The following is a 455,879-nucleotide window of genomic DNA, read 5'->3' as shown; positions in this document are numbered from 1 at the left end:
GCGCCATGCCGGCGCCCTGGGCGATGCCCCCTTCCACCTGGCCTTCGACGAGGAGCGGGTTGATCGCCTTGCCGACGTCGTGGGCGGCGGTGAATTTTTCGAGCCGCACGGTGCCGAGGGCGGTGTCGACGGTGAGCTCGCAGAGGTGGGCGGCGTAGCCGAACACGGCGTAGGGGACCCCCTGGCCGTTCTCGTCCATCGGCGCGGTGGGCGGGTCCCAGCTCTCCTCGGCGGAAAGGGTGTAGCCGAGGCGGTCGACGGGAAGCGCGGCGAGGTCGAGCGGGCGCGAGGCGGCGCCGTCGTGGATCACGAGGCCGGCGGCGGTGGGCTCGATGCGGGCGTCGTCGCCGGCGTTCGCCTGGCGCAGGATCATGGCGCGCAGGGCGGCGCCCGACAGGCGGGCGGCGTTGCCCGAGATCAGCGTCTGGCGCGAGGCGGAGGTCTTGCCGGCGTCGGGGGTGACGTCGGTGTCGGGGCCGACGAGGGCGACCGCCGCGACGGGTACGCCGAGGGCGGCGGCGAAGATCTGGGTGATGACGGTGTTGGCGCCCTGGCCGATGTCCATCGCCCCCTGGTGGAGGACGATGCGGCCCTCCGGCGTCACGCCGGAGCGGATGGTGGAGGGGTTCGCCATCGAGGTGTTGCCGCAGCCATACCAGCCGGCGGCGAGGCCCGCCCCGCGGCGCAGCGGCGAGCCGGCGGCCCGGGCCGCGGCGTTGAACGCCTCGGCCTCGGCGCGGGCGCGGGCGAAGTGCGGGGCGAGGGCGTCGAAGCAGGCGCCGATGCCGACACCCTGCTCGAAGATCTGGCCGCAGACGGTGGGGACGCCGTTCTCGAGCGCGTTGCGGCGGCGGAACTCCAGCGGGTCGATGCCGAGGGCTTCGGCGAGATCCTCGAACAGCACCTCCTGGGCGATCGCCGACTGGGGCACGCCGAAGCCGCGGAAGGCGCCCGAGGGCGGGTTGTGGGTGTGGATCCCGGCGCTCTTTGCGAGATAGTCGTCGACGCGGTAGGGGCCCGAGGCGTGGACGGGGACGCGGTTCGCCACCGTCGGCCCCCACGAGGCGTAGGCGCCGGTGTCGAAGTCGCCCTCGAAGTGGAAGCCGCAGATGCGGCCGTCGCGGGTCGCGCCGATGCGGGCGACGATGTCCGACGGGTGGCGCTTGGTCGAGGACTGCATGGATTCGGTGCGCGAGTAGGCGAGGCGCACCGGGCGGCCGGTCTTCATGGCGCCGAGGGCGATGTAGGGCTGCACCGAGAGGTCGAGCTTGGAGCCGAAGCCGCCGCCCACCGCGGTCGGGACGATGCGCACCTTCTCGACCGGCAGGCCGAGGATGGGGGCGAGGCCTTCGAGGTCCATCACCGGGGCCTGCGTCGAGGCGTAGACCTCGACGCGGTCGCCGACGCAGACGGCGTAGCCCGCCTCGGGCTCGATATAGGCATGCTCGACGAAGGGGGAGCGGAAGCGGCCCTCGGCGACGACGTCGGCGCGGGCGAGGGCGGCATCGGCGTCGCCGCGGCGCACCAGGCCGCGGCACATGACGTTGCCGGGGCGGCTCTCGTGGAGGCGCGGCGCGTCCTCCGCCTGCGCAGCGGCGGGGTCGGTGACGGCGGGGAGCGGCGTGAAGCTCACCGGGAAGGCGTCGAGTGCGGCGATGGTGTCGGCCTCGCCGACGACGGCAGCGACGGCTTCGCCGCGGAAGCGGGCCTCGCGCTCGGCGAACACCGGCTGGTCGGCGAAGGGCGGGATGACGCCGAAGCGGTTGACGCCGGGAATGTCGGCCGCCGTCAGCACAGTGACGCCGTGGCGGGCGGCGTAGTCGTCGAGGTCGCCGAAGGTGAAGGCGGCGCGGGGGTGAGGCGAGCGGACGACGCGCACCACGAGAGCGTCCGCCGGGGCGACATCGTCGCCGAAGCGCTCGGTGCCGTGGATCTTGGCGTGACCGTCGATGCGGGGGATGCGGGCGCCGACGCCGTCGGCCTCGGCGGGGGCGTCGGCGGCGGGGCCCGCGGCGTCCATCACGGCGGCGATGATCTTGCGATAGCCGGTGCAGCGGCACAGGACGCCGCCGAGGGCGTCCTTCACGGCGGCCTCGGAGGGGGCGGGGTCCGCGGCGAGGAGCGGCACGGCGGCGACCATCATGCCCGGCGTGCAGATGCCGCATTGGGCGGCGCCGTGGCGGGCGAAGGCGTCGGCGAGGCGGTGGCCTTCGGGGGTGTCGAGGAGGCCGGCGAGGGTGTCGACGCGCTTGCCCTCGACCTGGCGCGTGGCGACGAGGCAGGCGCACACCGCCGCCCCGTCGAGAAGCACGGTGCAGGCGCCGCAGTCACCGGCGTTGCAGCCCACCTTGACGTCGCGCGTCGCCAGATGCTGGCGCAGCGCCTCCGACAGACGCATGCCGGGCGAGACGGCGGCCGACACGGGGCGGCCGTTGAGGACGAAGCCGATGGCGGCGGTGGCGTCGGCCGCGGCTTCGGCTGCGTCCGGGGCGAGGGCGGCGTCGCTCATGGGCGGTCTCCCGAAAGGGCGGCGCGGCCGACCTCGCCCAGAAGACGGGCGAGCAAGGTGGCGGCGGCGTCGAGGCGGTAGAGGGCGGTGCCGCGCACGTCGTCGATCGCCGAGAGCGGGGCGAGGTGCTCCGGGGCGACGCGCTCGGCGAGGCGTTCGAGGGGAGCGCCGGCGAGCGCGTCCTCGAGGGCGGGAAGGCGGCTCGCGACGGGCCCGCAGGAGCCGACGGCGACGCGGGCGCTCGCGGCGCGCCCCGCCTCCGGCACCACCACCGCCGAGGCCATGGCGATGGAGATGACGAGGTAGCGCCGGGCGCCGAGCTTGGCGAAGCCGCCAACCGCGTGCTGCGGGTGCGGCGGGACGAGGATCGCGCTCACCATCTCGCCCGGCGACAGGGCGGTGCGGCGCGGGCCGGTGACGAACTCGGCGAGCGGCACGGTGCGGCGGGCGCCGCTGCGGGCGATCTCGACGTCGGCGCCGAGGGCGAGGAGGGCCGGCACGCCGTCGGCGGCCGGGGAGGCGTTGCACAGATTGCCGGCAACGGTGCCGGCGTTCTGGATCTGCACCGAGCCGACCTCGCGGGCGGCGGCCTTCAACCCGTCGAACGCGGCGGGCAGGGGGGCGTTGACGATGTCGGTCCAGGTGGCGGTGGCGCCGATCCGCCAGCCGGCGGCGTTCTCCTCGATGCGCCGCAGCTCGGCGACGCGCGAGATGTCGAGATAGGGACGCGGGGCGGGACGCTCGCCGAGGGCGGGAAAGACGTCGGTCCCGCCGGCGAGGATCGTGACCGGCGGACCAGCGAGCGCCGCCAGGGCATCGTCGAGCGTCGTCGGTCGCAGATACGTCACGAGCAGGCTCCGCAAGATCGTTTGTATGCAAACGATATGCCCGATTTGTGCGGTGTGTCAATTGGTCTTTGGAGCTGCTCTCGTTCGAATTTGTCGATCCGAGCAAGATGGATGGCTGGGCGGCGTTCGCGGACGTTCGACAGGACGGTTCGGTATGATAGGCGAGAAGGGCGACCAACCCGGACGCGGGCCCGGCCGTGACGGGAGCGGCCGATCCTCGGTGCTCCGAGCATGAGGGGGGAGCCGATGAACGGCGCCGAAAGTTTGGTTCGCACGCTTCACGGGGCGGGCGTCAGGGTCTGTTTCGCCAATCCCGGGACATCGGAGATGCAGTTCGTCGACGCGCTCGACCGAACCGGGCTGATGCGCTGCGTGCTCGGCCTTTTCGAGGGCGTGGTGACGGGGGCGGCCGACGGCTATGCCCGCATGACCGGGGTGCCGGCGGTGACGCTGCTCCATCTCGCCCCCGGCCTCGCCAACGCCAGCGCCAACATCCACAACGCGCGCAAGGCGCACACCCCGATGCTGAACCTCGTGGGCGACCACGCGACGCGGCATCTGAGCTTCGACGCGCCGCTGACGGCGGACGTCGCCGGGGCTGCGGCGCCGTTCAGCGACTTCGTCCGCGTGGCCCGCTCGGCGGCGAAGTTGGGCCTCGACGGAGCCGAAGCGCTCGCCTGCGCCATGGGAGCGCCGGGGCGCGTGGCGACGCTGATCGCCCCCTCCGACACCGGCTGGGACGAGGGCGGCGAGGTCGCCGCACCTATCCCGCCGCAGGGGCCGGCGCCGATCGAGCCGCGCGCCGTGGAGCAGGCCGCCAAGGCGCTGCTATCCGGCGAGCCGACGCTGATCTACGTGGGCGGCAAGGTGCTCGAGGACACCGCGCTGACGGGCCTCCTCTCGGGGATCGCCGCGGCGACGGGGGCGAAGCTGATGGCGCCGACCTCCAACCGGCGGGTGGAGCGCGGGCGCGGTCGGGCGAATGTGCCGCGGTTGCCCTACCCGGTGGACCTCGCGGTGGACGCGCTGAAGGAGTTCCGCCACACGATCTTCATCGAGGCGCATCAGCCGGTGGCCTTCTTCGCCTATCCGGGCAAGCCGAGCCTGCTTCTGCCGGACAGCTGCCAGAGGATCAATCTGTGCGACCTCCACGAGGATGGAGCGGCGGCGGTGCATGCGCTTGCCGACCGGCTGGGGGTGAGAGCGCCCCGGGTCGTCGATGTGCCGGCGCCCGTCGCACCGCAGGCCGGGCCGATCACGGTGCCCGCACTCGGGGCCGCCTTCGCGGCGGCGCTGCCCGAAGGCGCCATCGTGACCGACGAGGGGGTGACCGTGGGCCGCGACGTGTTCGGCGCCACCGCGGGCTCGCCGCCGATGTCGTGGATCGCGATCACCGGCGGATCGATCGGCATCGGCCTGCCGCTCGGCCTCGGGGCGGCGATCGCCTGTCCCGGCCGCCCGGTGGTGGCGCTGCAGGCGGACGGGTCGGCGATGTACACCATTCAGGCGCTGTGGTCGCAGGCGCGCGAGGGCGCCAACGTGACGACGGTGATCCTCGCCAACCGCGGCTACGAGATCCTGAAGCAGGAACTCTACCGCGTGGGCGCCAATCCGGGACGCGGCGCGCTCGACATGCTGGAGATCGACCGGCCGACGCTCGACTTCGTGTCGCTGGCGCGCGGCATGGGGGTGCCCGGCAAGCGCGTGGAGGACGCCGCCGAGCTGACGCGGACGATCGCCGCGGCGACGCAGGAGCCCGGACCCTTCCTCATCGAGGCGGTGATCGACTGACGCGACCGCCGGCCCCCGCCCCTTCGTGGGGCGGTCAGTCCTTGTCGGCGAGGGGGCGGGCGGCGAAGCGCGGCTCGACCCGCGGGTCGGGCTCGATGTGGGCGTCGAAGCTCGGCACCAGCGCGTCGATGAGCGCCCCGGGGGCGAGCGGGGCGAGGTAGGCCATCGCCGCGAAGGGGAAGGGGAAGATGGTGGTGCGCCGCCCCGCCTCCACCGCGCCGATGATGCGGCGGGCGGCGGCGTCGGCGCTCACCTCGAACGGCTTGGCGCCCTTGTGGCGGGCCGACATCGGGCTCGTGATGAAGCCCGGGCAGATCACCGACACCGTGATGGCGTCGCGCTTGAGGCGCGGGCGCAGAGCGTGGGCGTAGGCGACGAGGCCGGCCTTGGTGGCGCTGTAGACGGCGAGATCGGGCGTCGGCAGCAGGCCGGAAACGGACGAGACGATGCCGATCCGCCGCGCCGTGTCAGGCCGCTTCTCCGCCGCCCGCATCGCGCCGACCACGGCGCGCACGCAGGCGATGGTGCCGACGAGGTTGGTGGCGACGAGGCGCTCGGTGTCGGCGGCCGATTCCAGCTCGCGCGGGGTGGCGGGGCCCGCCGAGAGGCCGGCGTTGGCGTAGAGGCCGACGACGGTGAAGCGCTCGGCGACGTGCTCCACCCAGTGCTCGAAGGCGTGGGTGGCGAGGTCGATCCGGCTCGAGATGGCTCGTCCGCCACGCGCCTCGACGGCGGCGGCGGCCCGATCGAGGCCTTCCGCGTTGCGGCCGACGAGGCCGAGGTGGAGGCCCGGCCGGGCGAGGCGCACCGCGATCGCCTGACCGATGCCGCTCGACGCGCCGGTGACGATGACGAGCGGCGGCCGCTCCTTCGGCGGCGCCGCGTCGTCGGCCGGGGGCTCGGCGGCGACCGCCATCTCAGCCCCGCTCGCGCAGGAGGCGAGCCTTGTCGCGCTGCCAGTCGCGCTGCTTCTGGCTCTCGCGCTTGTCGTGGGTCTTCTTGCCGCGAGCGAGGCCGAGCAGCACCTTCGCCATGCCGCGGGCGTTGAAGTACATGCGCAGCGGCACGATGGTGAGCCCCTCCTGGGCCACCGCGCCGATCAGCTTGTTCATCTCGCGCCGGTGGAGCAGCAGCTTCCGCGGCCGCTTGGTCTCGTGGTTGAAGCGGCCGGCCTGCTGATATTCGGGAACGTAGGCGTTGTAGAGCCACAATTCGCCGCCCGACTCGCCGGCGTAGGATTCGGCGATGTTGCTGCGGCCCTCGCGCAGCGACTTCACCTCGGTGCCGGCAAGCTGGATGCCGGCCTCGATGGTGTCGAGGATCTCGTAGTTGAAGCGCGCCTTGCGGTTCTCCGCGACCGTGCGCGCGTTGGGATCTGGGTTCTTGGGTTTGGCCATGGGCTCACTCGCGCGCCAGGCGCCTCTAGTAGGCGCAGATGGCGAACTGCGTTGCGTCGGAGATCCAGCACGCCCGGTCCGAGCCGGAGCGATAGAAGGTCCCGGGAAGTGGAACGTTGCGGTCGCCGTAGTTGACGAAACCGTCGGCCGCGTCCCGGGCGAACAGCGACACCGTGTAGGTCGGGCGCGCCGGGGCGGTGATGGTGAACGAGCCGTCGCCGCCGAACTGGCGGAAGTCGCAGCTATAGTGGCCGTCGTCGCTGTTGAAGCAGCGGGCGGACTTGGCCTCGGCCGTGGCGGAGACCAGGAGGCCGCTCCCGAGGACGGCGGCTGCAGTGAAGAGACGGACCATTCCGAACGCTCCTTGGAAATGCCGCCATTCTAGGCGTCGTGCGGGTGTCGCGCCAGCGCCGGCGCGATACCCGCACGGGCCGGTCAGTTGACGAGGCCGGCGTGGACCATCGCCTTGTCGATCAGCGCCGCGGTATGGGCGCTGACGGGCAGGATCGGCTCGCGCAGCTCGTTGGCGATGCGCCCGAGGCGAGAGAGGGCGTATTTAGCGCCGCCCGGGCTCGGCTCGATGAACATCGCGTCGTGCAGCGGCATCAGCCGGTCCTGCAGGGCGAGGGCGGCGGCGAAGTCGCCGGCGGCGCAGGCGTCCTGGAAGGCGGAGCATTCCTTGGGCGCCACGTTGGCGGTGACGGAGATGCAGCCGACGCCGCCGTGGGCGTTGAAGGCGAGGGCGGTCGCATCTTCGCCCGAGAGCTGGGTGAAGGTGGGGCCGCAGGCGGCGCGCTGGCGGCTGACGCGGGCAAGGTTCGCCGTCGCATCCTTCACCCCGACGATGTTGACGTGCTCGGCGGCGAGCTCGGCCATCGTCTCCACCGTCATGTCGATCACCGAGCGGGGCGGGATGTTGTAGATGATGATCGGCAGCGACGTCGCCTTGGCGATGGCGGAGAAGTGGGCCTTGAGGCCGGCCTGGTTGGGCTTGTTGTAGTAGGGCGTCACGACGAGCACGCCGGTGGCGCCGGCGGCCTCGGCGTGCTCGGCGAGGGCGATCGCCTCGCGCGTGGAGTTGGAGCCGGCGCCGGCGATCACCGGAACGCGGCCCGCCGTCGCCTCGACGCACAGCTCCACCACGCGGCGGTGCTCGGCGTGGGTGAGGGTGGGGGACTCGCCCGTGGTGCCCACCGGAACGAGGCCGTGGGTGCCGGAGGCGATTTGCCACTCGACCAGCTGCGTGAAGGCGCGCTCATCCACGGCCCCGTCACGAAACGGTGTCACGAGTGCCGTCAGGGATCCTTTGAACACGGCTTTGCCTCCGCTTATGGTTCGTTATGGCCGCCCCCTTGGTAGGCGCGGACCATGATCGCTTCAAGGCCACGGATCCGGTTACTAAATTGGCAAGGCCGTTTTGGTAAAGCGATCTCGATGTATCGAGTAGAGTCGGGGGTTGGCATGCGGATGTCGGGTTGGAGCGCGCTCATTGCAACCGGAGGATCGGTTTTGGTGAGCGGCGCGGTGTTCGCCGGCCCGTTGCCCCACCCCTATCCGGAGCGCGACGGCGCGGTCGCCGGCGCGCTCGTGCGCCGCGTCGCCGACGTCCCGGTGCCGCCGCGCCGGCCCTACCAGGCGAAGATCGTGGGGCGCGTGGAGGACGGGCGGATCGTGCCGATCACGCCGAGCGCCTTCGCCGCCCGCTCCGAGGGGCCGATCGACAACCTCTTCGCCGCCGCCGAGGAGGCCGCCGCCGCGGAGGCCCCGGCGGGGTCCGCCGCCGTTCCGGTGAAGACCGTCGCCCCCGTCGCCTTCGCCCCCGTCTCCGCCCCGGCCCCCGTTTCCGTGGCGCCGGAGCCGCAGACGGTCAGCCTCTTCGCCGGCCACGGCGGGGCGTCCGACGCCGCCGCCGACTTCTCGCGCTACGGCAATCGCTCCGGCTCGCTCAAGCAGGCGCTCGATGCTCTGCGCGCCGACGACTACAAGGAGACCATCGCCCGCCGCAACGGCCTCTCCGACCCGCTCGATCAGAAGATCGTCGACTATTTCCTGGTGCGCGCCGGCGACAACAGCGTCACCTCGGCGATGGTGATCGACTTCGCCCGCCGCGCCCCGGGCTGGCCCTCGCCGGAGCTCGTGCGGATCCGCGCCGAGGAGGCGCTGTCGCGCGAGAACCCCTCGCCCGACACGGTGATCCGCGCGATGGGCGGCAAGGCCGAATCGGCGGTGGGGGCGCGCCTTCTCGCCAAGGCCTACCTCGCCAAGGGCGACCGGGGGCGGGCGAAGGCGGTCGTCGACGGCGTGTGGCACACGACGGCGATGGGCACCTCGCTGGAGCTCGCCTTCGCCTCCGACTTCAGCTCGATCCTGACGATCGACGACCATCTCACCCGCATCGACAAGCTGGTCGCGCTGCATCGCTTCGACGAGGCGTCGGCGCTGAAGGTGCGGCTCGGCAGCGGGCCGCGCGCCTATCTCGCGGCACGGATCGCGGTGGCGACCGGCGCGAGCAATGCGCCGACGCTCCTGCGTCAGGTACCCTCGGACTATCGCCGACGGCCGGGCTATCGGCTGGCCGAGGTGGAGTGGAAGCGGCGCCAGGAGGACTACGAGGGCGCGGCCCGGCTCATCGAGGGCGTCAACCGCCGCGGCATCGTGGACAGCGACGCCTGGTGGGTGGAGACGCGCATCGTCGCCCGCTCGCTGGTGGAAAAGGGCGACGCCCGCGCCGCCTACAAGCTGGTGAGCAAGGGCTTCGCCGACGGCACCACCGAGAGCGCCGACGAGGCCTTTCACGCCGGCTGGATCGCGCTGCGGCTGAAGGACGGGCGCGCCGCCGACCGCCACTTCGCCGACCTTCAGAAGATGGCGACGACGCCGATCTCGCTGGCGCGGGCCGGCTACTGGCGCGGCCGCGCCGCCGAGCTCCGCGGTGACAAGGGGGGCGCGCGCACCCAGTATCGGGCGGCCGCGGCGTACGGCTTCACCTACTACGGCCAGCTCTCTCGCGCCGCGCTCGGCGAGACGAGCACCGGCGTCGGCCGTCCGCCGATGCCGACGGCCTCCGACCGCGCCGCCATCGCCAAGAGCGAGGTGGCCGAGGCGGTGCGCCGGCTGATCGCGGCGGGGCACGGCTATCGCATCTATCCGCTCCTCGACCACCTCGCCGAGACGGCGCCCACGGCGGGCCAGATCGTGCTCGTCGACGAGCTCGCCGCCAAGGCCGATCAGCCGCATCTGGGGCTGATGGTGGCGAAGGAGGGGCAGCGCCGCGGTCTGCCGGTGGGGCGCCTCGCCTATCCGACGAGCGCCATCCCGCGGACCGCCAAGATGCCCCAGGGGCTCGACCGGGCGCTCGTCTACGCGATCGCGCGGCAGGAGTCGCTGTTCAACTCCGGCGCGGTGAGCCCGGCGGGGGCACTCGGGCTGATGCAGGTGATGCCGCAGACCGCGGCGGCGATGGCGCGCGAACTCGGCATCTCCCATTCCACCGGCCGGCTCACCTCCGACCCGGCGCACAACGCCACCATCGGCGCGGCCTATCTCGCCAAGCGCCTCGGCCAGTTCGACGGGTCCTACATCCTCACCTTCGCCGCCTACAACGCGGGGGCGGGGCGGGTGAGCGAGTGGATCGACCGCTTCGGCGATCCGCGCGACCCCCGCGTCGATCCGGTCACCTGGGTGGAGGAGATCCCCTATCCGGAGACGCGCAACTACGTGCAGCGCGTGATGGAGAATGTTCAGGTCTATCGCGAGGGGCTCGGCACGGGTCATCTCGCCATCGGGTCCGATCTTCAGCGGGGGAGGGCGAGCTGAGCCGCACCATGACATTCGAGACGGCCGACGGGGTGCGTCTCGTCGCCGACGCCTATGGGCCGGAGGGCGCGATGCCGCCGGTCGTCTGCCTGCCGGGGCTGACGCGCAATGCGCGCGACTTCGCCCACCTCGCGGCCACCCTCGCCAAGGCCGATCCGAACGGGGCGCGGCGCGTCATCGTGCTGGAGTCGCGCGGCCGGGGGCGCTCGGCGTATGCCGATCCCGAGACCTACACGCTGCCGCAGGAGCTCGCCGACCTCGTCGCCGCGATGGACCATTGGGGCATCGAGCGCGCCGACGTCGTGGGCACCTCGCGCGGCGGGCTGATGGCGATGCTCCTCGCCATGACCGAGCCGCGCCGGCTCAACCGCGTGGTGCTCAACGACATCGGCCCGACGATCGAGCCGGCGGGTCTCGCGCGGATCGCCAAGGGCGTCGGCACCACGATGCATTTCGCCTCCTTCGAGGTGTTGGCGGAGGGGCTGAAGCGGGTCAACGCCTGCCAGTTCCCGCGGCTGACCGATGCGCAGTGGCGCCGCTTCGCCGGCCAGCTCGCGAGCCCGGACGGCGACGGCGTGTCGTTCGACTACGATCCGGCGCTGGCGGAGGGGTTCGCGAGCTTTTCCGCCGACCAGGCGGCGCCGGACTTCTGGCCCGCCTTCAACGCGCTGGTGGACCACAAGGTGATGGTGGTGCGGGGCGCGAACTCCGACATCCTGTCGGCGGCGACGGTGGAGGCGATGCGGCGCCGCCATCGCGGCCTCCACGCGCTGGTGGTGGCCGACGAGGGCCACGCCCCGCTGCTGTGGGACAAGATCAGCGTCGACACCATCAAAGAGTTCCTCCGCTCCTGACGCGCGCGGCGGGGGCGGCGCCCGCTCGCCCGCGTGCGACGCCGGGACGCTTCCACCCTCGGGCACCCGGCCCTATGTCCTGCCGATGACATCCGATCCCGCAGTTGCGTCCTCACCCCTCCGTTCCCCGCCGGCCGGAGAGGAGCAGCGGCGATGAGCCACGCGGAGGCGCATCACGAGCGGATCGCCTGGTCGGCGTCCGTCCTCGCGACGGTGCGGCAGGCGCCGGTGCCGACGCTCTTCGCGGCGGCGCTGACGCTGGTCCTCTACCATCTCGCCTTCGCCGAGCCGCGCACCGCGTTCGATACGGTGCTCGCCTATATGGCGGCCGGCGGCTTTCTGGCGGCGGCGACGGGGCAGGTCGTCGCCGGGTCGGTGGGCGCGCTCGTGGGCGGGGCCGGCGCGGTGGCGCTGATGGCGGGCGCCGACGTGCTCTTCGTGTCGCGTGCGCTCCTCGCCTTCTCCCTCGCCATCGCCGCGATCGGGGTGCCGCTGATCGGCCCGCCGATGGACCGGCAGGCGGCGTGGCGCTCGCTGGTGCGCTCGGCGACGGCGGCGCTCCTCGCGCTCGGCGGGGCGGGTGTGGTGATCCTCGGCGTGTGGTGGGTCGCGGCGGGGGTCGCCGCGCTTCTGGGGCTCGGCGTGGGGGTTGCGGCGTGGCGCATCGCCGGGCCGGTGGCGCTCGGCCTCCTCGCCCCGCTGATCTTCCTGACCTTGTCGGAGCGGGGCGCCGAGTCCGATCGCGTCGCCGACGCGCTCGGGAGCGTCGCTCAGATCCTCACCCGCCTGGTGGTGCTGCCGCTCCTCGCCTTCTACACCGCGGTGCTCGCCATCTATATCGGCCGCATCGTGGTGACGGGGACGATGCCGTCCAACGAGGTGGGTTGGATCGTGCCGCTCTTCGGCGTCGCCGGGGCGGCGTCCTACCTGGCGGTCGCGGGCAGCGCGGCGCCGGGGAGGATGGGGCGGCTGTTCCTCGTGAGCTGGTTTCCCGTGACCATCGCGCCGCTGGTGCTCTACGGCATCGCGCTGTGGATGCGGGTCGCGAGCGCCGGGGTCACGCCGGCGCGCTATCTCGGGGTCCTGTGCGGGGTCTGGCTCGCGGCGCTCGCGCTCGGAGCGTTGCCGGCGGGCCGGCGGTTCGACCCGCGCCTCATCGTGGTGACGCTCGCCCTGGTGCTGGCGCTCGGCGCCGTGGGGCCCTGGAGCCTGCGGCCGGTGGTGGCGAAGAGCCAGGCCGATCGGTTCGTCGAGCGGCTCGACGTGGCGGGCGTCGCGGGGCTCGCCGCGCTCGAGCCCAACGAGCGCTGGCGCGTCTGCTCGTCGATGCAGGCGGTGGAGGAGGTCGGCGGCCTGGACCGCCTCGCCCGCCGTCTCGGGGTGAGCGCCGACGCGCTCGCCGAGGCCTGCGGGCGGCGCATCCCGGGTCGCACGATGATCCGCTTCGCCGCCAAAGAGGCGGCGATCCGCACGTCGGGCCCCGCCTGGGTGTGGGGGCCGGTGGAGATCGGCGAGGGCCGCCGGATGGCGCGCGACCCGTCGGGCATCACGATCGACGTCGCCGCGGGGGTGGCGACGGTGACGGCGGGCAAGGCGAGGCACCGCTTCGACCTCGTCGCGGCCGCCCGGGAGCTCAAGGCGAGCCGGGCCGCCGAGACCGAGGCCGAGCCGGAGGTCGCGGCGGACGCTTCGACGCGGGAGTCCCGCGCGCAGGACGCTTCGGCGGAGGACGACGCGCCGGCCGGCAGCGATCCGCTCGTCTTGAGCGACGGGCCCGTGAGCCTCTGGGTGTGGTCGCTCGTCGCCTTGGAGGATCCCCGCCAGGCGGTGCTGCGGTCGGCGCGCGTCTCGGTGGTGGTCAGCGAGAGGGATGAGCCGCCACGCTGAAGGGCGCGGCGATCGCGTCCCCGGCGACGGCGGTGGTCGTCCGCTTCTTGGCGTTCGAGCGGTCCGCGTCGCGCTCCTGCGCGGCGATGGTCTGCAGCGCGCTTTCCGCCTGGGCGGCGACCTCGTCCTGATAGTTGACGAAGGGAATGGTGAGCCGGCAGCGGGTGCCTTCGGCCCCCGACGTGCGGTCCATCTTGCCGTCGAGGGCGCGCAGATACATGTCGACGAGGCGCATGCCGAGCCCGGTGGACTGGGCTTCGGCGTCGCCTTCGAGGCCGATACCGTCGTCGCTCACGTCGATCACGAGCTCGTCGTGGCGGACCGCCGTGGTGACGCTGATCGTACCGGGGGTGGTGCGGTTCTGGAAGGCGTACTTGGTGGAGTTGGCGATCAGCTCGTTGACGATGGCGCCGACGGAGATCGCCTTGTCGATGCTGATGGTGGCGGTGTCGCCGCTCACCGTGATGCGCCAGCCGTCGACGACGGGGCCGGCCATCCGCTCGATCGAGGTGCAGATGCTGCCGATATAGGGCTTGAGGTCGACCTCGCCGGTGTTCTCGTTGACGGCGAGGAGATCGTAGAGGGCGCCCATCGATTCCACGCGCGTGGCGATACGCTCCACCACGTCGCGGGCGGTGCCCTGGGGAATGCTGCGGCTCTCGATGCGCAGCATCGAGGTGATCGAGGCGATGTTGTTCTTCACGCGGTGGTGCACCTCGGTCATCATCGCGTCAATCTTGCGGATGTAGAGGGCGGCGGCGCGGTGGGCCATTTCGGCCTTCGTCACGTCCTGCACGGTGATGAGGATGTGATCCGTACCCGCCCCGTCGCGCACCACGCGGCGGGCGGTGAGGGCGAGGATGCGACGGCCGATGACGGGGAAGTGCTGCTCCATCAGGAAGCCGTTGATGGAGACGTCGTGCGGCAGCACGGCCTCGAGCAGGGTGCGCAGGGCGCCGGTGTCCCAGACCCCGCGGCAGAGGCGGAAGAAGCCCTCGCCGAGCGTCTCGTCCTCCGTGCCGTCGAACATCTGATAGTAGGCGAGATTGGCGTAGTGGACGACGAAGGCCTCGTCGATGACGAGCTGCGCCTTCGGCGAGGAGTTCACGATGTCGCGATAGCGCACCGTGCGGTCGTCTGCTCCGCTGTGGCCCATCCTGCTCCTTTCAGGCCGTGACGGAGGGTCCTCGCCGCGGCCTATACTCAATCGCGGCGGCCGGCCGAACCGGCGGCGCCACGTCACACGGTCCGTTCACGACTGCATCGAAGCGTTCCTCGTCGACCCGGTGCGACGGGCATAGCAGGTCGACCCGTCGCGGGGCTGGCATCGCGCGGGCGGAGCGGCGCCGGTGCGGCTCAGGCGCCGACGCGGCCTTCGGCTTGCCAGGCGGCGAAGTCGGCGCGGGCGCGCGTCGTCCACATCGCCTTGCGCTGGGCCTTCTTCTCGGCGCGGCGGCCGCGCAGGCGCACCGGCTCCTCGAACGGCGGGAACAGGCCGAAATTGATGTTCATCGGCTGGTAGGAGCGCGGCCGGCCCTCGGCCGCGTCGGCGGAGAGGTGGCCCCCGGTGATGTGGCCGAGGAGGGCGCCCATCGCCGTGGTCGGCGGCGGCGGGGCGAACGGCCGGCCGCTCAACTCGCCGCCATAGAAGCGGCCGGCGAGGAGGCCGGTGGCGGTCGCTTCGACGTAGCCTTCGCAGCCGGTGATCTGGCCGGCGAAGCGCAGGTTCGGCGCCACCGTGAGCCGCAGGGTCGGGTCGAGGAGGCGCGGCCCGTCGATATAGGTGTTGCGGTGGAGGCCGCCGAGGCGGGCGAACTCGGCGCCTTGGAGGCCCGGGATCATCCGGAACACGTCGGCCTGGGCGCCGTAGCGCAGCTTGGTCTGGAAGCCGACCATGTTGAAGAGGGTGCCGAGGGCGTTGTCCTGCCTCAGCTGCACGACGGCGTAGGGCTTGACCGTGGGCGCGTGCGCGTTGGTGAGGCCGAGCGGCTTCATCGGGCCGTGGCGCAGTGTCTCGCGACCGCGCTCGGCCATCACCTCGATGGGCAGGCAGCCGTCGAAATAGGGGGTGTCCTCGAAGTCCTTGAACGACACGCGGTCGGCCGACAGGAGGGCGTCGATGAAGGCCTCGTAGGTGTCGCGGTCCATCGGGCAGTTGAGGTAGTCGGCACCGGTGCCGCCGGGCCCGGGCTTGTCGTAGCGCGACTGGAACCAGGCGACGTCCATGTCGACGGTGTCGCGATAGACGATGGGGGCGATGGCGTCGAAGAAGGCGAGGGAATGGGCGCCGGTGCGCACGGTGATCGCGGCGGCGAGGGCGTCGCTCGTCAACGGGCCGGTGGCGACGATCGCGGCCCCGTCCGGCAGCGCGGCGATCTCCTCGCGCACGACGGTGATGTTGGGATGACCGGCGATCGCGGCGCCGACGGCGGCGGAGAAGGCTTCGCGGTCGACCGCCAGCGCGCCGCCGGCGGGCACCTGATGGGCGTCGGCGGCACGCATGATCAGCGAGCCGAGGTCGCGCAGCTCGGCGTGGAGGAGGCCGACGGCGTTGGTCTCGGCGTCGTCGGAGCGGAAGGAGTTGGAGCAGACGAGCTCGGCGAGGCCGTCGGTCCGGTGCGCCGCCGTGGTGCGGGTGGGGCGCATCTCGTGGAGGCGCACGCGGTGGCCGGCCTCGGCGAGCTGCCAAGCCGCCTCCGACCCCGAGAGCCCTCCGCCGATCACGTCGATGTCTGCCATGGGCGCCTACATGGCCGAGAGGGGCGCCGGGTTCAACCGGTGAAGTTGGGGAAAAGCGCGGCGACGGAGCGACCTCGCCAAATCGTTAACCAACATGATGCCGCGTCACGGCCAAGATCGGGGCAACATGGGGGCAATACGGGCCGGATCGTCGCGGTCCGGTGCCGGCAGGGAGAGTATTGTTGCTTCGTTTCGCCGTCCTTGCCGTCGTCCTCCTCGTCGGCGGCTGCATCAACCAGTATCGCGGCGAGCCGCGCATGTGGTTCGCCTCGCACGACGGCGTCGCGCCGCGCGAGGCGGGGCGCGTCAGCGTGTGCCACGGCTTCGGATGTCAGCTGAAGACGGGGATCGTGTTCAATGCCGAGGATCTCGCCGAGATGGGCAAGGTCATGGGCACGCCGGAGACGGCCGACGAGGAGCGCGCCTCGATCGCCAAGCTGATCGCCTGGATGGAGACGCGGGTCGCCGAGCCGGTCGGCTCCGCCGACGACATCGGCGGGCTCGACCTCTACAACGCCGGCAAGGCGGGGCAGATGGACTGCCTCGACGAGGCGAGCAACACCACGAGCTATCTGATGGTGGCCAACGAGGCCGGGCTGTTGCGCTTCCACAAGGTGGGCGGGCCGGTGGCGCGGGGCTTCTTCCTCGACGGGCGCTACCCGCATGCGACCGCGGTGGTGGTGTCGGAACGGGGGACGCCATGGGCGGTCGATTCGTGGCCGAATGCCAACGGCGTGGAGCCGGACGTGATGCCGCTCGCCATCTGGTTCAAGCGATCGAGCGCCCGCTGAGGGGACGTTTGGTCCGTCCTCGCGGGCGCCTGTCGCGCACGGCCGCGGGGGCCGTGAGGGGTCTCGGAGCCCGCCGCTGCCGACGGGCGTCGATCCGAACGGCGGCCTTCGTGATGGTCACGCCGTTCGAGCCGCTTGCCGGTTCCGGCAAGCGCGGGAGGTCGTCAGTGGGCCTCGTTCATCTGACGCAGCACGGCGGGGATGTCGCCGCGGCTGAGGCCGATGTCGCGCAGCTGGTCGTCGCTGAGGCGGGAGAGCTGGTCGGCGGTGTCGGCCATCTCGCGCCAGTGGTAGAGGCTGCGAAGGATGCGGTTGATCATGGGTCGCTCCGATTGATCGAGAATGTCTGTCTGGTGCGGACATAGTCGGGGCCGGAGGTGGGTTGATCCGCCACGTCGGCATGGCTGGATTGTGCATTGCGGTATGCTGGCGACGCGGCTCCGCGGAGCGCGCGAAGAACGCGACTGACCTCCCGGATTCCCTGGAAAAATCGATGGATGCTGCGACGCAGCGAGGGAGGCGTCGCAGGGTCTCTGCGCTGTGGGTTAGGCAGGCTTGCGCATGGCGCGGGGCTCGGCCGGGTCCGTCAGGGCTGAGCGGGCGCCTCGGCGGCGCGATCGCCCTCGCGCATGCGGAAGGGGGCAGGCGCTTCGGTGCGGCGCACGCGGAACGGGGCGGGCGCCGGCGAGGTGCGCCGCAGCAGGTCGCCGATGGCGTCGTGCTCGGGGGCCGCGGCGGCGGTCTGCCCGGCGTCCGCCGGCGGGGCGAGCTCGCTGCGCTCGTCCGGCGCGTGCGGTGGGACGGGAACGGCGGACGGCGTCGCTCCAGGCGCCGCCACCTCGGGCTCTCCCACCTCGGGCTCTCCCACCTCGGGCTCCTGCGGCGTCGGTGTGGTCGCCTCTGGCGTGGCCGCCCCGGGCTCGCGTGCGGGCTCATCGCCGGGGAGCGGCGGGTTGAGGGCGTCGGCTTCCGCGGCGAGCTCCTCGTTCTGCGCCTCGACCTCGTCGACCTGCCGTTCCAGTCGGGCAAGGCTCAGCCATGCGGCGAGGGCGGCGGCGTCGATGTGCCGCTGGGGCGCGTCGAGCGGGCCGGCGAAGGTGACCGTCACCGCCGGGGGCGAGCGGCCTTCGGGGGCGGCGACCGGCACGGTGAGGCTGCCGGTGAGGCGCCATGCCGCGAGGTCGGCCGTGGCGGAGAGGGTCGGCGGGCCGACCGGGGCCGACGGCAGCGCCGTGCCGAGCGCGATCTCGCGCACCGATGCGGCGCCGGCGGAGATCTCGATCGGCGTCGCGAGGGGCGTCGCGGTGGTGCCGTCGGCGAGGTGGCTCGCGACGGCCGCGGCGAGGGCGTCGGCGTCCATCGCGTCGGCGGCGGTGAGGGCGTCGCCGATGTCGAAGGGCGTCGGGCTCAGGCGCATCGTCGCGTCGGTCTCGATCTCGCCGGTGCCGGAGAGGCCGGCGATCAGGCCGGCGAGGGTGTAGCCCTCCGCCTCGGCCCGGGCTTCGAGGTCGAGCCGGCCGGTGGCGATCGGGCGGCTGTCGGTGCGCCACGCGAAGTCGCCGAGGGAGACGCCGTCGAGCGCGAGGGAGGCGGACACGCGCGCCCGTCCCTCCTCCCGGCGGATCGCGAGGTCGCCGGCGGCGAGGCCGTCGCCGAGACGGCCGCCGACCTCGCCGAGGGTCAGCCGATCGGGGCCGAGGGCGAGGGTGAAGCTCGCGTCGCGCACCAGCGTGGCGCCGAGGCGCAGCGTGGGCGTCGTGACGTCGAGGCTCGCCGGCAGGGGTGGCAGGAGGGGGGCGCCGAAGGCCGATGTCGACCACGGCGCGTCGGCCCCGGCGGCAAGGTCGGTGCCGAGGGCGAGGCGGGCGAGGGCGGCGACGTCCACCTCGCCGATCGCGAGCGAGCCGTGCACCTGCCCCGCCCCCGCGACGAGCTCACCGGAGACGCTGACGCCGTCCACCGAGCCGCGCAGATCGGTGAGGGCGAGGCCGTCGTCGCGGCTCTCCGCGTGGGCCTTGAGGCGGATGGCGGAGGCGGAGGGGAGCGGCTGCCCGAGCAGCGCGGCGAGGCGGTCGAGGCTTTCGGCGTTCGCCTCCAGATCGCCCGTCGCGAAGGGGCGGTCGTCGTAGCCGATGGTGCCGGAATAGCGCAGCGCCGCGCCGGCCGCCTCGGCGCTCGCGGTGGTGTCGAGGCCGTCGCGCGGAATGCCGGAGGCGCGCAGATGGAGGGTCGCCGGCCCCTCGGTCGCGCTGGTGTCGGTCGTGGTGTCTGTCGCGGCGTCGGGCCCGGCGTCGTGGCCGGCGTCGGGGGTGGAGAGGCCGACCTGCCGGGCGAGGACGGTGCCCTCGCGATTGGCCGCTTCCAGCGAGAGGGAGAGCGGCTGCGACAGGAGATCGGCCTGGAGGGCGCCCGTCAGCGAAAGCGCCACGTCGCTGCCGCCGAGGGTGCCGGAGAGGCGCACCGAAAGGTCCGCCGAGGCTCCGGTGGGCCGGCCGGAGAGGGAGAGGCGCACGTCGCCCGGCGCGAGCGCCGGCATCCTCGCCGCCAGCGCCTCGGCGAGGGCGCTGTCGGGAAACACCTCGCGAAGCCCCGCGGCGAGCGAGGCGCCGTCGTTGAGGAGCAGGGTGCCGTCGATCACCCCGACGGGCTCGTTGTAGAGGTCGCCGATCGAGCCGGAGGCGAACACCTGCGCGCCGGCGATGTCCTCGGCGGCGAAGGCGTCGATGGTGAGGGTGTCGCCCTTGAAGTCGGCGTCGACGGTGAGGGAGGAGCCCTCCACGCGCCCGGCGCGCAGCCGGTCGACGGCGAGGTCGACGGTGACGTTGGCGCCGCCGAGATCGGGCAGTCCCCCCGCCTCGGCGACGAGGCCGGCGCCGGAGCGGACGTCGGCCATGTCGAGGAGCGGGGCGCTGAGGCCGATCTCGAGGGCGGGGGCGCCGTCCCCCCCGTCGGCGGCGAGGCGGGCGCGGCCGGAGATCGCGGTGTCGCCGATCCTGAGGGCGAGGCGGGGCGCGTCGAGGCCGGCCGCGCTCGTCTCGACGTCGGCTTCGAGGATGATCGGGGCGACGGTGCGGCCGGTGGAGGGGGCGCCGGTCCACCAGCGGGCGAGGGCGGCGGGCTGGGCCGCGCTCGCCTTGACGTGGCCGGAGAAGCCCGCGGCGGAGATGCGCCCGTCGGCGTCGAGGGTGGTGTCGCCGGGGAGCAGCGCTTCGGCCCGCTCCAGCGCGACGCCGGAGATCGAGGTGCGCAAGGCGGCCGTCACGTCGCGGATCAGCGCGCCACCGGCGACGACGGTGCCGATGTCGAGCGTCACGCGCGCGTCCACCCCGTGCCCGCCGGCGCCCCAGAGGCTATGGGCGACGGGCGCGAGATGCGTCGCGAGGCGGCCGATCGCCTCTGCCGGCGGGGCGAGGGGGGCGGCGGCCGCCGCCTCGGCGGCGGGCACGGGGATTGCCGGGAGCGGTGCGCCGGTAATGGCGCGATCGATCCGGTCGAGGTCCACCTGGCGGGCCTCCAACGCCACCTCCAGCGGATCGGCGCCGGTGAGAGCGTAGCGGGCGCTCGCGGCGAGCTCCAGCGGGGCTGGCGCATCGCCCCACGACACCACGCCGCGCTCGACGCGAAGGGCGGTCGGATCGAGCGTCATTTCGCCGCGCGCCGACCAGCGCGGCCCGGCGGTGCTCTCCGCCGTCAGCCGGCCGGTGAGGGAGGGGGCGTCCGGGGCGGGCACCAGCGTGCCGTCGAAGCCGAGGCTCATGTCCTCGTCCTCCGGCGTGGCACGGATCGAGAGCGCCATCGAACCGTCGGCCTCGGGGGCGCCGCCGGCGATGCGCAGTGCGACGGGCGTGCCCCTCACCACGGCGGCGCCGCTGGCGTTGAAGGGACCACGCAGCGAGCGGGCGCTGCCGGTGAGGGAGACGTGCTCCAGCGTGCGGGTATGGCCGCTGCGCGCGTCGCTGAGGACGGCGCGCATGTCCTCCACCGCGATGTCCTCCACCATCACGCGGTCGACGTCGAAATAGCTGCCGAGGCGTCGCGGGCGGGTGATGTCGGGCACGGCGAGGCGCCCTGCGTCGCTCACCCGCAGGTAGACGGTGGGGCGGATGAGACGCATGTCGAGGATGTGCACCTCGCGCTTCAGGAGCGGCGTGAGGTCGACGTCGAGCTCGACGCTCTCCGCCTCGATCAGCGGGGCGTCCGCCGCGCCGATGCGCACGTTGGTGAACTTCACCCGCGGACGGGGCAGCAGCCGCACCTCCGCGTCGCCGTCGATCGCGACGTCGGTGCCGAGGATGCGGGAGGCGTTCTCCTCGATCGTCGCCCGATAGGCGGTCCAGTCGATGAAATAGGGGCCGACGACCGCCGCCGTCAGCGCCATGACCAGCGCCACCCCGATCGCAATGATCGTCCAGTTCACGCCCACTCCTCAACCATGCGCCCTCGCGGCAGGGGCTCGTCGTCTCTCAGGTGGCCACGAATGCGTGTCGGGCGATCAAAATGACGGCGAATTAATAAAAGATCTTTCCCGGGTTCATGATGCCGTCGGGGTCGAGGGCCGTCTTGATGGCCTTCATCACGTCGACCGTGCCGCCGAGCTCGGCGCGAAGATATTTCATCTTGCCTTGCCCGATGCCGTGCTCGCCGGTGCAGGTGCCCTCCATCCGCACCGCCCGCTCCGACAGGCGGGCGATGAAGGTGGCGGCCTTCTCCCGCTCGCCGGCGTCGTCGTTGTCGAGGAGGACGAGGGTGTGGAAGTTGCCGTCGCCGACGTGGCCGACGATGGGGGCGAGGATGCCGAGCTCGGCGAGATCGGCCCGCGTCTCCTCGACGCACTCGGCGAGGCGGGAGATCGGCACGCACACGTCGGTGGAGATGCCGGCGCAGCCGGGGCGCAGGGCGAGGGCGGCCCAGTAGGCGTCGTGCCGGGCCTGCCACAGCCGCGAGCGGTCCTCCGGCCGGGTGGAGAAGGCGAAGGGGCCGCCGCCGAGCTCCTCGGCGATGGCGGCGACCGCCTCCGACTGCTCGTGCACGCCGGCCTCCGAGCCGTGGAACTCCAGGAACAGCGTGGGCCGCTCCGGCAGTTCCAGCTTGGAGTAGGCGTTGACGGCGCGGATCTGCATCTCGTCGAGCAGCTCGATGCGGGCGACGGGAATGCCGGACTGGATGGTGAGGATGGTGGCGTTGCAGGCCGCCTCGACCGTCGGGAACGGGCACACCGCCGCCGAGATCGCCTCGGGGATGCCGGAGAGCTTCAGCGTGACCGAGGTGATGAGGCCGAGCGTGCCTTCCGAGCCGACGAGGAGGCGGGTGATGTCGTAGCCGGCGGAGGATTTGCGCGCCCGGCTCGCGGTGCGGATGATCTCGCCGTTGGCGAGCACCGCCTCCAGCGAGATCACGTTGTCGCGCATCGTGCCGTAGCGCACCGCGTTGGTGCCGGAGGCGCGGGTGGCGGCCATGCCGCCGAGCGTCGCGTCCGCGCCGGGGTCGATGGGGAAGAAGAGCCCCCGGTCGCGCAGATATTCGTTGAGCATCTTGCGCGTCACGCCGGGCTCGACCTTGCAGGCGAGGTCCTCCTCGTAGACCTCGAGCACGCGGTTCATGCGCGAGAAATCCACCGAGATGCCGCCGGCGGGGGCGTTGACGTGGCCCTCCAGCGAGGTGCCGACGCCGAAGCCGACGATCGGCACGAGGTGCTCGCGGCAGATGTCGACGATCGCCTTCACCTCGTCCGCGCTTTCCACGAACACGACGGCGTCGGGTGCTTCGGTGGTGAGCCAGGTGGTGGTGTGGCCGTGCTGCTCGCGCATCGCCTGGCCAGTGTCGCACCGCTCGCCGAAGCGCTGTTTGAGGAGCGGCACCGCGAGGGCGATGCCGGCATCGTTGCGCGACACGCGCGCATGGGCGACGGCCATGATCCAAATCCTGATCCGATGTACGCCCTCACCCTATCAAAACCCGCCCGCGTCACAACATGAACACGTCATCCTCCCGACGCATCATGGCGCGGACACCCTTCTCGGCGGGGATCGGGCACGCTAAGTGCCCTCCTTCGACGAGTGCGACGGGCCGCCCGCCCGTCCGTCGGAGGCTGCGCTTGAACCGGTCCATTCGATCCAAACGACCGAGCCTGATGCGTCGCGTGCTGCAGCGGCGGCCCGGCGAGCCGCGCATGCGGCTGGTCAGCGGGCTGATCCTGTTCGCCTACGCGACGTGTCACCTCGTCAACCACGCGTTCGGCCTCGGCACCCTCGCGGCGCTGCAGAAGGCGACGGCGGTGCTCCTCGGGCCGTGGCAGACGTCGATCGGGACGGCGGCGCTCTACGGCGCCTTCGTGGTGCACATCGGGCTCGGGCTGCGCTCGATCTGGCGGCGCCGCCACCTGCGCATCCCGCCCGGCGAGGTGTGGCAGATGGCGCTCGGCCTCAGCATCCCGCTGTTTCTCATCAAGCACGTCACCGGGACCTTCCTCGCCAACGTCGCGGGGCTCGAGGTGGGCTACCCGAAAGTGCTCTACGCGATGTTCGTGTCCTCGCCGGACCAGCTTCTGCCGCAGCAGATGACGTTGCTCGTCATCGTCTGGGTGCACGGCATCATCGGGCTGCACATGTGGCTGCGCGGGCGGAACGGGTACCGCCGGTGGCTGCCGCTGTTCTCGGTCTTCGCCGTGCTGGTGCCGGTGCTCGCCCTCGTCGGCGTGTCCAACGCGGGATGGACGGTCGAGCTGATGACGGCGACCGATCCGGCGCTGCGGGCCGATCTCGGCCCGGCCGAGCCCGGCACCGCGCGCGCCGCCGCGGAGGCGTGGGTGGGGTCGGTCGATTTCTGGGCGACGACGGGCTATGCCGGCCTCGTCGTCCTGCTGCTCGGGCTGCGCTTCGGACGCGAGTGGTACGCGCGGCGCTTCCATGGCGTCGCCATCACCTATCCCGGCCAGCGCCGGGTGGTGATCCCCGCAGGCTTCACCGTGCTCGAGGCGAGCCGATGGGGCGGCGTCGCCCATGCCGCGGTCTGCGGCGGGCGGGGGCGCTGCTCCACCTGCCGGGTGCGCATCCTCTCCGGGCTCAGGAACGCGCCGCCGCCGGGGCCGACGGAGGCGGCGACGCTGCGCCGCATCGCGGCCGCGCCCGAGGTGCGGCTCGCCTGCCAGCTGCGCCCCACCGGCGCGATGCGGGTGGTGCCCTTGGCGCCCGCGGGGGAGAGCCTGCCGCGCGGCACGCTCGGCGGCGGGCCGGTCGACGACGGCGGCCGGGAGATGCTGGTGACGGCGGTGGCCGTCGACATGCGCGATTCCACCGGCCTCACCGCGGCGCGCCTGCCCTACGACGCCTTCTATATCGTCGACCGCTTCATCGCCGCCGTCGCCGACGCGATCCAGCGCGACGGAGGCGAGATCACCGGCATCGCCGGCGACGGGGTGATGAGCCTCTTCGGGATCGGCGGCGACGCGGAGGCCGGCGCGCGCGACGCGATCGCGGCGGCCCGGCACATCATCGCCAACGTGGAGCGGCTGAACCGGGAGCTCGCGGGCGAGCTCTCCGCGCCGCTGCGCTTCGGCATCGGCGTCCACTCCGGCCACTCGATCGTCGGCATGCTGGGGCCGCTGGGGCAGCGCACCTTCCAGTTCCTGGGCGACACCGGCAACATCGCCTCCCGCCTCGAGGGGCTGACCAAGGTCGACGGCACGGTGGTCGCCCTCTCGGAGGCGACGCTGGACCTCCTCGACGCGCCGGAGCCGCCGGTCGCCGCCGTCGAGACGCAGCCTCGCGGCCTGCCGAGCCGGCTCACGGCGCGCTTCTTCGACGCCGACAGCTACACCGACTGGTCCTCGCGGCTCGATCGCCGCGGCTAGAGCCGGTTCAATGAACTCGCGTTCACCGAACCGTCTCCAGCTTCCTTGTCTGCGCGTGTTCCGAGCGGAAAACCGGCTCCACTTTTCCTGAACGCGCTCTGGAGCGCGTGCCGGGGTTAGTGGGCGACGCCGAGATAGGCGTCGATCACGCCGGGGTCGGCGCGCACCTCGTCGGGGCTGCCGTCGGCGATCTTCTCGCCATAGTCGAGCACCACGACGCGGTCGGAGATGTCCATCACCACGCCCATGTCGTGCTCGATGAGGGCGATGGTGGTGCCGAACTCCTCGCGCACGTCGAGGATGAAGCGGCACATGTCCTCCTTCTCCTCCAAATTCATGCCGGCCATCGGCTCGTCGAGGAGCAGGAGCTCGGGCTCCATGGCGAGGGCGCGGCCGAGCTCCACCCGCTTCTGCAGGCCGTAGGGGAGGCGGCCGACGGGCGTCTTGCGGATCGCCTCGATCTCCAGGAAGTCGATGATGTCCTCCACCCGGCGGCGATGCTCCACCTCCTCGGCGAGGGCGGGGCCGAAGCGCACGAGCTGGAAGAGGAAATTCGCGTGCATCTTCAGCGTGCGGCCGGAAATGATGTTGTCGAGCGTCGTCATACCCTTGAAGAGGGCGACATTCTGGAAGGTGCGGGCGATGCCGGAGGCGGCGGCGACGTGCGGGCGCATGCGCCGCCGCACCGCGCCCTTATAAGTGATGGTGCCTTCCTGCGGGTGGTAGAAGCCGTTGATGACGTTGAGCATCGACGTCTTGCCGGCGCCGTTGGGGCCGATGATGGCGCGGATCTCGCCCGGCCGGATGTCGAAGGAGACGCCGCGGATCGCCTTCACCCCGCCGAAGGAGAGCGACACGTCGGCGACGGACAGGAGCGGGACGGGAGGCGCCGCCGTGACGGGGGCCGCGTCGATCGCTGGGGCAAGGCTCATGGCGGGCTTCCTCTGTCGGGCAATCAGCCTACACGGACCGTGCCGCCGCTCAAGCCTCCCGCTCAGGTCTCCGTTTCGTCGACGACGGGGGCCGTCGCCACCTCGATGGCGGCGAGCTCCGCGGCGAGCCTGCGGACCGCGTTCCGCGCGGCCGCCCCGGCGTCCGCGAGGGCGCTGGCGTCGGCGACCTCGCGGCTCAGGACCTTGCCCGGGTCGTCGTCCCAGCGCAGCGTGACGCGGGAGGTCTTCGCCGCGAGATCGTGGGTGAGGGCGGTGACGAGGAGGCGCGCCATCGCTCAGGCCTCGGCGACGGCGCGGCGGGCGGCGTCGAGCCGTCGCTTGCGGCGCGCGAGCATGTTGAGGCCCTCGACGAGGCCGGAGAAGGCCATCGCCGCGTAGATGTAGCCCTTCGGCACGTGGAAGCCCATGCCGTCGGCGATCAGCGTCATGCCGATCATCAGGAGGAAGCCGAGGGCGAGCATCACCACGGTGGGGTTCGCCTCGATGAACTTCGACAACGGGTCGGCCGCCACGAGCATCAGCGCCACGGCGACGATCACGGCGATCACCATGATGCCGATCTCGGTCGTCATGCCTACGGCGGTGATGATGGAATCGATGGAGAAGACGAGATCGAGGACCAGGATCTGCACGATCGCCGCTCCGATCGTGGTGGTCGCGCCGCCACCCACCATCATCTCCTTGGGGTCGGTCGGGTCGACGGAGTGGTGGATCTCGCGCGTCGCTTTCCAGACGAGGAACAGGCCGCCGGCGATCAGGATGAGGTCGCGCCAGGAGAAGCCGTGGCCGAACAGCTCGAACAGCGGCGTGGTGAGGCGCACGATGATCGCCACGGTGGACAGCAGTGCGAGGCGTAGGACGAGGGCGAGACCGATGCCGATGCGCCGCGCCCTCTGGCGCTGCTCCGGCGGCAGCTTGTTCGACAGGATCGAGATGAACACGAGGTTGTCGATCCCCAGCACGACCTCCATGGCGATGAGGGTGACGAGGGCGGCATACGTCGTGGGGTCGAGGAGGAAGGCGAAGAGATCCATTCCGGCTGATCCTGTTGGCGTCGGCGGGAAGCTAGAGCAGGACGGCGGAAGTGCAAACTCGTTGCGTCGGGGTGCGACGGGATCGCGTCGCGTCGCGGCGGTCGGGACGCTCCCGGCCGCCGCCGCGGGTCATTTGAAGTCGGCGTTCTGGAAGTGCAGGCCGCATTCGGTCTTGCCGGTGCCGCGCCAGCGGCCGGAGCGGGGATCCTCGCCGGGCCCGACGGGGCTCGTGCAGGGGGCGCAGCCGATCGAGGGGTAGCTCTGGGCGACGAGGGGATGGCGCACCAGCGCGTGCCGCTCGATGTAGTCGTCGACGTCGGCCTGGGTCCAGCCGGCGAGCGGGTTGATCTTCACCCGCGACCCGTCCGCCTCCACGTGGGGGATCGCCTCGCGCGTGAAGGACTGGTCGCGCCGCCGCCCGGTGATCCAGGCGTCGTACTCCTTGAGCGCCCGGTTGAGCGGCTCGACCTTGCGCACCGCGCAGCAGGCGTCGGGGTCGAACATGTGGAGGTTGTCGTCGGGATCCTCCTCCAAGAGCACCTTCTTGCCGGCCCGCACGTCGATCACGTTGGTGAGGCCGAGGGCGCGGGCGGTCGCGTTGCGGTAGGCGATCGTCTCGGCGAAGTGCATGCCGGTCTCGATGAAGAGGACCGGGATGTCGGGGGCGACGCGCGATACGAGATGGAGGAGCGCCACCGAATCCGCGCCGAAGGAGGACACCATCGCGATGCGGCCCGGGAACACGTCGCGGGTCATCACGGCGAGCAGGTCGTCGGCCGCCATGGTGCCGAAGCGCGCGTCGAGAGCGGCGGCCGCGTTGCGTACCGAGCGGCCCGGAACATCAAGCATGGCGATTTCCTTGCGATCGGGGGGTGACGGGACGGTGACGCCGGCTCAACCCACGAAGGCCTTTTCGACGACGTAGCCGCCGGGCGACGCGTTCGAGCCTTCCTCCAGGCCGGCCCGTTCGCACAGGGCCTTGGTGTCGTTGATCATGGCGGAGGAGCCGCAGATCATCACCCGGTCCGCCTCGGGCGACCACGCCGGCACCCCGGCCACCTGGAACAGCTCGCCGGTCTCGATCAGCTCGGTGACGCGGCCGGTGAGCTGGCCCGGGCCGGCGTCCTCGCGCGTCACCGAGGCGATGTGGGTGAGGCGGTCGCCGACCACCTCCGAGAGCACCTCGTCCTTGCGGATGCCGTCGACGACGTCGATGCCGTATTGCAGCTCGGCGGTGGTGCGGCAGGTCTGGGTCAGCACCACCCGGTCGAAGCGCTCGTAGGTCTCCGGATCGCGCGCCACCGAGGTGAAGGGGGCGATGCCGGTGCCGGTCGAGACGAGCCAGAGGACGCGGCCGGGCAGCAGCGCGTCGAGCACCAAGGTGCCGGTGGGGCGCGGCTTCAACAGGATCTCGTCGCCCGGCGCGATGTGCTGCAGGCGCGAGGTGAGCGGGCCGTCGGGCACCTTGATGGAGAAGAACTCCAATTCGTGCGCCCAGTTGGGGCTCGCGATGGAGTAGGCGCGCAGCAGCGGCTTGCCGTTGTCGCCCATCAACCCGAGCATCGCGAACTCGCCGGAGCGGAAGCGGAAGGACTGCGGCCGCGTGGTGCGGAAGGAGAAGAGGTCGTCCGTGTAGTGCCGGGTCTCCAGCACGGTCTCGGTCGGAATGCTCGTCATCACACTTGCGGGGGGCTGCCCCGCCTCCGTGTTCGAGAAAGGTTCAGTCCGCGTGGCGGGCGGCCCAGATGCCGCGCTCGGGGCCGCGCGAGCCGGGCTCGGGCATGTAGAGCTCCTGCACCGAGCGGTGGATCGCGTTGCGCCAGGCGTCCTCGCCCTGGCGCTGCACCTGGGCGTCGGACACGAGCACGGCGTCGAAGCCGGACTGGAAGGCGTGGCGAGCCTGGTCGGGCATCAGCGGGCCGGCGGCGATCAGGCGGCCGTCATAGCCTTCCGCGCGCAGCCGGTTGGCGGTGGAGAAGCCGCGCCCGTCCATCGCCCCGCCGAAGCGGATGGTGACGACGGGATCGGCCGGGCGCTCCGCGGGCGGCGCCTCGCCAGGGATTTCGAGGCCCGTCGCGATGTCGTCGTCGCGGGTGAAGGACCCGTCGGTCTCAAGCAGCCACACGGGGCGCCTCCTCGTAGACGGCGGCCTTGAACACGGCCTTGCCGAGCCGCTGATAGGCGTCGGTGAAGCTCTCGCCCTCGAGGCGGTTCGCCTCCCAGGCCTCGATGATCTTCTCCACCGCGTCCGGCACCTCCTCGGCGGTGAAGCCGGGACCGAGGATCTCGCCCACGGCCGCCCCGCCGTCGGCGCGCCCGCCCAGCGTGATCTGGTAGCTCTCCTCCTCCGCCTTGGTGAGGCCGAGGATGCCGATGTTGGCGGCGTGGTGGTGGCCGCAGGCGTTGATGCAGCCCGAGATGTTGAGCGTCGGCCCCTTCACGGTCACGCCGGCGGCGCGCGCCTTGGCCTCCCGCTCGCGCAGCCGATCCGACAGCGCCTGGGCGATGGGGATGGAGCGGGCCGTCGCGAGGGCGCAATAGTCGAGCCCGGGGCAGGAGATGATGTCGCTCGTGAGGCCGACATTGCCGGTCGCGAGCCCGGCCTCCACGAGGCGACCATAGAGCGTCGCGAGCGCGCTCTGGGGTACGAAGGGGAGCACCAGATTCTGGCGGTGGGTCACGCGGATCTCGCCGGCCGAATAGTCGTCCGCGAGGTCGGCGACGAGGCGCATCTCCTCGCCCGTCGCGTCGCCCGGAATAGCGCCCTTCGCCTTCAGCGAGATGGTGACGACGGCGTGGCCCGGCACCTTGTGGGCGCTCACATTCTGGTCGAGCCACTCGGCGAAGGCGCCCTCGCCCGCGACGGGCACGTCGTCGATCGGGGCGACGGGGCCGCGGTCGAAGAAGGCGGCGATGCGGTCATATTCCTTGCCGGCGACGGCGAAGGCGGCGGGGTCGCGCTCGGCCATGTCGGCGTAGACCTCGTCGCGGTAGGCGTCGAGGCCCATCTCGGCGACGAGGATCTTGATCCGCGCCTTGTACTTGTTGTCGCGCCGGCCGTGGAGATTGTAGACGCGCATCATCGCGTCGAGCGTCGGCAACAGCCGCTCGAACGGCACGTCCGCCTCGAAGAGCTGGGCGACGCGCGGGGTGCGGCCCTGGCCGCCGCCGACCCAGATGTCGTAGCGCGGGCGCTGGACGTCGGGCTTGGCGCGCAGGCCGATGTCGTGGAACTTCATCGCCGCGCGGTCCTCGGCGGCGCCGATCACGGCGATCTTGAACTTGCGCGGCAGGAAGGCGAACTCGGGGTGCAGCGAGGACCATTGGCGCAGGAGCTCGCAGGTCGCCCGCGGGTCGACCTCCTCGTCGCCCGCCGCACCGGCGAAGGCGTCGGTGGTGACGTTGCGGATGCAGTTGCCCGACGTCTGGATCGCGTGCATCCCCGCCTCGGCGAGGATGTCGAGCATGTCCGGCACGTCCTTCAACTCGGTCCAGTTGTACTGGATGTTCTGGCGCGTGGTGAAATGGCCGTAGCCGCGATCATAGTTGTCGGCGAGGTGCGCGAGGGTGCGCATCTGGCCCGACGACAGCACGCCGTAGGGGATCGCCACGCGCAGCATGTAGGCGTGGAGCTGCAGGTAGAGGCCGTTCTTCAAGCGCAGCGGCTTGAACTCGTCCTCGGAGAGCTGGCCGGCGAGGCGGCGCGCCACCTGGTCGCGGAACTCCGCGGCGCGGGCGGCGACGAACGCCTGGTCGTGACCGTCATATTGATACATTCGTAGCCTCGTCGATCGATCAGGCCGCTCGGGGCGTCGAGATGGGGAGGATGATGGAGGGGCCGCCGAGGCGCTGACGCTCGCGCAGCGCCACCGGCGCGCCCGTCTCCGGGTCGAGGGCGAAGAGGTAGGCGCCGACCACGCGGTTGGCGTCCTCTTCGGTGCGGGCGGCGGCCTCGAGAGCCGCGCGGGACGCCTCGTCGTCGGCGCGCAGGGCGTCGTGCATCGAGGCCGACCAGTCGTCCCCCGTCCAGTAGACGATGGTGCCCGTCAAAAGGTCGTTCGCGGTGAGGACCGAGGGGCCCTTGGGTACGCGTTGCTTGGCCATTCCTATGCCGCCTCCGAGTGGTGCTTGGGCGTGCGGCCCTTCTCGCTGAGGAAGAGGGTGAGGGGGTTCTTCGCCTCGGCGCGGGAGTGGACGCCGACGAGGATCATCAGCGGCCCAGTGCCGCCGAAGTTCTCGACGCGTTGGCCGAGCTCGGCGAGCGTGGCGTGGCCGATGCGCTCGTCCTCGCGGCCGGCATTCTCCACGAGCACCACCGGCGTCATCGCCGAGCGGCCCATCAGGATCAGCCGGCGCTGCACGCCGCGGGCGCTGCGGCGGCCCATGTAGATGGCGAGCGGGGCGGTGCCGCGGCCGGCGGCGGCCCAGTCGACGCTTTCGATGTCGTCCTCGCCGCGGACGCCGTGGGCGGTGATCATGCGAAGCTCCTGGGTGCGGCCGCGCTCGGTGAGGGGGGCGAGGGCGCTCGCCGCGGCGACGCTCGCGGCGGTGACGCCCGGCACCACCTCGAGGCGCAGGCCGGCGGACTGAACGGCGTCGATCTCCTCGGCGAGCCGGCCGAAGATCGACGGGTCGCCGCCCTTGAGGCGGACGACGCGGGCCCCGCCCTCGGCGTAGCGCACGATGAGGGCGTTGATCTCGTCCTGCTTCAGCGCGTGGCGGCCGGCGCGCTTGCCGACGTTCACCATGGTCGCCTCGCGGCGGGCGAGCTCCAGGATCTCGGGGGCGACGAGGGCGTCGTGGAGCACCACGTCGGCCCGGTCGATGCGCTGGCGGGCGCGCTCGGTGAGGAGGTCCGCCCCGCCGGCGCCCGCCCCCACGAAGGAGACGAGGCCTTCGGGCCGCGTGTCGCGGGCAAGCAGCGTCTCGGCCGCATCGGCGAAGCCGCCGCGCTCGAAGGCACCGTCGAGCGCGGGGCCGAAGAGGGCGTGCCAGAAGCGGCGGCGCGGCTCGCCGGGGGTGATGGCGGCGGCGACCCGCTCGCGCAGGGCGGCGGCCTTCGTCGCCACCTCGCCGAGGCCGGCGGGGAGCATGCGCTCCACGCGCGCCTTGATCTCGCGGGCGAGGACGGGGGCGGTGCCTTCGGTGCCGATCGCCACCACGACGGGGTCGCGGTCGACGAAGGCGGGGGTGATGAAGTCGGACACCGCCGGCTGGTCGGCCGCGCACACCGGCACGCCGAGGCGGCGCATGTGGCGCGCGATGGCGGCATCCTTCGCCGGCTCGCCCGTCGCTGCATATGCGAAGGCGGTGTCGGCGGGAAGCGTGTAGGCGAGCGCGTCGCCCGTCACCGCCTCGACGCCTTCGAGGTCGATAATCTCGGAGAATTCGTCAGCAATGACAACGACTTGGGCGCTGGTCTTCTTCAGGAGGCGCAGCTTGGCTGCGGCCTCGTCGCCGCCCCCGAACAGCACCACGGTGCGGTTCCTGACGGACCAGAAGATCGGAAAGGTGTCCACGGCAAACTCCCGGCTCAGCGGTCTACAAAGGATGGCGCTGTCCCGCGGAAGCCGCAATGGACGGGACAAAATAAGCCAGAGAGTGACGCGAGATACGAAAATGCGTAATAATTTCCTTTGACCGACCTCGCCACCCGGAAGATTGACCATGGATGACCTCGACCGCAGGATCCTCGCCATATTGCAGCGCGATGCGACGCTCCCCGTGGAGCGCATCGCGCAGATGGTCAACTCGTCGAAGTCGCCGGTGTGGAGCCGCATCCGCAAGCTGCGCGAGGCGGGCATCATCGACCGTCAGGTGGCGATCCTGAACCCGGCGAAGGTCGATCAGGACGAGGTGTTCTTCGTCACCATCAAGACCTCGAGCCACTCCAAGAACTGGCTGGAGCGCTTCGCCGCCGCCATCGCCACCATGGACGAGGTGCAGGAGGCGCACCGGCTGGCGGGCGAGATCGATTATGTGCTCAAAGTACGGGTGCGCGACACACGCGCCTTCGATGCGTTCTATAAGCGGTTGGTGGCGGAGGTGGATCTCTTCAGCGTGACCTCCAGCCTGTCGATGGAAACGCTGAAAGAGACCACGGTGATCCCCCTCGATGACGACCATGCCGATGACTGACGCCCAGCGATCCTCGAGCCCTGCGCGGGGCGTTTCGTGAGCGCCAGGGTCGGCGTCGACATCGGCGGTACCTTCACCGACGTGGCGCTCGAGGCGAACGGCGCGCTGTTCGTCGCCAAGGTGCTGACCACCCACGACGCGCCGGAGCGGGCGATCCTCGACGGGCTCGACAAGGTGCTCGCGACGGCGGGCGTCGGCTTCGGCGATCTCGGCCTCGTGATCCACGGCACGACGCTCGCGACCAACGCCCTCATCGAGCGGCGCGGGGCGAAGACCGCACTCCTCACCACCGAGGGCTTCCGCGACGTCATCGAGATGCGCACCGAGAGCCGCTTCGAGCAGTACGACATCAACATCGAGCTGCCGCCGCCGCTCGTCAGCCGCGAGCATCGCCACGTCGCGGGTGGCCGCATCTCCGCCTCCGGTCGCGAGCTCCTGCCGCTCGACGAGGACGCCGTCGCCCGCTTCGCCGAGCTCGCGGCGACGGCCTACGAAAGCGTCGCCGTCGGCTTCATCCACGCTTACGCCAACCCGGCGCACGAGCGGCGGGCGCGCGACATCATCACGGAGCGCGCACCGCACCTTGCCGTGTCGCTGTCGTGCGAGGTGTCGCCGCAGATGCGCGAGTTCGAGCGCTTCAACACGGTGTGCGCCAACGCCTTCGTGAAGCCGCTGATGGCCTCCTACCTCGCCCGGCTCGACGAGCAGCTGAAGGCCGCCGGCACCACCTGCCCGCTGGTCCTGATGCACTCCGGCGGCGGGCTGATCGGCGTCGAGCAGGCGATCGAGTTTCCGGTGCGGCTCCTGGAATCGGGGCCGGCGGGCGGGGCGATCTTCGCCGCGGATCTCGCGATGCGGCACGGCCTCGACCGCGTCCTCTCCTTCGACATGGGCGGCACCACGGCGAAGATCTGCCTCATCGAGGACGGGACGCCGAAGACGGCGCGCACCTTCGAGGTCGCCCGCACCACGCGCTTCAAGAAGGGCTCGGGCATGCCGATCTCGATCCCCGTCATCGAGATGGTGGAGATCGGTGCGGGGGGCGGGTCCATCGCCCGGGTCGACACCATGCGGCAGATCCGTGTCGGGCCGCAGAGCGCGGGCTCTGAGCCCGGCCCCGCCGCCTACGGGCGCGGCGGCGAGAGCCCCACCGTGACCGACGCCGACCTGCTCCTCGGCCTGCTCGACCCGGAGGGCTTTGCCGGCGGCACCATGACGCTCGACACCGCCGCCGCCGCGGCCGCGATGGTGCGCGACGTCGGCGAGCCCCTCGGCATGGACGCCCACACCGGCGCCATCGGCGTGAAGGAGGTGGTGGACGAGACGATGGCGAACGCCGCCCGGGTCCACGCGGTGGAGAACGGCAAGGACCTCGCCGCCTTCACCATGATCGCCTTCGGCGGCGCCGCGCCCCTCCACGCCGTGCGTCTCGCCCAGAAGCTCGGCATCGGGCGGCTGCTCGTGCCGGTCGGGGCGGGGGTGGGCTCGGCGATCGGCTTCCTGCGCGCCCCCTTCGCCTACGAGGCGGTGCAGGGGGTGCATGTTCGCCTCTCCGCGTACGACCAGCGGGCGCTCGCCGCCGCCTTCGCCGACCTCGCGGTGGAGGCGGAGAAGGTGGTGAAGGCGGGGGCGCCCGGCGCCACCCTGTCGCGCACGCACAAGGCCTACATGCGCTATCGCGGGCAGGGCTGGGAGATCCCGGTGGACCTTCCGGATCCCGACCTCTCCCACGAGGCGCTGATGGAGCTTTTCGAGGCGGCCTACGTGACCCTCTTCGGCCGCGCGCTCGAGGGGATCGACGTGGAGATCATGACGCTCGCCGTGCGCGTCGCCTCCCCGGTGCCGGCGGTGGAGGCGGTCGCCCCGCGCCGGCTCGAGCGGGCGGTGACGGGCGAGACCCGCCGCGAGATCTACGACGCCGGCGCGGGGAGGACGCTCGCCGCCGCCGTGGTGGCGCGCGACGTGCTGGGCCCCGGCGAGGGCGTCACCGGTCCCGCCATCGTGACCGAGCGCGAGACCACCACCATCGTGCCCGAAGGGGCCGAGGCCGTCGCCGAGGACGACGGCTCGCTCACCATCACCCTCGGAGACGCCGCATGACCGCTCTCGCCGATGTCCACAATCAGGTGATGTGGAACCGCCTCATCTCGGTGGTGGAGGAGCAGGCGCTCACCCTGGTGCGCACCGCCTTCTCCGCCTCGGTGCGCGAGGCGGGCGACCTCTCCGCCGGCGTGTTCGACCGCGAGGGGCGGATGATGGCGCAGGCCGTCACCGGCACCCCCGGCCACGTCAACTCGATGGCAGCCGCCGTCGGCCACTTCATCCGCGAGATCGGCGAGGCGAACATCGAGGAGGGGGACGTCTACATCACCAACGACCCCTGGCTCGGCACCGGCCATCTGCACGACATCACCTTCGTGACGCCCTCCTTCCGCAACGCCACCCTGGTGGGCTTCTTCGCCTCCACGGCCCACGTGGTCGACGTCGGCGGCCGCGGCTATGGGCCCGACGCGCACGAAGTCTACGAGGAGGGGATCTGCATCCCCATCATGCCGTTCGCCAAGCGCGGCGAGGTGGATCGCGGCCTCATCAAGATCGTGCGCGCCAACGTGCGCGAGCCGGACCAGCTCATCGGCGACTTCTATTCGCTCGCCGCCTGCAACGAGACCGGCCATCGCCGCCTGATGGACATGATGGACGAGTACGGCCTCGACGGTCTGGAGGCGCTGCGCGACTTCATCTTCGAGAACAGCCGCGCCGCGACGCTCGATGCGCTGAAGGCGATCCCCCACGGTACCGCCGCCAACACCATGACGGTGGACGGTTTCGGCGCTCCGGTGACGCTCGCCGTGACACTGAGCGTCGGCCCGGACGGCGTGCATGCGGACTACGAGGGCACCTCGCCCGTCGCCGATCGCGGCATCAACGTGCCGATGATCTACACCACCGCCTACACCGCCTACGGGCTCAAGTGCGTGCTGGCGCCGGAAATCCCGAACAACTTCGCCTCGCTGGAGCCGTTCACCGTGTCGGCGCCGGAGGGCTCCATCCTCAACGCGGTGCACCCGGCGCCGGTGGCGGTGCGCCACATCCTCGGCCACTTCATTCCGGACACGGTGTTCGGTGCGCTCGCCCGGCTGATGCCTGACGTGATCCCGGCGGAAGGGGCGGGGTCGCTGTGGAACATCATCGTTTCCATGCGGCCGATCCCGGGTGCCCAGGCCGCGCCCGGCGAGACGCGCCAGAGTACGGAGGTGATGATGTTCAACTCCGGCGGCTCCGGCGCGAGACCCACCAAGGACGGCCTCTCCGCCACGGCCTTCCCGTCCGGCGTGATGGCGATGCCGGTCGAGGCGATCGAGCATACCGGCCCGCTGATCTTCTGGCGCAAGGAGTTTCGCGAGGGCTCGGGCGGCCGCGGTCGCCAGCGCGGCGGGCTCGGGCAGGTGGTGGAGATCGGCGCCGACGTCGGCCACCACTTCCACTTCAACGCGATGTTCGACCGCGTCGATCACCCCGCGCGCGGCCGCGAGGGGGGTGAGGCGGGGGCGCCCGGACGCGTGATGCTCGACGACGGCACGCCGATGGCCGCCAAGGGCCGCCAGTACGTGCCGCCGGAGCGCCGTCTGGTGCTGGAATTGCCCGGCGGCGGAGGCTTCGGCCCGCCCGAGGAGCGCGACGCGGAGCTCGCCGAGCGCGACCGGGTGCGCGGCATGACGGACGAGGGTTGAGGCTCTCCGGCCGGCAAGGGCCGGCCCGGTTGGAAACCGGCCCGGCTCGGGGTCGGCCGGGGAGCGACGCGCGTGCGGCTACTTGAGGGGCGCGTTGTCAGACGGTGGGGCGGCGACGCTGCGTCTCCGGCTGCGCAGCGCCACGACCGCCGACGCGCCCACCACGATGACCGCCCCGGACACGGCGAGCGGCGTCGGCACGGCGGCGAAGATCACGATGTCGGCAGCGAAGGCGAACACCATCCCGGCATATTCGAACGGGGCGAGCAGCGAGATCGGCGCCCGCGCGATCGCCTCGGCGAGGGCGATGTGGGCGAGCGCTCCACAAATGCCGGCGCACAGGAGATAGGTGAACGAGGTTCCATCGAGCGGCGCCCAGCCGAACGGCAGCGTGACGAGGCCACCGGCCGAGCACACCACGGTGAAGTAGAAGGCGATGGTGCCCGGGTGCTCGGTCGCCGTCAGCTCCTTGATCTGGATGCGCACCGACACGTTGGTGAGCGCCGAGACGAGGCCCGCGATGACGCCGGCGAGCATCGCGAGATCGAGCACCGGCCCTTCGAAGGCGGGCCACAGCATGAGCCCCACGCCCACGAACCCGGCGACGGCGGCGCCGACGACCACCGGCCCGGGCCGCTCGTCGAGGAAGATCGCCCCGGCCGGCACCGCGATGAGCGGCGCGAGGTAGACCAGCGCCGTCGCGAGGCTCAGCTCGAGATGGGCGACGGAGAGGAAGAAGGTGTACATCGACACGCAGCCGACGACGCCGCGCATCAGATGGCCGATGGGGCGGCGGGTGACGAGGGCGCCGGGCATCTGCCCGAGGATGGCGAGGTAGATGACGATGGGGATCGCCGCGGTCACCGAGCGCCAGAAGACGATCTGACCCACCGGCATCTCGAACGAGGCGAGGCGCACGAAGAGCGACATCGTGGTGAAGAGGAGCGCGGAGGCGACGCGCAGCCCGATGGCGGTCGCGTAGGAGGGGGCGGCGCTGGTGGCGGGAATGGTCAAGTGAGTGAGAGCTCCGCGTCGGTGGTGGCGATGGCGCCGACGAAGGCGGTGAGGAGATCCTCGGCGAGCCGGTTCTGGCGGCGGATGCCGGAGCAGAGGTCGAGGCCGAAGGGGCGGACGGTGCGGATCGCCTCGGCGACGTTGCCCGGATTGAGGCCGCCGGCGAGGAAGACGGGCCGCGGCGCCGCCGCCACGATGCGGGCGCTGACGTCCCAGTCGTGCACCCGGCCGGTGCCGCCGAGCTCGGCGACGGAGGGGCGGCCGGAATCGAGCAGGAAGGTGTGCGGGCGCTCGCCGTAGGCGGCGACCACGTCGAGCGCGTCGTCGCCTTCGACGTGGATCACCTGCACGCGGCGCAGCCAGGGCGCGCGCTCGGCGAGGTGGTCGTGCACCTCCGGCGCGATGTGGCGCACGAGCTGCACCGTGGTCACGGCGCAGCGCTCGGCGTGGTCGAGGATGGTATCCGCCTCGTCCTCGGCGGTGAGGAGCCAGGGCGAGATCGGCGCGGGCACGGTCGCGGCGATCTCGCGGACGTCGGTATCGGGAATGACGCCGGGCCCCGTCGGCATCTCACCGACGAGGCCGACGGCATCGGCACCCGCCGCGACCGCCATCGCGGCCTCGGCCTCGCTCCGAATGCAGCAGACCTTGAGGCGGGTGCGGCGCATCGGGGCGGTCAGCCCTCGCGCCGCGCCCCGATGAAGCGCCAGGCGAGCGGCAGCAGGGCCGTCGCGAGCAGGATCTTGAATACCGCGCCCGGCAGGAAGGGCGTGAGGCCGAGCTCCAGCACCGGCTTGTCCCAGCCGATCAGCGCACCGAGGTAGAGGACGCCGAAGACCAAGATGATGGCGGTGCCGAGCGCCATCGCGGCGAGGGTGGAGAGGATCCCGCGATCCCAGCGCCGCTCGGCGAGGAAGCCGACGACGACGGCCGATACCAGGAAGCCGAACAGGAAGCCGCCCGTCGGGCCCATCATGTAGGCGAGGCCGATACCGCGCTCGGGCGTGCCGGAGAACACCGGCAGGCCGGCGAGCCCTTCGGCGAGATAGAGGGCGACGGTGGCGCCGCCGAGACGCCAGCCGAAGGTCATGCCGATCATCAGCACCGCGAAGGTCTGCATGGTCATCGGCACGGGATAGAAGGGGACGTGCAGCTTGGCCGAGATCGTCAGCGCCAGCGAGCCCGCGATGGCGAGGACAATGTTGCGCGTCAGGCTCGGAGAGACCAACTCGTCGGCGAGAAAGGTTTCGGTTCTCGTCATGAGACTTCCTTCGGGATGGGGTCGCGGCGTGACCGGGCCGACCGCCGGTCCGGCGGCGCCGGGCTCGGTCAGGATCGCAGCGACGAACCTTTCCGTCATCCTCCCAAGCGGCTGTCCGATCAAGCCCTCTCGACGAAAAGAGCTGGGGGTGCCCGCTCAGGCGGCGTCGAGCCAGGGCGTCACCGCGTCGTTCACCGCGGCGGCGATGGCGGCGGCGTTGGGCGTGTCGGAATGGACGCAGATGGCGTCCGCACGCACCGGGATGTCGCGGCCGGAAATGGTGGTGGTGAGCCCCTCCGTCACCGCGCGCACGCAGACGGCGGCCGCGGCGGCGGGATCGAGCTCGGGGTGCTCGCGGGTGATGATGACGAGGCCGTCGTCGCCATAGTCGAGGTCGGCGTAGAACTCGGCGATGAAGGGGATGCCGCGGGCGGTGTAGATGCGCTCGTGGCAGGAGTTGATCATGCCCATGAGGGGCAGGCCGAAGATCTCGGCGGCGTCGCAGACGGCGTGGGCCACCGCCTCGTCGCGCGCGGCCATGCCGTAGAGGGCGCCGTGCGGCTTGATGTGGCTCATCTCCATGCCCTCGGCCTTGAGGAAGCCTTGCAGCGCGCCGACCTGGTAGATGATGCAGTTGGTGAGCTCGTCGCGGCCGATCTTCATCTCGCGGCGGCCGAAGCCCTGGAGGTCGGGCAGCGAGGGGTGGGCGCCGACCTTGACGCCGTGCGTCTTGGCGAGCTGGCAGGTGGCGCGCATGTGGTTGAAGTCGGAGGCATGGAAGCCGCAGGCGACGTTGGCCACCGAGATGTGCGGCATCAGCGCCGCATCGTCGCCCATGCGATAGAGCCCGAAGCTCTCCCCCATGTCGCAATTGATAATCGTCATTCGATCCCTCCGTGCCGGCGCCCGCATTATGCAGGATTGATACCGCGATGGGGGAGGGAGCCGCGGCACGGTGCGGCGAGACATCCGCGCCGCGGGTCTCGCCAGCGCCGGGTCAGCGGGCGCCGGGTCAGCGGGCGCCGGGTCAGCGGGCGCCGGGTCAGCGGGCGCCGGGTCAGCGGGCGCCGGGTCAGCGGGCGCCGGGTCAGCGGGCGCCGGGTCAGCGGGCGCCGGGTCAGCGGGCGCCGGGTCAGCGGGCGCCGGGTCAGCGGGCGCCGGGTCAGCGGGCGCCGGGTCAGCGGGCGCCGGGTCAGCGGGCGCCGGGTCAGCGGGCGCCGGGTCAGCGGGCGCCGGGTCAGCGGGCGCCGGGTCAGCGGGCGCCGGGTCAGCGGGCGCCGGGTCAGCGGGCGCCGGGTCAGCGGGCGCCGGGTCAGCGGGCGCCGGGTCAGCGGGCGCCGGGTCAGCGGGCGCCGGGTCAGCGGGCGCCGGGTCAGCGGGCGCCGGGTCAGCGGGCGCCGGGTCAGCGGGCGCCGGGTCAGCGGGCGCCGGGTCAGCGGGCGCCGGGTCAGCGGGCGCCGGGTCAGCGGGCGCCGGGTCAGCGGGCGCCGGGTCAGCGGGCGCCGGGTCAGCGGGCGCCGGGTCAGCGGGCGCCGGGTCAGCGGGCGCCGGGTCAGCGGGCGCCGGGTCAGCGGGCGCCGGGTCAGCGGGCGCCGGGTCAGCGGGCGCCGGGTCAGCGGGCGCCGGGTCAGCGGGCGCCGGGTCAGCGGGCGCCGGGTCAGCGGGCGCCGGGTCAGCGGGCGCCGGGTCAGCGGGCGCCGGGTCAGCGGGCGCCGGGTCAGCGGGCGCCGGGTCAGCGGGCGCCGGGTCAGCGGGCGCCGGGTCAGCGGGCGCCGGGTCAGCGGGCGCCGGGTCAGCGGGCGCCGGGTCAGCGGGCGCCAGGTCAGTGGGCGGCGGGTCAGCGGGCGTTGGCGCGGGAGCCGCCGGCGATGACGATGACGGTGATGATGATGAGGCCGGTGAGGACGAGGCGGACGCCGGCGCCGAGGCCGAAGGTGTTGAGCATCGTCACGAGCAGGAACAGGAAGAGGGCGGCGCCCCAAAGGCCCGGCACGTTGGCGAAGCCGCCCGCCACGGACGTGCCGCCGATCACCACCACGGCAATGGAGCTGAGGAGATATTCCTGGCCCATGTTGAGCGCCGCGCCGCCCGAGAAGCCGGCGAGCACGTAGCCGCAGGAGGCGGCGAACACGGCGCACATCACGTAGGTGGCGAGGCGCACGCGGCCGACGTCGAGCCCGGCGAGGCGGGCGGCGCGGGCGTTCTGGCCGATGGCGATGACGGTGCGCCCGTAGACGGTGCGCGTCAGCACCACGTGCATCACGGCGGCGATCAGGATGACGATGATCGCGAGCACCGGCAGGCCGAAGATCTTGGCGGTGGTGAAGTCGGCGAGCAGCGTGGGCGGCTTCACCCGCAGGCCGCGATTGTACCAGATGGCGGCCGACTGGATCACGAAGCTCGACGACAGTGTGGCGATGATCGGCGGGATCCGCAGGAGGCGGATCAGCGCCACGTTGAAGAGGCCGACGACGAGGCCCACCGCGACGGCGATCAGGTAGCCCGGCAGGATCATCCAGTTGGCCCCGTCCATGATCTTCATGGAGACGGTGCCGGCGAGCGTCATGGTGGCCGGGATCGAGAGGTCGACGTTGCCGGGGCCGAGGGTGACGACGAACATCTGGCCGATGGCGACGATGACGAAGAAGGTCGCGAAGGTGAAGGCGACCGAGAGCACCCCGCCGGCGCCCTGGCCATGGGTGAAGGCGGCGGTGGCGAGCCACACCGCGACCGCCGCCACGAAGGCGAAGATCCACGGCTGGCGGGCGAGTTTGGCGATCGCGCTCATCGGTCTTTCTCCGCGCGTCCGATCAGCGCCCTGAGCGCCAGCACCAGGATGAGGATCGCCCCCTGCGCGCCGATCTGGAAGTCGGGATTGAGGCGCAGGAAGGAGAGGAAGGAGGCCGCGAGGGTCAGCGTGATGGCGCCGATGACGGCGCCGATGGGTGACACGCGCCCGCCCACGAACTCCGACCCGCCGAGGATCGCGCCGGCGATCGACAGCAGCGTGTAGCGCAGCGCGATGTTGGCGTCGGCCGAGGTGGTGAGGCCGACGAGGGCGATGCCGGCGAGGGCGCCGACGAAGCCCGCCGCCATGTACATCGTCACCTTGACCCGCAGGAGCGACCAGCCGGCCCGCGCCACCGCCCGCGGGTTGCCGCCCGCCCCGCGCAGCACGGCGCCGTAGGGCGAGCGCATCAGCGCCACGTGGGCGAGCGCGGCGATGACGACGCAGGCGATGATCGGAAACGGCACGTAGGGCGGCTTCCACGTCATCAGCGCGCGCACGATGTCGGGCGCCTTGCCGCCGGGGGTGGGCAGCACGAGGATCGCGAGACCGAGCCACACGAAGCTCATGCCGAGGGTGACGACGATGGAGGGCAGGTTGCGCAGATGGATGAGGGCGCCGAGCGCGCCGTAGGCGAGGACGCCGCCGCCGAGCGCCAGGAGGCCGAGGAGCGGCGTGTCGCGCAGCCAGGTGGCGGCGATGCAGGCGGTCAGCGAGACGTAGCTGCCGATCGACAGATCGAGGTCGTTGACGGTGAGAATCAGCATCTGCGCCACGGTGGCGAGCGCGATCGGCACGGCGAGATTGAGCAGCAGATTGAGCCCGAAATAGCTCATCGTGCGGGGCTGCAGATAGAAGATCGCGCCGAGGAGGAGGGCGAGCGACAGCGCGGGCAGCGCGCCGCGCAGGAGGCGGGCGAAGGCGGGTCCCGTCATGGGGGCGACAGCTCGTTGGGGGGCGACAGCTCGTTGAGGTGAGAAAGCGCGTGGGGCATCAGGCGTCGTGACGGAAGGAGGCTTGGATCACCGCTTCCTCGGTGAGGTCGGCGCGGGCGAGGTCGGCGACGATCATGCGGTCGCGGAAGACGTAGACGTGATCGCAGATCAGGAGCTCGTCCATCTCGGTGGTGTACCAGAGGAAGGTGCGCCCCTTGTCCGCCTCCTCGCGCAGGATCTTGTAGACCTCCTGCTTGGTGCCGACGTCGACGCCGCGCATCGGGTCGTCCATCAGGATGATGTCGGCGTCGGAGGCGAGGGCGCGGGCGAACAGCACCTTCTGCTGGTTGCCGCCGGAGAGCGACAGGAGGGGGTTCCACACGTCGGGGGTGCGGATGCCGATGCGCTCGCGCCAGCGCGCGGCGAGGGCGTCCTCGGCGGCGGTGGAGATGAGGCGGCCTCGGCGCAGCGCACCGAGCGAGCTGATGCCGAGATTCTCGGCGATCGACCAGAGCGGAAAGGCGCCGTCGGTCTGCCGGTCGCCGGCGATGAAGGCGACCGCGCCCTCGACGCGGTCGCCCGCGCCACCGCCGTCGAAGACGGTGAGGAGGGCATCGGTCTGGCCGTGGCCGGCGAGGCCGGCGAGGCCGACGATCTCTCCGGTGTGGGCGGTGAGGCGCACGGTGGAGCCGCGGCCGGCGTCGATGTCGACCCGCGGGGCGGCGGTGCGGCGCGAGGCGGCGGGCGCCGCGCTCGCGGCGGCGGCGACGCTGCCCATCGCGGCGACGAGGCCGTCGCGGTCGAAGTCGCGCGCGGGCCGCTCGGCGACGACCTTGCCGTCGCGCATCACCACGACGCGGTCGGAGATCTCCAGCACCTCGCCGAGGAGGTGGGAGATGAAGATGGCGCTGCCGCCGGCCTCCACGAAGCGGCGGATGTGGGCGAGGAGCTGCTCGGCGATGGTCTGATCGAGCGAGGAGGTTGGCTCGTCGAGGATCACCACGTCGACCGGCGAGGCGGTCACGGTGAAGGCTCGGGCGATCTCCACCATCTGCCGGCGGGCGATCGACAGGTCGGCCACCATTGCGCCCGGCCGGATGCCGTGGCCGGGGAAGATCTCGTCGAGCTTCTGGCGGATCAGCCGGCCGGCGTCGGTGCGCCAGGAGAAGCCCGTCAGCGAGGGGTGCTCGATGCGGGCGTTCTCGGCCACCGTGAGGTTGGGGCAGAGCGAGCCTTCCTGGAAGATGCAGCGCACGCCGTTCTCGCGGGCGGTGGCGATGGCGTAGCCGGCCGTCACGTCGCGGCCGGTGATCGCCACGCTGCCGGTGTCGGGGGCAAGGGTGCCGGCGAGCACGTTCATCAGGGTGGACTTGCCCGCCCCGTTGTGGCCGACGAGGCCGACGCACGCCCCCTTCGGCACGGCGAGCGAGACGCCGGCGAGCGCCGTCACCGCACCAAAGCGCTTCTCCACGCCGGCGAGCGAAACCGCCGCCGGCGCGAGGGCGGGCGCGGGCCCGCTGTCGACCTCCTGCAGGCTCACGGGCGGCCTTAGTCGCCCTTCGCCTCGGCGATCACCTTCTTGGCGTCGTCCAGCGCATATTCCACGTTGGCGACGCCGCCCTTCTGGGTGGTCTCGAGGTTTTCTTCCAGATTGTCCTGGTCGATGCGCAGGAAGGGCACGGTGAGGTCCTTCGGCACGTCGGCGCCGTCGAGGATCTGCTGGGCGACCCAGAAGGCGAGGGTGGAGACGCCCGGGGCGATCGAGACCGACATCGTCTCGTAGCCGTTGGCGTCCTTCTGCTCCTTCCACCAGGCGAGCTCGTCCTGGCGGTTGCCCATGACGATGATCGGCATGTCGCGGCCGGCGGCCTTGAAGGCCTGGGCGGCGCCGTAGCCGTCGCCCCCTTGGGTGACGACGCCGACCACTTCGGGAAGGCTCGGCAGGATGCCGGCGACGGCCTTCTGGGCGACGTCCTGCGCCCAGTCGCCATGCACCGAGCCGACGATCTTGAACTGCGGGTTCTCCGAGACGCCCTCGTGGATGCCGGCGGAGATCTCGTCGTCGACGAACACGCCGGCGAGGCCGCGGATCTCGAGGAGGTTGCCGCCGTCGGGCAGCTTCTCGGCGAGGTAGGTGACCTCGTCCTTGCCCATCTTCTTGAAGTCGACGGCGATGCGCCAGGCGCAGTCGGCCGTCACGATGCCGTCGAAGGACACCACGGTGAGACCGGCGTCGCAGGCCTCCTGCACCGCGCCGTTGAGGCCTTCGGGCGAGGCGGCGTTGATGACGATGGCGTCGTAGCCCTGCAGGATGAGGTTCTGGATCTGGGCGGCCTGCTCCGTCACCTGGTTCTCGGCGGTGGTGAAGGCATCGGCGGCGGCGACGGCACCGTCTTGCACGGCCGCGCTCGTGACCTTGTCCCACGACTGCAGCATCGCCTGACGCCAGGAGTTGCCGGCGTAGTTGTTGGAGAGGGCGATGCGCTTGTCGGCCGTGTCGGCCAGAGCGGCGAGGGGGGTGAGCGCGGTGGCCGTGATGAGGGCGAGCGCAAGCGACGAGACGCGAACGGTCATCGATTTCCTCCAGCTATGTTCTTCTTGTCCGGCAGGCTAACGCTGCCTTGATGCGGCGATGAGTAGCACACCGCCCCGCGTGATCAAACCGCTTTCACGTTGAATACGGCCCGCTTTCTCAAGAGCGAGCGGCGGTTACTTGTCCTTGCGGCGGCAGTAGAGCTCGAGACGGTGGCGCACGACGTCGTAGCCGAGCTCTTCGGCGATGGCGGCCTGCAGGCGCTCGATCTTGTCGGAGCGGAACTCCACCACCTCGCCGGTGTCGAGGTCGATGATGTGGTCGTGGTGGGGAAGGTCCGCGGTCTCGAAGCGGGCGGGCGTTCCCTCGAAGGAGTGGCGGTGGACGATGCCTTGCTCCTCGAGCGCCGTCAGCGTGCGGTAGACGGTGGCGAGCGACACCGATTCGTCGATGTCGCGGGCGCGACGATGCAGCTCGGTCGCGTCGGGATGGTCCTCGGCTTCCGACAGCACCTTGAGGATGGCCGCCCGCTGGCGGGTGATGCGCACGCCATCGGCGCGCAGCGCCTCTTCCAGTTTCTTGGCCGTTGCGACGGTGTGCGTCATGGCGATGGAAAATACCGGGTTCGCGGGGACTCGACAAATCGCCCGAACGCGGTCGTTAGCAACTCGCCGACCGCGATGGCAATCCGCGACGGCGGCGGGGACGGGCGGCGCCATCCGCGGGCCCGCTCCACGATGCGTCGACGGCGCGCGAGCGGTGTCGGTCGCCGGCCGACAAATTCGGTTCAGCCATTTTCGTTTTGTGGTTATTATCTTTCGAAACGAAGGGGATGCGCGTGGCGATGAACGATACGGCGGGGCGCCCCGTCGACGTGGCGGCTCGGCAGGAGGCGATCGTCGGGCTCGCCAGAGTGAACGGGCGGGTGACGGTGGACGATCTCGCCGCCTACTTCGGGGTGACGCCGCAGACGATCCGCAAGGACCTCAACGACCTTGCCGGCCGCCGCCTGCTGACCCGGGTCCACGGCGGGGCGGTCAGCCCGTCGGGCACCGCCAACGTGGAATATGAGAAGCGGCGCCTCATCGCCTCGGGGGAAAAGGCCGCCATCGGCCGGGCCGCGGCGGCGATGATCCCGGACGACGCGTCCCTCTTCATCAACATCGGCACCACCACCGAGGCGGTCAGCGAGGCGCTGGTGCATCATGGCGCGCTGATGATCATCACCAACAACATCAACGTCGCGAACCGCATGCGGCTCTATCCGCAGTTCGAGGTGGTGATCGCCGGTGGGGTGGTGCGCGGCTCCGACGGGGGCATCGTCGGTGAGGCGGCGGGCGATTTCATCCGTCAGTTCAAGGTCGACTACGCGGTGATCGGCGTATCCGCCATCGACCGGGACGGCTCGCTTCTCGATTTCGATTTTCGGGAAGTGAAAGTTGCTCAGGCGATCATCGAGAACGCGCGGCACGTGATCCTCGTGTCCGACTGCTCGAAATTTGATCGTGGCGCGCCGGTGCGCATCGCGCATCTCAGCCAGATGGACACGTTCGTCACCGATCGTTGCCCCGAGCCGCTGCGGCGGGTCTGCCGCGACCACGAGGTGCGCCTGCACGAAGTCTGTCCCGACTGAGCGCGCGATTTTTCCCATATGTCTTTCGTTTGACATTCGGTTCTTTTCGAGCGAGCCTCACCGAAAAGAACGGGGAGGGGTTGCGGTCGTGGATCGCGACGTGGACGTCTTCATCATCGGCGGCGGCATCAACGGGTGCGGCATCGCGCGTGATCTCGTCGGCCGGGGTTACAGCGTCGCCCTCGCGGAGATGAACGACTTCGCCTCCGGCACGTCCTCCTGGTCCACCAAGCTCATCCACGGCGGCCTGCGCTATCTGGAGCACTACGAGTTTCGCCTGGTGCGCGAGGCGCTGCTCGAGCGCGAGGTGCTGTGGCGCATGGCGCCTCACATCATCCGCCCGCTGCGCTTCGTGCTGCCGCATCACGGCGGCCTGCGCCCGAGCTGGCTCCTGCGCCTCGGCCTTTTCCTCTACGACAATATCGGCGGGCGGGACCGGCTGCCGCCGACGCGCACGCTGGACCTCACGCGGGACGAGGCGGGCGCGCCGCTGAAGCCCTCCTTCACCAAGGGTTTCGAATATTCCGACTGCCGCGTCGACGACGCGCGCCTCGTGGTGCTCAACGCGCGCGATGCCGCCGACCGCGGCGCGACGCTGCTGCCGCGCACCGAGGTGACGGCGATGCGGCGCGAGGGGGCGGGGTGGGGCCTCACCCTCACCGACGGGGCGGGTGCCCGCTCGGAGTGGACGGCGCGGCTCGTGGTGAACGCCGCCGGGCCGTGGGTCGACCGGGTGCTGAAGAGCTCGTTCGGCCGCGCCGACGCGCACAATGTGCGGCTCGTTCAGGGCAGCCACATCGTCGTCAAGCGGCCCTTCGACCACGACCGGGCCTATATTTTCCAGAACGCCGACGCGCGGATCATCTTCGCGATCCCCTACGAGGACGATTTCGTTCTCATCGGCACCACCGACCGCGACTTCGAGGGCGATCCGGCCGACGCCACCATCACGGCCGAGGAGCGGGACTATCTCCTGCAGAACGCCAGCGCCTATTTCCGCCATCCGATCCGCGTGGAGGACGTGGTGTGGACCTTCTCCGGCGTGCGCCCGCTCTACGACGACGGTGCCTCCAAGGCGCAAGAGGCGACGCGCGACTACGTGCTGCGCACCGACGGGACGGCGGGCGAGGCGCCGCTTCTCAACGTGTTCGGCGGCAAGCTCACGACCTATCGCAAGCTCGCCGAGGCGGCGGTGGAGAAGGTGGGCGAGCTGATCGGCGTGAAGGGCGAGGCGTGGACCGAGGGGGCGTCGCTGCCCGGCGGCCACATGCCGGTGTCGGCGGCGGAGACGCTGCACCAGCACCTTTGCGAGACCCATCCCTTCCTCGATCCCGCTCTCGCGAAGCGCCTCGCGCGGCTCTACGGCCTGCGGGCGCAGGAGATCCTGCGCGACGCGAAGGGGCTCGGCGATCTCGGCCGCCACTTCGGCGCCGATCTCTACGAGAGCGAGGTCGCCTACCTGATGGATCAGGAGTGGGCGATGCGGGCCGAGGACGTCGTCTGGCGCCGCACCAAGCTGGGCTTGCGGATGAGCGAGGCGGAGGTGGCGGCGCTCGACGCCTTCATGACCGAAGCCGCGGCGGCAGCCCCCGACGGGCAGACACAGGGCGAGACCTCCGGCGCACGCTAGCGCCGGCGACCCCGCGGGGCAGCCAGCCCGGCGGCGGTGAGACGGGAAGCGACCTCGGTCGCTTCAGATCAGGAAGAAGCGACCTCGGTCGCTGCGCACGACGAAGAAGCGACCGGGATCGCTTCGGGCAACGAAGAAGCGACGTCGGTCGCTTCGGGCAATGAAGAGGCGGCCGAAGTGTCGCCGTGGGATGGGCGGCCGCGGCTGCCGGGAAACGATTGGCGGCGTACGCGTCGCACCAAGGGGAGAGCGAATGCTCGAGCTGCGCGAGGTCTCGAAGCGGGTCGGCGATGCCGTGCACATCCGTGATGTGTCGATACGGCTCGAGCCGGGGACGCTCAACGTGCTCCTGGGGCCGACGCTCGCGGGCAAGACCACGCTCATGCGCCTCATGGCCGGGCTCGACCGGCCGACCTCGGGCACCGTGTGGGCCGACGGCGTCGACGTCACCGGCCTCGCCGTCCAGAAGCGTGACGTGGCGATGGTCTACCAGCAGTTCATCAACTACCCGGCGCTGACGGTCTACGAGAACATCGCCTCGCCGATGCGCATCGCCCGCCGTCCCAAGGCGGAGATCGACGAGACCGTCGCCCGCGTCGCCGCTCTTTTGAAGCTCGAGCCCTTCCTCGACCGGCTGCCGCTGCAACTCTCCGGCGGGCAGCAGCAACGCACCGCGCTCGCCCGCGCGCTCGCCAAGAATGCGCGCCTGGTGCTCCTCGACGAGCCGCTCGCCAACCTCGACTACAAGCTGCGCGAGGAGCTGCGGGCGGAGCTGCCGAAGATCTTCTCCCAGTCCGGCGCAATCTTCGTCTACGCCACCGCCGAGCCGGAAGAGGCGCTGCTTCTCGGCGGCCACACGGCGACACTGCACGAAGGCAGCCTCACCCAGTTCGGCCCCACCGTGGACGTCTACCGCCGGCCGAACACGCTGCTGACGGCGCGCACCTTCTCCGATCCGCCGCTCAACTGGGCGCGGGTGCGCAAGGTCGGCGGCGTGTTCCACACCCACCTTCCCGACGAGCCGCCGGAGGGCGAGGCCGACGTGCCCGTGCCGCCGGCCTATGCGGGTCTCGCCGACGGGGCCTACGTCATCGGCCTGCGCCCGCATCATCTGGCGCTGTCGCCGACGGGGGCCGACGACGTCGCCGTCGACGGCTACGTGCAGGCGATCGAGATCACCGGCTCGGAGACCTACGTGCACCTCGATTGCCTCAACACCGACTGCATCATGCTGACCCACGGCGTGCACGAGCTGCCGCTCGGCAGCACGGTGACGGTGCATTTCAGCCTATCGCGCCTGATGGTGTTCGATGCCGAAGACGTCGCGGTCGCGCCCCAGGCCGAGGATGTCGCGGTCGCGCCCGACGCCGGGAAGGGGGCGGACTGAGATGGCCGAAATCACCCTCGATCACATCCGCCACGCCTACGGCCCGGCGAAGAGCCGCGACGACTACGCGCTGAAGGAGCTCAACCACGTGTGGTCCGACGGCGGCGCCTATGCGCTGCTCGGCCCCTCCGGCTGCGGCAAGACCACGCTCCTCAACATCATCTCCGGGCTGCTGACCCCCTCGGAAGGCCGCATCCTCTTCGGCGGCAAGGACGTGACGGGGCTGCCGCCGGAGGCGCGAAACATCGCCCAGGTGTTCCAGTTCCCGGTGGTCTACGACACCATGAGCGTCGCCGAGAATCTCGCCTTCCCGCTCAAGAACCGGGGCGTGCCGGCGGCGGAGATCAAGGCCCGTGTCGCCCGCGTCCTCGACATGCTGCGCCTCACCGCCATCGCCGACAAGAAGGCGGCGGGGCTGACGGCCGACAACAAGCAGAAGATCTCGCTGGGCCGCGGCATGGTGCGCGACGACGTGGCGGCGATCCTGTTCGACGAACCGCTCACCGTCATCGACCCGCATCTGAAGTGGGAGCTGCGCGCCGGGCTGAAGCGGCTCCACCGCGAGTTCGGCCACACCATGGTCTACGTGACCCACGACCAGACGGAGGCGCTGACCTTCGCCGACAAGGTGGTGGTGATGTACGCCGGGGAGGTGGTGCAGGTGGGCACGCCCGAGGAGCTCTTCCTCACCCCGACCCACACCTTCGTCGGCTACTTCATCGGCTCGCCGGGCATGAACGTGCTGCCGGTGACGCTGGAGGGGACGACGGCCCGCGTCGGCGGCGAGGAGGTGGCGCTGCCGGCGGCCTTCGCCGCGCCCGCCGGCGCCCGCGTCGAGCTCGGCGTGCGGCCGGAGTTCGTGACGCTCGGCGCCGAGGGGCTCGCCTTCACCACGACCCGGGTCGACGATGTCGGGCGCGAGAAGATCGTGCACGGCACCATCGCCGGGCGCGACGTGGCGGCGATCCTGCCGGAGGGGGCGGAGGTGCCGGCCGAGCCGCGTGCCCGCTTCCGCCTCGACCGCATCAACCTTTATGCCGACGACTGGCGGCTCGCCCCGGCGACGAAGGAGCCCGCCGCATGACCAAGACGCAGAACAACCGCGCCTGGTTCCTGGTGCTGCCGGTCCTCGTGCTGGTGGCGATGAACGCCATCATCCCGCTGATGACGGTGGTGAACTACTCGCTGCAGGAGACCTTCGGCGACAATCTCTTCTTCTGGTCGGGCACCGACAACTACGTGGCGGTGCTGCACTCCCCGCGCTTCCACGCCGCGCTGCTGCGCCAGTTCGCCTTCACCTTCATCATCCTGCTGATCGAGGTGCCGCTCGGGGTGGCGATCGCGCTCGCCATGCCGCGGGCGGGCGTGTGGTCGTCGGTGTGTCTCGTCCTGATGGCGCTGCCGCTGCTCATCCCGTGGAACGTGGTGGGGGCGATGTGGAACATCTTCGCGCTGCCCGACATCGGCCTCCTCGGCTGGGGCCTCAACGCGCTCGGCATCAACTTCAACTACACCAACCAGCCGGTGTCGGCCTGGTTCACCATCGTGCTGATGGACGTCTGGCACTGGACCTCGCTCGTGGTGCTCCTCGCCTTCGCCGGCCTGCGCTCCATCGACGAGGCCTACTATCGGGCGGCGAAGATCGACGGTGCCTCGCGCTGGGCGGTGTTCCGCTACATCCAGCTGCCGAAGATGCGGCAGGTGCTGATCATCGCCATCCTGCTGCGCTTCATCGACAGCTTCATGATCTACACCGAGCCGTTCGTCTTGACCGGCGGCGGGCCGGGCAACGCGACGACGCTCCTCTCCATCGACCTCGTGAAGGCCGCGCTCGGCGAGTTCAACCTCGGCATCGCCGCCGCCATGTCGATCATCTACTTCCTGATGACGCTGTTCGTCTGCTGGCTCTTCTACACGCTGATGACCCAGGGCAAGGAGGATGCCGCATGAGATGGAAATGGCTCGTGCCGACGCTCTACATCGTCTTCCTCATGTTGCCGATCTATTGGCTCATCAACATGAGCTTCAAGACGACCAATGAGATTCTGGCCGGATTCAGCCCCTTTCCGCAGAAGTTCACCATCGAGTCCTACGTCGAGATCCTGACGAACCCGGTCTGGTACTGGGGCTACATCAACTCGATGATCTACGTGGTGCTCAACACGGTGATCTCGGTGGCGGTGGCGCTGCCGGCGGCCTACGCCTTCTCGCGCTACCGCTTCCTCGGCGACAAGCACCTCTTCTTCTGGCTCCTGACCAACCGCATGGCGCCGCCGGCGGTGTTCGCGCTGCCCTTCCTGCAGCTCTACTCCTCGGTGGGGCTGTTCGACACGCACATCGCCGTCGCGCTCGCCCACTGCCTCTTCAATATCCCGCTGGCGGTGTGGATCCTGGAAGGCTTCATGTCCGGCGTGCCGAAGGAGATCGACGAGACCGCCTATATCGACGGCTACTCGTTCCCGCGCTTCTTCGTGAAGATCTTCATGCCGCTGATCGCGTCCGGCATCGGCGTCACCGCCTTCTTCTGCTTCATGTTCTCCTGGGTGGAGATGCTGCTCGCCAAGACGCTGACGTCGGTGGCGGCGAAGCCCATCGCGGCGGTGATGACGCGGACCGCCTCCACCTCCGGCTACGAGCTGGGACTGCTCGCGGCGGCCGGCGTCCTCACCATCATTCCGGGCGCGATCGTCATCTATTTCGTGCGCAACTACATCGCCAAGGGCTTTGCCCTTGGGCGCGTCTGAGGGAGGGCACCATGGGTCTCGCATGGATGGCGTGGACATGGCAGACGGCGGTGTTCTTCGCCGCGATCGCCGCCGCCCTCGCGCTGATGACGGTGTGGGAGATCGCCCGCCCCGGCGGCCACCCGCGTCACGGCGTGCTCGGCCTCCACACGACGCGCGGCGATCGGCTCTTCATCTCGCTGCTCGCCGCCGCCTACATCCATCTCGGCTGGCTCGCCTTCGCCACCGGCCCGCTGTGGATCGCCTCGATCGTCGCGATCGTCGTCGCGATCCTCGTGTTCTCGTTCGTATGAGCGCGCCGGCGGCGGCGGAACGGGCGCTACTTCACGCGCGTGCAGGCGAGCGTCTCGCCGCTGCCGTGGGCGTGCCAGGTGATCGAGTTGCGCTGGGTGTCGAACACCGAATAGTGCGCCCCCTTGGTGGTGAAGAGGCCGTAGTCGGCGTTCTTCGCCATCTCGATCCAGGCGATGTTCTCGGTGATGCCGTCGGCGGTGATCGTGCGCGTGGTGAGCTTCAGGTCTTTGCCCGCGCAGTTCCAGTCGCCCACGAAGACGTCGTCGCGCAGATCGATCTTGTCGGCACACCCGGCGAGCGCGGCAACGGCGCACCCCAGAAGGGCGCCGCCGGCGAGCCGGCGTGCAGTGGCGCTCTGTTTCATACCCATCCTGTCTCTGCATGGCAGCGTGCGGGGACTGGCCCCTGGCCGCGCGATCCTAGCGCGGCCACCACGGCGACACACGCCCAACCATAACGAAGGGAGACGTTACGCTCATGAAACGCCTATTGCTGGCATCCACGTGCCTCGCGGCCCTCGTCGGCACGAGCCCTGCCTTCGCCGACATGGCCGCCGCCGAGCGCTGGGTCGACGAGACGTTCAAGCGCTCCACCCTGACCCGCGACGAGCAGATGGCGGAGATGCAGTGGTTCATCGACGCCGCCAAGCCCTATGCGGGCATGGAGATCAACGTCCTGTCGGAGGCGATCCCGACCCATGCCTATGAAGCGGAGACCCTCGCCAAGGCCTTCGAAGAGATCACCGGCATCAAGGTGAACCACCAGCTCCTCGGCGAAGGCGAGGTGGTGCAGGCGGTTCAGACCCAGATGCAGACGAACCGCAATCTCTACGACGCCTACGTCAACGATTCCGACCTCATCGGCACCCACTCGCGCCTGCAGAGCGCGGTGAACCTCACCGACTTCATGGCCGGGGAGGGGGCGGACGTCACGAGCCCCACCCTCGACCTCGAGGACTTCATGGGGATCTCCTTCACCACCGGTCCCGACGGCGACCTGTGGCAGCTTCCCGACCAGCAGTTCGCCAACCTCTACTGGTTCCGCAAGGACTGGTTCGACGACCCGGACATCCAGGCGAAGTTCAAGGAGAAGTACGGCTACGACCTCGGCGTGCCGGTGAACTGGTCGGCCTATGAGGATATCGCCGAGTTCTTCACCAACGACATCAAGGAGATCGACGGCGTCCGCATCTACGGTCACATGGACTACGGCAAGCGCGCGCCCGACCTCGGCTGGCGCATGACCGACGCGTGGCTGTCGATGGCGGGTGCCGGCTCGAAGGGCCTGCCCAACGGGCGCCCTGTGGACGAGTGGGGCATCCGCATGGAGGAGGGCTCGTGCAACCCCGTCGGCGCCAGCGTGACGCGCGGCGGGGCGACCAACGCGCCCGCCTCGGTCTACGCCATCCGCAAGTGGGACGAGTGGCTGCGCGAGTACGCCCCGCCGGCGGCCGCCTCCTACGACTTCTACCAGTCGCTGCCGGCGCTCTCCCAGGGCAACGCCGCCCAGCAGATCTTCTGGTACACCGCCTTCACCGCCGACATGGTGAAGCCGAAGTCGGAGGGCAACAACACCGTCGACGACGAGGGCATGCCGCTGTGGCGCATGGCTCCCTCGCCGCACGGGCCCTATTGGGAAGAGGGCATGAAGATCGGCTATCAGGACGTCGGCTCGTGGACGTTCATGAAGTCCACCCCGGTCGATCGTCGTAAGGCCGCCTGGCTCTACGCCCAGTTCGTCACGTCGAAGACGGTGGACGTGGAGAAGAGCCACGTGGGGCTCACCTTCGTGCGCGACTCCACGGTGCGCGACGAGAGCTTCACCAAGCGGGCGCCCAAGCTCGGCGGCCTCGTCGAGTTCTACCGCTCGCCCGACCGGGTGATGTGGACCCCGACCGGCGTCAACGTGCCCGACTATCCGAAGCTCGCGCAGCTCTGGTGGCAGTATATCGGTGACGTGAACTCCGGGAACCTGTCGCCGCAGGAGGCGATGGACCGGCTCGCGGGCGAGATGGACCAGATCATGGGCCGCATGCAGGTGGCCGACGAGCGGGCCAACGTCTACGGCGGCTGCGGCCCGCGCCTCAACGAGGAGCGCGACGCGTCCTACTGGCTGAACGAGGTGGAGGGCTCGCCCAAGCCCAAGCTCGACAGCGAGAAGCCGCAGGGCCAGACGATCGCCTACGAGGAGCTGATCAAACGCTGGCAGTAGGCTTTCGCCGCGGGCGCCATCGCTCGCGCGAGCGCTGTCAGGACCCCCCGCGCGAGTGCTGTCGTGCCCGCGCGGGCGCTGTCGGTGCCGCCGCGGTGGCCCGGAGGGCGCGCCCCAAGAGAGAGGCCGGCCTCGTGCCGGCTTCTTGATATCGAGGCAAGTTGTCCGCATGCTTGGCCCATCGCTCGCCGGCTTCGGCGGCGGGCGGGCCGGCTTCGTTCGCGTGCCTTGTGGGAGAGAAGCGATCGCTATCGGGCTGATCCAGCCGTTTTCGGATCGGGAGTGGGGCGGATGAGCCGCGACGTGCTCAAGGTCACGCTCCTCGGCGACAGCCATTCGCGCAGCTTCGAGGATCGCAAGACCCGCTCGCCGGTGACCCTCGCCGACGGGCGCGTGCTCGACCTCAACGTGGTGAAGCTGCGCGGTGCGACTGTGCGCGGCTTCGGTCGGCGCACCTCGGTCCTGCAGGTTCGCCGCCGGGCGCTGGGCGCGATCCGGGACGACGACGCCGCCGTCGTCCTCGCCTTTGGCCAGGTGGACGTGGAGGTCGGCTACTACTACCGCCGGCTCGTCAAGGGCGACGACATGCCCTTCGACGCGTTCGCCGAGGCCCTCGCCGAGGACTATGTCGCCGACATCGGCGCTCTCGACATTCTCCAGACGAAGCTCGCGAAGGGCATCTTCCCCTCGACCCTCACCCACTGGCCGCGGCAGCGCTTCGCCTATCTCGCCATGCTGATCGCGCGCAGCGAGGGGACGGCGGAGCCGACCGACCTCGACGAGGCCGAGGTCACCGCGGGGCTGCGCGACATCTACCCGGAGCCTGCCGAGATGGACCGTCGCCACCGCTTCTTCAACGCCGCGCTGCGGCGCCGCTGCGAGGCGGAGGGCATCGGCTATTTCGACATCGACCGGGCGCTGGTGGGGCGTCGCGGGCGGCTGAAGTCGCGCTTCGTGCGCTGGCGGATCAACCATCACATGTACCGCTCGCGCCGACTGCAGGAGGCGTCGTGGTGGGGTCTCGCGGCCGCGCTCGACGGGCTCGCCCTGCCGGCCGGGGAGGCGGCGCCCGCGACCGTCATCTGACCATCATCAACGGCTGCTACGTCCTCGACGCTTCTGCGAGGACACCATGACCATCAAGCACCTGGCCGTCACGACCATGATCGTCGCCGGCGCCGCGATCCCGGCGCACGCCGACACCTTCAACCGCATCGCCAGCTTCTCCGTGGCCGACAACCTGCCCAAGGGCATGGATCCGGCCACCGAGAGCTCGTCGGAGATCATCGATGCCACCGACGACGGGATGACCCTCGTCTATTCCGACAGCCCGCTCGGCGCCGTCGGCATCGTCGACATCTCCGACCCCGCCGCACCCAAGGCCGGCGGCGCGATCATGATGGACGGCGAGCCCACCTCGCTCGTCATCTCCGGCGGCACGGCCTACGTCGCCGTCAACACCTCGGCGAGCTACACCGAGCCGTCGGGCGTCCTGAAGCTCGTCGACATCGCCGCGAAGACGGTGACGGAGAGCTGCGACCTCGGCGGTCAGCCGGACTCCGCCGCCATCGCCGCCGACGGCTCCTTCCTCGCGATCGCCATCGAGAACGAGCGCGACGAGGACCTCAACGACGGCGCCCTGCCGCAGCTTCCGGCCGGCACCGTGGCGATCATCCCGCTCACCGACGGCGCGCCCGACTGCGACGCGGCGATCTTCCCCGACCTCACCGGCCTCGCCGAAGAAGGCGCGGACGATCCGGAGCCGGAATTCGTCGACATCAACGCCGACGGCGCCATCGCGGTGACGCTGCAAGAGAACAACCACATCGTGATCCTGTCGCCCGCGGGCGAGGTGCTGTCGCACTTCTCGGCGGGCAGCGTGCGCCTCACCGGCGCCGACACCGAGGAGGAGGGCGCGCTCACCTTCGCCGGCACCGTCGAGGCGCCGCGCGAGCCCGACGCGGTGAAGTGGCTCGACACCGAGCACCTGATCGTCGCCAACGAGGGCGACTACAAGGGCGGCACGCGCGGCTTCACCGTGTTCGACCGCGACGGCGGCGTCGTCTACGAGGCGGGCCTCGCGTTCGAATATGCGGTGGCGGCGGCCGGCCACTACCCGGAGAAGCGCTCCGGCAACAAGGGCGTGGAGCCCGAGGGCCTCGCCTTCGGCACCTTCGCCGGGACGCCCTACGCCTTCGTCCTCGCCGAGCGCGCCTCGGTGGTGGGCGTCTACGACATGACCGACCCGTCGGCGCCGGTGCTCAAGGGGCTGCTTCCCTCCGGCATCGCGCCGGAAGGGGCGGTGGCGATCCCCTCGCGCAACCTGCTCGTGACCGCCAACGAGGCCGACCTCGGGCCGGACGGCGGCGCCCGCTCCCACGTGATGATCTATCGCCTGGAGGACGCGGCGCCGACCTATCCGACCATCGTCTCCGTCAGCGAGGGCGAGACGCCGCTCGGCTGGGGGGCGCTGTCGGGCCTTTCCGCCGACCCCGCCGACCCGACCAAGCTCTACGCCATCAACGACAGCTTCTTTAAGAGCCAGCCGACGATCTTCGTCGTCGACGTCTCCTCGACCCCGGCGACCATCGTCGACGCGATCCCGGTGACGCGGGACGGAATGCCGGCCCAGAAGCTCGATCTCGAAGGCATCGTCGCCGTCGACGGCGGCTTCTGGCTCGCCTCCGAGGGGCGGTCGGATCGCCTCGTGCCGCACGCCCTCTACCGCACCAACATGAAGGGCGAGATCAAGGAGGAGGTGCCGTTCCCGGCCGAGCTCCTCGCCGGCGAGCGTCGCTTCGGCGCCGAGGGCGTCACCAAGATCGGCGACACGCTGTGGGTGGCGATCCAGCGCGAATGGGGCGACGATCCGAAGGGTTCGGTGAAGCTCCTCGCCTACGACACCAAGGCGAAGACCTGGGGCGCGGTGCGCTACCCGCTCGAGACGCCCGAGAAGGGGTGGATGGGCCTGTCGGAGATCACCGCGGTGGGCGACTCCGTCTACATCGTGGAGCGCGACAACCAGATCGGTGCCGCGGCCAAGGTGAAGCGGCTCTATAGCGTGCCCGCCGCGGAGCTGAAGCCGGCCGCCCTCGGTGGCGATCTGCCGACCGTCAGCAAGACGCTGGTGCACGACTTCATCCCCGACCTTGCCGCCTACAACGGCTACGTGGTCGACAAGGTGGAAGGCTTCGCGGTGGCCGGCGACGGCACCGCGTACGTGGTGACCGACAACGACGGCGTGGACGACTCCTCGGGCGAGACCTTCTTCTTCCCGATCGGCAAGCTCGGCAAATAGTCAGAAGCGCTTCTGCATCAGCACGAGGTCGAGGTAGCGGCCATATTTCCATCCCGCGTCCGGGATGCGGCCCACCTCGACGAAGCCCGCCGCCGCGTGGAAGGCGATGGCGGCGGGATTGGCGCCGCTGATCCCTCCGATCAGCGAATGGATGCCGGCGGCGCGGGCGTGCTCCTCGAGCGCCGCCATCAGGCGCCGGCCGACGCCGCGGCCGCGTCCCTCCGGAGCGATCAGGATCGTGTGCTCCATGGTGCGCAGATAGCCCGGGCCGGCGCGGAACGGGCCGTAGGTCGCGAACCCTTCGACGCCGTCGGCCTCGGCGACGATCACCGTCTGGCCGGCCGCCTGACGCTCGGCGATGAGGGCGGCGATGCCCGCCTCGGTCTTCTCGATGGTGGTGAAGGTGATGAACGGGTCGCGGATCACCGGATTCCAGATCGCGACGATGGCCGCGGCGTCGGTCGCCGCGGCGGCTCGGATGCGCAAGGCTCGCTCCTCCTGAAGGCTCGCACACGGCGAGCCTAGAGGCCGGCGGGCGAGCCGTCGAGCGGCCTCAGCCGAGGTGCTCCTTGAAGAAGGCGATGGTGCGCTCCTCGGCGAGCTCGGCCGCCTCCGTGTCGTAGCGGGGCGTGGTGTCGTTGTGGAAGCCGTGGTTGACGCCCTCGTACATCTCCATCGTGTAGTCCACCCCGGCGGCGTCGAGCGCCTCCTTATAGGCCGGCCAGCCGGCGTTGATGCGCTCGTCGAGCGCGGCGTACTGGATGAGGAGGGGAGCCTTGATCGCCGCGACGTCGGCCGGATCGGGCTGGCGGCCGTAGAATGGCACGCCGGCGCCGAGCTCGGGGTAGGCGACGGCGATGGCGTTCACCACCCCGCCGCCGTAACAGAAGCCGACGGCGCCGACCTTGGTGGTCTCGTCGAGGCCCAGGAGATATTCGAAGCCGGCGAAGAAGTCGTTCATCAGCTTTTCCGGATCGACGGTGCGCTGCAGCTCGCGCCCCTCGTCGTCGTTGCCGGGATAGCCGCCGACGGGGGTGAGGCCGTCCGGCGCCATCGCCAGGAAGCCGGCCTTGCCGAGGCGGCGGGCGACGTCCTCGATGTAGGGATTGAGACCGCGATTTTCGTGCACCACGAGCACCGCCGGCATCGGCGCCTCCGCCCCGACGGGGCGCACCAGATAGGCGTTGATCTCGCCGTTGCCGTTGGGGGAGGGGTAGGTGATGCGGCTCGTCTCGATGGCCGGGTCGTCCTCCGCCACCTGGGCGGCGAGGGCGTAGTTCGGCGAGAGCTGCCGCAACAGCATCGCCGCCGTGATCCCGCCGACGGCGAATTTTGCCGCCTTGTCAAGGAATTCGCGCTTGGTGAGGCGCCCGTGGGCGTAGTAGTCGTAAAGGTCGAGAAGCTCCTGGGGGAAGTCTTTCGCGGTCTTGCGGGGCTGTGGGTTGATCGCCTGCATCGCTGTCCTCCATCGCGGGCGCCCTTGTTGGGCCGGGCGCGGCGCGATGGTCTTTGATCGGCGGCCGCGATACCAGCCCGCCTCCCGCAGTGATGACGCGTTTGTGAGCCGTTCCGGCCGATCCGGACGTTCGGTCGCAACCCGCTCGCGGCACAACCTCTCGCCGCACAGCCTTCTTCCGCACGCTCCCTCCCGGTGCGGGCGGCTCAATAGGCGACGCCCGTCGCGGCGAGGTCGGCGCGCATGCGGGCGGCGTCGGTGAAGAGGCGGCCCGTCCAGCCCGCGGCCTCGGCCGCCGCCACGTTGGCGGCGCTGTCGTCGAAGAACAGCGTCGCTGCCGGCTCGAGGCCGAAGCGGCGCGCGTGGAGGGCGTAGATCGCCGGGTCGGGCTTGGTGATGCCGACCTCGCCCGACACGGTGCGCCCCCGCGCCGCCTGAAGGAACGGAAAGCGCTGCAGCGCGATGGCGAAGGTCTCGGGGTGGAAGTTGGTGAGGAGGGTCACGTCGTGGCCGGCGGCGACGAGGTCGGCCATGATCTGCGGCGTCTCGGCGAGCGGCTCCGGCACCATCTCGCACCACGTGGCGCGATAGGCGCGGATGAGGTCGGCCTCGGCGGGAAAGCGCGCGATCAGCTCCGCCTCGCCCTCGGCCCAGCTGCGGCCGCCGTCCTGGGCATGGTTCCAGGCCGGTGTGCAGACCTCGGACAGGAACCAGCGGCGCCGCTCCGGGTCGGGGATCAGCCGCCGGTAGGGCAGCTCCGGGTCCCATTTCAACAGCACGCGGCCGATATCGAGCACGATGTGGCGGACGGTCATCGAAAGCCTCCGAAAGATCGGCATCGTGTTTGACAGAAACTGGCGAATTGCACAGCCTCGCGTCTCCAAGGGCCAACAACGACAAGAGCATGACCGCCCCCATCCTCGCCATCGATCAAGGCACGACCTCCACCCGCGCGATCGTCTTCAGCGGCGAGCGCGCCGTCCTCGGCGCCAGCCAGCGCGAGTTCCGTCAGTATTTTCCGCGGTCCGGCTGGGTCGAGCATGATCTCGACGAGATCTGGGAGAGCACCGTCCTCACCGTTCGCGAGGCGCTCGCGGCGGCGCGGCTGGAGGCGCGGGAGATCGCCGCCGTCGGCATCACCAACCAGCGCGAGACGGTGGCGGTGTGGGAGAAGGCGACGCTGAAGCCCGTCCACAACGCCATCGTGTGGCAGGACCGGCGCACCGCCGAGCGCTGCGCCGAGCTGAAGGCGGACGGGCTGGAGCCGATGGTGGCGGAGAAGACCGGCCTCCTCCTCGACCCCTATTTCTCCGGCACCAAGCTCGCCTGGCTCCTCGACAACGTGGAGGGGCTGCGGGCGCGGGCCGAGGCCGGCGAGATCGCCTTCGGCACCATCGACAGCTTCCTCATCGCCCGCCTCACCGGCGCCTTCGCCACCGACGTGACCAACGCCTCGCGCACCCTCCTCTACGACATCGGCAAGGAGCGGTGGGACGAGGAGCTGATGGGCATCCTCGGCGTGCCGGCGTCGATGCTCGCGGAGGTGAAGGACAATGCCGCCGATTTCGGCGTGACGCGGCCAGAGCTCTTCGGCGCGTCGATCCCGGTTCTCGGCGTGGCGGGCGACCAGCAGGCGGCCGTCATCGGCAACGCCTGCTTCGAGCCGGGGATGGTGAAGTCGACCTACGGCACCGGCTGCTTCGCCCTCCTCAACACCGGCACCCGCCGCGTCGCCTCGCAGAACCGCCTTCTCACCACCATCGCCTACCGCCTCGACGGGACCACCCACTATGCGCTCGAGGGGGCGATCTTCGTCGCCGGGGCGGCGGTGCAGTGGCTGCGCGACGGGCTCGGCATCATCAAGGAGGCGGCCGAGACGGGGCCGCTCGCCGAGCAGGCCGACCCGGGGCAGGAGGTGTTTTTGGTGCCCGCCTTCGTCGGCCTCGGGGCGCCCCACTGGGACGCGGAGGCGCGGGGGGCGATCTTCGGCATCACGCGGGCGACGGGACCGGCGGAGCTCGCCCGGGCGGCGCTCGAGAGCGTGGCGCTGCAGACCTACGATCTCCTTGAGGCGATGCACGGCGACTGGCGGGGCGACGCCGACACCGTGCTGCGGGTCGATGGCGGCATGGTCGCCTCCGACTTTGCGATGCAGCGTCTGTCGGACATTCTCGCCGCACCGGTCGACCGGCCGGTGATTGGCGAGACCACCGCCTTCGGCGTCGCCTGGCTCGCCGGGTCGAAGGCCGGGGTGTGGCCCGACCAGGCGGGGTTCGCCGCGGCCTGGGAGCGCGACCGCCGGTTCGAGCCGGGGATGGACGAAGCGGCCCGGATGCGGCTTATCAGCAAGTGGAAGGATGCCGTGTCGCGCACGCTGACCCGCCGCTGAGGACTTCGCGGCGGACGGTCGGCGCAGGGGAGGGCTTGTGTGCGGGATGATGTGAGGCGTCTGGTCTATGATGCGGAACGGCGCGCCGAGCGCGTCATCGGCATCATCCGCATCCTGATGGCGTGCGGCCTCGGCGTGATTCTCTACCTCACGATGGCGGGCGTCGCGCCGCCCGCCCATCTGCCGGTCTCGAAACAGGTGTCGCTCGCCTGGGTGACGCTTGCCGGCTACGCCGCGCTCGGCGTGCTCGCCATCGTGCTCTCCTTCCGCCCGCTGTTTCGGCACGCCTTCATATTCCTGTTCGTCACGGCTGACGCGGTGTTCCTGGCGATGTCGCTCGACGCGTCGCTGTCGAACTCCGGCCTCACCCGCAACTATCTGACGGCGTTGCCGGGCGTATGGCTGCTGCCCATCATCCTCGCCTTCGGGGCGATGCGCTATTCGCCCTGGCTGCAGATCTGGGGACTGGTGGCGCTGATCGGCGGCCTCGTCATCGTCGGCGTGCCGACGACGAGCGAGTGGACGCTTCCCCCCTCGACGACCATCCTCACCTCGCTGTTCGCCCATCCCCCCAACATCATGCGCTCTGCGATGATCCTGATGGCGTGCATCGTCATCGCGCTCGCGGCGGGGCGCATCCGCGGCCATCTGCGCGAGGCACTCGAAGAGGGGCTGCGGCGCCGCTCCCTCACCAAATATCTGCCGCCCAAGGTGGCCGCGCTGATCGAAGAGCGAAATAGCCATGAGCTGCGGACCGGCCGACGCCAGCCCGTGGTGGTGATGTTCGTCGATATTCGCGGCTTCACGCGGCGCAGCGAGGCGATGGCGCCGGAGGCGGTGGGGCGCTTCCTGTCGCGCTACCGCGCCGCGCTCGACGCCGCCGCGACGCAGTGCGGCGGGATCATCGACAAGTTCATCGGCGACGGGGCGATGATCGTGTTCGGCGTGCCCGATCCCCAGCCCGACGACGCCGTGCGCGCGCTCGACTGCGCCCGCATCATCAGCGCCGCCGTCGCCGAGTGGTCGGCAGCGTGCGTGGCCGCCGGCGATCCGCCCGTCGCGATCGGTATCGGGATCAACGCGGGGGAGGCCTTCGTGGGCGCCGTCGGCGACGACGCGCGGCTGGAGTTCACCGTCGTCGGGGACACGGTGAACGTCGCCGCCCGCGCCGAGGAAGAGACGCGGGCGCAGCATGCGGAGATCATCGCCACCGACGCCGTGCTCGTCGCCGCCGGCGAGCGCGACGGGGCGACCGCGGCGGGATGGCGCGCGCTGCCGCCCACGCCGATCCGCGGCCGCAGCGCGCCCGTCGCCCTCTGGATGCTCGACAGCGGCTGCGAGCGCGCCGCCTGAGCGGGCGGCCCTCGCTTTGACAGGTCGGGCCGCCCATGCCCTAATTCCTCCCACTACCAAGAGGGCCTGAAGGCCCCGGGTCCGGGGAGGACATGATGGGCACGGCACTTGCCGTCTGCCACGGCCGTTTCGGCCGGGCGTCGCTCTACCGTCTCAACAAGCCGCTCGCACCGCACGCCCATCGGGAGGGACACATCGTTCTGCTCGTCGACGGCATGCCCGCGACGGTGGCCGTCGACGGGGCCGTCCATGCGGTCGACCGCGGCCACGCCGTGGCGGTGAGCCCGTGGCAGCCGCACGAGTTCCGGCCGCGAGACCTCGGCGCGGGGGCGATCTTCCTCACCCTCTACATCTCGCCCAACTGGTTTTTGGAGATGTCGCGCCACATCGGTCAGGTGATGCGCTTCGGCGCGCCGCTGGTGGTCGTCGACGCGCGCATGCGCCGCCTCGCCGAGCAGATCGCCGAGCACCTCGCCTCCGGCCATGCCGGCGAGCATCTGCCGGGGCTGATGCACGAACTGACCGCGGCCGCCTTCGAGGCGTCGTGGTCGCTGACGTCGGACATGCCGCCGGCGAGCGGCTGGCCGCGCATCGCCGACTTCCGCATCCGCAACGCCGTGCGGCTGATGAACGAGCGGGTGACGGATGCCTGCGTGCTCGACCGCATCGCCCGCGACGCCGGCCTCTCGCGGCCGCACTTCTACAAGCTCTTCCGCCAGAATATCGGCCTCACGCCGAACCTCTATCTCAACACGCTGCGGCTGGAGCGCTCCATCCACCGGCTGACCGAGACGGACGACCCGGTGACCTCGATCGGCCTCGACCTCGGCTTTGCGAGCCAGGCGAGCTTCACCCGCTTCTTCTGCAACAACATCGGCATCGCGCCCACCGACTATCGTCGCGTGTCGCTGCACGCGGCGTGAGGCACCGGAAAAGACGAGACTTTCGGGTATGCCCCCGGCGCGGGCCGTCGATATCCTTCCGGGCAAGCCGGTGAAATCCGGCGCGACAACAACAACCGGGGGGAGGGGATCCAGGGGATGGTCCGCTTCGTCGAGCGTCACCCGATCGGTTCGGCGATCGTCGCCTTTCTCGTGGCGCTCCTCGTCTGGGCGATCTTCGCGCCGTGGCCGGACTCGCTGGAGGATCTCGTCGGCCGCAAGAAGATCTTCCTCAACGCCCTCTTCAACGGCATCACCCTCGGGGCGCTCTATTTCCTCGTCGCGTCGGGCTTCACGCTGATCTTCGGGTTGATGAAGAACGTGAACCTCGCGCACGGCTCGCTCTACATGCTCGGCGGCTATATCGGTTACGAGGTCGCCGACGCCACGGGCTGGTGGCTCCTCTCCTTCGTCGTCGCGTTCGTGGTCGTCGGGGCGCTCGGCGTCCTGCTGCAATATTTCGTGTTCCGCCGCATGGAGGGGCAGGACCTCAAGCAGACCCTCGTGACGATCGGCATCTCCATCGTCATCGCCGACGTCATGCTGTGGATCTGGGGTGGCGACTTCTATCAGATTCTGACGCCGTCGTGGCTGACGGGGCCGGTGGAGCTGCCGCTCATCACCGGCATCTCGCGGCGGTCGGGGGACTATATCTACCTCACCTATCCGGTGGTGCGCCTCGTCATCCTGCTCGCGGCCATCGCCATCGGCGTCGGCATGTGGCTGGTGCTCAACCGCACGCGGATCGGCATGCTGGTGCGCGCGGGGGTGGACGATCGCGACATGCTCTCGGCGACGGGGGTGCGCATCCAGCGCGTCTTCATCCTGGTGTTTGCCTTTGGGGCGGGACTCGCGGGGGTCGCCGGGGTGATCGGCGGAACCTTCCAGTCGATGGCGCCGGGGGAGGACATCCGCTTCCTCCTCGCCTCGCTGGTGGTGGTGATCGTCGGCGGCATGGGGTCGATCCCGGGGGCGGCGCTCGGGGCGCTGCTGATCGGCCTCGCCGAGCAATTCGGCTCGGTCTACGCCCCCACCTACGCGGTCGTGCTGACCTTCCTCATCATGGTGGTGGTGCTCGCCTTCCGGCCGCAGGGCCTCGTGGCGGTGAGGCGCTGAGATGGCGGTGATCGAGGTTCCCGCCGCCCGGCCGCTGCGCTGGTACTCGCCGCAGCGCATCGCGACGGCCTACTGGATCGTCGGCGCTGCGCTCGTGCTCCTGCCGGTGGTGGCGAGCTCCTTCGTGCTCACCCAGATCTTCGCCTGGGCGATGATCCTCGGCACCATCGCGCTGTCGCTGATGTTCCTCGCCGGCTACGGCAACATGGTGAGCCTCGTGCAGATGACCGTCGCCGGGGTCGCGGCCTACATGGTGGCGATCTTCGGCTCCTCGGCGGTCGACACCATCAGCCTCGGCTGGCCGTGGTGGGTGGCGGTGCCGCTCGCGATCCTGGTGGCGGTGGCGTTCGGCACCCTCTCCGGCGCCCTCGCGGTGCGCACCGAGGGCATCTACACCATCATGATCACCCTCGCGATCGCCGCGGCGATGTTCTACCTCGTGCGGCAGAACTACACGCTGTTCAACGGCTTCTCCGGCCTCAACCAGGTGCGCGCGCCGCGCTTCTGGGGCATCGACTGGCGCAGCCCCGTGCCGTTCTACTATCTCAGCCTCGCCGTGGCGGCGGTGAGCTATTTCGCCGTCGTCTACGTGTCGCGCTCGCCGTTCGGCCTCGCCCTCCAGGGTGTGCGGGACAATCCCCGCCGCATGGCGGCTCTCGGCTTCAACGTCACTTGGCATCGCATCGCCGCCTACGCCTTCGCGAGCCTGGTCGCGGCCGTGGCCGGGGTGCTCCTCGTCTGGCTCAACGGGCAGGTCTCGCCCGGCACCATCGCGGTGGGGCCGGCGATCGACATCCTGATCATCGCCGTCGTGGGCGGCATCTCCCACCCCATCGGCCCCTTCCTCGGCGCGCTGCTCTACGTGCTCCTGCGGACCTTCGCGCTCGACATCCTGGTGTCGCTGGGGCTCGCGGGGGAGCGCTTCCAGCTCCTCATCGGTCTCGGCTTCCTCGTGGTGGTGTTCTTCTCCTCCGACGGGCTGCTCGGGCTGTGGCGGCGCTACCGGGAGCGGGCGCGGCGCGATCCGCTGACGGGGGAGGTCGCCGATGGCTGAGACCGTCGCCGCGCGCCTGTCGGCCGCCGGCACCGCCGCGGCGCTCGAGCTGCGCGGCGTCTCGCGCTATTTCGGCGCGCTCGCCGCCCTCGTCGACATCTCGATGACGGTGCGCCCCGGCGAGCGGCGCGCCGTGCTCGGCTCCAACGGCGCCGGCAAGACGACCCTCTTCAACTGCATCACCGGCGACTTCGCGCCGACCTCCGGCGCGATCCGCCTCTTCGGCGAGGACGTGACGGCCTTTCCCCCCTACGAGCGCATCCGGCGCGGGCTGCGGCGGACCTATCAGATCTCGCTGCTCTTCAACGGCCTGTCGGTGATCGACAACGTCTACCTCGCCTGCCGCGGGGTGAGCCGGGGGCGCTTCTCGCTGATCCGGCCCCGGCGTGGCGACGCGCTCGCACAGTCGGCCGAGGACCTCGTCGCCGCCGTCCACCTCCACGAGGTGCGCGACCAGCTCGTCGCCAACCTCGCCTACGGCCAGCAACGCCAGCTCGAGATCGCTCTGGCGCTCGCCGGCGCGCCCCGCTTCATCCTGTTCGACGAGCCGGCGGCGGGCCTCTCGCCCACCGAGCGGGCCGAGCTCATCGAGATCCTCACCGGGCTGCCCGAGCACATCGGCTACATGATCATCGAGCACGACATGGACGTGGCGCTGCGCGTCGCGACACGGGTCACGATGATGCACAACGGGCGCATCTTCAAGGAAGGCGCTCCGCACGAGATCGAGGAGGACCCGGAGGTTCAGGCGCTCTACCTCGGAGGCGGTGGCGATGGCGGCCGCTAGGGGAAAGAGCGCGGCGGCCGCCCCGCCGATCCTCGAGGTACGCGGCCTCAACGTCTACTACGGCGCGTCCCATGCGCTGCAGGGCGTGGACCTCACGCTGACCGCCGGCGTGCTCTCGGTGGTGGGCCGCAACGGCATGGGCAAGACCACCCTTTGCAAGGCCATCATGGGGATGGTGCCGGCGACCGGCTCGATCCGCTTCGACGGGCACGAGATCCGCGGCCGCGGCCCCGCCGACATCGCTCGCCTCGGCATCGGCTACGTGCCGCAGGGCCGCCGCCTGTGGCGCTCGCTGACGGTCGACGAGCACCTGCGCATGGTGGCGGCAGGGCAGAGCGGCCCATGGTCGGTGGAACGCATCTACGCGACCTTCCCCCGCCTCGCCGAGCGCAAGGGCAACGGCGGCGGCCAGCTCTCGGGCGGCGAGCAGCAGATGCTGGCGATCTCCCGCGCCCTGCTCCTCAACCCCAAGCTCCTCGTGATGGACGAGCCGACGGAGGGGCTCGCCCCCGTCATCGTCGCGCAGGTCGAGGAGATGCTGGTGCGCCTCGGCGAGGAGGGGGCGCACGTGCTCGTCATCGAGCAGAATATCGGCGTCGCGACGGCGGTGGCGCCGCGGGTCGCGATCATGGTGAACGGGCGCGTCGACCGCCTGCTCGACGCCGGCGCCCTCGCCGCCGACCGCGACATGCAGCAGCGCCTTCTGGGCGTCGGCCGCCACGCCCACGACGAGACGCCGGCAGCCGAGAGGCCGGCCGAAGCGGCGGCGGCCGCGCCGGTGCCGGCCGGGCCACGCAAGGTCTATCTCTCCAACCCGAGCCTGCCGACGCGCTGGTCGCAGCCCACGCCCGTGCGTCTCATCGAGCAGGGCGCGCGCACCGAGACGGGGATCGCCGCGGCGATGGTGGAGACCGAGCTACGGCCGCTCGCGGCGCCGGGCGAGAGCGTCGTGATCGTCGCCGGCACGCTCGACACCAAGGGCGAGGAGCTGCGCTTCATGCGCGACATCCTGCGCGCCGAGGGGATCGCGGTGCGGATGGCCGACCTCTCCACCTCCGGTCGTCATTCGGGCGCCGAGATCCCGGCCCACCAGATCGCCGCCTTCCACCCGCGCGGGGCGGCGGCCGTCTTCACCGCCGACCGGGGCGAGAGCGTCGCCGGGATGACGCTCGCCTTCGAGCGCTTCATGGCGCGGCAAGGGGGGGTGTCGGGCATCCTCGCCGCCGGCGGGTCGGGCGGCACGGCGATGGTCGCCCCGGCGATGCGGCGCCTTCCGGTCGGCGTGCCCAAGCTCATCGTGTCGACGGTCGCCTCGGGGAGCGTGCGCCAATATGTCGGCGCCTCCGACATCATGATGATGCACGCCGTCGCCGACGTCGCGGGGCTCAACTCGATCACCCGGCGGGTGCTCTCCAACGCCGCCCACGCGATGGCGGGCATGGTGACGGCGGCGGCCCCGTCGCCGGCCGCCCTGCCGGCGATGGCGATCACGATGTTCGGCGTCACCACGGCGTGCGTGAACCAGATCGCGGCCGCGCTCAAGGGCGACTTCGATCCGCTCGTGTTCCACGCCACCGGCATCGGTGGCGAGGCGATGGAGGCGCTCGTCGACGCCGGCATGGTGCGCGGCGTCATCGACGTCACCACCACCGAGATCTGCGACATGATGATGGGCGGCGTGTTCCCGGCGACAGCGGACCGCTTCGGCGCCTTCATCCGCACCAAGGCGGCCTATGTCGGCTCGGTCGGCGCCCTCGACATGGTGAACTTCGCCGCCCCCGACACGGTGCCGGAGCGCTATCGCGGCCGCACCTTCTACCACCACAATCCGCACATCACGCTGATGCGCACCACCGCCGAGGAGAACGCCCGCATGGGTGCCCACATCGGCGCCCGGCTCAACGAGATGGACGGGCCGGTGCGCTTCTTCCTGCCGGAAGGGGGCGTGTCGGCGCTCGACGTGCCGGGCGGCCCGTTCCACGATCCCGTCGCCGACGCCGCGCTCTTCGACGCGCTGACGGCGACGGTGCGCGAGAGCGCCAACCGCCGGCTCGTGCGCCTGCCCTACCACATCAACGACCCGCGCTTCTCGGCGGCGCTCGTCGACGCCTTCCGCGCCCTCCACGGCGCCTCCCAGCGGAGGAAGGCCGGATGACGACGCTCGAGGAGGTGCGCGAGGTGTTCGACGAGATGCGCCGCAACGGCCTCTCCCACGTCGGCTACTTCCGCCTCATCCAGTCGGCCGAGGAGATGGCGAACGCCCAGGCCTGGCTCGCCGAGGGGAACGGGACGGCGCGCTTCGAGCCCTTCGCCCACCTGCCCGCCGCCGACTGGATCTTCGCCTATTCGCCCGCCCACGCCGGCACCGTCCTCGTCGACTATGCGCGCGCCGGCCTCGCGGTCGAGCCCCTGCCGCTCCACCGCTGGCTCGACCTCGCGCACCGCGACATGCGCGACGTCCTCGCCAACCGTTTCGACGCCATGACGGAGAGCCATTCGATGGGCCGCATCCCGATCCTGACGCGCCTGAGGGCCGAGCTCGCGGCCGGCCGCCCCATCATCGGCGGCGGCGCGGGCACCGGCCTCTCGGCCAAGTGCGAGGAGGCCGGCGGGATCGACCTCATCGTGATCTACAATTCCGGCCGCTTCCGCATGGCCGGTCGCGGCTCCCTCGCCGGGCTGATGCCCTATGGCGACGCCAACGCCATCGTGATGGAGATGGCCGCCGAGGTGCTGCCGGTGGTGCAGCGCACCCCCGTGCTCGCCGGGGTCTGCGGCACCGACCCCTTCCGCTCGATGGACGCGTTCCTCGACGAGGTGAAACGGGTGGGGTTCGCCGGGGTGCAGAACTTCCCCACCGTCGGTCTGATCGACGGCACCTTTCGCGCCAACCTCGAGGAAACGGGCATGAGCTACGCCCTCGAGGTGGAGATGATCCGCAAGGCCCGCGCTCGCGACCTCCTGACGACGCCCTACGTCTTCGGCGAGGCCGACGCGGTGGCGATGGCCAAGGCGGGGGCCGACATCATCGTCACCCATCTGGGGCTCACCACCGGCGGCTCGATCGGCGCGGAGACGGCGTTGACGCTGAAGGACTGCCCCGCCCTCGTCGACGCCTGGGCGGCGGCGGCGCTCGCGGTGAAGCCCGACGTCCTCGTCCTCGTCCATGGCGGCCCGGTGGCGACGCCCGACGACGCCGCCTTCGTCCTCGCCAACACCGAGCACTGCCACGGCTTTTATGGCGCGTCCTCCATGGAGCGCCTGCCGACGGAAATCGCACTCACCGAGAATACGAGAAAATTCAAAGAGATCGGCCAAAGCGCCGGCAACTTCGGGAGGTCATCATGACGGGGGAATTCATCGGCCAGCTCATCTTGTGGCTGATCCTCGCGGTCATCGTCGTCTTCGTCGTCTACTGGGTGATGCACTGGCTCTATCGCCGCTCCACCAAGGAGACGGCGTTCGTGCGCACCGGCTTTCTCGGCGAGAAGGTGGTGATCGACGGCGGCGCCTTCGTCTGGCCGATCATCCACGACATCACCCCGGTGGCGATGCACACGCTGCCTCTGGAGGTGATCCGCAACCGCGAGAACGCGATCATCACCAAGGACCGAATGCGGGTCGACGTCGAGGCGGAGTTCTACGTGCGGGTGCGGCCGGAGCGGGCGGCCGTGTCGCGGGCCGCCTCCACGCTCGGCCGGCGCACGGTGGACCCCGACCGGCTGCAGCCGCTCCTTGCGGGCAAGTTCGAATCGGCCCTGCGCACGGCGGCCGCCGAGATGGCGATGGCCGCCATTCACGAGCAGCGCGGCCACTATGTCCGCCGCGTCAAGGAGCTCGCCCAGGAGGCGTTGGAGCAGAACGGCCTCGAGCTCGAGAGCGTCGCGATCAAGGACATCGACCAGACGGCGCTCGAATTCTTCAACCCCTCCAACCGGTTCGACGCGGAGGGCCTGACCGAGCTGATCCGCGAGATCGAGGCGCGTCGCACAGCGCGTAACGAGATCGAGCAGGATTCGATGATCCGCATCCGCGCCCGCAATCTCGAGGCGGAGAAGGAAGCGCTCACCATCGAGCGGCAGTCGGAGGAGGCGCGGCTCGAGCAGGAGCGGGACGTGGAGTTCCGCCGCGCGCAGCAGCGCGCCGAGATCGCCCGCGAGCGCGCCGAGCGGGAGACCGAGGCCGAGCGCGCCCAGATCACCGCGCGTGAGACCATCGAGCTCGCCCGCATCGCCAACGAGCAGTCGATCGCCGAGGTGCGCATCACCTCCGAGCGCGAGATCCGCGAGCGCGAGATCCACCGCCAGCGCGCGATCGATGCCGCCGAGATCTCCTCGCGCCAGGAGACCGACACCGCCCGTATCGCCCAGGAGCGCGCCGTCGCCGAGGCCCGCATCCATTCCGAGCAGGACGTCGAGGCGCGCCAGATCGCCCGCCGCCGGCTGATCGAGGAGACCGAGATCGCCGCCCGCGAGGCGACCGAGAGCGCCCGCATCGACCAGGAGCGGGCAGTCGAGGAGGGCCGGATCGCCGCCGAGGAGACGACGCGGGCCCGCGCCATCGCCCGCCAGCGCGCCCTCGATGCGGCCGAGATCGCCGCGCGCGAGGAGACCGAGAAGGCCCGCATCGCGCAGGACCGCGCGATCCTCGAGGCGCGCCTTGCGAGCGAGGAGGAGACGCGCCGCCGCGAGATCGCCCGCAACCGCGCCGTGGAGGAGGCCGAGATCCTCGCCCGCGAGACGGTGGAGAAGATGCGCATCGCCGAGGCCGCGGTGACGTCGGAGGAGCGGATCGCCACCGACCGCCGCGTGCGCGAGCTCGAGATCGCCCGCCAGGAGGCCGTCGAGGCGGCCGCGATCGCCGCCGAGCAGGCGATCGAGGCGGCGCGCATCGCCCGCGAGAAGGTGGTGGCGGCCGAGCGCATCGCCGCCGAGCAGGATACTCGCGAGCGCGAGATCGCCCGAACCCGCGCCGTCGACGAGGCCGACATCGCCGCCCGCCGCACGGTGGAGGGCGCCCGCATCGCAAACGAAAAGGTCATCGAGGAGGAGCGCATCGCGGCGCGCGCGGTGACGGATATCTCGGCGACCGCCGCCTCGGAGCGCACCGAGGCCGCCCGCATCGGCCGCGACGAGGCGGTGCGCGCGCTGGAGATCCGCCGCAACCAGGCGCTCGACGAGGCCGAGGTGAAGGCGGCGGAGGCCGTCGAAGCCGCCCGCATCGCCCGCGACAAGATGCTGTCGGCGGAGCGCATCGCGGCCCAGCAGGACACCCGCGAGCGCGAGATCAGCCGCGAGGGCGCGGTGGAGGCGGCCGACATCCGCCGCCGCGACGCCACCGAGCGCCAGCGCATCGAGATGGAGCTGGGGCTCGAGATCGAGCGCATCGCCTCCCAGCAGGAGCGCGAGGTGTCCGACATCGACCGCCGCCGCGCGGTGGAGGAGGCCGACGAGGGCCGCGTCATCCAGCTCTCCGCCAAGAAGGCCGAGCGCGCCGTCGCCGACGCCAAGGTGCGCCGCGCCGAGATCGAGGCGGGACGCGACGTGGCGCGCTCCGACATCGAGCGCGAGCGCGCCCTCGATGCGGCGAAGCTCGAGCGCCGCCGCTCCACCGAGCAGCTCGAGATCGCCCGCGTGCAGGCTCTGCGCGAAGCGGAGATCGCCTCCACCGAGGAGATCGAGCGCGCCCGCATCGCCTCCGAGCGCGGCCTCGACGAGGCGCGCATCGGCCACGAGACCGAGCGGCGCCGCCGCGAGATCGTGCGCGAGCGCGAGGTGGAGCTCGCCAACATGGAGCGCGCCATCGCGCTCTACGCGAAGAGCCTCGAGGAGACCGCCGCCCGCATCGAGGCCGACACCGCGAAGGCCCGCGCCGCCGAGGCCGAGGAGCGCGTCAAGACGGTGCGCGAGACCGAGGAGGCGAACCGCCGGAAGTCGATCGACGTCCTGATGGCCGAGAAGGCCGCCGAGGAGGCCCGCTACGCCGCCGACGCCGAGAAGGTGCGCCGCGCGGTGGAGGCGGAGGCGCAGAAGCTCATCAACGAGGCCGAGAACGTCCTCACCGACGGCTCGCGCGCCTCGCTGTTCCGCCGGCGCCTGCTGGAGCGGATCGAGGGCATCGTGGCGGCCTCGGTCAAGCCGATGGAGCGCATCTCCGACATCCGCATCGTGCAGATGGACGGCGCGAACGGCGGCGGGGGCTACTCGAACGGCGACGGCACCTACCGCACGGCGACGGACGAGGTGATCAACTCGGCGCTGCGCTACCGCGTGCAGGCGCCGCTCGTCGACAGTCTCCTCGCCGACATCGGCATCGAGGGCGGCAACCTCTCCAAGATGGGCGGCCTGATCCGCGAGGCGAGCGACATGCAGCGCATCGCCAAGGAGGCGGGGCGTGGCGGCGCGGGGGGCGGCTCCGGCGCCGGTCCGGGTGGCGGCGGCGCCTCGGGCGGCCGCTCCGAGGGTGGCGACACCGCGACGGCGGAGCGCTCCCCGGGCAGCGCCGGCAGCTCCGGCCCCGGCAGCGGCTCGGACGGCGGGTCGCGCTGATGCCCCGCATCTACATCTCCAGCGTCGTCGACGCGCCGTCGGGGCGCGTCTGGGAGCGGGTGCGCGACTTCAACGGCCTGCCGCGCTGGCACCCGCGCATCCGCGAGAGCCGCATCGAGAACGGCGAGCCGTCCGACAAGATCGGCTGCGTGCGCGACTTCCGCCTGCAGAACGGCGACCGCATCCGCGAGAAGCTGCTCGGCCTCTCCGACTACGACCTCTTCTGCACCTACGCGATCCTCGAGAGCCCGATGCCGCTCACCGACTACGTGGCGACGCTCAGGATCACCCCGATCACCGACGGCGACCGCGCCTTCTGCGAGTGGTCGGCCGAGTTCGAGTGCGCCCCCGAGGCGGCCGACGATCTCGTCGCGGGCGTCGGCACCAACGTCTTCCAGGCGGGCTTCGACGCCTTGAAGCGCCACTTCACGCGCTGACCATGGTGAAGATCTCCATGAGCACCATCATCGAGGCGCCGGTGGAGCCGGTGTGGGCGGTGCTGCGCGACTTCAACGGCCACGACCGCTGGCACCCGGCGGTAGCCGACAGCGCCATGGAGCGGGGCGCCCCGACCGACAAGGTGGGCGGCGTGCGGCGCTTCCATCTCGCCGACGGCTCTGAGCTGCGCGAGCAGCTCCTGACGCTCTCCGACATAGACATGGCCTTCACCTACTGCCTGCTCGACACGCCGGTGCCGCTCTTCAACTACGTCGCCCACGTGCGCCTCTTCCCGGTGACCGACGGCGACCTGACCTTCTGGCAGTGGGAATCGCGCTTCGACACCCCCGCGGGCCGCGAGGCGGAGCTGAAGCGGATGGTGTCGGAAGAGATCTACGGCGCCGGCATGACGGCGATCCGCGCCCACATCGCGAGCGGAGGGAGCGAGCATTGATGGACCTTCTCCCCATCCGGGCGGCGCTGCCGCCGGCACTCCCTCCCGTTCCTCTGGAGAGTCGAGCCCCCGTCGTTCCTCCGGAGCCGTCATGCGACCGCCATCGCCCGGCGGTCCGGACGGGTCACCCGGAGGGCCGGAACGAAGTGGAGGACGGCGGAGCCGTTGACGCGTCCGGGCCGCCGGGCGATCCTTCGGGCATGAGGGCGGTGGGCGTCTGCCGCGCGCTCCCCTTCGTCGGCGCCCCCGCGCACGGAGCCGGGGAGGCCCGCCCATGGCTGTGACGGTCGAGACCTATGCGACGCTCGCCGAGGCGCAGCGCGCGATGGCCGGCGGCCGCGCCCGCTTCCTCGGCGGCGGCACCATCCTGATGCGCGCCCTCAACGAGGCCGACCCGTCGATTAGCACCATCGTGCGCGCCACCGATCCGGCGCTGCGTCAGATCCGCCCCGAGGGCGGCGAGATCATGATCGGCGCCGGCGTCACGATGGCCGAGCTCGCGCGCCACCGCGACACCGCCTTCCTCGCCCCCGTCGCGCGGGTGATCGGCGGGCCGCAGGTGCGCGCGGCCGCGACCGTCGCCGGCAACCTCTTCGCTGCCGCGCCCTACGGCGACATGGCGGCGGCGCTCCTCGCCCTCGGCGCGACGATCGAGACCGCCGACGGCCGCCGCCAGCCGATCGAGGAGCTGATGCGCCCCTCCGGCAGTGGCGCCGGCGGCCTCGTCGCCGCGGTGCGCGTCGCCGACCCGCGCGGCGCCTTCCACTTCTGCAAGGTGTCGCGGGTGAAGCCGAAGGGCGTCTCGCTGATCTCGATCGCGGCGCTCCTGCCGCGCCCCGGCGGCCGCATCGAGCGCCCGCGCATCGTCTTCAACGGCATGGGGCCGCGCCCGGTGCGGGCGGCGGAGGCCGAGCGCGCGCTCGAGGGGCGCAGCCTCGACGCTGCCGCCATCGCCGCTGCCGCGCGCGCGGCGGCAGAGGGGTTCGACCCGCCCGACGACGCCCTCGCCAGCGCCTGGTACCGGCGCGAGGTCGCCGGCGTCCACCTCGCCCGCCTCCTCACGGGGATCCGCTGATGGCCCAGAAGCCGATCCGTTTCACCCACAATGGCGCCGAGCGCGCCGTGTTCGTGGAGGAGGGCGCCAACCTCCTCGACGTGCTGCGTCGCGGCGTCGGCGACCTGACGCCGAAATATGGCTGCGGCCAGGGCACCTGCGGCGCCTGCACCGTGATCGTCGACGGCGCGCCGCGCCTTTCGTGCCTCACCCTCGCCGAGACGGTGGACGGCGGCCGCGTCGACACCGTGGCGGGGCTCGCCGAGGGGAACCGCCTGTCGGCGCTGCAGGAGGCGTTCATGAGCCACTTCGCCGCCCAGTGCGGCTACTGCACCGACGGCATGCTGATGTCGGCGACGGCGCTCCTGAAAGACAACCCGCGGCCGACGCGGGAGGAGGTGGTGGAGGCGATCTCCGGCAACCTCTGCCGCTGCACCGGCTACGAGGCGATCATCGAGGCGATCCTCACGGCCGCCGGCAGCGGCGGCGCGCGACGGGCGGGGTAGGGACATGGCCATCGAATTCCGCAAGGACCTCTTCGCCGACGAGCGCGACGACGATCTCAACGAGATCGGCAAGCCGACGCAGCGCCAGGACATGCTCGGCCACGTCACCGGCCGCTCGCCGTTCTACGACGACCACCTCTTCGACGGCCTCTGCCACATCCGCTGCGCGCGCTCGCCGCACCACCACGCCCGCATCCGCCGCGTCGACACGAGCGCGGCGGAGCGGATGCCGGGGGTGCGCCGCGTGATCACCGCGCGCGACGTGCCGCACAACCTCAACACGCTGCTGTCGCTCCTCGATTTCGGTCTCGACGACGAGGAGCTGATCGCCTCCGAGCGCGTCGCCTATAAGGGCGAGCCGGTCGCGGCGGTGATCGCCGACACCGAGCGCCAGGCGCGCGAGGCATGCCGCGCGGTGCGGGTCGACTGGGAGGCGCTGCCGCACGTCCTCGACGTCGAGGAGGCGATCAAGCCGGGGGCGCCGGCGGTGAACCCCGCCTATCCCGGCAACCTCTTCGTCTATCACGGCAAGTACGACCACCAGAAGCTGCGCTATGGCGACGTCGAGGCGGCCCTGCGCACGGCCGACCACGTCGTCACCGGGCGCTATCAGATGTCGCCCATCGAGCAGGCACCGATCGAGACGTGCGGCGCCATCGCCGCGCCCGAGACCAACGACCGCTTCGTCTGCTACACCTCCACCCAGGCGCTGTTCTTCTCGCTCGGCACCGCGGTGAAGCTCCTCGACGTGTCGTCGGCGCGGCTCCACTTCATCGGCGGCACGGTGGGCGGCGGCTTCGGCGGCAAGGTCGACAGCCTGCACGAGCCGATGGCGATCCTCGGCACCATGCTGACGGGCCGGCCCTGCAAGTACATGTTCGATCGCGAGGAGGAGATGCAGGTGGGCGCCCCGCGCGGCGCCGAGCGCTGGTATCTCACCGACGGGGTGATGAACGACGGGCGCATCGTGGCGCGCAAGTTCGTCGGCTATTTCGACGCCGGCGCCACCACGCGGCTCTCCTCCTACGCGATCATCAAGGGTGTCGGGCACCTGCCGGGGCCCTATACGATCCCCAACGTCTATGCCGACGTCTACTGCGTCTTCACCAACCGTACCCCGGCGACGGCGATGCGCGGCTTCGGCGTGACCGGCGTCGACTTCGCCATCGAGAGCCACATGGACGAGGTGGCCGACACGATCGGCATGGATCCGATCGAGCTGCGCATCCTCAACGCCTACCGCGACGGCGACATGAAGGCCCACCGCCGGCTCGCGAAGAACACGGCGCTCGTCGAGTGCTGCCAGGTGGCGGCCGGGAAGGCGGGGTGGGGACTGTCTCAGGCGGCGAGGGCGGCCTCCTCGCTGACGGGGGGCGGCGGCGCGCGCGCCGAGCTCCCCGCCTTCACCGCGACCGACGAGCACGGCCGCGTCGCCGGCTTCTCCTCCGGCAGCTACGCGCAGGGCGGGCGGCCCGCCGAGCCGACGGGCCGCGGCGACCCGCGCCCCGCACCAGGCTCCGCGCCCCGGCCCGAGCCACGCCACGAGCCGCCACGCCACGAGCCACCGCGTCATGAACCGTCGAGGACGCCCGAGCCGCGGCGCGAGCCCGCCTATGCCGGGGCGCCGCCGCGGCCGGAGCCGCCGTCGCCCGCGCCGCCGGCCCCCGGCGAGCCGCCGCGCCGCGCGCCGACGCGCTTCTCCTCGATCTCCGGGCTGAGGCGGCGGTGATGGGGACAACCCGCCATCGCACGCTCACCGCGGCGCGCGCGGGCTGCCCCGCCGGCCGGGGCGGGGCTAGAGTGGCCGCCTCCCGAGCCGCGAGGTCCGCCGATGCCCATCGCCACCTGCCACTGCGGCGCCGTGCGCCTCTCCTTCCCGCATCTCGACCTCTCGAGCGCGATCCGCTGCGACTGCTCGCTCTGCCGCCGGCGCGGCGCGATCATGGTGACGGTGCCGGTCGCCGAGCTGACCGTGGAAAAGGGCGACACGCTGCGCCTCTATCAATTCCACACCATGACGGCGAAGCACTATTTCTGCGGCGTCTGCGGGATCTACACCCACCATCAGCGCCGCTCCGATCCGCGCGAGTGCGGGGTGAACGTCGCCTGCGTCGACGGGATCGACATCCGCGCCGTGGACTGGGAGTGGGTCGACGGGGTGAACCACGACAGCGACCGCTAGCGGGCGCAGGCGCTGGACGCCTCGCCGCCCTTACGGGCGGCATCGCGGGCGCGGGGTACCGTGAGGCGACCACACCCCATAAGTCTCGCGCCGAAGGGCTCGCGCCTCAAGGCACGCTGCGCTCTTCGGCCTTGACCCGCGAGCCCTTCGGCGCGGTTCTGAGGGTGTCGGCTCCGCCGGAACGTCGCTCTCGTCTCACCACCGGAACGGGGAGGGGCACCGCCGCGGCGGCGGCACGGCAGGGGGCGGCCGGATGCGTCCTCGGGGGCTCGGGCCGACGCGGGGCGGATGGGGCGCGCGCAGGAAGCGGGAGGGCGGCATGACGGTGCACAAAGGGCGGGGCTTCGCCGCCATCAACTACCCGATCGGCATGAACCTCGGGGGCGATCCCAGCCAGGCGCTGGTGCATTCGAACCCCGACGGCAAGTTCATGGTCTCGCTCTCCTCGATCGACCTCGGCCAGGGGATGAAGTCGGTCACCCGCCAGATCGCCGCCGAGACGCTGGGGGTGCCGGTGGAGGACGTCTATGTCGACACCGCCGACAGCGACACCGGTCCGCACTGCATGGGCTCGTTCGCCTCGCGCGGCACCCACCGCGTCGGCAACGCCGTGATCGAGGCGGCCAAGGAGGCGCGCGCCGTCATGCTGGAGGCGGCCGCCGAGGAGCTCGAGGTGAACGCCGCCGACCTCGTCACCGACGGGCGCGGCAACATCCACGTGCGCGGCGCCCCCTCGCGCTCGATCACCACCGGCGAGGCGGCGATGGCGGCGCAGTTCAAGCAGGGCCGCACCGTGTCGGGGCGCGGCATCTTCCTCATCCCGCTCTCGGAGGTGAGCCCGGAGACCGGCGAGATGACGCCCGTCTCCTGCTTCGCCCACGCTGCGATGATCGTCGACGTGGAGGTGGACGACGAGACCGGCGAGGTGACCGTCGCCAAGATCAACTCCGCCTACGAGGTGGGGCGGGCGCTCAATCCGCGCCTCGTCGAGCAGCAGCTCGTCGGCGGCGCCTGGATGGGGCTGTCGCACGCCCTCTACGAGACCACCGAGCCCTATTATCCCGACCGCGCCCACGGGCCGACCGACTTCAACACCTACCTGATGCCGGGGCCGGGTGACATCGCCCCGCACGACATCGCGATTTTGGAGCGCCCGGCGCCCGACGGGCCTTATGGCGGCAAGGGGCCCGGCGAGATGTGCGCCAATCCGGTGCTGCCCGCCGTCGCCAACGCCGTGTTCGACGCCGTGGGGGTGCGGGTGCGCGAGCTGCCGATCACGCCGGAGAAGGTGCTTCGGGGCATCCGCGAGAACGGCGGGGTGCGGCCCTCGCGACGCGCCGCGTCGGGGGGATGGTGATGCGGGTCGCCCTGCCCGGCTATCTCGACGCCCTGATCGAGGGGGCGGGCGCCGTTCTCGGCATGGTCGGGGAGGGGATCCTCGGCCTCAGCGAGAGCGTCTTCGGCGCGGGGCTGCTCGCGGTGGCGGTGCCGGCCGGCACCGCGCTGATGGTGGCGCTCGCCGCGCTCTACGGGTTGATGCGCGGCGGCGGCGGGCTCTTCGCGACGGCCGTCATCTTCCTCGTCGCGGCGGGGCTCGCGCTCGCGGTGCTCCTCGTCGCCAAGCGCAGGGGATCGGGCTGATGCCGGTGACCCCGTCCATCGTCGGCATCGACGGGCCGGGTCCGCTGGCGCGCGCCCTCGCCGACGCCCAATATCTCGCCGGTGAGGAGCTCGCGACCGCGGCCTATCTGGCGCTCGCCCTCGGCAAGCCGCTGCTCCTCGAAGGCGCGCCCGGCGTGGGCAAGACCGAGGCGGCGAAGGCGATCGCGTCGGTCCTCGGCCGCCGCCTCGTGCGCCTCCAGTGCTTCGAGGGGATCGACGCCGCCGCCGCCCTCTATGAGTGGAACTATCCGCGCCAGATGCTGGCGATCCGCCAGGCGGGCGAGGCGTGGGTCAACATCTACGCCGACGACTTCCTGATAGGCCGGCCGATGCTGGAGGCGCTGCGCCATCCGCGCGACACGGTGCTCCTGATCGACGAGATCGACCGGGCCGATCACGAGTTCGAGGCGTTCCTCCTGGAGTTCCTCTCCGACTTCTCGATCTCGATCCCCGAGCGGGGGACGGTGCGGGCGGACGAGGCGCCGGTGGTGATCCTCACCTCCAACCGTACGCGCGAGCTGCACGAGGCGCTGCGGCGGCGCTGCGTCTACCACTGGATCGACTATCCCGACGCCCGCCGCGAGGCCGACATCGTGATGATGCGCGCCTCCACCGTCGCCCGCGACACCGCCGACAAGGTGGTGCGGGCCGTGACGGCGCTGCGGGCGGAGCCGCTCGCCAAGGCCCCCGGCGTCGCCGAGACGGTGGAGTGGGCCGAGGCGGCGACCCTCCTCCATGCTCAGGGGAGCCCCTGGCCCGCCGCCTTCCGCCGCGCCATCGGGGTGGCGCTCAAGGACCAGGACGACCTCGCCTTTCTCGACGGGCGGCTCGACGGGATCCTTGAGGAGGCCGCCGCGTGAGGGGCGGGCGGGGCGTCGTGCCCGGTGAGGCGCGTGATGGCTGAGCTGCCGCGCGCCGTCGCCCCCTTGGTGAGCTTCGCGCCGCGCCTGCGGGCGGCGGGGATCGCCGTGGCGCCGGAGCAGACGGCGAGCTTCGTCGCCGCCGTCGGCCTGCTGGGGCCGCGGCAGATGGGCGACATCCATCGCGCGGCGCTCGCGACCTTCGCGGTCCGGCCGGAAGACCGCGCCCGCTTCGATGCGCTCTTCCGCGCCCACTTCCTCGGCCAGACGGTCGCCGCTCCCGCCAGCGCCGAGGACGACGAGGAGACCGTCGTCAGCGAGCCGGAGGGGGAGGACGCTCCGATCGAGCCGGAGGAGGAGACGCTTTCGGGCGGAGAGGCGAGCGTGCTCGAGGCGCTCGGCGTGCGCGGCTTCGCGGCGATGGATGAGGGGGAGGCGCTGCGGCGGTTTCGCCGCGCCGCGCCCGCCGCGCTGCCCCGGCGGCGCTCGCGCCGGCTCGTGGCGCGGCGCCGGGGGGCGCGGCCCGACATGCGCCGCGCGCTGCGCGAGGCGGTCGCCCGCGACGGCGAGGTGGTGCGCCTGCCGCGCCTCGCCCGCCGCACCCGCCAGCGGCGCATCCTTCTCCTCGTCGACATCTCGGGCTCGATGAAGGGCGAGACCGACCGGGCGCTGCGCTTCGCCCACACCCTCGTCCATGCGGCCGAGCGGGTGGAGGTGTTCACCGTCGGCACGCGCCTCACTCGCGTGACCCGTGCCCTCGGCCGCCGCCACCCGCAGGCGGCGCTCGCGGCCGCGGCCGCCGCCGTGTCGGATTGGGACGGCGGCACCCGGCTCGGCGATGCGCTCGCCGCCTTCCTCGTCATCCCGCGCTACGCGGGGTTCGCGCGCTCCGCCTACGTGGTGATCCTGTCCGACGGGCTGGAGCGCGGCGACCCGGCCGCCCTCGTCGGCGCCATGGAGCGCCTGTCGCGGCTCGCCTGGTCCGTCCTGTGGCTGTCGCCGCTCGCGACCGGCGCGCGCTTCGAGCCGCAGACGGAGGCGCTGCGCGCCGTCGCCCCCTTCCTCGACCGCATCGGCGATGCCTCCTCGCCGGCGGCCGTCACCCATGAGATCCTGACCTTCGCGAGAGCTTCATGAGGATTGTCGACGCACACCACCATATCTGGCGCCGCACCGACCTGCCGTGGCTTCTGGGTCCGACCCAGCCACGCATCTTCGGCGCCTACGACGCCATCAAGCGGGACTATCTGATCGAGGAGTATCTCGCCGACATCGCCGGCTCGGGCGTCGAGAAGTCGGTCTACGTGCAGGCGAACTGGGCGCCCAACTGGTTCGTCGACGAGGTGGCCTGGGTGTCGGGCGTCGCCGGGCGGACGGGCTGGCCGCACGCGATCACCGCCTACGCCAACATGATGCAGGAGGACGCGCGCCGCGATCTCGACAAGCTCGCCGCCTTCCCGCTGATGCGCGGCATCCGCCATCAGATGCACTGGCATCACAATCCGCTCTACCGCTTCGCGCCCGATGCCGAGGCCGTCGGCAGCGACGCCGTGATCCGAAATGTGGGCCACCTCGCCGACTACGGCTTCGTGTTCGAGCTGCAGGTGTTCGCCGGCCAGGCGGAGGCGGCGGCGCGGCTCGTCGAGGCCTGCCCCGAGGTCACCTTCGTGCTGCAGCATGCGGGGATGCCGGAGAACCTGTCGGCCGAGGGCAAGGCGCAGTGGCGCGAGCGGATCGGAACCCTCGCCCGTCTTCCGAACGTTGTGTGCAAGGTCTCCGGCTTCGGCACCTTCCTGCGGCGCAACGATCCGGACCACGTCGCCTGGGCCTTCGGCGAGGCGATCGATCTCTTCGGCGCCGAGCGCTGCCTTTTCGGCTCGAACTTTCCGATAGAGAAGTTGTGGACCGACTATGCATCGCTGATTGGGGCGTTTACGACGGCCGCCAGTCCCCTATCGAAGGAAGACAGGCAGTCCGTGTTCAGAACTTGCGCGGAGAAGGTGTATCGTCTCACCGCGACATAGAGACATAGATGCGATTGATGTCTTCATTCGACGTTCAGGTTGACGCCATAGTTGAGCCATATTGGGATCGAATTGTTGGGAATTCATCCTGAGTGGGAACGATGGAGGCAAGGCGACGTTCTCTCCACCACACGCCTCGCGGCTTCGGTCGCGACGCCGGCCGCACCCGCTGCGGCCGCACAGTGAATGGAGTTGAACGATGATGACTTCCGCCAAGACCCTGATCGTTGCCGGTGCTCTCGCCCTCGGTGCGGCGGCGCCGATGATGACCGCCGCGACGCCGGCCGAGGCCCAGGTGATCCGCCTCACCACCGATTCGCCGGCAGAGAACCGCGTCGAGCGTCAGGGCGAGAAGCGGGCCGACCGCGCCGCCGATCGCGGCGAGCAGCGCGCCCGCATCGCCGAGAGCCGCGGCAACTACGCCAAGGCCAACGACATGCGCCGCAAGGGCTACAACAAGGCCGAGAAGATCGAGCGCCAGACCGAGCGTCGCGAGGACCAGGTCGAGTGGCGCGAGAGCCGCAACCGCTGGCAGGACCAGCGCGATCATCCGGACTATCACCATGATCGCGATCGCAACGACGGCGGTCTGACGATCCGCCTCGACGCCGACTGAGCGTCTCCCCCCTCGACCGACGCGAAGGCCGCCCATTCGGGCGGCCTTTTTCGTGCGCCGGGCGACTTACCCCCGCGTCTCATTTTTCGCTGCGACCGCCTGCACCCGGTCGCCGGCGCTGATAGCCTTTGTGGCCAAGGCCGCCGTCACGAGGGGCCACACGACAACAATCGACGGGACGGAAACATGGCGCTTGAGATCAAGTTGCTCGACTATGGCGACATCGAACTGGAATCGAGCTTCCTCGTTCTGGGGCGCGAGTGCGGCCGGACCCGCCGCGTCCCGGTCTACGGCTTCCTGATCCTCGGCGGGCGCTACCCGATCGTGGTCGACACCGGCTATCGCGACAACGCGATCATGGAGACGCTCGGCATGCGCGGCCTCCAGTTCCACGAGAACATGATCGAGAACCAGCTCGCCCGCCACGGCGTGAAGGTGGGCGACGTCCGCTATGTCTGCCACACCCACCTCCATATCGATCACGCCGGCAAGGACGACCATTTTCCGATGAACACCACGGTGGTGCTGAACCGCCGCGAGCTGGAGCACTCGGTGTCGGGGCTGATGTTCCCGCAATATCCGAAGCCCGACATCCAGCACCTCATCGAGCGGCTGCACACGCCGGGCGCCCTGCGGCTGGAGGACACCGAGATCACCGGCGAGATCGAGCTCATCCCGGGGGTGACGCTCGACTGGGCGGGCGCCCATACCGAGGGCTCGATGAACGTCCACGTGGAGACCGCCGAGGGGCGCGCCACCATCTGCGGCGACGTGATCTACGACTTCAACGACCAGGTGGTGAAGCCGCTCAACGAGGTGAACGACCACGAGCCGCGGGTGACCGGCAACCACTCGGTGTCGAAGCGGCAGGAGAAGGCGGCGATCAAGAAGCTCCTGAACTCCTCCCGCTTCCTGCTGCCGATCCACGACAAGCCGGCCAAGATCGAGGCCGACAAGGTGATCGGGCGGCTCGACATGGCGGTGCCGGGGCCGATCACCCAGTCGGTCCCGAACCGCGACTGGTTCCCGGCCTGAGCCATGGCCCACGACGCGCTCCGTCCCGCGTTCGCGGGTCTCCTCGACGCACACGCGCCGGTCCGTCAGCTCGGCTCGGGCTTCGAGTTCACCGAGGGTCCCGTCTGGCATCCCGACGGCTATCTCCTCTTCTCCGACATGCCCGCCGATGTGCGCCGCCGCTGGGACAAGGCCGGCGTGCGCGAGGTGCTGCGCCCGACGAACAAGGGCAACGGCATGACCTACGACGGCGCGCTCAACCTCATCGTGTGCGAGCACGCGACGTCGAGCCTCGTCCGCATCGCGCCGGACGGAAGCCGCACCGTTCTCGCCTCCCACTTCGAGGGACGCGAGCTCAACAGCCCCAACGATGTCTGCGTCTCCTGCGACGGTGCGATCTGGTTCACCGACCCCTGGTACGGGCGCATGCCCGGGTTCGGCGTGGAGCGGCCGCGCGAGCTCGGCTTTCAGGGCGTCTACCGCGTTCCTCCCGGCGCCGCGCCGGGGAGGGAGCCGGAGCTCGTGGTGGACCGCTACCAGTTCACCATGCCGAACGGCCTCTGCTTCTCGCCCGACGAGCGCCTCCTCTACGTCAACGACACCGAGCAGGCGAACATCCGCGTGTTCGACGTGCGGGACGGGCGGCTCCACAACGGCCGCGTCTTCGCCTCCGGCATCAAGGACACGCTGAAGCCCGGCGTGCCCGACGGCATGAAGTGCGATCATCAGGGCAATCTGTGGGTGACGGCGCCGGGCGGCCTCTGGGTCTACGCGCCGGACGGCACCCACATCGGCAACGTCGCGATCCCCGAGCTCGCCGCCAACTTCCACTGGGGCGGGGCGGACTGGCGCACCCTCTTCGTATGCGCCTCCACCTCGCTCTATGCGGTGGACGTGAAGGTGGGGCCGCGCAACGAGCCGTTCATGCGCGCCCGCTCGTCCCCTCCGAGCCCGGCGCGCCCCGCCCCGTCCGCAGCGGCGCCGGCGGCGAAGGGGGACGGCCTCGCCCTCGATCCGGGTCGCTGCGCGCTGGTGATCCAGGACATGCAGAACGACGTCGTGTCCGACGGTGGCGCCTTCGCCGCCTCCGGTGCTCCCGCCCACTGCCGCGCGCAGAATGCCGTCGACAACGCCCGCCGCCTCGCCGAGCGCTGCCGCGCGCTCGCCATTCCGGTGATCCACATCCACTTCGTGGTGCCGGAGGGGGCGCACGGCCTCACCCTCAACGCGCCGCTCTTCGAGGGCGTCCTCGACGAGCGGGCGATGGTGCGCGGGACCTGGGGCGCCGCGCCCGTCGCCGGCCTCGAGCCGCGTCCCGGCGACCACGTGGTGGAGAAGATGCGCATGTCGGGCTTCGAGGGGACGAGTCTCGAGACGGTGCTGAAGGCGGAGGGGCGCGACACGATCATCGAGTGCGGCGCCTGGACCAACATGAGCATCGAGCACACCGCCCGCACCGGGGCGGACAAGGGCTATCTCATGATCATCCCGGAGGACGCGTGCTCGACGATGAACGCCGACTGGCATCGCGCCGCCATCGACTACGCGCTGCAGAACGTCGCCGCGGTGACGACCACCGATCAGGTGCTCGCCGCCCTCGGCTGAGGCGGCAAAAAATCAGACGACGGGTGACGGGGGCGCCGGCCCCCCTCCGCTATCCTCACGAGACGGGCGCGCAACAACAACAAGCCCAATAAGGGAGGACATATGCGATATCTCATGACGTCCGTCGCGATGGCGGCGGCGCTGGCCGCGGGCAGCGCCGCGGCGCAGGATCCCATCAAGATCGGCTTCATGGCGACGCTGGAGGGGACCTACACCGTGCTCGGCGAGGACGGCCTTCGCGGCTTCAAGCTCGCCCTCCTGCAGCACGAGGACGAGGCGGGCGGGCGGCCCATCGAGTACGTGATCGGCGCGACGGACGCGAGCCCCGACAGCGCCGTGCGCGCCGCCCGCAAGCTGATCGAGCAGGACCAGGTCGACTTCGTCATCGGCCCGCTGTCGGGCTCGGAGGGCATCGCCATCCGCGATCTCGCCAAGGAATATCCCGACGTCACCTTCATCAACGGCGCCTCCGGGGCCCAGGAGACCACCTACGTCGACCCGTCCGAGAACTTCTTCCGCTTCAACATGGACGGCGCCCAGTGGGGCGTGGGCCTCGGCGACTACGTGGCCAAGGAGAAGGACTGGAAGTACGTTGCCTCCGTGGCGGAGGACTACTCGTTCGCCTACACCAACTTCCTCGGCTTCGCGCTCGAATACTGCAACGCCGGCGGCGAGATCGTGGAGCGTTTCTGGGTTCCGCTCGGCACCAAGGACTTCGCCAGCGTGATCGCGGCGTTGCCCGACGACGTCGACGCCATCTATCTCGGCCTCGGCGGCGGCGACGCGGTGAACTTCCTCAACCAGTACCAGCAGGCCGGCGGGTCGGCGAACCTCATCGGCGGCACCATCATGGTCGACGGCACGGTGCTGAACTCCAAGGGCTCGGCCAAGCAGGCCCTCGTCGGCACCCCCGCCTCCGGCCCCCAGGCCGACACCTGGGACGACCCCGAATGGCAGGCGTACGTGAAGGCCTACCAGGACGCCTTCCCGCCCGACCAGCGCTTCGCGAGCCCGTCGCTCCTCGGCACCGCCTACTACAACGCCACCAACGCGGCGTTGCAGTGCCTCGACGAGCTGGGTGGCGAATTGGGCGAGGGTCAGGGTGCCTTCCGCGCGTGCCTGTCCTCAATCGAGCTCGATGCGCCGAACGGCACCATCACGCTCGACGACAACCGCCAGGCGATCGGCTCCAACTTCGTGATCGAGGTGGTGGAGACCGACGACGGCAACCTCGCCACCAAGCTGGTGAAGAAGGTGGACGGCATCAACCAGACGCTGGGGATGTCGAAGGAGGAGTTCGACGCCATCGGCCGCCCGGGCCGGGACGTGCCGAAGTGTGAGGCGAGCTGAGAAAGCGCCCGCGGGCCGCGCGGACCCACCGCGCGGCCGACCGCTACAGTACGTCCCGCTCAAGCTGAGTCAGGTTGAGCGGGACGGGCTCGCTCTCCAGATCTGGCGCGATTGCTCTGCGCTCAGGTTGATCCAACCTGAGCGGCAAGCGCGCTAGAACAGCGAGCCCTGCCGGTCGTCGACCTTGCGGGAGCGGCTGACGCGCTTGACGCGCGACTGGGCCGGGCGCGGCGAGGTGGACGCCTCCACCACGGACACGCGGCCGTCGGCGAACTGCACCTCCAGCGCCTCGCCCTTGGCGACGGCGGCGGCGGAGCGGACGGGCTCGTCGTTCGCCCGCCATACCAGCGCGAAGCCGCGCGAGAGCACCGAGCGATAGGACACGGCGTCGAGGAGCTTCGCCGCCGCCGCGAGCCGGGTCGAGGCGTCGCCTAACAGGGCATCGGCGGCGCGGTCGCGGCGGGTGGTGAGGCGCTTCAGCTCCAGCCGTGCCTCGTCGAGGCGGCGGGTGAGGAGGTGAGGGGCGAGACGCCCGCCGGTGCGCGCCGCCGCGAGGCGGCGGTCGGCGACGATGTGGTCGACCGCGCGATGGAGCCGCCGCAGCGTGTGGGAGAGGCGCTCGCGCGCGGCCTCGACCGGACGGGCGGCAAGGTGCGGCGAAAGCCGCGTCGCGGTGGCGAGATAGCGCCGCCGGGCCTCCGCCGTCGCCCGGAAGAGGGCGGCCGACAGCCGGTCGCCGGCGAGGTCGAGCCGCTGGCGCGGGCCCTGCAGCAGCGCCGAGGCGGCGGGCAGCCCGCGCGACAGGAGCCGCAGGTCGGCGGTGCGGCGGTGGACGTAGGTCGCCATCGCGACGTCGAGGCGGCGGCTGCGGTCGGCGACGGCGGAGAGGCAGTCGGCCCGCACCGGCACCACGCGCTCGGCCGCCCCCGTGGGGGTGGGAGCGCGATGGTCGGCGGCGTAGTCGATGAGCGTCCAGTCGGTCTCGTGGCCCACGGCCGAGACCACGGGGATGGGCGAGGCGACGACGGCCCGCACCACCTCTTCGTCGTTGTAGCCCCAGAGGTCCTCCACGCTGCCGCCGCCGCGGGCGACGATGATCACGTCGGGCAGCGGTCCGCCATAGTCGCCAGCGAAGCCGCGCACCGCCGCGGCCACCTCCGCCCCCGACGTCTCGCCCTGCACCCGCACCGGCCAGACGATCACGCGGGAGGGGAAGCGGTCGGACACGCGGTGGAGGATGTCGCGGATGACGGCGCCCGTCGGCGAGGTGACGACGCCGATGACCCCCGGCAGCGACGGCAGCGGCCGTTTGCGCGCCTCGTCGAAGAGGCCTTCGGCGGCGAGCTTCCGGCGCCGCTCCTCGAGAAGCTTCATCAGCGCGCCGAGGCCGGCGTGCTCGAGCTGCTCGACGACGATCTGATAGCTCGACTTGCGCGGGAAGGTGGTGAGGCGGCCGGTGGCGATGACCTCCAGACCCTCCTCCGGCTTCACCCCGAGCCGGGCGAAGGCGCCGCGCCACACCACCGCGTCGATGGAGGCGTCGACGTCCTTCAGCGAGAAATAGCAGTGCCCGGAGGAGTGGCGGCCGCGGAAGCCGGAGATCTCGCCGCGCACCCGCACCTGGCCGAACCCGTCCTCCACCGTGCGCTTGACCGCGCGCGACAACTCCGAGACGGTGAATTCCGCCGCGTTGGAGCGCGGCCGGCCCGCCTCCTCGAACAGGGGGAAAGGGTCACTCATGGCCCCACCATAGGCGCTTCACCGATCCTCTGGAACACCGCAACCGTGCGCGACTTCAACGCTCCACGCCTCTTCGTGACCGCCGACCTGCCGGGTCCCGTCGCCTTCGATCAACGCCAGGTGAACTACCTGCGCAACGTCCTGCGTCTCAAGCCGGGCGACGCGATCCGCGTGTTCAACGGCCGCGACGGGGAGTGGCGGGCCGACATCGACGTGCTCGGCAAGAAGGACGGCTCGGCGCGCGCCGAGGTGCAGCTCGGCAGCCAGACCCCGCTGCCCGACCTCTGGTACGCCTTCGCCCCGCTGAAGCAGGCCCGGCTCGATTACATGGTGGAGAAGGCCACCGAGATGGGCGCCGGCCGTCTCGTTCCCGTCCTCACCCAGCACACCCAGGTGCGCCGCATCAACACCGAGCGGCTGCGCGCCAACATCATCGAGGCGTGCGAGCAGTGCGGCATCGTCGCCGTGCCCGAGATCGTGGAGCCCGTCGCCTTGCGCGACTTCCTCGGCGGGCTCGATCGGACCCTGGTGGTGGCCGACGAGGCGCTCGCCGGCGAGGCGGGCGATCCCGTCGCCACGATCCGCGACGCCACGATCCGCGACGCCACGCTCCGCGACGCCACGATCCGCGACGCCACGCTCCGCGACGCCACGATCCGCGACGCCACGATCCGCGACGCCACGGTCCACGACGCAGCGGTCCACGACGTTATGGGGCCGCTCGCGGTGCTCGTCGGACCGGAGGGCGGCTTTTCGCAGGAGGAGAGGGCGCTTTTCACCCCTCGCGCCGTGCGTGTGTCGCTCGGGCCACGGGTGCTGCGTGCCGACACCGCGGCCGTCGCGCTGCTTGCGCTCGTGGAGGCGGCACGGCATTAGGCGAACGGTGGTTGTGCGGCAATCCGTGTCATGGCACGTGATTGCCTCGCATCGGGTGCGTCCCTATGGTCGCGCTCCCCGCGGAACGAGGAGCCTATGGCGCGCGATACTTTGGACGAGACGCCGATCACCGGTCGGGCGGAGCTCGTGGACCACATCCGCAAGGGCGAGAAGCCGGCGGCCGACTTCCGCATCGGAACGGAGCACGAGAAGTTCGCCTTCAACCTCGCCGATCACGCGCCGGTCCCCTACGAGGGGCCGAGCGGCATCGGCCGCGTCTTGTCGGAGATGAAGACGCTGACCGGCTGGGAGGCCATCGAGGAGCGGGGCAACATCATCGGCCTCGCCGACCCCGCGGGGGGTGGGGCGATCAGCGTCGAGCCCGGCGGCCAGTTCGAGCTCTCCGGCGCGCCGCTTCAGAGCCTGCACCAGACCTGCGTGGAGGCGAACGGCCACCTCGCCCAGGTTCGCCAAATCGCCGAGCGGCTCGGCATCGGCTTTCTGGGCCTCGGCCTGGCGCCCACCTGGGCGCGGGCCGACATGCCCAAGATGCCCAAGCAGCGCTACGACATCATGACCGCCTACATGCCGAAGGTCGGCACCCGCGGGCTCGACATGATGTACCGCACCACCACCATCCAGGTTAACCTCGACTTCTCGAGCGAAGCCGACATGGTGAAGAAGATGCGCGTCGGCCTCGCTTTGCAGCCGATCGCGACGGCCCTCTTCGCCAACTCCCCCTTCATCGAGGGGAAGGCCAACGGCTACCGCTCCAACCGCGCCGCCGTGTGGCACGACGTGGACCTCGCCCGGTCCGGCCCCATCCCCTTCGCCTTCGAGGAGGGCTTCGGCTACGAGCGCTACGTCGCGTGGGCGCTCGACGTGCCGATGTATTTCGTCAAGCGCGGGGACTGCTACATCGAGGCGACGAGCGCCACATTCGCCGACTTCATGGACGGCCGGTTCGACAAGCTTCCCGGCGAGCGGCCCACGATGGGCGACTGGGTGAACCACCTCTCCACCCTCTTTCCCGAGGTGCGGCTGAAGCGCTTCCTGGAGATGCGCGGCGCCGACGGCGGCCCCTGGCGGCGCATCTGTGCGTTGCCCGCCTTCTGGGTGGGCCTGCTCTACGATCCCGGCGTGCTCGACCAGGCGATGGCGCTCGCCGCGGAGTTCACCGCCGAGGACCGCCACCACATGTGGCTGACCGTGCCCAAGGACGGGCTCGGCACCATGGTGAAGGGGCGCAGCGTCGCCGAGATCGCCCGCGACGTCGTGAACCTCTCCGCCGAAGGGCTGAAGCGGCGCGGCTACAAGAACAGCGACGGGCTCGACGAGCGGGTCTTCCTCGCGCCGTTGGAAGATGCCGCCCATTCCGGCCGCTCCCCGGCCGACGAGCTGATCACCGCCTACGAAGGGCCCTGGAAGGGCGACGTCACGCACGTGTTCACCACCAACGCCTTCTGACGAGGGCGCGGCCGGTGACGGGCGGGGCCCTCAGGCGCCCTGCTGGGTGGCGCGGGCGGCCTTGAAGGCGCGGATGCGGTCGGCAAGGGACGGCTCCGCGGGCTCCTCCGCCTCGCCGGCCATGAAGCGATCGGCGAGCTTGCGCAGCTCCTCCTTGAGCGAGGCGATCTCCGCCGCGCTCGCCGATCCGGCCTCGCTCGCCGCGGCGGAGAGGCTGGCGTTCTCGCTGGTGAGGGCGTCGATCCGCGTGCGCGCGGCGTCGAGCTGCTCGGTGAGGGCGGTGATGGCCGCCTCCGCTCCGCCCTCCTCGCCTTCGCCCTGCGTGGCGGCGAGGCGCAGCGCCTCGAGCTCGCCCATCAGTGCGCCATTCTCCTCGCGCACCTGGTCGAGCTTCCTCTGGAGCCGCTCCACCCGCTCGTTCGCCTCCGCCGCGGTGACGTTGACGGCGTTGGGGTCGATCTCGCCCGTCTCCGCCTGCGAGGCGAGGCGCGACTCGGCGAGCGTGGCGCGGCGCTGCGTCTCCACTAGCTGGCCGTGCTGCTCGCGCAGCTTGGCTTCGAGGTCGTGGATCTTCTGCAGGCGAAGCTCCAGCACGGCTTCGCGCTTTTCGACGTCGGCCTTCGATTCCCGCTCCACCCGCTCCGCGGCGATCAGGCGGTTCTTGAGCCCGTCACATTCGTAGGCGAGGCGGGAGAGGCTCTCGTGCGCGCTCTTCTCACGCGCCTCTGCCACCTCGAGCGCCTGGGACAGGCGCCCCACCTCGGACACGTCGGCGATCGGCTCGGACGTCTTCATCGACTGGCGGAGCTCGGCGATGGTGTCCTCGCGCTCCTTGAGGGTGCGGCGCAGCTTCTCCTCGCGGTCCCTCAGGCTGCCGACGTCGCCGGAGGCGGCCTTGATCTCCTCCAACTCGCGGCGCGCATCGCCGAGACGGTCGCGCAGCTGCTGCATGTCGCGGTGCAGCCCGTCGGCGAGGCCCTCGGCGTGGTTGGCCCGGGCGAGCGCGTCGTCCCGCTCGGTGGTGAGGGTGACGATGGAGGCGCCCTGGTCGGCCCGTGCCGAGGCGGCGCGCGAGAGGCTGGCGTTCGCCTCGTGCAGCTCGCGGCGCAGCCCGTCGATCGTCTCGTCCCGCTCGGCGATCTGCGAGCGTGCCCTGTCGCGCTCCGAGACGAGCTGCGGCACGTTTCGCAGCCGCTCCGCCACGCTCTCCTGCTCGGCCGAGAGGGCGGCGACGCGCTCCTCGGCCGTCGTGCGCGCCGCCTCGCTCGCCTCGAGTTCCTTGCGCAGGGTGGCGAGGGTCTGCTCCATCGTCTTGAGGCGCATGGTGGCTTCGGCCTGGCTCTGGGCGCGGGCCTGCGCGTCGGCGAGGCGGCCTTCGAGGGTCGCGATCTCCACCGCGTGGTTGGCGCGCAGCACGTCGCGCTCCGCCTGCACGGCGGCGATCACCTGCGCCTTGTCGCGCTTGCGGCCGGAGCCGCCGAGCCCTCGGAACACCCAGACCAGCAAGACGAGCACCACGAGGCTGAGGAGGACGACGGCGGGGGTGCTCATCGTGTCGGTCATGGGCATGGTGGGGCCATTCTGTGTGGACGGTTGCGCAAGGGGAGGCGAGCAACATTTAGCGCCCGCGAAATGGCACTGTCACCTCGGCGGTGCGCCCCTCTCACCAGGAAATGCATGCTTTTGGCGCGGGCTCTGGCACCCGCGCCACGCCCGCCGCCGGTACGGTGGCGTCAGAACGGGTTCCAGGTGGGCTCGGCGGTGAACTTCAGATAGCCGATGCTGACGCCGAGCCGGGCGCCGACGCCGGTGCGCACCGGCACCAGGATCATGTCGTCCGCCGCCATCACCGTCATCGACAGGCCGCCCACCACGTAGGCCGAACCGTCGACGCCGGTGAAGCGCTGATAGAGCGCGCTCGCCGACGGCAGGTGGTAGACGAGCATCATCACCCGGCTGCCCGAGCCGCCGAAGTCCCAGCCGACCGAGGGACCCTGCCAGAACACGGGATGGCGGCCCATGTCGCGCGTGTTGAGCACGCCTTCGCCGTAGCGCAGGCCGCCGATCACGGCGCCCGACCCCTCCTGGCCGAGCACGTAGCCGTTGGGCTGGCCGAACTCGGCGAAGACGTTCTGGATCATCGTGGCGAGCTCGGCGGAAGTCTCACCGAAGAAGGTGTGGCCGGCCTCGACCAGCTCGTTCTGGGTGTAGACGCTCCGCTCGGCAGGCTGCACCGGCGTCGCCTGCCCGTCGAAGGCGAGGGCGGGCGGGGGCGCCGCGAGGGCGAGGAGTAGAGCACCGGCGACGGCGGTGCGGGTCAACGAACGCAACATGGGACACCTCGGGAAAGCGGCTTTACCATTCGCTACGACGCGTGCGACGGTCACGCGCCCGCCACACGATGGATCGACGATGCCGACCGAACTCGACCTTGCGAGCCTGCTTGCCTCGCGCCTTTGCCATGATGTCGTAGGCCCCGTGGGCGCCATCCAGAACGGACTCGAGCTGATGGCCGAGGACGACGCGATGACGGACATGGCGCTCGATCTCATCAAGAAGAGTGCCGCCCAGGCGACGGCGAAGCTCCAATATGCCCGCATCGCCTACGGTGCGGCCGGTGGGGCCGACGTGATCGACCCGGGCGAGGCCGGCCGGCTGACCGCTCTCGTCTTCGCCGGCGAGCGGGCGAGCCTCGATTGGCAGTGGCAGGGCGCGGCCGAGCCGCGGACGACGGTGAAGCTCGGCATGCTCCTCGCAACCTATGCGCTGGGCGCCGTTCCACGCGGCGGCACCATCACCGTGCGCTACGAAGATGGCGTCATCGAGGTGGCGGCCGAAGGCCCGCAGCTGCGCACGCCGCAGTTTCTCGACGTGGTGACGGAGGGCGGCGAGATCGCCGACGCGCGCGGCGTGCAGGCGCTGATCATCGACCGTCTCGCCGCGAGCATTGGGACGCGCGTGGAGGCCTCCGCCGACGAAGGTCGGCTGACGCTGCGCACCACCGCGCGCTGAGGATCTCATAGAGAAAGGCGCGCACCCGGCCGATGCGCGCCATCTGCGAAGGGGAGGGGCCGCGACGCGGCCCCCGTCATGCCATCTCGCGGCGCGGCTCGGGATCGGGTTCGCGCAGCACATAGCCTCGGCCCCACACCGTCTCGATGTAGTTCCGTCCACCGGTCGCCGCCGACAGCTTCTTGCGCAACTTGCAGATGAAGACGTCGATGATCTTCAGCTCCGGCTCGTCCATGCCGCCGTAGAGATGGTTGAGGAACATCTCCTTGGTGAGGGTGGTGCCCTTGCGCAGCGAGAGGAGCTCCAGCATCTGGTACTCCTTGCCGGTGAGGTGCACGCGCTGCCCGTCGACGTCCACGGTCTTGGTGTCGAGGTTCACGGCGAGCTCGCCGGTGCGGATGATCGACTCCGCGTGCCCCTTGGAGCGACGCACGATAGCGTTGATGCGGGCGACCAGCTCGTCCTTGTGGAACGGCTTGGTGAGGTAGTCGTCGGCGCCGAAGCCGAGGCCCCGCACCTTGTCCTCGATGTTGCCGAGACCCGACAGGATCAGGATGGGCGTGTCGATCTTTGACACACGCAGCGTCCGCAACACCTCGTAGCCGGACATGTCCGGCAAGTTGATGTCCAGAAGAATGATGTCGTAGTCGTACAGCTTCCCGAGATCGATGCCCTCTTCGCCCAAATTGGTCGTATACACGTTGAAGCGCTCGGAGTTCAGCATGAGCTCGATGCTTTGGGCGGTGGCGCTGTCGTCCTCGATCAATAGAACGCGCATGCGGTTCCTCTCAAGCGGTCCGCCCGAAAGCGGCAAGGTCCTTGTCTGACGGGTACATGACCCGGCACGTTGCCGAATCGGAACTGGTTTATTGTTACCAAATCGACACGTCGCCTGACGCGCACCGGTGCGGTTGTCCTCACGTTTCGGACGGCCCCGGCGAGGCGCGTAAAGAACCATGACCGGAGGCGGTAAACGATGTCTTAAGGCGGAGGGCGGGCTCGCAGCGGCCAGGAAAACACCCCCGCAATATCTCGATCGTATCGGTTAACGCGGCCTTCGGGTTTGCCGAGACCAGGCGAACCAATTCGCAACGCCTCCCCGCTAGAGTGCTCTCGTTAGCGATTGAGGGCACGAGTATGAAGCCGCGAGAGAGCACCATTCAGGCCAAGGAATTTCAGGCGGCGGCGCTGCGTCGCCAGCTGGCACAGTTTGAGCGGATGATGGCCGATCTTGAGGTTATCCGGGCCGAATTGGGCAAGCAGATCGAAGGCGAGGAGCGCCGCAACGGCGTGACCGACCCATCCAATTTCGCCTATTCCACCGTGGCGCGGGCGGCCCGCGAGCGGCGCCGCAACCTGAGCGCCACGATCGCCGATCTCACCGAGCGACGCGATCGGGTGCTGGAAGAGCTCGGCGAGATCGACGGCTTCTTCAACGCGCTGACCAATGCCGGCGAGCTGATGGCCGACGCCCTGGGGCTGCCGAAAGCCCGCCACGCCGCCGCCTGAGCCGATCACGCAAATCGCGGAGTGTGGCACCTCTGCCACACCCCGCGTGCCGCAACGTTGGGACGTTCCGGCGATGGTTCGGCCCGCCTCAGTCGAAGAGGCTCGACACCGACTTCTCGAGCGCCGTGCGGGCGATCGCCTCACCGATCAGCGGCGCGATCGACACCACCCGCACCTTCTCCGACGCCCTGACCGCCTCCGTCGCCTCGATGGAGTCCGAGATCACCAGCTCCTGCAGCTGGGAGCCGTCGATGCGGGCGACCGCCCCGCCCGACAGAACGCCGTGGGTGATGTAGGCCGACACGTGGTGGGCGCCGCGCTTCAGCAGCGCATCGGCCGCGTTGCACAAGGTGCCGCCCGAATCTACGATGTCGTCGAACAGCATGCAGTCGCGGCCCTCGACGTCGCCGATGATGTTCATCACCTCCGATTCGCCCGGCCGCTCGCGCCGCTTGTCGACGATGGCGAGCGGGGCGTCGATCCGCTTGGCGAGATCGCGTGCGCGCACCACGCCGCCGACGTCGGGCGAGACCACGGTGAGGTTCTGCATCGAGTAGCGCTCTTTGACGTCCCGCGTCATCACCGGCGCCACGTAGAGGTTATCGGTGGGGATGTCGAAGAAGCCCTGGATCTGGCCGGCGTGGAGATCGAGCGTCAGGACGCGGTCGGTGCCGGCGCGGGTGATCATGTTGGCGACGAGCTTCGCCGAGATCGGGGTGCGTCCGCCGGTCTTGCGGTCCTGCCGGGCGTAGCCGAAGTACGGCATCACCGCCGTGATGCGCCGCGCCGAGGCGCGCACCAGCGCGTCGATGATGATCAACAGCTCCATCAGGTTGTCGTTCGCGGGATAGCTCGTCGACTGGATGACGAACACGTCCTCGCCGCGCACGTTCTCGCGGATCTCGACGAACACCTCCTGGTCGGCGAAGCGCCGCACGGTGCATTGCGTCAGCGGCAAGTCGAGGTAGGCGGAGATTGCCTCGGCGAGCGCGTGGTTGGAGTTTCCGGCAACAAGCTTCATGCTCGCCTTCCTGGCCTTCTTCGAAGGTGACCCTTCCGATCGACATCGCCACGCCGGGAGCGTGGCCGTGGAGCGTCATCGCCCCGCCATGTCCGCTTGCACAAAATGAAACTAACTTGCAATGGAGACGGGCATTCTCTCGATCACGCCGCGTGGAGCCATGCGTCGAGGAGGAGGGCGAGGCGCCGGGCGATGACGTCGAGGTCCTGCGAGGTGACGCCGGCCCAGGGGTCGCCGTCGGAATCCTCGGACCGCTTGCGCCCGGTGATGCGATGGAGGCGGCGGCCGGTGATGTCGGTCACGTCGAAGGAATAAAAGACCAGCGAGTTGGTGTCGTCGCTCACCGCGCTGAGCGAGCCCTCGACCACGAACACCGCCGGCCCGTCGGGCCGCTTCACGACGTTGAGGCCTTCCCGCTCGGCGCGCACCCAGATGCGCTGGAGGAGTTCGTCCGACACGTTGCCCGGGATCCCCTCGAACGGCTCGAAGCGAAACGTCGCCGTGGCTGGATCGGCCAGCGGTCGCCGCGGTGCCTGCGAGCGCTCCTTGAAGCCAGCGGCGATCCCCGTGAGGTTCGACCCGCTGCAGGCGGCGAGGACGAGGCCGACGGCGAGGAGGGCGAGAAGGCGCTTCATCGCGTTAGGAAGGCGGGCGGGATGGCGGAAAGCGGCTCCGGCTCAGCCTCGGTCGTGAGGTAGGTGCGGCCGAGCGCCATCGCGGTGTGGCTCTCCGGATCGACGAGCACCATGTGGGCGAAGAGCACCATGTCCGGCTCGATGATCGCTGAATTGGCGTGGTAGAACATGGGCCACTGCATCCAGGACGGCGCGAACGAGGCGCCCAGCGAGTAGCCGCACGCGTTCAGTCGGAGCCCGTTCATACCATGCTCCTGGCACACGCGGGCGTGGGCATCGAACACGGCGCCGAAGGTGTTGCCCGGACGCATCGCTTCCGTCACCGCCGCGAGCGCCTCCGCGGCGGTCTCGTAGAGCTCGCCGTGGCGCGGGCGGGGCGTGCCGAGTACCACCGTCTCCATCATGGCGACGTGGTAGCGGCGCCAGACGCCGGCGAACTCCAGCGTGATCTGGTCGTCGGCCTCGAGCCGCCGGCGGCCGGAATGGGAGCGCACCAGCATCGCGTCGTCGCCCGAGCCGACGACGAACTCGTTGGCCGGATAGTCGCCGCCCGCCGCGAACACCGCCCCCTGCATGGCGGCGAGGATCTCGCCCTCGTCGGCACCCGTCTCGATACGCGCCATGGCCGCCTCCCAGGCCGCGTCGGTGAGCTTGGCGGCCTGGCGCACGTGGGCGATCTCGGCGGGGCTCTTCACCGCCTTGAGCCGCGGCACCATCAGCGAGGCGTCCTCGATGGTGGCGAAGGAGCGCAGCTGATCGTCGAGCAGGCGGCCGTTCTGGGCGGTGAGGCCGTGGGTGTCGTACTCGACCCCGATGCGGCCGCCGAGAAGATCCATCTCGAAGAGGTGGTCCTTCAGCGCCTTGGTGGGGTCGACGTTGGCCCGGTCCGTCCACACGATGATCTCGTCGATCGTGGAGGTGTGGCGCGCCTGGCGCAGGTCGGCCGAGCGCGTCAGCAGCGCCATCCGCCGCTCCTTGGACACGACGAGGCACTGGAAGAACACGAAGCCGAAGGTGTCGTAGCCGGTGAGCCAGTACATCGACTCCTGCGAGAACAGCAGGACGGCGTCGAGCTTGTCCGCCGCCATGGCCGCCTGAAGGCGGTCCATCCGCGCGTCGAACTCGCTGCGCTCGAAGTGAAGGGCCATCGTCAGGGCTCCAGCAGGATGACGGAGATGAGCCGGCCATAGTCCGGCTCGCCGCGATGGGTGGTGCGGCGGAAGGAGAAGAAGCGCGCCTCGTCCGCGTAGGTGTCGAGCGCGAGATCGGCGACGGTGCCCACCCCGGCCGCGGCGAGGCGGCGGACCACGTAGGCGGGCAGGTCGAAGAGGCTGTGGCCGTCGCACGGGGAGGGGTGGAAGAGGTCGTCCGCGCCGGGCGAGATCGCCGTCAGCCGCTCCACGAATTCCGGCCCCACCTCGTAGGACGGCTGGGCGATGGTCGGTCCGACCACCGCCACCATCCGCTCCGTCGCGGCGCCGGCGGCGACCATCGCGTCGACGGTCGCCTCGAGCACTCCGCCCGAGGCGCCGCGCCAGCCGGCGTGAGCGGCGCCGACGACCCCGGCAACCGGGTCGGCGAAGAGGACCGGCGCGCAGTCGGCCGTCAGCACCCCGAGGGCGACGCCGGGGCGCGCCGTCACCACGCCGTCGACGCGGGGGCGCCCGTCCGGCGGCTCGGCGAGGGTGAGGACGTCGGCGGAATGGGTCTGGTGCATCGTCACGAGCCGCTCCGCCGGCAGCCCGAAATGGTTCGCCACCCGGCGGCGGTTCTCGGCGATGTTCGCCGCGTCGTCGTCGGACCCGGCGCCGACGTTGAGCGAGCCATAGATGCCGTCCGACACGCCGCCTCGGCGGGTGAAGAAGGCGTGACGGATGGGCCCGCCCGCGAGCGCGTCCGCCTCGATCGTGTCGGAGTGCGTGAGCAGTGTCTGTCGTCCAAGTTGCCGGCGGCCGAGTGGTATCAGCCGTTCGGCTGGCGAACAACTCCGAATCCCGGGAGGGGATCTGGCTGCGACGTCACGGCGAGCGCCTTGAAGAGGGTGCCCATCTCGCCCTCGCCGTCGCCCGCGAGGCGCTGGACGGCGGCCCGGATCGCCTCCTGTGTGGCCTCGGATTGCCCGGCGCCGAGGGTGCCGGCGCGCGCCAGGAGCCCGAGGTCGAGGAGGAAGCGGCCTTGGCCCACCGGCCCGTGCACGACGGCGCCCGCCGCGCGCGCCGCCGCGGCCAGCGCGGCGAAGTCGACGTGGGCGGACAGGTCGGCCTCGCCCGGCCGGTCGAGCACGTCGACATGGCTGTGGCGGCGCACCGCCTGCAGCGTCTCGCCGTGGTCGGCGTTGCCGGCGTAGCCGTAGTCGACGACGAGGGCGACGCCCGCGCCGTGGCGGGCGATGGCGGCGGCGATGTCGCCGAGGACGACGCCGGCGGCGGGACGGACCTCGCGCACCCCGCCTTCGGCGGCGCTTCCCGTGAGCGGCGCCGGATAGGGGCTGAGGCCGAAGGCGAGGCGGTCGTCGACCACCCCCACCGTGCGCTCGAACCAGCGTCCGCCCCGGAACACGAACTGGCGGATCGGCAGCGCGTCGAAGAACTCGTTGGCGGCGAGATAGATCGGCCGGTCGGTGGGCACCCGCTCGGCGAAGACGAGGCGCGGATGCAGCGGGGAGAGGCGCGCCCGCTGCACCGCCCGCAGTCGGTCCGAAGCTTCGACGAGCACGAGGCGGCTCGCCGCGATCGCCGCGGGGTCACGCTTCAGGACGCGCAGGATGTCGGCCATCAGCGTGCCGCGGCCGGGACCGAGCTCGGCGAGGGTGAAGGGGGTGGGGCGGCCGTCGGCGTGCCAGCGCTCCAACAGGAAGGCGCCCACGAGCTCGCCGAACATCTGCGAGATCTCCGGCGCGGTGATGAAGTCGCCGGCGTCGCCGAACGGCTCCTTGCGGGAATAGTAGCCGTCCGGGTCGGTGAGGCAGGCGGCCATGAACTCGGCCACCGAGATGGGGCCGGTGAGCGCGATGCGCCGCCGGATGCGCTCCTCGACCGGCGTCAATGCGGCGCCTCCGGGGCGGCGGGCGCGGGAGCCTCGGCGCCGTAGGCCGGCCGGCGCAGCGCGATCACGATGACGAGACCGCCGACGATCACCATCGGCAGCGACAACAGCATGCCCATGGTGACGGGGCCGAAGAGAAAGCCGAGCTGCGCGTCAGGCATGCGGAACTGCTCGCCGATGATGCGGGCGAGGCCGTAGCCGGCGCCGAAGAGGCCGAGGGCGAGCCCCGGCCGGCGCAGCGCGCCGAGGCGGACCGCCACGCCGACGAGGACGAGGAGGCCGATCCCCTCGAGCCCGGCCTGGTAGAGCTGACTCGGGTGCCGCGGCTCCGGCCCGGCGCCGGGGAACACCATCGCCCACGGCACGTCGGCGGGCCGGCCCCACAACTCACCATTGATGAAGTTGGCGATGCGGCCGAACAGCAGACCGAACGGCACCACCGCCGCCAGGATGTCGAACACCGCCACCGCCGACACGCCGCGCGCCCGGCTGAATAGGATGACTGCGACGATCACCCCGAGGAGGCCGCCGTGGAAGGCCATGCCGCCTTGCCACAACATCAGGGCTTCCATGGGATGCGAAGAGTAGTACATAGGGTTGTAGACGAGCACGAAGCCTAACCGACCTCCGACCACGATGCCGATGGTGACCCAGGTCACCAGATCGTCGAGATCGCGCAGCGAAGGGCGCGGCCGGGCGCCCCAGAGGCTGACTTGCCGAGCGATCCAGCGGGCATAGATCCAGCCCAGCAAGATGCCGGCAATATAGGCGAGGGCGTACCACCGGATGGCCAGCGGTCCGACACTGATCGCGACCGGGTCGAAGGTGGGGAAGGGAATGACGAGGGACATCGGGCTGCTCGCTCGGGACGATCAAGAGTGAACCTCTCCTCGCAGCCGGCTGCAACGAGAGGGTGACCGGAAGGCCGCCTTGTGCGGCCAGCCTGGTCGAACCATAGTGCTTCCCATGCGCAGCGTGTCATGCTGCTGCGCGCGACGGAGAGGGTTATGACCCAGACAAACAATCGCCTCATCGACGAGATTGCCCGCCTCGCCACCGACGCGGCTGCGGTCGCCCAAGGAGCCCGCCGCGAGGTGGAGACGGCGGTCCGCGCCCAGATCGAGAAATTGCTGTCCGAGGCGAATGTTGTCCAGCGCGACGAGTTCGAAGCGGTCAAGCAGATGGCCGCCAACGCCGCCGACGAGGTGGACGAGCTCAAGGCTCGTCTCGCCGCCATCGAGGCTCAGCTCCAGAAGGAGAGTGCCTGAGCCTGTCGTGGATGGTGGGACGCCCACCTTTCCTCGCCGCACCTAATCTGATCTCCTGTAGACGACGCTTTAGGGATTCGCACGTATCCCAACCTGGCGCTCACGCGTCGTCCCAGGCGCGGCTCGCCCCGATCTTCGGGGATGGCCGTGCGGGCCCGAAAGGATCAGCCATGAGCTTGATCGACTACGACGAATTTACACTGTCCGCCAATCCTATCGATCGTATCGAAGAGGTCGCCAACGGAAACGACTGGACCTACGAGCGCGCCGGTGACGACGAGATCACCATTTCCATCGCCGGCCGCTGGAGCGCCTACCACGTCGCCTTCACCCACATGGACGAATTCGACTCGCTCCACATCGCCGTCGCCTTCGATCTGAAGGTGACCGAGCCGCGCTACACGGAGGTCGTGCGCCTCCTCGCCCTCGTGAACGAGCGAATGTGGATGGGCCATTTCGACCTGTGGAGCAAGGAGGGGGTGGTGATCTTCCGCCACACCCAGCTCCTCGCGGGCGACGAGATGCCGGCATCGGGCCACGTCCAGGCCCTTCTCACCCACGCGGTGGAAACCTGCGACAGCCACTATCAGGCCTTTCAGTTCGTGGTATGGGCGGGCAAGAATGCGCAGGAGGCGCTCGACGGCGCCCTGTTCGAAACCGCTGGAGAAGCCTGACACGATGCTATCACCGGAGCGTCCGCTCGTTCTCGTGGGAGCGGGCAACATGGGTGGCGCGATGCTGGAGGGCTGGCTCGCCGCCGGCACCAGCCCGCGATCGATCGTCGTCATCGAGCCGAGCCCGCCCGATACGCAGGCGCTCGCGACCCCCGGCCTCACCGTGACCGCGACCGCGCCCGACGGCATCACGGCGAGCACTCTGGTGCTGGCGGTCAAGCCGCAGGTGATGGGCGAGGTGCTGCCCAAGCTCACCGGCCTGCGGGACGAGGCGACGCTGGTCGTCTCCATCGCGGCGGGCATCACCATCGAAACGCTGAAGACGCTGGGGCGCGGGCCGGTGGTGCGCGCGATCCCCAACACGCCGTCCTCGGTGGGCAAGGGCATGACCGCCGCCGTCGCCGACGGGGCGGGCGAGAAGGACGTCGCGCTCGCCGACAAGCTGCTGTCGAGCATCGGCACGGTGGAGTGGGTCGACGACGAGGCGCTGATCGACGTCGCCACCGCCGTCTCCGGCTCCGGACCCGCCTACGTGTTCTACCTGGTCGAGGCGCTCGCCGCGGCCGGCGAGAAGGCGGGCCTGCCGGCCGACGTCGCCGCCGTGCTCGCCCGCCGCACCATCATCGGCGCGGGTGCGCTGCTTGATCGCAGCCCGCTTGATCCGGCGACCTTGCGACGCAATGTCACTTCTCCGGGCGGCACCACGGCCGCCGCGCTCGAGGTGCTGATGGCCGGTGACGGCCTCGGCCCTCTGATGGAGCGCGCCGTGGCCGCCGCAACAGCGCGCTCGCGCGAACTCGGGAGCTGACGCCCGACGCGCCGGCGCCCGCTCCAGGAGGATGGCGTGTCGGATAGTGCCGATCGGATCATCGAGGCCACCATGGACCTCCTCGCCGACCGCCCGTTCGAGGAGGTCGGCCTTCGATCGATCGCCGACCACGCCGGCGTCGGTCTCGCCGAGCTTGCCGCAGCCTTTCCCTCCCGCACCGACATCCTCGGCGCCTTCGCCGCCAAGATCGATCGCGCCGTGCTCGCCGGCGACTTCTCCGACATGGCGGACCAGCCGCCGCGGGAGCGCCTGTTCGACGTTCTGATGAGCCGGCTCGACGCGCTCCGCCCCTATCGCGCGGCGCTGAAGAGCCTGATGCACTCGGTGCGCCGCGATCCGGCGCTGGCGGTCGCTCTCAACGCCGTCGCGCTGCGCTCGCAGGGCTGGATGCTCGCCGCCGCCGGCATCGACGCGCCGGGCTGGCGGGGGCGGATCATCACCCAGGGTCTCGCGCTGTCCTTCGCGCAGGTGCTGCGCACCTTCCTCGACGAGGATGATCCCGGAATGCCGCGCACGATGGCACGCCTCGACAAGGCGCTGCGCGACGCGCAGAAGCGCTACGAGCGCTTCGCCCGCGTGTTTGGCCCGGCGATGAGCAACGTCACCGAGCCGCCGGCGGCCACCGCCTCCACGACGGAAGAGGAGCCCGCGACGCCGCCCGAGCCGGCCCCCGAGCCCATCCCAGCGGCGGAGCCGGTCGCGCAGGAGCCTGCGCCGACGAAGCCTGCGGCGCGCAAGCGGGCGCGCACCCCGCGCGCGAGGAGCGCCGCCACGCCGTCGCGCCGCACCCGGTCGAAGCGCGCCGCAGCCGACGAGGCGGAGTAAGGCGCGCCGCCCCACCGCGGGCGCTCCGCGCCGCTTGCGCCTCGTCGCCAAGCCGCTTACGCCGGGCCGCGACGACACTCAGCAGCGAGCCCAGCGTGACCGACACCATCAGCTTCGACGACTTCCTCAAAGTGGACATTCGCATCGGCACGGTGGTGGCGGCCGAGCCCTATCCCGAGGCGCGCAAGCCGGCCATCAAGCTGCGGATCGACTTCGGGCCGGAGGTGGGCGAGAAGCGCTCCTCCGCCCAGATCACCCACCACTACACCCCCGAGAGCCTCGTCGGCCGCAAGGTGATGGCGGTGGTGAACTTCCCGCCGCGCCAGATCGGCAAGTTCATGTCCGAGGTGCTGACGCTCGGCTTTGCCGACGAGAGCGGCGCCATCGTGCTCGCCGTACCCGACAAGACCGCGCCCGACGGCGCGCGGCTGATGTAGCCGTCGGCCGCGACGGAGGTCGTCAGAGCGGCAGGCGGACGGTGGCGCGCAGGCCGCCGAGCGGGCTCTCGCCGAGCACCACGTCGCCGCCCTGTCGGCGGGCGATGTCGCGGGCGATGGTGAGGCCGAGGCCGGTCCCGCCGCGGTTGCGGTTGCGTGCGCTGTCGAGGCGGTAGAAGGGCTGGAACACCGCCCGCCGCTCGCTCTCCGGAATGCCGGGCCCGTCGTCGTCGACGGTGACGATGAGCGACTTACCGGTGCTCGCGCGCACCTCCACGCGGTGGGCATAGGCGACCGCGTTGCCCACCAGATTGGCGATCAGACGCCGCGTCGCCGTGGGCCGCACCGGCGCCGTCAGCTCCTCCGGCACGAAGGTCTTCACCTTGGGATAGCCGCGCACCGCCTCGGCGATGAGGCTCGCGACGACGACGTCGTCCGCATGCTCGTCGATATCGGTACGGGCGAAGGCGAGATAGTCCTCGAGCATCGCCTGCATCTCGTCGACGTCGGCGGAGAGGGCGCGCGTCTCCTCCTCGTTGCCGAGAAGGGCGAGCTCCAGGCGGAAGCGCGTCAGGATCGTCCTGAGATCGTGGCTCACGCCCGCCAGCATTGCGGTGCGCTGCTCGATGTGGCGCTCGATGCGCTGCCTCATTTCCAGGAATGCCCAGGCTGCCTGGCGCACCTCGATCGCCCCGTGCGGGCGGTAGGTGTCGACGGGCTTGCCGCGGCCGAAACTCTCCGCGGCGGCGGCGAGCTCCTGGATCGGCCGCACCTGGCCTTTGAGGAAGAGCAGGGCGACGGCGATCAGCACCAGCGACGTGCCGACCATCCAGACGAGGGTGATGTGCGAGTCCGAGGCGTAGGTGTGGCTGCGCCGGGTGATGATCTGCAGGATGCCGGCGCTCGTCTTCACGCGGATCTCCACCCAGCGCGTGCTTTCCACCGTGTCGATCCAGAAGGGGCGGGCGACCTGGCGCGAGATCTCGCGGCTCAGCGTGCGGTCGAGCAGCGAGAAGAAGCGCTTCGGATGCGGCGCCGGCAGATGCTGGCCGGGCAGCAGGTTGACGGCGCTGAAGAGATTGTCGGTCGCCGACTGCAGGATCACCGGCCGGAGCTCGGGCGGGGAGAGCTCCAGAAGCTCCACCACCGCGGCGATCTCCGAGGCGGTGGCCACCGAGAGGCGCTGCGTCATGTTCTCCCAATGGCGGTCGAGGAACACGAAGGTGACCACCGACTGGAGCACGATCATCGGCACCACGATGATGAGGATCGAGCGGGCGAAGAGCCGTCGCGGCAGCCGGCGCCGCAACCAGCGCTCCACCGGCGGCGGCAGCCCGAGCCAGCGCACGATGCGACGCCAGCGGGGGCGGTGCGGTCGGCTGCCGGCGGCGACGGTCATTGGGATCAGCTCTCCCCGGGGTCGGCGAGCAGGCGGTAGCCCTGGCCGCGCATCGTCTGAAGATATTTGGGCTCGCCCGGGTCGTCCTCCAGCTTGCGGCGCAGACGATTGATCTGCACGTCGATGGTGCGGTCGCCGAGGTCCTCGTCGGCGACGAGCTCGTGACGGGCGATGGTGGCGCCGGGTCGGCTCGCGAAGAGCTTCAGGAGATGGCGCTCGCGGTCTGTGAGGCGGACCGGGTCGCCGTCGGCGGTCAGCTCCTCGCGCCGCACGTCGAAGCGGAAGCGGCCGAAGCGGACGACGCGCGCCGGCTCGGGCCGGCGCCGCATCATGTTGGTGAGGCGCAGCGACAATTCGCGCGGCTCGAAGGGCTTGGCGAGGTAGTCGTCGGCGCCGAGCTCCAGGCCGCGGATGCGCTCGCCGGGCTCGGCCATCGCCGTCAGCATCAGGACGGGCATGTCGGGCGTGTCGGCCTTGAGCGTCGTGAGCAGGGAGAAGCCGTCCTCGCCCGGCATCATGACGTCGAGCACCAGAGCGTCGAACATGAGGCCTTCGAGCTTGCGGCGGGCATGGCCCGCGCTCTCGGCCACCGTCACGCGATAGCCTTCCTTGCGCAGAAAGCGCTCGATCAGCGAGCGGATGCGCTGATCGTCGTCAACGAGGAGGATGTGCGGCGCCTCGTCGAGGCTCTGCGGCTCGGAGGCGTCCGCCATCAGCACCCTCCCGCGATCCGTTTCAGCACGGCCGGGCGCTCTTCGTCGTCGACGAGGCCGGCGAGGAAGTCGGCCACCACCTGACGGCTTCCGGGCGGCAGCGACTCGAGCGCGCTCTCGATCCGCGCCGTCTGGAGCCGCGCGACGAAGCGCGCGAGGTCGTGCCCCATCGGCGTGGTGGACAGGCGCTTCTCGCGCCGATCGTAGGGGCCCGGCTGGATCTCGATCATTCCGTCGTCCACCAGCGTTCGCAAGACGCGCGACACGCCCTGCTTGGTCACCTTCAGGATCGTCAGCAGCTCGCCGACCGTCAGACCCGGATGACGGTCGACGAAATGCAATACACGATGATGGGCCCGGCCGTATCCGGTCTGCGACAACGCATCGTCGGCGACCCCGACAAAGTCCCGATAGCCGAAGAAGATCCGCTCGATGAGATCGAACGCAATCTGAGCATCGCTGCCTTGCAAATCGGCAGTGCGCTTTTTTACGTCAACCATATTGACGTATCACGCAAGAAGGCATACGTCTGCGGACCCCGGATCGAGAATAAATGTCCCGAACGGGAGCTTGTTTGAAATATTGTTGCGCATAGCTGATCTTTCCTTCGGCTGCCCTGCAATCGAAGCATAGAGAATGCGCAACGGGAGGGGATTCGAAATGGCTCTGTCCTTCGATCAACACGATGGTGACATCTGGATGGACGGCACATTCGTGCCGTGGCGTGAATCCAAGGTGCACGTTCTCACCCACGGCCTCCACTATGCGAGCGCCGTATTCGAAGGCGAGCGCGCCTACGGTGGCGAGATTTTCAAGTGCGAGGCTCATACCGACCGTCTGTTCGCGTCCGCCGACACCCTTGGCATGGTGATCCCGTTTAGCAAGGACGCGATCAATGCCGCCAAGCGCGAAACGCTCGTGCGCATGGGGCTCACCGATGCCTATCTGCGCCCGATCGCCTGGCGCGGCAGCGAGATGATGGGCGTCTCGGCGCAGATGAACACCATTCACGTCGCGATCGCCGCCTGGGCCTGGCCGAGCTATTTCGACCCGGCGCAGCGTGAGAAGGGCATCCGCCTCACCATCGGTGATTGGCGCCGTCCGGACCCCGCCACCGCGCCCTGCCACGCCAAGGCGGCCGGCCTCTACATGATCTGCACCATGTCGAAGCATGCCGCCGAGGCCAAGGGCTACGCCGACGCGCTGATGCTCGACTATCGGGGGCACGTGGCCGAATCGACCGGCGCCAACGTGTTCTTCGTGAAGGACGGTGCGCTGCACACGCCGACGCCGGACTGCTTCCTCAGCGGCATCACCCGCGGCACGGTGATCGACCTCGCGAAGGCCCGCGGCGTCGAGGTGATCGAGCGGACCATCATGCCCGACGAGCTCGCCTCGTTCGAGCAGTGCTTCCTGACCGGCACCGCCGCCGAGGTGACGCCGGTGGGCGAGATCGGCCCCTACAGCTTCACGGTGGGCGCCCTCACCAAGCAGCTGATGGCCGACTACACCGCCGCGGTTCAGCCGGCGGGCGCCGGCCTGCGCGAAGTCGCCTGACGCGACAGCGGTCGGACGAACAACGGCGCTGCGCTCCCTCGGGGGCGCAGCGCTTTCGTTTTCGGGCGGCGGGGCCATCGCGAGGATGCGCAGTGCCGGGCCTCAGGGGGCGCGGGTGATGCAGCGCTCGTGCGCGTCGAAGAGGTGGATGTTGTCGCGGCGGACGGTGAGGTGCAGCGTCTCGCCGGTCTTCGCCACGTGATCGCCCGGCGCGCGCACGGTGATCTCGCCGACCCCCGGCACTTCCACATAGTAGAAGCTGTCGCCGCCGAGATGCTCGGCGACGGCGACGGTACCGGTGAAGTCGGCGCCGCCGTCCTCGACGAGCGCGATGTCCTCCGGGCGGATGCCGAGCTTGCTCGGCACCGCGCCGTCCGCCACGCTGCGCTCGGTGCTGAGCGTGGTCGCCCCGACCATGACGGCGCCGTCGGCTGCGGGATCGCAATCGAGGATGTTCATCGTGGGCGAGCCGATGAAGGTCGCCACGAAGATGTTCGCCGGGTTGCGGTAGAGCTCCAGCGGCGCGCCCATCTGCTCGATCTTGCCGGCCGAGAACACCACGATGCGGTCGGCGAGGGTCATCGCCTCCACCTGGTCGTGGGTCACGTAGATCATGGTGGCGTCGAGCTTGGCGCGCAGCCGGGCGATCTCGATGCGCATCTGCACCCGCAGCGCCGCGTCGAGGTTGGAGAGGGGCTCGTCGAACAGGAAGGCCGACGGGGCGCGCACGATGGCGCGGCCGATGGCGACGCGCTGGCGCTGGCCGCCGGAGAGATCCTTGGGTTTGCGCTCGAGCAGCGGCTCGAGCCGCAGCACGGCCGCCGCGTCGTCCACCGCCGCTTTGATCTCCTTCTTGGAGGCGCCGGCGACGGAGAGCGGAAAGCCCATGTTCTCGCGCACCGTAAGGTGAGGGTAGAGGGCGTAGGACTGGAACACCATCGACAGGCCCCGCTCGGGGGCGGAGAGGGCGGTGACGTCCTCCCCGTCGATCATCACCTTGCCGGTGGTGACCTCCTCGAGGCCCGCGATGAGGCGCAGCATGGTGGACTTGCCGCAGCCCGACGGGCCGACGAACACCACGAACTCCTTGTCGGCGATGCGAAGATCGACGCCCTTGATGACCTCGACGAGGCCGAACGACTTGGTGATGGCCTCGAGGGTGATCTCAGCCATCGGTGCCTCGCGCGAAGTCGAGCCAGGCGGCGGCCGTCCAGGTGAAGTCCGCCCCGCCGAGCGGCGCGCCGGTGAGCGGGCTGAAATATTCGTAGAAGCCGCCGGCCTCCACGAGGGCGCGGGAATCGCCGCGCACCCGCTCCGCCCGCGCCGCGTCGCCGGTCTCGGCGAGGCCCAGCGCGATCAGCCAGTTGACGACGAGCCACACCGGCCCGCGCCAGTAGCGCTTCTCGTCGAAGGTGGGGGCGTCGGGATCGTAGCTCGGCACCATGTAGCGGCAGCGGGCGGCGAGACGATCGAAGTGGGCGTTGAGGCGCTCGGTCTGCGCCGCGTCGACGACGCCTGCCGCGAACGGCAGGAAGCTCGCCGAGGAGACGGCCTCGCCGCGCTTGCCGGTGCGAAGATCGAGTGTGGTGTAGGCGCCGAGGGCGTCGCTCCACAGCGCCTCCAGACCATCGCACAGGGCAGGCAGGCGCACGTCGACGTTGCCGCCGAGATCGTCGCGGCCGATCGTGCGGGCGAGGCGCTGCAGCTCGCGCTCGGCCCGCACCAGCACCGCGGCGATGCCGGGATCGCCGACGAAGAAGGGTCCCTCGACCATGATGCGCCGCTGGTCCCACCCCACCGCGATGCCGAACTCGACGAGGGCGATATAGCGTTCGTACTGCTCCTTGGTGGGGCGCATGGCGGCGTCGATGTGGCTGGTGTCGCGCCGCACGAAGGGCTTGACCTTGGAGGCGTCGACGGCGGCGAGCGCGTCGTCCCAGTCCGGCATGTTGTCGCGGCCGGACTCCCAGGGGTGCACCACGCCGACGACGTTGGTCGCCGGGTCGCGCCGCGCCTCGAAGAAGAAGGCGTGGGAGCGGTCGGCCGCCTCGAGGAGATCGGCGAGGCGCTCGCCGGCGAGGACGCCGCGATCGGCGAGGGCGGCGATCGCGATCGCGAGCACCGGCGGTTGGGTGATGCCGGAGGTGGGCGGCGTCATCGCCGTCTCCCACACCTCAGGCCCCGGGAAGTAGCCCGGATCGGGCCGGTGGAAGATGATGTGGGGGATCATGCCGTTCGGCCACTGGCCGGCGACGAGCGACTGGAGCTCCTGCACCGCCCGCTCGCCGCTCGCGTGGGCGTAGCCCATGGCGGCGAAGGCGGAGTCCCAGTTCCACTGGAACGGATAGAGGCCCTTGGTGGGGACCGAGAAGCCGCCGCGGTCGTTGGCGGCGAGGATCGCGGCGGCCTCGGTGTCGCGCTCGGCGGGACTTGCCATCATCCCTTCACCCCTCCGGCCGTCAGACCCTTCACCATGAAACGCTCCGCTAGAAGAAACAGAAAGAGGATCGGTATCGTTGTCACCACGGCCCCCGCCATCAGATATTGCCGCGGCACCTCCGAGGAGTTGAGCGACACCACCGCACGGGAGAGGGTGAAGATCTTGGGATCGTCGAGGAACATGAAGGCGAACAGGAACTCGTTCCACGCGATCATGAAGACGTAGAGGCCCACCGAGGTCAGCGCCGGCAGCGAGAGCGGCAGCGTGATGCGGCGGATGACGCCGAGCCGCGTCAGCCCGTCCATTAGCCCGGCTTCCTCGAGTTCGCGCGGCACGCCGCGGAAGTAGCCGGCGAGCATGTAGATCGCCACCGGCAGCGTGGTCGCCGGGTAGACGATGAGGAGGCCGACGAGCGAGTTGCGCAGCCCGAGCTGGGAGAACACGGCGTAGAGCGGGATCACCAGCACGATCGCCGGCACCAGATAGATGAGCAGGATCGAGCGCGACAGCGGCTGGCGGCCGGGAAAGTCGAGCCGCGCCACGGCGTAGGCGCCGGGCACCGCGAAGGCGAGGCAGATGAGCACCGTCGCCGAGGAGACCACGAACGAGATCAGCATGTAGCGGCCGAAGTCGTAGGTGGTGAAGAGCTCCAGGTAGGAGGTGAAGAGGCCGAGCCCCTTGGAAAGGTCGATCGACAGGTCGAGCGGGTTCGCGATCAGCGCCTGCTGGGTTTTGAAGCTCGTCATCAGCAGCACGTAGAAGGGCAGGACGACGATGGCGGCGAAGAAGAGATGGCCGAAGATGCCGAGGGAGGCGGCGAGCGCCGTCTCGGTGGTGCGGCGGCTCTGCCGGCCGAGGGTCAAGGGTTTCAGCGACACCGCGAGCGTCGCGACGAGCCCCGCCGCGGTGAGGGCGAGCACGACCGCCTCGCCGACGGGGGCGGTGCCGAGCCCCACCGTGTAGGGGGCGGCGAAGGCGGCGGCGAAGAGCACCACCAGGAACACCGCGCCGGCGACCACGAGGAAGGGGAGAGTGCGCTCGGCGACCGGGCGCCAGGCGATGAGGAGGGCCGTCACGAGGCCGGCGAGCCCCGCGGCTCCGGCCGCCGGCGTCATCGCCACGCCGGTGACGAGGGTGAGCGCCACGCCGCCCACGATGTGCAGGACGAAGCCCCAGAAGAGGCCCATCGGCGCGGCGACGAGCCAGCCCGGGACCGGGGTGCGGATCGCCTCGCGGCGTGTCGCCGGAGCCGGCCCGGCGTGATCCGTCGCGACGCTCACAACCCCTCCTCCTTCGGCAGGGCGCGGAAGTAGAGGAGGGCGAAGATGAGGAGCATCACGAAGATGACCACCGCCACCGCCGCGCCCGCGCCGAGATTACCGATGGCGAAACCCTGATAATAGACGTCGACGGTGAGGGTGCGGGTGCCGGCGGCGCCGCCCGTCAGCAGGAAGATGTCGTCGAACTTGTTGAACGTCCAAATGAAGCGCAGCAGGAAGAGGACGGCGATGATGCCGACGATCTGCGGCAGCGACAGGCGGAAGAACTTCTGGAACGGGGTGGCGCCGTCCATGTCCGCCGCCTCGTACATGTCGGTGGGGATCGACTGCATGCGGGCGAGGATGAACAGGAAGGACAGCGGGAAGTAGCGCCACGCCTCGAAGGCGATCACCATCGCGAGGGCGAGGGGAAAGCCGAACTCGAGCCCGAAGATCGAGACCGGCACGGCCCGCGTGCCGAAGAAGTTGATCGGCTCGCCCACCACCTCCATGCGCGACAGCATGGCGTTGATGGAGCCGGAGAAGGGGTCGAAGAGGACGAGCCAGGTGAAGGCCATCGCGATCACCGGCGCCACGTAGGGAAAGAGGTAGAGGCCGCGCAGGATCGGGCGGCCGAGGAAATCGCGGTTGAGGAGCTGGGCGGCCGCGACGCCGAGCACGATGGCCCCGGCGGTGCCGAAAAAGGTGTAGACGATCGTCACCACGAGCACGTTGACGAACTCGTCGGACGAGAACACGGCGCGGATGTTGTCGAAGGTGAAGTGGAGGTTCGTCAGGACGTTGGGCGCGTCGGCGGTGGTGAGCGCCTCGCTGTCGCGGGGGTTCGCGGGATCGGCGACATAGGCGGCGCCGGCCCGCACGGGAATCTCGACCTCGCCGCGCTCGCCGGGCCCGAAGGCGCCGAGATCGCAGGAGAGGGTGCGCCCGTCGACGGTGCAGCGCGGGTCGACGTTGAACGGCGTCAGCCCGTCGGGCAGCGTGTCGGTGAGGGTCGTCGCGGCAAGGGCGATGTCGCGCGAGGAGTTGCGCAGGCGGTATTGGATGCGCCCCTCGTCGCCCTCCGCCTCGAGATCGCCGCGCAGCCGCTCGTTGGCGAGGAGGGCGGGGGGCCGAAGGTCGGCGATCTCCACCGGCTTCAGGCTGATCCAGATGTTGGCGGCGAGCGGCAGCAGCACGATCGCCATCACGATGGCGATCGTCGGCAGCAGCATCGCATAGGCGAGACGCGCCTCGCGCCGCGCGATCGGCCCGACGCGGGAGGTGCGGGCGGAGGTCTCGGCGGTGGCGGTCATCGGCGGCATTCCTCGGTAAGGGGTCCGCGCGACGCGAGGCCGCGCGGACGGGTGGCGGATCAGATCTTGGACAGGGCGTCGTTCATCTCGGCGACGGTGGCGGCCGCGTCCTGCTCGCCGTCGAGATAGCGGCGGACGGCGCGGTTGATCTCCTGGCTGTTGATCATCTTGGAGGCGAGGGCGAGCTGGCCTTCCTTGACGCCCCAGCGGGCGGCGCTGTCGAGGCCGCCGACGATCTCGTCGATGGTCTCCGGCGCGTAGAGATCGGTGAGCGGGGCCTTGCGGTCGACGCCCACGGGGAGCGCGCGCCAGGCTTCCACATACTTCGTCGGGTTCTCCGCGTCGCCACGGCGGACGGGGAACTTGCCCTCCGGCGCCATCGACAGCGTGGCCTCGTAGCCTTCGCTCATGGCGTACTTGACGAACTCCATGGCGACGTCGGTGTTGGCGTCGGCGGTCACGCCGAGATAGCGCACGTCGCCCCAGGCGGCGCCGTCGGGGTTGGAGGGGCCGGCGAAGCGGGTGACGATGCCGGTCTTCTCGGCGAGTTCACCGGTGGTCGGATCGTCGGTGATCGTGACCGGGGCGGCGTCGCGCAGCCCGGCGAGCTCGTCGAGGATGAACGGCGACCAGATGATCATCGCGGCCTTGCCGGCGAAGTAGAGCTCGCGCGACTGCGCCCAATAGAGGTCGCCCGGAGGGGAGGCGTCGGCGAGGGCCTTGTAGAATTCGAGCACCTCGGTGGTCTTCTTCTCGTCGAGCGGCTTGAAGCCGTCGCTGTCGACCGGCGTCACCCCGTTGGCGAGGAAGACGTGCTCCAGCACCTGACTCATGAAGTTCTCGTCGACCTTGGTGGCGGCGACGAAGCCGTACATGTCCGGCGGGTTGTGCAGCTTGCCGATGGCGGCGAGCACGGCGTCGTAGGTGGTCGGCGCGGCGAGGCCGGCCTCGTCGAAGAGGTCCTTGCGGTAGACGATCATCTGCGTCCAGCCGTCGGAGGGGACGGCGGCGGTGAGACCGTCGAAGTCGGCCATACCGAGGGCGGCGGGGGCGAAGGTGTCGCGCCCGAGCTCGTCGACGAGCTCGTCGTTGGTCTCGACGTCGAGGATGCCGTCCTCGGCCCAGGGGAGCACATACTGGAGCGTCAGATAGATCACGTCGGGCAAGTCGCCGGCGGCGTAGGCGGCGGCGGCGCGGGTGCCGAGCTCGGTCTCCGTCACCGGGATCACCTCCACGGTGTGGCCGGTCGCCTCCTTGAAGGCGTCGGCCACCTCCTGGGTCTTGGCGAGGCGCTCGGGCTGCTCCTCCGGAGTCCAGAAGCGGATCGTGTCGGCGTGAGCCGCACCGAGGCCGGCCGCGAAGAGGAGGGCGGCGAGGGTACAGCGCGAGGTCGTGCCTCTGAGGGCGTGCCGGTCGGCGCGTTGGGTCATTCTGGTCTCCCGGTTTGTCGTTGGCGTGTTTGGGCGCGCGGCGGCGCGTCGGAGGCGCGGCGCAGGAGGTGAGCGCGCCAGATCTCGTGCAGGCTGTCGGGGTCGGCGCCGCCGATGAGGGCGAGCAGCATCTCGGCGAGACGCGCGCCGGCGTGACGGCTCTCGGTGGCCATGGTGGTGAGGGGGCGCGCCGCCCAGGCGGCCGACTCCACGCCGTCGCAGCCGACGATGGAGATGTCGCCCGGGATGTCGAGGCCGGCCTCGATGGCGGCGTGCATCACGCCGAGAGCCACCGCATCGGTGATCGCCACGATGGCGGTGGGCGGCGTCGGCCCGGCGAGGATCGCCCGCGTCGCGAGATAGCCGGAGCGCGGCGAGAGGTCGCTCGCGATGAGGTGGGGCGGCACCCCCATCTCGGCCATCGCGCGAACGTAGCCCACCGTGCGCAGGCGCACGAAGTTGAAGCGCTCGGGGCCGGTGACCATGGCGATGCGGCGATGGCCGAGCCCGGCGAGATGGGTCGTCGCGTCGTAGAAGGAGGCGATGTTGTCGGTGTCGAGCCAGGCGTAGCCGGACTCGTCGCGGGTGCGGCCGTGCACCACGAACGGGGCGCCCCACTCGCGCAGCCAGCGCACGCGCGCATCGTCGGTCTCGCTGCGGTAGAGGATGAAGCCGTCGACCCGCCCCTCGTCGAGCAGGCGGCGGTAGGAGGCGATGGGGGCCTCGTCCTTGGTGGGGGTGGCGAAGAGGAGGTCGTAGCCGCGCTCGGCGAGGGCCGCGCTGGCGCCGCCGATGAACTCGCCCAGAAAGGCCTCGCTCATCGGGGCGGGCTGCGCCTCGCGCACGATGCCGATGATGCGGGTGGTGCCAGTCGCGAGCCGGCGGGCGGTGGACAGCGGCGCATAGCCGTGCATCGCCGCCGCTTCGTGGACGCGGCGGCGCGTCTCCTCCGACACGTCGGGGTAGCCGTTGAGGGCGCGCGACACGGTGCCCTTCGACACGCCGATGCGGGCGGCGAGCTCGCTGATCGTCAGCCGTGCCGGGCCCTTGCGGCCCCGTTCCCGTCCGGGCTTGGCCCGGAGCGTTCCTCCGTCGTCCATCCTGTCGTTTCGCTCCTCGAGGGGCGTCTCTCGCGCCCTTGCTCGCTCAATCGTCAACGCCGCCTAGACATGCAGCAATTTCAGTGAAGACAAAACCGGTTTTGGTGTCAAGTCTGCGCGATTCGAGGGCGCCGACCGTGGCGATTATGCGTTGATGTCGAAGCGGGGCAGGTGGGCGACGAAGCGGGCGCCGCCGCCGGGCGCGGTCTCGATGGCGAGATTTCCGCCGTGCGCGGTGAGGAGGCCGTGGACGATCGCAAGGCCGAGCCCGGCCCCGCCCGTCGACCGGCTGCGCGAGGTCTCGAGCCGCACGAAGGGCTCGGTGAGGAGGCTCGCCATCTCGGCGGGAATGCCCGGCCCCTCGTCGTCGACGATCAGCGCCACGTCGCCCCCCGAGAGGCCCACCGCGACATGGGCGGTGCCGCCATATTTCAGCGCGTTGTCGACGAGGTTGGCGACGATGCGCCGCAGCGCGAGGCGATCGCCGAGCACCATCGCCCCTTTCGCCTCCGGGGCGACGGTGAGGTCGGCCCTGCCGCCCGTCGCCCGGCGGTCCTCGACCTCGGCGGCGACGATCTCGTCGAATTCCAAGAGCTCCTCGGAGAGCTCGCCGGCGCCGGCGCGGCTTGCCATCAGCGCATCGTCGAGGAGGTGCACCATGTCGACGATGTCGGCGATGGCCCGGTCGCGCGTCTCTCCCTCGGGCAGCGTCTCGAGACGCAGCCGCAGCCGCGTCGCGAAGGTGCGCACGTCGTGGGAGATGCCGCCGATCATCGCCATGCGCGCCCGCATCAGCTCCGACAGGCGCACCTGGAGGCGATTGAAGGCGGAGATGAGCGAGGTGATCTCCGGCGCGGAGGATCGGGAGGGGGAGAGCAGCGCCGGCGGACCGGAGAGGTCGAGCGCGTCGGCGGCGGCGGCGAGGCGGCGCAGTGGCCCCATCTCGCGCTGCATGACGAGGAGGGCGATGAGGGCGATGAAGGTGCCGAGCAGTCCCGCCCCGACGCCCACCGGCAGACCGATGCCGTTCACCACCTCGCCGCTGACGGTGCGGATCATCAGCGTTTCGCCCGTTCTCAGCGCGATGCGGAATTCGAGCCCGTTGGGCGTCGCGACGATACGCGGTGTCGGAAAGGGCCGCCGCGGAAGCGGGACCGCCCGCTCCTCCACCGTCGCGACACGGTCGCCGAGGGCGGGGGCGTAGCGGGCGAGGATGTCGGCCTCGCCGCCGGGCGGCGGCGGCGCGCTTTCGAAGGCGAGCGAGAGGGTGGAGGAGGAGAGGGCGTCGACCACGCGCTGCCGCTCCTCCGGCGGCGTCGCCTCGATGAGCTCCACGATGGCGGCGAGGCGAGCCGGCGTCGGGATCGCCGGATCGTCCGCCGTGTCGCGCAGCTGATAGTAGATCGAGATCGTCGCGAGCCAGCCCACCATCACCGTGGAGAAGACGATGAGGGTGAGGCGCGCCGCGAGGCTGAGGCGCAGCATCATAGGGCGGGCTTCACGGCGGCGGTGAAGAGGTAGCCGTTGTTGCGCACCGTCGTCACGAGATTGCAGCCGGGGCTCGCCGCATCGAGCTTCTTGCGCAGGCGCGACACCAGCATGTCGACGGTGCGGTCGTAGGGATCGGCGCCGCGGCCGCGGATGCGGTCGAGGATCTGGTCGCGCGTCAGGACCCGCCGCGGCGCCTGCACCAGGCACGACAACAGGTCGAACTCGCCGGTGGTGAGGGTCACCGCCTCGCCGTCGTCGCGGGTGAGCTGGCGGGCGTCGAGGTCCACCACGAAGCGGTCGAAGGCGAGGCGGCGGGTCGCCGGCGCGGCGGAGGGGGCGGCGCTCGCGCGGCGCAGCAGCGCGCGCACGCGGGCGAGCAGCTCGCGCGGGCCGAACGGCTTCACCACGTAGTCGTCGGCGCCCATTTCGAGGCCGAGCACGCGGTCGATCTCGTCGCTCTTCGCCGTCAGCATCAGGATCGGCAGCGTGTCGTGACTGCGCAGGCGGCGGCAGATGGCGAGCCCGTCCTCGCCCGGTAGCATCAGGTCGAGGATCACGAGATCGGGGTGGACCCGCATCAGGACGGCGTCCATCGCCACGGCGTCCTCGGCAAGCTCCACCCGATAGGCTTCGCCGCGCAGAAGGTCGGCGACGAGGCCGCGAATGTCGGCATCGTCCTCGACGACGAGGATTGTGGCTGGCGTGCTCATGCGTCCATCTCCGGCGATCGGGCGCGCGAAGGGAAGCGCCATCGGGCGACTTTTACATACTGTTACGCGGCGTCGACAAACCGCGACCAACCGATGCGCCGCGATCATAGGGGCTGAACATTCCACCCCCATTCTCTCCCCTGTCGCCGGGACGATGAGCCCGGACAAGACGAAAGGGCGACCCCCCGCCCGCTAACGACAGATCCGGAGACACGACATGATGAAGCTCTTCACCGCCGCCGCGCTCGCCACCGTCGTCAGCCTCGGCGCCGTCGCCGACGCCAGCGCCTTCCAGCGTACCCGCACCACCACCGGACCGGCCGGCAACAGCGCCACCTACAATTCGAGCGCCCAGTGCGCCGGCGGCGTGTGCTCGCGCTCGGCCACCCGCTCCGGCGCCTATGGCCGCTCCGCCACCACCTCGGGCTCGGCGAGCTGCGCCGGCGGCACGTGCACCCACTCGAGCACGACGAGCGGCACCTACGGCAACACCGTCACCCGCAGCGGCAGCGTGAGCCGCTACTGACGCCGCCCCAAGGGGCCAGGATCCGCCGCACCGCCGCCCGCGCCACGTACCGGCCCGGACGGTGGTGAGGCGGGCGGGTGGACGGTCGCGACAAGGCATCCCCAGCGACCGTCCCCCGCATCGGCCCCACCATCGAAACCCATCGGAGAGCGTCGATGACCCAGCCCGTCCGAGTGCCCCATCCGCAGAGCGTCGCCCGTCGGCACGGTGTCTGGCGTCGCCTGCGCCGTTCTGCGGCGATCGCCCTTCTGGCCGCATCCCCCCTCGCAGCGGCGAGCGCGCCGGCGATGGCCGCGACGCCGGCCGTCACCACCGCCACGCTCAACGTGCGGGCCGGCCCCGACACCGCCTACCCGGTGGTGACGGTGCTGCCGGTGGGCGCCGCCGTGACGATCCACGCCTGTCTCGCCGACCGCTCCTGGTGCGACATCGCCGAGCCGTCCGGCCGGGGCTGGGTGGCGGCGCGCTACCTCACCACGCTGGTCGGTAGCACTCGCGTGGTGGTGACCCCGCAAGTGGTGCTGCCGGTGCCGGCGGTCACCTACACGTCGGCCTACTGGAACACCCACTACGCGGCCTATCCCTGGTATCGGCGCGGCCCCGCCTACTACGTGCCGCATCCGGTCTACCGCCGCCCGCCGCCGCCCCCGCGCGGGGCCTGCGTCAACGGGTGCAGCGCGACGCGCTCCGTCACCGGTCCGCGTGGCAACACCGTCGTTCGCTCCGGCACGGTCTCGCGCTGAGCAACGAGACGCGGCGACCTTCCGCCGCTCGACGTGGGCCGATCGCATCCGGCCTGCGGGGGACCTCCGGGGCGCATCTGCGGTCCCCACCCCGGAGGTCCCGTCCACCCTTAGGAAACGGAAGAAAACCATGACATATCAGAAGTTTGCCGGGCGTGCCTTCGGCGCCCTGACGCTCGGCGCCGTGCTGTTGCCCGCCGGCCTCGCGATGGCCCAGACCGCTCAGCCCCGGATCACCCAGGCCGAGGCGATGCAGATCGCGAGCGCCTGCAAGGCCGACATCCAGCGCATCTGTCCGGGCGTGCAGCCGGGCGGCGGGCGCGTGATGGCCTGCATGCGCGCCAAGGCGAGCGAAGTGTCGCCGGGCTGCCAGGCCGTGATCGGAGAGATTTTGCTGAAGTGATGCGACTGCCCCGCCGCCGTCGCCGGTGAGCCGAGAGGAGGTGCCGATGAGCCGCTCCGACCCCATCCCATCCACCGAGGCGGTGACGCCGGTCGCCGCCGGAGCGGCGGTCCGCGCTTCGGCGGGCGTCACCGCGGTGCCGGGCCGGCCCGTCGCCGTGGGCCTGCCGAAGCGGCCGGCTGCGCGGCCGCGCCGCCTCTCGCGCGGCTTCCTCGTCCTCGTGGCGGTGGTGGTCGTCATGGCGGGGGCGGGGCTCGGCATGCGCTATGGCGTGGCGCGCACGGCCGAGCACTTCGCCGTCCTCCCCCAGTCGCTCGTCGTCGACATCGTCGGACCGGCGACGCTCGAGGCGCTCGTCGAGGCGGACGTCGCGACGACCATCGGCGGCCGCATCGACCGCCTCGAGGTGGAGCGGAACGACGTCGTGGCGAAGGGCGATCTCATCGCGGCCATCGATGCGGAGGAGATGCAGAACCAGCTCGCCGCCGCCAAAGCCTCGGAGGAGGCCTCGGACCTCGCCGTGCGCCAAGCGAAGGCGGAGCGCGCCCGCGCCGAGGCCGCCCGCGCCCACGCCGCCGAGGAGCACCGCCGCGCCGACGCGCTGCACGCCCGCGGCACCGCCGCGCCGGCGACGCTGGAGGCGGCGGCCGCCGCCCTTCTCGAAGCCGAGGCCGAGGTCGCGAGCGCCGACGCCGCCATCGCCCGCGCCGAGGCGGAAAAGCGGGCCGCCACCGCCACCGCCGCGATGCACCGCGCCCGCCTCGACGAGAGCGTCGTGCGCGCCCCCTTCGCCGGCGTGGTGGTGGACCGCGAGGAGAGCGTCGGCGACACGGTGAGCGCGGGAGCCCCCATCGTGACGCTGGTCGATCCCGCGACCCTCGTCTTCCGCGTCCGCCTCGACGAGAGCGCCATCGCCGACATCGCGCCCGGCCAGGCGGCGTCCATCGCCCTCGCCGGCGGCGGCCGCCGCGCCATCGCCGGCACGGTGGAGCGGCTCGGTCGGGCGGTGGACGAGGAGACGCGCGAGTTCACCGTCGACATCCGGCCCGACAGGCTGCCGGCGGAATGGGCGCTCGGCCAGCGGGCCGAGGTGCGCATCGCGCTCGCCGAGAAGCCGGCGGTGCTCGCGGTCCCGACCGCCGCGCTCACCTATCACGACGGTGCGCCGGGCCTCTTCGTCCAGCGCCGGGGACGGGCGCATTGGCGCGGTGTTGGCCTCGGCGCGCTCGGCGGGGCGCAAGTGGAGATCACCGACGGCCTCGCCGCCGGCGAGATCGTTCTCGCCGCTCCCGACCTCTACGAGGGCATGCGAGTGCGCCCGCCGCGGGCGGGATCATGAACCTCGCCCTCAAGGACATCGCGTTCAGCCCGGCCCGTTTCGCGTTGACCGTCGCCGGCGTCGCCTTCCTGATCACCGCGGCGGTGGGGATGATCGGCCTCTATCGCGGCATCGTCGCCGACGCCCTCATGATCGTCGACAGCGTCGGCGCCGACCTCTGGGTGGTGCAGGGCGAGCGCAACGGGCCGTTTTCCGAGGCGTCGTCGATCCCGGCGAACCTCGACCGGCGTGTGGAGGGGGTGCCCGGCGTCGCCTCGGTGCGCCGCTTCATCCAGATCAGCCAGCAATTCGACCATCGCGGCCGGTCGATGCGGGCTTCCATCGTCGGCATCGACCGTCCGGGCGACGACGGTGCCTGGATCTCCCTTCTCGCCGGCCGCCGCCTCGCCGCGGGTCACTACGAGGCGATCGTCGACGAGAGCGTCGGCCTCTCCGTCGGCGACACGGTGCGCCTCGCGCGCGACGACTACACCATCGTCGGGGTGAGCCGCGGCATGGTCGACATGTCGGGCGACGGCATGATGTTCGTGACGATCAACGACGCGATGACCATCGCGGCCCGCCGCACCGGCGAGGAGGCCCGCCTCGCCCGTGCCCGGGCCGTCGCGCAGGGGCTGCCGGCGCTTGCCGGCGAGAGCCCGCAGGCGGGCAAGGTGTCGGCGGTGCTGGTGCGGCTGCGCGCCGGCGCCGACCCGGCCGCGGTCGCCGCCCGCATCGCGGCCTGGGGCGACGTCTCCGTTCTCAGCCGGCAGGACCAGCGCGACCTTCTCCTCAACGAGCGGCTGTGGCGGCTCCGGGTGCAGATCCTCGCCTTCACGGTGGTGCTTCTGGTGGTGATGACCATCGTGATCTCGCTGATCATCTACACGATGACCATCGAGAAGCTGCACCAGATCGCCATGCTGAAGCTGATGGGCGCCCGCAGCCGCATGATCGTGATGATGATCGCGCAGCAGGCCGCCCTCATCGGGCTGACCGGCTACGCCGCGGGGCTGGCGGTCGCCGCGCTCGTCTTCCCCTACTTCCCGCGCCGGGTGGCGATGGAGGCGAACGATCTCGGCGCCCTTCTCCTCGCCGTCGCGGTGATCGTGTCGGCGGCGAGCCTCGTCGGCATCCACCGGGCGCTGCAGGTGAGGGCGCAGGAGGTGCTGGCATGACCGCCGATCCGATCCTGCGCATCACCAACGCCAGCAAGCACTTCGTGAGCGGCGACACGGTGGTGCGTGCGCTCGACGGGGTGTCCATCGAGGTGAGGCCGGGTGAGCTCGTCGGCATCCTCGGCGCGTCGGGCTCGGGCAAGAGCACGATGCTGCTTCTCGCCGGCCTCCTGGAGGTGCCGACGGCGGGAACGGTCGACCTCCTCGGCACCACCGTCTCCTACCCCGACGCCCGGCTCGACCGGCTGCGCGATCTCCGCCGGCGCCATATCGGCTTCGTGTTCCAGAAGGCGAACCTCATTCCCTTTCTCACCGCGGCGGAGAACGTGGCGCTCGCCCTCGAGATCGACGACGTGCCCGCCCGCGCCGCGTTGAACCACGCCGTCGCTCTCCTCGAGGAGCTGGGGCTCGGCCATCGCGTCGACAACCGCCCGGCGCGGCTGTCGGGCGGCGAGCAGCAGCGCGTCGCGATCGCCCGCGCCCTCGCCAACGCGCCGCCGCTTCTCCTCGCCGACGAGCCGACGGCGGCGCTCGACAGCGTGCGCGGCCGGCACGTGATGGAGCTCTTCCACCACATCAGCCGCTCCGCCGGAACCGCCGTCGTGGTGGTGACGCACGACCCCCGCTCGCTCGATCTCTTCGACCGCACCTACGAATTCTCCGACGGCAAGGTGATCGCCGAGCATCGTGGCAACCATACCGCCCCGGCGATGCCACTGTGGGAACCTCGCCCACATCTCACGGATTGACGCTGAAACGGGTGGTATTGTGCACGTCAGTCGGGTGTATGATCGCCGAGTGAATTGATCTGACCGAGGTGACGGCTTTGGGGACGCAACCTGACGTCGGCCCGTGCGGCCGTTCACCGATTTGTCGTCGGCGCAGGCTTCCGACCCTGCTGGTCGCGCTGCTCGTCTGTGCGGCGGCACTTTTTGCGGCCGCCGACGCGGAGGCGATCGACGCGCCCTTTTCCGACGAGGAGCTGATCACCGGGTTCGTTCTCACCGTGTTCGGCGCGGAGGCCGACGACGGCAGCGGGACGGCGACGCGGCGGGTGAAGAAGTTCACGGGGCCGGTGCATTTTCACATCGTCTCCACCTCGGCGATCGACCGCCGGCGCACCGTGCGCACCTTCGTCCGCTCGCTCTCGGAGAGCGTCGACAATCTCGAACTCGTCGAGACCGGGCGGTTCGAGGACGCCGACATGGTGATCTTCCTCGTCAACCGCGTGGACTACGTGCCGACGATCCGGCGGACCGTGTGGGAGGGGGCCGACACCGCCTTTCTGGAGAAGAATGCCTGCTCGGCGGTGCTCGCGGCGCGGCGCAGCGGCATCGAGCGGGCCTACATCTACCTCGTCGCCGACGAGGGATTTGCCGGCCTCTCCCACTGCATGGTGGAGGAGATCGCCCAGAGCCTCGGCCCGGCGAACGATTCCTCGCTGCTCGACGACAGCATCTTCAACGACATGTCCGAGCTCAACGCGTTCGGCCTGTTCGACTGGTTCATCCTGAACATGCTCTACGACGATCACATCGAGCCCGGGATGAGCGAGGCCGAGGTGCTGCCGCTGCTTCCCGGCGCGATCGCGGCGGCGCGCGACCGCCTCACGGCGGTGGTCAAGATGGGTCTTGCCGGCCACGACGCCGCCCCGACGGGCCGGACGTTGGTGCGCCATTAACCATTCACCTTGACAGGCTCGTAACCTTAATGGCGCCATTTTCGCCGGGATCGAGTCGTAATTCCTGACAGAATGCTTCGGGAAAGCGTAAAATTGTCCCATCTGTCCATAGGGCAGCTTGCGGGCGGACGCAGGCCCCGTGGCAAGGGATCGTTGCGAGGATGAAGGGCGGGATGTCCATAAGCATGAGACTGACAGTGTGTGCCACACTGGGCGTGGCGATGGTGGTCGCATCGGTGAGCGGTGCGTCGGCGTTCAGCACCGACCGCGCGGCGTGGCTCAACTATCTGCAAGAGCAGCGGCGGGCGCAGCGGCAGCAGACGCCGACGACCGCCTCGCTGCACGGCGGCATGGAGGCGGAGACCGGGCGGGTGATGCCCCGCGGCGTGCTTCCGGCCAAGCCCGTGCCGCATCTGACGAGCCCGGCGCCGTCGGGCGCGGCGGCGGCGCCCCGCACGGCAACGCGGGCGAGCCTCCAGATCGATCCGAAGTTCCTGCCCGCCGACGTGAGCTACAGCGGCGGCTACGCGCCGGGCACCATCGTCATCGATACCGAGGAAAAATATCTCTACCACGTCGGCCCCGGCGGGACCGCGCGGCGCTACGGCGTCGGCGTCGGTCGTCCGGGCTTCCAGTGGTCGGGCACCCACCGCGTCAGCATGAAGCGGGAGTGGCCGGGCTGGACCCCGCCGGAGCAGATGCGCAAGCGTCAGCCGGATCTACCGGCCTACATGGAAGGGGGCCCCAACAATCCGCTCGGCGCCCGGGCGATGTATCTCGGCTCCACCCTCTACCGCATCCACGGCTCCAACGCGCCGTGGACGATCGGCCACGAAGTGTCCTCCGGCTGCATCCGGATGCGCAACGAGGACGTCATCGAACTCTACCAGAATGTCGACGTGGGCACCAAGGTGGTGGTGCTGCGCTAGAGGACACGTCCCGCTCAACTGAGCGGGAACGGCGTGCTCCGGTTCGACGAGATGGAGCATTGCGCGCTCGGCGGGGCGCGGGATGCTCCAGGCCCCGAGGGACGAGGCGCGTCGAGCGCCCGTTCCGCCGAGAAGACGACGCTCGCGCGGCCCGCCCTCCGGGGTTTGGGCCGCGTCTCGTTTTAGTTGAACTGGTTGGCGCACTCGTGTTCACTGGCGCCCAGCCGGTTCAAAAATAATATGCATCCCGTTTCAAGGCGATGCCAACATATCCGGAAGAGATGTCATGCGCGTCAATCCGCAAGTCCTTTCCCAGAGCGTCACGCTTGACGGGTTGCCCGAGGATCTGGCCGAAGAACTCATCAAGGTCGCCCGAACCCGGCCGGTGAAGTCGGGGGCGACGCTGTTCGAGGCGGGCGACCCCGGTGACGGCTTCTATGCGCTGCTCGAAGGCTCGCTGCATGTGGTCCTGCGGGGCGAGGAGGGCGAGCAGGTGCTGGCGATCCTCTCGCCCGGCGCGATCTTCGGCGAGCTCTCGCTGTTCGACGGGGAGCCCCGCTCGGCGACCGTCGTCGCCGTGAAGGCGTCCCGCGTCGCCTTCTTCGACAAGGGGGCCGTGTTCCGCTTCGCCGACGAGAATCCGGCCGTCTACCGCCACATGCTGTGCATCGTCGGGCGCCGCCTCAGGGTCTCCAACGCGACGCTCGCGGCGCGCTCGCTGCTGCCCCTCACTGGCCGCGTGGCGCAGACCCTCCTTCACCTCTCCGACCTCTTCGGCAAGAATGTGGGGGCGGGCCGGGTGCTGGTGCACCACAAGATCAGCCAGGCGGACCTCGCCGCCATGGTGGGGGCGGCGCGCGAGAATGTCAGCCGCGTCCTCAACGACTGGAAGCGCGAAGGCCACATCAGCCGCATCTCCGGCTACTACTGCATCGAGGATCACGCCGCCCTCACGGCGCTCGCGACGCTCTGAGCGTCAGCGCTTGCGGCGACCCCGGCGGGCGGCGGCGCTCTCGGCGGCATCGCTCGGGATGAGGCGCTCGAGCGTCGCGAGCCGGTCCGCCTCGCCCGGAGGCTTGTCCCATCTGAGGCGCGAGATGCGGGGAAAGCGCATGGCGACGCCCGACTTGTGGCGCGTGGAGCGGTTCACCCCCTCGAAGGCCACCTCCAGCACGAGCCCTTCGCCGGCCTCGTGGACCACCTCCCGCACCGGGCCGAAGCGGTTGATGGTGTTGTTGCGCACGAACTTGTCGATCTCCTTCAGCTCCTCGTCGGTGAAGCCGAAATAGGCTTTGCCCACCGGCACCAGGCCGGGCGCTCCGTCGACCTCCGTCCACAGGCCGAAGGTGTAGTCGGAATAAAAGGAGGAGCGCTTGCCGGACCCCCGTTGGGCGTACATCAGCACCGCATCGACGACGTGGGGATCCTGCTTCCACTTGTACCAGAGGCCTTTCGGGCGGCCCGGCACGTAGGCCGAATCGAGCCGCTTGAGCATCACCCCCTCGACCGCGGCCGCATCGCTGCCGGCGCCGGCGCTCTGGGGATCGGCGCGGGCGGCAGCGACCTCCTCCCACGTGCCGAAGCGGACCGGCTCGGACACGCTGAACATCGGTCCGAGGCCGGCGACGAAAGCCTCGAGCCGGGCGCGCCGCTCGGCGAAGGGGAGGGGGCGGAGATCCTCGCCGCCGAGGGCGAGAAGGTCGTAGGCGCGCACGTGGGCGGGGAAGTCCCGCGTCAGCTTCTCCGTCACGCTCTTGCGGTTGAGCCGCTGCTGCAGGACGTTGAACGACTGCACCATCCCCTCGCGCACGATCAGGAGCTCCCCGTCGATGGCGCCGTCGAAGTCCACGGCGTCGACGACGTCGGGGAAGGTCGCGGAGATGTCGTCGCCGGAGCGCGAGTAGAGACGGGCGATATGGCGCCCGCCCGCGTCGCGCCCGGCGGCGACCTCCACGCGGATGCCGTCCCATTTCCATTCGGCGGCGAAGGCCTCGGGGGCCTCGGTGCGCGTCAACTCTTCGAGATCGGTGGGGTTGGCGAGCATCGGCGGGCGGAAGGGTGCCGGGTCGCGGCTTTCGGGGGGCGGGCTCCGACCCTCCAGCCAGTCGAACAGCGTGAGGTAGGGTGGGGCGAGGCCGTGCCACACCTCCTCCACCTCGTTGACCTCAACCGGGCCGAGGCGGGCGACGGCGGTCTTCGCGAGCCGAGCCGAGACGCCCACCCGCAGCGCACCGGTGATGAGCTTCAGGAGGGCCCAGCGGCCGATCTCGTCGAGGCCGTCGAGCCAGGCGGCGAGCTGGCCGGGCAGGGCCGCCTTGCCGGTCGTCTGCAGCCCCAAGATCACCTCCGACAGGAGCGGGCCGGGCGGGGCGTTGTGGCCGATGAGGTCGCCCTGACGCGGGCGGCGCGGCCACATTAGGGCGACGGTCTCGGAAAGGTCGCCCACATAGTCGCGCGAGAGGGCGAAGAGCACGGGGTCGGTGCGTTCGGCGACAAGCGCGCGGATGAGGCCCGGCTTGGCGTTCTGGAAGGTCAACTCGTCGGTGAGGGCGGCGAGACCGTAGCCGCGCTCCGGGTCGGGGGTGTGTCGGAAATAGTCCTCCATCAGAGCGAGCTTGCCGTTGCGGCGAGGCTCGTAGCTGAGGCGGTCGAGGAGGTTCGCGAAGGCGTGCATCACGCCGCAAGATAGCGGCTTCGGGCGGCGAAAGAAGGCACGTGCGAAAACGCCACCCCGTGGGGTGGCGCTTCGGCTTGGAAATCGGGCGGCGGGGTCAGTTGCAGACGCGGACCCGCTTGACGACGTAGGCGCCGATGCGCGGGCTCCACACCCGGGCGCGCTCGTAGTAGCAGTCGCGGGCGTAGGCGCCGGAGGCACCCGCGGCGACGGCGGCGCCGAGAGCGAAGGCGCCGAGGCCGATGAGGGCGCCGTTGCGATAGTGGCGGCCGTGGTGGTGGTGGCGGCGCCAGCGGCGCACCTTCTCGACGCCGGCCGCTCCGGTGCCGATCTCGACCTTGCTGAACGAGGCGAGGGGGGCGGCCTGAGCCGACGTGATGGGGGCGAGGGCACCGATGCCGATCACGAGCGCGGTGCCGAGGGCGATGACGTTGGTCTTGATGGTCATGGGTCGTCTCCAGTGTCTGTGATTGTGTCGGCATCCCTCCGACGACACTGGGAGAACGGAGCGGCCCGGACGACTATTCCGGGCCGCTCGTATTTTTTTCCGCCATCGCGCCGTGGCGGTGGGACGGCTACTCGGCGGCCGGGGTCTCGGTGGCTGTCGGAGCAGCGGTTTCGGGGGCGGCGGTCTCGGGGGCTGCCGGCGCGGCGGGGGCCGCCTCGGCCGGGGCGGGAGCCGGCGACTTCGCCGCCTCGCGCAGGCGGTCGATGTCGGCGATCAGCTCGTCGCGCTGGCTGCGCCACAGGTCGGCGTCGCGGCGGAGCTGCTCGATCTCCTGCTCCAGCGTCGCCTTGCGGCCGCCGAACTCGGTCTCGAGATTGGTGAGCTGGCGCTGCAGGTTGGAGAGGTCCGCGTTGGCGCGGGCGATCTGCTCCTCAAGCGTGTCGCGCTCCGACTTCATCGAGTCGACGCTGGCGGCGAGGTCGTCCCGCTGCTTGGTCAGCTCGGCGATGGTCCCCTTCACCGCATCCTGCTGCTCGGTCAGGCTCGCGGTCACCTCCTCGAGGCTGCCGCGGGCGGCGGTGAGGTCCTTCAGCGCGGCGGCGATGGTCTCCTGCTCGCTGGTGAGGGCGGCGACCTCGGAGGCGAGCGCGTCGCGGCTGTCCTTGGTCTCGGAGAGGTCGGCCTCGGCGGCCTGCTGGTCGCTGCGGGCGGCTTCGAGCGCGCTCGCGACCTCCGCCTGCTCGTCCTTGAGGCCGGCGATCGCCTCGGTGAGGCCGGCTTCCTCGTCCTTCAGCGTCGCGACGGCGCTCGCGGCGTCGTCGCGGTCGGCGGTGAGGCCGGCGAGCGCCTCGCGTGCCTCGCTGGTGGACTGCTTCACGTCCTCCGCCTCCGCCTGGGCGGCGGCGAGGTCGTCCTGGGTGTCGGCGAGGGAGGTTTCGAGGGTGGCCACCTCGTCGGTCAGCGAGGCCTTCTTCTCCTCGAGGGCGGCAATGTCGGCGGCAAGGCTCGTCTGCTGGTCCTCGAGCGCGGCGACCTCGTCGGCGAGGCCGGTGCGCTTGTTGCCGAGGGCGGCGACCTCGTCGGCCATCTCGTCCCGTTCGCCGGTGAGGCTCTCCACCTCGCTGCGGGTCGCTTCCACCGAGGCGCTGAGCTCGTCGAGCTCGGAACGCGTCTCGGTGACGGCGGCCTCGGCGCTCGCGTGATCGGCTTCGAGGCCGGCGATGTTCTCTGACAGCACCTCCTTGCGGGCGGTCGCCTCGGAGATGGCGGTGCGGGTGCTCTCCAGAGTGGCTGTGAGGGTCGTCAGCTCGCCGCGCGCGGCCTCGATCTCCCCTTCGGTCGTCTCGAGCGTGGTGCTCACGTCCTCGGCCGCGGCCTGGAGCTTGGCGAGCTCCTCGCGGGCGGCGGTCTCGTCGGCGGTGGCCTCGTCGGCGGCGCTGCGCGAGGCGTTGGCGGTCTCCTCCGCCTCGGTAACCGCCTGACGCGCGGCCTCGAGGCTGCTCTGCACCTCCGCGAGGTCGCTGGTCGCCGTGTCGGACGCGGTGCGGGCCGCGTCGAGGTCGTCGTTCAGGCCGGCGATGGTGGACTCGAGCTCCTGCTGGGTCGCCTGTCGCTCGCCGATAGCGGTCTCGGCGGTGCTGATCGCGTCGTTGAGCTCGGCCTCGCGCGCCGACAGCGACTCGATGGTCTCGTTGAGCTCGTCGCGATTGGCGGTCGCCTCGGCGACGGCGGTTTGGATCTCCTCGAGGGTGCCGGCGGCTTCGGTCTGCTCTTCGAGGGCGGTCGTCAGCCGGTCTTCCTCCGCCTCGGCGGCGGCGGTCACATCGGCGAGCTGTCGTGTCAGCGTCTGATTCTCAGTGTAGAAATAAACGCCGGCCACAAGCGCCGCGACCGTGATCACAGCGAGGACGACGACGAATGGGCTTCGAGCATACATATCGGCTTAGGCTTCCTCTTGCGCGGCGGGTCACGCCTCTATGGCGCCGGCGCAGTTCTTTGTCGACCACCACACGGGAGGCGCGACGAATTTCATCGACATGTAACATTGAAGCCCCAGCGAAACTCGCCGGTTCGATCTTTTCAAGTTTCATTTTGTTGTCGCAGATCTGTGGCGCTACTGCTTTCGCGGCGCCCTACACAGCCGCTTCACCGTGCTGCGTGGTCACAACCGGCCGGGTCGACACCGAGTCTGCCCGCCGCCATCTGCAACACATCGCAAACGTGACGACCGGCGAGGGTCTCGCCGCGGGCGAAGATGGCCGCATCGTGGTCGCCCAAAACACGGCCGCGAGCGATGCGGCGGCGGCTCCCGGAGCGGTGACGCTGCAGCTCCTCCACGCATCCGATCTCGAAGGCAATGCCGACGCCGTCGAGAGCGCGCCCAACTTCGCCGCCGTCGTCGATGCGCTCGAGGACGACTACGACACCACCCTCGTGATCTCCTCCGGCGACAATCTCATCCCGAGCCCCTTCTCCAACGCCGCGGGCACGGCCGACCCGGCGGTGCAGCAAACTCTCGCCGCGGTGCTCAACGACGTGATGAGCCGCGCGACGGGCGACACCTACGCGAGCCTTCAGAGCGGATCGGGTCGGTTCGACATCGCGATCATGAACGTGATCGGCTTCGACGCGTCGGCGGTCGGCAACCACGAGTTCGACTTCGGTCAGGACACGCTGGCGGGGATCATCGGGGCGGCGGACGCCGGCACCCCGGCGACCGAGGACGACACCTGGATCGGCACCAAGTTTCCCTATCTGTCGAGCAATCTCGCCTTCGGTGAGGAGAGCCCGCTCAACGCCATCCGCCAGAGCGACGGCGTCGCCGCCGGCGACAGCGGCGCGGGGGTCGTCGCCCCGTTCGCGATCATCGAGAAGAACGGCGAGACGTTCGGCATCGTCGGCGCCACGACGCCGCTGCTGGCGACGATCTCCTCCACCAAGGGCGATCCCGACAACGCCAACGACGACGTCACCGCCGAGCCGGGCGAGAACGACATGGCCGCGCTCGCCGCGATCATCCAGCCGGTGATCGACGCGATGACGGCCGACGGGATCGACAAGATCATCCTGACCTCGCACCTCCAGCAGATTGCGCTGGAGGAAGAGCTCGCGACGCTGCTCGACGGCGTCGACATCATCATCGCCGGCGGTTCCGACACGCGCCTCGCCGACGCGACCGACCATCTGCGCGAGAAGGACGAGGCGCAGGGGCCGTACCCGGTCCTCACCAAGGACGCCGGCGGCAACGACGTCGCGATCGTCTCCACCGACGGCCAATATACCTATGTCGGCCGCCTGGTGGTCGCGTTCGACGCCGACGGCAACCTCGTTCCGAGCTCGATCGATCCGGAGGTCTCGGGTGCCTATGCGACCGACGAGGCGGGCGTCCTCGCCGTGACCGGCGCGGCCGATCTCGAAACCGCGCTCGCCTCCTCGGACAAGGCGAGCGCGGTGCGCGACCTCGCCAAGGCCCTCGCCGACACCGTGCTGGAGGTGTCCGGCAAGAACTACTTCGCCAATCAGGCGGTGGACCTCAACGGGGCTCGCGAGCCGGGCGTGCGGACCGAGGAGACCAACCTCGGCAACCTCACCGCCGACGCCAACCTTGCCGCGGCCAACGCGCTGTCGGACGAGCCGGTGCTCGTCTCGCTGAAGAATGGCGGCGGCATCCGTGCCGCGATTGCGCTGGGCGACGGGCTGATCTCCGAGCTCGAGATCGAGCAGGCGCTCGCCTTCAACAACTCCCTGTCGCTGGTGTCGCTCACGCCGGACCAGCTGCTTGCGATCCTGAACCACGGCGTCGCCGCGAGCAGCTACGATGCCGACGGCAACCCGACGAACGCCGAGGGCCGCTTTCCGCAGGTGGCGGGCATCAGCTTCTCGTTCGATCCCTCGCTGCCCGAGGGGAGCCGGGTGCAGGACGTGACGCTGCTGGGCGCCGGCACCGCGGGCGAGAACGTGAAGATCTTCGACGACGGTGTCGCAACCGACGCGGCCGCCGACTTCGCCGACGGCATCCGCGTGGTGACGCTGAGCTTCCTCCTCGCCGGCGGCGACGGCTATCCTTATGCCGAGTTCGTGGCCGCCGACCCGGGGTTCGCCGGCGTGGAGGACCTGTTGCTGCCGGACGTGATCGCCGACGGCGCCGCCCGCTTCACCAACGTCGGCACCGAGCAGGATGCGCTCGCCGAGTATCTGGCGGCGAACTTCGGCGTCGACGACGACGCGTCCAACGACGTCGCGATGGCCGATGTTCCGGCCGCCGACGACAAGCGGATTATCAACCTCGGGGTTCCGGGCGCGAGCGACTCCGACCTCTGATCGGAGAGCCGCCGCTCGGAGAGCGGCTCATCAGAGAGCGGCCTGGCGCTCGGCGCCAGAGGGTCGCTCGTCTCACCGCGGCGGACCTTTTGCCATCGAGCGGCGAGCCGGCCTTCGGGCCGGCTCGTTGCGTTGGGGCGGGCGGCGGGCACCGAGCGTTCGCACCTGTTCTCATCGGGGGTGCCGCGCTAAGATAGAGGTTGTGCAGTCCGTTCTTGATCCACCCCGGCTCGCTGCCTTGCCCGAGCCCTTCGCCGGTTGGTTCGCCAGCCGCGGATGGGCGCCGCGTCGGCACCAGCTCGACCTCGTGGAAAAGGCGGAGGCGGGACGCTCCACCCTACTGATCGCTCCCACCGGGGCGGGCAAGACGCTCGCCGGCTTTCTGCCCTCGCTGATCGAGATCGCGCGCGACAATCGCGGCCGCAACGCGCCGCTGCGCGAGGGCCCGCACACGCTCTACATATCCCCCCTCAAGGCCCTCGCCGTCGACATCGCCCGCAATCTCGAGGCACCTATCGCGGAGATGGACCTCCCGGTGACGGTGGAGACGCGCACCGGAGACACGCCGCAGAACCGCCGGCGGCGGCAGAAGGAGAGGCCGCCCGACATCCTGCTGACGACGGCGGAGCAGGTGGCGCTGCTCGTCAGCCAGGCCGACGCCGAGCGCTATTTCTCCGAGCTCAAGGTGGTGATCGTCGACGAGCTCCACTCCATCGTCACCTCCAAGCGGGGGGACCTCCTCGCCCTCGGGCTGGCGCGGCTGCGCCGGCACGCGCCGGGGCTGCGCACGGTGGGCCTGTCGGCGACGGTCGCCGACCCGCAGGAGCTCTGCGGCTGGCTCGTCGCCCAGGCGGAGGGGCACGCGAGCACGCGGGCCGACCTTCTGGTGGTGGAGGGCGGCGCGAAACCCGACATCACCATCTTGAAGTCGCAGGCTCGGGTGCCCTGGTCGGGGCACATGACGCGCTGGGCGCTGCCGGACATCTACGCGCTGATTAAGGCGCACGGCACGACGCTGGTGTTCGTCAACACCCGCAGCCAGGCCGAGATGCTGTTCCACGAGCTGTGGCGCATCAACGAAGACACGCTGGCGATCGCCCTCCATCACGGCTCGCTCGACCGCGCCCAGCGCCGCAAGGTGGAGGCGGCGATGGCGGCCAACCGCCTGCGCGCGGTGGTGTGCACCTCCACCCTCGACCTCGGCATCGATTGGGGCGACGTCGACCTCGTGATCCACGTCGGCGCGCCGAAGGGCGCCTCGCGCCTCGCCCAGCGCATCGGCCGCGCCAACCACCGCATGGACGAGCCCTCGAAGGCGGTGCTGGTGCCCTCGAACCGCTTCGAGGTGATGGAGTGCCAGGCCGCGCTCGACGCCTCCTATCTCGGCCATCAGGACACCCCGCCGGTCGGCGACGGGGCGCTCGACGTCCTCGCCCAGCACGTCCTCGGCATGGCCGTCGCCGCGCCGTTCGACCCGCTGCTCCTCTACGAGGAGATCGTCTCGGCCTACCCCTACCGGCGGCTCGACTGGGAGACGTTCGAGCGCGTGGTCGACTTCGCGGCCACGGGCGGCTACGCGCTGCGCGCCTACGAGCGCTACGCCAAGATCCGGCGCCGCAAGGACGGGCTGTGGCGCATCTCCCACCCGAAGATCGCCCAGCAATATCGCCTCAATGTCGGCACCATCGTGGAGATCCCGAACCTCACGGTGCGCCTCGTCGCCCGGCGCGGCAGGACGCTGACGCGTGGCGGCAGGGTGCTCGGCACCATCGAGGAATATTTCCTCAACACGCTGGCGCCCGGCGACACCTTTCTGTTCGCCGGCGACGTCCTGCGCCTCGAAGGGGTGCGCGACAACGAGGCGCTGGTCACCCGCTCCAAGCAGAAGGAGCCGAAGATTCCCTACTATGGCGGCTCGAAGTTTCCGCTCACCACCTATCTCGCCACGGTGGTGCGGGGCATGCTCGCCGATCCCGACCGCCGCCGCGCGCTGCCCGAGCAGGTGCGCGACTGGCTCGACATCCAGGCCGAACGCTCGCTGCTGCCCAAGGCGGACGAACTCCTGGTGGAGACCTTCCCCCGCGGCAACCGGCACTATCTCGTCGCCTATCCCTTCGAGGGACGGTTGGCGCACCAGACGCTCGGCATGCTCCTGACGCGGCGGCTGGAGCGGATGGGGCTCCATCCGATGGGCTTCGTCGCGTCCGACTATGCGCTGGCGGTCTGGGGCCTCGCCGACCTTTCGACGGCCTTCGACGGCGCCGAGCGGGCGATGGGGGACCTCTTCAACGAGGACCTTCTCGGCGACGATCTCGACGAGTGGCTCGCCGACTCGGTGCTTCTGAAGCGCACCTTCCGCGCTTGCGCCGAGATCGCCCAGCTCATCGAGCGGCGCCATCCGGGCACGGAGAAGACCGGGCGGCAGGTCACCGTGTCCACCGACCTCATCTACGACGTGCTGCGCACCCACGAGCCGGACCACATCCTGTTGCGCGCCACCTGGGCGGACGCGGCGACGGGCCTTCTCGACATCCGCCGTCTCGGCGAGATGCTGGCGCGGGTGAAGGGCGACATCGTGCACCAGCGCCTTGAGAAGATATCCCCGCTCGCGGTGCCGGTGATGCTCGAAATCGGCCGGGAGATCGTTCATGGTGAGGCGTCCGAGCTCCTCATGTCGGAGGCGGCGGACGCGTTGGTGAGGGAGGCGTTGGAGTGAGTGCGGGCGCGTTCGGACTATCGGCGATGCATGCCTTTTCCTTGCCCGGTCCCCGTCCCGAGACCCCAGCCGCCGAGGGTGGCGTCGCGGTCACGGCGCGGGCACAGGTCGTCGGCATCGAGGCGGTGCTCGATCCTTCGGGCGCCCTCTATTGGCCGGCGGAAGAGACGCTGGTGGTGTCCGATCTCCACCTCGAGACCGGCTCGTCCTACGCCCGCTCCGGCCAGATGCTGCCGCCCTACGACACGTGCCTGACGCTCGGCCGCCTCGCCGATGCGGTGGCGCGCCACGCGCCACGCCGGCTGATCGCGCTCGGCGACTCTTTTCACGACCCGTTCGGCCCGGAGAGGCTGGCGGACGATCATCGGGCCCTTCTCGCCGCCTTCTGCCGGCGCATGGAGGTGGTGTGGATCACCGGCAACCACGACCACGCGGCGGCCGAGACGCTGGGCGGCGCGGCGGTGGAGACGCTGCGGCTCGGCGGGGTGACGTTCCGCCATGTGCCGGGCGGGGAGGGGGTGGAGGTCGCCGGCCATCTCCATCCCGCGGCGCACGTGGTGGTGCGCGGCCAGTCGCTCAAGCGGCGCTGCTTCGTGGGCGATGCGCGGCGGCTGGTGATGCCGGCGTTCGGCGTTCTGACAGGCGGCCTGCCGGTGACGGACGCCGCCTTTGCCGGTCTCTGGCGCGAGCGGCCGCGGACCTGGGCGATCGGCCGGCGTCGCGTCTATCCCGTGTGAGGCGGCCCGCCGGGGCGGCTACTCGGCCGCCTCGCGCGCGTTCGAGCGCCGATCGAGAAGCTCGGCGAGGAAGTGGCCGGTGTGGCTGCGGGCGGTCTTGGCGATCTGCTCCGGCTTGCCCGCCGCCACGATCTCGCCACCGCCGTCGCCCCCTTCCGGGCCGAGGTCGATAACCCAGTCGGCGGTCTTGATGACCTCCAGATTGTGCTCGATCACCACCACCGTGTTGCCAGTGTCGACGAGCTGGTGCAGCACCTCCAAGAGCTTCGCCACGTCGTGGAAGTGGAGGCCGGTGGTCGGCTCGTCGAGGATATAGAGGGTGCGCCCCGTCGCCCGCTTGGAGAGCTCCTTGGCGAGCTTGATGCGCTGCGCCTCGCCGCCCGACAGGGTGGTCGCCTGCTGGCCGATGCGGATGTAGCCGAGCCCCACCTCGTTGAGCGTCTTGAGCTTGTCGCGCACCGAGGGCACGGCGGAGAAGAACTCGCAGCCCTCCTCCACCGTCATGTCGAGAACGTCGGAGATCGACTTGTTCTTGAAGGTGATCTCCAGCGTCTCGCGGTTGTAGCGGGCGCCTTTGCACACGTCGCAGGTCACGTAGACGTCGGGCAGGAAGTGCATCTCGATCTTGATGACGCCGTCGCCCTGGCACGCCTCGCAGCGCCCGCCCTTGACGTTGAAGGAGAAGCGGCCCGGCCCGTAGCCGCGCGCCTTCGCCTCCGGCAGTCCGGCGAACCACTCGCGGATGGGGGTGAAGGCCCCGGTGTAGGTGGCCGGGTTCGAGCGCGGCGTGCGGCCGATCGGCGACTGGTCGATATCGATGATCTTGTCGAGATGCTCGAGCCCCTTGATCGCCTCGTGGGGGGCGGGTTGCTCGCGGCTCTTGTTGAGCTTGCGGGAGAGGGCGCGGTAGAGCGTCTCGATGACGAGGGTGGACTTGCCCGAGCCCGACACCCCGGTGACGGCGGTGAAGAGGCCGAGCGGGATCGCCGCCGACACGCCCTTGAGATTGTTGCCGGTGGCGTTCACCACCTCGATCGTCCGCCCCTTCTTCCGCGCCCGCCGCTTCGCCGGAACGGGGATCTCCCGCGCCCCGGACAGATATTGGCCGGTGAGCGAGTTGGGGTCGGCGAGGATCTCCGCCGGCGTGCCTTCCGACACGATCCGCCCGCCGTGGACGCCGGCGCCGGGGCCGACGTCGACCACGTAGTCGGCGGCGAGGATCGCGTCCTCGTCGTGCTCCACCACGATGACGGTGTTGCCGAGATCGCGCAGCCGCTTCAGCGTCTCGATCAGACGGGCGTTGTCGCGCTGATGCAGGCCGATGGAGGGCTCGTCGAGCACGTAGAGCACGCCGGTGAGGCCGGAGCCGATCTGGGAGGCGAGGCGGATGCGCTGGCTCTCGCCGCCCGAGAGGGTGCGCGAGCCGCGCGAGAGCTGGAGATAGTCGAGACCCACGTCGATTAGGAAGCGCAGCCGCTCGTCGATCTCCTTGAGGATCGCGCGGGCGATCTCGGTCTGCTTCTCCGTCAGCTTGTCGCGCAGCGCCTCGAACCAGGGGGCCGCGTCGCGGATCGCGAGCGCCGTGATCTCGCCGATGTGGCAGCCGCCCACCTTCACCGCCAGCGCCTCGGGCTTGAGACGGTAGCCGCCGCAGGCCTCGCACGGGGCGTCGGACTGGTAGCGCGACAGCTCCTCGCGCACCCACTCGGAGTCGGTCTCGTTCCAGCGCCGCTCGATGTTGGTGATGACGCCTTCGAAGGTCTTCTTGGTGGTGTAGGACCTGAGGCCGTCGTCGTAGGTAAAGGAGATCTTCTCGCGCCCCGAGCCGTAGAGGATCACCTCGCGCACCTTCTCCGGCAGGTCGTGCCAGGGGGTGGTCATGTCGGCGCCGAAGTGGGCGCAGATCGCCTGGAGGGTCTGCGTGTAGTAGGGGCTGGTGTTGCCGGTGCGCGCCCACGGCAGGACGGCGCCGCCGGTCAGCGTCAGGCTGGTGTCGGGCACCACCAGCGCCGCCTCGAAGCGCATCGTCGTGCCGAGCCCGTCGCACACCGGGCAGGCGCCCGTCGGGGCGTTGAACGAGAAGAGCCGCGGCTCGATCTCGGCGATGGTGAAGCCCGACACGGGACAGGCGAACTTCTCCGAAAACACGATGCGGCGGGGCTGATCGCCGTCCATCTCGTCGGCGAACTCGGCGACGGCGATGCCGTCGGCAAGGCCGAGCGCGGTCTCGATGGAATCGGCGAGGCGGGTCGCAAGGTCCGCCCGCACCGAGACGCGGTCGACCACCACGTCGATGTCGTGCTTGTACTTCTTGTCGAGGGCGGGAGCGTCCTCGATCTCGTAGAAGGTGCCGTCGATCTTCACCCGCTGGAAGCCGCGCTTCTGGAGGTCGGCGAGCTCCTTGCGGTACTCGCCCTTGCGCCCGCGCACCATCGGGGCGAGGAGATAGAGCCGCGTCTTCTCCGGCAGCTCCAGCACCCGGTCGACCATCTGGCTGACGGTCTGGCTCTCGATGGGGAGCCCCGTCGCGGGCGAGTAGGGCACGCCGATCCGCGCCCAGAGGAGGCGCATGTAGTCGTAGATTTCGGTGACGGTGCCGACGGTGGAGCGCGGGTTGCGGCTCGTCGTCTTCTGCTCGATGGAGATCGCCGGGGACAGGCCGTCGATCTGGTCGACGTCCGGCTTCTGCATCATCTCCAGGAACTGGCGCGCGTAGGCCGACAGGCTCTCCACGTAGCGGCGCTGACCCTCGGCGTAGATCGTGTCGAAGGCGAGCGACGACTTGCCCGAGCCGGAAAGGCCGGTGAAGACGATCAAGCTGTCCCGCGGCAGCGTGAGATCGACATTCTTGAGATTGTGTTCCCGCGCGCCGCGGACGACGAGCTTGCGCTCTGACATGGCTTATCGCATTACCCCGGGGCTGATGGGCAGAAAGTGTGCCGTCGGCGCGCCGTGGTCAATGCTGCGGCAGCAGTTCTGTTCCGCGTCGCGCGGGATACGCACCATATCCTTGTCCGGATCACTTTTACCCCGTCTATGCTCGAGCACCTCACCCTTCATATCGGCCATCCCAAGACGGGCACGAGCTCGATCCAGGCGACGTTTCAGCAGAACGCCGCCGTCCTCGGGACGGCCGGGGTCTACTACTTCGACAAGAACCGCAATCATCACCCGATCGGCCGCGTATTCCATGGCGGTTCGCCGACCAATCCGGGGCGGGACAAGTTCGACCGGGGAATGTGGGACCTGTTCTGGAAGGAGATCGAGGCGACCAAGCACCCCCGCGCGCTGGTGACGAGCGAGGTCTTCATCCGCCTCACCCCGGCCGAGACCAAGGAGTGCATCGCGAAGTTCCACACCGTGGCGAAGGAGGTGGACGTTCTCCTCTATGTTCGCCATCCGATCAGCTACGCGAGCAGCGCGGCGTGTCAGGGCGTGCGCTCGGGCAAGGCCCTCGCCGTGTCGATCGCCGAGCCGCGGGTGTTGCCGTTCCGCGAGCTGATCCGCCGGTGGAGCGACGCGGCGGGCGAGGATCACTTCAAGGTCCGTCCGTTCGATCGCGCGCAGATGGCGAACGGCGACGTGATCGACGACATCCTCGACACGATGGGGCTCCTCGACCTCGCGTCGCGCCTGAAGAAGGTGCGCTCCAACGAGGGTCTCTCGGTGATGGGCATCCACCTGCTCGACCGGGCGCTCAACATGTACGCGCCGGGCCGGATGCTGCCGCTCGACAGCTTGCGCCCGTTCGATGCGGTGGGCGGCCCGAAATATGTTCTGCCGGAGGAGGCGCTGGAGAAGGTGCGCGAGCAGAGCGCGCCGGAGCTCGCCTTCCTTAAGGAAAAATACGGCATCGTCCTGCCCGAGCCGCGGGACGTGCCCTCGCCGCCGCCGAATCTCGACGAGGAGACGATGAACTCGCTGGCGGACGTGCTTTTCCGCATGGCCCAGTATACTTTCGACGTCGACCGGTCGGTGCCGGGGCGGCTGCTCGAGATGCGCTCGCCCTTCACCGCCCGGAGCGACGTCGAGCCGCATCCGCTGGCGCCGTGGTTCCGGCGGCTGGGGATCTGGCAATCGCAGCGCATCGGGCAGAGCATCATCGCCGGGCGCTACGCCAAGAAGGCCGGCAAGCAAGGCTGAGCGGCGCCGAGCTGTGGGCAAGACTCGACGGATGGGCGCGCTGGGCGATGAAGGCTGCTAAGGGTCGTTGATCGGCCGGGCGCCGTCTGCGCCGCCACAGAAGGCCCCGAGGTTGCGACGAGCGTGGAGGGAAGACGATGGCAGGCAGCGTCAACAAGGTGATCCTGATCGGCAATCTCGGTGCCGATCCCGAGATCCGGCGCACCCAGGACGGACGGCCGATCGCCAACCTGCGCATCGCGACGTCCGACACCTGGCGCGACCGCAACAGCGGCGAGCGGCGCGAGCGCACCGAATGGCACCGCGTGGTGGTGTTCTCCGAGGGTCTGTGCCGGGTCATCGAGCAGTATCTGAAGAAGGGCTCGAAGGTTTACATCGAGGGCGCCTTGCAGACTCGCGAGTGGGAGGACCAGCAGGGCCAGAAGCGCTACACCACCGAGGTGGTGATTCAGAATTTCGGCGGCACCTTGCAGATGCTCGACGGCCGCAACGAGCGTGGCGGCAGCGACTTCGGCGGTGGCGGCGGCTCCTCCTATGGCGGCGGCGGGTCCTACGGCGGTGATCGCGGCTACTCTGACCGCGGCGGCGGTGGAGGCAGCGGCAGCGGTGGCGGCGGCGGCCGCCCGATGCCGGCCGACGAGCCGTTCGACGACGACATCCCGTTTTGACGCTGTCGATCGTCGATGCGGTGAGCGATCCCGGCCGCACCGGTCGGGCCAACGAGGACGGCTACGGCAGCGGCGGCCGGTTCGCCTGGATCATCGACGGGGCGACCGGGCTCAGCGATGCGCCGCTGCTCGACGCCCCGAGCGATGCGGCCTGGCTGACCGCCGTCGCGAACCAGGCACTCAGCGAACTGGCACCGACGGCGCTCGACGCGGGCGCTCTCCTTGCCGACGCGGCACGCATCGCCGAGCGGCGCTTTCTCGCCGAGCGCAAGCGCTCCCCCGCCGAGCGCTACGAGATCCCGACGGCCGCGGTCCTCCTCGCCGAGTTCGGCGACGGGGTCGTGGCGATCGCCGAGCTCGGTGATTGCGGCGTCTATATCGACACCGACGCCGGGCTGACACGCATCGGCGGGAGCGAGCGGGGCAAGGCGCTGGAGCAGGAGAATGCCCGCCGGCTGGGCGGTGGTCGCGGCCCCGAAGTCGTGGCCTTCCTGCGGCGACTGCGCAATTTCGCCAACACGCCCGACGGCTACGCCATCTTCGCTCCGGAGGCGAACAGCGCCGACCGTGCGCGGCGCCATCGCGTGGCGACGGAGGCGGGCCGCGCCCTCTTCGTGACCGACGGCTTCGAGGCGGCCATCGACTACGGCCTCTATGATGGTCCCGCGCTGATCCTCGAGGCGGAGCGCGAACTCGGCGGCGCGCTCGGCGCGCTGCGGGCCGCGGAGCGCGACGACCCCGACTGCACCCGCTTCCCGCGCTTCAAGCCCTCGGACGACGCGACGGCGATGCTGGTTCGTTTCGGTGGCGTTCAGCCGCGCTGAGCCATAGGCTGACGGCGACATGGGGAGCCGCCGATGAAGACGCTCGCATTTCTCGTCCTTCTTCTGCCGGCGCTGTTGGAGCCTCGACCCGCTGCGGCCGAGCTCGCGTCGGGGACCTATCGGCTCGTGCCGCAGCGCGCTGCGGCCCACATCCTCGTCACAAGCCCCATCGGGCGGGCCCGCTTGGAGCTCCCTTTCGTCGAGGGGGACATGGTGCTCGATGGCGACGGCAGGATTATCGGCGGCGGCGCCGTACTGAATGCGCGCGAGATGAGCGCCAACAACGTCCTGGTGAAAAAGGCGCTCAGCGGCGCGAACGGCTTTCACGTCGATCAGCACGCCACGGTCGGCTTCCGCGTGCTCGGCGGCGAGGTGCGGGGCGACCAGATCACCATCGACGGCGAGCTGACGGTGAAGGGGGTGACCCTTCCGGTCCGCTTCACCGGCGAGCTGCTCCGCGCCGAGCCGCAACGCATGGTCGCGCGACTGCAGACCACCATCGACCGAACGGGCTTCGGTGTCACCGCCGGCCGTCCGCTCTATTCGCGCGAGGCGACGGTGCGGCTGCGCCTCGTCGGCATGAAGCGGCGCGAACGCTGAGCCTGTCGGCTGGCCGCCGGGCGGAAGTTCGTCTAGTCATGGCTCATTCAGCGGACGAGACGGTGATCATATGCACGGGACGCGCACATGAGTGGGGAGCCTGGGAAGCGGGCCGACGTCGCGGACGATCTGTCGCTCGACATGGTGATGACGACGGAGGGCGACGACGTTCCATCGGCCTCCTTCGTGGTGACGAGCCCCCTCGGCAGGGTTCGGGCGACGATGCCGTTTCGCGAGGGACACCTGATCGTCGGTTCCGATGGACACTTGATCGAGGCCTACGCCGTTCTCGACGCCAACGCGCTGACGTCGAAAAGCGGCGTGGCGCAGAAGAGCTTGCGTCACTCGTCCGGCTTCAGCCCAGGCCGCTATCCGACCATCGAGTTCATCGGCACCGCCGGCGCGCGGGACGGCATCGCCATCTGGGTCGAGGGCGACCTCACCGTGAAGGGGAAGACGCGGCCCGTCCGCTTCGAGGGGCAGATCCTGCGCCTCGGCCGCAAGCGGGCGCGTGCGGTGCTGACGGCGACCATGGATCGCACTGCCTTCGGCATCACCATCGGCCGTCCGCTCTATTCGCGCATGGCCGAGGTGAGGCTGAACCTTTCCGGCGCCCGCCGCGATGTTGCGAAGCTCGGAGCTACCCGCAGCTAGATGGGTGAATCGCGCGCAGCCGGTGGCAAATCGCGGTTGAATCGCCTAGCTAGAGCGGACACTCCCCAATAGATAGGCAGATCTTTCGTGAGCGATGACAACCCCACCGCAGACGCAGGTTCCGGCGGGCCGATGGACCCCGGCGGCGGCGGCGCGGGCCTCGGTGGCGAGGGCATTTCGGGGGTCTCGATCACCACCGAGATGGAGAAGTCGTTCCTCGGCTACGCGATGAGCGTCATCGTGAGCCGTGCGCTGCCGGACGCGCGGGACGGTCTCAAGCCGGTGCACCGCCGCATCCTCTACGGCATGCACGAGGGCGGCTACGAGTGGAACCGCCCCTACAAGAAGTCGTCGCGCATCGTCGGCGACGTCATGGGTAAATATCACCCCCACGGCGACCAGGCGATCTACGATGCGCTGGTGCGCATGGCGCAGCCCTTCTCGATGCGCGTGCCGTTGGTCGACGGGCAGGGCAATTTCGGCTCCGTCGACGGCGATTCCCCCGCGGCGATGCGATACACCGAGGTGCGTCTCGAAAAGGTCGCGACGCAGCTCCTGGAAGACATCGACAAGGACACCGTCGACTTTCAGGACAACTACGACGGCTCGGAAAGCGAGCCGTCCGTTCTGCCGGCGCGCTTCCCGAACCTTCTCGTCAACGGCGCCGGCGGCATCGCCGTCGGCATGGCGACCAACATCCCGCCGCACAATCTCGGCGAGGTGATCGACGCGACCATCGCGCTGATCGACGATCCGGCGCTCAGCATCGCCGAGTTGATGGAGATCGTGCCGGGACCGGACTTCCCGACCGGCGGCATCATCCTCGGCCGCTCCGGCATCCGCTCCTCCTACGAGGTCGGCCGCGGGTCGCTTCTCATGCGCGGCAAGGTGCGCGTGGAGCAGATGGGGCGCGACCGCGAGGCGCTGATCGTGGACGAGATCCCCTACCAGGTGAACAAGGCCACCATGGTGGAGAAGATCGCCGACCTCGTGCGCGAAAAGCGCGTGGAGGGCATCTCCGATCTGCGCGACGAGAGCGATCGGGACGGCATGCGCGTGGTGATCGAACTGAAGCGCGACGCCAACGCCGACGTCGTGCTGAACCAGCTCTACCGCTACTCGCCGCTGCAGACGACGTTCGGCGCCAACATGGTGGCGCTCAACGGCGGGCGGCCGGAGCAGCTCAATCTCAAGGACCTTCTGACCGCCTTCATCTCCTTCCGCGAGGAGGTGATCGCCCGGCGCACCAAGTTCCTGCTCGCCAAGGCGCGCGACCGGGCGCACGTGTTGGTCGGCCTCGCGGTGGCGGTCGCCAACATCGACGAGGTGATCCGCCTCATCCGCACCTCGCCCGACCCGGCGACCGCGCGCAGGGCGCTGATGGAGCGCAACTGGCTGGCGGAGGAGATGGCCCCGCTCATCGCCCTCATCGACGATCCGCGTCACCGCCTCAACGAGGACGGCACCATTCGCCTCTCCGAAGAGCAGGCCCGCGCCATCCTCGATCTGCGCCTGCAGCGCCTGACCGCCCTCGGGCGCGACGAGATCGGCGACGAGCTGCAAAAGCTCGCCGAGGAGATCGCCGACTATCTCGACATCCTGTCCTCCCGCGCCCGGGTGCAGACGATCGCGAAGGACGAGCTCGGCGCGGTCAAGGAGCAGTTCGCGACGCCGCGGCGGACCGAGATCGTCGAGGGCGGCCCGGATCTCGAGGACGAGGACTTCATCAACCGCGAGGACATGGTCGTGACCGTGTCCCACGCCGGCTACATCAAGCGCGTGCCGCTTGACACCTACCGGGCGCAGCGGCGCGGCGGAAAGGGCCGGTCGGCGATGTCGACCCGCGACCAGGACTTCGTGACGCGCCTGTTCGTGGCCAACACCCACACGCCGGTGCTGTTCTTCTCCTCGCGCGGCATCGTCTACAAGGAGAAGGTGTGGCGCCTGCCGCAGGCGGCGCCGCAGGCGCGGGGCAAGGCGCTCGTCAACATCCTGCCGCTGCAGGAAGGCGAGACGATCACCTCAATCCTGCCGTTGACCGAGGACGAGACGACGTGGGCGGACTACGACGTCCTCTTCGCCACCACCGCCGGCAACGTGCGGCGCAACAAGCTGTCGGACTTCACCAACGTGAACCGCGCCGGCAAGATCGCCATGAAGCTCGAAAACGGCGACGGGATCGTCGGCGTGCAGATCGCGACGCCGGACGACGACGTGCTCCTCACGACCGCCTTGGGGCAGGCGATCCGCTTCCCGGTGTCCTCGCTGCGCGTCTTTGCCGGGCGCACCTCGATGGGCGTGCGCGGCATCGCCCTCGGCAAGGGCGACACGGTGATCTCCATGTCGATCCTGCGCCACTTCGAGACGACGCCCGCCGAGCGCAGCGCCTACCTGAAGATGCGGCGCGCGGTGGCCGGCGAGGCGGCCGAACCCGCCGACGCCGGATCCGAAGAGGGAAGCGACGAGACGGTGGTGCTCGGCGACGAGCGCTATGCGGTGATGAGCGCGGCCGAGGAGCACATCATCACCGTGTCTGAGAACGGCTACGGCAAGCGCACCTCGTCCTTCGAGTTCCGCGTGACGGGCCGCGGTGGCAAAGGCATCGCCGCGATGGTGGTGAACGAGCGCAACGGCCCGCTGGTGGCGAGCTTCCCGATCGACGACAACGACCAGATCATGCTCGTGACCAACGCCGGCCAGCTGATCCGCGTGCCCGTGGACGGGGTCCGCATCGCCGGTCGCAACACGCAGGGCGTCATCGTGTTCAGCACGGCCGACGACGAGCATGTCGTCTCAGTCGAGCGCGTCACCGAGGACGAGGACGAAGACGGTGATGAGGACAGCACCGGCGAGGCCGGGAGCGACGGCGAGGGCGAGGCCGAATAAGGCCTCACCTCACGCTGTCGGGGTGTGTCCGCCGGCCGGTGCCGGGGCGGACGGGGGTGTCGTCCTCAGTTGGTCACCCCGGCGGCGCTGACGCGGGTCAGCGTCGAGACGCCACGGACGGCATCGTGGTCGGCGATGGTGATGAAGCGGACGTGCTGGCTCGACGCTTCGCCTTCGGACCAGGCGAGGCACTCGGACGTGATGTTCGGCCAGGACTGGTTGGCGCACAGGGTATCGCTGACGATCTTGAAGCGATCGCCCTTCCTGGCAGGCGCATCGGACGCCATCGACCCGCCGAGCGTCGCGGCGGCAACGAGAACACCGGCGACGATGCTGGCGGTGATCGGGGTCAGGATACGGCGATCTGCGTTCATGGTTACCCTCCAAAACTCGGTTGCGGCATACCCAGTAGTTAACCTTGCACCGGGCTTGCCGCTGTGATCCGCATCACAGCTCGGACGATCGGGGCATCGAGCTGGTGTTGCGATATCAACGCTACTAAGTGGCTCTCTATTCCCACCCCCGTGCGGTTTTCGCAGAACCGCCGGCGACGGTGGGTCTCGAGCGCCAAGCGGCACACGGTGGGAACAACGCAGAAATAATGAACCGGTTCCGAGAGTAACAATGCGAATTTGTTAGCTCTGATTTACCCTGGGCAAATGAGTCGTCGACGCGGCTCGTTCAGAATCGTTAAGATAATCTGGAGAGCGATCTCGGTTTTCGGCAGGTCGTTAACAAAGTGGACGAGACTATGCGCGTGGCGTTCTACCCTGGTTCCTTTGATCCCGTGACCAACGGACACATGGATGTGTTGCGACAGGCCTTTCGCCTCGCCGACAAGGTGGTGATCGGGATCGGCGTCCATCCGGGCAAGACGCCGATGTTCTCGTTCCAGGAGCGCGAGGACATGCTGCGCGAGTCGCTCTACACCGTCGCCGGCAATCTCGGCGATCGGCTCGAGGTGGTCTCGTTCCGCAATCTCGTGACTCAGGCGGCGGCGGACGTCGGGGCGACGCTGTTGATCCGGGGGCTTCGCGACGGGACCGACCTCGACTATGAGATGCAGATGGCCGGCATGAACGCCACGTTGCAGCCGCGGCTGCTCACCGTCTTTCTTCCCGCCTCGCCGCCGGTGCGCCATATCACCGCCACGCTGGTGCGGCAGATCGCGCAGCTCGGCGGCGACGTGACCGCGTTCGTGCCGGAGACGGTGGCCGAACGACTTCGGTTGCGTTACCCCGGCTGACCGGGCCGCAGCCGGTGGCGGTCGCAGAACCGCATCGGCCAGACGACCAACAATGAGGAGCCAATCGATGATTTCCCGCCTGCTCGCAGCCGCCGCCATGGCGCTGTGCACCACCGCCTACGCGGCCGCCGCCGATCCGGAGAACACGCTCATCCTGGAGCTCGAGGACGGCAACGTCATCATCGAGCTCCTGCCGGACCTCGCGCCGAACCACGTCGAGCGCATCAAGACGCTGGCGCGCGAGGGCTTCTACGACGGCGTGCCCTTCCACCGCGTCATCCCGGGCTTCATGGCCCAGACCGGCGATCCGACGGGCACCGGCGCCGGCGGCTCCGACTATCCGGACCTGAAGCAGGAGTTCAACAACGAGCCGCACGTGCGCGGCATCGTGTCGATGGCCCGCACCATGGATCCCAACAGCGCCAACTCGCAGTTCTTCATCATGTTCGACGCGGCGCCGAGCCTCAACCGCCAGTACACGGTGTTCGGCCGCGTGCTCGACGGCATGGAGTATATCGACGGGCTGAAGGCCGGCACGATGCAGAACAACGGTGCGGTGTCGAACCCCGACCGCATCCTCAAGGCGCGCATCGGCGCCGACGGCTGATTGAGCGCCGTGCCAGCGGGGGTCGCCGACGGCGACTCCCTGTCCGACTATGATTTCGAGCTGCCGGACGCGCGCATCGCGCTGCGCCCGGCCGAGCCGCGCGATGCCGCCCGGCTCCTGACCTCCTACGCCGACGGGCGCCTCGAGGACAGGATCGTGCGCGACCTGCCGCAGATCCTCGCCCCCGGCGACCGTCTCGTGGTGAACGACAGCCGCGTGATCCCTGCCCGCCTCGTGGGCGAGCGGCTGCGGCCGGCCGGCACCGCGCGGGTGGAGCTCACCCTCCTCGTGGAGGACGAGCCCTTGCGCTGGACGGCGTTCGCCAAGCCCGCCAAGCGCATCGGCGAGGGCGACACACTGCGCTTCCCCGTCCCGGGCGGCGTGGTGGAGGGGCGCGTGGAGGCGCGCACGGGGCCGACCGTGACGGTGCGCTTCGCGGCCGATCCGCTCGCCGCCGGCGCGATGCCGCTGCCCCCTTATATCGCGGCGAAGCGCGCGCCCGACGCCCGCGACGAGAGTGACTACCAGACCGTCTATGCCGACCCTCCGGGCTCGGTCGCCGCCCCGACCGCCGGGCTCCATTTCACCGACCGCCTGTTCTCGGCGCTCGCCGAGCGGGGGATCGGCCTCTCGCGGGTGACGCTCCACGTCGGGGCGGGCACCTTCTTGCCGGTCAAGACCGAGCACCTCAACGAGCACGAGATGCACGCCGAGTGGGGCACCGTGTCGGCCGCCACCGTCGCCGAGATCGCCGCGACCAAGGCGGCGGGGGGGCGGATCGTCGCCGTCGGCACCACCTCGCTGCGGCTTCTGGAGAGTGCGGCGGGGGAGGGGGTGCTCGCGCCCTTCACCGGCGACACGCGCCTCTTCATCCGCCCCGGCTTCCGCTTCCACGTGGCCGATGCTCTTCTCACCAACTTCCATCTGCCGCGCTCGACGCTGCTGATGCTGGTGGCAGCGTTCGCGGGGCTGGCGCGCATGCGGGCGATCTACGCCCACGCCCTTCGCCACGACTATCGTTTCTATTCCTACGGCGATGCGTCGCTGATCTTCGCGGACCCCCGATGAGCTTCACCCTTCTCGCCCGCGACGGGGGCGCCCGACGTGGCCGCCTCGCGACGCCCCACGGTGTCGTCGACACGCCCACCTTCATGCCCGTCGGCACGCAGGCGACGGTGAAGACGATGCAGCTGCGCGACGTCGCGTCGACCGGCACCCAGGTGGTGCTCGGCAACACCTATCATCTGATGTTGCGACCCGGCGCCGACCGCATGGCCCGCCTCGGCGGCCTCCACCGCTTCATGGGGTGGGACAGCACCATTCTGACGGACTCGGGCGGCTTCCAGGTCATGAGCCTGTCCGACCTGCGCCGCGTCGACCCGGAGGGGGTGACCTTCAAGAGCCACGTCGACGGCTCGATGCACCGCCTGACGCCGGAAAAGGCGGTTGAGATTCAGCTGAAGCTCGGTGCCGACATCCAGATGCAGCTCGACGAGTGCGTGCGGCTGCCCGCGCCCATCGAGGAGGTGAGGCGGGCGAACCGGCTGTCGCTCGACTGGGCGGCCCGCGCCCGCCGTGCCTTCCGCGCCGAGGCCGCGGAGGGGCTCCTCCAGTTCGCCATCGTGCAGGGCGGCACCGATCGCGACGAGCGGGTGCGCTCTGCCGACGGGATCGTCGACATCGGCTTCGAGGGCTACGCGATCGGCGGTCTCGCGGTGGGCGAGCCGCAGGCGGAGATGTTCGAGACCGTCGAGATCACCGAGCCGCATCTGCCGGCCGACGCGCCGCGCTATCTGATGGGTGTCGGCACCCCCGCCGACATCATCGGCGCGGTGGAGCGCGGCATCGACATGTTCGACTGCGTGATGCCGACGCGCGCCGGCCGCCACGGCGTCGCCTACACGTCTGAGGGCAAGCTCAACCTCAAGAACGCCCGGTTCGCCGAGGATATGTCGCCGCTCGATCCAGAGAGCGACTGCCCGGCGGCGGCGGACTATTCGCGTGCCTATCTGCACCATCTCGTCCGGGTGGGCGAGCCGCTCGGGGCGACGCTCCTCTCCTGGGCCAACATCCATTTCTATCAGCGCCTGATGCGCGAGCTGAGAGAGGCGATCGAGGCCGGCCGCTTCGCCGAGACGGCGCGGCGGTGGCGCACCGTCTGGCCGTAGGCGCCGCCAGCCCGCCGTAGCGGGCGCCTCTACGCGAGGCGCGTCGGGTGGGGCCGCCGCGCGCCGCTAGAACACGTCCCACTCAACCTGGATCAGGTTGAGTGGGAAATGCGTGCTCGCTCTCCAGATCTGGCGCGATTGCTCTTCGCTCAAGTTGATCCAACCTGAGCGGCAAGCGCGCTAGACGAGGATGTCGCCGACGATGTCGTTGAACGTGACGTTCTCGATGGTGACCGATTGGCCGGCGGCGAGGGCGATGACGAGATGCGGCCCCTGTTGCGTCGCCGCCGCCCGCGCGGACTGCAGCGTCATGTCGAAGAAGCCGAGGTGCAGCCGGTCCACCCCTTTCTGGAAGTCGTGGATCACGTCGTGGTCGGTGCGCGGGACCATGTAGAAGGTGTCGGCACCGGGGCCGCCCCAGAGATCGTCGTTGCCCGGGCCGCCGTTCAGCACGTCGTTGTGCGCGCCGCCGTCGAGGCTGTCGTTGCCGGGCTCGCCGAACAGTCGGTCGGCGCCGTCGTGGCCGGCGATGCTGTCGTTGTGGTTGCCGCCACGCATGAAGTCGTCGCCCTGGGCGCCGAGGAGGAGATCGTTGCCTTCCTCGCCCTTCATCAGGTCGGCGCCGGCGAGGCCGGAGAGGGTGTCGCTGCCCGGACCACCGTCGAGCTCGTCGGGTTGCGGGCTGCCGACGAGATAGTCGTTGTTGGCCTCGCCGTAGAGAAAGTCGCCGCCGGTGCCGGCATAGAGCGTGTCGGCGCCGATGCCGCCATAGATGGTGTCGCGGCCGGCATCGCCCTTGAGGAGGTCGTTGCCGGTGGCGCCCCAGAGAAAGTCGTTCTCGCTGCCGCCCTCGAGGACGTCGTCGCCTTCCTGACCGTTGAGGCGATCGGCGCCGGCCTGACCGAGGAGCGTGTCATCGCCGCTGCCGCCTTCGAGGGTGTCGAAGTCGGCGCCGCCGTCGAGCTCGTCGCGATCGCCGTCGCCGCGCAGGAGATCGCGCCCGGGACCACCGCGCAAGGTGTCGTTGCCCGACCCGCCGACGGCGCGATCGTTGCCGCCTTCGCCCTCGATGAGGTCGGCTCCCGGACCGCCGTTGAGGCCGTCGCCCCATTCGCCGCCGTAGAGACGGTCGTGACCGCCTTGGCCGAACAGGGAATCGAAGCCGTCGCCGCCGTAGAGGATGTCGTTGTCGTCGCCCCCGTCGAGATAGTCGTTGCCGGCGCCGCCGTTGATCATGTCCGGGCCGATCTCGCCGGCGATCCGGTCGTTTCCGTCGTCGCCGAAGAGCGCGTCGTTGCCGTGGGCGCCCTGAAGGGTGTCGTTGCCGGGGCCGCCCCGCAGGATGTCGCGGTCGGCTCCGCCGTTGAGGAGGTCGTTGCCGTCGTTGCCATGGAGGGTGTCGACGCCGGCGTCGCCGAACAGGCGGTCGTTCTGGTCGTTGCCGCGCAGGCTGTCGTTGCCGGCGCCGCCGAAGAGGCGGTCGGCACGCCCGGCCCCGATTAGCGTGTCGCGCCCGTCGCCCCCGGTGAGGATGCCCACGACGATGCCGGCGCCGGTGAACTCGAACTTGTCGTTGCCGTCGCCGAGGTCGACGTCGCCACGGATGACGCCCCAGTTGGTGACGACCTCCTTGCCGTCGCCGCCGGAGATCGCGACGCCGGTGTCGGTCGCGGCGTCGATGGTGCCGGCGTTGATGATGGTGGCGTTCTGGTCGGCGTCGGTGTCGGTGCGCACGGTGGGGCCGGAGGCGGTGAGGATGGTGCCCGTATTGCGCAGCACGGTGCGGTTGCCGGCGCCGGTCTCGACGCCGCCGAAGGTGCCGATGATGGTGCCGGCGTTGGTGACGTCGGTGCCGGTCCCGTCGATGCGCAGGCCCACGTCACCGGCCTCGATGGTCCCCTCGTTGGTGAAGGTGTTGAAGTTGCCGTGGACGTAGACCGCCGAGAGGCCGGAGCGCAGCGTGCCGGTGTTGAGGCCGACGCCGAAGTGGCCGCCGAGGAAGATCGCGTTGGTCGCCCCCTCGATGAGGCCGCCGTTGGAGTAGGTGGCGTTGTTGCCGGTGAAGGCGACGGCGTTGGCCCGGTCGGAGACGAGGCGGCCATAGTTGTGGACGACGTTGTCGGCGCCCTCGATCAGCATCGTGACGGACGAGGAGGTGAGGGTCGCCTTGGTGCCGAGATAGACCGTGTTGCGCCCGGCGCCGGCAAGGTGCAGCGCCGTCGCCGCCGTGGAGGTCAGCGTGCCGTGGATATCGATGAAGTTGTCGGTGTAGCCGATCCCCAGCACCGCCTCGGCGGAGGCCGTGACCACGGCCCTCTCGTCGAAGACGTAGCGGGTGCCGCTTGCCGAGATGATGTAGCCCGCATCGGAAAAGCCGAAGGCTCGGTGCAGGCCGGAGATTGAAATCGTCTCCATGCGCCGGCTCCTCGTTGAGAAGAACGTGGCGCATCAGGGTGCGCCGCCCCCAATGTGGAGGCGGCACAACCGAGGGTAAACGCGTCTCGACTTAGACGGGCAAGCCTCGCGCAGCGTAGCGGGCGCTGGGACCCAGCGCTTCTTCGATCCGCAAAAGCTGATTGTACTTTGCCGTGCGATCGGCGCGGGCGAGCGAGCCGGTCTTGATCTGGCCGCAGTTGGTGGCGACGGCGAGGTCGGCGATGGTCACGTCCTCGGTCTCGCCCGAGCGGTGGCTCATCACCGCGCGGTAGCCGCTGCGCTGGGCGAGGTCGACGGTATCGAGCGTCTCGGTGAGGGTGCCGATCTGGTTGACCTTCACGAGGATGGCGTTGCCGACCTTCTTCTCGATGCCTTCGGCGAGACGGGTCTCGTTGGTCACGAAGAGGTCGTCGCCCACGAGCTGGCACTTGGCGCCGAGGCGCTCGGTCAGCATCGCCCAGCCGTCCCAGTCGTCCTCGCCCATGCCATCCTCGATGGAGACGATGGGGTAGGCGTCGACGAGCTCGGCGAGGTAGTCGACCATCTTCGCCGGCTGCAGCGTGCGCTGCTCGCCTTCGAGACGGTATTGGCCGTCGGCGACGAACTCGGTGGCGGCGCAGTCGAGCGCGAGGAACACGTCCTTGCCCATGTGGACGCCGGCCTGGCCGGCCGCCTCCATCACGAAGTCGAGCGCGGCGCGGGCCGAGGGCAGGTTGGGGGCGAAGCCGCCCTCGTCGCCCACATTGGTGTTGTGGCCGGCCTGCTTCAGCTTCGACTTGAGCGCGTGGAAGATCTCCGCCCCGGCCCGCAGCGCCTCCGCGAAGGAGGGGTAGCCGATCGGCATCACCATGAACTCTTGGAAGTCGATGGGATTGTCGGCATGCACGCCGCCGTTGAGGATGTTCATCATCGGCACGGGCAGGCAGGTGGCGTTGACGCCACCGACGTAGCGGTAGAGCGGCATGCCGGCGGAGGCGGCGGCCGCCTTGGCGACGGCGAGCGACACGCCGAGGATGGCGTTGGCGCCGAGCTTGGCCTTGTTGGGCGTGCCGTCGAGGCTGATCATCAGCTCGTCGATGTGGCGCTGGCGCTCGGCGTCGAGACCGGCGAGAGCGTCGAACAGCTCCCCGTTCACCGCGGCGACTGCTTCGCTGACGCCCTTGCCGCCGTAGCGCTCGCCGCCGTCGCGCTTCTCCACCGCCTCGTAGGCGCCGGTGGAGGCCCCGGACGGAACGGCCGCGCGGCCGATGGTGCCGTCCTCCAGCGTGACGTCCACTTCTACTGTCGGATTGCCGCGGCTATCCAGGATCTCGCGACCCACGATGTCGATGATGGCTGTCAAGCGATCCCCCATTTCGTCAGGTGGCGCCCGGCGGCGCCGATCGGTTGCCGTCCTGATAGCCGATGGCGGGGCGCGAACCTAGACCCGGATATGCGTGAAATTGATGGCGTGTGCCGTCAGTGCCGCGGCATGAGGCGCCCGCGGTCGGGTGCCGGTTCGAAGCTCACCTTGCGCAGCGCCTCGCGGGCTTTCTGCGAAAGGCTCGGCCGCGTCTCGCCGATGACCTCCTCGAGGAAGGGTGCGACGCGGGCGAAATGGCTCTGCCAGGTGGGTGCCGCGAAGCGCTGGGCGCGGGCGAGGGCGGCGGCGCGGCGCGGCGAATCGGGCGCTGCATAGTCGAGGATCGCGGCGCGCCAGGCGGGGCCGTCCGTCGGGTCGATCAGCTCCGCGGCGTCGCCCACGACTTCGCGGAAAACCGGTATGTCGGATGCGATCACCGGGGTGTCGACGGCGAGCGCCTCGGTGACCGGCATGCCGAAGCCTTCCACGAAGGAGGGCATCAACAGCGCGGTGGCATTGCGCCGCAGCACGTCGAGCGCCTCGTCCGGCACGGCGCCGGCCTCGTAGACGTGGCGGTCAAGGGCGCGGGCCCGGTCGAGCATCGCGAGGGTGGTCTGGGCCTCCCAGCCGCGCTTGCCGGCGATGATGAGCTTGGGCGCGGCGTCGCCGAACTCGGCCACGAGACGCTGCCAGATGTTGAGGAGGAGCAGGTGGTTCTTGCGCGCCTCGATGGTGGAGATGATGAGGAAATAGGGCGTGCGGACGAGGTCCGGAAGCTCGCTCATCCGGCTGCCGCCCGTCGTGTCCATGCCGATGTGGGAGATCGTGAGGAGCGGCGGCTGGGGGCCGAGCCAGGGGGCAAGCCGATCGGCGACGTAGCGGGACGTCGCGATGATCCCGTCGGAATAACGCGCCATCGTGCGGATCCGCGCGGCGCAGACCTCGGTCGATTTCGGGCGCACATATTCCGGATGGTCGACCGGAATGACGTCGTGCGCCAACGTCACCATCTTGATGTTGGGAAAGGTCTTCAAGCGCCCGATCGGCGACGGATTTTCCATCTTGTCGGGCGAGACGCGCAGGTAGACCACCGAGCGGCGACGGCTGGAGCGCTGCAGCAGCGGGCTGAGCGGCTCGCCCGCCCAACGGCTCGCCATCTGCTGGGCCCAGTTCGCAAGCGTGGAGGGCTTGCCGCTGTGGCGGCGGGTGCGGCGCTGAATGCGCTCCTCGCGCGACAGGTAGCCGAGCTTGGGCGCCGGCACCAGCTCGCCGCCGGAGAGGAATTTGTTGATGTTCTCGATCGCCTTGGCCGCGGAGAAGCCCTCCGCGCCGGCTGCCCAGGTGCGCTGCTGACGGTCGAGGAAGGTGGGGACCTGGTTGTCGGCGACGAGGCGCACGCTGCTGTTCAGCGTGACGACGAAGCGCGCATGGACGCTGCTGTGGCCGAGCAGCCAGCGGGCGTAGGCATATTCCACCCGCTCGATGCCCGTTGGGGCCGAGCGCCCCGCCGCACTGAAGAGGCGGGTGAGGTCGAGCAGGACGAGGGGTCGGCTCACGCGTAGGGACTCCGCTTTGCCATCGCGCTCCCAACGTCATACACGCTAATGGCAACGAGCCAAAACACTTCGGAGCCTCGCGTGGAGATCGTCCCGCTGGAAATCAAAGACGTTGTCCTCTTCCGGCCGGGCCGCTTCCAGGACGACCGCGGGTGGTTCGAGGAGACCTACAACGCCCGGCGCATGGCCGAAGCGGGCCTCGCGCTCGACTTCGTACAGGATAATCAAAGCTTGTCCAGGGCTGTGGGCACCATTCGCGGGTTGCATTTTCAGGCCCCCCCGTATGCTCAGGCGAAGCTGGTGCGCGTGGTGCAGGGGGCGATTTTCGACGTCGCCGTGGACCTGCGCCGCGCCTCGCCCACCTACGGCCGCTGGGTGGGGGCCGAGCTCAGCGCCGAGAACGGGGCGCAGCTTCTGGTGCCGCGCGGATTTGCGCACGGCTTCGTCACGCGCGAGCCCGACACGGCGGTCTGCTACAAGGTCGACGGCTTCTACGACAAGGCGAGCGAGGGCGGGATCCGCTTCGACGATCCCGACCTCGCCATCGACTGGGGCATCGATCCGGCGGCGGCCATGCTTTCGGAGAAGGATCGGGAGCTTCCCGCCTTCGGCGCGCTTGGCCCGATCTTCGCCTGACGCGGCGGCGGCGCTCGCCGCCTTCGGTGGCACGGCTCGGCTCGACGGCGCGGTCGTCGCGGATGGTGAGGTCCTGGACTTCGCGCCCCGAGCCGGCTTCGTGGTGGTGCGGGTGGCGCTCGCGCCGGGCTGCTGGCGCCTCCGCCTCACCCTCGCAGACCCCGCGGCCCTGAGGGTGGACGCCCTCACCGGCGACGGCCCGATCCCCCTGCCGGTGCCGGCGGTCGCGAAGGTGGTCGAGGCGCGCTTCGCGCTGTCGGCGCCGCTCGACGCCATCCGCCTCGCGCCGGTCAAGGCGGCGCGCCTCAAGATCGTCGCCTTCTCCGTGGAGCCGGCCCCGGCCTGGGCGTCGCTTCTGCCCGATTGGCGGATGGGGCCGGTGGCGTTGCCGCCGCGCCAGGCGGGCGAGGCGTCGCCCGAGACGGAGGTGGCGGGTCGGCGGCCGCCGGGCTGGGACGAGGCGATCACCATCGACGCGGTGGAGGCGGTTCGGATCGCGGGCACCCGCTTCGAGGTGGAGGAGGCGGGGGCGGTGCGGCTCGCCTTCGCGCCGCCGCTTCGCCCCGGCCTCTGGAGCTTTGCGGTGAAGGCCCTCACCGAGGACGGTGCGCCGGCTCTCGTCGAGCCGCGCATCCTGGCGCAGGGGGCGGCGTCTCCCCTCGACACCGCGGCGATCCTGCGGCCGGTCGCCGGCGCGCTGCACCGCGGGGTGGTGCGCCTCGATCGGCCGACGCCCGTCGTCGTGCTGCGTCCGCGCACCCAGAGCGGCGTCGTGGATCTGCGGGAGCTCCGCGTGCGGCGCTTGTCGCCGTGGGGGCGGATCCGCCTCGTCGTCCGGCTCGCGGGGGAAGCGGTCGGGCGACGGCTGCTCATGGCGACGAGCCGCCTCGCGACGAGCCGCGGCGGTGGTCTCGAGGCGGTGGCGCGTCTCGCGACACCGGCCGATCGGCGGCACCGCCGGGGGAGGGGCGAGGAAAGGGCGGCTCTGGCGCGCTGGCTCGCCCGCCCGGTGATGCGCGAGGGGCCGGTGCGGGTCGCGACGAGCGGCACGGTACCGCTGCCCGCCGGTGCCGTCGCTGCCGACGCGGCGCCGGCAGACGTCACCCTTCGGCCCGGCGAGCGTCTGACGGAGCCGGCCGTTGAGGCCATCCGCCGCGCGCCGCCCGGACCGGTGAGCGCCGACGCCGCGTGGCGCGTTCTCGGGCTCTCGTCCTCGCCGGAGCGCTTCGCCGCGCCCGACCCGATCCGGCAGCGGGCGGGCGGAGGGCCACTGCCGCTCGCCGCCGACGGCGCGGCAGGGGGCACCCACATTCCCTTCGTGCTGGTGGAGCGGCGCGGCGGCGTCTCCGTGGCGGCCCCGGCGGTGCGCCCCTCGACGGCGCGTCCGCCGGTTTCGCTGATCACCCCGACGCGGGATGCGCCCCACCATCTGGCGCGGTTCCTCGCGACGCTCTTCGCGCCCTCGGCGGACCCTCCGGAGTTGATCCTCGTCGACAACGGCAGTCGCGACGCACGCGCCTTGCGCCTTTTGGAGGAGGCCGCCGCCCGGCCCGAGGTGACGCTGATCCGCGACGACCGCCCCTTCAACTTCGCGGCGCTCTCGAACCTCGGCGCCGCCGCGGCCCGCGGCGACATACTGATATTCGCCAACAACGACATCGCCTTCACCGATCCCGCCGCCATCGACCGCCTCGCCGTCGCGGCGGCGCGTCCACAGGTCGGGGTCGCCGGGGCGCGCCTGCTCTATCCCGACGGACGCGTTCAACATGCGGGGCTGGTGCTCGCGGGAGAGGCGCGGGTTCGCCACCTCGAGCGCTTCCTCTCGGGCCGGGCGGGCGGCTACATGGGCCGGCAACGGATCGCGACCAGCGTCTCGGCGGTCACGGGGGCGCTGATGGCGCTTCGGGCGGAGCTGTTTTTTGCGCTTGGTGGCTTCGACGCGGCACGCTATCCGGTGCTTTATAACGACATCGATCTCTGCCTGCGGGTGCGCGAGCGGGGGCTCGCCAACTGCCTCGTGCCGTCGGCGACCGCGGTCCACCACGAGTCGGTCAGCATCGGCCAACAGCCCTCCGACGCGCTGTTTTCCCGCGGCGGCGCCATATGGCGTTGGGCACGGGCGGTCGAGGCGGAGCGGTTCCGCATGGACTGGGGCCCGGTGCTCGACCTTGATCCGTGCTATCCATCCGCGTTCGACCCGCTTGAAGCCGCCTTCGTGACACGGCGATGATGCGGACCATATGGCACGGGATCGATAAAGCGACGGGCCGGCATCGCCGGCCGAAGTGGAGTGCAAGTCGATGATCGGCAACGCGATCAGCGCGCAGGCGCGCATTCTCTACGCGGTGGCGGCGCGAGACGTCATGCTCAAGCACCGCGAGTCGCCGCTCGGCGTCTTGACCGCGGTCGTCGAGCCGCTGGCCACCATCGGCATGATGACGCTCGCCTTCAGCCTCATCCGTCTTCGCGACCCCGGTCTCGGCGACTACCTGATGCTCTTCCTGATGACGGGCATCATCCCGATCTCGATCTTCCGCCTGTCCTCCCTCGGCGGCGAGCGGACCTTCATGAAATTGCGGCGCTCGCTGGTGCTTCCCCACCTCGGGGTGCTGGATCTCGTCATCGGCGGGATCCTGGCGAACTTCCTCACGCTGGCGGCCCTGTTCCTCCTGATCACCGTATTCTTCAAGCTGGTGTTCAAGGTCGTGGAGCCGGAGTACTGGATTCTCTCGCTTTTCCCAGGCTTCTGCAATGCGCTGATCGGCTTCGGTTTCTGCATGGTCAACATGACGATCAAGTCATGGTTCCCGTTTTGGGGGAACATCTTCAGCATCATTACCACCCCGCTGGGCATCGCATCGGGGATGTTCTATACGGCTGATCGGCTTCCTCCACAGGTTGTCGCCTATCTGTACTACAATCCATTCATGCATTCGACGGAACTCACGCGGACGTTCTTCTTCCCTGAATATACAAGCCAATTCTTCGATCCGATCTACTATGGCGGGTGGGTCGTCGGATCGGTCGCCGTCGGGCTGCTGTGTGAGTGGATCTTTCGCTATCGGCTGATTGGCAGTAAGGCTTGAGTGGTGGTCGCCCGCGGTGGCCGCATATATAAAATAGTATAAGGCGACCCCATGCAGCCCGTTCGTAAAGCCGTGTTCCCCGTTGCCGGTCTCGGTACACGCTTTCTTCCCGCCACGAAGGCATTGCCGAAAGAGATGCTGACCGTGGTGGACCGGCCGGTTCTCCAATATGTCGTCGATGAGGCCATCGAGGCGGGCATCGAGGAATTCATCTTTGTCACCGGCCGCAACAAGGCGGTGATCGAAGATCACTTCGACATCGCCTACGAGCTCGAGGAGACGTTGCGGGCTCGGGGCAAGACGGCCCAGCTCGAGGCGCTGACGGCGGAGCTGCCGGAGGCGGGGACGGTGTCGTTCACCCGCCAGCAGGCCCCGCTCGGCCTCGGCCACGCGGTCTGGTGCGCCCGCAACCTCGTGGGCGACGAGCCGTTCGCGCTGCTGCTGCCGGACGTGATCATCAAGGCCGAGCGCGGCTGCCTCGCCCAGATGATGGACGTCTACAACACCCACGGCACCAACGTGATCGCCGTCGAGGAGGTGGCGCCGGAGCGGACCGACCAGTACGGCGTGGTGGAGATCGACGGCGACGGCGACGTCTTCAACGTCACCGGCATGGTGGAGAAGCCGCCGAAGGGAACCGCCCCGTCCAACCTCATCATCACCGGCCGCTACATCCTGAAGCCGCGCATCTTCGGCCTCCTCGAGACGCAGGAGAAGGGCGCCGGCGGCGAGATCCAGATCACCGACTCCATGCTGACCTTGATGCGCGAGGACGGCTTCATGGGCCTGCGCTTTGCCGGCACGACCTACGACTGCGGCTCCAAGATCGGCTTCCTCGGCGCCAATTTCGCCTATGCGCTCGATCGCGACGATCTCGGACCCCAGCTGCGCGCCCTGGCGGCGGATCTCCTCGGCTGAGCGGCCGCCGGGGAGCTTGTCCACACCTTGCGTCGCCTCTGTTGGGGGTGCGACGATTGGGGTGGCCTAACGGCATGGGCCTTGCTACGCTTCCATCTCCTCGAGTGGAGGGTGGCCATGAAGCTTGCCGTTTCGGCCTTTCTTGTGGCGTTTCTCGCCTTGAGCGGCGCCGCCCAGGCGGATCCCGATGCGGTGCGGCAAACGATCCGCGCCCAGCTCGACGCTTTCAAAGCCGGCGATGCGAAGGCCGCATACGCTCTGGCCGCGCCCTCCCTCAAGCGCATGTTTCCGACGCCCGAGCGCTTCATCACCATGGTGCGGCGAGGCTACGCGCCGGTCTATTACGGCCGCTCGCCGGTCTTCCTGCGCTCCCATGCGATCGACGACGGGCGGTTCGCCCAGGAGGTCGGCATCGTCGACCAGTCCGGCAAGGCGTGGACCGCGCTCTACACGCTGGCGCGGCAGCCCGACGGGAGCTGGCGCATCACGGGATGCTATCTGCGCGAGGCGGCCGGGCAAAACGTCTGAACCTTTCCACCCTCAGCGGTTGACGCGAGCCGATCGGTCGACTATTTCGGCGTCTCACCGGGGGCGCATAGCTCAGTTGGTAGAGCAGCTGACTCTTAATCAGCGGGTCCAAGGTTCGAGTCCTTGTGCGCCCACCATCCCCCTCCCATCCCGCTGTGACGATCGCCGCCCGGCGGATCGGCACGCCGATGCTCCGTCGTCCGGCCGAAATGCCGATGGCGCATGCTCCCGCGCCCGCACGCCCTCCCGGCACCGCCGGGATGATCCGCCTGCCGGCCATCGCCACCATGCGAACGGCATCGCCACGCAAACGGCATCGGCCGCCTTCGCGCCGAGCCTTCCCGGTACGCCATGGACGGAGGCGCTATGGACGAAGGCGTGAGGAATCGGATCAAACAGTCGTTGCGACGAGAGAGCCGGACATGTCCGTGCCGGCGTGGCGCCGCCCCTCCCCAGACGTCGACAATGGAACGAGACATGACAAGCCTTCCGCAAAGCCGCCGCCGGCGTCCGTTGACAGCTCTCGTCCGCCGCGCGGTGTGGCTCGGCGCGCTGGCCGTCGTCGGCGTCCTGACGGGCTCTGCGTCGTCGTGGGCGCAGACCCCCGACGCCCTCACCGAGGTCTATCGCGACTGGACGGTGCGGTGCGCCAAGCAGAACGACACGCGCCGCTGCTGGATGGTGCAGGCGCTGTCGCGGGGCGAAGCCGGCGAACGCATCCTGCAGATGGAGATCGCCCTCCTCGACGACGACGTGACGATGGTGCTCTTGACGCCGCTCGGCGTGCTCCTCTCCGAGGGCACCGCCGTCAAGGTGGACGAGAACGCGGAGCGCACCCTCTCTTACCGGATGTGCGTGCCGGCGGGTTGCATCGTCGAGACCAAGCCGAGCACGGCCGAGATCGCCGAGCTGCAGCGTGGCGGCAAGATGAGCGTCCGCTTCGTGCTGGCGCAGAACAACGCCAAGCTTCAGCTCGACATCTCGCTGGCGGGCTTCTCGGCCGCCTATACCCGCCTCACCGCCCTCGCGAAGGGCTGACGACGGTCAGTGCGCCGGGCCGAAGCGCTGGGAGAAGCGGCGCAGCGCCATCCGCGGATAGATCGAGCCCGCGTTCTGCGGCGGCGTTCCCGACACGCCGAGGGATAGGAGCTGCGCGGCGGCGAGGGAGACGGCGTTGTCGTCGACTGCGGTCAGGGTGGCGCCGGGCGCCTGCGGCCCCGCACCGGTCAGGAGGGCGGCGAGGATCGTCGCCGGAAGCGCGGCATCCGGGCAGCCCTGCCGGTTCCACGCCGCACGGTCCACCGTGGTGCTCTCCCACGTGAGCGTCGGCGCTTCGGGCAGGATCAGGCCACCGCGGTCGAGGACGAGAAGATCGGCCGCGTCCTCCCAGCGCTCCGTCGCCGCGGCGGTATCGAGAGCGCCGGGCAGCGGATCGTTGATCACGATGGCGCCCGCCCGCAGCGCCTCCGGTATGACGACGTCCGCGGCCCCGGCGGTGAGGATCACGAGGCTCGCCTCGTTGATCGTCGGGTCGACCTGACGCGTGCGCGAGAGGGCGAGCTTCGTCTCGCCCGCAAAGCCGAACTCGCCCCTGAGGTCGAAGGCCAGCGCTTCCACGAACGGCTCCTTCGCGGCGAGCTCGGCGAGGATCATCGCGTGAGGATGGCTGGTGCGGCGCATCAGGCGGCGCACCACGCCGGTGCCGATCGAGCCGAGCCCGATCACGGCGACGTCCTCCTCGTCGATGGCGCGGCCGGTGTGGGCGAGCGCCGCCTCGATGGCGAGGGTGATGCTGGCGACCTCGTAGGCGTGGCCGGTGGTGATGATCGTCGTGCCGCCCTTGCCGCGCGCGCTGTCGGCCACCGCCGCGCCGTAGCGCGAGACGGCGGGGAGGAGCCCGGTCAGCGCGACGCAGCGCGCCCCGTCCGCTTCGGCGAGGAGGCAGGCCTCGCCGGCGAGCTCCACGGCGTCGGCCCGGCGGGCGCCGACGTCGTCGGCGAACATCGGCAGAGCGAAGAGGCCGATGCGTCCGGCGAAGGTCTCGATGCTGGCGACGCGGTGCGGCCGGCCCTCCATGAGCCCCTCGGTGAGCGCGGTGCGGCCGTCGGCGGCGATCGGCGCGTTCGCGGCGAGGGGGATGATGGCGGCGGCATCGAGGGGAGGGCGCTCGGCGTGCCGCCGCACCGGGGTGGATGCGCCGAGAGCGGCACGGTCCGGCGCGATGCTGAGCGCGGCAAAGGCGCTGAGGGCGTCGAGAGCCATGTCCGTCTCGACGCCGAAATCGACGAGGCCGGCGATCTCCGTCACACCGGCGTCGGCGAGCGCGGTCACGACGGCGCGGCAGTGCGCCCGATCGCCGATCAGCGACGCCGTCTCGACGATGTCGCGACAGCGCGCGGCGGCGGCCTCGCCGCGCCGCGCCGTCAGCCACCGGCGCAGCGGCGCGACGGCGGAGCGCTCCACCCGCGCCGCGTCCTCGCTCACGAAGGTGGGTGCGGTGACCGTCACCACGCCGCCCGAAGGGTCGAAGCCGTGCTCGCCGAGGCTCGTATGGTAGGCGCCGACCATCGCGCCGATGCGCTCCACCGACGTTTCGGTGAGGTCGACGAGCACGTTGGTGCCGAGACGGCCGGCGAGCACGAAGCCGGCCTCGTCCTGCGGGGCGAGCCACAGGGTGAGGTTGCGCTGCAGCGGTGCGCCCGCGCGGTGCGACGCCTCGGCGGGGATGCCGCGCCAGACGCGGCGCACCGTGTCGGCGGCCTCGGCGAGTGCGGTGGTCGCGTCGGCCGTCAGCGCGAGATCGATGCGGCCGCCGGAGAGATGGTCGACCATCGCCCAGTCGCGCACGACGGCGGCCGGATCCTGCGGCAGGCGCAGCGGGCCGGCCCGCAGGCGGATGCGGCGGGTGAGCACGGCGATCGCCGCGGCGGCGATCGCCGGATTGGGCGAGGGCGCTGCGACGATGCGGTGATCGTTGGCGAGCCACACCGCGCGCAGTCCGGCGACTTCGGCAAAGCGTCCCGCCTCGGTGATGAGGCGATGTCCGTCGCCGCTGCCGGCTTCGGCGCCGCTGCCCGACAGGGCGAGGCTCAACGTCGGATCGGACCGCACGATCACTCCCGTTCTTCCCGATCCCGCGCCGGAGAGGCGCGGGGCTCGAGCACCAGTCGGCACGCCACAGTCGACCGGACGGGCGGGGTGGGCGCCACCTCGCTCCCGGTCCATTCTGCCGGCCTACCCTGGAACCTCAGCAGACGGAGCGGCTCACGTCGAGCCTCCCGCGGCACACCCTCCGACCGTCCGACGCCGTGACGCGGTCGCCCGACCGGAGGTCCGCCGGGTGCAATAGGCCGAATTGGCGCGCAAGGGGAAGGGGTCAGCCTCTCCCGCGCACCAGCCTCGCGAGGAAGATCAGCAGGCAGGCCCCGAGGATGCCGGTGATGAGGAAGGCGACCCAGCCGACGCCCAGACTCGTGTCGAGCGCGGCGAGGATCGCGTTGAGCACGACCGCACCGACGATGCCGAGGATGATGTTCATGAGGAGGCCCATGTCGCTGCGCATGGCCTTCTCGGCGATCCATCCCGCAAGGCCGCCCACGATGATCGCCGTCAACCATCCGACGCCATTGATGTCCATTTTCCGTCCTCCTCTCGGTGCGATGAACTCGCAAGGAAAATCAGCTCGGGGGTCCGCAGTTCCAATGCGCACAGCATAAGCCCACCGAGGAGCGGGCACGAGCCCTCTTGCGCAGCGCGCGGCGGGAGGTTAGATAGCTACATAATAGTTAGCATAGTACCTATTAGGTCGATATCCTTTCATGGATGCTCCCGAGACATCGCGCTTCGTCCGCGACCTCTCCACCGTCGCCCGAAAGATGCGGACCCTGTTCGATGCGCGGGCGCGCGAGAGCGGGCTCACCTACGCGCGGGCCGGGCTGTTCCTCTATCTGGTGCGCTGCAAGTCCCCGACCCAGGCCGAGCTCGCCGATGCTCTCGACGTCGAGCGGCCGACCATGGCGCGGCTGATCGACGGCATGGAGCAGGCGGGTCTCGTGGTGCGCGAGACGTCGGACAGCGACCGCCGGGTGCGCCATGTGGTGCTGACGCCGGCGGCGCAGGAGCAGGCGAAGGACGTGGTGCGCATGTCGGAGACGATGCGCGAGCAGCTTCTGAAGGGGATCGACCCGGAGGACATACGGATCGCCCACAAGGTGCTGCACAAGATGCTCGCCAACATCCAGGAGGCCTGAGGTGGACGCGCGCCCCGGGCCGATCGCCGAGAAGACCGATCCCGCCGACGCGGCGTCGCGGGGGCCGGACGCGAGCCCCGAGCGGCCGTCCGCCGCGTCCCCGGCCCCTGCCGCGGCGGGGGCGCCGCAGGCGGAGGCGGCCGCGGCACCAGGCGCCCCGGCGGGGCCGTTCGCCTATATTCCGATGCCGCCGTTGCGGGCGGCGGGCTACTGCGCCACCTCGGTGGTGCTCGCCCTCGCGCAGGGCTTCGGGCAGAGCCTCGTCTCGAGCAACGTCAATGTGCTGCAGGGCAGCTTCGGCGCCACCCAGGCCGAGGTCACCTGGCTTGCGGCCGCCTACCTCGCGCCCAACGTCTCGCTGACCTTGGCCCTCGTGAAGATCCGCGCCCAATACGGGCTGCGCAACTTCGCCGAGCTGTCGATCCTCGGCTTCGTGCTGGCGGCCATCCTCAACTACACCGCCCACGACCTCGACGCCGCGATCGCCGTGCGCTTCATGAGCGGCATGGCGGCGGCGCCGATGACCTCGCTCGCCTTCCTCTACATGCTGGAGCCGCTGCCGCCGCGGCTGAAGCTGGGTGTGGGGCTCTCGGCCGCGCTCACCTTCATCATGCTCGGGCCGACGGTGACCCGCCTGATCTCGCCCCACCTCCTCGACATCGGCCTGTGGCACGGCCTCACGGCGATGGAGATGGCGCTCGCGATGATCGGCTTCGGCCTCATCTATCTGCTGCCGCTCAACTCGCCGCCGCGCCACAAGGTGATCGAGGCGGCCGACGTGGTGAGCTATTTCCTGATCGCCATCGGCTTCGGCTCGGTCGCCGTCGTCCTGACGCTCGGCACGCTCTATTGGTGGCTCGAGGCGCCCTGGCTCGGCTGGCTCGTGGTGGTGGCGGCGGCGACGCTCACCCTCGCGGCGGTGATCGAGCTCAACCGCAAGAATCCGCTCCTCGACATCCGCTGGCTCGCGAGCCCGCAGATCGTGCACTTCGCCGGGGCGCTTCTCCTCTTCCGCATCGTGCTGTCGGAGCAGACGTCGGGCGCGGCGGGTCTCTTCCGCACGCTGGGCTACCTCAACGCCGACATGCAGACGCTCTACGTGGTGATCCTCGTCGCGAGCCTTGCCGGCGGCCTCGTCTGCGCCGTGAGCATGCGGCCCGGCAAGGAGCCGTGGTTCCACAGTGTCGCTCTCCTCCTGATCATCGTCGGCGCCGTGATGGACAGCACCATCACCAGCGCCACGCGTCCCGACGATCTGCTGCTCAGCCAGGGGATGATCGCCTTCGCCTCGGCGCTCTTCCTGCCGCCAGCGATGATGCGGGGGCTGATGGCGGCGCTCGCCAAGGGGCGCGAGTACATTCTGTCCTTCATCATCGTGTTTCTCGTGACCCAGAAGCTCGGCGGTACCCTGGGAGCGGCGGTGTTCGGAACGTTCGTCCGGTTGCGCCAGCAGCTCCACCTGACGCGCATCGTGGAAGGGTTCGCGCTCGGCGACACTCTCGTCACCGAGCGCCTCGCCACGCTGACGGGGGTCTACGGCGCCACGATGCCCGATGCGGCGAACCGCGCGGCCCAAGCCGCCGCCCAGCTCAAGAGCGAGGCGACGCGCGAGGCGGTGGTGCTCGCCTACGCCGACGCCTTCCGCGTCATCGCGGTCATCACGGCGTTGGCCCTTGCCGGTCTCTTCATTCACCTTGCCGCCGACTATGTGCGGGCGCGCCTCGCGCCCGGCCGGGCGGCAGAAAGGGCGTGATCGCCATGCTGTCCAGCTTTGCTCGCCACATCGCCACCCTCTTCGCCCTCGCGATCGGCCTGGTCGGGGTCGTCGCCGCGCTCTACGCCTGGCGCCTGCCTCCTTTTGCGAGCAGCGTGCACCTGACCGAGGACGCCTACGTGCGCGGCAAAGTGACGGCGCTCGCCCCGCAGCTGTCGGGCATCGTCGCCGACGTGGACGTCGCCGACTACGACCGCGTGTCGGCCGGCGACGTGCTGGTGCGCATCGACGATCGCATCTATCGCGAGCGCCTCGCCCAGGCCGAGGCGGCGCTCGACGGGGCGAAGGCGGCGCTCGCCAACGCCGAGCAGGACCGCAGCACGGCCGAGGCTAAGATCGCCTCCGCCGACGCCGGTGTCTCCTCCGCCGAGGCGGCGCTCAAGGTGGACGAGGCGAACCTCCAGCGGATCGAGAAGCTGTCGAAGCGGGGCGTCGCTACGGTACGTGCCGCCGACGAGCAGCGCCTCGCCCGCGATCAGGCCCGCGCCGCCCGCGATCAAGCGAAGGCCGAGGCCGAGAGCGCGCGGCAGAACCTCGCCTCCGTCGTCACCAACCGCCGCTCGCTCCAGGCGGCGGTGGAGAGCGCGGCGGCGGCGGTGAAGCTCGCCCGCATCGATCTCGAGAACACCAAGGTGACCGCTCCCGTCGACGGGCGTCTCGGCGAGGTGGCCGCCCGCATCGGTCAGTATGTGACGGCGGGCACGCGGCTCGCGATGCTGGTGCCCGACCGCATCTGGGTGGTGGCGAACTTCAAGGAGACGGAGATCGGCGACATGCAGGTCGGTCAGCCGGTGCGCTTTTCGGTGGACGCCCTGGGCGGCGAGGAGCTGACCGGGACCATCGAGCGCTTCTCGCCGGCGACGAACTCCGAATTCAGCGTGATCAGCTCCTCCAACGCGACGGGGAACTTCGTGAAGGTGGCGCGGCGGCTGCCGGTGCGGATCGCCATCGACCCCGATCAGCCGCTCGCCGATCGCCTGGCGCCCGGCATGTCGGTGGTGGCGAGGATCGACACCGCGCCTGAGGAGAAGATCGCGACCATGGAGGCCTCGATGACGCCGCGCGGTCGCCGTCATACCGACTGAGGCGACCGTTGCGTGGGCCGGTGGCGGCATGCGGCGCGGCCTTCCTGAAGCCGCCCGTCAGTCGGTGGCGGGGCGGGAGCCCACCGCCTCCAGAATGGCGCTGACGATGGCTTCCGCGTCGTAGGGCTTCTTGATGGCGGCGGAGCTGGGCCGGGCGTCGTCCGGCAGGTCCAGCCGCTCGCCGTAGCCGGTCACGAACACGTAGGGCACCTCTTGGGTGTTGAGCGTGCCGATCAGGCCGAAGCTCGTCTCGCTGCCGAGATTGACGTCGAGCAGGGCGACGTCGACCCGCTCGCTCTCCAGGATGCGCTTGGCGTCGGCGACGCTCATGGCGCTGAACACGGCGTCCATACCGTTGTCGGTGAGGAGCTGGTCGGCATCGAGCGCCATGATCATGTTGTCCTCCACGATCAGCCCGTGGAGGCCTTCCAGATTGCCCTCGGCGCGGGCGAGGCGCGGGGTCGCCGCCGCGGTCTCGCGGGCGGGCGCCGGTTCGTCGGAGACGCGGTAGAGGTCGGGCGGCAGGCTGAAGCGGGCGCGCAGGCCCGAGAGGCGATAGTCGAGCGAGACCTCGCCGCCGAGATCGTAGGGGATCGAGCGCTCGATGATGGTGGAGCCGAAGCCGCGCCGGGTCGGCGGCGTCACCGGGGGGCCGTTGCTCTCGCGCCAGTCGATGGCGACGCAGTCGTTGTCGTCCACCCCCCAGGTCACGTCGACGACGCCGGAGGAATCGGAGAGGGCGCCGTATTTCGCCGAGTTCGTCACCATCTCGTGGAACACCAGGGCGAGGGGGGAGAACGCCCGCGCCTCCACCATCACCTCGGGGCCGATGAGGTTTACCCGCCCCGCCTTCTGGCCGACGTAGGCCTCGACCTCGGTCTGGATGATGCGCTTGAGGCTCTGGGCGGCGTAGCTGTCGTCGGTGATCTGGTCGTGCGCGCGGGCGAGTGCCTGGATGCGACCGCCGATGATGTCGGCGAAATCGTCCACCGTCTGCGCTCCGGCCCGGCTCTGGGCGATCAGCGCCCGCATCAGCCCCAAGATGTTGCGCACACGGTGGTTGAGCTCGGCGATCAACAGATCCTGCCGCTGGGTGGCGAGGGTGCGCTGGCGCGCCGTCTCCTCGGTGAAGCGCAGGAGCACTTCGAGGATCGCGACGCGCAGCGCCTCACCGGACTTCTTCTGCGACAGCGTCCACGGCGCGCTCTTGCCGCGCACCGTCTCGCGCCACGCCTCGAAGCTCTTGCGCGGGCTGAGGCGCGGACCGTTCGGCCCGTACTCGGCGATCTTCTCCGCCGGATTGCCGGCCCAGGTCACGTGCTCGATCATCTCCTTGCGGAAGAAGAGGAGATAGTCGCGCGGAGTGCGCGAGATCGGGATCGCGAGGAGGCCGGCGCCGCTCGCGGTGAACTCGGTGGCGTGCGGGTAGACGGCGGACAGCTCGTCGGTGGCGTAGACGCGGCTCGACGCGGCGCGGTTGAGGAAGCGGGCGAGGGCGGGCATCTCGTCGGCGGACGGGCAGGCGCCCACGGTGCGGATGGCGCCGTTCGCCCACACGGCGAAGCCGTCGCAGGCGATGAGGTCGCGAAAGTCCTGGGCGAAGTCGATCAGCTCGTCGACGGAGGGGGCGGTGGAGACGAGGCGGCCGACGACCTTGTCGTGCAGGTCGCGGGCGATCTCGTCGGCCTCGCGCAGCTCCGTGGCGAGCCGCCCCTCGATGATGAGGCCGACGATCTGCCCGAACAGCTCGGCGCTGGAGCGAACCTCCATGGAGAGCCGGCGGGGGCGGTAGTGGTGGAGGGCGAAGAGGCCCCAGAGCTTGCCGTCGATCACCACCGAGATCGAGAAGGAGGCCGACACCCCCATGTTCTTCAGATACTCGATGTGGATCGGCGAGACGGCGCGCAGCACCGACAGCGACAGGTCGAGCGGCTCGCCGTGCGGGTTGCGGAGGGGCTCGACGGGCACGCGCTCCGACCCGACGTCGGCGATGATGCGGATGGGATTCTTGACGTAGAGAGCGCGCGCCTGGCTCGGAATGTCGGTCGCCGGGTAGTGCAGCCCGAGGAAGGATTCGATGCCGTGGGTGTGGGCTTCGGCGATCACCTGGCCCGCGCCGCTCTCGGCGAACTTATAGAGCATCACCCGATCGAAGCTGGTGACGGCGCGCAGCTGGCGGACGCACTCGTTGTAGAGCTGCGGCAGCGCCGTGCAGCGCTGGACCCGCGCCAGCATCGACTTCACCACCGTGTCGGTGTTGCGCCCGGGCTGGTGTTCCGACGGCTCGGCCTCGATCACGATCGAGGCGCCGGAGATGTGCACCGAGAGGTCGAACAGGCGGCCGGTCCCCACGAGGTCGATGCCGAAGATGCGCTCCGAGCCCTCGTTGGGGGTGAGAAGCTGCAGCCGCTCGCGCACCGCGGCGATGGTCGCGACGGGGAAGGCGTCGGAGAGCGGGGCGCCGAGCAGCTCGTCGGGAGTGCGGCCGAGCACGTCCGCCACGTTGATGGAGACGTGCTGGATCATCCAGTCCATCGACACGGCGAGGAGGATGCCGAAATCCTGGATGTGGCCGAGAAGATGGATGGGCTCCCGATCACAGTTGCTGAGATCAACGGTGTAGGGCAGGCGATGGTCGCTCATACTGTCTCGAACACGCTCCGTCGGGAGGCGTCGTCGGCGCGCTCGGCGTCGTCGGCGGCGGCTTCGTAGAGGCCGAAGGCCGCGCGCGCGGCGCGGACCGCGCCGCCGCGTCCCTCGGCGCCGCACCGGCACAGGTTGCGGAAGGCGAGGCTCGGCCCGCTGGCGGCGGCGTCGAGGAAATGGGTGGAGATCCCGTCCCAGCGACGGGCGGCGCCGCTCGCGGCGAGCTCCTGCGCGATCGCCCGCGCGCCGAAGCGCGAGCCGTCCAGCACGTAGATGACGCCGGCGGCCTCCGCCGCGTCGTCGGCGCGGGCGAAGGGGCGGCGTTCGAGCGGGGCGAGGTGGAGGGCGTCGAGGTCGGCGGCGAGCGCCGGCACGAGGCTGGAGCGGCTTGCGCAGAGGGCGCGCGACGCGCTGTCGCGGAGCGTCGTGAGCCAGCGTTCCAGGGCGCTCTGGGCGGCATGGTTCATGCGCAGAAAGCGGTGATAGAGCTCGGGCGTCGCGGCGCCGGTCATCGCCTCGAACCGACGGTCGAGACGGCGGTGCGCGGTGGCGGTGGCGCGGCGGAGAGTGTCTCGCAGATCAGCCCGCGAGCGCGCATCGCGGTGAAGACGACGAGTGTCGGATGGTGTCATCCACGGTGGAAATGCGGCACTCGCCCGTCTTGGCAAGGCCTGTCCGACCCGGAATGTGACGCCGTCACGAGGCCGTGAGGATCACGCCCCGTCCTGTCGGGCGAGCCAGGCGTCCACCACCTTGGCGGTCCCCATGAGGTGGTCGGCGAGAACCTCGCGTGCCGTTTCCGGTGCACCGTCGCGGCAGACCTCCACGAGGATCTCGTGCTCCTGGCGGGCCGACTGGCTCACCGCCGAGTAGGAGGTCGCCCGCCAGCGGGCATGCCGGAAGCGCTCCGACTGATCGTAGACGGCTTCGATCGAGGTCAGCAGCGAGGGCGAGCCCGCGCCGCGATAGATCGCCATGTGAAAGGCGCGGTGGCACTCCTCCCAGGCGTCGGCGTGGAGGCGGTAGGCGTGGTCGGTGACGTCCGCCTCCGGCGGCTGGTTGGCGATGAGGCCGGCGAGCCGCAACGCGACCTCCTCGCACCAGTCGGGCCCGCGCCGGGCGACGGCGCGGCTGATCGCCTCGCCCTCCAGGAGAACCCGCAGGCTGTAGATGTCGGCGAGCTCGGCGCGCGTCGGTCGTCGCACGCGGAAGCCGCGATGGCCCTCGGCTTCGATGAGGCTCTGTCCCGAGAGCCGGCTCAGTGCCTCGCGCAGGGGGCTGACGCCACAGCCATATCGCTCCTGCAACGCCTTGTTGCCGAGCCGCGCGCCGGGCTCGAAGACGCCGTCGAAGAGATCGCGCTTGATCGCGCAATAGATGCGCTCCGCGGTGGTCGTGCCGTCCGCTGCTGTGCCTTGTCGTGCCATCGCCCCAACATTTTGGAATCTTCTGGACAGAGTTATCCAAGTGCGTCAATCTGACCGCGTTCTGGCTGCCCGATCAAGCGAATGGATGTCGCTGGCGCGGGCGCCTGCCGAGGCGATTTCGAGAGATCCGGCGATGACGGCGCTTGCCACACTTGCGACACCCACCGGCCCCGTGGGCTGCCTGAAGATCGGCGAGGCCTTCTATTCGGCGTCGGCCGTCGCCGCTCTCACCGGCATCGCGCTGCCCGCCGCGGTGGTCGACATCGTGCCCGTCTGGGCAGCGCTCGCGGAAGCGATCGCGGCGGCCGAGGCGCTCGTCGTGGCGAGCCTCCCGCCGGTCGCCACCCTCGGCGATGCGGCATTCCTCGCCCCGCTCCTGTGGCCCGGCAAGGTGCTCTGCGCCGGCGCCAACTACTACGACCACCTGGCCGAGATGGGGATGCCCGGCGCCACCAAGGAAGGCCAGCGGCTGTTCTTCTTCATGAAGCCGCCGCGGCAGGCGGTGGTGGGGGCGGGCGCCACCGTGCGCATGCCGCTCGATTGCGAGAAGTTCGACTGGGAGATCGAGCTCGCCGCCGTGATCGGCACCACGGCGCGGGCGGTACCGGTCGAGACGGCGCTCGACCATGTCGCCGGCTACACCGTCGCCCTCGACCTCTCGGCCCGCGACAAGAACCAGGCGCCCGACCAGTTCTACAAGCTCGATTGGGTGGCCGGGAAGGCGAACGACACCACGTGCCCGCTCGGCCCCTGGATCGTCCCGGCGTCGGCGATCCCCGATCCGCAGAATGTCGGCCTGAAGCTGTCGCTCAACGGCGATGTGAAGCAGGACGGGTCGAGCCGGGACATGATCTTTTCCGTGGCCGAGCAGATCGCGATCGCCTCGCGCATCATGACGCTCGAGCCGGGCGACGTGCTTCTCACCGGCACCCCCGCCGGCGTCGGCGTCCCGAAGGGCGCGTTCCTCGCCCGCGGCGACACCATCGAAGCGACCATCGAAGGCATCGGGACGCTCACCGTCTCGGTGCGGCCGGACTGACCCCAGCGTCTCAACCCCTTTGCGAGAGGACATTTGATGTTCACGACCCGCATCGCACTCGCTGCCGCCGCCCTCGCCGTCACGTGCGCGATGGCCGAGGCGGAGACCATCCGCTTCTCCACCGCCGGCCCGGCGCCGGACTTTCTGGCGAAGTCGCTGGAGAGCTTCGCCACCAAGGTCGCCGATGCCGATGTGGGGGTGGAGGTCGAGGTCTATCCGGGCAGTTCGCTGTTCCGCCAGGGCACCGAGGTGCCGGCGATCCAGCGCGGCAATCTCGAGATGAGCACCATGACCACCTTCGAGATCGCCGCCCAGCTCCCCGAGTGGGGCTTCCTCAACCGCGCCTATCTGTTCCGCGACTACGATCACATGATGAGCGTGATGGAGGGCCCGGTCGGCGACGCGCTGAAGGAGGCGGTGGCCGACGGGATGGGCATCGAGATCCTCGCCGTCGCCTATCTCGGGACGCGGGAAGTGAATTTGCGCGAGGCACGCGACGTCAGCGGTCCGGCCGACCTTGACGGCGTGAAGATGCGCATGCCGGCGAGCCCGGAGTGGCTGCTCCTCGGCGACACGCTCGGCGTGGAGCCTACCCCGATGGCGATGCCCGAGGTCTATGTGGCACTCCAGACCGGCGCCATCGACGGCCAGGAGAACCCCCTCACCATCACCAACGCCGCCAAGTTCTGGGAGGTGACGCAGCAGATCGTTTTGACCGACCATCTGGTGCAGCCGGTGTTCTACGCCATCGGCAAGGACTTCTGGGATGGGCTGTCGGACGAGCAGAAGCAGGCGGTCGCGACCGCCGCAGTCGCCGCCGCCGACGAGAACAACAAGGGCCGGCGGGGCGACGAGATGACCGTCGCCGCCACGATGAAGGACAAGGGGCTGCGGGTCGACGAGATCGACCTGACCCCGTTCCGCGACAACGCCGATGCGATCTATGCCGACGCGCCGCTCGCCGAGCCCTGGAACAAGGAGATGATGGCCGAGGCGATGAAGTAGGCCGATGGCCGCCGCGATCCGCCTCGCGGCCGCGACGGCGCGCCTCGTCGGCCGCCTGGCGGAGGGCGTCGCCGCGCTCGCCTTCGCGGCGATGGTGCTCCTCTTCGCCGCGGCCATCGCCAGCCGGCACGGCCTCGCCGCCCCGATCCGCTGGTCCGACGAGGTGGTGACGCTCACCTTCATCTGGATCGTCTTCGGGGCCGCAGCGTTCGCGATCCCCTATCGCGAGCACATCGCCGTCGGCCTTCTCTACGATCGCCTGTCGCCCGGCCGGCGGCGCTGGATGGAGGCGGGGGGCACCCTCGCCGCCGGCCTGGTGCTCGCCGCGACGCTGCCGGCCACCATCGACTACACCGCCTTCCTGTGGCGCGAGCGGACCCCCGCCCTGATGTGGCCGCTCGACCGCGCCTATGCGGTGTTCGCCGTGTTCCAGGGGATGATGGCGCTGCGCCTGTTGGTGCGTGCCGGCGCCGCCGTCCTCGGCCGGCCGCTTCCCGCCTGATCCGACCGAGCCCGCCCCCCCGATGAGCCTCGCCTTTCTCGCCCTCCTCGCCGTCCTTCTGGGGCTCGCCGTGGCGCGGGTGCCGATCCCCTTCGCGATGCTCTCGGCGGGTTTCGTCTATCTCGCCGTGTCGGGGCAGGATCTCGGGCTCGTCACCGACCAGGTGATGAACAGCCTCTTCAACAACTACGTGCTCCTCGCCATTCCGATGTTCGTGCTCGCCGCCAACGTGATGAACGCCGGCACCATCTCGGAGCGGCTGTGGCGGGCGGCGGACACGCTGGTGGGGCGGGCGCGCGGCGGGCTCGGGCACGTCGCGATCCTCGTCTCGATGGTGTTCTCCTCGATGTCGGGCAGCGCGGTGGCGGACGCCGCCGGCCCGGGGCTCGTGTCGATCCGCATGATGCAGGAGGTGGGCGGCTATCGTGGCGGCCTCGCCGTGGCGATCACCGCGGCGGCGGCGGTGATCGCGCCGATCATTCCGCCGTCGATCCCGATGGTGCTCTACGCGCTGAACTCCGGCGCCTCGGTGGGGGCACTGTTCCTCGGCGGCGTGGTGCCGGGGCTCTTCATCGGCGTGTCGCTGATGGCGACACTCGCCCTCGTCGCGCGGCGGGCGGGGCTGCCGGCGGGGAGCCGGCGCTCGGCGGCTGAGACGCGGGCCGCGCTCGGCGGCGCGCTCGTGCCGCTGTCGCTGCCGGCGATCCTCCTGGGCGGCATCTGGTCGGGGATCTTCACCCCCACCGAGGCCGCCGCCGTCGCCGCGCTCTGGGCCTTCTTCCTCGCGATCGTCGTCTACCGCGCGCTGACCCCGCTCGGCGTCTGGCGCGTCCTCAGGGACTCGATGACGAGCTCGGTGGTGGTGATGCTCCTGATCGCCGGCGCCTTCCTCATCAACTACGCGGTCACGGCGGAGCGGCTCGACCGCGGCCTCGCCGATCTCGTCACCGGGGCCGACCTTTCGGCCTGGCAGTTCCTCGCCATCGTCAACGTGCTCTTCCTGCTGCTCGGCTGCATCATCGACACCGGCACGCTGCTCCTCGTGCTCGTGCCCCTCCTGATGCCCACCGTGCATGCCCTCGGCATCGACCCGGTGCACTTCGGCGTCGTCATCACCGTCAACATCATGATCGGGCTCGTGACGCCGCCCTTTGGGCTGCTGCTCTTCGTGCTCGGCCGCCTCACCCATGTCGGAGTGGGGGCGGTGGTGCGCGATCTCTGGCCGTTCGTGCTGACGCTGATCGGCTGCCTCGTCGTCCTCACCTACGTGCCGGCGATGGTGCTGGCGCTGCCCCGCGCGTTCGGGTTCGACTGACGCGCCGCGAGGATCGCGGAGAGGTCGAAGGCGGCGGCGATCAGCTCGCGCGTGTAGCCCGTGGCGGGCGCCTCGAAGATCCGCGCCGTCGGACCCTCCTCCACCACGCGGCCGTCCTTCATCACCATCACGCGGTCGGCGACGGCGCGGATCACGGCAAGGTCGTGGCTGATGAAGACGTAGGCGAGGTTGTGCGCGGCTTGGAGTGCCAGGAGGAGGGCGAGCACCTGCTTCTGCACCGAGCGGTCGAGGGCCGAGGTGGGCTCGTCGAGGACGAGGGCGGCGGGCTTCAGCACGATCGCCCGGGCGATGGCGATGCGCTGGCGCTGGCCACCGGAGAATTCGTGCGGGAAGCGCCGCGCCATGGCGCCGTCGAGGCCGACCTCGGCGAGCGCGGCGACGGCACGGGCGCGCCGCTCCGCCGCGCCGAGCTCGGGGGCGTGGACCGTCAGCCCTTCGGCGACGATCTCGCCCACCGTGAGGCGCGGCGACAGGGCGCCGTAGGGATCCTGGAAGACCATCTGGAGCGCGTGGCGGTAGGGGCGCATCTGCCGGCGGGAGAGGCCGGTGATCGGCGTGTCGCGAAAGCGCACCTCGCCGGTCGCCGGCAGGAGGTTGAGGAGGGCGCGGGCGAGGGTGGACTTGCCGGAGCCCGACTCGCCGACGATCCCCACCGTCTCGCCGGGCGAGAGGGTGAGGCTGACGCCGTCGACCGCGGCGAGCTGCGCCCCGCGGCCGATGGCGAAGTGGACGCCGACATTCTCGGCGCGCAGGATCGGTGGCGCCGGCGGGGCGGTGGGCTTAGTGCCCTCGGGCTCGGCGGCGAGGAGCATCCTCGTGTAGTCCTCCCGCGGCGCGGTGAAGATGGTGGCGACGTCGCCCTCCTCCATCACGCGCCCGTCGCGCATCACCATGACGCGCTCGCAGAAGGCGCGGACGATCTGCAGGTCGTGGGTGATGAAGAGGATCGCCATGCCGAGCCGGGTCCTGAGGTCGGCGATGAGGGCGAGGATCTCGGCCTGGATCGTCACGTCGAGGGCGGTGGTGGGCTCGTCGGCGATGAGGATGTCGGGCTCGTTGGCGAGCGCCATCGCGATCATCACGCGCTGGCGCTGACCGCCGGAGAGCTCGTGCGGATAGGCGCTCACGCGGCGCTCCGGGTCCTTGAGGCGCACGAGGTCGAGGAGCTCCACCGTGCGTCGCCGGGCGGCGCGGGCGGAGAGGTGGGAGTGGACGCGCAGCGTCTCGGCGATCTGCCGGCCGACGGGCTGGAGCGGGTCGAGCGAGGTCATCGGCTCCTGGAAGATCATGGTGATCTTCGCCCCGCGCACCCGGTTGAGACGGCGCGCGGGGAGGCCGATGAGCTCCTCGCCGCGATAGCGCGCCGAGCCGCGCGCCGTCCCGTTCTTGGCGAGAAGGCCCATGGCGGCCATCATCAGCTGGCTCTTGCCCGACCCCGATTCACCGACGACGGCGAGCGCCTCGCCCGCGGCGAGATCGAGATCGATGCCCTTGACGGCCTCGACCGGGCCGTCGGGGGTCGCGAAGCTTACGCGCAGATCGCGGATCGAGAGGATGGGGGCCGTCATCGTCCGGCCCGCCCGGTTGCGCCGGTGGGATGATCAGGACGGCGCTGCGCGCCGACATTCTTCCTCGCGGGGCGAGGGGGGTTCCCCCCTCGCGCTCCCCCCGCCTCGCCGGCGGGCAGGGGTTCGGGCCATCCAGCCGCTTCGCGGCCGGCTCTCCCGATCTCCTGCCGTGAGGCTGGGTCGGGCTGCGACCGCGTCAAGGGTCCGGCTGCGCCCGGCTGCGCCGCCCTTGACCCGGCCGCAGCCCTTCGAGGCCGACAGGCGGCGCGGCGGGCGGCGGCGAGGCTAGCGGTCGCGGGGGTCGAAGGCATCGCGCAAACCGTCTCCGAGGAAGTTGAGGGCGAAGAGGAGAAGGGTGAGGGCGGCGGACGGGTAGATCAGCATCCAGGGGGCGTTGCGCATGTTGCGGGCACCCTCGGCGATGAGCACGCCGAGGCTCGTCAGCGGCTCCTGCACGCCGAGGCCGAGGAAGGAGAGGAAGCTCTCGAGGAGGATCACCTTGGGCACCAGGAGCGTCATGAAGACGATCACCGGGCCGGACACGTTGGGGATGATGTGGCGGCGCAGGATCGCCCCCGGTGGCACCCCCAGCGCCTCGGCGGCCTGGACGAACTCGCGGCGCGAGAGGGAAAGGGTCTGGCCGCGCACGATGCGGGCCATGTCGAGCCACTCCACCGCCCCCACCGCGATGAACATCAGCACGACGTTGCGGCCGAAGAAGACCACCAGGAGGATGACGAAGAAGACGAAGGGGAGCGAATAGAGGACGTCGACCACCCGCATCATCAGGTTGTCGATGCGGCCACCGAGAAAGCCGGCCGTCGCGCCGTAGAGGACGCCGATGACGAGGGCGACGCCCGTCGCGAGGGCGGCGATCATCAACGAGATGCGGATCGAGATGAGGATGCGGGCGGCGAGATCGCGGCCGTTGGCGTCGGTGCCGACGAGGAAGGTGTGGCGGGCGACGTCGGCGGCGAAGGTCGCCGACAGGGCGTCGTCGGCGAGGCTGACGAGGCGAGCGTCGGCGAAGAGGTCGGAGCGGTCGAGATAGCGCGTCACGCGTGGGTCGATGGGCCGCGCGGCATGGACGGTGATGGTCGCGGTGTCGCCGACGACGGTGACGTTCTCGACGGTGAGACGGGCGCGGCGCAACGCCGCCGCGGCGCCCGGCAGGATCTCCTCGGCCCGGGGATACGGGGTGAGGCTCGCCGGCACCTTCACATAGTTGGCGTAGACGGTGCGATAGTCGTGCAGCCAGACCATCGGCCCGACGATGCCTGCGACGACGTAGAGGGCGAGCACCACGGCGCTCGCGATGGCGGCCCGGTTGCGGGCGAGGCGCAGCAGGGCGCTCAGAAGGAGGGAGCGGCCGGCGACGGCCTCAGTCATAGCGCACGCGGGGATCGATGACGGCGTAGAGGAGGTCGACCACGAGGTTGAAGACGACGATGAACACCGCCACCACCACCACCGTACCCATCACCAGCGTGTAGTCGCGGTTGAGGGCGCCCTGGACGAAGTAGCGGCCGATGCCGGGGATGCCGAAGATGCTCTCCACCACAACCGAGCCGGTGAGGAGGGCGGCCGCCGCCGGGCCGAGATAGGAGACGACCGGCAGGAGCGCCGCGCGCAGGGCGTGGACGCCGACGACGAGGCGCGCCGGCAGCCCGTAGGCGCGGGCGGTGCGCACGTGGTCGGAGGTGAGCGCCTCGAGCATCGCGCCGCGGATGAGGCGGGCGACCACCGCCACCTGCGGCAGCGCCAAGGTGACGACGGGCAGCACCATCGGTGCGAGGTGGCCGGTCTGCCAGCCGCCGGCCGGCAGCACGTCGAGCCACACCCCGAAGACGAGCGACAGCACCGGCGCCACCACGAAGTTGGGCACGGTGATGCCGAAGGTAGCGACGGTGACGACGAGGTGGTCGACGGCGGAGTTCTGCCGCAGCGCGGCGACGACGCCGAGCGCGCCGCCGACGAGGAAGGCGAGAAGGAGGGCGAGGCTGCCGAGGGTGACCGACACCGGCAATCCCGCCTTGAGGAGCGTGCCGACGGTGAAGTCCCGATAGATGAAGCTCGGTCCCATGTCGCCCTGGAGGAGGTTGCCGAGATAGGTGAGATATTGCCGCCACAACGGGTCGGAGAGGCCGAACGCGGCGTTGAGGTTCTCCATCACCTGCCCCTCGAGCGTGCGCTCCTGATCGAACGGGCCGCCGGGGGCGATCCGCATCAGGAAGAAGGCGGCGGTGATGACGACGAAGATCGTCGGCACCGCGCCCGCGAGGCGGCGGAGGGCGTAGCCGAGCATCGGCCTCGGCCGAGATTCTCAGTCCGCGAGGCTCAGATAGCGCGTCGGGTGGACGTGGCGCACGTTGTCCTCCCACCCCGAGAGCTTGGAGGAGACGAGGGCGGTGGAGGAGTAGTGGAGCAGCGGGATCTGCGGCATGTCGCGCAGAAACAGCCGCTCGGCGTCGGCGAGGAGCTCGGCGCGGGCGGCAAGGTCGGTCTCCTCGCCCGCCTCCGCCATCAGCCGGTCGTACTCGGGATTGTCGTAGCGGCCGTAGTTGAAGCCGTCGTTGTCGGACAGGTTGAGGAACAGGAAGTTCTGCGGGTCGGAGTAGTCGCCGATCCAGCCGGCGCGAGCGACGTCGTAGTCCTTGGCGTCGCGCAGGTTGGCGTAGTGGGCCGGCAGATCGCGGACGTTGAAGGTCACGTTGATGCCGAGCGGGCGCCACATCTCGGCGATGGCGGTGGCGGCGTTCCGATGGTCCTCGGAGCTGTTGTAGGAGATCTCGATGTCGAGCGGCTTGTCGGGGCCGTAGCCGGCGTCTTCGAGGAGGCGTAGCGCCTCGTCCTCGCGGTCGAGCATCGGGGTGTCGGCATAGTCGAGCACCGGCGCCTCGTCCTCCGGCACGTAGTTGGCGATGCCGGGGGGCACGAGGCTGTAGCCGGCGAGCATCGAGCCGGAGAAGATCTCGGCGGCGAGGAACTCCCGATCGATGGCGAGCGACAGGGCGCGGCGGATGCGCGGATCGTCGAACGGCGCGCGGGCGGAGTTGATGGCGTAGTAGTAGGTGCCGAGATAGGGGGCGATGTGGAACTCGTCGCCGAGCCGCTCGCGGATCGAGGCGATCTGCTCGCGCGGCACCTCGGCGCAGGAGTGCACCTCGCCCGCCTCGAAGCGGCGCAGGCACGTCGCCCGCTCCTCGAACGGAATATATTCGACCCGATCGATCGCCACCTCGTCGGCGTCGTGGAAGGTCTCGCTCTTCTCCATCACCAGCTTGTCGTTGGGGGCGAAGGAGACGAGGTGGTAGGGGCCGTTGGTGACCATGTTCTCCGGCTGCACGAAGGCGGCGCCGTGGGCCTCGATGCTGCCGCGGTGCACGGGCAGGCCGGTCTGGTGGGTGAGGAGCTCCAGGAAGTAGGGCGCGGGGGTGCCGAGGGTGATGACGACCGTGGAGGGGTCGGGGGCGGCGACGCCCAGCTCCTCGGGTGGCAGCTTGCCGGTGTTCACCGCCTCGGCGTTGCGGATCGGGTAGAGGATGTTGGCGTACTTGGCGCCGGTCTCGGGCGTCATGATGCGGCGGAGAGAATAGACGAAGTCGTCCGCCGTCACCGGGTCGCCGTTCGACCACTTGGCGTCGTCCCGGAGGGTGAAGGTGTAGGTGAGGCCGTCGTCGGACAGCGTCCACTCCTTGGCGACGCCCGGCGCGATGCCGGCCTTGGCGTCGTTGATCACGAGGCCTTCGAGGAGGTCGCGCAGGATCGCCGCCTCGACCACCGTCGACGTCTTGTGCGGGTCGAGCGTCTCGGGGTCGCCCTGTTCGCCGCGCACGTAGGTGGCGGCGCGCGCCGGCGCGGTCGCGGCGACGACGGTGAAGATGGTGACGGCAAAGGCGACGGCGGCAAGGGCGGTGGCGTGGCGCGGAAACCGGGCGAGCATCGCATCCTCCTCTGATCGGCGCGGCCGACACGGCCCGTCACCGCGCAGGAGGGAAGTCTAGCGCATGGTGACCGGTCCCCGTCAACGCGTTCGGTCCGCGACGGCACGCCTAGCGGCCTGAGGCAATTCACCGACTGCTGAAGTGAGGCGGCGGACGAGGCGGTCAGATGAGGAAGGCGTAGACCCCCCAGCCGGCGAGGGCGACGACGGTGAAGAGGCCGAGGAGGAAGCCCATGTTGGAGCCCCAGGTCAGCCGCTCGATGGGGACGTCGAACATCGAGGAGGCGGTGAGGAGGGCGACCGAGGCCGGGCTCAGCATGGAGCCGAAGCACCAGCCGACGAGGACGAGCATCGTCATCAACAGGTCCGCCCCGTCGGAGTGGCCGGAAAGGTTGGCGAAGATGGCGAGGACGAGGGTGGTCGGCAGGATCATGTGGATGCCGATCATCGGCAGCGCGGCGATGAGGGCGGCGCCGATGACGAAGAAGACGTAGGACGGCCGACCCTCGCCGATGAGGCTGCCGAGCGCCTCGAGGAGGGACGGCACGTCGAGCACCAGCCCGGCGAGGACGAGCGACATGGTGAAGAGGGTGATGTCGTCGGCGAGACGATCGAGCGAGCGGATGGTGCGGCGGCCGATGTTGGCGATCGCCTTGCGGCTCATCGTCTTCGACCACACGAGGCAGACCGGCGGGATGACGAGGATGCAGGCCCTGAGCGCGCCGAGGCCGAACGCCACCGACACGATGATGGTCACGATGGTGAGGAGCAGGAGGGGCAGCCCGATGGGGGTGATCGCCTTGAGGACTTCACCGAGCGCCCGCGCGCCGATGCGGAACTGGCCGAGGAGGTAGCCCGCGCCGAGGGCGCCGAAGGCGATCACCGCACCGGCGAGGGAGATCTGCCAGATGGGCAGGTTGGGCATCGAGGCGTTGACGGTGGCCATCGCCACGGTGAAGGGCGACCAGAAGGCGATGAGGGAGAAGCCGCGCATCGACAGCTCGGCGGCCTGGAGGCGCTGGTCGCCCTTGGCGCGGCGCATCAGCGGGGCGAACACCGACATCACGCCGATCGTCATCACCGAGCCGAGGAGATGGCTGACGAGGATGATGCCGCCGTTGCGGTCGCGACTGTCGATCGCCTCGAAGCGCGTCTGGATGGCGCTGAGGCGGGGATGCTCCTCCACCGTCGCACGCAGCAGGATGAGGGTCTGCAGGAATGCGCCGACGAGGGCGCCTTGGCGCAGCTGAGCGAGGCCCGCCTCGATCGAGGCGCCGGCGAGGAGGGCGCACGCCGACAGCACGATGAGGCCCGTGGCGAACGCCATCGTCCAGCGCCGAATGCGGGTGAGGCCGACGAGGAGGAGGCCGCCGAGGGCCAGTTCGGCCACCGTCTGCAGCACGGTGCCGGGCAGGATGAGCGACACGAACTCGCACAGCCACATGATGATCGCGAGCGTTCGAAACGCGGCGACGGTCGTCGGCATCAACAGGCTTTCCTGGCCTCACCGAAGGGGTGGCCACCGCGGTACGCGGCGGCGGGTGTCGATCGAAGACCGCGCGTGCACGAGGCTGCGGCTGCAGGCGCCGGCCGGGGCTCGGCGCGGATCGAACGTCGCATCGGTCGCCAAAGGGGTAGTCCCTCGCGCGCCGCATGGGAAGGGGCGGCAGGCACGAAGGCATGCATCGTTGCCGACCGGGAGGCGCGGGCGCGCGACCGGCGTCCCCTTCCGCCGCGGCGCGAGCGTTCGTCGTCGGGCGCTCGGGGCGGGGCCGTCCCGCCGGCGCTCAGAAGCTCTTGCCGCGCGCGTCGATGGTCCAGATGTCGACGACGCGGTCGCCCTCCACCACCACCATGTGGTCGTAGAGGTTGCATGTCGGGTCGCAGTGGCCGGGGATCAGGCGGACCTGATCGTTGATCTTGAGCGTCCCGTCAGGATCGCGGATCACGCCGTGCTCGTCGCTCGCGCCGGTGTAGACGATGTCGCCGCGGCCGAACACGGAGGGAAGGCCGGAATCGACGGCGAGCGACTTGAGGCCGGCATCGCACACCGCCTGCCCCGGGATCGCCGTCGACATGATGGAGGCGAGCACGAACAGGCTGTTGCGAAAGGGCGTCAGGCCGGCCAGCGGCTCGATGCGACCATAGTCGACGTCCATGAACGCGTAGGTGCCGGCCTGCATCTCCTGATAGAGGCCGGAGGCGGCCTCGTAGGCGAAGGAGCCGGTGCCCGCACCCGTCACCGTGGGGCAGGGGATGCAGCGGGCGCCGAGGGCGGCGAGCGTCTCCCTCACCCGGTCGAGAGCGCCGCCGATCGCCGTCTCGCGCTCGGCAAGGCCGCGGATGTGCTGGGCCGGGCCGTGGTAGGCCTGCAGTCCTTCGAAGGAGAGGCCCGGCAGCTCGGCGATGTGGGCGGCGAGCTCGGCCGCCGGCGTTCCGGCGGCGATGCCGCAGCGCCCCGCGCCGACGTTCACCTCCACGTAGCAGGCGATGTTGGCGCCGTGGCGCGTCGCCGCTTCGGAGAGGCGCGTGGCCGCGGCCTTGTCGTCGACGCAGACGCCGAGGCGGATGCGCGTCGCGAGTGCCGCAAGGCGCTCGATCTTCGCCGGCTGCGTGACCTCGTTGGCGATGAGGATGTCGTCGATGCCGGCGTTGGCGAAGGCTTCGGCCTCCGACAGCTTCTGGCAGCAGATGCCGGTGGCGCCGCCGGTGAGGAGCTGGCGCTTGGCCGCCTCGGGGCATTTGTGCGCCTTGCCGTGCGCTCGGAGGCGGACACCGTAGCGGGCGAGCGCCTCGCGCATGATCGCGAGATTCTCGTTGAAGGCGGCGAGGTCGAGGATGAGGGCGGGGGTCTCCACCTCGGCGACCGGCATGCCGATGGTGGCGGGAATGTCGTAGCCGACGGTGCTCATCGGCGGGCCGCCTTCAGCGCGGCGTCGAGGGTGTTTCGCATCAGCATCGCGATGGTCATCGGACCGACGCCGCCGGGGACCGGGGTGATCGCGCCGGCGTGCGCGGCCTCGGCGAAGGCGACGTCACCGACGAGGCGGGTGCCCTTCGCAGCGCTCGGGTCGTCGATCCGGTTGATGCCGACGTCGATCACCGTTGCGCCGGGCTTGATCGCCGCGCCCTTCAGCATCTCGGGCCGGCCGATGGCGGCGACGAGGATGTCGGCGCCGGCGCACAGGCGCTCGAGATCGCGGGTGCGGCTGTGGGCGATGGTGACGGTGGCGTTGCGCTTGGTGAGGAGGAGGGCGGCCGGCAGGCCGACGAGGCGGGAGCGTCCGACGACGACGGCGCGGAGGCCGGAGAGATCCTCGCCGCGCACGTCCTCGATGAGGTGCATCGCCCCGAGCGGGGTACAGGGCACGATGGCGTCGGGATCGCCCACCGCGAGGCGGCCGGCGTTGACGATATGAAGGCCGTCGACGTCCTTGTCGGGATCGATGGCGGCGATGACGCGCGACGCGTCGAGATGGGAGGGGAGGGGAAGCTGCACGAGAATGCCGTGCACGGCGGGATCGGTGTTGAGGGTGTCGACGAGGGCGAGAAGATCGGCCTCGCTGGTGTCGGCGGGCAGCGTGTGCTGGACGGAGTGGAAGCCGCATCGCTCGGCGGTGCGGGACTTGTTGCGGACGTAGACCGCGCTCGCCGGATCGTCGCCGACGAGGACCACGGCGAGGCCCGGCCTCACCCCTTCGGCGGCGACGCGCTCGGCGATCCCGGCGGTGATGGCGGCCGCTGCGGCCTTTCCGTCGATGATCGTGGGTCCCGCCGCTTTCGGCGCCTCATTTAAAGACAATGGTGCGGTCTCCGTTTTTGAGAATGCGTTGCTCCAGATGGAAGCGGACGGCGCGTGCGAGCACGCGGCTCTCGATGTCGCGACCGGCGGCGACGAGATCGTCGGGCGACATCGTGTGGTCCACCCGCTCGGTGTCCTGCTCGATGATCGGCCCTTCGTCGAGGTCGGGCGTCACGTAGTGGGCGGTGGCGCCGATGATCTTCACCCCGCGCGCATGCGCCTGATGGTAGGGCTTGGCGCCCTTGAAGCTCGGCAGGAAGGAGTGGTGGATGTTGATCACCCGCCCTTCCAGGCGCCGCGACAGGGCATCGGACAGGATCTGCATGTAGCGGGCGAGGATGATGAGCTCGACGCCCTCCTTCTCCACGAGCTCCAGGAGCTGCGCCTCCTGGTCGGCCTTGGTGTCGGCCGTGATCGGCAGAAAGTGGAAGGGGATGCCTTCGGCCTCGACGCGCTTGCGCCAGTCCTCGTGGTTGGAGGCGACGGCGACGAGATCCATCGGCAGCTGGCCGATGCGCCAGCGATAGAGCAGGTCGTTGAGGCAGTGCCCGGTCTTCGACACCATCAGGAGGACGCGGGGGCGCACCGCGAGATCGGTGATCTCGGCGTCCATGTCGTAGGCGAGGAGGGTGGGGCGGAAGCCGTCGCGGAAGCGCTCCGGCGTCATCCCCTCCGGCGCGGCGAAGTGCACGCGCATGAAGAAGCGACCCGACGGGCGGTCGAAATATTGCGCGCTTTCGAGGATGTTGCAGTCCTGCGCGGCGATCGACGAGCCGACGGCGCCGACGATGCCTTTGCGGTCGATGCAGGAAAGGGTGAGGACGAGTTCGGGCACGGGAGCTGGGCCATGTTGGGATGATCCTGGCCGCTCCTAAGCCGAACCGTCCGCGCCATCAACCCGGATCGCGTCGGCCGGGGGTGGGCCGACGCGATGTCGCGGCGATGTTCAGTATTCGAGAAGGTTGTCGCGGAACGTCTCGTGTGTGTAGGTCGAGCGGGTGAGGCCGCGCTTCTGGAGCACCGGGATCAGCCCGTCCTCGATCTCGGCGAGCGTGCGGCGGGTGACGTTCGGCATCGAGAACAGGAAGCCGTCGCCGCCCACCTCGCTCATCACCTCCTCCATCTTGGAGGCGACCTCGTCGAGGCTGCCCACGAGCTCCACGCTGCCGTCGACGGCGTTGGGGTCCTGCATCGCCTGGCGCAGCGTCTTGCCTTTGGCCTTGGCGATGAACTCGTCGAGCGACTGCTGGTGGCCGTTGGTCTTGAGGCCCGGGCGCAGCGGCTCGTCGAGGTCGAACTCGGAGAAGTCGATGTTGGTGATCTTCGAGAAGTGGGCGAGCTTGATGTCGATGTGGGCGTGGGCGCGGGCGAGGAGCTCGGCCTTGCGCTCGCGCGCCTCCTCCGACGTCTGGCCGATGATCGGATTCACCAGATAGAGGAGCTTGCAGCTGTCGGGATCGCGGCCGGCCGCCGCCATGCGGGCGCGGATGTCGTCGCGGTACTTCTTCATCGCCTCGGGGCCACGGGTGTGGACGACGATGGTGTCGGCGTGCTCGGAGGCGAATTGGCGGCCGCGCGAGGAGCCGCCGGCCTGGGCGATCACCGGCCGGCCCTGCGGGGCGGGGCCGGAGTTCAGCGGGCCCCGCGTCTTGAAGTACTTGCCCTCGTAGTTGAGCGGGTGAACCTTGGTCGGATCGATGAGAACGCCGGACTCCTCGTCGGCGATGATCGCGCCGGGCTCCCAGGTGTCCCACAGGCCCTTGACGCAGGCCATGTACTCGTCGGCCATCTCGTAGCGCATGTCGTGCTCGGGCATGCCGTCGAGGCCGAAATTCATTGCCGCGAAGTCGGAGCTGCCGGTGACCGCGTTCCAGCCGCCGCGCCCGCCCGACACCTGGTCGAGCGTCGCCACGAGCCGGGCGAGGAGGTAGGGGTGGTAGGCGAAGGTGCCGAAGGTGGGCACGATGCCGATCCGCGAGGTCTGGGCGAGCATCAGCGAGGCGACGACGGACGGGTCCTGCCGCGGCACCGCGATGCCGTTCTTCAGATAGATGTCGGTGTTGCCGCCGTAGCTCTCGCCGACGTAGGACGAGTCCTCGATGAGGATGTAGTCGAAGCCGCAACGCTCGAGGGCACGTGCCATGTCGAGAAAGAAGGTCGGCTGCATCCAGGTGGTGCCGATCTTCCCGGTCCACGGCTCTCCCCATGCCTGGACGCTCGATCCCTGCAGGAACCAGGCGAGATGGAACGGTTTGGCGGACATGGATGACCTCTCGCGTCGGCGCACGACCCCTGTCGGGCGGCGGTGCGACGGGCCGTCCGGGCCGTGCCAATCGGTTGCTGGCGTGGCACGCGCGGCCCCTGACGGGCCACGAACCCTTCAAGGCCTACTGGAGCTTGGAGTCGACTTCAAGATAGACAAATTCGGCATGCTGCCGCTTTTTCGGGCAGCTTTTCCCGGCGCCGACAGGGGCATCAATCGGCACCGCAATGGCGGCGGATGAGGTGGCGATAGAGGCCGGAAAGGCGCTCGGTCATGGGGCCGGGGGCGGCGGGCATCGGCCGCTGATCGATGGCGCCCACGGGGGTCAGGCCGCCGAACGAGCCGGTCATGAAGGCTTCGTCGGCGCCGTAGGTGTCGACGAGCGAATAGTTGCGCTCGAACACCGGAATGTCGTTCTCGCGGCACAGCTCGATGACGTGGCCGCGGGTGATGCCGTTCATGCAGTAGTCGCCCGTGGAGGTCCACACCGCGCCCTTGCGCACGATGAAGAAGTTGCACGAGTTGGTCGTGTTGACGAAGCCGAAGGGGTCGAACATCAGCGCCTCGTCGGCGCCGGCCTTCTCGGCGGCGATGCAGGCGAGGATGCAGTTGAGCTTGGAGTGGGAGTTCAGCTTCGCGTCCTGGGTCAGCGGTAGGCCGCGGTGGTGGGCGACGCTCGCGAGGCGGATCGGGCGTGGGATCGCTGGCTTGGAGTGCTCCACGATGATCGCCACCGTCGGGCCGGAGCGCGACAGGCTCGGATGCTGGAAGGGGTGCGTCTTCACTCCACGCGTCACCATCAGGCGGGCGTGAGCATCGCTCGTCATGCCGTTGGCGGCGGCGGTGTCGGCGAGTGCCGTCTTCAGCGCGGCGCGGTCCATGCCGATGTCGAGGTCGAGGGCGAGCGAGGCCTCGAACAGGCGGTCGAGGTGCTGGTCGAGGAAGGCCCACACGCCGTTGTGGAGGCGCACGCCCTCCCAGATGCCGTCGCCGAGCATGAAGCCCGAATCGTAGATCGACACCACCGCCTCCGCCTTCGGCACGATGGCGCCGTTGAGGTAGAGCTTGAGGTCGGCGTTGCGGGCGTCTTCGGCCGCCTGGTGGGCGGTGACGGAGGAATCGGCGGGGCTCACGGCAGCGGCGTCCAGGTCGGCATCAATGGTGCACCAAGGGAGGGATCGACCCCGCCAGCTTGCAGACCCTTGGCGCGGATGCAAGGGACGGAGCGCGGGCACCACGTCTTTGAGGAGCGCAGGATGGAGCGGTTCGACGTCATTGTTCTCGGCGCGGGGATGGTCGGCATCGGCACGGCCGTGCATCTGCGCGATCGGGGGCGGCACGTGGCTCTCGTCGACCGGCGGGGGCCGGCCGAGGAGACGTCGTTCGGCAACGCCGGCCTCATCCAGTCCGAGGCGATCATGCCCTACGCCTTCCCGCGCGACCCCAAGGTGATCCTCGGCGTGATCACCGGGCAGCGGACCGATGCGCGGGTCGTCTGGCACGCCTTGCCGGCGACGGCGCGCTGGCTCCTCGCCTATGTGGGCCAGTCGGGGCCGGCGGCGGTGCACCGCACGGCGATCGCCAACGTGCCGATCCTGGCGCGGGCGCTGCCGGAGCACATGCGGCTGATGGAGCGGGCGGGGGCGACGGACCTCCTGCGCTCCGGCGGCTACATCCGCGTCTATCGCGAGGCGCGGGAGATCGAGGCGGCGCTCGAGGTCGACGAGGCGGTGAGGCGCGAGTTCGGCGTTCCCTACGAGGCGTGGGACGGCGCGCGCCTTCGGGAGGAGGAGCCGCACATCGCCTCCACCCTCGCCGGCGCGGTGCATATGCCGGAGCCCGGTCGGGTGATCGATCCCTCCGACACCGGCAAGGCCTATGCGGCGCTGTTCGAGCGGGAGGGCGGCACCTTCCGCATCGGCGAGGCGGCGAGCCTTGCGCGGGACGGCTCGCTGTGGCGCGTCGAGACCGAGGCGGGGCCGATCGCGGCGCCCGACGTGGTGGTGGCGCTCGGCCCGTGGTCGGGCGACGCCTTGGCGCGCGAAGGGGTGCGCGTGCCGCTCGGCGTCAAGCGCGGCTATCACCGCCACTATCGGCCCGCGCGGCAAGGCGTTCTCAACCATCTGGTGCTCGATCCGGCGGTCGGCTACGCGCTCGGCACCAACAAGCGAGGCTTCCGCCTCACCACGGGGGCCGAGTTCGATCGCCGCGACGCGCCGCCGACGCCGGTGCAGCTCGCCCGGGTGGAACAGCGCGCACGCGAGATCTTCCCCCTCGGCGAGGCGATCGACGAGCCGTGGCTCGGCTCGCGCCCGTGCCTGCCGGATCTCCTGCCGATGATCGGCCCGGTTCCCGGCAAGGCCGGCCTGTGGGCCCATTTCGGGCACCATCATCTGGGCTTCACCCTCGGTCCGGCGACGGGCCGCCTCCTCGCCGAGATGATGACCGGTGAGACGCCCTACGCCGATCCGACGCCCTACCGGGTCGATCGCTTCGCCGCCTGATCGGTGCGTCGCGACTTATCCCCGCCCGCCGGGGCGGGTGATAATTTTCACGGCATCGATCACAGCGAGCACGAGGACCATCGATGCCGGCGCAAGACCCTTTCCAACTCTATCAGCGTGGCGCGTCCGCCCCGGCGGCCGACGCCTTCTCCATCACCCCGAACGACGGCACCGATCTCGCCACCGCGGCGCGGGCGATCTATGTCGGCGGCGGCGGCGACCTCGCGGTGGTGACGCTCGGCGGCACCAGCATCACCTTCGTCTCGGTGGCGGCCGGGTCGGTGCTGCCGTGCTCGGTCGCGCGCGTCCTCGCCACCAACACCACGGCGACCGATATCGTCGGCCTCGTCTGAGGCCTTGCGGACGGCCGGGCCTCAGCCGCGCTCCGACTTGCCGGAGCGCTTGCGCAGGAGGTTGCGAATGGCGACCGGGCGCACGGGGAGGTGGGTGGTGAAACCCGGCACCTGCAGCGCCTCGTCGATCGCGGCGGCCACCGCCGCGCCGATGCCGGTGACGCCGGCGGTGCCCGCCCCCTTCATGCCGAGCGGATTGGTGAGGCTCGGCGCGTCCTCGGTGATCAGCACGTCGACACTGGGGCTCTCCGTCGCGCTCGGGATGAGATAGTCGGTGAGGCCGACGCGCAGCGGCTCGCCGGCCGGGCTGACGTCGAGCGAGGTGAAGAGGGCCGAGGACAGGCCCTGCACCGCGCCGGTGGCGATCTGGCTCTCCACCAAGGCGGGGTTGATGGCGTTGCCGACGTCGTAGCCGATGAACACCCGCGGAACCCGCACCAGCCCGGTCATGGCGTCGATCTCGGCGACGGCGACTGCGACGCCGTAGGGGAAGGTCATGCCCTCGCCCTCGACCCAGCCCTCGGTGACGAGGCCGCGGCCGTCAGCGCCGGCGAGCGGACCGCCCGGCAGCATCTTGCGGGCGAGATCGGCGAGCTCCAGCGCCGTGCCGAAGTGGCGGTCGGCCTCGCGGATGCGGCCGGAATGGATGGTGAGGCGCTCGCGCGGCACCTCGAGCAGCGCCTCGGCACCGGCGAGGATCTTGTCGCGCATCAGTTCGGCGGCATATTGGGCGGCGGTGCCGGCCATCACGCTGGAGCGGGCGAGAAAGGTGCCGACTCCGTCGCCGAGGCGCGTCGAGGCCCCGTGGGTGACGCGGATGCGCTCCGGATCGGCGCCCACGATGTCGGCGACGATCTGGGCGAGCAGCGTCGAAAGGCCCTGGCCGAGCTCGCTCGCCGTGGTGACGAGCTCGAGGTTGCCGGAGGGATCGACCGACAGGGTGACGTGCTCGTATTTTCCCGCCGCCGAGGTCTCCACGAAGACGGCGGTGCCGACGCCCGCGAGCTCGCCGTGCGCGCGGCGGTCGATGGCCCGCCGGTGGACGAGCTCCAGGGAGAAGCGCTTGGTGAGCTGGTCGATGAGGCTCTGATAGCGGCCGGAATCGATCGTCATGGGGACGCCGAGCGTCGTCATGTGCCGATCCGCCGGCATCTCCTCAGGGGTGAGGAAGGAGCGGCGGCGCACCTCCAGCGGCGGGCTGCCGGTCGCCGCGGCCACCGCGTCCATCAGGCGCTCGCGGACGAAGGTCGCCTCGACGCGGCCCGCGCCGCGGTAGGCCCCGGCGGGGGTGCGGTTGGTCATGCGCACCCGGCCGACGGCGCGGAAGGCCTCCAGACGATAGGGGCCCGGCAGCATCGCCGCGGTGAGGTCGGCGACCATCGTGCCGGTCGGCCGCAGATAGGCGCCCTGATCGATGGCGAACTCCACGTCGAGGGCGAGGAGGCGGCCGTCGGCGGCGACGGCGGCCTTGGCCGTCGCCGCCATCGCCCGCGCCTGGTCGGCGGCGATGAGATGCTCCCGCCGATCCTCGATCCAGCGTACCGGCCGCTCCAGGGTCCGCGCGGCGTAGGCGACGAGCACGTCCTCCGGATAAAGCTCGCCGCGCATGCCGAAGTCGCCGCCCACGGCGACCGCGTTGATCTCGACGCCCGCGAGGGGACGGCCGAGCATCGTCGCGAGTGCGTCGCGGTTCGCCGGCGCGAGGCGGGCGTCGCCCCAAATCTCGATCACGTCGCGGCCGCCGTCCCAGCGAGCGACGACGCCGCGCGTCTCGCCGGGTACCGCACCGTCGCGGTCGAGGCCGACGCTCACTTCGACCACGCGGTCGGCCCGCGCCATGGCGCCCGCGAGGTCGCCGAACGCCTTGCGCACCGTCGCCGCCTCGGCCGGCCGCGTCTCGCCCTCGAAGCCGCGCGAGGAGCCCGTCAGCGTCAGAACCGGGGCGAGGAGGTCGATGTCGAGCGCGACGAGCTCGGCGGCGTCCTCGGCGGCCGTCGCCGTGGTGGCGAAGACGACCGCCACCGGCTCGCCGACATAGCGCACCACATCCACCGCGAGCACCGGCTGGCAGTAGGGCTCCAGCGTCGGCGCCGCGGCGAGGCGGAAGCCGACCGGCGGCAAGGCGGCGACGTCCTCCGCCGTCCACACCGCCACGAGGCCCGGGACGGCGAAGGCCGCGGCGGCGTCGATGCCGCGCAGCCGGCCGAACGCGATCGGCGATCGCACCACGCGCATGTGGAGCTGGTCGACGAGGGCGATGTCGCCGACGAAGCCGGCCTTGCCGGTGAGGAAGGGTGTGTCGCCGAGGCGGGGGTGGGAGCGGCCGACGTGCTTCATTCGCGCCCCGCCCGCATCGCCGTCTGCGCCGCCCGCACCGCCTTCACCACCGCGTGGGCGTCGGTGCAGCGGCAGGAGTTGGCGGCGACGACGCGCTGGATCTCGTCCTCGTCGATCTCCGGGCTGCGCTCCAGGGCGCCGAGCGTCAGCATGAGGAGACCGGGCGTGCAGTAGCCGCAGCCGACGGCGTGATGCTCGTGGAAGGCCACCTGCAGCGGATGCAGCGTGATGCCGTCGGAGAGGCTCTCCACGGTGCGCACCGCACGGCCGTGAGCCTGCACGGCGAACATCAGACAGGACCGGATCGGCTCGCCGTCGACGAGCACGGTGCAGGCGCCGCAGACGCCGTCCTCGCAGCCGGTCTTGGTGCCGGTGAGATGGCACCCCTCGCGCAGGGCGTCGGCGAGGGTGGTGCGGGCCTCCACGACGATGGTGCGATCCTCCCCGTTCACCTCCATGGTGATGCGGATGTTGCGGCTCATCCCTCGAGACTCCGGTCGAGCGCCCGCGTCACGACCGCCCGCGTGAGGTCGCGCTGATAGGCCTCGTCGCCGTCGGCGGTGACGAGTGGATCGGCGATCTCGGCGGCAAGGTCGGCGGCCTCGCGGAAGAGGCGGCGGGAGGGCTGGCGGCGCTCCAGGAGCTCCTCGACCGCGCCGAGGCGACGGGGGACCGCCTCCACCCCGCCGAGGCCGACGCGCACCTTCACCATCTCGTCCTCGTCGCGCTCGTAGACCACGAGGCAGAGGGCGAGGCCGTAGTCGCCGGAGCGGCGGGCGATCTTGTGGAAGCCGTAGCGGACGAACGGGGAGAGCAGCGGAATTTGTACCTCGACCAGCATCTCGTCGTCGGCGAGCGCCGTCGTCATGATGCTTTCGTAGAAGGCTTTGGCGAGGACGTTGCGCACGCCGCGACGGGCGGAGCGGGCGATCATCTCCGCGCCGAGCACGGTGGTGGCGAGGCACCATTCGCTCGCCGGGTCGGCATTGGCGACGGAGCCGCAGAAGGTGCCGCGCAGGCGGATCGGCAGATGCGAGATGTGGCGGGTGACGTCGCGCATCAGCGGCCCGAGCGGGCCGTCGACGGCGAGCGTGTCGAAGTCCACGTGACGCATCAGCGGCGGGATACGGAGGCGGCCGGCGGAGACATGGGGGCGCTCGGCGTGGGCGATCCGGTTGATGTCGATGACGTGGCCCGGCCGGGCGAGGCGGGAGTTCATCGCCGGCACGAGGCTCTGGCCGCCGGCGAGAACGCGTGCGTCGTCACCGTGCTCGGCCAGAAGGCCCACCGCCTCGTCGAGCGACGATGGCGCATGGTAGTCGAATGCCGCGGCCCTCACATCAGCTCCCCGCCAAGGACAGAGATAGGACTGTGACCAGCGGTTATCGGGCCGTGCAAGCCGCGCTTCGCGACGCGCCTGTGGGTAAGCGACTTATCAAGGATTAAATGCGGCGTGCCGCCGCCGCGTCCCATCGCGGGCACACCAAAACCCGCCGAACGTCACCGAACGCGACGCGACCGGCCCCGACCGATTCGCCCGATCGCCGCCGGCGGCCGCGGCGTCAGAGCCGCGCGCGGGAGATCCATGAGCCATGGGCGAGGGCGTTACCGCCGCGCCCATGCCGGTCGGCCGGCCGCGTCACCCGTTCGGGTGATGCGAGGTGCGCGCTCAGACCGTACTACGGATGCTAGCGAACACCTTCAAGGATTGAAGTTCGGACGCCTGCTGCACTCCTGATCGAAATCTTTGAGGAAAAGTGTGCTGCGGGCGACAGAGAAAATTTGCAAACTTAAAGTGGAGAAAGCTTGTGCGTCTATCTATTGTACTGATCTGCCTCTCCTTGATGGGCACCTCTCCTGGATTTGCTGGAGAGGTTCAATTGTCATCGCTGGAGCAATTTTCTTTAAATAGTTCCATTGTGAAAACGATGAAAAAAGATACCGATTTTGAGAAAATTGCTGCTTCGTGTAATAAAAATACCAATGGCTTAGTGATTTGTAGCGGTGGTTATAGGCTGACATGTCATTGTCTGATTAACCCTATGGGTGGGGTGAATTGTAGCTGGAGCGGCAGCCTGCCATGCAAATAAGCTGCGATGATCGAACGGCGGAGTGTCATCTATGGTGTTCCCGCAAGTCCGCTCCGTCGTTATAGTGATGGTCCTGTTGGCCATGCAGCTCAACGTGGGCATGGCGCGCGGCGGAACTTCGCTCGAAGCTTCGCCGGATCCCGATGTCCCCTCGTGGGAAAGGCCGCCACCCCCCGTTGGGTGCGTATTCGAGAATCAAGGCATTTCTCTTCGTGTTAGTGGTTCGTCTTACCTCGACGATGAGGGGATGGCGTTTCGGGGCAGGGCACAGCTCGATGGGCGCACGGGTCTTTTTTATTCAGCTCAAGATTTGGGGAAAGTTCACCGGAATTTGTTTAGTCAATGTTTGCGAGAAGGCCAATTATCAATCTTAATACTTGGAAAAATATATTGCTATTCATACTTTACTAGCAACCACTATAAAGATAAACCATTATTGAATACATATACCTTGATTGTTGACGACCCTAGAACAACTGCCGTGTTCGTCCTCGTGAGCACCTGTCGCAGCACGCCAGCCACGAGCTCGCCTCGTGGGGCGTTGCGCATCACGCCAATGTGCAAGGACGAGGCGACGGGCCGGCTGAAGCCCTGCCAGTGAGGGCGTGACGGCCACCGTCGCTCGGCCCGAAGAGGTCACCGCCGAGGGCCGCCGCCCGACGGGGGTCGTGTCTGCCCATGAGGCGACGACGTCTGCCCGGCAAGAGACGATCCCACATCCGTCGCGCCCACTCTCCCTCGGCCGGGCGCGGAAGGGCGCCGCTACAGGCGATGGCCGCTGCGGGAGCGTTTGGTGGCGAGGTAGTTGGCGTTCTGCGGGGTGACGGGGCCGATGAGGGGCACCGGCGTCACCGTGATGCCGCAAGCCTGGAGTGCCGCCGCCTTGGTGGGATTGTTGGTCAGGAGCCGCACGTCGGAAAGGCCGAGATGGCCGAGCACGACGGCGGCGGCCGCATAGTCGCGCTCGTCGTCATGGTAGCCGAGGGCGATGTTGGCGTCGACGGTGTCGAGCCCGCGGTCCTGCAGCGAATAGGCGCGCAGCTTGTTGACGAGGCCGATGCCGCGCCCTTCCTGGGCGGTGTAGAGGAGCACGCCCCCGTCGGCGGCGATCCGCTCCAGCGCGAGGCGGAGCTGGGCGCCGCAATCACACTTCAGCGAGCCGAAGATGTCGCCGGTGACGCACGAGGAGTGCACCCGCACCAGTGACCCCTGCGACAGCTTGCCCACCGCGACCGCGCTGATGCAGCCGCCGACGGCGTTGCGGAAGGCGGTGACGTTGGCGGTCGCCCCGGCGGCGAGGGGCACTTCGGCGGTCGCGACGGGCGTCACCGTCTCGGCGAGGCGGCGGCGGAAGCTCAACACCTCGCGCACGTCGGCGGCGAGGGAATCGGCCGGCGCGTCGGCGACGGAGCCGAGCGTCATCGCCGGCAGCCGTTCGGCGAGCTTGGCGAGCTCGGTGGCGGCGTGGGCGACGGCGCCACCCTCGCGCACCGCGATGCTGCCGAGGTCGATGTCGCTGGCGCTCGCGAGGCGCATCAGGAGGGCGGCGTCGAGGGCGGGGGCCGTCAGGATGGTCGGCGTCTCGGCAAGCCCCAGATAGCCGGCGCGCGGGCCGCTGACGGCGAGATCGGAGGACAGGATCGGCCCGCCGTCGAGCGGGGAGGCGAGAACCGCCTTGTCGCCGTCGCGCAGAATGACCGGTCGGCCCGCGCCTACTTCGCCGACGAGGCGATGGGCGGCGATGAAGGCCGGGTCGGTCACCGAAAGATCAGGTCTCAGTCCGCTCAGCATGTGTGTCCTAGTTGGGGGAGAGCCTGTGTCCATGGCGGGGGCAGGGACGGGATCAACCGCACACACGCTTCCATAACCTCACGATAAGCACGATCTTATGGTCCTGACGCAAGCTTATGACCCTCACGCAAGCGGAGTGCCAGCACACCGATCGCTTCAAATGGCCGCCATGACGTCGTAGAACAACCCACGGCGGTGCATCGCTGATGGCCGGCGGGGTTGGTTCGACCCCCTGGCCGCGACTATGGTTGCCGCCGTCCGCGCCGCTGGAGCTCCCATTGAACGATATCACCACCTCCCCCGCCGAGGGTGCTGGCCCGCTCGCCGGCATCCTCGTTCTCGACATGTCGCGCATCCTCGCCGGGCCCACCGCGACCCAGCTGCTCGGCGATCTCGGTGCCGACATCATCAAGATCGAGCGCGCCGGCGTCGGCGACGACACCCGCCGCTGGGGCCCGCCCTTTCTGAAGGACACCGCCGGCAACGCCACCGCGGAGAGCGCCTACTACGTCGCCGCCAACCGCAACAAGCGCTCCCTCGCCCTCGACCTGTCGAAGCCCGAGGCGCAGGAGATCATCCGCCAGATCGCCCGCAAGGCCGACCTCGCGATCGAGAACTTCAAGGTGGGCGGGGCGAAGAAATACGGCCTCGACTATGCGAGCCTCTCCGAGATCAATCCCGGGCTGATCTATGCCTCGATCACCGGCTACGGGCAGACCGGCCCGCTCGCCCATCATGCCGGTTACGACTTCATGGCGCAGGGCCGCGGCGGCATCATGAGCGTCACCGGGGAGAGCGACGCGAAGGGCGGCACGCCGCAGAAGGTGGGCGTCGGCATCGCCGACATCATGACGGGAATGTACGCCAGCGTGGCGATGCTCGCCGCCCTCGAGGCGCGCCGGCGCACCGGGCGCGGCCAGTGGATCGACGTGTCGCTGTTCGACAGCCAGCTCGCCTGGCTCACCAACCAGGGTGCCACCTATCTCATGACCGGCGAGACGCCGGTGCGGCGTGGCAACGGCCACCCGACGATCGTGCCCTACAACACCTTCGAGGCCTCGGACGGGCTGTTCATCATCGCGATCGGCAACGACCGGCAGTTCGCGGCCTTCTGTCAGGCGGCGGGCGAGCCGGAGCTTGCCGCCGACCCGCGCTTCGCCACCAACGCCAACCGCGTGCTGAACCGCGACGCGGTGGAGGCGGAGGTCAACCGCATCACGCGTCAGCGCACCCGCGCGGAGTGGTCGGCGATCCTCGATCCGCTCGCCGTGCCGGTGGGGCCGATCAACACCATCCCGGAGGCGTTCGCCGACCCGCAGGCGATCGCTCGTGGCGCCCGCGTGACCCAGCCGCACCCGACGTCGGCCACCGGCACCATCGACACCATCGGCAACCCCATCAAGTTTTCCGACACCAAGGTGGCCTATCGCCGCCCGCCACCGCTGCGCGGTCAGCACACGCGTGAAGTCCTCGCCGAGTTGCTCGGCTTCGGCGACGCGCAGATCGATCGGCTGGCGCGGGACGGTGTCGTGGACCTCGGATCGCTGGCCGATCGGGAGTCCGCCGATGACGCTGCCTGAGGCGCCCACCAACGCCGATCTCATCGCGAACAAGCTGGCGGCGTCGGGCTGTGCCCACGCGTTCGGCATTCCGGGCGGCGAGGTCCTCGCGATCATCGACGCCCTGACCCGCGCCGGCATCGCCTTCCACCTCACGAAGCACGAGAACGTGGCGGGCTTCATGGCGGAGGGCGCCTGGCATGCGAGCGGCGCGCCGGGCATCCTCGTCGCCACCATCGGGCCGGGCGTCGCGAACGCCGTCAACGTGGTCGCGAACGCGATGCAGGATCGCGTGCCGCTGATCTTCATCACCGGCTGCGTCGACCACGTGGACGCCGACACCTACACCCACCAGGTGTTCGACCATCAGGCCCTCCTCGCCCCGGTGGTGAAGGGCACCTTCCGCGCCACCACCGGCAGCCTCGACAAGGTGATGGACAAGGCCCTCGCGCTCGCCCAGACGGGCCAGCCGGGGCCGGTGCACATCGACCTGCCCATCGGCGTCGCCACGGCGACGGCGGGCAGCGTCAGCGCGCCGCCCGCCGTCGGCGCCGGCTTCCGCCCGGTGGACGGGCCGGAGATGAAGCGGGCGCGCGCCTGGCTGAAGGCGGCGGAGCGGCCGATCGCGATCGCCGGGGTCGATGCGGTGAACGACGACGCGGGCCGGGCGGTGAGCGCGTTCGTGAAGGCGATCGGTGCACCGCTCGTCACCACCTACAAGGGCAAGGGGCTGCTCGACGAGGCCGACAGCCTCGCCCTCGGCGGGGCGGGCCTCTCGCCGCTCGCCGACACCCACCTGTTGCCGCTGATTGCGGCGGCCGACTGTATCCTCCTGATCGGCTACGACCCGATCGAGATGCGCGTCGGCTGGCGCGACCCTTGGCCGGACGACGCGCGGGTGATCGACATCACCCCGGTGGTCCGCGACCACGGCATGCACCGCGTCGGCGTGACGCTCTACGGCAGCATCCGGGCGACGCTGCACGACCTCGTTGACGGCGGCACCTTCCCGCCCACGTGGCCGGCGGGTGAGCCGAAGAAGGTGCGCGCCGCCCTTGCCGAGGCGTTCGCGCCGGAGGCGAGCGGATGGGGACCGGGCGCCGTGTTCCATGCGATGCGCGAGGCGTTGCCGGAGGAGACCGTGGTGACGGCCGATTCCGGTGCGCACCGCATCCTGCTCAGCCAGATCTGGCGCTGCCGGGCGCCGCGCGCCATGCTGCAGTCGTCCGCGCTCTGCACCATGGGGTGCGCGGTGCCGCTCGCCGCCGGCCATCGCACCGCCGCGCCCGAGACGCCGGTAACCGCCTTCGTCGGTGATGCGGGGCTCGAGATGACGCTCGGCGACCTCGCCACCATCCGCGACATGGGGCTCGCGGTTCCGATCGTGGTGCTCGTCGACGAAAGCCTCGCGCTGATCGAATTGAAGCAGCGCGCCGGCCAGCTGCCGAATGTCGGCGTCGATTTCGCCGGCACCGATTTCCCCGCCCTCGCGGCGGCGATGGGCGGTCACGGCGTGTGGATCGACGATGTGGAGACGCTGAAGCGCGAGGCGAAGGCGGCGCTCGAGCGGCCCACCTTCACCCTGCTGTGCGCCCGCATCGGCCGCCGCGCCTACGACGGCAAGTTCTGACGCCTCAGTCGGCGGCGCGCTCCACGATGGCGGCGAAGATCCCGTCGAGCGTCGCCGCCGCCTCGGCGAGGGTGTTGCCGCCGTCGTAGGGGGCGAACACGGCGCTCGGCGTCTTGTAGGCGAGGGTGGCGGTCCCGTCGGGCTCCTCCATCACCATGATGCGGATCGGCGCCTCGATCATCGCCGCGGGCGCCGCGCGGATGATGGTGACGGCGAAGTCGTTGCGGAACACCCCCACCACGCGGTTGCCGGGGATGGTCTCGCCCCGCTGGGCGGCGACCTCGGTGGGTCCCGCCTCGGTGACGACGCCCATCTTCTCGGCCGACACCGCGGCCTTGAGGTCGGTGAGGAGGCCCGCATAGGGCTTGTCGGTCGGCCTCACAATCCATCCTTCGGGGCTGCCGAGGACGGTCTCTGCCGCCGCCGGCGCCAGGAGGGCGAGGAGGATGGTGAGGGCGATGGTGAACCGGCGCATGGTCGCTCCTTTCGCTGAACCTTCGCGAGGAAACGCGCAAAGGCCGGCGGCGGCGAGGCCGGGAGGATCACATCCCGGTCAAGTTTCCGTGGCCGGCCGCCGGATCACGACTGGGCGCCGAGGACGGGGCTCGGCACCGGCGCCACCCGCGGCGGGTCCATGCCGAGCCGCTCGCGCAGCCGCACGCCGACGAGGCTGCCGAGGAAGGCGAACACGAACCATCCCCAGCCGTGCAGGCTGCCGGAGGCGATGCCGCCGAGAAGCGCGCCGATATTGCAGCCGAAGGCGATGCGGGCGCCGTAGCCCATCAGCAGCCCGCCCGCCATCGCGGTGAGGACGTCGACGGCGGAAAGGTTCAGCTTCGGCGCGAAGCGCCCGGCGAGCGCCGCGGCGAGGCAGGCACCCACGATGAGGCCGAGATTCATCACCGACGTGCCGCCGGCGAAGATCGACGCCTCGACCTGGCCCATGGCGTAGTGCCAGTACGGCCAGTCGGCGATCGGAACGCCGACGAGGTTGGCGATCTGCGCCCCCCACAGGGTGAGGCCTGAGGTGATGCCCCACGGCCGGCCGAGGACGATCAGCGTCAGCCCGCCCACGAGGGTGAGGCCGATCGCGCCCGCCCAGAGCGACCACGGCCCGTGCCACACCGAGCCCATGGCGCGGCCGTTGTCGAGGTCGCCGTGGCGCACGAGTTCGGCGCGCCGCACCGTCACGAACACCGCGCCGAGGAGGGCGAGGGTCAGGACGATGCCGCCGAGCGGCCCGGCGGGTGTCGCCGACAGGCTGATCCCCGGCAGCTTGGGCAGTGCCTGCCAGGCGTCGAAATTATAGGTGGCGAGCAGGCCGCCGAGGATGAAGAAGGCGAGGGTGATCACCATCCGCGTGGAGCCGCCGCCCACCGTGAAGAGGGTGCCCGAGCCGCAGCCCCCGCCGAGCTGCATGCCGAGCCCGAACATGAAGGAGCCGGCGATCACGGCGAGGCCGAAGGGGAACACGAAGCCGCCCGCCCGCACGCCGAAGAGGTCGCCATAGTGGATGAGCGGGATCGCGATCACAGTCGTCATGGCGATCAGGACGAGCTGCATGCGCAGGCCGCCGCTGCGCCGCTCACGGATGAAGCGTCGCCAGCCGGCGGTGAAGCCGAAAGCGGCGTGGTAGAGCGAGAAGCCCGCGAGCCCGCCGACCAGCGTCGCGAGGCCGAGCCGCACGCCGCCGTCGATCGTGGCCATCAGCGTGATGGCGGCGAGAAGGCATCCGGCGACGGCTGCGGTGCGTATCTGGGCGGGGGGGATGTCAGGCGTCATCGGTCTGGCGTCCTTGTTCTGTGGCCGGGCGAGCGGTGCGACGCGCCCGGCCGTTCAACGGGGTTTGAGAACTCGTCAACTCGTGTGGCGGCCCGCCTCCCTTATGGAATGGGGACCGCAGTTCGCGGATCGGCGGACAATTCCGCCGCAGTCGAGGAGATGATGGGATGACAGCGCACTCCCTTCCACCGGTGCCGACCTCTCTGCATGGCTGTGCCACCGAATGGTTGACCCTCGTATCGGCGTTCATGGCCCACTCGGCCTGCGTGCCCGCGCGGCTCGATGCGGCGACCGCCGCGGCCCCGCGCTCGCCGGCGCTGCTTGCGGCGAAGGGGCTGATCTTTCTCCTCCTCGGTCGCCGCGAGCTCGCCGACAAGGCCGCGGATCTCCTCGACGAAGCGAAGCTCGCCCTCGTCGACGGCGCCGATGCGCACGACCGCATGATGGTCGAGGCGCTCGGCGATTTCGTGGCGGGCCTGCCCTCGCGGGCGGCCGCCCAGTTCGATCGCATCCTGGAACGGTACCCCGCGGACGGCTTCGCGCTCAAGATGGCGCAGGCGATCCGCTTCCTCTACGGCGACTGCGCCGGGATGAGGGCGTCGGCCGAAGCCGCCATCGCCGCGTTCGCCGACGATCACCCCCACGCCGGCTACGCCCACGGTTGCCGCGCCTTCGCGGCGGAGGAGGCGGGCGACCTCGCCGCCGCCGAACGGGCCGGCGCGCGGGCGCTGGAGCTTGCCGGCGACGATGCGTGGGCGCTCCACGCCGTCGCTCACGTCTACGAGATGCAGGGCGAGGCGAAGCGGGGCCGCGACTGGCTCGCCGGCCGCAAGGCGGTGTTCGCCGGCTGCAGCAACTTCGCCCATCACGTCTGGTGGCACTCGGCCCTCTTCGAATTGGAGCTCGGCGACGTCGACGCCGTCCTCGCCCTCTACGACGGCAAGATCCGCCGCGAGCCGACCGACGACTATCGCGACATCGCGAACGCCGTCTCGCTGCTGTCGCGTCTCGAGGCCGACGGCGTCGCCGTCGGGTCGCGGTGGGACGAGCTCGCCGCCCTCGCCGAGGCGCGGGTGGAGGACGGCTGCATCGTCTTCGCCGACCTCCACTATCTGATGGCTCTCCTCGGCGCGGGGCGGGACGCGGCGGCGCAGCGGCTCGTCGCCCGCCTGTCGGAGGCGGACGAGGAGACCGAGTTCGGCGCCGTGGCGCGGCGGGAGGGGGCGCGCGCCGCCCTCGGTCTCGCCGCCTTCGCGCAAGGTCGCCATCGCGAGGCGTTCGAGGGGTTGATGGAGGCCCGCACCAGCCTCATCCGCATCGGCGGCAGCCACGCCCAGCGCGACGTGTTCGAGCGCCTCACCATCGAGGCCGCATTGCGGGCGGGGCGGGGAACGATGGCACGCGCCCTCATCGAGGAGCGGGCGCGCGGGCGCGGCGGCTACGACCGCTTCGCCACCGAGCGGCTCGCCCGGTGCGCCGCGATGGCCGCCGCGATCGCTCCGGCGGCGATGCCTGCGGCGTTCTAGTGCTCGCCTCGCCGCAACAATCCACTAAACTATACCCCAATGGGGAGGATAACAGATGAACCGATCGCCGGCTGCAACTCCGGGCCACCGCCGATGAGCGGGACGCTGCCGACGGGACGCCCGCGCGATCTTCGCCTTGATTTCTTTCGTGGACTGGGGATGTTCATCATCTTCATCGCCCACGTGCCGAACAATGCGTGGAACAACTGGATCCCTGCACGCTTCGGAGCCTCCGACGCGACCGAGATCTTCGTGTTCTGCTCCGGTATGGCCTCGGCGCTCGCCTTCGGCGCCGTCTTCCGCGACCGCTCCGCGCTGCTGGGCGCCGCCCGCACCGCCCACCGCGTCTGGCAGGTCTATTGGGCCCACATCGGCCTCTTCTGTATCGTCGTCGCGATGATCGCCTGGTTCGACACCCTCGTCGGCAGCGACTTCTACACCACGCGCCTCTACGTGCGCCCCTTCCTGGAGGATCCGGCGAGCCACCTCATCGGGCTGATGACGCTGCGCTATGTGCCGAACTATTTCGACATCCTGCCGATGTATCTCGTCCTCCTCGCGATGATGCCGATCATCGCGACGCTCGGCCTCGCCAACCGGTGGCTCGCCTTCGCGCTGATGGCGGGGCTGTGGCTCGTCGCCCAGGCCGACTATCTGTCGCTGAGCGCGGAGGTGCGGGCCGGCGTGGAGCGGGAGTGGTTCTTCAACCCGTTCGGCTGGCAGCTCGTCTTCTTCACCGGCTTCGCGTTCATGATGGGCTGGATCAAGGCGCCGCCGATCAAGCGCTCGCTGGTCGTGCTCGCGGTGGCGATCCTCCTCCTCAACGTGCTGTTCGCCTCGCGCTTCGGCTGGGAGAATTTCGACTTCGTCTACCAGACGCGCGACCTGGCGATGTGGACGTTCGAGAAGACCGACTTCGGGCTCATGCGCTACGTCCACTTCCTGGCGCTCGCCTATCTCGCCTACGTCGCGGCGGGGGAGGGCGGGCGGCGGCTCGCTGGCGCGGGGGCGTGGGGCGCCTTCGTGCGGACGGTGCGCCGGGTGGGACAGCAGTCGCTCGCCGTCTTCCTGTCGAGCATGGTGCTTGCGCAGATCGTCGGTGCGCTGCTCGACGTCACCGGGCGGACGCCGCTCACCATCGCCTTCTTCAACCTCGCGGGCTTCGCGACCCTCGTGGTGGTGGCGACGACGGTCGCCTGGTTCAAGCACCAGCCCTGGCGCCGGCCGCATCAGCCGGCGGCGGGGGCCGCGAAGGTGGAGCGGGCGAGCGGCGTCGAGCGGCTGACGCTGGAGCCTGCCCGCTGAACCACCTTGTCCCACCCGCCGTGGCGGGGTAGGGGGCGGGCGACCCTTCCTCCAGGACATCGATCTATGCGCATCCTCATCACCAACGACGACGGCGCGCGCGCCGACGGCATCAAGCTGCTTGAGGAGGTCGCCCGATCGATCACCGACGACGTCTGGGTCGTGGCGCCGGAGTTCGATCAGTCGGGCGTCAGCCACTCGATCAGCCTGCACGAGCCGCTGCGGGTCCATCAGGAGGGGGAGAGGCGCTTCCTGGTGAGGGGAACGCCGGCCGACTGCGTGGTGCTCGGCGTCGAGCACCTGCTCGATCGGCGGCCCGACCTCGTGCTCTCGGGCGTCAATCGGGGCGGCAACATGGCCGATTCCATCGCCTATTCCGGCACCGTCGGTGCGGCGATGACGGCGCTCGCCGTCGGCGTGCCGGCGATCGCGCTCAGCCAATTCTTCCAGGGCGTCGACATCCATTGGGAGACGGCGCGGGTGTTCGCCAAGCCCCTCATCGAGCGGCTGTTGGAGATTGATTGGGAGCGGCGGGTGGCGCCCAACGTGAACTTCCCCGCCTGCCCGCCGGCGGAGGTGACGGGAGTGGCGGTCTGCCATCCGGGGCACGGCTTCATCGACGGCGTGCGGGTGGAGGAGCGCGTCGATGTGCGCGGCGGCTCCTACTACTGGCTGCAGTTCCGCCGGGCGAAGGAGCCGGTCGATGACCCCACCTGCGACATCGCCCAACTGTGGCAGAACAAGATCACGGTGACGCCGCTGCGCCCGGACCGCCACGGTGAGGGCGACTGGGGCGGCTTCGAGGCCCGCTTCGCCGATCTTCTGCGCACCGGAACAGCGCCGGATCTCTCCTGATCACGCCACCAATCGCACGACTTCGGCGGCGCGGCGCTTGACGGATCGGCGGATCGAGGGTGGACTTCCCCGATGCGCCGGTTTGATCGGGTCATGTCGATGGGGGCGGGCGCGGCGATCCTCGCCGCGGCGGTGGCGCTGTCGCCCGGTTCGGCGGCGGCGGAGGGGCGGATCGTCGTGCGCGACGGCACGCCGCGCTTCGTCCCGCCGCCGGCCAAGCCCGGCTGGTCCTATCCCGACTGCTACTGCACCGACAGCGAGGGCACACGGGTGGAGATCGGCGATCACGCCTGCCTCACCATCGGCGGCCGCGAGGTGTTCGCCCTGTGCGACATGTCGCTCAACAACCCCGCCTGGCGCAAGGAGGCGGACGGCTGCCCGAGCGTCTGAGGTGACGCCGTTCCGCTGCCCTCAGCGCTTCTCCTCGGCGGCGTAGACGAAGCCCATCCGCCGCTCGATCTCGGCCGGCAGCTCCGGCAGCGCGTCGCGGGGGATGAGGTAGGTCGACAGGCGGAAGAGGTCGGAGAACACCCGATGCTCCCGCGCGGTGCGGGAGAGATAGTCGTGTCCCGACGAGCCCCCGGTGCCGGAGCGCATGCCGATCATCCGCTCCACCATCAGCGCGTGGCGGTGGCGCCAGAGGGCCATCGCCTCGTCGATGTCCATCAGCGCGCCGAGCAGCGCATTAGGCATGTGGAGCGCGGGATGGTCGCGGTAGACGGTGATGAAGAGCGCCGCCTCTACCGCCTGGGGCGACATGATCCAGCCCGCCTCGGGGTTCGGCTCGAAGATTGCAGCGAAGGCGCGGGCGGCGCGCTCCAGGGCCTCGGCGGCATCGGTCTGGGCGACGTCGTCGGCCCATTCGCGCTCGCGCGCGAGCATCGCCACCACGGCCTCGCGGTAGGCGGTGCGGAAGGCGTAGCGCTCGCCGGTGACGAAGGGGGTGCGCATCAGCCAGGCCTCGAGCTGTCCGCGCAGCGTCGGACCGACCTCGGCGGCCCGGAAGGCGGCGCGCTCGGCCTCGCTCATGTCCGCGTCGACGGTCTTGCCCTCGTAGAGCAGGCGCCGCGTGCTGCCGAGGCCGAGCCGGGTCTCGAGCAGACGGAACTGCAGCGACTGGAAGCCGGAGGAGGTGGAGAGCAGGCCGCGGAAGTCGAGGAAGTCCTGCGGCGTCATCGTCTCGAGGACGTCGAGCTGGGCGATGCCGAGCTTCAGGATCTCGTGCACCCGGTGGAGCGAATGGACCATGCGGCGCATGCGCCAATCGTCGACCGGGGTCTGGGCGAAGTCCGACTGCACCCGGTCGAGCTCGTGGAGGATCTGCCTGAACCAGAGCTCGTAGGTCTGGTGCACGACGATGAACAGCATCTCGTCGTGGGCGTCGACGCCGAGCCGGTCGCTTTCCGGCTCCTGCGCCGACAGGATGCGGTCGAGCTTCAGATAGCTCGAATAGGTGATCTCGCCGGGCCCCGCGGGCCTGGCGCCGCGCCTCATGCGGCGGCGTCCGCCGCCTGCGCCCGCTTCAGAAGCGCCGCCACGGCGTTCTCGATGATGTGATGGCCGACGTCGCCGCGCAGCGACATGATGCTCTCGGGGTGGAACTGTACGGCGAGCATCGGCGCCTCGCTGTGCTCCACCGCCATGATCGCGCCGTCCTCCGAGCGGGCCGTCACCTTCAGCGTGTCGGGAAGGTGGGCGGGGTCGGCGACGAGCGAATGGTAGCGCCCCACGGTGATCGGGCCGCCGATGCCGGCGAAGAGGATCGACCCGTCGCTGACCTCGAGGGTCGAGGGCTTGCCGTGCATCGGCACGTCGAGCTGGGAGAGGGTGCCGCCCGACGCCTCGACGATCGCCTGCAGCCCGAGGCAGACGCCGAAGATCGGCAGGCCGTGCGCCTCGGCGAGGCGGATGGTGGCGGTGCAGTCGAAATCGGACGGGGTGCCGGGCCCTGGCGACATCACCACGATGTCGGGCTTGAAGCGGGCGAGCGTCGCCGCCGAGACCGGCGCCCGCACGGTCGTCACGTCGAGGCCGGCTCGGCGCAGATAGCCGCCGAGGGTGTGGACGAAGCTGTCGTCGTGGTCGACGAGGAGGCAGCGCCTGCCGGCGCCGGGCTTTGGCTTGGCTGCGACGTTGGTGCCGGTCCCGCCGGCGCCACGGATCGCGGCGCGCATCGCCGACGCCTTCAGCTCCGTCTCGCGCTCCTCCGCATCGGCGTCGGAGTCGGCGAGCACCGTCGCCCCGGCGCGCACCTCGGCGACACCGTCGCGGATGTGCACGGTACGCAGGGTGAGGCCGGTGTTGAGGTCGCCGTTGAAGTGGAGCAGGCCGACGGCGCCGCCGAACCAGGCGCGCGGGCTCTTCTCGTTCTCCTCGATGAAGGCCATCGCCCGCCGCTTCGGCGCGCCCGTGACCGTGACCGCCCAGGCGTGGGAGAGGAAGGCGTCGAGCGCGTCGCGGCCCTCGAGGAGCGTGCCCTCGATGTGGTCCACCGTGTGGATGAGGCGCGAGTACATCTCGATCTGCCGCCGCCCGATCACCCGCACCGAGCCCGGCACGCACACCCGGCTCTTGTCGTTGCGGTCGACGTCGGAGCACATCGTCAGCTCCGTCTCGTCCTTCTTGGAGTTGAGGAGCTTCCTCACCTGCTCCTCGTCCTCGATGGCGTCGCGGCCGCGGGCGATGGTGCCGGAGATCGGGCAGGTCTCGACGCGGCGGCCGGTGACGCGCACGAACATCTCCGGCGAGGCGCCCACGAGATATTCGCCGCCGCCGAGATTGATGAAGAAGCCGTAGGGCGAGGGGTTGATCGCCGACAGGCGCCGCATGATCGCCGACGGGGCGTCGGAGAGCGGGTCGCGGAAGGTCTGGCTCGGCACCACCTCGAAGAGGTCGCCGCGGGCGAAGTGGGGGAAGGCGCGGCGCACGGTGTCGGCGTATTCGCCGGGAGCGTGGTCGTCCTCGGCGGAGTTGCGCTTGGGCGGCAGCGGGCGCGGTGCCGGGGTGCGAGCGACCCCTTCCGTGCTCTCTCCGGCAAAGCCGAACTCGTAGGAGGAGAGGATGGCGCGCTTGGCGTAGTGGTCCACCGCCAGGATCTCGTCCGGCAGATAGAGGACGATGTCGCGCTGCGACGCCGGACGCTCCAGGCGCAGCGGCACCGGGTCGAACTGGAAGGCGAGATCGTAGCCGAAGGCGCCGGCGAGACCGAGCTGGCCGTCCTCCTCGCTGCGAAAGAAGTCGATGAGGGCGCGCAGCGCGGTGAAGGTGGACGGGCGGCGGCTGCGGTCCTCCTCGGTGAGGAGACTGTCGTCGGGTTCCGGCACGGTGACCGTGGCGCGATCCCCGTCGCGCGACGGGGTGAGGCCGGCCGCCCGCAGCGCCGCCTCGGCGGCCAGAAGCAGCGGCTCGCCGCGCCGGTTGAGCGCGATGACGGTGACGGTGCGCCCCTTCGTTTCGACCGCGAGGGGCGGATCGACGAGGGCGAAGTCCCACCGGGTGTAGCGACCCGGAAACTCGTAGCTGGAGGTGAACACGCAGCCGCGCTCGTGGTCGAGCCGGTCGATCCAGCGCGACAGGGCGTTCTCGTAGGAAATGCCCTCGTCGTTGCGGATGACGCTCACGCCCCCCGCCGTCTGAAATTCGTGCTGGCTCATGGTCCGTTCCTCGGCTCGCCGGTACCCCCGTGCCGGCGTGCGGCGAAGCTCGCGCCTGCGGCGAGGCGTGTCAACTCGGCCGATTGTCAGAGGTGGCGCATCAGGATGTCGAGGATGGCGCGCTGGGTGGCGGCGGCACCGTGCGGCACCTCGATGTTGGCGTAGGTGAGGCCGTTCGCCACCGCGTAGTGGGAGAGCGAGCAATCGGTGCGCGCGGTGTCGACCGTCTCCACAAGCACGTTGACGCCCTCGGCGTTGAGCGCCTCGGTGAGGCGGCGCGTCTTGCCGTCGTCGGGGCCGGCGCGGCTCGCGAGGATCACCATCGCGTCCTCGCTCGCGAACCCGCCCGTGGCCGACGGGCTCGCGAAGGCGGTGGCGCCGGAATAGGGAGAGCGGATCGAGACGTGCCCCGAGCCCCCCGTCGCGGCGGAGCCCGGCGCGTTGGTGTGGAGGCCGATCACCGGGCTGCCGCCGGGGGCGAGCATCGCCGCCACGAAGAGGGGGCTGCCGCCCTTGCCGCAGGAGAGGCGGCCGGCGTCGAAGTTGCGGTTGGGATCGATCCCGCCGTTGGAGCGCGTGCCGCCGCTGTCGACCATCGTCGCCGCGCCCCCGTAGCGGCCGAGGCCGTAGGCGGCGGTGGCGACGGCGGCGTTCTCGTTGTCGTGCGGCAGCACGAAGAGGGGGCCGCGCTTGCCGCTCCGGAAGGTCAGGATGCGCCAGGCGACGCCGTGCTCGGTGAAGTTCGTCTCCTCGCCGCAGAAGCCGGCGAAGGCGGAGAGGTCGTCGTCGCGGTCGGTGAGGGGGGCGCAGGAGTTCGAGGCCGAGTCGGAGCCGCCGACGCAGCCCGCGAGGGCCACGGTGGCGAGGATGCAGAAGAGGAGGGCGCGTATCGTCATCCGGATCAGCCTCGTTGGCGTGGCCGCGCCGCGGCGGCGGGACGACACCGCTATCATCCCCCAGGCGGGGGTGAAAGTGTCGCGGTGCTCCTCAGATGACGAAGCCGACCGGGTTGAGCTCGTCCACCGCGAGCGGCCGGTCGCGAAGGCCGAGGGCGACGGGGACGTCGAAGAGGCGGCCGGGGGCGAAGCGCGGCTGCCAGTCCCGCAGCTCCGGCGACACCACGCGCACGACGGGGACGTCGAACTCGGGCCGGGTGAGGTCGGCGACGTAGGCGGCGATCCCCTGTTCCGCGAGCCGCGCGAGGAGGTTCGGCCAGGCGAGCGCGTCGGGCGGCGCCGCCGTTCCCTCGCCGGCGAGGAAGGGGATGGCGCGGGCGTTCGTCGCCACCGACCAGGCGAGGAGCTCGGGCACCGGGGGCGGCGTGGCCGTGCGCTGGGCGGCGCGCATGTGGGCGAGGGCGATCTCGCCCTGCAGCATCTCGAGGGTGGCGGAGAGGACCGCGGTCGCGGGGTCGAGGCCTGCGGCGGCGCCGATCGCGGGGTGGGTTCCGTCGGCGCGGGCGGAGAGGGCGACGATCGCCGTCACGCCGAGATCGCTCGGCAGGACGAGATGCCAGGTGGCGCGCCGACGTCCGGCGAGCCAGTCGGCGAGCGCGCCGGGCAGGAGCGCCATGGCGGCCGCGGTGTCGAGCCGCGGAACGATCAAGCGATTGTACCACCAGATGGCGACGTGATCGCGCTCCAGGCGCTCCAACAGTCCATGGCGGGCCGCGGCGGCGACGGTGTCGCGCAGGGCGGCGCCGGACGAGGAGGAGAAGACCGGCGGCAGACCGAGGCGAACGTCCTCGCCGAAGAGCACGGCGCTCGCCGGCAGCGCCCGCCGATCCTCGGGCGCGACCAGATTATACCCAGGAATCCACAACTCATCCACAGGATATCCACAGGATGTACTCGAATTAAACTTCGCATTAACTAACAAATTCTTCATTTGATCGGAGCTATAGTGCGACAGCGTTTCGGCCGCGATCGGGCGGCCGAGACCCGCCGGCGCGTGACGGACGCGCGGGTCCGACGGCCCGCCGGTCAGGCTGCAGGCGCGCTCGATCGCCTCGAAAACCGCGGCTCGCCTTGCTTCGGCGCGGCTCATCCCCCGACCGGCCGCGGCACCCCAGGCCCAGAGATAGGCCGCGTCCGGCGCCGCGGCGGTGGCGAACGCGGTCGCGAAACGCGCCGGGCATTCGCCGATGATGGTCTCGGCTATTTTAAGTTGTAGTTGTTGTTCATCCGTAACCTTCAATCGTATCGTGACTGTGTCACCGGGAGACAGCCACTCATTCACACGCGCTAGAAGGTCGGTGGGCATGTTTTACGAAGCAAAAATCAACTGTGATGCGTTCGATCTCTCGGAACATCTGGAAGGTTTCGTGAGGATCAACAAGGAGAATGACGATATGGCGAGAATTGCCGTGCGGCGGGCCGTCGTTCCGCAGATCGGTAAAGCGTTCGGCGAGGCGGCGAACGATCCCGCCCGGCGCGATGCGTTCCGAGCCGATCCCGTCGGCTACCTTCGCGAGGCGGGGATCGCCGAGGACAGCCTCGCCGGGCTCAACATCGTGCTGCACGAGGACGATGAGGACACCGTCCACCTCGTGCTGCCCGAGCGCGTCGATGGCGGGCGGCTGCGTGCCAACGACTACGACTATCTGAAGATGCTCGGCACCATGGCGGTGCTCGGCTGCCTCAAGCCCTTGAGCTGAGGGGTGTGCTGACGGCGCCCGTCAGCACACCGCCGCGCCGACCGGCACGCCGGCCTGCTCCAGGGCGCCGAACAGACGGCGACGCGCCGTCGGATCGCAGCTCATGTTGGACGAGACGATCCAGCGCGACAGGGAGGTTCCGTCGATGACGGCCTCCGGCTGCGCCCGGCGGATCTCCCGCTCGAACGTCGCCAGCGCGGCGGCGACGGCCGGACGGTCGCCGCGCTCCTGATGGGCGGCGACCGCGAGGATCGCCGCGTGCACGTTGCTCGGCGCGCGCTGCAGGCTGTTGAGGCAGCCGTCGAGATCGCCGCTCAGATAGGCGATGTTGGCGAGATAGGCGTGGAAGTAGGACGGCACGTAGCGTCCCGAGAGCTCCAGCGCGCGCGTCGCCAGCGCATCCGCCTTCTTGATGTTGCCGCAGTAGGCGTTGGCCTCGGCGGCCGAGATCAGCGTGCGGCTCGAATAGGGGTTGAGGCGCATCGCGTCTTCGAAGGCCGGGATCGCCCGCTCGTGCTCGCCCGCCTGCACCCGCAGCCAGCCGAGAATGATGTGGTTGAACGGCTCCAGCTCGTCGAGGCTCAGCGCCTTGAAGGTGGCGCTGCGGGCGTCCTCCAGCATCCGATCGGCGCTCTCGTCCTCGCTCGGCACCAGCAGGCGGCGCAGCATCAGGATGGAGCTGATCGAGGAGTGCACCACGCTGAGGCGCTGGCCGACGGGATCCTGCGCAAGATCGGTCAGGATGTCGAAGGCGGCCGAATCGGACGAGGGCGTCAGAAGCTGGAGCAGGCGATAGGCTTCGAGCCACCGCGAGAACGGGGAGGTGGCGTCGAGCGGCTCGTCGCTCAGAATGTCCTGCTCGATGCTGTTGATGGCGGCGGCGATCCGCGCTTCGGCCGCGGTGCGCTGGCCGAGCTCCTCATAGTCGAGGCGCACCACCGACACCGTGTCCTGCCGCCGGGCGTTGATGCAGCGCAGGTAGATCGCGTGCGCCTTCGGCTCGTCCCACAGGAGGAGGCGATAGTCGTGGTTGAGGGCGTCGTCGATCTTGATCTTGGTGCGCAGCGTGCCGTCCCGGTTCGGGGCGGGCTCGTTCCGCTCGAAGCAGCGCATCGAGCGGAAGCGGGCGAGCTGATGCATCACCTCCGAGTGGGCGTGCGAGAAGAGGTCGCTCGGCGCGTGCGTCACGCTGGGGCGCACCAGCGCGACCGTCGGCCGGCTGATCGCGATCCGCGGCTGGCGCTCGGTGACGCCGAGATTCTCCACGAACGTCGCGAGCGCGCGCGGCGGCTTCATGTCGAGCGTGTCGAGCGCGTTCTCGTAGCTCTGGAACCGCCGCTTAGCGGTGACGGCGTCCCCATCGGCCGCGCTCAGGTTGATGAGCCGCTCGTTGGCGCGCGCGTCGGCCGGTTCGATGCGGGCGATGAGCTCGCACAGCGCCGTTTCGAGCGCGGGGGCGGCCGAGCGCGCGATGAGCACGTCGAGCCGCTCGCTCAGAAGGCGGTGGGTGAGGCCGACCGTGTCGGCGCGGAAGCCGTCGAGCCACTCGTCGAACAGCGGCTCGTCGACCTCGAGGCCCTGGAGCGGCACGCCACGCCAAAGGGTCAGAGCGTCCCGATAGCTGCGCTCCGTTCCGGCTGCGATGCAGCGGTTGAAGGTCGCGAGGTCGGTGGTGGTGGGGTCGTGCGCGAACCAGAGGCTCGAGCGATCGCGACCGATCACCGTGTTGAGCGCCGGCATCGCGGTGATGAGCGACAGCGCCTTGCGCAGCGAGGCGCGCGCCAAGGCTTCCTCGGCCTCCCCCCATAGGAGGGCCGCGAGGCGGCAGCGGTCGATCCGGCGGCCGGCATGGGCTGCGAGCAAAAAGCACAGCGCTGCCGCTTTACGGGTCGGAAAATCCACCGGCCGGCCGCGCCAAAGAATGCGGGGCTCGCCGACGATTTCCACCCTAAGGTCTTCAGATTCAACGGTCACGCGGTTCCCTTCCCTAGAACCGGAGAGTGATCAATACTTCTTCATGGGCCAATTTACTGGCCGAATGAAGGCCCGCTTTCAAATACTGACTTAGATCAATTTCTAAGCGGACTTCATTTCACGATGAAATCACGGTTGCACATTATTGAGACCCTGTCACCTGCCACATTTCGCTGGAGGGAGAAATATGACCGCTACGAGAACTCCTCTGGAGACGCCGTCATTGCTGGGTCTCGCACTTCCGGATGACCACGACGTTCTTCTTCGCCTCATCGAGTATGCGCTGGCCGAAGCCGAGCATCTCAACGACGGGGCCTGCGCCGGCTTTCTCGCCGCCGCCTTGACGACGCTCAGCCAGAGCCGACGCCCCGACCCGGCCCTTCCCTGCGGCCTGCCGTGGGGCGGCGCACCGTTTCCTTCATGATGCGTCAATATGTCACATATCACGACGGCTTTTCGCCGTAGTCCGCGGGGGCGCTCCACGCTTTCGCCCCTTTCCCGTCACCTCCCCGCGACCGCCTCGTCCCGGTCAGCGGTGGCTCTCGATCGATCCAACGGAACCAAGGCTCCGTCCATGACCGACAATTCTCGCTCTTCTCGCCAGACCGTCGATCCGTTTCTTCGAGAAATCGGGGCGCGCGTTCGTGAACAACGCACCTTGAGGCGCTTGTCGCGACGCGTCCTGTCGGAGCGCAGCGGCGTGTCTCAACGCTTCATCGCCGAACTGGAAGGCGGCCGAGGCAACATCTCGATCGTCCGCCTCAAGGCGATCGCGGATGCGCTACCGATGCCGCTCGATCAGCTCGTTCGGCCCGTGCCGACGATCGAACCGCCCCCGCCTCGACCGCCGCTCGATCTGTCGGACGGGGCGCTCGCCAACGTGCTGCGCAGCGTCCCCCCGCACGAGCAGCGGGAGATGATGGAGGTCCTCATCGCCGCAATGGCGACGGAGCCGCGCTGACGAGCGAGGGCGATCGGGTTGGCGCGGATCGGACCCGAAGGGGCTGATCGGCGAGGGCTGACGGGCCGGGGCTTTCGGGCGAGGATCGCGGCGACAATCATCGCCCCGGCGATTTGCTTTGCCCTTCGATGCCTCTAAGTCTCTCACGGCGCCGGAGCGGATCCGGTCTCGTGGAGACCCCTATGGCCGAGGCCAACCTCGAAGACCTGCTCGCTCGGACGGCTCTCGGCGACCGCCGCGCCTTCCAGAAGCTCTACGATGCGTCGAGCGCGAAGCTCTTCGCCGTCTGCCTGCGTATCTTGCAGGACAGGGCCGAGGCGGAGGACGCGGTGCAGGACGCCTACACCAAGATCTGGCGCTACAGCGAGCGTTACAGCGCGGCGCGGGCGCGGCCGATGACGTGGATGATCGCCATTGCCCGCAATCTGGCGATCGACCGCCTGCGCGCCCGCAAGGCGCCGGGCGCCGCCCTCGAGGCCGCCGAGCGCGTCGCCGACGGGGCGATGCGCCCCGACGAGCGGGCGATGGCCTCCGGCGAGGCGAAGCGCCTCCTCGACTGCATCCGCGACCTCGGCGAGGCCCAGGCGCGGCTCGTGCGCATCGCCTATTTCGGCGGTCTGACCTATGCTGCCCTCGCCCAACGCGACGGTGTCGCCCTCGGCACCGTGAAAAGCCGGATGCGCCGCGCGCTCGCCTCGCTCAGAGGATGCCTTTCGCGATGAGCCTCGAAGATCCGCACGCCGACGAAAGCCTCGAATACGTCCTTGCGCTGATGGAGAGCGAGGACCGCCGGGCGTTCGAGGTGGCGCTGCTCGACGATCCCGAGCTCGCCGCCGAGGTGTGGCATTGGGAGGAGCGGCTCGTTCCGCTCGCCGAGGCGGTGCGGCCCCGCGCGCCCTCGCGCGGCGTCTATCGCCGGATCGAGCGTCAGCTCTTCGGCGCCGATGCGCGCCTGCGGCGGCGGATGGCGAGGTGGCGGGGCATCGCCGGCCTCTTCGGCACGCTCGCCGTCGCCCTCTGCCTGGCGCTCGTGGTGCTCCTCGCGCGCCCCGAGCTCATGATCGCGCCGTCGCCGCAGTGGATGGCCGGCATCGTCGGCGAGGACGGGAGCGTGGTCCTCGCCCGTCTGCGCCCCGACGGGACGCTCGCCGCGGCCCCCTATCCCGACGCCGCCGCCGACGAGAGCGCCGAGCTCTGGGTGGTGCCGGCCGCGGGCGAGCCGGTCTCGCTGGGCGTCTTCGAGGCGGGCGAGGAGACCGCGTTCACGATCTCCGATGCGGCGCGGCGTCTGTTCGCGGACGAGGCGCGTCTCGTGATCACGCTGGAGCCGCGCGGCGGGTCGCCGACGGGGCAGCCGACAGGCCCCGCCGTCGCCACCGGCGATCTCCGTCGCATCTGATCGCGTCCCCCCGCGATCACGACATCGATCACGACATCGATCACGACATTGATCACGAACTTGTGATCAATGTCCGCCGTGCGGCCGATCCGCGTCCGTCAGACCTCCGGGAGCGGCGGCGGCGCGTCGCGGGTGATGATCTTCGCCGGCTTCTTCTTGGCATCTTTTATGGCGCCCATGTAGTCCGGCGCCGTCACCCCCATGGACACGTAGATGTTGGTGAGCCCCTCCACGCCGAAGGAGGCGGGACGCACCCACTCCTCGGGCAGGAAGAAGAGCCCGCCGCCGAACGGCACCGGCGCGGTCGGCACCATCACGATGCGGTAGGGGCGACCTTCGACCTCGACCGGCTGGTCGGACGGCAAGAGGCCGAGCACGGCGGTGCGGCGCTCGTCGGAGAAGAAGCACCAGACCGGGCTCATCGACTTCACGTCGACGTCGTCGCGGCGCTCCAAGAGCTGGATGAAGCGGGACAGCGTCTTGTAGATCGTGCCGATGAGGGGCAGGCGGCCCAGCGTCTCGTCGAGAAAGTTGCTCCAGAAGATCCTGAGGCGCGTCTGCACCAGGAGCCCGACGACGTAGAGGATGCCGAGAACGATGGCGAAGCCGATCACGTAGGCGAGGCGATCGTCGACCACGAACGCGCCGATGCGCGAGAGGTTGGAGCCGAACCAGGAGCCCGGACCGAGATAGGTGGTGATGTAGGTCGCCACCCAGCCGATCAGCAGGAGGGTGAGGACGATGGGCAGGACCGCGAGAAGCCCCGTGATCATCGGCCTGACAAACGGAATGAGCAACCGCAGCACGGCGGGTCCTTTCTCTCACGAGAGCGACCAGGAACAGTCGCCGTCCGACGTCGTTCGCGTCATGGAGCATCATTAGCCGAACGGGCGAAGAAAAGGGAAACCAGCATGGCCGCCAAGGGCAATACCACCGTGATCTATGCCGCACTCGGCGCCAACGCGGCGATCGCGGTGACGAAGTTCGCCGCGAGCGCGGCGACCGGCTCGTCGGCCATGTTCGCGGAGGGCGTCCACTCGGTCGTCGACACCTTCAACCAGATCCTCCTCCTCTTCGGCCTCTCGCGGGCGAAGCGCCCGGCGACGTCCGAGCACCCCTTCGGCCACGGCAAGGACCTCTATTTCTACGCCTTCATGGTGGCGATCATGATCTTCGGCGCCGGCGCGGGCTTCGCCGCCTTCGAGGGGATCGAGAAGCTGCGCCATCCGGGCGAGGTGACGATCTCGTGGGTGAACTACGCCGTCCTCGCCGCCGCCTTCGTGTTCGAGCTGATCGCCTGGACGATGGCCTTCCGCTCGTTCCAGAAGGCGCGAGGCGGGCGCGGCTTCATCGAGACGGTGCGCCGCTCCAAGGATCCGACCCTCTTCACCGTGCTGTTCGAGGATTCGGCGGCGATGCTCGGCCTCGTCGTCGCCTTCTTCGGCGTGCTCGCCTCGAACCTCACCGGCGACGCGACCTACGACGCGCTCGCGACGCTGGCGATCGCGGCGGTGCTCGGCGCCACCGCGGTGATGCTCGCCATCGAGACCAAGGGCCTCCTCGTGGGCGAGGCGGCCGATCCGCGCGTGGTGCGCGAGCTGAAGGCGGTGGTGGAGGCCGACCCCGGCGTCCTGCGCGTCAACGAGATCCTCACCATGCACTTCGGGCCGCACGAGATCCTGGTGACGATCTCGGCCGATTTCTCCGACCGCTTGTCGTCCGCCGATGTGGAGGCGACGGTGACACGGCTGGAGAACAGCGTGAAGGCGCAGTATCCCGATGTGCGGCGCCTGTTCATCGAGGCGCAGGGCACGCGGGAGGCTCAGGCGGCGATCGCGGCGACGGCGGCGGCATCGCCGCACTAGCTTTACTTTCGCGCGCCGAGTTTATACGGGATGAGGCCATGGAACAGAGCTTGATGCAGCGCTTCGTGCAGATCTTCGCGTGGTGGACGGGCACCACGTGGGGCACGTCGTTCACGACGTGGCTTCGGGGCGAATTCGTGGGCACCGACCAGTTCGGCAACCGCTATTTCCGCACCCGTAACGGCAAGATCGATCCGGTGCTCGACATGGAGCGCCGCTGGGTCATCTACAACGGCCCGGCCGATCCCACGACCATCCCGCCCGGCTGGTATCGCTGGATGCACCACCTCGGCAACGAGGCGCCGGTGAACGACGGCTACAAGCCGCGCGAGTGGCAGAAGCCGCACCAGCCCAACCTCACCGGCACCCCGGGGGCGCATCGCCCGCAAGGCTCGATCCTGCGGCCCGATCCCGAAGCGGGCATCTCGGCCGGCTACGACGCTTGGACGCCCCAATAGGCGAAGGCCGAGGCGAAGCGCGGCAAGAAGGATTGCCGCCGGCACGCCGAACGCGGTGATGTCGGGCGGCGGGTCGGATGGTCGGCCGCGACCATCCCATAGTGAGAGCGGTCGACACCGCTCCGACGAGGGAGATCCCATGAAGCTGATCCGTTGTGGCGAGGTGCCGTCGAAGCCGGCGCCCAAAGAGCATTTCACCGGCACCGTTTGGCAGGATCCGATCAATTCCGCCGAGGCGCCGGGCCGCGCCGTCGCCGTATCGGTGACCTTCCTGCCCGGCGGCCGTACCAACTGGCACTATCATCCCTACGGTCAGACGCTGCACGTCCTCTCCGGCGCGGGCTGGTTCCAGACCGAGGGCGAGGCGCGCGTCGACATCCGCGCCGGCGATACCGTCTGGATCCCCTCCGGCGAGAAACACTGGCACGGCGCCACCGACGCCACGATGATGACCCACCTCGCGATGCAGGAGCGCGAAGGCGACGCGACCTCCACATGGCTGGAGCCGGTCACCGACGACCAATATCTCGGCAAGGCCTGACCCGCGGCCGGCGAGCCTGCGCCGCCACGCAGAGCAGAAAGAAAAGCGCCGCGAGCCTTCTCGCGGCGCTTCGTCGTTTTGGGGGCTCCGCCGTCGGCGACGATGCCGGCGTGCGTGCGTCGGAGTGGCTTACTTCCACTCGAGGCGGGCGAGCAGGGCGGAGGTGTCGTAGCGGCCGCCGCCCATCTTCTGCACGTCGCCGTAGAACTGGTCGACGAGGGCGGTGACGGGCACGCGGGCGCCGTTGCTGCGTGCCTCGTCGAGCACGATCGACAGATCCTTGCGCATCCAGTCGACGGCGAAGCCGAAGTCGTACTTGTCCGCGTTCATCGTCATCCAGCGGTTCTCCATCTGCCACGACTGGGCCGCGCCCTTGGAGATGACGGCGATGACCTTCTCGATGTCGAGGCCGGCGGTCTTGCCGAAGTGGATGCCCTCCGACAGGCCCTGCACCAGACCGGCGATGCAGATCTGGTTCACCATCTTGGTGAGCTGGCCGGCACCGGTCGGACCCATCAGCCCCACCATCTTGGCGTAGCAGTCGATCACCGGCTTGGCGCGCTCGAACACGGCCTCGTCGCCGCCCACCATCACGGTGAGGGCGCCGTTCTCGGCACCGGCCTGACCGCCGGACACGGGCGCGTCGAGGAAGTCGAAGTCCTTCGCCGCCTCGCCGAGCTCGCGGGCGACGGCGGCGGAGGCGGTGGTGTTGTCGATGAAGACCGCACCGGGCTTCATCGCCTGGAAGGCCCCGTCGGCGCCGAGCGTCACCTCGCGCAGGTCGTTGTCGTTGCCGACGCAGCAGAACACGAAGTCCTGACCCTCGGCGGCCTCCTTCGGCGTCGCCTTGAAGGCGCCGCCGTGCTCCGACGCCCACTTCTCGGCCTTCGCCGTGGTGCGGTTGTAGACGGTGACCTCGTGTCCGCCCTTCTTCAGGTAGCCGGCCATGGGGTAGCCCATGACGCCGAGACCCAGAAATGCCACGTTTGCCATCGTGCGCTCCTCGCAGTTGTTCTTTCGGTAAGGTGGTAAGGCGCTTTGCCCGTCCTGTCAGGGGAGGGCGGCGAGAGACTGGTCGAGATCGGTGATGAGATCCTCCGTCGCCTCGATGCCGACCGAGAGGCGGAGCAGCCCTTCGGGCATGCCCGTCGAGGCGGGCTCGATCGAGTGGCGATGCTCGACGACGCTCTCGACGCCGCCGAGCGAGGTCGCCCGTCGGATCAGCGCGAGGCGGCCGGCGACGGCGAGCGCCGCCGCGGCACCACCGGCGACGTCGAACGAGACGAGGCCGCCGAAGCCGCCCGTCATCTGGCGTGCCGCCGCAGCGTGGGCGGGATGGTCGGCAAGACCCGGATAGCGGACCCGCTCCACCTTGGGGTGGGCGGCGAGGAAGGTGGCGATCGCGAGCGCCGACCGGCTCATCGCCGCGACACGAAGGTGGAGGGTGCGCATGCCGCGGGTGAGCAGCCAGGCGTCGAAGGGGCTGAGGACGCAGCCTTCGGCGGCCCGCGTCGCGAGCGCCGTCTCGAAGCCCTCGACCCGCTCTGTCCCCACCACCAGCGCGCCGGCGAGCACGTCGGAGTGGCCGTTGAGCGCCTTGGTGGCGGAGTGGATCACGATGTCGGCGCCGTGCTCCAGCGGGCGGGTGAGGATCGGCGTCGCGGCGGTGGAGTCGACGGCGAGCACTCCGCCGGCGGCATGCACCGCCTCGGCCGCGCGGGCAATGTCCACCACGTCGAGAAAGGGGTTCGACGGGGTCTCGACGATGACGAGGGCGGGCCGCTCGCGCTCCAGCATCGACAGGAGGCTGTCGAAGCGATCGCCGGCGAACGTCGCGACGCGCAGCCCGTTGGCGGCGTGGCGGGCGGCGAGGGTCTGGGTGCCGTAGTAGCCGCCGGTCTGCACCGCGACGGGGCCGGTGCCGTAGGCGCGCATCAGCGCCGAGATCGCGGACTGGCCGGAGCCGAACAGCGCGGCGCGGCCCCCTTCGAGAGCGCCGATGACGGCTTCCGCCTCCCGCGTCGTCGGGTTGTGGTCGCGCCGATAGAGGTCGCCGGAGGCGGGGAGGCGGTAGTCGGCATCGCGCAGGAAGGTGGTGGACGGCTGCCAGGCGGAGACGAGGCCGCCCGTCGCATGATCGTAGGCGCCGGCGGCGTGGGCCGCGACGGTCTCCCGCCGAAACACGTTGCCGAAGCTCATGAAGCGACCGGCTCGAGCACGGATTCCTTGCGTCGCCGCATCCGCTGCTTGCTGGCAGGGTCGAGGTGACGGGTCAAACGCGCCTCCAACAGGTTCCACACCCGCCGCAGCGTCTCCACCAGGACGAGGTAGAGGGCCGCGGCGTAGAAGTAGACGTCGAACCGGAAAGTGTCGGAAAACGCAAGCCGCGTCTCGCCGAGGAGGTCGTAGACGGTCACCACCGAGGCGACCGCCGAGCCCTTCACCATCAGGATGATCTCGTTGCCGAACGGGCGCAGCGCATAGATGGCGGCCTGCGGAACGATGACCTTCAGAAAGCCGATATGGCGCGGCAGGCCGAGGGCGGAGGCGCCTTCCCATTGGCCTCGCGGCACCGCCTCTACCGCGCCGCGGAAGATCTCGGCCTGGTAGGCGGCGGTGTTGAGGGTGAAGGCGAGGACCGCGCAGTTGAACGGGTCGCGCAGGAACCACCACAGGTTCAGCGTGCGCCACAGGCCGGAGAACTGGCCGAGGCCGTAGTAGATGAGGAAGAGCTGGGCGATCAGCGGCGTGCCGCGGAAGAGGTTGATGTAGATCGCCGAGAGCCAGCGCAGCCACCACCGCTTCGACAGGCGGGCCCGCGTCGAGAGGCTCGCGAGCACGATGCCGAAGCCGATCGACAGGCCGACGAGCTGCAGCGTGATCCAGAAGCCGTCGAGGAGATCATCGCCGTAGCGGGCGAGGATGGGGGGCAGGAACTCGCTCATCGTCCGGCGTATCCTCGGCTGTAGCGCGCCTCGAGGAAGCCGAGGATGACGCTCGAAACGAGCGACATCGCAAAGTAGATGAGGATCGCGACGAAGAAGAAGAAGAACGGCTCCTTGGTGGCGCCGACGGCGACGAAGGTGCGCCGCAGAAGGTCGGGCAGGGCGATGACGGAGACGAGCGCCGTGTCCTTCAACAGCACCAGCCACAGATTGCCGAGCCCGGGGAGCGCCAGTCGCAGGAGCTGGGGCAGCACCACCTTGCGCATGCGGGCGTAGCGCGACAGGCCGAGCGCCTCGGCCCCCTCGATCTGCCCCTTCGGGATGCCGGCGAAGGCGCCCAGGAACACCTCCGAGGCGAACGAGGCGGAGACGGCCCCGAGCGCGATCATTCCGGCGAGGAAGGAGGAGACCTCGACATAGACGTCGGACACGAGGCTGAGGAGAGCCGACAGCAACATCGAGAGGCCGTAGTAGACGATGAAGAGCGTGATGAGCTCCGGCAACCCCTTGAAGACGGTGGTGAAGATGGTGGCCGGCACGCGCAGCCGGGCGCTTTGCGACCGCCGCGCGAGGGCGAGGAGGAAGCCGCCCACGAGACCGATCGGCGCGGTGGCGAGGGCGAGGAGGAGGGTGATCCTCACGCCGGCGAGAAGCTCGTCGCCCCAACCCTGCGGCCCGAAGCGGAGAAGCGAGAGAAGGCTATCGTCCATGGCGAGGCTCTGGGGTCATGGGGCGGAAGGGGGGCGGAGGCGGTGCCTCCGCCCGACAACGCGGCTCAGTCGCCGTAGACGTCGAAATCGAAATATTTGTCGTTGATCGCCTTGTAGGTGCCGTTCTCGCGGATGGCGGCGATGGCGGCGTTGAACTTCTCCAGGAGCTCCGTCTCGCCCTCGCGCACCGCGATGCCGACGCCGGGGCCGTTGATGTCCGGGTCGATGGGCAGCGTCGTCAGGATCTTGCAGCAGTCGCCGTCCTCGCTGTCGAGCCAGTCCGACAGCACCACCACGTCGTCGATGGCGGCGTCGATGCGGCCGGAGGCGAGGTCGAGCTTATACTCTTCCGGGGTGCCGTAGCGGCGCAGCTCGGTGTCGGGGAAGTGGGCTTCGGCGTAGTTGGCGTGGGTGGTGGAGGACTGGGCGCCGAGGATGATGTCGGCGAGCGACTCCGCCGTCGCCTCCGTCAGGTCGGAGTCCTTCGGCACGGCGATGGCCGGCGGGGTGTTGTAGTACTTGTCGGTGAAGTCGACGATTTCGTCGCGCTCCGGGGTGATCGACATGGAGGCGATGATGGCGTCGAACTTGTTGGCCCTGAGGGCCGGGATGATGCCGTCCCAATCCTGGGTGACGAAGGTGCATTCGGCGTTCATTTCCTCGCAGAGCGCCTTGGCGATGTCGATGTCGAAGCCGACGAGATTGCGGTCCGAATCGAAGGAGTTGAACGGCGGATAGGCGCCTTCGGTGCCGATGCGGAGCTGCATCTTGTCCTGCGCCGCGGCCGGCAATGCTGCGGCGGCAACCAAGATCGCCGCGAGGAACGTTCGTTTCATTGGGCTTCTCCGTCACATCTTCTATAGGGGCATCTTCCCTTAATGCGGGAACGATGCAAAGAGCGCGCCGGTTGCGGCCGGCCGCGCCAGAAGAGGATGGAACGGTGCGGGTTCTGATCATCGGGCGCGGGCCGATCGCCCGCTACGTCGCCGCCCGCCTCGGCGAGCGGGCCGAGACGTCCGTCGCCGCCTTCCTGGTGCGGCCGGGCACGGCGGGGGAGGCGGCGAGCCTCGCCCTCGGCGACGTCGCCCCGGTGGTGGAAAGCCGCGAGGCGGTGGACGGGGTGGACGTCGTCGCCGACTGCGCCGGCGGCGCGGGGCTCGTCGCCCACGGCGCCGGCTGCCTGGCGCGGGGCGACGTCGTCGTCACCCTCTCGGCGGCGGCGCTCGCCGATCCCCTCCTCGAGGCGCGATTGCGCGAGGCGGCCGCGGCGGGCGGCGGCCGGCTGCGCATCGCCGCCGGCGCCATCGGTGCGGTGGACGCGCTCGCGGCGGCGGCGGTCGGCGGGCTCGACATGGTGCGCTATACCGGGGTGAAGCCGCCGGCGGGGTGGCGCGGCAGCCCCGCCGAGAGCGTCCTCGATCTCGACCGCCTCGCCGGGCCCGCCGTCCACTTCGAGGGGAGCGCCCGCGAGGCCGCCCGCCGCTACCCGAAGAACGCCAACGTCGCGGCGACCATCGCGCTCGCCGGCGTCGGCTTCGAGGCGACCGCCGTGCGCCTCGTCGCCGATCCCGCGGCGACCGCCAACACCCATCGGCTCGAGGCGGAAGGCGCCTTCGGCCGGCTCGATGCGTGCTTCGCCGCGCGCCCGCTTCCGGACAACCCGCGCTCCTCCGCCCTCGCCGCGATGAGCATGGTGCGGGCGCTGACGGATCGGACGGCGGCGATCAGGGTGGTATGAGGCGCGAGAAGGGGCGGAATCTTCGCCGTGACGCTTGACTCTGCTCGCGCGGAACCGTACCTCCCGACACGTTCACGCACCGCTGCCTGAAGCGCGTCGGCCTGTCCGGCGCGTTTGTCGTTGAAACGCCCCATGGGGGGCTCGATGATCGGATGGCGCGGATCATGGCTTTGACGAGGGGCGCGATGTTCGCGGTAATCAAGACGGGCGGCAAGCAGTACAAGGTGTCGCCCGGTGACGAGTTGACGGTCGAGACGGTCGCCGGCGCCGCTGGCGACGCGGTGTCGTTCAGCGAGGTGCTGATGGTCGGCGAGGGCGAGTCCGCCACCGTCGGGGCGCCGATCGTCTCCGGCGCCACCGTGCTCGGCGAGATCGTCGACCAGGTGCGCGGCAAGAAGATCATCATCTTCAAGAAGCGCCGCCGGCAGAACTCGCGCCGCCGCAACGGCCATCGTCAGCCGCTGACGCGCGTGCGCATCACCGAAATCAACGCCACCGCGTAACGGAGGACACTCATGGCTCACAAAAAGGCAGGCGGTTCCTCCCGCAACGGTCGCGACACGGCTGGCCGTCGTCTGGGCTTCAAGAAGTTCGGCGGCGAGGCGGTGGAGCCCGGCAACATCATCGTGCGGCAGCGCGGCACGCGCTGGCATCCGGGCGAGAATGTCGGCATGGGCAAGGACCACACGCTGTTCGCGCTCGTTCCGGGCAAGGTCGCCTTCAAGAAGAAGCTCGGCCGCACCTACGTCAACGTCGCCGCCACCCCGGTGGCAGACGCGCCGATGGCGGCGGAGTAGGCTCACCCTCGTCTGTCACCCCGCGTGCCGGTGTGGCCGGCGCGCGGCGATGGAGAACACCATGGGGCGGACGGCAGCGCAGTCGTATCCGCCTCGTGATTTCGCTTCCCCGCGCGGCGGCCGCGGCACGGTCCGCCGGCTAGTCCTATGAAATTCCTCGACCAAGCCAAGGTCTATGTCCGCTCCGGCAACGGGGGCAACGGCGCCGTCTCGTTCCGCCGCGAGAAGTTCATCGAGCACGGCGGTCCGGACGGCGGCGACGGCGGCCGCGGCGGCGACGTGTGGGTCGAGGCGGTCGACGGGCTGAACACCCTCATCGATTTCCGCTATCAGCAGCATTTTCGCGCCGGCGCCGGCGAAGGCGGGTCCGGGCGCAACCGCACCGGTGCCGACGGCGCCGACGCGGTGCTGAGGGTTCCCGTCGGCACCGTCGTGCTCGACGAGGAGAAGGCGCACGTGATCGCCGACCTCACCGAGGCGGGCCAGCGGGTGCGCCTTCTCAAGGGCGGCAACGGCGGCTTCGGCAATCAGCGTTTCAAGTCCTCGATCAACCGCGCGCCGCGCCACGCCAACCCCGGCCAGGCGGGCGAGGAGATCGGCATCTGGCTGCGCCTGAAGCTGATTGCCGACGTCGGCCTCGTCGGTCTGCCCAACGCCGGCAAGAGCACCTTCCTCGCCGCCGTATCCGCCGCCAAGCCGAAGATCGCCGACTATCCCTTCACGACGCTCCACCCCAATCTCGGTATCGCCGAGATCGACACGCGCCGCCTGGTGATCGCCGATATTCCCGGCCTCATCGAGGGGGCGAGCGAGGGCGTCGGCATCGGCGACCGCTTCCTCGGCCACATCGAGCGCTGTCCGGTGCTCCTCCACCTCGTCGACTGCACGGGCGAGGACATGGTGGCCGACTTCCTGACCGTCGACGCCGAGCTCGAAGCCTACGGCGAGGGGCTTGCGGAGAAGCCGCGCGTCGTCGCCCTCTCGAAGCGCGACGCGATGACCGTCGACGACGTCGAGGCGCGCGCCACGGCGCTCTCCGAGGCGATCGGCCGACCCGTGCTCGCGCTTTCGGCGGCGACGGGGGCGGGCGTCGCCGACGCGCTGCGTGCGCTCCTCGGGGTGGTGCGTGAGGTGCGGCTCGAGGAGGCAGCCGACGACGCGCCCGAGGAGGCCGCGCCATGGCGACCCTGAGCGCACCCGAGACCGCGGCCGTCGTGGTAACCGGGGCGCATCTCAAAACGGCGCGGCGCGTGGTGGTGAAGCTCGGCTCCGCCCTTCTCGTGGGTGCCGACGGAGCGGTGCGCCGGGCGTGGCTGAAGACGCTGGCGGCCGACCTTGCCCGCCTCCACGCCCATGCCGAGGTGGTGGTGGTCTCCTCCGGCGCCATCGCGCTCGGCCGCACGCCGATCGGCTACGGCGCCCGAGCGCTGCGGCTCGAGGAGAGCCAGGCCGCCGCGGCCGTGGGCCAGATCGCGCTTGCCGCGGAGTGGACGAGCGCGCTCGCCGGGGAGGGGATGCGCGCCGCCCAGGTGCTCCTGACGCTGCGCGACACGGAGGAGCGCCGCGCCTATCTCAACGCCCGCTCCACCATCGGCGAGCTTCTGCGCGCCCGCGTGGTGCCGGTGATCAACGAGAACGACACCATCGCCACCAGCGAGATCCGCTACGGCGACAACGACCGTCTCGCCGCCCGCGTCGCCACCATGATCTCGGCCGACTGCCTGGTGCTCCTCTCCGACATCGACGGCCTCTATACGGCCCCTCCGAAGGATAATCCCGACGCCGAGCTGATCCCCGAGGTGAGCCACATCACCGACGAGATCGCCGCGATGGCGGGCGACGCCGGGTCCGCTCTTTCGCGCGGCGGCATGAAGACCAAGATCGACGCCGCCCGTATTGCCACGGAAGCGGGCACGCGCATGGCGATCGCCTCCGGTCATGTGGACCATCCGCTGCGCGCCATCGAAGAGGGGGCGCGCGCCACCTGGTTCCATCCCCGCTCCGATCCGGTGACGGCGCGCAAGGTGTGGATCGCCGGATCGCTGCTGCCGATGGGGGCTCTCACGCTGGACGACGGTGCCGTCGCGGCGGTCAAGCGCGGCCGCAGTCTGCTGCCGGCGGGGGTCGCCGCGGTGGAGGGTCAGTTCGCCCGCGGCGATGCCGTGCGCCTCGTCGATACGGCTGGTCGCGAGGTGGGTCGCGGCCTCGTTGCCTATGATGCGGACGATGCCCGCTTGATTGCTGGGCAGAAAACGAAAACACTTCGTCAACTGATCGGCGCGCGGGCGCGCGCCACCATGGTCCACCGAGACGACATGGCGCTGTTCACGGCGCCACCGGAGGGTTTGTGAGCGCTGTTCGACCCCTCGACCGCGAGGATAACGAAATCGAGGCGATCGTCGCCCGGCTCGGCCGCAAGGCGCGAGCGGCCCAGGGGCACCTCGCCCTTGCGAGCACCGAGGAGAAGCGCGCCGCCCTCGCCGCGATGGCCGCGCGGGTGCGCAGCGAGACCGAGCGGATCCTCGCCGCCAACGCCACCGACCTCGCCGCGATGACCTCCGGTGACGCGATGCGCGACCGTGCCACGCTCGACGCCGGCCGCCTCGACGCGATGGCCGGCGCCATCGAGACCGTCGCCGCGCTGGCGGATCCGGTCGGCCGCATCCTTGCCGCCTGGGATCGGCCCAACGGCCTCTTCATCGAGCGCGTCGCGACCCCGCTCGGCGTCATCGGGGTGATCTACGAGAGCCGCCCCAACGTGACGGCGGACGCCTCCTCGCTGTGCCTGATGTCGGGCAACGCCGTGATCCTGCGCTCCGGATCGGAGACGCTCGGCACTGCGACCGCCATCGTCGACGCCTTGCGGGCGGGCCTCGCCGACGCCGGGATGCCGCAGGATCTCGTCCAGCTCGTCCCCGTGAAGGACCGGGCTGCCGTGGGGGCGATGCTCGCCGGCGCCGACGGCGGCATCGACGTCATCGTGCCGCGCGGCGGCCGCACGCTGGTGGAGCGGGTGGAGGCGGAGGCCAAGGTGCCGGTGTTCGCCCACCTCGAAGGGCTCTGCCATGTGTTCGTACATGCCGAAGCCGATCGCGACATGGCCGTCGCCGTGACGCTCAACGCCAAGATGCGCCGCCCCGGCATCTGCGGCGCTGCCGAGACGCTGCTCGTCGACGCCGCGGTCGCCCGGAGCCACCTGCCGGCGATCGCCGAGGCGCTGGCGGCGGCCGGCTGCACGCTGCGCGGCGATGCCCGCGCCCGCGCGCTGGCACCGATGGAGGAGGCGACGGCGAAGGACTTCGCCACCGAATATCTCGCGCCGATCCTGTCGGTGGCGGTGGTCGACGGGCTCGACGGAGCGCTCGCCCATATCGCTCGCTACTCGTCCGGACATACCGAATCGATCATCACCGCGGACGAGGCCGCGGCCACCCGCTTCCTCACGGAGGTGGACTCGGCCATCGTGATGCACAATGCTTCCACCCAGTTCGCTGACGGCGGCGAGTTCGGCATGGGTGCCGAGATCGGCATCGCGACCGGCCGCATGCACGCGCGCGGGCCGGTGGGCGTGGAGCAGCTCACCACCTTCAAGTACCGCGTGCACGGAAAGGGCCAGACGAGACCGTGAATGCGCCGCACCCCGGCGAGTTTTCCGCGACGGCCCTCAAGCATCAATATCTCAAGGTGCCGAGCGCCGGCATCGGCCAGCGGATCGCCCTCTTCGGCGGTTCGTTCAATCCGCCTCACCGCGGCCATCGCCACGTGGCGTTGGAAGGGCTCGCCCGCCTCGGCGTGTCCCAGGTGTGGTGGATGGTGACGCCGGGCAACCCGCTGAAGTCCAACTCGGACCTCGCGCCGCTCGATCGGCGCATCGCCCTCACCGAGACGTTCGCCGACCATCCCCGCATGGTGGTGACGGCGTTCGAGGCGGCGATCGGCACGCGCTACACCGCCGACGCCATCCGCTTCCTGAAGCGGCGCTGCCCGACGGTGAAGTTCGTCTGGCTGATGGGGGCCGACAACCTCGCCACCATCCACCGCTGGCAGAAGTGGCGCGATATCATGCGCCAGGTGCCGGTGGCGGTGGTCGATCGCCCCGGCTCCTCGCTCGCGGCGATGAATTCGCCGGCGGCGCGGGCCTATGCCTCCGTCCGTCGGCCGGAGGAGCAGGCCGCCGCCATCGCCGACGCGACCGCCCCGGCGTGGGTGTTTCTCCACGCCCCTCTCGACCCGACGTCATCCACACTTTTGCGCCGTCGTGAAGCACGCTGAGCGACGACGTCTTGAAACAGACATGGACACAAACCTATCTTTTTGGCAGGCGGCCTCGATTCGAGGCGCCGCCGATGCGCTCTTGGGGAAAGGAAACCGCGCACACATGGCATTGACGTTCGATGGGATGTCGCACGCATCCCATAGCGAGATGACCGGCGACACCGCCGTACCCCTCGCCGTCGTTCTCGACAGCCTGGAGGATTCCAAGGCCGAGGACATCGTCGCCATTGATGTGACCGGCAAGACGCCGATCGCCGACCACATGGTGGTGGCTTCAGGCCGCTCTCATCGCCACGTGGGTGCCATCGCGGATCATCTTCTTCGCGATTTGAAGAATGGTGGCGCGAAGGGCGTCCGGGTGGAAGGCCTGAACGCTTGCGACTGGGTGCTGATCGACGCCGGAGACGTGGTGATCCACGTGTTCCGGCCCGAGGTCCGCACCTTCTACAACCTCGAGAAGATGTGGCAGATGGAGAGTTCCGCGAACGTGGAGCTCGTCGTCTGAACATCCTCGTCCTTGCCGTCGGCAAGGCGACGAAGGGGCCGGAAAGGGAGCTGTGCGCCCGCTATGCCGAGCGCGCGGTTAAGGCCGGCCGACAGCTCGGCATCGCCGCGGTGTCGGTGCGCGAGTGCGCCGACGCCCAGGGGCCGACGCGCGCCGCTCTGGAAGGCCGCGCGCTCCTCGCGGCGCGCCCGCCGGGAGTGCTCGTCGCCCTCGACGAGACGGGCGAGGAGTGGACGAGCCGCGCCTTCGCCGACCGTCTCCAGGGCTGGCTCGATCGGGGCGAGCCCAATCTCGTCTTCGCCATCGGCGGGGCGGACGGGCACGACGGGGCGGTGAAGGAGGCGGCGCGGGCGACGTTCTCGCTCGGGCGCATCACCTTGCCTCATCTCCTCGCTCGGGCGATCCTGCTCGAGCAGATCTATCGGGCGGTCACCATCCGCCTCGGCCACCCTTATCATCGGGAATGATGGCGCTTCGCTCTCTCCTCCTCGCCGTGACGATCTTCGCCGCCTTCGCAGCGGGCGGGAGCGTGCGGGCGCAGGACGCGGCGACCGAGGACACCGCCGCCGCCGTCGCGCGCGAGCGCGAGCAGCTCCTGACCCGCCTGGAGCGGCTGCGAGAGGAGACCTCGGCGACCCAGTCGCGCGCCTCCGAGCTCGGTGAGGCACTGGTGGATCTTGCCGGCGACGAGGCCAAGTTGCGCCAGCAGCGCGAGGACATCGCCGAGCGGGTGGCCGCGCTGGAGCAGTCGATTTCCGAGGAGGAGGAGGAGCTCGAGGCGCTGACCGACGGTCAGGCGCGGATCCGCCACCAGCTAGCCGAGAAGCGCACCGAGCTCGCCACGGTGCTGATGGCGCTGCAGCGGATCGGCCGCCGGCCGCCGCCGGCCCTCTTCGGCGAGACGGGTCGGCCGACCGACACGGTGCGCGGGGCGATCCTCCTCAACGCGGTGGTGCCGACGCTCGACGACAAGGCCGCCGCGCTTGCCCGCACGCTGACCGAGGCTGCCCGCCTCGCGGCCGCCGAGCGCGACCGATGGACGCGTCTCAAGGCCGATCTCGAGACCGTCGACGGGGAGCGCCGCCGCCTCGAGGAGCTCGGCGAGGAGCTCGAGCGGCGTCGCGCCCTGTCGCTCTATGAAAGAGACCGGGCGGCCGCCGATCTCGCCCGACTCGCGGAGGAGGAGGGGAGCGTGTCGGCGCTGCTCGACCGGCTCTCCCGCTCGGGGGCGGCGCCGGCCTCGCCCGGCGATCTCGGCTTTGCCGCGCGGCGCGGTTCGCTCGTCGTGCCGGTTGCAGGCCGCGTCGTGTCGCGCTACGGCGATCTCACCGAGACCGGCAACCTGTCGGAGGGGATCACCATTGCGGCGCTGCCGCAATCCACAGTGTTTTCCCCCATGACGGCGACGGTGCTCTTTTCCGCGCCATTTCGGGGTTATGGTCACGTATTGATCCTCGACGCGGGCGACGGCTACCATATGGTCCTTGCCGGCCTCGACGAAGCGTCCGTCGCGCCGGGGGACGAGGTGTCGACGGGAATACCGGTCGGGCGGATGGGGCGGTCGAGCCGTCGTTCCGCCGTTGCGGCCGCGGGCGTGAACGGGTCGGCCCTCCTTGGCGCAAGACCCGCACTATATGTTGAGTTGCGCAAGGACGGCGCGGCGATCGATAGTCATGGCTGGTGGCGGGACGCCGCCAACGATGTCGGAAGGACAGGTGGATGATTCGTCGGATTGGTTTGGTGTTGACCGGCGCGGCGTTCGGTGCGGCGACGATGATCGCCGTCGCGGACCCTTACGCCCTGTTGCCGATGCAGGCGAATGCCGCCTCGTCGGACACCTATCGACAGCTCAATCTCTTTGGGGACGTGTTCGAGCGCGTGCGCGGCGACTATGTCGAGGAGCCGGACGAGAAGGCGCTCATCGCGAGCGCCATCAACGGCATGCTCGCCTCGCTCGACCCGCACTCCAGCTACATGCCGCCGGACGATTTCCGCGACATGCAGGTGCAGACCCGCGGCGAGTTCGGCGGTCTCGGCATCGAGGTCACCATGGAGGGTGACTTCATCAAGGTGGTGACCCCGATCGACGACACGCCGGCTTTCGACGCGGGCGTGCTCGCGGGCGATCTCATCACCCGTCTCGACGGCGAGGAGGTCGCCGGCCTCACCCTCGCCGAGGCGGTGGAGAAGATGCGCGGTCCGGTGAACACCGACATCGTCATCACGGTGCGGCGCGAGGGGGTCGAGGATCCGATCGACATCACCATCACCCGCGACATCGTGCGGATCCAGTCGGTGAAGTGGGAGAAGGAGGGCGACGATGTCGGCTACATCCGCATCTCCCAGTTCAACGAGCGGACCTTCGAAGGGCTGCGCAAGGCGCTCTCCGAGATGAGCGGCGACGCCATCAAGGGCTACGTGATCGACCTGCGCAACAACCCGGGCGGCCTGCTCGACCAGGCGATTTCGGTATCCGACGCCTTCCTCGACCGTGGCGAGATCGTCTCCACCCGCGGCCGCGAGGACAACGAGACGCAGCGCTACGCCGCCCGCCCCGGCGACCTCACCGATGGCAAGCCGGTGATCGTGCTGATCAACGGCGGCTCGGCCTCCGCCTCGGAGATCGTGGCCGGCGCGCTGCAGGACCATCGCCGCGCGACGATCATCGGCAGCCAGTCCTTCGGCAAGGGCTCGGTGCAGACGATCATTCCGCTCGGCTCCAACGGGGCGATCCGCCTCACCACGGCGCGCTACTACACGCCGTCGGGCCGCTCCATCCAGGCGCGCGGCATCGATCCGGACCTCGAAGTGATCCAGCCGCTGCCCGAGGAGCTCCAGGGCAAGGTGGAAGCGCGTGGCGAGGCCTCGCTGCGCGGGCACCTCGTGTCCGAGGACGGCGCGGACGAGGAGCGCTCCGGCTCCTTCGCCTACGTCCCGCGCGATCAGGGCGACGATCAGCAGCTTCAGTATGCGCTCGAGCTGCTGCGGGGCATCAAGGTCAACAAGGTGTTCCCGCCGGACCCCAACGCCGGCGTTCCGAACTGATCCGACACGACGCCGACGTCGCGGATGGCGGCCGACAGAATGATCGAGGCGGGCTTTCGGGCCCGCCTTTTTCTTGGCCGACATGGCGCTTTCGCGGCGGAATCCGGGCAACATCTGTGGGCGGACGTCAATCTCCGCGCAACAAGAAGGCGATGGGGGCGGACATCGCGCACGGATCTTGCTAGGCCGGAAGGGCGGGACGGCCGGCGTGACGACACACCGGACGATACCGGTGAGAACGCGGCTCGACAGAAATAAGAACGAGGTTTCGCATGCGGGTTGTTTTGGTGGGCGCACTCAATGGCGCCGTCGCGGTGGCGGTGGGTGCCATCGGTGCGCACCTTCTGGAGGGTCGCCCCGGCGCGGCAAACCCGGAGCTCATCCAGACGGCGGTGATGTACCAGCTCTTCCACGCCGCCACGATGGTGGGCATGGGGGCTCTCAAGGGCCACGTCCTGCCGGCGATGCTCGGCGCCGCCTCGTGGGCCTTCGCCATCGGCATCGTGCTGTTTTCCGGCTCGCTCTATGCGCTCAGCCTCGGTGCGCCCCATGAGGTCGCCTACGTCACTCCCGTCGGCGGCGGCCTCTTGATCATCGGCTGGCTGCTTCTGTCCGTGGCGGCGGCCCGGCGGGTCTGACCACGACGGCATGGCGTTGCGATGGCCCCTCCGTCTCGGAGGGGCGACGACCGACCCCGATGCCGTCTATGTGTTCCTGAAGGCGGAGGGGATCGCCTACGGGCGCATTCCCAAGGCGGCGAACTCGCAGATGCGCGCCCGGCTCGCGGCGCGTGCGGGGCTCGACCAGGCCGGTCGCTGGAGCGTCAATCAGGATCAATATTGGGCCGACCCTCGACGGCGGGAGGTGGCGCTCCTGACCGGCGGCGAGTTGCGTCGGCGCTATCCCGACGCCGCGGTGTTCACCGTGGTGCGCAATCCGTTCGACCGCCTCGCCTCCTGCTATCGCAGCAAGATGCTGGAGGAGACGGGCAAGGTGGACTTCGGGCCGGGCTTTGCGCGGGGGATGGCGTTCGACGCCTTCGTTCGCCGCGTGGCGGAGACGCCCGACCGGCGCGCGAACAAGCACTTCCGCGCGCAGACCTCGATCCTCTTCCGCGGCGGAGAGCCGAAGAGCCTCTTCGTCGTCCGCCTCGACCGGCTCGCCGACGAGTGGCCGGCGCTGCGCCGCCATCTGATCGAGGCCAGAGGGTTCGACATCGGCCCGGTGCCGGGGCCGGAAGGAGCGCCGCGGCCGGACAGCCTCGCGCGCGTCCAGTGGACCGACGAGCTGATCGCCCTCGCGCGCGAGCGCTATCGCGACGATCTCGCGCGCTTCTTTCCGCAGGTGGAGGGGCCTGCCGCCGCGCGCTGAGCGCGCTCGCACCACGTCGGCTCGACGCCGGTCCGGATGGAGTGTGGGGATCGATGGTCGTCCGGCCCGGAGGCGGGCCGATGGTGCCGCAGGGGAGGATTGAACTCCCGACCTCACCCTTCATACCACTACGACTTTCGCCGCCACACCCCGATGGTGCGTTTGTGGTCTGGACTATCCCTTCACCCTTTCCGCGTCGCGGAGGAGGGTGCCGCCCGTCTAGTCTCTACACCGTCCCGCCGCGGCGGGCTTGGCTCGGGATCGGCAACGACAGGTCGTAGCTTTCCCCGAATTTGAGCGGTTTGCACCCCAAGGTTTCCCTCGGGGGAGGCAATGTGTTACCAAGGGTGCGCTCTACCACTGAGCTACTGCGGCAACGCGAGGGGCCATAGCATCGCTCGCCGCGGTCGTCCAGAGACTTTGAACCGCGAATTGGCCCGAGGTGTGGATGAGCTGCCCATGAAGCGGGCGGTGGGAATTCGGAGCACGGTGGCGGAGCGGCCTCGCACCGTCATCGGAACGCTCTGATTTCAGAAGAGATTGGCGAGACGGCCCAGCGTTCACTCGCAATTCGATGGCCTCTGCTGCCTCGCAGAAATGCACGGATGCCTGTCGTTACGGCATCGAAACTTCGCTTCGTCGGTCGTCGCGGAGTTCTCACGTCAATCCAGTGCACCGAGAAGTAGACGGATTTGTAATGTTTTTTCATCGGATAAGAAGCCGTTATGGGTTGTCCTGCGAACGCGCGTCAGTTAATTCGTGCTTATCTGAAACGAGGTAGCGTGTACTCACGCGCCGCCCCGCTTCGTTCCGTGAGGCACAAACGCCAAAAACATGGTCTCCGGACCAATGTTGGGTCGGGCATCAAGCAGACGCTCCCGCCAGCGGAATCTGTGCGCTTGACAACCCTTGGGGGGGCCAGACGATGACGACTGCGTCGACAGATCGTAACCCTGTGCACGAGCCGCGGTCCGAGAATCTCCCCAATCAGCGCTCGGCCAACTCGGTGGACAGCCACGTCGGCTCTCGGGTGCGCCTTCGCCGCCTCGAGCTGGGGTTGAGCCAGGAGAAGCTCGCCGACCAGCTCGGCATCACCTTCCAGCAGGTTCAAAAGTACGAACGAGGCACGAACCGCATCGGCGCGAGCCGGCTGCATCAGATCGCCCTCGTGCTGCAGGCGCCCATCACCTATTTCTTCGAAGGTGCGTCCGAAAGCGCTCTGCCGCGCACCAGCGAGACCTCGCCTTTGGCGGACGCGCTCAGCGATCCCGCCACGGTCCGCCTCGTGCGCGCCTTCGCCAGCATCGGCGACCCGCACCTGAAGCAGAAGGCCGTCGGCATCATCGAGGCGATCGCCGACACGGCCGGCCACACGAACGACGAGCGCTACTGACCTCACCCCAGCCTCGCGCAGGGGTGAGGGGCGGAACGGCGTTGGACGACGCCGCCAATGCTGCTATCTGGAGCCAACATTGAAGAGGCCCCCGGATGAGCACGAGAACTGAAACCGATTCCTTTGGCCCGCTCGAAGTCCCGACCGAGCGATATTACGGCGCCCAGACCGCGCGGAGCCTCATCAACTTCAAGATCGGCACCGACACGATGCCGCCGCCGATCATCCGGGCGCTCGGCGTGATCAAGAAGGCCGCCGCGCTGGCCAACGAGGAACTCGGCAATCTCGATCCGAAGCTCGCCGAGGCGATCGCCAGCGCCGCCGACGAGGTGATTGAGGGCAAGCGCGACGTCGACTTCCCGCTGGTGATCTACCAGACCGGCTCCGGCACTCAGTCGAACATGAACGCCAACGAGGTGATCTCCAACCTCGCCATCGAGCGGCTCGGCGGCACCATCGGCTCCAAGGATCCGATCCACCCCAACGACCACGTCAACCGCTCGCAGTCGTCCAACGACACCTTCCCGACCGCGATGCACGTCGCCGCGGTGGAGGAGATCGCGAACCGCCTGCTGCCGGCGATGGCGCACCTGCGCGAGACGCTCGACGCGAAGGGCAAGAGCTTCGCCGGCATCATCAAGATCGGCCGCACCCACACCCAGGACGCGACGCCCCTCACGCTGGAGCAGGAATTCTCCGGCTATGTCGCCCAGCTCGACTTCGCCATCGAGCAGGTGAAGGCCTCGCTCGGCGGCCTCTATCCGCTGGCGCAGGGCGGCACCGCCGTCGGCACCGGCCTCAACGCCAAGCCCGGCTTCGCCGAGGCCGTGGCGCGCCACATCGCCGAGATCACCGGGCTGCCCTTCACCTCGGCGAAGAACAAGTTCGCCGTGCTCGCCGCGCACGACGCCTATGTCGCCGCCCACGGTGCCCTCAACACGGCGGCGACGGCGCTCTTCAAGATCGCCAACGATATCCGCTTCCTCGGCTCCGGCCCCCGCTCCGGCCTCGCCGAGCTGGCGCTGCCGGAGAACGAGCCGGGCTCCTCGATCATGCCCGGCAAGGTGAACCCCACCCAGTGCGAGGCGCTGACGATGGTCGCCTGCCGCGTCTTCGGCAACCAGACGACGGTGACCGTCGCCGGCAGCCAGGGCCACTTCGAGCTCAACGTCTATAAGCCCGTGATGGCCGACGCCTTCCTCCAGTCCGTCCGTCTCCTCGCCGACGGATCGGTGAGCTTCGCCGACAACTGCGTGAAGGGCATCGAGGCGAACCGCGAGCGTATCAAGGACCTGATGGAGCGCTCCTTGATGCTCGTGACGGCGCTTGCGCCCGAAATCGGCTACGACAACGCCACCAAGATCGCCAAGACCGCCCACAAGAAGGGGACGACGCTGCGCGAGGAGGCCGTCGGCGGCGGCTACGTGAGCGAGGAGACCTTCGACCGCGTGGTGCGGCCGGAGAAGATGATCGGCCCGGCCTGAGGCTCGCTCGCCGACGTGGGCGACATCGTCAACCTGAAGCGGGCGCGCAAACGCCGTGCCCGCGAAGCGGCCAAAGCGGAAGCGGCGGAAAGCCGCATTCGCCACGGCCGAACCGCGGCGCAGAAGGTCGACGATCGCTCTACCGCAGAGAAGCGTGATGCCCAGCACGAAGGCCACCGGCTCGACCGGCCTGACTAAGCGCTCCGTCGTCCTCCACGGACATGCCACCAGCGTGGCGCTCGAACCCGCCTTCTGGGCGGCGCTGAGCGCCTGGGCGGAAGAGGAGGGGCTGTCGCTCGCCGGGCTGATCGCCGCCATCGACCGCGGACGCGAGGCGGGAACCCTCGCCTCCGCGATCCGCGTCGCCGTGCTCGACTACGCCTTTCGCACGCCCCCCGCCCGCTGAGCGGGGTCAGGCCTTCTTGTAGGTGTCGGCGTAGGCGTTGCGCAGCGTCGCCTTCTGCACCTTGCCCATGGTGTTGCGGGGCAACTCCTCCACGAAGAACACGCGCTTGGGCTGCTTGAAGCGGGCGAGCGTGTCGGTGAGGGCGCCGAGGATCGCCTCCTCGGTGATCTCCGCCGTGCCGTCGGGCACCACCACCGCCGTCACCCCTTCGCCGAAATCGGGGTGGGGCAGGCCGATCACGGCGCTCTCGCGCACGCCGGGCATGTCGTCGATCAGCTCCTCCACCTCCTTGGGGTAGACGTTGAAGCCGCCGGTGATCACGAGGTCCTTGGAACGGCCGACGAGGGTGAGGTAGCCGTCGGCATCGTAGACGCCGAGGTCACCGGTGATGAAGAAGCCGTTCTCGCGCTTCTCCTCCGCCGTCTTCTCCGGCATCCGCCAGTAGCCCTGAAACACGTTGGGGCCGCGCACTTCGATGGCGCCGATCTCGCCGGTGGGAAGCGCCTTGCCGGTGGCCGGGTCGGTGACGATCACCTCCACCCCCGGCAGCGGCATCCCCACCGTGCCGGCGCGACGATCGCCGTCGTAGGGGTTGGAGGTGTTCATGTTGGTCTCGGTCATGCCGTAGCGCTCCAGGATCGCGTGGCCGGTCGTCTCGCGCCACCGGTCGTGGGTCTCGGCGAGGAGCGGGGCCGAGCCGGAGATGAAGAGACGCATGTTGGCGACCGCCGCCTTGGTGAGGCCCGGGTGGTCGAGGAGGCGGGTGTAGAAGGTCGGCACGCCCATCATCGCGGTGGCGCGCGGCATCGCGGCGAGGATCGCGTCGGGATCGAAGCGCGGCATGAAGATCATCGAGCCGCCCGCCACCAGGGTGACGTTGGTCGCCACGAACAGGCCGTGGGTGTGGAAGATCGGCAGCGCGTGGATGAGGACGTCGTCCCGCGTGAAGCGCCAATAGTCCTTCAGCGTCTCGGCGTTGGAGGCGAGCGCGTCGTGGGTGAGCATCGCCCCTTTGGAGCGGCCCGTGGTGCCGGAGGTGTAGAGGATGCCGGCAAGGTCGTGCGGCCCGCGCGGGACGAGCACCGGTTCGCTCGGCGCGGCGGCCGACTTCTCCGCCCAGCTGCCGCCGCCGTCGGCGCCGAGCGTCTCGAGCTGCGCGCCGGCGGCCGCCGCCACCGGGGCGAGCGCCTCGGCACGCGCCGGATCGCAGACGAACACGGTCGGCTCCGCGTCGTTCAGGAAATAGGCGATCTCGTTCGGCGTGTAGGCGGTGTTGAGCGGCAGGATCACGCCACCCGCCCACATGGTGCCGAGAATGAGGGCCAGCGCGTCGATCGACTTCTCCACCTGCACGGCCACCCGGTCGCCGGGCGTGACGCCCGCGGCGATGAGGGCGGCGGCGTTCTGGTTCACCCGCGCCCAGAGCTCGGCGTAGGTGACGACGGTGCCGTCGGGCAGTTGGACGAAGGGAGCCTCTCCGCGTCCTTCCGAGGCGACGGACAGGCGGTGGGCGATGTCGTTGACGGTCATGGCAAGCCTTGCGTGGGTCGGGCGGGGCTCATCGGGCGGGCCCCATCACGGCGTCCGGCAGGCCCGTGACGAGGCCGGGGAACACCGAAAGGATGACGATTGCCGCCACCATACACATGACGAAGGGTAGCGACCCGACGAGGATCGTCTTCAGCTTCACGTCCGGTGCGATGGAGTTGATGACGTAGAGGTTCAGTCCCACCGGCGGCGTGATGAGGCCGATTTCCATGTTGATGGTGAGGATCACCGCGAACCAGTAGGGGTCGAAGCCGGCCGCCGTCACGATCGGCAACAGGATCGGCGCGGCCATCAGGATCACGGCGACGGGCGGCAGGAAGAAGCCGGCGACGAGCAGGAAGACGTTGATCGCCCCCATCAGCACCCAGCGGTTGACCTCGAGGCCGCCGATCCACGCCGCGATCGCCTGGGTGACGAAGAGGTTCGACAGCATGAAGGAGAACACCCCCGCCGCGCCGATGATGAAGAGGATCATCACGCTCTCGCGGGTGGAGTCGCGCAGGATCGTCCACATCGCGCCGAAGCTGAAGAGGCGGTAGACCACCACCGCCACGATGACGCAGAGGAGGGCGCCCACCGCGGCGGTCTCCGACGGCGTCGCGACGCCGCCATAAAGGGCGTAGAGCACGCCGAGAATGATGAGCAGGAAGGGGATGACGCGGGGCAGCACCTCCACCTTCTCGCGCCACGAATAGTTGATGCGAGCGAGCGCCGTCTGGCCACCCCCCTGGCGCCAGGTGTCGAAGATCGCCCAGGCCATGAAGAGGGCGACGAGCAGGACGCCCGGAACGACGCCGGCCATGAACAGGCGGCCGATCGAGGTCTCGGTGGAGATGCCGTACACGATCATGGTGACGGACGGCGGGATGAGGATCCCGAGCGTGCCGCCGGCGGCGATGGAGCCGGCCGCGACGGTTTCGGGATAGCCGCGCTTGCGCATCTCGGGGATGCCCATCTTGCCGATGGCGGCGCAGGTCGCCGGCGAGGAGCCTGACATCGCGGCGAAGAGGGCGCAGGCGCCGAGGTTCGACACCACGAGCCCGCCCGGCACGCGGGTGAGCCAGCGCTCCAACGCCTCGTAGAGGTCGGCGCCGGCGCGGGTGGAGGAGATCGCGGCGCCCATGATGATGAACATCGGGATCGACAGCAGGGCGAAATTGTCGAGCTTGCCGAAGAAGATCTCCGGCAGGAGCTCCAGCGCGCCGAACCCGTCGAAGACGAGCAGGAAGCCGGCGGAGACGATCAACAGGCCCGCGGCGACCGAGACGCCGGAGAAGAGAACGATGACGGTGGCGACGGCAACGAGCGCGCCGAGGGTGAGGGGTCCCATCAGTCGGCATATCCGGGGTCGGAGGTGTGGGCGGCGGGCACTTCCTCGGGCAGGTAGACGAGATCGGCGGCGAGCTGCACCAGATAGAGGCCGAAGCCGATCGGGATCGCCGCGTAGGGCACCCACAGCGGCGCGCCCCACACGGTGTCCGACTTCCAGTTGCGCTCGAAGGCGAAGTGGAAGAGCTCGTAGCCGTACCAGGTCATGATGGCGGCGACGGCGGCGGTGGCGAGAAGGGTGATCGCGCCGAGGACGCGGCGGGCCGTCGGCGGCAGCATCATCGGCAGGAGGTCCACGTTCACGTGCCCGCGCAGGTGCTGCACATAGGGTAGGCCCAGCATGGTGGCGCTGATCATCAGATAGGTGACCACCTCGGTCTGCCAGATGGTGCTGTCGTTGAGGACGAAGCGCACGAAGATGAGCTGGCAGGTGATGGCGACGGCGGTCAGGATCATCAGCGCGGCGACGATGCCGCAGACGAACGAGACGGCGGCGATGACGCGCAGGAAGAGGTTGCGCGGCGGGGCGTCGGATGGGCTCATCTAGCGTCCACTCTCGCGAAAAGGGGGCGGGGCGCCGCAGCGCCCGCCGCCCGGGACATCACTGAACCTCGAGCGCCATGTCGAGGAGCTCCTGACCGTTCGGCGTCTCCTCGACGAACGCCTTGTAGGAGGTCTCCTTGGCGATGCCGCGCCAGGCGTCGAAGTCGGCGTCGCTCATGGTGGCGATCTCGACGCCGTTGTCCTCGAACACCTTGGTGGCGGCGGTGTCGGCCTCCTTGGCGCCTTCCAGATAGAAGGCCTCGGCCTTCTTCGCCGCTTCGAGAAGCGCGGCCTGCTGCTCCTCGGTGAGGCCCTCGAAGGTGCTCTTGTTCATCAGGAGGGGCTGGTACATGAACCACAGCGCGACGTCGCCCGGCGGCGTGTAGCAGCCGAGCTGCTCGTAGAGGCGGTAGGACACGAAGCTCGACGAGGAGGTGTTCACCGCGTCGAGAATGCCGGTCTGCATCGCCGAATAGACCTCCGAGGAGGGCATCGAGGCGATCGAGGCGCCGGCGCCGACGAGCATCTGCTCGAACGACTTGCCGGCCGCGCGGGTCTGCAGCCCGGCGACGTCCTCCGGCTTCACGATGCACTTGTCCTTGCCGGCGAAGCCTCCGGCGAGATAGCCGTGCACGAGCACCATCACGTCGTCCCCGGCCATGATCTCCTCGAGCTTTTCCATGAACGGAGAGTGGGAGAGGCGGGCGCCGTGGTCGTGGTTCTTCACGAGGCCGGGCATGAGGGTGAGGTTGTAGGCGGGCTGCTGGCCGCCGGCGTAGGAGAGCGGCAGCACCGTCATGTCGAGCCGGCCGCGGGACAGCGGGCTATATTGCTCGCGCGCTTTGAAGAGCGAGCTCGACGGGTAGATGGTGATGTCGAGATCGACGTCGGCGGCGGCCACCTCGTCGGCGACCATCTGAGCGACCTTGTGGCGGATGTCGCTCGTCGACCACTGATGGCTGAGCTTCAGGTCCGTGGCACCGGCGGCGGTTGCCGCGAGTACCACCCCGCACGTCGCCGCAATGGCGAGCGTCGTCGTCTTCATGGCGTTTCCTCCCTGTCGCCTCCTTGTCATGGAGGCTTGTCGGCGTCCGGGCGGAAGCCCGTCGCATCGTCTTTCGCGGCATGCTGACAGCGCCGAGGCGAGAGGTCAATCGGTGTATACACGAAGGTGCCGAATGCATACGCCGCGTTGCGCGGATCGGTGGGCGGGGACTATCGTGGGCGCCGCAGAAGGAGAAGAGGCGTGGCGAATCGGGCCGACGCCCTGCGCGATGCGCTGGAGGAGGAAATCGTGATGGGAGCGCTCCGGCCGGGGGATCGGCTGGAGGAGCCGGCGCTCGCCGCCCGCTTCGGCGTGTCGCGCACTCCGATCCGCGAGGCGTTGCTGCAGCTCGCCGGGGCCGGGCTCATCGAGATCGGACCGCGCCGCGGCGCGTCGGTGGCCGCCATCGGTCCGCGCCGCCTCGTCGAGATGTTCGACGTCATGGCCGAGCTCGAGGCGATGTGCGCGAGCCTCGCCGCCCGCCGCGCCAGCGCCGAGGAGATCGCCGCCATTCGCGAGGCGCACGCCGCCTGCGGCGCGGCGACAAGGACGAGCCTCGACGCCTACTATTACGAGAACGAGGTGTTCCACGAGCGGATCCGAACCGCCTCGCACCACGGCTTTCTGATCGAGCAGGCGACGGCTCTGCAGAAGCGGCTGAAGCCCTACAGGCGGCTGCAGTTGCGCGTGCGCGGGCGGATGGACGCCTCGTGGGCGGAGCACGCGCGCGTGGTGGATGCGCTCGCGGCGGGCGACGCGGAGGCGGCCGCCGCCGCGATGCGCGACCATGTGGTGGTGCAGGGCGCGCGCTTCACCGACCTCATCGTATCGATGGAGGCGGAGGCGGCGCCCTGACGCGCCCGCGGCCTAGAGCCGGGGGCGTGGGCACACGCGGATCGTCTCGAGGACGATCTCGCCGGTGTCGGGGTCGACGACCTCCACCACTTCGCTCCTGCAATGGCGCGAGGGGGTGAAGGGGCCCGGGTCGGGATCGATGTTCGGCCCGGGATAGCCACTGTGGCGCGGGTTCTGCACGACGAGGAGCCCGGGTCGGGCGAGGGTCTTGGAGCCGCCACCGAGGAGGGCGGCGCCGGCGGGTGAGCCGGCGATCGCGAGAAGGCCGACGGCGATGCCCGTGGTGAGGGCGAAGGCAACGAGGCGGGTCATGATCGTCTCCACGAGAGAGGGTGCGGACCCCTGAGCTAAGGTGGGACGGGCCGGGACGGTGTGACGGAGGTCATGGCGTGGCGCTTCGGCCGGCGCGCGGGCGCGCACGAAAAAAAGGCCGCCCGGAAGGGGGCGGCCCGTTTGTCGACGGCGGGGGCTCAGCGGCAGACCTTGCGGCGCTCCACATAGTAGCCGCCGTAGTAGGGGTCCCATACGCGGACGCTCTTGAAGAAGCAGTCCCGGTAGATCGGCCGATAGGCTCCCGGATAGTACACGTAGCCGGGCCGGTAGCGATGGCCGTAGCCATGACCGTGGCGGCCGTGGTGACCGTGATGACCGTGATGGCGATGGCCGCCGACCTTAACGATGTTGGTGTCGACCGTCTGCGCGGCCGCGCTGGCGGCGAGGGGAGCGGCCCCGGCGGTGCCGGCGGCGGTGAGGGCACCGAGGCCGATGATGGTGGCGGTGCCGAAAGCGATGATGCGGGTCTTGATGGTCATTGTCGTCTTCCTCGGGGTTTCCGTTGCCGGTTCGTCCGGCGACACGAGGAAGATGGCGGTGCGGCGCCGCGCCACACGTGACCGTCGTCACAGGCTGACCACTTCTCCTTCAGGCGGCAAACAAGCGGGGCCAACCCTCGCTTTCATCGAGATTGGGGCGTCTTGACGCATTTTTGCCTTATTTCGTTCATGTTTAAGGCCGTATTGCTCCATTTTAACTTGACAATAGGACAGGTGACCCCCTCCGAATGTTATCGTGTGGGTCTCGGACCAGCGATTCTGTGCAGGTGGCGGATGATCGGCACATCGTCTTTATCGACGCCAGTCAGGATTGCGTAATGGTCCAGGTGAAGAAGGCGGAGGTGCGCGAATCGATCCTCGAGGCAGCGTACAATCTGTTTCTGACAAAGGGGTATGTCGGGACCTCGGTGTCGGAGATCGGCCGGATGGCCGGCGTGGCGCCGTCCGGCATCTACGTCTACTTCAAATCGAAGCTTGCGCTGTTCTACGCCCTCTACGAGCCGTGGATGAAGGAGCGGCTCGACGGGCTCGATGCCGAGGTCCAGACCCTCGCGGACCGGCGGATGCGCGTCCGTCGCATCGTCGAGGTCATCTGGCTCGACATTCCCGAGGACTACTCCTTCTTCGCCAGCAACTTGATGCAGGCGGTGTCGACCACCCCACGCGGCGAGCTCGATAGTACGCACCTGCTCGACTGGTGCGAGGACCGCCTCGCCGCCACCATCGAGACGGCGCTCGATCGCCGGGGGGTGGATCGGGACGCCTGCCGCAATGTCGCCCACATCATCCTGATGGGTTTCGACGGTTTTGCCGTCCGCTCCTACATGGGCGTCAACATGGAGAAGATGGAGGCCATCATCGAGACGATGACGGATCTCGTCCTCTCGCTCGCACCGCAGCCCACGCCGGCGCTGTCGAACTGAGCCTCATCGCATCGTCGAGGGGAGCCAGAGCGCGAGCGACGGCACCGCCACGAGGAGGGCGAGGCGCACCGCGTCGGCGATGAGGAAGGGGACCACGCCGCGCATCACCGTGCGCGAGGCGAGGTCCGGCGCGACCCCCTGCAGCACGAAGAGGTTCATGCCGATCGGCGGGGTGATGAGACCGATCTCGGCCACCGTCACCACCAGGATGCCGAACCAGATCGGGTCGTAGCCCATCGCCGTCACGACCGGAAAGATGAACGGCACGGTGAGGAAGATCATGGCCATGGAGTCCATGAAACAGCCGAGCACCAGATAGAAGACGATGACGAGGAGGAGCACCGTCCCCGCCGAGAAGCCGCTCTCGGCGATGGCGCCGACGAGATATTGCGGCAGTCCCGCCGTCTCGACGAAGAAGTTGAACAGTGTGGCGCCGACGATGATGAAGAACACCATGCCGGTGGTGGAGACCACCTCCATCACCGCGGCGCCGAGGATCGGGCGGGTGAGCGCGCGGCGGGCGAGGGCGACGAGCAGCGCCCCCGCCGCCCCGACGGCCGCCGCCTCGGTGGGCGAGAACAGGCCGAACTGGATGCCGCCGATCGCCACCGCGAAGATCAGCGCCGCGGGCCAGGCGGCGAGCACGTCGGCGCGACGCTCGCGGCGGCCGAGTGCGCGGGGCGGTCCGGCGAGCTCGGGCATCAGCCGCACCTGAATGGCGACCGACAGACCGTAGAGGAGGGTCGCGAGGAGCCCCGGGATGATCGCCGCGGAAAACAGCGCGCCGATCGATTGCTCGGTGAGGATCCCGTAGATCACGAGAAGGATCGACGGCGGGATGAGGACGCCGAGCGTCCCGCCGGCGGCGATGCTCGCGGCGGAGAGGCGGTCGTCGTAGCCCGCGGCCCGCATCTCCGGCACCGCGACGCGACCGATGGTGGCGACCGTCGCGAGCGAGGAGCCGCAGATCGCCCCGAAGGCGGCCGACGCCACGATGGTGGCGAGCGCCAAGCCACCCCGCAGCCGCCCCACCAGCGCGTCGGCGGCGGAGTAGAGATCGCGCGAGAGGCCGCAGCGGGCGGCGAACACGCCCATCAGCAGAAACAGCGGGATGACGGAGAGGGTGTAGGGAAACATCGCCTCGAACGGGGCGGAGGCGAGGACGAAGGCCGCCCCCGACACGCCGTTGAGGATGGCGAACCCCACCGCGCCGACGAGCCCGAGCGCCACCGCGACCGGCATGCCGACGAGGATGAGCGCGAGGGCGACGACGAAGCCCAGCAGGCCGACGAGCGGATCAGACATCGCCGAGCTGCATGGGGCGCGTCCCGAGCCACAGCTCCACCGCGGCGAGGAGGGCGGCGATCACCGAGAGGGCGAGCCCCGCGATCAGCGGCACCCAGTACCACACGTAGGAGATGCCGAGGGTGGCCGAGAGGGTGGTGTATTGAAGCTGCGCCCGCATCTCGCCGACACCGGTATAGAGGCAGAGGGCGGCGAGCGCCGCCCCGCCGAGGGCCGCCACCACGGCGAGAAGCCGCCGCGTCCCCGTCGGCAGCCCGCTCGTGAGGAGATCCACCGCCACGTGGGTGCCGCGGTGGAAGGCGACGGCGATCGCGAGCGATGCCGCCGTCATCACCGCAAGCTGCGTGAGGTCGACGAGACCGGGCACCGCCCAGCCGGGGCGCCCGCCGGCGAGCGCGGTGATCCGCGCCGCGAGGCGCAGCACGATGTCGGCCACCGTCAGCCCCATCGCGGCGACGATCGCCAGGAAAGCGAGCGTCGCCGCGACGAGGAACAGCCGGTCGACGACCGAGCGGATCAGAGACATGGCGGTCAACGTGTCCGAAAGCGGGCCCTTATTCGCCCGCCCTTTCCTGCATCGCGGCGTAGATCTCGCGCGCGTTGATGCCCTTTTCCTCGAGCTCGGCGAGGTAGGCTTCGATCATCGGTTGCAGCCGGTCGCGCCAGGCGGCCCGGTCGGCCTCGCCGAGCACGACGATCTCGTGGCCCTCCGCCTTGACGCGCTCGAGGCCGATCGCGTCCCACTCGTCCCACCAGGGGCCGAACTTGGCGGCGAGAGCATCGCCCGACAGGTCGTCGACACACTGCTTCACGTCGTCGGGCAGGCTTTCGTAGGTGTCCTCGTTCATGGCGAACCAGAATGTAGTGACGTAGGCGCCGGCGTCGAGGTGGTGCTTCATCACCTCGGCGAGGTTGAAGGAGGCCATCGTCTCCCAGGTGAAGACGGCCCCGTCGATCACGCCCTTCTCGGCGTTCTCGTAGACCTCGCCGGGGGGCAGGCCCACCGGGGTGCCGCCGAGCGCTTCGATCATCGCCCGGCCGGCCGCCGTCGGAAAGCGCAGGCGCAGGCCCCGCAGGTCTTCCGGCCGCGTCACCGAGGCGGTGGTGGTGTGGAACTGCCCCGGGTTGTGGGCGTGGATCGCGAGCACCTTCAGCCCCTCATAGTCGGGCGCGAGATAGTCCGGATAGAGCGCCCAGAGGGCTTCGCTCGCCTCGCCGGCGGAGGAGAACAGAAACGGCAGCTCGGCGATGCGGGTGCGCTCGAAGCGGCCGCCCGGCAGGCCGGAGAGGCCGTGGGCGATGTCGACCACGCCGCGCCGGACCGCGTCGTGCAGCTTGGCGACGTTGCCGAGCTGCGTGCCGCCGGGAAAGATCTCCACCGCCACCTTGCCGCCGGAGCACTCCTCGAGCGCCCGCGCCCACGGCTCCATGAAGGTGTGGTGCATGCCGTTGGCCGTCGGCAGGAAGTGGGCGAGCTTCAGCTCGATCTCGGCCGCGCCGGCGGGCGCCGTCAATCCGGCGAGCCCCAGCGCTGCGGCGAGCGCCATCCTCGTACGTCGCGTCATCGCACGTCCTCCCATCCGCGTCGGGTTCTTGCCCGATCGTCTCGTTGGCCCCTGTCCCGGAGCATCTCAGCAGACGATAGCGGTCGCGGGCATGACGGTCAGCGCATTTTTTCGCGGAAGGGCTCAGGCGACGAGGGTCGCGAGGGTGCGCAGCATCAGGAGGGCGCCGCGCTCGATGTCGGCCCAGTCGGTCCACTCCTGCGGGGCGTGGCTGATGCCGTCCCGGCTCGGTACGAACACCAGAGCGGAGGGGCAGAGAGCGGCCATCGTCTGCGCATCGTGGCCGGCGCCCGAGGCCATCGGCTTCGCCGGCAGGCCGAGCGCGGCGGCCTCGGCCTGCACCGTGGCGAGGAGGTTGGCGTCGAGCGGCGTCGGATCGATCCAGCTCCGCTCGTCGAAGTGGACGCCGAGATCGTGCTCCTCGGCGACGCGGTCGACGAGGCCCTCCACCTCCGCCTTCATCACGCGGACGGCGGTGCGGTCGGTGTCGCGGATGATGACGGTGAAGTGCGCCTCTCCGGCGATCGTGTGCGGTGCGTTCGGGACGAGCTCGACGTGGCCGATGGTGAGGCGCGTCTCCCGGGTGCCGCGCCGGGCGAGGCCGGGGAGGGCGGCTCCCACCTTGGCGAGGCCGGTGAAGGCGTCGCGGCGCAGGTCCATGGGGGTGGTGCCGGAGTGGTTGGCGGTGCCGGTGAGGGTGACGGCGAGGACGCAGACGCCCGACACGACGTTGGCGAGCCCGATCGGCAGCCCCTCCGCCTCGAGCACCGGGCCCTGCTCGATGTGCATCTCGAGAAAGGCGGCGACGCTGCCGGGCGCTCGCCGCGCCGAGGGAATGGCGGCGGGATCGAGGCCCGCCGCGCGCATCGCGTCGGCGAGGCGCACGCCGTCGGCGTCCCGCGCGCGCTCCACCCAGGCGGGTGACGCCGTGCCCACCAGCGCCTGCGAGCCGAGCATGCCGCCGAACCGACCCTCCTCGTCGGCCGTCGCCACCACCTCCACGGCGACGCGCGGCACGATCTGCGCGTCGCGCAGCGCCCGCACGCACTCGAGCGCCACCGCACAGCCGACCGTCCCGTCGAACGCGCCGCCCGAAGGGACGGTGTCGAGGTGGGAGCCGATCATCACCACCGGCCCCGCCGCCGGACCGAAGCGGCCGCAGACGTTGCCGGCCCCATCCATCGCCACCTCGAGCCCGTCGCGGCGCATCTCGTCGGCGAAGAAGGCGCGGGCCTCCATGTCGGCGGGGCTGAAGGCGGGACGGTCGAAGCCGCCGGTCTCGGCGTCGAGGCCGAAGGCGTTGACGGCGTCGAAGAGGGCCCTCAGGCGCGCCGAATCCGGGGTCGGCTTGGCGGTCGTCATGGCTCCGTCCCGTCGGTTCGCGGCATCGTCGGCCCCATCCAGCATTCCCCGTCGCGGGCCGCAAGGTTGATGTATTGCAACGAAACGTGGTTGGTTCGGTTCAAATTGCAGACACGGAGAGCGCCATGAAACGCTTCCTGGCCGCAGTCGCCGCCGCGTTGGGCATCGTCCTGACCGCCCCCGCGATGGCGCAGACGCCCCCCGGCGTCCTCGTGGTGGGGCAGATCGCCGAGCCCAAGTCGCTCGATCCTCACGCCGTCACCGCGGTCAACGACTTCCGCATCCTGGTGAACCTCTACGACGGTCTCGTGCGCTTCAAGGACGGGACGCTGGAGGTGGAGCCGGCGCTCGCCGAGAGCTACGAGGTCTCGGACGACGGCACGACCTACACCTTCACCCTGCGCGGCGGGGTGACCTTCCACGACGGCACCCCGTTCGACGCGGAGGCGGTGGTGTTCAACTTCGAGCGCATGCTCGACGAGAGCCATCCCTTCCACGACACCGGCCCGTTCCCGCTGTCCTTCTTCTTCTCGGCGATCGACACGGTGGAGGCGAAGGACGCGCACACCGTGGTGTTCACGCTGAAGGAGCCCTACGCGCCGTTCCTGTCGAACCTTGCCTATCCGACGGGGCTCATCGTGTCGCCGGCGGCGGTGGAGGAGTACGGCAAGGATTTCGGCCGCCATCCGTCCGGCACCGGCGCCTTCAAGTTCGTCGAGTGGCAGCCCAACTCGCGCGTGGTGGTGGAGAAGAATGCGGACTGGTGGGGCGGGGCTCCGCCGCTCCAGGCGGTGGTCTTCCGGCCGATCACCGACGCCAACACCCGCCTCGCCGAAATGCTTTCCGGCGGCATCGACGTGATGGTGGAGACGCCGCCCGACGCCGTCGCCACCTTCCGCGACGATCCCGCCTTCACCGTCTACGAGCAGGCCGGGCCGCACCTCTGGTTCCTGATCCTCAACGCCAAGGAGGGGCCGTTCGCCGACAAGCGGGTGCGGCAGGCCGCGAACTACGCCATCGACAAGCAGGCGCTGGTGGAGAACATCCTCCAGGGTACGGCCGAGATCGCGGCCGGGCCGACGCCGCCCGCCTTCGCCTGGGCGCACGACGACGGCCTCGAGCCCTATCCCCACGATCCCGACAAGGCGAAGGCGCTGCTCGACGAGGCCGGCTACGACGGTGCGCCGCTCACCTTCTACGTGACGGAGGGCGGCTCGGGCATGCTCGACCCGGTGGCGATGGGAACCGCCATCCAGGCCGATCTCGAAGCCGTCGGCATGCCCACCAGGATCGAGACCTACGAGTGGAACACCTTCCTCGGCGAGGTGAACCCGGGCCTCGAAGGCAAGGCCGACATGGCCGAGATGGCCTGGATGACCAACGATCCCGACACGCTGCCCTTTCTGACGCTGCGCACCGCCGCCTTCCCCGATAAAGGCGGCTTCAACTCCGGCTACTATTCGAACCCGCAGGTCGACGAGCTGCTCGAAGCCGCGCGCCGCAGCACCGATCAGGACGAGCGGGCCAAGCTCTACAAGGAGATGCAGGAGATCGTGGTCGACGACGCCCCCTGGGTGTTCGTCGCCAACTGGAAGCAGAATGCCGTGACCAGCGATCGGGTGGAGAACTTCAAGCTCCAACCCTCCTTCTTCCTGATGCTGCAGGAGGTTGCGAAGAACTGACGATGCCCGCGGCGAGGCTCGAGACCATCTGCCTCGCCCTGCCGGAGGCCACCCTGGTGCCGGCCTTCGGCGGCATCACCTATCGGGTGCGCAACCGCATCTTCGCGATGCCGCGCGAACGGGAGGGGCGTCCGGCGGTGTGGCTCAAGGCGCCGCCGGGCTCGCAGGAGATCCTGACCGGCGCCGACCCTGACCGCTTCTTCCGTCCGCCCTATGTAGGCCCCAAGGGCTGGGTCGGCATGATGCTCGACGCAGACTGCGACTTCGAGGAGGTCGCCGTGCTGGTGCGGCGCAGCTACCGCCTGATCGCGCCCAAGCGCCTCGGCGCGCTGGTGGAGGGCTGACATGATCGCCTACGTCGCAAAGCGTCTCCTCGCGGCGGTCCCGGTGCTGTTCGGCCTCACCATCATCGTCTTCCTGATCATGGCGATGATCCCGGGCGATCCGGCGACGGCGATCCTCGGCTCCTATGCGACGCCCGAGAATGTCGAGCGTCTCAACCGCCAGCTCGGCCTCGACCGCTCACTGGTCGAGCAATATCTCGTCTGGATCACCAACCTCTTCCACGGCGACTTCGGCCGCTCCTACGCGCTCAACCGGCCGGTGATCGACGAGGTGATGGAGCGCCTGTCGGCGACCCTTCTCCTCGCCGGCACGGCGCTGGTGCTCGCGAGCGTCCTCGGCCTTCTCGCCGGCGTCGTCTCGGCCGTGCGCCAATATGGCTGGACCGATCGCATCGTCACCTTCCTGGTGCTCGTCGGCATCTCGATGCCGGCCTTCTGGCTGGGGCTCCTGCTGATCCTCCTCTTCGCCGTCACCTGGCGCCTGTTTCCCGCGAGCGGCATGGTGGCGATCTACGGCGGCGGCGGGCCGCTCGACATTCTCCGGCATCTCGTCCTGCCGGCGGTCACGCTGGCGGTGGTGGCGACGGGCGTCATCGCCCGCCTCACCCGCACCGCGATGCTGGAGGTGCTGCGGCAGGACTATATCCGCACCGCCCGCGCCAAGGGGCTGCGCGAGCGGCGGGTGATCTTCCGGCACGCCTTCGTGGCGGCGCTCGTCGCGGTGGTGCCGGTCATCGGCATCCAGGCGGGCTTCGTGCTCGGCGGCGCGGTCTACGTCGAGACGGTGTTCCAGTGGCCGGGCATCGGCTCAATGCTCGTCAACGCCATCGCGACGCGCGACATCCTGCTGGTGCAGGGCGGGGTGCTGGTGGTGGCGGCGGCCTACGTGCTCTTCAACCTCGCCGCCGACGTCGTCCAGACGCTGCTCGACCCGAGGCTGCGCTGATGGCGAACGCCGGGCGCTCGGGCGCCGTGAGCCTCCTCCTCAACAACCGCCTCGCGGCCGCCGGTGTCGCGCTCCTCGCCCTCATCGTGGCGGTGGCGCTTCTCGCTCCCGTCCTGCCGCTCGCCGATCCCAACGCGACCGCCCCCGCCGACCGACTGATGCGCCCCTTCTCCCCGGACCATCTCCTCGGCACCGACGCGCTCGGCCGCGACATCCTCGCCCGGCTCGTCTGGGGCACCAGGGTGAGCCTCATGGTCGGAATCTCGGCGACGGCCATCGCCGCCATGGTCGGCTCGGCAATCGGCCTCGTGGCGGGCTTCGTGGGCGGGCGCATCGACGGGCTGCTGATGCGCGGCATCGACATGGTGATGGCCTTTCCCTACATCCTCCTGGCGCTCGCCATCGTGGCGGTGCTCGGGCCGGGGCTTCTCAACGCCCTCTACGCCATCGCCGTCGTCAACGTCCCCTTCTTCGCCCGCAATGTGCGCGGCATGGCGCTCGGCCTGTCGCGGCGCGAGTTCGTGGACGCGGCGCGCCTGTCCGGCCAGAGCGGCCCGGAGGTCCTCTTCGCCGAGGTGCTGCCCAACGTGATGCCCGTCATCGTCGTCACCATGTCGACCACCGTCGGCTGGATGATCCTGGAGACGGCGGGCCTCTCCTTCCTCGGCCTCGGCGCGCAGCCACCCCAGGCCGACCTCGGATCGATGCTGGGGGAGGGGCGCAAGGTGCTGTTCAATGCTCCGCACGTCTCGGTGGTGCCGGGGCTGATGATCTTCGTGTTGGTGATGAGCATCAATCTCGTCGGCGACGGGGTGCGCGACGTGCTCGACCCGCGCCTCAAGTCCGGCGCGCTCGCCCGCCCGTCGGCCAGAACACGGGTGGAGCGGGCCGACGCACCGGTCGCCACCACGCCGGCGGCGGTGCTGGAGCTTAAGGGGCTGCGCACGCTCTTCGGCCTCGGCGGCCGCGAGGTGGCGGCGGTGCGCGACGTCGATCTTCTGATCGGCGAGGGCGAGTGTCTCGGCCTCGTCGGCGAATCGGGGTCGGGCAAATCGGTCACCGCGATGTCGATCATGGGGCTCGTGCCATCGCCGCCGGGGCGGATCGGCGGCGGCGCGGCCTTCTTCCGCGGCCGCGATCTCTTCGCCCTGTCCGACGGCGAGATCCGCCGCATGCGCGGCAGCGCCGTCGCCCACGTCTTCCAGGACCCGCTTTCGACGCTGCATCCGCTCTTCACGATCGGCGACCAGCTGATCGAAGCGATCCGCGCCCACCGCCCCCTCCGCCGGCGCACCGCTCGGCAGGAGGCGGCGGATCTCCTCGCGCTCGTGCGCATCCCGAACCCGCGTCTGCGGCTCGAGGCCTACCCACACGAACTCTCGGGCGGCATGCGCCAGCGCGTGGCGATCGCGATGGCGCTCGCCAACGACGCCGACCTCGTCGTCGCCGACGAGCCCACCACCGCGCTCGACGTGACGGTGCAGGCGGAGGTGCTGACCCTTCTCAACCGGCTGCGGCAGGAGAAGAACGCGGCGGTGCTCTTCATCACCCACGATTTCGGCGTGGTGTCCGCGCTCTGCGACCGCGTGGCGGTGATGTATGCCGGGGAGATCGTCGAGACCGGCCGCACCGAGGCGGTGCTCGCCGCTCCCGCGCATCCCTATACGCGCCGCCTCGTCGACTGCGTGCCCGTGCTGGGGGAACCGGAGCGCCGGCTCGACGCCATCGAGGGCCGCCCCCCGCCGCCCGGCGCGCTGCCCAAGGGCTGCGCCTTCGCGCCGCGCTGCCCGAGCGTCGCGCCCGTCTGCCGCGAGGCGCCCGTCGCCGTGCGCGAGCTGGCGGCGGGTCGGACGGCGCGCTGCCTCTTCCCCCTCGTCGGAGCCGGCCATGTCTGACCCGTTGGTCGAGGTGCGCGACGTCACGCGGCGCTTCGGCGGCGGCCATACCCTCTTCGGCAACCCGCGGCCGCAGGTGCACGCGGTGCGTGGCGTGAGCTTCGACGTCATGCGCGGCGAGACGCTCGGCATCGTCGGCGAATCGGGCTGCGGCAAGTCGACGATCGCGCGCATGATGGTGGGCCTCGACGTGCCGACCGACGGTACGCTGCACGTCGCGGGTGTGGGCGGGGGTCGCCTCGCCCGCACCGTCCAATATGTCTTTCAGGACTCGATGGCGGCCCTCAATCCGCGCAAGCGGATCGGGGCAATCCTGGCGGTGCCGCTGAAGCGCCTCGCCGGCCTCGACCGGCGGCAGCGGGAGGAGCGCATCGGCGCGCTGCTCGACGCGGTGAGCCTCGACGCCACCTTCGCCGAGCGCTATCCGCACGAACTGTCCGGCGGGCAGGCCCAACGCGTCGGCATCGCGCGGGCGCTCGCGGCCGAGCCGTCGCTGGTGGTGCTCGACGAGCCGGTCTCCGCGCTCGACGTCTCGATGCAGGCGCAGGTGATCAACCTGCTCGCCGACCTGAAACGGCGCTTCGGCCTCACCTACGTCTTCATCAGCCACGACCTGTCGGTGGTGGAGATGGTGAGCGACCGCGTGGCGGTGCTCTATTTCGGCAAGGTGGTGGAGATCGGCCCGGCCGCGGCGGTGTTCGGTCGGGCGCAGCACCCCTACACCGACCTTTTGCTGCGCTCCGCCCCCGCGCCGGGACGACCCCTGAGGGTCGTCGACGACGCCAGCGCCGAGCTTCCCGACCCTTACGATCCGCCGGAGGGCTGCGCTTTCGCGCCCCGCTGTCCGCGCGCTGCGAACGTCTGCCGCAGCGAGGACCCGCGGCTGGTGCCGAGAGGGGGCAAGGCGGATCAGCTGAGCGCCTGCCACTTTCCGCTGGCGGCGGAGCTCTAGGCCGGCGTTGACGGTGCGTGGCTGAGGGGGAGGGAGGTGGGCGAACGCGTCAGGCGGTGGCGGGGGAGGCGGTCTCGGACACCACGGCGCGATAGAGCCAGACGCGGGCCGGCGGCAGGTTGGCGAGCACCCAGCGGGTGCGCGAGATGGTGTAGCCCATGGCGCGCTTCACCGGCGGCACCAGCGCGTAGGAGAACTGGATGAAGGGGGCGCCCGGACCCATCAGCCGCATGGCGTCGGCAAGGAGGGCCTGGCGCTCGGGCAGCGGCCGGGTGAAGAGGGGAAGGCCGGAGATCACCGAGGCGATGGGCGGGTTGCCGAGCTCGGCCATCACCTCGCCGAGGGCGTAGGCGTTGCCGCACAGGATGCGCGCCTTGGGAAAGCGTTCGCGCAGGAGGGTGCAGAAGTCCGGCGAATACTCGATGAGCACCAGACGCTCCTCGTCGACGCCGCGCTCGACCAGCGCCTGGGTCACGGCGCCGGTGCCCGGCCCGAGCTCCACGATGACGCCCGGCCGATCGGCCTCGACGAAGTGGGCCATCAGGCGGGAGAGCTCCTGGCCCGACGGGGCGACGGCGCCGGTCTTCAGCGGATTGCCGGCCCAGTTGCGCAGGAAGCGCGCCTCGTCGATCACCTTGAGCTGCAGCTTCTTCGCCTTCTCCCGCGCCGAGGAGGACGGGCGCATCTCACCTTCGGCGCGCCGCGCCAGGAATTTCAGCTCTTTGAGCAGGCGAAGCTCACGCCGGTTCGGGCTTCGATCGCCCCCAACCAATATGTCCTCGTGACTGTCGACGGTGTCACTGACGGGGACATCGATCGCTTTCGCGTGGGGGCGTTTGTGGTCGTTCATCTACGGCTCCGAGGCGCGCCACCATGGCGCAGGAGGAAGGCGAGCGCTACTGGCTCAGGTTATCGAAGAATTCCTTCGCGCGGGAGAAAAACCCATGACTTTCTGGATGATTCTCGGTGGAAGAAAGTTCCTCAAATTCGGTGAGCAGCTCGCGCTGCCGGCGCGTCAGCTTCTGCGGCGTTTCCACGACGACCTGAATATACATGTCGCCCGTCTGTGACGAGCGCATCACCGGCATGCCTTTGCCGCGGAGCCTGAACTGGCGTCCGGTCTGGGTTGCCTCGGGGATTTTGACCTTCGACTTCTCGCCACTGATAGTCGGCACCTCCACGCTGCCACCGAGGGCGGCGCGCGCCATCGAGATGGGCACGCGGCAGTAGAGGTCGGCGCCCTCGCGCTGGAAGAAGTCGTGCGGTCGGATCGACAGGAAGATGTAGAGATCGCCCGGCGGACCGCCCATCACGCCGGCTTCGCCCTCGCCGGCGAGGCGAATGCGGGTGCCGTCCTCGATGCCGGCGGGGATGTTCACGGAGAGCTCGCGTTCGGTCGCCACTCGACCCGTGCCGCCGCAATTCTCGCACGGATCGCGCACGATCGTGCCGCGGCCCTGACAGGACACGCAGGTGCGCTCCAGAGTGAAGAAGCCTTGGGCGACGCGGATGCGGCCGGACCCGGAGCAGGTGGGGCAGGTGACCGGGCTCGTGCCGGGCTTGGCGCCGGTTCCCTCGCAGACCTCGCAGGTGGAGGAGGTGGGTACCTTGATCTCCACCGTCTTGCCGGCGAAGGCGTCCTCCAGGCTGATCTCGAGGTTGAAGCGGAGGTCGGAGCCGCGCTGGCGGCCACCGCCGCCGCGTCCGGTGCGCGCGCCGCCGAAGAACTCGTCGAAGATGTCGGACATCGCCGACGCGAAGTCGGTGCCGAAGCCGCCGCCGGGGCCGCCGGCGCGCCCGTCGAAGGCGGCGTGGCCGAAGCGGTCGTAGGCGGAGCGCTTCTGCGGATCGCGCAGCACCTCGTAGGCTTCGGAGACTTCCTTGAACTTGAGCTCCGCCTCGGCATCGCCCGGATTGCGGTCCGGGTGGAACTGCATGGCGAGCTTGCGGTAGGCGGACTTCAGCGCCTTCTCGTCCACCGAGCGCGTGACACCGAGGAGCTCGTAATAATCGCGCTTGTGTGTTGCGGCCATGGGGTCTTCGGGCTGGGGCGCCGAGCGCCGTGGTAATCAGAAAGGGGCCGCGCCGGTGGCGCGACCCTCTAGCGGATAGGAGCGTTTAGGCGGAACGCTTCTGATCGTCGTCGCTGACCTCCTCGAAGTCGGCATCGACCACGTCGTCGTCCTTCGCGGCCTGGGCCTCACCGTCACCCTGAGCTTCGCCCTGGCTGGCGTACATCGCCTCGCCGAGCTTCATCGACGCCTGGGCGAGGGCCTGCGTGCGCGCCTCGATGGCGGACGGATCCTCGCCCTCCAGAGCCGTCTTCAGGTCGGCGATGGCGGCCTCGACGGTCGACTTGTCCGACGCGGCGATCTTGTCGCCGTTGTCGGCCAGCATCTTCTCCGTCGAGTGGACCAGCGCCTCGGCCTGGTTCTTGGCCTCGACGAGGGCGCGGCGGCGCTTGTCGTCTTCCGCGTGGGTCTCGGCGTCCTTCACCATCTGCTCGATGTCGGAGTCCGACAGACCGCCCGAAGCCTGGATGCGGATCTGCTGCTCCTTGCCGGTGCCCTTGTCCTTCGCCGACACGTTGACGATGCCGTTGGCGTCGATGTCGAAGGTCACCTCGATCTGCGGCACGCCGCGCGGGGCGGGGGGAATGCCCACGAGATCGAACTGGCCGAGCATCTTGTTGTCGGCGGCCATCTCGCGCTCACCCTGGAAGACGCGGATCGTCACGGCCGACTGCGAGTCCTCGGCGGTCGAGAAGACCTGGGACTTCTTGGTCGGGATCGTGGTGTTCCGGTCGATCAGGCGGGTGAACACGCCACCCAGCGTTTCGATGCCCAGCGACAGCGGGGTCACGTCGAGAAGGAGGACGTCCTTCACGTCACCCTGCAGCACGCCGCCCTGGATCGCGGCGCCGATGGCGACGACCTCGTCAGGGTTCACGCCCTTGTGGGGCTCCTTGCCGAAGAAGGCCTTCACCGCCTCGTGGACTTTCGGCATGCGCGTCATGCCACCGACGAGAACCACCTCGTCGATCTGACCGGCGGAGAGCTCGGCGTCCTTCAGCGCGGCACGGCACGGGCCGATGGTGCGCTCCACGAGGTCCTCCACCAGGCTTTCGAGCTTGGCGCGGGAGAGCTTCATCGTGAGGTGCTTCGGGCCGGTCTGGTCGGCGGTGATGAACGGCAGGTTCACCTCGGTCTGCGTGGCCGACGACAGCTCGATCTTCGCCTTTTCGGCGGCCTCCTTCAGGCGCTGGAGGGCGAGCTTGTCCTTGCGGAGGTCGATGCCGTGCTCTTTCTTGAACTCGTCGGCGAGGTAGTCGAGGATGCGGATGTCGAAGTCCTCACCGCCGAGGAAGGTGTCGCCGTTGGTGGACTTCACCTCGAACACGCCGTCGCCGATCTCGAGGATCGACACGTCGAACGTGCCGCCGCCGAGGTCGTAGACCGCGATGGTCTTGCCGTCCTTCTTGTCGAGACCGTAGGCGAGCGCGGCCGCCGTCGGCTCGTTGATGATGCGCAGCACCTCGAGGCCGGCGATCTTGCCCGCGTCCTTGGTGGCCTGACGCTGGGAGTCGTTGAAGTAGGCCGGCACGGTGATGACGGCCTGCGTCACCGTCTCGCCGAGATAGGACTCGGCGGTTTCCTTCATCTTCTGCAGGATGAAGGCGGAAATCTGGCTGGGGCTGTAGTTCTTGCCGCGCGCTTCGACCCAAGCGTCGCCATTGTCCGCCTTCGTGATCTTGAAGGGGACGAGGCCCTTGTCCTTGGCCACGGTGGGGTCGTCGAAGCGACGGCCGATGAGGCGCTTCACCGCGAAGAGGGTGTTCTCGGGGTTCGTCACCGCCTGGCGCTTGGCCGGCTGGCCGACGAGACGCTCGCCGTCCTCCGTGAAGGCGACCATCGACGGGGTGGTGCGCATCCCCTCGGCGTTTTCGATGACCTTGGCGTTCTTGCCGTCCATGACGGCGACGCACGAGTTGGTCGTGCCCAAGTCAATGCCAATGACTTTGCTCATGGGTTCTCCTTACATGGCGGACCGGTGGGACCCGAAAGGCGTCCCGTCGATTGTCGCGAGACCGGTCCCCGGTTCGCGTGATTGAACGGAGCGCGACTGCCCCCGTACACAGCCGAGATATAAGCGCAAGGGGGCTTCGCACAAGTCGATGTGAATGCTCCTCAACGCCCGATTTCGCCTTTTACCCCCGTCCGAAGCGCTTCGAAGTGAATTGAGACGATCGTCTCGCCCGGTTGGCACCGCCCGTCGTGCGACGCCGAGCGGCGCCGAAGTTGGTGCTCTATTGTGCCGACGATACGCCGCTCGTCGCGATCGGCAAGCGGGAAGGTGCGGCGTTGCCCCGTCAGAGCGGCGGACGCCTCACCGGATCATCGTCCACCGACGCGTTCCCGTCCGCCGTGGCGGCATCTTCCGGGCCCGTCGGTGCGGCGGGGACCGTCTCGGACGGCCCGGTCTCCTCACCCGACGCCTCGACCGCCTCGTCGAGGCTCTCCCCCTCGTCGCCCGTGGCCGGCGCGGCTTCGCCGGCGGTTTCGGGCAGGTCGATGGGAGCTGCGTTCGATCCGGCGGTGTCCGGCTCGTCGGCTCGGTCACCCGCAGTCGGCTCTACGGCTTCGACGGACGCCGGCGATGCCGTAGGCTCGCCCTCGCTTGCGTCGCCGAGGCTTTCCGCTACGGCAGGCGCCCTCTCGGCGACGGGCTCCGGCGCGGCGGTCGTCGGCGCAGCATCGAGCCCGGTGGTGTGTGGCGCGGTGGCGCCCGGCGTATCGGGCGCGTCGGCCGCGGGCGGCTCCGGGGTCTCGGGAGAGGCTGCGGGTTCGGCCGATTCGGCCGCGCCTTCCTCGCCCGAGCGCTCTCCTTCGGTGATGAGCGGCGGCACTTCGGCAATCGGCTCGGGGGAGGCGGTGACCGGCGCGGCAGCGCTGGGCTCTTCCGGCACCGCGACGTCTTCCTCGGAGACTTCTGCCTCGGAGGTCACGGACACCTCGTCGGCCGCGGGCTCCGCCGATGTAGTGACCGGCGCAGCCTCAGGCTCGAGGGTGCTCGGCTCGTCGGGCACGACGGCCGCAGGCGGCTCCGCGGGAGTGGCTGTCGGCGGGGGCGTCGCGAGGCCGGTCGGCACGGCGTCGCGCTCTTCGGCGGAGCGTTCCGCCTCGGACGTGGCAGGCGTCACGTCGGCCCCGGGCTCCGGCGAGGTGGTGGCTGGTTCGGCCTCAGGCTCGAGGGTGCTCGGCTCGTCGGGCACGACGGCCGCAGGCGGCTCCGCGGGGGCGGCTGTCGGCGAGGGCGTCGCGAGGCCGGTCGGCACGGCATCGCTCTCTTCGGCAGTGCGTTCCGCCTCGGAGGTTGCTGGTGTTACGTCGGCAGCAGGCTCCGGCGAGGTGGCGGCTGGTTCGGCCTCAGGCTCGAGGGTGCTCGGCTCGTCGGGCACGACGGCCGCAGGCGGCTCCGCGGGGGCGGCTGTCGGCGAGGGCGTCGCGAGGCCGGTCGGCACGGCATCGCTCTCTTCGGCAGTGCGTTCCGCCTCGGAGGTTGCTGGTGTTACGTCGGCAGCAGGCTCCGGCGAGGTGGCGGCTGGTTCGGCCTCAGGCTCGAGGGTGCTCGGCTCGTCGGGCACGACGGCCGCAGGCGGCTCCGCGGGGGCGGCTGTCGGCGAGGGCGTCGCGAGGCCGGTCGGCACGGCATCGCTCTCTTCGGCAGTGCGTTCCGCCTCGGAGGTTGCTGGTGTTACGTCGGCAGCAGGCTCCGGCGAGGTGGCGGCTGGTTCGGCCTCAGGCTCGAGGGTGCTCGGCTCGTCGGGCACGACGGCCGCAGGCGGCTCCGCGGGGGCGGCTGTCGGCGAGGGCGTCGCGAGGCCGGTCGGCACGGCATCGCTCTCTTCGGCAGTGCGTTCCGCCTCGGAGGTTGCTGGTGTTACGTCGGCAGCAGGCTCCGGCGAGGTGGCGGCTGGTTCGGCCTCAGGCTCGAGGGTGCTCGGCTCGTCGGGCACGACGGCCGCAGGCGGCTCCGCGGGGATGGCCGACGGCGCTTCGTCTTCGCCGGTGGAGCGCTCCGTCGGGGGGCTGGTGGGCGTCGCGTCGGTGGTGGGCTCCGGCGCGGCGACGGCCGGCGCGGCATCGGGTTCGGCGATGCCATCCTCGTCGGGCTGGTCTGCCGTTGGTGATGCCGCGGGTTCCTCGGGCGCGGCACCGCCATTGTCGGTCGAGCTGTCCGACTCGGGCGCGGCGGGTGCCGGCTCGGCGGGGGGCTCGGGCGAGGCGGCCGCATCCGGTTCGGCGGCGCCGGGGTCGCTCGGCGTGGCGGCCGTAGGCGGCCCCGTCGGCTCGGGGGAAGTCGGGGGCGCCGTCGGCGCCGTCGGCACAGCGTTGCCCGAGCCGTCCGCCTCGGGGGAGACGGGCGTTGCCGCGGTGCCGGGTTCGGGCGAGGTGGGGGCGGGTTCCACGTCGGTGGGGCCGGTCGGCGCCGCGGTTGCGGACGATTCTTCGGGCTCGATGGCGGGCTCGGCGGGAGGCGCGGGCCCGGCCGGCACGGCGTCGCCTGCATCGCCGGGGCCTGGCATCGACGAGGGGACGGTGGTCGCGTCGGGTGTCGGCTCCGGGGCGGTGGCGATCGGTTCGCCTCGAGGCTCGGCGGTGGCGGGCTCGCTCGGCACCGCCGTCGTTGGCGACGCGGGGGGAGCCGGGGATGCCGCGGGCTCGGCGGCAGACGACGTGACGGCGGGGGAGGCGGCAGCCGGGGTGGCGGTGGTCGGTGCGGCGTCCGCCGTCGGGCGGTGGGCGAGGAGGTCGAACGATACCACCACGTCCTTGCCGAGCCAGTCGCCCGTCGCGTCGCTCTCGGCGCCGATGCCGTAGGCGAAGCGGTCGAGCGTTAGCGAGCCCGACGCCTCGGCCGTGTCGCCGTCGATCGCCAACGCGAAGGGGAGGGACTGCGGCGCGGCGACGCCCCGGATCGTCAGCTCGCCCTCGGCGACGTAGCCGCTCGCCGTGTCGCGGATCGTCTCCGCGACGAACGCCGCGCTGGCGTGATCGGCGGTGGCGAAGCCGTCCGGCCCGTTGAGCTGGGCGCTGCTGATCGCCTTCGACGACAGGCTCGCCGAGCCCGGCGCCACGCGCACGGCGATGGACGAGGCGGCGAGATTCGCGGGGTCGAAGCGGATGTCCGCCGACCAGTCGCCGAAGACGCCGGTCACCTCCTTGCCGGAATAGGTGACGGCGAAGCCGAGGCGGCTCGCCTCCCGGTCGACGATCCAGCGCGCCGGCGCCGACGCGATGGGCGCCGACGCGACGGGTGCCGAATTGGTGGGTGCGGATGCGACGGGCGCGGCGACGGGCGCGGCGGTTACATCGAGCGAGGCCGCAGGTTTGGAGAGGTTCGGCTGACCGTCCGGAGCGATGGCGGCGCCCGAGCCGAGGACGCCCGCCTGGTCCGGCGAGACGCTCGCGACCTCGTCGCGTTCGGCGGGCGCGCGGGCGGCCGTGGTGGCGACGATCACACCGCCGGTCACGACGATCGTCGCGAGCCAGGTCGTGACCTGCCCGTAGGCGCGGCGCGGCCCGTCGCCACCCGCAAACGGCGACATCCGGGCGATATAGTGCCCGTCGGCGAGATGATGCTTCAGCGCGCCGGCAACATGGAGGGCGAGGAGGCCGGCCATGGCGTAGGCGAGGATCGCGTGCGCCTCCTCTACGGCCTCGGAAAAGGTCCGGCGCGCCGCGGCGTCGAGGCCGTCGAAGCCGGGAAGGTTCGGCCACGGCAGCCAGTCCTGGAAGTAGAGGATCGTCTCCACCTGCACCGGTGCCACAGTGATGAGCAGCCAGCCCGACAGCGGGATCACCACGAGGAGCAGATAGAAGAGCATGTGCACCACGTGCGAAACGTGGCGTTCCAGGCGGTTCACCGAGGCAGGCTCGGGCGGCGGCGGATTGAAGCCGCGCCACAGGATGCGCGCGAAGGTGAGCACCAGGACGGTGATGCCGAGGCTCTTATGGAGCTGGAACGCGTCGTACTGGAGCGGATCGCCCGGGGCGAGGAGCTCGGTCATGGCGAGACCGCCGGCGAGCTGCAGCACGATCAGGAGCGCGATGCACCAGTGAAGGATGATGGCGCCCGTCGTGTAGCGCGAGGCTTTGAAGGGCGGCTGTGCGGTGGTGGTCACGGGCATCCTTCTGCCGCTGCTGGGGCGTGCTGCGGTCACGCCGTTCCATCGTCGCTGATTCGCGGGCCGCGCGCCCGGCCGATGGAGGCGGCGCGCGGCTGTGGGCGGGGCGGCTGCCCCGCCGGCCCATTGTCGACCGGCCGCTCGGATCCGCCAAGGGTCCGGCGGCCGGCCGCAACGAGGCGGCCTACTCGGGAATGAACTCGGCCTGCACTTCGATCGTCACCTCGGTGCCGATCGGGCCGGCGAGCGAGGTGACGCCGTATTCCGTCCGGTCCAGCGTGCCAACGGCGGAGATGCCGATGGTGGGGTTGCCGCTCATCGGATGAGTGGCCGCCCGGTTGAGCGTCGCGGCGAGGGTGAAGGGGTGGGTCTGGCCGTTGACGGTGAGCTCGCCGGCGACGTCGGCGGTGTTGTCGCCGGTGAGGGTGATGCCGGTGCTCTTGAAGGTGATCTCGGGGTGGGCGACCGCGTTGAGGAACATGTCGGACGCGATCTCGGCGTCGAAGTCGGTCGGTCCGGGGTGGAGCGTGCGCACCGCGTTGCCGTTCAGCGTGACCTCGACGGAGGAGTTGGCGACGTCGTCGGCGTCGAGCTCGACCGTGGCGGCGATGGCCTTGCGCTCGAAGTTGCCGGTGTAGGTGGAGTAGCCGAAGTGGGAGAGCTTCCAGACCACCGACGTGTGGGTGGGATCGGACACGTAGGTGCCCGAGGGGACGTCGAGCGACTGCGCTGCAGCAGGCGCAGCGAGCACGAGGGTGGTGAGGGCAGCGGCGAGGAACTGGCGCATCGGAGATCCTTTCGGTTTGCTGCACCGCAGGATGCGGCGTCAGTCGGGGGGCGATGTAGGGGGCATCGCGGCATCGCGGAACCCGAGGAGGCCGCCTCGGCCCTTGCACCGACGCCAACGCGACGTTGCGTCGCTGAAAGGGGCGCTCCGGATCGGCGGAACGGGGGCCGAAGCCGGCGCATCGGCGCGGCGGGCCGCGGTCGCTGCGTGACGTCGCCGGGCCGCCCCCGTCCTCACAAGGGCGTGAGGCGGCGGCGACCGCGGCCGCCTTCGAGGCCGATCGTCCCTTGCGGGGCGGCGACGGGCGTGCTTGGGGTGGGGCGAAGGTGGTTGGCTCGCAGCGGTTCGGTGGAGATTTCCAGTGACGGTGGCAGCGATCAGCGATGGCGTCGCCTACTATCCCGGCCGCATCTCGGCGACCGACCAGCGTAGCCTTCTCGCCGAGATCGAGCAGGTGATCGCCGAGGCGCCGCTCTTCGTGCCGCGCATGCCGCGGACCAATCAGCCCTTCTCGGTCGAGATGACGAATTGCGGGTCGCTCGGCTGGGTCGCCGACCGGACCGGCTATCGCTACCAGCGCACCCATCCCGACACCGGCGAGCCGTGGCCGCCGATCCCGCAGCGCCTCGTCGCCCTGTGGCGATCGCTCGGAGCACCGGGAGAGCCCGAGGCCTGCCTCGTCAATCTCTATCGGGGGACGGCGAAGCTCGGGCTCCACCAGGATCGCGACGAGGCGACGTTCGACGCGCCGGTCGTGTCGGTCTCGCTGGGCGACACGGGCGTCTTCCGCATCGGCGGCACCACGCGGCGCGGACCCACCCGATCGCTTCGTCTCGCGTCAGGCGACGTGATCATGTTCGGCGGGGAGGCCCGCCTCATCTACCACGGCATCGATCGCATCATTGCCGGCTCCTCGCGCCTTCTGCCGGACGGCGGCCGGATCAATCTGACGCTGCGCCGGGTCAATCCGCTGAGCGTCGATTGATGGCGGATCGTCGCGCTCCAGATCGTCGATCGGTCGATGCGGCGCTGCAGCAATCAGTGGTGGAGGCGATCCCCATCGCGCTTAGTATTCGTATTTCGGATAGCAGCAATGTTCGATTGTTAATTAATTTATAAACTATGGTTGATTGTTGTTCTAAGTGTTTGATCCGGTTTTGGTGGGCGTTCGATGCGGCGCTTTGCCGTCTGCGCATCTGCACAATTCGGCAATTGACCCTCGCTTGTAAACCAATGTAAGACCTTGCACGACCATACCGTTTCGGCAATGGGCGAGCTTTGCGTGAAGAAGATGATTTTCAACTATAAATTTAGTGAGCGCTTGGCCAAGGGGCGGTTGGGACCGTCTCGGGCATGCGAGTTGGCGCGTGCCGAAACGCGGCGCCTTCGATGGACGTGTCGGAAAACGGAACATTGATTGATGCAACGAGGTAGTACTTTGGTTAATGCGCAAGGCGACGCCGATCTCGACTATCCGGTGGATACGGCGGACGAGGGCACGCTGCGCCTCTCCCCGGAGCAGATGACCGAGCTCGTGTCGCGAACCGTGTCGGTGCTTCTGACGAGCGATGCCGATGCCACCCTCGACCTTTCGCAGACGAAGCGCTCCGGCACGGCAATGTCCGAGGCTCTCGCCAACGGCTATCTCGCGACCCTGTCGGCCCTCCTGCCGGATAAAGCGCCGGACGACGACCCCTACGGCACCGTCATCAAGGCGCTGATGCGGCGCGTGGCGGCCCTCGAGGCCGACCTCCTGCTGATCAAGTCCAGCCTGGCGTCCGACCGGAAGTTCGTGTTCGGCGAGGGCAAGGGGTACGCCGACCCGATCGTCGCCCTGAACGCTCTTCATGCCGATCTTGAGGGCCTTTCCACGGGTCCGACGATGACCCACGTCGAGGTGCCGCTCGGCCACAACGTGCTCGGCCGCGGCTGGCACCCGGTGGAGGAGCTCCCGAGCGGCAAGTTCTGGCGCTGGTCCGGCCCGGATCTTCGCGCATCGTTGCTGCTGCCGAGCCTCGGCGTCGGCCACTATGAGATCGGTTTCGATTACCAGGTGCTCGATCCGACCCAGCTCGACGAACTGACGATCACCGTGAACGGACACGCGGTGGAGAACATCGTCTTCGCGGATCCGAAGCCGGTGAAGGGGTATCTCAGCTTCGAGATCGACATCGCGGAAACGGAGCAGTCGAGCTTCCTCTTCCTGGAGCTGACGATGGCACGCTGTGTGCAGCCGAGCGCGATGCTGGGCTCCGCCGACACGCGTTTCCTCGGGATCGGTGTCGGCACCGTGTTGATCGATCGGGCGCCCGCCTGACCGGGCGGGTTCCCCGGATTATTGGCGGACGGATGATGAACACAGCGCTCGGTTCGACTTCCAAGACGCCCGCGCATGCGCACGCCTCCGGCGCGCGACGGCCGGTCGTCGTCATTTTGACGGACATTGATTTCTGGCAGCAGACCTACGGCAGTCATGCCCGCATCATTCTCACGCTCAAGGCCATCGAAGAGCATTGCGATCTGAAGGTCTTCTGCTTCCGGTCGGTCGGCCAGAACGTGAAGGCCGCGTTCAAGGCGCTCGGCCTTCAGGCGGAGCTGGTCTCCTATAAGGTCTACGAAAAGACGGCCCCGGCGGTGCCCGTTGGGCGGGGCGGCCACCGGGAGCTGCGCAGCTTCTACAAGCACTCCTGGGTGGCGGCGGCGGCCGACTATCTGGAACGTACCCGGCCGGATTTCGTCCTCATCGAGTATATCGACCGGAGCTACCTCCTCGATGCGGTGCCCGAGGGCACGATGACGATCCTCGACACGCATGACGTCATGAGCCATCGGGCGATGGCGTTCCAGCACTATGGGCGCTCGGTGCGGCTGCAGTTCTCGGCCGCGCAGGAGGCGGAGATCCTGCGCATGTACGATTCGATCCTCGCGATCAGCCAGGCCGATTGCGAGACCTTCAAGACCCGCCTCGGGATGCGCAACGTGATCTACGCACCGCACACGGTGCTGCTGGCCGAGCGGACGGTGCGCGAGCGGGACGGGCGCCGGCTGATCTTCACCGGGTCCGACGCCGAGGCGAACGTGATCGGCCTGTTGTGGTTTCTCGACCAGGTCTGGCCGATGCTCGAAGACCACTTCGTCCTCGACGTGGTGGGTAAGGTGAGCAACGCCGTCGCCGAGGCCCCGAAGAACGTCAATCTGCACGGCAGGGTCGACAGCCTCGATGCCTACTACGAGGCCGCCGACATCGCGATCAATCCGGTGTTCGTCGGCGGCGGCATCAAGATCAAGACGCTCGACGCGATGCGCTACGGTGTGCCGTGCGTGACGACGGCGGAAGGGGCGCGGGGGCTGGAGGACGCCGTTGGCAAGGGTCTCTTCCTTGTGGGCTCCCGCGGCGAATTCGTCCAGACGATGCTCGACCTCGCCGTGCAGCCGGACGTGCGTCGCCGTGCCGAGATCGACGCCCAGACGTATGTTGCGACGCGCCATGCACCGGAAGTTGCTTTCCGTGATCTCATCATGTTTCTCAAGAATGCTTAGCCCATCATGCCGCTGAAACGCATCGTCTTCACCGGAGACCTTCTGCGTCCCAGCTGGGACAGCACTCGCCCCACGCAGCACTACAACATCCAATGGGGACACGACCTCATCGGCCGTCAGATGGCGGCGGCTACCGGGCTGCCGGTGGAAATGGCGGTCTGGAACTTCGCCGGCGTCACCGCCGGCGGGATCGACTACGAGACCGTCCGCGGCATCTATGGCGCGCACGGGCTGGCCACCTCGATCGAGGCGTGGGCGATGCTCTACGAGGAGGCGCTCGCCCCCGCGGCGGAGGCTTTCTTCCGCGAGATCTTTCGCGACGCGCTCGTCGTCGCCTTCGAGCTGCCGCCCTATCTGGAGAAGATCCTCCAGAAGTACGGCATTCCCTACGTCGACGTGATCGTGCATCCGGTGCGCTTCCTCGACGACATCTTCCTCGCCGTGCGCACCAGCAGCGGCGCGGCGAACGCCGTGTTGGCGAGCCACGCCATCTCCGAGGAGCTCATCGAGACGGTCGCCGGGGTCCAGTCGGCGTCGGCGCGTCGCGGCTTCACCTTCGCGCCGATCCCCAACAGTGCGCTGCTGCTTCTGCAGACCCGCTTCGACCGCACGCAGATCCGGGACGGCGGCTTCATCGGCGCCAGCAACTTCCTGGAGAAGATCGCCGACGTCACGGCGGACTACAACGCGCTCTACGTCAAGGAGCATCCGCTGGAGCGGGGCTCGGTGCACACCCGCACGCTGCAGGCGGCGTTTCCGAAGATCCAGCTGATCGATCACAACGTCTACAGCCTGTTGTCGACGGAAAATATCACCGGCGTGTTCACGCTGTCCTCGAGCGTCGGGATCGAGGCGCCCTATTTCGGCAAGAAATCGAAGTATATCTACAAGGCGCCGAACCTCTTCGCGCGCGATGGGAAGGTGCCGGAGGGGGAGGAGTTCGCCGGGGTGTTCGACGCCTTCCTCGGGCCGGACTTCTGGCGCGACGTCTTGGCGCCGATGACCGACGTGACGGCGAAGACGGGCGTCACCGTGCCGTTCAAGCCCAACCGGCTGCGCACCTCGCTCCGCTCCTTCTGGGCGTTCAACGAGATCGACACCGACGCGGCGGTGATGGCGGCGAAGCCGCGCGCGGCGTAGGCGCCGGCCTCAGGCCGTGATCGGCACGACGTCGACGGCCTGCTTGCTCGTGTGGTCGCCATGGCTGCGCATCACGCCGCGCACGGGAGCGACGTCGGAATAGTCGCGGCCGTGGGCGATCACGACATGGTCGGCGCCGGCGAGCACGCGGTTGGTGGGGTCGTATTCGACCCATCCCACCTCGCCGCCGCACCAGGCCGAGACCCAGGCGTGCATCGCGTCGGCGCCTTCGAGGCGCGGCTCGCCGGCCGGCGGGTTGGTGCGCAGGAAGCCGCTCACGTAGCCGGCGGGAATGCCGACGCCCCGCAGGCAGGCGATCATGATGTGGGTGAAGTCCTGGCACACGCCGTGCCGCTTCTCGAAGGCTTCCAGCATCGGCGTTTCCACCGTGGTGGCTTCCGGATCGTAGCGCATGTCGCCGTGGATCGCTTCGCCGATGGCTTTCACTGCGTCGAGCGTGCTCATGCTCTCGCGGAGAGTGTCGCGGGCGTAGCGCGTGGTGCGCGCGTCGAGCGTCACGCGGCGCGTGTTGCCGGCGAAGTGGTAGGGCGAGCGGGGGTCGAGCATGCGGTGCGCCGCGATGTCGGCGGCGAGGTCCCCGATGCGGGGCGACATGTCGAGGAGCGGCGCGCCTTCGAGCCGTTCCACGCGCGACTTCACTTCGAAGTCGATCTCCTCGTGCGGCTCGCGGAAGGCGACCTCGACGGTGGCGTTGCCGAAATAGTCGGTCCAGTTGAGCCATTCGGCGGGTTTCGGGGTGACGGAGAGGGTGCCGGCGACGAGGCGCTGCTCGCCGGCGATGTCGGCCGGCATCAGGCGCACCACGTGCCGGCTCTGGGCGGCGGGGTAGTCGTAGGCGTAGCCGATGGTGAGGGTGATGTTGTAGAGCACGCCACCCCTCCCTAGCGCAGATAGGTGCTGGCGATGTGGCCAGACAGGCTGGCGATCTCGTCGCCGAGGCGGGTGAGGGTCGCGCTCGTCAACGTCTCGGGGGTCTCCACGGCGAGGTCGGTGCGCGCTTGCAGCACGGCGCGCTGGAGCGGCGAGAGCTGACGGTGAAGCTCCGAGCCCGGCAGCACCGAAATGTGCTCGGCGATCTCGTTGAGCTGATAGATGACCGCCCGCGGATTGAGTGGGTCGAGGGCGAGGAGGTCCACCACGGTCGCCCGGTTGGTGGCGACGGCATAGCGGCGGCGGTGGGTCATGTGGCTGTCGGCCACCTCCACGGCGAGGTCGAGGCTGCCGTCGGGAGCGGCGGGATCGGCGAAGGTGGCGAGGAGGGCGGTCAGCGATAGGGCACGCTCCAGCGACCGGCCGCACGACAGGAAGCGCCAGCCCATGAAGCGGTACATGTTCTCGTGCACGAGGCCGGAGAAGCCGGAGATCTTGCGCAGCAGGATGCCCATGGCGAGCGCCGTGTCGTCGCCGGGGCGGGCGGTGCGCATCATCTTGCGCACCGTCTTCGACAGATCGTCGAGCGCCATCCATCCGTCGACCGAGAAGCGGTCGCGGATGTTGTCGGCGGCGGTGCTCGCCGAGGCGAGGGTGTCGACGAGACCTTCGGGAAGCCCGTCGATCGGATCGGCGCCGAGCTCGGCGAGGTAGGTCTCGAGGTGGGCGACGAGGGGGCTCGCCTCCTTCGGCGCCTCGGCGAGACGGAGATGGTAAGCGCGTAGGAGACGCACGAGATTCTCCGCCCGCTCCACGTAGCGGCCGAGCCAGAACAGATTGTCGGCCGCCCGGCTCGGCAGCACGCCCGGCTGCTGGCGCAGATAGGGCGTGGAGGCGGTGGCGAGCATCGTCTCCGCCGGCACGTCGTGCGGGCTCACCACCCACACGTCGGCCGCCGACCCGCCCTGTTGCATGGCGAGCTTGGCCGAGCCTGCGGTGCGGCCGATGCGGGCAAAGCCGCCCGGCATCACCTGCCAGCCGTCGCGGGTGCGGGCGAGGAACACGCGCAGGCTCATCGGCCGCGGCACCAGGGTGCCTTCCTCGAAGGCCGGGGTGGTGGACAGCGTTACCGCCTCTTGTGCGACGAGCTGGCCGGCGCGGGCCTCGATCCAGTCCTCCACCGTCATGTCGAGCGGGCGGGTGAAGGCTCCGGCGACGGCGGACACCTCGTCGAGGTCGAAGAGGTGGCGCGTGGCGTAGGCGCTGCCGATGGTCATGCGCTGGGCGTTGGCCTTCACGTAGGCCCGCTCGCTCGCCTGACCGCACCACCAGGTGGCGATGTTGGGCAGCTTCAGCGGCGCGCCCGTCACCTCCGCGCAGATCCGGGGGAGGAAGGCGAGCAGGCCGCGCGTCTCGAGCACGCCGGAGCCGAGGGCGTTGACCATCGTGACCGAGCCGGAGCGGATCGCCCCGAGCATGCCGGGCGTGCCGAGGGCGGACGTCTCGTCGAGCTCCAGGGGATCGGCCCACGCCGAATCGAGACGGCGCCACAGGACGGAGACCGGCGAGAGGCCGTCGACGGTGCGCACCATCAATTGGCCGTCGCGCACCGTGAGGTCGTCGCCCTCGAGGAGCATGAAGCCCAGATAGCGAGCGATGTAGGCGTGCTCGAAATAGGTGTCGTTCATCGGCCCCGGGGTGAGGATGCCGACGCGGCCGTCCTCGTGCTCGCGCATGCCGATGAGGGCGTCGCGGAAGGTGCGGAAGAAGCCGGCGAGGCGATGCACCTTCGACTGGGAGAGGTGGTCGGCGTAGACGCGCGAGGTGGCGATGCGGTTCTCGAGCGCGAAGCCGGCGCCGGAGGGGGCCTGGGTACGGTCGCCGAGCACCCACCACTCGCCGTGCGGACCGCGGCCGATGTCGAAGGCGACGAAGTGCAGGAAGTGGCCGCCGCGGGGCGTGACGCCCACGAGCGGGCGCAGCCACTCCGGATTGTCGGCAACGAGGGCTGGCGGCAGGTAGCCGTCGGCGACGAGGCTGTTGTCGCCGTAGAGATCGGCGACGACGCGCTCGAGGAGATCGGCGCGCTGGATGAGGCCGTCGGCGATCTCGTGCCACTCGTCCTCGGCGATGAGCACGGGCAGGTGGCTGAGCGGCCAGTCCCGCTCGGCCGCATCCTGCGGTCCGTACTGGCGGTAGAAGACGCCGGCGTCGCGCAGATATTGATCGCCGCGGGCCTGGCCGGCGGCGAGCTCCTCGGGCGACATGTTGGCGATCGCCTCGATGAGGGTGGACCACACCGGGCGCACCTCGCCGTCGGCGCCGAACAATTCGTCCGGGACGCCGGAGATCGGGCGATAGCCCGCAAGCAGGCGAGCGACCGGATCCACAATGGCGGGTCGGCCTTGCATGGCCATTCGTATCAGAGCCCCGGGGACCGCCGGAGGTCGAGTGTCATCGGAAACTCGGGATGCGGCGCTTCCGGCTGCGGCGCATACGATCCCGGACTATGGCCACGCGGCTCGAAGCGCGCAAGGCGACGGGCCTCGGCCTCGTTGCCATTCACCGGGAATGTCTCGTAGCTGCGGCCTCCGGGGTGGGCGACGTGGTAGGTGCAACCGCCGATGGCGCGGCCGCTCCAGCTGTCGAACACGTCGAAGGTCAGCGGCGCGTTGACCGGCAAGACCGGGTGAAGCGCCATCGCCGGCTGCCAGGCCTTGAAGCGCACGCCGCCGACGGAGACGCCGTTGGTGGCGGTCGGTGTCATCGGCACGCGGCGGCCGTTGCAGGCGACGATGTAGCGCGAGGGGTCGCTCGTGCTGAGCTTCACCTGGACGCGCTCCACCGATGAATCGGTGTAGCGCACCGTGCCGCCGATGGCGCCGACCTCGCCGAGCACGTGCCAGGGTTCCAGCGCCTGGCGGACCTCGAGGTGCGTGCCTTCGAACTCCACCTCGCCGCAGAAGGGGAAGCGGAACTCGGCCTGCGCCTCGAACCATTCGGACCGCAGGCGGAAGCCGTGGGAGTCGAGATCGGCGAGGACGTCCATGAAGTCCTCCCACAGGAAGTGGGGGAGCATGAAGCGGTCCTGCAGGGTGGTGCCCCAGCGGGTGAGGTTGCCCGTCGCCGGGGAATGCCAGAGGCGGGCGATGAGCGCGCGGATGAGCACCTGCTGGGCGAGGCTCATGCGCGGGTCGGGCGGCATCTCGAAGCCGCGGAACTCGACGAGGCCGAGGCGGCCGGTGGGCCCGTCGGGCGAATAGAGCTTGTCGATGCAGATCTCGGCGCGGTGGGTGTTGCCCGTCACGTCGACGAGGAGATTGCGCAGCAGGCGGTCGGTGAGCCAGGGCAGCGGCGCCGCGCCCTCGCCGGGGCGGGGGATCTGGGCGAGCGCCATCTCGAGCTCGTAGAGGCTGTCGTGGCGGGCCTCGTCGATGCGCGGAGCCTGGCTGGTCGGCCCGATGAAGAGGCCGGAAAACAGGTAGGAGAGGCTCGGATGGCGCTGCCAGTGGATGATGAGGCTCTTGAGAAGATCGGGCCGCCGCAGGAAGGGCGAGTCCATCGGCGTCTCGCCGCCCACCACCACGTGGTTGCCGCCGCCGGTGCCGGTGTGGCGGCCGTCGATCATGAACTTGTCTGCGCCGAGGCGGGACTGGCGGGCTTCCTCGTAGATCGCCTCGGTGGTGGCGACGCACTCCTCCCATGAGCCGGCGGGGTGGATGTTCACCTCGATCACGCCGGGGTCGGGGGCGACGCGGATCACGTTGATGCGCGGATCGGTCGGCGGGGCGTAGCCTTCGATGTGGATCGGCATGCCGAGCCGCTTGGCGGCCGCTTCGGCGGCGGCGACGAGCTCCAGATAGGCCTCGACCCGCTCGACCGGCGGCATGAACACGCAGAGCCGCCCGTCGCGGGGCTCCACGCTCATCGCGGTGCGCACGAAGCCGCTGATCTCGGAGATCGTCTGCTCGTTGCGCGCCTGGGTGGCTCCCGCCGCCACGAAGCTCGCGATGGGCTGGGTGCGCTCGGCCGCCTCCCCGGGGGCGGCGGCCGAGGCGGCGCGATAGTCGGGCAGCGGCCCGCGCGGCACCGTCGGGTCGGCGGTGTTGACGTAGGGATATTGGGCGGGGGTGACGTAGGGGAGCGAGCTCAGCGGCAGGCGGTATCCGACGGGGCTGTCGCCCGGCACGAGGAAGATGTGGCCGCGCCGCGTGCGCCACTTCTCCGACATCCAGTGGCCCGGCTCCGACCGGCCCTGCCAATGCTGTACCGGCAGGACGTAGCCGGCGGGCGCGGTGAGGCCGCGCTCGAACACGCGGGCGATGCGGTGGCGCGCCTCGGCGTCCTCGAGCTCGGAGTTCGCCGGCGTCACGTTGTCGGGAAGGTTCGCCTCCTTGAGGAGCCACTCGGCGGGGTCCTCGTAGGCGGGGGCGACATAGTCCTCCTCGATGCCGAGCTCGTCGGCGATCGCCTTCATCAGCGTCTCGGCCGTCTCCGGCGTCGCACCCGTCTCCGCGCCCTCCTCGGCGACGAGGCTCTCGTCGGACCAGATCGGCTGACCGTCGCGCCGCCAATAGAGCGAGAAGGTCCAGCGCGGCAGTGTCTCGCCCGGATACCACTTGCCCTGGCCGTAGTGCAGGAAGCCGTTGGGGGCGAAGCGCTCGCGCAGCCGGCGGATCAGCCGGTCGGCGAGGATCCGCTTGGTGGGGCCGACGGCGGCGGTGTTCCACTCGGCCGATTCGAAGTCGTCGACGGACACGAAGGTGGGCTCGCCGCCCATCGTGAGGCGCACGTCGCCGGCGGTGAGGGCGACGTCGACGTCCCGGCCGAGCTTGTCGAGGGCGGCCCAGGAGTCTTCGGAGAACGGCTTGGTGATGCGCGGATGCTCGGCGACGCGGCTCACCGTCATGTCGAACGCGAAGTCCACCTCGGCGTAGCTCGCGAGGCCGCTGATGGGGGCGGCGTTCTTGTAGTGCGGGGTCGCCGCGACGGGGATGTGGCTCTCGCCGGTGAGGAGGCCGGAGGTCGGGTCGAGGCCGATCCAGCCCGCACCAGGGATATAGGCTTCGGCCCAGGCATGGAGGTCGGTGAAGTCGTGGTCGGTGCCGGAGGGGCCGTCGAGCGCCTTGAGGTCGGGCTTCAGCTGGATCAGGTAGCCCGACACGAAGCGCGCCGCGATGCCGAGATGGCGGAGCGTCTGGACGAGCAGCCAGGACGAATCGCGGCACGAGCCCGAGCCGCGCTCGAACGTCTCCTCCGGCGTCTGCACGCCGGGCTCCATGCGGATGACGTAGCCGATCTCGCGCGCGACACGGGCGTTGAGGTTGACGATGAAGTCGACCGTGCGCTGCTTGGAGCGGTCGATGGACGCGAGAAACTCCTGGAAGCGCGGGCCCACCACGTCGGTGGCGAGGTAGATCGACAGGTCCGGCCGCACGTCGCTCGGGTAGTGGAAGGGATAGTGCTCGGCGTTCTCCTCCACGAAGAAGTCGAACGGGTTGTAGACCGTCATGTCGGCGACGAGATCGACCTCGATCTTCAATTCGCGCACCGGATCGGGGAAGACGAAGCGGGCGAGCCAGTTGCCGTAGGGGTCCTGCTGGTGGTTCACGAAGTGATTCGTGGGGCTCACCTTCAGTGAGTGGGAGATGACGCGGGTGCGGCTGTGCGGCGCCGGGCGAAGGCGCACGATCTGCGGGCCCAGCTGGACGGGCCGATCGTAGCGATAGTGGGTGAGGTGATAGATCGCGGCCTTGATCGACATCGGTTCGCCTCGCTGGTCCCCGTCAGGTTGGCGGCGTTCCGCGCATTGCTCAATGGACGAACGCCTTAATGGCTGCGTTGAACCGAAGAAAGGTCGAACTTCGGGGGAAGGCCGGGCTTCGTCGGCGTCGGAAGGGGCGTGGTGCGCCCGCTCGGGCTGTTGCGGAGGGTGGGAAGCGGTGCCTCTCGGGAGGCTATCGGCTGGCCTCGGCGACCACCTCCTTGAAGCGGCGGGTGTCGTCGGAAAGGGCGGCGGGGTCGATGGCGCGACCCTCCGCGACAAGGCGCTTGGACAGCATGAACTCGGCCGGCCGGTTGATGCAGTCGGCGGCGATGATCTTGCCCTCGCGCAGATAGAAGGCGGCGAAGCTGCGCCCCGCCTCGGGGTCGCCGCGCAGCGCGAGGGTGTCGTAGCCGTGATTGAGGCCGGCGATCTGCAGCTTGAGGTCGAACTGATCGGACCAGAACCAGGGGACGGAGTCGTGCGGCCGCTCCTTGCCGCACAGCGTGGCGGCGGCCGTGCGCGCCTGCTCCACCGCGTTCGCCACCGATTCGAGGCGGAGCCAGCCGTAGAGCGGCGAGGGGTGCATGGTGCAGTCCCCGGCGGCGACGATGTCGGGATCCTCGGTGCGGGCGAACTGGTCGACGACGATGCCGTTGTCGGTCTTGAGGCCGCAGCCCTCGGCGAGCTCCACGCGCGGGGCGACGCCGATGCCGGCGATGACGAGGTCGGCGGGCAGGTTGGTGCCGTCGGAGGTCGTCACCGTGTGGGCGGTGCCCTCGCCGAGGATGTCGGTCACCGTGGCACCGGTGACGAGGTTGACGCCCTCCTCACGATGCACCCGCTTGTAGAAGGCGGAGACGGCGGGCGCGGTGACGCGGGCGAGGACGCGGGGGGCTGCCTCGAGAACCGTCACCTCCAGGCCGGCCGCCTTGAGCGAGGCGGCGGTCTCGAGCCCGATATAGCCGCCGCCGATGATCACGGCGCGGGCTCCGCCGACGGCGGCGCGGCGAATCTCGGCGACGTCGGAGAAGGTGCGCAGGTAGAAGACGTTGGTGAGGTCCGGCCGGCCGATCGGCAGCGTGCGCACGCTGGCGCCGGTGCACAGGGCGAGCTTCTCGTAGGGGCGGCGCGTGCCGTTCGACAGGATCACCGACTTGCCCGCCCGGTCGATCGCGGCGACGCGCACGCCGGTGACGACGTCGATGGCGTGGCTCTTATACGCGGCGGCGTCGCGGATCAGGATGTCGTCGAGCGTCTTGTCGCCCACGAAGAAGCCCTTGGACAGGGGCGGGCGGTGATAGGGGAGCCAGGGCTCCTCGCCGATGAGGGCGATCGGACCGCCCCATCCTTCCTGGCGCAGGCTCACCGCGAGCTGGGCTCCGGCGTGGCTCGCGCCGACGATCACGCATTCCCCGTTCACCCCGTTTCCCCGCTTCTCGTTTCTGCCGACGCCCGTGCGCGGCCTTTCTGGCGCGTGATCACGGTATCGTCAAACTGGCTTCCCTTTATGCCAGTTTAATGTACGAGTTGAACAATTCCAATCACTTACAGCCACGATATTGCCTCTTGCCGATCATGGTTAAGGGTGCCACCTGTCGCTTCGGCACGATGTTGAGTGTCCAAAGAGGGAGACTGATATGCAGGCCGTTGCCACCATGATCACGCCGAAGGCCGAGCGTTATGCGGCGCAGCTGTGCAAGCACTTCGCCCATAAGGTGGAAGCTCGATACGAAGACGGCGAGGGCCAGGTGGCCTTTCCGTTCGGACGGTGCACCATGCGCGTGGCGGGCGAGGCGCTGACGCTCGTGGGAGAGGCGGACAGCGTGGACGATCTCGCCCACTTGGAAGAGGTGGTCGGCACCCACCTGGAGCGCTTCGCCTTTCGTGAAGAGCCGCGTATCATGTGGTCGCGCATCGTCGCCTGAGGGCGGCGGCGCTGTTGCCTGACGCGGCCGGGGCCGCTAGTCGGGACGGATGGGCGCCGCCTCGGCGGAGCGCCCGGTCGGGGGGAGTAGCTTAACGGTAAAGCCCGCCGCTCATAACGGTTTAGATGCAGGTTCGAATCCTGCCTCCCCTACCATCAGGCGGTTGGCCGGATCATGCGGAGTGCGTGACAGACGCGCGGGCGGCAGCGCCATTATCCACCCCCCGATTTGACCGTGGCTCCCGCCGGTGGCGGCGGGAGCACCCCACGCGCATCGGCCGAACCCGGCCGGCGATGCGCCCACAAGCGGCCGGGCAGGGAGAAGACGATGCGCCGACTTCTGGCGATGATGGTGGTGGTCGGGCTCGGTGGAGCGCTGGCGCTGCCGATCCAGGCGATGGCCGACGGGGCCCGCATCACGGTGACCGGCATGGGCGAGGCGAGCGGCGTGCCCGATCTCGCGACCCTCACGCTCGCGGTGGAGACGGATGCGGCGACGGCGGCTGAGGCGGTCTCCGCCAACAGCGAGACGATGAGCGCGGTGACGGCCGGGCTGAAGGCGGCCGGCGTCGCCGACCGGGACCTGCGCACCACCGGCGTCGCGGTGATGCCGCGCTACCGCAACAGCGACGATCCCGGCGCCGCGGACGATCCCGTCGCCGGCTATCAGGTGGTCAACCGGGTGGAGGTGCGGGTGCGCGATCTCGCGGCGCTCGGCGGTCTCATCGACGGGGCCATCGCCAAGGGGGCCAACCGCATCGACGGGCTGAGCCTCGGCTTCGCCGATTCCAAGCCGCTCGAGGACGAGGCGCGCAAGGCGGCGGTGGCCGACGCCATCGCCAAGGCCAAGCTCTATGCCGACGCGGCCGGGGTGAAGCTCGGCGATCTGCAGCGCCTCTCCGATCAGATGCGGGGGCCGGGGCCTCAGCCGATGCTGATGGCGCGGGCCGCGGTGCCGGTGGAGACCGGCGAGATGAGCGTGTCGGCGACCGTGGTCATGAGCTGGGCCATCGCCGACTGAGGCTCATGCCGAAGGGCGCGCCCGAGCGAGGCTCATTCGGGCGCGACGAAGACGAGGCCCTGGGAGACGCCGTCGTCGGTCTCCGGGTCGAGGGGACCGTCGCCGGGGACGAACACCGTGAGGGGCCGGTCGAGGCCCCGCACCGCGTGCGCGCCGGCATCGGTCATCGGCTGGCCATGGGCGCGGGCGATGTCGGCGACGGCGGCGGAGACCAGGAAGTTGCGGCCGAGCCGGCTGCACAGCGTGCCGATGCGGGCGGCGATGTTCACGTCGCGGCCGATGACCGTGAAGTCGAGCCGATTGCCGGATCCGACGTTGCCGTAGACCGCCTCGCCGATGTGGAGGGCGATGCCGAAGGTGATGGCGAGCTCGCGCCCGTTCACCTCGAACGGTCCGTCGTTGGCGGCAAGGGCCGCGCGGGCGGCGTCGAGCGCGGCGAGGGTGGCGGTGGCGTCGTTGTTGCCGTTGACCGGGAACACCGCGAGCACCGCGTCGCCGATGAACTTCAGCACCTCGCCGCCGCCGGCTTCGATCGCCGGCACCACCATGTCGTAGTAGCGGTTGATGAGGTCGGCCGTCGCCTCGGGCGGAAGCTCGGTGGAGAGCTGAGTGAAGCGTCTGAGGTCGGCGACGAGGATCGCGGCGCGCATCGCCGTCACCTGACCGCGATGCACCGTGCCCTGGACGATCTCGCGGGCGGCCGCGCGTCCCACGTAGGCGCCGAGCACGTCGCGCAGGGTGAAGCGCAGCGTCTTGATCTCCAGCATGGCGACGATCGCCGGCGACAGGGCGTCGAGCAGGTCGTACTGCGCCGGGGTGAAGTCCGCCGCGTCACGCGTCGCGATGGTGAGGTACATGTTGGTGCCGACCGAGTTGCGCAGCGGGAACACCGCGTAGTGGCACAGCCCCTCCGCCTTGAGCTCGGGGATGACGCCGAAGGCGTCGTCGGGCGTCGCGGCGACGTCGATGGAAATCCGGCGGCCCTCCTTCTCGGCGAGCTTGAAGGGGCTGCGCTCGTACATGCCGGAGTCGCGGTTGGCGTAGTCGTAGCGCACGAAGTCGATGGGCCGGCCGGGGCGCCAGATCAGACCCGCGGCGAGCAGTGACGGATTGATCAGCCCGAAATTCACCGTGAGGCGGTGGACGGGAACGCCATACTTCAACAGCCGATATCCGAGGCCTTCGACGATGGTGGACAGCTCGCCGGTGATCGCATCACCGAGCAGCCAGTTGCGGATGACGTCGATGGGGGCGCCGTTGGCTTTCAACGCGCGGCCTTTCTCTGTCCGTTGGCGGTTTCTGCGAACATAGCGCGCGCGACCGCCATCTCACCCGGCACGGCATGTCAGCATGCCATGCGGGATCGCTGGACGGAAGCGCCGCGGGATCGGGCGCGTCGAGGGCGCCCGACGAGGGGAGGTCTTAGCTGTCGAGGAACGAGCGCAGCTTGCGCGACCGCGAGGGGTGCTTGAGCTTGCGCAGGGCTTTCGCCTCGATCTGACGGATGCGCTCGCGGGTCACCGAGAACTGCTGACCCACCTCTTCGAGGGTGTGGTCGGTGTTCATGCCGATGCCGAAGCGCATTCTGAGGACACGCTCCTCACGCGGGGTGAGGGAGGCGAGCACCCGCGTCGTCGTCTCACGCAGGTTGGACTGGATCGCGGCGTCGATCGGCAGCACCGCGTTCTTGTCCTCGATGAAGTCGCCGAGGTGGCTGTCTTCCTCGTCGCCGATGGGCGTTTCGAGGGAGATCGGCTCCTTGGCGATCTTCAGGACCTTGCGGACCTTCTCGAGCGGCATCGCGAGCTTTTCGGCGAGCTCTTCCGGGGTCGGCTCGCGGCCGATCTCGTGGAGCATCTGGCGGCTCGTGCGCACGATCTTGTTGATCGTCTCGATCATGTGCACCGGGATGCGGATGGTGCGCGCCTGGTCGGCGATCGAGCGAGTGATCGCCTGACGGATCCACCACGTCGCGTAGGTCGAGAACTTGTAGCCGCGCCGGTACTCGAACTTGTCGACCGCCTTCATCAGGCCGATGTTGCCCTCCTGGATGAGGTCCAGGAACTGCAGGCCGCGGTTCGTGTACTTCTTGGCGATGGAGATCACGAGGCGCAGGTTCGCCTCGACCATCTCCTTCTTGGCGCGGCGGGCTTCGCGCTCGCCCTTCTGCACCTTCTGCACGAGCTGGCGGAACTCGGTGATCTCGAGGCCCGTCTGGGTGGCGAGCTCCTGGATCTCCTGGCGGATGCCGGTGACGGTGTCCGCCTCGTGCTTGACGAACTCGCTCCAGCCGCGGCCGGGGAGCTGGCCGACACGGCCGATCCAGTTCGGGTCGAGCTCGTAGCCCTGGTAGTGCTGCAGGAAGTCGGCCCGGTCGACGCCGTAGGAATCGGCGAGGCGCATCAGCCGGCCTTCGAGGCCCATCAGGCGCTTGTTGATGTCGTAGAGCTGCTCGACGAGGCTCTCGATGCGCTGCGGGTTGAGGAGCAGGCTCTTCACCGAGGCGACCACGTCCTCGCGCAGCTTCTTGTAGCGCTTCTGCTGGGCCTGGGTGAGGGGCTCCTCGTTGGACAGGTGATACTCGACCACCTGCTCCTGCAGCTTGCGCAGCTTCTTGTAGTTCTCGGCGATGGCCTCGAACGTCTCGAGCACCTTCGGCTTCAGCTCCGCCTCCATGGCGGCGAGCGACATGGAGCTCTCGAAGTCGTCGTCGTCGGACTCCTCCTCCGACTCGTCCTTCGCCTCGGCGCCGCGGCCGTTGAGCTGAATGACGTTGCTCGACGCGCCCTCGTCGCCTTCGGACTGGGAGAGGTGGTTCTTGCCTTCCGGGTCAGCGTAGGTCGCCTCGAGATCGATGATCTCGCGCAGCAGCACCTTCGAATCCACCAGCTCGTCGCGCCAGATGATGATGGCCTGGAAGGTGAGGGGGCTCTCGCAGAGCCCGGCGATCATGAAGTTGCGGCCCGCCTCGATGCGCTTGGCGATGGCGATCTCGCCCTCGCGCGACAGAAGCTCCACCGAGCCCATCTCGCGCAGATACATGCGCACCGGGTCGTCGGTCCGCTCCGCCGGCTCGCGCGTCGTGGTCTTGGCGACGGCCTTGGTGCCCGCTTCCGTCAGCTCGCGGCTTTCCTCCGAATCGTCCGACTCCTCCTGCTCGTCGTTCTCCACGACGTTGATGCCCATGTCGTTGAGCATCGCCATGGTGTCCTCGATCTGCTCGGAGGTCACCTCTTCGGAGGGGAGGACTTCGTTCAGCTCATCGTGGGTGACGTAGCCCCGGCGTTTCGCCGTCTTGATGAGCTTTTTGACAGCCGCGTCATTGAGATCAAGGAGCGGACCGTCGGAAGTTTCGGGCTGGGCGTCCTTGTCTTCTGCCGCGTTTGCCTTGGTCGCCATCGAGCCTCCAATACCGTTGCATCGTCGCGCGCGGTGCGCGTTGCCTACATCCGACGATCGGTCCGCGTCACGAAACTTTTTTCGGGCCGCGGTACGCTCTCCTGCGAAACAGGCGGCACCGCAGGCCGGATCGGCCGAGATTCATCCTATGAGGGAAAGTAGATAACGCGCTGGAGGCATGGTGCAAGAACCAGAGCATCTATAAGAGCGACTTCGACGGCGAAACGGTTCCGGCGAGTGCTCTCGTGCGGCGGATTGCCGCAGCCTCGTCGGCGAGCGCCCGTTCGGCGTCCTGGACGGCTGTGGTGTGGGCGTGCACCGCGGCCGAGAGGGACAGAAGCCGGCTCTCTCCGTCGGCGCCGGAACCGGCGAGACGGCTCGGCTCGTTGGCGAGCTCGGCCACTTCCGCCCGCAGCGACAGGCGGTTGAGGAACAGCGTCATGCAGCGGGCGAGGAAGTCATCCCCGGGCTCGCAGGTGAGGATCGAGAAACGCTCCAGGAGCCGCGGCCCGACGGCGTGACGGCCCTCGCCCCAGACTTCCGACAGGCACATGCGCGCGTGCGGCGGCAGCGCTTCGGTGAGGTCCTCCGGCGTTTCGGGAAGGGCCTGCGCGTAGGTCTCCATCACCAGCGACAGGAAGCCGGCGTGGGCGTCGGACACGAAGATGCCCTCGCCGAGCCGCTCCCCGAAGCGCTCGATGAAGGACGGCCGCAGGATGAGGAGGCCGAGGGTGATGCGCTCGAGATCGAGGAGGGCGCGGTCGAGCGTCGCGGGGGCCGGCAGGGGCGGGGCGGCGAGGGTGGCGCGGCCGCGCTCCTCGCGTTTTGCAGGGCGGCTCTGCGCCCGGCGCAGAGCGAAGAGGCGGTCGCGGAAGGCGCGGTGGTAGAGGCGGGAGACGCGCTCGTCGCCGATCTGGCCGGCGATCGCGTCGAGCCGGCTCTCAAGGGCGGCGAGGCGTTCGGGCGTGTCCGCGCCCTTGTCCGCCTCGCGCTCGAAGACCGCGTCGACGAGGGGCACCGCCCGCTCGGCGAGCGCGTCGAAGGCGGCGCGGCCGCCGGACTGGATGAGGTCGTCGGGGTCCTGCCCTTCCGGCAGCGCCAGGAAGTGGAAGGAGTGCCCGCCCGACAGGAGCGGGATGATGCGGTCTATCGCGCGGTGGGCGGCGGAGCGGCCGGCATTGTCGCCGTCGAAGCAGAGGATCGGCTCGTCGGCGAGGGTCCAGGCGAGCTTGATCTGCGCCTCGGTGAGGGCGGTGCCGAGGCTCGCCACCACCTCGTCCACTCCGGCGGCGGCCACCGCGACGGCGTCGAGATAGCCCTCCACCACGAAGAGCCGGCCGGAGCGGTGGGCCGGACCGCGGGCGCGGTGGGCGTTGAAGAGCAGCGTCGACTTGTCGAAGAGCGGAGTCTCGGGGGAATTCAGATATTTGGGGTCGCGCCCGTCGAGGGTACGGCCGCCGAAGCCCACGATGCGGCCGCGCGGGTCGTGGATCGGCACCATGAGGCGCCCGCGGAAGCGGTCGCGCAGTGGGCCGCCGTCGCGGCGCACGGCAAGTCCGGCGCGCTCCAGCTCGCGTTCGGCGACGCCCTCGCGCGCGAGGTGGCGCACCAGGAAGCCTTGCGTGTTGGGGGCGAGGCCGAAGCCGAAGGTCTTCAGCGTCTCCTCGGAGAAACCGCGGCCGGTGGCGTAGTCGCGGGCGGCGCGGCCGCCGGTGCCCCAGAGGGTCGATTCGTAGAGCGCGGCCGCCGCCTCCAGGGCGCTGCGCTCGGAGCGGCGCTCGCGGAAGGCGGCGGGCTCGGGCCGGTCGGGCTCGGGCAGCGGCACGCCGGCGAGATTGGCGAGCTCCTTCACCGCGTCGACGAAATCCATCCCGTCGTGGTTGGTGAGAAAGCTGATGTGGTCGCCGGACTCGTGGCAGCCGAAGCAGTGATAGTAGCCCTTGCGGTCGTCGACGTGGAAGGACGGGGTCTTTTCTTGATGGAAGGGGCAGCAGGCCCACAGGTCGCCCCGGCCGGGCTGCGACTTGCGCTTGTCCCACGACACCGCGCGGCCGACGATCTGCGACAGCGGCACCTGCTCGCGCAGGGAGGCGAGGAATTCCGGTGAGAAGCGCATGGCCGTTCCCAATTCAAGATCGACCGATAGCATGGTTCGGCGGGCGTCGTGCCCGTCATGTCGTCGGGGGTGAGGTCTTTCCCCGTTGTTCGCGATGCGCCGAGGGCGCTGGCGGAGGCTGTGGGAGAGGCGGAGCCGGCGCGTCGGACGCTAGCGCAGCATGCCCTTCACGACGCAGCTCGCGCGGCCGAGGTCGAGCTGGCCGGGGTAGCGTTTCTTGAGCGCCGAGATGGTGCGGCCGACATCGCGGAGCCCTGCGGCGCCGATTTCGGTGACGACCTGTTTACAGGCGGTCCGCAGCGAGCTGTCGTCCATCAAACGCGGGACGAACTCGCGGATGGTCTCGATCTCGCGTCCGATCTGCTCGTCGTTCTCGGCCGTATTTCGAGCGGCGAGCTGTTCTTCTCGCTGCTTGATCATTCGGTCGAGCAGGGCGGCGACCTCGCTCTCGGTGATCTTCTCGCCATTGCCGACGCAATGGGCCTGATCGCGATCGCGGATCGCGGTCTGAATCAGTCGGAGCGTACAGAGGCGACGTCGATCGTCACGCTCGGCAGCTTCACGGATGGCGGTTTGCAGTTGCTCTCGCACAATCATGATGACACCCAGCTGACACGGTAAGGCGCGGCGTGGCGATTAACACCATCATACACCGGCGCCAACAGCCAAATCAGGTCAATGCGCATATTGGTCATGTCGCAAACGGTGTGACGTGACGCAAAAGCATCGTCCAATGGCACCGTTAACGCTTGGCGACTAAAAATGGCACAGATTGTTAAGAATCCAAGGGAGGGTGGTTGATCCCATTCTGCATATCCGGATTGCTGCTGTGCACGGTGGGTGTTCAACGCCTATATCACCCTTTAAGCATTGAGGTCGGCGTCCGTGTGCCCTAGCCGGTGCGTCCACCCCAGTCCCCCGCGTGAAAAGGACCTCTCGATGAGTGCTGCCCCCTGGGCCGAATTACGGCCGACCGCTTGCCTGGCGCTTGCCGACGGGTTGGTGTTGATGGGGGAGGGCGCCGGCGCGCGTGGCACGGCGGTGGGCGAGCTCTGCTTCAACACGGCGATGACGGGCTATCAGGAGATCCTCACCGATCCGTCCTATGCGGGGCAGATCGTGACCTTCACTTTTCCACATATCGGCAATGTCGGCGCCAACGAGGATGATGTGGAAACCGTCGCCGCCGAGGCCGCCAACGCGGCGCTCGGGTGCGTTCTGCGGGCGCCGATCTCCGCGCCGCAGAACTGGCGCGCCGGCGAGAGCTTCGCGACCTGGCTCGAGCAGCGCGGCATCGTCGCCATCACCGGCGTCGACACGCGGGCGATCACCGCGCGCATCCGCGACAACGGCATGGTGAATTGCGCGCTGCAGCACGATCCGGACGGCAACTTCGACGTTCCCGCCCTGCTCGCCCTCGCGCGGGGGGCGCCGGACATGGCCGGGGCGGAGCTTGCCACCAGGGTGTCGGGCCGCGAGGCGGTGCCGTGGCAGGCGGGCGTGTGGAAGTGGGGCGAGGGCTTCGAGGACGCCAAGCACGGCGACGGGCCGCGCATCGTCGCGCTCGACTACGGCATCAAGGGCAACATTCTGCGCCTGCTCGCCTCGCGCGGCGCCCAGATCACCGTGCTGCCGGCGAACGCCACGGTGGAGGAGGTGCTGGCGACCGAGCCCGACGCGCTGTTCCTGTCCAACGGTCCCGGCGATCCGGGGGCGACGGCGCAGGTGATCGGCGACACCTTGCGGGCGCTGATCGACCGACGCCTGCCGACCTTCGGGATCTGTCTCGGCCACCAGCTCCTGGGCCTCGCCATCGGCGCGAAGACGCGCAAGATGCGGCAGGGCCACCACGGGGCGAATCATCCGGTGCTCGATCTCGACACGGGCACGGTGTCCATCGTGTCGATGAATCACGGCTTCACCGTGGACGCCGACACGCTGCCGCCCAACGCTCGCGAGACCCATCGCTCGCTGTTCGACGGCAGCAACTGCGGCATGGCGCTGACGGATCGGCCGGTGTTCTCGGTGCAGTATCATCCGGAGGCCTCGCCCGGGCCGCACGACAGTCACAACCTCTTCGACCGCTTCCTCGGGATGGTGATGGCCGAGAAAGCCTCGACGGCACCTTGATGTCGGGCGTCCAGTCGGTCGTCGAGCCCGCCGACCTTCAGCGCGACGGGCCGGACATCCTCGTGATCAACAACGCCGCGGTGCCGGCGGTGAACCTGCTCGACCTGCCGCGCCTCGAAGCGCTCGTCGCCATGGGCTGGCTCGATGTGGTGCGCCGGGACGACGTCGTCGCCGGCTTCGCGCTGACGATGCCCGCCGGGCGCCCCTACGACAGCCTCAACTATCGCTGGTTCGACGCCCGCTTCGACAGCTTCCTCTACGTGGATCGCGTCGTGGTGGCGGAGGCGGCGCGCGGCACCGGCGTCGGCCGCCTCCTCTACGAGGCGGCCATCGAGCGGGCGAGGGCGCTGTCCTTCCCGCGCGTCCTCAGCGAGGTGAACGTCGACCCGCCCAACCCCCAGTCGATGGCGTTCCACGCGCGGCTCGGCTTCGGCGCGGTCGAAGAGCGGCTCAACGAGGCTGAGGGCAAGACGGTCGCGATGATGGTGCGGCCCCTCTGAGGGATCGCCGCATCGCACGGCCGTTGCGTTCGGCGCGGTCGTCCCGGCAGGATATCCAAGGCGTGCATGGCCGCTATGCGCTCCCTCACAGGGTGGCGGGGGAGAAGGTGTCGCAGTCGGCGGGATTGCCGGAGCGGTAGCCGGTTTCGAACCATCGCGCGCGCTGTGCCGAGGTGCCGTGGTTGAAGCTCTCCGGCACGACATAGCCCTGCTGGCGGCGCTGCAGCATGTCGTCGCCGACGGCGGAGGCGGCGTTGAGCGCCTCCTGGATGTCGCCCTCCTCCAGGATGCCGATGTCGTCGGCGGCGTGGGCCCAGATTCCGGCATAGCAGTCGGCCTGCAGCTCGACCTTGATGCTCTCGCGGTTGGCGGCGGCCTCGCTCATCGACTGGCGCGCCTGATGGTAGCGGCCGAGCACGCCGGTGAGGTTCTGCACGTGATGGCCGATCTCGTGGGCGATGACGTAGGCCTGGGCGAAGTCGCCGGGAGCGCCGAGGCGCTGCGACATCAGGCCGAAGAAGGAGAGGTCGAGGTACACCTTGCGGTCGTTGGGGCAGTAGAAGGGGCCGGTGGCGGCGCTCGACAGGCCGCAGGCGGACTGGACGGAACCGTCGTAGAGCACCAGCCGGGGCTCGGTGTAGGTACCGCCGTTCGCCTGGAAGATCCGACCCCAGGTGTCCTCCGTCTCGGCGAGGACGACGCCGACGAAGGCGCTCTGGCTGTCGTTGCCGGCTTGCTGGGTGGGTGTGCTGGTGGAGGGGCTGCCGACGACGACGGACCCGTCCTGCCGCGCCAGCATGTCGAGCAGCTGGAGCGGGTTGATGCCGGCGAAGGCCCAGAGGCCGACGGCGATCACGATGATGAGGAAGATCGAGCCGCCGCCGGCGCGGCGGGCACCCCCCGCGGACCCGCCGCTGGGGATGCGAATGCCGGGGATCCGGCGCATTCCGCCGCCCCGCAAGAGGCCGCCGCCGCGGCGGTCCTCGATGTTGTCGCTGCGGCGGCGGTTCTCCCAACGCATTGGCGCATTCCCTTGTCTCGGCCCGTGCGGGGCCATCTACGAGAAGTTTAGCGCCAAGGCGATCGATTGGGTTCCCTTAAATCAGCAATTCGGTTCAGCGGCCGGCCGGCTTCGCAAAAGGAGCGGTCGCCTTGGGCGTCGCAGGACGCGCGATGGTCTCCGGCGTGGCGCGGACGAGAGCCTGTCCGAGAACGAGGTGGCTAAGCATGGCGTGATCTCCTTTCATTCGGATCGCGTGGTTGAGTGCTGAAACGTCTGGCGTTCGCGTCTTTTCCTTTGTACGTGTCACGCAATCAGTGCGCCTCACACTCCCCATATACGCACCCCGTGCGCCTTTTAAAGGGGGTAAGTGCAATAAGTGCGCTTGTTGAAGGACGGGTAATGACACCGGAACAGTTCCGCAATTGGCGAAAGGCCAACGGCTGGAAGCAGAAGGAGCTGGCCGCGCGGCTTGGGTTGAAGCGGCGGATGATCCAGTACTATGAGCGTGGCGACCGGGACGGGAAGCCGGTCGAGATCCCCAAGACAGTGCGTCTTGCCTGCTATGCCATCGCCTGCGGCGTCGAGGAGTTCGACGGGCGCACGGTGGAATGGTCGATGCCGGGCGAACCCGAGCCGGCACCCGTTCAGGACGACGAGGACGACGACGAGGAGGACTGAGCGCCTTTTCGTGCGGGGAGGAAAGGCTTATAGCGGGCGCACTCTTCCCCCCGCACCAACCCAACGGCTCAGCGGTCCTTCATGCCGAAACGCACCGACCTATCGACGATCCTCATCATTGGCGCCGGCCCGATCATCATCGGGCAGGCCTGCGAGTTCGACTATTCGGGCACGCAAGCCGTGAAGGCGCTCAAGGAGGAGGGCTACCGGGTGGTCCTGGTGAACTCCAATCCGGCCACCATCATGACCGATCCGGAGCTCGCCGACGCCACCTACATCGAGCCGATCACGCCGGAGATCGTCGAGAAGATCATCGCTGCGGAGCGCCCTGATGCGCTCCTGCCGACGATGGGCGGGCAGACCGCGCTCAACTGCGCCCTCGCGCTGTTCGATGCCGGCACGCTGGACAAGTACGGCGTCGAGATGATCGGCGCCAACGCCGACGCGATCGACATGGCCGAGGACCGCGACCGCTTCAAATCGGCGATGAACGAGATCGGCCTGGAATCGCCGCGCTCCGAGATCGCCCACAACCTCGCCGACGCCATGAAGGCGCTCGACGTGATCGGGCTGCCGGCGATCATCCGCCCCTCGTTCACGCTCGCGGGCACCGGCGGCGGCATCGCCTACAACCGGGAAGAGTTCCTGGATATCGTCGAGCGCGGCCTCGACGCCTCGCCCACCACCGAGGTGCTGATCGAGGAATCCGTGCTCGGCTGGAAGGAGTTCGAGATGGAGGTGGTCCGCGACCGTGCGGACAACGCCATCATCATCTGCTCCATCGAGAACGTCGACCCGATGGGCGTGCACACCGGCGATTCCATCACCGTCGCCCCGGCGCTGACGCTGACCGACAAGGAATATCAGCGTATGCGGTCGGCCTCGATCGCGGTGCTGCGCAAGATCGGCGTCGAGACCGGCGGCTCCAACGTCCAGTTCGCCATCAACCCCGACGACGGGCGCATGGTGGTGATCGAGATGAACCCGCGCGTGTCGCGCTCCTCCGCGCTCGCCTCCAAGGCGACGGGCTTCCCGATTGCCCGCGTCGCGGCGAAGCTCGCCGTGGGCTACACTCTCGACGAGCTCGAGAACGACATCACCAAGGGCGCGATGCCGGCCTCCTTCGAGCCGACCATCGACTACGTGGTGGTGAAGGTCCCCCGCTTCACCTTCGAGAAGTTCCCCGGCGCCAACCAGACGCTCACCACCTCGATGCGCTCCGTGGGCGAGGTGATGGCCATCGGCCGCACCTTCGGCGAGGCCATGCAAAAGGCGCTGCGCGGCCTCGAGACCGGGCTGACGGGCTTCGACGACATGGAGATCGAGGGCCTCGGGGCGGGCGAGGACAACCAGGCGATCCGTGCCGCCATCGGCGTGCCGCGCCCGGACCGGATCCTCAAGGTGGCCGAGGCGATGCGCCGCGGCTTCACGGTGGACGACGTCTACCGGGCGAGCCGCATCGACAAGTGGTTCCTGGAGGAGATCGCGGCGATCGTGGCGCTCGAGGAGCGGGTGCGCGCCTACGGGCTGCCGGAGACGGCGGGCATGCTGCGCCGCCTCAAGGCGGCGGGCTTTTCCGACCAGCGTCTCGCGAGCCTTGCCAATCTCAACGGGGCGGAAGAGGTGGCGGCGCTGCGCGACCGGCTCAACGTGCGCCCGGTCTACAAGCGCATCGACACCTGCGCCGCCGAGTTCGCGGCGCCGACGGCCTACATGTACTCGACCTACGAGGGCGAGTTCGGCGACGCGCCGCAGGACGAGGCGGCGCCCTCCAACCGCAACAAGGTGGTGATCCTCGGCGGTGGTCCGAACCGCATCGGCCAGGGCATCGAGTTCGACTATTGCTGCTGTCACGCGGCCTATGCGCTGGCCGAGGCGGGCGTCGAGACCATCATGGTCAACTGCAACCCGGAGACGGTCTCGACCGACTTCGACACCTCCGACCGGCTCTATTTCGAGCCGCTGAGCCTCGAGGACGTGCTCGAGATCCTGCGGGTAGAGCGGTCCGCCGGGCGCTTGATGGGCGTCATCGTGCAGTTCGGCGGCCAGACGCCGCTGAAGCTCGCCGAGGGGCTCGTCGACGCGGGCTACACCATCCTCGGCACGAGCGTCGATGCCATCGACCTCGCCGAGGACCGCGACCGCTTTCAGAAGCTTCTGACCCGGCTCCGGCTGCGCCAGCCCGACAACGGCATCGCCTACTCGGTCGAGCAGGCGCGTCTCGTGACGGCGGACGTCGGGATGCCCCTCGTTGTGCGCCCCTCCTACGTGCTCGGCGGGCGGGCGATGGAGATCATTCGCACCGAGGACAGCCTCGACAAATATCTCTTCGGCACGCTGCAGGACCTCATTCCGCCGCACGTCCGCTCGAAATATCCGAACGACAAGACCGGGCAGATCAACATGCTGCTCGGCAAGAATCCGCTGCTCTTCGACCGCTATCTCGATGGGGCGGTGGAGGTCGACGTCGACGCTTTGTCGGACGGCGACGAGGTGTTCGTGTGCGGCGTGATGGAGCACATCGAGGAGGCGGGCATCCACTCCGGCGATTCGGCCTGCTCGCTGCCGCCGCGCACTCTGTCGCACCAGGTCGTGGAGCAGCTGCGGGCGCAGACTTCGGCCCTGGCGCTCGCGCTCGGCGTGGTGGGACTGATGAACGTGCAGTTCGCGGTGAAGGGCGGCACCATCTACATCCTGGAGGTGAACCCCCGCGCCTCGCGCACCGTGCCCTTCGTGGCGAAGACCATCGGCGTGCCGATCGCCAAGATCGCCGCCCGCGTGATGGCGGGCGAGCGCCTCTCCACCTTCGGTCTCAGCAACCGCCCGCTCGACCACGTGGCGGTGAAGGAGGCGGTGTTCCCGTTCGCCCGCTTCCCCGAGGTCGACACGGTGCTCGGCCCGGAGATGAAGTCGACCGGCGAGGTGATGGGAATCGACAAGACCTTCGCCCTGGCGTTCGCCAAGTCGCAGATTTCCGCCGGCAACGCCTTGCCGCAGAAGGGCACGGTGTTCATCTCCGTGCGCGACGGCGACAAGGCGGCGATCCGCGTGGCGGCCACCCGCCTCGTCGAGCACGGCTTCTCGCTGATGGCGACGTCGGGCACCCAGCGCGAGCTGGAGGCCTCGGGCATCCCGTGCCAGCGGATCAACAAGGTGTCGGACGGCCGGCCGCACATCGTCGACGCCATCAAGAATGGGCAGGTGCAGCTGGTGCTGAACACGGCCGAGGGCCCGCAGTCGCTCGCCGACTCGCGCGAGATGCGGCGCACGGCGTTGTTTCACAAGGTGCCCTATTACACGACGCTTGCCGGTGCACTCGCGGCGGTGGAAGGTATCGCGCGACAGGGGGCGGGTGAACTTGAGGTTCGTCCCATGCAATCCTACGTCAGCGCGTTGCTGACACCGTGAGCGAGTGCTTGCATTTCGATCACACCTTGTTGGACAGTGAACCGATTCGCTCACTGAGCGGCGTCTGAGAAAGTTCGAACCATGGAAAAGATCCCGATGACGGCGCAGGGGTATGCGTCGCTCGAAAGTGAACTGAAGCGGAGAACTTCCGAAGAGCGCCCGAAAATCATCGCGGCGATCTCGGAGGCGCGCGCCCATGGCGATCTCTCCGAGAATGCGGAGTACCACGCGGCGAAGGAGGCCCAGAGCCACAACGAGGGACGCATTGCCGAGCTGGAGGACATGCTGTCGCGCGCCGAGGTGATCGACGTGCGCAAGCTGTCCGGCACCACGGTGAAGTTCGGCGCGCACGTGACTCTGGTCGACGAGGACACCGAGCAGGAACGCAAATATCAGATCGTGGGCGACGTCGAGGCGGACGTGAAGGCGGGGCGGATCTCGATTTCCTCGCCGATCGCCCGGGCGCTCATCGGTAAGGCGGTGGGCGATTCCGTCGAGGTGACGGCGCCGGGTGGCGCGCGCGCCTACGAGATCACCGAGGTGCGCTTCAACTGACGGCGGCGGCCGCGACCGCGCGGGGCGTTAGGCTTCGCGCCTCCAGCGCGACCGCCGGCGGCTCGGGCCGCACCGGAGCGTGCGGCCTGCGCTCAGGCGCGGCGCCTCAGCCTCAGTGAGGCAAGCAGCGAGACGAGGGCGCGGCGCCACCCGGGGAGGGATTGCGGCGCCGGCTCGCCCGGCATCGGTTCCGGCCGAGGATTGACGAAATGGGTGCGACCGATCGCGCTCGCGCCCACCCCGACGAGCATCATGCTTTGGCCCATTTTGCGGCCTTCGCCGACGGCGATGAGGCAGTTCTCGCCCGCCTCGCGGATCGCGATCTCGCTCAAGGCGATGGCGAACCGGAGGTCGATCCCGTCGGTCCGCGGGTCGAAGCCATGAATGGTGACATGGCTGCCCTCCGTCCGGCGCAATCCGATGAGGCGTTGCGGCGGGCCGGGTGGGGCGGCGCTCTCCGAAAGGGTGTCGCCCGGGGAGATGCGCTGGTCATCGTTGGTGGGATGGTGCTGATCGCTCGCCATGGAAGGTGCTCGTGAAGGGCTTCGGGCCGGCTCCGGGGACGCTTTCCTACGGCGTCATCCGTGCGCTGAGCTGATCCGAGGACGTCATTCTTTCGCGGCCGGCCGAAAGGCCGTAGGGAACACTGATACGGGCCCGGCGGGGCGCCGGATGACGGGATGTGACGTCGAGAGCGAATTGGCGACGCCTTGCCGTCGATGTGGGCGAGGCAGCAGACGAGGGCGAGGGCGGGAGGCTGCGGCGCGGCGACCTGCCGCGCCCGCTGAATGGATAGCGAGGAAGGGCCGGATGGCACGGCAGTACATCTACCACATGCAGGGGTTGTCGAAGACCTACGGGTCGAAGAAGGTGCTCGACAACATCCACCTGCAATTCTACCCGGACGCCAAGATCGGCGTGCTCGGGCCGAACGGCTCGGGCAAGTCCACGCTCCTCAAGATCATGGCCGGGCTCGACAAGGAATATAACGGCGAGGCGTGGGTCGCGGAGGGCGCCAAGGTGGGCTACCTGCCGCAGGAGCCGCAGCTCGATCCGGACAAGACCGTACGCGAGAACGTGATGGACGGGGTGGCCGAGAAGCAGGCCAAGCTCGACCGCTACAACGCGCTCGCCATGGACTACTCCGACGAGACCGCCGACGAGATGGCACGTCTCCAGGACGAGATCGACGCGCAGAATCTGTGGGACCTCGACAGCCAGATCGACCAGGCGATGGACGCCCTGCGCTGCCCGCCGGACGATGCCGACGTCGCGAACCTCTCCGGCGGCGAGAAGCGCCGCGTGGCGCTCTGCCGCCTGCTCCTGGAACAGCCCGACCTCATCCTTCTCGATGAGCCCACCAACCACCTCGACGCCGAGACCGTGGCCTGGCTCGAAAACCATCTGCGCGAATATCCAGGCGCGATCCTGATCGTCACCCACGATCGCTACTTCCTCGACAACGTGACGGGGTGGATCCTCGAGCTCGACCGCGGGCGGGGCATCCCCTACGAGGGCAACTACTCGGTCTATCTGGAAAAGAAGGCCAAGCGGCTGCAGCAGGAAGGCCGCGAGGCGAACGCCGAGCAGCGCGCTCTGATGCGCGAGCGCGAGTGGATCCAGTCCTCTCCCAAGGCGCGCCAGACCAAGTCGAAAGCCCGTATCCAGGCCTATGAGGAGCTGCTCCAGCGCAACGAGGAGCGCCAGCGCTCCTCCGACGCCCAGATCATCATCCCCGCCGGGCCGCGCCTCGGCGACACGGTGATCGAGGTGGAGGGGCTGAAGAAGTCGTTCGGCGACCGCCTCCTGATCGACGACCTGACCTTCAAGCTGCCGCCGGGTGGCATCGTCGGCATCATCGGCCCCAACGGCGCCGGTAAGACGACGCTGTTCAACATGATCACCGGCAAGGAGACGCCCGACGACGGGTCGATCCGCGTCGGCGACACGGTGAAGCTCGGTTACGTCGACCAGTCGCGCGACACGCTCGACGGCAAGAAGACCGTCTGGGAGGAGATCTCGGGCGGCAACGACGTGATCGAGCTCGGCAAGCGGGAAATGAACTCGCGCGCCTATGTCGGCGCCTTCAACTTCAAGGGCGGCGACCAGCAGCAGAAGGTGGGGAACCTGTCGGGCGGCCAGCGCAACCGCGTGCACCTTGCGAAGATGCTGAAGTCGGGCGCCAACGTGCTGCTCCTCGACGAGCCGACCAACGACCTCGATACCGAGACGCTCGCGGCGCTGGAAGACGCGCTCGAGGACTTCGCCGGATGCGCGGTGGTGATCAGCCACGATCGCTTCTTCCTCGATCGGCTCGCGACCCACATCCTCGCCTTCGAAGGCGACAGCCACGTCGAGTGGTTCGAAGGCAACTTCCAGGACTACGAGGAGGACAAGAAGCGCCGCCTCGGGCCGGATGCCATCGTGCCGCGCCGGGTGAAGTACAAGCGCCTGACGCGCTGACCGGCGGCACAACCGACCGAGGGAAGGGCCTGCCCGATGGCGGGCCCTTTCGTTTTGGAGACGGGGTGGGGAGCAGGACGGCGCTGCGCGCCGGCTTTGTTCTCCACGAAGGGCGAGGGTGTTCCCCCTCGCGCTCCCCCGGTTCGCCACCCGGCAGGGGTTCAGATCAGACGGTCGCTGCGCGCCCCTCTGTCCTGAACCCCTGTTGCGAGCGTGGGGCGGGATGCAGGCGCGTCAAGGACAAGCCCTTCGGGCGCCCTGCGGGCGTCCTTGACCCGCCCGCATCCCTCTGACCATGGCGCGGCCGCGCGTCGTCAGAAGAGCATGTCGGCGTCGAGGGTGGTGAGGGCGAGGTTTAGGAGCGTCACCGTGTCGCCGGACCCGTTCAGCGTCAGGACGACGTCGCGTCCGACCTGCTCCGCGCTCGCGAAGGCGGCGGCGGGGTCGTCGACGTCGAGCCGGTCCTGGCCGGGGGTGAAGTCCACGATGACGTCGTGGAAGGTGCGGCCGGTGAGGTCGAAGATGTCCGATCCCGGGCCGCCCGCCATCCGATCGTCGCCCCAGCTGCCGACGATGCGGTCGTTGCCGGCGTCGCCGGTGAGCTGGTCGTCGCCGACGCCGCCGTGGACGAGGTCGTCACCCGGGCCGCCGCGGGCGATGTCGTCGCCGGCGCCGGCGGCGAGGAAGTCGTTGCCGACATGACCCTCCAGGCGGTCGTTGCCCGCGCCGCCCCACAGCCGGTCGTTGCCGGTGTGGCCGGCGAGAAGGTCGTTGCCGGACTGGCCGAAGAGCACGTCGTCGTCGAAGCCGCCGAGGAGGATGTCGTTGCCGGCGCCGCCGTCGAGACGGTCGTTGCCGGCGTCGCCGGCGATGGCGTCGTCGCCGTCGCCGCCGAAGGCGAGGTCGCCCTGGGCGCCGCCGAGGATGGTGTCGTTGCCGATGTCGCCGAAGAGGCGGTCGAAGCCGGCGCCGCCGACGAGGCGGTCGTCGCCGTGGTTGCCGAAGAGGCGGTCGTTGCCGGCCTCGCCGTTGAGCGTGTCGTCGTCGGCGTGGCCGTTGAGGACGTCGTCGTGCGCGCCGCCGGAGATCTGGTCGCGGCCGGCACCGCCGTTGAGCGTGTCGTTGCCCTCGCGGCCGAGGATGGTGTCGTCGCCGGCGGCGCCGTTCACCGCGTTGGCGAGGCGGTTGCCGATGATCTGATCGTCGCCGGCGCCGCCGACGGCGTTCTCGATGGCGGAGCGCCAGTCGCCCCGGTGGAGGTAGGCGTTGTGGACTGCGCCGTCCGCGAGGGTGGGGGCGACCCCCTCCGACAGCGCCTGGGCGCGGGTGAGTTGGGGCTCCTGGCCCGTCACCGAGTGGCCGCCGGGCGTGAGGTCGATGGTGAGGGGGGTGATGTAGCGGCCGAAGTCGTAGGTGTCGTTGCCGCCGCCGTCCCAGATGGTGAGCTGCATCACGCGCTCGGTGGGATCGAACACGTAGCGGTCGTTGGCGCGATCGGAGTAGTCGGCGCCGTAGAGGTGCTGCAGCGCGGCGATGTCGTAGGGCATGAAGGTCTCGGCGTGGCCTTCGGGATCGGTGCCGAGCCCGTTGGCGTCGGCGCCGGCGGCGGAGCGGGCGCTCATCACCGAGTGCTCGGCGCTGTCGAGGATCGCCGGCAGCGTCGCGAACGGGCCGGCCTCGTCGGGGTGCTTCAGGCCGAGGGCGTGGCCGAGCTCGTGCAGCACGGCGCGATAGCCGAAGTGGCCCGGCGTGAGGCTGCTGAGGAGGCCGTTGCCCATCCAGATGTCGCCGCCGTCGGGCTGGACGGAGGGGAAGAGGGCGTAGCCGCCGAGGGTCATGCCTTCGCCGCCGATGGTGACGCCGTCGGCCTGGAAGACGCGGATGTCGGCGTTGGCCGCGGCGCCGCCGGTGACGGTGCGGATGCTGAGATTAGTGAAGCTCTCGACCTCGGCGACCGCGGCCTCCATCGCCCGCACCAGGAGGGAGGAGGGGGCGCTCATCCCGTGACCCGTCGCGGCGCTCGTCATCGGCACGGCGCTGAGATAGCCGAGGGTCACCGGGCCGGCCCACGCCTGATCGGTCAAAAGGGCGTTGATCGTGAGTGAAGCCGAAGGCGTCGTCGCGCGCGTCCCAGTCATCCCGGTACTCCCACACTGTCAGGCGTGTTGCGGGAGCTGAACGTCGGCGGAGAGTACGCGTTCTGATCGAAGAGTGGGGATCGGTTATCGAGAAAAATTCAATTTCTACGGGAAACCAGCGGACATCATAGGGCGTTCATCTGCCTTGCCGGAGGGATTGCCTCCGGTGTGCAGGGCGGGGTTCCATGAATATTTTGGGAATGCAGATTTGGTCGTCGACGAGGACGACGTCCGCCAAGATGGGGCGCGACGGGCCGGCGGCCGAGGGGTCGCGCGGGCGAGACTGCTATCGCCGCGCGGCATGGGGCGGCCTTCGCCGCGCGTGGTGTGGCGGGGCGGCGCTCTTCTGCGGAATCGGAAAGACGTTAGTGGGGAAAGCGGATGGAACCGCGGAGCATCTCTGGCGTTTCCACTCGTCGCGCCGGCCGGCGGAAGGCGCTGCCGGGCCCCATCGGCCCGGGGGGAGTGGCGGCACGGGGCGGCGCGTGATGCGCGCCGCCCCGCCCGGCGGGTCTAGTGGTTCGCGCCGGCGTCCTTCATCGCCCCCATGTTCGCCTCGATCGAGGCGGCGAGGATGTCCACGATCTCGTCCGCCTCGGTGGTGGTGAGGCAGAGCGGCGGGGAGAAGGCGAGCGAGTCGTTCATCATCGGCCGCAGGATGAGGCCGCGGGCGAGCGCGTCGGCCTGCACCTTCTTGGCGATGCCGGCCGCGGGCTCGAACGAGCGCTTGGTGGCGCGATCGGCGACGAGCTCGACGGCGCCCATCAGGCCGACGCCGCGGATCTCGCCCACCGCGGGGTGATCGCCGAGACGGCTGTGCAGGGCGGCGTGGAAGTGGGCGCCGGCCGTCGCCGCGTTGTCGAACAGCTTCTCCCGCTCCATCAGCTCGATGTTGGCGTTGGCCGCGGCGCAGGCGATCGGGTGGTTGGTGTAGGTGTAGCCGTGGCCGAAGGTGCCGAGATAGTCGGAGCTCTCCAGGATCGTCGACCACACCTCCTCGCACACGATCACCGCAGAGAGCGGCTGGTAGCCGGAGGTGATGCCCTTCGCCACCGAGATCATGTCGGGCACGATGCCGAAATAGTCCGATCCGAACGGCGTGCCGAGACGGCCGAAGCCGCAGATCACCTCGTCGGCGATGAACAGGATGTCGTTCGCCTTGAGGATCTTCTGGACCTTCTCGAAGTAGCCCTTGGGCGGCACGATGACGCCGCCGGCGCCCATCACCGGCTCGGCGATGAAGGCGGCGATGGTGTCGGCGCCCTCCGCCTCGATGGTGGCCTCGAGCTCGGCGGCGAGACGGTCGGCGAACGCCTCCTCGCTCTCGCCGGCCTCCGCCTCGCGGTAGAAGTGGGGGCAGCGCACGCGCACCACCTGCGGCAGCGGCAGGTCGAACGCCTTGTGCACGGTGGGCAGACCCGTCAGCGAGCCGGAGGCGACGGTGACGCCGTGATAGGCGCGATCGCGGGCGATGATCTTCTTCTTCTGCGGCCGGCCCTTGAGGTTGTTGTAGTACCAGGCGAGCTTCACCTGGGTGTCGTTGGCGTCGGAGCCGGAGCAGCCGAAGAGGACGCGGGCCATGTTGCCCGGCACCATGCGGCGCACGGTGTCGGCGGTGTAGACGCCGGGCTCGGTGCCCATCGAGGCGAACGAGTGGTAGTAGGGCAGCAGCGCGGCCTGCTTGGCGATCGCATCCACGATCTCCTGACGCCCGTAGCCCGCGTTGACGCACCAGAGACCGGCGAGACCGTCGAGATAGACGGTCCCGTGGTTGTCGGTCAGGCGGACGCCCTGACCCTTCACCATGATCTTCGGGCCGTGCGCCATGTGCTCGGACGGCAGGGTGAAGGGATGGAAGATGTTCTCGCGGTCGAGATCTTCCAGCGACTGGTTGTGGGCCGGGCTCAGATCCATGGCATGTCCTTACATGACCCGCCGGGTGCGGGCGTTGAAGCGGGGCTGTCGCCGCGGTTCGCGGGCGCCTCGCGCTGATCCTCGATCAATTCGCACCATACACTCTTCGTGCCAGAGAGGCTAAGGAGGGGGCGAGCTTTTGCTTCGTTAGAGACCACTCAAATAGGAGATCCAGATGAGCGCCACCGAAGGGGGAGCGATCCCCACCCTCCAGGTCGATGAGGACCACGTGCGTGTGACCGAGTGGCGCTTCCCCCCCGGCACCGCCACCGGCTACCACCGGCACGAGTATCCCTATGTGGTGGTGCCCACTGTGCCGGGCACGCTGACGATGGTCGACGCCGCCGGCAAGGAGGCGCAGTCGACGCTTCAGCTCGGCGTCAGCTACTCGCGCCACTGCGGCGTCGAGCACGACGTGCAGAACCGCACCGATGGCGAGATCGTCTTCGTCGAGATCGAGCTGAAAAAGGCCTGACGCCCGGCCGCGGCGGGCCGTGAGCGGAGCGGGGAGCTCCCCGCTCTTCGGCCCGCCTGCGGCGTCCTTTGCGGCTGCGCGGGGCCGGCGCGAGCCCAGCTCCGGGGTTCCGGAGCATGCCCTAGAAGGGCTGGCCGCCGAATTCGATCGCCTCGTCGAGGGCGACGGCGGCGCTGATCATCGCGAGGTGGGAGAGCGCCTGCGGCGAGTTGCCGAGATGGCTGCCGTCGGGGGCGATCTCTTCAGCATAGAGGCCGGTGGGAGAGGCGTAGGCGAGCATCTCCTCGAACAGCCCGGCCGCCTCGCCGACCCGTCCTGCGCGGGCGAGATTCTCGATGTACCAGAACGAGCAGGCGACGAAGGCGCCCTCCGGCGGCCCGTCCACCCCCTCCACCGAGACGTGCACCTTCTGATAGCGGCGCACGAAGGGACCCGTCACGAGCCGCTCCTCGATCACCTTCAGCGTCGAGATGACGCGGGGGTCGGTGGGCGGCAGGAAGCGCACGAGGGGGATGAGGAGGGCGACGGAATCGACGAGGCTTCCCCCCTTCACCTGCGTGAAGGCGCCGATCCGGGGGTTGAAGAACTCCGTTTCCAGCGAGGTGCGGATGCGCTCCAGCGTGTCGTGCCAATAGGGGCGGGGCGTGAGGCCGGTCTGTTCGCACAGGCGCAGCGCGCGGTCGACGGCGACCCAGGAGAGGAGCCGCCCGTCGAGGAAGTGCTGGGGTGCGCCGCGCATCTCCCAGAGCCCCGAGCCCGGCTCCTCCCACGTGGCGCAGACATGGTCGATCACCCGGGCGAGGATCTCGAAGGTCTCCTCCGTGGTGCCGCCGAGATGGCGATGGGCGAGATAGAGCGTGTCGACCACCTCGCCGTAGATGTCGAGCTGGGTCTGGGTGTGGGCGGCGTTGCCGACGCGTACCGGGACGGAGCCGCGATAGCCCGACAGATAGCTGAGCTCGCGTTCTTCCAGCCCGTCGGTGGTGCCGTCGAGACGGTACATGAGCTGCAGCCGGCCGTGATCGTCCTCGGCGAAGCGGGCGCGCATCCACTTGCGGTAGTTGGCGGCCTCCTCGGTGAAGCCGAGGCTCAGCATGGCGTACACGGTGAACGCCGAATCGCGCACCCAGCAGTAGCGATAGTCCCAGTTGCGCTCGCCGCCGATCGCCTCGGGCAGGCCGAAGGTGGGGGCGGCGACGATGGAGCCGTGGGTCTCGGAGAACATCAGCTTGAGCGCGAGGGCGGAGCGCATCACCCGCTCGCGCCAACGCCCCTTGTAGGAGCTGAGCCCCACCCAGCTGCGCCACCAGTCGAGCGTCGCCGCGAGCGCCGCCTCGACCTTGCCGCAGGACACGAGGTCCTCGCCGAAATTGTCGCACACGAGGTTGAAGATCACCGCTTCGCCGGCGGTGAGCGTGGCGTCGAGCCCCGCCACGCCGTCCTCCAGGGTGAGGGGACGGTCGGCGGCGAGGCGCAGCGGCAGGTTGTCGGTGCCGTCCTCGAACACCACGCTGCGCGAGCTGGTGCGGCGCGCCACCGTGCGCCCGTGGCCGTAGTTGAACGAAGGCTTGCAGCGCGCGACGAGCTTCACCCGCCCCTCGCGGCAGCGGGCGATGCGCACGAGCTGATTTTGCGCGTCCTCGCCGCCGACGGGCATGAAGTCGGTCACCTCGAGCACCCCGTCGGGCGTCTCGAAGCGGGTGACGAGCACGTTGGTGTCGTCGTGGTAGCGCTGCCGGCCGGCCGGCAGGTCCTCCGGCGCGACGACGAAGTGGCCCGCCTTGCGGTCGAGGAGGGCGGCGAAGACGGTGGGTGAATCGAAGTTCGGATAGGAGAAGAACTCGATGGTGCCGGTGTTGGCGACGAGGGCCACCGTCTCCAGATTACCGATCGCGGCGCAGTCCTCGATGGCCGGGAAGACGAGCTCGTCCACCGGTTCGGCGGTGGCGATCGCACTCATCCGTTGCCTCGGAATTCGGGATAGAGCTCCATGCCGCCGTCGATCACCAGCGTCGCGCCGTTCATGTAGTCGGCATAGTCGGAGGCCATCCAGGCGATCGGCTCGCCGATGTCCATCGGATCGCCGATGCGGCCGTAGGGGATGAGCTTCATCAGCTCCCTCGCCTGCACCGGATCGCTCCACACCGGCTCGTTGATCTTGGTGGCGATCGCCCCCGGCGAGATCGCGTTGACGCGGATCTTCTCCGGCGCGAGCTCCTGGGCGGCCGACTTCACGAGCATCGAGAGGCCGCCCTTGGAGGTGGCGTAGTTCACGTGGAAGGCCCAGGGGATCACGTCGTGCACCGAGCTCGTGGCGATGATCTTGCCGAGGGCGCGGGAGGCGCGCATGCCCTGTCGGCGGAACTGGCGCACCGCCTGCTGCATGCACAGGAACTGGCCGGTGAGGTTCACCGCCATCACGCGGTCCCACTGCGCCCGCGTCATCTCGGTGAAGGTGGCGTCGATCTGGATGCCGGCGTTGGAGACGAGGATGTCGACGCCGCCGAAGTCCTCCACCGTGAAGGTGAACATGGCGGCGACCGCCTCCTCGTCGGCGACGTCGGCCTGAAAGGCGACGGCGCGGGCGCCCTCCGCCTCGCACTGGCGCACCGTCTCGTGGGCGCCGCTCGGATCGCCCGCGTAGTTGACGACGACTGATGCGCCCCGCCGGGCGATCGCCACGGCCGCGGCCTGCCCCAACCCGGAGCTGCCGCCGGTGACGACGGCGACCTGTCCGCTGAGAAAACGCTCGGGGGCGTCGGTCATCAAGATCTCCTCGTTCGGCGGGCGCGATGGCCCGCGGCGCCGCCTTCAATCTAGGGGGCCGGGGGTTCAGAAGTAGCCTATGTCTGACGCTAAAGTGACTGCCACGTGATCGGACGCATCCCCATCTCGGCCTCGGGCGGCGCGAGCGTGAGTGGTAAATTGCAGCCGCAACCCTTGATGGATGACAAAAGGAGATGCATGCGATGTCCCTCACCCAACGTTCCGCGACGCCGGTCGTGAGCACCGGCGGCCTCGCCCTCATGCTGGTGGGCGGGCTCGTCGCGACGGTCGCCTTCGACCTGTTCGGCCAGTGGCTGACACCGACGCTCGGCTTCGCCCGGCTCGCCCCCGTGCCGCTCGCCACGCAGACGCTGCAAGTGCTGCTCGGCCTCACCGAGAGCGCCGTGCTCGGCGGCACCATCGTGCACTGGGCGACAGGCATCCTGTTCTACCCGATCGGCTATGTGTTCATCGCGCTGCCGATCGCGCGGGCGATCATCCCGGGAATTCATTGGCTTGTCGTGGCGGTGGTCTACGGGGTCGTGCTGTGGGTGTTCGCCCTCTACGTGATGGCACACCTCGTCGCCGGCAACCCGCCCTTCCTGGGCTTCACCGGCATCACCTACGTGGCGCTAGTCGGCCACGTGGTCTACGCGGTGGTGCTCGGCGCCGTCCTCGCGGCGCGCCGCTGAGCGGCGCCGAGCGCTGCACGGCCGGTCCGATCAGGGGCAGGGCACGGCGTTGCCGTAGCCGTCGACGCAGTTCTTCGGCGTGGTGGCGCTGCCGGCGATGGCACCCGCCGCCCCGCCGATGACGCCGCCCACGAGCGCGCCGCGGGTGCCGCCTGCGGCCCCGCCGATGGCGGCACCGGTGATGCCGCCGAGGGCACCGCCGCCGAGCGCGCGATCCCGCTGGGAATCGGCCTGACAGCTCGCCAGCACGAGGGCCGCGAAGAGGATCGGAAGAAGTTTCATCATAAACGAGGTCCGTAAGACAGAGGTACGGGCTGCTCCAGTCTCCGGCGACGTCGGACGCCACGGCGAGAAGCCATGGAGAGGCCTCGTGCCGTGGCGATCGCGCCATCCGATGGCCGCTCGGCGAGGCAGCCCCTTGCCGAGGATATGTCCCAGCCGATCGCCGCTTCAAGTTCCGAAAGGCTTGAGGCGTGCGGCGTGGCGAGGGCGTGAAATCGGTGGTGGCGCCGCGCTCAAGCCTTGCCGATCTCGACGCCTCCGATAAGTCTCTAGGGGAACCGGACGGAACTGTCGGAGCCTCGATGGACGCTTTGAAAACCCATCCCGCGACCGGGCCGCGCAGCCGCGGCACGCCCGCTCCGCGCCGCCATGGCGGGGTCGGATGGAGCCCTCGTCCGGTTCCTCCGCGCAACAGACTGCCGAGACGCTCATGAGCGAAACGACTGCCGCCCGTAAGCCGAGGCGAGCTCCCAAGCGCGCCACCGCGGAGGCTGCGCCGCAGCCGTCGCGGCTCGAAATGTTGGCCGCGAACCGCGTCGCCATCGAGGGGGTGGACCCCGAAATCGACGGCGGCCGCTTTCCGGCGAAGACCGTCGCCGGCCATCCCTTCGTGGTGGAGGTCGACGTCTTCGGCGACGGCCACGACAAGGTGAGCGCGGCGATCCTGTGGCGCCCCAAGGGCGTCGACAACTGGGACGAGGCGCCGCTCGCCCCGCTCGTCAACGATCGCTGGCGTGGACATTTCGTGCCGACCGACGTGATGGGCCACGAGTACACCATCATCGCCTGGCGCGACACGTTCGAGAGCTGGCGGGAGGAGGTCGCGAAGAAGCACAATGCGGGCGTCCCGATCGCGCTGGAGCTCGAGGAGGGGGTGCACCTGGTGCGAGGCTCCGTCGGCTGCGGCCGCGGCACCGTCGCCGAGCAGGCCCGTCTCGCCGAGCTCGCCGCCGCCATGGAGGAGGCGGGCGAGAACGAGCGCTTCGCCGTTCTCATGACCGACAAGACGGCGGCGCTGATGCGGCGGGCGGGGCGGCGGGCGAACCTTTCCCACTACGAGCGCATCCTCAGCCTGACGGTGGACCGCAAGGCCGCCGCCTTCTCCGCCTGGTACGAGATGATGCCGCGCTCCCAGTCGGGCGACGTGACGCGCCACGGCACCTTCGACGACGTGATCGCCCGGCTCCCCTACGTCGCCGGCCTCGGCTTCGACGTTCTCTACTTCACGCCGATCCATCCGATCGGGACGACCAACCGCAAGGGGCGCAACAACTCGCTGACGCCGGCGCCCGACGATCCCGGCAGCCCCTACGCCATCGGCAGCGCGGAGGGCGGGCACGACGCGATCCACCCCGAGCTCGGCACGTTCGACGACTTCAAGCGCCTGGTGGCCGCCGCCCACGACCACGGCCTCGAGATCGCACTCGACTACGCGATCCAGTGCTCGCCCGACCACCCGTGGATCAAGGCCCACCACGACTGGTTCGACTGGCGGCCGGACGGGTCCATCAAGTTCGCCGAGAACCCGCCGAAGAAGTACGAGGACATCGTCAACGTGCGCTTCTACGAGGGCGACCGGCCGCTGCCGGCGCTGTGGCGGGCGCAGCGCGACATCATTCTCTTCTGGGTCGCGCATGGGGTGAAGATCTTCCGCGTCGACAATCCCCACACCAAGGCGTTCCCGTTCTGGGAGTGGATGATCGACGACGTGCGGACGAAGCATCCGGACGTGATCTTCCTCGCCGAGGCGTTCACCCGGCCGAAGGTGATGCACCGCCTCGCCAAGATCGGCTTCAACCAGTCCTACTCCTACTTCACCTGGCGCAACACCAAGGCCGAGCTGACCGAGTACATGACGGAGCTCACCACCACGGAGAAGCGCCACACGATGCGGGTGAACTTCTTCGTCAACACGCCCGACATCAACCCGGTGTTCCTGCAGACCTCCGGCCGGCCCGGCTTCCAGTCGCGCCTGGTGCTCGCCGCCTCGCTCGCCGGCAACTACGGCGTCTACAACGGCTACGAGATCTGCGAGTGGGAGCCGGTGCCGGGCAAGGAGGAGTATCTCAACTCCGAGAAGTACGAGCTGCGCGCCTGGAACTTCGACCAGCCCGGCAACATCCGCGAGGACATCGCGCTGATGAACCGGCTGCGGCAGACCCATCCGGCGCTCCAGGAGTTCGCCAACATCGCGTTCTACCAGATGTGGAACGACCAGATTCTCTACTACGGCAAGCGGACGGCGGACCTCTCGTCCTTCCTCCTCTTCGCCGTCAGCCTCGATCCGCACAACGGCCAGGGTGCCCACTTCGAAGTGCCGCTGTGGGAATTCGGCCTCGGCGACGACGCCTCCATCGAGGTGGAGGACCTCGTCGCCGACTACAGCTTCACCTGGCACGGCAAGGTCCAACACGTGTACATCGATCCGCACCAACGGCCCTATTTCATCTGGCGCCTGGTCGACCCGAGAGGGCAGCGCTGATGGACGCTGTCGCTCCCGTCACCGAAACCGTCGACGCCCTGCAGGACGCGCCCCAGGACGCCGGGGTCGACGGCATCATCGATCGCTCCGTCACCGACTGGTACAAGGACGCGATCATCTATCAGCTCCACATCAAGGCCTTCTACGACGCCGACAACAACGGCTACGGCGACTTCCGCGGGCTGATGCAGAAGCTCGACTACGTCCAGGCGCTGGGGGTGACGGCGATCTGGCTCCTGCCCTTCTACCCCTCGCCGCTGCGCGACGACGGCTACGACATCGCCGACTACAACAACGTCAACCCGCAGTACGGCGACATCGAGGCCTTCCAGGTGTTCGTGAAGGAGGCGCACGCGCGCGGGCTGCGGGTGATCACCGAGCTCGTCATCAACCACACCTCGGACCAGCATCCCTGGTTCCAGGCGGCGCGTCAGGCGCCGAAGGGCTCGCCGGAGCGCGACTATTATGTCTGGTCCGACACGGACGAGAAGTACGAGCTGACGCGCATCATCTTCCTCGACACCGAGAAGTCCAACTGGACGTGGGATCCGGTGGCCGAGCAGTATTTCTGGCACCGCTTCTATTCGCACCAGCCCGACCTCAACTTCGACAACCCGAAGGTGATGGAGGAGGTGCTCACCGTCATGAACCAGTGGCTCGACATGGGTGTCGACGGGCTCAGGCTCGACGCGATCCCCTATCTCGTCGAGCGCGACGGCACCAACAACGAGAACCTGCCCGAGACCCACGACGTGCTGAAGGCGATCCGCAAGGCGCTCGACGCGCGCTACTCGGACCGCATGCTGCTCGCCGAGGCGAACCAGTGGCCGGAGGACACGCGCCCCTATTTCGGCGAGGGCGACGAGTGCCACATGGGCTTCCACTTCCCGCTGATGCCGCGCATGTACATGGCGCTGGCGCAGGAGGATCGGCACCCGATCACCGACATCATCCGCCAGACGCCGGAGATCCCGGACGACTGCCAGTGGGCGATCTTCCTGCGCAACCACGACGAGCTGACGCTCGAGATGGTGACCGCCGAGGAGCGCGACTATCTCTGGCGCACCTATGCCGAGGACGCCCGCGCCCGCATCAATCTCGGCATCCGCCGCCGCCTCGCGCCGCTGATGCAGAACGATCGGCGCAAGATCGAGTTGATGAACGCCTTCCTCTTGTCGATGCCCGGCACCCCGGTGCTCTACTACGGCGACGAGATCGGCATGGGCGACAACTACTATCTCGGCGACCGCGACGGGGTGCGCACGCCGATGCAGTGGTCGGCCGACCGCAACGGCGGCTTCTCGCGCGCCAACCCGCAGCAGCTCTACCTGCCGCCGATCATGGACCCGGTCTACGGCTACCAGGCGATCAACGTGGAGGCGCAGGAGAACGACCCGTCCTCGCTGCTCAACTGGATGCGGCGCATCATTCTGGTGCGCAAGCAGCACCCGGCCTTCGGGCGCGGCACGATGCAGTTCATCTATCCGCGCAACCGCAAGATCATCGCCTATATCCGCGAGTATCAGGGCCAGGCGATTCTCTGCGTCGCCAATCTCAGCCGCTCGGCGCAGGCGGTGGAGCTCGATCTTTCGGCGCACCGCACCAAGGTGCCGGTGGAACTGACCGGACGCACGCCGTTCCCGCCCATCGGCGACCTTCCCTATATGGTCACGCTGCCGGCCTTCGGCTTCTTCTGGTTCGTGCTGGCGGGGCCGGAGGAGGCGCCGCTCTGGCACGAGGCGACGCCGGAGCCGCTGCCCGACTTCGTCACCCTCACCACCCGCGGCGGTGGTATCGAGGGGGCGATCCGCGGCCGCGAGAAGAGCCAGCTCGAGGCGAGCACGCTGCCGCAGTTCCTGCCGCTGCAGCGCTGGTTCGCGGCGAAGGACGAGCGGATCGAAGCGGTGCGGCTGGAGCCGCTCGCCATTCTCGACAAGGCGAGCACCCACGCCTTGGCCGCGCTCGAGGTCACGCTGGCCTCCGGCGTCCAGCGCTACCTCGCCCCGCTCTCGGTGCGCTGGGGCGAAGAGAATCTGCGCATGGGCGCGCCCAAGCTCTCCTATACCCTCGCCAAGGTCCGCTCCGGCCCGCTGGTGGGCGCGCTCATCGACGGTACCGTCGACGAGTCGCTCGCGGCCGAGCTCGTCCAGCTGATGATCCGCGGCGAAACGCGGGGGAGGGTGCACTTCAAGGGCTCGCCGGCGCTGACCGAGATCGAGGAGCTCGCGCCGGCGCGACCCCTCGGGCTCGAACAGTCCAACGTCTCGATCGTGTTCGGCGAGCAGATCATCCTGAAGATCTACCGCCGGCTGCGCGAGGGCGAGCAGCCCGACGTGGAGGTCGCCCGCCACCTGACCGACGTCGGCTATTCCCATACCCCGGCGCTCGTCGGCACCATCGAGCTCGACGGGGACGGGGCGCCGGCGGTGCTCGCCGCCGCCTTCTCCTTCGTGCCCAACCAGGGCGACGCGTGGTCGTCGGTGCTCGACGCCTTGGCGCGGCACCTCGAAGGCGCGGACCTCATCGAGGCCGACACGGCCGAGGGGGAGGAGCCCATTCTCACCTTCCCCCTCAACATCGGCGCGCTCGCGGGTCAGCGGACGGCCGAGCTGCATCTCGCCCTCGCGGCGGACGAGACCAGCGAGGCCTTCCGCCCCGAGCCGATCGGCGCCGACGATCTCGCCCGCTGGGCCGACGACGCGACGGCGGAGGCCGATCGGGTGTTCGCCCGTCTCAAGGCCCACCTCGCCCAGCTGCCGGAGGACTCCGCGGCCGACGCCCAGGCGCTCATCGAACGGCGCGACGAGGTGGCGGCGCGCTACGCCGCGGTGCGCGACGCCGCCCCGTCGGGCGTCAAGACGCGCATCCACGGCGACTATCATCTCGGCCAGGTGCTGGTGGCCCAGGGCGATCTGGTGGTGATCGACTTCGAGGGGGAGCCCGCCCGCACGCTCGACGAGCGCCGCGCCAAGTCGGCGCCGCTGCGCGACGTGGCGGGGATGCTGCGTTCGTTCGACTATGCCGCCGCGATGGCCCTGTCGCGCTGGCGCGGCACGCACGAGGCCAACCTCGAGGAGGCGAGGGTGAAGGCCCTCGCGTGGCGCGACACCACCCGCCGCGCCTTCCTCGGCGCCTATCTCGCGGCGATCGGCGAGAAGGCGCCCGCCCCGGAGCTGACCGCCGCGCTCCTCGATCTCTTCACGCTGCACAAGGCTATCTACGAGATCGGCTACGAACTCGCGAACCGTCCGACGTGGGTGCGCATTCCCCTTGCGGGGGTGATGGACGTGCTCGCCGATGCGCGAGGCGTGTCGGCGTGGGCGGACGAGACCATCGCCGAGAACGACGTCGGAGAGAGCGAATGAACGATATCCGCCAACGCGACGATCTTCTGCCGCAGGCGGCGGAGGCGATCGTCACCGGTCGCCACGGCGATCCCTATGCCGTCCTCGGCATGCACGGCGGGGGCGATCGCGCGTTGGTGGTGCGCACCTTCGCGCCCCATGCCGACAAGGCCGCCGTGGTTGATCTCGACGGCGCCGTGGTGGCGCCGATGGAGAAGGTGCACCCCGACGGGCTGTTCGTGGCGGTGATGGAGGGGAAGCCGTTCGCCTACCGACTGAAGCTCTGGTCGGGAAAGCACAGCTGGGAGGCGGATGATCCCTACCGCTTCGGCCTGATCCTCGGCGAGCTCGACATCTATCTGATCGCCGAAGGCCGTCACCATAATCTCTACGAGCGGCTCGGCGCGCACCCGACCACGATGGAGGGGGTGGACGGGGTCGCCTTCGCCGTCTGGGCGCCGAACGCGCGCCGCGTGTCGGTGGTCGGCGACTTCAACGGCTGGGACGGACGACGCCACGTCATGCGCCGCCGCACCGAGGCGGGCATGTGGGAGATGTTCATCCCCGGCCTCTCCCGTGGCCTCTATTACAAGTTCGAGATCGTCGGCCCGCACGGCAACACGCTGCCGCTCAAGATGGACCCGTTCGCCTTCGCCACCGAACAACCGCCGGCCACCTCGTCGGTCGTCCACGGCCTCGTCGAGCACGACTGGCAGGACGCGGGATGGATGGCCGCGCGGGCGCCGCAGAACGACCGGGCCGCGCCGATTTCGATCTACGAGGTGCATCTCGGCTCCTGGCGGCGCGGCTCGGGCAACACCCTCCTCGACTACGACGCCCTCGCCGACGAGCTGATCCCCTACGCCAAGGAGCTCGGCTTCACCCACGTCGAACTCTTGCCGATCTCCGAGCATCCCTTCTCCGGCTCGTGGGGGTATCAGCCCATCGGCCTCTATGCCCCGACCTCGCGCTTCGGCTCGCCGGAAGGTTTCGCCCGCTTCGTCGATCGGGCGCACCGGGAGGGCCTCGGCGTCATCATCGACTGGGTGCCGGCGCATTTTCCGACCGACGCGCACGGGCTCGGCGAGTTCGACGGCACCCACCTCTACGAGCACGCCGACCCGCGCGAGGGTTTTCACAAGGACTGGAACACCCTCATCTACAATCTCGGCCGGCGCGAGGTGGCGAACTTCCTGGAGGCCAACGGCCTCTTCTGGCTCGACCGCTACCATGTCGACGGGCTGCGCGTGGATGCCGTCGCCTCGATGCTCTACCGCGACTACTCGCGCTCGCACGGCGAGTGGGTGCCCAACGTGCACGGCGGGCGGGAGAATCTGGAGAGCATCGCCTTCCTGCGCTCGCTCAACACGCGCGTCGCCGAGGACGGGCGCGGCGCGCTCACCGCGGCGGAGGAATCGACGGCCTTCCCCCAGGTGTCGCGGCCGGTGAACGAGGGTGGCCTCGGCTTCGACTTCAAGTGGAACATGGGATGGATGCACGACACGCTACACTACATCCAGCGTGAGCCCATCTACCGCCGCTATCATCACAACGCGATGACCTTCGGCCTCCACTATGCCTTTTCAGAAGACTTCATCCTGCCGCTCAGCCACGACGAGGTGGTGCACGGCAAGGGCTCGCTGCTCGGCAAGATGCCGGGCGACCGGTGGCAGAGATTTGCCAACCTGCGCGCCTATTTCGCCTTCATGTGGACCCATCCCGGCAAGAAGCTGCTCTTCATGGGCGGGGAGTTCGGCCAGGAGCGGGAGTGGAATCACGACCAGAGTCTCGACTGGCATCTACTCGTCGATCCTTTCCACAAGGGGGTGCAGACGCTCGTCGGCGACCTCAACCGCCTTTATCGTGGGGAAAAGGCGCTGCACGAGAAGGATTGTGATCCCGACGGGTTCGAATGGATCGATGCGGCTGATGCGGACGGGTCGGTTTTCGTGTACGCCCGCTTTGCCGCGGACCGCAGTCCGGCCGTGGCGGTCATGAACTTCACGCCGGTGGTACGGTCGAACTACCGGATCGGTCTCCCTTCGCCGGGACGCTGGCGCGAGGTGCTGAACACCGACGCGGCGATCTATGGCGGCACCAACGTAGGCAACGCCGGTGAGATTGTCGCCGAAGCTATCCCCTATCATGGCCGCCAGCAGTCGGCCGCAATCACCCTGCCGCCGCTCGCCGGCCTGGTGTTCGTTCCGGCCTGACGCCTATGCGGGTTGAGGCCGGGTCGCCGACGCCGCTCGGCGCCAAGTGGGATGGCTCGGGGACCAACTTCGCCATCTTCTCCGCCAACGCCGAGCGGGTGGAGCTGTGCTTCTTCGATGCGACCGGCCGGCGCGAGACCGATCGGATCGCGCTGCCGGAAAAGACGCACGACATCTGGCACGGCTACTTTCCCGAGGTGCGGCCGGGGCAGCCCTACGGCTACCGCGTGCACGGGCCCTACGATCCCGACGCCGGGCATCGCTTCAACCCCAACAAGCTCCTGATCGATCCCTATGCGCGGGCGCTCTGGGGGGAGCTGCGCTGGCACGATTCGATGTTCGGCTATCGCCTCGGCTCCACGCGGGAGGATCTTTCCTACGACCGCCGCGATTCGGGTCCCGCGATGCCGAAGTGCATGGTGGTCGACGAGGCGGTGACCTGGGGCAACCACACCCGACCGGGCGTGCCGTGGCAGAACACCATCATCTACGAAGCCCACGTCAAGGGCATGACGGCGATGCATCCGGACGTGCCCGACCACCTGCGCGGCACGTTCGCGGGCCTCGCCGATCCGCGCGTCATCGACCATCTCGTCAAGCTCGGCGTGACCACGCTGGAGCTGATGCCGGTCCACTATTTCCTCGACGACCGCCACCTCCTGCAAAAGGGGCTGCGGAACTATTGGGGCTACAACACGCTGAACTTCTTCGCTCCGGCGGCGCGCTACGTCACGCCCGGCGCCAAGCACCACGAGTTCAAATACATGGTGCGGCGGCTGCACGAGGCGGGCATCGAGGTGATCCTCGACGTGGTCTACAACCACACCGCCGAAGGCAATCAGATGGGGCCGACGCTGTCGTTCCGCGGCATCGACAACCTCAGCTACTACGTGCTCTCCGAGCACAAGCGCTACTATCACGACACCACCGGCACCGGGAACACCGTCAACGTCGCCCACCCGCGGGTGATGCAGATGGTGATGGATTCGCTGCGCTATTGGGTGGAGGTCTGCCAGGTGGACGGGTTCCGCTTCGACCTCGCGCCGTCGATGGCCCGCGAGGGCGGCGGCTTCGACCGCTCCGCCGCCTGGCTCGACGCGGTGATGCAGGACCCCGTGCTGTCGGAGGTCAAGATGATCGCCGAGCCCTGGGACCTCGGCCACGACGGCTATCAGGTCGGCAACTTCCCTCCCGGCTGGGCCGAGTGGAACGGCCGCTATCGGGACGACGTGCGCTCCTACTGGCGCGGCGATCCCCACCTTCTGCCGGCGGTCGGGCGCGACCTCCTCGCCTCCGCCGACCTCTTCGACCACAATGGCCGCCGGCCCTGGGCATCGGTCAACTTCGTGACCGCGCACGACGGCTTCACCCTCACCGACCTCGTCTCCTACAACGAGAAGCACAACGAGGCGAACGGCGAGGACAATCGCGACGGTCACGGCGACAACCGCTCGTGGAATTGCGGTGTGGAGGGGCACACCGACGACGTCCTGATCCTCGACCTGCGCGATCGCATGCGGCGCAACCTGATGGCGACGCTGCTCGTGAGCCAGGGCACCCCCATGATCCTGATGGGCGACGAGGTGGGCCGCACCCAGTTCGGCAACAACAACGCCTATTGCCAGGACACCGAGATGAGCTGGCTCGGTTGGGGTGAGCACGAGACGCGCGATGCCGCCTTCCACGAGTTCGTGCGCGGGTTGATCGCCGCGCGCCGGGACATCGGCGTGTTCTCGCAGCCGCGCTTCCTGCACGGCGACCTGCTCGACGAGAACGACGAGGCGGGCGGGCGCGACGTCTGCTGGTTGCGCTCCGACGGGACCGAGATGACCGACGAGGACTGGCATCGGCTCGACCCCAAGGTCATCGGCATGGTGCTGGCAAATGGCGGGGGCGAGCGGGCCATCGTGTTCTTCAACGCCTCGGGGGAGGACGTCGTCTTCACCCTCGACGGGGCGTTGGGGGAGATCGCCTGGCGCAAGCTCTTCGGTACCGACGACGGCTCGGTCCATCCGCCGTTCGACGGGCCGGAGGTGGCGTCCCCCTTCGACGTGGCGGCCCACTCGATCCTTGCGATCACCGGCTGGAGCCGTTGAGGGGTCGCCGGCGGCGCGTTCCCCCTGTTCATCGGCACGGTCGGTGCCACACTCTTACCCATCGGAGCGACTGAGGAGGGGAGACCCTGTGACGACGAATGCCTTCCCCACCACCTGGGGTACGACGCTGCTTCCCGACGGCAGCGCCCGCTTCCGCCTCTGGGCCCCCGACGAAATGCAGGTCTCGCTGCGCGCTCCCGGCGGCGACCTCGCCATGAACCGCGACGACGACGGCTGGTTCGAGATCGTCACCAACCGCGTCGCCGTCGGCGGCGGCTACGCGTTCGTCTTGGGCGACGGGATGATGGTGCCCGACCCCGCCGCCCGCGGTCAGATCGACAGCGTCCACGGTCCTTCCAAGCTCGTCGATCCCGACGCCTACGAGTGGCAGACCCATTGGGTGGGCCGGCCGTGGGAGGAGACGGTCATCTACGAGATGCACGTCGGCACCTTCACCGAGGAGGGCACCTTCGAGGCGGCCATCGAGAAGCTGCCGCACCTCAAGGCTCTCGGCGTCACCGCGGTGGAGGTGCTGCCGCTCGCCCATTTCGGCGGCAATCGCGGCTGGGGCTACGACGGGGTTCTGCTCTACGCCCCGCACGCCGCCTACGGCACCCCGGAGGACTTCAAGGCGTTCGTGGACGCCGCGCACGCCGAGGGGCTGATGGTGTTCCTCGACGTCGTCTACAATCACTTCGGGCCGGACGGGAACTATCTCGGCCGTTACGCCAGCCCCTTCTTCCATCCCGACCGGCACACCCCTTGGGGCGCCGCCATCGCCCTCGATCGGCCGGAGGTGCGCGCCTACTTCATCGACAACCCACTCTACTGGCTCACCGAGTTCCGCCTCGACGGGCTGCGCTTCGACGCCATCGACCATATCCAGGACCTTTCCGACGAACCGATCCTGGAGGAGATGGCCCGCCGCATCCGCGCGAGCTTCGACCGGCCCATCCACCTCCACACCGAGGACGAGCGCAACATCGTGCGCCTCCACCCCTATGAGGGGGGCCGGCCACGCCTTTTCACGGCGGAGTGGAACGACGACTATCACAACGTCGTTCACCCCATCGCAACGGGCGACAGCGAAGGCTACTACATGGACTTCGTCACCGACCCCTGGCGCAAGCTGGGGCGGGCTTTGTCGGAAGGCTTCATCTTCCAGGGCGAGCCCTCGAAGATCCACGGCAACACGCCGCGCGGCGAGATCTCCACCGGCCAGCCGCTGACGGCGTTCGTCATCTTCAACCAGAACCACGACCAGGTCGGCAACCGCGCCTTCGGCGAGCGCCTGATCGACCTTGCCGAGCACGACATGGTGGTCGCGCTGACGGCGGTGCTCCTCCTCACTCCGCAGATCCCGCTCCTATGGATGGGTGAGGAGTGGGGCGAGACGCGACCCTTCTGCTTCTTCTGCGATTTCGACGGGGAGCTTGCCGCCGCCGTGCGCAAGGGGCGACGCAACGAGTTCTCGAAGTTCGACGCCTTCATCGATCCCGACACGCGCGAGGACATTCCCGATCCCAATCTCCTGTCCACCTTCGAGGCCTCGCGGGTCGATTGGGAAAAGGTCGAGACCGAGCGGGGCAAGACCTGGCTCGACCTCTATGCGACCCTCCTCGCGGCGCGGGCGGAGTGGATCGTGCCGCGCCTGGAAGGCATCCCGCCGGGCGCCGGGGAGGTGCTGCGCGCCGAGGACGGGATCGTCGACGTGATCTGGCGGCTCGGCGACGGCTCGGTGCTCACGATGGCGATCAATCTCACCACCGAGGACGCTGGACCGCGGCAGGACGGGGCAATCGTCGCCGCCGTCGCCGAGGGCCGCATCGCGGCGCCGGCGACGCGGGCACCCCATTCGGTGATCGTTACGCTGGTGCGTCCTTGAGCGCGAGGGCGCTCGAGGAGCGGGCGCGGGCGGCCGGGGTGATCCTCGACCGGCCCGGCGAAAACGCGGCGCCGGTGCCCGAGGCGACGATGCGCGCCCTCGCCGACATGCTCGGGGAGGCGCCCGATCCGCCGCCCTCCGCCCATCGCGCCGCCTTCGTGCCGGAGTGGCTCGATCACACGCGCACCTTCGGAGTGGCGCTGCAGCTCTACCAGCTCCGCTCCGCGCGCAATCTCGGGATCGGCGATCTCGGCGACCTCAAGGCGCTGATCGACGCCTTCGCCGAGGAGGGGGCGGATTTCGTGGGCCTCAACCCGCTCCACGCCCTCTTCACGGCGGATCCGGAGCGCGCCTCACCCTTCTCCCCCTCCGATCGGCGCTTCCTCAACCCGATGATCATCGCGGTGGACGAGGTGCCGGGCTACTCGGCCGATCTCCTCGGCGACGTGCTCGCGGGCCGCGGGGTGCCCCCGTCCGACGAGCGGGTGGACTACGCCGCCGTGGTGCCCCTGAAGCTCGCGGTGTTGCGCGCGATCCATCGACGCTGGCGCGCGGGCGATCGGCGGGTGCCGGACGCCGCCCGCCGCGCCGCCGTCCGCTTCGCCGACCGCGGCGGCGGCGCGCTGATGAACTTCGCCGTCTTCGAGGCGCTGTCGCACCACATGGTCGCCGCCGGCCACCCGGCGGGGTGGTGGGATTGGCCCGCCGCCTACCACGACCCGACGGGCGAGGCGGTGCGCGCGTTCGCCGCCACGGAGGACGAGACGGTCGATTTCCACGTCTGGCTGCAGTTCATCGCCGACGATCAGCTTGCAGCGACGCAAGCCGCGGCGCGGGCGGCCGGGATGCGCATCGGCCTCTATCTCGACCTCGCGGTGGGCTCGGCGCCCGACGGGGCAGCCACCTGGAGCGATCCGGGCCTCACCCTGCGCGGCCTGCGCATCGGCGCGCCACCGGATCTCTTCTCGCTCGACGGGCAGGACTGGGGCCTCGCGCCGATGTCGCCCACCGCGCTCGTCACCCGCGACTTCGAGCCCTATCTGGCGATCCTCGCGGCGGTGATGGGCAATGCCGGCGCCGTGCGCATCGATCACGCGATGGGGTTGGAGCGACTGTTCCTCATCCCCGACGACATGCCGGCCGTCGAGGGCGCCTATGTGCGTCAGCCGGGCCTCGTGGAGGAGGTGGTGGCGGCGACCCACGCCCACCGCGCCATCGCCATCGGCGAGGATCTCGGCGTGGTGCCGGTGGGGTTTCGCGAGCGCATGGTGGCGCGGCGGATCTTTTCCACCCGCATCCTCTCGTTCGAGCGGGACGGCATGCGGATGATCCCGCCGGCGCGCTATCCGGGCGACGCGCTCGCCTGTCTCTCCACCCACGACATGGCGCCGCTCGCGGCCTGGTGGCTCGGCGACGAGATCGAGTTGCGGCTCGACCTCGGCCGCATCGACGAGCGGGTGGCGCGGCACGAGCGGAGCGCCCGGCTCGTCGAGAAGCAGTTGCTGCTCGCCCTGTCCGGCCTGCCGGCGACGCGGGCGGAGGGTCGACTCGACGATGCGATCGTGGTCGCCTTCCACCGCACCCTGGCGCGGACCCGGTCGCGCCTCATGGCGGTGCGGCTCGAGGACGTCGTCGGCGGGCGCCGGCTCGTCAATCTGCCGGGAACCGACCACGAGCATCCCAACTGGCGGCACACGTTGCCGCTCGACGTGGAGGCGGTGAAGGGGTCGGAGCTGCTGCGCCGCGTGCTGCGGACCGTGCGGGAGGCGAGGGGAGGGTGATGCGGATCGGGGCCACTTATCGGTTGCAGTTTCGCAACGGAGTTGGCTTCGCCGAAGCGGCCGCGATCGTGCCGCACCTCGCCGCGGCGGGGATCACCCACCTCTACGCCTCGCCGATCTTCGCGGCGACGACGGGCTCGACCCACGGCTACGACGTGGTCGACCACAACGCCCTCGATCCGTGCCTCGGCGGCGAGGCGGGCTTCGACCGCCTCGCCGATGCGCTCGCGGCCGCGGGGATGGGGCTGATCCTCGACATCGTCCCCAACCATATGGCCGCCTCCACCGAGAATCCCTGGTGGCGCGACGTCCTGACCTATGGCGAGGCCTCGGCCTACGCCCGTCACTTCGACATCGACTGGTCGGCGGGCAAGTTGATCTTGCCGATTCTTGGCGAGCCCTACGACGTTGCGCTGGCGCAAGGCGACATCGTGCGGAGCGAGCGGGCGGACTGGGGGCCGGTCCTGCGCGTGCCGGGGATGGACCTGCCGCTCGCCCCCGGCACCGAGACGATCGCCGACCTTCACGAGTGCCACGAGGCGCAGCACTACCGCCTCGCTCACTGGCGACTTGGGCGCGACGGTCTCACCTATCGCCGCTTCTTCGAGATCACCGGCCTCGTCGGGGTGCGGGTGGAGGACGAGGCGGTGTTCGACGACGTCCACCGCCTCCTCGCCCGCCTCGTCGCGGAGGGGAGGGTGCAGGGCGTGCGCGTCGACCATGTGGACGGGCTCGCCGATCCGGCCGGCTATCTGGAACGCCTGTCGGAGCGTCTCGGCGTTCCGGTGTTCGTGGAGAAGATCCTGGAGTCCGACGAGACGCTGCGGCCCTGGCCGGTGGAGGGGACGACGGGCTACGAGTTCATCGCGGCGATGGCGGCCCTCTTCACCGACGCGGACGGGCTCGAGCGGCTCACCGAGGACTATGGCGCCTTCGCCTCCAACGACATCGAGGCGCTGACGCGGGAGGCGAAGCGCGAGATCATCACGCGCAACCTCGCCGGCGAGCTGGAGCGCTTGACGAGCCTCGCCCTCACCCTCTTCGCCGACGATCCGCGCACCCGCGACTACGGCCCGGTCACGGTGCGCGAGGGGCTCGTCGCGCTGATGCTCGGGATGCCCGTTTACCGCACCTACCTCGTCGTCGACGCGCCCACCGAGGCGGACCGCGAGGTGCTCGAGGCGGCGGTGGCGTCAGCCGAGGCCGAGCCGCTCGAGGACCGCCGGGTGCTGGAGGATCTGGTGGCGCTCCTGCTCGCCCCGCCGGAGGGCGAGGCGGCGGCGGAATTCACCACACGCCTGCAGCAGACGAGCGGTCCCTTGATGGCGAAGGCGGTGGAGGACACGGTGTTCTTCCGCCATCACCGGTTGATCGCGCTCAACGAGGTCGGAGGCGAATTGTCGCCACGACTCGGTGAAGAACGCTACCTCGAGGTGGCGCAAGACGGCGGCCTCGCGGCGACGCAGACGCACGACACCAAGCGGGGCGAGGATGCCCGCGCCCGCCTCTACGCCCTCTCCGACCCCGCCGCCGTCGCGATGTGGGAGCGGGTCTGGCCGATGCTGTCGGGCGAGCTGCCCGAGCGCTGGCGCTGGGCCTTCGGGCAGATGCTGTTCGCCTCCGCCCCGCTCGGCTGCGACCCGGCCTTTGCCGACCGCTTCCGCGAGGCGGTGCTGAAGACCGTGCGCGAGGCCAAGGAGGAAACGAGCTGGACGCGCGCCGATCCGGTCTTCGAGGAGGAGGTGGCTGCTGCGGCCGAGGCGATGGCGACCTCGCTCGACCGCCTCGCCCCGCTTGCCGACGTGCACCGTGCCGGCGCGGTGGTGGGGCTCTCCCAGGCGCTCCTCAAGACCACGGCCCGACCGGCTGCCGACATCTACCAGGGCACGTTCGGCTGGGATTTTTCGATGGTCGATCCCGATAATCGCCGGCCGGTGGACTTTGCCGCCGAGGCGAGCCTGTGCGAATCGGCGCGGGCGAGCGAATCGGATTCGCTGCGCGATGGATGGGCGGACGGGCGAATCAAGGCCCGAATCCTTCTCGAAGGCCTCGCCGCCCGCCGGGCCCGGCCCGAGCTCTTCGCACGCGGCAGCCTCGCCCCCCTGCCGCTCACCGGTTCCGATGCCGACGCCTTCGCCGCCTTCTGGCGGGAGGACGCGGCCGACGCCCTCCTGATCGTCGTGCCGATCCGCCCCCTGCGCCTGCTCGGCTCGGCCAACAGCCTGACATTGCGTCCCGATGCTGTCGCGGAGCTTGCGGCGGAGATCTCCCGGCCGCTGCGTCTGCCGTTGACGGGGGGAGGGCTCGCGGCCGGCCACGCCTTGCTCGGCGAGGCCCTTCAGGCGATGCCGGTGCTGTTGGGAACGAGCTGGTAGCGGCCGGAGATCGCCGTGTTCCGGGGCGAATCCGATTGTTCGCGACGCCTGCCGCCGCCCCCCGATTTGTCCACAGCCCGGCCGCCTATCGTGCCGGATTTCCTAATGAACCCTTGCCCAACCGGCTGGATTTCTCCGGGTCTGCATCAAAAACGTGTTGTCCGTGCAACATCGCAGATGGAGTGCGGGGTTTAGGGGCTTCTCCTTGCACGCTTTCCGTTGCCCAGAGCGGGGCCGGTGCGCAATGTCACCTCGCGACGGGGGCGGAAACAAACCGGTCGCAGGTTTGGGCGGGCCGCAGCGGCTTCTCAAATCGAGTTGGAGATCCGGCGACTTTCGGCCCCGAGGGTCACCGCCGGAACGAAAGTCAAAGGACCTCTACAGTGAACCTCTTTGGAGATCGAGACATGAACATTAAGCGTCTTGTCCTCGGCACGGCTGCGGGTGCTCTCGCGGTGACCGGGGCGCAGGCGGCTGACCTTCCGGTCGTCGTCGAGCCGATCGACTACGTCCGCATCTGCGATGCGTACGGGACGGGCTTCTACTACATCCCCGGCACGGAGACCTGCCTGCGCGTCGCTGGCCGTATCCGCGCTGACTACAACGTCTTCTTCGACCCGGATGATGACGACTTCAACATCCTGGGCGGCTACAGCCAGGACGGCTCCAACGGCTACCGCTTCCGTGCGCGTGCCTACCTCTACATGGACAGCCGCACGAACACCGAGTTCGGCCTCCTGCGGACCTTCACTGAAATCTACTGGACCAGCCAGTTCGGTGGTAACCTCGGCGTCACGCTGAACAACGCCTTCATCCAGTTCGGTGGTCTGACCTTCGGTCGCACGCAGTCCTTCTACGACTTCCTGGACGCGTCGTACGGTTCGTCGCAGCTCTTCACCGACTCGCTGTCGGACACGAAGACCAACCTCGCCGCCTACACCTTCGCCTTCGGCAACGGCTTCTCCGCCACGCTCTCGCTGGAAGACGAGCTGACCCGCCGCTACGGCATCCAGGGTGGCACCTACCAGGGTTCGCGTATCCCTGACATCGTGGGCGCGCTCCGCGTCGACCAGGGCTGGGGTTCCGCTCAGCTGATGGCTGCCGGCCACTACGTTGAAGACATCTTCAGCGACAGCAAGTACGGCTTCGCGATCGGCGCCGGTGTGAACGTCAACGTTCCCTTCGGTAACGGCACGCAGGTCGGTATCCAGGGTGGCTACAGCCAGGGTGCTCTGAACTACACCTCCTCGGGTGCGGTGGCTCCTTACGGCCCCTGGGACGCGACGGTCGGCCCCGGCGGTAACCTGAACCTCGTCGACGCCTTCAACATCTCGGGTGGTTTCTCGACCTCCTTCACCCCGACGGTGTCCCTGGGCGTGCAGGTCGGCTACATGTACGCTGACTACGGCAACAACACCTTCGACGTGAACGGCGACGGCATCTTCAACGACGACCTCGACTTCTCGAACTTCGACGTCGACGCCTTCCTCGGCTACTCGCCGGTCGCTGGCTTCGTGCTCGGCCTGGGTGCCCAGTTCAAGTACGTCGACACCGCGGACGCTGGTTCGGGCTCGGCCCTCTCCGCCTTCTTCCGCGCTCAGCGCTCCTTCTAATCCCGTCCACCTCTCGGATGGGGAAGCCCGGCGGTCCAACCGCCGGGCTTTTCTTTTTGGCCGGCCCGCCGCGCTCCACCGCGGCGGGCCGGTGCTTTGTTTGCCAATGCCATCTTTTCCCGCCGCGCGACTGGTCCCACCCCTGAGATCGCGATAAGGAAAGGCCGGTTCCAAAACGCAGGCGGACATGGCACGTCGACTTCTCCTCTCCCTCGCCCTTGCCTTTGCCACCACGATCTCTGCGATCGCAGCTCCGGTGGATCGGCCCCTCATCATCGGCATGCGTCTTGAGCCACCGCATCTTGATCCGACCGCCGGCGCCGCCGCCGCCATCGACGAAGTGCTCTATGCCAACGTCTTCGAGGGCCTCACCCGCATTGATGCCGAGGGTCACGTGGTGCCGGGCCTCGCGACCGACTGGGAGTTCGGCGACGACGGCCTCTCCCTCACCCTGACGCTGCGCGACGGCGTCACCTTCCACGACGGCAAGCCGTTCAACGCTGACGTCGCCAAATTCTCCCTCGACCGGGCGCGCGCGCCGGGTGCCGAGAACGCCCAGCCGCAGCTCTTCGCGGCGATCGAGAGCGTCGCGGCGCCCGATCCGACGACGCTCGTCATCCACCTTTCGCGGCCCGACGCCGATCTGCCCTATTCGCTCGCTTGGGGCGACGCGGTGATGGTCCACCCCGACAGTGCCGAGACCAACAAGCAGACCCCCGTCGGCACCGGCCCGTTCCGGTTCGAGCGCTGGCGGCGCGGCGACCGCATCGTCCTCGTGCGCAACGACGATTATTGGGGCGAGGCGGCCAAGCTGCCGCGCGTGGAGTTCGCCTTCGTCGGCGATCCGACGGTGGCGCTCGCGGCGCTGATGGCGGGCGACATCAACGCTTTCCCCTCCTTCGGCGCGCCTGAGACGCTGCCGGTGATCGCAGCCGACCCGCGCTTCACCGTGAAGAGCGGCACCACCGAGGGGGAGACGATCATGGCGATCAACTCCCGCCGCCCGCCGTTGGATCAGCTCGCCGTGCGTCAGGCCCTCGCCCGCGCCGTCGACCGGCAGGCGCTGGTCGACGGGGCGATGTACGGCACGGCCACGCCGATCGGCGCGCCGATGCCGCCGCACGACCCGGCCTACATCGATCTCACCGGCGTCAACGCCTACGACCCCGCGAGCGCCAAGGCGCTCCTCGCCGAGGCGGGGGTCGAGAATCTGAAGCTCACGCTGTCGCTGCCGCCCACCTCCTATGCCCGCCGTTCCGGTGAGATCATCGCCTCGGAGCTGCGCGAGGTCGGCATCGACGTGACGCTGGAGCCGGTGGAGTGGGCCGAATGGCTCTCCCGCATCTTCCGCGGCAAGGACTACGACCTCACCATCGTCGCCCACACCGAGCCGTCGGACATCGGCATCTATGGCCGGCCGGACTACTACTTCCACGTCGACGACCCGCGCCTGACCGAGATCCTCGACGCGCTCGACGTGGAGACCGACCCGGCGGCGCGCATCGAGCTCCTCCAGGAGGCGCAGCGTCGCATCGCCGACAACGCGGTGAACGTCTTCCTCTTCCAGCTGCCGAAGAGCGGCGTCTGGGACGCCCGCCTCGTGGGCATGTGGGAGAACTCGCCGATCCAGGCCAACGACGTCACGGGCGTCTATTGGTCCAAGTGATGGGTCGGCGGGCGTGAGGGCCGGCGAGCGCGCTTGCCGCGCAAGACGGCGGTGAACGCTTCTCCAATTCGACGTCTGCTGCGCCGTCTGCTCGGGCTCGCCGCCACCCTTCTGGCGGCGAGTCTCCTCATCTTCGTGGCGATGAGCGTGCTCCCCGGCGACCCGGCGGAGGTGCTGCTCGGCATGAACGCCGATCCGGCTGCCGTCGACGCGCTGCGCACCGAGATGGGGCTCGACCAGCCGCTTCCCGTGCAATTCGCCCGCTGGCTCGGCGGCGTCCTCGCCGGCGACTTCGGCGAGAGCGCCACCTACGCGGTGCCGGTGACCGATCTCATCCTGGAGCGGGCGGTGGTGTCGGTGCCGCTCGCCATCCTCGGCGTGCTCCTTTCGGTGGGGATCGCGCTGCCGGCCGGCCTTCTCGCGGCCATCCGGCGCGACCGCGGCACCGACAATCTCGTGACCACCCTCGCCCAGATCGGCCTGTCGATTCCGAGCGTGTGGCTCGGCCTCATCCTCATCTACCTCTTCGCCGTGGTGATGAAGGTGGTGCCGGCGGGCGGCTTTCCGGGCTGGGACGCCGGGGTCGGCCCGGCGCTCAGCGCGCTGATCCTGCCCGCCGTGGCGCTCGCCGCGCCGCAGGCCGCGATCCTCACCCGCATCACGCGGACCGCCATCGTGGAGGCGATGGACGAGGACTATGTGACGCTCGCCCGCGCCAAGGGACGCAGCGTCGCCGGCGCCGTCGCCCGCCATGCCCTGCCCAACGCCTTGGCGCCGATTCTCACCATCGTGGGGCTTCAGTTCGGCTACCTCGTCGCCGGGGCGGTGGTGATCGAGACGGTGTTCTCGCTCCCGGGCGTCGGGCGGCTGCTCTTCCAGGCCGTGTCCCAGCGCGATCTGCAGGTGGTGCAGGGGGTCGTGCTGATCGTGGTCGCGACGGTCGTGGTGGTGAACACGCTCTGCGACGGCCTCGCCGTCTGGTCCAACCCCCGCCAACGCCAACGCCAACGCCAACGCCAGCAACGGCGGAGGCCGGCGTGAGGCTCTGGATCGGCGGCGGCGCGACGGCGTTTCTCGCCGGCCTCGCCCTCATTGCGGCGTGGTGGACGCCCTATCCTGTCGGCACCATCGCCATTGCGGAGCGCTTTCAGCCGCCGTCCGCCGAGCACCTTCTCGGCACCGACCACTACGGCCGCGACATCGTCTCGATGCTGATGGCGGGGGCGAGCACCTCGCTGGGCGTCGCCGCGCTCGCCGTCGCGATCGGCGTGGCGTTCGGCGTTCCGCTGGGTCTCCTCGCGGCCTCGGGGGGGCGGTGGGTCGATGCCGTGGTGATGCGCTCCGCCGACCTCGCCTTCGCCTTTCCCGCCCTCATCGTCGCGGTGATCCTCACCACCTTGCTCGGCGCGAGCGCGATGAACGCGGCGATCGCCGTCGGGATCTTCAATGTGCCGGTGTTCGCCCGCCTCGCCGCGGCGGGGGGGCGGCGGGTGCTCGCGCTCGACTTCATCGACGCCGCGCGCCTTTCCGGCAAGGGGCGGGCGCGGATCGCGCTGGAGCATGTCGCCCCCAACATCGCCCCTGTGGTGCTGACCCAGGCGGCGACGCAGTTCGCCATCGCGATTCTCGCCGAGGCGGGGCTCAGCTACGTGGGGCTCGGCGCCCAGCCGCCCACCGTGTCGTGGGGGCGGATGCTCAACGAGGCGCAGACCATGATCGCCATCGCCCCGCAGCTCGCAGTGTGGCCGGGCCTTGCTATCGTCGCGGCGGTGCTCGCCATCACGACCTTCGCCGAGGGGCTGCGCGCCCGTCTCGATCCGCGCTTCGCGCGCGCCGTCGTCGTCGACTGATGCTCGCCTACGAGAACTTCGTCGCCGCGTCTGCCGCCGGGCGCCTGGTGGACGGCATCTCGATGAAGATCGCGCACGGCGAGCGGGTCGCGCTGGTCGGCGCGTCGGGATCGGGCAAGTCGCTGACGGGACGGGCGGCGCTGGCGCTGCCGCCGCGCGGGGTGCGCTATTCCGGCCGCGTGACCTTCGAGGGGCGCGACCTTCTCGCGACGCCGGAACGGGAGCTGTGCCGGCTGCGCGGGGCGACGCTCGCGATGATCTTCCAGGAGCCCGCCACCGCCCTCGATCCGGCGATGCGGATCGGCGCGCAGATCGAAGAGCCGCTGCTGATCCACACCGACCAGCCGGCCAGCGCGCGGCGCGATCGGGTGGCGGGGCTGTTGGAGCGCACCGGGCTCGCGGCGGCGGGCGTCGGCCCGGAACGCTACCCGCACGAGCTCTCCGGCGGGCAGCGCCAGCGCGTCGCCGTCGCGATCGCCCTCGCGCTGAAGCCGCGCGTGGTGGTGGCCGACGAGCCGACCAGCGCCCTCGACAGCGTGTCGGCCGGCCTGGTGCTCGACCTTCTCCTCGCGCTCACGGCGGAGGAGGGGGCGGCGCTCCTCATCATCACCCACGACCTCGCCGTGGCCCGCCGGGCGGACCGGATCGCGGTGATGGCGGCCGGCCGCATCGCCGAGGAGGGGGCGGCGGCGGATGTGCTCGACGCGCCGAAGAGCGCGGCCGGGCGGGCATTGCGCACCGGTGGCGGGCTGACGCTTCCCGCGCGCGAGTCGACGCTGGGCGCCCCGGTGCTGGAGGGGCGGGCGATCAGCGTCGACCAGGGCGGCCAGCGCGTGGTGGATCGGGTCGACGTCGCCGTGCGCGCCGGCGAGCGCCTCGCCCTCGTGGGCGGCTCCGGCTCCGGCAAGACCACGCTGATGCGCGCTCTTCTCGGCCTCGTACCGGCGGACGGCGAGGTGCGTCTTCACGGCGCGCCGGTGACGCCCGACCCGCGGCGGACGGGGCAGGTGGCGCAGATGGTGTTTCAGGATCCGGCGACGAGCTTCGACCCGCGCCAGAGCGTGCTTCAGATCGTCTGCGAGCCGCTGCACGGGCGCGGCCTCTCGTGGGCCGCGCGGCGCGAGATGGCGGCCCACGCCCTCGTCCGCGTCGGCCTCGAGGTGGACGCTCTGGCGCGGCGGCCGCATGCCTTTTCCGGTGGTCAGCGGCAGCGCATCGCCATCGCCCGGGCGCTCGTCGGCGCCCCCGCCGCCCTCGTCGCCGACGAGGCGGTGTCGGCACTCGACGCGGCGATCCGGCGCGACATCGTGATGCTCCTCGACCGCCTGGTGCGCGAGGAGGGCATTGCCCTCGTCTTCATCGCCCACGATCTCCACCTCGTGCGCCGTCTTGCCGATCGTGTGGCGGTGATGGAGGCGGGGCGGATCGTGGAGGAGGCGCCCACCGAGACGCTGTTCGCCACCCCTCGCCACGCCGCGACGCGCGCGCTGCTCGACCGCATCGAAGACGACGACGAAGACAACAACAACCACAGGGAGGTCGACCATGGTGCATGAGGAGATGCGCGCGGCGCTGGTCGAGGCGTATCGGGCGCTGCTGCGCGAGGGCTTGATCGTCGGGCGGGCCGGCAACGTCTCGGCGCGGATCGACACGGGCTGCCTCATCACCCCGACGGCTGTGCCGCCGGAGCAGATGCAGCCGTCGGACATCGCGACGGTGGCCTTCTCGGGCGAGGCGACGGGCAAGCCCTCGTCCGAATGGCGCTTCCATCGCGACATCTTCGCCGCCCGGCCCGACATTCACGCCATCGTCCACACCCACTCGCCGAACGCGACCGCGCTTGCGACGCTGCGGATGCCGATCCCGGCCGCCCACTACATGGTCGCGATGGCCGGGGGGCACGAAATCCCCTGCGCCCCCTATGCGACCTTCGGCACGGCGGCGCTGTCTGAGGCGATCCTCGCGACGCTCGGCGGGCGCAACGCCTGCCTCCTCGCCAACCACGGCGTGGTGGCGGTGGGGGCGACGCTCGACAAGGCGATGGACCTTGCCCGCGAGGTCGAGCTGCTCGCCCAGATCCACCGCATGGCGCTCGCTGCCGGCACGCCCGTGGTCCTCGATCGCGAGGAGATGGACCGAGTGCTCGAGGCGTTCAAAGGCTACGGGCGCTAGATCCGTCCACGGTGGGGGCGGGCGGCGCGTCGCGCTCCTCGATGGCGCCGGCGACGACGAGCTGACGGTGGTTCAGCGTCGAGGCCGCCACCTGCCAGGCGAACGAGAACGAGCCCAGCGAGCGCTCCTCGATGCGGTCGTTGTCGAGATCGACGATGACCTTGCGGAAGATGTCGAAGAGGTCGTGGCGGATCGCCTCGAACTCTTCGTAGCGCGCCGCCGCTTCGACGCGGCGGAGGATCTCCACGATCTCCAGATTATAGTGGTCGGCGCGGTTCTTTCGGGCGTTGGCGAGCCACACCCGGGCCTGCCACAGGCCGGACAGGAGGAGCGCGAGGGCCGTCACCCCGAGCGCCATCGGCTCGGCATATTCGACGATGAAGAGAGGGTCGTCCTCGCGATAATAGAGGTTGGCGCCGGGATGGATGCCGAAGGCGAGCCGGTCCTGGTCGGTGGGGGCGGAGATGAAGGCGGCCTGGGGTAGGAGGCGCACCATCTCCTGGCGGTTCTCGAACAGGCTGCGGGTCAGCGCCTCGACCGTCGCGTCGCTGAGGCCGCGGCGGACGGCGAGGAGGCTGTGCACCGTCACCACCTGGATCGGCCGGTCGGGCACGGGGCGGTCGCCGGAATAGGCGCCGACGGGCACGGTGCTTGCCGAAAGGGCGGGGTCGAAAAGGGCCATCGCCTCGGCCTGCTCGATGGCGACGAGCTGCGTCGGCGTCGACTGGATGATCTTACCGATGGTGCCGTTGCCGAGCGCCACCACCATGAAGAAGGCGTCGATGTCGCCCGTGCGCAGCGCTTCGGCCTGGGTCTTGAGGTCGCCGTGGATCACGGTCACCTCGCTCATCGGGATCTCGTAGTGGGCGAGGAGGCGCTCGAAGAGGGCGTTGGAGCCGGCGCCTTGGGGCAGCAGGCCGATGCGACGCCCTCTGAGATCGCTCACCCGCTCGATGCCGGAAGCGATGCGGGCGACGAGGTGGAACGCCTCGGGAAAGAGGCGCGCGGCGATCAGCGTGTTGGGGGCGACGGGCGTGTCGCTCTGGATGAGGCCGACGTCCGCCTCGTCCTTGGCGAGCCGGTCGGCGTTCTGGTTGGCGCCGGCCGAGCTCATGATGTCGATCCGATCGAGCGGACCGACCGCGACCGTGGCCGCCAGCGCATCGGCGAAGGCGGCGTAGGTGCCGCCCGGCGTGCCGGCGCTGATCCGCAGCGTGTGATGGGCCGGCGCGAGGATCTGCCACAGGACGAGGGCCGCGGCTGCCACCGCCACCACCGCTGCCGCGAGGATGGGGAGAAGGGGTGGTCGGATGCGCATGATGGGAGCCTCGAACCTCAGCGGTCGCCGACCGCAGGGCGGCGCGGCGAGAGTAGCCTTCAATTATACGGGCGCAAACCATCGAGCGCGATCGTCGGTGGTCGCGATAAAGTGGCTCCGCTAGACCGGGCCGGCGCGGGGAGAGGCCGCACCAGGGGGACGACGATGACGGTGCTCATTTGCGGCGAGGCGCTCTACGACGTGTTCTTCGCCGGCGAATCGGTGGACGGCTTCACGCTGGATGCGCGCATCGGCGGCTCCGCGTTCAACGTCGCGGTGGGGCTGTCCCGTCTCGGCCGATCCGTCGGCCTCCTCACCGGCATCTCGCGCGACGCGCTGGGCGACAAGCTGGTGCGCTCGCTCGCCGCCGAACGGGTCGAGATCACTTATCTGAAGCGCACCCCTGCTCCCACCACGCTCGCCCTGGTGTCGGTCGAGGCGGACGGTTCGGCACGCTATCGCTTCTACGGCGAAGGTGCCGCCGACCGCCAGGTGACGCCCGCCGACATTCCCCCCCTCGACGGGATCGACGCGCTCGTCTTCGGCTGCTTCTCGATGCTGACGCGGCCCACCGGCGACACTTTCCTCGCCCTCGCCGAGGCCGCCGGGTCCGATCGCCTGGTGGTGCTCGACCCCAACGTTCGGCCCAGCGTCGAGCCCGACATGGCGGTGTGGCGCGAGCGGGTGGAGCGCTTCGCCGCCCACGCCGACATCATCAAGGTGAGCGCGGAGGACATGGCCGCCCTCTACGACGAGCCGGCCGACGTCGTCGCCCGGCGCTGGCGCGCGGCCGGCACGGCGATGGTGGCGCTGACGCTCGGGGGAGAGGGGGCGCGCCTCTTCCATCCGGCCGGCGAGACGGAGCTCGCCGCGCCGCTGATCGCCGTCGTCGACACCGTCGGAGCGGGGGACAGCTTCCTCGCCGCCCTTCTCGCCGGGCTCGGCGAGATCGACCGCGCCCATCCGCGGCGTCTCGCCACCCTCACCGAAGAGGAGGCGCGCCGCGTGCTGACGTTCGCGGTCGCCGCCTCGGCCATGACGTGCACCCGCCGCGGCGCAGATCTCCCGGAGCGGATCAGCCTCCCCGCCGTATGAGGCGGCGGCTCTAGTCGGAGTAGCCGAGGGAGTGCATCACGCGGGGCAGCACGCGCTGCGCCTCGCTGCCCGACATGCCGGGACGGATCATCGGATGATAGAGTACGTTGAGCAGCGCCTGGTCGAACGCCGTGAAGTGGGAGAGCTTGGACGAATCGTTGAACACGCTGTGGGTGAGGCTGTCGTCGTCGTTCATCGGGCCGAGACCCTGCAACACTTCCTCCACCAGGCAGCGGGAGAAGAGGAAGTCGTCGTCGGCGACGATCACGGCGGTGGAACGCTTGATGCGTCCGCCGACGGTGCTGACCCCCACGAGGCAGCGCGCGTTCATGGCGAAGGCGTCGGCCTTCAGCTCGCGCTCCACCACGGTGGAAAAGGCGTCCCGGGTGACGAGGATGACGCGGAAATTCGCCTGGCTCGCATCGTCGACCACGCTCGCCCGCAAGTGGCGGATGCGCTTGGGGAGCGATTCCAGGAAGGTCCGCGCGTCGGCCTGGCGGTTGAGGCCGGAGAGGTCCTCGATGTGGAAGGCGACGGGATCGACGTAGCGCTTCACCCGCTGCGCGTCCACGTGGCCGCCATATTCGAGGCCGAAGACGGTCTTGAAAAAGCCGCGGGTGAGTTCGTCCGGATGCACCGCGTTGTCGGCCGCAACGGCCGGGAGCGCCAGACAACAGGCGACGATAAGCGCTGTGAACCGTCCGAACATCGCTCTCACTCCCCGTTTTCGAGTGTGATTTTGTGGCAAGGGCGGGTGCCCTGACAAGCGTCCGACCGACAACTTAGTAACTATTGGTTAACCACTGAGGGCTCCGGATGACAGATGTCGACGACGGGTTGGTGACGGGTGCCGACGGCAAGCCCCGCTGCTTCTGGCACGGCGGCCTTGCCGACTATCTCGCCTATCACGACGAGGAGTGGGGGCGCCCGATTGCCGACGACACGCGTCTCTTCGAGAAGATCTGCCTCGAGGGCTTCCAGTCGGGCCTGTCGTGGCTGACCATCCTGCGCAAGCGGGAGAATTTCCGCGCCGCCTTCGCCGGGTTCGACATCGCGACGGTCGCCCGCTTCGGTGACGGCGACGTGGCGCGCCTCCTCGCCGATCCGGGCATCGTGCGCCACCGCGGCAAGATCGAGGCGGCGATCAACAACGCCCGTTGCGCCGAGCGGCTGATCGAGGAGGAAGGCTCGCTCGGCGCCTTCCTCTGGTCCTACGAGCCGCAGGAGCCGAAGGAGCCGCTCGACGCCACGACCTTGCGCGCGCGCACCGTCCTCCCCGAGGCCGCGGCGGTGTCCAAGCTATTGAAGAAGAAGGGGTGGCGCTTCGTCGGGCCGACCACGATGACGGCGCTCTTCCAGGCCGCCGGCCTCGTGAACGACCACTTCGTGGGCTGCGTGGTCCGCGCCGAGGTGGACGCGGCACGCGCCGCGTTCGAGCGCCCGCGTCGCTGACGGGCGTGCGGAGCCGGCCGGGCGGCCGGCTCTCAGAGGCCGAGGAAGGTGCGGGCGGTCGCCGACGTGATGGCGGCACGCTGATCGGCGGAGAGGCCGGCGGCGTCGAGGGTGCCGACCGGATCGGTGTCGCCCATGTCGAACGGATAGTCGCTGCCGAGCATCACGCGGTCGGCGCCGACGAGGTCGACGAGCGTGCGGATGTGGTCGGGACGGAAGACGCAGGTGTCGTAGAAGAGGCGGGCGAGATAGTCCGAGGGCGGCTTCGGCGTCAGCCGGCGCAGCTCGGGTCGCACCGTCCAGGCGTGGTCGAAGCGGCCGATATAGTAGGGCGCGAAGCCGCCGCCGTGGGCGATATAGACCTTCAGCTTCGGGAAGCGGTCGAGCACCCCGCCGAACACGAGGTGGTTGAAGGCGATCAGCTCCTCGAGCGGCTGGGCGACCGAGTTCACCATGAAGAAGGAGGTGAAGCGCTCCCCGTGCGAGAAGCCGAGGGGGTGGATCATCAGCCCCACGCCGAGCGACTGCAGCGTGTCGTAGAGCGGGTCGAGCGTCCGGTCGGAGAGCTCGCGTTCCATGCAGCGCGAATCGATCTGGAACGCCTTGAGGCCTCGGGCGACGCCTCGCTTCGCCTCCTCCACCGCCGCATCGGTGTCGGTGAGGGGGAGGGTGCCGATGCCGACGAAGCGCTCCGGAGCCCGGCCGACCAGCGCGACGACATGGTCGTTCTGCATCCGGGAGATCTCGACCAGCGTGTCGACGGGGAGCCAGTAGTGCTGCTGGCCCGGCGCCGTGGCGACGGCCTGAAGCTCGACCCCCATCTTGTCCATCTCGGCGAGGCGCCGATCGAGATTGTTGAACTTCTCGGCGAGCTGCGGCGCCTGCTCGCGATCGCGCGCCTTGCTCTCCGGCGAGATGTCCCGCTGGTAGGGCACGTCCTCCGGCCCGATCAGCCCCGCGACGATCGCGTTGACTTCGGGGCAGAGGGTGTGGGTGTGGACGTCGATGATCATCGGGTGCGCTCCAGTCCAAGCCCCATAATCTCATCGGTGGACAGAGGCCAGCCGAAGGCGGTCTTGATGCACAGAAGTGCTGCCTCGTGATGCGCGGGCGTGTCCATCGTGTCGACGCAGTCGGTGGCGACGATCACGGCGTAGTCGCGCACGTTGGCGGCCGTGGCGGTGGCGAGCACGCAGGAGTTGGTGTTCACCCCGGTGAGGATCAGCGTGTTGATGCCGTGCGCCTTGAGGTGGAAGTCGAGGTCGGTGCCGACGAAGCAGTCGTAGCGCTTCTTGGTGTCGACCACGCGGTCGGCCGGGTCGTGCAGCGTCGGCATGATGGTGCAGCCTGGCATGCCGTCGAGATTGTGGGCGAGCACGTTCTTGCGCGTCGCGCTGGGGTCCTCGTGGCGGGTGCGCCAGAAGGGGTTGGCGCGGATCTCCTCCGCGTCGCGGTAGCGTGTCACGAGATGCACGATGGGAATACCCACGCCGCGGCACCAGTCCATCAGCCGCTTGTTCGCCGCGATCACCCGCTCGGCGGCTTCGGCGGAGACGGGCATCGTGGCGACGGCCGGGTCGAGGTGGCCGCGGTGGCAGTCGATCGCCACCACCGCCGCCTTCGGATGGTCCACCCCGAGATTCATGGCGGGGCTCACAGGAGCGGCGACCAGCCGGTCTTCATCAGCGCGGCCTGGTCGATCTTGAACACGTCGGCGAGCCAGTCGGCGAGGATTTCCTGGCCGATGGTGGGGTTGTCATGCTGGCAGTGCTCGGCGCCGGTCTCCTCCGGGGCGAGGATGCGCAAGGTGGCTGGCACGCCCTTCGCCACGGCGTAGTCGTAGGTCTGGCGGGCGGCGGCGACGGTGAGCACGTCGTGACCACCGTGGAGCACCAGGTACGGGCACGTCATGTGATCGAGGTGGCCTTCGAGGGAGAAGGGTTTGGCCTTTTCCAGCGCCTCGGCCATGGTCTTGCCGCCCATCACCCAGCGGATATGCATGGCGAGGCCGAAGCTGTCGTCCTTGTCGCCCCACATGTCGTGGACCGACCAGATGGCGCCGTGGGAAACGACGGCGGCGAGGCGCTTCTCGTAGCAGCCCGCGCGCGCGGCATAGTAGCCGCCCATGGAGGAGCCGCAGCAGGCGATGCGGGACGTGTCGACGTCGTCGCGGGTCTCGAGCCAGTCGATGCAGGCGCCGACGGGCACCTCGGTGTCGGCCCGCGCGGTGAGGCCGTGACGGCGCAAGGTGCCGCCCTGGCCCGGGAGGTCCACCATCAGCACCGAGATGCCCCGCTGGAGGGCGCCGTGGGCCTGCATGAACCACATCTCGTCCTTGATGGAATCGAGACCGCCGAACGAGATGAGGACGGGCAGCTTGTCACCCGGGAACGGCGCGCGGACGAAGTAGCCGCAGATGGGCTTGCCGTCTTCGTAGGGGATCTCGACCACCTCGCCGGCGGGGTTGAGGTGCTTCAGGAAGCCGTGGCTCGACGCTTCCATCTTCTCGAAGGTGGGCAGGCGGCGGGGGTCGTCGGGCACGAGGTGAAACTCGGCCTGGCGGTAATACTCGCAGGCGCGCAGATAGCAGTTCTGCGCGGTGCGGATGTGGCCCGCCGCCTCCTCCGCGTTGGCGCGGGCGAAGTTGGCGTCGGCGACTACCATGAATTCCGCGTGCCAGCTCTCGAGGTCGCCCGGCACCATGCGCGAGGCGGCGAGGAACATTTCGGAGATCGCCCCGCCGCCCTCCTGGGTTTCGCCGAGGCTGCGGCGGAACTGGTAGGAGAGCCACGGGAATTCCGGCCAGTGGTGCCAGCCCATCGGCTCATAGTGTGGCGAGAGGTCGGTCGGGGCGACGTCGATGGCGTTCTCGGGGACCACGGTGTCGGTCATCGCGGGAGCGTCCTTGAAGTTCGAGGCGATCAGCGGGCGGCGGGGGTGGTCGTGAACCAGTCGTAGATCTCTTCGCCGGTCCAGAAGGCGACGCCGGGCTTGGCGGCCATCGTCTCGAGCATCTCTTCGAAGTAGCGGATCCGGTGCGGCACGCCGGAGATGTAGGGGTGGACGGCGACGGAGAGGATCTTGGCCCGCTCCCCGCTCTCCATATAGAGGCGGTCGAACTGGTCGAGCACGCGCCGCTTGAAATATTCCGACTCGTGATGCTGCACGACCATCATCGGGATGTCGTTGAGCTCCACCGTGTAGGGCAACGTCACGAGCGGGCCGTTGTCGGTGGTGAGCACGCACGGGTCGTCGTCGAGCACGAAGTCGCCGACATATTTCACGCCGTGCTTGGTCAGGATGTCGGGGGTCTCGTAGGTCTCGGTGAGGCCCGGGCCGAGCCAGCCGACGGGGCGCTTGCCGGTGAAGCGCTCGCACACCTCGAGCGACTTGACGATGGTCGCCTCCTGATCGTCGAGCTTGTGGGTCGGCATCTGGATGTAGGAGTGGCCCATGAACTCCCAGCCGGCGTCGCGCGCGGCGGCGGCGACGGGCTCGTAGGTCTCGCACACGCGGGCGTTGATCGACAGGGTGGGGGTGATGTTCATGCGGTCGAGCGCGGCCTTGAGGCGCCAGAAGCCGACGCGCATCCCATACTCGTGCCATGCCCAGTTGGGGATGTCGGGAGTGACCACCTGACCGGTGGGCGCGGGCAGGATCTGGCGCGCCATGGGCCGCTCGATCTCCCACTCCTCGAGGTTCACGATGGGCCACACGATGAGACGCAGTCCGTCGGGCAAGGTCAGCGGCGGACGATCGACGATCGGCGAGAAGGGCAGGCGCTGACGCGGGGTGGTGTGGGGCACGGCGGGAACTCGCTTCTTTTCTCGGACGCTCGATCGCCCTAGGGCAATGGGTGGACGGCGCTTCGGCGCGACGCCAACTCGCTAAAGCGAACTTGAGTATTTATCAAGTTTGGTGGTCGTATTGTAAACCCGCTATCGTGCCGGCGGAGTGTTAGAAGGACGTGACGATGGAGATCAAGCCCGCCGATCAGGAGGAGGGCGACGAGGTGGGAGTGGGGGTGCGGCTGCGCGAGTATCGGCGGCGCGCCGGCCTCAGGCTGAAGGACGTTGCGGGGAAGGCCAAGTGCTCGGAAAGCATGCTGTCCAAGATCGAGAACGGGCTCGTCAGCCCCTCGATCAACACGCTCCATCGCATCACCCGCTCGCTCGGCATCTCGATTGCCGATTTGTTTGCCGAGCCCGACCACAACGCGCCCTTCGTCCTGCGCGCGGGGCGGCGCCCGACGCTGGTGCGCCACCCTCTGCGCGGCGGTGACGGGGTCAGTCTCGAGAGCCTCACGCCGTTCGAGATCCACGGCATCCTGCAGGCGCAGATCCACGTCGTGGCGCCCGGCGGGGCGAGCGACGGGCTGATCAGCCACGAGGGGGAGGAGCTCGGCTACGTCCTCCAGGGGCAAATCGAGATCATCGTCGACGATCAGCACGCCGTTCTCGGGCCGGGCGATTCCTTCTTCTTCGCCTCCCAGCGCCCGCACGGCTACCGCAACGTCGGCAACGAGGAGGTGCGCATCGTGTGGGTGAACTCCCCTCCGACATACTAGGCGCGGGCCGAGGGCGCGGCGGTGCGCATCGTCCTCTCCGGCGCCTCGGGCGGGGGGAAGTCGACGCTCCTCGCCGCCCTTGCCGCGCGCGGCTTCGCCGTCGTCGCCGAGCCGGGCCGGCGGCTCGTGAAGGCCGAGCTCGCTGTCCGCGGCACGGCGCTTCCCTGGGTGGACGGCCTCGCCTTCGTGCGCCGTCTGGTGGCGCTCGCCGAGGCCGATCTCGACGCCGCCCCGGCCGGGGTGGTGTTCTTCGACCGCGGCCTCGTCGACGCGGCGATGCACCTCCACCATGTGGCCGGCGTGCCGATCCCCGAAGCGGCGCGGCGGGCCTATCGGTCCCCGGTCTTCTTGGTTCCGCCGTGGCGCGAGATCTACGTCGCGGATGCGGCACGGCGACACGGCTTTGCCGACGGCGTCGCCGAATATGAGCGCCTCGCGGCCGCCTATCCCGCGCTCGGCTACGACGTCGCGATCCTGCCGAAAGCGAGCGTCGCCGCGCGCGTCGATCTGATCCTGACGACTTTACGGCTCTGAGGCTCGCGCCTGGTGCGCTTCTTGCTTTGGAGGCGGAGAGGCACCTGCGCGACGCGAGGGTGCATCTCGGCCTTGACATCAGTCAAGTTACTTTACCAAGATGAAATTCAACTTGAATGACAGTGGCGCGGTGCGCCGCGTCGCTTGCCTCTGGGCGATGCCCGGGCGGACGACGAAGAACCGTGACGACATCGAGAGGATGGCATCAATGAAGAAGTTCCTGGCTCTGTCGACGGCCCTCGGGCTTTCCATGACGGCGGTCGTCGGCGGCGCCCCCGCGGCGTCCGCGGCCGAGTACACGCTGAAGATCGCGCACATCCTGCCGGCCGGTGATCCGCGCGACCTCGCCGCCCACAAGATCGAAGAGCTCGTCGAGGCCGACGACACCTGCGACATGGACGTGCAGGTCTACCCGGCCGGCCAGCTCGGCATGTTCAACGACATCAACGAGGGCGTGCAGTTCGGCTCGATCGAGATGAGCGTGATGCCGGCCTCCTACATCGTCGGCACCGAGCCGCTGTTCGGCGTGTTCGACCTGCCCTTCTTCTGGCCCGCCGACCCCGAAGAGCTGCGCCAGCTCCACCAGAGCCCCGCCATGGACAAGCTCGCCGCGAGCCTTGCCAAGCACAACATGGTGCTCGCCGACGTGTGGCGGACCGGCTACAAGCAGTGGACCTCCAACACCCCGCTCAACACGCTCGACGCCTATGATGGTCTCGTCGCCCGCGTAATGCCGTCCCCGGTGCTCGCCGAGCAGCAGAAGGCCCTCGGCCTCACCCCGGTGACGATGCCCTTCCCGGAGACCTATTCGGCCCTCCAGTCCGGCGCCATCGACGCCCAGGAGAACCCCAACCCCACCTCCTGGAACATGAAGTTTCACGAGGTGCAGTCGACCCTCACCATGACCAACCACGGCACGCTCGATCAGGTGATCCTGATGAACAAGCCCTGGTGGGAGGGCCTCTCCGACGCCTGCAAGGCCTCCATCAAGAACGCGATGCCGGCCGCCAACGAAGTCGCCTTCGACGAGACGATGAAGCAGGAAGAGGAAGCCATGGCCGACTTCAAGGCCAAGGGCATGACCATCGTGGAGCTGACCGACGCGGAGCGCGACGCGCTGCGCGACGCGATCCTGCCGCGGGTGCGCCAGTTCTACATCGACTCCACCGGCCCCGAGGGGCAGGCCATCGTCGAAGCGTTCGAGGCCGAGATGGCCGAGATGGAAAAGAACTGAGCCATCTTCTGAGCGACCCGCGGGCGGCGGCGCACCCAGTCGCCGCCGCCGTGCTGCGGTCCCGCCGTGAGAGCCGGGGCCGCATCTACCCGTTGTCCCCCTGAGCTTCGGAGGTCCCGATGGCGTCCCCGCTCGCGATCGCACAAGGCGCGCTGACGGTGATCGACCGGACGGTCAGCGTCCTCGCCGGCATCGCCCTTCTCGTCGTGACCATGACGATCTTCGCCAACGCCACGGGCCGCTATACCCTCGGCGTCTCCTTCCTCGGCGGGGAGGAGCTCGCCCGGCTCCTCACGGTGTGGATCGCATTCGTCGCCGCCTACGTGATGCTGCGGGCGGATCGGCACGTCACCATCGACCTCGTGCTGCGCATCGTGCCGCCGGGGGTGGAGCGCCTGATGCGCGGGCTCACGGCGCTGATCGGCGTCGTGGTGATGGCGTATCTGTCCTGGCGCGCCTACCAGCTCACCGCCTTCAGCCTCGGCACCGGTCAGCTCGGCACGACGCTGCCGGTGCCGCGGGGCCTCTTCTTCATGCCCGTCTGCGTCGGTGCCGTGCTGATGACCATCGCCTTTGCCGAGAAGCTCGTGCGCGCGATCACCAACACGCTGCCGCCGCTGCCCGCCCTCGTCGATCCGGAGGACACCGCCGAGACGATGCCCCCCGAGAAGCGGGCCGTTTGATGCCGATTCCCTTTCTCATCGCGACGGCCTTTGTCGTCCTCATCATCGGCTCGCCGATCTTCCTCGCGATCCTCGGCCCCACCTTCATCACCTTCGAGCTGTTCGCCCCGCCGATCCCGGCAATGGTGCTGCCGCAGCGTATGGTGGACGGGGTCAACAAGTTCTCGCTGCTCGCGATCCCGCTCTTCATCTTCGCCGCCGACATCATCGCCCGCGGCCAGATCGGGGCGCGGCTCGTCGCGATGGTGGAAAGCTTCTGCGGGCACCTGCGCGGCGGGCTCGCCATCGCCACCATCATCGCCTGCGCTCTCTTCGGCGCGATGTCGGGCATCGGCCCGGCGGCGGTGGTGTCGATCGGGCCCATCGTCTACCCGGCGCTGATCCGCCAGGGCTATTCGCGCGGCTTTGCGGTGGGGCTCATCGTGACCTCGTCCACCCTCGCGATGCTGATCCCGCCCTCGGTGGCGATGATCCTCTATGCGCTCCAGACCAACACTTCCATCGGCGCCGTGTTCCTGGCTGGCCTCGGCTCGGGCTTCGTGTTCTCGGTGGTCCTGTGCATCTACGCCTACCTCTACGCCCGCCGCTACAACATCGCGATGGACGAGAAGGCGCCCTGGTCGCTGCGCTGGAAACGCACCAAGGAGGCGGCCTTCGCGCTCGGCCTGCCGGTCATCATCCTCGGCGGCATCTATGGCGGGGCGTTCACGCCCACCGAGGCGGCGGCGTTCGCCTGCGTCTACGCCATGATGGTGGAGGTGCTGATCTACCGCCAGCTCTCCTTCAAGGACCTCTTCAACATCTCGTCCGCCTCGGCGGGGACGATTTCGGTCCTCCTGATCCTCGTCGCCTCGGGCACGGTGCTGACCTACTACCTCACCCTGTCGCAGATCCCGCAGCAGGTGACGTCGACCCTCGCCGGCGCCTCGGCCTTCGAGATCCTTCTCATCATCAACGTGCTCTTCCTCATCGCGGGCATGTTCGTCGATCCGAACTCGCTCATCATCGTGCTGACGCCGCTGATCTATCGGGCCGCGCTGGCGGCGGGGATCGACCCGGTGCACCTCGGCTCGGTGATCGTCGCCAACGTCGCGCTCGGCATGGTGTCGCCGCCGTTCGGGCTCAACCTCTTCATCGGCATCACCACCTTCCGCGCGTCCTATCTGGAGGTGGTGAAGGCGGTGCTGCCGTTCATCGGGCTGATGCTGATCGTCCTGTTGCTGATCACCTACATCCCGCAGATCTCCCTGTTCCTGCCGCAGGTGATCGGGTGATGACGGGGCCCTACACCCTCGTTCTGGCGCTCACCTTCGGCGTCGGGATGGTGATGGCGATCTACCTGCCGATGGTCAGCACCATGGCCCGGCATCTGGAATCCTCGGTGGTTGCGTGCGTGCCCTTCTTCGTCGTCGGACTGATCACCTCGGTGCTCTTGGTGGTGTTCTCGGGCCAGACGCGCCAGCTCGTCCGCCTCGGTGGCATGCCGCTCTGGATGCCGCTCTGCGGCATGGGGGCGTGCCTCATGATCCTCGGGACGGGCTACCTCATCCCGCGGGTCGGCGCGTCCCTCTTCTTCGTTCTCCTCGTCGCCGGGCAGCTCGCGGTGGGTGCGGTCATCGCGCACTATGGGCTGCTCAACTCGGCCGTCGTGCCCCTCACCCTGACCAAGGCCACGGGGCTCGCTCTCGTGGTGGCTGGTGCCTATCTCGCGGTCCGCTGACCGCGATCGGAGACGCCCGATGTCGCTGCTCTTCCAATCCGCCCCAGTCAGCCTGCCCATCACCGGCGCGGGCGACCGCTTCGCCGTCCGCCGCATCTACTGCGTCGGGCGCAACTACGTGACCCACATCCGCGAGATGAAGGAGGGCGACGAGCGCGACCCGCCCTTCTTCTTCCAAAAGCCCACCGATGCGGTGGTGGAGAGCGGCAGCGCGGTGCCGTATCCGCCCGCCACCAGCGACCTCCAGTTCGAGGTGGAGCTCGTCGTCGCGATCGGCGAGGGCGGCCGCGACATCGCGGTGGCGGACGCGCTCGGCCACGTCTTCGGCTATGCCGTGGGCATCGACCTCACCCGGCGCGATCTGCAGGTGGAGGCGCGGGCGATGCAGCGTCCGTGGGAGCCGGGCAAGGCGTTCGACCACTCCGCCCCGTGCGGGCCCATCGTGCCGGCGGCGGTAATCCCGGCACCGCTCGCGGCGACGATCGTGCTCGAGGTGAACGAGGAGACGCGGCAGGTCGCCTCCACCGCGGAGATGATCTGGAACGTGCCGGAGATCATCGCCAACCTCTCCGCCGCCTACGCCCTGTCGCCGGGCGATCTGATCTTCACCGGAACGCCGGCGGGCGTCGGTCCGGTGGTACCGGGCGACACCATCGCGGCGCGGATCGACGGTCTCGCGCCGCTCACCATAACAATCGTCGAAGGGACGTGAACATGCTGCCCACCGAGCGCATTTCCTATTCCGCCATCCCCGAGCGCGCGCCGCTCGTCTTGCCCGAAGGCAAGCGCATGGTGGTGTGGGTGATCGTGAACATCGAGGAGTGGAACCCGAAGGAGACGATGCCGCGCACCGTCCTGACGCCGCCCGCCGGGGGCGCGCCGAGCCCGGACATTCCGAACTGGGCCTGGCACGAGTACGGCAATCGCGTGGGCTTCTGGCGGCTCTTGGAGGTGTTCGACACGCTGAAGGTGCCGGGCGTCCTCGCCATCAACGGCACGGCGGTGACGAGCTACGAGCCCATCGCCCGCGCCGCCCTGGAGCGGGGTTGGGAGTTCATGGGTCACGGCTTCACCCAGAAGAACATGCAGAAGGTGGAGAACGAGGCGGAGGACATCCGCAGGACGAGCGAGACGATCCGCGCCTTCACCGGCGTCGCGCCGCGCGGCTGGCTCGGGCCGGGCCTCACCGAGACCTGGGAAACCCCGGACCTCCTGAAGGAGGCGGGCTATTCTTACGTCTGCGACTGGGTGCTCGACGATCAGCCGGTGCGGCTGAAGACGCGGGCCGGCGAGATCGTCAACGTGCCCTACACCCAGGAGTGCAACGACGTGGCGATGATGCTGATCCAGCATCATCCGGCGCGCGAATATTTTCAGCGCGCCTCCGACCAGTTCGACCAGATCTACGCCGACGCCAAGCACTCGGCCCGGGTGATGGCGCTGGTGGTGCACCCCTACATCATGGGCGCGCCGCACCGGGCCCGCTATTTCCGCGAGATCATGGAGAAGATCGCCGCCTACGACGACGTCGCGATCTGGACGGGCGGCGAGATCTTCGACTGGTTCGAGGGCCAAAGCCCCGCCTGAGCCGCGCCGCATCGTCGACCCCGTGCCGCGATCGCGCGGCATCCCCGTCCGAGACCCCATCCGAACGCCGCCTCGTCCCGCGAGGCGGCGTTTTTCGTGCGCCGTGCCAGCCGGCCACAGGGGCGTCGCTTCCATGACAACATGGTAATCGGTTCGTTGACGCCCATGCTGGCCCATGGTATCCCAAGCCATCCCGTTACGGAGGGGTGCGGGACCTGACGGCGGGGTGGATTCCCACCAGCGCGGGGGCTGGCGGTGAACGAGTTCGTCTCGCACTTCACGAACAAGCTGGACGCCAAGGGGCGCGTGTCGATCCCGGCGCCCTTCCGCTCCGTATTGGCGCGCGACGGGTTCGAGGGGCTGTACTGCTTTCCTTCCCCCCATGCGCCGGCCATCGATGCTGGAGGCAATGATTTGCTGCAGGAAATCCGGGCGCGCCTCGCTGGCCTCGACACGCTGACGATGGATCACGACATGATCTCCACCGCCCTCTACGGCATGTCGGAGCAGCTGAAGTTCGACCGCGAGGGGCGCGTGATGCTGTCGGAATCGATCCTCGAGCAAACCGGTATCACCACCGCGGCGACGTTCGTCGGCCTCGGCTACAAGTTTCAGATCTGGGAGCCCTCGCGCTTCGCCGCGCACCGCGCGGAGGCCATGAAGCGGGCCTTCGGCGTGCTCGGCGCCAAGGTTTCGGCGGGAGATGGCGCATGACCCATGGTCCGGCATGGGGAAACGCCCCACCCGCACCGGGCCACGCGCCCGTCATGCTGGCCGAGGTGATGGCGGCGCTGGCGCCGCAGCCCGGCGAGGTGGTGATCGACGGCACGTTCGGCGGCGGCGGCTATAGCCGTGCGATCCTCGACGCCGGCGCCGGGGTGATCGCGATCGACCGCGATCCGGCGGCGATCGAGCGGGCGCGCGCCATGGCCGAGCGGGCCCCGGGCCTCACCGTGTGCGAGGGCCGCTTCGGCGATCTCGACGAGCTTGCCGAGGCCGCCGGCCATCGCAACGTCGCAGGCGTCGTGCTCGACGTCGGCGTGTCGAGCTACCAGCTCGACGAGGCCGACCGCGGCTTCTCCTTCCGCTTCGACGGGCCGCTCGATATGCGTATGGGCGGGGAGGGGCCGACGGCCGCCGATCTCGTCAACCGCGTCGACGTGTCGGATCTTGCCCACCTCCTGCGCACCTACGGCGAAGAGCGTCGGGCCGGCGCCGTCGCCCGAGCGATCGTCGCCGCCCGTCCCATCACCACCACCGCCGAGCTCGCGGCGCTGTGCGAGCGCACCGTGCGCGCCTCGCGCGACGGCATCCACCCGGCGACGCGCACCTTCCAGGCGCTGCGGATCGCGGTGAACGACGAGCTCGGCGAGCTCGCCCGCGGCCTCGCCGCCGCCGAGCGCGTGCTCGCCGAGGGCGGTCGCCTCGTGGTGGTCGCCTTCCACAGCCTGGAGGATCGGATCGTGAAGCGCTTCTTCGCCGACCGCACCAGCACCGGGGGCGGGTCGCGCCACCTGCCGGTCGCCGCCGGACCGGAGCCGTCCTTCACCTATATCGAGCGCAAGGCGGTGGCGCCGAGCGAGGCGGAGACGCGCGCCAACCCGCGCGCCCGCTCGGCGAAGCTGCGGGCCGCCCGCCGCACCGGCGTGGCGCCGCACCCCTTTGCCTTGACCGATTTCGTGCCCAATCTTCGCCTGAGGGGGATCTGAATGATCAAGCGCCCCGTGCGTTTTGCCGTGCTGGTGATCAGCGTGTGTGCGGCGACATCGAGCGCCGCGGCCGTCTTCATGACGAAGAAGGACGCCGAGCGCGATGCGCGCGCAATCAGTGAACTCAATCGAAAGATTGCGGCCGAGAAGCAAAGAATCAGCGAGCTTTTGGCGGAGTGGAGCACGCTCGACCATCCGGCTCGCCTGCAGGCGCTGGTGACCCGGCACAACGAGGTGCTGCGCCTGGAGCCGATTACGGCGGAGCAGATCGTGAGCGTGACGGAAGTGGCCTCGGCCGCGCGTCGCAAAGCGCAGGAGGGGAAGAAATGAGGAGGGCTCAGGGCGAAGAACAGGGGGCGAAGGGGCGCATCGCTCTCCTCATCGTCGTCTGCGTCGGCCTGTTCGGCCTGATCGGGGGGCGCCTCGTTTCGCTCGGCATGACGCCGGCGGAGGCGCGCAACGCCTATCACGTCACCCCGCAGGACGAGGTGCAGGCCTCCCGTCCCGACATCGTCGACCGCAACGGCGAGGTGCTGGCGACCGACCTCGCCACCGCCTCGCTCTATGCCGAGCCGCGCAATGTCGGCCTCGTCGACGAGGCCGTGGAGAAGCTCTCCTCCGTGCTGCCCGACATCGACGTCGCGACGCTGCGGCGCGATCTCTCCGGCGACCGCGGCTTCGTGTGGCTGAAGCGGGAGATCCCGTCCCGCCTGCGCGAGAAGGTGCACGATCTCGGTATCCCGGGCGTGGGCTTCCTCTCCGAGACGCGGCGCTTCTATCCGGGCGGCCCTTCGGTGGGACACATCGTGGGCCACACCGACATCGACAATGCGGGCATCGCCGGCATGGAGAAGACCATCGACGGCGGCGGTCTCGGCGCTCTCCAGGCCGTGGGCCTTGCCCGCAAGGGGCGCTCGCTCGCCCCGGTGCGGCTCTCGATCGACCTGCGCGTGCAGCATGCGGTGCGGGACGAGCTGTCGCGTGCCCTCGAGCGCTACCGGGCGCTCGCGGCCGTCGGCATCGTGCTCGATGCGCGCACGATGGAGGTCGTGGCGATGAGCTCGCTGCCCGACTACAACCCCAACAACCCGGCCGAGGCGCTCGATCCGAACCGCCTCAATCGGGCGACGGCCGGCGTCTACGAGCTCGGCTCGGTGTTCAAGACGTTCACCCTCGCCATGGGTCTCGATTCTGGCGTCGTGACGCTCAACACGCCGATCGACGCCCGCTATCCGCTGAAGATCGGCCGCTTCACCATCCACGACTTCCACGCCACCCACCGCTGGCTCACGGTGAAGGAGGTGTTCCAGCACTCCTCCAACATCGGCAGCGCCAAGATCGCGCTCGCCGTGGGGGCGAAGCGGCAGAAGGCCTATCTCAAGTCGTTCGGCATGTTCGACCGGATCGAGACCGAGCTTCCCGAGACGGCGCGTCCGCTGGTGCAGAAGAGCTGGCCCGACGTGACGGCGGCCACCGTCGCCTTCGGTCACGGCATCTCGGTGACGCCGATGCACGTGGCGGTGGCCGGCGCGGCGATGGTGAACGGCGGCATCTACGCCCCGCCGACCTTCTATCCGCGCTCGGAAGCGGAGATGATGACCATCGGCCGCCGCGTGATCAGCCCGCAGACGTCGGCGATGATGCGCGAGCTGATGCTCTTCAACGGCACCGACGGGTCGGGCCGCAACGCCCGCGTGCCGGGCTACAACGTGGGCGGCAAGACCGGCACGGCCGAGAAGGCGGTGAAGGGCGGCTACTCGGAGAGCAAGCGCATCAACTCCTTCCTCGCCGCCTTTCCGATCGACGATCCGCAATATGTGGTTCTCATCGTGATCGACGAGCCGAAGCCCGAAGAGGGCAAGCCCTACGCCACCGCCGGCTACAACGCCGCGCCGACGGTCGCCAACGTCATCAGCCGCGTCGGTCCGATGCTGATCAAGACGCCGCGCTTCGAGAACGACGACGCCGTGGAGCGCGCCATCACCGTGGCGTATCAGGACGAATGATGCGCCTCGCCGACCTCGTCCCCGATCGGCCCGTGCCGGCGCCCGACCTCGACGTGACCGGGGTGACCGCCGACAGCCGAAAGGTGCGGCCCGGCATGGTGTTCGCCGCCCTCAAGGGCGCGCGGGCCGACGGTGCCGCCTTCGTCAAGGAGGCGCTGCGCAAGGGGGCGGTGGCGGTGCTGGCGGACGAGGACACCGCCATCGAGGCGCCCGTGATCCTGCGCGAGGAGGACCCGCGCCGCCGCCTCGCGCTGATGGCGGCCGAGCTCGCGGGAGCGCAGCCGGAGACCATCGTTGCCGTCACGGGGACGGCCGGGAAGACATCGGTCGCCGAGTTCACCCGGCAGATCTTCGCCGCCGCCGGCAAGACGGCGGTCAGCGTCGGCACTCTCGGCGTGGAAGGGGCGGTGAGGGTGCCCGGCGGGCTCACCACGCCCGATCCCGTCGCCCTCCACCAGCGCCTCGCCGATCTCGCCGGGCGCGGGGTGACCCACGTCGCGCTCGAGGCGTCGAGCCACGGCCTCGACCAGCGCCGGCTCGACGGGGTGCACCTCGCCGCGGCGGCCTTCACCAACATCGGCCGCGACCACATGGACTATCATCCGACGCCGGAGGCCTATCTCGAAGCAAAGCTCCGCCTCTTCCGCACGCTGCAGCCCGACGCCTCCCGCACGGTGGTGAACCCCGATGCGCCCGGCGGGGCGGCGGTGCTCGCCGCGGTGCCGGGGGCGCGCACCGTCGGGCCGCACGGCGACCTCTTGCGGCTCGTGGAGGCGGAGCGCGCCGCCGACGGCGCCCGCCTCGTGGTGGAGGTCGCCGGTGCGCCCCACCGCGTCCACCTTCCCCTCATCGGCGATTTTCAGATCGACAACGCCCTCATCGCCGCCGGCCTCGCCATGGTGGCGGGCATCTCGTCGGCCGACGCGATCCGGGCGCTCAACGACCTCATCGGCGCGCCGGGGCGGCTGGAGCTCGTCGGACGGGCCGCCGGAGCGCCGGTGTTCGTCGACTATGCCCACAAACCGGAGGCCGTCACCGCGGCGCTCAGCGCGGTGCGGCCGGGGGTCAAGGGCCGCCTGGTGGTGGTGATCGGCGCCGGCGGCGACCGCGATCACGGCAAGCGCCCGCTCATGGGCAAGGCCGCCGCCGACATCGCCGACGTGGTGATCGTCACCGACGACAACCCGCGCTCGGAGGATCCGGCGACGATCCGCAAGGCGATCCTCGCCGCCGCCCCGCGCGCGGTGGAGATCGGCGACCGGGCCACCGCGATCCGGCAGGCCGTCGCCATGCTGCGCCCGGGCGACGCGCTGGTGGTGGCCGGAAAGGGTCACGAGGAGGGGCAGATCGTCGGCGACACGGTGCTGCCCTTCAGCGACCGTTCAGCCGTCTTGGAGGCCTTGGCCTCGCTATGACTGACACATTGTGGACCCTCTCCGAGCTCGCGGCCATCACCGGCGGCGAACTCGTCGGCGCCGATCCGGACACGCCCGTCACGGGCATGTCGATCGACACGCGCACCCTGCAGCCCGGCGACGCCTTCTTCGCCATCAAGGGCGTTTCGATGGACGGCCACCGCTTCGTGCCGGACGCGCTCGAAAAGGGCGCCGCGGTCGCCGTGGTGTCCGAGGGCGAGGCGGAACGCGCCCTCGGCGTCGCCGACGTGTTGCAGGCGCTCGAGGCGGTCGGCGTCGCCGCGCGCGGACGCCTTCCCCACCACGTGCCGGTGATCGCCGTCACCGGGTCGGCGGGCAAGACCGGCACCAAGGAGATGATGCGCCTCGCCTTCGGCGTCGCCGGATCGGTGCACGCCTCGGCCGCCTCCTACAACAACCATTGGGGCGTCCCCCTCAGCCTCGCCCGCACGCCGGCGAGCGCCGAGGCGGCGGTGTTCGAGATCGGCATGAACCACGCCGGCGAGATCCGCCCGCTGACGAAGATGGTCCGCCCCACCATCGCGGTGATCACCACCGTGGAGGCGGCGCATCTGGAGTTTTTCGACAGCGTGGCCGCGATCGCCGACGCGAAGGCGGAGATCTTCGAGGGTCTCGAGCCCGACGGCACGGCGATCCTGCCGGCCGACAACGCGCACATCGGCCGGCTGATGGCGGCGGCGAAGGCGGTGGGCGCTCACATCGTCACCTTCGGCACGGGGGAGGACGCCGACGTGCGCCTCCTCTCCCACGATGCCGGCGGCGTCGTCGCCGACGTGTTCGGCACCCACCTCGACTATCGCCTCGCCGAGCCCGGCCTGCACGTGGCGAAGAACTCGCTCGCGGTGATCGCCGCGCTCTACATCGCCGGCTTCGACATTCCGGAGGGTGCGGCGGCGCTCGCCGCCTGGCGCGCGCCGAAGGGGAGGGGGCGGCAGGTCCGGCTTCGCCCCGGCGGCGGCGACGCTCTCCTCCTCGACGACGCCTTCAACGCCAATCCCGCCGCGATGGCCGCGGCGATCGCCACCTTCGCCAAGGTGCCGGCGACGCGCCGCATCGCCATTCTCGGCGACATGCTCGAGCTCGGGCCGACCGCCGAGGATCTTCACCGTGGACTGGCGCCGCTCCTCGTCGATGCCGACACGCGAATCGTCCACACCGTAGGAACCATGACGAAGCACCTGCGCGATGCGCTCCCCTTCGAGCTGCGCGGCCATCACGCCGACACGGCAGCCGAGCTCATCGAGCACCTCGACCCGATCGAGGTGGGTGACGTGGTGCTCGTCAAGGCGTCGAAGGCCATGGGCCTCTCCGCCGTGGTGGAGGCGATCGAAACCCGCTACGGACTGGACCGCGCCGATGTTTGAATATCTCGCCTCCTTCGCGGGCGAGTTCTCGCCGCTCAACGTCTTCCGCTACATCACCTTCCGCACTGGCGGCGCCCTCATCACGGCGCTGTTCGTGACCTTCCTGTTCGGCCCCGCGATCATCCGCTCGCTGCGGGTGCGGCAGGGCAAGGGCCAGCCGATCCGGGAGGACGGGCCGGCGAGCCACCTTCTCACCAAGCGCGGCACCCCCACGATGGGCGGCCTGATGATCCTCTCGGGCCTTCTCATCGCGACGCTGCTGTGGGCCGATCTCGGCAATCTCTACGTGTGGCTCGTGCTGTTCGTCACGCTGGGCTTCGGCGCCATCGGCTTCTACGACGACTATCTGAAGGTGAAGCGGGCGACCCACGGCGGCTTCTCCGGCCGCATGCGGCTCGCCATCGAGGCGGTGATCGCGATGATCGCCTGCGTCGCCTTCATGCTGCTCGAGAGCCCCGAGCTGGAATCGGTGCTGACGGTCCCCTTCTTCAAGGACCTCTTCTTCAACCTCGGCCTGTTCTTCCCGATCTTCGGCGCCTTCGTCATCGTCGGCGCGGGCAACGCGGTGAACCTCACCGACGGGCTCGACGGTCTCGCCATCGTGCCGGTGATGATCGCCTCCGGCTCGTTCGGCCTCATCGCCTACCTCTCGGGCAACGCCGTGTTCGCCGACTATCTGCAGATCCACAACGTGGTGGGCACCGGCGAGATCGCGGTGATCTGTGGCGCGGTGATCGGCTGCGGCCTCGGCTTCCTGTGGTTCAACGCGCCGCCGGCGGCGATCTTCATGGGCGACACGGGCTCGCTGGCGCTCGGCGGCATGATCGGCGCCATTGCCGTCGCCACTAAGCACGAGATCGTGCTGGCGATCATCGGCGGCCTCTTCGTGCTCGAGGCCGTGTCCGTGATCATCCAGGTCGGCTCCTACAAGCTCACCGGCAAGCGCGTCTTCAAGATGGCGCCCATCCACCATCACTTCGAACAGCTCGGCTGGACCGAGCCGCAGGTGGTGATCCGCTTCTGGATCATCGCCTTCGTGCTCGCCCTCGTCGGCCTTTCCACGCTGAAGCTCAGATGATCGCGGTCGAAAGCCTCTCCGGAAAAAACGTGGCGGTGTTCGGCCTCGGCGGGTCGGGCCTTGTCTCGGCGCACGCTCTGGCGGCGGGTGGCGCGCGGATCGTCGCCTACGACGACAACCGCGAGCGCGTCGCCGAAGCCGACCGCGCGGGGGTGCCGACGGGCGACCTGCGGGTCGCCGACTTCTCCGCCTTCGCGGCGTTGGTGCTGTCGCCCGGCGTGCCGCTCACCCATCCGGCGCCGCATTGGAGCGTGGAGCGGGCGCGCAAGGCCGGCGTGCCGGTGACGGGCGACGTCGCCCTCTTCGATGCGGAGCGCCGCGCGCGGATTCCGGGGCTGCGTCTCGCCGCGATCACCGGCACCAACGGCAAGTCCACCACCACGGCGCTGCTCGGCCACCTCCTCGCCGCGCTGGGCGAGAAGGCGCAGGTGGGGGGCAACATCGGCCGCCCCGTGCTCGACCTCGACCCGGTGCCGGGCGTCGCGGTGGTGGAGTGCTCCTCCTATCAGATCGACCTCGCCCCCGAGCTGACGGCGGAGGTGGGGGCGCTCCTCAACCTGTCGCCCGACCACATCGACCGCCACGGCACCTTCGAGCGCTATGCGACCATCAAGGCAGGTCTCGTGGCGCGTAGCCGCCAGGCGGTGATCGGCGTCGACGATGCCGACACCGCCGCCGTCGCCGACCGCCTGTCGGCGGCCGGCAAGCCGGTGCGCCGCGTCGGCGTGTTCGACGCCGAGGCGGAGCTCGCGGCGCTTGCGGGGGCGGGCGTCGGCGCCGTCGGAGGCGTGCTCTTCGCGGCGGAGAACGGGGCGACGCGGGCCGTCGGCCGGCTCGACGGCATTCCCTCGCTGCGCGGCAGCCACAACGCGCAGAACGCGGCGGCGGCCGTCGCGATGGCGATGGCGCTCGGCCACACCGCCGAGGATGCGGCGAGCCACCTCGCCACCTTCCCGGGCCTCGCCCACCGCATGGAGGAGGTGGGGCGCGACGGGGCGGTGATCTTCGTCAACGACTCCAAGGCGACCAACGCGGAATCGGCCCGTCAGGCCCTCAAGAGCTTCGACAAGGTGCACTGGATCGCCGGCGGGCTGGCGAAGGCCGGCGGCATCACCGGGCTCGCCGACCTCTTCGGCCGCATCTCCCACGCCTATCTCATCGGCGAGGCGGCGCCGGCCTTTGCCGAGACGCTCGAGGGGCGCGTGCCGTTCACGATGTCGGGCACGCTCGAGGCGGCGCTCGATGCCGCGGCCGCGGGCGCGGCGGCCGACCACGGCGTGGTGCTCCTGTCGCCCGCCTGCGCCTCGTTCGATCAGTTCCGCTCTTTCGAGGCGCGCGGTGACCGCTTCCGTGCCCTCGTCACCGAGCATTTGCACAAAGGGGAGGACGCCTGATGGTCAGCCGCGCCGACGAACGCGCCTTCGCCCAATGGTGGTGGACGGTCGACCGGGTTCTCCTCGGAGCGCTCCTGTCGCTGATCGCACTCGGTGTACTCCTGTCGCTGGCGGCGTCGCCGCCGGTCGCCGAGAAGCTCGGCGTCGGCAGCTATCACTTCGTCATCCGCCACGCGATGTTCGCGGTTCCGGCGGTGATCGCCCTCATCACCTTCTCCTTCCTCAGCCCGCGGCAGGTGCGGCGCGTGGCGCTCGTCATCTTCGCCGTCGCGCTCGTGGGCATCATCGTGACGCTCTTCATGGGCGTGGAGGTGAAGGGGTCGCGCCGCTGGATCCAGATCGCCGGGCTCACGGTGCAGCCGGCGGAGTTCGTCAAGCCGGCCTTCGTGATCCTCACCGCCTTCCTGTTCGCGGAGGGTTCCAAGCGGGCGGATCTTCCGGGGCGGCTGCTCGCCGTCTTCCTGCTGGCGATGGTCATCGCGCCGCTGATCGCCCAGCCCGACTTCGGTCAGGCGATGCTGATCGCCATCGTGTGGAGCGCGATGATCTTCCTCGCCGGGCTCCAGTGGCGCTGGGTGTTCGCGCTCGGAGGACTGGGCTTCGGCGGCATCGTGTCGGCCTATCTCTACCTGCCGCACGTCACGGCGCGCTTCAACGCCTTCCTCGATCCCTCGTCGGACAAAAACTACCAGATCAACCGCTCGATCGAATCCTTCATCCGCGGCGGCTGGTTCGGCGAGGGCCCGGGCGAGGGCATCATCAAGCGCCGCCTGCCGGACAGCCACACCGACTTCGTGTTCGCCGTGACGGCGGAGGAGTTCGGCATTCTCGCCTGCGGCCTCCTGGTGCTCCTCTTCGCGGTGGTGGTGCTGCGCGGGCTGATGCACGCCTTCAAGGAGCCCGATCCCTTCGTGCGCCTGGCGCTGTCGGGGCTGATGCTCCTTTTCGGCGGGCAGGCCGCCATCAACATGGCGGTGAACCTGCAGCTGATGCCGGCCAAGGGCATGACGCTGCCCTTCATCTCCTATGGCGGCTCCTCGCTGATGGCGGTCGCGCTGGAGATGGGGCTGGCGCTGGCGCTCGCCCGTCGCCGGCCGCGGCCGGTGCGCTTCACCACGGAGCGATCGATGCGCGAGGCCTTTGCGTGATGCGCGCGCTGCTCGCCGCCGGCGGAACGGGGGGGCATCTCTTCCCGGCCCAGGCGCTCGCGAGCGTCCTCGCGGCGCGCGGCCACGAGGTGACCCTCGTGACCGACCATCGCGCCGCGCCCTACGTGGAGACCTTTCCCGCCCGCGTTCACATGGTCGCGTCCGACACGGTGCGCGGCAGGAGCCCGGCGGCTCTCGCCCGCCTCGCCAAGGCGCTGGCGTCGGGCTTCCTGCGCTCGCGGGCGATCGTGGCGTCCGAGAAGCCGACCGTCGCCGTGGGCTTCGGCGGCTATCCGACGCTGCCGCCCCTCTTCGCCGCCCGCTCCAAGGGCGTGCCGGTGATCGTGCACGAGGCGAACGCGGTGGCCGGCCGGGCGAACCGCCTCCTCGCCCGCTTCGCCCACGTCGCGACGAGTTTTCCGCAGGTGAAGGGCCTGCCCGAGGGCGCGCAGACCCATGTCGGCATTCCCGTGCGCGAGGCGGTGCGGGCGGCGGCCGCGCCCTATTCGCCGTCGATCGACGAGTTCCGCCTTCTCGTCTTCGGCGGCAGCCAGGGCGCGCGCGCCTTCGCCGACATCGTGCCGCCGGCGCTCGGCAAGCTCAACGCGGAGCTGCGCGGCCGGCTGCGCGTCACCCAGCAGTGCCGGCCGGAGGACATGGAGCGGGTGCGCGCCGCCTACGAGGCGGCCGGGATCGCGGCGGACCTCGCGCCATTCTTCGCGGATCTGCCGGCGCGGATGGCGGCGGCGCATCTGGTGATCGCCCGCTCCGGTGCGTCCACGGTGGCCGAGCTCTCGATCATCGGGCGGCCGGCGCTGCTCGTGCCGCTGCCCGGCGCGATCGACCAGGATCAGGCCTACAACGCCTCCGCCATGGCCGCGCTCGGCGGGGCGAAGCGGCTCGACCAGGGCGTGCTCTCGCCCGAGCGCCTCGCCCACGAGGTCGGAACCGCCATGCTGGCGCCGGAAGCGCTCGCCGCCGCCGCGGAGGCCGCGAAGGGCCTCGCCCAGCCCGATGCCGCCGAACGTCTCGCCGATCTCTGCGAAGGGGTCGCCCAAAGGAGCCCGCGATGATCGCCCCCCTCAAGATGACGACGGCCATCGGGCCGATCCACTTCGTCGGGATCGGTGGCATCGGCATGTCGGGCATCGCCGAGGTGCTCCACAATCTCGGCTACACCGTCCAGGGCTCCGACATCGCCGAGAACGCCAACGTGGCGCGGCTGCGCGAGAAGGGGATCGACGTCGCGATCGGCCACGCCGCGCAGAATATCGAGGGGGCGACCGTCATCGTCGTCTCCTCGGCGGTGAAGCGCGACAATCCGGAGCTGATGGCGGCCCGCGCCCGCCTCCTGCCGGTGGTGCGGCGGGCCGAGATGCTCGCCGAGCTGATGCGCCTCAAGCAGGCGATCGCCGTCGGCGGCACCCACGGCAAGACCACCACCACCTCGCTGGTGGCGACGCTGCTCGAGGCGGGCGGCCTCGACCCCACCGTGATCAACGGCGGCATCATCAACGCCTACGGCACCAACGCCCGGCTCGGCGAGGGCGACTGGCTGGTCGCCGAGGCGGACGAGAGCGACGGCACCTTCGTCAAGCTGCCCGCCGACATCGCCATCGTGACGAACATCGATCCCGAGCATCTCGACCACTACGGCACCTTCGACGGGGTGCGCGCCGCCTTCCGCCAGTTCGTCGAGAACGTGCCCTTCTACGGCTTCGCGGTGATGTGCCTCGACCATCCGGAGGTGCAGGCGATGGTCGGCCGCATCGAGGATCGCCGCATCATCACCTACGGGGCCAACCCGCAGGCCGACGTGCGCTATGTCGACGTCGAGCCGGGGCCGCGCACCAACTTCGCCGTGTCGATCACCGATCGCGTGACGGGCGAGGAGCGGCGCATCGACGGCCTCACCCTGCCGATGCCGGGCATTCACAACGTGTCGAACGCCACCGCCGCGATCGCCGTCGCCGACCGGCTCGGCATCGACGCCGACGCCATCCGGCGCGGCCTCGACGCCTTCCGCGGGGTGAAGCGGCGCTTCACCCACGTGGGCGATTGGAACGGCGTCGCAGTCTTCGACGACTACGGCCACCATCCGGTGGAGATCCGCGCGGTGCTCGCGGCCGCACGGCAGGCGGCGAAGGGCAAGGTGATCGCCGTCGTCCAGCCGCATCGATATTCGCGCCTGAAGAGCCTCTTCGACGACTTCTGCCTGTGCTTCAACGACGCCGACCTCGTGGTGGTCGCCGATGTCTATCCCGCCGGCGAATCGCCCATCGAGGGCGCCGACCGGGATTCGCTCGTCACCGGCCTTTCCGTGCGCGGTCACCGTCACGCCGTGCCGCTCGAGGGTCGCGAGGCGCTCGCGGGCATCATCAAGGCGCACGCGCAGCCGGGCGACATGGTGATCTGCCTCGGGGCGGGCTCCATCACGCAGTGGGCGGCGGCGCTGCCGGGGGAGCTCGCGGCGTGACGTTCGAGGATCTCACGCCGCTCCTCGCCGGAGCCGGGATTCGCGGGCGGCTCGAGCCGAACCGGCCGCTCGCCGACATCACCTGGTTTCGCGTGGGCGGGCCGGCGCAGCTTCTGTTCACGCCGGCCGACGAGGCGGATCTCTGCGCCTTCCTCGCCGCGCTGCCGCAGGAGGTGCCGGTGCTCACGATCGGCCTCGCCTCCAATCTCCTGGTGCGCGACGGGGGCGTCGAGGGCGCCGTGATCCGCCTGTCGCCGAAGGGGTTTGCGGGCGCGCGCGCCGAAGGGATGCGGCTCACCGTGGGCGCGGCGCTTCCCGACGTGAAGGCCGCGCGCGCGGCGGCCGATGCCGGCATCGCCGGGCTCGCCTTCTACCGCGGCATTCCGGGTGCCATCGGCGGCGCGCTGCGCATGAACGCCGGCGCCTACGGCACCGAGACCAAGGACCGCCTCGTCTCGGCGCGGGCCGTCGACCGCAAGGGCAGGGTCCACGTGCTCCAGAACGCCGACTTCGGCTACACCTACCGCCATTCCACGGCGCCCGACGATCTCGTCTTCACCGAGGCGACCTACGCGGGCGAGCCGGGCGATCGTGCCGAGATTCTCGCCGCGATGGACGAGATCACCTCCAAGCGGGAGGAAACGCAGCCGATCAAGTCCCGCACCGGCGGCTCGACCTTCAAGAACCCGCCGGGGGAGAAGGCGTGGCAGCTCATCGACGCGGCGGGTTGCCGCGGCCTCACGGTGGGCGGCGCGCAGATGTCGGAGCTCCACTGCAACTTCATGCTCAACCTCGGCGAGGCCACCGCCGACGATCTGGAGCGGCTCGGCGAGACCGTGCGCGGCCGCGTCAAGGCCACGTCCGGCGTGGCGCTCGACTGGGAAATCAAGCGCATCGGTGTGCCGGCGGGCGACCCCGTCCCCCCTTTCATGGAGGCTCTATGACGCACGTCGCGGTTCTGATGGGCGGCATGTCCGCCGAGCGGCCGGTGAGCCTGATGTCCGGCACGGCGTGCGCCGCGGGGCTCGAGCGCGCCGGCTATGAGGTGACGCGCATCGATGTCGGCTTCGACCTCGTGGAGGAATTGAAGCGGATCAAGCCGGACGTCGCCTTCAATTCGCTGCACGGTCCTTTCGGTGAGGACGGCTCGGTCCAGGGCATCCTGGAGTTTCTCAAGATCCCCTACACTCACTCGGGGATCCTCGCCTCGGCGCTCGCCATGAACAAGGACCGGGCGAAGGCGGTGCTCGCGCGGGCCGGCGTGCCGGTGGCCGAGCACGTCATCTGCAACCGCTTCGAGGCGGCCAAGCGCCACGCGCTGGAGCCACCTTACGTGGTGAAGCCGGTGACGGAGGGTTCCTCCTTCGGCGTGGTGATCGTGCCCGAAGGGGCCAATCGCCCGCCCGAATCACTCGCCGCCCCCGATTGGGCCTACGGCGACGTCGTGATGGCCGAGCGCTATGTCGCAGGCAAGGAGCTGACCTGTGCCGCGTTCGGCGACACGGTGTGGGACATCATCGATATCCTCCCCGTTTCCGGGTCGTTTTACGGCTACGACGCGAAGTACGCCCCGGGGGGGTCGAAGCACGTCCTTCCCGCCCCCCTTAAACCGAATATTTACCAGAATATTCAACAGTTCACCCTGGATGCTCATCGCGCGTTGGGGTGTCGCGGTGTTTCGCGAGCAGACTTCCGATATGACCCCGAGAAAGACGAACTCGTGTGTCTCGAAGTGAATACTCAGCCGGGTATGACCGAAACCTCCCTGGTGCCGGAAATGGCCGCGCACGCGGGGATGGGGTTCGACGCCCTGGTGAGCGCACTGGTGGAGGACGCCAGTTGCGGTCGGTGACGCCGAGCCGGCGCCATCCTGATGCGCGGTTCGCCGGCCCGATGCCCGGGCGGATCCTGGCGCTCGTCGTGCTGCTGGGCTCCGGCGGAGCGGGGCTCGCCTATTCCGACGACCCGTCCGCGGTGATCGACGTGGTGGGCCGGGCCAGCGGCTTTCAGGTGCGCTACGTGAAGTTGACCGGCCAGAAGGAGACCTCGGACAGCGCCATCGTCGCCTCGGTGGGGCTCGATCCCTCGGCCTCGCTCCTCACCGTGGACGCCCGCGAGACGCGGCAGCGGCTCGAAGCGCTGCCGTGGGTGACCAAAGCGACGGTGCGCAAGATCCTGCCCGGCACACTCGACGTCGAGATCGAGGAGGCGGAGGCCTTCGCGCGCTGGCAGATCGACGGAACCGAGATGGTGATCGCCAAGGACGGCTCGGTGCTGACCGACGAGGTGCCGTTCGCCTATCGCAATCTTCCGCTCGTCGCCGGCAGCGGCGCCAACGAGCGGGTGGACGAGGCCCGCACGCTGCTCGAAGCGCATCCGGGCATCGACGCGCGGACCGTCGCCGCGGTGCTCGTGAACGACCGGCGCTGGGACCTGCGCCTCGCCAACGGCGCGACGGTGCGGCTGCCCGAGAAGGACGCGTCGAGGGCGTTGTCGCGCCTCGAGGATCTCGAGGCTCAGGGCGCGCTTCTCGCCGCCGGGCCGATCGTCATCGACATGCGTCTCGTCGACCGCACCACGGTGCAGCTCGACGTCGACGGCAACGCGGCCGAAGGGCTCGATCCCATCGACAACCTGCCGCAGGGACCGTCCGAGCCGTTCGACCCACTCGCCGCCACCATCGCCGCATCGGGCCTAGACCCGCTCGCCCTCGCCATCGCGGAGGCGCAGCAATGAACATCATCGAACTCCCCCGCCGCGTCGATCAGAGCCGGTGCCACGTGGCGCCCAGCCGGTCGTCCACGGTGTGCGTGCTCGACGTCGGCACCTCCAAGGTCGCCTGCCTCATCGCACGCCTGAAGCCCGGCACAGAGGCGGAGCTTCTGTCCGGCCGCACCCACTCCATCGAGGTGATCGGTTTCGGCTGCCAGCAGTCGCGTGGCGTGAAGTCGGGAGCGATCATCGACCTCGACAAGGCCGAGGGCGCGATCAGGAGAGCCGTGGATGCCGCCGAGCAAATGGCTGGCGTGACGGTCGAATCGCTTATCGTCACTCAGACATCGGGGCGCCTTTCTTCCGAAGCTTTCGGCGCCAAGGTCGATCTCGACACCGGGACGGTCAGAGAGGCGGACATCAAGCGAGTGCTTGCCGCCTCGGGTCGTCACCAGATCAAGGACGGGCGAACAGCCTTGCACGCGCTCCCCATCGGCTACTCCCTCGACGGTCAGGACGGCATCCGCGATCCGCGCGGTATGGTCGGCGACACGTTGGGCGTCGATGTGAACCTCGTGACGGCGGATCGCTCGGCACAGGACAACCTCGCTCTCGTGATCAACCGCTGCCATCTCGATGTCGACGGCGTGGTGGCGACGCCCTACGCCTCGGGTCTCGCCTCGCTCGTCGACGACGAGGGCGAGCTCGGCGCGGTGTGCGTCGACATCGGCGGCGGCACGTCCTCGATCGCAATCTTCGCCGACGGCAATCTCGTCCACGTCGACGCGATCGCCATCGGTGGCCATCACGTCACCATGGACATCGCCCACTGCCTCTCGATCCGGATCGAGGAGGCGGAGCGGCTGAAGACGCTGCAGGGATCGGCGATCGCGGCGAGCCGCGACGAGCGCGACACCCTCACGATCCACCCCATCGGGGAGGAGGACGGCTCGGCGCCGCAGGCCATTCCGCGGCTGACCCTCAACCAGATCATCCGCCCGCGGGCGGACGAGATTCTGGAGCTGATCCGCGACCGTCTCGTGGCGTCCGGCTTTGCCGGGCGGATCGGGCGGCGCGTGGTGATGACGGGCGGAGGGAGCCAGCTCACCGGGCTGACCGACGTCGCCCGCACCGTCTTCGGGCGGCCGGTCCGACTGGGGCGGCCGCTCGGCGTCAAGGGGCTGCCGATCGCCGCGCGCGGCTCGGCCTTCTCGGCCGTCATCGGCTTGTTGATCTACCCGCAGCTTGCTCCGGCGAGCCTCTTCGAGGCCTCCGGCTCATCGGGCTACCTCGCCCGCATGGGGCGCTGGCTGCGGGAGAGTTTCTAAGAACGACCCGGCGCTTGCCGGACTTTGAAAGCGCCCGGTTCGGGCATGGGACGAGACACGGGAGACATTGATGTCGTCCATTAATCTGAAGACGCCCGACCTCACCGAGTTGAAGCCGCGCATCATGGTGTTCGGCGTCGGCGGGGCGGGGTGCAACGCCGTCAACAATATGATCGAGGCGGGGCTTGCAGGCTGCGACTTCGTCGTTGCCAACACCGACGCCCAGTCGCTCAACCTGTCGAAGGCCGAGCGGGTGGTGCAGATGGGCATCGCGGTGACGGAAGGCCTCGGCGCGGGCTCGCAGCCCGACGTCGGCCGCGCCGCCGCCGAGGAGGTCATCGACGAGATCGCCGATCACCTGTCGGGCTCGCACATGGTGTTCATCACCGCCGGCATGGGCGGCGGCACCGGCACCGGTTCGGCCCCCGTCGTAGCGCGGGTGGCGCGCGACCAGGGTATACTGACCGTCGGTGTCGTGACCCGTCCGTTCCAGTTCGAGGGCGCCCGCCGCGCTCGCATCGCGGACGCGGGCATCGAGGAGTTGGCGCAGCACGTCGACACCTTGATCGTCATTCCGAACCAGAACCTCTTCCGGATCGCCAACGCTCAGACCACCTTCGCCGACGCCTTCGCGATGGCCGATCAGGTGCTCTACTCGGGCGTCGCCTGCATCACCGACCTGATGGTGAAGGAAGGCCTCATCAACCTCGACTTCGCCGACGTGCGCTCCGTCATGCGCAACATGGGCAAGGCGATGATGGGCACCGGCGAAGCCTCCGGCGAGGGCCGGGCGATGCAGGCCGCCGAGGCCGCCATCTCCAACCCGCTCCTCGACGAGACCTCGATGAAGGGCGCGCGCGGCCTTCTCGTTTCCGTCGTCGGCGGCAAGGACCTCACCCTCTTCGAGGTCGACGAAGCCACCACCCGCATCCGCGAGGAAGTGGACGACGACGCCAACATCATCTTCGGCGCGACGTTCGACGACTCGCTCGAAGGGGTGATCCGCGTCTCCGTTGTCGCCACCGGCATCGACCAGGACCCGGCCGACATCGGCCACGAGCCGCGTGACAGCCGCGTCGTCTCGTTCGCCGATCGCGCCGCCAAGCGCGAGACGCCGGCCGCTGGCACCGCCGCGGCGAGCGCCGCCGACCCCTCCGAGGCGGCCATCGCCGCCGTCGCCGCGGGCCTTGAGGACTTCGAGGCGCAGCTCGAGCCCGTCGAACAGGCCGAAGTCTACGACGACGAGGAGCTGATCGCCGCCGCCGAGCAGGAAGAGGCGCTGCGCGACTTCGTCGACGAGGAGCCCGTCGAGGAGCGCCCTACCGCACGCGAGGCGCGGCCCGCCCGTTCCCAGCCTGAGCCTCGTGCCTACGACTACCATGACGGCGACGAGCGGCGCCCGATGGGTCTCCTGCGCCGGATCGCGAGCGGTCTCTCCCGCCGCGACGAGGACGAGGAGGAGGGCTACGAGGTCGAGCCCCGCGCGTCGCGCCGTCGTGCCGCCGCGCCGCAGGGTCGTCTGCCCGCGCCGCAGGAAGAGCGTCGCCGCCTCCCTGCACCGAAGGCCGACGATGCCTATATGGATGACGTCGCCGACGAGGCTCCCCAGCCCCGCCGCGCTCGTCCGAAGCCCGAAGCCGCCCAGCGCCGCCAGCGGCAGGAGGCCGAGCCCGCCTCGCGCGCTCGCCCCGCCCAGCGCCCGCTGGACGACGATCAGCTGGAGATCCCGGCATTCCTGCGTCGTCAGGCCAACTGATTGAAGCCAACCGGCTTGCGGAGCCCATCCGGCTCCACGGCGTCGGCGTCCATTCGGGCGCCGACGTTTCTGTTGTTGTAGGGCCGGGGGAGGGCGGCGTCGTCTTCCACCGCACCGACACCGGCGGCAGCGTCAAGGCCGACTGGCGGAATGTGTCGGCGACCCGCCTTGCCACCGTCATCGCCGAGAACGGTACGACGGTCGCGACCGTCGAGCACCTGATGAGCGCGCTTTCCGCCCTCGGCGTCACCGACGCGCGGGTGGAGATCGACGGGCCGGAGGTGCCGATCATGGACGGAAGCGCCGCGCCCTTCATGGCGGCCCTCGCGCCGAAGGTGGTGCCGGGGGGACCGGGGGAGGCGATCGAGGTGCTTCGGCCGGTCTCGGTGCGCGCCGGATCGTCCTTCGTGGCGATCCTGCCCCATCCGCGCCGGCGCTTCGACGTGGGGATCGACTTTCCGGACCCGGTGATCGGCGTGCAGCGGGCGATCTACGACATCGACGCGGAGGTGTTCGGGCGCGAGATCGCGCCGGCGCGCACCTTCGGCCGGCTCAAGGACGTGAAGCGCCTGCGCCGGCGCGGCTACGGCCGCGGCGCGTCGCTGGAGAACGCCGTGGCTGTGGATGGAGAGAGGGTGGCGAATCCCGAGGGGCTGCGCTTTCCCGACGAGTTCGCCCGCCACAAGCTGCTCGACGCGGTGGGCGATCTCGCCCTTGCGGGACGGCCGATTCTGGGGCTTTATCGGGCTCACAAGGGTGGTCACCGGCTGAACTACCAACTCCTGGCGGCGCTCTTGTCGCGGTCGGAAAACTTTAAAATTGTTGCGTAATTGAAACAGTTTTTGGCACGTGGCTGTGACCCATGCCGGGGCGGCGAGGCCGCAGTGTGGCCGCGCGGCGTGGCGGCTGGTATGGAGACTGCGTGTGAGAGTTGGAGTAGGCCAATGCAGATGCGCCTGATGGGGTGGATCGTCATCGTCGCGCTCGTGGCGCTCGGGGGATGCGGCAACCGCGTCACCGAGCTCGAGTTCGAGGACACGCCTGCCGACCAGCTCTACAACGAAGCCCTCGTGCTGATGAACGCGGGCGACTATCGCACCGCGATGGTGAAGTTCGAGGAGGTGGATCGGCTCCACCCCCACACCGACCTCGGCCGCAAGAGCCAGGTGATGCTCGCCTTCGCCAGCTACTCGCGCGGCAACTATCAGGAGGCGATCAACTCGGCGAAGCGCTTCATCACGCTCTATCCCAACCATCCGGACGCGCCCTACGCCCAGTACATCATCGCCAACTCCTACTATCGCCAGATTCCGGACGTCACCCGCGATCAGGCCGACACCAAGCAGGCGCTCGACGCCTATCAGGTGCTCATCGACAAATATCCCGACTCCGAATACGCCGAGGATGCGCGCAACAAGATCCAGGCGACCAAGGATCAGCTCGCGGGCAAGCAGATGGAGATCGGCCGCTACTATCTGGAGCGGGACGACAACCTTGCCGCCATCAACCGCTTCCGCATCGTGGTGGAAAAGTACCAGACCACGCGGCACGTCGAGGAGGCGCTGTTCCGCCTCACCGAATCCTACTATGCCTTGGGCCTGACGCAGGAGGCGCAGACTGCGGCGGCGGTGCTGGGGCACAACTTCCCGCAAAGCCGTTGGTACAAGGACGCCTACTCGCTTCTCGAAAAGGGTGGCTATGCGCCCGAAGAGTCGAAGTCGAGCTGGATCAGCCGGGCGTTCCAGGGCTTCAGCCTTCTCTGAGCCGCGCCCGGTTCCGGGCAGGCCGCGCGGGGCGTTCGTCCCGCCGGCGCGACATCATCAGAAGGGCCGGCTCGCGACTGCGACCGACCCGCCGAGGGAACCCGACACGTGCTGTCCCGGCTTTCCGTCCGCAACATCGTTCTGATCGAGGCACTCGACCTCGCCTTCGCTCCCGGCTTCACCGTGCTGACCGGCGAGACCGGGGCGGGCAAGTCGATCCTGCTCGACGCCCTCGCCCTCGCCCTCGGCGCCAAGAGCGACGCGAGCCTGGTGCGCACGGGGGAGGCGCAGGGATCGGTGACCGCCACCTTCCTGCTGCCGCCGACCCATCCCGCCTTCGCCGTGCTCGACGAGGTGGGTGTGGCACGCGAGGACGTGCTCATCGTGCGCCGCGTGCAGGGGTCCGACGGGCGGGCCCGCGCGTTCGTCAATGATCAGCCGGTGTCGGTGTCGCTGTTGCGCGCCTTGGGGGGGCTGCTCGTGGAGGTGCACGGCCAGCACGCCGACCGCGGCTTGATGCAGCCCGCCGCCCACCGCCGCCTGATCGACGCCTATGGCGGGCTCGGCGGGGAGACGGCGCGCGTCGGTGCGCTGTGGCAGGCGCTGAAGGATGCCGAAGCCGCGCTCGAGGCGCACGAGGCGAAGCTCGCCGCCGCCCGCGAGGAGGCCGAGTTCCTCCGCGCCGCCGTGGCGGAGCTGACGGCGCTCGACCCGGAGCCGGGGGAAGAGGAGAGGCTGACCGCCGGCCGGCAGGAGATGGCGGCCGCCGAGAAGGTGGCGGGCGACCTCGCCGAGGCGGCGTCGAGCCTCGAGGGCGGCAAGTCGCCCATCCCGGCACTCGCCGGCGTCCTGCGCAAGCTGGAGCGCAAGCGCGACGGCGCCGAGGACACGCTGACGCCGGTGATGGATGCTCTCGCCGCCGCCCTCGACGCCCTGGAGGAGGCGCGCACCACCATCCTGGAGGCACAGCGCGCGCTCGACTTCGACCCCGGCGCCATGGAAGGGCTCGAGGAGCGCCTGTTCGCTCTCCGAGCGGCCTCGCGCAAGTTCAAGGTACCGGTGGACGATCTCGCCGATCTCGCCGCCCGGATGGCCGACGAGTTGACCGACCTCGACGCCGGCGAGGCGCGCCTCGACACCCTGGCGCAGGAGGTCGCGGCGGCCGAGCGGAGCTATCGCGAGGCGGCGGCGGCCCTGTCGGAGCGCCGCCACGCCGCCGCCGATCGGCTGGAGGCGGCGGTGATGGCCGAGTTGAAGCCGCTGAAGCTCGACAAGGCGATCTTCAGCGTGCGGCGCGAGGCGGTCGAGCCGGGGCCGGAAGGGGTCGACCAGATGGCCTTCTACGTCCAGACCAATCCGGGCTCTCCCGCCGGCCCGATCATGAAGATCGCCTCCGGCGGCGAGCTCTCCCGCTTCCTCCTCGCGCTCAAGGTGTGCCTCGCCGATGCGGGCTCGGCCTCTACGCTGATCTTCGACGAGATCGACACCGGCGTGGGCGGTGCGGTGTCGGACGCGATCGGCACGCGCATGGCCCGCCTCGCCGATGCCGTGCAGGTGGTGTCGATCACCCACGCCCCGCAGGTGGCGGCGCGGGCGGGGAGCCATCTCCTCATCGCCAAGACCCACCAGAACGGTGCGACGACGGCGACGAGCGTGCGTGCCATCGAGGGGGAGGAGCGGCGCGAGGAGATTGCCCGCATGCTCGCCGGCGCCACCGTCACCGACGAAGCCCGCCGCGCCGCCGACAAGCTCATCGACGCCTGAGCGGCTCAGTCCACCGAGGCGAGGCCGCGTCCGAGGGAAATCCCCGCGGTGATGCCGCCCGCTGCGCCGGCGGTGCGGCCGACGAGCTCTTCGAAGCCGGACCCGTCGAGCGTTCCGGCGGATGCGGGAATCCGTTGCAGGAGGTCGCGCGCGAGGGGCGCGAGCGCTCCGTCGCCGACGAAGAGCGGGCCGATCGTGTAGTCGTCGGCCGCGACGAGGAGGGCGGCGCGAAAGTCCGTCGCCGCGGCGAGGCTGCTCGCGAGGTCGGGAGCCGCCCGGATGGCGGCGAGAAAGCGCTCGCTGCCGAGTTTCAGCGAGACGAGGGAGCTTGCGTCGTTCTCGTTCATGAGGGCGCCGATCGCGGCATCGGCGGCCATGGCGGTTTCGACGATCTTCGCCCGCTCCGCCTCGAAGCGGCCGAGGCGGTCGAGCCGCTGCGCGAGCGCGCCTTCGAGCAGCCGCGCGATGCCGTCGGCCGGCACCCCGGCGAGGGCGGCTTGACGGGAGAAGAGGTAGAGCCCGGCGGCATCGGCCGGGGAGAGGGTGGCGGCGGGACCGGTGCGCAGGATCGCCGTGGGATCGATCACGGGCGCCTCCGGCGATCCGCGGATGACGGCGGAGAGCGGCGCGCCGGTGCGGACGGCGATGCCGGGGAAGACGCCGACGAGGAAGGGCAGGGCGAAGGCGAGCGCCGAGAGGCCGAGGAGGCGGAAGCGGCGCCGCGCCTCCGCCGTGCCGGGGTCGAAGGTCAGGGCGAGCACGCCGCCGGCCGACCCGAGCAGCGAGAAGAGAAGCGGCAGGACGACGCCCACCACGGGGCTGGCGCTCGCCCCGACGAGAAAGCCCGCGACCATGCCGAGCGCAACGCAGCCGAGAAAATATGCTGTCATATCAATGGCCTGATGAGCCGGCGCCAAGCGGATATCCGCCCGGATCGCCGCCGTCCCGAAATATCTGTGCAGCGTAGCAGATCGGGCCGCCCTTTGGCATCAGACGGGTTGGAGCGCGACCAAGTCGATGTGGCCCCCGACCTCCTTCGCAATCCGCACCATCTTCGCGGCGCCGTCGATCACGTCGGCGGGGCGCTTTTCGGGCCTGCAGGCCTGGTCGGTAATTCGCTTCCCGACTTCACCTGGTCGAGACGCCACTTGGCGGCGTATTGAACCTCCCGCGAAAATTCGTCGGGAAACTTCCTGACCGCCGCCTCAATAGTCCAGTCAAGCAGTCCAAGCGCGTCGAGCCGCCGAAAGCCGCTTTGGATGTCGCCGCTTACTACCAAACGCGAAATGGCGTCGACGGTCCCATGCCGTCGACGCATCTGAATGAAGGTGGTTGGGCTGTATCCGCGCTTTCGCGAGAGGCGGATCATCTCGTCTATGAAAGACTCCAACGTGAGTGACGTCATCGTCTCCTCCCCCCGGATCTCAAGACAAGCCTACAGGATTGGATGGCGGATCGCGATGAGGTGAGCGGATCGGCTCCAGAATGCACACTGAGGCACTATCGGGCGGTGCGGGCGGCGGCGCTTTCGTGGGATCTCGTATAAAGTGAGGCCGGTTTGGTCTGTCGGAGACGCTCTATGCGTGCCCTCTGTCTCGGCCTGTCGCTCCTCGCGGCGGGGCCTGCCTTTGCGACCGGCTCGCTCGAATGCCAGGGGATCGACGACAACGCCGTCGTCGCCTCGCTGCTTCTGACGCGCAGCGAGCCGCCCGTGCTGATGCCGCTGCGCGCGGAGATCGTCACCGTGGACACCACCTGGTCCACCGTCGGCGTGGAGGGGGCGAAGCTCGTCGACATCGTCCACACCTACGCCGACGAGCGTAGCGCCATCGTCGAGTTCGCCGATCCCGCGACCTCCGAGATCCTCATCTCGCTGCGTCTTGCCCGCGGCGTGGCCGCGGATAGCTATGCGGAGGCAGGGGTGCTTGTGATCGTGGGTGTTGGGGCATACGCCGTCGCCTGCATCGACGGCTGAGCTAGGGGACCAAAGGTGGCTGACCGGACGACGACGGAGCGGCATGCCGCGCTTTCCAAGGAGATCGCCGAGCACGACAAGCGCTATTTCCAGGACGACGACCCGATCATCTCCGACGCCGCCTACGACGCGCTGCGGCGGGAGCTGGAGGACCTCGAGGCCGAATATCCGGAGCTCGCCGACGGGTCGATCTCGGCCGAGATCGGCGCCGCTCCCTCCGGCGCCTTCGCCGAGGTCGAGCATCCGGTGCCGATGGTCTCGCTCAACAAGGCGCTGACCGAGGCGGAGGTGGAAGAATTCATCGCCCGGGTGCGGCGCTTCCTGAAGCTCGACGGGGACACGGCGCTCACCTTCACCGCCGAGCCGAAGATCGACGGGTTGTCGATCAGCCTGCGCTACGAGGAGCGCAAGCTCGTGGTGGCGGCGACGCGGGGCGACGGGCGCACCGGCGAGAACGTCACCGCCAACGTCGGCTACGTCGACGCCATTCCGAAGACGCTGCCGAAGGCGGCGCCCGACGTCTTCGAGGTGCGCGGCGAGGTCTACATGACGCACGGCGACTTCGAGGCGCTGAACGCGCGCCTGTTGGAGGCCGACAAGCGGCCCGTCGCCAATCCGCGCAATGCGGCGGCCGGCTCGCTGCGTCAGGTGGATGCGTCGAAGACCGGTGACCGGCCGCTCCACTTCTTCGCCTATGGGTGGGGGGCGGTGAGCGAGATGCCCGCGGACACCCAGTGGGGGATGATGGAGGCGCTCGCGGCCTGGGGGCTGCCGGTGAACCCGTTGACGCGGCGCTGCGACGGCCTCGCCGAGCTGATGGCGGCCTACGCGGCCATCGAAGAGGAGCGGTCCGGTCTCCCCTACGACATCGACGGCATGGTCTATAAGCTCGATCGGCTGGACCTCCAGCGCCGCCTCGGCGAGCGGGAGCGGCGGCCGCGCTGGGCGATCGCCCACAAGTTCCCGGCCGAGCGGGCGATCACCGTGCTCGAGGCGATCGACGTGCAGGTGGGGCGCACCGGCGCGCTGACGCCGGTGGCGAAGCTCGATCCGATCACCGTCGGCGGCGTGGTGGTGAAGAACGCGACCCTGCACAATGCGGACGAGATCGCCCGGCTCGACGTGCGGGTGGGCGACACCGTGGAGATCCAGCGCGCCGGCGACGTGATCCCGCAGGTGGTGCGGGTTCTGAAGGAGAAGCGTCCGGCGGGGGCCGAGCCCTACGTGTTTCCGGATCGCTGCCCCGTGTGTGGCAGTCACGTGGTGGCCGAGATGAACCCGCGCACCGGGCGCCCCGACGTGGTGCGCCGCTGCACCGGCGGCCTCGTCTGCGCCGCCCAGCAGGTGGAGCGGCTGAAGCACTTCGTGAGCCGCGCCGCGTTCGACATCGAGGGGCTGGGGTCCAAGCAGATCGCCGCCTTCCACGCCGAGGGGTTGATCCGCACGCCGGCGGACATCTTCACCCTCGCCGCCCGCGACGCCGAGCGGCCGGAGGGCGAGCGGCTGGTCGACCGCGAGGGGTACGGCGAGACGAGTGTCAGGAACCTCTTCGCCGCCATCGACAGCCGGCGCACCATCGCGCTGCGGCGTCTGATCTACGCGCTCGGCATTCGCCGGGTGGGCGAGATCTCGGCGCGTCTTCTGGCGCTCCATTTCGGCACCTGGGAGGCCTTCCGCAGCGCGATGGAGGCGCTGGCGGCCGCGGCGAAGGCACGGGAGGAGGAGGCGCGGGAGGAGGAAGCGCGGGAGGAGGAAGCGCGCGAGGAGGAAGCGCGCGAGGACGAAGCGCGGGAGGGGGAAGCACACGAGGAAAAAGCGCGCGAGGAGGAAGCGCGCAAGGAGGATGCGCCTCCCGACGCGGAGGCGGAAGCCGGCGACAGCGTGCGGGCGGATCTCGAGAGCATCGACGGCATCGGCGGCACGGTGGTTGAGGCGCTCGAGGCCTTCTTCGGCGAGGCGCACAACGTTGAGGCGGTCGACGCGTTGATGGCCGAGGTGACGGCCGAGCCCGAGGTGCAGCGGGCGGTGGATTCGCCGATCGCGGGCAAGGCGATCGTGTTCACCGGATCGCTGGAGGCGATGACGCGGGACGAGGCGAAGGCGCGCGCCGAGGCGCTGGGTGCGCGCGTGGTGGGGTCGATCTCCAAGAAGACGGACATCGTGGTGGCGGGCCCCGGCGCGGGCTCCAAGCTCACCAAGGCCCAGGCGCTTGGGATCGAGGTGTGGGACGAAGACGCTTGGATGGCCTGCGCCGCCGAATAGCTCCCGCCGAGGATCCTGCGGGCTGGTGATCGGCGCGATGTCGCGAGGCCGCGGCGCGGTGCACGCGGCGCCGCGATGTCGCGAGCCGGGAGCGTCGGCACCCGGCGTTGTGAGGCGACGCTTTGGGTCGGGCGTCGGCCCTCGCGTGTGCTGGTGCGCGAGCGGCCGAGTCGCCGGTCAGCTGCGGCTGACGAACTTGCAGAAGCGGCTGGTGCGACCGCTCTTCGTCGTCTCCTTGAAGTGAAAGGCGAGGGCCTTCTCCTCGATGGCCTGGAGGAAGTCCGGCCAGGCGAGCTCCCGAAGGCCCGGCTCGACGCTGCCGAAGCCGATCCGCAGCATGCCGGTGCTCTCGCCGTCCATCGCCGAGGCGATGTGACAGGGGCGGCCGCCGCGCGCTTCCACCCATTCACGGATGCGGGCGTGGTCGGTGGTGGTGATTGCCGTGTCACCCGTCGCGGCCTTCGTCGGACGGGTGGGACTCGAGACCTTCGCCGGCTTCGCGCCGCTGGCGCTTTTCTTCGCTTCTGCCTGCGCGGCCCGCGGCGCCGTCTTGCCGTCGGCCTGCGCCGCACGTGGTGCCGTCTTGCCGTCGGCCTTCGCGGACGCGGGCGACGGCTTGGCGGCCGAAGCGCTGCGCTTGGGGGCGGCGGGGGCGGCCGCAGCCTTGGAAGGCTTGGCGGCGGACTTTGCGGCCGTCGATTTTGCGTCTGCCGATTTGGTCGCGGTCGATTTGGAGGCAGACGGCTTGGTCCCGGACGACTTGGTCACGGGCGGCATGGTTCCGGACGACTTCGTTTGAGACGGCACTGTGCGCGGTGACTTGGCGTCCGTCGGCGTCGCGCTCGTCGGCGTTGTTTTCGCCGACTTGACGCCTGCTGATTTGGCTTTGGCCGCATCGGCGCCCGCTGACTTTCCGCCTGCTGACTTGGTGCTCGCCGACTTGGCTGCTGTCGACTTGGCGCTTGCCGACTTGGCGCTTGCCAGCTTGGCCTTGGTCGGGGTGGGTTTGGCCGACGCCGACTTTGCCGGCGTGGGCGACGACGCCTTGCTGGCGGACTTGGTGCGTGACGTCGGCGTGGAGGTCACGGCTGGCGTGACGGTGCCGGCAGTTTGCGCCTTGGCCGTCCCGTTTGCGGCTCTCCGCCGGGAGGCTGTCGCCGGCGTTGGGGTCGTCGAGGCGGTCTTCTGAGCGACAGTGATGCGCTGCGTGCCGTTCGCCTTGTGCGACGCAGTGGCTCTTCGCGAGGCGCTCACCTTCTGTGATGCGCCGGCTTTCCGCGAGGCGCTCGTCTTCGGCGACACGCCTGTCTTCCCCGAGGCTTCGGCCTTCTGCGAGGGGTTGGGCTTCGGCGTGGCGCTGGATTTCGGCGCCGTGGCGGGTGTCGCTGCGCCGTTCTTTCGGGCCGTGCCTTTGGGGGAGACGGCCTTCTTCGGTTCAGCGCGCTTCGCCGGTGCCGGTGCGGCGTGCGTCGCCTCGACCACCTTGCAGGAGCGGCTGAGGTTGCCGGACTTGGTCTTCTCCTGGAGACGGAGGGCGAGGTTCTCCGTCTCCAGCAACTTGAAGAAGGTGTCCCAGCTGATGGGCTTCAGCGACGGGCTCGCCTTGCCGAAATCCAACCTCGGGCGCTCGCCGACCGCGCGCTTTCCGGTCGTCGTGGCCGACATGGCCGGCCGGCCGCCTCGCGCCTCGGCCCATGCCTTGATCCGGCTCGGATCGCGCGTCAGCTCTTCGTCGCTCATGGCGCCACCTCTTCCTTCCAACGCGGTGTGAACGCGGATCGGTGTCTTTCGGGTTCGACCCGGTCTGCCGCGGGCACGGGCCCGGGGGACCCGAACCGGACCCTTCGCAACGACGATGGCTGAATTGCGCGCTTTTATCCAACCGAAGCTGGCGCGGGGCTTGTAGCCCCGGAAATCCTAGGCGGCCATCGCCATGTGGTGGTCGAGAAACCACCTGTAGGTGGCGGAGAGCCCGTCGCGCAGACCGATCCGCGGCTGCCAGCCGAGCGCGTCGAGCTGCGAGACGTCGAGCCGCTTGCGGGGCATCCCGTCGGGCTTCGTATGGTCGAAGCGCAGCTCGCCGTTGAAGCCCACCGTGTCGGCGACGAGCTCCGCCACGTCGCGGATCGAGATGTCCTGCCCGGTGCCGATGTTCACGTGCTCGTATCCGTCGTGATGCTGGGCCAAGTGGACGATGGCGTCGGCGCAGTCGTCGACATGGAGGAACTCGCGGCGCGGCGTGCCGCTGCCCCACACGCTCATGTGGTTGGCGCCGCAGATGCGCGCGTCGTGCGCCTTGCGCATCAGCGCCGGGATGACGTGGCTCGACAGGAGGTCGAAGTTGTCGCCGGGGCCGTAGAGGTTGGTGGGCATCACCGAGATGTAGCGGGCGCCGTGCTCCTTCATCAGCGCCTGCACCATCTTGATGCCGGCGATCTTGGCGACGGCGTACCACTCGTTGGTCGGCTCCAGCGCCCCCGTCATCAGCGCCGACTCGGTGATCGGCTGCATCGCCCCGCGGGGATAGATGCAGGAGGAGCCGAGGAACACGAGCCGGCTCACCCCCGCCTCGAAGGCGCCGAGGATCACGGCGAGCTCGAGCTCCAGATTGTCGAACAGGAATTCCGTCGGCCGGGTGTCGTTGGCGAGGATGCCGCCGACACGGCCCGCCGCCAGGAACACGCAGTCCGGCCGATGCGCCTCGATCCAGCCGCGCACCCGGATCCGGTCGCGCAAGTCGAGCTCGTTGCGCGGCGCGGCGAGGATCGTCACGTCATCCTCGAGCTCCAGGCGCCGCACCAGCGCGCTGCCGACCATGCCGCGATGGCCGGCCACGAACACGCGCTTACCCCTCAGACAATATGTTTTCGTCATGTCGGACCCCCCCTTTGTTGAGGGTCCGACTATTTCACAACCTAAGATGTATTAAAAGATGATTCGCAACCGAATCGCGCGTTACCAGCGCACCATGCCCGCATCCACGTTGATGGTCTGGCCGGTGATCCAGTGCGCCTCGTCGGTGGCGAGGAAGGCGACCACCGGGGCGATGTCCTCCGGCTTGCCCTGGCCGGGAATCGCCTGAAGCATCTCCACGAAGCCGAACGCCTCCTTGTGCGGGCTCGCCATCACCCCGTCGGAGGCGGTGAGCCCGGGCGTGACGGCGTTCACCGTGATGCCGTACTTGCCGATCTCGGTGGCGAGCGCCCGCGTGAAGCCGAACACGCCGCCCTTCGCCGCCACGTAGGCCGCCATGTTGGGGGTGCCGGCGAAGATGGTGTTGGAGCAAATGTTGATGACGCGCCCCTTCACCTCGTTCGCGCGCATCATGTCGGTGGCGGCGCGGCTCATCAGGAAGACGCCGGTGAGGTTGGTGTCGATGATCCTCTTCCAGTGGGCGAGGTCGACGTCGTCCCAGGCGACGAAGGGGACGATGGCGGCATTGTTGACGAGGATGTCGAGGCCGCCCGCGGCGCCCACCGTCTCGAAGAGGGCGGCGACGGAGGCGGGGTCGGAGATGTCGGTCTTGTGGGCCGTGGCGTTGCCGAGCTCGGCGGCGAGGGCGGCGACGCCCGCCTCGTTGATGTCGGCAAGGTGCAGCGTGGCCCCCGCCTTGGAGAGGCGCCGGGCGATCGCCGCGCCGATCCCCTGGGCCGCGCCCGTGACGACGGCCGTCTTGCCGCTGAGGTCATCCATCTGAGAGATCCTTCTTGTGGGGGCCGGTCATGGGGCGGCGTCGATGACGGAGAGGGCGGCGGCGACGCCGGCGCCGACGTCCACCGTGTGGCCGAGGGCGTTGAGCGCTCCGCCGAAGGCGGTCACGGCGAGGGTGGCGTAGAGCGGGCGCGCGGTGGTGCCCATATGGCCGATGCGCACGAGCTTGCCGTCGGTCTCCTTGCGCCCCTTGGAGAAGACGACGCCGTAGCGCATCTGGGCTTCGGTCAGGAGGGCGTCGGCCGACACCCCGTCCGGCACCGCGACGGCGGTGCAGGTGGGCGAGGCGATCGCCTCGCGCGCGGCCCACAGCGACAGCCCCATCGCCTTGATGCCGGCGCGGCAGGCGGCCGCCGTCAGCGCGTGGCGGGCCCACACCTTCTCCGGGCCCTCCTCCAGGTAGAGGGCGAGGGCGGCGTCGAGGCCGTTCATCTCCGCCACCGAGGGGGTGAAGGGGAAGGGGCGGTCGGCCTTGTGGGCGTCCTTCCAGTCGAGGATGGAGAGGATCGAGGCGCGGGGGGCGGCGGGGTTCGCGGCCATCTTCTCCCACGCCGCCTCCGATACGGCGAGGATGGTGAGGCCGGGCGTGCCGCCGAGGCACTTGTTGGGGCCGGTGATGTAGAGCGCCGCGTGGCAGGCGTCGGGGCTCGTCGGCATGCCGCCCCAGGAGGAGACGGCGTCGACGATGAGGAGCGCGCCGTGCTCGGCCACCACCGCGCCGATCTCGTCGATGGGGTTGAGCGTGCCCGAGGGGGTGTCGTGGTGGCAGACGGAGACGATCGTGACGTCGGGCCGCTCGGCGAGCTTGGTGCGCACCGTCTCGGGGCTGATCGCCTCGTTGTAGGGGACCGCGATCTCGGTCACCTCCTTGGCGTAGCGGGCGGCCCAGTAGCCGAAGCCCTTGCCGTAGACGCCGGAGGCGAGGTTGAGGACGACGTCGTCCGCCGCGATCAGCGAGGCGGCGCCGGCCTCGAGCCCCAGCACCGGCTCGCCCTGGAGGATGACCGGCGCGGCGGCGGTGCCGAGGGCGACGCGCGCCCGCTCCACGATCCGCTCATACTCGGCGAGGTAGAGCGGATCGAAATCGTAGCGCACCGGCCGGCTGATGCCCGCCAGCACCTCCGGGTAGGCGTCGACGGGCCCCGTCGACAAGGTGAAGACGGTGGTGCGCTCAGCCATAAAATTGGGTGCCGGTCTTGTAGGTCTGGAAGTTCGCCATGTCGTGCGAATACATCAGATCGGCGTCCTTCTCGGCCGCCAACGCCTTGAGCCGCTCCATCGAGCGCACCCCCGCCACCGGATCGATGTGGAAGCTCGCCTGATTGTTGGTTTTGAGGCTCTGCTCGGTGTAGGCGGCGTCGATGGTGAAGAGGATCGGCTTGCGCGTGCCGAACTCGACGAGAAGGCTGTAGTTCCCCACCGTGTGGCCGGGCGTGTAGATGAAGGTCACGCCCTTGGCGAGCTCCACGTCGCCCTCGATCAGCTCGAACTGGGAGTTCGCCGCCGTGGTGCCTTCGAGGAGCTGATCGCTCTTGCCGCGGGCCTCGGCCGCCTCGGCGGAGAAGGAGAGGTCGGAGTAGCCGAGCACCTCGAACACCTCCGGCTGGGCGGCCTGGGTGATCTCGTTCTTGTGGCAGATCTTCTTGGCGTGCGGGAAATATTTGTTGCCGCCGACGTGGTCGAAGTGGAAGTGGGAGTTCACCACCACCGGGATGTCCTTCGGCTCCAGGCCGAGGAGCTTCAGCGCGCCGGGGATCGTCTGATCCTTCGTCTGCTGCGGCTTCTCGAAGGCGAGGGCGGCCATCACGTGGTCGTAGTCGAAGCCGGTGTCGATGAGGAAGCGGCCCTCGGCGTGCTCGATGAGGATCGAGTAGACGGGGAAGCGCACCTCGCCTCCCGGACCGCGGTTCCAGAAGATATGAAAGCCGTCGAGGACGAGGGTGCCGCCGTCGAGCAGGTAGACCTTGGTGTCGGACATCGTGGGCCTCTTGTTTCGGTCAAGTGAGCGCTAACGTTCGCCGCGGACGTACGGCAGGCCGAGCGCGGCGGGCAGCTTCGCCCGGCGCCCGAAGATGACGAGCACGGCCATCACGGCCGCGAAGGGAACCATCTGGATCACGTCGGTGGGAATGTTCACGCCGCCCACCTGGAGCGCGGTGGTGAGCGCCATCGACGCGCCGAAGAGGAGAGCGCCGAAGAGCACCCACCCCGGCCGCCCCCGCGCCAGCATGGCAAGAACGATGCCGATGAAGCCGGCCCCGCCGGTCATGAAGGGAATGAACAGGCCGGCGCCGATATTGGCCATGTAGGTGCCGCCCATGCCGGCCATCGCGCCGGTGAAGAGCACGGCGGCGGTGCGCGTCGTCACCACCGAGACGCCGGCCGCGTCGAGCGCCGCGGGCTTGTCGCCGGCCGCCTGGAGGTGGAGGCCGAGCCCGGTGCGGCGGAAGACGAAGACGAGCAGCGGCACCATCAGCACCGCGAGATAGACGAAGGGGTGCCGGTCGAAGAGGGCGCGGCCGAGAACCGGGATCTCGGAGAGGAAGGGGATCGGCAGCGTCTCCACCCCCGGCAGGCGCGGATAGGTGCGCGAGAACTGCACGTGATGGAGGAGGGCGGTGATCCCTTCCGCTCCGAGGGTGAGGGCGATGCCCACGACGATCTGGTTGAGACCGAGGCGCACGCACAGGAGCGCCATCAACAGCGCGACCGCCATGCCGCCCGCCGCCCCCGCGGCGAAGCCGAGCCAGAAGGAGCCGGTGGACCAGGCCGCGACGAACCCCGTGTAGGCGCCCACCAGCATCATGCCCTCGATGCCGATATTGAGGACGCCCGCCTTCTCCGACACCTGCTCGCCGAGCCCGGCGAGGAGCAGCGGCACCCCCGCCGTGACCGCGCCGGCGAGGAGGGAGGTGAGGAAGGCGACGGTGAGAAGCTGTTCCATCAGGTCGTCCGTTGACGCCGGCGGTGGTCGACATATTCGGCGAGCGCCAGGGCGATGAGAAGGATCGACACCACCACCAGCGTGAAGAAGTGCGGCACCCCGAGCCGCCGCGCCGCGCTCTCCCCGCCGATCGAGAGGATCGAGAAGGCGAACACGAAGACGATCGCCGCCACCCCGTTGAACCGGGCGAGGAAGACGAGCGGGATCACCGCGAGGCCGTAGGCGGGGTTCCAGTCGGCCCGCACGTTGCCCTGGACGCCCAGCACCTCCACCGCGCCGGCGATGCCGGCGAGCGCGCCGGAGAGGCAGAACACCGCGATGGTGAGGGCGGGCACCGACAGTCCCGCGTGCACCGCCGCCCGCGGATTGGTGCCGACGATCCTGAGGCGCATGCCGAAGGCCGTCCGCGTCATGACGAAGTGCACGGCGAGGACGGCGACGACGCCGATGAGGAGGCCGGAGGAGATCGTGCTCTCCGGCAGCGTCGGCAAGCGGTCGGCGACGGGGAGGGTGCGGGTCTGCGGCACCGTGGTGGCGGGGTCGAGGAAGAGCAGCTTGACGAGGACGTTGGCGAGCGAGATGCCGAGGAAGGTCATCATCAAGGTGGTGATGATCTCGTTGACGCCCTCGTAGGCCTTGAGGAGCGCGGGAACGAGCGCCCACAGCGCCCCAGCGGCGGCGGCGACGAGGATGCACAAGGGCAGCATCGCCGCCTGGGGCAGAACGGTGGACAGGGGCTGCGCCGTCGCCCCCACCAGCACGGCGCCGAGCAGGAATTGCCCGTCGATGCCGAGGTTCCAGAGGCCGGCGCGGAACGCCATGATGAGGCTCGCCGCGAGGCAGAGGAGCGGGGCCATGCGCGTCAGCGTCGCCTGAAGCCCGAGCCACGACGTGAGGCCGCGGCGCAGCACGTAGGCGTAGTAGGCGACGGGGTCGACGCTGAGGAGGGCGAGCACCAGCGCTGAAAGGAGGAGAGCCGCCACGATCGGGGCGAGGGTGGTGAGGACGAGCCGCGTCAGCCCGAAGGGGGGGCGGGAGCGCGGCGTGTCGAGCGTCTGATCGGTCGCGCTCATGCCGCCACCCGTCCCACCATGAGGTCGGCGACGGCGGCGCGCGCGTCGGGTCCGTTCGGCACGGTGCCGACGATGCGGCCCGCCGACATCACCGCGATGCGGTCCGACAGGGCGAGGATCTCGTCGAGATCGGTGGAGATGAGGACGGTCGCGACCCCGGCTTCGGCGGCGGCGAGAATGCGCGCGCGCGTCGCCTCGGTGTTGGCGACGTCGAGCCCGTAGGTGGGCTTGGCGTAGATGACGACCTTCGCCTCCCCGGTCAGCTCGCGGGCGAGGATCACCTTTTGCATGTTGCCGCCCGACAGGCGGCCGATGGGGGTGGCGACGGACGGGGTGCGCACGTCGAAGTCGGCGACCATCCGCGCGGCGTGGGCGCCGATCGCGCTTTTGTCGACGAGGCCGGCGGCCGACCAGAAGGGGGAGGCGCCGACGTCCTTGGTCACGAAATTCTCCGCCACCGCGAACGGGCCGACGGTGCCCTCGTGGTGGCGGTCGTCGGTGAGGTAGCGCAGCCCCTTGCGGCGGCGGGCGCCGACGCCGAGGCCGTCGATCGCCTCGCCGGCGAGGCGGATCGAGCCCGCCGCGACGCGCTGGCCGGCGAGCACCTCGGCGAGCTCGCGCTGGCCGTTGCCGTCGATCCCGGCGATCCCGAGCACCTCGCCGGGCGCCACCTCGAGGGACACGTCCTTGAGGCCGACGCCGCCGGGCACCTGAAGTGACAGGCCCGTCGCCTGCAGGATCGGAGGTTCGGCGGAGGCCGGGCGCGGGGTGCGCGCCATCGCCTCGGCCCGATCGCGGCCGAACATCAGCCCGACGATCTCGGCCATCGTCGCCTCCTTGGGCTGGGCGGCGATGTGGTCGGGCGTCAGCTCGCCCACCTTGCGGCCGAGGCGCAGCACCGACACGCGGTCGCCGAAGGCGAGCGCCTCGTTGAGCTTGTGGGAGATGAACACGATGGCGAGCCCGCGCGCGGCGAGGCGGCGGATCAGGGCTCCGAGTTCGTCCGCCCCGGCGGGCGTCAGCATCGAGGTCGCCTCGTCGAGGATCAGGACGCGGCCGCCGCGCATCAGGGCGCGGGCGATCTCCACCTGCTGCTGCTGGCCGAGGGAGAGGTCGCCGGCGAGCGCGTCCGGATCGACGGCGATGTCGAGGTCTTCGCGCATCGCGGCGAGCTCGGCGGCGATCTTCGCCCGGTCGGGCCGCGACCACCAGGGCTCGCCGAGGGCGAGATTCTCCGCCACCGTCAGCGTGGGGGAGAGCATGATCGTCTGATAGACGCAGGCGATGCCGAGCCGCAGCGCCTCGCGCGGGGAGGCGATCACGCGCGGCGTCCCGTCGACGAGGATGTCGCCGGCGTCGGGCTGCTGCAGTCCCGTCAGCATCGCGATCAGCGTGGACTTGCCGGCGCCGTTCTCCCCGAGAAGCACGTGCACCTCGCCACCCATGAGGGCGAGGTCGACGCCGTCGTTGGCGACGACGCCCGGATAGCGCTTGGTGAGGCCGCGGACGGATAGGATCGGCTCTGTCATGCTCGCTCGTCGGCTCGCCGGTGTCTCAGATCACGGGTGTCTCAGATCACGGGTGTCTCAGATCACGGGTGTCTCAGATCACGAAAGGGGGGCGGCGCCGGTCGGACGTCGCCCCCTCAACCATCGTCAGTCGGCGGAGACGTTCGCCATCTTCGCCCGCACCGCCTGGGCGTCGAACACCGGCTCCACGGTGATCTTGCCGTCGATGATGTCCTGGCGGAGCGCCATCAGCTCGTCCCACGTCGCGTCGGGGATCTGCGGCGTCTTGAGGAGCTTCACCGAATCGTCGGCGATGGAGATCGCGTAGCTCTTGGTGCCGAAGGTGCCGTCCTCGAGGTCCTCGATCATGGCGGTGTAGACGGGTGTCATGTCCCACATCACCGAGGAGAGGAGGTGGCCGGTGTCGAGCTCGCTCTTGTCGCCGATGACGTCGATGAACATCACGTCCGAGCCATCGGTGGCGGGGGTGGTCTCCACGGCCTGGATCATGCCGAAGCTCGACCCGTTGCCCTGGCCGAAGATCACGTCGGCGCCGGCGGCGATCACGCTTTCCGTCACCCGCTTGCCCCCGGCGGCGTCGGAATAGGCGGCGGGGCCGATCACGGCGTAGAGCACCTTCACGCTGTCGTCCTCGGCCTTCACGCCGTCGGCGAAGGCGGCGGAGTGGGAGTTCCACGAGGGCGGCTCACCCGACACCACGATGCCCACGGTGCCGGTGTCGGTGGTCTTGGCGGCGAGGCGGCCGGCGAGATAGGCGCCCTCGTGGCCCGACAGGGTGTAGTCGGCGACGAGGCCGGGCTTCAGCTTGTCGGGGCTGTCGACGATGGCGACGGGAACGCCCGTCTCCTCGGCGATCTCGGGGGCGGCGGTGTTGTAGCCGGAGGCGTGGGCGATCATCAGCCCCACGCCGTCGGCGGCGAGCTCGCGCAGGGTGGGACGGATGTCGCCGTAGCCGAGGCCCTCGGCGGGGATCAGCTCCACGCCGGCCGCTTCGGCGGCCGCCCGGGCCGAATCGACGCCCTGCTGGTTCCAGCCGTAGTCGGTGCCCTGCTCGGGCACCAGGATGGCGATGCTCTCCACCTTCGTCTGCGCCGAGGCGGTGGAGAGGCCCACGAGAAGGGCCGCGGCCACCGCTGGGATGGTATAACGTCTCACACTCATCGAACTCTCCCTCCGTTTGGGGCCGACGGCCCGGTAAACACCTGCACCGTGGAGGCAACAGGAATGGTTGGACGCACAGCGTCGGTGGCTGCACGGGTCGTGGGGGGCTTGGGGCTGATGGTCGGGCTCGCCGCGGGGTCCGCGACGGCGGCGATCGTCGGGGCGGAGCCGGCGCCGGTGACGGTGGAGAACCGCACCGCCGAGCCGATCGCCTGCGAGGCGTCGATCGCCCACTGGTTCTCCGCCGCGTTCGGCACGGCGGGGCCGGGGGCGAGCCTCGCCCTGCCGCTCCTGCGCGCCCCCGACGGCACGGTGGCGGTCGTGAGCGACAGGGGCGAGGCGATGGCGGTGGAGCGGGTATGGTGCGGTCGGCCGGGCGCGGCATGGCAGACGCGCGCCACGCTCGACCTGCCCCGCAGCGAGGGGGCGGCGGTCGATTGGCCGGAGCTGATCATCTGCCGCATGGCCGATCGCCTCATCTGCGCTCCCGTGCGCTAGTTCGCCTCGCGCTTCGCCTTCAGGACGCCCTGAAGGCGCTCATACTCCTCGGCGGTGGCCGGCTCGGCGGTCACCACCTCGGCGCCGATCGATTCGAACTCGGCGAGCATCGCCTTCAGCTCATCGGCGGGAAGCTGGTGGATCATGCCGCCATTGTCGGTCCACACGCCGTTGGCGCGCGCCACGTTCTCGACGCCCCAGGGGAACACCTCCGCCTCCGCGGCGCGACCGGCCTGGCGGATCGCCTCCTGGATCTCCGGCGCCTGCGACTGGAACCACTGCTCGTTCACCACATTCATCGAGACGATGAACGAGAAGTCGAGGTCGGTCACGTTCTTGGCGATGTCGTAGAACTTGAACGCCGTGAGGATGGGCATGCCGGCGAGCATCCCGTCGATGCCGCCGGACTGGAGCTGCGGCACCACCTCCGAAAGGGGCAGCGGCGTCGCGATGGCGCCGACGGCCTCCATCGGCAGCACCTGAAGGGGCGAGGCGAAGGTGCGCACCTTGAGCCCCTTCATGTCGGCGACCGTCTCCACCGGCTTGCGCGTCAGAATGAGGACGGGCGAGTTGTAGATGGCGCCGATGACGCGCAGCCCGCGGTCGAGGAACATCGTCTCGATGTGGTCGCGATAGTCGGGATCGTGGATCACCGCCGAGAGCTCGTCCGGCGAGGCGAACAGGCCCGGGACGTCGAACACCTGGAATTTCGGGTCGAGCGGGGTCAGGAAGGACGTCGGCGAGATGAACGATTCGATGGTGCCGAAGGCGACACCCTCCGCCATCTGCGGGATCGGGCCGAGCTGGCTCGCCGGGTAGATCTCCACGGTGATGGCATCGCCGACGGTCGCTTCAAGCTCGCGCTTGAAGACCTTCTGAAACTCGTGCTGCACGTCGTTGATGGTGGCGCTCGCCATCTTCATGACGGTCTGCGCCTGAGCGGGGGCGGCGGCCATCGCGATGGCGAGAGCGGTGGCGGCGATGCGGAAGCGCATGGAGAGTCCTCCTAGACGAGACGGGTGATGGCGAGGGTGAGGGGCGGCCAGTAGGTGATGATCGCGAGGGCCAGGATCTGGACGATCGCGAAGGGCAGGACGCCGCGGAAGATGGTGCCGAGCGGCAGCCCGAGCACCGACTGGGCCACGAACACGTTGAGGCCGAAGGGCGGGGTGAACATGCCGATGGCAAGGTTCACCGTCATGACGATGCCGAAGTGGATCGGGTCGATGCCGAGCGACGTCGCCATCGGCACGAGGAGCGGCGACAGCACGAGGATCGCCGAGGTGGGATCGAGCAGACAGCCCACCGCCAGCAGCAGGAGGTTGACCGCGAGGAGGAACTGCCAGGCGTTGAGACCGAGGCCGCCGACCCAGCCGATCAGGGCCTGCGGCACCTGCTGCGTGGTGAGGAGGTAGGAGAACACCCCCGCCGCGGCGACGATGATGAGGATCTGCGCCGACAGGACCGCCGCCTCGGCGGCCGCCTCCAGGAGCTCCGACAAGGAGAGCGAGCGGTGCACGAGGATGCCGACGAGGATCGCATAGAGCGCGGCGAAGCCGCCCGCCTCGGTGGGCGAGAACCACCCCGCGACGATGCCGCCGAGGACGAATACCGGCATCAACAGCCCCGGCACGGCGCGCAGGAAGGCGCGGACGGCGATGGCGGCGACGAAGCGATGCTCGGACGCGCTGCCGCGCACCAGCGCGACCCCCACCACCCAGAGCGCCATCAGCCCGGCGATGAGGAGCCCCGCCGGGACGCCGGCGATGAACAGCTTGGCGATCGACTGCTCGGCCGCCGCGCCGTAGAGGATCATCGCGATCGACGGGGGGATGACGATGGCGACGGAGGCGCTGGAGGCGATCAGCCCGGCCGCCTCGCTCGGCGAGTGGCGGGTGCGCAGGAGGCCCGGATAAAGCGTCTTGCCGAGGGCGGCGACGGTCGCCGGGCTCGACCCCGACACCGCGCCGAGCACCGTGCCCGCGCCGATGGTGGTGAGGCCCATCGATCCGGGCACGCGCCCGACCGCGGCGATGGCGAAGTCCACCAGGCGGTCGGCGATCCCCGAGCGGCGCATCAGCTCGCCCGCGAAGAGGAAGAAGGGCACGGCGAGGAGGGCGTAGTTCGACAGCGAGCCGAACACCGTCTGCTGGATGATGATCGGCGGGACCGGCAGCACCCATGCGATGGTGGCGATGGCACCGGCGAGGAACACGATGAAGACCGGCGCACCGAGCGCCAGGAGGGCGACGGGAAGGGCGGCGAGCGTCACGATCACCGGCGGCTTTCCTCGCTCACGAGGGCGCGGGCGTCGGCGAGCGCCGTCGCGAGCGCCACGGCCGCGGTGAGGGCGAAGCCGACGAAGACGAGGGCGTGCGGGATCACCATCGGCACGCCGAGCCCCATGCTCTTGGAGCCGAACGCGGCCATCCGCTCCACGAAGGCGTAGGACTGGATGGCGGCGTAGAGCGTGGCGGCGAAGGTGACGAGGGAGAGGACGAGGCGGCGCAGCGCGTTGATCGGGCTCTTCGCGGGAAAGAGGTCGACGGCGAGGTGGCGCCGCTCCGCCGTCACCACGGCGAGGCCAAGCATGACGATGCCCACCTGGCTGAAGGCGAGCAGCTCATCAGTACCGCGCATCTGGGTGCCGAAGAGGTAGCGCGCGCCGGCGTTGAGGGCGTTGGCGAGCGTCATCGCGAGAAGCACGAGGCCGAGGAGGAGGCGCACGAGCTTGTGGCTCGCCGCCGAGAGGGTTGCGAGAATGTCCCCGCCGATCGGCATGTCGCGGGGGCTCACGCCGTACCCTCGAGGGCGCGGCGCACGGCGATGAGGCGCTTGGCGCGCTCGCCGGTCAGCCGCGCCACCTCGCCGGACGCGTAGGCCTTCAGCCCCTCCTCGGTCTTGAGGCCGAGCTTTCCGGCGGCGAAGCGCTCCTCGATAAGGGGGGCGACGTCCTTGCGGTCGGAGAGCTCCTTGTTGAGGAAGCTCGCGACGGAGCGGTAGATGTCGAGCCCGGCCATGTCGAGGAGGGCCATCGGCCCCACTACGGCGAGCTTGTAGCCGATGCCCCACGAGACGCAGGTGTCGAGGGCGTCGGCCTCCACCACGCCCGCGTCCACGAGGTCGAGCGCTTCGCGCATGATGGCGTAGAGGATGCGGTTCTCGACGAAGCCCGGCACGTCCTTCTTCACCCGCACGGGGAGGTAGCCGATGGCGCTCACGAGAGCGCTGACGGCGGCGAGCGTCGCCGGCGCGGTGGCCTTGCCGCCGATCACCTCGATCATCGGCACGATGTGGGGCGGGTTCGACCAGTGCATCCCGGCCATCCGCTCCGGATGGGCGAGGCCGACCTGAAGGTCGCTGATCGGAATGCCCGAGGTGTCGGAGACGATCAGCGTCTCGGGCGGGACCAGCGCCTCGATCGCGCCGTAGAGGGCGGTCTTTATCGCGACGTCTTCCGGCACGTTCTCGATGACGATGTCGGCCCCCTCCACCGCTTCCGCGAGGGAGGGGGTGAAGCGGACGGCGGCATCCTCGCCGGTGCGGCCGAGGGCGTCGAGCGCGCCGCGGGCGATGGGAAGCATCGCCTCCGCCCGCTCGAGCGCGGTCGGAAGGGTATCGGTCGCCGTCACCGCGACGCCGCCGCGGCCGAGGGCCGCCGCGATGCCGGGTCCCATGGTTCCGAGGCCGACGAGTGCGGCGCGGGTGACGGCCCCGCTCACGCGGCCTCGGCGAGGGTGCTGGTGCGCTCGCCGAGCGCCACCTGGAAGGCGGGGCGGGCGAGGAGGCCGTCCATCCAGCGGGTGAGGTTGGGCAGCTCCGGCCGCTCCACCGGGAACTCCATGCACCGCTTCAGCACCGAGGCGCAGGCGATGTCCGCAAGGCTCAGCCGGCCGAGGGCGAGATAGTCCGTCCCCTCGAGGCGCCCGTCGGCCATCTTGAGCGCGGCGTTGAGCTCCTTGGCGGCGGGGGCGAAGGCTTCGGAGCGCTCGGCGGGCTCCTTCTTCGTCTCCTTGAAGAGGGTGAGATAGGGCGCGTTCACCGTGGCGAGCAGCCAGTCCATCCAGGGCTCGATGGCGGCGGCCTCGGCTGGCGTCTCGCCGCCGAGGGCGGGACTGTGCTTGGCGGCGAGGTAGCGCAGGATCGTGTTCGATTCCCAAACCACCACGTCGCCGTCGAGGAGGGTCGGCACCTTCCCCATCGGGTTCATCGCGAGATACTCGGCGGTCGCCGTGTTCTCGAACTGGCGGCCGTAGTCCTCGCGACGGTAGGGAAGGCCGAGCTCTTCGAGGAGGAAGAGCACCTTCTGCACGTTGCCGGACGTCTTGCGGCCAAGCAGGCGGATCATTGGAGCCTCGTGAGAGTTGTTGAGCGGAGAAGACGGGCGAGACTGTCCCGCCCGAGAAGGGCGAGGAGGAGCGCGGCGCCGAGGATGTTGAGCGCCGCCGGCACCGTGCCGAGCCCGAAGGGAACGAGAAGCATCAGCCCCGCCGCCGCGAAGGCGAGCCGCATCAGCAAGCCGAGCGGGCGCGCGCCGTAGCCGGCGAGCGCCATCGACACGGCGAGGATGCCGCCGAAGCCGGTGACGACGGCCGCCACCACGAGCGGCACCGGCCCGTCGAGGAGCAGCGGGGTGGAGAAGGCGAAGAGGAAGGGGACGAGATAGGCGACCCAGGCGAGCCGCACCGCGACGAAGCTCGACACCCAGGGGTCCGCCTCCGCGATGCGCGCGGCGGTGATCGAGGCGAGCGCCACGGGCGGCGTGAGCATGCTCATCATGCCGAAATAGAAGATGAAGAGATGGGCCTGCATCTCGCCGAAGCCGGCCTTGACGAGCGCCGGCGCTAGGACGGTGGCGAGCACCACGTAGACCGCCACCGTGGGCATCCCCATGCCGAACACGATGGCGCAGAGAGCGACGAGCGCGAGGAGCACGATCGACGAGCCGTCCGCCATGCGGATGACGTCGAGGGCGAGCGAAAAGCCGAGCCCCGTCAGGCTGATGAGGCCGATGAGAAGGCCGGCCGCCGCGACGATGGCGACGAGCGGCACCGACGCGCGCCCGGTCGCGATCACGGCGTCGAGGATGCCCGAGAGGCCGAGCCGGCGCCCGTCGAAGCGCACGACCGCCGCCACCACGATGAGCACGGCCGAGGCGGCGAGGGCGGCATATTGGGGCCGTGTCTCGAAGGCGAAGAGGGCGCCGAACATCGCGATGAAAGGCAGTGCGAAGTGGGCGCCGGCGAGCGCCGCCCGGTCGATGCGCGGGCGCTCGGCCGCCGCGAGACCGCGGATGCCGCGCTTCGCCGCGAGCCTGTCCACCTGGATGGTGACGGCCGCGAAATAGAGGAGGGCGGGAAGGGCCGCCGCGATCAGGATGTCGGTATAGGGCACGCGCAGGAGGTCGGCCATGACGAAGGCCGCCGCCCCCATCACCGGTGGCAACAGCTGGCCGCCGGTGGAGGCGACCGCCTCGATGGCCGCCGCCTGCGGCCCGGTGAAGCCGGTGCGTTTGATGAGGGGGATCGTGACCACCCCCGTTCCCACCACGTTGGAGACGGCGTTGCCCGACACGGTGCCGAACACTGCCGAAGCGCCGATGGCGGCCTTCGCCGCGCCGCCGCGATAGCCGCCGAAGGCCGCCACCGCGAGGCGCGTCAGGAACTCGCCGCCGCCCGTGACGCGCAGGAGCTCGCCGAAGAGGACGAAGGGGATCACCACCTCGATCGCCACCCGCAGCGGCAGGCCGAGGAGGGCGTTGGCGTCGAGCGCGAGATAGAGGGGGACGCGGGCGGGCGTCGTCTCCGGCACCCCGAGGGGACCGCCGTAGATGGCGAGGCCCACGAAGAGGAGCACCAGAAGGACGAGCGGCAGCCCGATCAGTCGCCACACCAGGAAGAGCACCAGCGCGACGATGAAGGTGGCGATGACCACCAGATCGGTGGGCCGCATCGCCGCTTTGATCGAGAGCGTCGGATAGTCCGCCGCGATCATGCCGAGGACGACGAGCGTCACGACGGCGAGGAGGGCGGCGGCGACGAGGCTTGCCACCCGCTTCGGGTTGAGGGCGAGGAAGACGCCGGCCGCGGCGGCGAGCGCCAGGGCGATGGCGAGCTGCTGCTCGGTGAAGAGCACGACGCCGAAGCGCCGCGGCAGGTCGGTCACGAACGCGAGCGAGGCGATGACGAGGAGCGCCGAAAGGCTCCCAATCGCGGCGTCCCGTGTGCGCTCCGGCGTCATGGTGGGCCCGCGCTCCCGATAGGTCTATTTCGCCGCGGCCGGATGGCGCGTGAAGGCGGGGTAGTCGCGGTTGAGCGACTCCTCGGTGATCGCGCCGATCACGCGGTTCGCCGCGGCGATCTCCGCGCCGTCGTCGTGCAGCATGGTGAGGACGGCGGCGACCGTCTCGTCTGCCACCCCGGCGTTGGCGAGGAGCACGTAGTCGTAGGCCATCGTCATCATCGGTTCGGGGGCGCCGACCACCTTGTCCTCCGGCTTCACCGGCACGAGGTAGGATTCGGGCGCGACGGCCTGCATGGCGGCGACGGCGGCCTCGCTGTCGTCGAAGGGCAGCCACTTCACGCCGCCGACGGCGGAATCGGCCTGCACCACCTTGCCGCTACGCAGCGCGAAGAGGGTCGCGTCGACCGAGCCGTCGACCAGCGCGTCGACGCCGTTCGCGACGCTCGCCACCGGGACCTGCTCGACGTCGTCGATGGAGAGGCCGCCGTTGGCGAGGGCGCCCTCGACGTAGGGCAGCAGGCTCGCCTGCGCCGGGATGCCCCAGGCGACGCGCTTGCCCTTGAGGTCGGCGATGGTGGCGATACCGTCGTCGGCGCGCACCATCAGCCCCACGGGGCTCGGAAACAGGGGCGCGACCAGGGTGAGGTCGCCGAGGGCGTTGCCGTCGAAGGGGCCCTTGCCGCGCACCGCGTCGCCCGCGTCGGGGGTGACCACGGCGGCGAAGTCGAGCTCACCGGAGGACAGCAGCGGCAGGTAGGCCGTCGGCCCGCCGAAGGATTGCACCTGCGCCGACAGCGGCGTGCGCTCGTCGACGGCCTGGGCGAGGGCGGCGTTGACGCCGTAGTTCTGCGAGCCCTGCTGGCCGGCGCCGAAGCGGACCGTCTGCGCGTCGGCTGCGGTGGCAGCCAGCGTGGCAGCGAGAGCGACGAGGAGCGACTTCATCATGGCGAGCCTCCTTCAGCGCGGCAGGGGTTTGTAGGCCACGCAGTCGATTTCGATCTTGGTGTTGATGACGGCCTTGGCCTCGACCGTGGTTCGGGCGAGGCCGGCGTTGGTGAAATACTGGCCGAACACCTTGTTGTAGCGGCCGAAATCGCGGGTATCCTGCAGGTAGGTGCAGGCGCGCACCACGTCGTCGAGCGTCGCGCCTGCCTCGGCGAGGATGCGCTGGATCGCCTCGATGGTCGCGGCCGTCTCCACCTCGATGGTGCCGTCGATCATGTTGCCGTCGGCATCCTTCGCCACCTGGCCGGAGACGAAGATGAAGTCGCCGGCCCGTACCGCCGGGTAGAAGGGCAGGTTGGGGTTCTTCTTGCCGATCGGGTAGCGGTCGGGAGTGTCGGCCATGGGCTCTCCGCTAGAAAACGCTGGTTTCGATGATGTCGACGCCGTGGATCCGGTCGACGAGGTAGACGAGACCACGCTCGTCGATGGTGGCGTCGTTGGAGGAGGGGCGGTCGGCGCCCTCCGGAACGTCCGGCAGGTAGTGGCCCACCGAGACCGGGCGGAACGGATCCTTGATGTCGAAGATCTGGAGGCCCTGGGCGAACCAGGCGAAGGGGATCACCGTGCCGCTGAAGCGCTCGGAGGGCTGGTGGCAGCCGGTCATAGGCGGCTGCGGCGAGCCGTCCGTGTCGAGCCCGTCCACATTGATCGTCGAGATCGGCACCGGCAGCCGCTCTTCGGTGATGTCGTAGACCCAGGCGAAGGAGGGGGCGACGGGCCACAGCTTGGCGACGTCCTCGTCCGCCACCACCATGATCTTGCGACCCTTCAACGGCGTGGGCATCGGCAGGCAGGTGTGCGTCGGGTGGGGGAAGGACGGGCTCGTGTTGTACTGCGAGATCAGCTGCGGCTTCGACAGGTCCGAGATGTCGAGGATGAAGAGGCCGTGGTGCCAGTAGCTCACATAGAGCCGGTCGCCCTGGCGCAGCGGATGGTGGCAGCGCGGCGTCACCCAGTTGTCCCACGGATAGTCTTCGCCGCCGCCGGTGAACTGGCCGGGGATCCACCACCGACCGACCTCCTTGGGGGAGGCGGGATCGGCGAGGTCGAGGATCATCACGATGTTGCCGACATAGCCCTCGGCGGTGGGGGAGATGTAGGCGTAGCGGCCGTCGAAGTCGTAGCGATGGACGCCGCGGCCACCGCTGGTGCGCCATTTGGCGATCTCGCGCGGTTCGGCGGGGTTCGACACGTCGTAGATGCCGAGACCGCCGCCGAAGTCGAGATCGCCGTCCTGGCCGAGCTTCTCGTGGTTGACGATCATGATGTCGCCGGCGACGCGCACCTTGTGGGAGTGCCAGCCGGGCGGCAGGTGGATGCGGGCGATCTGCTTGGGAGAACGGGGGTCCGACACGTCGTAGATCGACGTGCCGGAGGGCCCGCGCATGTGGCCCACGTAGAGCGTCGTCCCCTCGACCCAGACCTGGCCGCCGCCGGGGCAGTCGATATGGCCGAGTAGAGAGGTGTTCAGGGCATCGGCCATGGAGAGTCTCAGCGGTCTGAAAGGTGCACGGTGTCGCCGGCCTCGTCGCGGCCCCAGCGGTTGAAGAGGTTGAAGGCCTTGAGCGCGGGCTCGTCCGAGGCGACGAACAGCACGGTGGGCTCGGTATCCGAGGCGTTGACGTGCTGGCACCAGCTGCCGCCCGGCACCGCCAGCGTGTCGAACTGGTTCCACTCGTGCTTCTGGCCGTCGATGATCGAGTAGCCCTTGCCCTCGAAGGGGGCGACGAGGAGGCTCGCGGTCTGGCGCAGCGGCATCGTCTTCTCGCCGGGGCGCAGCATCTGGACGAAGAAGGTGATGGTCTTGAACACCGGCCCGCCGGTGGTCGGGTCGATATATTCGACCATCAGCGCCTCGTAGGGGTCGCCGTCCCAGTCCTTATGCTTCTCGAGGATCTCCCGCATCATGTCCCAGCGGTAGACGTACATCGGCGAGGCCGCCCGGGTGCCGCGCTTGTGGGACACGAAGCGGGGCATCATGCCGCCGTGGCCGTAGATGCGCTGGGAGTAGTCGGTGGGGAAGCGCGCGGTCTGCTTCTTCTTGAGCTCTGCGTCTTCCTTGTAGTCGTGCTCGAAGTAGATGGAATTGAGCGTTTCGACGAGCGGCAGGTCGAGCACCGAGAGGTTGACGGCCGATTCGTCGCCCACCGTGCCGTGGTTGTGCCAGGTGTCGATGGGGGTGAGCACCATGTCGCCCGGACCGAAGGTGATGTCCTCGCCCTCGACGCCGGTGAAGTTGCCCGAGCCGATCAGGCCGAAGCGGATGGCGTTCGGCGAGTGGCGGTGCGGCGGCATGATCTCGTTGGGATCGTTGAGCCGGTAGGCGGTGTACATGGTCGACACCGTCGCGCGGCGCGGGTTGAGGCCAGGATTGACCAGGATCAGCGAGCGACGCTCCGAATCGTCCATGGTCACGAGCTCGGCCGCGCGATGGAGGATGGGCTCGATGTCCTCCTTGTAGGACCACACGAAGGGCACGGCCTTCTGTGAGCCCATCAGCTGGCGCACCTCGTCGTGTTCGACATCCGAGCTCGTCGCCCAGAAGGGGAACATGTTGCGGGCCGACAGATCGTCGTAGAGCGCCTTGAGAGCTTCGTCTCTGTTGGAAAACGCCTTCGGTGCGTTCATGATTGCGCCTCTCCTCACCGGGTGAACCGACAGCGATGACGAGAGTGTCACGCGTCGGTTATTGGATCAACCAAGAACAACCATTAACGCGAAAAAATATCGCACATGGTTGCGCAGTATCTCGTCCGGTTCGGCGCGAGGCACGGCGCCCAGCGTTCGGCCGCACTCATGCGGCGACGGGGGCGGCGCTGGCGACCGTCGCCTCGGCCGTGGCCGCGGCGCGGATGAGGTCCGCCGCCTTCTCCGCCATCATGGTGATCGGGGCGTTGATGTTGCCGCAGGTGATGCGCGGCATGGCGGCGCCGTCGACCACGCGCAGCCGGTCGACGCCGCGCACCCGCAGCGCGCCGTCGAGGACGGCCATCGGATCGCCGTCGCCGCCCATCGCCGCGGTGCCGCAGGGGTGGTGCAGCGTGATGGCGCTCGCCCGCACGTGGGCGAGAATGTCCGCCTCGCTCGCATCCGCTCCGGGCGCGAGCTCCCGCCCCACGAACGGGGCCATCGGCGCCTCGGCGAGGATGTCCTTCATCATCTTCACCCCGTCGACGATCGCCCGCCGGTCGCGCTCGGTCGACAGGAAGTTCTGCCGGATCAGCGGCTTCGCCAGCGGGTCGGCGGAGGCGAGGGCGACCGTGCCGCGCCCCTCCGGCTGGATCGTCACCACGCGCAAGGCGAAGGCGTCCTGGAACGGCTTCTTGAACGGCTCCAGATAGGGTTCGGCGGTGATCGGCGCCGCGGTCAGCATGACCTGAATGTCGGGCCGGTCGGTGGCGACACTGCTCTTCAGGAACGCCACCACGCCGCCCGGAACCTCCGTCGCGAAGCCCTTGCCGAGGAGGTAGGCGCTGGCGACGGCGCCGGCGATGCGGTCGACCCGCATCATCCGGTGGAAGGGGCCGGGCTCGCGGCGGGCGACCATCACCACGGAGGACAGGTGGTCCTGCAGGTTGGCGCCGACGCCGGGGAGCGGCACCCGCGTCGCGATGCCGTGCCGGCCGAGCGCCTCGGGATCGCCGATGCCGGCGAGCATCAGGAGCTGCGGCGTGTTGATGACGCCGCCGGCGAGGATCACCTCGCGCGCCGCCACCGCCACCTTCTCGGTGCCGCGGTGCCGGAAGGTGACGCCCGTCGCCGTCGTGCCGTCGAAGTCCACCGAGGTCACCTGGGCGCCGGTGAGGAGGCGGCAGTTCGCCCGCTTCAGCGCCGGTCGCAGGCAGTGGGTGGCGTGGGAGGCGCGGTGACCGCCGGCGATGTTCATCTGCAGCGTGGCGAACCCGTCTTGCACGGCGCCGTTATAGTCGTCGGTCCAAGGGTGGCCGGCGGCGGCGCCGGCGGCCTTGAAGGCGTCGAGCAGCGGATCTTCGTAGGCGCAATTCTTCACCCCGATGGGGCCCGAGCCGCCCCGCAGCGCGCTCTCGCCCCCCTCCCAGCGCTCGTGACGCTTGAAATAGGGCAGGGTGTCCTCGTAGCCCCAGCCGGCGAGGCCGGCGGCGGCCCAGTCGTCGAAATCGCGACGGTTGCCGCGCACCCACGCCATGGCGTTGGTGGACGAGCTGCCGCCCACCACCTTGCCACGGGCGCACTCGATGCCGCGCCCGTCGACGGCGGCCTCGGGCTCGCAGAAATACATCCAGTCGTGCTTGCGCTGCTGCAGGATCCGCACCCAGCCGATGGGGATGTGGATCAGCGGGTCGCGGTCCCACTCGCCGGCCTCGAGCACCACCACCTCGACCGACGGATCCTCGGAGAGGCGGTAGGCGAGGGTGCAGCCCGCCGAACCGGCGCCGACGATCACGTAGTCGGCCGTAATCCGCTCCTCGTTCGCCACACGCTCACCCTCCGCGACGGCGACTAGGCGACCATTATTCGACCAATGTTGTCAACCGTGTTGCGAATGGACTATTTTGGGTTGCCCCGGCGATCGGTCGTAAGGAAGTGACAGTGTCGGCGGGTGCACCCTTGCGCGTGCTGGTGAGATTGAAAAAGAAGAGCGGCACTTTTCGCTGCGGAGGGCACAATGGAAGACGCAGGCGCGAGATCGACCGTCGCTCGTTCCGACACGGCCACGCCGTTCGAGGCTGACACCATGCCGCAGGCGGCCGACGGGGGATTGTCGGGCGAGGACCCGGACATCAGCGTCATTGCCGAGACCCTGAGCCATATGCGGGCGGAGAAGGGGGACCTGCCGGCCGAGCGCGTGCTGGCCGCCGAGCTCGGCGTCAAGCGCTACCGGGTGCGCCAGGCGCTGGCGCTGCTGCGCGAGCGCGGCGAGCTGGGCCCGGCCAAGATCGGCCGGCCGAACGGCGAGTTCGCCCGCACCGCCGAGGACATGGTCGCCTACTCGAACCCGATCGAGGTGGTCGAGCTGCGGATGCTGCTGGAGCCTGGCTTTGCCCGCCAGGCCGCCTTCCGCGCCTCGCCGCGGGAGATCGCGACGATCCTGTCGTGGGCGAAGACGGCGACGCCGGCGGACGCGGCGAGCACCGATGTCGCCTTCCACCGCGCGATCGCCGCCGCCTCGCGCAACCGCCTCGGCGCCGAGCTCTACGGCCTCCTGCGCCAGGTGAGCTGCGACGGGCGGATCGCGCCGGGCAACAATGCGCCGAAGTGCCCCAATCGGCTGCGCGCGCGCGACGCGGAGCATCGCGAGATCGCCGAGGCGATCGCCGACCGCAACCCCGAGGCGGCCGAAGCCGCCATGCGCCGCCACCTCGCCAGCGTCCATGAGAAGATCATGGCGCGCATGTCGCCGCGCTAGGGCGGCATGGAGAGGATCGAGGCCGACGTCGCCATCGTCGGCGCGGGAGCGGCGGGCTGCGTCCTCGCCTCACGCCTGTCGGAGGAGGCGGGGCGGCGGGTGGTCCTGGTCGAGGCCGGCGGCGAGGTCGACGATCCCGACATGCGCGACCCGCTCGCCTGGCCGCGCCTCGAGAACAAACCCTACGACTACGCCTATCGCACCCTGCCGCAGCGCTTCACCGCGGGGAGGGTCCACCCCTGGCCGCGCGGGCGAGGCCTCGGCGGCTCCACCCTCGTTCACGCCATGGCCCATGTGTGGGGTCATCCGGCCGACTTCGACCATTGGTCGGCGGTCGCGCGTGAGGACTGGAGCTTCGCCGCGCTGCGCCCGTTCTTCGAAAGGGTCGATCGACGCTACGCCGCGGCGAAGGCCCGCGCCGAGGGGAGCGCGGCGCCGCTCGCGCCCGACCCGCGGCGGCTGCATCCGCTGGCGGCGGACGCCGTCGCCGCGGCCGAAGCGCTCGGCCTGCCGCGCCTTGCCTCCCACAACACCGGCCGTCTGGTGGGCGCGACGGCGAACACGCTGCTGATCGGCGGCGGCAGGCGGATCACCGTCGCCGACGCCTATCTGCCGACGGACGGTCGGGCGAACCTCACGATCCTCACCGGCGCGAGCGTCGAAACGATCGTCCTCGCCGAGGCCGGCACCGACGGGGCACTCGCCGCCACCGGGCTCAGGGTGCGCGGGAGCGGTCGGCCGTGCCTCGTCGAGGCGCCGACCATCGTCGTCGCCGCCGGAGCGATCGACAGTCCGCTCCTCCTGATGCGCTCCGGGATCGGTGCGGGGGAGGTGCTCGCCGAGGCCGGCCTTGCGCCGCGTCTCCTGCGAGCCGGCGTCGGCGACAACCTCGCCGATCACTATTTCGGCGCCGGCAACATCTACCGCACGCGCCGTCCCGTCGCGCCCTCGCGGCTGCAGCACTCCGAGGCGCTGCTCTATGCCAAGAGGACGGCGCCGTGGGGGGACGAAGGCGCGCCGGACGTGGTGGCGGCGACCGTGGTGGTGCCGGCCCCCGCGCCGGGCCTTGCCGCGCCGCCGCCGGGCGAGGCGTTCACGCTGCTCTTCGGCATCACCCATCCGCGCAGCCGCGGCCGCCTCCGCCCGGGCGGCCCGCACCTCGAGGACGCGCCGGTGATCGACCCGAACTATCTCGGCGACCCCGCCGACCGGGCGGGGATGCGCGATGCGCTCGCCTACGCCCGCACCCTCGCGGCGACGCCGCCGCTCGCCGACTGGGTGGCCGAGGAGGTGCTTCCCGGCCCCGCCGTCACGCGCGCCGACGACGTCGACGATTTCGTCGGTCGCGCGCTCATCACCCACCACCATCCCGCCGGCACCTGTGCCATGGGGCGCGAGGGCGTGGTCGACGCGGACCTCAGGGTGAAGGGCACCACGAACCTCTTCGTCTGCGACGCCTCGGTGTTCCCGAGCCTGCCCTCCGGCCCGATCCACGCCACCGTCAGCGCCGTCGCCGAAGCGCTGGCCGCCCGGATCACCGTGCCGCGCTGAGACCGCCGAGGCCGGGCGCCGGCGTCCCGGCGGCGCGGTCGGACGGGAGCGGCGCGGTGCGACGGTGCGAAGCCTCGCCATCGGCGGCGCGATGGGCTATCCCGGCCTCCTCCATCGGCGCTTGCGGGGCAGGCGCGCGATCCGGGCGGCGCCTTGCCGTGGCGGCCTCATGGCGCGGCGGTGCCCCGGTGCGGTAGGCTCGTGAGGATTATGGCTCGTAACACGCTCATCGTCTGGTGGTTGCGGATCGTCGCGGCTTTCGTGGTCGCGACGCTCGTGGTGGGCGGTGCCACCCGCCTCACCGATTCCGGGCTCTCGATCACCGAGTGGCAGCCCATCATGGGCGTCATCCCTCCGCTCACCCATGCGGCGTGGGAGCGGGCGCTGGAGCTCTATCGGCAGATCCCGGAATATCAGTTGGTCAATCGCGGCATGTCGATGGCCGAGTTCCAGTCGATCTTCTGGTGGGAGTGGGCGCACCGGCTCATCGCGCGCTCCATCGGCCTCGTGTTCGCCGTGCCCATGGTGATCTTCTGGATCGCTGGCCGCCTGCCGGGCTGGTTCAAGCCGTGGGCCGTGGTCCTTCTCCTCCTCGGCGGGCTGCAGGGAGCCGTCGGGTGGTGGATGGTCACCTCGGGCCTCGCCGAGCGGGTCGACGTCAGCCAGTATCGCCTCGCCGTCCACATGACGCTCGCCTGCGTCATCCTCTCGCTCGCGGTGTGGCTGTCGGTGCGCCTGTCGGGCCGCGCCGGCACGGTGGAGACGACGCCCGCGGTGCGGCGCGGCGCGCGCCTATTGCCGTTCCTCATCCTCTTCCAGATCGCCCTCGGCGCGCTAGTCGCGGGGCTCGACGCGGGGCTCGCCTCCGACACCTGGCCGCTGATGCTCGGCAAGCTGGTGCCCGATGGTCTCCTCACCCACGCCCCCGGCTGGATCAACCTCTTCGAGAACCCGCTGACGGTGCAGTTCGATCACCGCATCGTCGCCTATCTCATCACGCTGTTCGTGGTCTGGCACGCCTTCGCGGCGCGCGGCGGGGCGGTGGCGGGACGGGCGCTGGCGCTGGTGGCGCTCGTCCTCGTCCAGGTCGCGATCGGCATCGGCGTGGTGATGCACCACGTGCCGCTGCCGCTCGCCGCGTCGCATCAGCTCGCGGCGGCCGTGATCCTGTGGGCGAGCGTGGTGCACGCGACGCGCGTCGCGCCCGCCGGCGCCGTCCTCGCCCAGGGCGTGCCGCAGCCCGCCCGCTGAAGCGGACCGCGGTCGAGGCTCATTTGGAGCTCAGGCGAGACCCTGCTCGAGGTCGGCGATGATGTCCTCCACGTCCTCGATGCCGACGGAGAGGCGCACCACGTCGGGTCCGGCGCCCGCTGCCACCTTCTGCTCGTCGCTGAGCTGGCGGTGGGTGGTGGAGGCGGGGTGGATCACCAGGCTGCGCGTGTCGCCGATATTGGCGAGGTGGGAGAAGAGCTTCAGCTTGGAGACCAGCGAGACGCCCGCGTCGTAGCCGCCGGCGAGGCCGAAGGTGAACACCGCCCCGGCACCCTTCGGGCAGTAGGTCTGGTGCAGGGCGTGGTAGCGGTCCGAGGCGAGGCCCGGGTAGCTCACCCACGACACCTTGGGATGGCCGGCGAGATACTCGGCCACCTTCTGGGCGTTGTCGCAGTGGCGTTGCATCCGCAGCGCCAGCGTCTCGATGCCGGTGAGCACGAGGAAGGCGTTCATCGGCGACAGCGCCGGGCCCAGATCGCGCAGGCCGAGCACGCGGCAGGCGATGGCGAAGGCGAAGTTGCCGAACGTCTCGGCGAGCACCATCGACTGATACTCGGCCCGCGGCGCCGACAGCATCGGGTAGCGCGCGTCGCCGGCCCAGTCGAAGGAGCCGCCGTCGACGATCACGCCGGCGATGGAGTTGCCGTGCCCGCCGAGGAACTTGGTGGCCGAGTGCACCACGATGTCGGCGCCGTGCTCGAACGGGCGGATGAGGTAGGGGGTCGCCATCGTGTTGTCGACGATGAGCGGCACGTTGGCGTTCTTCGCCACCTTGGCGATGGCGGCGATGTCGGTGATGACGCCGCCGGGGTTGGCGATGGATTCGCAGAAGATCGCCCGCGTCTTGTCGGTGACGGCGGCGGCGAAGGCGGCGGGATCGTCGGCGTCCACCCACTTCACCTCCCAGCCGAAGCTCTTGAAGCTGTGGGTGAATTGGTTGATGGAGCCACCATAGAGCTTGTTGGCGGCGACGATCTCGTCGCCCGGCCGCATCAGCGCGTGGAGCGCGATGAGCTGAGCGGCGTGACCGGAGGCGACGGCGAGGGCCGCGGTGCCGCCTTCGAGCGCCGCCATGCGCTCTTCGAGCACGGCCGTGGTGGGGTTGGTGATGCGGGTGTAGATGTTGCCGAACGCCTGCAGGCCGAACAGCGAAGCGGCGTGGTCCACATCGTCGAACACGAACGACGTCGTCTGATAGATCGGCGTGGCGCGCGCACCGGTGGTGGGGTCGGGCTGGGCGCCGGCGTGGATGGCGAGGGTGTTGAAGCCAGGCTTCTTGCCTTCGGACATGAGTGCTCCTCGAACTTTTTCGAACGCTTTTGCGCCGAAAGCCGATCGGCCGTCAAACGACGAGCCGGTCCTCGCGCTGCGAAGAGCGATCCGCGCCGCGCCGCTGGTTCTCGGGCGAGGGCGTCAGTTCTTGCTGGAGGCCGCGTTGCGCAGCGCCGCTTCCGCCGCGCGCATCGCCGCCTTCGCCTCGGCCTTGCGGCTGAGCGGGCGGGTGCGCTTCAGCATCGTCGACAGCTGGCGGCCGGTGCGGCTTTCCACCATCACCATGCCGGTGTCGAGCACCCGCCAGCGCCCGCGGCTGCGCTTCAGGAGGCGCCGTGCCGTGGCCGACACCGTGGCGAGGAGCACGATGCCGATCGCGAGCAGCGGAATGCCCGTCGGTAGCGGTGTCCAGACGGTGAGAAGACCCAGCACGATGCAGACGGCCGCCGCCGTCATCACCACGATTTTACGCGCGTGAGTGGTCAGAGACTTCATGTAGGCCTCGTCCGCCGGGCGCGGCGGCAGCGTTTACGATGGGGAGACGGCGTCGGGCAGCACGGAACGCGGTCATTCTATGACGGCATCCGTTTTCGGAAGACGAAGATCTTCGATACGAAGGCGGGCCACGCGGCCTCGAGCTCCAACCCGACGCTCGCACATACGCCTTCCATATCGAGGGTCAAGTAGGATCGATAATAGGGTTCGTGAAAGAGCTGGGGGAAGAGCTCCAGCAGCCCGTCGAGCTCAGGCGTGTCGCCGGTCTGCAGGCTGTCGACGATGACGAGGCGACCCTCGGGGGCGAGCACGCGGGCGAGCTCCGCCGCCACCAGTGGCCGCACCTTCGGCGGCAGCTCGTGGAACAGGTAGATGTTGGTGACGATGTCGAAGGCGCCGTCGGCGAAGGGCAGCGCCTCGGCCGCGGCGGCGACGGCCGGCTCACCGCGACCGGCTCGCGCGTGGGCGAGGTAGGGCTCCGACAGGTCGCTCGCGATCACCGGCAGGCGCGGGAAGGCACGCCGCACGTCGCGCAGGAAGGCGCCGGCGCCGGTCGCCACATCGAGCATCCTGAGCTGGCGCTGGTCGCGGGCGCGCACCATCTCGGCGATCGGCACGAGGGCCTGGCGCCGCATGGCGGCGGCCGCGCCAAGGAAGAGGGTCTCGACCTGCGTCTCGTAGAGCGCGGCCGAATGGTCGGAGAGCCAGCCGTCGGTCTGGAAGTGGAAGTTCTGGGCGTAGTAGCGCGGGCGGGCGAGCCCGTCGCGCTCCACTTCCTGATGGGCACCCGTCGCGCGGCGGCGCACCACCTCGGGCAGGTCCTTCAGATAGAGGTTGCGGCGGGTGAGGAGGCCGGCGAGGCCGCCCGGCTCGTCGCGGGGGAAAGGGTAGAGGCCGGCCTCGACGTTGGCGAGGTCGCGGGCGAGCAGGCGGCGAACGTGCTTGAGGAGGGCCGGGCGCTTCGGCACGCCGGCGGGCGCTTCGATCACCGGCGGGTCGACCGGCGGCAGCGTCTTGCCCACCTCTGCGGCGAGGCGGCGCCCGGCGGCGCTCTGCGCGGCGTACCAACCGACCCGGGCGGCCTGCGTCATGCCGAAGCGGGTCTTGAGGGCGAGGCGTCCCACGGGGCTCACGGTGTCTTCCTCAACACGGCCACGCACTCGATATGGTCGCTTCCGACGAACTGGTCCACTGGGGACGCTGCGATAATCTCATATCCGCCGGAGATGAGAATCTCGGCGTCGCGCGCCAAGGTGGACGGTGCGCATGACACGGCGATGACGGTCGGAACGGGCGCCGTCGCGAGCGCCCTCGCGAAGGCCTCGGCGCCGGCGCGCGGCGGGTCGAACACCACCGTGTCGAAGGCCGCGAGCTCGGCGGTCGAGAGCGGGTGATGGAAGAGATTGCGCCGCTCGGTGGTAAGCGGCCGGCGGCCCGCAGCATGGCTTATCCCCTCGGTGAGGGCGGCGAGAGCGGTCCCGTCGGCCTCCACCGCCCGCACCTTGGCGAACCGGGTGAGGGGCACGGCGAAGGTGCCGAGGCCGCAGAAGGCGTCGAGGAGGTTCTCCGCCCCGGCGGCCGCCTCCGTGACGAGGGACACCAGATGCGCCTCGCCCTCGGCGCTCGCCTGGATGAAGGCGGCCGCCGGAAACGGGATCGTCACCCCGTCGAAGCGCATCGTCGGCGGCTCGCGGACGAAGCCGATGTCGCCGTCGAGGGTGAGGCGGATGATGCCGGGATCGTCGGTGATCGGCGCGGGCGGCGGACGGCGGGCGGGTTTGGGTTTGCGCCGGCCGCGGGGCTTCGGCGCCGGCGGGGTGGTGATCGCGACGTCGATGCCGTTGGCGCAGGCCGTGGCGGTGAGGCGGGCGCGCCCGGCGCTTCCCGCGGCGGCGGTGGCAAGGGCGCGGATTGCCGGCAGCGCCGCCGCGAGAGGGGGCGCGAGGGCCGGGCAGCGGTCGACGTCGACCACCTCGTGCGAGCGGGCAGCCTGGTAGCCCACCACGACACCGGTCTTGCCGGCGAGCGCGGTGAAGGTCGCCCGCCGCCGGCTCGCGAGGGGGGCACGGCGGAGCGGGGCGAGCGGCGGAGCGAGGCCGCGCTCGGCGAAGGCCGCCCGCACGCTCTCCTCCTTGGCGGCGACATAGTCGGCCTCGTCGAGATGGAGGCGGTTGCAGCCGCCGCAGCGGCCATAGAGCGGGCAGACGGCGAGGCCGCGGGCGAGATCGCTCACGCCTGAGCTGCCATCGGACATCGGGCCGCCATCAGATATTCGGTGTTGCCGTCGCTGCCGGTGAAGGGGGACGGGATCGGCGGCGCGGCGCGATAGCCGGCCACGGCGAAGGTCGCTGCCACACGGGCGAGGGCGGCCTCCGTGGCGGCGGCGTCGCGCACCACGCCACCCTTTCCCACATGCGCCTTCCCCACCTCGAACTGCGGCTTCACCAGAGCGACGACGTCGGCCGGTGCGGCGAGGAGCGGCAGGGTCGTCGGCAGCACGAGGGTCAGCGAGATGAAGCTCACGTCCATCACCATGAGGGAGGGGGCGAAGGGGAGGTCGCCCGCGCCGAGGTGGCGCGCGTTGACGCCCTCCATCACGATCACCCGGGGATCGGCGGCGAGCGAGGGGGCGAGCTGATCGCGGCCGACGTCGAGGGCGATGACGCGGGCGGCGCCGCGCTCGAGCAGCACCTCGGTGAAGCCGCCGGTGGACGCGCCGATGTCGATGGCGTCGCGCCCGGCTGGATCGATGGCGAAATGGTCGAGCGCGGCGATCAGCTTGTGCGCGCCGCGGCCGACGAAGCGCGTCGCCTCGGCGATCACCTCGGCGTCCGGGGCGACGCGCTGGCCGGCGGAACGGGCCGGTACGCCGTTCACCGTCACCGCGCCGCGCTGGATCGCCTCCTTGGCCTGACTGCGGCTGCGGCAGAGACCCTCGGCGACGAGGTAGTGATCAAGCCGCATCGCTCACTGGCACAGGACATAGCCCGCCTCGACCATGGCGGCGAACAGGGCGCCGCCCGTCTCCGTCCACAGCGCCCCGGCGAGGGCGAGGAGGAAGACGGCGAGCGAGATCGAGCCGGCCGTGATCGCGTTCATGGGCGTTTGTGCCTCCCACCACTACGAGGCGATGAGCGCCTTCAGCGTGTCGATCGCCTTCTGCTCCTGCGCCGCCGCCGCCTTGTCGTTCTGGCGGATGTTCGGGGCGATGAAGGGGATGAAGCCGGCATAGTCCCCGTCGGCGTCGAACAGCAGCGTATCCGATGTGTGGTTCATCGTGTAGCTCCCGTTGGACATCGGCACCTTTTCGAAGCGGACGTGATAGCGGTCGGCGACGTCGCGGATGGTGTCCTCGTCCTCTGCGGTGAGGCCGATGATGCGCTCGTCGAAGGCGCCGAGATAGGTCTTGAGGTTCTCCGGCCGGTCGCGCTCCGGATCGACGCTGACGAAGACGATGTTGATCTTGTCGGCGTCCTCGCCGAGCGCGTCGAGCCAGCGGCTCGCGTCGAGCATCGCCGTGGGGCAGACGTCGGGACAGTGGGTGAAGCCGAAGAACATCGCCCGCGGCTTGCCCTCGAGGTCGGCCTCGGTGACGGTCTTCCCGTCGAGCCCGACGAGGGTGAACGGGCCGCCGGCCTCGTCGTATCGGGAGCGGATCATCGCGGCGCCGACGGAGGAGCTCGCCTCGAGGTTGGGATCGGCCACGAGCACGCGGCCTACATAGACGCCGGCGACGACCGCCGCGACGACGAGGACCAGCGCCCAAAGAATGATTCTGGCGACCTTCATGACCCCTCCTTGATGCGATTGCCGTCGATATCGGACGCGCCGTCGTCGGAAGGAAGGGGGTCGGTCGTCACACCCTCGTCAGTGGCCGCCGTGCTGTCGCCCTCGTTCTCGGTGCCTTCGCTCTCGGTGCCTTCGGCGGGGAGCGGGCTCCAGAGCTCGGGCGTTTCCACCAGCGGGTTGCTCTCGTCGAGCGGCTCGGGGGTGATCACGTTGCCGACGGGAGCGGTGGAGAAGATGTCGAAGTCGGTGCGCATCTCCTCGTCCGGCCGCGAGCGGGAGACGATGCGTAGGCCGATGAAGGCGGCGAGGGAGGCCGCCGTGATGCCGATCACCAGGAACAGGCCGCCGGGACCCACGACCACCATCACGATCGAGGCGAGGATCGGACCGATGGTGGAGCCGATGCCATAGAGGAGGATCAGGCCGGCGCTCGTCTCCACCAGCTGCTCGCTGTCGGCCCAGTCGTAGGCGTGGGCGGCGGCGAGCGAGTAGCTCGGCAGGAGGACGGAGCCGATGCCGAAGCCGAAGGCGAGGAGCATCCATTGCGGCATCGCCTCGCCGAAGACGAGGAAGAGGCAGAAGCCCGCCGTCACCATCACGGCGACGAGGAGGACGATGCGGCGGTCGACGAAGTCCGACATGCGGCCGATCGGGTACTGCCCCACCGCGCCGCCGAGCACCGCCGCGGAGACGAAGAACGCCGCTTCGTTGGCGGTGAAGCCGGTGTCGATCGCGTAGATGGCGCCGAGCGAATAGAGCGAGCCCATCATGACGCCGTTGGCGAAGGCGCCGGCGAAGGCCGCGGGGGCGACGCTGACGAGGGTGCGCAGGTTGAAGCGCACCACCGGGATCGGCGCGGGCTGAGTGGAGCGCGTCAACGCCACCGGCACGGCGGCGAGCGATAGGGCGATGGAGCAGAGCGAGAACAGGCCGAAGCCGTCGAGCGGACGCGTGGCGACGCCGAGCTGACCGGCGGTGATCGTGAGATAGGTGATGATGACGTAGGTGCTCATCACGATGCCGCGGGTTTCGTTGGTGGCCTTGTCGTTGAGCCAGCTCTCCACGACGACGAGGATGCCGGAGATGCAGAAGCCGATGGTGAAGCGGAACAGCACCCACTCGATCTCGCCGACGACGAGGGGGAAGGCGAGGACGGCGGCCGACACGCACGACACCATGGCGGCGAAGGCGCGGATATGGCCGGAGCGCAGGATCACGAACGGGGCGAACAGGCATCCCGCCACGAAGCCCGCATAATAGGTGGCGCCGAGAATGCCGATGATGACGCGCGAGAAGCCTTCCGAGTCCGCGCGCAAGGGGACGAGCGTCGCCTGGAGGCCGTAGCCGAGATAGAGGAGCGCGGTGCCGATGAGCAGCGCGGCGACCGGCGACAGGGCGCTTCTCAAGCTCACCGACTGGGTCGTCATATCCCTGCCCCCGCCATCGGAAGACCTGTCTTGGGGGCGGGCCGTACGCCGGATCGGGATCGCTTGTCGAGCGCAAAGTCCGCTCGGCTGGCATGACGCTGGCGTTCGGGCCGGCGCGCCCGCTTCAGGGGGCCGCGGATCGCCCGATCGTCCTGCCGTCTCGCCTGGGCGAAGGCGAGTTGAGCGGCCGCATCGCCTTGCGCGAGCGTGGCGCCGATCCCCATGCGCGGCCCGCCGGGTCGCGGCGGTCGCAAACGGCGGGGCGGGGGCTAGAAGGGGACGTCCTCGTCGCCGTCGAGCGGCATGGTGCCCGACGGGGCGCCATCGGCCTTGAGGCGAACCTTCTCCACCCGCATCTCGGCGTTCTTCAGAAGCGTGTCGCAGCGCTCCTTCAGCGCCTCGCCGCGCTCGTAGAAGGCGATGGATTCCTCGAGCGGGACGTTGCCCTTCTCGAGCTTGTCGACGATCGTCTCGAGCTCGCCCATCGCCGCCTCGAACGACAGGTTCTCCACGGGGGGCGCGGCGGGCCGGGGGGTCTCATCGGTCATGCCGGTCTCCTTCAGGCGTTGGCGAGGGCGGTCACGTGCGCGACGACGGAGCGTTCCAGCGCGCCGAGACTGTAGCCACCTTCGAGGCACGACACGAGGCGGCTCGCGCAGTGCTCGGCGGCGTAGTCCATCATCTTGCGGGTGATCCACACAAAATCGTCCTCCACCAGCAGGAGGTCGCCGAGCGGGTCTTCGGCATGGGCGTCGAAGCCGGCGGAGAGGATCACGAGGTCGGGGCCGAAGGCCGCCACCGCGCGCATCACCTCGCCCTCGAACACGGCGCGATAGTGAGGACCGTCGGTGCCGGCGGGCAGCGGCAGGTTGACGATGTTGCCGACGCCGCGCTCGCTCGCCGCGCCGGTGCCCGGATAGTGCGGGCTCTGGTGGGTCGACACGTAGAGGACGCTGCCGTCGTCCTGAAAGATGTCCTGCGTGCCGTTGCCGTGGTGGACGTCGAAATCGACGATCGCGACGCGCTTGGCGCCGTGTTTCGCCTGAGCGTGACGTGCGGCGATCGCCACGTGGTTGATGAGGCAGAAGCCCATGGCGCGGGTGCGCTCGGCGTGATGGCCGGGCGGGCGGGCCGCGACGAAGGCGTTCGGCGTTTCCGCCCCCATCACCGCGTCGACGGCGGCGAGGCTCGCGCCGGAGCCGAGGCGCGCGGCGATCATGGAGTGGGGGCCGACGGAGGTGTCGGCGTCGACGGCGACGAGGCCCGCCTCCGGGATCAGCGCTTCGAGCCGGTCGATATAGCTCGACGGGTGGCAGGCGGCGATCGCCTCGTAGGGGGCGGGCTCGAAGGAGCGGCGGGGCAGGTCGGCGAGCGGCCCCGTCGCGAGGGCGCGGTCCACCGCCGCCATGCGCTCGGGCCGCTCCGGATGGCCGCGCGGGGTCTCGTGAAGGGCGAACACGGGGTCGGTGAAGATCAGCGTCATCGGGTCGCCTTCTGCGGTTCTGTGGAGAGCTCGGAGGGGGCAGGCCGCGGTGCGGCGGCGCGACCGAGCCGGTCGCGGATCGCCGCCCCGATGCCGATCGCGGGGATGGGGGAGACGGCGATCACCGCGGCACCCGTGGCGTCGAGGGCGCGTAGCCCGTGATAGAGCCGCCGCGCGGCCTCGCGGAGATCCGACGAGGGGGAGAGGCGATAGGTCCACTCGGGCCGGGCCGGGCTCGTCGCCTCGCCGAGGGCGAGCCAGGCCTCGTCCGGCCGCACCTCGTCGGCGGCGACGTCGAGACGCAGCCGCGCGCGGGGGGCGTAGTGGGAGGCGAGGAGGCCGGGCGAGCGGAGCGGGCCGGTCGGCCCGGCATCGCTCGCGGCTCCAACCGTCGCGCCGGCGAGCGGGCCGACGACGGCGCTCAGCGCGTCTTCCGCAATCGCCCCCGGGCGCAGGAGGCGCGGCGCGCCGGTCATGTCGATCACGGTGGATTCGACGCCGATGGGGCTCGGCCCGCCGTCGACGACGAGATCGATGCGCCCGTCGAGCTCCTCCACCACCGCGTCCGCCGAGGTGGCCGAGACGCGGCCGGAGCGGTTGGCGCTCGGCGCCACCACCGCGCCGACGTCGCCGGCGACGGCGCGGAAGAGGGCGGGCTCGGGCACCCGCACGGCGATGGTCGGTCCGCCGGCGCAGGCGGCGTCGGAGATCCCCCCCTCCGCCCGGCGCGGCAGCACGATGGTGAGCGGCCCCGGCCAGAACGCCGCCGCGAGGCGCCGCGCCGGCTCGGTGAACGCGGCGACCGCCTCGGCGCCCGCGAGGTCGGCCACGTGCACGATGAGGGGGTTGGTGGAGGGCCGCCCCTTCGCCGCATAGAGGCGGGCGACGGCCGTGTCGGAGCGGGCGTCGGCGCACAGGCCATAGACGGTCTCGGAGGGAAGGGCGACGAGCCCGCCCGCCGCGATGAGGCGCACCGCCGCCTCCCGCGCGGCCTCGAGGGGCGCGGCATCGATGCGCAGGGGGAGCGCGGGAGAGGGGCTGGTCGGCACCATCTACACAGCGCTAGATACGATAGCTGGAAAAATAAAGGGGTGGGGCATGTCGTACACCGCGGCCGTGGAGGAAATGGCCTTCGTGCTGGAGCGCGTCGCGGGCCTCGCCGAGGCGCGGGAGGCGGGGGCGGCGGGCGCGCTCGATGCCGACGACACGCGTGCGATCCTGTCCGAGGCGGGGCGCTTCGCCGAGGACGTGCTGGCGCCGCTCAACCGGGTGGGCGACGCGCACCACGCGGAGCTGCGCGAGGACGGCGTGGTCGCCGCGCCCGGCTGGCGCAAAGCCTACGCCGCCTGGGTCGAGGCCGGCTGGAGCAGCCTCACCGGCGAGGAGGAGTGGGGCGGGCACGCGCTGCCGATGGCGCTGCAGGTCGCCGCGACCGACATCTGGAACCAGGCGAACGCCGCCTTCGCGCTGAACCCGATCCTGACGGTCGGGGCGGTGGAGGCGCTGCAGGCGCACGCCTCCGACGCGCTGAAGGCGATCTACCTGCCCAAGCTCGTCTCCGGCGCATGGACCGGCACCATGAACCTCACCGAGCCGCAGGCGGGCTCCGACCTCGCCGGCATCCGCACCCGCGCCGAGCCGGAGGGGGACCACTATCGCCTGTTCGGCCAGAAGATCTTCATCAGCTACGGCGACCACGATCTTACCGACAACATCGTGCACCTGGTGCTCGCGCGCCTGCCCGACGCGCCGGCCGGCACGCGCGGCATCTCGCTGTTCCTGGTGCCGAAATATCTCGTCGAGGCCGACGGGTCGCTGGGCGCGCGCAACGACGTCGCCTGCGTCGGGGTGGAGCGGAAGCTCGGCCTGCACGCCTCGCCCACCTGCACCATGGCCTTCGGGGCGAAGGGGGAGGGGGCGATCGGCTATCTCGTGGGCGTGCCGCACGCCGGCCTCAGGGCGATGTTCACGATGATGAACAACGCCCGCGTCCAGGTGGGCATGCAGGGCGCCGCCGTCGCCGAGCGGGCGACCCAGCAGGCGCTCGCCTACGCCGCGGAGCGCCGCCAGGGGCATGCCGGCGAGGTCCGCGACGCGCCGATCATCCTGCACCCCGACGTGCGGCGCATGCTGTTGACGATGAAGGCGCTGACGCAGGCGGCGCGGGCGATCTGCTACGCCTGCGCCGTCGCCATCGATCGCGGCCGCCCCGGCATGGCGGACGCCGCGTTCTGGAAGGCGCGGGCCGATCTCCTGACGCCGATCGCCAAGGCCTTCGCGACGGAGGTGGGGATCGAGGTGGCCAATCTCGGCATCCAGGTGCACGGCGGCATGGGCTACGTGGAGGAGACGGGCGCGGCGCAGCATCTGCGCGATGCCCGCGTGTTCGCGATCTACGAGGGCACCAACGGAATCCAGGCGATCGACCTCGTACGGCGGAAGATCACGCTGCAGGACGGCGCGGTGCTCGCCGCCTATCTCGACGAGCTGCGCGAGGTGGCGGCGGCGGCGCGCGGCACCAATGCGATCCGGCTCACCGACGTCGCTGCTCGGCTTGATGCGGCGGTCGGCGCGGTGGATGCGGCCGCGGCGCGGATACGGCACATGCTCGCCGAAGGCCACACCGAGCGTGTGCTGGCCGCGGCGACCCCGTTTCTGCGTGCATTTGCCGTGACCGCAGGGGCTGCCTACCTGTGCAAGGCCGCGGTGCAGGACGAGGCCGCGTCGGCGGAACCGCGGGCCGCGTTGGCACGCCTATTCTCCGGCGAACTCCTATCGCCGATGCCCATCATGCTTGACGCGGCGCTCGAGGGCGGCGAGGAGGTTCTGGCTGCTCCATTGTCCTAGTGCCGGCCGCGCAAGGGAGGCGGAGCAGATTGCGATGCTTCGGACCGCGTGCGCCGCTGTGGCCCGAAAGCGGGTGATGATGATCTGGAGGAGTGTGTCTTCTCCGCTGGGCCCGATTGATGTGATGCGCTGGATCGTGAATATGATTCGGCTTATCGGTGTGGTGGCCCGCCAGCCACGTGTAGATTGAACGGAAGCGACGTTGACCAACGGAACTCCTGCCGCGCTTCCGCCTTTGTTCGGCTCCTCTCATCTCGAGACCGGGTTGGTTGGACCCTACCAAGAGACGGACAGGCGGATCATTGACTACCAGCAAGTGATGTTGGCCGGACATGCGTTTCGCGGGCCGCTGCCTGCACGGCTTTACTCGAAGGAGTTGATTGGCTTCATCGGTGCTGCCCAGACGTTTGGCCGCTTTGCTCGTGTCCCGTTTCCGACACTGGTCGGCTCAATGCTTTCCCGAGACGTCCTCAACCTCGGTTATGCAGGTGCAGGGCCGGATTTTTACCTGAACAACAAGGTGCTCTTGTCACTGCTGTCCAACTGCAAGGTGGTGGTCGTGCAGGTCATGTCTGGACGATCGGTTTCGAATAGCGTGTTCGAGAGCTTGATGGGCCGCAATGTGCTGCGTCGGCGGTTCGACAACAAGCGCATGACGGATGGACCAGCGTATGAGTGGTATCGCAAGGAAAAGGGCGGCGAGGCTGCGCTCGATCTGGTACGCGAGACGCAGGAGAATTGGGTCAAGTCAATGATTCAATTGGCGCACGCCATTCAAACAAAGACAATCCTGTTCTGGTTCTCGGAACGGTCGACCGATTTTGAGCCGAAAGGTGGCTCCTTCCAGGAATTGATGGGGGAGTTCCCCCACTTGGTTTCCACTGAAATGATCGAGAGGGTGATGGGACATTTCGATGCATATGCGACATGCGTCAGCCAACGAGGGCTTCCGCAGCCTCTAATTGATCGGCACACCGGCGAACCCGTCGAGGTTTATTTCGCCGGCGCCAGCCGCGCTCGAAATATCTATTATCCGTCACCATCGATGCACGTGGATGCTGCGATGTCGTTGGAGGATCCACTCAAGGCACTTCTGTGATGGAGACGTGGACGTATTCCGCCGCAAACGGCGAACAGAACAACTTAGAATACTATTTGTCGCTGTTGGCGCCGTTCAAGGTGCTTGATCGTCTTGCGGCGCTGCGCAAGCCCTGCGCTATCGTTGCCGATGATGCGGTGCTCGACGCCGTGCGTCGCCTGCAGACACGCGAAGGGGCCCGCCTCATCAGCAGCCGGTTGTTGACCAACTCCGGTTTTCCGACGCCCCTTGCGGGCCCGTATTTCGTGGCGACGATTGGCGACGAGATCGCAATGAAGCGTCAGCTGCGCCAAATCCTCAAAATCAAAGGTATTTTCCCAGAAATCTACGGCGTCGTGAACGACATCTGCCCGATGATGGTGTCCGAGCAAGACGTCATCGGGCGCGGGAGCCTCGACGAAGGCGTTGAGGATCTGTCGAAGGGGAAGAACTTCGTCATTCTCTGCACGCCGCGGTCGGGCAGTCAGTTTCTGGCCCGCGAGCTCGAGACGCGCGGCATCGGGGCGCCGCGGGAGCACATCCGGCCGGCGGTCATCGACCTTCTGCGGGTCCGTGGCGACGCCCGCGTGGGTGGGATGGATTTCACCTACTTCCTGCCGACCTTGGCACGTGTCGCGCGCAAGAATGACGTCTTCGGTACCAAGATCATTTCCCACTTCCTGCGCGACCTGAAGCGCCTCCTAACGCCAGCAGAGTGGGCGCTGTTGGAGCAGTTCGCCGGCGGCGCGTTCAAGATCTACCTGTTGCGTCGCAACAAGCTGATGCAGGCGCTGTCGCGCGATCGAGCAAAGTCGACGCAGCACTATCATCTGTTTTCGGAGGGGCGGCGCGAAGAGTACGCCGATAAGAGCCAGGCGTGGACGTACGACTTCGCACGAATTTCGGAGGAAATTGTGCGGCTCGGCAACGAAGAGCAGCAGCTCTTCGACATCATGTCGGCGTGGCCCAAAGGCGCCGGCTATCTCGTCGTCGACTACGAGCAGATGGACGCGGACGCCATTGCGTCGACGGTGGCGCAAGGGCTGCAGGTGACGCTTGCCGCCGACATCGAGCGTAAAGACACCCACATTCTTCGAGACGACAAGACGCGGGAGTTTGCCGAGCGCTTTGTCGCCGACTATCGAGCCGCCTATAGAGCCGATGACAGCAGCACCCACCTGCCGCATTCGTTCTTCCTTGACGCCGATGGGACATTATCCTTTGTCACGGCGCCGGACGCTTTATCGGTCGACTTGTAGTGATATGATCCGCCGGGGCACGGCCCCGAGGATCGGCCGGGCCAAGCACGATCGTCTCGCCGCAGCGCGGTGATGATCAGGTATTCGACAATGGGCTGGTGCGGATAATGTTTCCGTGCCATGGGGAAGCTGCGCGCAACCCCCCGGCGGATGCCTGACTATTCGGATGCTCGGTAGGTCCGGACGCTGTTCGAGCGTCGCTGCCGATGCTTGCGATGTCGGTCAGGAGTCACGATGTTCGCCGGGCTGACGCGTCGTCGGCGCGTCCTTGGTCGCGTCGGCTGGATCGCAGTGCACCACCCGTGTTGAAAGCCGAACCATGACCACAGCTCCCCGCGCGCTGCGCAATGTTGCGATTATTGCGCACGTCGACCACGGCAAGACCACTCTCATCGACGTGCTGTTGCGGCAGTCCGGTGCGTTTCGCGAAAATCAGCGTGTCGCCGAGCGGGTGATGGACTCCAACGCGCTCGAGAAGGAGCGCGGCATCACCATCCTCGCCAAGGTCACCTCCATCGAGTGGCAGAGCGAGGCGACCGCGCCCACCCGCATCAACATCGTCGACACGCCCGGACACGCCGACTTCGGCGGTGAGGTCGAGCGCATCCTCAACATGGTGGACGGCGCCGTGGTGCTCGTCGACGCCGCCGAGGGGCCGATGCCGCAGACGAAGTTCGTGGTCGGCAAGGCGCTCAAGATGGGGCTGAAGCCCATCGTCGCCATCAACAAGATCGACAAGCCCGAGGAGCGCCACTCCGAGGTGGTCGATATGGTGTTCGATCTTTTCGATGCGCTCGGCGCGGACGACGAGCAGCTCGACTTTCCGGTGGTCTACGGCTCGGCGAAGAACGGCTGGATGAGCCTTTCGCCCGAGCTCGGCTCCTCCGATTCGATGGGCCCGCTCCTCGACCTCATCGTCGCCCACGTGCCGAAGCCGCGGGTGCAGGAGGGCGACTTCCGCATGCTCGCCACCACCATCGAGGCCGATCCCTTCCTGGGCCGCATCCTCACCGGCCGCATCACCTCCGGCACGGTGAAGCCGAACCAGACGGTGAAGGTGCTGTCGCGCGACGGTTCCTTCGTCGAGAACGGGCGGATCTCCAGGGTGCTCGCCTTCCGCGGCCTGGAGCGCAGCCCCATCGAGGAGGGGCGCGCCGGTGACATCGTCGCCGTCGCCGGCCTTTTGAAGGGCACCGTCGCCGACACCATCTGCGCCCCGTCGGTGAGCGAGGCGATTCCGGCCCAGCCGATCGACCCGCCGACGCTCGCCATGACCTTCCGCGTCAACGATTCGCCGCTCGCCGGCACTGAGGGCGACAAGGTGCAGTCGCGCGTCATCCGCGACCGCCTGTTGCGCGAGGCGGAGGGCAACGTGGCGCTGCGCGTGACGGAGACCGAGGGGGGCGAGGCCTACGAGGTCGCCGGCCGCGGCGAGCTCCAGCTCGGCATCCTCATCGAGACGATGCGGCGCGAGGGCTTCGAGATCGGCGTGTCGCGGCCCCGCGTGGTGTTCCAGCGCGACGACGCGGGCAACGTCCTGGAGCCGGTCGAAGAGGTGACCATCGACGTCGACGACGAGCACACCGGCACGATCATCGCCACGCTGTCGGAGCGCAAGGCCGATCTGGTGGAAATGATTCCTTCCGGCGCCGGGCGGACCCGCATCGTGCTGCATGCGCCCACGCGCGGCCTCATCGGCTACCAGGGTGAGCTGCTGTCCGACACCCGCGGCACCGGCATCATGAACCGCGTGTTCCTCGAATATGTCCCCCACAAGGGCCCGATCCCGGTGCGGCACACGGGCGTCCTCATCTCCAACGGGGACGGCGACGCGGTCGCCTACGCGATGTTCAATCTGGAGGATCGCGGGCCGATGTTCATCGATCCCGGCGTCAAGGTGTACCGGGGGATGATCGTCGGCGAGCACACCCGCGGCAACGACCTCGAGGTGAACGTTCTGAAGGGCAAGCAGCTCACCAACATCCGCTCCGCCGGCAAAGACGATGCGGTGAAGTTGACGCCGCCGGTCAGGATGAGTTTGGAGCGGGCTCTGTCTTACATCACCGATCACGAATTGGTCGAGGTGACGCCGCAGAATATTCGCCTGCGCAAGGTCCATCTCGACCCGCACGAGCGCAAGAAAGCCGAGCGCGCGGCCGAGGACGCGTGACAATCGTCCTAGTCGCCGCCCCCCAGTCTATTTAGCCGGATCGTCAAACGACATAGAAGCGGCCCTTGACGCCCGCCCCACAGGCATGCCGTATTTACAGGCAGTCACAGCGCGGGAGCAGCCAACTGGCACAGGGCAGCACACAATCCGTCGGCGCCGCCGTGAAGTTCGACGGCGTCCAGAAGAGCTACGACGGGGAAACACTCGTCGTTAAGGACCTGAACCTCGACATTGCCGAGGGCGAATTCCTAACGATGCTGGGCCCTTCGGGGTCCGGTAAGACCACCTGTCTGATGATGCTCGCCGGGTTCGAGCCGCCAACCCACGGCGCGATCTATCTGGACGATCGCGAGATCAGTCAGTTGCCGCCCCACAAGCGCGGCATCGGCATGGTGTTCCAGAACTATGCGCTCTTCCCGCACATGACGGTCGGCGAGAACCTCGCCTATCCGCTCAAGGTGCGCGGCAAGTCCAAGGCGGAGATCAAGGACCGCGTGGACCGGGCGCTCGCCATGGTGGAGCTGTCGGGCTTCGGGGGGCGGCGCCCGGCGCAGCTCTCCGGCGGTCAGCAGCAGCGCGTGGCGGTCGCCCGCAGCCTGGTGTTCGAGCCCAACCTCGTTCTGATGGACGAGCCGCTCGGCGCTCTCGACAAGCAGCTGCGCGAGCAGATGCAGTACGAGATCAAGCACATCCACGAGAATCTGGGCGTGACGGTGGTCTACGTCACCCACGACCAGACCGAGGCGCTGACGATGTCGGACCGCGTCGCCGTGTTCAACGACGGGGTGATCCAGCAGCTCTCCCCGCCCGAGGAGCTCTACGAAGACCCCAAGAACTCGTTCGTGGCGCAGTTCATCGGTGAGAACAACAAGCTCAGCGGCAGCGTCACCGAGGTTTCCAACGGCACCTGCCAGGTGACCCTCGACACCGGCGTCACGGTCACCGCCAAAGCGGTGAACATCGACGGCAAGGGATCGCGCACGACGCTGTCCCTGCGGCCGGAGCGCGTCTTCATCGGCGACGCGGCCGTCGACAATCGCCTCGATGGCCGCATCGAGGAGCTCATCTATCTCGGCGAGACGATCCGTGCGAGGCTCACGGTGGCTGGCAACGACCAGTTCATCGTGAAGGTCCCCAACCATGGCCTGAGCGAAGGCCTGACGGAGGGCCAGGCCGTGACGGTGGGCTGGCGCACCGCCGACTGTCACGCACTTGACCCGATCGCGGGCTGAGCTGCGCTGAGATGTCATGCCGCGGCCCCCGCGGCCGCGATCGCCACATTGCCGGTCCCGAGCCGGCACATAAGAGGGAGACGAGTTTTGCTGAAGCAAATCGCATTGGGCACCACAATTTCCGTGGTCGCGCTGAGCGCGGCGATGGCTCAGGACACGCTGACGATCGTGTCCTGGGGCGGCGCCTACTCCATGAGCCAGCTGAAGGCTTATGACGAGCCCTACACCGAGAAGACCGGCGTCGAGATCCTTCACGAGGACAAGTCGAACCAGGCGCTCGCCGGCATCCGCAGCCAGGTCGAGGCCGGCAATGTGAGCTGGGACCTCGTCGACATGCTGCAGGCGGACGCTCAGCGTGCGTGCGACGAGGGGCTTCTCGTCGAGATCCCTCACGACGAGTGGCTCGCCCCGGCGCCGGACGGCACCCCGCCCACCGAGGATTTCATCGACGGCACCCTCGGGGACTGCTTCGTGCCGCAGATCCTCTACGCCACCATGTTCGCCTACAACACGGACGCCTTCCCCGATGGCGGCCCGCAGACCATCGCCGACGTGTGGGACCTCGAGAAGTTCCCCGGCACCCGGGCGCTGGAGAAGATCCCGCAGAAGAACCTCGAGTGGGCGCTGATCGCCGACGGCGTGCCCTCCGACGAGGTCTACGACGTGCTCGCCACCAAGGAAGGCCAGGATCGTGCCTTCGCCAAGCTCGATTCGATCAAGGATCACCTGATCTGGTGGGATGCCGGCGCGCAGCCGCCGCAGCTCCTCGCCGACGGTGAGGTGACGATCGCCACCGCCTACAACGGCCGCATCTTCAACGCCGCGGTCAACGAGGGCCAGCCCTTCGAGATCATGTGGGACGGCCAGATGTTCGAGGTCGACGGCTGGGTGGTTCCGGTCGATACCGGCGACGAGGACGCGATCAAGGAATACCTCAACTTCGCCACCGACACGCAGCGTCTCGCCGATCAGGCGAAGTACATCTCCTATGCCCCGGCGCGGAAGTCGTCGGTGGATCTCGTCGGTAACTTCTGGAAGGAGGAGGGCGGCAAGATGGTCGAGACCGACATCGACATGAAGCCGCACATGCCGACCACGCCGGAGAACTTCAAGAACGCCATCCAGTTCGACACCGAGTTCTGGGCGGACTACGGCGATGCGCTGGAAGAGCGCTTCAACGCCTGGCTGTCCTCCTGAGGACCTGAGCGGGCGGCCGGCGGCCGCCGCTTCTTCGGCGGTCGGCTCGTGGCCGGCCGCCACCCTCCCGCCAGGACGCCCATCGCCTCGACGAGGCCGCGGCGGCCCGGCGCCGGAACGACGCACACACTGCGGGACAGAGCGGGGGACGCAGCATGACCGATACCGCCGCGACGGCTGGTAACATCCCATCCGGCCGGGCTGCCGGCACGGGGGCCGCGCCCCTCACCACGGCGGACGGCCAGCCGCTCAAGGTGGCGCTGCGCAGGGCCAACAGGCGAGCCCGACGCAACGCGATGCTCCTCGTCGCGCCGCTCTTCCTGTTCCTCCTCTTCACCTACACCATCCCCATCGTGCAGATGATGACCCGCTCGGTGATGAACCCCGAGATCGCCGGCTATCTGCCCAACACCACCGAGGCCATCGAGGATTGGGACGGGGAGGGGCTCCCTGGCGAGGCGGTGTTCGCCGCGATGGTGAAGGATCTCAATGCCGGCGGGCGCTCCACCATCGGCCGCGTGGCGGCGCGGCTCAATGCCGAGCTTCCGGGCGCCCGGTCCACCATGATGGGCTCGATGCGCGCCGCCGAGGACCTGCAGGCTCCCTTCAAGGAGGCGCTGATCGCCGACGACGACGATTGGGGGGAGCAGCGGATCTGGCGCCTGATCAAGCGCGAGACGCGCACGCTGACGCCCGCCTATTACCTGCGCGCGCTCGACTTCGAGTACAATCAGGACGGCGAGGTCGTCGCCCGGCCGCCGTCGATGCAGGTCTATCGCGCGATCTTCTGGCAGACGGCGTGGATGAGCGCGCTCATCACCTTCCTCACCATCCTGCTCGGCTATCCGGTGGCCCACCTTCTCGCCACGCTGCCGCTGAAGAGCGCCAACCTGTTGATGATCCTGGTGCTGTTGCCGTTCTGGACGTCGCTCTTGGTGCGCACCTCCGCCTGGATCGTGCTGTTGCAGCAAAACGGCGTGGTGAACGAGCTCTTGGTCTTCCTGCACATCGTGGACGACGACGGCCGCATCCGGATGATCTACAACCGCATCGGCACCATCGTGGCGATGACGCACATCCTGCTGCCGTTCATGATCCTGCCGCTCTATTCGGTGATGAAGACCATTCCACCGAGCCTCACCCGGGCGGCGCGCTCGATGGGGGCGACGCCGCTGCGGGCGCATCTCACGGTCTATTTCCCGCTCACCATTCCGGGGCTCGCGGCGGGGGTGCTGCTCGTCTTCATCCTGGCGATCGGCTACTACATCACCCCGGCGCTGGTCGGCGGCGAATCCGGCGTGTTCATTTCCAACCTCATCGCGGACCGGATGACGGGATCGCTGTCGCAGCTGCGCCTGGCGCTGGCGTTGGCGACGATCCTCCTCGTCGGGGTTCTGGTGTTCTACTGGCTCTTCAACCGCCTCGTCGGTGTCGAGCGGCTGAAGTTCGGGTGATCCGATGGCGCTTCCGTCCCACGCCTCCCGCCTCGAGCGGATCTGGCACTACACCTACCTCGTCATCTGCGGGCTGATCTTCTTCTTCCTCGTCGCGCCGATCATCGTGATCATCCCGCTGTCGTTCAACGCGACGCCCTACTTCACCTTCACCCGCGAGATGCTCACGCTCGATCCCGCGGGCTACTCGATGCGCTGGTACGACGCGCTGCTGACGAGCGACGAGTGGCTGTCGTCGATCCGCAACTCCTTCTTCATCGCGATCTCCGCGACGATCATCGCGACGACCTTGGGCACGCTCGCCGCCCTCGGCCTGTCGCGACGGGAGATGCCGGCGCGCGCGGCGATCACCGCCTTCCTCATCTCGCCGATGATCGTGCCGCTGATCATCACGGCGGCGGCGCTGTTCGCCTTCTACGCGCGGGTGAACCTGTCGCAGACCTTCTTCTCGATCATCATGAGCCACGTGGTGCTGGGTGCCCCGTTCGTGGTGATCACGGTGACGGCGGCGCTGTCGGGCTTCGACAACCAGCTCATCCGGGCGTCCCAGTCGATGGGGGCGAACCAGGTGACCACCTTCTTCAAGGTCATCCTGCCGCTGCTCCTGCCCGGCATCATCGCCGGCGGGCTCTTCGCCTTCATCACCTCGCTCGACGAGGTGGTGGTGGTGCTGTTCCTCGCCGGCCCCGAGCAGACGCCGATGACGGTGCGCATGTTCTCCGGCCTGCGAGAGGAGATCAGTCCCACCATCCTGGCGCTGGCCTCGATCCTCGTCGCGATGTCCATCGGGCTGCTGACGACGATGGAGCTGCTCCGCCGCCGCAGCGAGGCGCACCGCACCGGCAGAGGCTGATACGACACATCCGGCAACTTTGTTGCCGGATGTGATGAAATGTTTCTAGACTTTTTCGACAATGAATTGACACAAATGTGGGACGTCGCGTTAAGGTAGTTTGCATTCATGCTTATGTAGCAGCGTGTGAACGAGCCATGCGCCATCCTGAGTCCGAAGCCATCGTCTCAGAGCTCTACTATGCGGCGCTGTCGGGCGTCAGCTGGGACCGCGCGGCCCAACGTCTGCAGGCGGTGACGAGTCGCCCGGTCACTGTGGCGTTGCGCGTCGTGGGGGCGGACGGCCGAGAGCTGATCGCGGGTCAGGCCGGTCTTCCGGGCGAGGCTCTGATCGAATACCGCGACTACTATGCCAGCATCAATCCCTATACCCCCGTCCTCGCGGACCTGCCGTCGCGCCGGCCGGCCACGGTGCGGGATTTGGGCTTTGATCTGGTGCATCTCAGCGAGACGGAGTTTAACAAAGATTTTCTGACGCGGTACGATGTGGGTCCAGCCGGCGTCGGAATGAAAATGGTGGATGGGGGAGACGGCTTCATGGTCCTCGGAGTCAACTACGACGATTCCCACTCTCCTTCGCTCGATCCTCTGTTCAAGTCGCTTTGTCTGGAATTGAGCGAACATATCGCGCATGCGGTGACGATCGCCGAGCAGCAGGTCGTCGACGCGCGCCGCAGCGGCGCCATGGCGACGCTGTCGACGCTGCCGACGCCGGCGCTGGTGCTGAACGAGCGGGGCAGGGTGATCGGCAGCAACCGGCCGGCGGAAGAGCTGTTGGCGAGTGGGGTGGTGCTGGTCGATCGGAACCGCCGGTTGCGCAGTCGCGTGCCGACGGTGGACGACGAGCTGACGCATGCGGTGGATCACGCGATGCCGCCGCACCGTCGCACTGCGATCCTCAGGGTCCCCGACTTCGGCACCACGGGCGACGTGATCGTCTCCATCGTGCCGCTGCCCGACGATCCGTCGGGGCCGACCCACTGGTCGCAGCTCCTCGAGGACCGCTTTCCGGTCGCGATCGCCTACCTGTCGCGCGACATGCGGCCGGCGGCCATCGTGGAGCACCTGCGCGGGCTCTACGAGCTCGATGTGGTGGAGGCGCGGGCGGCCTACGCGATCTACTGCGGCCTGACCTTGTCGCAGTTCGCGGCCGACGAGGGGCTCAATCTCTACGAGGCCTCGTTGCTGCAGGATCGGGTGCTGCAGCGCTTCGGCGCTCACCGCAACGCCGACATCGCGCGGCGGGTCGGAGTGGTGGCGCACCTGACCGGGCCGGCGTCGCTCTCGGTCCAGCACCCGGGCGACAAGGGATAGCGGGCGGCAGGGCCGCAAGGCGTTCGGGACGGCGCGGCCCACAATCTGCTTGCGCCGATGGCGGGGCCACGTCTTGATGGCGCTTCCAGGATGGGAGGCGGCCATGCTGACACGACGCTCCGTTCTTGCGCTCGGCGCCACGGCGACGGCGGTGCTGGCATGTCCATCTCTGGGGCGGGCCGCCGCGCCGTTCGAGCCGCCGCCCTTGCCCTATGCGCCCGACGACCTCGCGCCGGTCATCTCGCGGCGCACGGTCGAGCTTCACTCCGGCATCCATCATCGCGGCTACTTCCGCGCCTTGAACCAGCTCGTCGCGGGCACCGACTACGCGGACCTGTCGCTCGACGAGGTGGCCTCGCTGGCGTTCCAGAACGGCGACGTCGAGATCGCCAACAACGCCGGGCAGGCGTGGAACCACATCCTCTATTTCGATCAGTTCGCCGGCGGTCCGAGCGAGCCGGAAGGGGCGTTGGCGGAGGCGCTCGGGCGCGAGTTCGGCGGGGTGGAGGGATTTGCCGACGAGGCGGTGGCAGCGTCGGGCCGCGTGTTCGGAACGGGCTGGCTGTGGCTTCTCGCCGAGGGTGATGCGCTCTATCTCGCGAGCACGGAAGACGGCGACACCCCACTCCCCTCGGGGATGGTGGCGCTGGTCGGGCTCGATCTGTGGGAGCACGCCTACTATCTCGACTACGAGAATCGCAAGGCGGATCATCTGCGCGCGCTGATCGGCCGTCTCATCAACTGGCAGCGGGTGGGCGAGCGCTTCGTCTAGGGCGCTGCCCCGCCGGGCGCGGTCGGTCGCTCAGAGGCGGCGGGCGATGACGGTGACTTCGGCCTCGTCGCCGGAATGGACGGTGAAGCTCTCGCTGTACTCGCCGTTGCGATGGCGGGCGACGACGTCGTAGTTGCCGGCGGCGAGGGTGACGTTGGCGTAGGCGCCGGTGCGCTCGAACACCGGATTGCCATCGGGGCCGTAGATCGTCCACGAGGTGTTGGCGATCGCTTCGCCGTTCCTGTCGCGCACGAGCTTCAGGCGGACCGAGCCGGCCTGGTGGCGCATCGAGACGCGGGTGAGCTTGCCGGCTTCGACCTGCACGTCCGCGCTGCGGACGGCGTTGACGCCGCCGTAGCGGCTGAGGACGTGGTAGGAGCCGGCCGGCAGGCGGGCGATCACTCCGGCGGGAAGTTTGCCGATGAGGCGGCGGGTTTCCCCTTCGATGGCGTAGACCTCGAAGGAGGCCTCGTCCTCGTCGGCCTTGGCGTCGTTGGCGAGGACGGCGGAGAGCTGCAGGCCGCCGGCGTTCAGGACGAAGGTTTCGGTATTGATCGGCTCGCGCAGGTCGATGGTGCGGGACTGGGAGGCGCGACCGTAGGCGACGTGGACGATGTAGCGGCCGGCCGGAAGGCGGAGCTCCAGATCACCGCCGCGGGCCTTGTGGACGAGCGGAAGCTCGCCGTTGGCATCGGGGATTTCGCGGAAGACGCGCCAGACCAGACCGTCGCCGATGGGACCGGAGTTGGGGGCGAGCTTGCCGACCAGGTAGACGGCGACCTCGCCGCGGATCGTGGGTCGAAGGTCCGGAGTGGAGGAGGGGGCGTAGGCGGCGACGCCGGCGACGGTGGTCTTCTGAGCGTCGACGAAGCGGGAGATGGCGGCTTGGGGATCGGCGCGGTCGGTGGTGGGCTTGGGCTTTGGTACCGGTGTCGCCGCGTGGGCGACGGCAGGAAACACCAGCAGTGCGAGCATGGTACATTTTGCCCAGCGAATCATCATATTCCCCATGGCCTTCCCCCTCTCGGTCCCGCAGCGGGTGACAGGGAAGCGCAAGTCATCTGCGCTCTGAGACACTGCTTAGGTTGACACCCTATTTCAACGACCGCAGCGGATTGAGTGGAAACAGCCCGAAGCTGCAAGGAGACGCAACACAATGGTTGCATTGCGTGACTATTTGGCAACGCGCCGCACGATTCCCTCGGCCTTCCTCGGCGAGCCGGGGCCGGACCCGGCGACGCTCGAGGCGATGCTGACCATCGCGGCGCGCGTTCCCGACCACGGCAAGCTCGCCCCGTGGCGGTTCATCGTGTTCGAAGGAGAGGGGCGCAAGGTCGCCGGCGAACGCGTGGCGAAGCTCGCGCAAGCCTCTGGAAAATCGGGCGATATTGAGGCGGAGCTGGGGCGCTTCCTGCGCTCTCCCACGGTGGTCGCCGTGGTGAGCCGCGCCGCGCCCCACGTGAAGATCCCCGAGTGGGAGCAGGTGCTGTCCGCCGGCGCGGTCTGCCTCAACCTGCTCCACGCGGCGGCCGCCTACGGCTTCTCCGCGCAGTGGCTGTCCGAGTGGATTGCCTACGATCGTGATGCGCTTGCCACGCTCGGCGTCGCCGAAGGCGAAAAAATCGCCGGATTTATCCACATCGGAACGCCCGAAGCGGCGCCTTTCGAGCGGGCTCGACCCGATGTCGCGGCCCTCACGACGCGGTTCGACCCCTCGACGACGCCCGAGTGATTCTCCCACCCGATCCGGAGGGCTCCTATGCACTATGATGCCCGGCGCAACGATCACGGCTTGCCGCACGACCCCTTCAAGGCGTTGGTGGCGCCCCGCCCGATCGGCTGGATATCGACGGTCGACGCCAAAGGGCAAGCGAACCTCGCTCCCTACAGCTACTTCAACGCAATTTGCGACAAGCCCCACCTCGTCATGTTCTCGTCGATGGGGCGGAAGGATACCCTTTCCAACATCGAGGCGACCGGCGCCTTCGTCTGCAACCTTGCGACGTATGCCTTGCGCGAGGCTGTGAACATGACGTCGGCGCCGGCGCCGCACGGCGTCAGCGAGTTCGAGCTCGCGGGGCTCGTCCCTGCGCCCTCGGTCGCCGTGGCGCCGCCGCGGGTCGCGCAGGCGCCGGTGGCGCTCGAGTGCGAGCTCGTCAGGGTGCTGCCGCTCACCGACGCCGCCGGCGCGCCCGCCCGCTACACGGCGGCCATCGGCGAGGTCGTCCACATTCACATCGACGATGCGATCATCCGTGACGGGATCGTCGATCTCGCCGCGGCGGGCGCGATCGCGCGATGTGGCTATAGGCAGTACGCCCACGTGGACTCCCTGTTCGAGATGAAGCGGCCGGACTATCGGTCCTGATCGGTCGGGCCGACGCCCGCCCCGTGCTCGCCGCCGCCCCTGTTAGCGGAGCGGGCGGTGCATTTGAACCCCGCCCGCAATTCTCCACTGCGACAGGGCGCCGCGCTCAGTCGAGCGCCATCGCCCGCATCAGCTCGGGCGGCAGGCTGATGCGCTTCTCGTTGGCGTGCGCGCGCCGGAAGCGCTCGATGGCGGCCGTCAGGTGACAGGTCATCGCCGCGCGCGCCCACTCCGAGTTGCGGGCTCTGACGCCGGCGATGATCTCGGCGTGCTGGCGGATGCTCTCGGCCATGTCGTCGTCGTTGTAGATATAGAAGCCGCCGAGGACCATCGGATATTCGAGGAGGCCGGTGCTGAACTTGCGCAGGTGGGCCGAGCCGCAGGCGGCGAGGAGCCCTTCGTGGAACGCCTTGTTGGACAGGTGCACCACGTCGCGGAAGCCCTCGGCCTTGCCCTCCGCCGCCTCGGCCATGCGGGCGTTGATCGCGGCGAGCTCCTCGATCCCCTCGTCGCTGATATTCTGCGCGGCGAGGCTCGCGCTGTAGCCTTCGAGAAGGATGCGCAGGTTGAAGATGTCCTCCGCGTCCTCGCGCCGCCACTCGGTCACGACGGCGCCGCGCTTGGGGGCGGGCTCCAGCAGCCCCTCGGAGATGAGCCGCTGGATCGCCGCGCGCACCGGCGTGCGGCTCACGCCGAGATCGTTGGCGACGGCATCCTCCTTGAGCGGCGCGCCCGGCTCGTAGTAGCCGGCCATCAGACGCCGCTTCAGTTTGAGGTGTACCGTGTCGCTGACGTTCATGCCGCGTCCGCGCGTCCCTGTCCTGCCGTTTTCGCTGCATTTTTGGCTTTACCGGCCGAGAGAATGCGCGTCCAGAGCGGCGACAGGAGGGTGACGAGGATGAGGACGATCAGCACCCAGGAGATCGGGCTCGTCAGGAAGTAGGTGGCATCGCCGCGCGACAGGAGCAGGGCGCGGCGGAAGGATTCCTCCGCCATCGGCCCGAGGATCACCGCGAGCACGGCGGGGGCTGTGGGGATGTCGAGCTTTTCCATGCCGTAGCCGATGAGGCCGAAGCCGAGCATCATCCACACCTCGAAGATGGAGTTGTGGACGGCGTAGATGCCCACCGTCGTGAGGGCGAGGATCATCGGCCCGAGGAGGCGTGGCGGCACGCGCAGGACGTTGACGAACGCGCGGGCGCCGAAGCGGCCGATCACGAACATCAGGCCCGAGGTGAAGAGCATCGTCAGCATGAAGCCGAACACCGTCTCGGCGTTGTCGCGGAAGAGCTCCGGCCCGGGGCGCAGGCCGTGGACGAGGAGGGCGCCGAGGATCACCGCCGCCACCGCGTTGCCCGGCACGCCGAGGGTGAGGGCGGGGATGAGGGTCGCCGCCGTGTCCGCGTTGTTGGCGCATTCGGGCGCGGCGAGACCGTCGGGCTCGCCGTTGCCGTAGTTCTTGGGGTTCTTCGAAAAGCGACGCTGGCCGTTCCAGGCGAGCAGCGCCGCGATGTTGCCGCCGAGCGCCGGGATCAGGCCGACGAAGAGGCCGATCGCCGACGAGCGGATCCACACCGGGACGAGGCTCGACCAGGCGAACGCCTCCTTCTCGCCGGTGACGGAGAGCGAGCCGGTCTTCACCACGTTGCGGCCGAGGAGGAGGTCGATCGCCGGCGGGATCGCGTAGAGGCCCGTCAACAGGACGATGATGTCGATGCCGGAGAGGAGGTCGAGCTGGCCGAAGGTGAAGCGCTCGGTGCCCGTCAGGCTGTCGATGCCCACCATGCCGAGGACGAGGCCGAAGCAGGCGCTGAGGAAGCCCTTGGCCGGGTTCTTCGACAACAGCACCGAGATGGTGGTGAGGCCGAAGAGGGCGAGCCAGAAATAGTCGGCGGGGCCGAACTTCAGCGCGATGGTGGCGAGCGGCGGGGCGAGGAGGAGCAGCGCCACCGCGCTGACGGCGCTGCCGATCGAGGAGGACACCAGCGAGATGTTGAGGGCGAGGCGGGCACGGCCCTGGCGCGCCATCTCGTGGCCGTCGAACACGGTGGCGATGCCCGCCGGGGTGCCGGGAATGCGCAAGAGGATCGCCGGGATCGATCCGCCGTACATCGCGCCGTTGTAGATGCCGGCGATCATGCCGAGGGCGACGAGCGGGGACATCGCGAAGGTCAGCGGGATGAGGACGGCGATGCCCATGGTGGCCGAGAGGCCGGGCAGGGCGCCCACCGCGATGCCGACGATGGTACCGAACACCATCGCGGCGATGACGCTCGGGCTGAGCACCGCCGGGAGGGCGGCGAGAATGCTGTCGAACACTTCCATGGATCAGAACCCGAGCGAACCGAGGAGCGTCTCAGGCGGCAGCGGGATGGCGAGCAGCATGTGGAACACCCCGTAGAGCACCGCGACGAAGATGACGGTGGCGATGAGCGAGGCGAGCCAATTGCGGTAGCCGAGCGCCGCGGCGAGGACGGGCACCATGATGACGGTAGAGGTGAAGAAGCCGACGTGGATGACGCCGTACACGTAGAGGACGGCCGCGACGACCACGATCGCGAAGCGCAGCGCCTCCAGCGGGGAGGGTGAGAAGGCCGCGGTGTCGCCGCGGGCGAGGCCGACCGCGGACTGGACCGCCCAGATGAGGGAGAGAGCGAGTGCCGTGCCGACGACGGCGAGCGGCATGGTGCTCGACTGCCCGCGATAGCTGTAAGCCTCGAAGAGGCCGCCGACGCACAGGGCACCCACGGCGAGGGCGACGACGAGCTCAACGGTTCGCCGGTTCATGGCGATGCTCCTGAAGCGGGGAGAAACGAAATGGGGCCGGGTCGCGTCGCGGCCCGGCCCCCGGCGACATCGCGTCGTCTATTTGACCCAGGGCTGCTCTTTCCACAGCGTCTCGAGGCTCTGGTTGACCGCTTCGAGGTGGGCGCGGAAGGCCTTGCTGTCCTGGAAGGAGAGGGCGAGATCCTGCTTCTTCGCCGCGGCGCGGAACTCGGGGTCGGCGACCGCCTTCTCGATGGCCGCGGTGAGCGCCGAGAGCGCCTCGTCGGGAATGCCGGCCGGGGCGCCGATGCCGCGGTCGGAGCCCATGATCACGTCGTAGCCCTGCTCCTGGAAGGTCGGCACGTCGGGCGCGCCGTCCCAGCGCTTCTCGGCCATCTGGCCGAGGATCACGAGGTCGCCATTCTCGGCGTCCTGCACCGTCTCGGAGACGTTCATCGAGGCCATGAAGACGTGGCCACCGAGCACGGCGGCGCGCACATCGGCATTGCCGGAGAAGGGGATGTGCTCGAACTGCACGCCGGCGGCGCGCTCGAAGGCGAGGGCGGCGAGGTGGTCGTCGGAGCCGATGCCGGTGGTGCCGTAGGTCACCTCACCCGGGTGCTCCTTGGCGTAAGCCACGAGCTCTTCGAGGTTGGTGATGTTGGCGTCGGGGCGAACGGAGAAGGCGCCCGGATCGTAGATGATGTTGGCGACCGGCTCGAGCGTCTCGAGGCTGTAGCGCGTCTGCCGCTGGATGGGGATCGACAGGAGGTTCGGCGTGTTGATGAAGCCGATGGTGTAGCCGTCGGGCTTGGCCTGGGAGAGGGCGGTGAAGCCGATCTCGCCGCCGGCACCTGGGCGGTTCAGCACGGTGATGGTGGCGCCGTCACCGAGATATTTCTCGATGAAGGGAATGAGCGTGCGCGCCGCAACGTCGGTACCGCCGCCGGCACTGTAGGCAACGATCATGGTGATCGGCCGCTCCGGATAGTCCGCGAGCGCTGCGGTCGCGGTCATGGCCGAAAGGGTGAGCGTGCCGATGAATTTCAGAGACTTCTTCATGAATCCTCCCGTTCGCGTCTTTAGCCAAAGCCGGTGCATGGGGGTGCTTGACGACTTTGGACACAAAGTCTCTATCCGCAAATCTCAACGCGGGTAAAGGGAGAATTGGTAGAAATTTGGGCATCCGGAAGAATGTTCAGAAATTCTGGCGCTATATTGCGATGCACAATTCATCTGCGCTGCATCGCACAATATCACTTCCTTTCTATCGCCCCCAAAATGGCATTGCGAATCCATGTCATTTTGTATTTTTTCTGTATCCCCCAGAGAGACGCGACCGGAGGCGCGGATGGCGGTGAACACGCAGGTGGCGGCGGAACGGCCGAGCGTCCTGATGATCGGCTATGGCGAGGTCGGCCAGGCATTCGCGCAACGGGTGGCCGGCGCCGGCGCAGCGCTGCAGGTCGTCGACCGCCTGCACGCCGGCGAGAGTGTCGCGGGCGTCACCGTCGCCGCCGAGCCGCCGGCGAGCCTCGCGGGCGTCGACATGGTGCTCGCCGCGGTGCCCTCCTCGGTGAGCGTTGCGGTCGCCGAGGCCTACGCCGCCCTGCCGGGGGACTTCGTCTATGTCGACCTGTCGTCCTCGGCCGAGGGGGCGATGCGGGAGGCGGCCGCCCGCTTCGCCGGCCGGAAGGCGCGCTTCGCCGACGCCGCCATCATGGGTTCGGTGAACCTACACGGGGCCGGAACGCCGCTCATCATCGCAGGCGAGGGCAGCGACGAGGCCGCCGACCATCTGGAGGCGTTCGGCTTCGAGGTGACGCGCCTTACGGGCGGCAAGGCGGGCGATGCGAGTGCGCTCAAGCTCCTGCGCAGCGTCCTCACCAAGGGGCTCGAGGCGGTGGCGGTGGAGTGCTTCGTCGCCGCCCGCGCCATGGGCCTGTCGGATGCGCTGCGCGACAATCTCAGCGACATCGGCCGGACGAGCTTTCCCGATTTCCTCGATGCCATTATCCGGACCCATGTGGTGCACGCGCCCCGTCGCGCTCATGAGGTCGCGGGGGCGGTGGCCCAGCTCGAGGAGCGCGACCTTCCCGCCTCGGTGAGCCGGGCGGTGCTCGACGCCTTCCACCGCACCAGCGACCGCCTCGTCGCGGCCGCGCCCGCCCAACCGCCGAAGAGCGCCGACGAGGCGCTCGCCTGGCTCAGTGGAGAAACCCGATGAGCGGCTCCGACAGCGCACGCCGGCCCCTGGTGTGCGTCCTCGATGAGATCCACCCCGCGGCGATCGCCCGCCTCGCTGAAGAGGCCGAGGTCCGCACCCCCGCCGACGGCGGGCGCGACTATCGCGACGCCGACGCCATCATCGTGCGCGCCTCTCCGATCGCGCCGGAGGATGTGCGGGCCGCCAAGCGCCTCAGGGTCATCGGCAAGCACGGCGCGGGCACCGACAACATCCCGATGGGGGTGGCGAAGGAGGCCGGCATCGTCGTCCACTCGACGCCCGGCGAGAACGCCGAATCCGTCGCCGACCTCGCCGTGGGCATGGCGCTTGGCATCATCCGCAACATCTGCGGCCACACCGCCGCGCTGCGCGCCGGTGCCCCGCTCACGGGCGAGGCGGTGGTGGGCTACGAGCTCGCCGAGCTCAAGACCGGCATCATCGGCTTCGGCGCGGTGGGCCAGGCCGTCGCCCGTCGCCTCACCGGCGGCTTCGGCTCCACCGTCGGCGCCTTCGATCCGGGCATCGCGGCGGACGCGTGGCCGAGCGGCGCCGCCCGCTACGAGACGCTCGACGTGCTGGTGGAGGAGTGCGGCCTCGTCTTCCTCCATGCCCCGCTCAACGCGGCGACGCGGGGGCTCTTCGACGCCGCCATGCTCGCCCGCATGCCGAAGGGGGCCTTCCTCGTGAACTGTGCCCGCGGCGGCATCGTCGACGAGGCGGCCCTCGCCGACGCGCTGCGCTCCGGCCACCTCGGCGGTGCCGCCTGCGACGTCTTCGAGATCGAGCCGCCGCGGCCCGACAATCCGCTTCTCGCCGTGGAGGGCTTCCTCGCGACCTCCCACCTCGGCGCCTCCACTCACCGTGGCCTCGCCCGCGTCGGCCTCTCCATCGCGAACAAGGTGCTCGCGACCCTCGCCGACCGCGCCTGACCCCGCCACCCGCTCCCGTACTGAAGGACACATTCCATGACGATCGGATTCCGCATCCTGAAGCGCCGCCGCGCCGTCTCGGCCGACATCGCCAAGCGCTTCACCGCGCTGCCCGTGGCGAACGTCAGCGACTCCATGAGCCGGATGACGGCGGGCGGTGCGGCGCTGAAGCCCTATCACGCCCCCGGCACCCGCATTGCCGGGCCGGCGCTCACCGTGAAGACCCGCCCCGGCGACAACCTGATGGTGCACAAGGCCATCGACATGGCCGAGCCCGGCGACGTGATCGTGGTCGATGCGGGCGGCGACCTCACCAACTCCATCATGGGCGAGATCATGGTGTCGATCGCCAAGAAGAAGGGGATCGCCGGCTTCGTGATCTACGGCGCGATCCGCGACGCCGAGGAGATCGCCGCCTCGGGCATGGGGATGTTCGCCACCGGCGTGACCCATCGCGGCCCCTATAAGGACGGGCCGGGCGAGATCAACGTGCCGATCGCCATCGAGGGCATGGTGATCGAGCCGGGCGACCTGATCGTCGGCGACGGCGACGGCATGCTCGCGATCCCCTACGACGCGGCCGAGACGGTGCTTGCCGCCACCGAGGCCAAGCAGGCGGCCGAGGTGAAGGAGCTCGCCGCCATCGAGGCGGGCACCAACGATCGCTCGTGGGTGGACAAGGCGCTCGCCGCCAAGGGCTGTTCCATCGAAAGCTGAACAATAATGGGCTCGTGCGGTTGGCGCGCGGGCCCATCGGCGCGATAAGTCCGCTCACGCGCGAAGGATGGCGCGCGGATCGGAACACAAGAAACCGGGGGAGCACGATGTCGACGGAAGCGCAGGCTGAGACCAAGGAAACTCCGCGGCTGGAACCGAGGCTCGCCAAGCGCGTCGTCAAGCACGTTCCGCCCCGGCTCCGCCCCATCCTCTCCCTCGACGATTTCGAGGACGCCGCCCGCCGCTATCTGCCCCATCCGATCTTCGCCTACGTGTCGGGCTCGGTGGAGATGGGCCTCTCCTTCGCCGCCAACCGGCGTGACTTCATGGAGATGGGCCTCGTCCCCCGCATCCTCGCCGACTGCGCCCAGCGCAGCCAGAAGCGCACGCTGATGGGGGTGGAGTACGACCATCCGTTCGGCATCTCGCCGATGGGCCTGTCCGCCCTGTCCGCCTATGACGGCGACGTCGTCCTCGGCAAGGTGGCCAAGGAACGCAAAATTCCGGGCGTGTTGAGCGCCACCTCGCTGACCCGCCTCGAGCGCGTCGCCTCCGAGGCCGGCAGCCGCTGGTTCCAGGCCTACCTTCCGGGCATCGACGAGCGGATTGAGGCGATGGTCGACCGCGTCGGCGCGGCGGGCTTCGACACCATCGTCCTCACCGTGGACGTGCCGGTGTCGGGCAACCGCGAGAATAACGTTCGGGCGGGCTTCGAGTCCCCGCTGAAGCCCAGCCTGCGGCTCGCCGTGCAGGGCATCGTGCGGCCGCATTGGCTGATCGGCACCTTCGGCCGCACGCTGAAGAATTTCGGCATGCCGCATTTCGAGAACATGGACGTGACGCGCGGCCCGGCGATCGTGTCGAAGAACGTGGTGCGCTCGATGGCCGGGCGCGACGGCCTCGCCTGGCGCCACGCGGAGCTGATCCGCAAGCGCTGGCCGGGCAAGTTCGTGCTGAAGGGAGTGCTCGCGGCCGAGGACGCGCGGCTCGCCCGCGAGATGGGCTGCGACGGCATCGTGGTGTCGAACCACGGCGGCCGTCAGCTCGACTCGGCGATTTCGCCGATCGCCGCCCTTCTCGACATCAAGCCGGTCGCCGGCGACATGGCGGTGATGGTCGAGAGCGGCATCCGCCGCGGCGGGGACGTCTTGAAGGCGCTCGCGCTCGGTGCGGATTTCGTGTTCGTGGGGCGGCCCTTCCTGTTCGGCGCCACCATCGCCGGGGAGGACGGCGTGCGCCATGCCGTCGACATCCTCTCCAGCGAGATCGACCGCAACATGACGCTGCTCGGCGTGCGCACCCTCTCCGAGCTCAACCCGGACTTCGTGCGCCTTCCGCCCCACCTTTGCCCGCGCGGTTGACCGTTCGTCCGACCGTCGCCGCCCCCAGCAAATGTCGGACATGTCATAACAATATGCCTCCCTTTAGAGTTTTGCTAAGCTTGTGATCCGTTGGAGCCGGGGGGCTGATGGACAGGACGGTCGGCACGAGCAGGCAATTGCCGCACTTCGTATGTGCGGTGGAGGTGTGGTTGCCCGGGGGAGATACCCGCAAGCTCGAGCTGGCAGGGTGGCAATCGACCCGCTCCTCGGCGTTTCACGAGGCGGGTCGGCAGCAACCGCAGAACTATGGCGAGGGGATCGCGGGGCTTGCCTGGCGGAATGGGCGCCCGATGGTGGAGCGGGACATGGCCGTCGCCTGCCCCGGGCGGTCTGACGAGGCCGCCGATTTCGTCTGCGCCATCGCGTTCCCGATCTTCGTCGGCCGCTTTCTCCTCGGCGTGATGGCCTTCTTCTTCGCCGGTCCGCACGGGCGCGTCGGCGCCGTCGAGATCTGGCACGCCGCGCCGGGGGCCAACGAGCTCGGCTTCTTCGACGGCTACTTCGGCAACGCCGAGGTGTTCGAGATCACCGCCCGCCACATGCATTTCGGGCGCGGCGTGGGGCTGCCGGGCGAAGTGTGGTCGCGCGGGGGGCCGGTGATGATGCCGCAGCTCAACGCGCCGCGCTTCCTCAACTGGGAAAGTGCCCAGGCGGTCGGCTTCCGCAGCGGGATTGGCGTTCCGCTGCCCTGCTCGGCGCCGGGAACCTGGATCCTCAACATGTTCTCGTCCGACGTCTCGCCGCTCGCGCGAAGGTTCGAGGTGTGGAGCGTCTCCGACGAGGACGAGAGCCTCATACTGCGCAGCGGCCATTGCTCGGTGCAGGGAGATCTCATGCGCGTCTACGATCACCATGCCGTGCCGTTCGGCGTTGGCGTGCTCGGCATGGTGGCGCGATGCGGGATACCGGCCGTCTCGAGCGACTTCACCGGCGAGGACGAGGTCGTCGCGCGCTCGCTCGCCGCAGCGGGGCTGACGCGGATGCAGCTGCTGCCGATCATCCGCAACGCCGCGCTGACGGCGATCGTCGCCCTCTATCAGTGAGGGGCCGCGCTCCGCTCCGCGAGGGGCAGAGCGCGGCGACCCGCTCAGGCGGCCTTGGCGGCCGGCGTCGCCTCGAAGGCGAGAAGCTCGGGCAGTGCCTTTTCTATGGCGCGCACCTGCTCGGGCGAGGAGGGCGGCATCGGCGCGCGCGGTAATCCGCCGGTGCAGCCCTGCGCCGAAAGGGCGGTCTTCACGTTGGCGGGTAGGTTGTCGGCGGCGATCGCGTTCCAGAAGCGAAGCAGCGCCTCGTGGATCGCCTTGGCGCGGGGATGGTCGCCCGCCTGCACCGCATTCCAGAGCGCGACGCACGGCCCCGGCACCGCCGCAGGATTCGCCGCGATGGTGCCGTGCGCACCGAGCGCGAAGGAGGGGTAGAGGAGGGCATCGATCGCCGAGAAGATCCGGCTTCCCTCCGGCGCCGTGACCATCAGGTCGGCGAAGAGCTTCAGATCGCCCGCGCTCTGCTTCACGCCGAGGATGCCGGGCAGCTCCGTCATCAGCTTCACGAGCAGTGCCGGGCTCAGATAGTTCCACGGGATCACGTTGTAGATCAGCACCGGCTTGTCGGTCTCGCCGGTGATGCGCTCGAAGTGGGCGTAGGTGGCGGCCTCGTCCGGCTTGAAGAGGTAGTGGACGGGGGTGATCTGGAAGGCGTCCACGTGAGCCTCCATCCGCTTCGCCTTCTGCACGGCGTCGCGGGTGGAATTGACGATGATGCCGGCGATCAGCGGGATCTTGCCGGCGACCTCCTCGGCGCAGATCTCCGAGATCCGCACCAGCTCGTCGCCGGTGAGGGTGTGGCCTTCGCCGGTGCTGCCGCCGAAGCAGATGCCGTGGACGCCCTTTTCGAGAAGAAAGCGGACGTTGCCGCGCAGCGCCGCCTCGTCGATCTCTCCCCCTTTGTCGAACGGCGTCACCACCGGCGGAACGATGCCGTAGATGTCCCGGGCCATATTGTCCTCCCTTTCCCGTATTGTGGGATTAGGCTACCGAGAGTGCTCAGATGCGTCAACGCAGCAATCCCACATTATGGGATTAAACAGACGGCAATCGATTAGAAATCGCGACACTTCGTTGATTTTTGTTCCGAATTCCGGGATAGATTGGGTGCGGCGCGCCGGGGCGTGCCGTCGGAGGACCAGGTGGAAACCAAGAGCATCAAGACCGTGGGCAAGCTGATGAGCGTGCTCGAGTGCTTTTCGACGCGCGATCGTCAGCTCACGGTGAGCGAGATCGCCGAGCGCACCGGTCTGCCGCGCTCCACCGCCCACCGGGCAATCCTGTCGCTGAAGGAGATCGGCTTCCTCGACCAGGACCAGTCCCGCGAGGCCTATCGGCTCGGCCTGAAGCTGTTTCAGCTCGGCGCCACGGTGCTCAACAACATGGACCTCCAGAGCGAGGCGCGGCCTTTCGTTGAGGCCCTCGCGCGGCTCGCCGAGGAAAGCATCCATCTGTGCGTGTTCGACGGCGAGAGGATGGTGTTCGTCGAGACCAAGGAGGGCGGGCGCACCGGCGACACCAACTCCACGATCACCATGGAGCTGTCACCGTGCCACTGCACCGGCGTCGGCAAGGCGGCGCTCGCCTTTCAGGACGAGCGGACCATTCGCAAGGTCATCGCGAGCGGGCTTGCGCGTCACACCGCCGCGACGATCGTCGCGGGCGAGGAACTGATGGCCGCCCTCGCGCAGATCCGCTCGGCGGGCTACGCGTTCGATCTCGGCGAGCACAAGAGTGGCGTCCACTGCGTCGCCGCGCCGATCCGCAACGTGTCGGGGCGGGTGATCGCGGCGATTTCGGTGAGTGGGCCGGCGGCGCGCCTGCCGGTCGATCGGCTCGAAGAGCTGGCGCCGGTGGTGATCGCCCACGCCAATGCCATCTCCCGCCGCCTCGGCGATCAGCCGGCCGAGCCGGTCGCCGCGCTGACGCCGGCCTGACGCGCGGCTCAGCCCTCGCCTTCCAGGAAGTGCTTGGCGACGAGCGCGTAGATCGCCGTCAGCGGCGCGAGCTCGGCGACGAGCACGCTCTCGTCCGGCCCGCCGAGATTGCGCGGCGTCGGCCCCACCACCACGGTGTCGAAGCCGGCGGCGCGCCACAGACGCGCGTCCGAGCCGCCGATCCGCATGTCGTTCCAGACCGGCTCGCCGAGGACGCCGGCGATCGCCTCGCGGGCGACGCGGGCGATGGGGGCGCTCGGGTCGGTGAAGGTCGATTCGTAGCTGCGGATGATGCTGTGCGTCACCCCGGGGTGAGCGCCGATGATCCTGTCGAGGGCCTCCTCGACCTCGGCCACCTTCACGCCGAGGGGGAGGCGGATGTCGATCCCCGCCACGGCCCGCTCGGGTACGAGATTGGGGGAGAGGCCGCCGGCGATCTCGCCGAGATTGATGGTGACGTTCTCCATGGCGCGGCGGGCCGCCGACCCGTCGGCGCCGGGAATGAGGCGGGCGGCGTCGATCACCTTGGTGCCGGCGGCCGGGGCGTTGGCGGGCAGCTTCTCGAGATGGTGAAGCTCGTCGAGGACGCGCATCAGCCGCTCGATGGCATTGTCGCCGGTGTAGACGTGGGCGCCGTGCGCCTGGCGTCCCGTCGCGGTGATCGTCACCCACACCATGCCCTTCTCGCCGACCCGCACGCAGCGCGGCCCGCCGACGTCGCCGACGAGGACGCCGTCGCCGTGGACGATCGGCACGTTGTCGATCAGCCACTTGGTGCCGAGGACGCCCATCGACTCCTCGTCGCCGGCGAGGGTGAGCACGACCTCGCCCGGGAAGGGCCGCGCGCTCGCCACTACGCGCAGCGCCTCGACGAGCGCGGCACAGCCGCCCTTCATGTCGGCGGCGCCACGGCCATAGAGGCGCCCGTCGACGATGCGTCCACTGAGCGGCGGCTCGCGCCACGAGGCGGGGTCGCCGATCAGGTAGGTGTCGATGTGCCCGCTGAACACCAGCCGGCGGCCCGGGAGGCCGCCCTCGACGCGGGCGACGAGGTTGACGACCTTCTCGTCGGATTCGTGGAATTCGAGGGTGATGCCGGGCACCAAGGCGAGGGCGGCGGCGGCGATGTCGGCGGCGGGAAGGGTCGATTCCGTCGGGTTCTGGGTATCGCACCGCACGAGCGCCTGGGTGAGCGAGACCACCGCCTTTTCCCGCGCCATCGCGGCGCTCATCAACGCCCGATCGTCGGGAAATGGCATCAGTCGGCCTCGTCTCGCCGGGCACGCCACACGAGAAGGAGGATTTCGAAGGTCACCGCCGCGGCGAGAAAGGCCGTCATGCCGTTCACGTCGTGCGGCGGGCTGACCGTGTTGACGTCGGCCGCGACGATCGAGAGGCCGGCGAGCGCGCGCAGGAGTTCGAGCCCCTCGCGTGCGGTGAAGCCGCCCCAGGAGGGGGTGCAGACGCCGGGCGCGCAGGAGGGGTCGAACACGTCCATGTCGAAGGAGAGGTAGACCGGGCGCGAGCCGATGGCCGTGCGGATCTCGCCGAGCACGTCCTCGGCGCCGCGCCGCTGGAAGTCGCGCATGGTGACGAGGTTGTAGCCGAGGTCGCGGGCGTAGTCGTAGACGCCCTGCCGCATGGCGTTGCCGCGCACGCCGACGTGGAAGGACGCGCTCGGGCGCACCCGCTGCTCCAGCGCGGCGTGGGTGAACTGGGTCGCCGGATCGTAGCGGTGCACGGGGTCGACCGGATAGGCGTCGGTGTGGCTGTCGATGTGGAGGACCACGAGATCGGGATGGATGCGCGCCGCGGCCCGCACCAGCGGCAGCGAGATCGAGCCGTCGCCGCCGAAGCCGACGGTGGCCGCGCCCGCCGAGCCGAGCCGGTAGGCGGCCTCCTCGATCAGCGGGAAGGCCTCCTCGGCGCGCGAGGGGACGACGTTCACGTCGCCGGCATCGATGACGCCGAGGTCGGCGAGGATGTCCTGGTCGGCGAGCTCGGACTGATAGCGCTGGAGGAGGGGCGATTGCTCGCGGATCGCCTGCGGTCCCTGGCGGGAGCCGATCCGGAAGGGGTGGGTGCCGCAGTCGAAGGGGCATCCGAGGATAGCGGCGCCGGCTCCGGTCGCGTCGGTGGAGGCCGGCACGCCCATGAAGGTGAGCGGCGGCCGAAAGAGCGCGCGGTCGTTAGGGGTGGTCATATCGGGTCCGACGCTGACGGGAAGGATGAACCGTCAACCGAACCGGACGGTCGGTAAGGATCCCACGGATCCAAGAGCCAAAGGCGATCTTCTCAGCCATGGCGAAACCGGCGACAGGTGAGGGGAGATGTGCAAACTCATCGGCCGTGCGTACAACGCTGTTCAGGAAGCGTTCATCGTCACGATGGGTGCGAAATGTGGCGAACCCATGGCCGAATGAGCAATATTTATAGAATTTCCGATTAGATTGGATAAGATTGCGATATCAAATTTAACGAACGATTCATCTTTGGCGCATCCGCCGTCGTCGCGGCGACGGCGGGGGAGGCTGCCGGCACGGGGCGCCCACGCGCTCCGGCCGGCAGCCTCGCGACCTCAGGGACCGAGGTTGAGGAGCTGAACCCGACGGTTCACGCCCGAGTCGGGATGGGCGGGGTCCTGCAGCTGCTCCTCGCCGAGGCCGATCGAGGTGAGCTGGGCGGCCGGCACGTTGAAGGTGGTGACGAGCGCGTCGCGCACCGAGGCGGCCCGCTCCTTGCTGAGCTTCAGGTTGAGCTCGCGGCCGCCCGTGGCGTCGGTGTGGCCGACGACGACGATCCGCTGGCCCATGAGGTAGGGGGTGTGGAGCGCGTCGGCGATGAGGCCGACCGAATAGTAGCTCTCCGGGCGGATGCGGGCGGAGCCACGGTCGAAATTGATCTCGACGCTGAGCTGCGGCAGCGTGTTGATGCGGTCCGACAGCGGGCCCTGGGCGTTGTCTCCGCCGCTCGCGGCGGCACGCTCGGCGGCGGCCTGCAGGGCGGCCGGGTCGAGCGCGGCGACGGTGCTGCCGGTCTCGTAGAGGCTCTTGATGATCTGGTTGCGGTCGAGCTGGTTCTGGGCGGCGGCGGGCGTCGCGATGCCGGCGAGGAGCGCAGCGAAAGGAACGGCGATGCGGGCGATTGTCATGGTCTGTCCTTCAGCTCCTTAGCGCCAGCCGGCATTGGTGATGGCGGCGTTGCACTTCTCGCTCACGCTCGGCTGCGCCTTCAGGAGGCACTGCAGGGTGTAGCCGCGGCCCCGCTTCGTCATCGGGCACAGGCGCTGGATGTCGCGGTTGCACACCTGGTCGGCGCTCTGCTGGGCGGCGCGGCGGGCCTCGATCGACTGCGTGACCTGCACCAGGGAGGTCGCGCACTGGCCGGAGATCTTGCCTTGGTTCTCCTTGAGGCAGCGGCCGACGCCGTAGTTGGCGAGCGTCGCCGTGGCGCAGTAGCGCTCGATGTCCTTACCGCAGTCGCGGGAGAGGATCTTGATGGCGTCAGCGTAGCCGACGGTGTCGGCCTTGGCCGAGCCGATCCCGGTCACGGCAACCACGAGCGCCATGATGATTGTAGCGAATGTCAGTCTGAGCACGGTCAAAACCCATTTCCCCCTTCTGTGTCTGGATGCGCCGCCGGCGCGAATCGTCCGAATGGCCCTGTCGCGGGACCATGGCCACTTTGTCCAGCGCGATCAAATGACATTCGAAAGATTTGGCAATTTCGCCATTGCCGACCGGAAAGACCTACGTCTTCGCGATGGCGATCCGTTTCAGCGGGGTGGTGGGACCGTCACTCCATGCGGCGGCGAAAGAGCCAGGCGGCGGCCGTCAAAGCCACGGCGGCGATCAGCGCGATGGGGATCGTCTGTCGGATCACTTCGTCGACGCCGATGTCTTTCAGGAAGACGCCGCGCACCACGACGAGGAAGTAGCGCAGCGGGTTGATGTCGCAGAGGGGCTGCAGCCAGCTCGGGATGTTCTCGACCGGGGTGGCAAAGCCCGACAAGAGCATCGCCGGCACCAGAAACAGGAAGGCGCCGAGAATGGCCTGCTGCTGCGTCATCGACAGCGCGGAGATGAAGAGGCCGATGCCGACGACGGCCGCGAGATAGAACACCGCGCTGCCGTAGAGCAGCCCCAGCGAGCCGCGCAGAGGCACGTGGAAGATGAGGAGCGCGGCGAGGATGAAGAGGGTGATGTGGCCGAGGCCGATGATCATCGGCGGCACGACCTTGCCGATCAGGATCTCGTGCACCCTGAGCGGCGACACCATGAGCTGATCGAAGGTGCCGAGCTCGCGCTCGCGGGCGATCGAGAGGGCGGTGACGATGAGCCCGACGAGCAGCGCGATGCTGGCGATGAGGTTGGGCACCATGAACCACTTGTCGGCGAGGTTGGCGTTGAACCAGTTGCGCGGCTCGACGGTGATGAGTTGGCCGGTGATCTGCGTCCCGAGGGGCGTCTCCAGGGAGAGGCGCGTCGCGATCTCGCCGAGATAGGACGCGAGGATCTGCGACGCGTTGGAGCGGCGGCCGTCGAGGATCACCTGGACCGTCGCCGGCCGCCCGGCGGTCACGCGGCGGGTGAAGTCGGAGCCGATCCACACGCCGGCGATGACGCTCCGCTCCTCGATCGCACGCCGCAGCATGTCGGGGCTGTCGGCGGGCAGCACCCGCTTCACCGTCGGCGCGCCGGCGATGCGCGCGGTCAGCTCCTCGCTCCAGTGGCCGTGGTCCTGGTCGAGCACCATCACGTCGACGTTGCGCACCTCGAGGGTGGCGGCGGTGGAAAAGATGAGAAGCTGCATGACCGGCGGTGCGATCAGCACGATGCGGCCCTTGGGGTCGCGCATCACCGCCAGAAGCTCCTTGAGGATGAGGGCGAGGAGACGGGTGAGGCTCATCAGTCGATGCGCTTTTTGGTGGCACGGGCGGCGAGCCCCAGAAACAGGGCGCCGAAGAGCAACAGCATGGCGATGGCGCGCCCGAACATCGGCCAGATGTCGCCGGCGAGGAAGACCGTCTGCAGGCTCGGGATGAGGTAGCGGGCGGGCACCAGGTAGGTGAGCCAGCGGATCGGCTGCGGCATCGACTGGATCTCGAAGATGAAGCCGGAGAGCAGGAAGGCGGGCAGAAAGGCCGACAGCAGCGCGAGCTGCGAAGCGAGGAACTGGTTCTTGGTGACCGCCGAGATGAGCAGCCCCTGGCCGAGGGCGGGGAGCAGGAAGGCCGCCGACAAGGCGTAGAGGGCGACCACCGAGCCGCGGAAGGGCACGCCGAAGAGGCCGACGGCGAGCACCACGCACACCGTCATCGCGACGAGGCCGAGCACGAAATAGGGCAGCACCTTGCCGGCGAGCATCTCGAAGGCGGTGACGGGGGTCGCCATGATCGCCTCCATGGTGCCCCGCTCCCACTCGCGGGCGAGGACCAGCGAGGTGAGGAGAGTGCCGACGAGCGTCATGACGATGGCGATCGAGCCGGGCACCAGGAAGTTCCGGCTGGTCAGCTCGGCATTGTACCAGTAGCGCGGCACGAGGTTGATCGGCTGGGTCGCGTCGCTGCCGCGCTCGGTGGCGCGCATCCCCTGCCAGTTGGCGATGGCACCTTCGGTGTAGGCCTGGACGAGGCTCGCCGTGTTGGGGTCGGTCCCGTCGACGATCATCTGCACGGTGCCGCCGCGGCCGGCGGCGACGTCGGCGGTGAAGGTTTGCGGCACCACCACGATGCCGCGCACTCGGCCGGCGACGAGCTCGCCTTCGTAGGCGCGCCGGTCGCGGCCGGTGGTGACGTCGAAATAGGAGGAGGCGGTGAAGCTTGCGAGGAGATCGTCGGTGAGGGGGGAGGGGGCCTCCACCACCACGGCGAGGCGGGTGTGGGTGGAATCGAGCGAGACGCCGTAGCCGAACAGGAACAGGAGGATGAAGGGCAGCACGCCGGCAATGAGGAGGGTGCTCGGGTCGCGCAGCGCCTGCGTCCCCTCCTTGCGCACCAGCGCGACGAAGCGGCGCGAGGCGTTCACGCGGCCTCCTCCTCACGCTCGGCGTCGGCTTCCTTCACCAGCGCCACGAAGGCGTCCTCCATGGTGGGGTCGGGCTGATCGGGCGAGGCGACGCGGCGCTTCAGCTCGTCCGGCGAGCCGAGGGCGATGGAGCGGCCGCGATAGATCAGCGAGATGCGGTCGCAATATTCGGCCTCGTCCATGAAGTGGGTGGTGACGAGCACGGTCACCCCCTTCTCGACAAGCGCGTTGATGTGCATCCAGAATTCGCGCCGCGTGATGGGATCGACGCCGGAGGTCGGCTCGTCGAGAAACAGCACCTCCGGCTCGTGCATCAGCGCGGCGGCGAGGGCGAGGCGCTGCTTGAGGCCGAGCGGCAGCTCCTTCGCCGGTTGGCCGGCGTGACGGTCGAAGTCGAAGATCTCGCGCATCAGCCCCGTGCGGGTGCGCTTGCGGCGACCGGAGAGACCGTAGACGCCGGCGAAGAAGTCGAGATTCTGCTGGATCGAGAGGTCGCCGTAGAGCGAGAATTTCTGCGCCATGTAGCCGAGCCGGCCGCGCGCCTGTGCGGCTTGGCGCGACAGATCGATGCCGGCGACCCGTCCCGTGCCGGACGTCGGGCGCAGGAGGCCGCACAGCATCTTGAAGGTGGTGGACTTGCCGGCACCGTTCGGCCCGAGAAGCCCGAAGATCTCGCCGCGCGGCACCTTGAAGCTGATGTCGGCGGCGGCGGTGAAGTCGCCGAAGCGCTTGGTGAGGCCGTCCGCCTCGATCATCGCGGCGTCGTCGTCCGGGAAAGCGTCTTGCGCCGCGGCGATGGCCGAGTGGCCGCCGGGCCCGCCGCCGAGACGGTCGACGAAGGCGTCCTCGAAGCGGGGGCGGGTTGCTTCGATCCGGGCGCCGTCGGGAAGCGGCGGGCGCTCGGCCCCCTCGGCGAGGAGAAGGCGGATCGCCTCGCCCTGGATGACGCCGTCGCGCACCCCCGCCTCGTCGACGAGATGGGCGAGGGCGGTGCGCCGCGCCCCGATTCCCTCGACGCGGTAGACCCGGCCTTGGACGCGGCCGGTCATCTCCGCGGGCGGACCGGCGAACAGTGCCTCCCCCTCGTTGAGGAGAAGCACGCGGTCGCAGGCCTCGGCCTCTTCCAGATAGGCCGTCGCCCACAGGACGCCGATTCCCTCGCGCGTGAGATCCTCCACCATCGCCCAGAGATCGCGCCGGGAGATGGGGTCGACGCCGACGCCCGGCTCGTCGAGGAGGAGGAGGCGCGGCTTCCTGAGGAGAGCGCAGGCGAGGCCCAGTTTCTGCTTCATGCCGCCGGAGAGATGGCCGGCCCGGCGCGCGGTGAAGCGCTTCAGGTCGGTGAAGGTCAGAAGCTCGTCGAACACCGCCTCCCGCTCCGCCTGGGGCAGGCCGCGCAGATCGGCGTAGAGCGTCATGTTCTCGCCGACCGTCAGGTCCTCGTAGAGGCCGAAGCGCTGGGGCATGTAGCCGATGGCCGACTGGATCGCCGCCGCATCGGTGCGCGTGTCGTGGCCGAGCACGGTGAGCGTGCCGCCGGTCGGCTCCATCAGCCCCGTCATCAGGCGGATGAGGGTGGTCTTGCCGGCCCCGTCCGGACCCACGAGACCGGTGATCTCGCCGCCCCGCACCGTGCCCGACACGTCCTTCAACGCCGGCGGCGCGTCGCCGAAGACCTTGGTGACCCCCTCGAGCACGACGAGGTCGGCGGGCTCGCTCACGACGCCGCATCCTCGTGGATGCGCACGGTCACCGGCATTCCCTGGCGCAGATCCGGCCCGGGCGACTTCACCACCACGCGAAAGCGGTAGACGAGGTCGGTGCGCAGGTCCGGCGTCTCCACCTGCTTCGGGGTGAACTCCGCGACGGGTGAGACGTAGCCGATCGAGCCCTCGTAGCTCGCCCCGCCGTCGGTGGTGATGGTGACGGCAAGGCCCGGCTGCACGCGGCCGAGCTCGGGCTCGGAGACGTAGGCGCGCACATAGACCGGATCGGTGAGGGAGAGGACGAGCACCGCCTCGGTCGCCGACACGACGGCGCCGATCTCCTCCACGCGCGAGTTGATGACGCCGCCCTCGGGGGCGAGGAGGCGGGTGTCGGCGAGGTCGGTCTCGGCCGAGGCGAGCGAGGCTTTGGCGGCGTTGAGATCGGCGCGTCCGGCGTCGATGTCCTCCTTGCGGTTGCCTTCGAGGAGGAGGTCGAGATCGCTCTGGGCCGCGTCGGCGCGGGCGTTGGCGGCGTCGGAGGCCGCCTTCGCCTCGTCGAGCGTCGCCTGGGAAACGGTGTCGCGCGGGCGCAGTTGCTGGGCGCGCTTGAGGCTGGTGGCGGCGAGCTCGGCGTCGGCCTGGCGCTCGGCGACGACGGCGCGGGCGGAGGCGATCTCGGCGGCACGGGGGCCGGCGATCAGCTTGTCGAGCGCCGCCTGGCGTGCCGCCACGGTGGCCTTCGCCAGATTGACGGCCTCGTTGAAGGGGGTGGGCTCGAGCTCGGCGAGGAGGTCGCCTTGCTTCACGACGTCGCCCTCGTCCACGGCGAGGCGGGCGATGCGGCCCGAAACGCGGAAGCCGAGGGTGGCGGTACGGATGTCGACGTTGCCGTAGAGGACGAGGGTGCCGTTCTCGCTCGCCCTGAGGCCGAGCCGCTCGGGAAGCCCGCTGTGCCAGAGGACGACGGCGACGATGGCGAGGATCGCGACGACGGGTAGCACGCGCTTCATGTGGAGCTCCTCCGGGTGGCGGGAGAGATTTCGGCGACCAGCGTCTCGGCGAGTTCGGTGACGGTGGCGATCGCGGCGTCGTCGATGCCGTCCCACCCCATTTCGGCAAGCACGGTGGAATGGGCGACGCGGAACACGAGGACGCTGCCGAGCAGCGACATGGCGCGCAGCCGCACCGTCGTCGACTTCGGCGGCTCGCCGAGGATCGCACCGAGGAGGCGGTGCGCCACCGCGAGGGTCGGTGCCATGATGCCCTGGTAGATGCGCACGAAGGCGTCGCCGGGCTGCATCTGCTCGCGCATGACGAAGCGCGCCCACGGCTCCGACCGCGGCGACAGGAAGAGGTGGGCGAAGACGGTGAGAAGCTGCGTCAGGAGGGCACGCGCTTCCGCCTCGCTCAGCGGCTCGCCGGCGGCGTCGAGCGCGGCGAGGCGGCTGCGCACGGCGTCGCGCTCCTCGCTCACCTCGGCGAGGATCGATGCAACGACGTGGTCGGCGGCGGCGAGGAAGAGGCCCTCCTTGCTGCCGAAATAATACGAGATCGCCTGCAGGTTCACCGACGCCGCATCGGCGATCCGCCGCGTGGTGGCGCCGTCGAATCCTTCGAGACCAAACACCTCCACGGCCGCGGCGAGAAGCTTCTCACGCGTCGCGTCGGCACGGCTCGGTTCGGCGGGCTCGATCTGCATGGCGGGAAGATAGGCTGCATTTTTGCTTCATTCAATCGAATGACTGAAAAATTCGAGCCTAGTGCAGCCAGAGCCACCAGATGGCGATGCAGCTTGCCAGACCCACGGTGAGGTTCATCGGGACGCCGATCTTCAGGAAGTCGGAGAAGCGGTAGTTGCCGGCGCCGTAGACGAGGGTGTTGGTCTGGTAGCCGACGGGGGTCGCGAAGCTCGCCGAGGCCGCCATCATCACCGCGAGCACGGCGGCGCGCGGCTCGTGGCCGGCCGCCTCGGCGAGGCGGATGGCGATGGGCGTCAGGATCACCGCCACGGCGTTGTTGGTGACGAGCTCGGTAAGAGTGGAGGTGAGGAGATAGAGGCCGATGATGAAGAGGAGGGGCGGCGCCGAGGCGAAGGCCGGCGACACGAGATCGACGAGGACGCCGATGGTGCCGGCCTTGGAGAGGCCGAGCCCGATGGCGAGCATCGCGAACACGAGCATCAGCAGGCCGCCGTCGATCGCCCCCCACGCCTCGTCCGCATCGATGCAGCGCAGCAGGAGGAGCCCCGCCACCGCGATGAGGGCGAGCGCTCCGATGGGCGCGACGCCGAGCGCCGCCAGCACCACCACCGCGACCGCGGCGGCGATGGCGACCGGCGCGCGGCGCCGGCGGAAGGGCCGCGTCTCGGTCACGGTGAGGCTCACGAACTCCGGCATCCGTGCGAAGCGGGCGACGCCCTCGGGGCTGCCGCGCACCATCAGCCGGTCGGCCGGGCGCATGATCACCTCGTCGAGGCTCTCGCCGGCGAGATGGCCGTCGCGGTGGACGCCGAGGAGGGCCACGTCGCCGGCCTTCAGCAGCGCGACCTCGCCGAGCCGCCGCCGGCCCACCCTGCGACGCGGCGCGATGAAGGCTTCGGCGACGATCGCATCGCCGTTGGGGGTGCTCCGCTCCCACCCGACGTGCAGACCGTCCTCGCCGGCGAGCGACAGGATCTCCTCACGCGTCGCCGACACGACGAGGCGATCGCCGGCCTCGAGGGCGAGGTTGGAGAGGTCCTCGCGGATCAGCTTCCGCTTGCGGATGAGCGCGCGCAGCGAGATCCCGTCGGGCCGCAGGAGGGCGAGGTCACCGATCGGCGTGCCGACGGCGCCGAAGGCGGACGTCACGGTGATCTCGGTGAGGAAGCGGCTCGTGGCGTCGTCGCCGATCTCCTCGCCCGCCTCGCGCCGGTCAGGCAGCACCAGCGGGCCGAGGAGGAGAAGGGTAAGGCCCCCCGCGAGGCTGCCGACGAGGCCGATCGGCGTGATCTCGAAGATCGAGAAGGGGGCGAGGCCCTCGCCGTCGCTGATGCCCGCCACCACGAGGTTGGTGGAAGTGCCGATGAGGGTGCAGGTGCCGCCGAGCACCGCGGCGTAGGAGAGGGGGATGAGGAGCTTCGTCGAGGCAGTCCCGATGGTGTTCGCGAGGCGGATCACCACCGGGATGAGGACGAGCACCACCGGCATGTTGTTGACGAAGGCGGAGGCGAGGAGGGCGCCGGCGAGGATCGCGCCGACGGCGAGGCCGGGGCTCGTCTCGGCGCGCCGCGTGATCCACCCGGCGACGGCCTCGAGCGTGCCGGTGCGCACGAGGGCGCCGGAGACCACGAACATCGCCGCGATGGTGATGAGGGCGGGCGAGGCGAGCACGCTCGCGACGTCGTCGATCGTGAGAATGCCGAGGCCGACGAAGAGGCTCGCCGCGATGATCGCGACGGCCGACGGCGGCAGCACCTCCAGCGCGAAGGCGACGAACGCCAGCACCAGGATGGCGAGACCGACGAAGGGTTGGATGTCAGCGGGGATCATCAGTGACGGCGAGGCTCCGGAGGAGTGTTAGTCCAAACATGCCAGCCTCGATCCCGTTCCGTCGATGCCGATCGAGCGTGGCATTTGCCTGCGTCGACGGCGGGCCGGGGCGCGGCGCGGTGCCTCGGGCGAGGATGGACCCCGCCGCAGCGTGGCGGTCGAGGCTCGACCGCGGCGGATGAGAGCGGCGGAAGCAGTCAGTTTTTCAAGAGGTTGCGGGCGACGCCCGCGGGCGGGTGCGGTAGCCGGGTTTACCCCGGGTGAATTTACCGCTATGTCAATACAAGAGCACCCGCCAGGGTGCCGTGTGTGGGCCGCGTTCCTGATGCGGCAGCGGGCGGCGGCTCGCGCCACGACGCAGCGGGTCGACGACCCGCGCCACGACAAGGGGTCCACGCTGACCCTTCGGGCCGAGCGAATGCCGGTCGCGGCGATCTCGTCCGCGGCCCTTGCGCACGTCGCGCGGGATTCGCTGTGGCCGATCAAGCTGGGGGCTGATGAACGTAGGGCACGGGAATTCCTGCTCGGACCACATCCGAGCGTCGTCGAGAGGGTGCTGGGGCCTCGCCCCGGTTTGCCTGCCTCTCGCCGATCGTGCCGTTCCCCAGCGGGCTCGCGCGCGGCGGGTACGCCGTCCGCGCCCGTCGGCCGGCCATGCGTCGTCCGACGGTGACGGGGTCGGCATACGTCGCCCTCGGCCGCCCGATCGGCGTGCCGTCCATCGCTGAGTTTCCCTGCCCACTGAAGCCACGGCCGGCTCCATAGGCGCGTTCGCGCGCGCAGCCTCCCGGCCGTCGACCTCAACCCCGATCCATATCGGAGACATTGTCTATGACCACTGCCACTCACCGCCGGCCTCTGGCGGGCCTGTGCGCCGCCTGCGTTGCCGCGGCGCCGCTTCTTGCCGCGCCCGCCATGGCCGCGGACAGCGTGAAGATCGGCTTCGTCTACTTCCTGTCCGGCGCCGGCGCCGCCTACGGCAGCCACGCCCGCGACGCGGCCGCGCTGATGGTCGATGCGCTCAATGCCGGCGAGGTGCCGGCGCCCTACGACACCGTCGGCATCAACGGCGTCGAGATCGAGCCGATCTACATCGACGAGGCGGGTGGCGTGCGCAAGCAGATCGCCGAATATCGCCGCCTCGTGGAGCGCGAGGGTGTCGACATGGTGCTCGGCTACACCTCCTCGAGCAACTGCAACGCGATCGCCCCGATCGTGGAAGAGCTCGAGACGCTGACGAACTTCTTCCACTGCGGCAATCCGGGCCTCTTCGAAGAGGTCGAGCCCGACCCGCACTACACCTTCCGCTCCGCGCCGATGGGCACGATGGATCAGGTGGCGCTCGCCCGCTACATCGCCGACGTCTATCCGGATACGAAGACCGTCTCGGGCGTGAACCAGGACTATTCCTGGGGCCAGGACAACTGGGCCGAGTTCACCGCCGCGATGGACGCGCTCGACACCGGCGCCACCTTCAAGAACGCGCTGTTCCCGAGCCTCGGCGCCGGCGACTATGGCAGCGAGATCAGCGCCCTCGCGAGCGACCCGGCCGACATCACCTTCGTGTCCTTCTGGGGCGGCGACGCCGACGCGCTGATGCTCCAATCGGCGGCCCGTGGCCTCGGCGACAGCACCCGCTTCGCCTTCACCCTCGGCACCGGCGTCATCGACGGTCTTGGTAACAACGTGATCGAGGGCACCATCGTCGGCGCCCGTGGTCCCAACTCCTACCTCGCCAAGGAGACCGCGCTGTCGTCCTGGTTCGCCGACGCCTACCAGGAGACCTACGACCGCTATCCGCCGCTCGGCGCCTACGTCGCCGCGCAGGGTATCCTCGCCATCAAGGCGGCGGCCGAGAAGGCGGCGGACGGCACCGGCGCGCTGCCCGAGACCGATGCGATCATCGCCGCCCTCGAGGGCCTGACCTACGAGACGGTGAACGGCTACCCGATCTCGATGGCGCTCCACCACGGCCACCAGGGCATCTCCGACACCGTCTACGGCACCTACACGGGCTGGGACGACGAGGCCAACGCTCCGGTCATCGAGGACGTCAAGACCTACGACGCCAAGTGCGTGAACCCGCCCGAGGGTGTGAAGGCGCTCGACTGGATCGAGTCCGGCTTCGAAGGCGCGAGCTGCTGATCGGACGACGGAGGCGCGTCTTCGCCTCCTTGCTTCCGCCGTCGCGCCCCTCCGGCGTGGCGGCGGTCGCCCTTTGCCGGTGCTCCCCGCAATCGACAGAAGCAGAATGAACCTCGCACTCATCATCCTGGTCGACGGCATCTCCTATGCCGGTTGGCTGTTCCTGGTCGGGATCGGCCTCACTCTCGTGTTCGGCGTGCTGCGGCTCGTCAACATCGCCCACGGCGGCTTCTACGCCATCGGCGCCTACGTGGCGGCCTATGCCATCGGCGCCGCCGCGTCCTACGGGCTCGGAGCGGGACCGCAGCTCCTCCTCGCCTTCGCCGGCGCCGTGGTGGTGGGCGGCCTCATCGGCTTTCTCGTGGAGCGCACCGTTCTCGTGCGGCTCTACGATCACCCCGAGGTGCTGGTGCTGTTCGCGACCTACGCCCTCTTCCTCATCCTAGAGGACGTCACCAAGCTCGTCTGGGGTGGCGCCTCGCTCTACGCCTTCCAGCCGCGCAACGCCTTCGGCACCGTGGCGATCGGCTCGCTGTCCTACCCGGTCTACGACGTCGCGACGGTGGTGATCGCCGTGCTCGTGGCGCTCGGCACCTGGTTCGTGCTCAACCGCACGCGCACCGGCCGTTGCGTGACGGCAGTGGTGCACGACCGCGAGATGAGCGCGGCGATGGGCGTCAACGTCAGCGCCATCATGACCGGGACCTTCGTGGTCGGCTCGATGCTCGGCGCGCTCGCCGGTGCGGTGACCGCTCCCAAGATCGCCGTGTCGCCCGGCATCGGCGTCGAGGTGATCGTGCTCGCCTTCGCGGTGGTGGTGATCGGCGGGCTCGGCAGCATCGGCGGGGCCGTCGTCGGCGCGCTGGTCGTGGGGCTCGCCCGTGCCTTCGCCACCCACCTCTTCCCGGACCTTGCGGTGTTCGCCGTCTACGCGGTGATGGCGGTGGTTCTCGCCATCCGTCCCTATGGCCTCTTTGCTCGACCGGTGGCGCGCAAGATATGAGACATCTCGACCCCACCATCCTCGTCGTTGTCCTCGGGGCGGCGGCACTCTCCTTCGCCCAGCCCCACATGCCGGGCTGGGTGGTCTATCTGCTGCAGATCGCCATCGCGGCCTCGCTGCCCGCGCTCGGCTGCATGATCCTCCTGCGCTCCGGCCTCCTCTCCTTCGGCCAGGGGCTCTACTACTTCATCGGCGCCTACGGGGTGGCCCTCGTGCATGCCCATCTCGGGATCAGCGACGCCTTCCTCGGCATTCTCGCCGGGGCGGCGGCGTCGATCCTCGTCGCCGGGCTCGTCGGCTTCTTCATCGCCCGCTATCGCGGCATCTTCTTCGCCATGCTCACCCTCGCGATCTCCATGGTGGTCTACGGCATGGCGGTGAAGATGGACCTCTTTGGCCGCAGCGACGGGCTCAACGTGCCGCGCCTCTCCTATCTCGGCTTCACCCCGTCGCGGGCCTGGGCGCAGACCTCGCTGTTCGTCTTCTGCGTCTGGGTGTGGGCGGTGTTCGGCATCGCGACGCACCTCTACCTGCGCTCGCGCTTCGGCAAGCTCCTGACGGCGATCGAGGACAACGAAACCCGCGTCGAATATCTCGGCTGGTCGGTGCGCCATGCCGTGCACATCAACACCATCGTGGCGGCGGTGCTCGGCAGCGCCGGCGGCGCATTGGCCGCGGCCTCGGCCCGCTATGCCGACCCGAGCCTTGCCTACTGGACCACCTCGGGCGAGTTCGTCTTCATCGTCCTCATCGCGGGGCAGGCGAACGTGCTCGCGCCGCTCTTCGGCTCGGTGTTCCTGGAGACGCTGCGCACCTACGCCGCCGCCTTCTTTCCCGACGAGTGGCAGCTCGTGCTGGGGGCGGTGATGCTCGCCATCATCCTCTTCCTGCCCAAGGGGCTCGGCCACCTCTTCGCGCTCGCCGGCCGGGCCCTGCGTCCGCGCCGCGCCACCGCCGCCCCCATCGAGGAGGATCGGACATGACCCGCTCCCGCCCGGCCGCCCCGGTGCTCGAGTGCCGCGGCGTCGCCAAGAGTTTCGGTGGGTTCGCCGCCGCCAACGCCATCGATCTCGCCGTGTCGGAGGGGGAGGTGGTCGGCGTCATCGGCTCCAACGGGGCGGGGAAGACGACGCTCCTCAACATCGTCTCCGGTCACCTGAAGCCGACGAAGGGTAAGGTGTTCTTCCGCGGCGAAGACGTGACGGGCGTGCCCTCGCGCACCCTCGCCCGCAAGGGGATCGCCCGCTCGTTCCAGGTGCCGCAGCTCTTCCCGACGCTGTCGGCGCTCGAGAACATGATGCTGGCGCTGAGCCTCGTCGCGGCGCCGCGCAAGTCGATCCTCTCCCGCTTCGACGACGCCGATCTCGCCACCGCCGCCCGCGACGCGCTCGACCACTACGGCATCGCCGACTGCGCCGACAGCCTCGTCAGCGAGCTGCCGCAGGGGGTGCGCAAGCTCCTCGACATCGCCATGGCGACCTCGGCCGAGCCCGACCTCGTGCTCCTCGACGAGCCGACGAGCGGCGTGTCGAGCGAAGAAAAGAGCGACGTGATGCAGCGCCTCGCCGATCGCTTCGCGGCGACCGGCACCACGGTGGTGTTCATCGAGCACGACATGGACATCGTGCGTCGCTACGCGAGCCGCGTGGTGGCGCTGACCGACGGCAGCGTCATCGCCGACGGGCCGCCCGAGGAGGTGTTCGCCCACGCGACGGTGGCCGACGTCATCGTCGGCGAGCCGCTGCCCGAAGGAGACGCCTGATGCTCAGGGTCGAGAATCTGTCGGTCTCGATCGCCGGCGCCGAGATCCTGCGCGACGTGTCGCTGCAGGTGGAGCCCAACGCCTTCGTCGGTCTCGTCGGCCGCAACGGGGCGGGTAAGACCACGCTGATGCGGGCGGTGATGAACCTCATCGGCTCGGACGCGGGCACCATCCGCATCGCCGGCGAGGATACGACCCGCGCCGCGCCCCACATCCACGCTCGCCAGGGGGTGGGCTACATGCCGGAGGATCGGCGTTTGGTGCCGGACTGGAGCGTCGACGACAATGTCCGCCTGCCGGCGTGGGCCGCCAACACCGACGACGCCGAGGCTCGCGTCAGGCGCATCTACGAGCTGATCCCCGAGGTCGCCAAGGTGTCGGACCGGCGGGCGATGCAGCTGAGCGGCGGCCAGCAGAAGCTCGTGGCGCTCGCTCGCGCCTTCGTGGCCGGAACGCGGCTGATGATCCTCGACGAGCCGTTCGAAGGGGTGGCGCCGGCGCTGGTGCAGCGCCTCGTGGAGATCCTCTCCACGCTGCGCAGCGAGGGGGACCATGCGGTGATGATATCGGAGTCCGACGCGGTCTACTCCACCGCGCTGGTGGATCGCACCTTCGTCATCGAGCGGGGGCGGGTGAGCGCCGTCTGACGGGGCTCACCCTGGTTCTTCACGAGCCCTGGCGGTCGCGGAAGGAGCGGCGGAGCGCGCCGAACAGCGTGCTCCCGGTGAGCATGCCCAGAACGTAGATGCCGATCGCGACGAGGGCGAACGGGGCGGTGAGGGAGAAGCTCAGGAACGACACGGTGACCGACTGAAGATTCTGCACCGCAAAGAGGGCGAGCAGAACGATCAGGACGATCGCGATGATGAGATTGACGGTGCGCATGGCTCTCCTCGTGGTGCTCTGTCGGGCGCGTGGCGGCAATATGCCGACGCTCGCGTGAGCCTAATGTGACGCGGCGCCGAACAAAAGCGTTGAGGGTCCGGGCGGGGCCTATCCTTGGTCGATCGGGCTCGGCGCCCAGAGGCGCTTCGATTCCCCGGCGACGCGAGCCATCTTCACCTGATACTCGTAGATGTCGGGCCGGTAGAGGGCGTGGAGGTGCTCGATTGGGCGCTCGTTCTGATCGAACACGTTGCGTCGGACCCAGAGGAGGGCGGAGCCTGCCTCGATCTCGAGGAGGGGGGCGACGAGGGTGTCGGCGAGCTTGGCCGAGATGGTCTGATCGGCGCTGCTGACGACGTGGCCGGCGACCTCGAAGAGGCTGACGAGGGGCGTCACGGAGAGCGCGTCGGCGTCGAAGGTGCGGCCGATCCCCTCGGGCACGTAGGTGGTGAGGACGGAGACCGGGGTGCCCTGGTGGGAGCGCACGCGCACCGCCTTCTGCACCACGTCGCCGACGGCGACCTGCAGCTCTTCGGCGACCGCGGGCGAGGCTTTGATGTAGGCGAACTCGACGAGGCGGACGCTCGTCTTCAGCCCCATCTCCATCATGTTCTCGAAGATGCCCTTGATCTGCGAGCGGAGCGGCTGGTTCGCAGCCGCCTTGCGGGCGAAGGTGCCGCGGCCCTGGTGGCGGCTGACGAGCTCCTCCGCCTCCAGCCGGTCGAAGGCACGGCGGATCGTGATGCGTGAGACGTTGAACTGGCGGGCGAGCTCGTGCTCGGGCGGCATCGGACGATCGAGCGGGAACGCTCCTTCTAGGATCTGTTGGCGCACCACCACGTAGACCTGGTGGTGCAGCGGAGTGGGCTGCGCGTCGCCGAGAGGCTGGGGCTTCATTCCGTCTCGTGCTCCTCAACCAGGACATGGGCTGCGCTTGCCGCCCTCCGGAGGCGATATGGCCACCAACGCGCATCACTCCAGGCCGCGTCGTCCTCAAGATGACCGATTCGCGACAAATGTGCGCCGGAGTGGCCGGTTCGCTAAATCATATATTGTCATATAGATATGATGAATGTACAAAAAACGGACGAGCCGACCTTTTGTGCAGCGCGCCATGACGACCACTCATTCAGCGACCCTCTCCCCAGCGCGGACGGCATGGCGGGATGTTCGATCGGGCGCCGCAGCGCGCGCCCGGCGGCAGCTCGGCGCCGGGCTAGGGTCCGCCGGTCGCTACCGTGGCGCGAGCGCTTCTGACTGAGCGTCGCCACTGCCGGCCTTCATCGTCTCAACATCACCTCGGAGGATCACATGGACGAGCCGAAACGGACCCCCACCCGACGCACGGTGCTGAAGGTCACCGGTGCGGCCGCCGTGACCGCCGCCGTCGGCGGCCTTCGCCCCGTGGCCGCCATCGCCCAGTCGTCGCTCGAGCTCACCACGCTGCGCTCGACGTCGAAGTCGTGGCTGTGGGCGGCGGAAGACTATGCCAACGCCGGCGGCTTCTTCGATAAGGCCGGGGTGAAGGTGAACTCCAACGCCTCCAACCGCGGCACCAACGTGGCGGCGCTCCAGGGCGGCGGCGTCGACATCGTGCTGGGCAGCCCCGGCGAGGCGATGCGTGCCCGCTCGCGCGGCCTCAAGATCAAGTCGTTCATCGCCACGGTGAACCGCTACGCGAGCCACATCGTCATCAAGCAGGACCTTCTCGACGCGGCCGGCCTCACCGAAGCCTCGCCGGTGGAAGACAAGGTGATGCTGATGAAGGGCAAGAAGCTCGGCACCACCGGACCGGGTGCTGCACCGGACGCACTGTTCCGCTATCTTGCCGTCAGCAACGGGCTGAACCCGGAGCGTGACATGCAGCTCGTCTCCATTTCCGGCGGTGGTCAGGGCATGCTCGCGGCCCTCGGTCAGGACGCGATCCAGGGCTTCTGTCTGTCCTCGCCGACGTCCGACATGGCGGTGCAACGCCAGGGCTGCGGCTATCTCTTCAACATGGCGACCAACCCGCCGCCGTTCCTTGCCGAATACCAGTATATCGGCGCCACCACCGGCGAAGAGACCATCGCCAAGAAGCGCGATGCGCTCGTCGCCTACTGCAAGGGCATCGCGCTGGCGCTCACCTCCATCAACGAGGACCCCGACGCCTTCAAGACCTGGGCGACCGAGTGGTTCGGGGGCATGGAGCCGTCGCTGTTCGACGCGGCCTTCGCCAACAATTCGAAGATCTACGCCACGACTCCGGTGCCGTCCGAGGAGCTCTTCAAGAAGAACGTCGAGTTCATCGACATCGTCAACAAGACGATGGGCGCGGAGCCGGTGCCCGACAGCCTGAACTATCAGACGTTCGTCGATCCGACCATCTCGCAAGAGGCCGTGAGCAGCCTCTGATGGACGCCGTCATCGACATTCGGGGGGTCGAAAAGCGCTACGTCGGGCGCAAAGGCGAGACCGTCGCCCTCCAGAAGGTCGACCTCACCATCGACGAAGGCGAGTTCGTCGCCTTCGTCGGCCCCTCTGGCTGCGGTAAGTCGACCCTCCTCAACATGATCTCCGGCGTGATCGAGATCTCCTCCGGCACCATCGTGCAGGAGGGGCAGGCGATCCGCGGCATCAACCGGCGCGTCGGCTACCTGACGCAGACGGACAGCGTGCTGCCGTGGCGCACCGTGGAGGACAATGTGGCGCTGCCGCTCGAATATCGCGGCGTGCCCCGGGCGGAGCGGGTGGCGCGGGTGAAGCGCATGCTCGAGCTCGTGAGCCTGGAACACTTCGCCCACGCCTTCCCCAAGGAGCTGTCGGGCGGCATGCGCAAGCGCGTGGCGCTCGCCCAGATGCTCGTCTACGAGCCCAAGACGCTCTTGATGGACGAGCCCTTCGGCGCGCTCGACGCCCAGCTGAAGCTCGTCATGCAGGCCGAGCTTCTGAAGATCTGGCAGAGTGAGAAGAAGACCATCGTCTTCGTGACCCACGACCTTTCCGAAGCGATCGCGGTCGCCTCGCGGGTGATCGTGTTCTCGGGCCGGCCGGGGCGGATCAAGCACGTGGAGGAGATCGCGATTCCCTATCCGCGCGACGTGTTCAAGGTGCGTTTCCTGCCCGAGTTCGAGCGCGCCTACGAAAGCCTCTGGCAGGAGCTGGCGCCGGAGATCGAACGCGGTGAAGACCTGTGAGGAAGGGCTGATGGACGCCATCGACAACAGCGCCGCCGTTGCGCAGGAGCCCAAGAAGTCCACCGCCGTCGCCCGCTTTCAGGCGCGCGAGACGCGGCGCAAGTGGCTCGTCGCCGGCTGTCAGATCGCCTTCGGCCTCAGCTTTCTCGCCTTCTGGCAATATTCTTCCGGCCACCTGATCGACCCCTTCTTCGTCTCCTCCCCCATCGCGGTGTTCGCCAAGCTGTGGGATTGGACGATTTCCGGCTACCTCTGGTACAACCTGTCGATGACGCTGTTCGCCACCGGCCTCGGCTTTGCGATCGGCGCCGGCATCGGCTTCGTCCTCGGCATCCTGTTCGGCCGCTACAAGTTCGTGGCCGACGTGTTCGATCCCTACATCACCGCCATCTATAGCCTGCCGAAGATCGCGCTCGCGCCGCTCTTCATCATGTGGTTCGGTATCGGCCTCGCCTCGAAGGTGGCGGTGTCGGCGGCGGTGGTGTTCTTCCTCGTCTTCCTGAACACCTTCTCCGGTGTGCGCGAGGTGAACCCCATCTACATCCACGCGACGCAGATCATGGGCGCCAACTCGTGGAACGTGATGCGCACGGTGATCATCCCGTCGGCGACGGCGTGGGTGATCACCGGCCTCAAGGTGTCGGTGCCCTACGCGCTGGTCGGCACGGTGATCGGCGAGTTCATGTCGGCGAACCGGGGCATCGGCTTTGTCATCGCGCAGGCCTCGGCCCTCTTCGACACCACCTCGGTGTTCACCGGGCTGCTGGTGCTCGCGATCGTCGGCTCCCTCATCAATGCGGGCCTCAAGCTCGCGGAAGGATGGCTGCTCCGCTGGCGTCCCTGAGGCGTCGCGGCGCGGTCCGACGCCGCCCCGGTTATCCCTCGGCCGGGGCGGCGATGTCTTCGAGGCCGAGCCACGTGGCGAGGCGGTCGAGCTCGCCCGCGAGCGCCTCGCCGGTATCGGGTGGCGCGTCGGCCTCGTGGTGCACCGCGTGGACGCGCAAGGTGGAGCGCTGACGGTCGGCCTTGAGGTCGACCCGCGCGACGAGGCGGTCGTCGAGCAGGAAGGGGAGCACGTAGTAGCCGTGCTGGCGCTTCTCGGCGGGGGTGTAGATCTCGATGCGGTAGCGAAAGCCGAAGAGGCGCTCGCAGCGGCCGCGCTCCCAGATCAGCGGGTCGAACGGGGCGAGGAGGGCGCGCCCGCGAATGCGGCGCGGTCGGCGGGCGGCGTGGTGGAGGTAGGCCGGCGGCCAGCCCGGCACGTCGACGAGGCAGAGTGTGCCGTCCTCCACGAGGCTCTCGAGGGCCGGTGCCGCGTCGGCGGAAGAAAGACGGAAATAGTCGCGCAGATCCGGCGCCGTCGCGATGCCGAGGGCACGTGCGGCGTGCTCCATCAGGCCGCGGATGGCGTCGGCTTCGTCCGGCGTCGAGAGGTCGCGCACGGCGGCGGGGATCACCCGCTCGGTGAGGTCGTAGACCCGCTCGAAGCTCCTGCGCCGCGTGGCGGTGGTGATGAGGCCGGCATAGAACAGGAACTCCAGCGCGCTCTTCGCCTCGCTCCACTCCCACCAGCCGGTGCGGCTCGTCTCGAAGTCGGATGCCGCGAGCGGACCCTCGGCGGCGATGCGGGCGAGGATGGCGTCGGCCTCCGCGCGCCGGTCGCGGGCGAACTGGCGCATGCGCTGGTAGCCGGCCTCGCCACGCTCGGCGCGCGCCATCCGCCAGCGCAGCAGCGGGTGGAGCGAGAGCGGCAGCAGCGAGGCTTCGTGCGCCCAATATTCGAAGAGGCGCCGCGCGCTGCGCCGGCCCCAGGCGCTCTGGTCGAGGAGGGCGGTATCGTAGACGCCGAGGCGGGAGAAGGCGGGAAGATAGTGCGCCCGCGTCAGGGCGTTGACGCTGTCGATCTGGTGGAGCCCGAGCCGCTCCACCGTGCGCCGCAGGTGGCCCTGATTGACCACGCCGGGGTGGGCTTCGCCGAAGCCTTGCGCCGCGAGCGCGATCCGGCGGGCGAGGGGGAGGGCGATCCGCTCCGTCATCGACCGCCGGGTGTCGGGTCGCGGAAGGCCGCAGCGGCGGGCGGGGAGCGGTCGGGGCGGGCGAGCATGGTTCCGTCTTGGCCGCCGCCGGGGTGAATGGCAAGGGCCGCGTCGAACGGCGGGACGGTGCGTCAGGCCGCGCTGCGGGCGCAGAAGCAGGAGGCGCGCACCGGCACGTCCGCCCGTGCGGCGGCGATGGCGAGGCGCTGCTTGATGAGCCGCGTCTCGGTGGTCTCGGGCTTCCTCGCGAGGCAGTCGGCGAGGCCGCGCAGGCTCCACACATTGTCGGGGTGGATCGAGGCGCGGGGGAGGCGGCCGGAGAGGCCGAGATCCTCGCGGTAGACCGTCTCTGCCGCCTCCACCCGGCCGGCCTCGAAGAGCAGGGCGCCGAGCGCGTGGCGGGTGGGCTGCATCCAGCCCCACGGCTCGTCGTAGGGCAGGCCGTCCTCGAGCGCGACGGCGTGGCCGAGATGGCTGAACGCCTCGTCGTGGTCGCCCCTGCGGTAGGCGATCTCCCCGTCGAGCATGGCGGAGGCGACGGCGAGGAGATCGCGGCAGGTGTTGTTGTGGAGGAGCCGGGTTTCCGGCACCCGCTCCCAGGCGGCGAGGAAGAGGGCGCGCTCGCGCTCCGCCGCGCTCACCTCGCCGAGCGCGGCGTGGGCGACGCCGTTCGCGTAGTGGAGCGTCGCGACGGTGTTGGCGTAGAGCGCGGTGTCGACGGGCAGCGGCTCGGCGATCAATTCGCGCCACTTGCCGAAGCGGATCTGCACGTGCTGGCGGATCGCGAGATAGCTTTCCATGAAGTCGGCGATCGGCGGCGATTCCACCCGCAGGAAGCGCTCCGGGGTGACGGCGATCAGCTCGTCGGCGGCGGCGATGGCGGGGTGATACTGGCCGAGGAACATCGCCCCATAGACGGCGAAGTGGTAGTTGTGGATGCGGTAGAGGGCGTAGAAATCCTCCGCCCCGTTGCGCGCCATGTAGATCCGGTCCGCCGCGATCGCCTTCTGATTGGTGGCGAGCACGTCGCGATAGTGGCCGCACAGCACGTCGATGTGCGTCGGCATGTGGACGAGGTGGCCGGCGTCGGGTGCGATGTCGCGCAGCCGGTCGGCCGCCGTCAGCGCCTTTTCCGGGAAGGGCGACATCTCCATCAGGTGCACGTAGAGGTGTAGAAGGCCGGGGTGATCCATGCCCTCGGGTGTCGCGCTCATCGCCCGCTCCAGCACCTCGCGCGCTTCGAGGGTGGCGGCGCCTTCGGCCGGCGTGCCGGTCGGAATGTCCCACATCCGCCACGGGGTGAGGTTCATCAGCGCTTCCACGAACACGGTGGCGACGTCGAGATCGTCGGGCATCGCGCGGTAGGCGGCGCGCATCGCCTCGGCGAAAGCGCGATCCCATGGCGACTGGTCGGCGATGGCGGTGCGCTGGGGATAGCGGGCCGGCAGGGCCTCGACGAGGGCGCGCTCGGCCGGGCTCGCCCCTTCGCGGCGGGCAAGGGCGGCTTGGGTGGCCTCGTGGGCGGCGGCGAGCGCGTCGGCCTTGCTCTTGTCGTCGAACAGCGCCCAAGGGAGGTTGTAGTTGGGGCCGGTGGCGTAGGCGATGCCCCAGTGGGGCATCGCGGTGGAGGGGTCGGCCTCGGCGGCGCGGCGGAAGGCGGCGATCGCCTCGCCGTGATTGTAGCCGTAGCACCAGACGAGGCCGCGATCGAACCAGGTCTGCGCAGCCGGGGCCGTCGTGCTGATGGCGCGGCCGTATCGGCCGAGGTCGTAGTAGTCCATGCCGCACCCCGCTCTTCCGCCGGCCGTCACCGGGCCCGCCCCACTATAGCCTCCTGCGGCGGCAGGGTCGCGGGCGGAAGGATCAGCCGGCGCGGGCGGCCCGGATCGCCTGCCAGACCCGCTCCGGCGTCGCCGGCATCTCGATGTCGGTCACGCCGAGCGGGGCGAGCGCGTCGAGAACGGCGTTGATGATGGTCGGCGGGGCGCTGATGCAGCCGGCCTGACCGGCACCCTTGACTCCGAGCGGATTGGCGCTGGTCGGGCTGCCGTCGAGCGTCACCTCGAAGGATGGCAGATCCTCGGCACGGGGCACGAAATAGTCCATCAGCGAGCCGGAGAGGAGCTGGCCGGACTCCGCCTCGTAGACGATCGCCTCGCCGAGCGCCTGGCCGATGCCCTGGGCGAGCCCGCCGTGGACCTGCCCTTCGGTGAGCTGCGGGTTCACCACGCGCCCATAGTCGTCGACGGCGACGTAGCGCACGATGGTGACGACGCCGGTCTCGGCGTCCACCTCCACTTCGGCGACGTGGCAGCCGCCCGGAAAGGTGATGGGCGCGTTCTGCCGGAAGACGGTCGTGTCGAGGCCGCCCGCGGCGAGGAGGCCGGCTTCCCGGGCCGCGGCGGGCAGGTCGAGCAGCGCGATGGAGGGAGCGTCGCCGCCGGCGGTGAAGCGACCGTCGCGCAGGACGACGTCGTCGGGATCGGCCTGCAGGAGCTGGGCGGCGACAGGGGCCGCCTTCTCCAGCATCTCGTCGATCGCCATCGCCAGTGTGCCGGCGCCCATGTGCATCGATCGCGCCCCGCCGTGGCCGCCGCCGACGCGGGTCTTGCGCGTGTCGGCCTGGATGTAGCGGAAGCTGTCGAGGGGGAGGCCGAGGCGCTCGGCGGCGACCATCGGGAAGGCGGTCTCGTGGCCCTGCCCGTTGGACTCGGTACCGGTGACGAGCTCGATCATCCCATCGGCGGCGAAGCGGATGGCGGCCTCTTCGTCGGGCGCCCCCCGCGCCGTCTCCAGGAAGCAGGCGACGCCGATGCCGCGCAGCCTCCCCGCCGCGGCCGCCTCGGCCTTGCGCGTGGCGAAGCCCGCGTGATCGGCGAGGTCGAGGGCGGTCTCGATATTCTCCTTGAAGCGACCGGTGTCGACCACCGCCCCGAGCGCCTTCCTGTAGGGGAAGGCGTCGACCACGTTGCGCCGGCGCAGCGCGACGGGATCGAAGCCGAAGCGCCGGGCCGCCGCGTCGATCAGACGCTCGATGATGTAGTTCGCCTCCGGCTTGCCGGCTCCGCGATAGGCGTCGACGGGGGCGGTGTTGGTGAAGGCACCCCGGCTCCTGAGGAACATCGCGGGGATGTCGTAGACGCCGCCGAGGGCGCTCGGCACCGCCCCCGTCGCCGCGCCCGGGCCGAAGGAGGAGGCGTAGGCCCCGAGATCGGAGACGATGTCGACCTGAAGCGCGAGGAAGCGTCCCGTCTCGTCGAGGGCGAGGCGGGCGAGGCAGTCCATCGCCCGGCCGTGAACGGCGGCCATGAGGTCCTCGGAGAGGGAGGAGATCCACTTCACCGGGCGGGCGAGCCGGCGGGCCGAGTAGAGCACCAGCACGTGCTCGGGAAAGGCGAAATTCTTGAGGCCGAAGCCGCCACCCACGTCTTCGGCGAACACGGCGAGGGCGGCCTCCTCGATGTGGAGCACCGAGCGGGCGAGCGCCCGGCGGATGCCGTGGACGCCTTGGCCCGACACCTCGAGGAGCAGCGTGCCGTCGGCCTCGAGGGTGGCGATGGCGGCGCGCGGCTCCATCGGCAGGGCGCTCACGCGGTTGTTGTGAAGCGGCAGCGCCACGACATGCGCCGCGCCGGCGATGGCGGCGTCGGTCGCGGCACGGTCGCCGGCCTCGAAGGTGAAGGCGAGGTTGCCGGGCGCCTCGTCCCACAGCGCGGGCGCTCCCGCCTCGAGCGCCGCGATGGGCGAGACGATGGCGGGGAGGGCTTCGAAGTCGACCGCCACCGCCTCGGCGGCGTCCTCGGCGGCGGCGCGGCTTTCGGCGACGACGAAGGCCACCGGCTCGCCGACATGGCGCACCCGGTCCTGCGCCAAAGCGCGGTGCGGCGGCACGACGAGCGGGGTCACGCCGTTGACGCTGACGTTGCAGGGGAGGGTGCCGAGACCGTCGGCGGCGAGATCGGACGCCGTCCACACGGCGACGACGCCGGGCATCGCGAGCGCGGCGGTCGTGTCGATCGAGCTGATGACCGCGTGGGCGTGAGGCGATCGCACCACCACGCCGACGAGCTCGCCGGGGCGGCTGTGGTCGGCGGTGTAGCGCCCGTGGCCGGTGAGAAAGCGGCGATCCTCCAAGCGACCCTTCAGGGACAGAATGTTGGCGTTCACGAATGGTCGCCCGGGATGGAAGTCATTGCTCGTGGGCCCTTCTTCGGAGAGGCAAGCGCCGGCGGATCGGCCTTCCGTGGCCTACCCAGTCGCCCGTGGACGGGCAAGGCGACGAGGTGCCTGCAATCCGCGAGCCAATGCCGCGGCCGCCACCCCGTTGCGGAGGGCCGCGGCGCTTCAGACGGCCTTCGTCTCGTGGAGACGGGCGATCTCCTCGGCCGAGAAGCCCAGCTCGGCGAGGATCGCGTCGGTGTGCTCGCCCGCGTCGGGGGCGGGGGAGGAGATGTGGGCGGGCGTGCGCGTGAGGTGGACGGGCATCGCCACCAGATCGATGTCGCCGCGGCGGGGGTGGGTGATCGTTTCGGCCATTCCGACGTGCCGCACCTGCGGGTCGGCGAACACCTTGTCCATGGCGTAGATCGGTCCGGCCGGCACGCTCGCCGCCTCGAGCCGATCGAGCCAGGATTCGGTGGTGTCCTCCATGAAGAGCGGCTCCAGGACCTCGCGCACCAGCGCCCGGTTCGCCGTGCGGGCCGCGCCGGTGGCGAAGCGCTCGTCGGTGCCGAGCTCGGGCCGGCCCATCTCCTCGCAGAGCGCCCGCCACTGCCCGTCGCCGGACACGCCGAGATTGAGATGACCGTTCTTCGTCGGCATCACGCCGGTGGGCGTGCTCACCGGATGGTCGTTGCCCGCCTGCTGCGGCACCTCGCCGTCCATCAGATAGCGGGCGGCCTGGAAGTCCATCATGGCGATCTGCGCTTCGAGCAGCGAGGTGTGGAGCCACTGCCCCTTGCCCGACGTCTGGCGCTCCACGAGGGCCATCAGTATGCCGGTCGCGGCGTAGAGGCCGGCGGAGAGGTCGGCGACGGCGGTGCCCGCGCGCACCGGGCCCTGACCGGGCAGCCCCGTCACCGCCATCAGGCCGCCGAGCCCTTGGGCGATCTGGTCGAAGCCCGGCCGCTTGGCATAGGGCCCGTCCTGGCCGAAGCCGGAGATCGAGGCGAGGATGACGCGCGGATTGATCGCCGCGAGGCTCTCGTAGTCGACGCCGAGGCGATATTTCACGTCCGGTCGGTAGTTCTCCACCACCACGTCCGCCGTCGCGACGAGCTTGCGCATCACCTCCCGCGCGGCAGGCTCCTTGAGGTTCAGCGTCAGCGAGCGCTTGGAGCGGTGGAGGTTCTGCATGTCGTAGCCGTCGCGCGGACCGCTGATGCTCTCGTTGGGGTCGACGCCGGCGGGCGCCTCCACCTTGATCACGTCGGCGCCGTGGTCGGCGAGGATGCGGCAGCAGGAGGGGCCGGCGCGCACCCGCGTGAGGTCGATGACGCGGATGCCGGCGAGGGCGGCGGTCTTGTCTCGGCTCATGTCAACCTTCTCATGGGTTGTCGGCTCATCGGGGGTCGCCCGCTCATCATGGGTCGCCCGATCGGGAGAAGAATGGAGCGGAACCGGCGCGGCCGCCAGGGGAGTGGACCCGAAGGCGGCTCCCGGCGTCGATTTCTCCCGCCCGGTGGTTCCGCCTGCTGCGGCAGCGCGCTAGGCTCCGGCCCTAACCATTTCCTTACCGTTCTC

At 69.7% G+C, this 455,879-nt stretch carries 401 protein-coding genes, 2 tRNA genes and 1 pseudogene (1 of these 404 running past the window's edge); 219 read left to right on the top strand and 185 right to left on the bottom strand.

Annotated elements, in window-relative coordinates; translation table 11 throughout:
• Together JCR33_RS06055 and JCR33_RS06050 are read right to left on the bottom strand one after the other, a co-directional pair.
• Positions 1-2,509 carry the 5' portion of a molybdopterin-dependent oxidoreductase gene (locus JCR33_RS06055; protein ID WP_198881121.1) on the bottom strand. It extends 275 nt beyond the left edge of the window, so the window shows 2,509 of its 2,784 coding nt (coding positions 1-2,509); it begins with the start codon at positions 2,507-2,509; its stop codon lies beyond the left edge, outside the window.
• Complete coding sequence (locus JCR33_RS06050; RefSeq protein ID WP_198881120.1) at positions 2,506-3,357, bottom strand: FAD binding domain-containing protein; 852 nt, start codon at positions 3,355-3,357, stop codon at positions 2,506-2,508. Before JCR33_RS06050 ends, JCR33_RS06055 begins: the two co-directional genes overlap by 4 nt.
• A 246-nt stretch (positions 3,358-3,603) precedes the next feature.
• Between JCR33_RS06050 and JCR33_RS06045 the strand changes: the two genes are divergently transcribed.
• On the top strand, positions 3,604-5,148 hold the full coding sequence (locus JCR33_RS06045) for an acetolactate synthase large subunit (protein ID WP_198881119.1): 1,545 nt from the start codon (positions 3,604-3,606) through the stop codon (positions 5,146-5,148).
• A 34-nt stretch (positions 5,149-5,182) separates the two neighbouring features.
• Here the strand turns inward: JCR33_RS06045 and JCR33_RS06040 are convergent, their stop codons facing one another.
• From JCR33_RS06040 to dapA, 4 genes are all read right to left on the bottom strand, one after another.
• Entirely contained in the window at positions 5,183-6,064 is an 882-nt protein-coding gene (locus tag JCR33_RS06040; RefSeq protein ID WP_198881118.1) for an SDR family NAD(P)-dependent oxidoreductase, read from the bottom strand.
• 1 nt (position 6,065) lies between these two features.
• Entirely contained in the window at positions 6,066-6,545 is a 480-nt protein-coding gene (smpB, locus tag JCR33_RS06035) for an SsrA-binding protein SmpB (RefSeq protein ID WP_198881117.1), read from the bottom strand.
• 25 nt (positions 6,546-6,570) lie between these two features.
• A complete protein-coding gene (locus JCR33_RS06030) occupies positions 6,571-6,897 on the bottom strand; it encodes a hypothetical protein (protein WP_198881116.1) in 327 nt (108 codons plus the stop codon).
• A gap of 83 nt (positions 6,898-6,980) precedes the next feature.
• Entirely contained in the window at positions 6,981-7,859 is an 879-nt protein-coding gene (gene dapA, locus JCR33_RS06025; RefSeq protein ID WP_198881115.1) for a 4-hydroxy-tetrahydrodipicolinate synthase, read from the bottom strand.
• 198 nt (positions 7,860-8,057) lie between these two features.
• Between dapA and JCR33_RS25480 the strand changes: the two genes are divergently transcribed.
• The 3 genes from JCR33_RS25480 to JCR33_RS06010 all read left to right on the top strand — a co-directional run bounded on the left by JCR33_RS25480 (position 8,058) and on the right by JCR33_RS06010 (position 13,102).
• Positions 8,058-10,361, top strand: a complete 2,304-nt coding sequence (locus JCR33_RS25480) for a lytic transglycosylase domain-containing protein (RefSeq protein ID WP_198881114.1) — start codon at positions 8,058-8,060, stop codon at positions 10,359-10,361.
• Between the two features lie 8 nt (positions 10,362-10,369).
• Positions 10,370-11,215: an alpha/beta fold hydrolase gene (locus tag JCR33_RS06015; protein WP_198881113.1), complete on the top strand. Its 846-nt coding sequence runs from the start codon at positions 10,370-10,372 to the stop codon at positions 11,213-11,215.
• A gap of 153 nt (positions 11,216-11,368) precedes the next feature.
• Entirely contained in the window at positions 11,369-13,102 is a 1,734-nt protein-coding gene (locus JCR33_RS06010) for a DUF4153 domain-containing protein (protein ID WP_198881112.1), read from the top strand.
• On the opposite strand, the gene JCR33_RS06005 is transcribed toward JCR33_RS06010, so the two are convergent.
• Entirely contained in the window at positions 13,074-14,258 is a 1,185-nt protein-coding gene (locus JCR33_RS06005; RefSeq protein ID WP_198881111.1) for a sensor histidine kinase, read from the bottom strand. The two genes, JCR33_RS06010 and JCR33_RS06005, sit on opposite strands and share 29 nt — an antisense overlap.
• A gap of 200 nt (positions 14,259-14,458) precedes the next feature.
• Entirely contained in the window at positions 14,459-15,841 is a 1,383-nt protein-coding gene (trmFO, locus tag JCR33_RS06000) for a methylenetetrahydrofolate--tRNA-(uracil(54)-C(5))-methyltransferase (FADH(2)-oxidizing) TrmFO (protein WP_198881110.1), read from the bottom strand.
• A 182-nt stretch (positions 15,842-16,023) separates the two neighbouring features.
• On the opposite strand from trmFO, the gene JCR33_RS05995 reads away from it, so the two are divergent.
• On the top strand, positions 16,024-16,632 hold the full coding sequence (locus JCR33_RS05995) for a hypothetical protein (RefSeq protein ID WP_232372307.1): 609 nt from the start codon (positions 16,024-16,026) through the stop codon (positions 16,630-16,632).
• A gap of 164 nt (positions 16,633-16,796) precedes the next feature.
• Here JCR33_RS05995 and JCR33_RS05990 read toward each other — a convergent pair whose 3' ends face one another.
• The 3 genes from JCR33_RS05990 to JCR33_RS05980 all read right to left on the bottom strand — a co-directional run bounded on the left by JCR33_RS05990 (position 16,797) and on the right by JCR33_RS05980 (position 22,544).
• Positions 16,797-16,952, bottom strand: a complete 156-nt coding sequence (locus tag JCR33_RS05990; protein WP_198881108.1) for a DUF1127 domain-containing protein — start codon at positions 16,950-16,952, stop codon at positions 16,797-16,799.
• Positions 16,953-17,218: 266 nt separating this feature from the next.
• Positions 17,219-21,049: an AsmA family protein gene (locus JCR33_RS25475; protein WP_198881107.1), complete on the bottom strand. Its 3,831-nt coding sequence runs from the start codon at positions 21,047-21,049 to the stop codon at positions 17,219-17,221.
• Between the two features lie 91 nt (positions 21,050-21,140).
• Positions 21,141-22,544 carry an FAD-linked oxidase C-terminal domain-containing protein gene (locus tag JCR33_RS05980; protein ID WP_198881106.1) on the bottom strand — a complete coding sequence of 468 codons (1,404 nt, stop codon included), beginning with the start codon at positions 22,542-22,544 and terminating at the stop codon, positions 21,141-21,143.
• A 218-nt stretch (positions 22,545-22,762) separates the two neighbouring features.
• Here JCR33_RS05980 and JCR33_RS05975 point away from each other — a divergent pair, with 218 nt between their 5' ends.
• Positions 22,763-24,481, top strand: coding sequence for a 2Fe-2S iron-sulfur cluster-binding protein (locus JCR33_RS05975; protein ID WP_198881105.1), 1,719 nt, complete (start codon positions 22,763-22,765; stop codon positions 24,479-24,481).
• Between the two features lie 116 nt (positions 24,482-24,597).
• Here JCR33_RS05975 and JCR33_RS05970 read toward each other — a convergent pair whose 3' ends face one another.
• The 9 genes from JCR33_RS05970 to cysG form a co-directional block, all read right to left on the bottom strand.
• Entirely contained in the window at positions 24,598-25,413 is an 816-nt protein-coding gene (locus JCR33_RS05970) for an ABC transporter ATP-binding protein (RefSeq protein ID WP_198881104.1), read from the bottom strand.
• A 62-nt stretch (positions 25,414-25,475) separates the two neighbouring features.
• Entirely contained in the window at positions 25,476-25,706 is a 231-nt protein-coding gene (locus JCR33_RS05965) for a hypothetical protein (RefSeq protein ID WP_198881103.1), read from the bottom strand.
• A gap of 3 nt (positions 25,707-25,709) precedes the next feature.
• Complete coding sequence (locus tag JCR33_RS05960) at positions 25,710-26,468, bottom strand: TerC family protein (RefSeq protein ID WP_198881102.1); 759 nt, start codon at positions 26,466-26,468, stop codon at positions 25,710-25,712.
• Positions 26,469-26,597: 129 nt separating this feature from the next.
• Complete coding sequence (locus JCR33_RS05955) at positions 26,598-27,317, bottom strand: phosphoadenylyl-sulfate reductase (protein WP_198881101.1); 720 nt, start codon at positions 27,315-27,317, stop codon at positions 26,598-26,600.
• A 45-nt stretch (positions 27,318-27,362) separates the two neighbouring features.
• Positions 27,363-28,145 (bottom strand): ferredoxin--NADP reductase, encoded by a 783-nt coding sequence (locus JCR33_RS05950; RefSeq protein ID WP_198881100.1) that lies wholly within the window; start codon positions 28,143-28,145, stop codon positions 27,363-27,365.
• A 43-nt stretch (positions 28,146-28,188) separates the two neighbouring features.
• Positions 28,189-28,593, bottom strand: coding sequence for a DUF934 domain-containing protein (locus JCR33_RS05945; protein WP_198881099.1), 405 nt, complete (start codon positions 28,591-28,593; stop codon positions 28,189-28,191).
• Complete coding sequence (locus tag JCR33_RS05940) at positions 28,580-30,244, bottom strand: nitrite/sulfite reductase (RefSeq protein WP_198881098.1); 1,665 nt, start codon at positions 30,242-30,244, stop codon at positions 28,580-28,582. The genes JCR33_RS05945 and JCR33_RS05940 overlap by 14 nt, the downstream gene beginning before the upstream one ends.
• A gap of 19 nt (positions 30,245-30,263) precedes the next feature.
• Positions 30,264-30,572, bottom strand: a complete 309-nt coding sequence (locus JCR33_RS05935; protein ID WP_198881097.1) for a DUF2849 domain-containing protein — start codon at positions 30,570-30,572, stop codon at positions 30,264-30,266.
• Between the two features lie 2 nt (positions 30,573-30,574).
• Positions 30,575-31,987: a siroheme synthase CysG gene (gene cysG, locus JCR33_RS05930; protein ID WP_198881096.1), complete on the bottom strand. Its 1,413-nt coding sequence runs from the start codon at positions 31,985-31,987 to the stop codon at positions 30,575-30,577.
• A 148-nt stretch (positions 31,988-32,135) separates the two neighbouring features.
• Here cysG and JCR33_RS05925 point away from each other — a divergent pair, with 148 nt between their 5' ends.
• From JCR33_RS05925 to JCR33_RS05915, 3 genes are read left to right on the top strand one after another with little or no spacing between them, the layout of a single operon-like run.
• On the top strand, positions 32,136-32,606 hold the full coding sequence (locus JCR33_RS05925; protein WP_198881095.1) for an Lrp/AsnC family transcriptional regulator: 471 nt from the start codon (positions 32,136-32,138) through the stop codon (positions 32,604-32,606).
• A gap of 36 nt (positions 32,607-32,642) precedes the next feature.
• Positions 32,643-34,706, top strand: coding sequence for a hydantoinase/oxoprolinase family protein (locus JCR33_RS05920; protein ID WP_198881094.1), 2,064 nt, complete (start codon positions 32,643-32,645; stop codon positions 34,704-34,706).
• A complete protein-coding gene (locus JCR33_RS05915; protein WP_198881093.1) occupies positions 34,703-36,337 on the top strand; it encodes a hydantoinase B/oxoprolinase family protein in 1,635 nt (544 codons plus the stop codon). Before JCR33_RS05920 ends, JCR33_RS05915 begins: the two co-directional genes overlap by 4 nt.
• Before the next feature lie 78 nt (positions 36,338-36,415).
• On the opposite strand, the gene JCR33_RS05910 is transcribed toward JCR33_RS05915, so the two are convergent.
• The 9 genes from JCR33_RS05910 to JCR33_RS05870 form a co-directional block, all read right to left on the bottom strand.
• Complete coding sequence (locus JCR33_RS05910) at positions 36,416-37,351, bottom strand: DMT family transporter (RefSeq protein ID WP_198881092.1); 936 nt, start codon at positions 37,349-37,351, stop codon at positions 36,416-36,418.
• Positions 37,348-38,019 carry a phosphoribosylanthranilate isomerase gene (locus tag JCR33_RS05905; protein WP_198881091.1) on the bottom strand — a complete coding sequence of 224 codons (672 nt, stop codon included), beginning with the start codon at positions 38,017-38,019 and terminating at the stop codon, positions 37,348-37,350. The genes JCR33_RS05910 and JCR33_RS05905 overlap by 4 nt, the downstream gene beginning before the upstream one ends.
• A gap of 8 nt (positions 38,020-38,027) precedes the next feature.
• Positions 38,028-38,612, bottom strand: coding sequence for a biotin transporter BioY (locus tag JCR33_RS05900; protein ID WP_198881090.1), 585 nt, complete (start codon positions 38,610-38,612; stop codon positions 38,028-38,030).
• Positions 38,613-38,768: 156 nt separating this feature from the next.
• Entirely contained in the window at positions 38,769-39,497 is a 729-nt protein-coding gene (gene pxpA, locus JCR33_RS05895; protein ID WP_211110084.1) for a 5-oxoprolinase subunit PxpA, read from the bottom strand.
• Between the two features lie 952 nt (positions 39,498-40,449).
• Positions 40,450-41,400 (bottom strand): ABC transporter permease, encoded by a 951-nt coding sequence (locus tag JCR33_RS05890; RefSeq protein ID WP_198881088.1) that lies wholly within the window; start codon positions 41,398-41,400, stop codon positions 40,450-40,452.
• The gene (locus JCR33_RS05885) at positions 41,397-42,335 is read right to left on the bottom strand and encodes an ABC transporter permease (RefSeq protein ID WP_198881087.1); all 939 of its coding nucleotides are present in this window, start codon (positions 42,333-42,335) and stop codon (positions 41,397-41,399) included. The genes JCR33_RS05890 and JCR33_RS05885 overlap by 4 nt, the downstream gene beginning before the upstream one ends.
• A 58-nt stretch (positions 42,336-42,393) precedes the next feature.
• The gene (locus JCR33_RS05880) at positions 42,394-43,875 is read right to left on the bottom strand and encodes a sugar ABC transporter ATP-binding protein (protein WP_332461127.1); all 1,482 of its coding nucleotides are present in this window, start codon (positions 43,873-43,875) and stop codon (positions 42,394-42,396) included.
• Positions 43,876-43,883: 8 nt separating this feature from the next.
• Positions 43,884-44,909, bottom strand: coding sequence for an ABC transporter substrate-binding protein (locus JCR33_RS05875; RefSeq protein WP_198881086.1), 1,026 nt, complete (start codon positions 44,907-44,909; stop codon positions 43,884-43,886).
• Positions 44,910-45,044: 135 nt separating this feature from the next.
• Positions 45,045-45,473, bottom strand: coding sequence for a Fur family transcriptional regulator (locus tag JCR33_RS05870; RefSeq protein ID WP_198881085.1), 429 nt, complete (start codon positions 45,471-45,473; stop codon positions 45,045-45,047).
• Between the two features lie 239 nt (positions 45,474-45,712).
• On the opposite strand from JCR33_RS05870, the gene JCR33_RS05865 reads away from it, so the two are divergent.
• The 7 genes from JCR33_RS05865 (at position 45,713) to JCR33_RS05835 (ending at position 52,555) form a co-directional block, all read left to right on the top strand.
• On the top strand, positions 45,713-46,501 hold the full coding sequence (locus JCR33_RS05865) for a DeoR/GlpR family DNA-binding transcription regulator (RefSeq protein ID WP_198881249.1): 789 nt from the start codon (positions 45,713-45,715) through the stop codon (positions 46,499-46,501).
• Positions 46,502-46,601: 100 nt separating this feature from the next.
• Positions 46,602-48,131 (top strand): glycerol-3-phosphate dehydrogenase, encoded by a 1,530-nt coding sequence (gene glpD, locus JCR33_RS05860; RefSeq protein ID WP_332461126.1) that lies wholly within the window; start codon positions 46,602-46,604, stop codon positions 48,129-48,131.
• 253 nt (positions 48,132-48,384) lie between these two features.
• The gene (locus JCR33_RS05855; RefSeq protein WP_198881083.1) at positions 48,385-49,518 is read left to right on the top strand and encodes an ABC transporter ATP-binding protein; all 1,134 of its coding nucleotides are present in this window, start codon (positions 48,385-48,387) and stop codon (positions 49,516-49,518) included.
• 1 nt (position 49,519) lies between these two features.
• The gene (locus JCR33_RS05850; protein ID WP_198881082.1) at positions 49,520-50,602 is read left to right on the top strand and encodes an ABC transporter ATP-binding protein; all 1,083 of its coding nucleotides are present in this window, start codon (positions 49,520-49,522) and stop codon (positions 50,600-50,602) included.
• Positions 50,599-51,468: a carbohydrate ABC transporter permease gene (locus tag JCR33_RS05845; protein WP_198881081.1), complete on the top strand. Its 870-nt coding sequence runs from the start codon at positions 50,599-50,601 to the stop codon at positions 51,466-51,468. Before JCR33_RS05850 ends, JCR33_RS05845 begins: the two co-directional genes overlap by 4 nt.
• On the top strand, positions 51,465-52,262 hold the full coding sequence (locus JCR33_RS05840) for a carbohydrate ABC transporter permease (protein ID WP_198881080.1): 798 nt from the start codon (positions 51,465-51,467) through the stop codon (positions 52,260-52,262). Before JCR33_RS05845 ends, JCR33_RS05840 begins: the two co-directional genes overlap by 4 nt.
• 11 nt (positions 52,263-52,273) lie before the next feature.
• Positions 52,274-52,555, top strand: coding sequence for a DUF2160 domain-containing protein (locus JCR33_RS05835; protein WP_211110083.1), 282 nt, complete (start codon positions 52,274-52,276; stop codon positions 52,553-52,555).
• Between the two features lie 26 nt (positions 52,556-52,581).
• Here the strand turns inward: JCR33_RS05835 and JCR33_RS05830 are convergent, their stop codons facing one another.
• Entirely contained in the window at positions 52,582-52,920 is a 339-nt protein-coding gene (locus JCR33_RS05830) for a hypothetical protein (protein WP_211110082.1), read from the bottom strand.
• Between the two features lie 113 nt (positions 52,921-53,033).
• Between JCR33_RS05830 and JCR33_RS05825 the strand changes: the two genes are divergently transcribed.
• The 3 genes from JCR33_RS05825 (at position 53,034) to JCR33_RS05815 (ending at position 58,065) form a co-directional block, all read left to right on the top strand.
• The gene (locus tag JCR33_RS05825) at positions 53,034-54,767 is read left to right on the top strand and encodes an ABC transporter substrate-binding protein (protein WP_198881078.1); all 1,734 of its coding nucleotides are present in this window, start codon (positions 53,034-53,036) and stop codon (positions 54,765-54,767) included.
• A 291-nt stretch (positions 54,768-55,058) separates the two neighbouring features.
• Positions 55,059-55,853, top strand: coding sequence for a hypothetical protein (locus JCR33_RS05820; protein WP_198881077.1), 795 nt, complete (start codon positions 55,059-55,061; stop codon positions 55,851-55,853).
• A 46-nt stretch (positions 55,854-55,899) separates the two neighbouring features.
• On the top strand, positions 55,900-58,065 hold the full coding sequence (locus JCR33_RS05815; RefSeq protein ID WP_198881076.1) for an esterase-like activity of phytase family protein: 2,166 nt from the start codon (positions 55,900-55,902) through the stop codon (positions 58,063-58,065).
• Here JCR33_RS05815 and JCR33_RS05810 read toward each other — a convergent pair whose 3' ends face one another.
• From JCR33_RS05810 to JCR33_RS05800, 3 genes are all read right to left on the bottom strand, one after another.
• Positions 58,066-58,551, bottom strand: a complete 486-nt coding sequence (locus JCR33_RS05810; RefSeq protein ID WP_198881075.1) for a GNAT family N-acetyltransferase — start codon at positions 58,549-58,551, stop codon at positions 58,066-58,068. It lies immediately after the preceding gene.
• Between the two features lie 67 nt (positions 58,552-58,618).
• Positions 58,619-59,521, bottom strand: a complete 903-nt coding sequence (gene yghX / locus JCR33_RS05805; RefSeq protein WP_198881074.1) for a YghX family hydrolase — start codon at positions 59,519-59,521, stop codon at positions 58,619-58,621.
• Positions 59,522-59,727: 206 nt separating this feature from the next.
• Positions 59,728-60,336, bottom strand: a complete 609-nt coding sequence (locus JCR33_RS05800; protein ID WP_198881073.1) for an HAD-IA family hydrolase — start codon at positions 60,334-60,336, stop codon at positions 59,728-59,730.
• Positions 60,337-60,425: 89 nt separating this feature from the next.
• Here JCR33_RS05800 and glpK point away from each other — a divergent pair, with 89 nt between their 5' ends.
• The 24 genes from glpK (at position 60,426) to JCR33_RS05680 (ending at position 87,474) form a co-directional block, all read left to right on the top strand.
• The gene (gene glpK, locus JCR33_RS05795; protein WP_198881072.1) at positions 60,426-61,910 is read left to right on the top strand and encodes a glycerol kinase GlpK; all 1,485 of its coding nucleotides are present in this window, start codon (positions 60,426-60,428) and stop codon (positions 61,908-61,910) included.
• Positions 61,911-61,961: 51 nt separating this feature from the next.
• A complete protein-coding gene (locus JCR33_RS05790) occupies positions 61,962-63,263 on the top strand; it encodes an adenylate/guanylate cyclase domain-containing protein (RefSeq protein WP_198881071.1) in 1,302 nt (433 codons plus the stop codon).
• Between the two features lie 95 nt (positions 63,264-63,358).
• On the top strand, positions 63,359-64,186 hold the full coding sequence (locus JCR33_RS05785; protein ID WP_198881070.1) for a helix-turn-helix domain-containing protein: 828 nt from the start codon (positions 63,359-63,361) through the stop codon (positions 64,184-64,186).
• A gap of 117 nt (positions 64,187-64,303) precedes the next feature.
• The gene (locus tag JCR33_RS05780) at positions 64,304-65,320 is read left to right on the top strand and encodes a branched-chain amino acid ABC transporter permease (RefSeq protein WP_198881069.1); all 1,017 of its coding nucleotides are present in this window, start codon (positions 64,304-64,306) and stop codon (positions 65,318-65,320) included.
• Position 65,321: 1 nt separating this feature from the next.
• Positions 65,322-66,374 carry a branched-chain amino acid ABC transporter permease gene (locus JCR33_RS05775; protein WP_198881068.1) on the top strand — a complete coding sequence of 351 codons (1,053 nt, stop codon included), beginning with the start codon at positions 65,322-65,324 and terminating at the stop codon, positions 66,372-66,374.
• Positions 66,367-67,161 (top strand): ABC transporter ATP-binding protein, encoded by a 795-nt coding sequence (locus JCR33_RS05770; protein WP_198881067.1) that lies wholly within the window; start codon positions 66,367-66,369, stop codon positions 67,159-67,161. Before JCR33_RS05775 ends, JCR33_RS05770 begins: the two co-directional genes overlap by 8 nt.
• Complete coding sequence (locus JCR33_RS05765; RefSeq protein ID WP_198881066.1) at positions 67,148-69,316, top strand: ABC transporter permease; 2,169 nt, start codon at positions 67,148-67,150, stop codon at positions 69,314-69,316. Before JCR33_RS05770 ends, JCR33_RS05765 begins: the two co-directional genes overlap by 14 nt.
• Before the next feature lie 344 nt (positions 69,317-69,660).
• Positions 69,661-70,509 carry a phosphoenolpyruvate hydrolase family protein gene (locus tag JCR33_RS05760; protein WP_198881247.1) on the top strand — a complete coding sequence of 283 codons (849 nt, stop codon included), beginning with the start codon at positions 69,661-69,663 and terminating at the stop codon, positions 70,507-70,509.
• On the top strand, positions 70,506-73,709 hold the full coding sequence (locus JCR33_RS05755; RefSeq protein ID WP_198881065.1) for a flotillin family protein: 3,204 nt from the start codon (positions 70,506-70,508) through the stop codon (positions 73,707-73,709). Before JCR33_RS05760 ends, JCR33_RS05755 begins: the two co-directional genes overlap by 4 nt.
• Positions 73,709-74,146 (top strand): SRPBCC family protein, encoded by a 438-nt coding sequence (locus JCR33_RS05750; protein WP_198881064.1) that lies wholly within the window; start codon positions 73,709-73,711, stop codon positions 74,144-74,146. The genes JCR33_RS05755 and JCR33_RS05750 overlap by 1 nt, the downstream gene beginning before the upstream one ends.
• Before the next feature lie 2 nt (positions 74,147-74,148).
• Complete coding sequence (locus tag JCR33_RS05745; RefSeq protein WP_198881063.1) at positions 74,149-74,601, top strand: SRPBCC family protein; 453 nt, start codon at positions 74,149-74,151, stop codon at positions 74,599-74,601.
• A gap of 274 nt (positions 74,602-74,875) precedes the next feature.
• On the top strand, positions 74,876-75,676 hold the full coding sequence (locus JCR33_RS05740; RefSeq protein ID WP_198881062.1) for an FAD binding domain-containing protein: 801 nt from the start codon (positions 74,876-74,878) through the stop codon (positions 75,674-75,676).
• Positions 75,676-76,161 (top strand): (2Fe-2S)-binding protein, encoded by a 486-nt coding sequence (locus JCR33_RS05735; RefSeq protein WP_198881061.1) that lies wholly within the window; start codon positions 75,676-75,678, stop codon positions 76,159-76,161. Before JCR33_RS05740 ends, JCR33_RS05735 begins: the two co-directional genes overlap by 1 nt.
• A 4-nt stretch (positions 76,162-76,165) precedes the next feature.
• Positions 76,166-77,890, top strand: coding sequence for a xanthine dehydrogenase family protein molybdopterin-binding subunit (locus tag JCR33_RS05730; protein ID WP_198881060.1), 1,725 nt, complete (start codon positions 76,166-76,168; stop codon positions 77,888-77,890).
• A gap of 102 nt (positions 77,891-77,992) precedes the next feature.
• Positions 77,993-78,343, top strand: coding sequence for a GFA family protein (locus tag JCR33_RS05725; RefSeq protein WP_198881059.1), 351 nt, complete (start codon positions 77,993-77,995; stop codon positions 78,341-78,343).
• A gap of 253 nt (positions 78,344-78,596) precedes the next feature.
• On the top strand, positions 78,597-79,700 hold the full coding sequence (locus JCR33_RS05720) for a xanthine dehydrogenase family protein molybdopterin-binding subunit (RefSeq protein WP_198881058.1): 1,104 nt from the start codon (positions 78,597-78,599) through the stop codon (positions 79,698-79,700).
• On the top strand, positions 79,700-79,984 hold the full coding sequence (locus JCR33_RS05715) for a hypothetical protein (RefSeq protein ID WP_198881057.1): 285 nt from the start codon (positions 79,700-79,702) through the stop codon (positions 79,982-79,984). The genes JCR33_RS05720 and JCR33_RS05715 overlap by 1 nt, the downstream gene beginning before the upstream one ends.
• On the top strand, positions 79,984-80,865 hold the full coding sequence (locus tag JCR33_RS05710; RefSeq protein WP_198881056.1) for an AAA family ATPase: 882 nt from the start codon (positions 79,984-79,986) through the stop codon (positions 80,863-80,865). Before JCR33_RS05715 ends, JCR33_RS05710 begins: the two co-directional genes overlap by 1 nt.
• A gap of 36 nt (positions 80,866-80,901) precedes the next feature.
• Positions 80,902-82,002, top strand: a complete 1,101-nt coding sequence (locus tag JCR33_RS05705) for a VWA domain-containing protein (RefSeq protein ID WP_198881055.1) — start codon at positions 80,902-80,904, stop codon at positions 82,000-82,002.
• Positions 81,999-82,889 carry an amidohydrolase family protein gene (locus JCR33_RS05700; RefSeq protein WP_198881054.1) on the top strand — a complete coding sequence of 297 codons (891 nt, stop codon included), beginning with the start codon at positions 81,999-82,001 and terminating at the stop codon, positions 82,887-82,889. Before JCR33_RS05705 ends, JCR33_RS05700 begins: the two co-directional genes overlap by 4 nt.
• A gap of 199 nt (positions 82,890-83,088) precedes the next feature.
• Entirely contained in the window at positions 83,089-83,505 is a 417-nt protein-coding gene (locus JCR33_RS05695; RefSeq protein ID WP_198881053.1) for a hypothetical protein, read from the top strand.
• A 186-nt stretch (positions 83,506-83,691) separates the two neighbouring features.
• Positions 83,692-84,540, top strand: coding sequence for an N-acyl homoserine lactonase family protein (locus JCR33_RS05690; RefSeq protein ID WP_198881052.1), 849 nt, complete (start codon positions 83,692-83,694; stop codon positions 84,538-84,540).
• Between the two features lie 3 nt (positions 84,541-84,543).
• Complete coding sequence (locus JCR33_RS05685) at positions 84,544-86,124, top strand: isochorismatase family protein (protein WP_198881051.1); 1,581 nt, start codon at positions 84,544-84,546, stop codon at positions 86,122-86,124.
• 102 nt (positions 86,125-86,226) lie between these two features.
• The gene (locus JCR33_RS05680) at positions 86,227-87,474 is read left to right on the top strand and encodes an ABC transporter substrate-binding protein (RefSeq protein WP_198881050.1); all 1,248 of its coding nucleotides are present in this window, start codon (positions 86,227-86,229) and stop codon (positions 87,472-87,474) included.
• A 153-nt stretch (positions 87,475-87,627) separates the two neighbouring features.
• Here JCR33_RS05680 and xseA read toward each other — a convergent pair whose 3' ends face one another.
• Entirely contained in the window at positions 87,628-89,214 is a 1,587-nt protein-coding gene (gene xseA, locus JCR33_RS05675) for an exodeoxyribonuclease VII large subunit (protein ID WP_198881049.1), read from the bottom strand.
• Between the two features lie 45 nt (positions 89,215-89,259).
• Between xseA and JCR33_RS05670 the strand changes: the two genes are divergently transcribed.
• Both JCR33_RS05670 and JCR33_RS05665 read left to right on the top strand, forming a co-directional pair.
• Complete coding sequence (locus JCR33_RS05670) at positions 89,260-90,090, top strand: 16S rRNA (uracil(1498)-N(3))-methyltransferase (protein ID WP_198881048.1); 831 nt, start codon at positions 89,260-89,262, stop codon at positions 90,088-90,090.
• Positions 90,091-90,186: 96 nt separating this feature from the next.
• Positions 90,187-91,557, top strand: coding sequence for a glutamate--cysteine ligase (locus tag JCR33_RS05665; RefSeq protein ID WP_198881047.1), 1,371 nt, complete (start codon positions 90,187-90,189; stop codon positions 91,555-91,557).
• A 30-nt stretch (positions 91,558-91,587) separates the two neighbouring features.
• Here the strand turns inward: JCR33_RS05665 and JCR33_RS05660 are convergent, their stop codons facing one another.
• Both JCR33_RS05660 and JCR33_RS05655 read right to left on the bottom strand, forming a co-directional pair.
• Complete coding sequence (locus JCR33_RS05660) at positions 91,588-93,126, bottom strand: coiled-coil domain-containing protein (protein ID WP_198881046.1); 1,539 nt, start codon at positions 93,124-93,126, stop codon at positions 91,588-91,590.
• 164 nt (positions 93,127-93,290) lie between these two features.
• The gene (locus tag JCR33_RS05655) at positions 93,291-93,890 is read right to left on the bottom strand and encodes a DUF1134 domain-containing protein (RefSeq protein ID WP_198881045.1); all 600 of its coding nucleotides are present in this window, start codon (positions 93,888-93,890) and stop codon (positions 93,291-93,293) included.
• A 79-nt stretch (positions 93,891-93,969) separates the two neighbouring features.
• On the opposite strand from JCR33_RS05655, the gene JCR33_RS05650 reads away from it, so the two are divergent.
• Positions 93,970-94,569: a histidine phosphotransferase family protein gene (locus tag JCR33_RS05650; protein ID WP_198881044.1), complete on the top strand. Its 600-nt coding sequence runs from the start codon at positions 93,970-93,972 to the stop codon at positions 94,567-94,569.
• A gap of 76 nt (positions 94,570-94,645) precedes the next feature.
• Here JCR33_RS05650 and ctrA read toward each other — a convergent pair whose 3' ends face one another.
• A complete protein-coding gene (gene ctrA, locus JCR33_RS05645; RefSeq protein ID WP_198881043.1) occupies positions 94,646-95,347 on the bottom strand; it encodes a response regulator transcription factor CtrA in 702 nt (233 codons plus the stop codon).
• Between the two features lie 359 nt (positions 95,348-95,706).
• Here ctrA and JCR33_RS05640 point away from each other — a divergent pair, with 359 nt between their 5' ends.
• Positions 95,707-96,078, top strand: a complete 372-nt coding sequence (locus tag JCR33_RS05640; protein ID WP_198881042.1) for a flagellar export protein FliJ — start codon at positions 95,707-95,709, stop codon at positions 96,076-96,078.
• 88 nt (positions 96,079-96,166) lie between these two features.
• Here JCR33_RS05640 and JCR33_RS05635 read toward each other — a convergent pair whose 3' ends face one another.
• From JCR33_RS05635 to lgt, 6 genes are all read right to left on the bottom strand, one after another.
• Positions 96,167-97,099, bottom strand: a complete 933-nt coding sequence (locus tag JCR33_RS05635; RefSeq protein ID WP_198881041.1) for a ribose-phosphate pyrophosphokinase — start codon at positions 97,097-97,099, stop codon at positions 96,167-96,169.
• Positions 97,100-97,242: 143 nt separating this feature from the next.
• Positions 97,243-97,734 carry a hypothetical protein gene (locus JCR33_RS05630; RefSeq protein WP_198881040.1) on the bottom strand — a complete coding sequence of 164 codons (492 nt, stop codon included), beginning with the start codon at positions 97,732-97,734 and terminating at the stop codon, positions 97,243-97,245.
• On the bottom strand, positions 97,731-98,882 hold the full coding sequence (locus JCR33_RS05625) for a M24 family metallopeptidase (protein WP_198881039.1): 1,152 nt from the start codon (positions 98,880-98,882) through the stop codon (positions 97,731-97,733). The genes JCR33_RS05630 and JCR33_RS05625 overlap by 4 nt, the downstream gene beginning before the upstream one ends.
• Positions 98,883-98,884: 2 nt before the next feature.
• Positions 98,885-99,661 carry a peptidoglycan editing factor PgeF gene (gene pgeF, locus JCR33_RS05620; RefSeq protein ID WP_198881246.1) on the bottom strand — a complete coding sequence of 259 codons (777 nt, stop codon included), beginning with the start codon at positions 99,659-99,661 and terminating at the stop codon, positions 98,885-98,887.
• Between the two features lie 35 nt (positions 99,662-99,696).
• The gene (locus tag JCR33_RS05615; RefSeq protein ID WP_198881038.1) at positions 99,697-100,779 is read right to left on the bottom strand and encodes a class I SAM-dependent methyltransferase; all 1,083 of its coding nucleotides are present in this window, start codon (positions 100,777-100,779) and stop codon (positions 99,697-99,699) included.
• Positions 100,776-101,630, bottom strand: coding sequence for a prolipoprotein diacylglyceryl transferase (gene lgt, locus JCR33_RS05610; RefSeq protein ID WP_198881037.1), 855 nt, complete (start codon positions 101,628-101,630; stop codon positions 100,776-100,778). The genes JCR33_RS05615 and lgt overlap by 4 nt, the downstream gene beginning before the upstream one ends.
• 156 nt (positions 101,631-101,786) lie before the next feature.
• Here lgt and JCR33_RS05605 point away from each other — a divergent pair, with 156 nt between their 5' ends.
• The 5 genes from JCR33_RS05605 to JCR33_RS05585 all read left to right on the top strand — a co-directional run bounded on the left by JCR33_RS05605 (position 101,787) and on the right by JCR33_RS05585 (position 104,812).
• The gene (locus tag JCR33_RS05605; RefSeq protein WP_198881036.1) at positions 101,787-102,047 is read left to right on the top strand and encodes an accessory factor UbiK family protein; all 261 of its coding nucleotides are present in this window, start codon (positions 101,787-101,789) and stop codon (positions 102,045-102,047) included.
• A gap of 170 nt (positions 102,048-102,217) precedes the next feature.
• On the top strand, positions 102,218-102,721 hold the full coding sequence (locus JCR33_RS05600; protein WP_198881035.1) for a type III secretion system chaperone family protein: 504 nt from the start codon (positions 102,218-102,220) through the stop codon (positions 102,719-102,721).
• 4 nt (positions 102,722-102,725) lie between these two features.
• Positions 102,726-103,529, top strand: a complete 804-nt coding sequence (gene proC / locus JCR33_RS05595) for a pyrroline-5-carboxylate reductase (protein WP_198881034.1) — start codon at positions 102,726-102,728, stop codon at positions 103,527-103,529.
• 36 nt (positions 103,530-103,565) lie between these two features.
• The gene (locus tag JCR33_RS05590; protein WP_198881033.1) at positions 103,566-104,375 is read left to right on the top strand and encodes a TetR family transcriptional regulator; all 810 of its coding nucleotides are present in this window, start codon (positions 103,566-103,568) and stop codon (positions 104,373-104,375) included.
• A gap of 95 nt (positions 104,376-104,470) precedes the next feature.
• Positions 104,471-104,812 (top strand): tRNA-binding protein, encoded by a 342-nt coding sequence (locus JCR33_RS05585; RefSeq protein ID WP_198881032.1) that lies wholly within the window; start codon positions 104,471-104,473, stop codon positions 104,810-104,812.
• A 22-nt stretch (positions 104,813-104,834) separates the two neighbouring features.
• On the opposite strand, the gene JCR33_RS05580 is transcribed toward JCR33_RS05585, so the two are convergent.
• The 3 genes from JCR33_RS05580 to JCR33_RS05570 are packed head-to-tail and all read right to left on the bottom strand — an operon-like array spanning position 104,835 to position 107,265.
• Positions 104,835-106,211: an ATP-binding protein gene (locus tag JCR33_RS05580; protein ID WP_198881031.1), complete on the bottom strand. Its 1,377-nt coding sequence runs from the start codon at positions 106,209-106,211 to the stop codon at positions 104,835-104,837.
• Positions 106,212-106,216: 5 nt separating this feature from the next.
• Positions 106,217-106,924, bottom strand: coding sequence for a response regulator (locus JCR33_RS05575; RefSeq protein ID WP_198881030.1), 708 nt, complete (start codon positions 106,922-106,924; stop codon positions 106,217-106,219).
• A complete protein-coding gene (locus JCR33_RS05570) occupies positions 106,924-107,265 on the bottom strand; it encodes a MarR family winged helix-turn-helix transcriptional regulator (protein ID WP_232372299.1) in 342 nt (113 codons plus the stop codon). The genes JCR33_RS05575 and JCR33_RS05570 overlap by 1 nt, the downstream gene beginning before the upstream one ends.
• Here JCR33_RS05570 and JCR33_RS24845 point away from each other — a divergent pair.
• A complete protein-coding gene (locus tag JCR33_RS24845) occupies positions 107,245-107,502 on the top strand; it encodes a hypothetical protein (RefSeq protein WP_232372290.1) in 258 nt (85 codons plus the stop codon). The genes JCR33_RS05570 and JCR33_RS24845 overlap by 21 nt on opposite strands.
• A gap of 82 nt (positions 107,503-107,584) precedes the next feature.
• A complete protein-coding gene (locus tag JCR33_RS05565) occupies positions 107,585-108,481 on the top strand; it encodes a branched-chain amino acid aminotransferase (RefSeq protein WP_198881028.1) in 897 nt (298 codons plus the stop codon).
• Positions 108,482-108,583: 102 nt separating this feature from the next.
• On the opposite strand, the gene JCR33_RS05560 is transcribed toward JCR33_RS05565, so the two are convergent.
• The 8 genes from JCR33_RS05560 to JCR33_RS05525 form a co-directional block, all read right to left on the bottom strand.
• Complete coding sequence (locus JCR33_RS05560; protein ID WP_198881027.1) at positions 108,584-109,654, bottom strand: ABC transporter ATP-binding protein; 1,071 nt, start codon at positions 109,652-109,654, stop codon at positions 108,584-108,586.
• Complete coding sequence (locus JCR33_RS05555) at positions 109,647-110,921, bottom strand: MGH1-like glycoside hydrolase domain-containing protein (protein ID WP_198881026.1); 1,275 nt, start codon at positions 110,919-110,921, stop codon at positions 109,647-109,649. Before JCR33_RS05555 ends, JCR33_RS05560 begins: the two co-directional genes overlap by 8 nt.
• On the bottom strand, positions 110,918-112,201 hold the full coding sequence (locus JCR33_RS05550) for a carbohydrate ABC transporter permease (RefSeq protein WP_332461125.1): 1,284 nt from the start codon (positions 112,199-112,201) through the stop codon (positions 110,918-110,920). The genes JCR33_RS05555 and JCR33_RS05550 overlap by 4 nt, the downstream gene beginning before the upstream one ends.
• Positions 112,198-113,493, bottom strand: coding sequence for a carbohydrate ABC transporter permease (locus tag JCR33_RS05545; protein ID WP_198881025.1), 1,296 nt, complete (start codon positions 113,491-113,493; stop codon positions 112,198-112,200). Before JCR33_RS05545 ends, JCR33_RS05550 begins: the two co-directional genes overlap by 4 nt.
• A gap of 59 nt (positions 113,494-113,552) precedes the next feature.
• Positions 113,553-114,923: an ABC transporter substrate-binding protein gene (locus JCR33_RS05540; RefSeq protein ID WP_198881024.1), complete on the bottom strand. Its 1,371-nt coding sequence runs from the start codon at positions 114,921-114,923 to the stop codon at positions 113,553-113,555.
• Positions 114,920-116,023: a LacI family DNA-binding transcriptional regulator gene (locus JCR33_RS05535; protein WP_198881023.1), complete on the bottom strand. Its 1,104-nt coding sequence runs from the start codon at positions 116,021-116,023 to the stop codon at positions 114,920-114,922. Before JCR33_RS05535 ends, JCR33_RS05540 begins: the two co-directional genes overlap by 4 nt.
• Positions 116,024-116,167: 144 nt before the next feature.
• On the bottom strand, positions 116,168-117,511 hold the full coding sequence (locus tag JCR33_RS05530) for a sensor histidine kinase (protein ID WP_198881022.1): 1,344 nt from the start codon (positions 117,509-117,511) through the stop codon (positions 116,168-116,170).
• Positions 117,508-118,224 carry a response regulator gene (locus tag JCR33_RS05525; protein WP_198881021.1) on the bottom strand — a complete coding sequence of 239 codons (717 nt, stop codon included), beginning with the start codon at positions 118,222-118,224 and terminating at the stop codon, positions 117,508-117,510. Before JCR33_RS05525 ends, JCR33_RS05530 begins: the two co-directional genes overlap by 4 nt.
• A 217-nt stretch (positions 118,225-118,441) precedes the next feature.
• Here JCR33_RS05525 and JCR33_RS05520 point away from each other — a divergent pair, with 217 nt between their 5' ends.
• The 9 genes from JCR33_RS05520 (at position 118,442) to JCR33_RS05480 (ending at position 125,975) form a co-directional block, all read left to right on the top strand.
• Positions 118,442-118,750, top strand: coding sequence for a hypothetical protein (locus JCR33_RS05520; RefSeq protein ID WP_198881020.1), 309 nt, complete (start codon positions 118,442-118,444; stop codon positions 118,748-118,750).
• 155 nt (positions 118,751-118,905) lie between these two features.
• Positions 118,906-119,493, top strand: a complete 588-nt coding sequence (locus JCR33_RS05515; RefSeq protein ID WP_198881019.1) for an SH3 domain-containing protein — start codon at positions 118,906-118,908, stop codon at positions 119,491-119,493.
• A gap of 130 nt (positions 119,494-119,623) precedes the next feature.
• Positions 119,624-119,896, top strand: coding sequence for a cysteine rich repeat-containing protein (locus JCR33_RS05510; protein WP_198881018.1), 273 nt, complete (start codon positions 119,624-119,626; stop codon positions 119,894-119,896).
• 46 nt (positions 119,897-119,942) lie between these two features.
• Entirely contained in the window at positions 119,943-121,235 is a 1,293-nt protein-coding gene (locus JCR33_RS05505; RefSeq protein ID WP_198881017.1) for an efflux RND transporter periplasmic adaptor subunit, read from the top strand.
• On the top strand, positions 121,232-122,392 hold the full coding sequence (locus tag JCR33_RS05500) for an ABC transporter permease (protein ID WP_198881016.1): 1,161 nt from the start codon (positions 121,232-121,234) through the stop codon (positions 122,390-122,392). The genes JCR33_RS05505 and JCR33_RS05500 overlap by 4 nt, the downstream gene beginning before the upstream one ends.
• Complete coding sequence (locus tag JCR33_RS05495; protein ID WP_198881015.1) at positions 122,389-123,141, top strand: ABC transporter ATP-binding protein; 753 nt, start codon at positions 122,389-122,391, stop codon at positions 123,139-123,141. Before JCR33_RS05500 ends, JCR33_RS05495 begins: the two co-directional genes overlap by 4 nt.
• A 77-nt stretch (positions 123,142-123,218) precedes the next feature.
• Positions 123,219-124,073, top strand: a complete 855-nt coding sequence (locus JCR33_RS05490) for a DUF2927 domain-containing protein (RefSeq protein ID WP_198881014.1) — start codon at positions 123,219-123,221, stop codon at positions 124,071-124,073.
• 173 nt (positions 124,074-124,246) lie between these two features.
• Complete coding sequence (locus JCR33_RS05485) at positions 124,247-125,002, top strand: L,D-transpeptidase (protein ID WP_408628751.1); 756 nt, start codon at positions 124,247-124,249, stop codon at positions 125,000-125,002.
• 286 nt (positions 125,003-125,288) lie between these two features.
• Positions 125,289-125,975 carry a Crp/Fnr family transcriptional regulator gene (locus JCR33_RS05480; protein WP_198881013.1) on the top strand — a complete coding sequence of 229 codons (687 nt, stop codon included), beginning with the start codon at positions 125,289-125,291 and terminating at the stop codon, positions 125,973-125,975.
• Between the two features lie 3 nt (positions 125,976-125,978).
• Here the strand turns inward: JCR33_RS05480 and JCR33_RS05475 are convergent, their stop codons facing one another.
• The 3 genes from JCR33_RS05475 to JCR33_RS05465 form a co-directional block, all read right to left on the bottom strand.
• Complete coding sequence (locus JCR33_RS05475; RefSeq protein ID WP_198881243.1) at positions 125,979-127,676, bottom strand: cisplatin damage response ATP-dependent DNA ligase; 1,698 nt, start codon at positions 127,674-127,676, stop codon at positions 125,979-125,981.
• Between the two features lie 97 nt (positions 127,677-127,773).
• The gene (locus JCR33_RS05470; protein ID WP_198881012.1) at positions 127,774-128,124 is read right to left on the bottom strand and encodes a hypothetical protein; all 351 of its coding nucleotides are present in this window, start codon (positions 128,122-128,124) and stop codon (positions 127,774-127,776) included.
• A 127-nt stretch (positions 128,125-128,251) separates the two neighbouring features.
• Positions 128,252-130,060 carry a coiled-coil domain-containing protein gene (locus JCR33_RS05465; RefSeq protein WP_198881011.1) on the bottom strand — a complete coding sequence of 603 codons (1,809 nt, stop codon included), beginning with the start codon at positions 130,058-130,060 and terminating at the stop codon, positions 128,252-128,254.
• Positions 130,061-130,344: 284 nt separating this feature from the next.
• Between JCR33_RS05465 and JCR33_RS25470 the strand changes: the two genes are divergently transcribed.
• From JCR33_RS25470 to pdeM, 3 genes are all read left to right on the top strand, one after another.
• The gene (locus JCR33_RS25470) at positions 130,345-132,444 is read left to right on the top strand and encodes a bifunctional metallophosphatase/5'-nucleotidase (protein ID WP_198881010.1); all 2,100 of its coding nucleotides are present in this window, start codon (positions 130,345-130,347) and stop codon (positions 132,442-132,444) included.
• Between the two features lie 238 nt (positions 132,445-132,682).
• On the top strand, positions 132,683-135,160 hold the full coding sequence (locus JCR33_RS05455) for a ligase-associated DNA damage response DEXH box helicase (RefSeq protein WP_232372288.1): 2,478 nt from the start codon (positions 132,683-132,685) through the stop codon (positions 135,158-135,160).
• Positions 135,161-135,186: 26 nt separating this feature from the next.
• Positions 135,187-135,897, top strand: coding sequence for a ligase-associated DNA damage response endonuclease PdeM (pdeM, locus tag JCR33_RS05450; protein WP_198881008.1), 711 nt, complete (start codon positions 135,187-135,189; stop codon positions 135,895-135,897).
• Between the two features lie 18 nt (positions 135,898-135,915).
• On the opposite strand, the gene uvrA is transcribed toward pdeM, so the two are convergent.
• A complete protein-coding gene (uvrA, locus tag JCR33_RS05445) occupies positions 135,916-138,795 on the bottom strand; it encodes an excinuclease ABC subunit UvrA (protein ID WP_198881007.1) in 2,880 nt (959 codons plus the stop codon).
• A 138-nt stretch (positions 138,796-138,933) separates the two neighbouring features.
• Here uvrA and JCR33_RS05440 point away from each other — a divergent pair, with 138 nt between their 5' ends.
• The 6 genes from JCR33_RS05440 (at position 138,934) to gyrA (ending at position 145,672) form a co-directional block, all read left to right on the top strand.
• Complete coding sequence (locus JCR33_RS05440) at positions 138,934-140,040, top strand: hypothetical protein (RefSeq protein WP_198881006.1); 1,107 nt, start codon at positions 138,934-138,936, stop codon at positions 140,038-140,040.
• A 137-nt stretch (positions 140,041-140,177) separates the two neighbouring features.
• Complete coding sequence (locus JCR33_RS05435; protein WP_198881005.1) at positions 140,178-140,708, top strand: single-stranded DNA-binding protein; 531 nt, start codon at positions 140,178-140,180, stop codon at positions 140,706-140,708.
• Positions 140,705-141,532: a protein phosphatase 2C domain-containing protein gene (locus JCR33_RS05430; protein ID WP_198881004.1), complete on the top strand. Its 828-nt coding sequence runs from the start codon at positions 140,705-140,707 to the stop codon at positions 141,530-141,532. The genes JCR33_RS05435 and JCR33_RS05430 overlap by 4 nt, the downstream gene beginning before the upstream one ends.
• A 33-nt stretch (positions 141,533-141,565) precedes the next feature.
• Positions 141,566-142,132: a YceI family protein gene (locus JCR33_RS05425; protein ID WP_198881003.1), complete on the top strand. Its 567-nt coding sequence runs from the start codon at positions 141,566-141,568 to the stop codon at positions 142,130-142,132.
• Positions 142,133-142,219: 87 nt separating this feature from the next.
• Positions 142,220-142,786: a YceI family protein gene (locus JCR33_RS05420; RefSeq protein ID WP_198881002.1), complete on the top strand. Its 567-nt coding sequence runs from the start codon at positions 142,220-142,222 to the stop codon at positions 142,784-142,786.
• 132 nt (positions 142,787-142,918) lie between these two features.
• Entirely contained in the window at positions 142,919-145,672 is a 2,754-nt protein-coding gene (gyrA, locus tag JCR33_RS05415; protein ID WP_198881242.1) for a DNA gyrase subunit A, read from the top strand.
• Positions 145,673-145,737: 65 nt separating this feature from the next.
• Here the strand turns inward: gyrA and JCR33_RS05410 are convergent, their stop codons facing one another.
• On the bottom strand, positions 145,738-146,046 hold the full coding sequence (locus JCR33_RS05410) for a hypothetical protein (protein ID WP_198881001.1): 309 nt from the start codon (positions 146,044-146,046) through the stop codon (positions 145,738-145,740).
• 377 nt (positions 146,047-146,423) lie between these two features.
• Here JCR33_RS05410 and coaD point away from each other — a divergent pair, with 377 nt between their 5' ends.
• The 4 genes from coaD (at position 146,424) to tgt (ending at position 149,693) form a co-directional block, all read left to right on the top strand.
• On the top strand, positions 146,424-146,918 hold the full coding sequence (gene coaD / locus JCR33_RS05405; protein WP_198881000.1) for a pantetheine-phosphate adenylyltransferase: 495 nt from the start codon (positions 146,424-146,426) through the stop codon (positions 146,916-146,918).
• 67 nt (positions 146,919-146,985) lie between these two features.
• A complete protein-coding gene (locus tag JCR33_RS05400; protein WP_198880999.1) occupies positions 146,986-147,525 on the top strand; it encodes a peptidylprolyl isomerase in 540 nt (179 codons plus the stop codon).
• Positions 147,526-148,593 carry a tRNA preQ1(34) S-adenosylmethionine ribosyltransferase-isomerase QueA gene (gene queA, locus JCR33_RS05395; RefSeq protein WP_232372281.1) on the top strand — a complete coding sequence of 356 codons (1,068 nt, stop codon included), beginning with the start codon at positions 147,526-147,528 and terminating at the stop codon, positions 148,591-148,593.
• Complete coding sequence (gene tgt / locus JCR33_RS05390) at positions 148,590-149,693, top strand: tRNA guanosine(34) transglycosylase Tgt (protein ID WP_198880998.1); 1,104 nt, start codon at positions 148,590-148,592, stop codon at positions 149,691-149,693. Before queA ends, tgt begins: the two co-directional genes overlap by 4 nt.
• A 180-nt stretch (positions 149,694-149,873) precedes the next feature.
• On the opposite strand, the gene JCR33_RS05385 is transcribed toward tgt, so the two are convergent.
• The 3 genes from JCR33_RS05385 to JCR33_RS25465 form a co-directional block, all read right to left on the bottom strand.
• A complete protein-coding gene (locus JCR33_RS05385; RefSeq protein ID WP_198880997.1) occupies positions 149,874-152,108 on the bottom strand; it encodes a calcium-binding protein in 2,235 nt (744 codons plus the stop codon).
• A 91-nt stretch (positions 152,109-152,199) separates the two neighbouring features.
• The gene (eno, locus tag JCR33_RS05380) at positions 152,200-153,471 is read right to left on the bottom strand and encodes a phosphopyruvate hydratase (protein WP_198880996.1); all 1,272 of its coding nucleotides are present in this window, start codon (positions 153,469-153,471) and stop codon (positions 152,200-152,202) included.
• Positions 153,472-153,587: 116 nt separating this feature from the next.
• Positions 153,588-155,027, bottom strand: a complete 1,440-nt coding sequence (locus tag JCR33_RS25465; RefSeq protein ID WP_198880995.1) for a glycosyltransferase family 4 protein — start codon at positions 155,025-155,027, stop codon at positions 153,588-153,590.
• Positions 155,028-155,075: 48 nt separating this feature from the next.
• Here JCR33_RS25465 and rfbC point away from each other — a divergent pair, with 48 nt between their 5' ends.
• From rfbC to JCR33_RS05340, 7 genes are all read left to right on the top strand, one after another.
• Positions 155,076-155,663 carry a dTDP-4-dehydrorhamnose 3,5-epimerase gene (rfbC, locus tag JCR33_RS05370; RefSeq protein ID WP_198880994.1) on the top strand — a complete coding sequence of 196 codons (588 nt, stop codon included), beginning with the start codon at positions 155,076-155,078 and terminating at the stop codon, positions 155,661-155,663.
• Positions 155,644-157,893, top strand: coding sequence for a glycosyltransferase family 2 protein (locus tag JCR33_RS05365; RefSeq protein ID WP_198880993.1), 2,250 nt, complete (start codon positions 155,644-155,646; stop codon positions 157,891-157,893). Before rfbC ends, JCR33_RS05365 begins: the two co-directional genes overlap by 20 nt.
• 70 nt (positions 157,894-157,963) lie before the next feature.
• Positions 157,964-158,749: an ABC transporter permease gene (locus tag JCR33_RS05360; RefSeq protein WP_198880992.1), complete on the top strand. Its 786-nt coding sequence runs from the start codon at positions 157,964-157,966 to the stop codon at positions 158,747-158,749.
• 51 nt (positions 158,750-158,800) lie between these two features.
• Complete coding sequence (gene galU, locus JCR33_RS05355; RefSeq protein WP_198880991.1) at positions 158,801-159,667, top strand: UTP--glucose-1-phosphate uridylyltransferase GalU; 867 nt, start codon at positions 158,801-158,803, stop codon at positions 159,665-159,667.
• A gap of 117 nt (positions 159,668-159,784) precedes the next feature.
• Positions 159,785-160,195 carry a DUF4864 domain-containing protein gene (locus JCR33_RS05350; RefSeq protein ID WP_198880990.1) on the top strand — a complete coding sequence of 137 codons (411 nt, stop codon included), beginning with the start codon at positions 159,785-159,787 and terminating at the stop codon, positions 160,193-160,195.
• A 61-nt stretch (positions 160,196-160,256) separates the two neighbouring features.
• Positions 160,257-160,332 (top strand) — tRNA-Lys (locus tag JCR33_RS05345).
• 376 nt (positions 160,333-160,708) lie between these two features.
• Positions 160,709-161,233 (top strand): invasion associated locus B family protein, encoded by a 525-nt coding sequence (locus tag JCR33_RS05340; protein WP_198880989.1) that lies wholly within the window; start codon positions 160,709-160,711, stop codon positions 161,231-161,233.
• A 6-nt stretch (positions 161,234-161,239) separates the two neighbouring features.
• On the opposite strand, the gene JCR33_RS05335 is transcribed toward JCR33_RS05340, so the two are convergent.
• Entirely contained in the window at positions 161,240-163,306 is a 2,067-nt protein-coding gene (locus JCR33_RS05335) for an LLM class flavin-dependent oxidoreductase (RefSeq protein ID WP_211110081.1), read from the bottom strand.
• Positions 163,307-163,571: 265 nt separating this feature from the next.
• Entirely contained in the window at positions 163,572-163,832 is a 261-nt protein-coding gene (locus JCR33_RS05330; RefSeq protein ID WP_211110080.1) for a GlsB/YeaQ/YmgE family stress response membrane protein, read from the bottom strand.
• Between the two features lie 181 nt (positions 163,833-164,013).
• Between JCR33_RS05330 and JCR33_RS05325 the strand changes: the two genes are divergently transcribed.
• The 3 genes from JCR33_RS05325 to JCR33_RS05315 all read left to right on the top strand — a co-directional run bounded on the left by JCR33_RS05325 (position 164,014) and on the right by JCR33_RS05315 (position 167,304).
• Positions 164,014-164,445: a MarR family winged helix-turn-helix transcriptional regulator gene (locus JCR33_RS05325; RefSeq protein WP_198880987.1), complete on the top strand. Its 432-nt coding sequence runs from the start codon at positions 164,014-164,016 to the stop codon at positions 164,443-164,445.
• 184 nt (positions 164,446-164,629) lie between these two features.
• Complete coding sequence (locus tag JCR33_RS05320; protein WP_198881239.1) at positions 164,630-166,198, top strand: MFS transporter; 1,569 nt, start codon at positions 164,630-164,632, stop codon at positions 166,196-166,198.
• A 5-nt stretch (positions 166,199-166,203) separates the two neighbouring features.
• Positions 166,204-167,304, top strand: a complete 1,101-nt coding sequence (locus JCR33_RS05315; protein WP_198880986.1) for an HlyD family secretion protein — start codon at positions 166,204-166,206, stop codon at positions 167,302-167,304.
• A 57-nt stretch (positions 167,305-167,361) separates the two neighbouring features.
• On the opposite strand, the gene JCR33_RS05310 is transcribed toward JCR33_RS05315, so the two are convergent.
• The 3 genes from JCR33_RS05310 to JCR33_RS05300 all read right to left on the bottom strand — a co-directional run bounded on the left by JCR33_RS05310 (position 167,362) and on the right by JCR33_RS05300 (position 171,377).
• Positions 167,362-169,947 carry an HWE histidine kinase domain-containing protein gene (locus JCR33_RS05310; protein ID WP_198880985.1) on the bottom strand — a complete coding sequence of 862 codons (2,586 nt, stop codon included), beginning with the start codon at positions 169,945-169,947 and terminating at the stop codon, positions 167,362-167,364.
• On the bottom strand, positions 169,944-170,462 hold the full coding sequence (locus tag JCR33_RS05305) for a heme oxygenase-like domain-containing protein (RefSeq protein ID WP_198880984.1): 519 nt from the start codon (positions 170,460-170,462) through the stop codon (positions 169,944-169,946). The genes JCR33_RS05310 and JCR33_RS05305 overlap by 4 nt, the downstream gene beginning before the upstream one ends.
• Before the next feature lie 201 nt (positions 170,463-170,663).
• A complete protein-coding gene (locus JCR33_RS05300; RefSeq protein ID WP_198880983.1) occupies positions 170,664-171,377 on the bottom strand; it encodes a GntR family transcriptional regulator in 714 nt (237 codons plus the stop codon).
• 133 nt (positions 171,378-171,510) lie between these two features.
• On the opposite strand from JCR33_RS05300, the gene JCR33_RS05295 reads away from it, so the two are divergent.
• Genes JCR33_RS05295 through JCR33_RS05280 form a run of 4 tightly spaced genes read left to right on the top strand, consistent with a single transcriptional unit; the run spans position 171,511 to position 175,238 of the window.
• Positions 171,511-172,416: a fumarylacetoacetate hydrolase family protein gene (locus JCR33_RS05295; protein ID WP_198880982.1), complete on the top strand. Its 906-nt coding sequence runs from the start codon at positions 171,511-171,513 to the stop codon at positions 172,414-172,416.
• Between the two features lie 36 nt (positions 172,417-172,452).
• Complete coding sequence (gene dctP, locus JCR33_RS05290) at positions 172,453-173,421, top strand: TRAP transporter substrate-binding protein DctP (protein ID WP_198880981.1); 969 nt, start codon at positions 172,453-172,455, stop codon at positions 173,419-173,421.
• Positions 173,422-173,425: 4 nt separating this feature from the next.
• Positions 173,426-173,923: a TRAP transporter small permease gene (locus JCR33_RS05285; protein ID WP_198880980.1), complete on the top strand. Its 498-nt coding sequence runs from the start codon at positions 173,426-173,428 to the stop codon at positions 173,921-173,923.
• A gap of 22 nt (positions 173,924-173,945) precedes the next feature.
• Entirely contained in the window at positions 173,946-175,238 is a 1,293-nt protein-coding gene (locus JCR33_RS05280) for a TRAP transporter large permease (protein ID WP_198880979.1), read from the top strand.
• Here JCR33_RS05280 and JCR33_RS05275 read toward each other — a convergent pair.
• The 10 genes from JCR33_RS05275 to JCR33_RS05230 form a co-directional block, all read right to left on the bottom strand.
• Complete coding sequence (locus tag JCR33_RS05275; protein ID WP_198880978.1) at positions 175,187-176,827, bottom strand: ABC transporter ATP-binding protein; 1,641 nt, start codon at positions 176,825-176,827, stop codon at positions 175,187-175,189. The two genes, JCR33_RS05280 and JCR33_RS05275, sit on opposite strands and share 52 nt — an antisense overlap.
• A gap of 285 nt (positions 176,828-177,112) precedes the next feature.
• On the bottom strand, positions 177,113-178,216 hold the full coding sequence (locus tag JCR33_RS05270) for an ABC transporter permease subunit (protein WP_198880977.1): 1,104 nt from the start codon (positions 178,214-178,216) through the stop codon (positions 177,113-177,115).
• On the bottom strand, positions 178,209-179,132 hold the full coding sequence (locus JCR33_RS05265; RefSeq protein WP_198880976.1) for an ABC transporter permease subunit: 924 nt from the start codon (positions 179,130-179,132) through the stop codon (positions 178,209-178,211). The genes JCR33_RS05270 and JCR33_RS05265 overlap by 8 nt, the downstream gene beginning before the upstream one ends.
• 18 nt (positions 179,133-179,150) lie before the next feature.
• Positions 179,151-180,770 (bottom strand): peptide ABC transporter substrate-binding protein, encoded by a 1,620-nt coding sequence (locus tag JCR33_RS05260; RefSeq protein WP_198880975.1) that lies wholly within the window; start codon positions 180,768-180,770, stop codon positions 179,151-179,153.
• A 163-nt stretch (positions 180,771-180,933) separates the two neighbouring features.
• The gene (locus JCR33_RS05255; RefSeq protein WP_211110079.1) at positions 180,934-182,259 is read right to left on the bottom strand and encodes a hypothetical protein; all 1,326 of its coding nucleotides are present in this window, start codon (positions 182,257-182,259) and stop codon (positions 180,934-180,936) included.
• A gap of 298 nt (positions 182,260-182,557) precedes the next feature.
• On the bottom strand, positions 182,558-183,682 hold the full coding sequence (locus JCR33_RS05250) for a DSD1 family PLP-dependent enzyme (RefSeq protein WP_198880973.1): 1,125 nt from the start codon (positions 183,680-183,682) through the stop codon (positions 182,558-182,560).
• The gene (locus tag JCR33_RS05245) at positions 183,679-184,533 is read right to left on the bottom strand and encodes a bifunctional 5,10-methylenetetrahydrofolate dehydrogenase/5,10-methenyltetrahydrofolate cyclohydrolase (protein WP_198881238.1); all 855 of its coding nucleotides are present in this window, start codon (positions 184,531-184,533) and stop codon (positions 183,679-183,681) included. The genes JCR33_RS05250 and JCR33_RS05245 overlap by 4 nt, the downstream gene beginning before the upstream one ends.
• 25 nt (positions 184,534-184,558) lie before the next feature.
• On the bottom strand, positions 184,559-185,407 hold the full coding sequence (gene purU, locus JCR33_RS05240) for a formyltetrahydrofolate deformylase (RefSeq protein WP_198880972.1): 849 nt from the start codon (positions 185,405-185,407) through the stop codon (positions 184,559-184,561).
• Between the two features lie 111 nt (positions 185,408-185,518).
• Positions 185,519-186,835: an NtaA/DmoA family FMN-dependent monooxygenase gene (locus JCR33_RS05235; RefSeq protein WP_198880971.1), complete on the bottom strand. Its 1,317-nt coding sequence runs from the start codon at positions 186,833-186,835 to the stop codon at positions 185,519-185,521.
• A 212-nt stretch (positions 186,836-187,047) separates the two neighbouring features.
• Positions 187,048-187,968 carry an aminotransferase class IV gene (locus JCR33_RS05230; protein ID WP_211110077.1) on the bottom strand — a complete coding sequence of 307 codons (921 nt, stop codon included), beginning with the start codon at positions 187,966-187,968 and terminating at the stop codon, positions 187,048-187,050.
• 123 nt (positions 187,969-188,091) lie between these two features.
• On the opposite strand from JCR33_RS05230, the gene JCR33_RS05225 reads away from it, so the two are divergent.
• On the top strand, positions 188,092-189,339 hold the full coding sequence (locus JCR33_RS05225) for an NAD(P)/FAD-dependent oxidoreductase (RefSeq protein WP_198880970.1): 1,248 nt from the start codon (positions 188,092-188,094) through the stop codon (positions 189,337-189,339).
• Between the two features lie 83 nt (positions 189,340-189,422).
• On the top strand, positions 189,423-189,692 hold the full coding sequence (locus JCR33_RS05220; protein WP_198880969.1) for a spike base protein, RCAP_Rcc01079 family: 270 nt from the start codon (positions 189,423-189,425) through the stop codon (positions 189,690-189,692).
• A gap of 21 nt (positions 189,693-189,713) precedes the next feature.
• On the opposite strand, the gene JCR33_RS05215 is transcribed toward JCR33_RS05220, so the two are convergent.
• The 4 genes from JCR33_RS05215 to JCR33_RS05200 all read right to left on the bottom strand — a co-directional run bounded on the left by JCR33_RS05215 (position 189,714) and on the right by JCR33_RS05200 (position 195,910).
• On the bottom strand, positions 189,714-192,029 hold the full coding sequence (locus JCR33_RS05215) for a xanthine dehydrogenase family protein molybdopterin-binding subunit (RefSeq protein ID WP_198880968.1): 2,316 nt from the start codon (positions 192,027-192,029) through the stop codon (positions 189,714-189,716).
• Complete coding sequence (locus JCR33_RS05210) at positions 192,026-192,511, bottom strand: (2Fe-2S)-binding protein (RefSeq protein WP_198880967.1); 486 nt, start codon at positions 192,509-192,511, stop codon at positions 192,026-192,028. The genes JCR33_RS05215 and JCR33_RS05210 overlap by 4 nt, the downstream gene beginning before the upstream one ends.
• On the bottom strand, positions 192,508-193,368 hold the full coding sequence (locus JCR33_RS25460; RefSeq protein WP_198880966.1) for an FAD binding domain-containing protein: 861 nt from the start codon (positions 193,366-193,368) through the stop codon (positions 192,508-192,510). Before JCR33_RS25460 ends, JCR33_RS05210 begins: the two co-directional genes overlap by 4 nt.
• A gap of 1,513 nt (positions 193,369-194,881) precedes the next feature.
• Positions 194,882-195,910 carry a GTP cyclohydrolase II gene (locus JCR33_RS05200; RefSeq protein WP_211110076.1) on the bottom strand — a complete coding sequence of 343 codons (1,029 nt, stop codon included), beginning with the start codon at positions 195,908-195,910 and terminating at the stop codon, positions 194,882-194,884.
• 278 nt (positions 195,911-196,188) lie between these two features.
• Here JCR33_RS05200 and JCR33_RS05195 point away from each other — a divergent pair, with 278 nt between their 5' ends.
• Both JCR33_RS05195 and JCR33_RS05190 read left to right on the top strand, forming a co-directional pair.
• Complete coding sequence (locus JCR33_RS05195) at positions 196,189-197,490, top strand: CaiB/BaiF CoA transferase family protein (RefSeq protein WP_232372277.1); 1,302 nt, start codon at positions 196,189-196,191, stop codon at positions 197,488-197,490.
• A complete protein-coding gene (locus JCR33_RS05190; RefSeq protein ID WP_198880963.1) occupies positions 197,477-199,099 on the top strand; it encodes a thiamine pyrophosphate-binding protein in 1,623 nt (540 codons plus the stop codon). The genes JCR33_RS05195 and JCR33_RS05190 overlap by 14 nt, the downstream gene beginning before the upstream one ends.
• Before the next feature lie 4 nt (positions 199,100-199,103).
• Here JCR33_RS05190 and JCR33_RS05185 read toward each other — a convergent pair whose 3' ends face one another.
• Positions 199,104-199,574, bottom strand: a complete 471-nt coding sequence (locus tag JCR33_RS05185) for a DUF302 domain-containing protein (protein ID WP_198880962.1) — start codon at positions 199,572-199,574, stop codon at positions 199,104-199,106.
• Positions 199,575-199,678: 104 nt separating this feature from the next.
• Complete coding sequence (locus JCR33_RS05180; protein ID WP_198880961.1) at positions 199,679-200,881, bottom strand: YeeE/YedE family protein; 1,203 nt, start codon at positions 200,879-200,881, stop codon at positions 199,679-199,681.
• A gap of 167 nt (positions 200,882-201,048) precedes the next feature.
• Here JCR33_RS05180 and JCR33_RS05175 point away from each other — a divergent pair, with 167 nt between their 5' ends.
• From JCR33_RS05175 to JCR33_RS05160, 4 genes are all read left to right on the top strand, one after another.
• Complete coding sequence (locus tag JCR33_RS05175) at positions 201,049-202,407, top strand: tetratricopeptide repeat protein (RefSeq protein WP_198880960.1); 1,359 nt, start codon at positions 201,049-201,051, stop codon at positions 202,405-202,407.
• A gap of 39 nt (positions 202,408-202,446) precedes the next feature.
• Positions 202,447-203,712: an OpgC family protein gene (locus tag JCR33_RS05170; RefSeq protein ID WP_408628750.1), complete on the top strand. Its 1,266-nt coding sequence runs from the start codon at positions 202,447-202,449 to the stop codon at positions 203,710-203,712.
• A gap of 66 nt (positions 203,713-203,778) precedes the next feature.
• Positions 203,779-204,567 carry a 5'/3'-nucleotidase SurE gene (surE, locus tag JCR33_RS05165; protein WP_198880958.1) on the top strand — a complete coding sequence of 263 codons (789 nt, stop codon included), beginning with the start codon at positions 203,779-203,781 and terminating at the stop codon, positions 204,565-204,567.
• Between the two features lie 72 nt (positions 204,568-204,639).
• On the top strand, positions 204,640-204,957 hold the full coding sequence (locus tag JCR33_RS05160; protein WP_198880957.1) for a hypothetical protein: 318 nt from the start codon (positions 204,640-204,642) through the stop codon (positions 204,955-204,957).
• A gap of 21 nt (positions 204,958-204,978) precedes the next feature.
• On the opposite strand, the gene JCR33_RS05155 is transcribed toward JCR33_RS05160, so the two are convergent.
• The 4 genes from JCR33_RS05155 to JCR33_RS05140 form a co-directional block, all read right to left on the bottom strand.
• Positions 204,979-206,061: a tryptophan 2,3-dioxygenase family protein gene (locus JCR33_RS05155; RefSeq protein ID WP_198880956.1), complete on the bottom strand. Its 1,083-nt coding sequence runs from the start codon at positions 206,059-206,061 to the stop codon at positions 204,979-204,981.
• Positions 206,058-208,220 (bottom strand): anthranilate synthase component I, encoded by a 2,163-nt coding sequence (locus JCR33_RS05150; RefSeq protein ID WP_198880955.1) that lies wholly within the window; start codon positions 208,218-208,220, stop codon positions 206,058-206,060. The genes JCR33_RS05155 and JCR33_RS05150 overlap by 4 nt, the downstream gene beginning before the upstream one ends.
• Positions 208,221-208,306: 86 nt before the next feature.
• Positions 208,307-209,116 carry a hypothetical protein gene (locus tag JCR33_RS05145; protein ID WP_198880954.1) on the bottom strand — a complete coding sequence of 270 codons (810 nt, stop codon included), beginning with the start codon at positions 209,114-209,116 and terminating at the stop codon, positions 208,307-208,309.
• Positions 209,117-209,207: 91 nt separating this feature from the next.
• A complete protein-coding gene (locus tag JCR33_RS05140) occupies positions 209,208-210,266 on the bottom strand; it encodes a YcaO-like family protein (protein WP_232372347.1) in 1,059 nt (352 codons plus the stop codon).
• Between the two features lie 304 nt (positions 210,267-210,570).
• On the opposite strand from JCR33_RS05140, the gene JCR33_RS05135 reads away from it, so the two are divergent.
• Positions 210,571-210,876 (top strand): hypothetical protein, encoded by a 306-nt coding sequence (locus JCR33_RS05135; RefSeq protein ID WP_198880952.1) that lies wholly within the window; start codon positions 210,571-210,573, stop codon positions 210,874-210,876.
• A gap of 21 nt (positions 210,877-210,897) precedes the next feature.
• On the opposite strand, the gene JCR33_RS05130 is transcribed toward JCR33_RS05135, so the two are convergent.
• The gene (locus JCR33_RS05130; protein ID WP_211110075.1) at positions 210,898-212,739 is read right to left on the bottom strand and encodes a hypothetical protein; all 1,842 of its coding nucleotides are present in this window, start codon (positions 212,737-212,739) and stop codon (positions 210,898-210,900) included.
• 334 nt (positions 212,740-213,073) lie between these two features.
• Between JCR33_RS05130 and JCR33_RS05125 the strand changes: the two genes are divergently transcribed.
• From JCR33_RS05125 to JCR33_RS05110, 4 genes are all read left to right on the top strand, one after another.
• The gene (locus JCR33_RS05125) at positions 213,074-213,274 is read left to right on the top strand and encodes a hypothetical protein (RefSeq protein WP_198880950.1); all 201 of its coding nucleotides are present in this window, start codon (positions 213,074-213,076) and stop codon (positions 213,272-213,274) included.
• A 9-nt stretch (positions 213,275-213,283) separates the two neighbouring features.
• The gene (locus JCR33_RS05120; protein WP_332461122.1) at positions 213,284-213,811 is read left to right on the top strand and encodes a helix-turn-helix domain-containing protein; all 528 of its coding nucleotides are present in this window, start codon (positions 213,284-213,286) and stop codon (positions 213,809-213,811) included.
• A gap of 182 nt (positions 213,812-213,993) precedes the next feature.
• Positions 213,994-214,533, top strand: coding sequence for a sigma-70 family RNA polymerase sigma factor (locus JCR33_RS05115; RefSeq protein ID WP_198880949.1), 540 nt, complete (start codon positions 213,994-213,996; stop codon positions 214,531-214,533).
• Positions 214,530-215,210 carry an anti-sigma factor gene (locus tag JCR33_RS05110; protein WP_198880948.1) on the top strand — a complete coding sequence of 227 codons (681 nt, stop codon included), beginning with the start codon at positions 214,530-214,532 and terminating at the stop codon, positions 215,208-215,210. The genes JCR33_RS05115 and JCR33_RS05110 overlap by 4 nt, the downstream gene beginning before the upstream one ends.
• Positions 215,211-215,308: 98 nt before the next feature.
• Here JCR33_RS05110 and JCR33_RS05105 read toward each other — a convergent pair whose 3' ends face one another.
• Entirely contained in the window at positions 215,309-216,016 is a 708-nt protein-coding gene (locus JCR33_RS05105; protein WP_211110073.1) for a DUF502 domain-containing protein, read from the bottom strand.
• Positions 216,017-216,121: 105 nt separating this feature from the next.
• Between JCR33_RS05105 and JCR33_RS05100 the strand changes: the two genes are divergently transcribed.
• From JCR33_RS05100 to JCR33_RS05090, 3 genes are all read left to right on the top strand, one after another.
• Positions 216,122-217,075 (top strand): cation diffusion facilitator family transporter, encoded by a 954-nt coding sequence (locus JCR33_RS05100; protein ID WP_198880946.1) that lies wholly within the window; start codon positions 216,122-216,124, stop codon positions 217,073-217,075.
• A gap of 38 nt (positions 217,076-217,113) precedes the next feature.
• Positions 217,114-217,533, top strand: a complete 420-nt coding sequence (locus JCR33_RS05095; protein WP_198880945.1) for an NADH:ubiquinone oxidoreductase subunit NDUFA12 — start codon at positions 217,114-217,116, stop codon at positions 217,531-217,533.
• A 139-nt stretch (positions 217,534-217,672) separates the two neighbouring features.
• Positions 217,673-218,074, top strand: a complete 402-nt coding sequence (locus JCR33_RS05090; RefSeq protein WP_198880944.1) for a (R)-mandelonitrile lyase — start codon at positions 217,673-217,675, stop codon at positions 218,072-218,074.
• A 129-nt stretch (positions 218,075-218,203) separates the two neighbouring features.
• Here the strand turns inward: JCR33_RS05090 and JCR33_RS05085 are convergent.
• From JCR33_RS05085 to JCR33_RS05065, 5 genes and pseudogenes are all read right to left on the bottom strand, one after another.
• Positions 218,204-219,070: pseudogene (locus JCR33_RS05085) on the bottom strand (NAD(P)-dependent oxidoreductase); the annotation flags it as partial.
• 54 nt (positions 219,071-219,124) lie between these two features.
• Positions 219,125-220,273, bottom strand: a complete 1,149-nt coding sequence (locus JCR33_RS05080) for a trans-sulfuration enzyme family protein (RefSeq protein ID WP_198880942.1) — start codon at positions 220,271-220,273, stop codon at positions 219,125-219,127.
• Entirely contained in the window at positions 220,270-221,019 is a 750-nt protein-coding gene (locus JCR33_RS05075; protein WP_198880941.1) for an ABC transporter permease, read from the bottom strand. Before JCR33_RS05075 ends, JCR33_RS05080 begins: the two co-directional genes overlap by 4 nt.
• Entirely contained in the window at positions 221,016-221,729 is a 714-nt protein-coding gene (locus JCR33_RS05070; protein WP_198880940.1) for an ABC transporter permease, read from the bottom strand. Before JCR33_RS05070 ends, JCR33_RS05075 begins: the two co-directional genes overlap by 4 nt.
• A gap of 65 nt (positions 221,730-221,794) precedes the next feature.
• The gene (locus JCR33_RS05065; protein ID WP_198880939.1) at positions 221,795-222,565 is read right to left on the bottom strand and encodes an ABC transporter substrate-binding protein; all 771 of its coding nucleotides are present in this window, start codon (positions 222,563-222,565) and stop codon (positions 221,795-221,797) included.
• Between the two features lie 104 nt (positions 222,566-222,669).
• On the opposite strand from JCR33_RS05065, the gene JCR33_RS05060 reads away from it, so the two are divergent.
• The 17 genes from JCR33_RS05060 (at position 222,670) to JCR33_RS04980 (ending at position 236,743) form a co-directional block, all read left to right on the top strand.
• Positions 222,670-223,467, top strand: coding sequence for an aspartate dehydrogenase (locus JCR33_RS05060; RefSeq protein ID WP_198880938.1), 798 nt, complete (start codon positions 222,670-222,672; stop codon positions 223,465-223,467).
• A 164-nt stretch (positions 223,468-223,631) separates the two neighbouring features.
• Positions 223,632-223,970, top strand: a complete 339-nt coding sequence (gene rplU / locus JCR33_RS05055) for a 50S ribosomal protein L21 (RefSeq protein ID WP_232372271.1) — start codon at positions 223,632-223,634, stop codon at positions 223,968-223,970.
• 12 nt (positions 223,971-223,982) lie between these two features.
• A complete protein-coding gene (gene rpmA / locus JCR33_RS05050; RefSeq protein ID WP_198880936.1) occupies positions 223,983-224,264 on the top strand; it encodes a 50S ribosomal protein L27 in 282 nt (93 codons plus the stop codon).
• A 147-nt stretch (positions 224,265-224,411) separates the two neighbouring features.
• On the top strand, positions 224,412-225,455 hold the full coding sequence (gene obgE, locus JCR33_RS05045) for a GTPase ObgE (protein WP_198880935.1): 1,044 nt from the start codon (positions 224,412-224,414) through the stop codon (positions 225,453-225,455).
• Positions 225,443-226,615, top strand: coding sequence for a glutamate 5-kinase (gene proB / locus JCR33_RS05040; RefSeq protein WP_198880934.1), 1,173 nt, complete (start codon positions 225,443-225,445; stop codon positions 226,613-226,615). Before obgE ends, proB begins: the two co-directional genes overlap by 13 nt.
• The gene (locus tag JCR33_RS05035) at positions 226,612-227,892 is read left to right on the top strand and encodes a glutamate-5-semialdehyde dehydrogenase (protein ID WP_198880933.1); all 1,281 of its coding nucleotides are present in this window, start codon (positions 226,612-226,614) and stop codon (positions 227,890-227,892) included. The genes proB and JCR33_RS05035 overlap by 4 nt, the downstream gene beginning before the upstream one ends.
• A complete protein-coding gene (locus JCR33_RS05030) occupies positions 227,889-228,536 on the top strand; it encodes a nicotinate-nucleotide adenylyltransferase (RefSeq protein ID WP_332461121.1) in 648 nt (215 codons plus the stop codon). The genes JCR33_RS05035 and JCR33_RS05030 overlap by 4 nt, the downstream gene beginning before the upstream one ends.
• Positions 228,537-228,642: 106 nt before the next feature.
• Positions 228,643-229,044, top strand: a complete 402-nt coding sequence (rsfS, locus tag JCR33_RS05025) for a ribosome silencing factor (protein ID WP_211110072.1) — start codon at positions 228,643-228,645, stop codon at positions 229,042-229,044.
• Positions 229,002-229,511 carry a 23S rRNA (pseudouridine(1915)-N(3))-methyltransferase RlmH gene (locus tag JCR33_RS05020; protein ID WP_198880932.1) on the top strand — a complete coding sequence of 170 codons (510 nt, stop codon included), beginning with the start codon at positions 229,002-229,004 and terminating at the stop codon, positions 229,509-229,511. Before rsfS ends, JCR33_RS05020 begins: the two co-directional genes overlap by 43 nt.
• A complete protein-coding gene (locus tag JCR33_RS05015; protein ID WP_198880931.1) occupies positions 229,511-230,767 on the top strand; it encodes a murein hydrolase activator EnvC family protein in 1,257 nt (418 codons plus the stop codon). Before JCR33_RS05020 ends, JCR33_RS05015 begins: the two co-directional genes overlap by 1 nt.
• Positions 230,764-232,089, top strand: coding sequence for a S41 family peptidase (locus tag JCR33_RS05010; RefSeq protein ID WP_198880930.1), 1,326 nt, complete (start codon positions 230,764-230,766; stop codon positions 232,087-232,089). Before JCR33_RS05015 ends, JCR33_RS05010 begins: the two co-directional genes overlap by 4 nt.
• Before the next feature lie 272 nt (positions 232,090-232,361).
• The gene (locus JCR33_RS05005) at positions 232,362-232,727 is read left to right on the top strand and encodes a DUF423 domain-containing protein (protein ID WP_198880929.1); all 366 of its coding nucleotides are present in this window, start codon (positions 232,362-232,364) and stop codon (positions 232,725-232,727) included.
• Positions 232,728-232,737: 10 nt separating this feature from the next.
• Positions 232,738-233,460 carry a sulfotransferase family 2 domain-containing protein gene (locus tag JCR33_RS05000; protein WP_211110071.1) on the top strand — a complete coding sequence of 241 codons (723 nt, stop codon included), beginning with the start codon at positions 232,738-232,740 and terminating at the stop codon, positions 233,458-233,460.
• 955 nt (positions 233,461-234,415) lie between these two features.
• The gene (locus tag JCR33_RS04995) at positions 234,416-234,853 is read left to right on the top strand and encodes a helix-turn-helix domain-containing protein (protein ID WP_332461120.1); all 438 of its coding nucleotides are present in this window, start codon (positions 234,416-234,418) and stop codon (positions 234,851-234,853) included.
• A gap of 95 nt (positions 234,854-234,948) precedes the next feature.
• Positions 234,949-236,337, top strand: a complete 1,389-nt coding sequence (gene fumC, locus JCR33_RS04990; RefSeq protein WP_198880926.1) for a class II fumarate hydratase — start codon at positions 234,949-234,951, stop codon at positions 236,335-236,337.
• Between the two features lie 15 nt (positions 236,338-236,352).
• Positions 236,353-236,535 (top strand): DUF4169 family protein, encoded by a 183-nt coding sequence (locus JCR33_RS04985; protein ID WP_198880925.1) that lies wholly within the window; start codon positions 236,353-236,355, stop codon positions 236,533-236,535.
• The gene (locus JCR33_RS04980) at positions 236,495-236,743 is read left to right on the top strand and encodes a ribbon-helix-helix domain-containing protein (protein WP_198880924.1); all 249 of its coding nucleotides are present in this window, start codon (positions 236,495-236,497) and stop codon (positions 236,741-236,743) included. The genes JCR33_RS04985 and JCR33_RS04980 overlap by 41 nt, the downstream gene beginning before the upstream one ends.
• 6 nt (positions 236,744-236,749) lie before the next feature.
• On the opposite strand, the gene JCR33_RS04975 is transcribed toward JCR33_RS04980, so the two are convergent.
• The 4 genes from JCR33_RS04975 to dctP (JCR33_RS04960) are packed head-to-tail and all read right to left on the bottom strand — an operon-like array spanning position 236,750 to position 241,208.
• Positions 236,750-238,273 (bottom strand): malonate--CoA ligase, encoded by a 1,524-nt coding sequence (locus JCR33_RS04975; protein WP_198880923.1) that lies wholly within the window; start codon positions 238,271-238,273, stop codon positions 236,750-236,752.
• A gap of 28 nt (positions 238,274-238,301) precedes the next feature.
• Positions 238,302-239,621: a TRAP transporter large permease gene (locus JCR33_RS04970; protein WP_198880922.1), complete on the bottom strand. Its 1,320-nt coding sequence runs from the start codon at positions 239,619-239,621 to the stop codon at positions 238,302-238,304.
• Positions 239,621-240,163: a TRAP transporter small permease gene (locus tag JCR33_RS04965; protein ID WP_198880921.1), complete on the bottom strand. Its 543-nt coding sequence runs from the start codon at positions 240,161-240,163 to the stop codon at positions 239,621-239,623. The genes JCR33_RS04970 and JCR33_RS04965 overlap by 1 nt, the downstream gene beginning before the upstream one ends.
• 58 nt (positions 240,164-240,221) lie before the next feature.
• The gene (gene dctP / locus JCR33_RS04960; protein ID WP_198880920.1) at positions 240,222-241,208 is read right to left on the bottom strand and encodes a TRAP transporter substrate-binding protein DctP; all 987 of its coding nucleotides are present in this window, start codon (positions 241,206-241,208) and stop codon (positions 240,222-240,224) included.
• A gap of 201 nt (positions 241,209-241,409) precedes the next feature.
• Here dctP (JCR33_RS04960) and JCR33_RS04955 point away from each other — a divergent pair, with 201 nt between their 5' ends.
• Positions 241,410-242,063: a GntR family transcriptional regulator gene (locus tag JCR33_RS04955; RefSeq protein WP_332461119.1), complete on the top strand. Its 654-nt coding sequence runs from the start codon at positions 241,410-241,412 to the stop codon at positions 242,061-242,063.
• Positions 242,064-242,075: 12 nt separating this feature from the next.
• On the opposite strand, the gene JCR33_RS04950 is transcribed toward JCR33_RS04955, so the two are convergent.
• A complete protein-coding gene (locus JCR33_RS04950) occupies positions 242,076-242,375 on the bottom strand; it encodes a hypothetical protein (RefSeq protein WP_198880919.1) in 300 nt (99 codons plus the stop codon).
• Positions 242,376-242,533: 158 nt separating this feature from the next.
• On the bottom strand, positions 242,534-242,875 hold the full coding sequence (locus JCR33_RS04945; RefSeq protein WP_198880918.1) for a hypothetical protein: 342 nt from the start codon (positions 242,873-242,875) through the stop codon (positions 242,534-242,536).
• A gap of 338 nt (positions 242,876-243,213) precedes the next feature.
• Between JCR33_RS04945 and JCR33_RS04940 the strand changes: the two genes are divergently transcribed.
• The gene (locus tag JCR33_RS04940) at positions 243,214-243,819 is read left to right on the top strand and encodes a TetR/AcrR family transcriptional regulator (protein ID WP_198880917.1); all 606 of its coding nucleotides are present in this window, start codon (positions 243,214-243,216) and stop codon (positions 243,817-243,819) included.
• Positions 243,820-243,822: 3 nt separating this feature from the next.
• Here JCR33_RS04940 and JCR33_RS04935 read toward each other — a convergent pair whose 3' ends face one another.
• The 4 genes from JCR33_RS04935 to JCR33_RS04920 all read right to left on the bottom strand — a co-directional run bounded on the left by JCR33_RS04935 (position 243,823) and on the right by JCR33_RS04920 (position 248,051).
• Positions 243,823-245,124, bottom strand: a complete 1,302-nt coding sequence (locus JCR33_RS04935; protein WP_198880916.1) for a TRAP transporter large permease — start codon at positions 245,122-245,124, stop codon at positions 243,823-243,825.
• Entirely contained in the window at positions 245,117-245,650 is a 534-nt protein-coding gene (locus tag JCR33_RS04930; RefSeq protein WP_198880915.1) for a TRAP transporter small permease, read from the bottom strand. The genes JCR33_RS04935 and JCR33_RS04930 overlap by 8 nt, the downstream gene beginning before the upstream one ends.
• A 28-nt stretch (positions 245,651-245,678) precedes the next feature.
• Positions 245,679-246,689, bottom strand: a complete 1,011-nt coding sequence (locus JCR33_RS04925) for a TRAP transporter substrate-binding protein (RefSeq protein ID WP_198880914.1) — start codon at positions 246,687-246,689, stop codon at positions 245,679-245,681.
• 123 nt (positions 246,690-246,812) lie between these two features.
• The gene (locus JCR33_RS04920) at positions 246,813-248,051 is read right to left on the bottom strand and encodes a Zn-dependent hydrolase (RefSeq protein WP_198880913.1); all 1,239 of its coding nucleotides are present in this window, start codon (positions 248,049-248,051) and stop codon (positions 246,813-246,815) included.
• A 125-nt stretch (positions 248,052-248,176) separates the two neighbouring features.
• Here JCR33_RS04920 and JCR33_RS04915 point away from each other — a divergent pair, with 125 nt between their 5' ends.
• The 5 genes from JCR33_RS04915 to JCR33_RS04895 are packed head-to-tail and all read left to right on the top strand — an operon-like array spanning position 248,177 to position 253,870.
• Complete coding sequence (locus tag JCR33_RS04915; protein ID WP_198880912.1) at positions 248,177-249,733, top strand: ABC transporter substrate-binding protein; 1,557 nt, start codon at positions 248,177-248,179, stop codon at positions 249,731-249,733.
• 2 nt (positions 249,734-249,735) lie between these two features.
• Positions 249,736-250,077, top strand: coding sequence for an MmcQ/YjbR family DNA-binding protein (locus JCR33_RS04910; RefSeq protein WP_198880911.1), 342 nt, complete (start codon positions 249,736-249,738; stop codon positions 250,075-250,077).
• Position 250,078: 1 nt separating this feature from the next.
• Positions 250,079-251,023 (top strand): ABC transporter permease, encoded by a 945-nt coding sequence (locus JCR33_RS04905; protein ID WP_198880910.1) that lies wholly within the window; start codon positions 250,079-250,081, stop codon positions 251,021-251,023.
• The gene (locus JCR33_RS04900; protein WP_198880909.1) at positions 251,023-252,918 is read left to right on the top strand and encodes a dipeptide/oligopeptide/nickel ABC transporter permease/ATP-binding protein; all 1,896 of its coding nucleotides are present in this window, start codon (positions 251,023-251,025) and stop codon (positions 252,916-252,918) included. Before JCR33_RS04905 ends, JCR33_RS04900 begins: the two co-directional genes overlap by 1 nt.
• Positions 252,911-253,870 (top strand): ABC transporter ATP-binding protein, encoded by a 960-nt coding sequence (locus JCR33_RS04895; RefSeq protein ID WP_198880908.1) that lies wholly within the window; start codon positions 252,911-252,913, stop codon positions 253,868-253,870. The genes JCR33_RS04900 and JCR33_RS04895 overlap by 8 nt, the downstream gene beginning before the upstream one ends.
• Before the next feature lie 49 nt (positions 253,871-253,919).
• Here JCR33_RS04895 and JCR33_RS04890 read toward each other — a convergent pair whose 3' ends face one another.
• The 5 genes from JCR33_RS04890 to JCR33_RS04870 all read right to left on the bottom strand — a co-directional run bounded on the left by JCR33_RS04890 (position 253,920) and on the right by JCR33_RS04870 (position 262,845).
• Positions 253,920-254,720 (bottom strand): class I SAM-dependent methyltransferase, encoded by an 801-nt coding sequence (locus JCR33_RS04890; RefSeq protein WP_232372265.1) that lies wholly within the window; start codon positions 254,718-254,720, stop codon positions 253,920-253,922.
• Positions 254,721-254,766: 46 nt separating this feature from the next.
• The gene (gene dnaJ, locus JCR33_RS04885; RefSeq protein ID WP_198880907.1) at positions 254,767-255,903 is read right to left on the bottom strand and encodes a molecular chaperone DnaJ; all 1,137 of its coding nucleotides are present in this window, start codon (positions 255,901-255,903) and stop codon (positions 254,767-254,769) included.
• 85 nt (positions 255,904-255,988) lie between these two features.
• Positions 255,989-257,896, bottom strand: coding sequence for a molecular chaperone DnaK (dnaK, locus tag JCR33_RS04880; protein ID WP_198880906.1), 1,908 nt, complete (start codon positions 257,894-257,896; stop codon positions 255,989-255,991).
• 343 nt (positions 257,897-258,239) lie between these two features.
• The gene (locus JCR33_RS04875) at positions 258,240-262,055 is read right to left on the bottom strand and encodes a cytochrome b/b6 domain-containing protein (RefSeq protein ID WP_198880905.1); all 3,816 of its coding nucleotides are present in this window, start codon (positions 262,053-262,055) and stop codon (positions 258,240-258,242) included.
• Between the two features lie 187 nt (positions 262,056-262,242).
• Entirely contained in the window at positions 262,243-262,845 is a 603-nt protein-coding gene (locus tag JCR33_RS04870) for a YceI family protein (RefSeq protein ID WP_198880904.1), read from the bottom strand.
• Positions 262,846-263,212: 367 nt separating this feature from the next.
• On the opposite strand from JCR33_RS04870, the gene JCR33_RS04865 reads away from it, so the two are divergent.
• The 4 genes from JCR33_RS04865 (at position 263,213) to JCR33_RS04850 (ending at position 267,525) form a co-directional block, all read left to right on the top strand.
• The gene (locus tag JCR33_RS04865) at positions 263,213-263,830 is read left to right on the top strand and encodes an alpha-ketoglutarate-dependent dioxygenase AlkB family protein (RefSeq protein ID WP_332461132.1); all 618 of its coding nucleotides are present in this window, start codon (positions 263,213-263,215) and stop codon (positions 263,828-263,830) included.
• A 453-nt stretch (positions 263,831-264,283) separates the two neighbouring features.
• The gene (locus JCR33_RS04860; RefSeq protein ID WP_198880903.1) at positions 264,284-265,162 is read left to right on the top strand and encodes a hypothetical protein; all 879 of its coding nucleotides are present in this window, start codon (positions 264,284-264,286) and stop codon (positions 265,160-265,162) included.
• Between the two features lie 35 nt (positions 265,163-265,197).
• Positions 265,198-266,385 (top strand): glycosyltransferase, encoded by a 1,188-nt coding sequence (locus JCR33_RS04855; protein WP_198880902.1) that lies wholly within the window; start codon positions 265,198-265,200, stop codon positions 266,383-266,385.
• 6 nt (positions 266,386-266,391) lie between these two features.
• Positions 266,392-267,525, top strand: coding sequence for a capsular polysaccharide export protein, LipB/KpsS family (locus JCR33_RS04850; RefSeq protein WP_198880901.1), 1,134 nt, complete (start codon positions 266,392-266,394; stop codon positions 267,523-267,525).
• 9 nt (positions 267,526-267,534) lie between these two features.
• Here JCR33_RS04850 and JCR33_RS04845 read toward each other — a convergent pair whose 3' ends face one another.
• From JCR33_RS04845 to JCR33_RS04830, 4 genes are all read right to left on the bottom strand, one after another.
• Entirely contained in the window at positions 267,535-268,416 is an 882-nt protein-coding gene (locus JCR33_RS04845; RefSeq protein WP_198880900.1) for a transglutaminase family protein, read from the bottom strand.
• 11 nt (positions 268,417-268,427) lie between these two features.
• On the bottom strand, positions 268,428-270,827 hold the full coding sequence (locus JCR33_RS04840; RefSeq protein WP_232372262.1) for a circularly permuted type 2 ATP-grasp protein: 2,400 nt from the start codon (positions 270,825-270,827) through the stop codon (positions 268,428-268,430).
• A gap of 11 nt (positions 270,828-270,838) precedes the next feature.
• Entirely contained in the window at positions 270,839-274,180 is a 3,342-nt protein-coding gene (locus tag JCR33_RS04835; protein ID WP_198880898.1) for a transglutaminase family protein, read from the bottom strand.
• Between the two features lie 193 nt (positions 274,181-274,373).
• Entirely contained in the window at positions 274,374-275,603 is a 1,230-nt protein-coding gene (locus JCR33_RS04830) for an NAD(P)/FAD-dependent oxidoreductase (protein ID WP_198880897.1), read from the bottom strand.
• 217 nt (positions 275,604-275,820) lie between these two features.
• On the opposite strand from JCR33_RS04830, the gene JCR33_RS04825 reads away from it, so the two are divergent.
• The 3 genes from JCR33_RS04825 (at position 275,821) to JCR33_RS04815 (ending at position 277,128) form a co-directional block, all read left to right on the top strand.
• A complete protein-coding gene (locus tag JCR33_RS04825; protein ID WP_198880896.1) occupies positions 275,821-276,108 on the top strand; it encodes a DUF2218 domain-containing protein in 288 nt (95 codons plus the stop codon).
• A gap of 80 nt (positions 276,109-276,188) precedes the next feature.
• Positions 276,189-276,263 (top strand) — tRNA-Ile (locus JCR33_RS04820).
• 172 nt (positions 276,264-276,435) lie between these two features.
• Positions 276,436-277,128: an SIMPL domain-containing protein gene (locus JCR33_RS04815; RefSeq protein ID WP_198880895.1), complete on the top strand. Its 693-nt coding sequence runs from the start codon at positions 276,436-276,438 to the stop codon at positions 277,126-277,128.
• A 32-nt stretch (positions 277,129-277,160) separates the two neighbouring features.
• Here the strand turns inward: JCR33_RS04815 and JCR33_RS04810 are convergent, their stop codons facing one another.
• From JCR33_RS04810 to JCR33_RS04795, 4 genes are all read right to left on the bottom strand, one after another.
• Positions 277,161-278,396, bottom strand: a complete 1,236-nt coding sequence (locus JCR33_RS04810; protein ID WP_198880894.1) for an adenylate/guanylate cyclase domain-containing protein — start codon at positions 278,394-278,396, stop codon at positions 277,161-277,163.
• A gap of 154 nt (positions 278,397-278,550) precedes the next feature.
• Positions 278,551-280,527: an RNA polymerase sigma factor RpoD gene (gene rpoD / locus JCR33_RS04805; RefSeq protein ID WP_198880893.1), complete on the bottom strand. Its 1,977-nt coding sequence runs from the start codon at positions 280,525-280,527 to the stop codon at positions 278,551-278,553.
• A 199-nt stretch (positions 280,528-280,726) separates the two neighbouring features.
• Complete coding sequence (gene dnaG, locus JCR33_RS04800; RefSeq protein ID WP_198880892.1) at positions 280,727-282,643, bottom strand: DNA primase; 1,917 nt, start codon at positions 282,641-282,643, stop codon at positions 280,727-280,729.
• 150 nt (positions 282,644-282,793) lie between these two features.
• The gene (locus JCR33_RS04795) at positions 282,794-283,240 is read right to left on the bottom strand and encodes a GatB/YqeY domain-containing protein (RefSeq protein ID WP_198880891.1); all 447 of its coding nucleotides are present in this window, start codon (positions 283,238-283,240) and stop codon (positions 282,794-282,796) included.
• Between the two features lie 342 nt (positions 283,241-283,582).
• On the opposite strand from JCR33_RS04795, the gene carA reads away from it, so the two are divergent.
• Entirely contained in the window at positions 283,583-284,773 is a 1,191-nt protein-coding gene (gene carA, locus JCR33_RS04790) for a glutamine-hydrolyzing carbamoyl-phosphate synthase small subunit (protein WP_198880890.1), read from the top strand.
• Positions 284,773-285,273 carry a GNAT family N-acetyltransferase gene (locus JCR33_RS04785; RefSeq protein WP_198880889.1) on the top strand — a complete coding sequence of 167 codons (501 nt, stop codon included), beginning with the start codon at positions 284,773-284,775 and terminating at the stop codon, positions 285,271-285,273. Before carA ends, JCR33_RS04785 begins: the two co-directional genes overlap by 1 nt.
• Before the next feature lie 85 nt (positions 285,274-285,358).
• Here the strand turns inward: JCR33_RS04785 and ypfJ are convergent, their stop codons facing one another.
• Positions 285,359-286,294: a KPN_02809 family neutral zinc metallopeptidase gene (ypfJ, locus tag JCR33_RS04780; protein ID WP_198880888.1), complete on the bottom strand. Its 936-nt coding sequence runs from the start codon at positions 286,292-286,294 to the stop codon at positions 285,359-285,361.
• Between the two features lie 381 nt (positions 286,295-286,675).
• On the opposite strand from ypfJ, the gene JCR33_RS04775 reads away from it, so the two are divergent.
• The 3 genes from JCR33_RS04775 (at position 286,676) to greA (ending at position 290,917) form a co-directional block, all read left to right on the top strand.
• Positions 286,676-286,954 carry a helix-turn-helix domain-containing protein gene (locus JCR33_RS04775; RefSeq protein ID WP_198880887.1) on the top strand — a complete coding sequence of 93 codons (279 nt, stop codon included), beginning with the start codon at positions 286,676-286,678 and terminating at the stop codon, positions 286,952-286,954.
• Between the two features lie 81 nt (positions 286,955-287,035).
• Positions 287,036-290,362, top strand: coding sequence for a carbamoyl-phosphate synthase large subunit (gene carB / locus JCR33_RS04770; RefSeq protein WP_198880886.1), 3,327 nt, complete (start codon positions 287,036-287,038; stop codon positions 290,360-290,362).
• Positions 290,363-290,443: 81 nt separating this feature from the next.
• Positions 290,444-290,917 carry a transcription elongation factor GreA gene (gene greA / locus JCR33_RS04765; RefSeq protein WP_198880885.1) on the top strand — a complete coding sequence of 158 codons (474 nt, stop codon included), beginning with the start codon at positions 290,444-290,446 and terminating at the stop codon, positions 290,915-290,917.
• A 92-nt stretch (positions 290,918-291,009) separates the two neighbouring features.
• Here greA and JCR33_RS04760 read toward each other — a convergent pair whose 3' ends face one another.
• On the bottom strand, positions 291,010-291,441 hold the full coding sequence (locus tag JCR33_RS04760) for a hypothetical protein (protein WP_198880884.1): 432 nt from the start codon (positions 291,439-291,441) through the stop codon (positions 291,010-291,012).
• Positions 291,442-291,727: 286 nt separating this feature from the next.
• Here JCR33_RS04760 and ettA point away from each other — a divergent pair, with 286 nt between their 5' ends.
• Positions 291,728-293,380, top strand: a complete 1,653-nt coding sequence (ettA, locus tag JCR33_RS04755; protein WP_198880883.1) for an energy-dependent translational throttle protein EttA — start codon at positions 291,728-291,730, stop codon at positions 293,378-293,380.
• A gap of 314 nt (positions 293,381-293,694) precedes the next feature.
• On the opposite strand, the gene JCR33_RS04750 is transcribed toward ettA, so the two are convergent.
• Entirely contained in the window at positions 293,695-295,518 is a 1,824-nt protein-coding gene (locus JCR33_RS04750; protein ID WP_198880882.1) for a M10 family metallopeptidase C-terminal domain-containing protein, read from the bottom strand.
• Positions 295,519-296,031: 513 nt separating this feature from the next.
• Positions 296,032-297,432, bottom strand: a complete 1,401-nt coding sequence (locus JCR33_RS04745) for an aminotransferase (RefSeq protein WP_198880881.1) — start codon at positions 297,430-297,432, stop codon at positions 296,032-296,034.
• 175 nt (positions 297,433-297,607) lie between these two features.
• Here JCR33_RS04745 and JCR33_RS04740 point away from each other — a divergent pair, with 175 nt between their 5' ends.
• Positions 297,608-297,907, top strand: a complete 300-nt coding sequence (locus JCR33_RS04740) for a cupin domain-containing protein (RefSeq protein ID WP_198880880.1) — start codon at positions 297,608-297,610, stop codon at positions 297,905-297,907.
• A 121-nt stretch (positions 297,908-298,028) separates the two neighbouring features.
• Here JCR33_RS04740 and JCR33_RS04735 read toward each other — a convergent pair whose 3' ends face one another.
• Both JCR33_RS04735 and JCR33_RS04730 read right to left on the bottom strand, forming a co-directional pair.
• On the bottom strand, positions 298,029-299,867 hold the full coding sequence (locus JCR33_RS04735) for a glycoside hydrolase family 15 protein (protein WP_198880879.1): 1,839 nt from the start codon (positions 299,865-299,867) through the stop codon (positions 298,029-298,031).
• The gene (locus JCR33_RS04730) at positions 299,864-300,673 is read right to left on the bottom strand and encodes a glucose 1-dehydrogenase (RefSeq protein WP_198880878.1); all 810 of its coding nucleotides are present in this window, start codon (positions 300,671-300,673) and stop codon (positions 299,864-299,866) included. Before JCR33_RS04730 ends, JCR33_RS04735 begins: the two co-directional genes overlap by 4 nt.
• A 203-nt stretch (positions 300,674-300,876) precedes the next feature.
• Here JCR33_RS04730 and JCR33_RS04725 point away from each other — a divergent pair, with 203 nt between their 5' ends.
• Positions 300,877-301,365 (top strand): hypothetical protein, encoded by a 489-nt coding sequence (locus JCR33_RS04725; RefSeq protein WP_211110069.1) that lies wholly within the window; start codon positions 300,877-300,879, stop codon positions 301,363-301,365.
• Positions 301,366-301,395: 30 nt separating this feature from the next.
• Here JCR33_RS04725 and JCR33_RS04720 read toward each other — a convergent pair whose 3' ends face one another.
• Complete coding sequence (locus JCR33_RS04720) at positions 301,396-301,650, bottom strand: glycine zipper domain-containing protein (RefSeq protein ID WP_198880877.1); 255 nt, start codon at positions 301,648-301,650, stop codon at positions 301,396-301,398.
• Between the two features lie 427 nt (positions 301,651-302,077).
• Between JCR33_RS04720 and JCR33_RS04715 the strand changes: the two genes are divergently transcribed.
• The 13 genes from JCR33_RS04715 to JCR33_RS04655 all read left to right on the top strand — a co-directional run bounded on the left by JCR33_RS04715 (position 302,078) and on the right by JCR33_RS04655 (position 325,124).
• A complete protein-coding gene (locus JCR33_RS04715) occupies positions 302,078-304,129 on the top strand; it encodes an alpha-1,4-glucan--maltose-1-phosphate maltosyltransferase (protein WP_211110068.1) in 2,052 nt (683 codons plus the stop codon).
• Positions 304,130-304,203: 74 nt separating this feature from the next.
• A complete protein-coding gene (gene treS / locus JCR33_RS04710; protein WP_332461131.1) occupies positions 304,204-307,494 on the top strand; it encodes a maltose alpha-D-glucosyltransferase in 3,291 nt (1,096 codons plus the stop codon).
• Complete coding sequence (gene glgB / locus JCR33_RS04705; RefSeq protein ID WP_198880875.1) at positions 307,491-309,686, top strand: 1,4-alpha-glucan branching protein GlgB; 2,196 nt, start codon at positions 307,491-307,493, stop codon at positions 309,684-309,686. The genes treS and glgB overlap by 4 nt, the downstream gene beginning before the upstream one ends.
• A 5-nt stretch (positions 309,687-309,691) precedes the next feature.
• The gene (gene glgX, locus JCR33_RS04700; protein ID WP_198880874.1) at positions 309,692-311,782 is read left to right on the top strand and encodes a glycogen debranching protein GlgX; all 2,091 of its coding nucleotides are present in this window, start codon (positions 309,692-309,694) and stop codon (positions 311,780-311,782) included.
• A gap of 88 nt (positions 311,783-311,870) precedes the next feature.
• Complete coding sequence (treZ, locus tag JCR33_RS04695; protein WP_211110124.1) at positions 311,871-313,667, top strand: malto-oligosyltrehalose trehalohydrolase; 1,797 nt, start codon at positions 311,871-311,873, stop codon at positions 313,665-313,667.
• A complete protein-coding gene (gene malQ / locus JCR33_RS04690; RefSeq protein WP_198880873.1) occupies positions 313,664-315,448 on the top strand; it encodes a 4-alpha-glucanotransferase in 1,785 nt (594 codons plus the stop codon). Before treZ ends, malQ begins: the two co-directional genes overlap by 4 nt.
• A complete protein-coding gene (gene treY / locus JCR33_RS04685) occupies positions 315,448-317,823 on the top strand; it encodes a malto-oligosyltrehalose synthase (RefSeq protein WP_198880872.1) in 2,376 nt (791 codons plus the stop codon). The genes malQ and treY overlap by 1 nt, the downstream gene beginning before the upstream one ends.
• A gap of 407 nt (positions 317,824-318,230) precedes the next feature.
• On the top strand, positions 318,231-319,436 hold the full coding sequence (locus JCR33_RS04680) for a porin (protein WP_198880871.1): 1,206 nt from the start codon (positions 318,231-318,233) through the stop codon (positions 319,434-319,436).
• Positions 319,437-319,623: 187 nt separating this feature from the next.
• Complete coding sequence (locus JCR33_RS04675; RefSeq protein ID WP_198880870.1) at positions 319,624-321,102, top strand: ABC transporter substrate-binding protein; 1,479 nt, start codon at positions 319,624-319,626, stop codon at positions 321,100-321,102.
• 33 nt (positions 321,103-321,135) lie between these two features.
• Positions 321,136-322,143, top strand: a complete 1,008-nt coding sequence (locus JCR33_RS04670) for an ABC transporter permease (RefSeq protein ID WP_232372260.1) — start codon at positions 321,136-321,138, stop codon at positions 322,141-322,143.
• Positions 322,140-322,952 carry an ABC transporter permease gene (locus tag JCR33_RS24830; RefSeq protein ID WP_198880869.1) on the top strand — a complete coding sequence of 271 codons (813 nt, stop codon included), beginning with the start codon at positions 322,140-322,142 and terminating at the stop codon, positions 322,950-322,952. Before JCR33_RS04670 ends, JCR33_RS24830 begins: the two co-directional genes overlap by 4 nt.
• Entirely contained in the window at positions 322,952-324,508 is a 1,557-nt protein-coding gene (locus JCR33_RS04660; protein WP_198880868.1) for an ATP-binding cassette domain-containing protein, read from the top strand. The genes JCR33_RS24830 and JCR33_RS04660 overlap by 1 nt, the downstream gene beginning before the upstream one ends.
• Complete coding sequence (locus tag JCR33_RS04655) at positions 324,498-325,124, top strand: class II aldolase/adducin family protein (protein ID WP_198880867.1); 627 nt, start codon at positions 324,498-324,500, stop codon at positions 325,122-325,124. The genes JCR33_RS04660 and JCR33_RS04655 overlap by 11 nt, the downstream gene beginning before the upstream one ends.
• Here the strand turns inward: JCR33_RS04655 and JCR33_RS04650 are convergent.
• Positions 325,105-326,442 carry a TAXI family TRAP transporter solute-binding subunit gene (locus tag JCR33_RS04650; RefSeq protein WP_198880866.1) on the bottom strand — a complete coding sequence of 446 codons (1,338 nt, stop codon included), beginning with the start codon at positions 326,440-326,442 and terminating at the stop codon, positions 325,105-325,107. The two genes, JCR33_RS04655 and JCR33_RS04650, sit on opposite strands and share 20 nt — an antisense overlap.
• Positions 326,443-326,607: 165 nt before the next feature.
• Here JCR33_RS04650 and JCR33_RS04645 point away from each other — a divergent pair, with 165 nt between their 5' ends.
• On the top strand, positions 326,608-327,537 hold the full coding sequence (locus JCR33_RS04645) for a carbohydrate kinase family protein (protein ID WP_198880865.1): 930 nt from the start codon (positions 326,608-326,610) through the stop codon (positions 327,535-327,537).
• A 10-nt stretch (positions 327,538-327,547) separates the two neighbouring features.
• Here the strand turns inward: JCR33_RS04645 and JCR33_RS04640 are convergent, their stop codons facing one another.
• Positions 327,548-328,246 carry a DUF2927 domain-containing protein gene (locus JCR33_RS04640; protein ID WP_198880864.1) on the bottom strand — a complete coding sequence of 233 codons (699 nt, stop codon included), beginning with the start codon at positions 328,244-328,246 and terminating at the stop codon, positions 327,548-327,550.
• 107 nt (positions 328,247-328,353) lie between these two features.
• Here JCR33_RS04640 and JCR33_RS04635 point away from each other — a divergent pair, with 107 nt between their 5' ends.
• On the top strand, positions 328,354-328,989 hold the full coding sequence (locus JCR33_RS04635; protein WP_198880863.1) for a DNA-3-methyladenine glycosylase I: 636 nt from the start codon (positions 328,354-328,356) through the stop codon (positions 328,987-328,989).
• Between the two features lie 32 nt (positions 328,990-329,021).
• Here the strand turns inward: JCR33_RS04635 and JCR33_RS04630 are convergent, their stop codons facing one another.
• The 4 genes from JCR33_RS04630 to JCR33_RS04615 are packed head-to-tail and all read right to left on the bottom strand — an operon-like array spanning position 329,022 to position 332,795.
• Positions 329,022-330,002 (bottom strand): amidohydrolase family protein, encoded by a 981-nt coding sequence (locus JCR33_RS04630; protein WP_198880862.1) that lies wholly within the window; start codon positions 330,000-330,002, stop codon positions 329,022-329,024.
• Positions 329,999-330,634: a cysteine hydrolase family protein gene (locus JCR33_RS04625; RefSeq protein WP_198880861.1), complete on the bottom strand. Its 636-nt coding sequence runs from the start codon at positions 330,632-330,634 to the stop codon at positions 329,999-330,001. Before JCR33_RS04625 ends, JCR33_RS04630 begins: the two co-directional genes overlap by 4 nt.
• An 8-nt stretch (positions 330,635-330,642) precedes the next feature.
• Positions 330,643-331,881: an alpha/beta hydrolase family protein gene (locus JCR33_RS04620; RefSeq protein WP_198880860.1), complete on the bottom strand. Its 1,239-nt coding sequence runs from the start codon at positions 331,879-331,881 to the stop codon at positions 330,643-330,645.
• A 29-nt stretch (positions 331,882-331,910) separates the two neighbouring features.
• On the bottom strand, positions 331,911-332,795 hold the full coding sequence (locus JCR33_RS04615; RefSeq protein ID WP_198880859.1) for a polysaccharide deacetylase family protein: 885 nt from the start codon (positions 332,793-332,795) through the stop codon (positions 331,911-331,913).
• A gap of 167 nt (positions 332,796-332,962) precedes the next feature.
• On the opposite strand from JCR33_RS04615, the gene JCR33_RS04610 reads away from it, so the two are divergent.
• The 27 genes from JCR33_RS04610 to recN all read left to right on the top strand — a co-directional run bounded on the left by JCR33_RS04610 (position 332,963) and on the right by recN (position 361,248).
• A complete protein-coding gene (locus tag JCR33_RS04610) occupies positions 332,963-333,556 on the top strand; it encodes a cupin domain-containing protein (RefSeq protein ID WP_198880858.1) in 594 nt (197 codons plus the stop codon).
• A 21-nt stretch (positions 333,557-333,577) separates the two neighbouring features.
• Positions 333,578-334,090, top strand: coding sequence for an AAA family ATPase (locus tag JCR33_RS04605; protein WP_198880857.1), 513 nt, complete (start codon positions 333,578-333,580; stop codon positions 334,088-334,090).
• Positions 334,091-334,298: 208 nt separating this feature from the next.
• Positions 334,299-335,324, top strand: a complete 1,026-nt coding sequence (locus JCR33_RS04600) for a TRAP transporter substrate-binding protein (protein WP_198880856.1) — start codon at positions 334,299-334,301, stop codon at positions 335,322-335,324.
• 119 nt (positions 335,325-335,443) lie between these two features.
• Positions 335,444-336,007: a TRAP transporter small permease gene (locus JCR33_RS04595; protein WP_198880855.1), complete on the top strand. Its 564-nt coding sequence runs from the start codon at positions 335,444-335,446 to the stop codon at positions 336,005-336,007.
• On the top strand, positions 336,007-337,281 hold the full coding sequence (locus tag JCR33_RS04590; RefSeq protein WP_198880854.1) for a TRAP transporter large permease: 1,275 nt from the start codon (positions 336,007-336,009) through the stop codon (positions 337,279-337,281). The genes JCR33_RS04595 and JCR33_RS04590 overlap by 1 nt, the downstream gene beginning before the upstream one ends.
• The gene (locus JCR33_RS04585; RefSeq protein WP_198880853.1) at positions 337,281-337,727 is read left to right on the top strand and encodes a DMT family transporter; all 447 of its coding nucleotides are present in this window, start codon (positions 337,281-337,283) and stop codon (positions 337,725-337,727) included. The genes JCR33_RS04590 and JCR33_RS04585 overlap by 1 nt, the downstream gene beginning before the upstream one ends.
• Positions 337,728-337,746: 19 nt before the next feature.
• Positions 337,747-338,439 (top strand): fumarylacetoacetate hydrolase family protein, encoded by a 693-nt coding sequence (locus JCR33_RS04580; protein WP_198880852.1) that lies wholly within the window; start codon positions 337,747-337,749, stop codon positions 338,437-338,439.
• Positions 338,440-338,441: 2 nt separating this feature from the next.
• A complete protein-coding gene (locus JCR33_RS04575) occupies positions 338,442-339,314 on the top strand; it encodes a polysaccharide deacetylase family protein (RefSeq protein ID WP_198880851.1) in 873 nt (290 codons plus the stop codon).
• Positions 339,315-339,569: 255 nt separating this feature from the next.
• A complete protein-coding gene (mraZ, locus tag JCR33_RS04570; RefSeq protein WP_198880850.1) occupies positions 339,570-340,028 on the top strand; it encodes a division/cell wall cluster transcriptional repressor MraZ in 459 nt (152 codons plus the stop codon).
• A complete protein-coding gene (gene rsmH, locus JCR33_RS04565) occupies positions 340,025-341,023 on the top strand; it encodes a 16S rRNA (cytosine(1402)-N(4))-methyltransferase RsmH (RefSeq protein ID WP_198880849.1) in 999 nt (332 codons plus the stop codon). The genes mraZ and rsmH overlap by 4 nt, the downstream gene beginning before the upstream one ends.
• Positions 341,024-341,353 (top strand): cell division protein FtsL, encoded by a 330-nt coding sequence (gene ftsL / locus JCR33_RS04560; protein ID WP_198880848.1) that lies wholly within the window; start codon positions 341,024-341,026, stop codon positions 341,351-341,353.
• Entirely contained in the window at positions 341,350-343,029 is a 1,680-nt protein-coding gene (locus JCR33_RS04555; RefSeq protein WP_198880847.1) for a peptidoglycan D,D-transpeptidase FtsI family protein, read from the top strand. The genes ftsL and JCR33_RS04555 overlap by 4 nt, the downstream gene beginning before the upstream one ends.
• Complete coding sequence (locus tag JCR33_RS04550) at positions 343,029-344,444, top strand: UDP-N-acetylmuramoyl-L-alanyl-D-glutamate--2,6-diaminopimelate ligase (RefSeq protein WP_198880846.1); 1,416 nt, start codon at positions 343,029-343,031, stop codon at positions 344,442-344,444. The genes JCR33_RS04555 and JCR33_RS04550 overlap by 1 nt, the downstream gene beginning before the upstream one ends.
• Positions 344,441-345,829 (top strand): UDP-N-acetylmuramoyl-tripeptide--D-alanyl-D-alanine ligase, encoded by a 1,389-nt coding sequence (locus JCR33_RS04545; RefSeq protein ID WP_198880845.1) that lies wholly within the window; start codon positions 344,441-344,443, stop codon positions 345,827-345,829. Before JCR33_RS04550 ends, JCR33_RS04545 begins: the two co-directional genes overlap by 4 nt.
• The gene (gene mraY / locus JCR33_RS04540; protein ID WP_198880844.1) at positions 345,822-346,907 is read left to right on the top strand and encodes a phospho-N-acetylmuramoyl-pentapeptide-transferase; all 1,086 of its coding nucleotides are present in this window, start codon (positions 345,822-345,824) and stop codon (positions 346,905-346,907) included. Before JCR33_RS04545 ends, mraY begins: the two co-directional genes overlap by 8 nt.
• A complete protein-coding gene (murD, locus tag JCR33_RS04535) occupies positions 346,904-348,301 on the top strand; it encodes a UDP-N-acetylmuramoyl-L-alanine--D-glutamate ligase (protein ID WP_198880843.1) in 1,398 nt (465 codons plus the stop codon). The genes mraY and murD overlap by 4 nt, the downstream gene beginning before the upstream one ends.
• Positions 348,301-349,449, top strand: a complete 1,149-nt coding sequence (locus JCR33_RS04530; protein WP_198880842.1) for an FtsW/RodA/SpoVE family cell cycle protein — start codon at positions 348,301-348,303, stop codon at positions 349,447-349,449. The genes murD and JCR33_RS04530 overlap by 1 nt, the downstream gene beginning before the upstream one ends.
• Positions 349,449-350,522: an undecaprenyldiphospho-muramoylpentapeptide beta-N-acetylglucosaminyltransferase gene (gene murG, locus JCR33_RS04525; protein WP_198881226.1), complete on the top strand. Its 1,074-nt coding sequence runs from the start codon at positions 349,449-349,451 to the stop codon at positions 350,520-350,522. Before JCR33_RS04530 ends, murG begins: the two co-directional genes overlap by 1 nt.
• Positions 350,519-351,925, top strand: coding sequence for a UDP-N-acetylmuramate--L-alanine ligase (gene murC, locus JCR33_RS04520; protein WP_211110067.1), 1,407 nt, complete (start codon positions 350,519-350,521; stop codon positions 351,923-351,925). The genes murG and murC overlap by 4 nt, the downstream gene beginning before the upstream one ends.
• Positions 351,922-352,869, top strand: coding sequence for a UDP-N-acetylmuramate dehydrogenase (gene murB, locus JCR33_RS04515; RefSeq protein ID WP_198880841.1), 948 nt, complete (start codon positions 351,922-351,924; stop codon positions 352,867-352,869). Before murC ends, murB begins: the two co-directional genes overlap by 4 nt.
• The gene (locus tag JCR33_RS04510; RefSeq protein ID WP_198880840.1) at positions 352,866-353,777 is read left to right on the top strand and encodes a D-alanine--D-alanine ligase; all 912 of its coding nucleotides are present in this window, start codon (positions 352,866-352,868) and stop codon (positions 353,775-353,777) included. The genes murB and JCR33_RS04510 overlap by 4 nt, the downstream gene beginning before the upstream one ends.
• Entirely contained in the window at positions 353,774-354,661 is an 888-nt protein-coding gene (locus tag JCR33_RS04505) for a cell division protein FtsQ/DivIB (RefSeq protein WP_332461130.1), read from the top strand. Before JCR33_RS04510 ends, JCR33_RS04505 begins: the two co-directional genes overlap by 4 nt.
• A complete protein-coding gene (ftsA, locus tag JCR33_RS04500) occupies positions 354,658-355,965 on the top strand; it encodes a cell division protein FtsA (RefSeq protein WP_198880838.1) in 1,308 nt (435 codons plus the stop codon). Before JCR33_RS04505 ends, ftsA begins: the two co-directional genes overlap by 4 nt.
• A 70-nt stretch (positions 355,966-356,035) precedes the next feature.
• Positions 356,036-357,721: a cell division protein FtsZ gene (gene ftsZ, locus JCR33_RS04495; protein ID WP_198880837.1), complete on the top strand. Its 1,686-nt coding sequence runs from the start codon at positions 356,036-356,038 to the stop codon at positions 357,719-357,721.
• Positions 357,697-358,551 (top strand): UDP-3-O-acyl-N-acetylglucosamine deacetylase, encoded by an 855-nt coding sequence (gene lpxC, locus JCR33_RS04490; RefSeq protein WP_198881224.1) that lies wholly within the window; start codon positions 357,697-357,699, stop codon positions 358,549-358,551. Before ftsZ ends, lpxC begins: the two co-directional genes overlap by 25 nt.
• Before the next feature lie 114 nt (positions 358,552-358,665).
• Positions 358,666-359,484 carry an outer membrane protein assembly factor BamD gene (locus JCR33_RS04485; RefSeq protein ID WP_232372258.1) on the top strand — a complete coding sequence of 273 codons (819 nt, stop codon included), beginning with the start codon at positions 358,666-358,668 and terminating at the stop codon, positions 359,482-359,484.
• 108 nt (positions 359,485-359,592) lie between these two features.
• Positions 359,593-361,248 carry a DNA repair protein RecN gene (gene recN / locus JCR33_RS04480; protein WP_198880836.1) on the top strand — a complete coding sequence of 552 codons (1,656 nt, stop codon included), beginning with the start codon at positions 359,593-359,595 and terminating at the stop codon, positions 361,246-361,248.
• Between the two features lie 5 nt (positions 361,249-361,253).
• On the opposite strand, the gene JCR33_RS04475 is transcribed toward recN, so the two are convergent.
• Together JCR33_RS04475 and JCR33_RS04470 are read right to left on the bottom strand one after the other, a co-directional pair.
• Positions 361,254-362,138, bottom strand: a complete 885-nt coding sequence (locus JCR33_RS04475; protein ID WP_198880835.1) for a hypothetical protein — start codon at positions 362,136-362,138, stop codon at positions 361,254-361,256.
• Positions 362,139-362,317: 179 nt separating this feature from the next.
• The gene (locus tag JCR33_RS04470) at positions 362,318-362,653 is read right to left on the bottom strand and encodes a hypothetical protein (protein WP_198880834.1); all 336 of its coding nucleotides are present in this window, start codon (positions 362,651-362,653) and stop codon (positions 362,318-362,320) included.
• A gap of 174 nt (positions 362,654-362,827) precedes the next feature.
• Here JCR33_RS04470 and JCR33_RS04465 point away from each other — a divergent pair, with 174 nt between their 5' ends.
• Complete coding sequence (locus tag JCR33_RS04465; RefSeq protein WP_198880833.1) at positions 362,828-363,223, top strand: hypothetical protein; 396 nt, start codon at positions 362,828-362,830, stop codon at positions 363,221-363,223.
• Between the two features lie 15 nt (positions 363,224-363,238).
• The gene (gene ligA / locus JCR33_RS04460) at positions 363,239-365,485 is read left to right on the top strand and encodes an NAD-dependent DNA ligase LigA (protein ID WP_198880832.1); all 2,247 of its coding nucleotides are present in this window, start codon (positions 363,239-363,241) and stop codon (positions 365,483-365,485) included.
• Positions 365,486-365,662: 177 nt separating this feature from the next.
• Here the strand turns inward: ligA and JCR33_RS04455 are convergent, their stop codons facing one another.
• The 9 genes from JCR33_RS04455 to JCR33_RS04415 all read right to left on the bottom strand — a co-directional run bounded on the left by JCR33_RS04455 (position 365,663) and on the right by JCR33_RS04415 (position 375,903).
• Complete coding sequence (locus tag JCR33_RS04455) at positions 365,663-367,225, bottom strand: hypothetical protein (protein ID WP_198880831.1); 1,563 nt, start codon at positions 367,223-367,225, stop codon at positions 365,663-365,665.
• A 177-nt stretch (positions 367,226-367,402) separates the two neighbouring features.
• Positions 367,403-368,359, bottom strand: a complete 957-nt coding sequence (locus JCR33_RS04450; RefSeq protein WP_269751137.1) for a GDP-L-fucose synthase family protein — start codon at positions 368,357-368,359, stop codon at positions 367,403-367,405.
• A gap of 81 nt (positions 368,360-368,440) precedes the next feature.
• The gene (gene pldH / locus JCR33_RS04445; protein ID WP_198880830.1) at positions 368,441-369,178 is read right to left on the bottom strand and encodes a pyridoxal 4-dehydrogenase, SDR-type; all 738 of its coding nucleotides are present in this window, start codon (positions 369,176-369,178) and stop codon (positions 368,441-368,443) included.
• Positions 369,179-369,205: 27 nt separating this feature from the next.
• Positions 369,206-370,375, bottom strand: coding sequence for a pyridoxamine--pyruvate transaminase (gene ppaT, locus JCR33_RS04440; RefSeq protein WP_198880829.1), 1,170 nt, complete (start codon positions 370,373-370,375; stop codon positions 369,206-369,208).
• Positions 370,368-371,174: a 4-pyridoxolactonase gene (gene pldA / locus JCR33_RS04435; RefSeq protein ID WP_198880828.1), complete on the bottom strand. Its 807-nt coding sequence runs from the start codon at positions 371,172-371,174 to the stop codon at positions 370,368-370,370. Before pldA ends, ppaT begins: the two co-directional genes overlap by 8 nt.
• Before the next feature lie 30 nt (positions 371,175-371,204).
• Positions 371,205-372,140 (bottom strand): putative B6 ABC transporter permease subunit 1, encoded by a 936-nt coding sequence (locus JCR33_RS04430; RefSeq protein ID WP_198880827.1) that lies wholly within the window; start codon positions 372,138-372,140, stop codon positions 371,205-371,207.
• Positions 372,140-373,213 (bottom strand): putative B6 ABC transporter permease subunit 2, encoded by a 1,074-nt coding sequence (locus JCR33_RS04425; protein ID WP_198880826.1) that lies wholly within the window; start codon positions 373,211-373,213, stop codon positions 372,140-372,142. The genes JCR33_RS04430 and JCR33_RS04425 overlap by 1 nt, the downstream gene beginning before the upstream one ends.
• On the bottom strand, positions 373,210-374,742 hold the full coding sequence (locus JCR33_RS04420; protein WP_198880825.1) for a putative B6 ABC transporter ATP-binding protein: 1,533 nt from the start codon (positions 374,740-374,742) through the stop codon (positions 373,210-373,212). The genes JCR33_RS04425 and JCR33_RS04420 overlap by 4 nt, the downstream gene beginning before the upstream one ends.
• 126 nt (positions 374,743-374,868) lie before the next feature.
• The gene (locus JCR33_RS04415; protein WP_198880824.1) at positions 374,869-375,903 is read right to left on the bottom strand and encodes a putative B6 ABC transporter substrate-binding protein; all 1,035 of its coding nucleotides are present in this window, start codon (positions 375,901-375,903) and stop codon (positions 374,869-374,871) included.
• A gap of 84 nt (positions 375,904-375,987) precedes the next feature.
• On the opposite strand from JCR33_RS04415, the gene JCR33_RS04410 reads away from it, so the two are divergent.
• Positions 375,988-376,401 (top strand): hypothetical protein, encoded by a 414-nt coding sequence (locus JCR33_RS04410; protein WP_211110066.1) that lies wholly within the window; start codon positions 375,988-375,990, stop codon positions 376,399-376,401.
• Here JCR33_RS04410 and JCR33_RS04405 read toward each other — a convergent pair.
• From JCR33_RS04405 to JCR33_RS04355, 11 genes are all read right to left on the bottom strand, one after another.
• A complete protein-coding gene (locus JCR33_RS04405; protein WP_198880822.1) occupies positions 376,398-377,396 on the bottom strand; it encodes a TRAP transporter substrate-binding protein in 999 nt (332 codons plus the stop codon). The genes JCR33_RS04410 and JCR33_RS04405 overlap by 4 nt on opposite strands.
• Before the next feature lie 11 nt (positions 377,397-377,407).
• Complete coding sequence (locus JCR33_RS04400) at positions 377,408-378,679, bottom strand: TRAP transporter large permease (protein ID WP_198880821.1); 1,272 nt, start codon at positions 378,677-378,679, stop codon at positions 377,408-377,410.
• The gene (locus tag JCR33_RS04395; protein ID WP_198880820.1) at positions 378,676-379,197 is read right to left on the bottom strand and encodes a TRAP transporter small permease; all 522 of its coding nucleotides are present in this window, start codon (positions 379,195-379,197) and stop codon (positions 378,676-378,678) included. The genes JCR33_RS04400 and JCR33_RS04395 overlap by 4 nt, the downstream gene beginning before the upstream one ends.
• Complete coding sequence (locus tag JCR33_RS04390; protein ID WP_198880819.1) at positions 379,194-380,123, bottom strand: 3-hydroxyacyl-CoA dehydrogenase NAD-binding domain-containing protein; 930 nt, start codon at positions 380,121-380,123, stop codon at positions 379,194-379,196. The genes JCR33_RS04395 and JCR33_RS04390 overlap by 4 nt, the downstream gene beginning before the upstream one ends.
• A complete protein-coding gene (locus tag JCR33_RS04385; protein ID WP_198880818.1) occupies positions 380,120-380,749 on the bottom strand; it encodes a glutathione S-transferase family protein in 630 nt (209 codons plus the stop codon). Before JCR33_RS04385 ends, JCR33_RS04390 begins: the two co-directional genes overlap by 4 nt.
• The gene (locus tag JCR33_RS04380) at positions 380,746-382,641 is read right to left on the bottom strand and encodes a TRAP transporter permease (RefSeq protein WP_198880817.1); all 1,896 of its coding nucleotides are present in this window, start codon (positions 382,639-382,641) and stop codon (positions 380,746-380,748) included. The genes JCR33_RS04385 and JCR33_RS04380 overlap by 4 nt, the downstream gene beginning before the upstream one ends.
• Before the next feature lie 24 nt (positions 382,642-382,665).
• Positions 382,666-383,589 carry a TAXI family TRAP transporter solute-binding subunit gene (locus JCR33_RS04375; RefSeq protein ID WP_198880816.1) on the bottom strand — a complete coding sequence of 308 codons (924 nt, stop codon included), beginning with the start codon at positions 383,587-383,589 and terminating at the stop codon, positions 382,666-382,668.
• A gap of 12 nt (positions 383,590-383,601) precedes the next feature.
• Positions 383,602-383,991, bottom strand: coding sequence for a RidA family protein (locus tag JCR33_RS04370; RefSeq protein WP_198880815.1), 390 nt, complete (start codon positions 383,989-383,991; stop codon positions 383,602-383,604).
• Between the two features lie 10 nt (positions 383,992-384,001).
• Positions 384,002-385,132: an LVIVD repeat-containing protein gene (locus JCR33_RS04365; protein WP_198880814.1), complete on the bottom strand. Its 1,131-nt coding sequence runs from the start codon at positions 385,130-385,132 to the stop codon at positions 384,002-384,004.
• 8 nt (positions 385,133-385,140) lie between these two features.
• Positions 385,141-386,277: a cupin domain-containing protein gene (locus tag JCR33_RS04360; protein WP_198880813.1), complete on the bottom strand. Its 1,137-nt coding sequence runs from the start codon at positions 386,275-386,277 to the stop codon at positions 385,141-385,143.
• 166 nt (positions 386,278-386,443) lie between these two features.
• Positions 386,444-388,105 (bottom strand): GMC family oxidoreductase, encoded by a 1,662-nt coding sequence (locus JCR33_RS04355; RefSeq protein ID WP_198880812.1) that lies wholly within the window; start codon positions 388,103-388,105, stop codon positions 386,444-386,446.
• A 189-nt stretch (positions 388,106-388,294) separates the two neighbouring features.
• Here JCR33_RS04355 and JCR33_RS04350 point away from each other — a divergent pair, with 189 nt between their 5' ends.
• The 3 genes from JCR33_RS04350 to JCR33_RS04340 all read left to right on the top strand — a co-directional run bounded on the left by JCR33_RS04350 (position 388,295) and on the right by JCR33_RS04340 (position 391,837).
• On the top strand, positions 388,295-389,035 hold the full coding sequence (locus JCR33_RS04350) for a FadR/GntR family transcriptional regulator (protein ID WP_198880811.1): 741 nt from the start codon (positions 388,295-388,297) through the stop codon (positions 389,033-389,035).
• 6 nt (positions 389,036-389,041) lie between these two features.
• Positions 389,042-390,586 carry a GMC family oxidoreductase gene (locus tag JCR33_RS04345; RefSeq protein ID WP_198880810.1) on the top strand — a complete coding sequence of 515 codons (1,545 nt, stop codon included), beginning with the start codon at positions 389,042-389,044 and terminating at the stop codon, positions 390,584-390,586.
• Positions 390,587-390,796: 210 nt separating this feature from the next.
• Positions 390,797-391,837: a COX15/CtaA family protein gene (locus JCR33_RS04340; RefSeq protein WP_198880809.1), complete on the top strand. Its 1,041-nt coding sequence runs from the start codon at positions 390,797-390,799 to the stop codon at positions 391,835-391,837.
• A gap of 30 nt (positions 391,838-391,867) precedes the next feature.
• On the opposite strand, the gene JCR33_RS04335 is transcribed toward JCR33_RS04340, so the two are convergent.
• The 11 genes from JCR33_RS04335 to JCR33_RS04290 all read right to left on the bottom strand — a co-directional run bounded on the left by JCR33_RS04335 (position 391,868) and on the right by JCR33_RS04290 (position 401,376).
• Positions 391,868-393,148, bottom strand: coding sequence for an O-acetylhomoserine aminocarboxypropyltransferase (locus JCR33_RS04335; RefSeq protein ID WP_198880808.1), 1,281 nt, complete (start codon positions 393,146-393,148; stop codon positions 391,868-391,870).
• Between the two features lie 123 nt (positions 393,149-393,271).
• Complete coding sequence (locus tag JCR33_RS04330; protein WP_198880807.1) at positions 393,272-393,625, bottom strand: hypothetical protein; 354 nt, start codon at positions 393,623-393,625, stop codon at positions 393,272-393,274.
• A 77-nt stretch (positions 393,626-393,702) separates the two neighbouring features.
• The gene (locus JCR33_RS04325; protein WP_332461118.1) at positions 393,703-394,758 is read right to left on the bottom strand and encodes a class I SAM-dependent methyltransferase; all 1,056 of its coding nucleotides are present in this window, start codon (positions 394,756-394,758) and stop codon (positions 393,703-393,705) included.
• Positions 394,755-395,858, bottom strand: a complete 1,104-nt coding sequence (locus tag JCR33_RS25455; protein ID WP_198880806.1) for a class I SAM-dependent RNA methyltransferase — start codon at positions 395,856-395,858, stop codon at positions 394,755-394,757. Before JCR33_RS25455 ends, JCR33_RS04325 begins: the two co-directional genes overlap by 4 nt.
• Entirely contained in the window at positions 395,855-396,589 is a 735-nt protein-coding gene (locus JCR33_RS04315) for a TlyA family RNA methyltransferase (protein ID WP_198880805.1), read from the bottom strand. Before JCR33_RS04315 ends, JCR33_RS25455 begins: the two co-directional genes overlap by 4 nt.
• A gap of 3 nt (positions 396,590-396,592) precedes the next feature.
• Positions 396,593-396,724, bottom strand: coding sequence for a hypothetical protein (locus tag JCR33_RS25215; RefSeq protein WP_269751136.1), 132 nt, complete (start codon positions 396,722-396,724; stop codon positions 396,593-396,595).
• A 21-nt stretch (positions 396,725-396,745) separates the two neighbouring features.
• On the bottom strand, positions 396,746-397,414 hold the full coding sequence (locus tag JCR33_RS04310) for an SCO family protein (protein ID WP_198880804.1): 669 nt from the start codon (positions 397,412-397,414) through the stop codon (positions 396,746-396,748).
• Positions 397,411-398,826, bottom strand: coding sequence for an MFS transporter (locus JCR33_RS04305; RefSeq protein ID WP_211110065.1), 1,416 nt, complete (start codon positions 398,824-398,826; stop codon positions 397,411-397,413). The genes JCR33_RS04310 and JCR33_RS04305 overlap by 4 nt, the downstream gene beginning before the upstream one ends.
• 284 nt (positions 398,827-399,110) lie before the next feature.
• Complete coding sequence (locus JCR33_RS04300) at positions 399,111-399,389, bottom strand: exodeoxyribonuclease VII small subunit (RefSeq protein WP_198880802.1); 279 nt, start codon at positions 399,387-399,389, stop codon at positions 399,111-399,113.
• 11 nt (positions 399,390-399,400) lie between these two features.
• On the bottom strand, positions 399,401-400,324 hold the full coding sequence (locus JCR33_RS04295; protein ID WP_198880801.1) for a histone deacetylase family protein: 924 nt from the start codon (positions 400,322-400,324) through the stop codon (positions 399,401-399,403).
• Positions 400,321-401,376 (bottom strand): L-threonylcarbamoyladenylate synthase, encoded by a 1,056-nt coding sequence (locus JCR33_RS04290; protein ID WP_198880800.1) that lies wholly within the window; start codon positions 401,374-401,376, stop codon positions 400,321-400,323. Before JCR33_RS04290 ends, JCR33_RS04295 begins: the two co-directional genes overlap by 4 nt.
• A gap of 46 nt (positions 401,377-401,422) precedes the next feature.
• Here JCR33_RS04290 and JCR33_RS04285 point away from each other — a divergent pair, with 46 nt between their 5' ends.
• The 10 genes from JCR33_RS04285 (at position 401,423) to JCR33_RS04240 (ending at position 414,499) form a co-directional block, all read left to right on the top strand.
• The gene (locus JCR33_RS04285) at positions 401,423-403,171 is read left to right on the top strand and encodes an acyl-CoA dehydrogenase family protein (protein ID WP_198880799.1); all 1,749 of its coding nucleotides are present in this window, start codon (positions 401,423-401,425) and stop codon (positions 403,169-403,171) included.
• Positions 403,172-403,373: 202 nt separating this feature from the next.
• Positions 403,374-404,270, top strand: coding sequence for a DUF6473 family protein (locus JCR33_RS04280; RefSeq protein WP_198880798.1), 897 nt, complete (start codon positions 403,374-403,376; stop codon positions 404,268-404,270).
• Positions 404,270-405,508, top strand: coding sequence for a Stf0 family sulfotransferase (locus JCR33_RS04275; RefSeq protein WP_198880797.1), 1,239 nt, complete (start codon positions 404,270-404,272; stop codon positions 405,506-405,508). The genes JCR33_RS04280 and JCR33_RS04275 overlap by 1 nt, the downstream gene beginning before the upstream one ends.
• Before the next feature lie 319 nt (positions 405,509-405,827).
• The gene (typA, locus tag JCR33_RS04270) at positions 405,828-407,678 is read left to right on the top strand and encodes a translational GTPase TypA (RefSeq protein WP_198880796.1); all 1,851 of its coding nucleotides are present in this window, start codon (positions 405,828-405,830) and stop codon (positions 407,676-407,678) included.
• A 161-nt stretch (positions 407,679-407,839) separates the two neighbouring features.
• Complete coding sequence (locus JCR33_RS04265; RefSeq protein WP_198880795.1) at positions 407,840-408,910, top strand: ABC transporter ATP-binding protein; 1,071 nt, start codon at positions 407,840-407,842, stop codon at positions 408,908-408,910.
• A gap of 87 nt (positions 408,911-408,997) precedes the next feature.
• On the top strand, positions 408,998-410,107 hold the full coding sequence (locus JCR33_RS04260) for an ABC transporter substrate-binding protein (RefSeq protein WP_232372256.1): 1,110 nt from the start codon (positions 408,998-409,000) through the stop codon (positions 410,105-410,107).
• A 155-nt stretch (positions 410,108-410,262) separates the two neighbouring features.
• The gene (locus JCR33_RS04255; protein WP_198880794.1) at positions 410,263-411,561 is read left to right on the top strand and encodes an ABC transporter permease subunit; all 1,299 of its coding nucleotides are present in this window, start codon (positions 410,263-410,265) and stop codon (positions 411,559-411,561) included.
• Between the two features lie 4 nt (positions 411,562-411,565).
• Positions 411,566-412,414, top strand: a complete 849-nt coding sequence (locus tag JCR33_RS04250) for an ABC transporter permease (protein ID WP_198880793.1) — start codon at positions 411,566-411,568, stop codon at positions 412,412-412,414.
• 77 nt (positions 412,415-412,491) lie between these two features.
• A complete protein-coding gene (locus JCR33_RS04245) occupies positions 412,492-413,727 on the top strand; it encodes a nitrogen regulation protein NR(II) (RefSeq protein WP_198880792.1) in 1,236 nt (411 codons plus the stop codon).
• 103 nt (positions 413,728-413,830) lie between these two features.
• Entirely contained in the window at positions 413,831-414,499 is a 669-nt protein-coding gene (locus tag JCR33_RS04240) for a superoxide dismutase (RefSeq protein WP_198880791.1), read from the top strand.
• Positions 414,500-414,529: 30 nt separating this feature from the next.
• Here the strand turns inward: JCR33_RS04240 and JCR33_RS04235 are convergent, their stop codons facing one another.
• On the bottom strand, positions 414,530-415,474 hold the full coding sequence (locus tag JCR33_RS04235) for a hypothetical protein (RefSeq protein WP_198880790.1): 945 nt from the start codon (positions 415,472-415,474) through the stop codon (positions 414,530-414,532).
• A gap of 181 nt (positions 415,475-415,655) precedes the next feature.
• On the opposite strand from JCR33_RS04235, the gene JCR33_RS04230 reads away from it, so the two are divergent.
• Both JCR33_RS04230 and JCR33_RS04225 read left to right on the top strand, forming a co-directional pair.
• Positions 415,656-416,231: a nitroreductase family protein gene (locus JCR33_RS04230; protein WP_198880789.1), complete on the top strand. Its 576-nt coding sequence runs from the start codon at positions 415,656-415,658 to the stop codon at positions 416,229-416,231.
• 27 nt (positions 416,232-416,258) lie between these two features.
• Positions 416,259-416,867, top strand: a complete 609-nt coding sequence (locus JCR33_RS04225; protein ID WP_198880788.1) for a flavin reductase family protein — start codon at positions 416,259-416,261, stop codon at positions 416,865-416,867.
• 106 nt (positions 416,868-416,973) lie between these two features.
• Here the strand turns inward: JCR33_RS04225 and JCR33_RS04220 are convergent, their stop codons facing one another.
• The 4 genes from JCR33_RS04220 to JCR33_RS04205 form a co-directional block, all read right to left on the bottom strand.
• On the bottom strand, positions 416,974-417,666 hold the full coding sequence (locus tag JCR33_RS04220; protein WP_198880787.1) for a GntR family transcriptional regulator: 693 nt from the start codon (positions 417,664-417,666) through the stop codon (positions 416,974-416,976).
• Positions 417,663-419,192 (bottom strand): tripartite tricarboxylate transporter permease, encoded by a 1,530-nt coding sequence (locus tag JCR33_RS04215; RefSeq protein ID WP_198880786.1) that lies wholly within the window; start codon positions 419,190-419,192, stop codon positions 417,663-417,665. The genes JCR33_RS04220 and JCR33_RS04215 overlap by 4 nt, the downstream gene beginning before the upstream one ends.
• A gap of 3 nt (positions 419,193-419,195) precedes the next feature.
• The gene (locus tag JCR33_RS04210) at positions 419,196-419,654 is read right to left on the bottom strand and encodes a tripartite tricarboxylate transporter TctB family protein (RefSeq protein ID WP_198880785.1); all 459 of its coding nucleotides are present in this window, start codon (positions 419,652-419,654) and stop codon (positions 419,196-419,198) included.
• A 78-nt stretch (positions 419,655-419,732) separates the two neighbouring features.
• Complete coding sequence (locus tag JCR33_RS04205) at positions 419,733-420,695, bottom strand: tripartite tricarboxylate transporter substrate binding protein (protein ID WP_198880784.1); 963 nt, start codon at positions 420,693-420,695, stop codon at positions 419,733-419,735.
• Positions 420,696-420,984: 289 nt separating this feature from the next.
• Here JCR33_RS04205 and JCR33_RS04200 point away from each other — a divergent pair, with 289 nt between their 5' ends.
• From JCR33_RS04200 to JCR33_RS04180, 5 genes are all read left to right on the top strand, one after another.
• On the top strand, positions 420,985-421,860 hold the full coding sequence (locus JCR33_RS04200) for an NAD(P)-dependent oxidoreductase (protein WP_198880783.1): 876 nt from the start codon (positions 420,985-420,987) through the stop codon (positions 421,858-421,860).
• The gene (locus tag JCR33_RS04195; protein ID WP_198880782.1) at positions 421,857-422,789 is read left to right on the top strand and encodes an NAD(P)-dependent oxidoreductase; all 933 of its coding nucleotides are present in this window, start codon (positions 421,857-421,859) and stop codon (positions 422,787-422,789) included. The genes JCR33_RS04200 and JCR33_RS04195 overlap by 4 nt, the downstream gene beginning before the upstream one ends.
• Positions 422,790-422,825: 36 nt before the next feature.
• Entirely contained in the window at positions 422,826-423,506 is a 681-nt protein-coding gene (locus JCR33_RS04190) for an RraA family protein (RefSeq protein WP_198880781.1), read from the top strand.
• Positions 423,507-423,613: 107 nt separating this feature from the next.
• Positions 423,614-424,867 (top strand): alpha-hydroxy acid oxidase, encoded by a 1,254-nt coding sequence (locus JCR33_RS04185; RefSeq protein ID WP_198880780.1) that lies wholly within the window; start codon positions 423,614-423,616, stop codon positions 424,865-424,867.
• 170 nt (positions 424,868-425,037) lie between these two features.
• The gene (locus tag JCR33_RS04180) at positions 425,038-425,931 is read left to right on the top strand and encodes a GAF domain-containing protein (RefSeq protein WP_198880779.1); all 894 of its coding nucleotides are present in this window, start codon (positions 425,038-425,040) and stop codon (positions 425,929-425,931) included.
• A gap of 44 nt (positions 425,932-425,975) precedes the next feature.
• Here the strand turns inward: JCR33_RS04180 and JCR33_RS04175 are convergent, their stop codons facing one another.
• On the bottom strand, positions 425,976-426,884 hold the full coding sequence (locus tag JCR33_RS04175) for a dihydrodipicolinate synthase family protein (RefSeq protein ID WP_198880778.1): 909 nt from the start codon (positions 426,882-426,884) through the stop codon (positions 425,976-425,978).
• Between the two features lie 189 nt (positions 426,885-427,073).
• On the opposite strand from JCR33_RS04175, the gene JCR33_RS04170 reads away from it, so the two are divergent.
• Positions 427,074-427,868 (top strand): IclR family transcriptional regulator, encoded by a 795-nt coding sequence (locus JCR33_RS04170; protein ID WP_198880777.1) that lies wholly within the window; start codon positions 427,074-427,076, stop codon positions 427,866-427,868.
• Positions 427,869-427,876: 8 nt separating this feature from the next.
• Here JCR33_RS04170 and JCR33_RS04165 read toward each other — a convergent pair whose 3' ends face one another.
• The 10 genes from JCR33_RS04165 to JCR33_RS04120 form a co-directional block, all read right to left on the bottom strand.
• Entirely contained in the window at positions 427,877-429,127 is a 1,251-nt protein-coding gene (locus tag JCR33_RS04165; protein WP_198880776.1) for a M20/M25/M40 family metallo-hydrolase, read from the bottom strand.
• A complete protein-coding gene (locus tag JCR33_RS04160; RefSeq protein WP_198880775.1) occupies positions 429,127-430,071 on the bottom strand; it encodes an arginase family protein in 945 nt (314 codons plus the stop codon). Before JCR33_RS04160 ends, JCR33_RS04165 begins: the two co-directional genes overlap by 1 nt.
• A gap of 375 nt (positions 430,072-430,446) precedes the next feature.
• A complete protein-coding gene (locus JCR33_RS04155) occupies positions 430,447-431,019 on the bottom strand; it encodes an OmpA family protein (protein ID WP_198880774.1) in 573 nt (190 codons plus the stop codon).
• Between the two features lie 18 nt (positions 431,020-431,037).
• Positions 431,038-431,436, bottom strand: a complete 399-nt coding sequence (locus tag JCR33_RS04150) for a hypothetical protein (RefSeq protein ID WP_198880773.1) — start codon at positions 431,434-431,436, stop codon at positions 431,038-431,040.
• A 227-nt stretch (positions 431,437-431,663) separates the two neighbouring features.
• Positions 431,664-432,776, bottom strand: coding sequence for an ABC transporter permease (locus JCR33_RS04145; RefSeq protein WP_198880772.1), 1,113 nt, complete (start codon positions 432,774-432,776; stop codon positions 431,664-431,666).
• Positions 432,776-433,894 carry an ABC transporter permease gene (locus JCR33_RS04140; RefSeq protein WP_198880771.1) on the bottom strand — a complete coding sequence of 373 codons (1,119 nt, stop codon included), beginning with the start codon at positions 433,892-433,894 and terminating at the stop codon, positions 432,776-432,778. The genes JCR33_RS04145 and JCR33_RS04140 overlap by 1 nt, the downstream gene beginning before the upstream one ends.
• A complete protein-coding gene (locus JCR33_RS04135; RefSeq protein ID WP_198880770.1) occupies positions 433,891-435,615 on the bottom strand; it encodes an ATP-binding cassette domain-containing protein in 1,725 nt (574 codons plus the stop codon). The genes JCR33_RS04140 and JCR33_RS04135 overlap by 4 nt, the downstream gene beginning before the upstream one ends.
• Positions 435,612-436,610, bottom strand: coding sequence for a secretion protein HlyD (hlyD, locus tag JCR33_RS04130; RefSeq protein WP_198880769.1), 999 nt, complete (start codon positions 436,608-436,610; stop codon positions 435,612-435,614). Before hlyD ends, JCR33_RS04135 begins: the two co-directional genes overlap by 4 nt.
• On the bottom strand, positions 436,607-437,299 hold the full coding sequence (locus JCR33_RS04125) for a CerR family C-terminal domain-containing protein (protein ID WP_198880768.1): 693 nt from the start codon (positions 437,297-437,299) through the stop codon (positions 436,607-436,609). Before JCR33_RS04125 ends, hlyD begins: the two co-directional genes overlap by 4 nt.
• A gap of 58 nt (positions 437,300-437,357) precedes the next feature.
• The gene (locus tag JCR33_RS04120; RefSeq protein ID WP_198880767.1) at positions 437,358-439,130 is read right to left on the bottom strand and encodes an SLC13 family permease; all 1,773 of its coding nucleotides are present in this window, start codon (positions 439,128-439,130) and stop codon (positions 437,358-437,360) included.
• Positions 439,131-439,961: 831 nt separating this feature from the next.
• Here JCR33_RS04120 and JCR33_RS04115 point away from each other — a divergent pair.
• The 5 genes from JCR33_RS04115 to JCR33_RS04095 all read left to right on the top strand — a co-directional run bounded on the left by JCR33_RS04115 (position 439,962) and on the right by JCR33_RS04095 (position 444,687).
• On the top strand, positions 439,962-441,275 hold the full coding sequence (locus tag JCR33_RS04115; protein WP_198880766.1) for an ABC transporter substrate-binding protein: 1,314 nt from the start codon (positions 439,962-439,964) through the stop codon (positions 441,273-441,275).
• A gap of 106 nt (positions 441,276-441,381) precedes the next feature.
• On the top strand, positions 441,382-442,278 hold the full coding sequence (locus tag JCR33_RS04110; protein WP_198880765.1) for a branched-chain amino acid ABC transporter permease: 897 nt from the start codon (positions 441,382-441,384) through the stop codon (positions 442,276-442,278).
• Entirely contained in the window at positions 442,275-443,261 is a 987-nt protein-coding gene (locus tag JCR33_RS04105) for a branched-chain amino acid ABC transporter permease (RefSeq protein WP_198880764.1), read from the top strand. Before JCR33_RS04110 ends, JCR33_RS04105 begins: the two co-directional genes overlap by 4 nt.
• Positions 443,258-444,040: an ABC transporter ATP-binding protein gene (locus JCR33_RS04100; RefSeq protein ID WP_198880763.1), complete on the top strand. Its 783-nt coding sequence runs from the start codon at positions 443,258-443,260 to the stop codon at positions 444,038-444,040. The genes JCR33_RS04105 and JCR33_RS04100 overlap by 4 nt, the downstream gene beginning before the upstream one ends.
• A complete protein-coding gene (locus tag JCR33_RS04095; RefSeq protein ID WP_198880762.1) occupies positions 444,040-444,687 on the top strand; it encodes an ABC transporter ATP-binding protein in 648 nt (215 codons plus the stop codon). Before JCR33_RS04100 ends, JCR33_RS04095 begins: the two co-directional genes overlap by 1 nt.
• Positions 444,688-444,706: 19 nt before the next feature.
• Here JCR33_RS04095 and JCR33_RS04090 read toward each other — a convergent pair whose 3' ends face one another.
• Positions 444,707-444,925 (bottom strand): LapA family protein, encoded by a 219-nt coding sequence (locus JCR33_RS04090; protein ID WP_198880761.1) that lies wholly within the window; start codon positions 444,923-444,925, stop codon positions 444,707-444,709.
• A 108-nt stretch (positions 444,926-445,033) separates the two neighbouring features.
• Positions 445,034-445,822, bottom strand: coding sequence for a GntR family transcriptional regulator (locus JCR33_RS04085; RefSeq protein ID WP_198880760.1), 789 nt, complete (start codon positions 445,820-445,822; stop codon positions 445,034-445,036).
• Between the two features lie 414 nt (positions 445,823-446,236).
• Here JCR33_RS04085 and JCR33_RS04080 point away from each other — a divergent pair, with 414 nt between their 5' ends.
• The 3 genes from JCR33_RS04080 to JCR33_RS04070 are packed head-to-tail and all read left to right on the top strand — an operon-like array spanning position 446,237 to position 448,945.
• Positions 446,237-447,319, top strand: a complete 1,083-nt coding sequence (locus tag JCR33_RS04080; protein ID WP_198880759.1) for an ABC transporter substrate-binding protein — start codon at positions 446,237-446,239, stop codon at positions 447,317-447,319.
• Positions 447,319-448,101, top strand: a complete 783-nt coding sequence (locus JCR33_RS04075) for an ABC transporter ATP-binding protein (protein ID WP_198880758.1) — start codon at positions 447,319-447,321, stop codon at positions 448,099-448,101. Before JCR33_RS04080 ends, JCR33_RS04075 begins: the two co-directional genes overlap by 1 nt.
• Positions 448,102-448,111: 10 nt before the next feature.
• Positions 448,112-448,945: an ABC transporter permease gene (locus JCR33_RS04070; RefSeq protein WP_198880757.1), complete on the top strand. Its 834-nt coding sequence runs from the start codon at positions 448,112-448,114 to the stop codon at positions 448,943-448,945.
• Between the two features lie 31 nt (positions 448,946-448,976).
• Here the strand turns inward: JCR33_RS04070 and JCR33_RS04065 are convergent, their stop codons facing one another.
• The 4 genes from JCR33_RS04065 to JCR33_RS04050 all read right to left on the bottom strand — a co-directional run bounded on the left by JCR33_RS04065 (position 448,977) and on the right by JCR33_RS04050 (position 455,672).
• On the bottom strand, positions 448,977-450,137 hold the full coding sequence (locus tag JCR33_RS04065; RefSeq protein ID WP_198880756.1) for a winged helix-turn-helix domain-containing protein: 1,161 nt from the start codon (positions 450,135-450,137) through the stop codon (positions 448,977-448,979).
• Positions 450,138-450,268: 131 nt separating this feature from the next.
• Positions 450,269-451,918 carry a hypothetical protein gene (locus JCR33_RS04060; protein ID WP_198880755.1) on the bottom strand — a complete coding sequence of 550 codons (1,650 nt, stop codon included), beginning with the start codon at positions 451,916-451,918 and terminating at the stop codon, positions 450,269-450,271.
• Positions 451,919-452,000: 82 nt separating this feature from the next.
• Entirely contained in the window at positions 452,001-454,304 is a 2,304-nt protein-coding gene (locus JCR33_RS04055; protein ID WP_198880754.1) for a xanthine dehydrogenase family protein molybdopterin-binding subunit, read from the bottom strand.
• 177 nt (positions 454,305-454,481) lie between these two features.
• A complete protein-coding gene (locus JCR33_RS04050) occupies positions 454,482-455,672 on the bottom strand; it encodes a CaiB/BaiF CoA transferase family protein (RefSeq protein ID WP_198880753.1) in 1,191 nt (396 codons plus the stop codon).
• Between the last annotated feature and the right edge of the window lie 207 nt (positions 455,673-455,879).

Origin of the sequence: Acuticoccus mangrovi (assembly GCF_016411865.1) — a bacterium.
Lineage (GTDB): Bacteria > Pseudomonadota > Alphaproteobacteria > Rhizobiales > Amorphaceae > Acuticoccus > Acuticoccus mangrovi.
The sequence above is the reverse complement of the archived record's forward strand: the minus strand, read 5'-3'. Positions and strand labels throughout refer to the sequence as shown.

Excerpts from the sequence above, each read along its gene's own strand:
- JCR33_RS04160 (WP_198880775.1), bottom strand. The coding sequence starts at position 430,071 with ATGACCACCCCTAACGACCGCGCGCTCTTTCGGCCGCCGCTCACCTTC.
- rplU (WP_232372271.1), top strand. The coding sequence starts at position 223,632 with ATGGCTTTGACGAGGGGCGCGATGTTCGCGGTAATCAAGACGGGCGGC.
- JCR33_RS06040 (WP_198881118.1), bottom strand. The coding sequence starts at position 6,064 with ATGGCGGTCGCCGCCGAGCCCCCGGCCGACGACGCGGCGCCGCCGAAG.
- JCR33_RS05505 (WP_198881017.1), top strand. The coding sequence starts at position 119,943 with ATGAGCCGCTCCGACCCCATCCCATCCACCGAGGCGGTGACGCCGGTC.
- JCR33_RS04870 (WP_198880904.1), bottom strand. The coding sequence starts at position 262,845 with ATGCGCCAGTTCCTCGCCGCTGCCCTCACCACCCTCGTGCTCGCTGCG.
- murG (WP_198881226.1), top strand. The coding sequence starts at position 349,449 with ATGCGCGCGCTGCTCGCCGCCGGCGGAACGGGGGGGCATCTCTTCCCG.
- JCR33_RS05465 (WP_198881011.1), bottom strand. The coding sequence starts at position 130,060 with ATGTATGCTCGAAGCCCATTCGTCGTCGTCCTCGCTGTGATCACGGTC.
- JCR33_RS04105 (WP_198880764.1), top strand. The coding sequence starts at position 442,275 with ATGAGACATCTCGACCCCACCATCCTCGTCGTTGTCCTCGGGGCGGCG.
- JCR33_RS05705 (WP_198881055.1), top strand. The coding sequence starts at position 80,902 with ATGGCTGAGCTGCCGCGCGCCGTCGCCCCCTTGGTGAGCTTCGCGCCG.
- JCR33_RS05980 (WP_198881106.1), bottom strand. The coding sequence starts at position 22,544 with ATGGCCGTCGCCCATGCGCGCGTGTCGCGCAACGATGCCGGCATCGCC.
- JCR33_RS05885 (WP_198881087.1), bottom strand. The coding sequence starts at position 42,335 with ATGACGGGACCCGCCTTCGCCCGCCTCCTGCGCGGCGCGCTGCCCGCG.
- JCR33_RS04255 (WP_198880794.1), top strand. The coding sequence starts at position 410,263 with ATGACCGATACCGCCGCGACGGCTGGTAACATCCCATCCGGCCGGGCT.
- JCR33_RS05725 (WP_198881059.1), top strand. The coding sequence starts at position 77,993 with ATGCCCATCGCCACCTGCCACTGCGGCGCCGTGCGCCTCTCCTTCCCG.
- JCR33_RS05850 (WP_198881082.1), top strand. The coding sequence starts at position 49,520 with ATGGCCGAAATCACCCTCGATCACATCCGCCACGCCTACGGCCCGGCG.
- pldH (WP_198880830.1), bottom strand. The coding sequence starts at position 369,178 with ATGGATGACCTCAGCGGCAAGACGGCCGTCGTCACGGGCGCGGCCCAG.
- JCR33_RS05385 (WP_198880997.1), bottom strand. The coding sequence starts at position 152,108 with ATGGAGACGATTTCAATCTCCGGCCTGCACCGAGCCTTCGGCTTTTCC.
- JCR33_RS05145 (WP_198880954.1), bottom strand. The coding sequence starts at position 209,116 with ATGACGATACGCGCCCTCCTCTTCTGCATCCTCGCCACCGTGGCCCTC.
- JCR33_RS06015 (WP_198881113.1), top strand. The coding sequence starts at position 10,370 with ATGACATTCGAGACGGCCGACGGGGTGCGTCTCGTCGCCGACGCCTAT.
- JCR33_RS05635 (WP_198881041.1), bottom strand. The coding sequence starts at position 97,099 with ATGAAGCTTGTTGCCGGAAACTCCAACCACGCGCTCGCCGAGGCAATC.
- dnaJ (WP_198880907.1), bottom strand. The coding sequence starts at position 255,903 with ATGGCCGCAACACACAAGCGCGATTATTACGAGCTCCTCGGTGTCACG.
- JCR33_RS05520 (WP_198881020.1), top strand. The coding sequence starts at position 118,442 with ATGATGAAGCTCTTCACCGCCGCCGCGCTCGCCACCGTCGTCAGCCTC.
- JCR33_RS05840 (WP_198881080.1), top strand. The coding sequence starts at position 51,465 with ATGAGATGGAAATGGCTCGTGCCGACGCTCTACATCGTCTTCCTCATG.
- JCR33_RS04835 (WP_198880898.1), bottom strand. The coding sequence starts at position 274,180 with ATGTCGATCAAGGCCGCGATCTATCACCTCACCCACTATCGCTACGAT.
- JCR33_RS04380 (WP_198880817.1), bottom strand. The coding sequence starts at position 382,641 with ATGACGCCGGAGCGCACACGGGACGCCGCGATTGGGAGCCTTTCGGCG.
- JCR33_RS05710 (WP_198881056.1), top strand. The coding sequence starts at position 79,984 with ATGCCGGTGACCCCGTCCATCGTCGGCATCGACGGGCCGGGTCCGCTG.
- JCR33_RS04050 (WP_198880753.1), bottom strand. The coding sequence starts at position 455,672 with ATGAGCCGAGACAAGACCGCCGCCCTCGCCGGCATCCGCGTCATCGAC.
- JCR33_RS05095 (WP_198880945.1), top strand. The coding sequence starts at position 217,114 with ATGGAACAGAGCTTGATGCAGCGCTTCGTGCAGATCTTCGCGTGGTGG.
- JCR33_RS05640 (WP_198881042.1), top strand. The coding sequence starts at position 95,707 with ATGAAGCCGCGAGAGAGCACCATTCAGGCCAAGGAATTTCAGGCGGCG.
- JCR33_RS04650 (WP_198880866.1), bottom strand. The coding sequence starts at position 326,442 with ATGCGCATCCGACCACCCCTTCTCCCCATCCTCGCGGCAGCGGTGGTG.
- JCR33_RS05090 (WP_198880944.1), top strand. The coding sequence starts at position 217,673 with ATGAAGCTGATCCGTTGTGGCGAGGTGCCGTCGAAGCCGGCGCCCAAA.
- dnaG (WP_198880892.1), bottom strand. The coding sequence starts at position 282,643 with ATGCGCTTCTCACCGGAATTCCTCGCCTCCCTGCGCGAGCAGGTGCCG.
- JCR33_RS06005 (WP_198881111.1), bottom strand. The coding sequence starts at position 14,258 with ATGGGCCACAGCGGAGCAGACGACCGCACGGTGCGCTATCGCGACATC.
- JCR33_RS05745 (WP_198881063.1), top strand. The coding sequence starts at position 74,149 with ATGGTGAAGATCTCCATGAGCACCATCATCGAGGCGCCGGTGGAGCCG.
- JCR33_RS04675 (WP_198880870.1), top strand. The coding sequence starts at position 319,624 with ATGGCACGTCGACTTCTCCTCTCCCTCGCCCTTGCCTTTGCCACCACG.
- JCR33_RS05655 (WP_198881045.1), bottom strand. The coding sequence starts at position 93,890 with ATGTTGCGTTCGTTGACCCGCACCGCCGTCGCCGGTGCTCTACTCCTC.
- glgX (WP_198880874.1), top strand. The coding sequence starts at position 309,692 with ATGCGGGTTGAGGCCGGGTCGCCGACGCCGCTCGGCGCCAAGTGGGAT.
- dnaK (WP_198880906.1), bottom strand. The coding sequence starts at position 257,896 with ATGAGCAAAGTCATTGGCATTGACTTGGGCACGACCAACTCGTGCGTC.
- JCR33_RS04945 (WP_198880918.1), bottom strand. The coding sequence starts at position 242,875 with ATGACCATCAAGACCCGCATCATCGCTTTCGGCACCGCCACCATCATC.
- JCR33_RS04905 (WP_198880910.1), top strand. The coding sequence starts at position 250,079 with ATGATCGCCTACGTCGCAAAGCGTCTCCTCGCGGCGGTCCCGGTGCTG.
- JCR33_RS04750 (WP_198880882.1), bottom strand. The coding sequence starts at position 295,518 with ATGACTGGGACGCGCGCGACGACGCCTTCGGCTTCACTCACGATCAAC.
- JCR33_RS04285 (WP_198880799.1), top strand. The coding sequence starts at position 401,423 with ATGTCGTACACCGCGGCCGTGGAGGAAATGGCCTTCGTGCTGGAGCGC.
- ppaT (WP_198880829.1), bottom strand. The coding sequence starts at position 370,375 with ATGGCTGAGCGCACCACCGTCTTCACCTTGTCGACGGGGCCCGTCGAC.
- JCR33_RS04530 (WP_198880842.1), top strand. The coding sequence starts at position 348,301 with ATGGTCAGCCGCGCCGACGAACGCGCCTTCGCCCAATGGTGGTGGACG.
- murC (WP_211110067.1), top strand. The coding sequence starts at position 350,519 with ATGATCGCCCCCCTCAAGATGACGACGGCCATCGGGCCGATCCACTTC.
- JCR33_RS05510 (WP_198881018.1), top strand. The coding sequence starts at position 119,624 with ATGACATATCAGAAGTTTGCCGGGCGTGCCTTCGGCGCCCTGACGCTC.
- JCR33_RS04545 (WP_198880845.1), top strand. The coding sequence starts at position 344,441 with ATGACTGACACATTGTGGACCCTCTCCGAGCTCGCGGCCATCACCGGC.
- JCR33_RS04360 (WP_198880813.1), bottom strand. The coding sequence starts at position 386,277 with ATGAACGCACCGAAGGCGTTTTCCAACAGAGACGAAGCTCTCAAGGCG.
- JCR33_RS05785 (WP_198881070.1), top strand. The coding sequence starts at position 63,359 with ATGGGCACGGCACTTGCCGTCTGCCACGGCCGTTTCGGCCGGGCGTCG.
- JCR33_RS05015 (WP_198880931.1), top strand. The coding sequence starts at position 229,511 with ATGGCGCTTCGCTCTCTCCTCCTCGCCGTGACGATCTTCGCCGCCTTC.
- JCR33_RS05730 (WP_198881060.1), top strand. The coding sequence starts at position 76,166 with ATGGCCATCGAATTCCGCAAGGACCTCTTCGCCGACGAGCGCGACGAC.
- JCR33_RS04375 (WP_198880816.1), bottom strand. The coding sequence starts at position 383,589 with ATGATGAAGTCGCTCCTCGTCGCTCTCGCTGCCACGCTGGCTGCCACC.
- JCR33_RS04895 (WP_198880908.1), top strand. The coding sequence starts at position 252,911 with ATGTCTGACCCGTTGGTCGAGGTGCGCGACGTCACGCGGCGCTTCGGC.
- glpK (WP_198881072.1), top strand. The coding sequence starts at position 60,426 with ATGACCGCCCCCATCCTCGCCATCGATCAAGGCACGACCTCCACCCGC.
- smpB (WP_198881117.1), bottom strand. The coding sequence starts at position 6,545 with ATGGCCAAACCCAAGAACCCAGATCCCAACGCGCGCACGGTCGCGGAG.
- JCR33_RS05530 (WP_198881022.1), bottom strand. The coding sequence starts at position 117,511 with ATGATGCTGCGCCTCAGCCTCGCGGCGCGCCTCACCCTCATCGTCTTC.
- JCR33_RS05475 (WP_198881243.1), bottom strand. The coding sequence starts at position 127,676 with ATGCACGCCTTCGCGAACCTCCTCGACCGCCTCAGCTACGAGCCTCGC.
- JCR33_RS04730 (WP_198880878.1), bottom strand. The coding sequence starts at position 300,673 with ATGACCGACGCCCCCGAGCGTTTTCTCAGCGGACAGGTCGCCGTCGTC.
- JCR33_RS04120 (WP_198880767.1), bottom strand. The coding sequence starts at position 439,130 with ATGATCCCCGCTGACATCCAACCCTTCGTCGGTCTCGCCATCCTGGTG.
- JCR33_RS05905 (WP_198881091.1), bottom strand. The coding sequence starts at position 38,019 with ATGCGCCGCACCCGCCTCAAGGTCTGCTGCATTCGGAGCGAGGCCGAG.
- JCR33_RS04115 (WP_198880766.1), top strand. The coding sequence starts at position 439,962 with ATGACCACTGCCACTCACCGCCGGCCTCTGGCGGGCCTGTGCGCCGCC.
- JCR33_RS05260 (WP_198880975.1), bottom strand. The coding sequence starts at position 180,770 with ATGCTCGCCCGGTTTCCGCGCCACGCCACCGCCCTTGCCGCCGTCGCC.
- treY (WP_198880872.1), top strand. The coding sequence starts at position 315,448 with ATGCGGATCGGGGCCACTTATCGGTTGCAGTTTCGCAACGGAGTTGGC.
- JCR33_RS05315 (WP_198880986.1), top strand. The coding sequence starts at position 166,204 with ATGCTGTCCAGCTTTGCTCGCCACATCGCCACCCTCTTCGCCCTCGCG.
- JCR33_RS04715 (WP_211110068.1), top strand. The coding sequence starts at position 302,078 with ATGAGCGAAACGACTGCCGCCCGTAAGCCGAGGCGAGCTCCCAAGCGC.
- JCR33_RS04910 (WP_198880911.1), top strand. The coding sequence starts at position 249,736 with ATGCCCGCGGCGAGGCTCGAGACCATCTGCCTCGCCCTGCCGGAGGCC.
- proB (WP_198880934.1), top strand. The coding sequence starts at position 225,443 with ATGGCGACCCTGAGCGCACCCGAGACCGCGGCCGTCGTGGTAACCGGG.
- JCR33_RS05515 (WP_198881019.1), top strand. The coding sequence starts at position 118,906 with ATGACCCAGCCCGTCCGAGTGCCCCATCCGCAGAGCGTCGCCCGTCGG.
- JCR33_RS05765 (WP_198881066.1), top strand. The coding sequence starts at position 67,148 with ATGGCGGCCGCTAGGGGAAAGAGCGCGGCGGCCGCCCCGCCGATCCTC.
- JCR33_RS04065 (WP_198880756.1), bottom strand. The coding sequence starts at position 450,137 with ATGACGGAGCGGATCGCCCTCCCCCTCGCCCGCCGGATCGCGCTCGCG.
- JCR33_RS05685 (WP_198881051.1), top strand. The coding sequence starts at position 84,544 with ATGGCCCACGACGCGCTCCGTCCCGCGTTCGCGGGTCTCCTCGACGCA.
- JCR33_RS05400 (WP_198880999.1), top strand. The coding sequence starts at position 146,986 with ATGATTTCCCGCCTGCTCGCAGCCGCCGCCATGGCGCTGTGCACCACC.
- JCR33_RS05700 (WP_198881054.1), top strand. The coding sequence starts at position 81,999 with ATGAGGATTGTCGACGCACACCACCATATCTGGCGCCGCACCGACCTG.
- JCR33_RS04095 (WP_198880762.1), top strand. The coding sequence starts at position 444,040 with ATGCTCAGGGTCGAGAATCTGTCGGTCTCGATCGCCGGCGCCGAGATC.
- JCR33_RS05495 (WP_198881015.1), top strand. The coding sequence starts at position 122,389 with ATGACCGCCGATCCGATCCTGCGCATCACCAACGCCAGCAAGCACTTC.
- JCR33_RS04980 (WP_198880924.1), top strand. The coding sequence starts at position 236,495 with ATGCCCAGCACGAAGGCCACCGGCTCGACCGGCCTGACTAAGCGCTCC.
- surE (WP_198880958.1), top strand. The coding sequence starts at position 203,779 with ATGCGCATCCTCATCACCAACGACGACGGCGCGCGCGCCGACGGCATC.
- coaD (WP_198881000.1), top strand. The coding sequence starts at position 146,424 with ATGCGCGTGGCGTTCTACCCTGGTTCCTTTGATCCCGTGACCAACGGA.
- JCR33_RS04630 (WP_198880862.1), bottom strand. The coding sequence starts at position 330,002 with ATGATCATCGACGTCCACACCCACACCCTCTGCCCCGAAGTCAACGCG.
- JCR33_RS04920 (WP_198880913.1), bottom strand. The coding sequence starts at position 248,051 with ATGACGACCGCCAAGCCGACCCCGGATTCGGCGCGCCTGAGGGCCCTC.
- JCR33_RS04585 (WP_198880853.1), top strand. The coding sequence starts at position 337,281 with ATGACGGGGCCCTACACCCTCGTTCTGGCGCTCACCTTCGGCGTCGGG.
- JCR33_RS04300 (WP_198880802.1), bottom strand. The coding sequence starts at position 399,389 with ATGACCGATGAGACCCCCCGGCCCGCCGCGCCCCCCGTGGAGAACCTG.
- JCR33_RS05825 (WP_198881078.1), top strand. The coding sequence starts at position 53,034 with ATGAAACGCCTATTGCTGGCATCCACGTGCCTCGCGGCCCTCGTCGGC.
- JCR33_RS05005 (WP_198880929.1), top strand. The coding sequence starts at position 232,362 with ATGCGGGTTGTTTTGGTGGGCGCACTCAATGGCGCCGTCGCGGTGGCG.
- JCR33_RS04645 (WP_198880865.1), top strand. The coding sequence starts at position 326,608 with ATGACGGTGCTCATTTGCGGCGAGGCGCTCTACGACGTGTTCTTCGCC.
- JCR33_RS04275 (WP_198880797.1), top strand. The coding sequence starts at position 404,270 with ATGGAGACGTGGACGTATTCCGCCGCAAACGGCGAACAGAACAACTTA.
- JCR33_RS04840 (WP_232372262.1), bottom strand. The coding sequence starts at position 270,827 with ATGCAAGGCCGACCCGCCATTGTGGATCCGGTCGCTCGCCTGCTTGCG.
- JCR33_RS04975 (WP_198880923.1), bottom strand. The coding sequence starts at position 238,273 with ATGACCGTCAACGACATCGCCCACCGCCTGTCCGTCGCCTCGGAAGGA.
- JCR33_RS04595 (WP_198880855.1), top strand. The coding sequence starts at position 335,444 with ATGGCGTCCCCGCTCGCGATCGCACAAGGCGCGCTGACGGTGATCGAC.
- carA (WP_198880890.1), top strand. The coding sequence starts at position 283,583 with ATGAGTGCTGCCCCCTGGGCCGAATTACGGCCGACCGCTTGCCTGGCG.
- gyrA (WP_198881242.1), top strand. The coding sequence starts at position 142,919 with ATGGACCCCGGCGGCGGCGGCGCGGGCCTCGGTGGCGAGGGCATTTCG.
- pldA (WP_198880828.1), bottom strand. The coding sequence starts at position 371,174 with ATGTCCGACACCAAGGTCTACCTGCTCGACGGCGGCACCCTCGTCCTC.
- JCR33_RS05100 (WP_198880946.1), top strand. The coding sequence starts at position 216,122 with ATGGCCGCCAAGGGCAATACCACCGTGATCTATGCCGCACTCGGCGCC.
- JCR33_RS04340 (WP_198880809.1), top strand. The coding sequence starts at position 390,797 with ATGGCTCGTAACACGCTCATCGTCTGGTGGTTGCGGATCGTCGCGGCT.
- JCR33_RS04760 (WP_198880884.1), bottom strand. The coding sequence starts at position 291,441 with ATGGCGAGCGATCAGCACCATCCCACCAACGATGACCAGCGCATCTCC.
- JCR33_RS04155 (WP_198880774.1), bottom strand. The coding sequence starts at position 431,019 with ATGACAATCGCCCGCATCGCCGTTCCTTTCGCTGCGCTCCTCGCCGGC.
- lgt (WP_198881037.1), bottom strand. The coding sequence starts at position 101,630 with ATGTCCCTCGTCATTCCCTTCCCCACCTTCGACCCGGTCGCGATCAGT.
- JCR33_RS05815 (WP_198881076.1), top strand. The coding sequence starts at position 55,900 with ATGACCATCAAGCACCTGGCCGTCACGACCATGATCGTCGCCGGCGCC.
- JCR33_RS04625 (WP_198880861.1), bottom strand. The coding sequence starts at position 330,634 with ATGAATCTCGGGGTGGACCATCCGAAGGCGGCGGTGGTGGCGATCGAC.
- ftsL (WP_198880848.1), top strand. The coding sequence starts at position 341,024 with ATGATCAAGCGCCCCGTGCGTTTTGCCGTGCTGGTGATCAGCGTGTGT.
- JCR33_RS05350 (WP_198880990.1), top strand. The coding sequence starts at position 159,785 with ATGAAGCTTGCCGTTTCGGCCTTTCTTGTGGCGTTTCTCGCCTTGAGC.
- JCR33_RS05470 (WP_198881012.1), bottom strand. The coding sequence starts at position 128,124 with ATGACCATCAAGACCAACGTCATCGCCCTCGGCACCGCGCTCGTGATC.
- JCR33_RS05690 (WP_198881052.1), top strand. The coding sequence starts at position 83,692 with ATGGCGCTTGAGATCAAGTTGCTCGACTATGGCGACATCGAACTGGAA.
- JCR33_RS05525 (WP_198881021.1), bottom strand. The coding sequence starts at position 118,224 with ATGAGCACGCCAGCCACAATCCTCGTCGTCGAGGACGATGCCGACATT.
- JCR33_RS05735 (WP_198881061.1), top strand. The coding sequence starts at position 75,676 with ATGGCCCAGAAGCCGATCCGTTTCACCCACAATGGCGCCGAGCGCGCC.
- JCR33_RS05970 (WP_198881104.1), bottom strand. The coding sequence starts at position 25,413 with ATGAGCCTTGCCCCAGCGATCGACGCGGCCCCCGTCACGGCGGCGCCT.
- JCR33_RS06030 (WP_198881116.1), bottom strand. The coding sequence starts at position 6,897 with ATGGTCCGTCTCTTCACTGCAGCCGCCGTCCTCGGGAGCGGCCTCCTG.
- JCR33_RS05565 (WP_198881028.1), top strand. The coding sequence starts at position 107,585 with ATGGCTCTGTCCTTCGATCAACACGATGGTGACATCTGGATGGACGGC.
- JCR33_RS04775 (WP_198880887.1), top strand. The coding sequence starts at position 286,676 with ATGACACCGGAACAGTTCCGCAATTGGCGAAAGGCCAACGGCTGGAAG.
- JCR33_RS05900 (WP_198881090.1), bottom strand. The coding sequence starts at position 38,612 with ATGACGAGAACCGAAACCTTTCTCGCCGACGAGTTGGTCTCTCCGAGC.
- JCR33_RS06010 (WP_198881112.1), top strand. The coding sequence starts at position 11,369 with ATGAGCCACGCGGAGGCGCATCACGAGCGGATCGCCTGGTCGGCGTCC.
- JCR33_RS04350 (WP_198880811.1), top strand. The coding sequence starts at position 388,295 with ATGGAAGACGCAGGCGCGAGATCGACCGTCGCTCGTTCCGACACGGCC.
- obgE (WP_198880935.1), top strand. The coding sequence starts at position 224,412 with ATGAAATTCCTCGACCAAGCCAAGGTCTATGTCCGCTCCGGCAACGGG.
- JCR33_RS05435 (WP_198881005.1), top strand. The coding sequence starts at position 140,178 with ATGGCAGGCAGCGTCAACAAGGTGATCCTGATCGGCAATCTCGGTGCC.
- ctrA (WP_198881043.1), bottom strand. The coding sequence starts at position 95,347 with ATGCGCGTTCTATTGATCGAGGACGACAGCGCCACCGCCCAAAGCATC.
- JCR33_RS05935 (WP_198881097.1), bottom strand. The coding sequence starts at position 30,572 with ATGGCCAAGCAACGCGTACCCAAGGGCCCCTCGGTCCTCACCGCGAAC.
- JCR33_RS04735 (WP_198880879.1), bottom strand. The coding sequence starts at position 299,867 with ATGAGTGCGATCGCCACCGCCGAACCGGTGGACGAGCTCGTCTTCCCG.
- JCR33_RS04465 (WP_198880833.1), top strand. The coding sequence starts at position 362,828 with ATGCGTGCCCTCTGTCTCGGCCTGTCGCTCCTCGCGGCGGGGCCTGCC.
- JCR33_RS05485 (WP_408628751.1), top strand. The coding sequence starts at position 124,247 with ATGTCCATAAGCATGAGACTGACAGTGTGTGCCACACTGGGCGTGGCG.
- ettA (WP_198880883.1), top strand. The coding sequence starts at position 291,728 with ATGGCACGGCAGTACATCTACCACATGCAGGGGTTGTCGAAGACCTAC.
- JCR33_RS04455 (WP_198880831.1), bottom strand. The coding sequence starts at position 367,225 with ATGAGCGACGAAGAGCTGACGCGCGATCCGAGCCGGATCAAGGCATGG.
- murD (WP_198880843.1), top strand. The coding sequence starts at position 346,904 with ATGATCGCGGTCGAAAGCCTCTCCGGAAAAAACGTGGCGGTGTTCGGC.
- JCR33_RS05185 (WP_198880962.1), bottom strand. The coding sequence starts at position 199,574 with ATGCGCCGGTTCACCATCGCCCTCACCATCCTCCTCGCCCTCCTGGCG.
- JCR33_RS04210 (WP_198880785.1), bottom strand. The coding sequence starts at position 419,654 with ATGAACCGGCGAACCGTTGAGCTCGTCGTCGCCCTCGCCGTGGGTGCC.
- JCR33_RS04080 (WP_198880759.1), top strand. The coding sequence starts at position 446,237 with ATGGACGAGCCGAAACGGACCCCCACCCGACGCACGGTGCTGAAGGTC.
- JCR33_RS04785 (WP_198880889.1), top strand. The coding sequence starts at position 284,773 with ATGTCGGGCGTCCAGTCGGTCGTCGAGCCCGCCGACCTTCAGCGCGAC.
- hlyD (WP_198880769.1), bottom strand. The coding sequence starts at position 436,610 with ATGAAGCGCGTGCTACCCGTCGTCGCGATCCTCGCCATCGTCGCCGTC.
- JCR33_RS05280 (WP_198880979.1), top strand. The coding sequence starts at position 173,946 with ATGAGCCTCGCCTTTCTCGCCCTCCTCGCCGTCCTTCTGGGGCTCGCC.
- JCR33_RS04600 (WP_198880856.1), top strand. The coding sequence starts at position 334,299 with ATGAAGAAGTTCCTGGCTCTGTCGACGGCCCTCGGGCTTTCCATGACG.
- JCR33_RS04965 (WP_198880921.1), bottom strand. The coding sequence starts at position 240,163 with ATGAGCCCATCCGACGCCCCGCCGCGCAACCTCTTCCTGCGCGTCATC.
- JCR33_RS04335 (WP_198880808.1), bottom strand. The coding sequence starts at position 393,148 with ATGTCCGAAGGCAAGAAGCCTGGCTTCAACACCCTCGCCATCCACGCC.
- JCR33_RS04175 (WP_198880778.1), bottom strand. The coding sequence starts at position 426,884 with ATGGCCCGGGACATCTACGGCATCGTTCCGCCGGTGGTGACGCCGTTC.
- JCR33_RS04725 (WP_211110069.1), top strand. The coding sequence starts at position 300,877 with ATGTCCCTCACCCAACGTTCCGCGACGCCGGTCGTGAGCACCGGCGGC.
- JCR33_RS05140 (WP_232372347.1), bottom strand. The coding sequence starts at position 210,266 with ATGAGCCGCGCCGAAGCAAGGCGAGCCGCGGTTTTCGAGGCGATCGAG.
- JCR33_RS04915 (WP_198880912.1), top strand. The coding sequence starts at position 248,177 with ATGAAACGCTTCCTGGCCGCAGTCGCCGCCGCGTTGGGCATCGTCCTG.
- JCR33_RS04655 (WP_198880867.1), top strand. The coding sequence starts at position 324,498 with ATGGTGCATGAGGAGATGCGCGCGGCGCTGGTCGAGGCGTATCGGGCG.
- JCR33_RS04075 (WP_198880758.1), top strand. The coding sequence starts at position 447,319 with ATGGACGCCGTCATCGACATTCGGGGGGTCGAAAAGCGCTACGTCGGG.
- JCR33_RS04590 (WP_198880854.1), top strand. The coding sequence starts at position 336,007 with ATGCCGATTCCCTTTCTCATCGCGACGGCCTTTGTCGTCCTCATCATC.
- JCR33_RS04940 (WP_198880917.1), top strand. The coding sequence starts at position 243,214 with ATGGTCCAGGTGAAGAAGGCGGAGGTGCGCGAATCGATCCTCGAGGCA.
- JCR33_RS05660 (WP_198881046.1), bottom strand. The coding sequence starts at position 93,126 with ATGCCCATGACCGACACGATGAGCACCCCCGCCGTCGTCCTCCTCAGC.
- JCR33_RS04250 (WP_198880793.1), top strand. The coding sequence starts at position 411,566 with ATGGCGCTTCCGTCCCACGCCTCCCGCCTCGAGCGGATCTGGCACTAC.
- JCR33_RS05155 (WP_198880956.1), bottom strand. The coding sequence starts at position 206,061 with ATGAGGCGCGGCGCCAGGCCCGCGGGGCCCGGCGAGATCACCTATTCG.
- JCR33_RS05135 (WP_198880952.1), top strand. The coding sequence starts at position 210,571 with ATGGCGAGAATTGCCGTGCGGCGGGCCGTCGTTCCGCAGATCGGTAAA.
- JCR33_RS05295 (WP_198880982.1), top strand. The coding sequence starts at position 171,511 with ATGACGGCGCTTGCCACACTTGCGACACCCACCGGCCCCGTGGGCTGC.
- JCR33_RS05225 (WP_198880970.1), top strand. The coding sequence starts at position 188,092 with ATGGAGCGGTTCGACGTCATTGTTCTCGGCGCGGGGATGGTCGGCATC.
- JCR33_RS04385 (WP_198880818.1), bottom strand. The coding sequence starts at position 380,749 with ATGATCCGCCTGCTTGGCCGCAAGACGTCCGGCAACGTGCAGAAGGTG.
- dctP (WP_198880981.1), top strand. The coding sequence starts at position 172,453 with ATGTTCACGACCCGCATCGCACTCGCTGCCGCCGCCCTCGCCGTCACG.
- JCR33_RS05865 (WP_198881249.1), top strand. The coding sequence starts at position 45,713 with ATGAACGATACGGCGGGGCGCCCCGTCGACGTGGCGGCTCGGCAGGAG.
- JCR33_RS04485 (WP_232372258.1), top strand. The coding sequence starts at position 358,666 with ATGCAGATGCGCCTGATGGGGTGGATCGTCATCGTCGCGCTCGTGGCG.
- JCR33_RS04950 (WP_198880919.1), bottom strand. The coding sequence starts at position 242,375 with ATGACCCGCCTCGTTGCCTTCGCCCTCACCACGGGCATCGCCGTCGGC.
- rfbC (WP_198880994.1), top strand. The coding sequence starts at position 155,076 with ATGGCAACGAGCCAAAACACTTCGGAGCCTCGCGTGGAGATCGTCCCG.
- JCR33_RS04510 (WP_198880840.1), top strand. The coding sequence starts at position 352,866 with ATGACGCACGTCGCGGTTCTGATGGGCGGCATGTCCGCCGAGCGGCCG.
- JCR33_RS05540 (WP_198881024.1), bottom strand. The coding sequence starts at position 114,923 with ATGACCCAACGCGCCGACCGGCACGCCCTCAGAGGCACGACCTCGCGC.
- JCR33_RS24845 (WP_232372290.1), top strand. The coding sequence starts at position 107,245 with ATGACGGTCGACGAAATGCAATACACGATGATGGGCCCGGCCGTATCC.
- JCR33_RS04225 (WP_198880788.1), top strand. The coding sequence starts at position 416,259 with ATGCACTATGATGCCCGGCGCAACGATCACGGCTTGCCGCACGACCCC.
- trmFO (WP_198881110.1), bottom strand. The coding sequence starts at position 15,841 with ATGGCAGACATCGACGTGATCGGCGGAGGGCTCTCGGGGTCGGAGGCG.
- JCR33_RS04930 (WP_198880915.1), bottom strand. The coding sequence starts at position 245,650 with ATGTCTCTGATCCGCTCGGTCGTCGACCGGCTGTTCCTCGTCGCGGCG.
- JCR33_RS04195 (WP_198880782.1), top strand. The coding sequence starts at position 421,857 with ATGAGCGGCTCCGACAGCGCACGCCGGCCCCTGGTGTGCGTCCTCGAT.
- JCR33_RS04900 (WP_198880909.1), top strand. The coding sequence starts at position 251,023 with ATGGCGAACGCCGGGCGCTCGGGCGCCGTGAGCCTCCTCCTCAACAAC.
- JCR33_RS04555 (WP_198880847.1), top strand. The coding sequence starts at position 341,350 with ATGAGGAGGGCTCAGGGCGAAGAACAGGGGGCGAAGGGGCGCATCGCT.
- JCR33_RS04310 (WP_198880804.1), bottom strand. The coding sequence starts at position 397,414 with ATGAAGGTCGCCAGAATCATTCTTTGGGCGCTGGTCCTCGTCGTCGCG.
- ypfJ (WP_198880888.1), bottom strand. The coding sequence starts at position 286,294 with ATGCGTTGGGAGAACCGCCGCCGCAGCGACAACATCGAGGACCGCCGC.
- JCR33_RS05720 (WP_198881058.1), top strand. The coding sequence starts at position 78,597 with ATGCGTCCTCGGGGGCTCGGGCCGACGCGGGGCGGATGGGGCGCGCGC.
- JCR33_RS05940 (WP_198881098.1), bottom strand. The coding sequence starts at position 30,244 with ATGTATCAATATGACGGTCACGACCAGGCGTTCGTCGCCGCCCGCGCC.
- JCR33_RS04100 (WP_198880763.1), top strand. The coding sequence starts at position 443,258 with ATGACCCGCTCCCGCCCGGCCGCCCCGGTGCTCGAGTGCCGCGGCGTC.
- fumC (WP_198880926.1), top strand. The coding sequence starts at position 234,949 with ATGAGCACGAGAACTGAAACCGATTCCTTTGGCCCGCTCGAAGTCCCG.
- carB (WP_198880886.1), top strand. The coding sequence starts at position 287,036 with ATGCCGAAACGCACCGACCTATCGACGATCCTCATCATTGGCGCCGGC.
- JCR33_RS04370 (WP_198880815.1), bottom strand. The coding sequence starts at position 383,991 with ATGGCCGACACTCCCGACCGCTACCCGATCGGCAAGAAGAACCCCAAC.
- JCR33_RS04215 (WP_198880786.1), bottom strand. The coding sequence starts at position 419,192 with ATGGAAGTGTTCGACAGCATTCTCGCCGCCCTCCCGGCGGTGCTCAGC.
- JCR33_RS05915 (WP_198881093.1), top strand. The coding sequence starts at position 34,703 with ATGACCGCTCTCGCCGATGTCCACAATCAGGTGATGTGGAACCGCCTC.
- JCR33_RS25215 (WP_269751136.1), bottom strand. The coding sequence starts at position 396,724 with ATGAACGCGATCACGGCCGGCTCGATCTCGCTCGCCGTCTTCCTCCTC.
- JCR33_RS05070 (WP_198880940.1), bottom strand. The coding sequence starts at position 221,729 with ATGGACGATAGCCTTCTCTCGCTTCTCCGCTTCGGGCCGCAGGGTTGG.
- JCR33_RS04150 (WP_198880773.1), bottom strand. The coding sequence starts at position 431,436 with ATGGCGCTCGTGGTTGCCGTGACCGGGATCGGCTCGGCCAAGGCCGAC.
- JCR33_RS04405 (WP_198880822.1), bottom strand. The coding sequence starts at position 377,396 with ATGCGCTTCCGCATCGCCGCCACCGCTCTCGCCATCGCGATGGCCGCC.
- JCR33_RS04450 (WP_269751137.1), bottom strand. The coding sequence starts at position 368,359 with ATGACGAAAACATATTGTCTGAGGGGTAAGCGCGTGTTCGTGGCCGGC.
- JCR33_RS04295 (WP_198880801.1), bottom strand. The coding sequence starts at position 400,324 with ATGACGCTGATCTTCACCGACCCCGTGTTCGCCCTTCACGAGACCCCG.
- JCR33_RS04085 (WP_198880760.1), bottom strand. The coding sequence starts at position 445,822 with ATGAAGCCCCAGCCTCTCGGCGACGCGCAGCCCACTCCGCTGCACCAC.
- JCR33_RS05120 (WP_332461122.1), top strand. The coding sequence starts at position 213,284 with ATGTCACATATCACGACGGCTTTTCGCCGTAGTCCGCGGGGGCGCTCC.
- uvrA (WP_198881007.1), bottom strand. The coding sequence starts at position 138,795 with ATGTCAGAGCGCAAGCTCGTCGTCCGCGGCGCGCGGGAACACAATCTC.
- JCR33_RS05420 (WP_198881002.1), top strand. The coding sequence starts at position 142,220 with ATGAGTGGGGAGCCTGGGAAGCGGGCCGACGTCGCGGACGATCTGTCG.
- JCR33_RS05925 (WP_198881095.1), top strand. The coding sequence starts at position 32,136 with ATGGATGACCTCGACCGCAGGATCCTCGCCATATTGCAGCGCGATGCG.
- JCR33_RS05845 (WP_198881081.1), top strand. The coding sequence starts at position 50,599 with ATGACCAAGACGCAGAACAACCGCGCCTGGTTCCTGGTGCTGCCGGTC.
- JCR33_RS04365 (WP_198880814.1), bottom strand. The coding sequence starts at position 385,132 with ATGGCCGATGCCCTGAACACCTCTCTACTCGGCCATATCGACTGCCCC.
- JCR33_RS06045 (WP_198881119.1), top strand. The coding sequence starts at position 3,604 with ATGAACGGCGCCGAAAGTTTGGTTCGCACGCTTCACGGGGCGGGCGTC.
- JCR33_RS04220 (WP_198880787.1), bottom strand. The coding sequence starts at position 417,666 with ATGAACGTCAGCGACACGGTACACCTCAAACTGAAGCGGCGTCTGATG.
- JCR33_RS04890 (WP_232372265.1), bottom strand. The coding sequence starts at position 254,720 with ATGAACGACCACAAACGCCCCCACGCGAAAGCGATCGATGTCCCCGTC.
- JCR33_RS05250 (WP_198880973.1), bottom strand. The coding sequence starts at position 183,682 with ATGAGCACCGTCGGCTACGACATTCCCGCCACCATCGGCATGCCGGTC.
- JCR33_RS05695 (WP_198881053.1), top strand. The coding sequence starts at position 83,089 with ATGATGACTTCCGCCAAGACCCTGATCGTTGCCGGTGCTCTCGCCCTC.
- JCR33_RS04070 (WP_198880757.1), top strand. The coding sequence starts at position 448,112 with ATGGACGCCATCGACAACAGCGCCGCCGTTGCGCAGGAGCCCAAGAAG.
- JCR33_RS04190 (WP_198880781.1), top strand. The coding sequence starts at position 422,826 with ATGACGATCGGATTCCGCATCCTGAAGCGCCGCCGCGCCGTCTCGGCC.
- JCR33_RS04470 (WP_198880834.1), bottom strand. The coding sequence starts at position 362,653 with ATGACGTCACTCACGTTGGAGTCTTTCATAGACGAGATGATCCGCCTC.
- JCR33_RS04145 (WP_198880772.1), bottom strand. The coding sequence starts at position 432,776 with ATGAGCCTCACCCGTCTCCTCGCCCTCATCCTCAAGGAGCTTCTGGCG.
- JCR33_RS05875 (WP_198881086.1), bottom strand. The coding sequence starts at position 44,909 with ATGACCGTTCGCGTCTCGTCGCTTGCGCTCGCCCTCATCACGGCCACC.
- JCR33_RS04935 (WP_198880916.1), bottom strand. The coding sequence starts at position 245,124 with ATGTCTGATCCGCTCGTCGGCCTGCTGGGCTTCGTCGTCGCCCTCGCG.
- JCR33_RS05150 (WP_198880955.1), bottom strand. The coding sequence starts at position 208,220 with ATGAGCCAGCACGAATTTCAGACGGCGGGGGGCGTGAGCGTCATCCGC.
- mraY (WP_198880844.1), top strand. The coding sequence starts at position 345,822 with ATGTTTGAATATCTCGCCTCCTTCGCGGGCGAGTTCTCGCCGCTCAAC.
- JCR33_RS04620 (WP_198880860.1), bottom strand. The coding sequence starts at position 331,881 with ATGACCGACACCGTGGTCCCCGAGAACGCCATCGACGTCGCCCCGACC.
- rsmH (WP_198880849.1), top strand. The coding sequence starts at position 340,025 with ATGACCCATGGTCCGGCATGGGGAAACGCCCCACCCGCACCGGGCCAC.
- dctP (WP_198880920.1), bottom strand. The coding sequence starts at position 241,208 with ATGAAGACGACGACGCTCGCCATTGCGGCGACGTGCGGGGTGGTACTC.
- JCR33_RS05310 (WP_198880985.1), bottom strand. The coding sequence starts at position 169,947 with ATGAGCGACCATCGCCTGCCCTACACCGTTGATCTCAGCAACTGTGAT.
- JCR33_RS04610 (WP_198880858.1), top strand. The coding sequence starts at position 332,963 with ATGGAGATCAAGCCCGCCGATCAGGAGGAGGGCGACGAGGTGGGAGTG.
- glgB (WP_198880875.1), top strand. The coding sequence starts at position 307,491 with ATGAACGATATCCGCCAACGCGACGATCTTCTGCCGCAGGCGGCGGAG.
- JCR33_RS04580 (WP_198880852.1), top strand. The coding sequence starts at position 337,747 with ATGTCGCTGCTCTTCCAATCCGCCCCAGTCAGCCTGCCCATCACCGGC.
- xseA (WP_198881049.1), bottom strand. The coding sequence starts at position 89,214 with ATGAGTGACCCTTTCCCCCTGTTCGAGGAGGCGGGCCGGCCGCGCTCC.
- JCR33_RS05890 (WP_198881088.1), bottom strand. The coding sequence starts at position 41,400 with ATGAGCGCGATCGCCAAACTCGCCCGCCAGCCGTGGATCTTCGCCTTC.
- JCR33_RS04125 (WP_198880768.1), bottom strand. The coding sequence starts at position 437,299 with ATGCAGATCGAGCCCGCCGAACCGAGCCGTGCCGACGCGACGCGTGAG.
- JCR33_RS04815 (WP_198880895.1), top strand. The coding sequence starts at position 276,436 with ATGCGCCGACTTCTGGCGATGATGGTGGTGGTCGGGCTCGGTGGAGCG.
- JCR33_RS05755 (WP_198881065.1), top strand. The coding sequence starts at position 70,506 with ATGACGGGGGAATTCATCGGCCAGCTCATCTTGTGGCTGATCCTCGCG.
- JCR33_RS05080 (WP_198880942.1), bottom strand. The coding sequence starts at position 220,273 with ATGAGCTTCGGCAACGTGTTTCGGCGGGAGACCGTCGCGGCCCACGCC.
- JCR33_RS05305 (WP_198880984.1), bottom strand. The coding sequence starts at position 170,462 with ATGACCGGCGCCGCGACGCCCGAGCTCTATCACCGCTTTCTGCGCATG.
- JCR33_RS05950 (WP_198881100.1), bottom strand. The coding sequence starts at position 28,145 with ATGACGAGCATTCCGACCGAGACCGTGCTGGAGACCCGGCACTACACG.
- JCR33_RS05775 (WP_198881068.1), top strand. The coding sequence starts at position 65,322 with ATGGCGGTGATCGAGGTTCCCGCCGCCCGGCCGCTGCGCTGGTACTCG.
- ftsZ (WP_198880837.1), top strand. The coding sequence starts at position 356,036 with ATGTCGTCCATTAATCTGAAGACGCCCGACCTCACCGAGTTGAAGCCG.
- JCR33_RS05115 (WP_198880949.1), top strand. The coding sequence starts at position 213,994 with ATGGCCGAGGCCAACCTCGAAGACCTGCTCGCTCGGACGGCTCTCGGC.
- JCR33_RS05855 (WP_198881083.1), top strand. The coding sequence starts at position 48,385 with ATGCTCGAGCTGCGCGAGGTCTCGAAGCGGGTCGGCGATGCCGTGCAC.
- JCR33_RS04205 (WP_198880784.1), bottom strand. The coding sequence starts at position 420,695 with ATGAAGAAGTCTCTGAAATTCATCGGCACGCTCACCCTTTCGGCCATG.
- ftsA (WP_198880838.1), top strand. The coding sequence starts at position 354,658 with ATGAACATCATCGAACTCCCCCGCCGCGTCGATCAGAGCCGGTGCCAC.
- JCR33_RS05440 (WP_198881006.1), top strand. The coding sequence starts at position 138,934 with ATGCTCGAGCACCTCACCCTTCATATCGGCCATCCCAAGACGGGCACG.
- JCR33_RS05715 (WP_198881057.1), top strand. The coding sequence starts at position 79,700 with ATGCGGGTCGCCCTGCCCGGCTATCTCGACGCCCTGATCGAGGGGGCG.
- JCR33_RS05215 (WP_198880968.1), bottom strand. The coding sequence starts at position 192,029 with ATGAAGCACGTCGGCCGCTCCCACCCCCGCCTCGGCGACACACCCTTC.
- JCR33_RS05180 (WP_198880961.1), bottom strand. The coding sequence starts at position 200,881 with ATGACGCCTGACATCCCCCCCGCCCAGATACGCACCGCAGCCGTCGCC.
- JCR33_RS04315 (WP_198880805.1), bottom strand. The coding sequence starts at position 396,589 with ATGCGGCTTGATCACTACCTCGTCGCCGAGGGTCTCTGCCGCAGCCGC.
- yghX (WP_198881074.1), bottom strand. The coding sequence starts at position 59,521 with ATGCAGGCGATCAACCCACAGCCCCGCAAGACCGCGAAAGACTTCCCC.
- JCR33_RS05285 (WP_198880980.1), top strand. The coding sequence starts at position 173,426 with ATGGCCGCCGCGATCCGCCTCGCGGCCGCGACGGCGCGCCTCGTCGGC.
- JCR33_RS04660 (WP_198880868.1), top strand. The coding sequence starts at position 322,952 with ATGCTCGCCTACGAGAACTTCGTCGCCGCGTCTGCCGCCGGGCGCCTG.
- JCR33_RS05220 (WP_198880969.1), top strand. The coding sequence starts at position 189,423 with ATGCCGGCGCAAGACCCTTTCCAACTCTATCAGCGTGGCGCGTCCGCC.
- JCR33_RS04185 (WP_198880780.1), top strand. The coding sequence starts at position 423,614 with ATGTCGACGGAAGCGCAGGCTGAGACCAAGGAAACTCCGCGGCTGGAA.
- JCR33_RS05800 (WP_198881073.1), bottom strand. The coding sequence starts at position 60,336 with ATGACCGTCCGCCACATCGTGCTCGATATCGGCCGCGTGCTGTTGAAA.
- JCR33_RS04230 (WP_198880789.1), top strand. The coding sequence starts at position 415,656 with ATGGTTGCATTGCGTGACTATTTGGCAACGCGCCGCACGATTCCCTCG.
- JCR33_RS05600 (WP_198881035.1), top strand. The coding sequence starts at position 102,218 with ATGAGCTTGATCGACTACGACGAATTTACACTGTCCGCCAATCCTATC.
- JCR33_RS04635 (WP_198880863.1), top strand. The coding sequence starts at position 328,354 with ATGACAGATGTCGACGACGGGTTGGTGACGGGTGCCGACGGCAAGCCC.
- pxpA (WP_211110084.1), bottom strand. The coding sequence starts at position 39,497 with ATGACGATTATCAATTGCGACATGGGGGAGAGCTTCGGGCTCTATCGC.
- JCR33_RS05835 (WP_211110083.1), top strand. The coding sequence starts at position 52,274 with ATGGGTCTCGCATGGATGGCGTGGACATGGCAGACGGCGGTGTTCTTC.
- JCR33_RS04060 (WP_198880755.1), bottom strand. The coding sequence starts at position 451,918 with ATGGACTACTACGACCTCGGCCGATACGGCCGCGCCATCAGCACGACG.
- JCR33_RS05545 (WP_198881025.1), bottom strand. The coding sequence starts at position 113,493 with ATGACCGCCACCGCCGAGACCTCCGCCCGCACCTCCCGCGTCGGGCCG.
- JCR33_RS05265 (WP_198880976.1), bottom strand. The coding sequence starts at position 179,132 with ATGCTCGGCTACGCCCTCCGCCGCCTCGCGGGCGCGGTGCCGACGATC.
- JCR33_RS05325 (WP_198880987.1), top strand. The coding sequence starts at position 164,014 with ATGGATGCTCCCGAGACATCGCGCTTCGTCCGCGACCTCTCCACCGTC.
- JCR33_RS04110 (WP_198880765.1), top strand. The coding sequence starts at position 441,382 with ATGAACCTCGCACTCATCATCCTGGTCGACGGCATCTCCTATGCCGGT.
- JCR33_RS05425 (WP_198881003.1), top strand. The coding sequence starts at position 141,566 with ATGAAGACGCTCGCATTTCTCGTCCTTCTTCTGCCGGCGCTGTTGGAG.
- JCR33_RS05175 (WP_198880960.1), top strand. The coding sequence starts at position 201,049 with ATGACAGCGCACTCCCTTCCACCGGTGCCGACCTCTCTGCATGGCTGT.
- JCR33_RS05580 (WP_198881031.1), bottom strand. The coding sequence starts at position 106,211 with ATGACCGTCGCCGCCGGCAGCCGACCGCACCGCCCCCGCTGGCGTCGC.
- JCR33_RS04330 (WP_198880807.1), bottom strand. The coding sequence starts at position 393,625 with ATGAAGTCTCTGACCACTCACGCGCGTAAAATCGTGGTGATGACGGCG.
- JCR33_RS05750 (WP_198881064.1), top strand. The coding sequence starts at position 73,709 with ATGCCCCGCATCTACATCTCCAGCGTCGTCGACGCGCCGTCGGGGCGC.
- JCR33_RS04575 (WP_198880851.1), top strand. The coding sequence starts at position 338,442 with ATGCTGCCCACCGAGCGCATTTCCTATTCCGCCATCCCCGAGCGCGCG.
- JCR33_RS05740 (WP_198881062.1), top strand. The coding sequence starts at position 74,876 with ATGGCTGTGACGGTCGAGACCTATGCGACGCTCGCCGAGGCGCAGCGC.
- pdeM (WP_198881008.1), top strand. The coding sequence starts at position 135,187 with ATGCATGCCTTTTCCTTGCCCGGTCCCCGTCCCGAGACCCCAGCCGCC.
- JCR33_RS04740 (WP_198880880.1), top strand. The coding sequence starts at position 297,608 with ATGAGCGCCACCGAAGGGGGAGCGATCCCCACCCTCCAGGTCGATGAG.
- JCR33_RS05770 (WP_198881067.1), top strand. The coding sequence starts at position 66,367 with ATGGCTGAGACCGTCGCCGCGCGCCTGTCGGCCGCCGGCACCGCCGCG.
- JCR33_RS04430 (WP_198880827.1), bottom strand. The coding sequence starts at position 372,140 with ATGGAACAGCTTCTCACCGTCGCCTTCCTCACCTCCCTCCTCGCCGGC.
- JCR33_RS05760 (WP_198881247.1), top strand. The coding sequence starts at position 69,661 with ATGGGCCGCATCCCGATCCTGACGCGCCTGAGGGCCGAGCTCGCGGCC.
- JCR33_RS04970 (WP_198880922.1), bottom strand. The coding sequence starts at position 239,621 with ATGGGACCCCTCACCCTCGGCGCGCTCGTTGCCGTCGCCACCGTCATC.
- typA (WP_198880796.1), top strand. The coding sequence starts at position 405,828 with ATGACCACAGCTCCCCGCGCGCTGCGCAATGTTGCGATTATTGCGCAC.
- JCR33_RS04680 (WP_198880871.1), top strand. The coding sequence starts at position 318,231 with ATGAACATTAAGCGTCTTGTCCTCGGCACGGCTGCGGGTGCTCTCGCG.
- JCR33_RS05190 (WP_198880963.1), top strand. The coding sequence starts at position 197,477 with ATGACGCTGCCTGAGGCGCCCACCAACGCCGATCTCATCGCGAACAAG.
- JCR33_RS04795 (WP_198880891.1), bottom strand. The coding sequence starts at position 283,240 with ATGATTGTGCGAGAGCAACTGCAAACCGCCATCCGTGAAGCTGCCGAG.
- JCR33_RS05270 (WP_198880977.1), bottom strand. The coding sequence starts at position 178,216 with ATGACTGAGGCCGTCGCCGGCCGCTCCCTCCTTCTGAGCGCCCTGCTG.
- JCR33_RS05560 (WP_198881027.1), bottom strand. The coding sequence starts at position 109,654 with ATGGCTGAGATCACCCTCGAGGCCATCACCAAGTCGTTCGGCCTCGTC.
- rpoD (WP_198880893.1), bottom strand. The coding sequence starts at position 280,527 with ATGGCGACCAAGGCAAACGCGGCAGAAGACAAGGACGCCCAGCCCGAA.
- JCR33_RS05665 (WP_198881047.1), top strand. The coding sequence starts at position 90,187 with ATGGCGCGCGATACTTTGGACGAGACGCCGATCACCGGTCGGGCGGAG.
- JCR33_RS05650 (WP_198881044.1), top strand. The coding sequence starts at position 93,970 with ATGCCGACCGAACTCGACCTTGCGAGCCTGCTTGCCTCGCGCCTTTGC.
- JCR33_RS04825 (WP_198880896.1), top strand. The coding sequence starts at position 275,821 with ATGCAGGCCGTTGCCACCATGATCACGCCGAAGGCCGAGCGTTATGCG.
- rpmA (WP_198880936.1), top strand. The coding sequence starts at position 223,983 with ATGGCTCACAAAAAGGCAGGCGGTTCCTCCCGCAACGGTCGCGACACG.
- JCR33_RS05500 (WP_198881016.1), top strand. The coding sequence starts at position 121,232 with ATGAACCTCGCCCTCAAGGACATCGCGTTCAGCCCGGCCCGTTTCGCG.
- JCR33_RS05630 (WP_198881040.1), bottom strand. The coding sequence starts at position 97,734 with ATGAAGCGCCTTCTCGCCCTCCTCGCCGTCGGCCTCGTCCTCGCCGCC.
- JCR33_RS05160 (WP_198880957.1), top strand. The coding sequence starts at position 204,640 with ATGCGCCGGTTTGATCGGGTCATGTCGATGGGGGCGGGCGCGGCGATC.
- JCR33_RS05605 (WP_198881036.1), top strand. The coding sequence starts at position 101,787 with ATGACCCAGACAAACAATCGCCTCATCGACGAGATTGCCCGCCTCGCC.
- JCR33_RS04425 (WP_198880826.1), bottom strand. The coding sequence starts at position 373,213 with ATGAGCGCGACCGATCAGACGCTCGACACGCCGCGCTCCCGCCCCCCC.
- JCR33_RS04475 (WP_198880835.1), bottom strand. The coding sequence starts at position 362,138 with ATGACAGCATATTTTCTCGGCTGCGTTGCGCTCGGCATGGTCGCGGGC.
- JCR33_RS04850 (WP_198880901.1), top strand. The coding sequence starts at position 266,392 with ATGCCGCTGAAACGCATCGTCTTCACCGGAGACCTTCTGCGTCCCAGC.
- JCR33_RS05210 (WP_198880967.1), bottom strand. The coding sequence starts at position 192,511 with ATGAGCCGCAACATCCGCATCACCATGGAGGTGAACGGGGAGGATCGC.
- JCR33_RS04200 (WP_198880783.1), top strand. The coding sequence starts at position 420,985 with ATGGCGGTGAACACGCAGGTGGCGGCGGAACGGCCGAGCGTCCTGATG.
- JCR33_RS04550 (WP_198880846.1), top strand. The coding sequence starts at position 343,029 with ATGCGCCTCGCCGACCTCGTCCCCGATCGGCCCGTGCCGGCGCCCGAC.
- JCR33_RS05000 (WP_211110071.1), top strand. The coding sequence starts at position 232,738 with ATGGCGTTGCGATGGCCCCTCCGTCTCGGAGGGGCGACGACCGACCCC.
- JCR33_RS05410 (WP_198881001.1), bottom strand. The coding sequence starts at position 146,046 with ATGAACGCAGATCGCCGTATCCTGACCCCGATCACCGCCAGCATCGTC.
- JCR33_RS05275 (WP_198880978.1), bottom strand. The coding sequence starts at position 176,827 with ATGACGGCCCCCATCCTCTCGATCCGCGATCTGCGCGTAAGCTTCGCG.
- JCR33_RS05480 (WP_198881013.1), top strand. The coding sequence starts at position 125,289 with ATGCGCGTCAATCCGCAAGTCCTTTCCCAGAGCGTCACGCTTGACGGG.
- JCR33_RS05780 (WP_198881069.1), top strand. The coding sequence starts at position 64,304 with ATGGTCCGCTTCGTCGAGCGTCACCCGATCGGTTCGGCGATCGTCGCC.
- JCR33_RS05960 (WP_198881102.1), bottom strand. The coding sequence starts at position 26,468 with ATGGATCTCTTCGCCTTCCTCCTCGACCCCACGACGTATGCCGCCCTC.
- JCR33_RS05830 (WP_211110082.1), bottom strand. The coding sequence starts at position 52,920 with ATGAAACAGAGCGCCACTGCACGCCGGCTCGCCGGCGGCGCCCTTCTG.
- JCR33_RS05535 (WP_198881023.1), bottom strand. The coding sequence starts at position 116,023 with ATGGACGACGGAGGAACGCTCCGGGCCAAGCCCGGACGGGAACGGGGC.
- JCR33_RS05625 (WP_198881039.1), bottom strand. The coding sequence starts at position 98,882 with ATGGCCCTTCACTTCGAGCGCAGCGAGTTCGACGCGCGGATGGACCGC.
- JCR33_RS05965 (WP_198881103.1), bottom strand. The coding sequence starts at position 25,706 with ATGGCGCGCCTCCTCGTCACCGCCCTCACCCACGATCTCGCGGCGAAG.
- proC (WP_198881034.1), top strand. The coding sequence starts at position 102,726 with ATGCTATCACCGGAGCGTCCGCTCGTTCTCGTGGGAGCGGGCAACATG.
- JCR33_RS05955 (WP_198881101.1), bottom strand. The coding sequence starts at position 27,317 with ATGCTTGATGTTCCGGGCCGCTCGGTACGCAACGCGGCCGCCGCTCTC.
- galU (WP_198880991.1), top strand. The coding sequence starts at position 158,801 with ATGCAGCCCGTTCGTAAAGCCGTGTTCCCCGTTGCCGGTCTCGGTACA.
- JCR33_RS05990 (WP_198881108.1), bottom strand. The coding sequence starts at position 16,952 with ATGATCAACCGCATCCTTCGCAGCCTCTACCACTGGCGCGAGATGGCC.
- JCR33_RS04165 (WP_198880776.1), bottom strand. The coding sequence starts at position 429,127 with ATGCCATTTCCCGACGATCGGGCGTTGATGAGCGCCGCGATGGCGCGG.
- JCR33_RS05330 (WP_211110080.1), bottom strand. The coding sequence starts at position 163,832 with ATGGACATCAATGGCGTCGGATGGTTGACGGCGATCATCGTGGGCGGC.
- JCR33_RS05820 (WP_198881077.1), top strand. The coding sequence starts at position 55,059 with ATGAGCCGCGACGTGCTCAAGGTCACGCTCCTCGGCGACAGCCATTCG.
- JCR33_RS05065 (WP_198880939.1), bottom strand. The coding sequence starts at position 222,565 with ATGAAACGAACGTTCCTCGCGGCGATCTTGGTTGCCGCCGCAGCATTG.
- JCR33_RS05200 (WP_211110076.1), bottom strand. The coding sequence starts at position 195,910 with ATGCTGAGCGGACTGAGACCTGATCTTTCGGTGACCGACCCGGCCTTC.
- JCR33_RS04090 (WP_198880761.1), bottom strand. The coding sequence starts at position 444,925 with ATGCGCACCGTCAATCTCATCATCGCGATCGTCCTGATCGTTCTGCTC.
- JCR33_RS04855 (WP_198880902.1), top strand. The coding sequence starts at position 265,198 with ATGAACACAGCGCTCGGTTCGACTTCCAAGACGCCCGCGCATGCGCAC.
- JCR33_RS05075 (WP_198880941.1), bottom strand. The coding sequence starts at position 221,019 with ATGAGCGAGTTCCTGCCCCCCATCCTCGCCCGCTACGGCGATGATCTC.
- JCR33_RS05320 (WP_198881239.1), top strand. The coding sequence starts at position 164,630 with ATGCCGCCGTTGCGGGCGGCGGGCTACTGCGCCACCTCGGTGGTGCTC.
- JCR33_RS05870 (WP_198881085.1), bottom strand. The coding sequence starts at position 45,473 with ATGACGCACACCGTCGCAACGGCCAAGAAACTGGAAGAGGCGCTGCGC.
- JCR33_RS04345 (WP_198880810.1), top strand. The coding sequence starts at position 389,042 with ATGGAGAGGATCGAGGCCGACGTCGCCATCGTCGGCGCGGGAGCGGCG.
- JCR33_RS04290 (WP_198880800.1), bottom strand. The coding sequence starts at position 401,376 with ATGGTGCCGACCAGCCCCTCTCCCGCGCTCCCCCTGCGCATCGATGCC.
- JCR33_RS05110 (WP_198880948.1), top strand. The coding sequence starts at position 214,530 with ATGAGCCTCGAAGATCCGCACGCCGACGAAAGCCTCGAATACGTCCTT.
- JCR33_RS05300 (WP_198880983.1), bottom strand. The coding sequence starts at position 171,377 with ATGGCACGACAAGGCACAGCAGCGGACGGCACGACCACCGCGGAGCGC.
- JCR33_RS05010 (WP_198880930.1), top strand. The coding sequence starts at position 230,764 with ATGATTCGTCGGATTGGTTTGGTGTTGACCGGCGCGGCGTTCGGTGCG.
- JCR33_RS04720 (WP_198880877.1), bottom strand. The coding sequence starts at position 301,650 with ATGATGAAACTTCTTCCGATCCTCTTCGCGGCCCTCGTGCTGGCGAGC.
- JCR33_RS05975 (WP_198881105.1), top strand. The coding sequence starts at position 22,763 with ATGCGTCGCGTGCTGCAGCGGCGGCCCGGCGAGCCGCGCATGCGGCTG.
- JCR33_RS05360 (WP_198880992.1), top strand. The coding sequence starts at position 157,964 with ATGATCGGCAACGCGATCAGCGCGCAGGCGCGCATTCTCTACGCGGTG.
- JCR33_RS04925 (WP_198880914.1), bottom strand. The coding sequence starts at position 246,689 with ATGACGCGACGTACGAGGATGGCGCTCGCCGCAGCGCTGGGGCTCGCC.
- JCR33_RS04240 (WP_198880791.1), top strand. The coding sequence starts at position 413,831 with ATGCTGACACGACGCTCCGTTCTTGCGCTCGGCGCCACGGCGACGGCG.
- JCR33_RS04415 (WP_198880824.1), bottom strand. The coding sequence starts at position 375,903 with ATGAGTGTGAGACGTTATACCATCCCAGCGGTGGCCGCGGCCCTTCTC.
- JCR33_RS05575 (WP_198881030.1), bottom strand. The coding sequence starts at position 106,924 with ATGGCGGACGCCTCCGAGCCGCAGAGCCTCGACGAGGCGCCGCACATC.
- JCR33_RS05555 (WP_198881026.1), bottom strand. The coding sequence starts at position 110,921 with ATGATGGCAAGTCCCGCCGAGCGCGACACCGAGGCCGCCGCGATCCTC.
- JCR33_RS05170 (WP_408628750.1), top strand. The coding sequence starts at position 202,447 with ATGGGGAGGATAACAGATGAACCGATCGCCGGCTGCAACTCCGGGCCA.
- JCR33_RS04420 (WP_198880825.1), bottom strand. The coding sequence starts at position 374,742 with ATGACAGAGCCGATCCTATCCGTCCGCGGCCTCACCAAGCGCTATCCG.
- tgt (WP_198880998.1), top strand. The coding sequence starts at position 148,590 with ATGAGCTTCACCCTTCTCGCCCGCGACGGGGGCGCCCGACGTGGCCGC.
- JCR33_RS04745 (WP_198880881.1), bottom strand. The coding sequence starts at position 297,432 with ATGGATCTGAGCCCGGCCCACAACCAGTCGCTGGAAGATCTCGACCGC.
- JCR33_RS05680 (WP_198881050.1), top strand. The coding sequence starts at position 86,227 with ATGCGATATCTCATGACGTCCGTCGCGATGGCGGCGGCGCTGGCCGCG.
- greA (WP_198880885.1), top strand. The coding sequence starts at position 290,444 with ATGGAAAAGATCCCGATGACGGCGCAGGGGTATGCGTCGCTCGAAAGT.
- JCR33_RS04235 (WP_198880790.1), bottom strand. The coding sequence starts at position 415,474 with ATGCTCGCACTGCTGGTGTTTCCTGCCGTCGCCCACGCGGCGACACCG.
- JCR33_RS05235 (WP_198880971.1), bottom strand. The coding sequence starts at position 186,835 with ATGTCCGCCAAACCGTTCCATCTCGCCTGGTTCCTGCAGGGATCGAGC.
- rsfS (WP_211110072.1), top strand. The coding sequence starts at position 228,643 with ATGGCATTGACGTTCGATGGGATGTCGCACGCATCCCATAGCGAGATG.
- JCR33_RS04640 (WP_198880864.1), bottom strand. The coding sequence starts at position 328,246 with ATGTTCGGACGGTTCACAGCGCTTATCGTCGCCTGTTGTCTGGCGCTC.